The sequence below is a fragment of the Nonlabens sp. MB-3u-79 genome (assembly GCF_002831625.1).
In the GTDB taxonomy this organism is placed as follows: domain Bacteria; phylum Bacteroidota; class Bacteroidia; order Flavobacteriales; family Flavobacteriaceae; genus Nonlabens.
In genome coordinates, this window is the sequence record NZ_CP025116.1 from 2,498,871 (window position 1) to 2,960,243 (window position 461,373).

A 461,373-nucleotide genomic window follows, 5' to 3' on the forward strand; every position below is an offset into this window, starting at 1 on the left:
AGTAAGATTTCTCAGTCCCTGGTTGTTTACTGGCTATAAAATCGTTCAATTGTATCCCAAATGAAAGATCTCTTGCAATAGATCCATATTTGATATAGGTTTTTAAACCATTGATATCCAAGTCTACATAATCAGAGATAATACCTTTCCCTCCTAGCATTTCTATTTTCTGTGACTCGTCACCGCTGGTTACGGTAGCCAAAATCCCATGAGCCTGTGCCTTAGTAGGTTCCGGACTTTTTATAATTCCAACTTCTCCTTGAGTAACAGGGTCTGGAATTACAAATTGCATTCCTGCCATCGTATAAAGAGATCTCAATTGTAAGGTTTGTATAGAATCTGGGATGACCTTTCCCTCCATCTGGTCTGCCATGCGTAGAAACTCTCCTTCATAGGGGGTTTGTATGGTGTAACCGTTCCAGTTTTCAGTAATATTAATCAATCCTTTTTGAGCTGCGATTTCTGGATCTATATTTACACCGAATAGCACATTGTGAATACTAGCCTCTTCTCCAGCTTTAATCAAGTGATCGTGGCGTTTTCCTTCTCCTGCTTCCACTATTTTTAAATAGTAATCGCTATTCTCATCTCCTTCTTTTAAGCCTTCCACAGCATCAAAGATCATGCTGTCTATCGTAATGGTAATATCCTTATCGTAAAATTTAAAATCTCTAGAGGTATTATAATCGTATTGAGAAATTAATAACCTTTCCTTTACTGACCGTTGCATAGAATTACCAGAGGGGTCTTCTCCTTGAATTATCGCACTGAAATAGGTTTCTTCGCTTAAAAAAGTATTCTCTGTTTGTCCTTCTCGTATCAGCATCATTCCTTCAAAAGAAATATACCTGGTAATACCTGCACCTATGATTATGATAACCCAGGAAAGATGCAACGTAAGAGTGGCCCATTTTTTCCATTGTAAGAGTTGGTACCTCTTGATGTTATAAATAAAATTGAACATCAACCACAACATGATCAATGAAAACCACCATTCATTATACACCCAAATTTTAGAAGTAGGCGTGTCATAAGAATTCTCAATAAAGGTTCCAGCCGCCATACTTGCTGCAAAAGCGAGTAATAAAACTGTCATGGTACGCGTACCGAAAAGCAAAGCAATCAATCTGTCTTTCATAGGACTTTTTTACCGGCTGCAAAGATACTTCACAAAAGCTACATCACCATCTTATTGTGAGTCGCATTGAAGTGTGTATTTTTACAACATGATAAGGATAATTATTATTGGAACTGGTAATATAGGTGGGCATCTTTGTAATGCCTTTGAAAATGTCCCTGCATCTAATAATATTCTAGTTACCGGGTATTATAATAGAGCTCAAAAAGAGCTGTCAGGCAGCAACGCAGCTTTACTTACTGATCTTAACAACCTGCCAGACTCTGATCTCATTTTGCTTGCCGTTCCTGACGATGCCATAGAAAAAGTTTCAGAACAAATCAAAGCTACTAAAGCCGTCATTGCACATACCAGTGGTAGTGTTGCTATGAGCGTTTTGCAAAATCACAAGAATCACGGCGTTTTTTACTTACCACAAAGTTTTAGCAGTTCCAGAAAGCCAAGCTTTGAGGACATTAATATTTGCCTGGAATCCAGCAGTAAAGAGGTGAATAAAGTTTTGGAAATGGTGGCTGTTACGCTTTCGCGAAAGCGGGAACAAATCAATTCTTCTCAACGCAAGAAACTCCATCTAGCAGCAGTTTATATGAACAACTTTGTCAATCACTGTTATTCCAAAGCAGAAGAGATTATGGAAGAAGCCTCTATAGACACACATTTGTTAGATGCATTGATGCGAGAAACATTAGAAAAAGCAATAGCTCTTTCTCCTAAAAGCTCGCAAACAGGTCCAGCGATAAGAAACGACTCAAGAACAATAGAAAAGCACTTACTACTGCTTGAAAAAGAAGATCGAGAAATGTACCGATCCATTACTAAATCTATACAAAAAACACATGGCAAAAAGCTATAAAGAATTACTTCACGACATTAACACTTTTATTTTAGACGTAGATGGTGTGCTCACAGACGGCAGGCTTATTATTTCTGAAAGTGGTGAACTATTGCGCACTATGAACGCAAGAGATGGCTATGCGATGAAGACGGCACTCAACAACGGCTATAATGTTTGTATTATCACTGGGGGCACAAATGAAGGTGTAAAAACGAGATTGGTAGGTCTGGGTATTAAAGACGTGTACCTAAATGCCAGCGATAAAATGATCCAAATAAGGGCGTACGTGGCAAAGCACAACTTAAAACCAGAAAACATTGTATTTATGGGAGATGATATGCCAGATGTTGCAGCCATTCAATTTGCTGGACTAGGCTGTTGCCCTCAAGATGCTATTCCAGAAGCAAAAGCTGTAAGTCAATACATTTCTCATAGAAATGGCGGCGATGCTTGTGTACGCGATATTATAGAACAAGTTATGAAAGTACATGGCAAATGGAATGTACAAGAAGGAAAGAGTGTGAAATCAACCTAATGAAAGCTAGTAAAAATCATTAAAAAGTATGAAGTTCTAATTATTGAGATGCCATTTTTTAGCGTCATTCTACTGTAGTGCAGAATCACTTTCAGTTATCTCAGGAGATTAATAATAGTTCTTTTTATTTTTATTTTACTTTTGTTTCCCCTTAATTTATGTAATGTCTACTTTTTTTAAAATTATACGCTGGCCTAACGTTTTGTTGACCATTCTAACACAATTGGTCATTGTTTATGGCCTGTTAATTCCCTCTTTAGTTGTTCCAGCTTTAAACTGGTGGCAATTGCTTTTGTTGCTTAGCGCTACGGGCCTACTTACGGCAAGTGGTAATGTCATCAATGATATTTATGATGTGGCAATTGATCAAATAAACAAACCTGAAAAGCTACTCGTCACAAAAAGCATCTCAGAAACGAGTGCTTATAACTTGTATTTTGTTTTGACTATTCTTGCCGTAATTTGTGGTTTTGTGCTGGCTAACAGTTTAGATAAGCCCATTTTATCAAGTGTGTTTGTAGGTGTCGCTTTTGTGCTTTATTTGTATGCGAGTTCGCTCAAGTCTATGTTGCTGGTTGGTAATTTGGTGATTTCCATATTGGTCGCATTAGTGATTCTTATAACAGGAGTCTTTGAACTTTTCCCTGTCATTACTGAAGCGTCGCAACCTGTATTTAAGTTTCTTATGGAACGTTTGTTGGAATTTAGCTTGATGGCTTTTTTAATCAATGTAGTTCGAGAATGGGTTAAAGACTGTGAAGATGTAAATGGAGATAAAGCTGGTGGTAGGAATACGCTTGCTATAGCTTTAGGAAGAACAAGAGCTGCTCGATTTATCGCCTTTTTTATTTTAGGTATTCTGATTTTGTTAGGCTGGTTTGTATATGAGTACATCTACCTAAACGATATCATTACCTATTACTTTATATTTCTTATCATGGGGCCATTAATGTTTGTCATGATCAAGCTATGGTCGGCGCAAACCCAAAAGGAATTCCATATACTTTCTACTGTTCTCAAAGTAGTTCTTCTCTTTGGAATCCTGTCTATTGGAATTTTCAGAATCAATTATTACCTTAATTAAGAGCTATGCTAGCAGACAAATTTGCAACTACCGAAATCATTCTCGCCTCACAATCTCCTAGAAGACAGGAGCTTTTAAAAGGTTTAGATCTCGATTTTAAAATAGAAACTAGGCCTGTAGACGAAGTGTATAGCTCTGATTTGAAAAGACAGGAAATCACCAATTATCTTTCTATTTTAAAAGCAAGTGCCTTTAAAAATGACCTGAAAAGCAATCAGTTATTAATCACTAGTGATACCATTGTATGGTTCAATGAGGAGGCATTAGAAAAACCTAAAAATGCGGAGCATGCCAGAGAAATGCTTACTTCAATGAGCGGTCATTCTCATGAAGTATTTACCTCGGTTTGCTTTACAACCACCCAACGACAAGAAGTTATATACGACCTTACTAAAGTCTATTTTGCAGCATTGACCGAAGAAGAAATAGAGTACTATGTGAGTCATTACAAACCTTTTGACAAAGCTGGCGCTTATGGTGTTCAAGACTGGTTGGGGTATGCAGCGGTTACTCGATTAGAAGGATGTTATTATAACGTTATGGGGTTGCCATTACCTAAGGTATATGAGTTTTTAAAAGGGTTTTAGAATTGTGTTGCTTTCGCGAAAACGCATACAACACCTTACAACATCAACTGTTGTAATAGGCAAGACAAAGCAGAATGGATCAAAAAAAAATCCGCTTTTAAAAAAAGCGGATTTTCATATTAAAAAAGTAGCAGAACTACTGTATAGGCTATTTCTTAAAACATTTCACGTGCTGAGAAATGGAATGCACTCTCGATAGCTGCGTTTTCATCGCTATCACTTCCATGGACAGCGTTTTCTCCCATACTCTTAGCAAACATTTTTCTGATCGTTCCATCGGCAGCGTCAGCAGGATTAGTAGCTCCTATTAACGTACGGAAATCTGCAACTGCATTTTCTTTTTCAAGAACAGCGGCAACTACAGGACCACGAGTCATGAATTCTACCAATTCACCATAAAATGGACGCTCGCTGTGTACTGAATAAAATTCCTGTGCATCGGCAACAGTCATTTGAGTTTTCTTAAGAGCGACGATTCTAAAACCGCTAGCTGTAATTTTGTCAAGTATAGCACCTGTGTGACCGTCTTCAACGCCGTCAGGCTTAATCATAGTAAATGTTCTATTCGTTGCCATTTTCATATTTTTTTTTAAAATGCGCTGCAAAAATAAGGTATTAGTTAGTTTTGGTGGAGTTTTATTAAAATATAATTTGGGAGGAGTGACTGATCAATATATGATTGTGTCAACTAATTTGAAACCTGTACCCAACTATAACTCTAGGGAAAACTAATCTCAAGAGAATTGAAAGACATATAAATGGGATATAATCAACAAAAAAGGACAAAAGTCATGCTTTTTAAGCAACTAGAGTTGAATAGTGCTTTCTACATAAAACTAAGGAGTTTTAAATAATAATACTTATTACTTTATAACCACTAACCATTATTTACTGCCAATTAAAGCCGTAAATCCTTACTTTTGCTTTACTATGAATAAAGATCAAATTCAAAGCTTGAAACATGAGCTTTCCACTCCTAAAAAAATAGTCATTGTTCCACATAAAAATCCAGATGGAGATGCGGTGGGTTCTGTAATTGCTCTATATGGCTACCTGCTTGAGTTAGGACATCATGTGCACATGATCAGTCCGAATGATTTTCCTGCTTTTTTAAAATGGATGGAAAACAGTGACTTATTCTTGAACTACGAGAAAGAAAAAGAACAGTCTGATGCATTAATTAGGGAGGCTGATATGATCTTTAATCTCGATCACAACGCATTTCATCGTGCAGGAACTATGGAGTTTATACTTAAGGAAGTAGATGCGACCTTTGTTATGATTGACCATCACCAGCAACCAGACGATTTTGCTACCTATATCTATAGTGACACTTCTATGAGCTCTACTTGTGAAATGATTTATCACTTTCTTGAAATGATGAATGATACAGACAAGATTAATCCGGCTATGGCTGCTGCTATGTACACAGGGATTCTTACGGATACTGGTAGTTTTAAATACAGTTCTACTACCTCTACTACCCTGCGTGTTGCGGCAAACCTTGTGGATAAAGGAGCAAATAGTGAAGCGATCAACCGTAAAATTTATGACGTAAATACACCCTCAAGAATGAAATTACTAGGTGTAGCTTTAAATAATATGGTTGTTTTAGAAAAATACCGAACTGCTTATATCACCTTAACTCAAAAGGAACTGGACGATAATAATTTTAAAAAAGGCGATACAGAAGGTTTTGTCAACTATGCCCTAAGCTTAGACGGAATCGTTTTTGCACAAATTCTTATAGAAAAAGAAAGTGAAGCGATTATAAAAACATCTTTAAGGTCTAAAGGTGATTTTGATGTCAATCAATTGGCTAGAGAAAACTGGGAAGGTGGCGGCCATAAAAATGCCGCTGGAGGTAAATCTGATTTATCAATGACAGAGACAGTAAATAAATTAATTAGTATCTTGCCCGCTTATGAAAAAGAGCTCCATGAAGTTGTTATTTAGAACCTTTCTTATAGGTGTTTTATTCGTCTCTCTTCAAGGCTGTAGCAAGAAGGTTGAGGCTAGAAAGCCTATTACCACAACTACCAGCTCTAGCATACAGCAATCTATAGAAACAAACAAGAAACTTAATGCCGCTGAGGAGCAAGCTATAGAAAACATTATTAAGAATATCGATCAAAAATTTGAGCGCAGCGCTAACGGATTTTACTACTCTTTCACTAAAAAGGATTCAACCGTCGGTATACAACCCAAATTTGGAGACCGTGTAACTTTTGAATACGACGCGGTAGCCTTAAACGGAGATACCATTTATAGGAAAGAAGAACTCTCCCCAATAACTAAAAGTCTGGATCAAGAATACGGCATTTTTAGAGGTATGCGAGCAGCGTTGAAATTGATGAAGACTGATGAAGAAATGATTGTCTTTTTCCCATCTTATTCTGCTTATGGATATTATGGAGATAATAATCGAATAGGTTCAAATACCCCATTTAAAAGTCGTGTAAGACTCTTAGGTATAAACTTAAAGGAATAAAAGTAGAATAAGTGTTTTAGTTTTTTTCTTCTAAAGAAACTAAAAATTATAATGAACTTGATTTAGTGTAAATGCAAATAATTAAATATATTTAAACAAAAATAAATTAGTAAAATGAAAAAAATCCACGGACTCATTGCAATTCTTGCCCTCGTATTTATGGCATCATCTTGTGAAGACAAATATCCAGACGTAGAAGATGGTATCTATGTAGAAATTCAAACTAACAAAGGGACCATGTTTGCTCAATTATATTATGAAGAGGCACCTGTTTCTAGTGCTAACTTTGTTGCGTTAGCAGAAGGGAAACACCCCTTAGTAAACGATTCGTTAAAAGGAAAACCTTTTTATGACGGATTAATTTTTCATAGAGTTATGAAAGATTTTATGATCCAAGGTGGTGATGTAAGCGGTACTGGTAGCGGTGATGTAGGTTATAAATTTGATCAAGAAGTAAATGATACTTTAAAGCACGATTCAAAAGGTATACTTTCTATGGCAAATGCTGGACCTAATACTAATGGAAGTCAGTTCTTTATCATGCATAAAGAAAACCCTAGTTTAGACATGCGTTATAATGTATTTGGTAAAGTAGTACAAGGCCTAGAAGTAGTTGACTCTATAGCGCTAACTCCGGTAAACGGTCAGCGTCCTGTGGATTCAATGATCATGCAAAAAGTTTCCATTATTCGTAAGGGAAAAGCTGCAAAGAAATGGGATGCGGTTAAAACTTTTGAAGATGCTATTAGTGCCGCTGAGGCTAAAAAAGAAGAAGCTGCTAAACTAGCTGCCGAAAGAAGTGCTGCTGCACCAGCTGCAAGAGCGGTAAAAGCGGAAGAACTTGCTGTTCTAAAAGAAATGGCAATCAAATTACCGAATAGCAACGTTATGATTTATGTGAAAACTAAAGGAGATGGTGAAAAACCAGCTGAAGGTGCTTCTGTCATGATGGATTATAGTGGTTTCTTTTTGGACGGTACTCTATTTGACTCTTCGATTCTTGAGGTTGCTCAGAATTTTGATAATATTAATGCTAGGAAAGAACAAATGGGTGCTTATGCTCCTATGCCAGTGCAATACAGTTCTTCTGTAGGAATGGTTCAAGGCTTTAAAGATGCTATGTTAAGTATGAACTACGGTGATGAAATCGTAGCATTCATCCCTTCTGATCTCGCTTATGGCGAGCGTGGTGCAGGTGGTGTCATCCCTCCTAACACCGATCTTGTTTTTGAAATGAAGATCACTAAATAAAATATATTGAGCTGCGGCTCTTTAATTTATATCAAGCGCATTGTTGTATTCAATGCGTTTTTTTTTGTTTAAAATTAAGATGAATTTTAAAGGTCTATAGACTCTATTCATTAATTTAGTCTTATGAAAAAAATAATCTACACCGACCTCGCTCCTAAGCCTATTGGTCCTTATAATCAAGCTGTTTACTATAAAAATGCTTATGAACACACCCTGTATACGAGTGGCCAAATCGCCATCGACCCCAGTACAGGAGAATTAAAAATAGACGATCTTAAGGAAGAAACCCATTTGGTGATGAAACACCTAGAGAGTCTGTTAAAGCAGGTAGATATGACTTTTGAACATGTTCTTAAAACGAGTATATTTCTAAGTGATATGTCCAACTTTGCGATCGTAAATGAGGTTTATGGAAGTTATTTTAGGGAAGAAACAGCACCTGCAAGAGAAACTGTAGAAGTAGCCAACTTGCCTAAATATGTGAATGTTGAAATTTCACTCATCGCAAAGCACGAGATATAAATGTCTATAGCAAATTCTGAACTCATCATCAATCCAGATGGGAGTATTTACCATCTCAACCTAAAACCTCACCAACTGGCAGATACCGTTATTACTGTAGGGGATCCTGAACGTGTGAGCGAAGTGTCTAAATACTTTGATGTGATTGAAGTAAAGGTAGGAAAACGCGAATTCCACACGCATACAGGTATTTACAAAAATAAACGCATCAGTGTGATTTCTACAGGTATTGGAACTGATAATATTGATATCGTTTTCAATGAGTTGGACGCATTAGTTAATGTCGATTTTAAAACTAGAGAGATTCATAAGGAACTCAAGTCTTTAGACATTATACGCGTAGGAACTAGTGGTGCTGTTCAAAGTGATATTTCTGTGGATAGTTTTTTACTGTCCCAACGAGGAATAGGCTTTGACAGTTTGATGCATTGGTATGAAAGTGATGGTGGTGATACCGCTTTCGCGAAAGCGGTATCACAACAAATACCTAGATCAAAATTACATGCGACCCCTTATGTGGTTGCTTGCGATCCAGACCTTGCCAAAAAGTTTCAAACTATGGAAATGAAAAATGGCAATACCATCACTAACGTAGGCTTTTACGGGCCGCAAAGTCGTAAAATAAGACTGGAACCCGCAGAGAAAAACATCAATACGTATATAGCAGATTTTAACTTTGAAGGACATAAAATCACCAACTTAGAAATGGAAACCGCTGGAATCTATGCTATGTCAACACTTTTAGGACATAGAGCTGTTTCATTAAACGCCATACTTGCAAATCGCGCTACTGGAGAGTTCTCTTCTCAACCTACGGCAACGGTAGAGAAACTTATCAGATTCACACTAGATGCTATTGTGGCTTAACACAAGTCATGAATAGCCTTTAGACTTTCTTATTTACTTAACACCTGTGTACTATCTTTGTATTCAATGGAAAAAAAAACAACCATAAAAATCGGCGGTGTACCAGAGCATTTTAATTTGCCATGGCACTTAGCTCTTGAGGATGATGCTTTCGCAAAAGAGGGAATAGATTTACAATGGCAAGATGTACCGGAAGGAACTGGACGCATGAGTAAACTTCTACGCAACGAAAAACTAGACGTTGCATGTATATTGACTGACGGTATTGTAAAAGATATCATCGCGGGTAACAAATCGCGTATCCTTCAAGTATATGTTTCTTCACCACTACTTTGGGGTGTTCATGCGCCTGCACAAATTGAAGCAGATCGCACCGAACAATTAGAAGATGGAAAAATTGCTATAAGCCGTTATGGAAGCGGTTCCCACTTGATGAGTTACCTTCTTGCAAAAAGACATGGATGGGATACGGAAGACATAGAATTTGAATTGATCAATACTCTCGATGGAGCTGTAAAAGCACTGAGTACTAATAAAGCGCAACTATTTCTTTGGGAACGCTACATGACCCAACCTATAGTAGATCAAGGTATTTTTAAACGCCTAGAAACGATCGCCACTCCTTGGCCTAGTTTTGTCATTGCCGCTACCGAAAACTGTATCAAAGAAAAAGAAGAAGCCTTATCAAAAATGCTGCACATTATCAATATATACACAGCAGACTTTAAGTCTATACCCAGTATAGACCGCACTGTTGCTTCTCATTACAACCTTCAAGTAGGAGATGTACAACAATGGTTGTTGCGCACCGAGTTTAGTAGTGAACAACTGTTGGAAAGCACGGTGGACACCATTATTGAGGAATTTACAGCTGTGGGTATCATTGATAGAAAGGTGACGCTAAAAGACTTGGTCCATTATGTTCCTAAAATAGATGAAGAAGAATAGATCTTATTCAATAACTAATTTATAAATTCAAAACTCCATCACTAAAGATTCATTCACCCTACTTTCTTCTCCATTACAAGGCTTTACAGAATTTAGATTTCGTAACGCTTTCCATAAATATTTTGGAGGTATAGATGCTTTTTATGCACCTTATATAAGGTTCAATAACAAGCCAGAAATAAGTAATAAATACCAACGGGATCTACAATTAGAAAACAACCACGTTCCAGAGTTGATACCGCAAGTGATGACTAATGATGCCGATGAATTTCTTATAGCTGTTCATTACATCAGATCCCTAGGGTATAAAGAACTCAACTGGAATCTTGGCTGTCCCTATCCTATGGTGACTAAAAAAGGAATGGGTTCTGGATTAATTTGTGATCCTGTAAAAATCGATCAAATTTTAGAACGCGTTCATGCAGAGACTGATGTCATTGTTTCTATGAAAATGAGAATGGGTTATCTAGAACCGACAGAGATTTTAGGAACCTTTCCTATTTTAGAAAAATACCCAATTAAGAATATAGCCATACATGCACGCATTGGTAAACAACTGTATAAAGGCGGCGTAGATCTGGAGTCTTTTCAAAAATGTCTAGACACTTCAAAACACCAACTCTACTACAATGGGGACATAACCACTGTGGCTGGTTTTAGAGAAATGCAAGCCTTATTCCCTAAAATTAATCACTGGATGATAGGTCGTGGACTCATTGCAGATCCTTTCCTGCCCAGTATGATCAGAGCAAACACAGAAATATACCCAGAGAACAGATGGGAGATATTTAGAGAGTTCCATGATACTATGTATAAAGAATACGATGAATTTCTTCAAGGCCCTACTCCTATCAAAATGAAAATGCAAGGCTTTTGGGAATACTGGTCACAGACATTTCCCAATCCGCAGAAAGCGTTTAAAGCCATCAAAAAAGCAAATAACCCAAGGGCTTATCAGCAAGCAGTAAATGATAATTTAAAAACGGTTTCATAACTCTTCTAAGGTTTAAAAAGAAACGTATTGCTTTCTTACAGTAACTAATTAAGGATGATCTTCTATTTTCTCAGAAAACAGAAAACAGAACCTTTACAAACCTTAAATTTGCGTACTACAAAATTTCATGCAAAAAGACCTTTTCCTTTTCACCCCACCTTTTACACAACTGAATACACCGTATCCGGCAACGGCTTATATCAAAGGATTTCTAAATACTAAAAACATTGATTCTTATCAAATGGATTTGGGTATCGAAGTCATTTTAGAATTGTTTTCATCTATAGGAATGAGAAAGGTTTTTGAGGATGCGCGGGATAAAAACAGTATTCTAAGCGATAACAGTCAGCGCATCTATGCGTTAAAAGATCATTATATAAGACCGCTGGACAACATCATCTCTTTCCTTCAAGGTCATAACGATACTTTTGCAAGACAAATTTGTACGGATAACTTCCTTCCACAAGCCTCTAGATTTGACCAAATAGACGACTTGGAATGGGCTTTTGGAAATATGGGAATACAAGATAAGGCTAAGCACCTCGCTACCTTATACTTGGAAGACCTATCTGATTTTATAGTAGATTGTGTAGATGATCATTTCGGTTTTAGTCGTTATGCAGAGCGGTTGGGAATGAGTGCCAACAGTTTTGATGAGCTATATGAAGAGCTGCAACAACCATTATCCTACATAGATGAGATAACCGTCTCTATTTTAGAAAAGAAACTCCAGGAAACCCAACCAAAATTGGTAGTGATGTCCATACCATTCCCGGGTAACTTATACAGTGGTTTGAGGTCCTGCCAGTTTATCAAAAAACATTTTCCGAAAACTAAAATCGCTATGGGCGGTGGTTTTCCAAATACTGAATTGCGCTCCTTAAAAGATGCTCGAGTATTTGAGTTTGTAGATTTTATATGCTTAGATGACGGGGAATTACCACTAGAATTAGTTGCCGATTATGTATTGCATCATCCCTTAAAACCTCTTCAAGACCTAGAATTGAAAAGGACTTTTATACTGGAGAATGAACAGGTTACTTATAAAAACAATTCTAAAAAAGGCGACTATAAACAGTTACAAGTAGGAACACCAGATTATGCTGACTTGCTTTTAGATCAGTACATTTCTGTTATAGAAGTTGCAAATCCTATGCACAGTCTTTGGAGCGATGGAAGGTGGAACAAACTTACTATGGCACATGGTTGTTACTGGGGTAAATGTACTTTTTGCGACATTTCTCTTGATTACATCAGTCTTTATGAGCCTATAGCGGCCACTATTCTTGTGGATCGCATGGAGCAATTGATCGCACAAACTGGAGAACAAGGTTTTCATTTTGTAGATGAAGCAGCTCCGCCTGCTTTGATGAGAGCCGTAGCTTTAGAAATCCTAAAAAGAGAATTAACGGTCACTTGGTGGACCAACATAAGATTTGAAAAGAATTTCACTCAAGACCTGTGTCATTTATTAAAGGCTTCTGGCTGTATTGCAGTTTCTGGCGGACTTGAAGTAGCGTCAGATCGGTTATTGAAATTGATAGACAAAGGTGTCACTGTAGAACAAGTAGCACAAGTGACTAGAAGTTTTACCGCTGCGGGCATCATGGTCCACACCTATTTAATGTACGGTTACCCTACACAAACCATTCAGGAAACCGTAGACAGTTTAGAAATGACCAGACAGTTGTTTCAATTAGGAGTAATCCAAAGTGGTTTTTGGCATCAGTTTGCACTTACGGCGCACAGTCCAGTAGGAATGAACACACAAGATTATGGCATTACACCTCATTTAAAAGAAATTAGTTTTGCTAATAATGATGTGCAGTTTACCGATTCTACAGGAATTGATCACAGTATTTTTAGTGATGGATTGAAGAAGTCATTATTCAATTTTATGCACGGGATAGGCTTTGATATGTCCTTACAAGAATGGTTCGATTTTGAGATTCCACAAACAACTATTACCCCTTACTATATTGAAGATTGTTTAAACACTGATTCTTTTAGGTCTATTAAATCCAATTCAAAAGTAATTTACCTGGGTAATTTACCTTTGATTGGCAGGTTTTCAAAGACTAAAAAAGGTAAAGAAGTCCCTTATTTGGACCTGGTGTTTCATGATAAATCAAGTTCCTTTCAAATAGAACTTCCTGAAGATCAAGGAAACTGGTTGTTAGACCATTTAGAATTATGGCAGCCTGGCCATAAACTCACCACATTTTCTCAAATCAAAACTTCTTACGAATCTCAATTTGAGACATTAGAACCTTTCTGGTACTCTGAGGAAATGGAGATTTTACGTGAAAACGGATTGTTAGTTTTATAATGTTGTAATAGCGAGCATCTATTACATTGGCTTGAAAGTGTTACTTCTATTTTGATAAAAGAATTTAAAGTAAAAAATAAAGAGAGGACTCCTCCTCTCTTTATAAGCGATCTCCACCGCTTAATTTTAATAAACAGTAGTCTTGGAATACCAACCTGTTTATCCATCTAAATCATATCAAAAGTAATAGATTATCATCCAGGTACAATATTTAAAAACACTTTAAAGTGTAAATAAATACGATAAAGTGATAATGCACTGTAAATAAGTCTGATAGTTATCTGTGTTTTTTGTATTTAATCGATAAACATAAAATCGAGATAACTGCTAAATTCACTTAAGTATGAATTTACTTACGTTAAAATGTCCTGCCAAGACACCTTCTTTATCATTGATCATTTTTAAGGTATAAAATCCTTGGTCTGTTAACTTTTTCCAGTCTTCTCCTTGAGAACCACTCCACCATATTCCTTGAGAACCTACGGCGAGAATTTCTTTGCCATTTGTTTCAGGAATAAATACAATATCGCTGCAATAACCTGGTCCATTCTCAGCATCCATCAACTTCCAGTTTTTACCACCGTCAAAAGAAATTGCTTTGTTAGCTAAGTTATCTTCCTTATTGTTCCAATCGCCACCAATAAGAACACCATGCTTGTTATCTGTAAAATCAATAGCATAAATACCTGTCATCTCGCCACCAGCAATAATAGGTGTAGGATAAGAATCCCATGTGGAGCCTCTATCTTTACTGTGTAAAACTCTAGCAGCTGCTCCTCCTGTAACTACCCAAACATTATCTTTATAGATACTGATGTTAGAATTGCTGGCTGCAAATGCTGCTTCGCCTTTTATAAATTTTGGGAGGTCCGTACATTTTGATTTTGTCCAAGTCTCGCCTCCGTCAATAGTTTTGATTATAGAAAGGCAATCTACTGTAGGATCGCCAAAGGCAATTCCTTCCTGATCATTCCAAAACTTCATACTATCATAAAATACCTGATCTCCAAGCTCGGTATAAACCAATTTCACTTCATCAGTTGCCTGTGTTATTTTATAGATCAATGCAGGATTACCCGCACTTAATAAATAAGTGTAGTGCTCTGTAACTGCTATAGATCTGTATTCCATTTTTCTAGCTTCCATAGAAGTCAGCTGAAACTTCTTAATTGCTCCGGTCGCAGCATGTATTCTTCCATACTTCCCGTCATTACCAGAATACCAGTAATCGCCATTTGCGTAATCTAGCGCACGTATACTTATAGAATCTGTCATAATTTCATGAATCTCCATAGTGACATCACCTCTAAAGGTTTCTTTTTCAATAGCTTTTGAGTTGGTTTTACAAGCTGTGAACGTTAGGATCAAAGCAAAAAATAGCATGTTTTTCATGCTTGTAAAAATAAGATAGAAAAAGGAACTAGTCAATTAGAGTTTCCGCTTTCGCGAAAGCGACCTAAATATCAAAAATCCTGTAAAAAAATATATAGTCTCGCATAACTTCCTGAGGAATAGCCGTACTTTTGCAAAATGAGATTTCACCATAATTTAGTGCAGGGAACAGTAGATGCTTTACATATCATATTTAATGAAGGTAAGTATGCCGACCAAGCGATTCAAAAGATTCTAAAGCGTGATACCCGTTGGGGTTCTAGAGATAGAGGTTTTATCGCTGAGATGACCTACGACATTGTAAGATACAAGAGATTATACGCTTCTATAGCTAAAGCTAGTGAGCCTTTTAACAAAGAAGATTTATGGCGACTTACCAGTGTATGGATCGTTTTAAAAGGACATGACCTTCCTGCATGGGAAGAATATTTTAATACACCTGTAAGACGTATCAGAGGCGGACTAGACGAGGTACGAACGAATCGCAAGATGAGGGAGTCTATTCCAGACTGGATGGATGCCATGGGAATTGCAGAGCTAGGGAATATTTGGGATCAAGAAATTACGGCTTTAAATCAACAAGCATCTGTCGTTTTAAGAGCTAACAGATTGAAGACTGATGTCAAGTCTTTAAAAGAAAAATTAGTTGCTGAAGAAATACTGACAACCACAGACGAGCGTTTTCCAGACGCACTCATTCTCAATGAACGCGCTAATGTTTTCAGAACAAAATTATTCACGGACGGATTATTTGAAGTACAGGATGCTGGATCACAGCTTATAGCGGCTTATTTAGACCCTAAACCAGGGGAACGTATCATGGATGCTTGTGCTGGCGCAGGCGGTAAAGCTTTGCACTTAGCGGCAATGATGGAAAATAAAGGACAAATCATCGCTACAGATATTTATCAAAGTAAACTCAACGAACTAAAAAGACGTACACGACGTGCAGGTGCTCATAACATTGAGACTCGATTACTGGAATCTACTAAAACCATCAAGAAATTAGATGGTAAAGTAGATGGATTGCTTATCGATGCACCCTGTAGTGGTTTAGGAGTTTTAAGACGTAATCCTGATGCCAAATGGAAACTACAACCGGATTTCATTGAAAAAATAAAAGAGACCCAACAAGAAATTTTACAATCCTATAGTCGCGTTGTAAAATCAGGAGGTAGAATGGTATATGCAACTTGTTCTATTTTTCCTTCAGAAAATGAGATGCAAGTAGATAAATTCTTGAAGTCAGAAGCTGGAGCAGATTTTGAACTAGAAGACTCGCAAACACTATATGCCCATAGGGACGGTTTTGACGGATTCTTTATGGCTAAAATGAAAAAGAAGTAACTTTTAAACCAAGTACAGGCTAGACATATTTACCGTAACTATTACTTTCAAGGTGTGATGTAATTTGTCTTTTTATTTTTTATACAGTTGATCAAAGACCGCAAATCTTAGGTCAAGCTGCAGGATATAATTATAGATTATTTTAGCAGTTCCAATATATGTAATGAATAGCAATTGTATTCTTTTTCTCTTATGTAGTGTTTTCAGTTTATCCATATTGAATGCGCAAGAATTTTCTTTTAAAGGAGAACTCTCCATAGGTCAAAGTTTACCTTCTAATAAAGAGTTTCCTGATCGCGCTTTACAATCACAATTATGGTGGCATGTTTCTAAAGAAAAAAACAATCCTGATATTCAATGGCATCAATGGTTAGCATACACAGAGACAGGAATTAGTCTTGGGTATACTGATTTTGGCAATAGTGAAATTCTAGGAAGCTCCTTCTCTATTCTACCTTTTATAAAATTCAGGAGTTTTCAGAATAATCAATTTCATACCTATTTAGGTTTAGGAGCCTCCTATTTTACAAAGCAATACAATTCGATAGAAAACCCATTGAATAGAGCCGTAAGTACTGATCTAACTTGGACTTTTAGAGCGCAATTAGATTATGAACTGTATCGATCTATGAATTGGGCTTACAGTACTGGAATTACCGTCGTACACCATTCCAATGGCCATTTAAGGTTGCCGAATAATGGTTTTAATTCGTTCCTGCTTTCTATTAGTGCTACCTACAAATCAAATAACGGGGTGAAAAAAGCACCCACATCGTCAATAGAAACAGCTAACACCGCTTATTTCTCCTTTTACCAAGGTTTAGGGGCTACTGTTTTTAGTGAAGCAGCTCATTTCAATAGACCTAAAGAAGTCTACACTCTAGGGCTCGAATACGGAAAAGTGTATCAGGGTATTTGGAAATTAGGAGTAGGCGCTTTCTACAGATTTTACGAGCATTATTATGATTACATCAATGATGAAGAATTTCTTGTTAGGGATAACGAGCGATTCTCTTATATGAAAAGGGATGCATTTTCTAATGCTACTAATTTAGGTGTCTATGTCAAAGCTGAGTTGTTATTGAACTATATAGGTATAGAGTTTGCCATAGGGGCTAATATTTATAAGCCAGCTTATAAAATCGATTATTATATCAATGAAGGCTGGGATTTTCCACCTAGAGAGTTTCCAGAAGACTGGAAATTTGCAGAGTTTGACAGTAGATACAAATTGCGACATTTGATCAATTCCAGAATAGGTGTCAATTATTATCCGCTAGGGACTAACGATTTTAAAAAGCACAATTTCTACATAGGTGCTCATATGAATGCAAATTATGGTCAAGCAGATTTTACGGAATTGAGAATTGGATACCTTTTATGTTTTAAAAGCTAATGAGGTGCGACTTTTTTTAAGACTCGTTTTGATATAATACTTCAATCACTTCGTCTTTGAATTTTTTCTTCATATTTACATCTTTAAAAATATGTATTACTGTTTAACTATTTAATAATCAAACGTTTATTTGAAAAAATAATAAGTAGGATATCCTCCATGGATCAACTTCATTAAAGTATATGTTTATATTTAGCGCTTCCTAACCATCATTTTGTGTGCTGTATAAATATATAAACTGCCTATTCAAGATCACAGTAGAACAACTCTGTGTTTGTTTTTATATACTATGCGACTACTTAAAACGAATATGCAGTATCTTTTACCCCTTTCCTTTCTAAAGCGAACATACCTTATTCATGTACGTAAAGAATCGCTCTTTAAATAAAGGGTTTGCATATCTTCTCAACTGGCAAAGGAATACATTGCTATTTACAATTGAAAATCGATTAAAAAGTCTCAAATGATCTCCGTAATTCCAGATTTATCACTTCAGCCGGTTAGCGTTAAAGAGCAAGAGAAGTTGTTTCATTTAATGATGAAAATTTACAGACCGGTTTACCAGCATCTTTGGTTTGATGATGGAACTAGCTATGTGGCTTCGCAGTTCAATTTAGAACAATTACAAAGGGAATTATCTACCCCATCTGTTTGCTATTACTTTGTGCACTTTAAAAAGGAGCCTATTGGAATCCTTAGATTTTTAAAAGGCAGCACAACGAGCGCCATTAAAGAAACTAACACAACCAAATTGCACCGTATTTACCTGGATCCATCGGTCCACGGTCAAGGAATAGGCAAAGCCTTGATGGAATGGTTGATAGCGTTTTCTATTACTCAAGACCAACAATCCATCTGGTTGGAATGCATGGATACACAAATGGCTGCGTACCACTTTTACAAACAACTAGGTTTTAAAACGGTAGAAGCATTCACGTTAGATTCCCCAACAATGCGCTCTGAAATGCGCGGTATGTTACGTATGAAATTGAACTTAAACAATAGTTGATGTGTACAACTGTAAATACGGCCGATTGAGCAACAGCCATCCACGAAGAAAACATCTTTTTTACTAAAGTCGGACTGGAAAAATAGTGAGTATGCCTTTGAAGAATTTGACATTTGAAGGACTTCACACCTTACCTTCATTTATTATGTCATTATTATAAATCAAAAAAGATTCCATTTTTGATCTCTCCATAGATGCTATAGAACGGCTCAAGTTTTTTTAAATAAAATCATACTTATTCCTAATAAAAAAACGACCTTTTTATACTCCGTTATTCCTGAGTTTCTAGATACCACAAATAGAGCTCTCTTTAGTTTAGTAATTATAGGCTATAAAATCACATATGGTCGTTCCACTTGATACAACGCAAAAGTCCTGCAACGGTGCACTTACTTAAAACAGTCTAAAAGGAGATTTTAAAACAAGTAAAAAGGAGTATCATTACTCTTTAAAAGCAAAACAACCTCTTCATGAAAACCTATATCTCTCTATGGATCGTGTTTACTGGATTATGCGTAAGCTCACAAAGTTTAACTTATAGCGACCAAATAAAATTAGATAAGATACTTGCCAACAAGAGTATGTTGGAAGAAGAGTCTGCTTTGAAGGAATGGATTCTTTTTGAAACCCAAAATGGAGGATCTATGTTTTTTAACATAGAAGGAGAGTTGCAATTAAACTTAGAAAAAAGATTTGACTGGGTAGATGGGTTTTATGGTTCAGACCTAGCAAAGGTTTCTAAGAATAATAGATTAGGTTTTATAAATAAAAAAGGAGAAGTCGTGATACCATTTGATTTTGAAAACGTCAAAGTTTTTAGTAATGGACTTGCCGCCGTGATGATGTTAGGTAAGCACGGATTTATCGATACTTCTGGTAACTTGATGATTCCTTTCCTATATGAAGATGCAGGTTATTTTGGAAACGGTCTTGCTCCTGTCAAGAAAAACGGAAAGTTTGGCTTTATAAATAGAAAAGGAACTCTTATCCTTCCTTGTAAATATGATGATGCAAAATCCTTCTATAACGGCATGGCAGCTGTAAGGCTTGATACCTTAAGTGGTGCTCATGTAGCGCCAGAGAAATGGGGGTTTATAGATGTTACTGGTAAATTAATTATCCCGTACAAGTACGCTGTTGTAGGTAATTTTAAATCTGATGGCACAGTAAAAGTCACACTTACTGATGGGAGTTCCTTGGGCGATGTGCATTATATAGACACCTATGGAAGTAGGTTATAATCTTTGTTTATCCGTATGTGCTTAGTGTGTTTGATAAGAAACAGCGTTAATTTGATCCTTTTTTTCTTGTAATTGATTTTAATGCTATAAAATAGCAAGTGTTGCAATACATATAAATGGTTCCAAATCAAGTGTAAATTGCTTGTGATAGTTCTATCAGGTTCTATTTGAAATGCACACTTCATTGTTATTTTGAAATTGTAAATAAGTCCGTTAATAATTCCGCTTTCGCGAAAGCGGAACAACTACAATTATCATCCTAAAAAAGTATCTTTGTCACCGCCCATAAAAGCGCTCAAAATGATTCATTTTTACGGAAATCCATCCCAATCAGTTTACGCAGTACAAACCCTAGCACCGATCACTCCAGAAGATGATCTTAAATTACAATGGCTTTTTGCCGATGCTCCAAAACTAAAAGCCGATTCTTTATCTGGTTTTTTTACCGGACCACGTGCTACTACCATTACTCCATGGTCTACTAATGCAGTAGAAATCACACAAAACATGGAAATCAAGGGGATTCTACGTATAGAAGAATTTCATACCTGTACCGCAGAGGCTGACTTTGATAAAATGTTGTTGCAAAAATTTGATGGATTGGATCAGTCTCAATTTGATGTACACGTACAACCAGAAGAAGTTCTAGAAATAGACGACATCGCTGCTTATAACATGCAAGAAGGTCTTTCCTTGAACGATAACGAAATTGATTACCTCATAGCTCTTTCTGAGAAATTAGACCGGAAATTAACTGACAGTGAAGTTTTTGGATTCTCACAAGTGAATTCAGAGCACTGCCGCCATAAGATTTTTAATGGAACCTTCATCATCGATGGAGAAGAAATGCCTTCATCCCTTTTCAAACTCATCAAGGAAACTTCGAAGCGCTGGCCTAACGGAATTGTAAGTGCCTACTCTGATAACGTAGCCTTTGTAGAAGGGCCACAAGCAGAGCAATTTGCACCTAAAACGGCTCATCAACCAGACGTGTATCAAACCAGTCTTTTTGATTCGGTGATCTCTTTAAAAGCAGAGACTCACAACTTCCCTACAACCGTAGAGCCATTTAATGGTGCTGCCACAGGATCTGGTGGAGAAATAAGAGACCGTCTCGCCGGTGGACAAGGATCGTTACCGCTTGCGGGAACTGCCGTTTATATGACCAGTTATTCCAGACTCAATGAAGAACGACCATGGGAAAAAGGTTTTGAAGCACGCAAGTGGTTGTATCAAACACCTATGGATATTTTGATCAAAGCTTCTAATGGTGCGAGCGATTTTGGAAACAAATTTGGCCAACCATTAATTACAGGGTCTGTTTTAACTTTTGAACATCAAGAAGGGGATCAGAATTTAGGTTTTGATAAGGTCATCATGCAAGCCGGTGGTATAGGCTATGGTAAAAAAGAGCAAGCTTTAAAGAAAACTCCTGCCACAGGTGACGACATCATCGTTATGGGTGGAGATAATTATAGAATAGGAATGGGTGGTGCTGCGGTAAGTAGCTCAGATACCGGAGCCTTAGACTCTGGACTGGAATTAAATGCCGTTCAACGTTCCAATCCAGAAATGCAAAAACGTGCTGCTAATGCCATACGTGGACTGGTAGAAAGTGATCACAATCCTATTAAATCCATTCACGATCACGGTGCCGGTGGACACCTCAATTGCTTATCAGAACTCGTAGAAGAAACAGGTGGTATTATAGAAGTAGAGAAACTTCCTATAGGTGATCCTACCCTATCTCGCAAAGAACTGATAGGTAATGAGTCTCAAGAACGTATGGGATTAGTGATGGATGCAAAAGACACCCCTATTTTAGAAGAAATTGCTGCTCGTGAGCGCGCACCTTTATACAAGGTTGGAAAAGTTACTGGAGATAACAGATTTACTTTTAGCGAGAAGAATGGTCGCAGCCCTATGGACCTTGCTCTCGAAGATATGTTCGGTTCCAGTCCTAAAACTATTATGGATGATACCACTATCAACCGTACCTATGCACCTATTACTTATGATGGGAAAGATTTTAAACTCTACCTCTACCAAGTATTACAACTAGAAGCTGTCGCTTGTAAAGATTGGTTGACTAACAAAGTAGACCGTTGTGTAACGGGGCGTGTGGCAAAACAACAAACTTGTGGAGAGTTGCAATTACCCTTAAATAACGTGGGTGTGATGGCACTAGACTATAACGGTAAAATTGGTGTGGCGACTACTATAGGTCATGCCCCTGTAGCCGCTTTAATCGATCCAGCAGCTGGTTCTCGCAATGCGATTGCAGAGTCGCTAACCAATCTTGTTTTTGCACCTTTAGAAAAAGGCTTGTCAGGGGTGAGTTTAAGTGCTAACTGGATGTGGCCTTGTAACAATCCTGGAGAAGATGCTCGTTTATACAGCGCTGTTAAGGCCGTAAGCGATTTTGCTATTGAACTGGGCATCAACATTCCGACGGGTAAAGACAGTCTTTCCATGAAACAAAAATATCCAGATATGGATGTACTTGCTCCTGGGACAGTCATCATCAGTACCGTTGGGAATTGCGATGACATTACCAATGTTATTGAACCGGTGTTACAACCTCAATACGACGCTCCTATTTATTATATCAATATGAGTGGCGATGACCACAAATTAGGCGGTTCTAGCTTTGGGCAAACACAAAATAAAATAGGTGATGAATGTCCTACGATTGTAGATAGTTCCGCTTTCGCGAAAGCGTTCAACACCATCCAATCACTTATCAAACAAGGTAAAGTACTTGCAGGACACGATGTTGCCAGCGGTGGATTGATCACTACTTTATTAGAAATGTGTTTCCCTTCCCAAAATATAGGAATGGAATTGGATTTGAGCCAAGTAGGTCACGATATGGTCAAGGTGCTCTTTGCTGAAAATGCAGGTATTGTACTCCAAGTAACCGACGATAGCGTTGAAGCAGCGCTTTCTAAAACGGGTGTTCCTTTCTTTAAAATAGGAAACGCTATTGACGAAGCTGTCTTGGATATCAACGAATTCATCATAGATGTTGATGATATGAGAGATGTGTGGTATGAAACCTCCCATTTACTAGATCAAAAACAATCCTTTAATGGCACAGCAGACGAGCGTGCACTGAACTATGTGAATCAGCCATTGGAGTTCACGTTTCCAGCACATTTTACTGGAAAACTACCCGTATTGCCTCAAAAACGTATAAAAGCAGCAGTCATACGTGAAAAAGGAAGTAATTCGGAGCGGGAAATGGCACGTGCCATGTACCTCGCTGGTTTTGAAGTGATCGACGTACACATGACCGATTTAATCGCAGGTCGTGAAACCTTAGAAGACGTACAATTTATAGCTGCAGTAGGTGGTTTTTCCAACTCTGATGTGTTGGGAAGCGCCAAAGGTTGGGCAGGAGCATTTTTATACAATGAAAAAGCAAATAAAGCTTTAAAAAACTTTTTTGCCAGACCAGACACCATGAGTATAGGGGTTTGTAATGGTTGCCAACTTTTTGTTGAGCTAGGCTTAATTAACCCTAATCACGATGAAAAGCCTAAAATGCTGCACAACGATTCTGGGAAGTTTGATTGTAATTTCACTAGTGTTGCTATTGCAGATAACAATTCCATCATGCTAAAATCGCTAGAAGGAACTACCCTTGGAATATGGGCGGCACATGGGGAAGGAAAATTTTATTTCCCAAAAGACCGCAACGCTTACCACATCCCTGCAACTTATGGGTATGATAGCTATCCAGCAAATCCTAACGGCTCTGACTATAATGCTGCGATGTTGAACTCTGAGGATGGTCGTCACTTAGTGATGATGCCACACTTAGAACGTTCTACCTTCTCTTGGAACTGGGCACACTATCCTGCTGATCGCAAGAATGATGAAGTAACTCCTTGGATCGAAGCGTTTGTGAATGCTAGGATGTGGTTGAGTAAATAATATTGATGCCCCCTACAACATCAATAGTTGACAGGTTTTTTTAATTTTCAGCACCCCACATGATAAGTGTTTTTCTTAGCAGGTTGGGTGCTTTCGATATAGATAGATGTTAATCTCAAAAGCCATCTTCCCAATCATATTTAGAGAATGCCAACGTAAATAGATGGCATGTCAAACTTCGATAGCTTTTAAAATTAGATGTCTCTACTTCTATTTATTATAATTCCGCTTTCGCGAAAGCGGAATTATAAATCAATTCTAACCCTAATAAGAATTTCTCGTTAACCGATACTGCTAACCGTGTAAAGAAAAAGTCATCTTAACAAGCTAATTGTTGTTAAGATGACTTTTATTCCATGGCTGTTGATGATTACATCAAAAGAGAAAGACTTGTTTATCTGTCGCTATCAGGATCAGAAGGGTCTTTAGGTGAAGAGGTACAAGAAAGCGTGTCCAACTCTATATAAGTTGCCCAAGAACGACCTGGAAAACCTAAACCAGCGCCCCATGCAGTTTCATTTTGTCCTGTAGAACTAGTAACTACCGCATGAGCTGCAATACAAGTTTCAAAGGCTAAAGAGGTACTATCTGTAGTATAAGTTACTACTGTAGTTCCTGAGGTATGTACGGCACTGTATTCAAAGTGACCTACTTTAGGATTACCAGATCCAGTAGTGGGAATATCGCTAGTACAATCACCTATGGACATATGCGTCTCATCAAGGTTCCATCCTGGAATCGTGTTGTACACGATGGATAAAGAGAATGCGTCCATGTAGACATCAACTGTTCCTACAACAATATTTTGTCCAGCAATCAGATCACTGGTTTGGCAAGGTATTGCCGTTGGAGAAAGTAATTTTCCCGCAGATGAAGCAGCATTGATTTCAAATTTGACTTCTTGCGGAGTCGCATTTTCAGATTCTTCTACAGAGCATGCGGTTAAAAATAAAAAACAAAGGAATAGGGATAATAGTTTCATAATTGTGATTTTTAGATTCAGTGCAATATATAATATTTTTAGTAAAAACACGTTAATAAACTATATTCATCGATGAAATACGCTTTATTCAACAATAAATGGTGTAAATAAACGATATTATTATCAAATGTTACTTAATAAAAACACCCTATTCATTACAATAAATTTTAAAACAGCACCTAATTTCACAGTGACAGGTCCTTTTATTGGACTTTTGTTATAGAATTACTATCTAATTAAGCGACGAGGAACACCTTTTTACAAACTTATTTTCTATAGAAACTATTGATTAGTTTTACTGTAAATTCAACTATCATCTTAAGTAAAGGAAAAAAAGCAATACAAATTACTCTTCTAGTTCTAGCAGGAGAAGCCATTTTTATTTTACCCTTTGTACTCGCACGTATCTTTAGGCCTACCGTACTTGATGTTTTTAAACTTACTAATCTAGAACTAGGGACTTGTTTTTCTGTTTATGGAACGGTAGCTTTTGTGTCCTATTTTTTTGGTGGAAGTTTTGCAGATAAATACCAACCGCGCTATTTGATGGCGATATCGTTGATTTTTACTGCTCTTGGAGGTATTTATATGTCTACCTATCCATCATTCTTTGGTCTAACTATGCTTTATGGTTATTGGGGTTTTACAACTATTTTTCTTTTTTGGGCTGCAATGATTAAAGCTACTAGAGTTTGGGGAGGAAAGCTCCAACAAGGAATTGCATTTGGACTGCTCGATGGTGGTCGCGGGTTGGTTTCCTTTGTTTTTGGTTGGTTGGGGATTCTGATCTTCTCTTGGGTTATAGTGGATGAAATAGAAACTGCTACATTATTAGAACGCAAGCAAGCTTACACCTATGTTCTATTAATTTGCTCAGGAATCATTGCTTTTATAGGAGTTTTATTGATTGTTTTAATCAAAAATGATCCTTCCATAGAAATGACCGTTGAAAAAACAACAACTCATCAACTCTTAAAAAAGTACTTAGAAGTTATTAAAATTCCGTCGGTGTGGCTATTGATGATTATTATACTCTGTGCCTACACTGGTTACAAAATCACAGATGTGCATTCACAATATGCCAATGAAGTGATGGGATATAATGAAAGTGATGCCGCAGCGATAGGAAGTAACCTTTTAGGAATACGCGTACTCATAGGTATTGCGGTAGGACTTCTAGCAGATAAGACCAGATCCTCTTTTATGATGATGATTTGCTTTGGTATTAGTATTGTAGGTTCCCTCATCTTTGCCTCTGGAGTGATAGCTCCTAACACCTCTATGTTGTTTTGGTTCACCATTATTAGCTTGGCAACAGGTGTTTATGCTTTTAGAACGCTATATTTCTCTGCTATTCAAGAAGGTGAAATTCCGCTTCAGGTAACTGGAACAGCTGTTGGTTTGATCTCTTTGATAGGTTTTACACCAGATATCTTTATGGGTCCAGCAATGGGTTTTTTAATAGATAATTCTCCTGGCGAATTAGGTTTTCAAAAAGTGTTTCTTATGCTCGCCATTTTTGCCTTGATAGGTTTACTAGCCTCTGTAGTTTTTTACCGTATTAATAAGCCTAATAGGACTTTATAGAGGCATTCCCTTTCTACTTTTTTTCTTTTGAAAGTATTAGTAGAGGCACCCCTTTATTTAGAGTAAATAGCATTTATAGACATTAATTATTAGTAAAATGAGCCAGAAGCTCTGAAGCTTTATTCACGTCCAACTTCTTATAGATATTTTTAATATGCGTTTTAACCGTGTGAGGCGATATAAATTCGGTGCTAGCAATCCATTTGTAATCTTTCCCTTCTAACAAATAAGCGATAATCTTTTTCTCCGAAGGTGTTAGTACATAAATAGAATAATAAATGGTACGGTCGTAAATAGTTTCCTGTTCTTCTCCCCTATTTAAACGCACCAAACCGCGGACTCCGTTAAAATCTAGTACGGATTCATAACAAATTCCTGTAGAAATATAGGGACGCCCTTGATCGTCAAAGTCTGCATAGGAGCTGTATTCTACAACAGGAGTAATCTTACCTGTCCTATTATTTTGCATATGGTAATGCAGCTCAAATACAACAGCATATTTTTCTTTTAAGGAAAGCTCTTGAACAATAGCATTCATAGCGGGAAATAAATCTTTAGAAAGCGCATTAAAGTCTTTCCCCAATATTATTTCTGATAAAATTTGCAATCCTTTCCCATAAAAATCTACTGGTTTCATTCCTGTAAACGCAGTACACGAATTACTGATAAATTCATATTTCAAATCTTGAAGGTTGAGAATGTATCGAATAGAATTGATGTTAAGACCGTCAATAGCATGGGATTTGAATGATTCAAGAAAGGAAGCAATATCTTGTTCTTTCTGTGAAGCAATAGCACGCAGCTCTTTTCTATGTGCTTCTAGTGAAGCTTTTATGAGTTTTTCTTTACCGATTGTTAAATATAACACAAAAATTAATTATAAAATTTAAATGCAAATCATCTATGATTAAAACAAAAAAAGCAACCTTTTCAGATTGCTTTTTTATACATAATATAGGAATATGCTTATCGCGGATTTAAAACGATATCTACTCTTGCTAGCAAGTCCGCGTAGTGATATTGATCTACTTTATTAGTAGTCGCGTTTCTTTTACTGCGCAAGATGTATTGCAAGCTGTTCAATTGCCCTCTCACCAATGCTCTAACGTCACTTTGAGCAACGTTATAATCACTACGTGAAGGATCTGTTGTCATCAGGTACTGCAGTCGGTCTACGTAAGCTCTTTGTAAGTTTCTTTTGTAGATATCTACATCTGATCTAGAAAACATAGCTTTTTGCAAGTCTTGTAATAAGTCTATTGCCGCATAATAATCGGTATCAACCGTTTCTGAATTGATCAATCTACCGATGCGATCAAAGCTTAATAAGCTATTTAAGTGGCGCGTCTGTACCGATCTTAAAACTTCAAAATAACCGTCTGGATTAATGTTTTGAAGGATTTGCTTATCGACCAACCAAGTAGGAGTATCCAATACATTTTCTTGAATCCACGCTACAGATTCTTTTTGTGTTTTTTTATCTACCGAACTGTAAATAGTACCTGACTGTAAAGGTTTCTTAAGATTCTCGTTGACCCCACCTACATTAGTCACCACATGACCTACATACCTAGAATATACTCCTAAAAGCTCTCCGTATAACTCTTCAAGATCGTCGTAATTGTTAGTTTGATCTGAGGTCCATTCTGGTAAATTTTTTGCGACATATTTCAGGTTTTTAATTCCATAAGTACTGGCTTTTATTGGGTCATTACCTATTGCTTCAGTCTGTGATTGAGGATCAAATCTACTGCTCTGACGGCCAAATTTAAATTTAGGATCGCCAGATTTTTCCATAATCCAGTCATTCAAGGTTTTTGTTTCTTGCTCTGGAGAAGTAGCGTTAGGAATCACTCGATAGCCCCAGTTAGTCGCATAGTGATCATAAGGTCCCATCTGGCGCACAAATCTGATGTTTTCATCACCTGGTTGTGCAATATAATTGTATCGTGCATAATCCATTAGACTTGCAGCTATACCATTCTTTTGAGTAAAATCTCCATCTCTATAATCTTCAACATCATACGCATAACTAGCTGCCATGTTATGAGGGAAACCAAGGGCATGACCAACTTCATGAGCAATTACTTGACGCATCATCTCTCCTATTTCTTCTGCATTGGTATTTAAGGTTCTCGCGCTAGGGTTTGCTGCTCCAGTTTCTAATAAGTACCTGTTTCTATACGACCTCAAATGATTGTGGTACCAAATGATATCACTTTCTATAATTTCTCCACTTCGGGGGTCGCTGACTGACGGTCCCACTGCATTGCGAGTGGTACTTGCCACATAACGCACTACAGAATAACGAATGTCTTCTGGACTAAACTCTGGGTCTTCCTCTGGTGTAGGCGCATCCCTTGCGATGATTGCATTTTTAAATCCTGCTGTTTCAAATGGCTTTTGCCAGTCCTCAATACCTTGTTTGATATATTCCTTGAGACTTTCTGGTGTTCCTAGATCTAAGTAATAGATGATAGGCTTCACTGGTTCTACCAACTCCCCTCTTGCATAGGCTTCTGGATCCTTAGGCTCCAATCTCCACCGGCGTATATAGGTCTTCTGATCTGCCTTTAAGGCTGCACTAGAATAATCGATTTGATCCACCGTAAAGAAACCAACTCTAGGGTCGTATAATCTAGGTTGCATAGGTTCTTTAGGAAGAAGAATCATGGATTGATTCATCTGTAAACTTATAGAACCCACAGAGCCGTTAGAAGGTGGTTGAGCAGCTGTGTAAGTAAAATCTTGTTTGACCTCTATATTTTCTGGAAAAGATTTTACCGAATTGATAAAACTTCTGTCTTTATCTAAGTTACGTACCTTATACTCACTTCTTAATCTTGGACTCAAACCACTTATAGAAGGAACATCTGTACTGAAGAATTTAGTGACATCAATAAGCGTTGCCGTAGAATCGGCATCAAAAGCTAGGATGTCAAAAGCATATAAAATAGGCTCGTAATTATTGACTTTTACAGAACTATTAATCGCTGCATTCTCATCAAGGGCTACTTCTGAATACGATTTTACTTTCAATAAAATTTTATCTTGAAAACGCTCCCATGAAACCACTTGCTGATTGGTTTTACTACCTGCGTTCATGTAGCCACCACCTAAATTAGATGGAATTTGAGCGATACGACTTACCCATAACATATCTTTTTTCAACAAGTTGTTAGGTATCTCATAGAAAAAGTCCTCTCCTACTTGATGGGTTTTAAAAAGACCTTCGTCCGTGAGGGCTTCACTTGTGATGACTGTATCATAAGATTTGAATTTTGATTTTTTCTTGCTGCTTTTTGCTGCAGCTTCTTTACTAGCTTCAGCCACTGCTTTTTGAGTTGTTTTACAACTACTCAATAATAAAGTCATTGCTATGACTAGGGTGGCGAGGATTATTTTTTTCATTTCTAAAGGGATCATTTAAATTCAGGAACAAAATAGGACATAATTACCACCTTTTATTTCAGATGTAAAAAGCTTAACAAAACTCTAAGAAATAAGTTGCTCAGCTTTTAGCTCGAGTAAACGACTCGATTTGATCAACAGTTTAAAGGTTTAATCGGTTTTCTGCGGTCAAAATGAAAATATTTTGTTGTCCTATTATTCCTTTTTAAAAGCCTTCAAAAAAAAGTACTCCCATTGATATGTGAGGCACTTGTATCTCATCCAGAAATGAATATGGCCTAGAAAAGAGGTTGAAAAACCCTGCCTTGAAGTAAACCTTTTGAGAAGGAACCATTAAAGAATTATTTTAAGATATTCTGAAAACAGTATAAAACAAAACTGTTGTATGGCTACATTGTTGGTTAGCAGTTATCTAATTCTGATTTTTGCAAATAAACTACCTTATAGAGTTTGCGATGAAGTTAGTTGCTGTTCCGCTTTCGCGAAAGCGTGTAAAAAATACCTCTCTAGAAAACATAAAATAATTGCTCATATCCTTAAAGTAGCTTAACTTTACTTTATATGACTGATGTCGAGATCAAAGAAGAAAATAAGCAGATAGCTAGAGGTTATAAAGATCTTTTAAAGATAAGTTATCAAATGCTTAACGATGAAGATAAAAAGCTGATTAGAAAGGCTTTTGACATCGCGGTAGAGGCACATGCTCCACAGCGTAGGAAGTCTGGGGAGGCTTATATTTTCCATCCCATAGCCGTAGCAAAAATAGTAGCTAAGCAAATAGGCTTAGACGCAACAGCCATAGCTGCAGCATTGTTACACGATGTTGTAGAAGATACACAATACACACTTTCAGACATAGAACAACTTTTTGGGGAAACTATTGCTCGCATAGTAGACGGTCTGACAAAGATTGCCCATCTTAAAAAGGATGCTGATATCTCGCAACAGGCAGAGAATTTCCGTAAAATGTTATTGACGCTTAATGATGACATTCGGGTGATCATTATCAAAATAGCAGACCGTTTGCACAACATGCAGACAATGGATAGCATGCCCGACTATAAGCAAGTTAAAATAGCTAGTGAAACCCTTTATATCTATGCTCCCATTGCACATAGGTTAGGACTTTATAACATCAAGACAGAACTGGAAGATTTAGGTTTAAAGTACACAGAACCTGAAGTTTTTGAAGATATCCAGCAATCCATTATTGAAAGTAAAGAAGAGCAAAAAGAGTATATAAAGAATTTTAGTGGTGTTATCGATGAGAGTTTAAAAAGTGAAGGACTGGAATACCGTATTTCTGGTAGGCCTAAATCTGTTTTTTCTATACGTCGCAAGATGCTCAAACAAGGGGTGACTTTTGATGAAGTCTATGACAAGTTTGCCGTGCGCATCATTTTTAGAAGTGATCGCGCCAATGAGAAGTTTCTAGCTTGGAAAATATACTCGGTGGTTACCGACCACTTTACACCTAATCCGGTGCGCCTTAGAGACTGGATCAGTTCACCCAAATCCACTGGTTATGAAGCTTTACACATCACCGTAATGGGACCTGATGGAAGATGGGTAGAAGTACAAATACGATCAGAACGCATGCATGAAATAGCCGAAAAAGGTTATGCGGCGCATTATAAATACAAACAAGGAAGTAAAGAAGACGGTCTAGAAGAATGGTTGAATAGGTTGCAAGAAGCACTGGAAAACCAGGATGGAAGTGCCGTAGACTTTGTAGAGCAATTTAAACTTAACCTCTACAGTAAGGAGATTTTTGTCTTTACTCCTGCTGGCGAATTAAAATCCTTACCAAAAGGGTCTACACCTCTAGATTTTGCTTTTTCTATTCACACTGAAGTAGGTTTACATACCCGCGGTGCAAGAGTTAATGGTAAATTAGTGCCGTTATCCCATGAATTAAAAAGTGGTGATCAGGTAGATATTATTACATCGGAGAATCAAAAGCCTACTAAAAACTGGCTGGATTATGCAACCACAGCAAGAGCGCGAGCCAAAATAAAAAGTGCCTTAAAAGAAGATCAAAAAATTGTAGCCTCAGACGGTAAAGAAATCCTATTAAGAAAGTTAAAGTCTCAAAAAATTCCTCTGGATGAGACCAGCGTGAATCAAATGGTTAACTTTTTTAAATTAAAAACGAGTCATGATCTTTTCTTTAGAGTAGGAAATGGAACGATAGATAACAAAGCTATCAAGGAATATGCTAACAGTCGCAGTAATGCACTGTACTCCTTTATAAAGAGTAAAATGCGCAAGCCTAAAGAGAATCCTGATTTACACAAAGAAGAAGTCACTGAGAATTTTGACGCGTTAGTATTCGGCAAAGAAGGAACCAGCCTAGATTATACACTTTCTAAATGTTGTAATCCTATTCCTGGAGATGCTGTTTTTGGATTTACAACTGTAAGCGAAGGTATTAAGGTTCATAAAAGCAACTGTCCCAATGCTATAAGTCTTCAAAGTAAATTTGCCTACCGAATTATAAGTGCTAAATGGATAGATTCTACGCAACGAGAATACAAAGCAGAGATAAAGTTAACAGGTATTGACAGGATGGGGCTGGTACAAGAAATTACTGGACTTATTTCAGAAAATATGCATGTAAACATCAGGAACATTTCCTTTAATAGTAATCATGGAGTTTTTACAGGAGAGATTACAGTAGTGGTGCCTCATAAAAACTTACTTACTTCACTGATTCAAAACCTAAATAAAATAAGTGGTATCGATAAGGTAACCAGATTTTAATATATTTATATGAGTAAAATTATCAACACTCTTGAAAAAGAACAAGAAACAGTAAGGGATGTATTCACCCAATTTTTGAGTGACAACAAGCATCGCAAGACACCTGAGCGCTATGCTATTCTAGACGAAATTTATGCCAGTGAAGATCACTTTGACGTAGAGTCCCTATATATAAAAATGAAGGAACAAAACTACCGTGTAAGCCGCGCTACGCTTTATAATACCATAGAATTATTACTGGAATGTAAACTGGTTAGAAGACATCAATTTGGTCAAAATCAATCGCATTATGAGAAGTCTTATTTTGATAGACAGCACGATCATTTGATCCTGACCGATAACCACGAAGTGATCGAATTTTGTGACCCGAGAATTGAGTCGATAAAAAAAACAATTGAAGAGGTGTTTGATGTGACAATTACCAATCATTCTTTATACTTTTACGGAGTTAAAAACACAACTGAAAAACAGTAACAATGGCAGTAGATTTATTGCTCGGCCTTCAATGGGGTGACGAGGGAAAAGGAAAGATCGTAGACGTATTAACCTCTAAATATGACATCATCGCTAGATTTCAAGGTGGACCTAATGCAGGTCACACATTAGAATTTGACGGTATAAAACATGTTTTAAGAACGATTCCCTCTGGAATTTTTCATGAGAAATCAATGAACGTTATTGGTAACGGTGTCGTTATAGATCCTGTAGTTTTTATACAAGAGCTGGAAGGCCTAAAACAATTTGATATTGATTTCAAGAGCAAATTGATCCTTTCTAGAAAAGCACATGTTATATTACCTACACACCGTTTGCTTGATGCTGCTTCTGAGGCTTCCAAAGGAAAAGCAAAAATAGGCTCTACTCTTAAGGGAATAGGTCCTACGTATATGGATAAAACGGGTCGCAACGGTATCCGATTAGGTGATCTAGAGTTAAACTCTTGGAAAGAAAAATACAGAGCTCTTGCTAATAAGCATGAAGAATTGATTGCTTTTCATAATGTTGATATACAGTACAACCTTCAAGAAATGGAGGATGAATTCTTTAAAGCGGTAGAACTTTTAAAGGAACTTACCTTTATAGATTCTGAAGAATATTTACAACAAGCACAAAAAGACGGGAAAACTATTCTTGCAGAAGGTGCTCAAGGGTCTTTACTAGATATTGATTTTGGAACTTATCCTTTTGTAACTTCTTCCAATACAACTGCAGCTGGTGCGTGTACTGGTCTAGGAGTTGCTCCAGGTCAGATAGGAGAAGTATATGGTATCTTTAAAGCCTACACGACTCGCGTAGGAAGTGGTCCTTTTCCAACTGAACTTTTTGATGAAGTAGGTGCTAAAATGGCCAAAGTAGGTCATGAATTTGGTGCGGTGACAGGTAGACCACGTAGATGTGGATGGTTGGATCTTGTCGCACTTAAATACACCTGTCAAGTCAATGGAGTAACACAACTCATGATGATGAAAGGTGATGTGCTTTCTGGTTTTGACGAATTAAAAGTCTGTACTGCTTATACTTATAAAGGAAAGCAAATTACTCACTTGCCTTATAATATTGAGCCTGAAAACGTAACACCGGTTTATTCTGTATTTAAATGCTGGAAAGAAGATCTTACTAAAATGAGAGAACCTTCTCAATTCCCTAAAGAATTAAATGCCTATATAGACTTTCTAGAAAAGGAATTAGAAATACCTATCAAGGTTGTAAGCGTAGGTCCAGACAGAACACAGACTATTCACAGATAATATCACTATTGTATACGGTCCCATTTTAAATCCCAAGCTAACACTTGGGATTTCATTTTAAAAAAAAATATGTCAGTAAAAAGATATCTAACTATCGCTACTAAAGGGCTTCTCATGGGAGCCGCTGATGTCGTTCCCGGAGTTTCTGGAGGTACTATTGCTTTTATTACTGGGATTTATGAAGAATTGATCAAAACAATTGATGGCATTGACTTTCAATTATTTAAAGATCTATTTAAAATAGGCTTTAAAAAGACCATTGCTAAATACAATCTAGGTTTCCTGCTCGCACTTCTTACAGGAATTGCGATAAGCATACTTAGTCTTTCTAAATTACTTACCTATTTATTGCAACATCATTCTGTTTTGCTTTGGTCGTTCTTTTTTGGCTTGGTGCTGGCTAGCGTGTTGTATATAGCTAAGCAAATTTCTTCTTGGAACACAGGAGTAATTATCGCTATTATAATAGGTACCGTCATCTCCTATTTTGTCACTATTGCCGAGCCATTAGGTTCGCCAGATAGCTGGTGGTATATCATCTTCTCCGGTTTCATCGCTATTATCGCCATGATTTTACCTGGAGTTTCTGGCGCTTTTTTATTATTGCTATTAGGAAGTTATAAAACAGTTTTAGGTTCTATATCTGGATTATTAGAAGCTGTTATTGCCGGAGAATGGAGTCAGGCATTTGATTATTTTATAAATTTATTCCTTTTTGCTATAGGTTGTATCCTTGGACTTAAAGTATTTTCAAGACTTCTTACCTGGCTTTTTGAGCATCAAAAAAACCTAACTTTAGCATTGCTCACTGGTTTTATGATTGGTTCTTTAAACAAATTATGGCCGTGGAAAGAGGTGCTCAAGTACCGAATAGACAGCCATGGAGAAGAAGTTCCTTTTTTAGAGAAAAGCATCTCTCCTATTTCATTTGAGGGTGATCCACAGATATTATACGTAATTTCCCTTACACTAATTGGGTTTATAATGATTCTTGTTTTAGAAAAATGGGCTAACAAAAAAACAGTGTAATTGGGACAAGCTACGAGAAATTTCACCGATAAACTTTTCCTGGTTCTTAAAGGAATAGCCATGGGGACCGCAAATAAGGTTCCCGGTATCAGCGGTGGTGTCGTAGCTTATGTAGGTGGATTCTACGAAGAGTTCATTTACTCCTTACAAAAACTCAACCTTAAAGCTTTAAAGTTGCTTCTTACAGGGAGGTTTGGTGTGTTTTTTGATTATATCAATGGGAGGTTTTTGTCCTTACTTATTTTAGGTGAAGCACTCAGTTATTTTACCGTAAGCAAAGGCTTTGATTTACTGATAGAGTACTACCCTATTTTAGTTTGGGCCACCTTTTTTGGAATGATATTAGGCTCTATTTACTACATCTCTATCAATTATGGAGAATGGACTCGTAGGAATGTATTGCTCTTAATCACCGGTATTCTTATAGGAGTTGGCACTTCCCTACTGGATCCTGCAAGACAAAACACCAATTTAATTTTTGTTTTCTTTTGTGGGATGGTCAGTGTTTCTGGGATGACATTACCTGGGTTAAGTGGTAGTTTTATTTTGATATTACTAGGTAATTACGTTTTGTTATTGGTAGACAGTATCAACGCGTTTTTTGACACCATGGTAGCGATTTTACAAGGTGATTTTTCCTGGTGGTTGGATCCTGAACGAATGGAGATGCTCGGCATTCTCGCTTCATTTGTACTGGGTTCCATTGTAGGTTTAATAAGTCTTTCTCACCTATTAGGCTGGACTATTAAACATTACCGCAATGAAACTAATGCGATGATTATAGGTTTTATAACCGGTTCACTTGGTGTGGTATGGCCGTGGAAAAAAGAAGTATATCAGTTGACCGATGCTGGTAAAATTGCTATTGATGCCTCTGGAAAGAAAATTTTAGAAAATTACAGCCGTTATTGGCCTGAAATTAATGACACTCACACTTGGACTGCCTTCTTGATGATCGTCTTAGGAGTTTTAAGTGTTTATTTATTAGATCGTTATGGAAAATATCAAAATACCATCTAGTGTTTTTGGCTTGGTAGGAAAACGTTTGGATTATAGTTTTTCTCGCGCTTATTTTTCTGAGAAATTTGAAAAACTGAAACTCTCTGATCACGAGTATAGAAACTATGAAATGAGCAGGGATTTTTTGCTATCCCGCTTTCGCGAAAGCGTCACCTACGACAAAGAATCTCGCACTACAAATGGTAAAAATGAGATCGTTAGGGGGCTTAATGTGACCATTCCTTATAAACAGGACATGCTGCAAGTGGTAGATGAATTGAGTGAAGAAGCTAAAATCATAGGTGCTGTAAATACCATTGTTATTGAAGATAATGTCTGGACAGGTCACAATACCGATTGCTATGGGTTTGGCAAAAGTCTAAAACCCTTCTTACCTATCCATAAAAATGCTCTTATATTAGGGACTGGTGGCGCATCAAAAGCTGTGGCTTACACATTAGAAGCACTTCAAATCCCTTACCTATTTGTGAGTAGAAATCCCCAAGACGAGTTTAGTATAGATTATAAATCACTTACTAAAGAAGTAATGGAAATGGTGAGTCTTATCATCAATACAACACCTCTAGGCGTCGTTCCAGATGTGGCATTGCGTCCGGATATTCCTTATGAGTATCTCAATTCTTCTCATGTTCTTTATGACCTGGTATACAACCCTTCCTTGACCATGTTTATGAAGCTAGGACAGCAAAAAGGCGCCAAAGGTATCAATGGTTATCAAATGTTAGTGCATCAAGCAGAAAAGGCTTGGGAACTTTGGAATAAGTAAACTGCCATAGAATTGTGGTTGATGAAGAAACTATTTATCTTGCAAGTCCTATTAAAACATAGATAATGGAAAAGAATGACAACCTGCAAGACGCAGACGGAAACTCACCAGAAATGGATCAAAAGAAATTAGAGGCACTAGATGCTTTAGAAAACGCTATGGTAGATGAAGCTGCTTTACCTAAACAAGCGGCTGAAGGTCAGGAGACTACTGACAGTGATGACGCGAGTACAGAACCCGTAAAAGACGGTTCTAATAAAGGATTAGGAAATCTAGAAGATGCTTCCACGACTCATGAAGATGCCATCCTAGAAGAAAAGAAAACGGTAGAGAAAGCTGTTGATACCATTGTAGAAGTGGATGAGGATGAGGACGATAACGAGCCGGAAGACGATAGTGTAAAGGAAATTGAAGAAAAAGATTATGATTCCATGGAAATGCCAGCTCTGATAGTAGAGTTGAGACATTTAATGCAGGAATATCCTATCAATAGTTTTAGGTCACAGGCTGAGGACATCAAAAAAGCCTTTGAAACTGCAGATGCTGACGCCAAGAAAGAGGCTCAAGAAAAATTCAAAGAGGAAAACCCACCTAGTGATGATGCTCTTGCTCCTCAATTTGAATATAAAAATCAGCAGGCAACAGAGTTTTATGACTTGCATTCCTTATATAGAAAACAAAAAGGACAATTTCAAAGAGATAAACGCAAACAGCAAGAAGTAAATCTTGAAAAGCGTCGAGAAATTATAGAAGGGATCAAACTACTGATCAATCAAGAGGAAAATATAGGAACTACATTTAAGAAGTTTCACTCCCTTCAAGAGGAATGGAAAGCAACCGGTAACATACCTCACGATGCCTACAACATTACTTGGGAAGATTACCGCCTAGCAACTCAAAATTTTTATGATTACATAGATCTTAGTAAAGAACTGAGAGATAAGGATTTTGAACGTAATCTTGAATTTAGAAAGAAAATCATCGCTCGTGCGATAGAATTAGGTAACGAAGAAAACATACATAAAGCACTGAGAGAATTACAGGAACTTCACCGCATGTGGAAGGAAGACTCTGGACCAGTAGCAAAAGAAGAGCGCGATCCTATTTGGGACGAATTTAGTGCAGCGACAAAAGTCATTCATGATAAGCGCCAAGCTTATTACGATGAACGTGATAAAATGAGCGCACACCACCAACTGGTAAAGGAAAATATAGTTGCAGAGATCGCAAAAATAACGGCAAAAGGCGCTAAGAACCACAGAGAATGGCAAGATAGATTAGAAGAAATAAACGTCTTAAGAGAGTTGTTTACTTCTACTGGCCCTGCTCCTAAAGCTGTTAATAATGAATTGTGGAATCAGTTTAGAGCTAGAACTAGAGAATTCAATAAAGTCAAAAACGATTTCTACAAAGGTCTTAAAAAAGAACAACAAGATAATCTAGATGCAAAAATGAAGTTGATCGCTATTGCTGAAGAGCATCAAGACAACGAGAATTTTGCTGAAGGACTGCAGATCATGAAACGCATACAGGCAGAATGGAAGCAAATAGGTCATGTGCCTAGGAAAGATAGCGATAAGATCTGGAAACGCTTTCAAAAGGCTTGTAATGCATTCTTTGAAAAGAAGACGGCACAGAAAAATGAAGATAGTAAGGAAGAAGTAGATAATTTTGAAGCTAAGATGCAAGTTTACGATGCTTTAAAAGAAATGATTCCTCAGGATGATAAAGCAAGCATGCTAGCTGAAGTAGAAAAACATATGGCAGCTTGGGCAAGCATAGGTCGTGTGCCTTATAGCAAACGCATGATCCAAGATAAATTTGAAAAATTACTCCATGCAAAATTAAAAGCAGCGGGCTTAAGTGCAGTGGATGCTGAAATGTTGAAATATCAAAACAAATTAGCAAGCTTAAAGAATGGTGATGTTCAAGATTTCAAAAATGAACGTTTCTATCTAAAGAAAAGACGCGATGAGATCCAAGATGAAGTGAGACAATTGGATAATAACCTTCAATTTATCAACGCTAAAGATGATAAGAATCCATTTTTAGTGCAACAAAGAAAGAATATTGCTGAGTTGACTAAGGAATTAGATGTGATCAAAGAAAAGCAAAAGCAATTAAATATCCTGCAACGACAAATTAAAAAGGAAGAAGAGGAAGCCGATGCAGAAAGTGTTGCCTCCATTGAAGGAGAAACTTCCGAAGCTATAGAATAATATTTTCTAATTTTATTTTAATAAAGCGCTGATTTACTTCAGCGCTTTTTTTAGCTTTAGAAATAAATACCCACTACAAATGTTTACATACTTACAAAAACTTTTAGGAAAACCTATAAAATACTACGAGATGTTGATGCAAAGCAAATCGGAGCATGCTACAATAACTCAAAAAGATAGGGATAGGCTTTATGAACAATTAAAAACACATGAATTAAACGCAATAGTATATACTGAAAAAAGGGAGGTATATAACATTTTATTACCCAACTATGTCAATGAAATTCCCGTAAATAAAAAGGGAGAACCAATGTTATTTAAGGGTAGTTTTATTCTTAACAATCAACTGTTAACTCTTTTTGTCGATGATAAACTACCATTTAACGATAGCACAAGTTGTCGCTTAATTGTAAATAACATCGACGAATGGTGCGTACCCATAAAAGAAATAATAGAAAAACAAGAAAATATTTCATGTAGGAGTTTACCTATATGGGAGGAGGTCATACATAGGTTTCCCTCTATACATAAATTGATTGTTTCCATAAATAAAAAGCATCCATGGACGCTATATAAAGAAACAACTGAGTTTATGAAACAAACTGATTACTCCATATACTTAGGTGGTTACCCTCAATGGAGAATTAATGACATCGATTTTAGAAAACTAAAAGGCCTAAACTTTTTGATGGAATACCGTAAAAGCGATAAAAGTTTCTCTATTTATTTTTTTATAAATAAGACTACAAAAACGATCGAGTTTTTTAAACAAATGAGTTAAAAAGTAACTTTAGTTAATTATAATAAAAACCACTATAAAGTAATTCATGACTTTATGCTTGTTTAAACTTGTTTCCTTTGCTATTATTGATTGCGACTAATTTTTATTTTGACAAACCCCCTTAAAAATGAAAAAAGCAATTACATTAATACCAACTGAAATAACCTTCGGGATACATCAATATCGTTACCGCTGGCTTCCTTTAGATGATAAAGTAACTGGTGGAGAATCTACCAGTAAATTGGAACTTCATCACAACCGTATTACCTATAGTGGCATCATAAAAAATATCAACAACTCTGCCTGGAGCTGTATGAGATCTAATAAAATAAATCAAGATTTAAGCACACATACTCTTGTAGAAATAAAATTGAAAACAGATGGGCGTCCCTATGCTTTTGAAATGGAATATAATGAAGGATGGCAAAATGAAAAATTAAGCTTTATGATTCATACATTGCCTTATCGTTGGACTACAGTACAACTTCCAATAGCTGAATTTAAACATATGAAATTTAGGCAAATACTAGATAAGGAGTTAGAAAAAAATGTTTTAAGTCATATTTTAAGGTATAGCTTTCATGTGGCCGAGGAAATAACAGGTCCTTTTCAACTAGAAGTAGAATACATTAAATTTCTTTAAGAGTTGTGAAGATTTGATCATAAAAAAGCCGCTTCATTTGATTGAAACGGCTTTTTATCTGTTTATTTATCAAGTACTAATGGCTTGATTTTATTTTTTTGATATGATAATCAACCAAACCTTCGATCGGTCTACGAACTATATTACCTACCTCATAACCAAACTCTGCAGCAACTTGTTTAATTCTTGCCTGTGCAAAATGAGCAATGCTACCTACAAAATGAACTTCATGAGACTTGATCTCTTCTCTAAATTGTAAAATCATATTACGAGAAAATTTACGCAAGCCTTTTCTCAAGAGTTTTTTGATATAACGCTCTTCTAAGTTTTGAAAAATAAATTCCGCATGTTTTGCTAAATATGCATTAGGATTAGGTTGCTTATAAAGATTAAACTTTATGAAATCTGGATCCATATTGTATAAGGCTTCAAACTTGGTCATTAAATCCTTAGGCATGTTTTTAAAACCGTAATCTCTTAGTAGATTCTTTCCGTACCAGTTACCACTTGCCTCGTCCATAAGAGTATAACCTAGAGAAACTACACGTTGCTCAATATTTACTCCATCAGAGAAGCAGCAATTAGATCCTGTCCCTAATATACAAACTACACCTGGATGATCTCCCACCGCAGCATATACCGCAGCAGCAGTATCTTCTTTAACAACTACCTCACTGTTAATAAAATACGCTTTCAGTAAATTTTCTAAAGCTATCCTAGGATCTTCTGTACCACAACCCGCTCCATAGAAAAACACTTGGTTTACTTGGTTTTTGTGTGCTACTAGATCTTCACTTTCCACAAGGCGCTCTAACAGTTGGTCACTTGAAAGAATAGCAGGATTCATTCCGCGAGTACGTGTTTTAAATAATTGTTTGCCGTTATTATCTAGCGCTATCCAATCAGACTTGGTAGAGCCACTATCTGCAATTAGAATCATAATGTTACATTGAGTTTAGTATATAAAAAAAGAGCTGTGATTTAAGAGATCACAGCTCTTTTTTATAATTTATAAAGAGTTAACCTTTTCTGCAAGGTCAACTAGCTTGCTAGAGTAACCAAACTCATTATCATACCAGCTTACCAATTTAAAGAATGTAGAATTCAATTCAATGGCAGCGCCAGCATCATAGATACTCGTGCGAGCATCACCTACAAAATCCTGAGAAACAACCGCTTCATCTGTATATCCTACCACACCTTTCATAGCACCTATAGAGGCTTTCTTAAAAGCAGCATTGATCTCTTCAAGGTTCGTTTCCTTTTCTAACTTTACCGTTAAATCTACAACAGATACATCTACTGTAGGAACACGGAAAGCCATTCCTGTCAATTTACCTTTCAAGGAAGGAATTACCTTAGTCACTGCCACAGCAGCTCCTGTAGTCGCAGGGATGATATTATTCATGGCACTACGCCCTAAACGGTAGTTTTTCTTACTTGGAGCATCAACAGTTTGTTGAGTTGCCGTAGTTGCATGTACCGTAGTCATTAATGCTTCTTTGATACCAAAGTTGTCATTAAGAACTTTTGCCATAGGTGCAAGACAGTTAGTCGTACAAGATGCATTGGAAACAATTGTATGTGCTGCGGTTAATTCTGAATCGTTCACACCCATTACAAACATAGGAGCTGTTTTAGATGGAGCAGAAATTACTACTTTCTTAGCACCAGCATCAATATGCGCTTGTGCATTGTCAAGTTCTGTAAAGATTCCTGTACAATCTGCAACTACGTCTACGTCTACTTCGTTCCATTTTAGATTTTTTGGATCGCGCTCACTAGTCACACGAACTTCAACACCATCAATGATTAAGTTCCCATCTTTGATCTCGATCGTACCGCCATAACGTCCATGGACAGAGTCATATTCTAATAAATATGCTAATTGCTCTACATCTACCAAGTCATTGATAGCTACAACTTCAACATTTTCTCTCTTTAATGTAGCTCTAAAAACTATACGACCTATACGTCCAAATCCGTTTATTCCTAATCTCAATTTTTCACTCATCTTTAAATTATTTAAATTATAAAATTCTTTTTAAAAGATTCATTAAGTAGCATAGCCAGCTAATGAACTTATTTGCTTCCCCCATTTTAAACAGTTGGTTCTGTTAATATTTTTATTAAGTAGTCATGATATCACTTACGCGTATCAATTCATTATCGATATCTGTCTTGCCTTTTACCGCTTGATCAATAGGACAAAGTACCATTTGAGTATCTCTTATTCCCACCATATAATTTGTTTTTCCTTCTAGCAGACTTTCTACTGCTTTCACGCCCATGCGACTGGCGAGTACTCGATCAAAACAGGATGGAGATCCACCGCGTTGCATATGACCTAAGACAGAAACGCGCACCTCATATTCTGGTAAATTGGCTTCTACATAGTCCTTAAGTTCAAAAACATTATCGCCTGTTTTATCTCCTTCGGCCACCACCACTATACTCGATGATTTTCCTGAAAGTCTCGATCTCTTTAAACTTTCAATCAATCGCTCTTTTCCTAAATTCTCTTCAGGAATTAAGATTTCTTCTGCTCCTGCTCCTACTCCAGCGTTTAATGCAATATTCCCTACATCTCGTCCCATTACTTCCACAAAGAACAAACGGTCATGGGAACTTGCGGTATCCCTTATTTTATCAATTGCTTCCACTACAGTATTTAAAGCCGTATCGTAACCTAGTGTATAAGAAGTTCCATAGATATCATTATCTATTGTTCCAGGGATTCCCATCATTGGAAAACCAAATTCTTCAGAAAAGATCATGGCACCTGTAAAACTTCCGTCTCCACCTATTACTACGATCGCGTCAAGTCCTTTTTGTTTCGCTTTCGCGAAAGCGGTTTCACGACCCTCCTTAGTCCTAAAATCTTTAGATCGCGCACTTTTAAGAATAGTACCACCCTTATTAATGATGTTATTAACGCTACGAGCGTCCATTTCTTCAAAGTCGCCTTCTATTAAACCTTGGTAACCTCTATAGATCCCAACGCATTCAATTTTATGGTACGCACAGGTTCGTACAACCGATCTGATGGCCGCATTCATTCCAGGAGAATCACCTCCAGAAGTCATCACACCTATTTTTTTAATCTTTGTGTTCATTGAATTTTTGATAAAATCTGCGCTAATCTATTAAAGTTTTGTGAGTGAACGTAGTGAATTATTCTATATTTAGCTTTTTAAGATAATTCAAACGTTATCGTTAATAACTTTTATTCATGAAATTAGAATTCATAGACATTTGCATCATTCTCGCCTTCTTTTTGATATCTCTTGCTATAGGAATTATCGTCTCAAAAAGGAGTTCCAAAGACAGTTCTTCCTTTTATCTTTCAGGAAGAAATATGCCTTGGTGGCTGCTCGGTGTTTCTATGGTTGCTACTACTTTTGCAGCAGATACCCCTAATCTAGTTGCTGGACTCGTAAGAGCAGACGGTGTCTCTGGGAATTGGGTCTGGTGGGCATTTTTACTTACCGGAATGCTTACGGTGTTTTTTTATGCGCGTTTATGGCGTCGCAGCGGTATCACTACAGATCTTGAGTTTTACGAGATGCGTTACAGCGGGAAAAGCGCTGCATTTTTACGAGGCTTTAGAGCTATTTATTTAGGAGTCGTCTTTAATATCATTATAATGGGAACCGTTTGCCTTGCCGCTATTAAAATAGGACATGTTATGTTTGGTTTTAGTGCTGCTACTACGCTCACCTACGCCTCTATAGTTACACTTGCCTATTCCCTACTCGGAGGACTCAAAGGGGTTCTTATCACTGATTTTGTTCAATTCATTATCGCTATGGTAGGTTCTATCTGGGCAACATGGTATATTCTTGATCTCCCACAAATCAACGGTATGGCAAATTTGATTACACATCCTAATGTACAAGGTAAATTAAATTTATTCCCAGACTTCTCTAATACAGATATGATGATGGGAATATTCATTGTTCCGATAGCTGTGCAATGGTGGAGTACTTGGTATCCTGGAGCTGAGCCTGGTGGCGGTGGGTATATCGCTCAACGTATGCTGGCAGCTAAGGATGAAAAAAATGCCACTTGGGCAGTGCTGTTTTTTAATCTCGCACATTATGCCTTACGCCCTTGGCCGTGGATCATTATAGGACTGGCTTCTCTAATTATTTACCCCAATCTTGAATCTCTAGCAGTAGCATTTCCTAATCTCGACCCTAGCTTTATAAAAGACGATTTGAGTTATCCTGCGATGCTGACCTTTTTACCCGCTGGATTATTAGGACTGGTAGTAACATCTTTAGTAGCCGCATTTATGAGCACCATTTCAACACATTTGAATTGGGGCTCTAGTTATGTGGTAAACGATTTTTATGCGCGTTTTATTAATAAAAATGCCAGTGAAAAACAAAAAATCATCACTGGACGCCTTTCCATGGTCCTTATGATGGTGCTTGCCGCAATGCTTTCCTTTGTATTAGAGGAAGCTAAATTTGCCTTTGACCTGATCATACAAATAGGTGCGGGATCTGGGTTGTTATTTATTCTAAGGTGGTTTTGGTACCGCATCAATCCGTGGTCTGAAATTACTGCAATGGGGGTTTCCTTTAGTATGGCAGTATTATTCTTTATCAATTCCAGTACAGAATTAGGCTTAACAAACGAGTTGTTTGGAGAACTCCAAAGTTGGGAAATGATATGTATCAATGTATTCATTACCAGTATAGCCTGGCTGACAGTGACCTTCCTTACGGAGAAAAGCAATCAAAAAACCATCGATAATTTTCATGCTGCTATCTTCGGCAAAGAATCAAAGTTCCACAACTTCCAGTTCAAGACACTGGGCTTTCTTCTAGGAGTTATGGGAGTTTACAGTTTGTTATTTGCCACTGGTAAATTGCTTTATGGTCAGATGGAAATAGGTTTTGGATTACTGGTTATTTTTATAGCTTGTACTTCGGGAATTGTAGCGATGAGGAAGAAACTTTTTTAGCATACTAGGTGCTTGATAGTAAGCACTTTTAAATAAGGGATGTGAATTCCTTAGATCATTATTTTATGGATCTAAGGAATAATTATGTTTTTAAACCTTCTAGGTGCTATTTTTAATTCTTCCCACCTAAAAAAGGCACAAAACGAAACTCGCCAAAGGTTTCCTTAGAGAAATCGGTAGCACTCTCTCGTATTATCAAGGTCATGATTTGTGGATCACTACCTACGGGAATGACCAGCCTGCCTCCTATTTTGATTTGGCTTAACAAGGTTTGAGGTATTTCTATTGCCCCACAAGTAACAATAATGGAATCAAAAGGCGCTTCTTCTGGAAGGCCTTTATACCCGTCTCCAAAAACATATTTCTTAGGTCTGTAGTTCAGCTTTCCAAAAAGCAAACTCGTCTTTTTATACAGCTCGTTTTGACGCTCAATCGTGTATACCTGTGCTTTCATTTCTAGTAAAACAGCACATTGGTAACCACTTCCCGTTCCTATCTCCAATACTTTGTGCCCAGGTTTCAATTGGAGTAACTGACTTTGAAAGGCCACGGTATAAGGATGCGAGATGGTCTGGTCTGCTCCTATAGGAAAGGCTTTGTTTTGATAAGCGTGTTCTAAGAAAGAACTGTCTAGAAATAAATGTCTAGGCACTTGATTCATAGCTCCTAGAACTGACTCATCGCTGATGCCTTTTGAACGCATCATCTCCACCAGTTGGCGGCGTTTTCCTTTATGTATGTAGTTGTCTTTGATAAATTCAAAAATAGCCTCAAGACATCGATAAACCGCTTATTATTCTTATCTTTTTTCAACAAAATAGCTTGGATAAAACCTTAGAAGATTCCTGTTGCTAACGATTATTTAACGATCATTTCCCTATTTTTACAAAAATGCAATTACTATGCTTAAAGCTGGAGTTCTCGGTGCTGGTCACCTAGGTAAAATTCACCTTAAATTATTACAACAAAGCGAGCGTTACGAATTGGTAGGTTTTTACGATGCAAATCCTGAATACGCTGCCCAAATTGAAGCCGATTTAGGGTATACCTATTATTCTGACGTGGACCAACTCATCGCTGCTTGCGATATGATCGACGTGGTCACTCCTACTTCTTATCATCATGCGAGTGGTGTAAAAGTATTAGAAGCTGGAAAGCACCTCTTTGTTGAAAAACCCATTACCGTAACTGTTGAAGAAGCTGAGGAATTGATCTCGCTTTCGCGAAAGCATCATTTAAAGGGTCAAGTAGGACAAGTAGAACGTTTTAACCCAGCATTTAAATCTGTGGCAGACCGTTTTGATAATCCGATGTTTATAGAAACGCACCGCTTAGCAGAGTTTAACCCACGAGGAACGGATGTCAGTGTAGTCTTGGATTTAATGATTCACGATATAGACGCTATTTTGAGCGTTGTAAAAAGCAAAGTGAAAAGTGTGAGTGCAAGCGGAGTTTCCGTAATTTCTGAAACACCAGATATCGCCAATGCACGTATCGAATTTGAAAACGGTTGTGTGGCAAATCTTACCGCGAGTCGCATCAGTTTGAAAACCATGCGTAAAGCACGTTTCTTTCAGAAAGACGCTTACATCTCTGTAGATTTCTTAACTAAAAAGGTAGAAGTAGTACGTATGAAGGATGCTCCAGAGGTTCCAGGAGATTTTGACATGATCCTACAAAATGCAGAAGGAATCAAAAAACAAATATATTTTGACAACCCAGATATAGCAGATAACAATGCCATTCTAGACGAACTAGAAACCTTTGCAGATGCTATAGAAAATGACACCAGACCCATCGTAAATCTAGAAGACGGAACTGCCGCGCTAGATGTGGCTTTAAGGATCATAAAAGAATTTAGATCCCTTTAAATAGAGAATAACAAAAATTGAATCCGCATCAAGTCGGAAAATCATACATAACAGAACTATGAAAAACGTAACCGTTATAGGAGCAGGAACCATGGGAAATGGTATTGCACACACATTTGCACAATCAGGATTTAAGGTATCTCTTGTAGATAGATCCCAAGAATCTATTGATAAAGGTTTAGGTATTATTGCCAAAAACTTAGATCGTATGATTGCAAAGGAGCGCATTACAGAAGCTGACAAAGAAGCTACTTTAAGCAATATTACTTCTTTTACAGACCTAAAGGAAGGAGTTTCAAAAGCAGATCTAGTGGTAGAAGCAGCAACAGAAAACCTGAGCTTAAAATTACAAATATTTGGAGATTTGGATCAATTTGCCCCGGCAGATTGTATACTGTCCACCAACACCTCTTCTATTTCCATTACCCAAATTGGTGCAGCCACTCAACGACCAGATAAAGTTATAGGGATGCACTTTATGAATCCTGTGCCTATCATGAAACTGGTAGAAATCATCAGAGGTTACTCTACTAGTGATGAAGTGACCACCACCATTATGTACCTTTCAAAGCAATTGGGTAAAACACCTACTGAGGTAAATGATTACCCTGGTTTTGTAGCTAACCGTATTTTAATGCCGATGATTAACGAAGCTATAGAGACTTTGTTCAACGGTGTTGCTGGTGTAGAAGAAATTGATACCGTAATGAAATTGGGAATGGCGCATCCTATGGGACCCTTACAACTGGCCGACTTTATAGGACTAGACGTATGTTTAAGCATCCTTAATGTCATGCACGATGGGTTTAAAAACCCTAAATATGCACCATGTCCTTTATTAGTCAACATGGTTATGGCTGGTAAAAAAGGTGTGAAATCTGGAGAAGGATTTTATGATTACAGCGAGTCTAGAAAAGCTGAGAAAGTGAGTGCTAGTTTTAAATAAAACGAGTCTCAAAATACCTAACAACATAAATTATGAAATCTAAGGTAACACTGCTACTGTACTTGTTGACAATTTCTTTTACTTATGGACAGTATGAATGGACGCCTGGCAAGATTTTATTACAAAATAGCGATACCATTCATGGTGAGATAAAGCTTAAGCGTTCAATTTATGATTCCTCTAGTGAAAAAGTTGAATATAGAGCTACTTGGGATTCTGAAAAATTGACTTATGGCAAATATTTGGTCAAAGAAATTTCATTTGAACCGAAAGGATTCGATACCGTTAATTATAGGTACATAAATGTTAATACAAATCAACAAATCTTAGTGAGAATAATAACTTCTGGTGAAGTAATGTTATATGCCAGGTATAACGGTAGGAACGGATTAGAGACCTATGGTGGAAATTATTGGCAATATGATTTTGACGATTATAATGAATTCTATGTAAAACATAAAGATAAAAAAGTAGCTGAACTTATAATAGGCTTTGGGGTTTTAGAATCCTTTAAAAAGAGATCATTGAATTATTTTAAAGAATGCACAAGTGTAGTTACGGATATTAAGGATAGATTCTATAGAAAACGAGACATACAGTTTATCGTTGAAGATTATAATTATTGTATCTCAAATAAATAATTAGGAGTTACAAAAAACAACTAAATGCCTAAGATAAAACCATTTAAAGGAGTACGAGCTGCAACAGATATAGCTGCACATGTCATCACGCGTTCCTATCAGGATTACGGTAAAAAGGAACTCAAAGCTCAGCTCAAATACAACCCCTATAGCTTTTTACATATCTTAAATCCTGGTTATAAATTCCAACAAGAGATTACTGGAACAGATCGATTCAAACTGGTAAGAAATAGATTTCTAGAATTTAAGGAAGAAGCTTACTTAGTACAAGAAAAGCAACCTGCTTTTTATGTGTATGAAAATACAGACCCACATCATTCTTATACGGGTATTATTGCTGGAACAAGTACTCAAGACTACCAAGACAATAAGATTAAAAAACATGAGGATACCTTAAGCCTTAAAGAGACTCTATTTAAAGACTACCTCAAGGCAGTAGGTTTTAACGCAGAGCCGGTCTTACTAACATATAAGGACCAGCCAGCTATTAACGAGATCATACAACAAGTCAAGACAAATTTGCCGGATCAGCATTTTTCAACTACCGATTTCAATTCGCATAAAATTTGGGCGGTTACCGACCCAGAATTGATCCAGTCTATAGAAAGTCAGTTTAAAGAAATCCCAGAACTTTATATTGCAGACGGCCACCATCGCAGTGCAAGCTCCAGTTTGCTTTCTCAAGAAATGGAAGGCCAGCAAGACAGCTATCATTATTTTATGAGTCTGCTTATTGCCGAGAGTCAGCTTCGTATATATGAATTTAACAGGCAGGTAACTGATTTAAACGGACTGAGTAAACAGGATTTTTTGATACAACTCGATCAGCATTTTAGAATTCAGAATCACGGTAATGAATTGTACAAGCCCTCTAAGAAACATCATTTCAGCATGTATTTAGATGGAGATTTTTACAGTCTTTATTTACGTAAGAGTTTATATAAAATCACGACTCCTTTGCAGGACTTGGACACCCAAATGTTGTATGAGTTGGTTTTAAAACCAATTTTAGGCATTGAAGATTTACGTACTAATGATAGGATCAAGTACAGTTATGGGAAACACGATATGGTTCATATCAAAGAACGCGTGGATAAAAAGGAGATTGAAGTAGGTTTTGGTCTATTTCCAGCGACTGTAGAACAAATGAAATCCATTGCTGACGCAGAACTGAGAATGCCTCCTAAAAGCACCTTTATACGTCCCAAACTGCCTAGTGGTTTGATAATTTATGAATTTTAGAAATGAGCACAATTAAAGAATCACTGTTACGCTTTCGCGAAAGCGTAGAACCACAAGCCACTCTCGTAGCTGTCAGTAAAACAAAACCTATAAGCGATCTTCAAGAAGCTTATGAGGCTGGCCAGCGACATTTAGGCGAGAATAAAATTCAGGAGATGTCTGAAAAGTGGGAAGCACTTCCTAAAGATATTCACTGGCATATGATAGGGCACACACAGCGCAACAAAGTGAAGTACATGGCGCCCTATGTGCATTTGATACACAGTGTGGATTCTCCGAGATTGTTGAAGGAAATCAATAAACAAGCAAAAAATAACGATCGAGTGATCAATTGTTTGTTGCAAATACATATTGCACAAGAAGATTCTAAATTTGGCTTTGATGAGCAAGAATTAATCGCTTTACTCAACGATCAAGCTTTTAAGGAGTACGAGCATGTGCAAATTAAAGGACTTATGGGAATGGCCACTTTTACAGAAAACAAAGATCAGGTAAGAGAAGAGTTTAAAACACTTGCTGATATGTTTAAAAAAATACAAAAAGAAGAATTGTTGTCTTCCAGACACGATTTTACCGAATTATCCATGGGAATGACTGGGGATTATGAAATTGCGATGGAAGAAGGTTCTACGATGATACGTATAGGGAGCGCTATTTTCGGAAGTAGAAACTAAACTTGCAATTTATTTGAACAGAAGACTTCATTTTACTTAACACCTCATTTGTGGAACTAACACTCAGCATACCTGCACTACTCTTTCCTGCTATTTCTTTAACGATGCTTGCATATAACGCAAGGTATCTCGCTATTGCTGCTTTAATCAGAAGTTTACACGGTAAGTACGAAGAAAACGCATCAGAAACCGTACTCTTACAAGTTAAGAAATTAAGCAAGCGGTTAACCATAATAAAAAATATGCAGGCGGTGGCTATTGTGAGTTTCTTACTCGCGGTAATTACCATGTTCCTCATATATATTGAACTGAGTTTCTGGGCAAATATCGTTTTTGGGACGAGTTTAGTGGCTTTAATGGTTTCACTTATTTTATCCTTAATCGAAGTACAGCTTTCTACAAAAGCATTGAGCATTCAGTTGCAAAATATAGAAAGGAAGAATTGACCCTTTAAAAAAGCTTTTGAAATAAAAAAGGGAGGAATCAGTTGATTCCTCCCTTTTTTTTATACAGCTATTGTGATTTTATTTAAGCACATCGCTCAAATCATATCCGCCAAATTTTTTCATATAAGACCTTACACTACTACCGTAAGCGTCTTTGTTGCTTTTGCGTCCATTAGATTTCAAAAACTTCCTTACGCCTCCAGGTCCAGAAAGATGGGCTGCCGCGAGCATACCGCTTTGAGTAACCTCTACACCAGCGATGGTTTTGCCTTCGTATTTTTTTATATAGGATTTTAACGACCTATTATTGTAACGTAAATTTTTAATAAATATACGTTCTTGAAGTCTTACAGAATTGAGAAATGCCGTGGTATCTGTAACCCCAAAATGAGCGAGTGTCACCTTACCAAACTGGTATTTCCCCATATATCCTAGGGTATTCACCTGCCAGTGTTGGCCTCTGGATTCTTTAAACGCAAGTGCTTCTTTAAAGGATACAAAGCTGTCGGCACTGGAAGTTGCCAGCGAGTAGTCCCGAAGACTGATGTCTTCTTCTTCCTCTTTGGCAACCTTAAAGGGTCCCACTTTTCTTACCTCTGTCGTCTCTGCAGTTGCAGAGTCATTTGTATAAGAATCGGTTTTAACATACTTTAAAACCGAAAAGCTCATCAGCAATATTGCTGGATAAGCTATAAAACTCACATATTGTGATCTCATAGGTGTTGTTTTCGAAAGTTTCTGTCACTTCTTTCTATAACGCGGCGCAAATTTACGACTCTATTTCACTTAAAATCTAGAGAACTGTTAAAGATCTTCTTAAAAGCTATAAATACGTTTAATTGCACCTTAAGTAGATTATTGGCCTTAGCACTTATAGACAAAAGGTTGTTGGTCTAGAAAAACTCAATATTGATTAACTTAGGGTAATAAAAATCAAAGGTTTTGTTATTGAAATACAGCCTGATATTAACAATAAATAACTTTTACGCTCTCAAAATCAATTAATTGAGGGTGATTTAGCAGAATTGGTAAAAGAAATACTTTAAAAAAAAATCCTTTACAGCTGTGTTCCAACGAGATTTGATCCTAGAAGAGCATTATACGATACTAATGAAGTGTGAATTGAAGGCCCATCGCTCTGCTTTAATCTATATTTAAAGAAGTAAAGGCTCAATACAATAGGTCATATCAACTAAGCCAAGTTATTGATTGAAGTAAGTATTAGGAGAACTACTTATTATTCTTAGCAATCCACCTTCTATATTCCGCTGCATTGCGATTGTGCTGTGCAAGCGTTTTGGCAAATTTGTGGTAACCAAAATTTTGTACATCGGCTACAAAATAGAAGTAGTCGTGATTTTCTGGGTGAAGCACCGCATTGATGGCAGTAAGATCAGGAGTAACAATGGGACCTGGTGGCAACTGAGAATACTTATAGGTATTGTAAGGGTTATCAATTTTTAGATGCACATAAAGCACCTGCTTGATTTGCTGGTCAAAATCATGTTCTGATAGTTTCTTGGCATAGATCACTGTAGGATCTGCATCGAGTTTGATGCCTCTAGAAAGTCGGTTGAGATAGACTCCTGCCACTCTAGGCATCTCGTCCACCTTAGCGGTTTCTTTTTGAACTATAGAAGCAAGAGTATAGACATCACTAGGTGAAAGGTCTAATCTTTTTGCATTAACAAGTTTTTCTGCACTCCAAAATTGTTTGTGGTAAGCCAACATTTTATCTCTAAAACCAGCTGCTGTGGTATTCCAGTAGGTTTCATAGGAATTGGGCAAGTACATACTCAATGCGTTTTGAGCATTCAGCATATTTTCTTTTAAAAAAACAGGGTCACGCATCGCCGTTAAAAAACTAAGGCTATCTGGTTCCATTTGTTGTGACAACCTTCCTGCGAGGTTTTCCAAGCGTTCTTGGTTATTAAAGGTCACCTTAATAGGCCTGTTTTGACTGCGTACCGTGTTGATAATATCGTTATTACTAGAGCCTTTTTTAATGAGAAAACGACCTGATTTTACGTTTTCATTATATTTCTTTTTTACAGCGGTAGTATGTAAATCCTCCCGATTCTTAACGGCATCTGCGATAATCAAAAAGGCGGTATTGTAATCGGCATCAGTTGGGATAAAAACCTCATAGGTTTCTGACTCAAAATTAGTGTTAGGAGAAAGGAGTATCGCCCATACATTATAGGCAAAGAATCCCATGATAACAAGTCCTACTAAAACTATTCCAAGGATGATTTTTTTATAATTACTATTCATTGATCAATTGATAAAGATGTTCATTTTTATAAGATTTTTCTGTGGCGATCCAGTCTTTTTTAATTCCGCTTTCGCGAAAGCGTACCTTCTCAAACAGTTTGCGGCTTGCCATATTATCATCACTAATACTGGCGTATAATTGATGCAGTCTTAAATGTTTAAAAGCATATTCAATAATTAACTCCAACCCAGAAGTAGCGAGACCAAGTGACCGATCTGATTCTTGAGAGATCACAATTCCTACACCAGCACGTTTGTGATACGGATCAAAATCATAAAGGTCTACCACTCCTTTTATTTCGTTATTAGGACTACAAATAGCAAGTCTCAATTGCTTTACTTCATATATATCGCGGTGTGCATTCTCTAGGTATTCCCTTATGGTAAATTTAGAATAAGGAGTGATGGTATTACCAAATTCCCATAGGTCTGGATTGTTCTCAAGTTGATAGATAAAATCTAAATCTTCAGGGTCAACGGCTCGTAAGCTACATATGTCATTTTGCAACATCATGGTTTGATCTCGCCTTTAAAAACTTGTATCGCTGGACCCGTAAGCCAGATATCTTCATATCCCTGTGGTGTGGGCTGGTATTTAACCTTTAACTCCCCTCCTAGTGTTTGTAGAATTACTTCGTTATTCTTAGTTTGTTGGGTGCGGTGCATAGCTAATGCCACTGCGGTAACTCCTGTACCACAACTCAAGGTCTCGTCTTCTACGCCACGTTCGTAAGTGCGTACTTTAAAAACATGACCTCCTTGTGGTTCTACAAAGTTGATGTTGGCACCTTCTTGACCGTATAACTTATTTCTTAAATGCCTTCCTTGAGTAACGACATCTACATGATCCAGATCGTCTGTTAACTCGACGTGATGTGGAGATCCCGTATTGGTAAATACATGGCCATCAAAAACTTGCACCACAGGTACGTTACTCATTTGCAGACTGACATTCCCATTATCAAATAAATGTGCATGATGCACCCCGTCTGTGGCTTCAAAGCTGGCTTGGTCTTCTACAATACCTAAAAACTGCGCAAAACTTACCAAGCAACGGCCCCCATTTCCACACATACTGCTTTCATTTCCATCGGCATTGTAATAGACCATGGTAAAATCTAAGCGATCGTGATTTTCCAACAACATTAATCCATCGGCTCCTATTCCAAATTTTCTATCGCATAGCTGAGCGATACGCTTGCTATCTTTTTTATCAAAAGAATGCTTGCGGTTATCGATGATAACAAAGTCGTTGCCCGTGCCTTGATACTTAAAGAATTTGATTTTGTCCATTTCTACAAAAATACAGTAAGTGATTGAATTCTCTTAGTGTTAAACATCGTTAAACCTATTTTTTAAGCACAATTCTAGCTTTAAATTTAGGTTATAGATCATATCAAACAAATTACACATGAAATCATTTATCAAAACATTAGGGGTTGCCATCCTGGGTGGCGTAGTTGTTTTAGGATCGTATAAATTCTTTTTTGAGGAAGTTCCGCTGCAGCCTAGTTATCCAAAACAAACACCAATAGAAGATACGTTATCCGTCTCGCCAGTAAATTATGTTGCGAGCACATCCATAGCAGGAGTAGATTTTACCGAAGCTGCTGAAAAGACCGTTCACGCAGTAGTTCACGTTAAAAACAAAAGCGTTGCAAGAGTACGACAGTCTTGGTCAGATTTAAGATCTGGTCGTGTGCCGTACAGAGAAACTATAGGAAGTGGTAGTGGTGTTATTATTACAGCAGATGGTTATATCGTAACCAATAATCATGTGATCGATAATGCTCGTGAGTTAGAGGTGACTTTAAACAACAATAAGACTTACAAAGCAAAATTAATAGGAACAGAACCTAATAGCGATATCGCTCTTTTAAAAATTGATGCTGATGAGGCATTGCCTTATATCGTATTTGGTGATTCTGACCAGACTAAAATTGGCGAGTGGGTTCTTGCTGTAGGAAATCCATTTAACCTGACCAGTACAGTAACCGCAGGGATCATAAGCGCCAAAGGGCGTGATCTAGATGCGACAGATGCAAACGTACAGAGCTTTATACAAACCGATGCCGCCGTTAACCCAGGTAATTCTGGTGGAGCGTTAGTCAATACAAATGGAGAATTGATAGGGATCAATACGGCCATCGCTTCTAAAACCGGATCTTACGTAGGTTACTCTTTTGCGGTTCCTTCTAACAATGCTCGTAAAATCATTAACGATATTATGGAGTTTGGTTTTGTTCAAAAAGGCATGTTGGGAATAAGCGGTGGCGAGCTTAATGGCAATATTGCTGATGAATTAGGTATTGATGAGAGTGAAGGGATTTTTGTTTCTGAGGTTGTTGAGGATAGTGGTGCCGCCATTGCTGGACTGCGCAGTGGTGATGTGATTACCAAGATCGATAACATCAAATTACAGAAATTTTCAGACCTCACAGGTTATATCAATAGTAAAAATCCTGGAGATGTAGTCGTAGCTAAGGTGTTAAGAGATCAAAATTTTATGGATGTACGTATAGAACTTACTAAAAATAATACGGTTAGTATTCCTTCTATAGACATGAATTTGCGCAATCTTACCAAAGAAGATCGCGCACAATTTAAAGTAACTGACGGAGTGAAAATCGTCGCTACTACTGGCGGACTTTCTAGGTATGATATGAGCAATTATATCATCACTAAGATTAATGAGGATGATGTGAGTTCTATTGATGATGTGCAACAAATATTAAGAAAGTTACCACCTAGTGCTACCCTATTGATACAAATGAAAAACAGTGCTGGTGAATTAGAACGTTTTAGATATACGATGGATTAGGTATGAGGTATGAGGTATGAGGTATGAGGTATGAGGTATGAGGTATGAGGTATGAGGTATGAGGTATGAGGTATGAGGTATGAGGTATGAGGTATGAGGTATGAGGTATGAGGTATGAGGTATGAGGTATGAGGTATGAGGTATGTATGAAAAATAAAAAAAAATCACGGTAAAAAAGGTCTATCAGCTTCATTTATTCTTTGAATTATCAAAAAATACCTTATAAATTCTCATTCAAAAAAGCAGACTTCAGTCTGCGCCATAGGAAGAACGCCGCAGGCGACAACATAAAACCATAGCGGCGGACTTCAGTCTGCTGGTGGGAATGATAATGAAGAAAATATATTATTTTACCAAAACCTTTTCCTAGCCCTAAAGGGTAGGTTTCTTTTGAACTCGAAATTGAAATTGAACTTGAACTCGAACTCGAATTTGAACTCGAACTCGAACTCGAAATTGAACTTGAAATTGAACTCGAACTCGAACTCGAAATTGAACTCGAACTCGAAGTTAAAAACAGAGGTTATGTTTCCGCAGCCTATTAGGTTTAGATATGAGGTAAAATAAAAAGAACGCTACAGGCGACAACATATATCCCTAGCGGCGGACTTCAGGCCGCTGTTGGGAACGATAATGAAGAAAATATATTATTTTACCAAAACCTTTTCCTAGCCCTAAAGGGTAGGTTTCTTTTGAAATTGAACTCGAACTCGAAATTGAACTCGAAGTTAAAAACAGAGGTTATGTTTCCGCAGCCTATAGGTATGAGATATGAGGTAAAATAAAAAGAACGCTACAGGCGACAACATAAAACCATAGCGGCGGACTTCAGTCTGCTGGTGGGAACGATAATGAAGAAAATATATTATTTTACCGAAACCTTTTCCTTGCCCTAAAGGGTAGGTTTCTTTTGAACTCGAACTCGAAATTGAACTCGAAATTGAACTTGAACTTGAACTTGAACTTGAACTCGAAATTGAACTCGAAATTGAAATTGAACTTGAAATTGAACTCGAAATTGAACTCGAACTCGAAATTGAAATTGAACTCGAAGTTAAAAACAGAGGTTATGTTTCCGCAGCCTATTAGGTATGAGATATGAGATATGAGGTAAAATAAAAAGAACGCTACAGGCGACAACATATATCCCTAGCGGCGGACTTCAGTCTGCTGGTGAGAAATGATAATGAAGAAAATATATTATTTTACCGAAACCTTTTCCTAGCCCTAAAGGGTAGGTTTATTTTGAACTCGAACTCGAATTTGAACTCGAACTCGAACTCGAAATTGAACTCGAATTTGAACTCGAACTCGAACTCGAAATTGAACTCGAACTCGAAATTGAACTCGAACTCGAAATTGAACTCGAACTCGAACTCGAAATTGAACTCGAACTCGAACTCGAAATTGAACTCGAAATTGAACTTGAACTCGAACTCGAAATTGAACTCGAAGTTAAAAACAGAGGTTATGTTTCCGCAGCCTATTAGGTATAAGGTATGAGGTAAAATAAAAAGAACGCTACAGGCGACAACATATATCCCTAGCGGCGGACTTCAGTCCGCTGGTGAGAAATGATAATGAAGAAAATATATTATTTTACCGAAACCTTTTCCTAGCCCTAAAGGGTAGGTTTCTTTTGAACTCGAACTCGAATTTGAACTCGAACTCGAACTCGAACTCGAACTCGAACTCGAAATTGAACTCGAACTCGAAATTGAACTCGAACTCGAACTCGAACTCGAAATTGAACTCGAAGTTAAAAACAGAGGTTATGTTTCCGCAGCCTATTAGGTTTGAGATATGAGGTAAAATAAAAAGAACGCCAAAGGCGACCACATAAATCCATAGCGGCGGACTTCAGTCTGCTGGTGGGAAATGAACAGGTTACGGATTACTATCTCATTCAATAAGTAGAATTTATTGTGGTGGTTATAAATTCTAAAGTTCCCAAATGATCGTAAAATCATTTGGTTATATTTTTGTTTAATCCACTAGTTGGTATTCTGGATAGGTCTCTTGAAGGTATTCTTCTGCTCGTTGGGGTATTTCTACGAGCATCACATAGACCATGATACACACCAAAACAAACAGAAAACTGATGACTGCTAACACATACTCATTTAAAGTTGCAAAGGACTCTGTATTGGGTAGGATGAAGTTAAAAAAGTGAATAGGTAATAAGGCCAAACCAAAACCAGCACCTTGCTGCATCATAATATCTTTAAACAACCATTTCTTTTCTCCTCGTTCTTGCGCTCGCTTTCTATTTCGGTAATTTGAAACCGTCAAGACCACAAGATAACCGAGACAGACTGTAAATACAGCTGCTATAAAATAATCTGCTGACAGGGTCAAAAGTCTCAACAAATAGAAAACTAAAATACTGGATACCAATAACAAAAATATCCTAGGGATTTTAAAAAAAGCTCGCACGTGTTTCCATATCAATCTGGAATATTTTTTACTTAGAGATTTCTGCCGCTCTTCCACCACATCCATAAAGCCAAAAACACCAAATTTCTTAAACTCCTTTTGAAGGACATCTTCAAAGCTTAAACTTGGATTTTCCTTCCATTGTGCTTCAATTCCATGTGCCAGGTGATCTACCAACTCCATCTGTAAATCATACCATTCAACAAAATGCTTTTGAGTAAATGTATAGAGTTGTGCTAATTGAGAATCGTTAATTTTCATATCAAAAAGCTAATTTAGGATTGGTAATGGCTTGCATGTTTTCCATATACTCCCGCAATTCTGAAAGCATGGTAAGCGTTTGTTTTTTTCCTTGTGGTGTCAGGGAGTAATACTTGCGAATTCTGTTCTCTACCTTCTCAGCTGCCACTGTTAGGTGCCCTTCTGTCTGTAATTTATGAAGTGACGGGTATAAAGCCCCTTCCTTAATATCCATACGGCCTCCGGTTATTTCTTTAACCTTTTGCGTGATTTCATAACCATACATCTTTCCCTCCTGCTCTAGCAATCGCAAAATAATGGTGGTCAGGCTACCTCTATATAATTGATTATTTGACATACCTAAGATTCTTAGGTGTAAATATACATAAGAATCTTAGGTAAGACAAATTTAAAATCAAAATGAAAATGAAAATGAAAATGAAAAATAAAATCAAAACGAAAATCAAAACGAAAATCAAAATCAAAATCAAAGTCAAAACTTAAATTTAAATTCCAGTTGCGGTATTTTGCTTCGCAAAAAAAAATCATTGACCATCTATGGACAAGTAACAATACTATTGAAATCTGATACTGCGATTGAAAACTATTGATGTAGCACGCTTTCGCGAAAGCGAAACACTTTTATTCTATTTGATTAAAGGAGAAAGCATTGAACAAAAAAAAATAGAATTAAGTCCAAATTAATTTCACTATAACGTTATAGTATGATTACTTTTGCAAAAATTTTTAAACCTACTAAACCCACATTTATGAGTAACCCGATAGATACTTATGAAAAAGAGCTTGCTTTTCAAACCGACAGACGACGTGCAGCTGTCGCCTTTATTAAAGCTGTAAGCGATTTATGGTATGACCGCTCTATAGAATTGGTTATTTTTAGAAATCAATTGATTGATAGAAACGTGAGCCAAATCATCAATTTACATGAATATGCTGGCCAATTTGTTCAAAAGCCTATTTCGGTTTTTGATAGTGTGGAAATAGCTCAAGCCATTCTAGCCTTAGACTTGCCGCCAGCTAAATTAGACATAGGTAAGCTTACTTATGAATACCATCTAGAGGAGAATGAACTACAAGATGTCATGAGTTTTGTAATGAACAAACTAGGAGATGCCCAAAAAACGGAAGAGATCACTCCTAAAGATGTAGTTCTTTATGGTTTTGGCCGCATAGGTAGATTACTCGCTCGTGAATTAATGACTAAGGCTGGAAAAGGAAGCCAACTTAGATTGCGTGCTATAGTTACTCGTGGAGAAATTACAGAATCTGTTTTAGAAAAGCGGGCTTCACTCTTAGCTCAAGACAGTGTTCACGGTGATTTTTCTGGAACAGTGGGTTATAATGTAGAGGAGGAATCTCTTATTGTAAATGGAACCACAGTAAAAATAATCAGTGCCAACGCGCCTGAAGATATAGATTATACGGTCTACGGTATCCATAATGCCCTCATTATTGATAATACGGGAGCTTTTAGAGATGATGTTGCCTTAGCGCGTCATTTAAAAGCAAAGGGGGCTCATAAAGTTTTACTTACAGCACCTGGTAAAGGAATACCTAATATCGTTCATGGTGTCAATCATTTAGAACACCATCCAGATCAAGTAGATATTTTCTCTGCTGCTAGTTGTACTACTAATGCCATTACTCCTGTTTTAAAAGCGATAGAAGATAGTTTTGGTGTAAAAAAAGGACATTTAGAAACCATACATGCATATACCAACGATCAGAATCTGGTAGATAACATGCACAGCAAGTACCGTCGCGGTCGTGCTGCTGCTTTAAACATGGTCATTACAGAGACTGGAGCCGGTAAAGCGGTAAGCAAAGCGCTTCCTTCTTTTGAAGGGAAATTAACCTCTAATGCCATACGAGTTCCTGTACCTAACGGTTCTCTTGCCATTTTAAACTTAGAACTAGAAACGGCTACCTCTAAAGATGCGCTTAATGCCACACTTAAGAAATATGCACTGGAAGGTGATCTGGTAGAACAAATCAAATACTCTATAGATAACGAGTTGGTTTCCAGTGATATTATAGGATCCAATGCGCCTTCTATTTATGACTCTAATGCCACCATCGTAGGTCCTGACGGTAAAAATGTTGTGATTTATGTATGGTATGATAATGAGTACGGATACAGTCATCAAGTCATACGATTGGCTAAATATATTGCTAAGGTGAGAAGATTTACTTACTATTAAAAGGTGAATATTCTTGTTGAATTTTGCTAAAACGTGAAAAAGCCATCTCAAATAGAGATGGCTTTTTTGATGAATCTTATTTTTTAAAAATGTACTACATCTCTAAAGTGCTCATGGTCTCTAATGCTTTACCGATGAGAGTATCTCCCGTTACAATTTCAAAGGTCTCCTTATTTGCTGTATCGTCTTGTAATACTTTTGTCAATACATGAGCGACATCTGCTCTGGAAATGGATCCTTGCTCCTTTAATTTATGTGACAATTGAATGTGTTGGGTGCCACTGTCATTAGTTAATGCGCCAGGTCTAACAATCGTATAATTGAGACCGCTATTTCTAAGATAAATATCTGCATGGTGTTTGGCTACCATATAATCGTGTAACTCTTCCATTTCTTCTGGTTGATCAGCACCCATAGAGCTTAACATGATAAATTTTTTGATATTATTAGATACAGAGGCATCTATCAACCTCTTAGCTCCCTCTTGGTCTACCTCTACTACATTTGTTCCTCCAGACCCTGCGGCAAATATAACTTTGTCCATATTCTCACAGATATGGGAAAGATCTTGTGCGAGGTCTCCCATAATCCATTGGACTTTTTGATCTTCAAAAATAGATTTTTGATCCTCTTTACGAATCATCGCTATAGGCTCAATATATGGAGATTCTTTTAATAGATTAATAATTTTTTTTCCTGTTGCGCCGGTAGCGCCTGCTATTAGTGCTTTTTCCATAAATATAAGGTAGGGCAATAAGCTGCGATTGGTAGTAAGGTTGACTATTTTAACCACAATTTGTGCTCGAATTAACTTGGTATTCTTTTTTATTTAAGTTTTCTTTAACTTTACCAATGCAAACAAACAAGACAATGCTAAGGAAATCGCTATAATGGCAATTTTTAAACCTTGTCTTTCATTTAAATCTATTTTAATTATGAAACTTACTTTAATAGTACTTGCTTTTTTACTTTCTGCTACAACTGTACAAGCTCAAGAATGGGAAGTTTATAAAAATGAAACCCTGGAGTTTAGGGCAGCGTATCCAGATACTCCTGAAAAGACCGTTCAAAAAGTTTCTACTGCTGTTGGAGAATTGGACATGCATATGATCATGTATGCACCCAGCTCTGGCGATGACAATGCAGTGTATTCTGTAATACGCTCTGATTATCCTAAAGGTCAATTTGAAGGTGCTGATTCTGAAATGTACACTAAAGTACTTGATGGTGCCGTTGAAGGTGCTCGTAGTAATCTAGAGGGTATTTTAATTTTTGATAAAACGGTGACTTTTAATGGTTTTCCTGGAAGGAATATTAAAATTGAGATCACAGGAGCCTATGTATACATGAACGCTATACTGGCTTATAATACGATGTTTATCACACAAGTGATTTGTTCTACTGAAAAAGACAACAACACCAGTATTCAAAAGTTTTTAAACTCGTTTGATATTATTAAAATCAGGGGATATTAGGTTCTTTTAGACCCTAAAATGTAGTAGCTTCCCGATCTCTAAATAGATACATGCATTTAAAACCACTTACCTCTTTGCGCTTTTTATTTGCCTTGATGGTTTTTGTCTCTCATCTTGACTTTTTGAGGAGAAGCAATTATGATTGGTTGAGAACGACCTACCAAGATGTTTTAGTTGAGGGCTACATAGGTGTGAGTTTCTTTTTTATTCTCAGTGGTTTTATATTAACACATGTCTACCGTTCACAAATAGATGGTAGTAAAAAAGAAAATAAGAAGTTTTTTATTGCGCGATTAGCGCGAATCTACCCTTTGCATTTTGCCACGTTTTTAATTGCGGTTCCATTGATGTTTTGGGGACAGGAACTAGATGTAAAAGGATGGCTGCTCGCGGCTTCTAACGCGACGCTTACACAAAGCTATTTACCCATTAAAGAGTTGTATTTCTCTTTCAATGGTCCCTCATGGAGTGTGTCTTGTGAAGTGTTTTTCTATTTGTGTTTTCCCTTTTTAATGCGCTTTTTTGATAAAATAGGACCACTCAAATACTACCTCACTGCGGCATTGGCTTTCGTTATTTTAATACTTCCCCATTTTATTGCTATTCAATGGCATCACGGGTTGTTTTATATCAATCCCTTGTTTAGGGTGGTTGATTTTATACTAGGGATGGTTTTGTACGATTTATATGTACACCTGAAAAGTAAAAAAGCGCTAATCAATTTCACCAGACTAGAACTGTTGAGTATTGGTGTTTTTATGTTGTTTTTTAGCTTGCGCAATAGGGTTTCAGAAACAGCTCTTTACAGTGTGTTTTATTGGATACCAATGATGGGGATGATTCTAATTTTTGCCTTTCAAAAAGGTAAGGTATCAGAAATTTTAAGTCATAAATACGCCATCTGGCTGGGAGAAATAAGCTTTGGATTCTATATGCTGCATCATTTGGTGTTGCGTTATTTTAGCTTAGGAAACGGAAAGTTGGAATGGGTAAGCGACGATTGTATAATCATTGGTATACTACTTTCTGTCTCTATAATAGGTGCTGGAATAAGCCACCGCTATTTTGAAGTGCCTTTGAATCGCATGATACGACATAAGTGGAAATAAAATAGGTGCAGTGTGTCAATACAAAACTACATCTTTGCTTTCAACACTTTTGAGGCTTGCGTATAACCGCCATTATCTCCATCTAAAAAATGAATATGGTAATCGTCTAGAGCGGTAACAAAACAAGAGAGAATACTACTCGAACTTGTGTAATAACCATATTTCAACTTATTTTCTCCTTCTAGTTGATCCAGATAAGCAAGCAATTCCTTGCGCTGAGATTCTTCTCCTGTTATGACGGTGTTTATAGAACCATCTATCAGTAGAGTTTCCGTAAGTTGAATCAAATCATGGATATAATTTTTGCCTGGCCTGGTATACTTGGCAAAGATACTTCCTGCGATACTAAGCCACCAGTTAGCAGCTATTTGCCTACTGGTTACCTTCTTATATTTCATTTTAACCTCATTTTTAAATCTGCTGAGGTGGTGTACCATTTTTAACTTACCAGCAGATAAAGGGTGTCTTATCCTATCTTCTCCGTAAATAAGATCAATTTTTTTCAACACCTCGCTGTATAGTTCAGATTGTGATGCTACCGTAGCGGCACTTATGATGAGTGTTAATACTTCATTTCCCTTTTGAGGGGGTTTTATTTTATCCCATTTACACTCCATTCCTTGGAGGTTAAGATTGTAAGTCATTTGTTCCATAGCATCTTGCGGCTCACTTTCTTTTATAGAGCGTTCTGCTATTTGCAGGGCATCACCAAGAATAATGGGCATTATATGTAGATCATTGCGCTTGTACCTTGCTATCTTAAGTTGTGCCCCTTGTTTTTTCAATTGACTCACATTGCGATGTCCCACCCGTAAAAAGAAATCAAAAGAGAGGCTACAACGTTCTTGATGCAGCTGCAATGCATATAAACAATCTGGTAGGATCTCATCAGGAACTAGTAAAGTAGCTCCATCACCGCCAAAAAAGAATGGGATATCAATGCCTTTAGCACGAGAAATATTTAAACAGGCTACGATTGAGCCTGTCGCGGCAAGATTTACTAATTGCTGCTTCCCTTCTTGTACAGCTAGAGTAGAATTCTTTATATCAGTCACTATGATATTCCATTCCTTAGGCACTTCTGTAAAGGCAGTTTCATCGAGGAGCAGCTCATGCAGTGCTCCATAATGCAGATGTAATTGGGAATAAAAGGAACTGTTTTTGTGTAACATATTCAAACTTACGTTTTTCCATCTATACCTTCACAAGGAATCGCTAAAATTAGCGCATCATCTCTTATCAGGAGATTAAGAGCTCCTGCTACATGTTGCATAGGAAAGCTATTTCTTTTTTCTAGGGTCATTATAATCCCCAAGAACTCCTGAGTTTAACTATCCTTTAAAACGAATTAATAAAAAAAATCCGATCTCAAATGAATGAGATCGGATTTATAATTTATAAACTTTCTTAATGAATTAGTCCCACTTGGAACCAAAAAACTTAGAACGGCTTCCTTTTTTTTCTCCAGAGCTGTCTGATGATCCAGAATCTTCTCTTTTAGGTCTAGACTCACGGCTTTTAAAACCACCAGTACTAGAGCTAGAATCATCATTTGATCTAGAGCTGCGACCTTTAAAGCCACCACCAGAACTAGAATCATCATCACGACGTCCTCTAGGACTGCTTCCACCGCCATCGCTGCGTCTTCCTTTGAAGCCACCGCCGGAACCGGAGTCACTATCTCTATTGCCTTTATAACCACCACTAGAGTTGCTGTCACGATTTCCTTTGTAACCGCCACCGCCGCTTCTACCGCGACCACTATCTCTACCACCGCCATCTCTACCGCCACGACCTCTATCTCTAGATTCTGTCACTTCACCTTCGTGTATGTTAGCTCTTAGCTCACGACCATTGCGCTCTGCAGAGTTGAGTTTTTCCATTTGAGGAGCCACTTCTTCTTTTACATCCATAAAAGAGTGAGCGCCATCCAAAACGATACGACCTATGTCATTACCAGTTATTCCAGTAACATCACAAACAAAGCCTAATAAAGCTCCTTTGTTCATTTCATCTTTACGACCTAAATTAATGAAGTAGGTTTTCATTCCTTCTTCTTTACCTCTAGACCTTGGTTTTCTCTCGCGGTATTCACCACTATCTTCACGACCTTTAGAATGGTCATTAAGATCAGTAATCGAATTGCGTTTATAAATAGAGTTAAATTCTTTAGTTAAGAATTTACCTATTAATTCATCTTTAGTAACATCTTCAAGACTTGCTTTTACTTCTTCAAAAAGCTCATCAGTAATTTTTTCATTTACTGTTTGTGCTTTTAAATTTTCAGTCCATCTACCGATACGTTTCTGTGTAATCGCTTCTAAAGCAGGAATTTCTCCTCTATCAAATTTGATAGAAAGTTTACTCTCCATGTACTTTAATTTACGCATATCACCTTTAGTAATTAAGGCAATAGATTCTCCTTTTTTACCTGCACGAGCGGTACGACCAGAACGGTGAGCATAAAATTCAGGATCATCTGGTAAAGCAAAGTGAATAACATGTGTTATATCTTCTACATCAATACCACGAGCGGCAACATCTGTTGCTATCAATAATTTTAGATTTTTATTTCTAAAACGTTTCATGGCTGCATCACGTTGTGCTTGAGACATGTCTCCATGGAGTGCTTCTGTAGAATAACCATTGTTATTGAGCTCATCAGCGACTTGTTGTGTATCTCTTTTTGTACGACAGAAAACCACACCAAACATATCTTGATCAAAATCCAACATTCTTCTTAAAGCTTCGGTTTTATCACGTGCTTTTAATTGAACATATTGGTGAGAGATATTGGTATTTACAATTTCCTCGCGGTTGATACGCACCTCTTCAGGATTTTTCATGTAGGTATCTACAATCTTCTTGATTTCCTTTGCCATAGTAGCAGAGAATAACCAGATATTGCGACCTACGTCTGTTTTAGAAAGGATAAAGTCAATGTCTTCACGGAAACCCATGTTCAACATCTCATCTGCTTCATCAAGAATCAAAAACTTCAACGCATCGAGTTTGATCTCGCGGCGTTTCATAAGATCCATAAGACGTCCTGGAGTCGCCACAATTACTTGTGCTCCACGTCTGATGTCTTTGATTTGGCCCATGATGTTTGCTCCTCCAAAAACGGGTACGACATTAAGTCTTCCCATTTTTTGAGACATCGCTTCTATCTGACGACAAATTTGTTGTGCTAGTTCGCGCGTTGGGGCAAGGATTAATGCCTGCGTGTCTTTTGAGCTGGTATCCATTAGCTCTAGTAACGGTATACCGAAAGCTGCTGTTTTCCCTGTACCGGTCTGCGCCAGACCTATAAAATCTCCATCGTGCTTCAGCAAGATTGGAATAGCTTGCTGTTGAATGTCTGTTGGATTCACAAATCCCATTTCAGCAAGGCCGTCTAATAACGGCTGAGTAAGCCCTAAGGCTTCAAAATTTTTCAAATAACTGTTTTTAAATATTTTGCAAAAATACAACTTTAATATGAAATAGTTATCATATATATATTTAGGACGTTAAATAACTCTATTATAGGCTGATATTACCCCTTTTTAAAAGTATGAGGCGGCGTTTTTCTAGCTATTAGTTCCCTTTTACGCTTGACAGAATTGCATTATATAAAGACAGCATTTTTATAACAGAATAAAAGTTTATGGTCAAGCGAGTTGTTTTGAAAAACTGGACTGCTCCATTTTTCTGAGCTTGATACCGAAAAGGAATCAGCTTATCCAGGATCGCTAAGCAATCTCCCTAGCTGTCTTTATTAGAGAAGGTTTATAAAAACTTATTCTGCAAACTCGGTAAACTCAGTAATGTTTTTTCTTTCAGGTAAAGCTACTACTGCCTGGTTATCGTAAGTCCCTAAATAGAAAAAGCCCAAGAATTCCTCTCCTTCTGCTACGTTAATATGCTGGAAATCGGACATATTCACAAAGTCTTTTGGCGAGCTCCAGTAACAACCGTAGCCTAAGTCATGAGTAGTCAACCACATGTTTTGAACACTCATGCTAACTGCGGCTATTTCTTCCCATTCTGGAATGGATTCTTTTTTATCTCTATGTTTAAAAATAAGCAGCATCGCACTGGTAACGGCTAGTTTTTCTTGTAGCTTTTTTAATTTTATAGAAAGTGGTTTTCCAGTGGTTTTCACAAACTGATCTCCCATAAAAACGCCCAAATCAGTCAAGGCATTTCCTTGCAGGACTTTGTAGCGCCAAGGTTCTGTTTTTTTATGGTTGGGTGCCCATCTGGCGCTTTCTAAAATTTTTAAAATATCATCTTGAGGAATTTCTCCACCTGTATATTGGGAAGGAAACACGCTGCGACGGGTCTGGATCAATTGTTCTAAGCTCTTTTTCATGTTTTAAAGATACTAGTTGTTTCGCTTTCGCGAAAGCGGAATCCACCTACATATCACAAAAATCAACAACTTTATCGCAGTAAGCTATCTGCTTATGATCCTTTCACACCTAGGAAGAAGAGGAACTGTCTTTAAGCCAACTCCACTACTTGCCCTCATGTCAATCATAATGAGTGGTTTATGTCGTTTAAATTATAAAGCTGCATACCTATTGAAGGCTTCTTTAAGATATTTTGTAATGTTATCTTTACTCGCAAGACTCACCGCCTAAAATCTTTTATGAAACTCACTTTACAACTTGCTGCTATTTACAATCTTATTTGGGGAGCTTGGGTCGTAATATTTCCCAACCATTTTTTTGAACTGGTAGGTATGGAACCGCTCAACCATCCTATGGTATGGCAAGGAATGGGAATGGTCATAGGTGTTTATGGATTAGGGTACTGGTGGGCGAGCTACAATCCTATGAAGCACTGGCCTATTGTAGCCGTTGGTTTTTTAGGGAAGATATTTGGCCCTTTAGGCTTTTTGTTCAACTATGTTCAGGATATTGTTCCTTTTGAATTTATTTTTACCTTGATCACCAATGATTTTATCTGGTGGATCCCTTTTTTCTTGATTCTTAAAAAAGTACATACCGACTATAAATGGAAGCTTACTTAAAAAGTGTCATTACCTAATTAGAGTGAGGTAATGGATTATTTTACAAGTTTGAACCGCTGACCTAGAAAACAAATACATGAAGAAAAAAGCGCTTTTATATAGTTTTATAGTTCTCTATACTATTGCTGGAATCATGCATTTTGTGACTCCAGAGGTTTACTTAGAGGTCATTCCGGACTGGTTGGGAAATAAGTTATGGATCAATTATGCAGCAGGAGTTGCAGAGCTGGTAGTTGCTGGATTAGCTCTTTTTCCTAAAACTCGCAGGATAGCGGGAATAAGCACAATAGCCATGCTCCTGGCCTTCTCTATTTCTCATGTATATTTTTTACAGAACGACAGTTGTGCAGGAGACTTTTGTATACCGTCTTGGATAGGCTGGCTGCGTCTTGTGATCATACATCCTTTATTGATCTATTGGGCTTGGAAAATATCTCGTTTATGAATTATTTAGATCTTTTACAGCTTTTGGTAGATTTTGGACTCGTAGTTCTTATCTGGATCGTACAACTTATCATTTATCCTAGTTTTCTCTATTACAATAGCAATACCCTAAGCAAGTGGCATAAAACTTATACAGGCAGAATTACGATTATCGTGGCCCCACTAATGATTGCTCAAATTGCAATAGCTGCCTACTTATTGCTGACCAAAGGCACATTTGCCATTCCTGAGATCATGGCTTTGATCTTCATTGCTGTGAATTGGCTGATCACCATGTTCGTTTTTATTCCCTTACACGAGCAGATTGATACGGATTCAGATGATCGCAAAGTACAGCAACGACTGGTTCACTTGAACTGGTGGAGAGTTTTGTTGTTCTGTTTGATATTTTTGGTGCATGCGATCAGTTTTATGACAATGGACTTCCTAAATATCTAAAAACTTAAGCAAAGCTAGTTTTAGGTCATTTCGTTTTATTTAGGTGCTTTATTGAACAAATCTCAAGGGGATTGCCTCAATTTCCAACAAAAAAAGCCACCTGTATTCACTTTGAGAATTTTATTATTCTTAAAAGTATAGCAAGACAGCCACCAGTGACAGATAGGATTTAATAAGTATTGCTAGAGTTGATGAAAAACACTAATCACCAGTTGTCCTTTACTAGTGGAAGGTGTGATCTCTCGCATATAGCCGACTTGAAATTTAAAAGAGGCATTCCATTGGTAGCCTAAACCTGCAAAAGCCCAGTTGCGATCAAAATACTCCACAGTTCCTTTACCTGTATTGGTTTGCCCATTGATAAACAGCTCGTTCCACAAGGCGGCATATAGGGTTTGGTCTGTAATGGTTTTACGGTGAAGCGGTACATTAAGGAATAAGGTATAGCGGAAACGCGTTCTAAAATCTTGACCTTTTACAAAGCGCTCTTCTATTCTTATACGATGTTTGAGTTCCAAACGGCTGTTCACTTTACTTTCAAACCAAAGATCTTGATGCAATCGGTGCTCTGTAGTGGTATCATCTGCTGCACCGAAGGGCTGACCCGTAAAATAGCCATAACCTGCATGCACATCGATGGCGGTATTTGCTGGTTGATAAGAAACTGCAGCACGAGCTATAAATTGCTGGAAGTCAGCTCCTATTTTATAGGTACGGTATTGAAAATCTCCAGCGATGGCCCATCGGTTAGCTAGTGGTGTTTTATAGAGGTATTGGGACCATAAACCGGTCTCCCTAATTTTTGTTTGTGACTGACAGTAGACACCTGACAGGATAAGAACTAAGAATAAAAACTTAAGATTCATAAAAAATATTTAAAGGCAAGAAGGAGGCGCTACTCTTTCTTTTATGGTGTATGGTGGTGCAAAGATGTTATTTTTTTTTCATTATTTGTTGTGCCTTTACGGGCTTACTTTAGAGGGGTTATCGTCATTATCCTAAGGTTTATATACGACAAGATGGTTCCACTTGTAACAAAAAAGCTATTATAGCGACTAATGTTGAGTGGAGAAAGTCGCGCTATTACTAGCCTGCTAAGCTGTCAGAAAAAGCTGTTTTGGTATGATTTTTGCTACTAGTTTATCATCTGACAAAGGATGTCAGGTCATTAATTTTTAATCTTTATTATTTAAATGAGACAACTCAAAATCACCAAACAGGTTACAAACCGTGAATCAAAATCGCTGGACAAGTACCTACAAGACATCTCTAAGATTGATTTAATCACAGCAGAGGAAGAAGTGGAACTGGCACAGCGCATTAAGAAAGGTGATCAGAGAGCTCTTGAGAAGTTGACTACTGCAAACTTACGTTTTGTGGTATCTGTTGCCAAGCAGTATCAAAATCAAGGGCTTAAGCTTCCCGATCTCATAAATGAAGGTAATGCCGGACTCGTAAAGGCTGCAAAAAGATTTGATGAGACACGTGGTTTTAAATTCATCTCCTACGCGGTATGGTGGATACGCCAGTCCATTCTTCAAGCACTAGCAGAGCAGTCACGTATCGTGCGACTTCCATTGAACAAGATTGGTTCCATTAACAAGATTAACAAGGCTTTTTCTCATCTTGAGCAATTGCATGAGCGTCCACCTTCTCCAGAAGAACTTGCAAAAGAACTGGATATGACGGTAAGCGATGTAAAGCAATCCCTTAAGAATGCAGGTCGTCACGTATCCATGGATGCGCCTCTTAAAGAAGGAGAGACTTCTAACCTATACGACGTTGTACGTAGTGGTGAGTCTCCTAATCCTGATAGAGAACTAATGCATGAATCTTTAACACTGGAGATCACACGTGCCTTAGAGACTTTATCTCAAAAAGAAGCAGACGTGATTTCTCTATATTTCGGTATTGGAAATCAACAACCTATGAGTCTGGAAGAAATAGGCGAAACCTTTGACCTTACTCGTGAGCGCGTGCGTCAGATCAAGGAAAAAGGAATCAAAAGACTACGTCAGAATTCGAGAAGTAAGATCCTTAAATCATATTTAGGATAGAACTATTTTCCTAAAGTGAATATACAAAGCACTTCCTTTTTAAGGAGGTGCTTTTTTTTTGAAAAGTATTTGTTGATGATCTAACTTTCTTTAGACTATAGAAAATACAAGCCTAATCCAACCGTTTATAGTTTTGTTTTCTGATTAGCAGTATCTAAAAATCATTTATTAGAATTTGTAGGAACATGCCATTTGTTACTGAGCTTATTTCCCCTTGTTTTCAACGAATAAAATCTCCACTTCTTTTTACCCCATTCCATGGTGGGTTTTTTATCTAGATACCTATAGACATCTATTTTCTTTTCCAACGTTTGTTTCTTTTACCCTTGACTATAAAAGAACCTTCTAACGCCTGAATTTCAACTTCTGCTTTTCCCCTAAACCTAAACTTTCAAGTCAGGGTATACTGCCATAGCTTTTACGCCAGGTACCAACAGGTACCAAGCTGCAGTACCCCGCTACAAGAGCTTTATTTCCTTTTTTAGAGGGGCTTTCAACAGACCTACAAGCTGAAGCGGTTGCTGTTATGGTGGTAGTGTCGTTTGGTATGTTTCTTTACAAGCTGCACGTACTATTAAAATACTCCGTAAAACTAGGGTGTTGAAGTACCTCTATCTATTCATAAGTTAGAGAACTCAAATCAAGTGATTTTTGCAATGCCCACCTTAGCTTGTTGCGTATTATTTTTTAGGCCTTTGTTTTTTACATAACAATTTGAAAATCATATGGTTAAAATTTAGTAACTTCATCGGTTCGTTTACTCACAAATTTATACGCCATGCAAGAACCTACTATTTACTTTAAAAAAAGCCGCCTTCAACGACAGGACATTGTTGTCTTAGAGTTTCAATACAGTGCCCCCATTTATACTTTTTTAAAATCCAGCGGATTGGTGTTGTGGAGTGATCAATTGCATAAATGGTATCTTGTTTATGATCGGGATCAGCTCAACACTCTTTATACACAATTGAAACAACAGCATTTCTTAGTCAATATCAAAGCTGCCCTTCCTCCTATGGAGACCAACAAAGGTTTTAACTTTCACAACCTTACTATGTACAAGGACTACCGTTCTTACTTAATAGGCTTGCGTATGAGTGTGAGCACGGTAGACACCTACAGCAACTTTATAATGGCCTATGTACGTTATTTAGGATATAAGGACCTGTTAGAAAGCGACGCAGAATGCATTAGAGATTTTATACTTCACAGTGTCCAGCGTTTGAATTACAGCGTGAGTACCCACCGACAGATGGTAAGTGCCTTTAAACATTTGGGATTGCTGTATCCTGAATTAGAGACCCTATTGGAAGTAATGAAACGTCCTACAAGAGATAAGTTCCAGCCACAGGTGTTGAGTACACAAGAAGTTATACTGTTGTTACAAGTGACCGAAAACCTAAAGCATAGATTTGCTTTAGGGATGCTTTACAGTTGTGGTTTACGTATAGGCGAACTCTTAAACATGCGTTTATTTCACATTGATCTGGATCGACAACAGGTATTTGTCAAACACGGAAAAGGTCGTAAAGACCGTCATGTAAGTATTGCGGTGAGCATGTTCCCACTGATTAAAAATTATTTGGCCACTTATAGACCAGAGACCTATGTTTTAGAAAGCCTCTCAGGTGGTCCTTATAGCAGCAGTAGTATCCGTTCTTTTTTAAGACGTTCTTGTAAGAAAGCAGGTATCACTAAAAAAATAACGCCTCATAGTTTGCGCCACAGCTATGCCACCCATATGATAGAGAATGGTGTGGGTTTGCGTCATGTTCAAGAGTTATTGGGTCATAGCAAGCCAGAAACCACGATGTTGTACACCCATATCGCAAGAAAAGATTTACTACAAATTGTGAATCCGCTAGATGCTGCTGTCAAAACTTTTAAATCTGCTAAAGAACCACCAAACATCCGTTTATCCGGAGATTTTTAATGGATAAGGAGTATATTTGAGTCGATATAACCAGTTGCCCACAATATGAAAAAACTGCTATCAATAATAATTATACTTCTGATTTGCTCTTGCGCAAGTCCGAAATATAAGGTTATTGACTTTGGACAATTTGAGATTACTGTTCCTGAAAAATGGAATAAATACGCAAGAAAAGGAATTGATAGTTATGTTGGCGGAATTATTACGGATAAAAACGATTCGCTAAATTTTGATTTTGGAAGATATTCTGCCGATTTAAGTAAAAGTGATTATCCAATGGTTTATGATTCTATCGGATTAGCAGAACTCACAAAAAAAGAACGAGAATTATTACCGAAAACTAAACATCTAATTGTCGAAGATTTATTTAAAACAGATGTTGATTTTAAAGAATATTTGCAATACCAAACTGAATTAGATTCTATTGATTGTTTCAAAGCGAAAATAATTACGCCGAGAAACAAAGGTTACGGAGGAACTGGAATTTACATTGATAGTTTAACTGGTAGCAAAGAAAAATATAATAAAATCGGAATTGGATTTTATGGATGGTATTTAAACGAAAAAACTCAAACGGAATTTATCAAAGCATTGAAAACATTGCGCTTCGAAAAATACTGTGGGCAACAACGTATATAAAAAATAGCGCGAGTCGTTGCTAACACAAAGGTTCGGGCATTTTTGGAAAGTCGCCAAATTTTTAAATTTGACAAATTCCCAAAAACAAAATAATTAATAAAATTTAAAAATTCGGCTTGTGTTTTATCCGAAAATTATCGCTTTTTTCAGCGCTACTTTTCATATACAAGACCGTTAGGCACAATTAAAACAAACTGTGGAAAAAGAACCGACATTTACAGAATTCATTGAGCATATATGCAAAAGACCTTTGATGTATTGTTTGGAAAGCACTTTTAATGAAATCTCTGCTTTTATAAATGGATATTCTTTTGTTAAAAAAACACCAATAAGCGGAACTGATTTTCATCGATTTGTATGTTTAAAAAATTCATTTCCGACAAATTATATTTGGTCTTATGTGATTAAGACTTGTGCTAAAAATGATGAAGAAGCCGTATCGCTTATGAAAAATACAATTCTCGAATTTTGTGAATTGAAAAATAGAATGAACGAAGATGAAATAATGCAATTTGCTATTGATAATGCTAAAACGAAAGAAGGAGAACCTGAAAAAGTATTTCGGAAATTTGACAATGCATTATTAAAAGGAGATAAGAAAGTCATCCAATCTCTAATTGTCGATAATGAAAAAGCGGATTTATTATGGATTGGAAATTATCCCAAATGTGTAGCTGAGCAATTAAGCGATTTATCAGACGGACAATCGATAAAGAGAATTTACGAATCTGAAAACGGACAGAACATAAAGATATTGACTTCAGGTTGGCCATTTCCGATTGAGATGATATTGGAAAATGGCGAATGGAAAGTAAATGCGGATAAAATAATTGAATTAAGAACTGAAAATAACTGTGCCTAACACCGTATATAACTCATAGCTAATTAGTTGATTAATTCAAAGTTTTAAGCATATTTGCAAGTCCGCCAAATTTTTTAATTTGGCTTATTGAGAAAAAAAGATAATAATAAAATTAAAAAATCGGCTCGTGCTTAACCGAATAGTAATCGCTATTTTTAACGCTACGAGCCATATACACAACCGTTGTACACAATTTAGGAACTCAATCATAAATGAATAAAAATCAAGGAAATAGAATTTTAGGAGCAATATTAATTCCTGAAAAAGAAATTGAACGTTATCATAACGAACTTGGTTTTTTCAAAATAAAATTCTCAAAAGAAACTATAAAAGAATACAAAGATACTTTTGATAAGAAACTGAATATTCCATTAACAAAAAGTCATAGTGAGGAATCATTTAAAAGTTTTGAATTATCTAATTCTTTTCTAATTTCTGAAAACAATAAGAGTTCAATCACTGAACATTATAAAAATTATCCAATTGGAACTTGGTTGGTTGAATACACATTCAATGACGAAGAAGAATTTCTGAATTTGCTTTCTTCTGACCTAATTGGGTTTAGCATCGAATTAGAATATTCTATTACAGATGAAAATGGAAAAACTTTTCATCTGAAAGATAATTTTGAACGGATGAATAAATTATCTGAATTACTTTCAATCAATATCTTCATTCGTGGAGGAAGTACTGGTGGGGCTGGAAGAAATGAACACGGAGAAGCGCATTTTGAAATTCATAAAAAAAATAGTCTTAAGAATATTGGTAAAATATTTATGCCGAAATTAAGCCATTGGAACGAACTAAATTTTAAAGAAAAATTATCTCTTTTAACAATTGAAAATGGTGAAGATTTACCTAAAAGAGAAAAAAAAGCATTTGTAAAATGGTTGGAAAAAAATGAAAATGAAAACCTCAAACGTTGCCACAATGAATGGAACAGAATAAATAAGGACAATAATCAAGCAGTATTAATATAAAAAAACTGTGTACAACACCGTATATAGCTCATAGCTAAATAGTTGTTTAATCGAAGTTTTAGCATATTTGCAAGTCCGCCAAATTTTTTAATTTGGCTTATTGAGAAAAAAGATAATACGAAAATTAAAAAATTGGCTCGTGCTCAACCGAAAAGTAACTGCTATTTTGCACGCTACGAGCCATATACACAACCGTTGTACCCAATTAAAACCGAACTCAAAACTGAATGCATAGTGTTGACGAAATAAGAGAAAATTATAAAGACTTTTCCGATTCAAAAATCGAGAATATTGCCAAGAATGAATCGAAAGGTTTAAGAAAAGATGTACTCGGAATTTTAAAAGACGAAATTGAAAAGCGGAATCTTGACAAAAATTTGATTAGTTGGGTTGAAACAGAAACCAAAAGTTTTGACGGAATTGAACGCGATTCTCTGAAAACTAAAATTCAAAATCTGAACTGCCCAAAATGCTCTGAAAAGAAAGATAGACTTTACGGATTTGAAATTAACCAAATCGTATCGGTTTTACTTTTTGCGAATGACACGCGGAATGAAAAAATATTGTGTTTGAGTTGTGGTAAAAAAGCAAAGTTTAAGGCGATTTTAATTACTTTTTTTGCAGGTTGGTGGTCAAGACGTGGAATTTTTCTAACGCCTTTTACTGTTTTAAAAGATTCATTCAACTATCTCTTTATCGAGAAAATTAGTGATAGAATAATTAACCGACTGATTGATGAAAACACAGGGCATTTTCGAAGAAAAGGAATTGAAAACGGAACTTTAAACCGATTGATAAAACGAAGGAATGAAAAGGAAATTTTAGAAGACGAAGGATACGATTTCACCTGATAAAATAACTGGGTACAACAATGGCTATAATTAATACGGGTTTTGGTACTTAACCATTAGTTTAGGTGCATTTACTAAGTCCGCCAAATCTTTTGATTTGGCTTTAAAAATGAAAAAGATAAAACAAAATAAAAAGATTTGGCTAAGTGCTTATTCGGAAATTAATTACTTTTAATTCCCGTACTAACCATAGCCGAGACGTTAGGCACAATTAAAAAAAATACCATGAAAAAGTTCAATATTATATTACTGACTTCTACTTTAGTTCATTTATCCTTGTTTGCACAAACCCATACAAAGATTATTGACATGCATATTCACTCCTACACTGAAAGTGAATTTGAAGGAAAAGAACCAGACCAAGATTATTACGGTAATAAAGGTTCAAAAGATGCAGAATCACACCGTTTAGAAACATTTGCTGCATTTGAAAAATTTAATATCGTTAAGGCAATGGTAAGTGGTAATCCTGAAAGTGTTGAGAATTGGGTAACAAAAGATAGTAATCAACGTATCATAAGAGGTATTTTAATGTATACACCAGATGATTATGACATGGATTCTGTAAAATTTGAACAAATGGTGAAAGATAATAAAATTGAAGTTTTCGGAGAAACCGCGCCTTATTACGGTGGGACAACGTTAAGTGATTCTATTTGGCAGCCTTACTTACAAATTTGTGAAAAATATGATATTCCTGTGGCTGTACACATGGGGGGAGGAGATCCTGGTGGAACATATTCTTGGTCACCAAAAGCAAGATTAAAATTAGGTGATCCATATACAATTGAAGATGTTTTGGTGAAATATCCTAAACTTCGAATTTATATGATGCATGCTGGTGGAGAAGATTGGCCAGAGCATGCTCTTAGGCTCATGGCCTATTATCCACAACTCTATACAGATCTTGCAGTAATGTTATGGGTAGAACCTAATACACAACGCTATATTAAAGAATTTATCAAAAACGCAAAAGAAGCTGGTTATCTAAATCGAGTAATGTTTGGCTCTGATCAAATGAAATTTCCATATGCTATTGAAAAATCAATTAATTTCCTAAAAAGTCTTGATTTCTTGACAGATAAAGAGAAAGAAGATATTTTTTATAATAATGCAGCAATATTTTTAAAATTGAAAGAATAACTGTGCCTAACACCGTATAAAAATAATTGCGGTTTAGTGCTATAAAAAAGGTAGTTGCGTGTTTGCTACATCTGATTTTCCTGCGGAAAATCCTCGCACGCAAACCCGCAACTATTCTTATACATAAACGTTAGGCAACATTTGAAAAAAATCGTCCTAAATAACAAACTAAATGAAAAGGGTAATTCACTCATTCTGACTTTCAAGAAACTTAATCAAATCATAGTTTCGAACAAGAAAAATAAAATTGAATTAACCAAAATCAAACAAATGAAAAAATTAGGACTTTTACTTATCATTGGCTTTTTGACTTTACAAGGTCATTCACAAACTAAAAATTTTATCGACCAGCCTTTTTTGGAGACAATTGCGGAAGTTGACACGTTAGTCACACCAGATAAAATTCATTTGATGATTATATTAAACGAGGAAGATAATCGTAATCGGAAATCAACAGAAGAATTAGAGGCATCTATGTTTAAGGTTTTAAAATCTTTGAGTATTGATTTAGAAAAATCTTTGTCCGTAGTAGATTATAGTAGTGACTTCAAAAAATATTTTCTTGCTGGACAAAAAGTACTGAAAACAAAAATGTTCTCTTTGATTTTAAAAGACGCTCAAACTGTTGGAAAAGTTATGGCAGGTTTAGAGCGTGAAGAGATTTCTAATGTATCTATTTCTAAAACAGAATACTCAAAATCTGAACAATTATTGCTTGAGTTAAGAGCAAAAGCTATTTTGAAAGCAAAACGAAATGCGGAAAATATGGTTGCGCCTTTAAATCAAAAAATCGGAAAAGCTATTTATGTTTCTGATTTAGAAACTGCATTTATTACAAGCCAATTACAAGGCAAAGTAGCTGGAGTTCAAATAAGAGGAGCTTCAAGTATTTATGGAAGTCGCGCGAAAGAAGATATTATGATTGATTTTGAAAAAATGGCGTTCTCGGCTAAAGTCAACGTGAAATTCATAATCGAATGAAAAACGTTGCCTAACACCGTATATAGCTCATAGCTAATTAGTTGATTAGTCAAAAGTTATGGCATATTTGCAAGTCCGCCAAATTTTTTAATTTGGCTTATTGAGAAAAAAAAGTAATAATAAAATTAAAAAATTGGCTCGTGCTTAACCGAAAAGTAATCGCTATTTTGACCGCTACGAGCCATATACACAACCGTTAGGCACAATTAAAAAAAATACCATGAAAAAGTTCAATATTATATTACTGACTTCTACTTTAGTTCATTTATCCTTGTTTGCACAAACCCATACAAAGATTATTGACATGCATATTCACTCCTACACTGAAAGTGAATTTGAAGGAAAAGAACCAGACCAAGATTATTACGGTAATAAAGGTTCAAAAGATGCAGAATCACACCGTTTAGAAACATTTGCTGCATTTGAAAAATTTAATATCGTTAAGGCAATGGTAAGTGGTAATCCTGAAAGTGTTGAGAATTGGGTAACAAAAGATAGTAATCAACGTATCATAAGAGGTATTTTAATGTATACACCAGATGATTATGACATGGATTCTGTAAAATTTGAACAAATGGTGAAAGATAATAAAATTGAAGTTTTCGGAGAAACCGCGCCTTATTACGGTGGGACAACGTTAAGTGATTCTATTTGGCAGCCTTACTTACAAATTTGTGAAAAATATGATATTCCTGTGGCTGTACACATGGGGGGAGGAGATCCTGGTGGAACATATTCTTGGTCACCAAAAGCAAGATTAAAATTAGGTGATCCATATACAATTGAAGATGTTTTGGTGAAATATCCTAAACTTCGAATTTATATGATGCATGCTGGTGGAGAAGATTGGCCAGAGCATGCTCTTAGGCTCATGGCCTATTATCCACAACTCTATACAGATCTTGCAGTAATGTTATGGGTAGAACCTAATACACAACGCTATATTAAAGAATTTATCAAAAACGCAAAAGAAGCTGGTTATCTAAATCGAGTAATGTTTGGCTCTGATCAAATGAAATTTCCATATGCTATTGAAAAATCAATTAATTTCCTAAAAAGTCTTGATTTCTTGACAGATAAAGAGAAAGAAGATATTTTTTATAATAATGCAGCAATATTTTTAAAATTGAAAGAATAACTGTGCCTAACACCGTATAAAAATAATTGCGGTTTAGTGCTAAAAAAAAGGTAGTTGCGTGTTTGCTACATCTGATTTTCCTGCGGAAAATCCTCGCACGCAAACCCGCAACTATTCTTATACATAAACGTTGTGCAACATTAAAGAAAACTGTGAAAATCGAATTAGTCCCATTAATTGAACTACCAACTTTTAAGTTTCCTGACTTAAACGATATAACAGATATTGATGAGAAAAATCGACTTCTAATTGAGCGGAATTATTCGGGTGTAAAAAATCTCAAACCATTTAATGAGCATCAATACAAATTATCTGATATTAGTGATTCTGATTTGAAGAAAGCAATCGAATTACACGTTTCAGATATACCAATTGCCGAATCCTGTGCATTTTTTGGTGGATATGGATTGAAAGTAAATAACGAATTTGTACTCTTTCCTCAATGTTGTGGATTGTTAAGCGAAATAAATGATTGGAAAAAAATACTACATGAAAATTTTGAGCCATTCTATTTACCAGAATGTCATCCATCACCAAAATTTAAAAAAATTGGCAATGAAATAATTATTGAATGTGACTCAACTGATGAAGAGTTCTATCCAAAAACGAAAGAAATAATAAAAGTAGATTACGAATCTTTGGTTTCTGCTATAAAAAGTGTCTCAATCGAACTAATAGAAATATCGAAGAAACTTGATACATTTAATGCGGAATATGAAACTGAAAGTGTAGCGAAAAACTTAATATGGGAAGAATAACGTTGCACAACAATGTATATAAAAAATAGCGCAAGTCGTTGCTAACACTTTGGCTTAGGCATTTTTGGAAAGTCGCCAAATTTTTAAATTTGACAAATTCCCAAAAATAAAATAATTAGTAAATTTAAAAATTCGGCTTGTGTATCATCAGAAAAGGTAATGCTTACTTTCAGCGCTACTTTTCATATACGGAACCGTTGGGCACAATTCCAAGAAAATGAAAAGAAAGTACTCTAATAACGAAATAAAAGTTGCTGGAAAAATATTGACTAAACCTTTTGAATTTACTGAGCTTGAATTAGAAAATGCTCAAAATATTTTAACTTATTGGAGAACTATACATGCTTATCCTATAAATACTTTTCAAGCAACTTTAAGAGATAAAATAAAGCGTTTAGGATTTCAAGATATTCTTGTTGCTCAACGATTAAAAAGAAGTGTTTCCATAGTTTCTAAACTTGAAAGGTTCTCGAATATGAAACTTTCAACAATGCAAGATATTTCAGGATTAAGGGCAATTCTTAACGATATCTCTGAGGTAAGGAAAATGGAAGAGAGTTATCGTAAAAGTAAATTTAAACATATATTAAAAGACTATAAAGATTATATTAATGAACCAGCTCGAACTGGTTATAGGGGAATTCACTTAATCTATCAATATGTAAATGAACAAGCTCTTGAAGCAAATGGATTACGAGTTGAAATTCAAATTCGAACAAAACTGCAGCATGCATGGGCAACAGCTGTTGAAACAATGGGGACTTTTTTAAATCAATCCTTGAAATCTAGTCAAGGTTCTGATAGTTGGTTAGAATACTTCTCACTTGTTAGTAGCGGTTTTTCTTTTTTAGAAGATTCTCCCGTTCATGAAAAACATCAACATTTAAGTAAAAAAGAAATTTTTGAAAAAATAATAGCCGAATCTGACAGACTTAATGTTTCTGAAAGGTTAAGTGCTTTTACAGTTGCAGCAAATCATATAATTCAAAAAGATTCAAATAGCAAGTACAATTTAATAACTCTGAATTTGGAGAAAAAAATGGTTAATGTTAAAAGCTACCCTGCTAGAAAATTAGAACAAGCGAATATAGATTATACGAACATTGAAAAGGAAATAAATAAAGGAGCTCCTCTTCAAGCTGTACTAGTTTCAACAGGATCTATAGATTCTCTAAAAAAAGCTTATCCTAGTTATTTTTTAGATTCGCAAGAATTCTTAAATAAGTTGACCTTAATTTTTGCAAAATTACAAGACCTGAAATAACTGTGCCCAACACCGTATAAAATTAATTGCTAAAGCCGCGTTTCCATGTCGAAAAAAGTAGGAGTGTTTAAATTTATATAATTTCATTAATTTTATCGCTAAGAAACCGCAACTAATCTTATACAAACACGTTACCTACAATAGCACAAAAACCCCAAGCTACGGCCAACGCTACCATAATGCTCGGTATATAATTTTGTAGTGAATAGTAAAGCCTCCCTCCGATCCATTACTGAGATGTTACAAACAATGCACTCCGTGTTGCGGTAAAATCGCGTGAACGGCTCTTAGAGATCAAAATAAACCTGGATCATACAAACACATAGATCGTTAAAATACATTCACCAAGGCGCTCCATTAGAACCCACAAGATGAAAAGTAGTACTCACAGGATAAAAATAAATGAGAACCTTAGAACCGCAACACTCCAAAAATGAATTGGCTATGGAATATGCGTATGTGGTGCTACAGTAGGTAACAACGGTTATAATTCATTGCAAGTTAAGAGCTAACCAATGGCTGTTAGTAATTGGATCTACAGCCGCAGCCCTTTTGATTGTTTACTAAAAACTGTCGTCTGTAAAAAAAACAGACCACAAATAAAGAAAAAGAGCTGGGCTGCTTTGTGCGACATCAAATTTTTGGCTTACTTTCATGCAACGAAATCATAACCGACACCGTTAGCACCAATTTGGACAAAATGAGAATATGAATAATGAAGAGAAAATAAAAACTCTTATAAACGAAGCCAGTAGTTTAAACCTTTCTTCTTTAATTCCGAGTCTCGAAAAAGTTTTACAGGAAAATGCTTTTGTAGTGCAGTCTTTTTATGACGCTAAACCAAAATTAGGCATTGGCGAATTATATCAGGAAACTCTTTTAATCAAAATAATTTTTACTTCTCGAAGCATATTAGAATTATCTAAAGGCATTGAATTTGGAATATTAAATAGAAAAGAAAGACCCTTAATTATTGACAGGACATCACTTTACATATTGACAAGGTCAGTAATTGAATCCTTTTTGACTTTAGAGTATTTATACTTCAATAATTTATCTAGAGAGGAACAAATATTCAGATATAATCTTTGGAGAATTTCAGGCTTTATGGCAAGACAAGATTTTGTAAAAACAAAAAACGAAGAGTTTTTGTCCAAAATAGAAAGAGAAAAAGTAGAAATACAAGAACTAAAAAAGACTATCAAAACAAGTCCGTATTATTCGAAATTAAAAAAACAGCAATTGTGGAAATTAGACAATTATGGTTTACCAAGAATTATGAGCTGGTCTGCACTTTTAAACCAGAGTATATTAAAAACAGATATATTTGAAAAAGTTTATAAACTGTATTCAAATTATGCTCACTCTGAATTTATTGCGATGATTCAACTAAACGAAGGCAAAATGAGCAAATCAGATTCATTTAATACTGAAACTACTGTTACGACTTTAAATAATATACGTGTTATAAATTGTGTTTCTATAATTTCCTTCATAAACAAATATAAATTCTCAAAAGATAAATATATGGAGATTGATGAATCATCAAGATACGTAATTGAATTTTGGAATAAATTTGGAATTGAGGAATGAAAAAACTGGTGCTAACACCGTATATAGCTCATAGCTACGTAGTTGTTTAATTCAAAGTCCTGGTATAATTGCAAGTCCGCCAAATTTTTTAATTTGGCTTATTGAGAAAAAAGATAATAATAAAATTAAAAAATTGGCTCGTGCTTAACTGAAAAGTAATCACTATTTTTCACGCTACGAGCCATATACACAACCGTTGTGCAAAATATTAAGCAAATCTAGAGACATAAGTAATAAAACCAAAAAAAAGGATATGCTTGCGAAATTAGAAAAAGACATTATTAACGTTTACAATGAAAAAGATATTTTGATAGGTGGAATTAAAACTCAATCAAATTATAAGAATGCGGATATTATAATTGGAGAAAGTAAATACCAATTGACACGTGACAAATGGAACACCAAAATATTAGAGAATGGTGATGTTAAATACAATCTGAAAAGCAATTCGTTTTCTGGAAATACAGAAGTTTTAGAAACTGGACGAAAAATCACAGGAGTGTTCGGACTAAAATGGGGAACAAAAATGATTGATAATCAAAAGAATATTCTCATTAAAATTAGAAACGAAAGTCAGTTCATCGACAAGAAGAAATACGAGATTGAAATATCAGATAATAATGTAACTGATTTAGAAATCCTTATGACTCTATATGGACATTTATATGGCTCAAATATGAAAGTACAAGCAGTTGTAATTTGTGCTATCGCAGGCACTGGAGCTATGATTTGGTTGACATAGTCACGCGAAAAATACTTTGCACAACACCGTATATAGCTCATAGCTAATTAGTTGTTTAATCGAAGTTATGGCATATTTGGAAGTCCGCCAAATTTTTTAATTTGGCTTATTGAGAAAAAAAGATAATAATAAAATTAAAAAATTGGCTCCTGCTTAAACGAACAGTAATCGCTATTTTTCACGCTACGAGCCATATACATCACAGTTGTACGTCATTTAAACCAAGCAAAACCAATAAATGAAATTTAAACAAAATACTATTCTTTTTTTTCTTCTATCAATTCTAATTTTAGGATGCAAGGACTCTGAAAAAAACAAACCAGAACAAAAAACTAAAAATTCTGATTCTTATGTTTTAGTTAGCGATTGGCCAAATTTACCTAGTGATTTCATTTTAGGAAATCCAACTGGACTCGGAATCAACTCTGAAAACAATATTGTGGTTTTTCATAGAGCGAGTAGGGTTTGGCAAGAACCATTGCCAGAAGATAAAATTCAAGAAAACACTATTACGGTTATTGATAAACAAACAGGTAAAGTCTTAAATAGTTGGGGAGCGAATTTATTCATAATGCCACACGGATTAGAAATTGATAAAGAAAATAATATCTGGGTAACAGATGTTGCCCTTCATCAAATTTTTAAATTCAGTTCGGATGGAGCTCTACTTTTGACTTTAGGCGAAGCTCAAGTAGCTGGAAATGACAAAGAACATTTCAATCTTCCGACAGATGTAGCCGTGTCTGCTGATGGCTCTTTTTATGTAAGCGATGGATATGGCAACAGTAGAGTTATTAAATTTTCAACAGACGGAAAATACTTATTTGAATGGGGCAAATTCGGAAATAAACAAGGGGAATTCAATATTCCGCACGGAATTGATTTAGATAAAAATGGATTTGTTTATGTTGCTGACCGAGAAAATAATCGAATTCAAAAGTTTGATAGTAAGGGAAATTTTATCACGCTCTGGCAAAACCAGTCAACTGACCAATTATATTCCGTAACCATTGATAATAAGAAAAACCACTTGTTTGGAATAGATTACTGGATTGATAATGATACTATTGTTAAAGGCTCTGATATTTTTCGCTTTGATTTAGATGTAAACCTTCAAAAGCAGTTTGGTAGAACTGGATTTTATGAAGGTCCAATTTCGAGATATCACGATATTCAAATTGATGATAAAGGAAGTATTTATGTTGGAGATATTTTGGGAAATAGAGTTCAGAAATTTAAATTAAAATAAAAACGCCGTACAACAATGGCTATAAGTAATTGCTTGTTCTCGCCTACTTCTGAAAATCCTCGCGGATTTTCAGTTTGGTGTGTACTTGCAAAGCTTAATACTAAACCACGCAACTACTCATAGCCGAGACCGTTGCCCACAATATGAAAAAACTGCTATCAATAATAATTATACTTCTGATTTGCTCTTGCGCAAGTCCGAAATATAAGGTTATTGACTTTGGACAATTTGAGATTACTGTTCCTGAAAAATGGAATAAATACGCAAGAAAAGGAATTGATAGTTATGTTGGCGGAATTATTACGGATAAAAACGATTCGCTAAATTTTGATTTTGGAAGATATTCTGCCGATTTAAGTAAAAGTGATTATCCAATGGTTTATGATTCTATCGGATTAGCAGAACTCACAAAAAAAGAACGAGAATTATTACCGAAAACTAAACATCTAATTGTCGAAGATTTATTTAAAACAGATGTTGATTTTAAAGAATATTTGCAATACCAAACTGAATTAGATTCTATTGATTGTTTCAAAGCGAAAATAATTACGCCGAGAAACAAAGGTTACGGAGGAACTGGAATTTACATTGATAGTTTAACTGGTAGCAAAGAAAAATATAATAAAATCGGAATTGGATTTTATGGATGGTATTTAAACGAAAAAACTCAAACGGAATTTATCAAAGCATTGAAAACATTGCGCTTCGAAAAATACTGTGGGCAACAACGTATATAAAAAATAGCGCGAGTCGTTGCTAACACAAAGGTTCGGGCATTTTTGGAAAGTCGCCAAATTTTTAAATTTGACAAATTCCCAAAAACAAAATAATTAATAAAATTTAAAAATTCGGCTTGTGTTTTATCCGAAAATTATCGCTTTTTTCAGCGCTACTTTTCATATACAAGACCGTTGTGTGTAATGTTAAAAAAAAGTGAATGAGTAAAAAATACAATCGAATTAAATATTTAGGATACTATCAAATTATAGGAGGAATAATAGGTGTTCTTATGATTCTATTTAGTGTTTACGGAAAATTTAATTCAAACGGATTTTTTTTATTCTCTCTCATTGTTTTTAATCTATTATGTGGATTATCCATCTATAGCGGGATTTTACTTATCCAGAAAAAATATTTAAAGGGGTTAAAATTTTCAGTTTTTACTCAAGGATTTCAAGTACTAAGTTTTGTTTTGTTTGGATATATTTTTGATTTTGCTCTTGGTGTTTATCTTAGACTAACAATAAAACTGACAAATGATAGTCTTCTCGGACTTGATTTCGGATTTGCGAGCTGGAATTTATCACGAAATGCTAATCCTGATTTAACCGAACTGAACATTAACTTTGTAGCATTAGTATTATTATTTTTTATAGCAAATAATTTTGATCGAATGAAAACAGAGATAAGTTTAAAAAATATTGAATGAATTAAACACTACACACAACACCGTATATAGCTCATAGCTAATTGATTGCTTAATCGAAGTTACAGCCTATTTGCTAGACCGCCAAATTTTTTAATTTGGCTTATTGAAAAAAAAAGTAATAATAAAATTAAAAAATTGGCTTGTGCTCAACCGAAAAGTAACTGCTATTTTGCACGCTACGAGCCATATACACAACCGTTACCTACAATAGCACAAAAACCCCAAGCTACGGCCAACGCTACCATAATACTCGGTATATAATTCTGAAGTGAATAGTAAAGCCTCCCTCCGATCCATTACTGAGATAATATATACAATGCACTCCGTGTTGCGGTAAAATCCCGTGAACGGCTCTTAGAGATCAAAATAAACCCGGATCATACAAACACCTAGATCGTTAAAATACATTCCCCAGGGCGCTCTATTAGAACTCACAAGATGAAAAGTAGAACTCACAGGATAAAAATAAATGAGAACCTTAGAACCGCAACACTCCAAATATTTACTAGCTATGGAATATGCGTATGTGGTGCTACAGTAGGTAACAACGGTTATAATTCATTGCAAGTTAAGAGCTAGCCAATGTTTGCTAGTAATTGGATCTACAGCCGCAGCCCTTTTGAACGTTTACTAAAAACTGTCGTGTGTAAAAAAACAGACCACAAATAAAGTAAAAGAGCTGGGCTGCTTTTTGTGGCATCAAGATTTTGGCTTACTTTCATGCAACGAAATCATAACCGAGACCGTTGTGCGCAAGCTAAAAAAACCGATGAACGAAATAAAAACCGACATAAAAATTGGACAACGGATTTTTGAAAATGTTCCCAAAATTGTGCGTCCGAACTGGGCAGGATTGGTTTTATCTCGATTTGATAGATATTTAGAAAAAATGCCTGTCGAGATTTCAGAACTTTATGGAATTATTGACGTGAAAGAAAAATGGAAACTTGCTCACGACCAATTTACCAAAATAAGAATGCTGAATTTATCGAATACGGACAAAGATTTTGAATTGTATTTGAGATTGGCTGAAAGAGTTGCGAAAGTAACTTATAATTCATCGGAACAATCAGCACCGTTTGATGCAAATAGCGGATTTGCTATTCCAATGTTTGCTTTACAATATTGTGATTTAATTGATGACGAAAATTTACATCAAGAAGTGAAATCCACAATTCTAATTTTTCAAAGAAACAAAGGTTTTGAAAATAGCATAACCGCAACGACCGATTTAATAGTTTACAAGAAAATTGATGATATTCTTTGGATTGATTGGGACCCAATTGGAGTTAATGACTTTGCGCCAAGAGACGAATATCAAGGTTACGTTCCAGAAATATTCCGACTGAAAAAAAACGGAGCTGACAGAATTGAAATCGCAAAAAAATTATTAGATATTGAAAGAAACCAAATAGGAATGTTAGGAACTTTAGAAGAGTGTTTAATAATAGCTGACAAAATAATAGAAGCGTAGAAAGCCAGCGCACAACACCGTATATAGCTCATAGCTAATTAATTGTTTAATCGAAGTTAAAGCCTGTTTGCTAGTCCGCCAAATTTTTTAATTTGGCTCATTGAGAAAAAAAAGTAATAATAAAATTAAAAAATTGGCTTTAGCTCAACCGAATAGTAATCGCTATTTTGAGCGCTACGAGCCATATACACAACCGTTGTGCAACATTTGAAAAACCAATCGTTCTAAATTAAAATATGGGGATTTTTGACATTTTTAAGAGAAAAGAGAAATCTACAAGATTTGAATGTTCGACTTGTGGTCAAGTTCACGATGAACTACCAGCTCTTGGGTTTCTGTCACCATTGTATTACGATACTTTAAATGAAAAAGACAAGAAAGAAATAGCCGAATTATCATCTGATTTTTGTGAAATTAAAAACGAAGACCAAACTGACAGATTTATACGAACAACTTTGACAATCAAAATCAATGATGCGTGCGAAGATTTGGATTACGGAATTTGGGTTTCTTTGAGCGAAAAGAGTTTTAATGAATATCAATCTGAATTTAAAAACAACGTTGAAGGAAAAACCTATTTCGGAATGATTAGTAACGAAATTCCTGATTACGAAGAAAGTACTTTAGGTATTCACGTAAATGTGAATACTCGAAGTGGCGGAGTAAGACCTGAAATAATTCCTCACCAAAACGAACATAAACTCATTTCCGACTGGGAAAATGGAATTACAATTAAGGAAGCTGAAAAACGAATAGAACGAATGACAAATTCGTTAACCGAAATTAAACCTGAAAAATTAAATAAAGACCAAACTAGAATAGAATTTAAAAAATTTGTCGGAGATGAAAAATATAATCATTTCATTTTGACACTTTATGAAGCGTTTCCATTAAGAGAGAAATTATTCTTTTGGCAAGAAGAATTGCTTCAGAATTTTTCGAATGAATTTGATATTGAACCAATTCTATTTGAAAATGTCCACGAGATATTTAACTATTGTCCAATCCACGACTTTGAGTTGAAAAAGGATAACGTGAAAATCGCAGATGGAAATGACATAATTCCAAAAATTTCATACGAAAGAGAAAAAGAGCTTTTTCCAATGGCAAATATTAATGCACCTAGAGACTTGGAAAGATTTAATTATCCGAAAGATGTTGACGTTGTTTATTGCGAAAAATGTAGGGAATTGAAGAATAAAAACGTTGCACAACACCGTATATAACTCATAGCTAATTAGTTGATGAATCGAAGTTTAAGCATATTTGCAAGTCTGCCAAATTTTTTAATTTGGCTTATTGATTAAAAAAGTAATAATAAAATTAAAAAATTGGCTCGTGCTCAACCGAAACGTAATCGCTATTTTGCACGCTACGAGCCATATACATCACCGTTACCCAACATTTACCAAAAACCGTAGAAATTGAAATTTAAAATTGGACTTTCATTATTTTTTATTTTCGGATTTTTCTTCTTTAGAGTAATCGGACCAATAATTACTAGAAAATTAAAAGATTTTCATATCAGAAATAATACAGGAATAGTTGAGAAAGCACCAGGTATTTTTAAATTTTTTAGTCTTTTTTTCAAGGCTTTTGCAATATTCTGTTTGATTTATGTAGTAATGATTTGGACTGGGTTTGTAACTATACCAAGCGAATAATGTTCTGGAAAAGAAGGAAAAATAAAACAACGGAATTTAAATGCTCTGAATGTAGAAAAGTGCATTCGGAATGGCCTGCTTTAGCTTTTAAATCACCAGCGAATTACGATTATCTTTCTGACAATGAAAAAACGGAACTTGGAAAATTGGATACAGACTTTTGCGAGATTCATAATGAAGACCAAATTGACCGATTCATAAGAGTGACGCTTACTCAAAAAATAAATAATGCTTGCGAAGCTCTGGAATATGGACTTTGGGTTTCCTTAAGCGAAAAAAGCTATTCTGATTATAAAGAAAATTTCAATAATCCGAAATACGAAACTGGCTTTTTTGGTTGGTTATGCAGCAATATAAGTGAATATGGAGATACCTCTTCAATTCCTTGTGATGTAACGACAAAAAGCGGAAATGACAGACCTGAAATTTTTCCACACGAAGATTTTGACCACCCATTTGTTAGTGATTATTATAACGGAATTTCAAAAGCAGAAGCGGAAAATCGAATAAACGAAATGATAAAAAACGTTGGGTAACACCGTATATAGTTCATAGCTTATCAGTTGGTTAATTCAAAGTTTAAGCATATTTGCAAGTCCGCCAAATTTTTTAATTTGGCTTATTGAGAAAAAAAGATAATAATAAAATTAAAAAATTGGCTCGTGCTTAACTGAAAAGTAATCGCTGTTTTGAACGCTACGAGCCATATACAAGACCGTTGGCAAACAATGCAAAAAAATCCGTAATGAAATGAACATTGATGAATTAACAAACAGAATCAGAAAAGTATCATCTGAAAAAAATGTTCAAAATTTGGCGGAATTAATTCAGCAATGGAAAACCAATGATAAAAATGCGATTGAACTAAAAAAAAATATCGAACGGTATTTTGAAAATGAATTGATTGACAAAAAATCGGATTTTGAAAAAGTTTACGGAATGTGGACGGATTTTAGAGATTCTGCAATTCACGGTATTGGCGGAATGACAATGAACGAAAGACTCTATTTATTTGGGCTTGTTAATTTGTTTGACAATTCAAAAAATATATTAGAGCGAGAAAAATTTTATAAAAAATTATTAGCTAAAAATAATGTCTAAACGAAAAAAAATCAATTTTATTAAACTAATATTCGTGTCCTTAATTCTTTCAGGTTGCGAAGGGTTTGTTGGCGAAAATGGTGTTGTTTTAGATATAGAAACTGGCGAAAGGATTTCAAATGTAAAGGTAAAATTAGAAACTTCTAATGTAAATGGAATTACCGATTCGACTAACAAGAATGGATATTTTGAAACTTCAACTCTTGTTGGTTGTGTATTTGGAGGTTGCGATGAATATCAATTAGTATTTGAAAAAGACGGATATTCAACTAAAAAAATTGATGAAAATTATCGTAGAAACTCAAGTACCAAATTTATTGAGGAATCTGACACATTAATAATTGAACTAAAAAGAAACTGAAGAAAGCACTGTTTACAACACCGTATATAGCTCATAGCTAATTAGTTGCTTAAACTAAGTTTGGGCATATTTGCAAGTCCGCCAAATTTTTTAATTTGGCTTATTGAGAAAAAAGATAATAATAAAATTAAAAAATTGGCTCGTGCCTAACCGAAAAGTAATTGCTATTTTGCACGCTACGAGCCATATACACAACCGTTGTGCTCAAGCTTAAAAAAACCGTGATGGAATTAAAACCACGTATTGGAATTGATAATATTAAGTTTGGAATGACAAAATCCGAAGTTATCGAAATATTGGGTTCGCCTGATAAAATCTCAAACGAGAATTACGGATTAGAAAACGAAACGGAAGAGATAATTGAGTGGAATAAACCAAAACTGCGTTTGACATTTGAAAAAAGCGAAAACTATCGATTGACTTATATTCGAGTTCAAAATCAGTCGCTGACGTATAATGGAAAAAAAATAATGAACCAAACCGCTGAATTTTTAAAATCTGATATTTTCGCTGATATTTCAAACAAATGGGAAGTGGAAAATTATGATTTTTGTGATGTTCACTTTGATGAAGAAAATTGGTTATCTATTAATATCGAATTTGGAGTTGCAAATGAATTTGAGTTCGGAACAACTTTTAAAAATGATAATGAATACGATTGGCCAAACTGACAAGTATTGTGAAGAAAGCCAGAGCACAACACCGTATATAGCTCATAGCTAATTAGTTGTTTAATCAAAGTTCAGGCATACTTGCGAGTCCGCCAAATTTTTTAATTTGGCTTATTGATAAAAAAGATAATAATAAAATTAAAAAATTGGCTTGTGCTTAACCGAAAAGTAATCGCTATTTTGCACGCTACGAGCCATATACACAACCGTTGTGCAACATATGAAAAAAATCGTTTCCATAATCATACTATTAGTTTTCGGAATGTCTTTTGGACAAAATAAAAATGAAAATGATGTTGAGGAGTTGGACGTGAAAACATTTCGCTGGATAACGGAAAATTGTTCCGATTTGAACAATCCATATGAAAATGATTTGTGCATTAAAAATGAAATAAACAAATTTATAAACAAGAATTTGAAATGGTCTATTACTGAAAATTTACCAAATGGGAATTATGAAGTTAGAATATATTTAACGATAGAAAAGGATGGCAAAATTTTTAAAATAATTGCTAAAAGTGATTATGAAGAACTGAACAACGAATTGAAGAATACTCTTATGTTATTTCAAAATCGAATTAAATTTGTTGATGAAAACAAAAACGCTTATAAGAATACATTAAGTTTTCCAATAACAATTAATGTGGGATAATACGTTGCACAACAACGTATATAGCTCATAGCTTTTCAGTTGCTTAATCGAAGTTAAGGCGTGTTTGCAAGTCCGTCAAATTTTTTAATTTGGCTTATTGAGAAAAAAGATAATAATAAAATTAAAAAATTGGCTTGTGCTTAACTGAAAAGTAATCACTATTTTTCACGCTACGAGCCATATACACAACCGTTACCTGCAAGTTGAAAAAAATCGAAACTAACATAACAGACAGAACAATAAAATTTGTGGAATTTGATACCGCAAAAAACTGGATTTCGGATTTTCCGACTGACAATTGGTGTCTGATTTTAATTGCGGACGAAAAAAAAACGAATTATTTTGACGAAATAATCCGAAAATCAATTGACAGAAATGTTGGTTATATCTGTGGAGTTGGAAAACAAGCTGATTTGATTCACGATATGGCGGACGAAGAAATTGGATTTCGAGATGTTGACATTGACGACCATTATTTACCTGAACACGTAATAATGACTGTTGCCGATGAAGATTTTGAAAATGGAATTTGGTTCGGTCTAAATCTGACCTTTAATTCCGAAACCGATATTAATGAAATTGTAATAGTTGATGTGACTAAAAAAGCGTTTGAGAAAACAACTGAATTAATAAAGAAATTAGAAAGCGGATATTTGCCAGCGGATTAAAAAAACCTGCAGGTAACACCGTGTATAATTAATGGCTAGCCCTCGCCTACTCACAAAAATCCTAGCGGATTTTCTATTCGGTTTGTATTTACTAAATTAGGTGCTTCAACACGCCACTAATCATACACAAGACCGTTGCCACACATTTGAAAAACACAATGCGAACGATATTAAAATATTTAGGATTAGTTATTATTATGACGATGATTGGATTTGTAATTCGAAACTATTTCTTTGAACTGTCATTATCGCAAATAGCAAATAATAACGTGGAAGTTGTTTCCAGAAATATGAGCGGACAATTTCAATCTCATATTATTTTCGCTCTGACAATTGGAATTTTACCACTACTCTATCTAATTATTGAAAAGATCACCAAATTAGAATTTATTAAGAAAGGTTTAATTGCCTGCGGAATATTAATTACGAGCGGAGTTGTATTGTGGCAATTCAGAATCTATCAACTGAATACTGAAGTTCAAAAATTATCTGAATACAACATTACTAATGACTTTAAAATGTCTTTAGATTATGAAATTCTAAATTTTGATAGGTTTTTATTTTTTGGTTTTTTGATAGGAACGATTATAAGTATTTTGATTTTTCGAAATAGAAAAAAAAACCACGCTGAATAAAAAACGTGTGGCAACAATGTATATAAAAAATAGCGCAAGTCGTTGCTCAATAAATGGTTTGGGCGTTTTTGGAAAGTCGCCAAATTTTTAAATTTGACAAATTCCCAAAAATAAAATAATTAGTAAATTTAAAAATTCGGCTTGCGTATCATCCGAAAAGTTATCGCCTACTTTCAGCGCTACTTTTCATATACGGAACAGTTGTGAGCAATTTTAGATCAAATACATATGAAGATAAAACCAAACGCTACTTCTGATGAAAAGTCTTCACCATTTTATAAAATAAATGAAGATTTTAGCGCTGATTTTGAAAAATACATCGCAGCAAAAAACGGGAAAGTAAAAGGTAATTACAGCGCTTGGTCTTATTTGATTTTTGGAAAAATATATTCACCAAAAAAGTGGAATTTGATGTATAAGAAAGCAACATATACGACTAGCGGTAATTTATTTCTCTCTTCCAAATCTCAAAGCCTGTTGGTATTAGCTGAATGGGAAACTGAAAGAAAAGGAACTCATAATTCTGAATTTACCATAAGAAAAAAAACAAATATTGACTTTTTGAGAAAAATCATAAACAAGTCTTTATTCGAGTTGGATTTGACCGATAAGTATATCTTAGAAACTAAAAACAACCAACCACAACTAATTTCCAAACTAACCAGAATACTGAAAAGTCTTTTCTTATCTGGGGAGATATATAAGATTGATCATCGTGATGACAAATTAAAAATTGAAATGAGAACTGAAAAGCATCATTTCGAAATACTGGATAAATTAATAACTGAGATATAAAAACTGCTCACAACAACGTATATAGCTCATAGCTAATTAGTTGTTTAATCGAAGTTATGGCATATTTGGAAGTCCGCCAAATTTTTTAATTTGGCTTATTGAGTAAAAAAAGTAATAATAAAATTAAAAAATTGGCTTTAGCTTAACCGAAAAGTTATCGCTATTTTGCACGCTACGAGCCATATACACAACCGTTCTACACCATTTGAAAAAAATATTCGCCATATCATTAATAACCTTTTTTATCTTAGCATTCGTGGCGCTTTCTATGGGTGGCGGTCATGGATTTTTTTGGCCAGCTAAAGTGGTTTATCCATATTCAATGATAATAGCAATAACAAATAACCAGATCGGAATTTTAGCAATTATAGTGGCTGTTCTACAAGTTCCGATTTATGGATTTATAGCACATAAAAAAACTAAATGGACTTATCTAATTTTCGGAATTCATTTGATTTCAGCAGTTATTTGCCTGAATTTACCAACAGAAACCTTTAGCGGATAGATGAAAATAGGAATTGTAAGAGCACTGATATTTTACGGAATTGGTTTCGGCATTGCGGGAATAGTTTATTTGATTATTGGTCATCCGTATATTCACGCACCAGGAATTCATCATTTTATTTTATTACTTACAGTATTAATTGGATTAATTTGGACGATTATAAGTTTAGCTATCTATTTTTTTAAAGAAAAGACAAAAACACTTAGTGGATTTATTTTAACAAATTTGATTATAATAATTGGATGTGCTTTATACATAGAAGCTCCTTTATATCTTGATTCTAAGAAAAAAAATAACGTCCCAACAGAATTCATAAAGACGGAAGTAACTGGAGATACAACTAAAATATATCACAATGAAAATCTGATTTTTATTAAAGTTAAAGATTCTGTACTTTTAGATTTGAGATAAAACAAACCAAAGAAAAACGGTGTAGAACAATGTATAAAAAACATAGGGCGTTTGTGGTTTAACCGAAAGGTCTGTGTCTATTTACAAAGTCCGCTAAATATAAAATTTAGCGTTTACAGAAGAAAAGATAAAAGCAAAATATTTATATTTAGCTAAGTAATAAACCGAAACAATAGTGCTTATCACCTGCCCTACGTTTCTTATACGTAACGTTGTGTGTAAGTTAAAAAAACAGAACGCAAAAATGACAGAAACTGTTGAATTGAGGAATAAGCCCGAATTGAAAATAATTCTGAACGAAAACGAATTCGAAATCGTTGATGCTTCTGAACCGAAAAACAGCGGAATCTACTCATTTGGAAAACTTAAAAATGCGAAATTGAATGTGGAAAGAACGAATTGGTTGATAACTACTTTAAGTATAATTGTGGATTTATTTACTGGAGGTGCTGTAGGTGGAAAATTTAAGGATAAAGCAAACTTAAATCTTGATATGGAAAATCTGAATTTTAAAGTTTGGCTGATCAATGCAGATATTGAAAAAGCAAAACGAGTAACGGAATTAATAAACAGTAAAAAAACCTACACACAACACCGTATATAGCTCATAGCTAATTAGTTGTTTAATCGAAGTTATGGCATATTTGGAAGTCCGCCAAATTTTTTAATTTGGCTTATTGAGAAAAAAGATAATAATAAAATTAAAAAATTGGCTTGTGCTTAACTGAAAGGTAATCGCTATTTTGCACGCTACGAGCCATATACATCACCGTTATGCTACATTAGACCAATGAAACAAACATTAATACTTTTAATTGGAATTTTAGTTTCCACAACAACTTTTTCGCAGAACAAAGCGACGGAATTATATACTTCTGGAAACTCGAATTTTAAATCAGGAAAATTTCAAGAGGCAATTTCAAATTATACGGAATTGATGGAAATGGTGGACGAAAAAACTGTTCGAAAAACTTGTTTCATAAATCGTGGACTATCATATGACCGAATTAAAAAATATGATTTAGCAATATCTGACTTTACAGAAGCAATTAAGTTGGACAGCACTGATATGGCTTCCTTTATAGACAGAGGACTTTCTCAAATGCACGCTGGAAATTTAGAAAAAGCAAAAGAGGATTTTAATTATGTCGTTGTAAAAAACAATAACAATGGAATGATGGAAGCATCACTTTATTGGCTCGCTCGAATTAATTATTCTCAAGGTAAGTTTGAGGAAGTAATTAAAAATTGTGACAGATATTTTACCATAAACGCAAAAGACCCTGAATTATATTTCATTCGTGGAACGGCGAACGATATGTTGCGGAATTTTGAGCAATCAATAATTGACTATTCAAAAGCAATTGAATTAAAACCAAATTATGTGGAATCTATTGCAAATCGTGGAACTGCGAAAATCAATCTTCTGACTGGAAACGGAAATTTACAACCGAGTAAAAAAGAAACGAAAAGTGCTTGTAAAGATTTAAAGAAAGCGAAAGAATTGGGAGATAATGCAGTCGATGATTTAATTTATGTTTATTGCGACAGAAAAGATAAAAAGAAACGGAATTAATAACGTAGCATAACACCGTATATAATTTATTGCTAGTTCTAGCCTACTTACGAAAATCCTCGCGGATTTTCTATTCGGTTTGTATTTGCTAAATTAGGTGCTTAAAACACGCAACAAACCATATACAAACAAGTTGTAAAACATTTGAACAAAACCACGAACTGAATTGGGAACTTGGGGAACAGCCATAAAAAGTAATGATACTTCAGCAGATATTTATGCTGACTTTTTTGATTTGTATAATGACGGAAAAGAACCAACTGAAATCAAAAACAAATTGATTTCCGACAATCCAAACGGAACAAATGACTTTTGGTTTACATTGGCTTTAGCTCTTTGGGAAACTAAAAGCTTGCCAAATGACATTTTGGAAAAAGTTCGGGAAATAATCGAAAGTGAATCTGATTTAAAAGTTTGGAAAGAACTTGATGCAAGCGAATCTGACATAAAGAAAAGAAAAGTTGTTCTTGATAAATTTTTGATAAAATTAGAATCGGAGAAAGCAAAACCAAAAGCCAGAAAGCGAATTTCCAAGAAAGAACCAATATTTGAAAAAGGAAGTTGTTTAACATTCAAATTGGAAAATGGAAATTATGGTGGCGGAATCGTTTTAGAATCTGACTTTGAAACAGGTTTTGGTTACAATCTAATTGTTACTACAAGAATAAATCAGACAAGTAAGCCAACAGTTTCTGATTTTAAAAAATGTAATGTTTTAGTTGCAAGTTTTGGGAATTGGAAAGAAGAGTCAAAAGTAACTTGGTATTTACCAAAAATGTATAAAAAAGACTTTGCCGAATTGTTTGAAAATATTGGAAAAATTCCAATCGAGAGAAATTACACACCGAATGGAAGTGAAATAAGAGCAAGTTTTTCAGCAGGTTGGCAACATATTATCGAGCCAGTAAATCAACAATTGGAATATGAAAAGGCAAACGGAATAACTAAATCATTTTCGATTGACAAGTTGATTAAACGAAAAAAATGGTGGCAATTGAAATAAAAACGTTTTACAACAACGTGTATAATTAATGGCTAGCCCTCGCCTACTCACAAAAATCCTAGCGGATTTTCTATTCGGTTTGTATTTACTAATTTAGGTGCTTAAAACACGCCACTAATCATACACAAGACCGTTGTGCAACATTATGAAAAACCTTTTCCTTACGTTATTTAGTTTACTTTTTTCAAGCATAATTTTTGCTTGCGACTGTGAATATGGGGGGAATTTTTTAAAAGCTTCTGCATCCTCAGAAACTATAGTCAAAGCCAGAATAATTGAGCACATTTATCACACAAAAAATGGTAAAAGGTTTACAGATTATGAAGAATATTTTGCTGAAACTATGGAAAACGAATTTGATGATTTTTACGATACTGGAGAATCTATCAAAATTGAAGTACTTGAATTAATACGTGGAACTGAAACAAGAAAAACAATCGAAATTTTCAATACCGATGGAGCGGATTGTAGAGCAGAAATTAGTGGATTTGAAAAAGATAAAATTTATATAATTTCTATATATCAACCGAAAAGAAAATATTCAAAACTCCCAAATGAAACTGATTCAGATTATGCAATTGGAGCATGTTCGGAAAATTGGTTGGAATATTTAATTGACAAGAATGAAGTAAGGGGTTATATAACAGGAAAGAAAAGAAGAATAAAAAAAACTTATAGCTACGAAAAGCTTGTGAAGAAAATAACGTTGCACAACAATGTATATAAAAAATAGCTCGAGTCATTGCTAACACAAAGGCTTGGGTGTTTTTGGAAAGTCGTCAAATTTTTAAATTTGACAAATTCCCGAAAATAAAATAATTAGTAAATTTAAAAATTCGGCTTGTGTATCATCAGAAAAGGTAATGCTTACTTTCAGCGCTACTTTTCATATACGGAACCGTTACCTACAATAGCACAAAAACCCTAAGCTACGGCCAACGCTACAAAGATGCTCGGAATATAATTCTGTAGTAAATTATAGAGCCTCCCTCCGATCCATTACTGAGATGATACAAACAATGCACTCCGTGTTGCGGTAAACTGCGCGTATAAAACTCTGAGAGATCAAAACAATTCCAGATCATACAAACACCTAGGTAGTTAAAAAACAATCACCAGGGCGCTCCATTAGAACTCACAGGGTGAAAAGTAGAACTCGCTGGATGAAAATATATGAGAACCTTAGAACCGCAACACTCCAAATTTTTACTAGCTATGGAATATGGGAACGTGGTGCTACGGTAGGTAACAACGGTTATAATTCATTGCAAATTAAGAGCTCGCCAATGTCTGTTAGTGATTGGATCTACAGCCGCAGCCCTTTTGAGGTGTTTACTGAACTGTAGACTGGAGAAAAACCAGACCACAAATAAAGTAAAAGAGCTGCGCTGCTTTTTGTGGCATCAAGATTTTGGCTTACTTTCATGCAACGAAATCATAACCGACGACGTTACCTGCAAGCTGAACAAAAAGAACATAAATGAAAATAAACGAATATTATATAAAGGCTAGATTGTTTCCGACAATTTTGACTTCAATTCCAATTCTCAGTTTGTATTTTTTTGGCTTCAGCGAAAAAATAATTGAGTTTATGACTTTTTTAGAAAGTTATAAGTGGGCTAGCGATATAACGCTTTCGATTGCCATAATTTATTTTCTCGTACAAATCAACAGACTAATTTCAAAAGAATTATTTCAAAATATATTTTTCAAAGAAGAACTACATATGCCAACTACAAATTTTCTGCTTAATTCGGATACCACTTTGGCGAAATCAATTAAATCTCAAATAGTTCAGAAAATAGCTACTGACTTTGATATTCAATTACTTGACTCAAATTCTGAAAACGAAAATGAAGAAGAAGCTAGAAAAATTATTTCAAGTGCTGTGGCACAAGTTAGAAATGTAACTAGAGATAATTCAATGCTACTTCAACACAATATAGAATATGGATTTGTAAGAAATTTGATTGGTGGTTGCGTTTTAGCTTCGTTAATTTCAATATTAAATATCTTTCTATTTCAATACACTTTCCCAAACCCTTTTGCGTTCAAACTTAATTTAGCCTTTTTAGGTGTTTTCATTTTACCGATCGTTTTGAGTAAGTTTCTAATTAACAGATATGGAAAGTATTACGCAAAAATTTTATTCGAACAATATTTAAAAAAATAAAGGAAATGGATTTTAGTATCGATATGCTATCGCTTGGCAATGCAGATTGCAATATAATATGGACAAAAGCAGAAAACGCTGACTTTGTAACAATAATTGATGGTGGTAACCCAAAAGACGCAAAAACAATTATTGAGCATTATGAAAGCTATATAAAACCACATATCTCTGACGATAGTCCAATATTAATAATTAATACCCATCCTCATTCCGACCATATCGGTGGCTTGGTAGATTTAGTTCATTATTTTAAAAATAAGATTGCTCGATTCTATTACAATGACCCAACAGACTACATTGAAGAAGCAAAAAGAATTGAAATAAAAAGCTTAAATGAATCATTTTTGTATTCGAACCAAAGAGTTAAAAAGCTTTTTGCCTCGTTACGACAGTCCGATGACCTAAGTGATATTCTAGCACAATATAAAATTTCTAAATTAGAAGCCTTTTCAGACAATAATCTAGACCATAATTTATTTGAATTTGTTGGTCCGTCAAAAACATTTTATTTAGAGCAACTTGGATATTTTACAAACATTGACAATCTAAGAACTTCAGGTTCAAACATTCAACCTGAAAGCGATATTAATGAAGTACAAGAAGGATTAAATTCTTGCGATATAGTTGATGAAAAAAATGATGCTTCCGCAGAGAATTTGACATCAGTCTTGACAAAATTTATTGATTCCAGTAATCGAAAGTACTTATTTACAGCTGATGCTGGAGTTGATGCTTTTGAAGCAGCAGTGAGTAATGGATATGATATTAAAGATTTACATTTTTGCCAATTACCGCATCACGGAAGTAGAAGAAATGTAAGTACGAATTGGATTAGTAATTTCAATCCTAAACGATTTTGGGTTTCCGCAAATGGAAGCAAAAAACACCCTAGAAAAGCTGTTATCAGTTGTATAAAGAAAAACTTGCCTGACTGCAAAACATATAGTACTCATAAAACAGGAACTATACATATTAATTCTAAATCCAATGTTTTTCCAGAGCGAAATTGGAGCACAGCAGAAGAATTATAAAAAGCCAGCAGGTAACAATGTATATAAAAAATAGGCGAAACAGTAATAAAATATAGGCTTATGGCTCGTATCAAAGTTCGTGCTTATCCGAAATTTTCGGTGCTTAAAAATCGCCTACTTTTCATATACTAACCGTTACCTACAATTTGAACCAAACTTTATGAATGCAACAGTAATTGGAATTATTATTGGAATTGTTTTGCTGTTTCTATTTTCTTTAATAAAAAAAGATAGCAAATTTGCTCATCTAGGAATTAATTTAAGTCGAATACATTGTCCAAAGTGCAATGAAAAACAGCCGATTGTTAGAAAACCGAATGGACAAAGACAAGCACTTTACGGAGGAAACACTTGTCGAAAATGCGGAACGGAAATGGATAAATATGGAGACATAATTTTGGACTAATGGAGTTAAGCGTAATATTTAAATTGTTAATACCAGTAGCTCTAATCGGAGTAGGAATATGGTTGAAAAAAAGCGAAAATATTGAGCAAAACAAAATGCGAAAGTTATGGTGGTTATTCATTACAATCGGAACATTTTTATTCATATTTAGAATAATTAAATACGTGTAAAAAACTGTAGGTAACACCGTATATAGCTCATAGCTAATTAGTTGTTTAGTCAAAGTGAAGGCGTTTTTAGAAGTCCGCCAAATTTTTTAATTTGGCTTATTGAGAAAAAAAAGTAATAATAAAATTAAAAAATTGGCTCGTGCTCAACCGAAAAGTAATCGCTATTTTGCACGCTACGAGCCATATACATCACCGTTGTGCTTAATGCCAAAAAAACCGAACTGAATTGATATTTAGACCATTGAAATACGAAAAATATGCTCAAAAAGCGGTTGATAAACTTCAAGAAAGTCAACCTGAATTTCGGACAAAATTTGACACGGATAATTACGATAATTGGTTTTATAATCAATCCAGCGAAACATTAAGATTATATAGTAATGACAAAGAAATCTATTTCAAATATATTCCAGTTGGAACATTCTCGCTGAATATTAATAGCTGGATGTGGGCTTGGGCGAATGAAGACTCTGTTGAACCAAGAAAATTTCGGACTTTAAAAATTAAAGAATTTGGAGAAAAAAAGAATTATGAAAACCTGACCAAATCGCACTTTGAGGGAGGTAAATATACTGGTTGGGAATTAACAGCAATTGCTTTCGAAATAATTGGCGGAATTGGAACTTATCGAGTGATTTCTGAACATTTAGAAAAGTATTTTTTACTAACTGAACAAATAACAAAAGAAGAAGCCGGAAAAATTGAGAGTGAATTAATTGAATGCAGTGTTCACGGAAAAATAAGGAAAGCATTTATTTGCCAACATTTGAATACTAATCAAAAAACCGGATTTGAAGAAGCTTTTGAGACTTATCGAGGAATGGAACTGGACGAAGAAGATGATTTTCAAGCTTGGTGTTCAAAATGCGAAAAAACACGAATAAAAACTGATGGTTGGAATGACGAATCTATGGAGTTCGCTAAAATAAAATTAGTGTGCGAAAGGTGCTATTTTGAAATTAAGGAAATAAACCTGTGAATAAAGCACTAAAGCACAACACCGTATATAACTCATAGCTAATTAGTTGTTTAATCAAAGTGAAGGCATATTTGGAAGTCCGCCAAATTTTTTAATTAGGCTTATTGAGAAAAAAGATAATAATAAAATTAAAAAATTGGCTCGTGCTTAACCGAAAAGTAATCGCTATTTTGCACGCTACGAGCCATATACACAACCGTTGTAGTGCATTAGAGAAAAAATGAACGAAAGATATTTAAAATTAGAAGTCATCTGGAAAGATGAGCATATGTTCGAATTAAAAGTTTCGGCAAATAATGGACGATACTCTGGAATTACAGAAGTTTATGAAGTACCTGATTCTCTACTTGGATTTGTAAATGACCTTAATGGATTTCCATTCGGAAAAGACAAAGTGACTCACTCTTGTGGAGAAAAAGACAGCTACGCTTATTTCGAAATGGAATTTTATAAAATCGGTTTGACTGGAAAATGTGGATTACTAATCACAATGGAAGAAAATGTTGCAACGGAATACAGAAAAGAAGAGAAAGACAAACTCACAATGGAATTGATAGTAGAACCTAACTCGATTGATATATTTTGTCGTGAATTGAAAGTGCTAGCTGAAAAAGAAAGTGGAATTGCGGAATTAAAAGCTGTCGGAAAATATACGAACAACATTGCGTAGAATAACGCACTACAACAATGGCTATAATTAATACGGGTTTTGTGCTTGACCCAAAGTTTCGAGCTTTTAACGAAGTCCGCCAAATCTTTTGATTTGGCTTTAGAACAAAAAAGATAAAACAAAATAAAAAGATTTGGCTAAGTGCTTAATCGGAAATTAATTACTTTAAATTCCCGTACTAACCATAGCCGAGACGTTGGTTGCAATTTAACCATAACCTAAAAAATAGCGAAAAATTGGTATAATGTTTGTTTAGCCTTAATTATAAAAATACACCAATCAATTATGAAAAGCTCTTATTTACTTTTTGGACTACTACTTTTAACCCTTATCTCTTGTAATGACAATGATGATATTGTAACCACTGATTTATATCCTGAAAATCTGGTAGCTTATTATCCTTTTAACGGTAATTCTCTGAACGAAATTAATCTTGAGAACAATGGTTTGGTTGATGGTGCTATTTTGACTGCTGACATTGGAGGTTCTTTAAACAGTGCGTTCAGCTTCGATGGTATTGATGACATCATAAAAATAAATCACAATTCAATATTTAATTTATCAAATGATTTTACAATCTCTGCTCTTATTAAGCCCGAAGAAATCAAAACTCAACATATTGTTAGAAAAGGTGCTTCTGTTAATGGAACAGGACGTAGGCCTTATGGTATTTCTTTATCGGCAACGGGTGATATCGTATTTTCAGTAACCACCGAAAATGGGCAAATATTAAATCAAGCACGGAAACAAGGCTATCAAATAAATGAATGGTATTTGATAACTGGTGTTTTTAAAGATTCCGAAATGTTACTATATGTAAATGGAGAACTCGAAATGTCAGAAATTACGAATGGTCAAATAACCACAAATACAGAACCTTTGTTAATTGGTTCAAGGTTGAGCTTGCCAAGCGATACCTTCAAAGGAGCTATCGATGAAGTTAGAATTTATAATGTAGGTTTAAATGAATTTGAGGTAAGAGAAATATATAATAACCTCTAAAAAAAACTGCAACCAACACCGTATATAGCTCATAGCTAATTAGTTGTTTAATCGAAGTTATTGCATATTTGGAAGTCCGCTAAATTTTTTAATTTGGCTTATTGAGTAAAAAAGATAATAATAAAATTAAAAAATTGGCTTTAGCTTAACCGAAAGGTAATCGCTATTTTGCACGCTACGAGCCATATACATCACCGTTGCCCACAATATGAAAAAAAAAAAATGGCTGAAATAATAAACGCAGAAAATCAAACTGAAAAACAGGTCGAATATGCAACATTTTGGAGCCGAGCTGGAGCATATATTCTCGACGGAATTATAGTCGGAGCATTTACTCTTTTTATTAATGCTATTAACATTGCGAATTTTAAAAGCTTTCTGATTTACCTCATAATTGCAATTGTTGCGATTTCTTACAAACCTTTTATGGAAAGTAAATATGGAGCAACTTTCGGAAAAATGGCTATAAAATTAAAAGTGACCGACCAAAATTTCAACCAAATTGATTTTAAACAATCATTATTGAGAAGCATAATTCTAATTTTTCCAGCAATTCTTTTCGTTCCGATTTATTATTTTGCATTTAACAATCCAAATCTTGCGGAATACACTCAAATATTCGAATTTGCTCAAGGTTTAGCAATTGAATATCCCATTCAAAGTTGGATAAGTAATTTGAGTTTTATAATAATCGTAGTTGATATAATTGTGTTGCTGACTGACAAAACAAAAACGCAAAGGTCTTTACACGACCGAATCGGAAAAACTTACGTACTGTTTGATAGAAAATAGTGCAGAAAATACTGTGGGCAACACCGTATATAGCTCATAGCTAATTAGTTGATTAATCGTAGTTATAGCATGTTTGCAAGTCCACCAAATTTTTTAATTTGGCTTATTGATAAAAAAAAGTAATAATAAAATTAAAAAATTGGCTTGTGCTCAACCCAAAAGTAATCGCTATTTTGCACGCTACGAGCCATATACATCACCGTTGCCAGTAATGTTATGAAAAACCGATTCTACATTTATACTATCGTAATTTTGTTTGTATCCTGTTCTGATTCGAATAAGAAAAAAACAGAATCTACTGAAAAACCAAATACCGAATTGAATGTTAATGAAGAGCATTTGGATTTAGAAAAAGACTCGAACATCACATTAAGCGAATGGGTTAATTTTTACGAAAACTCTGAACCAGACTTTTCATTAAACAAATTTGAATTCCAATCAAAAAACAAGTTGAATGTCATTCAGGGAAATGTATTTGGAAATTTTGACTCAAATTTTGACCAAATTTATTCTGACTTTTTAATATTTCGAGAGGACAAAGCGAAATATGTTGATTTTGATAGTTACGGGTGGTCATTAAATGAAAACAAGGAAATATTATTTTCGCCAGACCAAGAAATAAATCTTGTGGATATTAAAAAGAAAACAGTTGACAGAATAGCATTTCGAGGACCTTCTCAATGGACAGAAAACATATTTTGGCAGAATGATTCAATCATTGTACTTTTAGAAAACACCTATGAAAAACAACCGATTATAACTAAGATTGATATAAATAAGATGTCAATTAAGACATTCATTTATAGCGACACCTTGAATTTTGAAAGCGACTACACGAAATCGAGGTTTAAGAAATTGGGCTTGCAGTATGAATAAAAACACTACTGGCAACAACGTATATAGCTCATAGCTAATTAATTGTTTAATCGATGTCTAGGCATATTTGCAAGTCCGCCAAATTTTTTAATTTGGCTTATTGATAAAAAAAGTAATAATAAAATTAAAAAATTGGCTCGTGCTCAACCGAAAAGTAATCGCTATTTTGCACGCTACGAGCCATATACACAACCGTTGTACACCATTATGAAAAACATCTTCGCAATAATAATCTTCTTGTTTCCAATCATAATTTTCTCACAGAATTTTAAGATAGCTAAACCAAATGCGACTGAACTGAATGCGGAAATGAAACGTACAAATTTTGCTGACGATGTGATTTATATGTACCTGAATAGAAACTATGACTCTATTGCCAAAAAAAGAGAAGTTATATATTATAATTATCCAGGCTATAGCATTTGCTCTTTTAATCAAGCCTTTGAAAACGGAATTAACTACTCGATTGAACAATGCAAAGAGGCAGGCGGAATTTCAATCTCACTTGTTCTTCCAAAAACAGATAGAGAAAGTTTAAATCAATGGATTGAGCTGATTTTTAAAAGTTCACCAATGGATATTGAACATAGTTGGAATTCTGACAAATCGAAATTTGAACCTACTGATAAAGGTGTTGGATGTTATTATGAAATTAAAGAAACAGAATCAAATACTATCGTGGAAAATTATTGCGGATGTTGACGCGAAAATAACGGTGTACAACAACGTATATAGCTCATAGCTAATTAGTTGATGAATCGAAGTCTAGGCATATTTGCAAGTCCGCCAAATTTTTTAATTTGGCTTATTGATAAAAAAAGTAATAATAAAATTAAAAAATTGGCTCGTGCTTAACCAAAAAGTAATCGCTATTTTGCACGCTACGAGCCATATACACAACCGTTAGCGGCAATGATAAAAAAATACCTGTACATAATACTAATTTTGAGTTTGCCCCTTTTTATTTCGGCGCAAGAAGTCTCGTTTGAAAATTTAAAAGAACATTTTGAGAATTACAGCTCTTGGCCCGAGGCGATTGAACCGATTGGATTACCATATCGTTCAAAAGAATTCAACGTTTCCATCAGCGAAAATCCTATTTACTATAAAATCGACACACTCGTTCTCGACAATCCATATTACACCGACGACTTTGATGATTGGGATGACAATTATATAAATTTTCCAAAATCATTTTCTGTTATTTATGAAGACAATCTCATATCCTTATTTGGTAATGGTAAATTTGTTTGTCATAATCTAAACGACTACTCTAGAAATAAAAAACTCGAAAACGAACTTAACAGTAAAAAATTCAAATATCATTGGGTTATAGATGGAAGATTATATGCTAAATCTAAATCAATTTTATTGAGCGGTTTATACCAATGGAATGGGATAAAATGGAAAAGTGCAGATATAAAAATACCAGTAGATGAACAATCAATTTTATTGTCAGATGACAACTTTATTGTTTACCGAAAATGTAGTGGCGAATTTGGAGGAACTATTTACTTTTTCGACAGACAAAGCAAAGAAACATATTTTACGGAATCAACTTGTGCGAATACAGTAATCAAAAAAAATGGACAGTATCAAATTCTTGCACATTTAGGTCATATGATGGGAACATCGGAAATTAAAATAATTAACGACCCGAAAAAAATGACTAAAGCAACAAATAATGAGCTAAAAATTAAACGAGGAAGTTTAGGTTATCAAGATAAAACAAATGAATACTCGAAAGAAATAGACCTTTTCGGAATTCAGTTATTTTCTACTTTTAGTAATAACGAAAGGCGTTTATTTCTTGCACATCTAAATGATAGTACTTTTTTAGCTGAAATAAACGGAAAAGAAATACAAATCGTAAATCCTTTATTCAATAATGACAAGTATACTCACGACCCAATAACAAAAACATATGGAAAGTACACATTGATAAACATGGACTTCTATGGAATCGCGATTGACCGTGAAGTTTCGGTAATGATAATTAAGGATAATGAAATTACATTGTTAGATTGGAACGAAAATCACAGCCGCTAACACCGTGTATAATTAATGGCTAGTCCTCGTCTACTCACAAAAATCCTGGCGGATTTTCAATTCGGTTTGTATTTACTAAATTAGGTGCTTCAACACGCCACTAATCATACACACAACCGTTGCCCACAATATGAAGAAACTGCTCGCAATAATGATAATTCTGATTTTGAACTCTTGTTTTATGTTCAAAGAAAACGGAATTGAAATGAAAATTAAAAATGACTCAAGTGAACCGATAACTAATGTGGAATTTACAACGTCAGAAAAACTGGAGATAATAAAAATTGACCGAATCGAACCGAATGAAAGCGTGACGGAATTCTTATCAATGCGGAAAAACAAAACTGACGGAGCATACTCTCTGACTTTTACTCGTGCGAACGGAAAAAAGGAAATAAATGGAGGCGGATATTATACGAATGGAGGTTCACTTGACCATTGGGTTGACTTTATCGTAGAAAAAGACACAACGATTATAAAATTTGACGCACCTATTTATTGAATATGAAAAAATTATTATTTAAAAGGATTTCGGTCCTATCAGTTTTTTCAGTTCTCTTAATATTGTTCTGTCTATTAATAATGATTTTTGACTTTAAAGCTGTGAATGACCCTTTTGGCTATGGACTTATCGCAATGGCAGTTGGAATTGGAGTTGGGCTATTCGGAATATTTTTTGACTTTTTACTATCGCTAATTATTAAAAACAGAATGACTTTAAACATAACGGAATTGATATTAGTAAGTCTATTTTTATATGCAGTATGGCCGAAATAAATACTGTGGGCAACACCGTTTATAATTAATGGCTAGCCCTCGCCTACTCACAAAAATCCTAGCGGATTTTCTATTCGGTTTGTATTTACTAAATTAGGTGCTTCAACACGCCACTAATCATACACACAACCGTTATGTGGCATTTGAAAAAAAACTATGAGATTTCATTTAACAATCCTTTCTTTGATTTTACTTTCTTCGTGTAATACAAATGAAAAGAAAGTGGAGAAAATAGCATTGAATGACTTTTCGAATATTCAAATTGACTTTGTAACAGGTGATGAAATGATGATTTTGCATCGGATGTCAATCCTCAAAGACAGTACAAGAATTAGAGCAATCAAAGAAAAACCTTATTACTATTACGGTTCAAAAACTGACTCGACTTGGATTACCGAGATTGGAAAATCCGAACTTCAATTAATAAATGAGTTTATATCTTACGCTGAATCCCAAAAAGATTCCTGCTCATTTCTTTCAACCTCAATTGACCGATATAAAATTAAAATTGAAGACAAAAAACAAATAAATATTATCGGAAACTGTGACTGGAATGGAATTGACTATGATAGTTTAGAAAAGAAAATTTTTGGAAATAAGTTTTCCGAACTTAAAAATAAACGTGAATTTGTAGCGGATTCAATTGTCGAAAGTTTCAAAGGGATTTGGGATGTTTCAGGCTGGAAAAATGGCGCGTTAAAAAACAAGGAAGTTATTCTTACGCGAACTAACGAGAACGAACCAAAAAGCGATGGACAATATCGTTGGAATTTTGACAAAATCAAAATGGCAGAATTGAAAAATAATTTAGACATTGACGAAGGAAGTTCACTAATCAAAATTAGAGGTTCAACTTATGATATAATTAGTATTGAATCCAACCAAATAGAATTGAAACACTTGTGGTAAAAAACGCCACATAACACCGTATATAGCTCATAGCTTCTTTGTTATATGCTTGAAGTTATGGCATATTTGCAAGTCCGCCAAATTTTTTAATTTGGCTTATTGAGAAAAAAAGATAATAATAAAATTAAAAAATTGGCTTGTGCTTAACCGAAAGGTAATCGCTATTTTGCACGCTACGAGCCATATACACAACCGTTGTGGTTTATTAAAAAACTCTTGAAAAAAGAAAATAAAGACCACCAAAATGAATTATTTAAAAATATAAAAAAATATTATGGAAAACATATTTGAAGGTGTAATTGGAATTATAGTTGTAACACTAATTATATTTTTCTTTTGGTTTATTCCAATTTGGTTCGGACTAAAATGGGCGAAAATCAAAGGAGTTTCTAAACTTTGGATGCTTTTTGGATTTCACCCAATGACTGGATGGATTGCGTATTTAATTTTGAGATACGGGATTGACCCAAGAAAACAATGTGATAAATGCAAAGAATCGATTAAAATTGAAGCTCAAATTTGTCGTTATTGCGGAAACCAAATGAGCCAAGAAGAGATAAATATTTCAATAAAAGAATTTGAGGAAAGAAAAAAATAACAAACCACAACAGCGCATATAGCAAATAGCGGTCAATCATTGTGAAGAGAGCCGCTACTTGCCATATACGCACACGTTCTACACCATTTGAAAAAAACACTTTACATAATAACATTCATTAGTCTTTTAATTGGATGCTCATCTGAACCTAAAAGAGAAGTTCAGGAAAAGCTAACGCCGTTTGTAATAACTAACAAAATATCAAGCAAAACTTATGGCGATACTTTAAAAATTGAATATGAGTATCGTGGAGATACTGTAATTCAAAAAAGGATTGATTTAAAAGGAACTACAGACAATAACTTTGATAGTTCCTTTACTGCAATATCAATATGGTCAACAAAAAAAACTTCACAATTATTATGCAAGAAAAAATTAAAACTGACTCTCGACAGTATTGATTACGAATTTTGCTACCAAGATGTTCTAAAACAGTTTGACAAAGACATAGCCAAAGCAAGAGCAAAAGAAGAAAGTTGGAACGCAGAAGGACTTTTAGAGATGAAAACAGATATAATGAATTACCAAAAAGGGGAAGTTATCGATTTGGACTTCTTCGGCAACTCATATCTAATGGATTTAGTAAGAGATATAAATTCTAATTTATATGACAATAAAACGGAATCAAGAATTGAAAAAATTAGTGTAGAAAAATACGAGACAAATTTTTCTGAAGGAAAAAACTACTATTTTTTAAATAAAAAAAATGATACAATTGCGGTGTATCATCGAATGGAATGGATGAGTTAGGATGCGAAAAAACGGTGTAGAACAATGTATATAAAAAATAGCGCAAGTCATTGCTAAAACAATGGTTTGGGCAATTTTGGAAAGTCACCAAATTTTTAAATTTGACAAATTCCCAAAAATAAAATAATTAGTAAATTTAAAAATTCGGCTTGTGTATAATCAGAAAAGATAATGCTTACTTTCAGCGCTACTTTTCATATACGGAACCGTTGTAAACAATTATGAAAAAAATCCTGTTCCTCTTAATAATATCAGTTTTTACAGGTAGCTGTGGCACTTCTAAAAAGAAACCCAAGTCTAAATTTGCGGATGAATATCAGAAACGGATTTTAGGAAATGTAATGGGATTAAACCGACTTGAATTGAATGCAAGTTTTGATGAATGTGGCGAATGGGGCGGACATAATGAATCGTTTGATATTTATCGCGAAAATAAAATTCTATATGCGGAATATATAGAAGATATTGTTGACTGTAAAAATCCCTATGACGAAAATCGAAAAATTGCGGAACGAAAAACAATACGGCTGAATGAAAAACACGAAAAAGCTATTGCGGAATATTTGAACTCATTACTTGAAATCGGATTAAAAATGGAATTTCCCTATCACGCTGGAAGTTACTATCAAGCAGTTATGAATGACTCAACGATGATTTTAAAATATCACTCGGTTAGTAGTAGCTGGAAAGAATACGAACGATTGAAAATTGTGCTGAATAAATAACTGTTTACAACAACGTATATAGCTCATATCTAGTTAGTTGCATAATTCAAAGTTATGGCATAATTGCAAGTCCGCCAAATTTTTTAATTTGGCTTATTGAGTAAAAAAGCAATAATAAAATTAAAAAAATGGCTTGTGCTTAATCGAAAGGTAATCGCTATTTTGCACGCTACGAGCCATATACATCACCGTTAGGCATAATGCAGAAAAAAACACTTTTGATATTGATAATGATGATTGCAACTTTAATTAGTTGTAATAATTCAACACAATCTGAATCAGAAAATGTGTTAAGCGAAAATAATGTCCCAAAAAATTTGAACGAAGCACTGAATCAAATCGACAACGACTTATCTGACTCTTTAAAGACTGAAATTAGAAGAATGACGGAAAGCGACTTTGTTTCTGAATCACATTTCGGATTTGGAATTGGAATGCGAAATGAATGGAAATTGTGGAAAGACTCTGACTTATCAAAATACTTTAATTCCATTGGTATAAATCATCCTGATGATATGTCGGGAATAATTTTAACGAGTTTTCATCGAAAATTGACTGAAAATCAAATAAAGCTGGATGAACAAATCGCTTATTATAAAGATTACTGGGATGGAGTTGAATTAACTCGTTTGCCTGAAGAGACAGAATTTCCAGAACAGAATTTAGAGTTTAGAGTTTCACGAAACTATGGACATTATACAAAAGATAAAAAATGGGGAACAGTTTACATTCAAACTAATCCTAAAACTGATTATATATGGATATATGATTATTTTTATGGTTGGAAAAAAATCGATTTGACAACAAAGGATAAGTTGGACAAAGCGAAAATTCAACAAACCGAAAGTATTTTGAATGAAATATATAGCGAATAGCACTATGCCTAACAACGTATATAACTCATAGCTAATTGATTGATTAATCGAAGTTATAGCATATTTGCCAGTCCGCCAAATTTTTTAATTTGGCTTATTGATAAAAAATATAATAATAAAATTAAAAAATTGGCTCGTGCTTAACCAAAAGGTAATCGCTATTTTGCACGCTACGAGCCATATACATCACCGTTACCTACAATAGCACAAAAACCCCAAGCTACGGCCAACGCTACCATAATACTCGGAATATAGTTCTGAAGTAAATAGTAAAGCCTCCCTCCGATTAAATACTGAGATGATATATACAATGCACTCCGTGTTGCGGTAAAATCGCGTGAACGGCTCTTAGAGATCAAGATAAACCTGGATCATACCAACAACTAGATCGTTAAAATACATTCGCCAGAGCTTTCTATTAGAACTCAGAGAATGAAAATATATCAGACCCTTAGAACCGCAACACTCCAAATATTTACTAGCTATGAAATATGCGTATGTGGTGCTACAGTAGGTAACAACGGTTATAATTCATTGCAAGTTAAGAGCTAGCCAATGGTTGTTAGTAATTGGATCTACAGCCGCAGCCCTTTTGATTGTTTACTAAAAACTGTCGTCTGTAAAAAAAACAGACCACAAATAAGGAAAAAGAGCTGGGCTGCTTTTTGTGGCATCAAGATTTTGGCTTACTTTCATGCAACGAAATCATAACCGAGACCGTTGCCAACCATTTGGGAAAACAGAAATGAAAAGAATAATAATGAAAATAATAATGTTGATTTTGATTTTCACCAGTTGCACAGGAAACAAGAAATCTGAATTAGTAGCATTACAACAAATTGAGAACAAAGAAAAGAATACCCTTGAACAGAATGAACAACTTGACGTAGAAGAAATAAGGAAAATTATTTCACAAAAATGGATTACAAATACTATTCAATATACTGATGAAATATTAAATTTTGTGAGTTTTAAAGATTCTGTAACAGATAAATCAAACAAATTTATAATAGAGTTTAGTGATAATGGAAATTTGAATTTAGAGAGCACATCAAAAAATTATGTGTGTGGAAATGGAATGCCTTATTTCGACAAAGCAACTTGGGAATTTAAAAAAGGTCGATACAATATAAATACTAACGATTTTGATTTAACGAATAATTTAATATTGCATATAAGAGGTGGGATAATGCTCGAAAATAGGTTTGAATTTAAAAGGGTATATTTAATAAAATCAATTACCGAAAATGAATTGAAACTTGAGCAAGTTAATTCTATTCTTGAAAAATTTATAACAGATGGAAATAATTTTTATAAAGAATAAAACGGTTGGCAACACCGTATATAGCTCATAGCTAATTAGTTGCTCAATCGAGCTTATGGCGTATTTGCAAGTCCGCCAAATTTTTTAATTTGGCTTATTGAGAAAAAAGATAATAATAAAATTAAAAAATTGGCTCGTGCTTAACCGAAAAGTAATCGCTATTTTGCATGCTACGAGCCATATACATCACAGTTACCTACAATAGCACAAAAACCCCAAGCTACGGCCAACGCTACCATAATGCTCGGTATATAATTCTGAAGTAAATAGTAAAGCCTCCCTCCGATCCATTACTGAGATAATATATAAAATGCACTCCGTGTTGCGGTAAAATCGCGTGAATAGCTCTTAGAGGTCAAAATAAATCTAGATCGTATAAACGGATTACTACCAAAGTTGACATCACTGCCACCGCGAGCTGCCCAAGTATATTCTTGGGCATGTATAGAAACTATAGATGTTAATAATAGAGTAAGTAATAGTATTGTTTTTTTCATATTAAGATTGCTTTCGAGAAAGAAACCATGAACCTATTTCTTAACCAGTCTCAAAGTTTGAGAACTAGCATCACTTTCTAAATTTAAAAAATACACTCCTGAAGTCAAAGAAAGAACCTCAATTTTATTATCGTCTATAGCACCTGATAATACTTGCTGTCCAGAGATATTATAAATAGAATAGGAAGTAAACGATAAATCACCGGTTATTTGAGCAAAGTCTGTAGCTGGATTAGGAAAGATAGAAACATTAGAAAGATTTTCTTCTTCCATACTTAAAGGAACCCCATTACAGTCTGTAGTAGCAAGGCGTGCATACCAAAAGTCAGTATCTCCATTTCCATTAATTTGTAAAGGAGTAATACCAGTAAAATTTTGAAACAGCGTACTTCTAAAATAACCGCCAACTACATAATTACCGAAATTATCTGTTGCGATGGCGGTTGCCATTTCTTGGCTTCCTCCTGGGGCTAAAATATCTTCTAAGCCTAAAACATTACCAGTAGCTGCATCAAAACGTGCCACAACTGGATCATCCTGCCAGCTACCAGAACGCGTAAAACTTTGAGAGCCCCAATTACCATTGATACGCAATGCCGTTGCAAGTGCAACTTCATTATTATTTAAAGCAATTTTAAAACCACTAGATTCTGCACCATAAAATGGACTAGAACCCCAAAGTAAGTTTCCTTGCGAATTTAATTTAATAATGAAAGGTCCAGAAGCTGGACCTCCTGAAAGAGAAGTTTGATCAAAGGAATATCCAGCAAAAGTATCTGATACTGATCCAATACCGCTAAAATTTCTACCACTTAAATAAACATTAGATTGATCATCTACTTTTAAATCATATATACCAGTGAAATTATTACCTCCAGTATTTTCCATACGCCACAACACATTACCATTAGCAGCATTTACGGCTCCAAGTGCAACATTATTATTTATGGGGCTACCTAAAAAATCTAACATATTTCCTGTTCCTAGTCTTCTATAGGCACTGATATAGTATCGATTAAGCGTTTCATCCATTGTAAGTACAGCTGAATAAGTAGGTCTACCATTAGTAAACTCTAAATTTATAGGAGTCTGTCCTAAATACGTTCCTTGATCATCAAACCTAAAAATAGCATAATCATCAGTAGCAGTAGTATAAGCACCATTGATGTGCGTACCTGCTCCCATGGTCATCAACCAGTGAGTAACGTTGTTAGCATCTGTATAATGACCAAAAGTATAAGATTTTTGAACTTCCGAAATTCCAGTAGCATCTTGCTGTGGTCTTTGCAGCCATTGAAATACTCCAGAACTATCATATTTAATTAAGAATAAGCTTTTATTATGAGGACCTGGAGTTGTTAATGTTAAGTTCGAATTAATTATTACATCAGTATCAAAATGAATAAAATTATCATTTGAAGATCCCCGACCCAGAACATAACCTGATACATAAATATTGTCATTTGAGTCAATAGATAAATGCTGTGTTAAATCATCATTGTGTCCACCTATAGTTTTTTGCCATCTCACATTACCATCACAATCTGTAGAAAACAAAAAAGTGTCATTTCCAAAGTTAGGTCTATTGTAATTTGTAAAGGGCACACCATTCAAATTAGTATTGTTACTAGAAACCGTTGCTAGAAAGTAATAGTTGTTCTGACTATCCACAACTATATCCCTAATATGTTCATATTCATTAGTAGAGTTAGGATTACTACCGAAATTTACATCTCCACCGCCGCGAGCTGCCCAAGTATATTCTTGGGCAACACTTATTGTGGTAATCAGTAAGACAAGTAACAAAAAAAGCTTTTTCATTCTATTATTTTTTAATCAAATAGTTTTGTATTAATATTTTTCCGTTGCTTTTAATCAATACAATGTATTGGGTAGGCTTAAAGTGAGATACTTCTACTTCTATACTCCCATTTGTATTTTTCAGTACAGAATGATACATTCTTAAACCATTAAGATCATAAATTTCTAATTGTACCTGTTGCAAATCTTTTTCAAATAATTCATAGGTAAATGTAGCTTTTTGATCTACAGGATTTGGACTAATTGTCAAAGTAGACTTTTCACCTTCTCGATTCTCATTTTCTATTTGTACTTCTGGAAACTTCACTTCGGTCTGTGTTATACAATTTCCTTCTCGATGTGAGGCATCCATATTTATTAATAGGTTACCACCAGAGAAAGGACTTTGTGGGGTAAATCGCAATGGATTGAGACTAAAACTACTTCCTGAAGGAATAGTAATGGAGGAAGGTGTAAAAAACCCATTACCACCTGTAATGCTTAATTGTATGTTGAGATCAAAAGGAGAATTATTGACCAGATTTCCATAGATTTCAAAATAAATAAAAGGTGTCTCGATCAACTCGATGAAATCGATATCCAGCTCTAATTCACAATCACCACATTCTTCATTTTGTGTGATTACTAATGGATCGCTTAGTTGCGCACAATTACTATTCTCTAATTCTAACGTGATCGCATCATTGGCTCCTAAAAAAGGTGTAATATCAAAGTCGTTCACGCTACCTGTTCCAGATAAAGAACTGCCGTTACTGTCATAATTCCAAGATTGAAAAGGAACTGATAATCCAGGAATCACACGAGTAGCAAAATCTTCTTTTCCACAGAAATCCAAACATCCAGAAGGAAAATACCATAGATAGGAAGAAGGATCCTTATCTAAATAAGTCTGTAATTCCACCGTACAAGCCGAATTATCAGGTACAAAAGTAAGCTGGTAAGAACCACCTCTAGTTACTGTATGAGGATAACCAGTGAAACCATCACTCCAGTGGTACGTACCTGCCTGTGGAGATTGCACACTTAGGGTAACCGCATAAGGGTTACAAGAATCTGGTGTAATGATTATGCCACCTAGATTAGGTACAGGCGTTACGATTACTTCTTTTTCTACTGTATAATTACAAGTATTATCTGCTGCTACTTCGAGAATATAGGTGTAAGTACCAGCCGTATTTTGTGTTTCTTCTAGAGGTTCTATAGGAAATGTGTTCAACCATGGGCCAGTGGTACCATCAATGATCCAGCGGTATTCATCTATCCCACTACCAGCGGCAGTGCTTAATCCAGTAACTTGGTACGGCTGTCCCACACAAGCTACTTCTGGAAGTTCTATATCAAAAAATGGTTTTGGTAAAATAGTAACGTTTATAGGATCGATATCATCCAGACATAAATCAGTATTTCTAAGCTTTACCCAGTATTGACCAGAAACGGTAGGATTATAAATTGCTTCCGTATTAATACCAGGAGCAGGGTCAGTTTCTAGCATCCATAAATAACCACTTTCTGCGGGAATAGTGTTGGGAGCTGCAATTGTTTGTTGACCAGTATTGAAAAAAGTTAAATCTATTTGAGCACCTTCACAATAAGTACCAGAACCAAAATAAGGACCTGTAAAAACACCTTCAGTCACTTCAATTTGTTGAAACGGCGATGTAACTGAGCACCCATTTTCATCAGTAACTGTTAAGTTTATATCTTGAATACCTACCGGTAAGGAAATTTCAGGACTTACTTGCGTATTAGAGCCATCAGTTAAGAATCCCCATGTATAGGTATGGTTGGGATTAGAGTTAATGGGTCTCAGTAAAATAGGACACTCCATACAGGTTTGTGTAATAGGTCCAGCGTTTGTATTTATAGCTGCTTCTCTAGCATCTAATATTTCAAAGGCAGCATCTGGGCTATTTAAAACAACTTCTTGCTCAGCTATACAAACTGGGTCACCAGGACCACTTATAAGTACTCGAGCTGTATAAACTCCATCAGGTACATTAGTAAAAGTATGTGATCCTAATGTATTAGTGACAGAAGTACCAAAACCTACTAACCCGTAGCTTACTGTTGCACCTACGTATGTATTTAATATTGTACCTGTGCTATTTACAGTAATTTCATTAGAGTTAGGTGTAACACAACCTACGCTAGTATCAATTGCTGCTTGATATCCTATAGTAAATGGAACAGAGTCGGTTGTACTACAATTTGGATAAATTGCTTTTACAAGCATGGTATAGGTTCCAGCTGGCAAATCGCTATTTGATTCTAAAGTTGCACTAGTACTATTACTAGACACTATATCCCAATTACTGCCGCGAACAGTATATTCTACGGAAGAAGGAGAACCTCCAAAATTATCTACAGCTACTTGAATTTCTTTACAATCTGCCCAATTTACAGATGTAATGGCTATTTGTTCATTTGTACAGATGGGATCTGCAGAGCAATCTCGTATAGTTATTGGAATGTCTTCGGTTATAGAGACACATCCATTTGGATTATTGTTAGGGAATGAAATTGCGCAAGAATAGTTACCAACTCCTAAAAACGGATTAACAGTAGGATTGACAACTAAAGTCGTTCCAGTTTGTCCAGGAATTATATTGCCGTTTCTCAACCATTGATAATTAACCGGTCCTAAATTCGTATTTTGATAAATTGCAGACAAGGTTACATCTATATCTGCCACACTACAAAAAGATGTATCGCCAGAAGCAATGACGTCGACATTAGGACTGGGCAGTATAAAAGTTGTTGGATTAACAAAATTGCCTACAGATGTTGTACACCCATCCATATTTCTATAATTAAATCTAAATGTGTATAGTGTAGGGTTGTCGACAAATGGAACTTCTACATTACTAATAAGTAGTTGGTTTTGAGGAGTTATTTGAATTATCGCATTCGGTTGAGGTATTGGTATACCTGTAAAGCCACCAGCTGTGCTACCATTTACTAAAAATTCCCAATCAAAAACCCATGTGCTTAAATCGGCTTGTGGGTGTAGATTCACAAAACTTACAGTAAAATTAGTAGTTTCGCCAGAGCAAACATCTTGTGGTGGTGTCAATACAGTAGGAGGTACATAACTTAATGATACACGATAAGGAGTTATGTTAGTTAGTTGACCACATTTACGAATTCTAACATTCAAATTAGTAGGATTACCTTGCGATATTCCAATAGGAAGTTCATTAAACATTATGGTAACTTCATGAGTGTTTTGTCCAGCAATGATACTACCGTAGCGCTCATCATCAAAAAACCACTCATAGGTTTCACCTAATTCATAGTCAACTCTAAAAAAAGCAACAGAGCTGGAACAGAAAAATCCGTCTCTTGGATTTATATTTGGATTTGCTGGATCATAATGATCAATTTCCGTAATTATCGACAAAGGTGTGATTTGATGGGCTAACCATGATCCTGCACAACCACCATTTTTAGAAACTTGTCTAACCTCCAGATCATAATTAGTTGAAGTTGTTGAATTAAATACGACAGAAACAGTTTCTCCCTCGGTATTTCCTTGAATAGTTCCTTGACTAGCGACAATGCGCCATTCTGCATAATAATCATCATTATTAAGATCAATAGAATAAGAGTATGGAGTTCCTGCACAAACTTGTTCTAAAGTTCCCTCAATCGCAATACTAGGATCTATAGCAGGTGGTAAATCAATTACTGTTATTAAGAAATTGTCACTCGTACAATGTGCTGGAGAAGATGCTGTTATAATATATACTCCTGGAGTATTAAAAGAATAATTAATTAATTGAGAGGTAGTCTGTTGATCTATAAGATCGTTTTCAAAATATATGCTCCATTCTGTATTGTTATTTACATTTTCAGTTGTAAAACTTACTTCTTCATTTAAACAGACTTCTGTCTCTGCTTGTATGACATGTTTATCCCTAATGGATACGGTGCGTTGCGCAAATCCTCCACAAAGTAGCAATGGACTGTTGTAATTACTGTTCAAAATATATTCACCAGGCTCTAGATCGGTAGTATTCAATACGATCTCATTGGGTTGGTCTGTAATATCAAAATCAACTGGAAACGGAAGTGAATTTCCACCACCATCTAATAAATTCCATTCAAAAACAGTTGCTGGCCATCTCGGTAATGAGAATAAATATTCTTCGCCAGCACACAGTTCTTCTTCTCCTATGATAGTACCTTCTTCTTCAATAACAGGTATTTTTACAGTAACTGGAACATTTTGACAAGCATCGCAATTGGATGGTATAAAATTTAGGTATCCAAATCCATCTTGTGGGTCATTCCAAATCACTTCCACTATGGAATCATTATTTCCACTTAAAATAGTACCGCCTTCTACTTCCCATGCAAATAAATCGCATAAGCCAGGATTCTCAACAGTATAGGTTTCCACGCTATTCTCACAAATTACTGTAGGACAAGTAATAGAAATACTTTCTCCTTCAACTCTAATTCTTTCTCTAGTCGTTTCACTACAATTACATTCATTAGTAACGGTTAGGTCAATAGTCCAAGTTCCTTGTCCTAAGTAAACATTAGGCTCTACATCGCTAGAAGAGATTACAGTTCCATTAGTATTGGTAAAAGTCCATTCATGAGAAATCAAGTTAGATCCCGAAGGATCAAATGAATTATTTACAGCTTGAAAATCTCCTTCACACCTATCATTAAGTCCAGATAGAAATGTAAAAGCTGCAATAGGTGTTGCGATGACTTCTACACAAATAGCTTTTCTAATTATTGTTCCATCTAACAAAGTGACTTGAACGCTAATGTTTCCGGAATTGGCAACATTATTCCATACCACGGTAAAATCTGGGTTTTGATTTGCAGAAGAAGTAATTCCGCCTGCTTGATCCCATAATATGCTATCTATGTTTCCATCAGGATCGCTTAAGGAAAATGTTACTTCTGTATTTTCACAAAACTTAATACAAACTTCCTCGCTTATTTCTTCAATAGGAACTAATACGCCAAATTCATCTACATTATCATCATACTCCACACACCCTACACTTGAGTCTATGTTAAGTTGATGTTTGATTGGGAATAAACGGTATTTAAAATAGAGGATAATAAGAAAACTGACAATAATAAACAGTAGCGTAAAGTGTTCAAAGTAATAGTAATATGTTGGTTAGATACTTTAAAACTATAGTAATGTCAAATATTTGTTTTAAATAATATATTAAAGTTTTCTTAAATTTTGGTTTTAAAAAATGATTAATCATAAATATTTTATAAAAAAATCAATACCTATAGGGTTCACAGACATAAATATGTAAGAGTTGATTATAGTAGAAATCCGAATGGATTTTTAAACTTTATATAGAAAATCAGATAAACGTTTTATGTGATTATGACAATTCATACGAACTGACAAAAAGGTTCAGTCGCATTAACTATGCAATATGATACATAAAATGCACTCCGTGTTGCGGTAAAATCGCGTAAACGGCTCTTAGAGATCAAAATAAATCCAGATCACACCAACAGATCACACCAACACCTAGATCGTTAAAATACATTCACCAAGGCGCTCCACTAGAACTCACAAGATGAAAAGTAGAACTCACAGGATAAAAATAACTTAGAACCTTAGAACCGCAACACTCCAAATTTTTACTAGCTATGGAATATGCGTATGTTGTGCTACGGTAGGTAACAACGGTTATAATTCATTGCAAGTTAATAGCTAGCCAATGGCTGTTAGTAATTGGATCTACAGCCGCAGCCCTTTTGAGGTATTTACTGAACTGTCGTCTGTAAAAAAAAACAGACCACAAATAAAGTAAAAGAGCTGGGCTGCTTTTTGTGGCATCAAGATTTTGGCTTACTTTCATGCAACGAAATCATAACCAAGACCGTTGTGGCACATTATAATGAAATCCGTAAATGATAAGAAAATTTAGCAAAGAAAAAATTTCGATTCAAAATATTGGAAGGCAAAGATTTTGGATTGGCATATTTTCAGGCTTGTTTTCTGCCATTATAATTACGCTAACTTTTAATTACTTTCGAGAATTATTTCGCTTTTTCACAACTATATCGGCTGATTTACTAATTCTAGGAGAATCAGAATTACAATTTTACAATTACTTCTTTGCTACACTAGGAACAGTTTTAGGTCTTTCAATTACGGTCTCGATTTGGATGTCAAATAACAATCATAAAAGAAAAAGAGATCGAATTTATAAACTATACGCAGGAACGAATATTATTTTCCTGTTTTGGCTAATTTTAATGATGATTGCTCGATTTGGTTCAGTTATACCATTGGTTTTATATGCAATGCCTGGATATGATAATCAATTAAACCTATTTGAAGAATATTGGTTTTTATTTGTTCTAATTCCAATTGTAGTTTTTACTCAAAATTGGTTTATAGTTAGACGAATATATCATTCTGGAAAATGGATACTCTTTTCATTATTAATTTGTTTACTAACAGCCTTTTCTTTAAAAATCACAACGTCAGTTAATCAAGAAATACTTAATAATACTTATTTTAAAAAATTTGAAACGGATTATAATTATGTTGACCAACAATTAGCCAAAGCCAAAATTAAATACGGAATTGAATTTCAAGAAAAAACAATAAGTACTTTAAAAAAATGGCACACCGAAAGTTCACTCGACCAAGTAATGAGTTTGAAATTGACATTTTCTAAAGACAATAAAGTTTCTCTAGACACAATTATTCTTCAAAAAATTGTGATTAGAAACTTTAAAGAAGGTGGTTGGTATTATAGAAGTAATTCCATTGAAAATTGGCGTTACGCTTATCCAATAGATGTATATAGGCAACTTGAATATTATGATATTAACTCAAATGAATCAAAAGAACTTTTAGAAATAATAAGAGAACAAATTAACCTTGTTAATACACCCGAAATTGACTGGGAAGAATATGACAAACACACTAATACTGAAATAAGAAAAAGTTTGGGAGTGAAATATAACGTTCCTGAACCATTGATTGAACAGTTAGAAAAAGTGAGAGACAGTATAATGAAAAATAAAAAATATTCCCAAATTCAAACAAATTTACCTGAATTACAAGACACAGAAAAAGAATAATAACGTGCCACAACACCGTGTATAATTAATGGCTAGCCCTCGCCTACTCACAAAAATCCTAGCGGATTTTCTATTCGGTTTGTATTTACTAAATTAGGTGCTTCAACACGCCACTAATCATACACAAGACCGTTAGGTGCAATTTGCTCACTCATATGAAAATACCTAAAATAAAAGGAATAATCGACAGACGAATTTTAATCAATTACCAAATTGATAAAGAAGTCTTGGAGAATTATTTACCAAAACCTTTTAAACCAAAATTAGTAAACGGAAAAGGAATTGCGGGAATCTGTTTGATAAGATTAAAAGAAATCAGACCGAAAGGTTTACCGAAACAAATCGGAATTTCCTCGGAAAATGGAGCTCATAGAATTGCAGTCGAATGGACAGAAAACGGAAAGCAAAAAGAAGGAGTTTATATTCCAAGAAGAGATACTTCTTCTAAATTAAATTCTTTAGCTGGTGGAACTATATTTCCTGGAATTCACCATTTTGCAAATTTTAAAGTAGCCGAAAAAGACGGAAACTACGAAGTCGGTTTTATTAGTGATGACAAAACTTCACTATCAATAAAAGCAAAAGAAACAAATCATTGGAATACTAAAAGTGTATTTGAAAATTTAGAATGTGTTTCCGAATTCTTTGAAAATGGCTCTATTGGATATTCTCCAGACAAAAATGACTTTGATGGACTTGAATTAAAAGCATATAATTGGAAAGTTTCCCTTTTGGAAGTTGAGAATGTAAAATCAAGCTTTTTTGAGAATGAAAGTATTTTTCCAAAAGGATCTGTGAAATTTGATAATGCATTATTAATGAAAGATATTGAACACGAATGGGTTGGACTATCGAAAATAAAAAACTGCACCTAACACCGTATATAGCTCATAGCTAATCAGTTGCTTGATCGAAGTTATAGCATATTTGCTAGTCCGCTAAATTTTTTAATTTGGCTTATTGAGTAAAAAAGATAATAATAAAATTAAAAAATTTGCTAGTGCTTAACCGAAAAGTAATCGCTATTTTTCACGCTACGAGCCATATACACAACCGTTGTGTGTAAGTGAAAAAAAATAGAACTGAAATTTAAAACTAGAAATATGAAAACAAAATTGAATTTAAAAGAACTTTTTTCTACAATATTAATGACAGTAGTTTTTATGACTGTAACTTCTGAATTAAACGCTCAAGAAAAAAAAGCAGAATTAAAAGATTTCAAAATTCTCATTGAGAAAACTGAAAACGGAATAAAAATGAAGAGTACTGAAGGAAGTGCATGGATTGACTTATCGTTTAGCTTGAATAATTACCAAACTCAAATGGTAGATGAATATGGAATGACGGAGTTGGAAAACGTATCAGAAAACAAAGACAATAATCTTGCAGATTTTTTATTTACGATATCTAAAACGGAAAACGGAGTTGAACTTAAAGGTATTGAAGGAACAGCCTGGACTCAATTGCAATTCTCTCTTGCTAAGAATAAAAAGCACGTAATTAATCAATACGGAGTAACAAGTCTGAACTAAAAACACCTACACACAACAGCGCATATAGCAAATAGCGGTCAATCATTGTGAAGAGAGCCGCTACTTGCCATATACGCACACGTTGCCACCAATTTGAATGAACATCAGAAATCCAATATATTCATTTAGTTTAATAGTCTTTCTTTTCGGAATTTTCATATTCCTAATTATGGGATTTTGGGGAATTGGAGCTATACTTTGGTTGTTTGGAATTTATTCAATTTTACTATTAACAAGTTTTTTACTTAAAAAATTCAAAGTCAAATACCGACAAATTATTGAATGGACTTTAATATTTGTTTATGTTCTATCCCACACTTTGTACCATTTAAATTGGGACGTTGGAAGTGAAATTTATTTCACAAATGAAAATGAACCTTTTGTTGGAAAAAATCAGAGTTTTATAATAGTTTTCGGAATAGAAAACCAACCAAAACTAGAAAGTAATTATTTTACAAATAATAAAATCCTCATTCCCGAAAATGGAATTTTATTAACTTCTTCAAAAAAGGAAATATTTAAACATAGATATAGATTTCCTGTAGTTGGTAGTGGAGAAAAGTTTTCAGCCACTTACTTTGAGCAATATAATTGTTACGGAGAAAAAAATTACAAATTTAATTACGTTGTTGGAACAATAAGCGACTTGGGTGAAGTTGATTATAGATACAGAGATTCAATTGGAGATTTAATTTGTGAAAAACTCAAAAATGAAGATTTTAAAAACAATCTAAAAGTAGGTTATGAAAACGGAAATTATCTTGACCAAAAAGAGGTTTTAATAAATTATCAGAATTTGACTAAACTTCCAAACGGACTTTTAGAATTGAGAAATCTTGAGTATTTAAATGTGCATTCTAATAAACTGAAAGTATTCCCTAAAAGTATTTTAGAGTTTCCAAAACTTAAAAGACTGACAATTGGATATAATGAAATTAAAACAATTCCTGAATGGATTGGCGGAATTAAAAATTTAGAAAGTCTTGCAGTAAATGGAAATGATTTGACTTCAATTCCTGATACGTTATTGACTTTACCGAAACTGAATTATTTGCTAATAAGAGAAAATGATTTTGACGAATCGGAAATAAAAGAAACAATTGAAAAATTTGAACAAAAAGGAGTGACAGTCCAATATGAATAAAAAAACTGGTGGCAACACCGTATATAATTTATTGCTAGTTTTAGCTTACTTACGAAAATCTTTGCGGATTTTCTATTCGGTTTTTATTTGCTAAATTAGGTGCTTAAACCTCGCAACAAATCATATACAATCACGTTGTAAGCAATTTAAGAAAACCGAAAACTCAATGAATAAAATCCTATTATTGATACTGATTTTGTTTCTAAACCAAAGTTGTAAAGACAATAAAACTGAATTGCCAAATTCTATTAAAATCATTACGAAATTTAAAGTTTTAGATGAAAAAATTAGTCCGAATAATATGAACTGTTCTGAAAAGAGTGTTCCGTTTTTAAAAATGAAAGAAAATGATTGCTCATTCTCAATTGGAATTTATGAATTTGATATTGAAAAAAAATATCTGATAGACGAAAATGGAAATCTAAAAGAATTTTGGAAATATCTTTCAGAAGGTCCACTAACATATTCTTTAAGCCAACTAAATTCAGATAAGAAATATAAAAAATACGAGAATTTAGAAAAATTCAATGTTCGAGTCTCAAAAAGTGGAACTGAAATAATAGATACCAATGACACTTTGAGAATTGAACAAATCTTTAAATCTGAAAAATTAATATTAATGAAAAAATCGGAGAATATTGGAAGAAGAATATTGTACGAATATGAATAAAAAACTGCTTACAACACCGTATATAACTCATAGCTAATTAGTTGTTTAATCGAAGTTATGGCATATTTGCAAGTCCACCAAATTTTTTAATTTGGCTTATTGAGAAAAAAGATAATAATAAAATTAAAAAATTGGCTCGTGCTGAACCGAAAAGTAATCGCTATTTTGTACGCTACGAGCCATATACATCACAGTTGGCAGTAATTTGAGAAAACCACGAACCTTAATGAATAAGAACAAAAAAATAGCACTTTTCATAATAATTCTAATCGGAATTTTTGTGCCTTTTATTGATTCCATTCTGATTTTTGAAATGTTCTTTCTTCTAATTCCTTTTGCAATAATTTTCGTTTTGACTTTGATTTATTTAATTGTGAGTCTGATAAATAAAAAATTGAATCCACGAAAAGCTTTATTTGTCTTTTCAATACTTCCGATTTTCGTAATATCACAGCTAACTTCTGATTTTGTATTTGACAGAATCCAGAGATTTAGAATTAAAAGAGCGATTGTAGAAATTGAAAAATCAAAAAATAACAATGGGGAATTTCCAAAGAACATTGATTTAAAAATGGGTGTCGAATATACAGCAGGAGAAAATGGTTATGCGTTCAAATATTCAAGAGGATTTTTAGAAACTGTAAGATATAATTCAACTGATAAAGAATTTGTAGTTTATGGATGGAATGATTAAAAAAACTACTACCAATGTATTCGTGTATAATTACTAAATGAAAGAAAGTAAAACTTTAAAATGGATTTTTATTTCGGTTGGCGGAATTTTAATATGCCTGATTAGTTTTACGCTAATTTACGATTTATTAATTCCTGACATTTGTTACTATCACACTAACGAAATGAATCCAATTATGAATCTTTTTTATAGTGCTGGAGGTGCTGACAATGGACATCCAAGTCCGAATTTATTGAACTTGATAGCATCATTAATTATTGGCGGAATTTTAGGGTTTGGAATTTATAAATATTTAACGAATAAAAACAAACGAAAAATAAAAACTACTGCCAACACCGTATAAAATTAATTGCTAGTTCTAGCCTACTTACGAAAGTCCTCGCGGACTTTCTATATGTGATTTATTTACTAACTTTAGTGCTTAAACCACGCAACTAATCTTATACAAACACGTTACCTACAATAGCACAAAAACCCCAAGCTACGGCCAACGCTACCATAATGCTCGGTATATAATTCTGAAGTGAATAGTAAAGCCTCCCTCCGATCCATTACTGAGATAATATATAAAATGCACTCCGTGTTGCGGTAAAATCCCGTGAACGGCTCTTAGAGATCAAAATAAACCCGGATCATACAAACACCTAGATCGTTAAAATACATTCGCCAGGGCTTTCTATTAGAACTCAGAGAATGAAAATATATCAGACCCTTAGAACCGCAACACTCCAAATATTTACTAGCTATGGAATATGCGTATGTGGTGCTACAGTAGGTAACAACGGTTATAATTCATTGCAAGTTAAGAGCTTGCCAATGGCTGTTAGTGATTGGATCTACAGCCGCAGCCCTTTTGAACGTTTAATAAAAACTGTCGTCTGTAAAAAAAACAGACCACAAATAAAGTAAAAGAGCTGGGCTGCTTTTTGTGGCATCAGGTTTTTGGCTTACTTTCATGCAACGAAATCATAACCGAGACCGTTGTCATTAATTATAAAACAAGTACAAAAAGACATGAAATATATCATTACAACCATTCTCCTTTTGTTTATCAACTATACGAATGGACAAGACATTTTTAATAGTATTAAGTCTGGTAACCAAGATGAGTTGCTAACTCTATTAAAAAATGGAGAAGGGACTAAACAGTTTAATGAAAACGGATTAACACCTTTATGGATGGCGGTTTTTAAAAATGATACTACCTCTGTAAGAATCTTAATTGAAAATGGAGCCGATGTTAATGGACTGACTAAAAAAGGTCTGACCCCGATAATTGTAGGTTCTATGGCTAATGCAACGGAGAGTGTCGGAATATTAATAAAAAACGGTGCGGATGTAAACTGGAAATCAGCAGAAGTAGGTAACCAACAACCGATTCGATTTGCTTCTAAAAAGGGCACTATTGAGTTTATAAAAATGTTACTTGAAGCTGGCGCAGATATGGAATCTACCGCAAATGATGGAGGAACTCCTTTACTCGCAGCGGTTTACAGCAATAATTATAGTCTTGCTAAATTCTATTTCGAGAAGGGTGCAAAAGTTGATATTCTAGCTAGAGACGGAGAATGCATAATTCATGAAGCAATCAAAACAAAAAACCCTAAAATGGTGGAGCTCGCACTTCAATATGATTGTCCGTTAGACTTCAAAGATGGTAAAGGGTTAAGCACAAAAGAAATTGCAAACGCTACTGGAGACAAAAAAATTAAGAATCTGATTAAGACCGCGCTAAAATAACTAATGACAACAAAACCTATAAACAATACGGGCTTCGGGCTTAAACGAATAGTCTGTGTATATTTATGAAGTCCGCAAAATCTTTTGGATTTTGCTTTAAACAAGGAAAAGAAAAAACAAAACAAAAAGATTTTGCTATGTGCGTGGCGGAAAGCAAATGCTAGTTTGCCCCCGTACTGTTCATAGCTAAACCGTTACCTACAATAGCACAAAAACCCCAAGCTACGGCCAACGCTACCATAATACTCGGTATATAATTCCGAAGTAAATAGTAAAGCCTCTCTCCGATCCATTACTGAGATTATATATACAATGCACTCCGTGTTGCGTTAAACAGCGCGTGAATGGCTCTTAGAGATCAAAATAAATCCAGATCATACCAACACCTAGATCGTTAAAATACATTCCCCAAGGCGCTCCATTAGAACTCACAAGATGAAAAGTAGAACTCACAGAATGAAAATATATCATAACCTTAGAACCGCAACACTCCAAATATTTACTAGCTATGGAGTATGCGTATGTGGTGCTACGGTAGGTAACAACGGTTATAATTCATTGCAAGTTAAGAGCTTGCCAATGGCTGTTAGTGATTGGATCTACAGCCGCAGCCCTTTTGAACGTTTAATGAAAACTGTCGTCTGTAAAAAAAACAGACCACAAATAAAGTAAAAGAGCTGGGCTGCTTTTTGTGGCATCAGGTTTTTGGCTTACTTTCATGCAACGAAATCATAACCGAGACCGTTAGGCACAATTAAAAAAAATACCATGAAAAAGTTCAATATTATATTACTGACTTCTACTTTAGTTCATTTATCCTTGTTTGCACAAACCCATACAAAGATTATTGACATGCATATTCACTCCTACACTGAAAGTGAATTTGAAGGAAAAGAACCAGACCAAGATTATTACGGTAATAAAGGTTCAAAAGATGCAGAATCACACCGTTTAGAAACATTTGCTGCATTTGAAAAATTTAATATCGTTAAGGCAATGGTAAGTGGTAATCCTGAAAGTGTTGAGAATTGGGTAACAAAAGATAGTAATCAACGTATCATAAGAGGTATTTTAATGTATACACCAGATGATTATGACATGGATTCTGTAAAATTTGAACAAATGGTGAAAGATAATAAAATTGAAGTTTTCGGAGAAACCGCGCCTTATTACGGTGGGACAACGTTAAGTGATTCTATTTGGCAGCCTTACTTACAAATTTGTGAAAAATATGATATTCCTGTGGCTGTACACATGGGGGGAGGAGATCCTGGTGGAACATATTCTTGGTCACCAAAAGCAAGATTAAAATTAGGTGATCCATATACAATTGAAGATGTTTTGGTGAAATATCCTAAACTTCGAATTTATATGATGCATGCTGGTGGAGAAGATTGGCCAGAGCATGCTCTTAGGCTCATGGCCTATTATCCACAACTCTATACAGATCTTGCAGTAATGTTATGGGTAGAACCTAATACACAACGCTATATTAAAGAATTTATCAAAAACGCAAAAGAAGCTGGTTATCTAAATCGAGTAATGTTTGGCTCTGATCAAATGAAATTTCCATATGCTATTGAAAAATCAATTAATTTCCTAAAAAGTCTTGATTTCTTGACAGATAAAGAGAAAGAAGATATTTTTTATAATAATGCAGCAATATTTTTAAAATTGAAAGAATAACTGTGCCTAACACCGTATAAAAATAATTGCGGTTTAGTGCTATAAAAAAGGTAGTTGCGTGTTTGCTACATCTGATTTTCCTGCGGAAAATCCTCGCACGCAAACCCGCAACTATTCTTATACATAAACGTTGTGATCAATTAAGAAAAATAAAATAACTTTAACATGAGAAATATTATTACTGTCCTATTTTTATTAATTACAAGTTGCATAGCAGCTCAATCTAAACAGCAGTTTACTAACCTAGGTGACTTCACGACCGAGGATGGATATATCATTAAGGACTGCAAAGTTGGGTATAGAACTCTAGGAAAACTCAATGCTGAGAAGACCAATGCGGTATTATGGCCTACCCATTTTACAGGTACCAGCGAAGGTGCGATTGGATGGCCAAACATCATAATGGATACAACAGGATTATATGTGATTGTTGTGGATGCGCTTACCAATGGCATATCCTCATCTCCATCTAATACACCTGATTTTCCCGATATAACCATTCGGGATATGGTCAACTCCCAGTATAAATTAGTAACTGATCACTTGAATATTAACCATTTGTATGCTGTTGTAGGAATATCCATGGGAGGCATGCAAGCGTTTGAATGGTTAGTTGCCTATCCTGATTTTATGGATAAGGCTATTCCTATAATTGGTAGTCCTAAACAGTCGTCATACGATCTTTTAGTTTGGCAAACTATGGCTGACATTATTACAACTGCACAAAAGAACAAACAAGATTTGGACGTTGCTTTAAAACTGGCTGAAAACATCGAATTTATCAATCTATACACGCCCACTTATGTTGTTAATAAATACCCAGCTGACAGTGTAGATGCTTACATAGGTGAAGGATTTACAATGAAACCCTTAAATGTTCTAGGTGGGTTGAACGCAATGATTTCACTTGACATCTATAAAAGTGCAAGTAGTGATATTGAAAATATTTCGGATGTAATTAAAGCTGATTTACTGGTTATTGTTTCGAAACAAGACCATCTAGTAAATCCGATTTCATCTACCATCTTAGCTGAAAAGTTAGGCGCTAAATTAGTGACTTTGACAGGTGACTGTGGTCATTCAGCAGTTTTTTGTGAAGCTGAAAAAGTAAAGAAAGCTGTTACAGAATTCTTAAAAAAAACTGATCACAACAATGGCTAGCTGTCAATAGCTAGCAGTGGGCTAAACGCTCAAAACCCAACGCGCCGCCAGCTACTGCAGCTAGCCTAGACGTTGTGCACAATACGAAAAAAACCCGCTAATGGAATTAAAAAACCACCGAATAATTATTGCAAGCGATGTTCAGCGTGACGGAATTGGAATAGAAATATATGAAAATGATAAACTGATTATCGAAATATTCAGGAGCGACAGCGAACGGGAGAGAACGATAAGAACCTTCAAACAAAATATACCAATTAATTTTATGGAAGAATATATCGCTATTTTTAAAAAAGAAATACCTTGGGAATTTATCGATGATTAAAGAACCAATTCAGATAGGACGTTGGAAAATAACCAACGACGGAATAAGTACGTCAAAAGAAAATAATGCCCCAGTAGAATTCGAAATATCTAAAATCTAGGATTATGAGAAAAAGGGAGAGCATTACGTATTTGAATTACCTGTTTATCTCTGCTCAATAGCGTATATCTCTAATGTAGATTTACTTGATTTTAATAGTGCCTTTTTGGTTTGCCAAGAATTATTTAGTGAAACAAAACCAAAACAATTACCAAAAATTAGTTGGTCTGAAACTTTGCGTAGACAGTACAAAAGAATCAATGGAAGTTTGGATATAAATTCATTTGATGGCAGAAAACAATATGAGTTTGAAAAAGAATACTTTAACGAATTGAGTTTTGAAGACAAACTTGAGTTAATGAAAATAGATCCAAAAAAAGATTACTTAAAAGATAACGAAGTATTTGGAGACGAAATTAGCCGAAAGAACTGAAAAAGTACTGTGCACAACAACGTATATAGCTCATAGCTTATCAGTTGGTTAATTAAAAGTTTAAGCATATTTGCAAGTCCGCCAAATTTTTTAATTTGGCTTATTGAAAAAATAAAGTAATAATAAAATTAAAAAATTGGCTTGTGCTTAACCGAAAAGTTATCGCTATTTTGCACGCTACGAGCCATATACATCACCGTTGGCAAACGTTAATACAAAGAACTTAGAAAATGAAAAAAATAATCTTTTTGACTTTATTAATCTCAATTTTAATTAGTTGTAACAAGGATGATGACCAAATTATAGTTGATCCAGAATTAACTGTAACAGATGCAGATGGTAATGTATATCAAACCATTACAGTTGGGGGTCAAATTTGGATGCTGGAAAATCTAAAAACAACAAAATACAATGATGGCACACCTATAACACAATACAACATCAATATTCATGGCAATAATTGGGGTGCACTTGGCAGTATGTTTAATAGTGAGGGATTTTATCAATGGGCAGATACGTGGGATTTAAACAACCAATTTGATGAAGATTTGCCATTTGACTATTATGGGGCAATGTATAATCATTTTGCTATTGAATCTGGCAAAATAGCACCAGTAGGTTGGAGAATGCCAACAAGTCAAGATTTCATAGAATTGGAAAATTATCTTACTAATAACGGTCAATCAGGTACAGAAGGAGAAGCCCTTAAAACTGAGGCAGGATGGCTTGATCCTGCTGGAAATGGAACTGACGCAATTGGATTTAAAGGGTTGCCAAATGGTTACATCAATGCTCTTGGTGGACCAACATTAGGCGGTGGAATATGTACTTGGGCAACTAGTGATGTGAGTGTACAAAATGGCACAAGAACTGTGATTAATTTATTTGATACAACGACAATAATTTATGAGAATAATGCAATTCAAATTGGAGCAGGTATAAGATGTATAAAAGAATAACATTTGCTAACAATGTATATAAAAGACAGGTAAAATAGTCCTAAATTACAAAGTATTGGCTCGAATCAAACTTTGTGCTTAACTGAAATTTTCGTGCTTCTTAATCGCCAACTTCTTTTAGCTGCGAAACGTTGGCAAACATATACGAAATGATGAAAATCAGATATACAAAAGAGAGATTAAGAAGTAATTCAAGGATGGGAATCTTCTTTTTAGCAATCGGAATTATTCTCGTTTTGCTCTCTTTTATCACCTCAGAATGGAAAGAAATTTCACTCGCATCTATTGGAATTGGACAAATTGGAGCTGGAATTTTCATGTTTATAATTTATTACTTTGAAAACAGAAAACAATATCTGACTCTAAAAAACGGAGAATTAATAAAAAACAGTCTATTTCCAAAAAAAATAAAACTAGCCGAAATAAAGTCTATAAGGGAATTTGCTGGAGACTTAAAACTGATTACACAAAAAACTGAGTTCATAATTAACACTCAAATCATTGAACCGAATTCTCTAATGGAATTGAAAACTGAATTGAAAAATTATAATCTGAAATAAAAATACGATTTACCAACAACGTATATAATTTAATGCTGGCTTCCTGACTACTTACGAAAATCCTCGTGGATTTTCTATCTGTGTTTTATTTGCTAAATTAGTTACTTGAACCTCGCAACTAACCATACACAACCGTTAGTAGCAAGCATAACTAAATCTGAACAATGATTTAAACATCTTAAAATTAACATTAAACAATTAAATTATGAAAGTATATCTGAGTTTGTTTTTTGCACTCACATTGACTTTTATCTTGTTTGAGAAAAATGATGATTCCAATAAAAATAAGTTATCTATCTTGACTTCATTAAAGGATAAAAATATATTATCTTATAACGAGAGTCTTAATAAATGGACGGAGTTAAAAATAGTCAATGGAAATTCATATATATATAAAACAACTTTTCTATCATGGGCTGGTTTTGGAAGCACAACTAAATTAAAAATTATAGACGGTAAGGTAAAAGCAAGGGTTTATAAGGAGTTTAGAGCTGATGAGCAAACAGGTGAGCGAATCATAACAGATTCTTATGATGAGAATGAGTATGTATTAGGTAGTCATGAGAAAGGAGCATCACCATTGACAATAGATAAACTATATAGTTCTTGTGCAAGTGATTATTTAGTGGTTGATAAAGAAAAAAACACATTATACTTTGAAACTGAAATTAATGGAATAATGACGCTATGTGGATTTGTCCCAAATGGATGTGCTGATGATTGTTATCAAGGTATTTCTATAGACTCATTTGAATGGGTTAATTAATATATTTATCAAATAGAATAAAGCCAGCCGCCAACACCGTGTATAATTAATTGCTTGGTCACTGCCGACTTACGAACATTCCTGTGGAATATTCTATCTTTGATTTATTTGCTAAATTAGTTGCTTATCCACGCAACTAACCATACACAATCACGTTAGCTACCATTAAAACCAAATCGTGTTAGTCAAGCAGGGATTTGTGTTAATGAAACTGAATTGATGTTTCTAGCTTTGTAAAAAGCAAATATATGAGCGAGCAGGTAATTCATTCTAAATCAATCAATGATCTTCTATCAGGAATGGGATTGGAAAAGCCAACTCACCCGTTAATCACAATCATTGACACAAAAAGACTGTCCTACGGTGAAGATACGGTTGGAATGCGCTTCTCTTCAGATCTGTATTGCATTGCCTTAAAAGACTCAAGTTGTGGTATTGATTATGGACGAAACCACTATGATTTTGATGAGGGCGTATTGATGTTTACAGCTCCTGAACAAATAATAACCGTTAACAAGCCACAGAAACTAAATCAAGTAAAAGGTTGGATGCTCTATTTTCATCCTGATTTGATTAGAAAAACGGCTCTTGGTGAAAAAATGGATTCCTATAACTTTTTCAATTATGAAGTTTATGAAGCCCTGCACCTTTCTCAACAAGAGCAAAATACACTTACCCAAATTGTAGAACTCATTAAGAGTGAAATAAAAGAACGAATTGACAATCACAGTCAACAAGTTTTAGTTTCCAATATTGAATTGTTACTGAACTATAGTGTTCGTTTCTATGAGAGACAATTCAACACACGTTCTGCCAGTAATCTTGATATTGTATCCAAGGTTGAAGTCCTGCTAAAAGATTATTACAAGAACAATGAGTTAATTGATAAAGGCCCACCTACCATTCATTATCTAGCTGATAAATGTAATCTCTCCCCTAGTTATTTAAGTGATTTACTCGCCAAAGAAACAGGACGTTCTGCTAAAGACCACATTAATGACTTTTTAGTCGAAAAAGCTAAAAACCTGTTACTAAGCTCGACAGATTCAATTAGTGGCATTGCCTACACGCTTGGTTTCAATTACCCTCATTATTTCGGGAGGCTGTTCAAACAAAAAACGGGTAAAACACCACAAGAATACAGGCAGTTAAACTAAAACAAAAAAGGAAGAAAAACAGCTTCCTTTTTTGTTTCTGCGATTTGTGTTTAACCTTCCTCTTTTAGTGTTAAAAGAACACTCATAACTGTAGGATATTTGTTTCATCAAAACATTAAAATTAAAAAAGATGAAACATAAAATTTTAGTTACAGGGGCAAGTGGAGCTTTTGGCAGTTTAACTTGTATTCAATTAGCAGAAAATGGGCATCAAGTTGTAGGAACAATGCGTTCTATACAAGGGAAGAATGCAGAAATCGCCAATGAACTAAAATCAAAAGGAGTTCAATTGGTGGAAATGGATGTTACCAATGAAGAAAGTGTTAATGAAGGAGTAAAATCAGCCATTGATAGAATGGAAGGGATTGATACTGTTTTCAATAACGCTGGAATTGGAGCAAATGGGATTCTTGAATCTTTTACCGCAGAGGATATTCAAAAAGTATTTGACGTAAACGTTTTTGGCGTACAACGACTTTTGAGAGCTGTTTTACCACATTTTAGACAACAAGGTAAGGGCACAATAATTCACACATCAAGTTGTATAGGTAGAGTTACAACACCATTTTTAGCCGCTTATTCAGCCTCAAAATATGCATTAGAGTCTTTAGCAGAAGGATACAGAGCTGAGCTTTCAGGATTTGGTATTGAATCTTGTATTGTGGAGCCAGGCGGAATGCCAACTGCATTTATGGGAGCTATGTTAAAGCCAAGCGATGACAGCAGAAATGAGGGGTATGGTGAAATGGTATATGCACCAGATGCTTCTTTGAATGGTTATATTGGTTATTTGGAATCCATTCCAAACCAAAGACCGCAAGCGATTGCTGATGCAGTAGCAACATTAGTGGAAACTCCTTTTGGCGAAAAACCATTTAGAACCGTTGTCGATTTTTCAGGTTTGAAAGAACCGATTGAGAATTACAACAATGTATTAGAACAAACTACCAAAGGGATTTATGGTGCCAATGGAGTAGATAATTTATTAAGCCTCAATAAATAAGAAGATGAATAAAACGATATTGATTACAGGAACAAGTAGTGGAATAGGAAAAGCTACAGCCATATATTTTCAACAGAAAGGTTGGAATGTTATTGCAACTATGCGATCTCCTGAAAAGGATACGGAACTAAAAGAATTGGAAAACGTCCTCTTGGAAAAATTAGATGTTTTGGATTTAGAATCAATCAACCAAGCGATTCAAAACGGGATTGAAAAATTTGGTAAAATTGATGCACTTGTCAACAATGCTGGATATGGAGCTTATGGCCCGTTGGAATCTTTTCCAAGAGAAAACATCATCAAGCAATTCAATACAAACGTCATAGGGTTAATGGACGTAACAAAAGCCATTATTCCACATTTTAGAGCAAATAAAGATGGTGTTATTGTCAATATATCTTCAATAGGTGGTCAAATGACTTTTGCTTTAGGTTCGCTCTATCACGGAACTAAATTTGCAGTTGAAGGGATTTCCGAATCATTGCATTATGAAATGAAAGAAATTGGTGTAAAAGTCAAGATAGTGGAACCGGGAATGATTGCCACAGATTTTGGAGGTCGTTCTTTTGATTTTCAAGCGGGAGAAATTGCCGATTATCAACCAATTATTGGAGCTTTAATGAAACAATGGCAAAACCCAGACAACAGCTCTTCAGCAGCGAGTTTAGTAGCAGATGTAATTTATACAGCTGTATCTGATGATAGTGAACAGCTAAGATATAGAGCAGGTGATGATGCAAACTTCTTGCTAGACAGTAGAAAAAAGATGACAGATAATGAGTTCTTTTCTATGATGAATAATCAAATGGGAAAATAAAACGATAGCTAACAATATGTATAAGCAATAGCGGTTTGAGAGCGATCTCAAACCGTTTTTGTATTTAATTAAGTATCTTGGTTTCCGAAAAGTTAGTGGATTCTTAATCCGCTACTGCTCATACATTAAACGTTAGCAGTAATGTAAATAAACTGAAAATTAATTAAAAAAAAGAAATTAAATGACTATTTTAAAACCAGCAAAACTTATAATAACTGCAATTCTATTACTTATTTTTAGTACTACCGTATTTGCTCAAAAATTGGAGCCAAAAGAAAGAATACTAGAGCCAGAGCACGTAATAGCTTCTAAGTTAACGGGAAAAGAGTATCAATTGTACATCTCTTTTCCTGACAGTTATTCAACGAAAGACACACTTTCTTACCCAGTTTTATATGTTTTGGATGGCAGATATTCCTTTTACTCAATCTTAGCAGCAAAAGAGGCTTCAGATCTATCAGGATCTTTAGAAGAAGTCATCATTGTCGGCATTGGATCTGGATTAGACATCCAAAGTTGGTTGAAAAATAGACTGTACGATTATACTCCAACCATTAATACTGCTAGAGAAAGAGCCTTAGAAAAACGTTGGGGTTTTGCAGCAGGCGAATTAAAATCTGGAGGGGCTACTAAATTTCTAAAAAGTCTTAAAACCGAAATCATCCCATTTATTGACAAACATTACAAAACAAATGCTGATAGAGGGATTTCGGGACACTCGCTGGGAGGATTATTTGCTGCCTATTGTTTGATAAATTCTGATGGGTATTTCACCCGATTTGGTATCAACAGTCCTGCATTTTATTGGGACAATGAAAAAGTATTGAACCAAGCAGTTTCTCAATTTACTCTGAATGAATCTTTTGATATGCCTGCAACGAAAGTATTTATTTCGGTTGGTGGAAATGATAAAAATGATGGAAATAATTATGTTTCTCAAATGAAAAAATTTCAAACATCTCTTAAAAATGCTGATTATGAAAATGTAGATTTTAACTGGCAAATATTTGAAGGGGAGTCACATGTATCCGTATATCCTGCAATGATAAGTAGAACCATTATGGCGCTGTATGGTAATAAATGATCAACTAAAACAAAAAAACTACAGCCAACAATGTATATAAAAAATAGGCAAAAAAACACTAGAGTCCAAGATTTTGGCTTATATCAAACTTTGTGTTTAACCGAAAGTTTCATGCTTCGGAATCGCCTACTTTTCATATACAAACACTTTGATAGTCATACGGTACGTTAAACGAACATATTCAAAATCCAATATTAAAATGAAAATCAAAAAATCATCTCACTACTACCTTATATGTGCCCTAGGAATGCTGATTGCAATTTCTTTTTTAGCGTCATGTATAACTGATAAAACTGATGAAGAAACTATAACACTGAATTTGGGGGAGATCGATTTTAATCCAAAACCTGATACATGCTGGGCGCGTAAGACATTGACAGGTAAGTGCTATAAGTTTACTTCATCTTCTGCTCAAGTATTCGAAACTAAAACTGGAGTTTTAAGAATAAATGAGCCTGAAGGTGAGACAATTGGAACTATTGTAACGTACTCTGGTGGACTGGGCACTTACTATAAAAAAGCTTTTAATGAAGAATCATTAAAAAAAGGATACCGTGTAATTCAAATAAAATGGAACGAAGGATGGTTCAAAGCTAGCAAAGAGGAGCAAGAAGGATTTCGTAAGTTAGCTGTTCATCCTGCTTCTATTACACAGTATATTTATGATAATTTAGTAGAAAAAGATAAGCCATTTATTCTTTATGGTTATTCGGGAGGTGCTGCACAAATAGCTTATATGCTTAGTTTTTATGGAATCGATAATATCACAGACAAGGCCATTATTTTTGCTGGTTTTTGGATGGGAAGGTTAGATATTGGATGTTTTGATACCGACCCTTTAAATAGTCAACTTAATTACTCTGAGAAAGCCAGAACAGCAATAGATCAAAGTTTAGGTTTTAATAAAAATGAAAAAGGACCTTGTGCACTGCGCGACAGTACCTTTACAGATATTTATAAAAATTCCAGTATTTCCTATGGGGGGAATTACTACTATCCAAATACGGATGTTTATCTTGTATATGGAGGGAATGATCAGGTCGGGGCTTTAAATCAAGGGCTAACTTATTATGAACAACTGGCATCTGCCAGGTCACCATATGTCCACATGCAAATTGTTGAAGGGGCAGGACATAATATTTTACGAGATTCGTTGGGATTTGAAACACTTAGAAAAATATTATTTACTGAAGTAGATTTAAAAACGACAACCAACAATAAATAAACGGCAATAAAACGACCGTTTATTGAGGACGTTGCCAGTAATTTGAATGAACCACTTCAATCTCATAACAAGTTTAATTTTATTAGGATTAACAGTCCTTTGTTTTTGGCTTCCATATAAACACGGAAACAAACAAATTGGAATTATAACTGGAATTATTTTATCCCTAATAATTGCTTGGACAATTCTGGCTGAATTGGAATTTCTTGTGATTTTTATTTGGCCATTTATTTTTGTCTTTCAAATCATATTTCTGACTTATTGGACTTTTCGAATATTTAAACGACCGAAAACTGGAAAGTATGTATCATCATTTTTGACTTTAGGTTTTATCCTTTTATGTATGACACCTTGGATTAGTGACTGGACTTTTAGCAAAAATGACGCACGAAAATTATTAGCGGAACATAATATTGAATTAAAAGACAATTTTAAAATTCTGAAAAATGAAAGTGGCGGATTTATGGACTACGCACACACTCTAAAAATTCAAATTTCGGATTCCGACAAATCGAGGATTGCAAAGGAAATAAGAGAATCTAAAGGTTTTATCGAAACCGAAGATTTCCTTAACGACTATCCAAGTGCTAATCATTATACTTTTGAAAAACTGAATTTTGAAACTGAAAACTATTTAAATCGAGAATATTACGTAAAGGAACCTATGGAAGATGGAACAATACACTTTCATTTTCAACTTTCTAAAACAAAAAACGAATTACAATATATTGGAACTAACGAATAAAAAACTACTGGCAACACCGTATATAATTTATTGCTGGGTTCTTGCCTATTTGCGAAATTAGGTACTTCAACACGCCAATAATCACACACAAGAACGTTAGCCTTCATTCCCCACATCACGGAAAACCGAGATTAATTTCTACAGCTAACGTCAAATTTTTAGGTTTTTTTTAAAAAATTCAGCGCTTAAAAGTTGTCAAAAGCTTGAGAATAAAACATAAATCTTTTAAGTTAAAAAAATATTTTCATATATTTATTTAAGAATTAAAAAAAATGACACGAGATGTTATTAAGAGAAACAATGTAACTGTTCATGGCGAAGGCACACAGGTTATGTTGATGGCACATGGTTATGGTTGCGACCAAAATATGTGGAGATTTATTACACCGGCGTTTCGTAGCAAGTACAAAATTGTACTTTTTGACCATGTAGGCTCCGGCAAATCAGACATTTCGGCTTACGACTACAAAAAATACGCGTCTTTGCAAGGCTATGCAGATGATATTATAGAAATCTGCGAAAGTCTTAACCTTAAAAATGTCATTTTTATTGGACATTCAGTAGCTGCGATGATGGGGCTATTGGCAACTAACAAAGCACCACACTTATTTGATACTTTGATTATGGTAAGTCCATCACCATGTTATATTAATGATGAAACTTATTATGGTGGTTTTGACGAGGCAGATATTCATGAATTATTGGAATCTTTGGACAGCAATTATTTAGGTTGGTCGGGTGCCATTACTCCCGTAATTATGGGTAATGCTGATAAACCAGAGTTGAGCAAAGAATTAGAAAATAGTTTTTGTCAAAACAATCCTAAAATAGCAAAACATTTTGCAAATGTTACGTTTTTAGGAGATAATCGTCACGATTTGTCAAAATTGACAACAAGAACTCTTATTTTACAAAGTACCTCTGATGTAATTGCGCCTGAAGTTGTTGGAAAATACGTTAATGAACAGTTGCAAAATAGCACAATTGTTGTTATGGAGGCTACAGGACATTGCCCACACATGAGTGCACCAAAAGAAACAATAGAATTGGTGACTAAATTTTTAGCAAATATTTAGATGATGAAATCTAATTTATTTTGAAAATATCCGACTTTCCAAGAGCTTTTGGATAGTTATTATCAGTTACTAAAACGACACTATAATGACAGAAATAACAGGTTTCAATTTTACAGAAGATGATTTTACAGCAGCTGACTTAGTCAAATTTGAACTGATAAAATCAGAGGAGGAAGAAGATTTAAATAACTTAGCTGAGCTTTTTAATCACATTGTTGCTGCAAAAGCAGCAAAACTAAGTCAAGAAAAAGAAGAATTTTATAGCAAACAATTAGTATTAAAAGAATTAGAATCAGACATATTTTATAATCATTTTCCTTGTGGTTATTTTTCAACGGACAGTAATGGAATTATTAACAAAATCAATACTACTTTATTAGGTTGGCTTGGTTATGCAAAAGAAGACATTATTGGGAAAGTTACTTGGCAGAGTTTGTTGAGTGTGGGTGGTAAAATGTACTTTGAAACACATTATTCTCCTTTGTTACAGATGCAAGGTTTTGTTCAAGAAATCAGTTTTGAAATGGTTAAGAAAGATAAAACTCGTCTGCCTATCTTAATCAACACCAAACAAATAAGAGATGAAAATGGGAAAGTGCAGATAAATTATTCCACGGTTTTTGACGTAAGTCAACGCAAATCTTATGAAAAAGAGTTGCTCATAGCAAAAAGAACTGCCGAAGATCAAAATGAATTAATTGAATATACTTTTAGAAATGCTTCTACACCTATTTATTACGTTTTGGAAGATGCGAGCATCTATGATTTTAACGACATTGCCGCAGAAAAGTTGGGTTATACAAGCGAAGAACTGCATACGTTAAAAATTTATGATTTAGATAAAAATTATGACGAAAAAAAGTGGGCAAGTGAATGGGCTAAATTGAAAGCAAAGAAAAAAATAACCATAGAAACTCAACAAAAAAAGAAGGATGGTACCCTTATAGACGTAATTATTACGGCTAACTATGTAAAATATGGCGACTTACAATTGAACTGTAGCTATGTGCTAGACATTACAGAAAAGAAAAAACGTGCAGATGAATTAAAAATTGCAAATAAAGAACTTGCCTTTCAAAATGAAGAAAAGGAAAAACGCGCAGAAGATTTAAAGCTGATGGACTTTGCATTTAAAGAGTCATCTACGCCTATTATGTTGCATTTGCAAAACGGTGAATTTTATAGTTTTAACGATGCTTTACTCAATATATTGGGTTACACCAAAGAAGAATTTAGCAAAATGAATCTGCTAAATGTTGTAACCATGGACGAATTAGCTTGCATTTCACAATGGGATGAAATAAAAGAAAAGGGAACTGTAGTATTCGACTGTCATTTTGAGAGAAAGGATGGTGTTCTGTTGGATGTGGAAGTAAGCAGCAACCTGATTAAATACAATAAATACGAGGTGAACTTTTGTTATATAAATGACATCACCGAAAAAAAGAAAGCAGAAACTGAAATTTATTCTATGAATGAATTGTTGCAACGCCAAACTGATTGTTTGCTTTTGGCTACAAAAAGTGCACAATTAGGAATTTGGGATTGGGATTTAGAAAGTGATACGCTTGTGTGGGATGAAGGGATGTGTAAATTATATGGAATAGCCGCAAATAAATTTAAATTAATTAAAGAAGAATGGATAGCAAGATTGCATGAAGAAGATCGAACAGAAATAGATAATGAGATTCAGTTAGCAATTACAAACAAGAAAGAATACAATACCGAATTTAGGATTGTATGGAGTGATTCATCTATCCATTATATAAGAGCTACTGGAATTGTTGAAAGGGTAGATGGTAAGCCAAAACGCATGATTGGAGTTAATTGGGATGTAACTGCAGAAAAACAGAGTATACAGCATCTTAAATTGTTAGAATCTGTTATTGTCCATACAAAAGATAGTATTTTGATAACAGAGGCAGAACCAAATGATTTACCAGGACCAAGAATGATTTTTGTGAACCCAGCATTTGAAAAAATGACAGGTTATACCTCTGAAGAAGTAATTGGTCTAACGCCTAGATTATTGCAAAATGAAGATACCGATAGAAAAGAATTAGACAAATTACGAACTGCATTGAACAAATGGGAGCCATGTGAAATAACAGTTTCGAACTCGAGGAAAAATGGCGAGAAGTTTTGGAATAACTTTAGTGTAGCTCCAGTAGCAAATGAAAAAGGATGGTATACCCATTGGATTGCTATAGAAAGGGATGTGACAAAACAAATTGAAGCTACCATAGAGAAGGAAAGAATGATAAAGGAACTGCTCGAAAACAACCGAGAGCTGAAGCAGTTTAGCTATATAACTACCCATAACCTGAGGGCACCCTTAACTAACCTAGTTTTGATTTGTAAATTAATAAGCAGAGAGAAAATAGAAGATCCATCAATATTAAAACTGATAGAGGCCTTCAAAACATCTACCTATCAATTGAATGAAACATTAAATGACCTTATCAATGTACTCATCGTAAAAGAAAATACAGACCTTAAATTAGAGGAATTGTCTGTTGTAGAAATAATGAATAAGGTAAAAGAATCCATTTCCGAAACATTGAGAGATAGCAAGGCAATAATTGAGACTGATTTTTCTGATATGCCTACCGTACACTTTACAAAGGTTTATCTAGAAAGTATTTTTTTAAATCTAATTACGAATTCAATAAAATACCGCCATCCAGAAAGGAATCCCATTGTTAAGATAAAAACCACAAAAGATGCAATTGGCAGAACCAAACTTACTTTTTCAGACAATGGGATAGGGATGGATATGTCTCGCGTAAAACACAAGATATTTGGTTTTCACCAACGGTTCCATAACAATGCCGACAGTAAAGGGATAGGATTGTTCCTTATTAAATCTCAAATAAATGCTTTGGGAGGCCAAATAGAAGTGAATAGTGAAGTGAATATAGGCACCCATTTTACAATAACTTTTAAATAAACCATAAAATGATAAAAACAGTTTTAGTAATTGAAGATGATTTAATAACAATGTATTTGAATAAAATGGTATTAGAATCTTCAAGTTTCTGCGACAACATAGTAGAGGCAACCAATGGTGAGGAAGCATTATCATACTTTGAAAATATAGAAAAAGGAGATATCCCCATGGATAATTTGCCCGAAGTAATACTTTTAGATTTGAATATGCCAGTAATGGATGGATGGGAGTTCTTTGAAACTTATTTACAAAAGTTTCCCGAGTTTGCAAAGAAAACAAAAATTTTCATCCTTTCTTCAAGCACAAACCATGAAGACCAAGAAAGGGTACAAAAAGACCCAAACATTGCAGCCTTTTTATCGAAGCCACTAGACGAAGAGGTACATTTTAATATTATTAACTCCTCTTTCAATAAACAATAGAGAAAAGATTTTCTTAATATGTTAGGATTAATTACTCCGACCTAGCCAAAGCAACTAACCAGACAAGAACAAGTTGTGCTTCATTATGACAAACCACTAACCAATGATAAAATTCTTTAGAAAAATTAGACAAAACTTACTTATGGAAAACAAAACTGGAACGTACTTTAAATATGCTATTGGAGAAATTGTTCTTGTGGTTATTGGTATTTTGATTGCAATATCAATTAATAATTGGAATGAAACAAACAAAAATGAGCGAGAACAGATTGTTTTTTTAAATAATCTCAAAAACGATCTCAAAAACGATTTAATACAATTAGATCAAATATTAAAACTTCAAAAAGAAAAATTAAGCACAGTCAATGAATTAAAAGACCAATTGCTATCAATAAAAGATTTTGAGAAAATCGAACAACTTTTTGCCAAAATTAATACATCAGCTAATTACACCTATTTTCCTAACACTGGTTCATACACAACATCAGTGTCATCGGGTAAAATAGCTTCTCTAAATCCAAGTTCTTTAAGAATAGCAATTACAAATCTATACGAACGTTATTACTATAGATTAATTTACAATGGGGAATTATACGATAAAAAACTTAACGAGGTTTCATCGAGCCAAGGGAAATTTTTCAACACTTTAACATTAAAACTAAACAGCAAAGATGTAATTGAAGATAGTGATTTTGTGAATTTGATTACAATTGTGTTTTTGGAGAATTCAACTTATGTGAAGAAAGGTGATCGAACCAAAAGCGAAATTTTAAAGGTTCTGAAATTAGTAGAACAAAGACTTAATGATTAACGAAAGCACAACACCGTATAAAATTAATTGCTAGTTCTAGCTTACTTACGAAAGTCGCCGCGGACGTTCTACCTGTGTTTTATTCACTAACTTTAAGGCTTAAAACACTCAACAAACCAAACACAAACACGTTATCTAACATAATATCCAAATCCATGAAGCATAAACTTATTATAAGCATACTCATACTATTTACTGCTGTAGGTTGTGATAGTAATAAATCAAAGCAAGCTACAGTTGATAAATACTCAATTCCCGATTTTAAATTAATCAAAGATGTCGTATATGGCCACGAATTTGGTATGGCAATGACTTTTGATGTTTATACCCCATCAAAACCAAATGGTGCTGGTGTGATTTTAACAAATAGTGGTGGTTGGGAATCACCTTATGACACATTCAAAATACAGGATAACGGTACATATAGATTTGCAACAGATGAAGAAATGACCAAATCAGAAACGTATCATATTTTAAGTCCAAAAAAATTAGTGTTAAATGGATATACTGTTTTTGAAGTACGACATGGAAGTCGACGGAAATTTGAAATGTCTGAAATAGTATCACACGTTAGAAGAGCCGTTCGATTTATCAAGCATAATTCCTCAGATTATGGAGTTGATAAAACCCGTTTAGGATTATGGGGTGGTAGTGCCAGTGGTCATTTATCATTACTTATAGGTCTGTCTCCTGAAGTACCTTTGTTTGATGCCAAATTGGATTGGGAAAAGAATCATGCTGATGTGGCTGCAATTGCAGTTTTCGCAGCACCTAGCGATTTGGATAAAATGGTTTTAAATAATCCAAAAACATGGGGGAAATTCGATTTTTTGAAACTGTCTACAGAACAGTATCAAGAATTTTCACCAGTTAATTACGCCTCAAAAAACGATCCACCCACCTTAATAATGCATGGCAATACAGATGCACTAGTGCCATTTGTTCAAGGTGAATTAATGTATTCTAAACTTCAGGAAGAAGGAGTACTCTCTAATTTTATTGAATTCGAAAAAACAAATCATTCACCAACACTTAAGCAAGCATCAAAAGGAGTTGATGAGGCATTGGCTTGGTTTGATAGGCATTTAAGTAAATAATAACGTGAGATAACACCGTGTATAATTAATGGCTAGCCCTCGCTTTCTCAAAAAATCCTCGCGGATTTTCTATTCGGTTTGTATTTCCTAAATTAGTTGCTGAAATACGCAACGAAATCATACACCAACAGGTTATGTGCAAGCGGTAAAAAATTCCTGCTTATCCAAAAACAGAATTCAAATGAAGAAAATATTATTTCTAATTCCCCTGATAATTGGATGTACATCACCGAAAGAAAAATCGGAACTCGACAAACTTGCGAAATATGAAGGGAATTATGAATATGTAAATAAAACTACGCTGGACATTATTGCCTCTGAACTTGACACAACGCTTTATGCTGTAGTAGATAATGCAAAATATCCTTTAAAACATATCGCTTTAGACAGTTTTGTGAATATCGCAAACATTCCTGTCGTTTTTGAACGTGACAAATCGAATCAAATTATTGGTTATAAAACTGACGGACAAAAATTTAAACTAATATCTTCTGATATTGAAGAAATGGAAATGTTCCCAAGAAAAGAACTTTTCCAAAACCCAGACAACTACGTATACCAAAAACCAAAAGAAACTTCTGATGGATTGAAAACAGGACTTTTAAAAGAAGAATTCAATAATCCTGAACCAATAATCAATATGGTAAAAGAAACCATAAAAGGAAATTTTCCCGATGTTCACAGTATATTGATTTACAAGAATAACAAATTGGTGCTTGAAGAATATTTTTATGGTTACGATGAAACAACACCACATCAATTAAGGTCTGCCACCAAACCTTTCATTGGTGGAATTCTTGGAATAACGGTTGACCAAGGATTTATAAAAAGTGAAAAAGATAAACTATTGCCCTATTTAAATTCGAGATATGCAGAAATTGCCAATTTGGACAAAAGAAAAAAGGAAATTACAATCGAAAATTTCTTAACGTATCGACACGGAATAGATTGTGAAAACAATAATCCAGAAAGCAAAGGAAATGAACAATCAATGATGCAAAGTAAGGATTGGGTAAAATACACGCTGGATTTACAAATGATTGGAGAACCTGGTGTATCATCATCTTATTGTACAGGTTGTGCTTTGACTTTAGGAAGTTTAGTTGAAATAGCAACAGACAAGAAAATTGAGGATTTTGCTAAAGAGAATTTATTTGAACCCTTGGGAATATTGAATTATGAATGGACTTTTGAACCAAATCAGGCTAGTTTGAATACTTTCAGTCAAATGTATTTTACACCAAGAGACTTGATTAAATTAGCAAAATTATTTAAAGATGGCGGTAAGTGGAAAGGCAATCAAATAATATCAAAAAGTTGGATTGATAAGACATTTAATATGGACAAAGGAGATTACGGCTATCTTTGGGAACATAAATATTTTGTAGTTGACGGACAAACATATAACTCGTATTTAGCTTCGGGAAACGGAGGACAAAAAATCAATATTTTGCCTGAACTCGATATGATTACAGTATTTACTGGTGGTAACTATAATTCCTATCAATTGTACGGTAAAAGCACGCCGCCAAATGAAATGATACCGAACTATATATTAAAATCCGTAAAATAAAGCCTGCACACAACACCTTGTATATTAAATGGCAAGCACTCGCCTAGCCTTCGACAAGCTCAGGACAGGCTTACGAAAATCCTCTCGGATTTTCTATTCGGTTTGTATTTAATACATTAGGTGCTTAAAGCACGCAACAAACCATATACAAAAACCTTATAATCAATTAAATATAATCATAATGAAGAGATTTAATTTTAAAGAAATACTTGAAATTACTTGCCGCCTTTATGTATTCTTTTTTCTAACCGCCTATGGAGTGGGAAAGGTTATAGGAGGACAGTTTTATACTGCTGCAAGAATGCCCGATGGTTTGGAACTTATGCCAATAGGACAAGTTTCAGACTTTGATTTGGCTTGGGTTTTCATGGGGCGATCTTTTGGATATATACTTGTCATAGCTCTTGCCGAAATCCTTGGAGCAGTTTTATTGCTTTCTAATAAAACCAAACTAATAGGAACCCTTATTTTAATTCCAATTATGGTAAATGTAATTGTATTCGATATTTTTTTCCTGGACGAATACGGTGCATTGGCAGGAGCAACTATATACTTATTCATGCTCTTTGCAATCCTTGTTATCAACAAAGAAAAAATGGTCGCTGTTTTTAATGACCTCATAAAAAACAAGAAATCGCCTAAGACATCCTCCAAAGAAAAAATCTACAAATATTTGATAGTTGCAGCTATAATCGTTTTAATTTTCATGACAGATCAATTAATAGTGAACTTCCTAGGGTATGGAAAAGGATAATAAATAACTGATTACACCAAAGGACGGAGGTGTAAAACAACTCTTTTCTTCATTAATTTGAGACCCTAATATTCTAGGCTCTTAGATTCATTCATTTGTTTCTGGAGCCTTTTTTTAATATTGCTTTCGCGAAAGCGAGAAAACCAGACACCTCATTTTTGTACTGATGCCGACCTGTTCAACTTACCCCCTGCATCAAAGACCTCTTTACTGATGTCCACTCCTAAAGTTTCTGTATACTTATTCATAAATATTGATTTATAAAAGAACTAGCTACTGGCGTTTCCACAACTTAAAAACGAGATCTTACCATACTACAGAGCTGAACGAACCTAAGAGTAGTGAAATAGAGCAGATTATCAATACTGTCGAAGTCTAGGCTTCACTGTATACCAAAACCTAAATGCTCTCTTTTTCTTTTTCTAGTTTGTATCTAAATTTAAAGAGAATCAAACTTGAGACGTGTATAGTTCATAGCTAATGAGTTGCTTAATAAAAGTTTAAACATATTTTCAAGTCCGCCAATTTTTATAATGTGGCTTTTTGAAAAAAAAGGCAATAATAAAATTAAAAAACTGGCTTTAGCTTAACCGAAAAGTAATTGCTATTTTGCGCGCTACGTGAAATATACATCACAGTTAGCCTTCATTAAAACCAATTATTACCAATTATTACCAATGATAAAATTCTTTAGAAAAACTAGACAGAACCTACTTACAGAAGGAAAAACTGAAAAGTATTTAAAATACGCTATTGGAGAAATTTTATTAGTTGTAATAGGAATAATTATAGCATTACAATTGAACAATTGGAATGAAACACGAAAGAAACAAAACCTTAAAAATGAGTACTTGGTATCATTAAAAAATGATTATCGAAAAGACACCGTACAATTAAGTGATAGAATTTACCAAAACAAAAAAAGACTCAAAGTTTTAATGCATATTTATCCCGATTCATTAAGCACCTCTGTTACAAAACCAGAAGAGTTCATTTCACTATTCAAAAACAAATTTGGGAAAGGATTAAGAGTTATTAATACGTACAATACCAATAGCTTTAATTTACTAATCTCTAGTGGAAACATAGATTTGTTAGATAAACAGTTTCGAGAATCCATAATGGAACTAAATAGACTCCAGGTATTTGAAAATCAAGTTTCATTAGGTAATCGGGATTATTTTTTCAGATTTATGTCAAACTACTTCCTTAAATATCCCGCAGATACTCCATTTAACTCAATTAACCAAATTTTATGGAATGGTATAGAAACTAATGAACTACCGAAGGATTTAATGGCATATTTTGGTCAGGAACGATATACAATAGAGAGGTATTTAGAACTAAGCAGAGACGTCTTACTTCAAACCGAACTAGTGTTAAAACTATTAGAAGACCTTGAAAATTAATAATCTGCGAGAACACTTAGACGAAGTATAAGAACTAAAATAGAATCTTATACAAGTAAATAACGAAAGGCTAACAACGTGTAAAAATAATTGCTCTGTTCTTGCCTACTCGGAAAATCCTACGGATTCCCATCTGGTTCGTTCCATTTTGTGTAGGTTTGACGCTTAATAACGTAATTATACTTAAGCAAACCGTTAGTGGTCATTACCATGAACGAACCTTAAAATAATTAACCAACTTAACAAATATGACTACAATAAAGAAATCATTCTCTCCTTTAAAGCCTTCTGACCGAATACAATCTCTTGACATTATGAGAGGCATTGTATTACTTGGAATTCTTTTAATGAATATTAATGGTATGGGGCTAGCCGGATCTTATGGAGATCCAACTGTTTCAGGCGGTGCTACTGGATGGAACCTTACTACTTGGATTACTACAGAATTATTTTTTTCAGGTACTATGCGAGCCCTTTTTTCGCTATTATTTGGAGTAGGTATGTTTATATTTCTAGATAGGCTTGAGAAAAAAAAAGCAGGAATAAATGCTGCAAACATTTATTTTAGAAGACTTCTTTGGTTACTGGTTTTCGGATTAATACACGGGTATTTATTGCTTTGGACAGGTGACATTTTATATGATTATGCTCTAATGGGTTTTATAGTGTTTTCATTTAGAAAGTTGCCTCCTATTAAATTAACACTTGTAGCATTATTACTCTTTTCAATTGGCGCGCTATGGAGTTATGCAGATTATAAAAATGATATAAAATTCGTCGAAGACCTAGAACTTGTAAAAAACTATAAATTAGAAGGTACAACAGTATCAAAAGAACTTCAAGGAGTTGATATGAAATGGGAAAAGCGGGAATGGAAAAGATCTCCAGAAGGCATCGCTGAATACAATGCTAATATGCGAAAAGGATATTTAGATGTGGTAGCTTTTCTTGCTCCTGAAAATCAGCGAACCGATACAATGAATCCTTACAGATTCCAATTATGGGATGTTCTTAGCATGATGTTATTAGGTATTGCTCTTTTTAAATGGAAAGTTCTTTCAGCTGAAAAATCGTATAAATTCTATGGTATAATCACTTTGTTGGGTTATTTGATTGGTCTTAGTGTAAATTATTATGAGATTCAATCAATCATGGAAAGTAACTTTTCGCCCTTAAACTTTTCTAAGTCATATATTACATACGATTTAGGAAGAGTCCCTGTTGCCATTGGTCACGTTGGTGCCATCATGCTGTTCTGTAAATTGCCTGTTTTGAAATGGTTAAAAAGCAGTCTTGCTGCTGTAGGTAAAATGGCACTAACCAATTACATAATGCATTCAGTTTTTGCCATGTTTATTTTCACGGGTGCAGGATTTGGGCTGTTTGGAACATTCCAACGTTTTGAATTATTATACATCGTATTTGGGATATGGATTTTCCAATTATTTCTAAGCCCAATTTGGTTAAAGTATTATCAATATGGACCATTGGAATGGATGTGGAGAAACTTAAGTTATTTAAAAAAGCATCCTTTCAAGAAGTAGAGTTAAGCAACATCTAATTCTTTTTAATAGAGCGGTCTTTATTAAACTAATAGTATATATCAAATAAAAGTAGCACAATATGCTATAGAAAATTAGAATAACGCAGCGCTAACAATATATAAAATTAATTGCTAGTTCTAGCTTACTTACATAAATCCTCTCGGATTTTCTATTCGGTTTTTATTTGCTAAATTAGGTGCTTAAAACACGCCACTAATCAGACAAAAGACCGCTGTCATTAATTAAAAAAAAATATGAAAGCACATATAATTACTTTAGTCTTTATATTTATTTGTGGATTTGGTTTTGGACAATCTGAATGTGATACTACAATTGACTACGGGAATAATCCTTCTACAGGAAAATATGCCCAAGTTAATGGAATCAAAATGTATTATGAAACTTACGGGGATTCAACTAAACAACCATTATTAATAATCCACGGAAACGGAGGCTCAGTTAAAAGCGGTCGATGCCAAATAGAGTATTTTAAAAATGATTATTATGTTATAATTGCAGATAGTAGATTTCAAGGGAAATCAGAAAACGGAAATGAAGAATTAACATTTAAGTTAATCACTGAAGATTATAATTCGTTTATAGATCATCTAAAATTAGATTCAGTCTACATTATTGGTCAAAGTGATGGTGGAATTATTGGTTTACAACTAGCAATTAAATACCCATCGAAAGTCAAAAAACTTGTATCAATCGCCCCTAATTTGAGACCTGATAATTCCGCAGTTCATCAATGGGCTATTTCTATGACTAAGAGAGACCTGAATGAGATAGAATTAAAGATAAAACAAGGAGATAACTCAAAGAAAACTATTAGAAATAAAGCGTTATATAATTTAATGGATAAGTATCCTAATATTACTAATAAGGAACTTTTTAACATTGAATCTCCTGTTTTAATCATAGCTGGAGATCAAGATATTATTAAACTTGAGCATATTCTTGAAATATATCAGAATATTCCAAAAGCACAATTATTTATAATGCCAGGTGCAACACATTTTATGATAAGAAGTGAACATAAACTTCTGAATCAAATGGCCAACAGGTTTTTGAGTAATCCATTTAAAAGACCAACAACAAAAGAAATAATATTAAATAACAAATAAAACTACAGGCAACACCTTATAAAATTAATTGCTAGTTCTAGCTTACTTACATAAATCCTCTCGTATTTTCTATTCGTTTTTTATTTGCTATAATTAGTTACTTGAACACGCCACTAATCATACAAAAACACGTTGAAACAAGCTGAAAAATGAAAACTGAAAACAAATTAATAAGCACTAGTTTACTGACTGCAATTACGGCTTCTTTATGTTGTATTACACCAGTTTTAGCAATTATAGTAGGTACAAGCGGAATTGCTTCAATATTCTCTTGGATTGAGCCATTTAGACCTTATTTGATAGGACTAACAATTTTAGTTCTTGGATTTGCTTGGTATCAAAAACTAAAACCTAAGAAAGAAATTGACTGCGAATGTGAGACCGATGAAAGACCGAAATTTATTCAATCAAAAAAGTTTTTAGGAATTGTAACCGGGTTTGCAATTCTTATGTTAGCTTTTCCATACTATTCGGGAATTTTCTACCCAAAAACAGAGAAACAAATAATGGTAGTTGAAAAATCAGACCTATTTACAACAGAATTTAAAATTAGTGGAATGACCTGTGCGAGTTGCGAAGAACACGTTAATCACGAAGTAAATAAACTCAACGGAATTGTAAACTCAAAAGCGTCATACGAAAATGGAAACGCAATCATTGAATTTGACAGAACTAAAACCAATGAGGCGCAAATTGAAAAAGCAATTAACTCTACAGGTTATAAGGTAACCGACAAGGAAGAAAACTAATGGAAGTTCAATTAAAATCAGAAATTACTTGTCCAAACTGTGGACATAAAAAAGTAGAGGAAATGCCAACAAACGCTTGTCAATTTTTTTACGAATGTGAGAATTGCAAAACAGGTCTGAAACCAAAAGAAGGAGATTGTTGCGTTTATTGTTCTTATGGAACTGTAGCTTGTCCACCAATTCAAGAGAATAAAAGTTGTTGTTAAATAACTAGTTGCCAACAACATGTGTGATTAATTGCTTGGTCACTGCCGACTTCTAAACATTCCTTCGGAATATTTTATCTGTGATTTATTTACTAAATTAGAGGATTAACTTCTATTAAAACACAAATACGTTGTAGGATAGGTGAAAAATTAAAACTTTCAAGTATGAAAATTCAAAACCTTAGTCAAAAATTGATTAACGCTCATCTTGTTTCAGGTAAGATGAATCCCGGTAACGAAATCGCATTAAAAATTGATCAGGTATTATTACAAGATGCTACAGGTACTTTAGTAATGCTGGAATTGGAAGCCTTTAATTTAAAAAAGATTAAAGCAGAGGTAGCAGTTCAGTATGTGGACCATAATCTACTTCAAACGGATTATAAGAACATGGATGATCATATCTTTCTTCAGTCAGCCGCTGATCGCTTTGGATTTTGGTTTAGTAAGTCTGGAAACGGCATTAGTCATGTTGTACATATGGAACGTTTTGGTAAACCGGGCCAAACCCTATTGGGCTCAGATAGCCATACTCCTGCAGGAGGTGGCATTGGAATGCTTGCTATGGGTACAGGTGGCTTAGATGTAGCACTGGCTTCGGCAGGTGAGCCATATTATATTAAAATGCCGAAAATCATGGGCATCAAGCTCATTGGAAAGCTGCCGGACTGGATAAGTGCTAAGGATATTGTTTTAGAAATGCTTCGCAGGTATGATGTGACTGGAGGGCGAGGATATATCTTAGAATATTATGGTGAGGGCTTGAAGTGCTTGAGTGCTTGGGATCGTCATGTTATAACAAATATGGGTACGGAGTTAGGTGCTACTTCTTCTGTATTTCCTTCAGATGAGATCACCCATGAATTCCTACGAAAAGAAGGAAAAGAAAATGACTGGGTTAAACTGGAAGCCGATGAAGGAGCATCCTACGATCATTACGAAGAAATAAATTTATCTGAACTAGAACCTTTAATTGCACTTCCCAGTAGCCCGGGGAAAGTTGTCCCAGTAAGGGAAGTTAGCGGATTAAAAGTTGCCCAAGTCGTTATTGGCTCTTCTGCCAATCCCGGACTGCGTGATTTTTGGATTGTATCTCAAATTGTAAAAGGAAATGTGTTGTCTCCCAATATCTCATTCGATGTCAATCCATCTTCTCGTCAGGTCTTGGAAAACTTAATGGAAATGAAGGCTCTAGGGCCTTTAATTGCTGCAGGTGCAAGACTTCATCAATCCGGTTGTATGGGATGCATTGGTATGGGACAAGCCCCTGCTACCAATACCATTAGTCTCCGAACGATGCCTCGTAATTTTCCCGGACGTTCAGGAACACTCGAAGATCAGGTCTATTTATGTAGTCCAGAAACCGCAGCCGCCGCAGCACTAATAGGGGAAATTACTGATCCGAGAGAACTCGAAACACTCAGGAATATATCATATCCTAAATGGGAAGAACCCACCCATATTAAGATAAACAACAATATGTTAATTGCTCCTAGTGGTAAATCTACTGAATTGTTGAAGGGGCCGAACATTAAAACACTTCCCGATTTTGAAGAGCTTCCAGATGAAATGGAAATTCCTATTTTGTTAAAAATGGATGACAATATTTCAACCGATGGAATACTAAAAGCAGGGGCCGATGTGCTGCCTTTACGTTCAAATATTCCAGAGATAAGCAAGTTTGCTTATTATGCCATTGATCAAAGCTTTTATGATCGCGCCATTGAAAATCAAAAAAACTATAAAGGCTTTTGTATTATAGCTGGTGATAATTATGCCCAAGGCTCAAGCAGAGAACATGCGGCTTTGGCTCCCAAGTATTTGGGGCAAAAGTTTACTGTCGCTAAATCCTATGCCCGTATTGGCTGGCAAAACCTAATTAATTTTGGTATTATTCCTTTTGAGTTTAAAAACACAGATGATTGGGACAAACTGGAACAAGGGGATGTTTTACGGATAGAAAACATTAGGAAAACAATCAAAAACAATGATTCAATAACTGCCACTGTAGTTGGAAAAGGAATAGAAATTCAGCTGGCATTCAACATCAGTAACAGACAAGTTGAAATCATTTTAAAAGGAGGTATTATTAATTATATGAGGAAAATATGATTTGAAATATTGTCGTTTTTCAGGTTATGTTTTAATAACAAAGTAGTATAAACACGTTCTACAATACCGTGTATAATTTATGGCTAGCCCTCGCCTACTTATGAAAATCCTATTGGATTTTCTATTCGGTTGGTGATTTGATAAATCATGTGGTTAAAACATTCTATAAACCACATACAACCTCTTTGTTAACGATGCTGCAATTCATCCTCTTTAATATCCTCTAGCTTTTGTAGCTCTTGCAATATACATAACAACCTTTCAGCAGTTAGCGCCTATTCTTCAAGGAATTCTCAGTGCCAAACTTTACGCAATCACTCAAAAAGTCAAGTATTATTTGGCCCTCTTCTTACTTTATTTTACAAGTAATTGTTTTTATTCTTTGTTAATTAATCCTCACAGTTACAACAACGTGTATATTGCATTTAAACAAACTGCAAACAATACATAATTAAAAAACAAAGCGTTTAAAATTTTTACAATATGAAAATAATATCACTCTTATCATTAATATGCTGTTTCAGTTTTATTTTTGAAGCAAAAGGACAAGCAGCATATCCTCCAATTATTGACGGAGCAGAGAAAATTACATATAAAACTGTTGACGGAATCAAATTGAATTTATGGATGTTCACCCCAAAAAACCACAAAATAACGGACAATGCTCCTGCCGTAGTATTTTTCTTTGGAGGTGGCTGGAGAGAAGGAAATCCTGCTCAATTTGTAAAACATTGCGAATATTTATCGGCGAGAGGAATGGTTGCAATAGTTGCAGATTATCGAGTGAAAAACAGGCACGGGGTTCCTGCTAAAGATTGTGTGTCGGATGCCAAGTCAGCAATTCGTTGGGTTCGAAAAAATGCTTTGGAATTTGGTATAGATAGTAATAGAATTGCAGCAGGAGGCGGTTCTGCTGGAGGTCATTTAGCTGCGGCATGTGCCACTTTACCAAAGTTTGACGACGGAAATGAAAATATATCCATCAGTTCAAAACCAAATGCCTTGGTTCTTTTCAATCCGGTTCTAGTATTACTACCTATCACTGGAGAAAAAAAATTCAATGAAAAACTGGACGGTTTGGAAATAAGGATAGGAACAAAACCTATGAATCTGTCACCTTACCATAATATGATTGGTAATATACCCCCAACAATTATTTTTCATGGAACAGGTGATGAAAACGTACCCTTTATGACGGTAAAATTGTTTACAAAAAAGATGCATAAATTAGGCAACGAATGCACACTAGTTGCCTACCAAGGAGAACCGCATGGATTCTTTAATTACGGAAAAAAATCAAATGCCTTGTTTGTTGATACCGTTCACAAAATGGATGAATTCTTGGTTTCATTGGGCTACCTTAATGCACCCCCAGAGACATTAGTTATTTCGAATTAATATAGAATTGTAATTCTAATTGCACTAGAATTTAATATTTTGTGTAAAAATGTAATTCTTCGTGCTGTATATGAAAGCTTTTAACCCGATTAAACTGTGAGGCCGTTTGATCAGAAATGACGACAAAATATACTACTGCCCCAACAATTTTACACCCTAACTAATACAACCTGAATCTGTTAAAGTTGGATATGGTTTACATCGTTATATAACATTAAATATTACATATACTGAAATGATTAATTCTGGACAGATCTGATTACTCAATGAGGAACTCCGGATCTCATTGGCAGAATTAGATAGGACAAAAGATTCCTATATCATTATCAATGCACAAACTGTCAACAGTATTTTTGCCCAGAGAAAAGAGGTGGAAAAACACTGGAATCTTACACAGCTTAACTTTGTTGCATCACTTGGGGTCGAATCAAACGATGAAGACCTTTTAAAAGGTTTGCGACTTGAAGTGAATTTAGTGATGGATGGATATAGTTGGAATTTCAATATTATTGATAGATACGAAGAAATATAATAATAAAAAAAACAGCGCACTTATTTCTCTTGTTGATCTTCTACTAAAAAGATTTGGATAACCATATTTGAATCACATAAAAAAGGATAATAACATTACGACAACCAACACTTTATAAATGCGCAATGACTCAGTTGACCGCTAAAGCTATCATTTGTATCTTTCTGACAATTAATAATGATGAGGCGTAGACTCAGGACTTTTAATCAACACTTCACTTACCTTCAAAACATTAATATAAGCTGAAAAATGAACAGAATCTTAATAATTAACCAATCCTTAAAACCCACAATTAATTTAAATATTTTAAAATACGCGTTTCTAGTTTTAATTTTTATTTCTTCCTGCAAGGAAAAAGAAATAAATTTAAAAACAGTCACTTATTCACAATTTGAGCTGTTTATTAATGAGACAGGCTATATTACAGATGCTCAAAAATATGGATGGTCAATAGTCCAAATCGACGTTTATAATTTCAAAAAAGTAGCTAATGCTTGTTGGAAAACCCCCGACGGAATTAATAAAGTTGCCTCAAGAAAACTTCCTGTTACACAAGTAAGTTATAATGATGCTTTAGCTTATTGTAAATGGGCAAAAAAAAGACTTCCTAGCTATAACGAATATTGGAAAATTGTAAAAAATGACAACCGTATAATTGTATCTGAGAATAAACTTCCAATCTCTGAAGTGGACAATGTAAACATTGTAGGTAATGTATGGGATATTACTAAAAACGAAAATAATGAATCTATAAGACTAGCTGGAGGTTCTCTTTTTTGCTCTGAAAGCAATTGTCACGGGACTATTAAAGAAAGAGAATTATTTGTTGACAAGGAAACTGGAAATATTCACATAGGTTTTTCTGTTCTAGATTTATAAAATAAAAGCCTATGCCTAGCAACGAGTATTCTCAATTGCTAAATTATAATACTTAATAAAATAAAAATAAACTTCTGATACGTTTTTTTGTTGAATTAACTGTTTAACCATGCAACTAATCATTTGCAAAATATTTCTCACATCCAAATATTCAGCGCATTGTTTCTTTAGATTATTTTATGAAACCATACAAGTAAGTGCATTTGCAATCACCTTTAGCCACGTTTATTGTATATGCATTTCAATAATTTCTTTCTTAAACAATATGTTTTAATTTTAATCTGTTAATAAAAAGCATATAACACGACTTATGTACCTAACTCCTTACCTCCCTCAATACATAGTCGAACCATTAGTTTCAATGAGAGGTTTTAATGATAAATACACTTAGCTATGAACAAAAATATGAGAGGATTTTTACTTACTTGTACACTATCAATACTGGGTGCGAATCTATCTGTAGCGCAAAGTATTGTCGCTCATATAATGACAGCTGCAGATCGCCATAAGCTGGGAGGAGACAATGTAATGGCAACTGCTCAAACATCCAATTTTGAAGCTAGAACTTATGTGAATAATGAGAATGATACATTGCTTTATCGATTATTAAGACCCATAAATTACGACCCTAATAAAAAGTACCCTTTGGTCATATGTCTGTCGGGATCCGGGGGACGTGGAACTGATAATATAAGACAAATTGCGGGTTGCTGGCCAGCTCAAATTCTATCAAAACAAGAAAATAGAGAGAAATACCCAGCATTTATTTTTGTGCCACAATGTCCCCAGGGGTCTGACTGGGGAAGGTCTCTAGGAGTAAGCGAGAAAGAAATCCGATTTAAACTTGGGAGTTTTACCCAACCGAGTGTTGATTCCATAGTTCTAGAAGCTATTAGCACTTTGGAAAAAGAGTTTAATATAGATATAAAAAGACGTTATGTAACCGGACAGTCAATGGGGGGTTATGGGACTTGGCATTTCATATTAAATCATCCAGAGATGTTTGCAGCAGCCATACCGATTTGCGGAGGAGGCAATCCTAGTCTTGCACAAAATATCGTTAATTTACCTGTCTGGGTTTTTCATGGTCAAAAAGATAGCGCCGTTCCTGTAGACTTTTCACGAAATATGGTTGAGGCTATAAAAAAGGAAGGCGGAGACCCAAATTATAATGAGTTTTCAGGAGCCTATCATGTCGTTTGGCCTCTTGCATATGATACTCCGGGTTTGCTCGATTGGTTATTTGCTCAGAATAATAATTAACTATAAAGAAACTAACAAAAGATAAACACCAGCTAAACATGAAACAATTATACCCTATTATACTATTCTTGACACTAATTTTTCCTACCCACTCTTATAGCCAAGCAATATTCAATGATAGCCTTTCTATGGGCAGCAATTATGAAAAAGCTGCATTTCGAATTTGGATAAATGACAGCACCCAATTTATTGAAGGAGTTATTGTGATCGTCCCTGGATCTAATGGCGATGCTCGTGCTAATATACTAGACCCAGCCTGGCAGAAGTTGGCTACCAAGCATAACTTGGCTATTATGGGGTGTAATTTTATAGATAAGAGACATGAGAATATGATGATTGAAGAATATGCTTATGCACCTAATGGTAGTGGACAAGCTTTGCTTAATGCCTTATCCAATTTCTCTATTCAAAGTAAACATCCAGAGTTAGAATATGCTCCTCTTGCACTCTGGGGGATGTCGGCAGGTGGGCAATTCAACTACGAATTTGTATGTTGGAAACCTGAGCGTGTAATTACGTTTGTTGTTAACAAAGGCGGTGTTTATTATACTTCTCTTTCTCCTGCAAAAAGCTGGGAAGTGCCTGGAATCTTTTTTACTGGAGATCTAGACACGCCGTATAGAAGTAATATTATAAAAGGGATTTTTACAATTAATAGAAGGTTCGGAGCTAAATGGGCTTTAATCGAAGAACCTAATATGAAACATCGAATAGGCAGTTCACAACAATTTTCCATTGAATACTTCGATGCTATTATTCCAAAACGGTTGAAAGAAAAAAACATCTTATCTTCACTATTAGATAAAGGTATTATTGGATCATTAAAATCAAAAAAAATAATTAAAGACGGTCAAGATATAAATGACGTTACAAACTGGTTTCCAAATAAGTCGTTAGCTGAGAAATGGTTGTCACTTGTAAAAAACGGTAAGTAACCTGACCTGTGAATGAATGGGGTTTCATCGGACAGGATAAAGTGTGGATTGGAAAGTTAGCCACAAATCGTAAATTTAAAAAACAGCCATGCTTTGACTAGACAGAAAGGTTAGCACCTTCTGTTCCTCACATTTTATAGCCAAATGTTATACATCGTGCCAAAAATTAAAAAAAACAAAAGGAAGTTATGAATTTAGTACCAAATAAAATAAACCATTCTCTTTTCTTAAATAGTTGTCTTGTATTGCTTATATTGTTAAGTTCAGCTTCATGTTCAGTAAAAGGGAAGGAAAATAAACTAGACCAAAGACCTAATATAATATTGTTAGTAGCTGATGATTTGGGTTATGCTGATTTAGGTTGTTATGGTGGTGATATTGAAACTCCAAATATTGATATGTTAGCCGCTAGTGGTTTACGATTTAGCAGTTATCATACCGCTCCTTTATGTGCCCCAACAAGAGCTATGCTCCTTTCTGGAAACGACAACCATATTGCAGGAATGGGAAGACAAGGTCTCACAACTGACGAATTTGGTTATGAGGGAAAATTAACGAGCCGAATAGCAACTATTCCTCAAATTCTAAGCAAATCTGGTTATCATACCTACATGGCAGGTAAGTGGCATCTTGGCGAAACACCTGAGGCAAATCCTCATCAAAAAGGGTTTGAACATTCATTTGCAATGCTTGATGGCGCAGCTAATCATTACAATGATCAAGGATTATTTGAAGGAAATCCAATTTCTCCATATACAGAAGATGGTATGCCAGCTACATGGGAGGATGGGGACTTTTCAACGGATTTTTATACTGATAAATTAATTGAATATATCAACAGACATAAAGAAGATAAAAAACCTTTTTTTGCTTTTGCTGCCTATACTGCTCCGCATTGGCCATTACAAGTAGATGAGAAATATTGGAAAAAATATGAAGGTCGCTATGATGATGGATATGATAAACTGAAACAAAAGCGACTTCAGAGTCTTAAAAAGGCTGGTTTGATTCCTGAAAACACAGTGCTTCCTCCAAATCTTGAAAGCATTAAATATTGGGAATCCTTGTCTGAAAAAGAAAAAATGAAAGAGTCCAGAAAAATGGAATTATATGCCGGAATGGTTGATAATTTAGATTTCAATGTTGGTCGTTTAATACAGCATTTGAAAGAGATGGGAGTATATGAAAATACTTTAATTGTATTTATGTCTGATAACGGAGCAGCAGGTAATGACTTTTATAATAATGATAGATTCGGGCCATTCATTCGAGAACATTTCAATGACGACTATGAAAATATGGGGCAACCGAATTCCTTTATATCCTATGGAGCTCCATGGGCTGAAGCAGGGTCTTCCCCTTTTCGACATTTTAAAGGCTTTACAACAGAAGGGGGCATGACCTCTGCAATGATTATCTCAGGACCTAATGTGGAAAGAAAAAATGAAATCCATCATGGATTAACCACGGTAATGGATATTGCTCCTACTTTTTATGAAGCGACAAATACTGAATATCCTAAAATATTTGAAAATAATAGTTTATATCCTCTTAAAGGCAGTTCCATTATACCACTGGCTAGAGGAGAATCAGAAGAAGTGCATCCCTCAGATTATGTATTTGGCTTCGAACATAACAATAAGGCAATGATAAGAAAGGGGAAATGGAAAATAACCAATGACAAAAGACCATTTAGTATTCAAAATTTTGAACTATTTGATCTTTCAATAGACTTGGGGGAGCAAAATGATCTCAAGGAATTGGAACCCAATAAATATGAAGAATTACTCATGGAATGGTCTAAATTCTCCGAAGAAATAAAGGTCCAGGTACCAACTCCTTCAGGTGGTGATTGAATGAAATTAAAATGCTAGAATACGCAACAAAGTATAAAAAAATAGACTTGGAATAGATTTAAAAAAAAGCTTTTTTTTATGGGCTTCTCTAGGGTTTAGAAAGTGACAATAAACAATATTTAAATAATATTGAGTTTTATAATGAATTCGGAAAATCCTAAAAAATTCTCTCTGGTTAGTTTTCTTTTACTAACTTGGTTTCAACAAACGCAAACAACTATAAAGGAACAGGTTAGAAACAATATTCAATATGAAATTCCATATTAAATCAATTCTTAAATATAGTACCTATTGCGTCATTGCTTTGATTGTATTGGCTTCTTGTAGTTCAAATAATACCATTAGTCAAGAAACAGATTTTTGTCTGAGTATTCACCGGAATGATAGTATATCACTTTCCAATGAGCTTAAAGACATTACAGGACTCATGGATACACTTACAGGTGTTTATGTGCTAGAAGACGGTAGTGGCTCAATGGTGGCCAGAGCCTGGCTAAGTGAATATGCAGAAAAGACCATTGATATACAATACTTCATTTTCTCAATGGATAACATTGGTCTTATTGCCTGTGATTATTTGATTCGAGCTGCTGATCGAGGAGTTCAAATAAGAATTATTGTTGACGACATAATGGTTGATGCCGATATTGAAGACATCTTATCATTTAATGCTCATGAGAATATTAGTGTTAAAATATATAACCCAGGTGTCAATTTAGGCAAGAACATTTTTGGCAAAATCAAGAAACTCACAACAGATTTTAGATCTGCCAACCAACGAATGCATAACAAAACCTTCACCGTAGATGGCAAAATAGTTATCACTGGCGGCCGTAATATCGCTGATGAATATTTTGATTATGATCATGAATATAACTTTCGAGATAGAGATATCTTATTGCTGGGTGAGGCGACAAAAAAAGTAAATACCTCTTTTAATGAATTCTGGAATAGTGAGTTAAGCAAGAATGTATCTGATATCGTAAAAAAAGATACTGATATCGTTTATACAGCAAATAGATTCGACAAGCTTCATGAATATGCATGTAACCCAGAAAATTTTTGGCCACAGGTGAGAGAAAGAATCGTGAACTTACCAGCAACATTTAATGCGATAAAGAAATCTAATAATCTAGTTTGGGTGGATGATGTTGAGTTCATTTCAGACATACCAGGCAAAAATGAAGGCAATAGTGGTTTAGGAGGTGGCGGAGTTTCAACTAGTGCTTTAATTGAACTGATTAAAAATGCCAAGTCATCCATTGATATTCAGACGCCCTATTTAATTACAACAGAGCTAAGTCGTAATTTATTCAGAGAAGCCGTAGAACGGGGAGTGAAAATTAAAATACTCACTAATAGTCTTGCGTCAACAGACAATGTTGAGGCTTTTAGCAGCTATCAAAGTGACAGAGAAAAATTACTGGGAACCGGAGTTAGCATATATGAATTTCGCCCAGATGCTGCAGAACGAACTAGAATAATGACCGGTGAACTTCAAGAAACCTTGGAACATCAACCAATATTTGGACTTCATGCAAAATCGATGGTTATTGATGGAAACACAACGGTTATTGGAACATTTAATCTTGATCCTAGAAGTGCCAATTTGAACACGGAGTGTATCGTTATTGTTCGCTCTGATAAAGTTTCTAGAGGTGTCTTAAAAGGTATGGAAACAGAATTTAAACCTGAAAACTCCTGGGAAATAACATTAGAATACAACCCAGATTCAGAGGTGAATAACTTGAAGCGTTTAAAAACATGGACAAGAAAAATAATCCCAAAAGCAATTTTATAAGCTATATATAACTCCTGCTAACCATGTATAGGAAGCTGTTGTAACTAATTTTGGAACCGAGAGATTCCCTTTGTTGTAACATTAAAACTTTTGCGTTGTCTTCATATTAAAAAATAAAATGAATATACTTCGAAGCCTTATTTTAGTTATCCCAATATTATGTGTTATTTCATGTGATTCCAATTCAAAGAAATCCTCAATAGCGAAAGTAGCTGTTGTCTTTCAAGAAGACTCTCTCAAATTTACGAAATCGCAAAAAGTTTTCATCCGTGAAGTGATAAGCAAATCAGAAAAGGAGGTTCGCAATCTTTTACCGAATCTACCAGATAGTATAAAAGTGATTGTTGAAGCTGTGGATTGGGACCTTGATATTGTTAATGGTGTAACTGGAAGGACAGAAACTAATCATCCACCTCTAGTCCTCGTTCAAATATCACACAATTACAAGGGTGGTGTAATTGAATCGGTATATCAAGGTATTAAGGCTACTGTATTTCACGAATTCCATCACTTGTCCCGCGGCTGGGCTATACAGGACAACAAATTTAGTTATGGAATCCCTAATGCCATGGTTAATGAAGGTTTGGCAGTTGCGTTTACAGAAATATATACAGGAAATATAAATGATGTAAACTCCTATCCTAAAGAGGCTGGTCGTTGGGTAAAAGAGATATTGGCACTTCCTCTAGATGCAGATTATGCTCAGTGGGTAATGGGTGAACACCCTGATGGAAGAACATATATAGGGTATCGAACTGGTAATTTTTTAGTGAGACGAGCGATGAAAAAATCAGGAAAAAGTATTTTAGAGTTAAGCGACCTGATGCCGAATGAAATAATTAAACTAGCTGGATACTAATGCTGCAAAAAAGGCTGTGTTATTTAAATGGAGCAATGACATCTCATTGTCTAAGAGGATCGTTATATAAATAATTTTAATTTTGCCTTTTATTTTATTACCTTTTATTCTCCTTTTTTTGGGCCATTAAAATAAGATAGCTTCAGAATATTACTTGCTTTTTAACCGGAAATGATCATATCTAATTAGTTGCCCAAACAAAAAAACTATACAAACACGTTGTACCCAATTAAAAAATTCAAGTTAGGTGGCTGTATCTTTTATAGTATCAAATGATAGTATCACAAATGAACCCACTTTGTGAAATAACATCTTCGATTTTAAAAGTAATCACCTCTATTTCTGAGAAAAGAGGGGAAGTAAAGGCTAATTTACTAAACAAACCTTCACCTAAATTAAGAAAACAGAATAGCATTTAAACTATTCACTCTTCTTTAAAAATAGAAGGAAACACACTTATAGAGGAACAAATAGCAGCACTTCTTGAAAACAAGAGAGTTATTGGTCCAAGAAAAGGTGTTCTTGAAGTTTTAAATGCAATTAAAATCTATGAAAACTTAGAAGGATACAAGCCTTCTATTGAAAAGTCCTTTTTAAAAGCTCATAAAAGTTTAATGGAAAGTCTAATTGCAAATACTGGAAAATATAGAAATCAAAGTGTAAGAATTGTAAAAGGTTTAAAAGTGGAGCATATAGCGCCCTCTTTTGAAAATGTCTCATACTTAATGAAAGACCTTTTTCTATAGCTGCAGAAATCAGACGAAATGGAATTTATTTATCCATTTTCAGATGGAAATGGAAGAAAGGAACTGAATTAGGTTTATTTGAAAAACAAGTAGAAAAAATAAACGATTTATCGTCTAAAATAACTGGCACAACAAAGAAGTATATAAAAAAACTCAAATTCGTTCTATTACCAAGGCTTAGGCATTTATGGAAAATAAATAATTAGGCTTGTGTATTATCTGTAAAGTAACTGTTTATTTTCTGCGTTACTTTTCTCTAACCTTTTTATTCCTAAAAGTAGCTCTAAAAATATAATGGATTACTCTTTGTTCAAAACGGATGCACTTTAAGTAGCTAGTGCTATTGACATTAAAGATTGCAAAACGGTACAGGTTTAACAAAAATGAATTGTTACTGCGATGACTTTAAAGATTACTTTTACTGTAGGAGAATATAATGCCCCAAAGAACGGAAGTTTTTTTTTACCAATGATATAATAAAAATCGGAATGTTTTTTTTTGATTGTTAAAACATTAAAATGGAAATTAATAATTCAAAAGTCCTAATCACAGGAGGAAGTTCTGGCATAGGCAAAGAAACCGCAAAACAATTTATTGCTAAAGGTGCTAAAGTTGTAATTACAGGAAGAGATGAGAACAAACTAAAAAGAGTAGCTGACGACATAGGAGCAATTCCATTATTATTTGATATTAGTGATTTAAAATCAATAGCACAAAAGGCCAAAGAGGCCCTTTCTCTCTTAGATGGGAAAATTGACACTTTAGTGAATAACGCCGGTATTGGCGCATTTCCTGCACTTGGCGACATCACTGAAAACGACTTGCTAAGCGTTTACAACACTAATGTGTTTGGCATGGCCTTGTTAACTCAAGAGTTATTGCCACAGTTTAAGGAGCAAAGCTCAGGCAATATTATAAATATTGGAGGAACCGCTAGCCAAAAAGGTTTTGCACAAGGTTCCGTTTTCGCCGCATCAAAGTTTGCAGTTAGAGGTATGACACAATCTTGGCAGGCTGAATTACGAAAATATAATATTCGAGTAACTTTAGTAAACCCAAGTGAAGTTACAACTGCATTTACTTATCGATCGCGAGAAAATCGCGAAGAACGTAAAGAACAATCCAACAAGCTAGGATCAGAAGATATTGCACACACTATTATATCAGTTGTAGAAATGCGCAACAAAGGCTTTATTCCCGAGGTAACGGTTTGGGCAACAAACCCTTTTGAATAAGTACACCTATTTTTATATGGTGAAAAATAATTCCAACAAATCAAATAGTTTATAACTGCTGAAAATAAAATAAGTGAATATTTGATTTACATATTTGGATAAATTGTACTCGTAGTTATCGGTGTTTTTGATTGCTCTCTCATTAAATAATTAGACTACACAAAGAAAATATTCAATGTATTGCTTGGAATTCTTAAACTAAGGAGACAGAATCTTAATTCAAATATAGAAGACATGAAGGATAACATTAAATTCTATAAGATTAAACAACAATCGATAAAAGAAATTATTGCTGCTATTGACAATCCTTCTTGCAAAAATGATTCTTTAAGTTTTTACTATGCAAATTGAGGTTTTTATCCTTTTTTTATTGAAACAACTTCATCGTATGTCATAAGCTTAATGCTCTGTTTTGTTCTTTCTAGTTGATATCTAAATTTACAGAGAATCAAACTTAAGACGTGTATAATTAATGTCTTGTTTTAGCTTCACTCGTGTTAGTTCCTAGTTGGCTTGCATCTTATTTTCCTTCGGAAAATCCTTGCGCACAAACACTCAACTTTCCTTATACATATCCCTTAGGCTAAATATAAAACAAACTGCCCATGTCTTTAATATTCCTGACTTTGACTTTTAGATCTGTTCAAAAAAAATGGAAAGGTGAAGAAGGAATTAAGTATGATACTGATCATACACTAAATACTGAATTAGATGCTATTAAACCGAAGAAAAGGCACATTGCTATACCAAATCAAGCAACTGTATATAGGAGTAGGTTAAAGGCTTTAGAATTGCGTAACAAAGCAAGAAATAGCATAGGAAATAAATTGAATATGCATGATTTTCATCAAGTGGTTATTTCGCATAAAGCTATTCCTTTAAGTGTTTTAGAAGACTTTGTGGACGTTTCATTGCTGCCAAAAATTAAGATGAATGAGTCTTCTTAAAAAAGACGACACCTATAAAACGATTCCTTCAAGTAAAGAAAACCTAGAGCTTCATGTTATATAAAATACATGAATTATGTTTAAAGGGAGAACACAATAGGGTGACTTGCAAAAAACAAACGACTCCCCTTGGTACTTGTTATTTTAATAGGGTAAAATAACAAGTAGTACCTACACCTAATTTTGATTTCAGCCATATTTTACCTCCCAGAGAAGTAATGATCTTTTTAACAATGAATAATCCAAGACCTGAAGAGTCAGCACTCGTATTTAATTTTTTATACGCATCAAAAACAATGTCAACATGTTCTTTATCAATACCTAGTCCATTATCTTTTATAGAAAACAGAAACGAATCACTTTGCTCCTTGCAACCTATAGAAACATAGCTATTTTTATTCTTATCTCTATATTTGTAGCAATTTTCAAGTATGTTTTCAAATATTTGCCTGGCTTTTACTTCATTTATTTTTAAGTCGGGTAGAGTGTCTACTAAAGAAATCTTAAAATCATTTTCGCGATTTTTATTTAGATCCTTGATGATGGATTCAACCGTAGGCTGCAGATTACTCAATTTTTCTGTGTTGGTCGTTCTAATTTCAGAATAGTCTAATGTACTCGTAATTAGCTGGTCCATATTTAAGATACACTCTTCCACAGTTTCCATGTAGGTTATGGCATCTTCAGATAAATGGTCTGCAAGCTCTTCACGAAGCCAATAAATAGAAGAAGAAATATTCCTTAAAGGTGTTTTAAGATCATGGGAAACCACGTGTGCGTAATGAGATAATTCATCATTACTATCAATTAAATCGACAATTAATTTATCAGCCTTCACTTGCAATGTTCTGAATTCTGAAATATCAAAATGAATGTTTATTGACCCAATATCTTCACCGTTAATATTTTTATTATTAGCATAATATACGAGCCATTTTTTAAGATCGCCTTTTTTAGTGACAATTTCAATTTCATGAGCCTCATCAGTTTTTAATCTTTTATTTAATTTTATCTTTTTGTCTTTTAAATATAAATCTGTTTTTCGTCCTATAAGATCTTCACTAGTATATCCAGACATTTTTAGAAAAGCATCGTTAGTAGTTAAAATCTCCTCTTTATTATTGATTTCCAAAAGACCTAAGTTCATTTTTTCAATAATTCTTTTGTACTTTTTATTTTGAAACTCTAAACTTTGGTCATAGTTTATTTTTAAGGTAACATCCTTGTAAGACCAAACATGACCTACTATTTTAGAATTATTAATAATTGGAGTGTAATCTCTGGACAAATACCTCCCATCTTTTAATTCAAGAATTTCATCCAAGTGAACCTTCTTTTTTAACAGTATTTCATCAATTCTTTTCATGAAACTGTTTTCGGTAACAAAAAGGCTTTTAGAACTTTCTGCAGCTAAAATGCAGTCCATACCGATTAGTTGACCAAGAGCCTCTTGAGGAATACCAAATAATTTTAAAAAGGCATGGCTAACATGTTCTATGTGTCGATCAGCAGATTCAATTACTTTAGCGTCAGAAAAGCTCGAAAATATAATTGCTAACCTGCTCTGAATCTCTGATAATTCTTGCTGCTTTTTTGACTTTTCAAGTTCGTGAATAGTGTTTTTTAGATAAATACTAATTACACCAGCAACATGTGTTAACGCGCTTAATTGGACTTTTTTAAAAAAATTTTTCTTAGGATGTTCCGCATCAATTATTCCAATCAACTTGCCATCCAACAAAATTGGAACTGTAATTTCAGAAAGACGGACCAGATCATCAGCTATATATTTTTCATTCTTACTGGTGTTTGCTGTAATTATTCCTATTTTACTTTTTGCAACACTACCAACGATACCTTCACCGATTTTAATCTTTAATCTGTTTTTTATTTTTTTATCGTAATCTAGTTTTTGATTAATAGCGGCCATTTGAACCAGTTCATTATTGATTACCGCATAAAACACGCAGTCATTAGTACCTAAATATTCGGCAACATGTTTAACGAGCTCTCCAGAGATACTCAAAAGATCTGCATGTTTTAATAGATCTTCTACCAATAAAGTTTCAAAGGCTAAAACCTTCCGATTTTCTTTAATTACTCCTTCTCTTAGAGTCTCCTTAGTGACGTCCCTAACTATGGCTTGATATGCGTAGGGTTCATTTTTGGTATTATATAAGATTTGAGATTTAATCGTTATATATATTTTCTTTCTTTTTCTATTTATAAAGTCATATCGAATAAGTTCATTATTGCCGTTAGACACCGAACTTTCAAATAGGGCTTTAAGCTTCTTTTTAATGTTTTTTCTAAATTGATTTATACTCTCGGGGGTTTCGTTTTCGTTAACGCCAATTAATTTTTTACCCTCCTTGTTCATTTTTAGAATAGTACCATCAAAATCAACCACAAAGAAAGCATCCACTAAATTTTCAATAAGATCTTTTTGAAATTCTTCTTCATTCAGCAGGCTGCTTTTAAGAGCAATATTGTCTAGATAGAGGTCTCGAATTCTATTTTCAATGAATCCCTCAGCAATTTCTTTTGCTTTGCGTTCTCTTTGGAGAGCTCTATTTAGGACGTCTATTTGGTCAGAATTGGAAATCACAGTAGTTTATTTTTAGATATGTTTATGTATAAACAATAAAACAGGAATGTCTGTATTAGACGTCATGGCTACCTTAATAACTGAATATCAAATTTTACACCCTCCCTTTTATCAAAGGAATCATCCACCAAAACAGAACCTTTAACCTTAAAATGAACTAATGTCGCTTTTATTAATCCAATAGCAAAAAAGGTCAACCCCTTAGAAGAGTTATAGATTAGAGCAAGCCTGTTGTCAGTTCTATCGGTAACACAAAAAGTTGGCAGATCTGCATCATCATATAGTTTTTTCACTTCAATATGAATGTGATCTTGAATACCAGCGAGTAAATCTAATGGATTGGAATATGTTTCGATTATATAAGAATGTTTCCCGATAAGATATGGAAAAACAAAAGCGCCAAATTGCTCTAATAGAATATCTGGGTGAGTATCTGTTCTTTTAGACACATAGGTTAACATGGTCACTAATTCATTAAATTCATACTTGTTAAATGCACTATAAACACCTCCAGACGGTAAATTACAGCTCAAAATCATGTCATCGATGAGTTGAAGATCGTGAGTTTTTTCAATAAAGTCTAAAAAATTAGTAAACATAAAACCTTTCATTTGTTCCCTTTAAATTGATTGTTCCAATAATTTGCAATGCAAATAATATTCTCCATGAAAACTTTATAATTAACATCTTTAATGTAATAACCACATATGCCTTGGGCTTCACATTTAATATAATCATTATCGTTTGAGCTTGTCGTATGAATAACCACAGGAATCATGTGCAGTATCTTATCTTTTCTAATTATTGATAAAAGTTCTAAACCATCCATAACAGGCATGTTTAAATCAAGTAAAATAAATTTGGGTAAATCCGTGTCGTTTTTTGCACTGGATAAAATATCTAAAGCTACTTGTCCATTATTAGCAACGACAATATTTATAGGTGCTAGAAATTTTTCCAATATTTTTTTTATTCCTAAGATCGTAATCTTATCATCTTCTACTAATAACATTTTCATAATTTCCTTGATAAAGTTAGGGCCTCATCTTTTCAAGAAACAAGATTATTAAATGGATATTTAATAGTCCTTGAATCATTAAAATAAAAAAAATCCTGTTCATTTATTAATATCCTCTTTTTTATTTTCTTAAGGAATCAGAGGTGTTTACTATAGGTTCATCATCCCTAGAACAACTATACAAAATGTCGACAAGTAAATTTTCTTTTGTTAAATATAGGTTTTTTTAACGAATAAAAGGGGGACAATGTTATAAATATAGTGTAGGAAAATACTTCAGTTAAAAGCATCAACTTGAATTCTAAATCTGCTGAAACAGGATACAGCAGAAGTAAATTTGACTCATTATTAATGAATCAATGCAAAAAACCTATTAGAAAATTTGGTTACTCAATAGCATCGGATATTTATAAGAAATTTGAATTTAGAATACATAATTAATTGGAGCTTTTCAAAAACGATACCATCTTAAAAAGAAGTTTCCTACATATAATTGGAGCCTTTGGGAAATAAAAAAAATGGAATACTAATAAAAAGAAAAGAATATGGAATTAAAAAACTCTTTTATTTACTAATCGTTAAAGGAACTCATGCGTATAATCGCTCAAAATAATACGCCTTTTTTTGTTGTTCCTTTAATATTTATTATGCCCGCTTTTGCTTAAAAATAAAATACAATACATTGCAAGCCATCAGTCCTAAAACGAGAGCATTGGGCACTTTAAACACATGAAGTCCAAAAACTATTAGCGCCATAGAAATACCATAAATTAATTGCTCATTCGCTTTATGCGGAGAGGTTTTAGGCTCAACGATTATAGCTGTTCCCATGAAAACTATCGCCAGCGCAAAAGAGGTGAAATTATCAGTGTATTCAGGAAAGAAAAAGCCAAACAATAGCGAAGGAATAATAAAAGCCAATGCCAAACGGTGCTTTCTAATTCTACCCACATTAAACAATAGAGATAAGCTAATAGGAACCAATGCAATAGGAACCAATTGACCAAGAATGGTGAATCGGATATCAATACCTGAAAAATCTAGAGGAGCTATCTCAATAAACGGAATAACCATAGCGATTAACGTAGTAGTACCTATTGCAAAAGCAATTGGATTAAATATGGTTTGCTTCTTATAGGTGATAAAAAACTTAGATATGTAAAGTAAAAATATAACCAGTATTCCACGAACAGGATCAGGATCTGCATGCGATAACATAAGTAGAATCAAGAAAGTGCTTATGAGAGCATGCTGGTACTTCTTCTTTTGTTTAGTGAGGTACTTAAACCCAAAAAAAAGAATACTAGAAATAACAAAAAGCAGTGCGCCTAATATTAAAAAGTGAGTCCCTGCACCTGCTCCATCATCTAAAAATACATCTGCTATTTTTAAGACAGATAAGATGATTAAAAAGATTAGAAAATGATCGTATGCTGTTAGGCTCCTAAATATTTTAATAATCAGTTTCATCTCATTAATTCTTTTAGATTATTGAAAATAATTGCCAAATGTCTGAAACGAACGATTCAGTTTATCAATAATTACCACTGCATCTTCTGATGTAGATGATTTTTGAAGTTCACTTACAAGCTCGAGATGAGGATGCAGCCATAGGTGCAATGCATCATGTGACTCCCCTTTCATAGTGCAACTAGCAATGAGCTTGTTGTTGTTTTCTTTTAACTCGGTTGCCAAAATTTTATAGTCTCCATTAGCATCTTTCTGAAAATCTATAAGCAATTGCTCAGATGTTATAATAAAAGGCCTCATTTGTTCATTGACCTTCCACTTTTGACCAGCATTAAGTTCAATGCCTAAGTTGAGAGAATCTGTCACAGATACGTTTTGCGTACTAGTCGCTTTTTTTGTTTCAGCGTTGTTACAAGCAAGTATGGAAAGCAATAAGCCAGTAACTAGAAAAGTTTTATAAGTAGTCATGTTATTTAATTTTAATTAAAGTAATAATATTTTTTAGCCTTTGAATACCTGCATCAACAATATCAAATTCAAAATTTGCCACACGCCATTTGAACATTTGAAGTCTCATTGCCCCCATTATTAAATGAATCAGCTCGTCTTCAGATAATATCGCCGTGAAATTTTTTGAGGTTTGGTTTTCCTTTATAATTGCCTTGATATGCTTATGTTTTGTTCTCATTAATTTATGAATGGCCATATTAATTTCTTGACTGCTTTCAAACAATCCATCAGAGAAAGTCACAACAGCAAAATGAGGGTTTTCTTTAAAGAACTTTAATGTGTCTTCAAATAAATGTAATAGCTTATTTTCAGGACTAGCATGTTCGGAATAAGATGCTGTATATATTTCGTCTAGTGTTTCGGTTAAGTACTGAAGCATTACCAATACAATTTTTTCTTTGCTTTTAAAGTGCCTGTAAATGGCAGCTTCAGAAAACTTCATTTCTTTAGCAAGATTCTTAATTGTCAAACCGCGAACTCCTGAAACACTTAAAATTTTTCCAGTTGCATTAATTATCTCTTGCTGCTTATTACTGATTTTTGTTTTCATCTTATATTTGTAAGTGAATATTCACTTACAAATATAAAGCATCCTTTTAATATGACATCTCGTTTATAAACAAATAATTTTTATTAGTAAAAAAAGCCTCTTAGAATATTGATCTTTTTTTTTAAAATAAGAAAACGCCGTGCAATAGTGTTCTTGACTAATAACTTATAAAGTGGTGTAAAGACTTCACCAAGTTGTCATAAAGTAAACGCCGTGCCTATTTGAAAAATCCGTTTCCCACATATATAATTTATTTTCAATGATGCTACTTTGAAAGTATAAAAGTTGAAACTAACTTATGAGATAACGTCATCTATTTTAAAATGAACCGCCTCTATTATAAAAAAGCAGGAGAAGCAAACGCTAATCTATTAAATAGACCTTCACATCAACTAAAAAGCGATTTAGAATAAAAAACATTTATTCCTCATTTAAAAATTAAAGGTAACACGCTTATCAAAGAACAAATAACAGCACTTATAGAAAACAAAAGAGTTATTGGTCCAAAAAAAGATATTGTTGAAGTTTTAAATTCAATGAAAATTTAGATAATTACAATTCATTTAATGAAAATATTTCTTCAGCGACTGCGAGTAGAGATTAAAAAAAGTAGTGGAATTAAATTTATTTGAAAAAACAAGAAAAAAATTAAAACAATTTACCTATTAAAAGTTCGAAGCACTAACGTGAATGATTTATTGCTACCACTCAACTACGTACGGAAATCCTCGCACATTTTCTATTCAGTTTGTATTTGCTAAATTCGATGCATAAAATACGCAACAAAACATATACAAATACTTTGGTGCCAATTAAAAAACTAGACCCCTATGAAAATATATTTTCTTTTATTTCTCCTCTGTACTTATTCTCCTCTTTCATTTGGACAGCTCAAAGAAAGTCAAGAAATTGATAATATTTTTAAAGAATGGAGTAAACGGAATGTCCCGGGAGGCGCCATAGGCATTATTAAAGACGAGGAGTTAAAGTACTCAAAAGGTTATGGCATTGCTGACCTGGAACACGATATAAAAATAAGTCCCTCCTCTGTTTTTAATATTTGTTCAATATCAAAAGAATTTGTTTCTTTTAGTCTGTTACTTTTAGAGGAACAAGGAAAGATAAACCTTGATGATACCGTTCAAACATACCTCCCAGATTTTCCAGAATACGATGCGCCACTGACTATTCGGCATTTAATAAACCATACAAGTGGTATTAGAGACGTTAAAAAATTAATACAGTTAAAAGGGAAAAATATTTTAGATAATTTAGAACCAGAAGAGGTTTATGCACTGATTAAGCATCAGAAAGCGTTGGAATTTTCGCCAGGTGACAAATTTGCATGGAGCAATTCCGACTACTTCATACTGTCAATGATTATTGAAAAAGTATCTGGTCAATCTTTAAAAACGTTTACTCAGGAGCATATTTTTGGTCCATTAGGAATGAAGAGCAGCCTTTTTTACGATGACAATACAGATCTTATTAAAAACAGGGTTTTTAGTTATAACAAGAAAAACGCAGAAGATGGTTTCGATAATGTGATCATGAGATTCCACCTTGTGGGTTCTTTTGGTGCATATTCAACCATAGAAGACTTGTTTTTATGGGATCAAAATTTCTATAACAATAAGCTTGGTAAAGGTGGCCAAAAAATCATCAAAAATATGCATGAAGAAGGACTGCTCAATAATGGCGAAAGCAGTGGTTATGCCCATAGTGTGAAGATTAACAACTATAAAGGATTAAAAACTGTTAGACATGGTGGTTCATTTGCAGGTTACCGATCAGTAATATTGCGATTTCCTGACGAGAAGGTTTCTGTCATTATCTTGGCCAACAGAGGGGACGCAAACCCATGGAAGATGTCCTATCAGATTGCAGACGTGCTTCTCAAAGAAAAATTTATTGCCGTTTCTAAAAAGACAGAAAATAGCACAGATAATAAAACAGACAATCATGACAGTAGCCATATAAAAGAAAAGTTCTCCCTTAACCAAATAACCGGAGATTACGAAATAGAACCTGGACGTCTTTTGAAATTCAATACCAAAAATGGTTCTCTACAATGCCTAGAAGGTTGTAGAGAACCTTCTTTGATGCTAATACACACGCAGGGTGCCACATATAAAGAAGCGAATAATTCTGATACGCAATTTGTTTTCTCAGGCTTAAACAATGGCCTCACTCAAAATATTACTGTTTCAGGCACTGGGTTTGAAATAACACTGAAAAGAAAAGAAAAGTTTGATTTTTCCAATCTAAACTTAGCAGACTATATAGGTGATTTTTATAGTGAAGAAATCGATGCTACACACCAATTCTTTCTAGAAGATGGTCAATTAAAAGTGAAAATTGCAAATAATGAGATACTAGTATTGGCGCCAAAGAACATAGATACCTTTTATTCTGATGGTTACTTCGTTCATTTTATGAAGACAAATGGAAAAGTAAGCGGTTTTAATCTTAAGGCAGGTTGGGTAACTAATTTGAAATTTAAAAAAAAATAACAGTTGCTAACAATATATATGGCGCATTAAAATGAGCCATATAAATAACCATTAACAACAACTTAAAAACCAATCTTACAATGACAAAAACAATTTTAATACTATTAACTGGTTTATTACTTTTATCCTGTAAAGATGAAAAGAACAAGAATGTTTCATTAGACGAAAATATAAAATCTGAACTTTGGGAAGATAAAACTCAAATCTATCTGCCTAATACTAGTCAATGGACAAATAGAGTTGAAATAGCCGATATAAATGGCGATAATATGATTGACCTACTCTTTGCTAATGGTGGAAATTATGCTGCACCAGGAGAACCAGAATTTAGTCGCGTTTTTATCAACCAAGGAGCAGATAAAAAGTTCAAGGAAATTACGAATCAAGTTTTTGAAGATTCCAAATTTCTGTCACGCGTCATAAAAGTTCGAGACATTAATAATGATTCAATACCAGACATTATTGTTGGAACCACCTACCAGACACAGACCCAATTATACTTAGGTCTTGGAAACGGAGAATTTAAAAACGTTACTTCTACACATTTACCACAAATAAATGCAAGTGTTGGTGATTTAGAATTAGGCGATGTAGATGATGATGGTGATTTAGATATTGTTTTATCAGATTGGGGAGCAGGCTCGAATATGGATAACCAAGGAGGTAGAACAATGCTTTGGATAAATGACGGTAATGGATACTTTACTGACGTAACTCAGACTCAAATGCCTGATATATTGATTCAATTTTCATGGGATTTAGAGTTCTTTGATTTTGACAATGATTTTGATTTAGACATCGCTATCTCTTGCAAGAGGTGCGCAACAAGCAGAATTTATGTAAATGACGGAAAAGGTTATTTTAAAGATAAACTACTTTTACCTTCATATACTAATAACTACGACTTCGAAATAATGGATATTAATAATGATGGTTTTCTAGATTTAGTTACGGTTAATGATGGACAAATAGTAATGGCTGACTTTGGTTCGAGAAGAGAGCATATATTTCTAAATAATAAAGGTGAAAAATTTATTGACGCCACAGATGAACTTTGGCAGGATTCAGAGAATATAGGAATGGACGATAATAATATTGTTTTTCTAGACTATGATTCGGATGGGGATCCGGATTTTCTAATAAGTTCCTTAACAGGTGAGGACAGATTGTTAGAGAATGATGGAACTGGTAAGTTCAAACTTATACAGCCGGTCCTTAAGGGAAGTCCTACACCGCTCACTCTTTCTATTGCATTGGGAGACATAAACAACGACAAGAAAATGGACATAATTATGGGACAAGGAGAAGGTGAAGAAGGAATCGAAGAGCGTATTTTTATTGGTAAAAACATAAATATGGATACAGCAAAACCTATTATTTCACATTTTAAAACTTATGAAAATATAGAAAGCGGAACTATAATTGCAAAAGCAAGAGTTCATGATAACAAAAGCCCCAATAAGCCACAAGATTGGAATTCCGTAGCATTAATACTGAATAAAAAGTCCAAACCAATTTCAATGACCTGGTATGGAGAAAACTTGTGGGTTGCTAGTTTTTCAAATACTCTAGAAGTGAATGAAATGAGAATATGTGCTACAGATTATAGCGGAAATAAAACATGCTTGCCAATAAAATAACAAAAAGGCAGCTGTCAACACCATTTATAATTTATTGCTAGTTCTCTCCTCCTTCTAAAAATCCTTGAAACTATTCATAGCAGAGATCTTAACGGTAATTCAACGCACATTAGGCGAGTTTAAGAATTAAAAATAATTATTTATACAAACAATCTTAAAACAAAACTCAAGTAAATGAACAAAGTAATCTTAATTCTTCTCTCATTTATTTATTTTAACAATACAAATGCACAACAAAGTACTGTTAATAAAGCACATCAAGTGACTTTTAAACTAAAAACAACAAGTCTGCCAATTAAATACTCCGTGGGTATAGGATGGTTTATTGGTCCTTATGCAGGTGATCAAAAAATTGAACGGTCTCTATTTCCCAAAGCCCCAAACACAGATGGGCTTTATCAACAAACCATCTCTTTCCCAGACTCTTTGATGGGTAAAACTATTACATATTGGTATGAAGCAGCCCATTACGAAGAGGAGACTTTTAACCGGCACTTTGTTCTTGATAAAAACAAAACACAGCAAAGGGCTGATAGTTGGGGATCTATTGACGGTTTGCAAGGCAAGGTGAAACCCACAACAATGCTCTTTGTAAAGCCTAATTCAGCTGAAGAGGACACTATGTTTACTGAGTCCTATATAGGTATTACTACAGATGGAAAGCCTATAGAAGACCTATACCCGATTAAAAAAACAGGCTCCTCCACAACTCCTATTAAAAATGCGGTCATCGCCTTTGTTGCATCGCTTACTAAAGAACAAAAATTAGTGAGCAATTTCCCGATAGCATCGGATGAATGGAGAAGATGGCACAATGTAGAGGGCTGGCCAAGAGCAGGTGTTTGTTATAAAGACTTAAATGCACTACAACAAAAACTAGCTCTTGCCTTTTTAAAAGAGAGTTTAAGTACCCAAGGACTACAAAAAGCAACAGATATTATGACAATGGAAGTCTATTTAGCAAGCTTGGTAACAGAAAACAAAGACTTAGGAGGCGAAAAATATTGGTTTACTTTCTTGGGAACACCTTCTGAAACAGAGCCTTGGGGTTGGCAAATGGAAGGACATCATATGATTATTAACTACTTTGTGCTAGGTGACCAAGTTGTAATGACACCCACATTTATGGGTTCTGAGCCAAATTTAGTCGAAACAGGCGACAACAAAGGGCTGCGCACTTTCGAAAAAGAAGAAAAAAAAGGTTTGGATTTCTATATATTGCTCAATAGAAACCAAAAAGAAAAAGCCAAAATTTTTAACAAGAAAGTGTTTGACCTTAACCAAACGGAAGCTTTTAAAGACAATGAAATTGTTCCTAAAAACGGAAAAAGGACAAATTGCAATGCTGATGAATGATCTATCTGCATATTTATTGCCCGATGTCAAAGAACCTATAGATCTGCAAACGGAGGCGATTATTCTAAATACACTAGCATCGCTTCATGCAAGTTTTTGGGAATCAACAGAAATAAAAAAAATAGATTGGCTAAGAACCCCTGAGCAGTATTTTGATGCTTTGGGTCCTGGGGAACATCTTACGGATTCATTTGCACCGCCACCTCAAAACATATTGGATAGCATGAATCAGGGTTGGGAATTAGCTTTTGATTTACTACCCGAAGAAATTAAATCAATGTTTTTGCAACCTAGTGAAAAAATAATAAAAAGGTGGAAAGACCTTCCCACTACTTTTTTGCATGGAGACACCAAGCTTTCCAACATGGCGCTAATGCCCAATAGCAGAATAGCGGCTTTCGACTGGGCATTTGCAGGTCAAGGTCCCTGTAGTATTGATCTGGGATGGTATATTGCTATAAACTCAACAAGGTTAGCCCGAACTAAAGAAGATGTAATTTTATTATACCGTACATTTCTGGAATCTCATTTAAATCAACCCATTGAAGAAGAAACTTGGCTAAGAATGGTTGACCTTGCAGTTTTTACCGGAGCAAAAATGTTGTTGTGGAATAAAGCTCTTGGTTACCGATCAGGAACAGAAAGAGGAAAAAGCGAATGGAATTGGTGGATACAAAAATTACAGATTGTAGTTGCGCATTCGAACTAACTGATCCAATAAATAAGATGGATGTAAAAAATAGCAGAGCACATGCTAAATTAAAAAGATTTATCCTAGAATTAAAAAATACTTATGCAAGTCCCTTTTGCAGGTAATTATATGGTTCTCGCCAAATAGAAAGTCCATTAAGATTTTCTATTCGGTTTATGTTTTCCAAATTAAAAGCTAGAATAAGCAACGAAATCAAAGACAAACACCTCGGTAGTTGTCTTAAAAAATAAACTTCCTTTAGTCTTATATCTGTTGTTTTAAAGAAACGCCCCCATATTATTTACTAAAATTGATCACTCGTTGCAGAAAAATAATTGTAAAACAATACAAATAACACCATAACCTATTTTATCTGATTTTGGAATGTTTCGTTTTTTAAATTAAGATATCTTATAGTTTAAAAAGTAAACTACCAATTAATTCTAGTATCCTATCAACCCAAGTGCTTTAGAGAAAATGGGTAAAAGTAAAAGTGAAATACTATTACATCGTAATAAGTAACTATATTCGCCCGGAATTTAGATTTTATCTCACCTTAAAAAAGAGCGGATGACTCCTAACAATTACGAACTTAAACAAAGCTAAAATGCCAATTAAAACTAACCGAATAGAATCTATTGACATTTTAAGAGGGGTTGTCATGGTACTTATGGCATTAGACCATGCTCGAGGTTATTTTTATTACAACGCATTTCTTAGTGATCCAACCAATTTGGAAGACACAACACCTTTTCTGTTTTTTACACGATTTATCACTCATTATTGTGCGCCAGTATTTGTGTTCTTAGCAGGAACTTCAGCCTTTTTATATGGTAGTAAAAAATCAAAACCTGAATTATTTAAATTCCTTTTCACGCGAGGAATATGGTTGGTTTTTCTAGAACTCGTAGTCAATAATTTTATATGGTTTTTCGATTTTAATTATACCCTTATAAACCTTCAAGTTATTTGGGCTATTGGTTGTAGTATGATATGCTTGTCTTTTTTAATCTTTTTGCAAAAAAAGATTCTTTTAGCCGTTGGAATATTATTAATTGTTGGGCATAATTTGTTAGATAATATTCAAATGAAAGGTGAAAGTTTTCAGAGTATTCTCTGGTACATTCTCAAGCAAAAAGAGTCTATAAGGATTCCAGATCATTTAATTTTATTCAACTATCCAATAATTCCTTGGATTGGTTTGATGGCTTTGGGTTATTTATTTGGCACCTTCTATCAAAAAGGATATGAGGTAAGTCTGAGAAGAAAATGGCTTTTGAGTTTAGGTATTGGTTTAGTAGCCCTCTTTTTTATTTTAAGGTACATAAATTTTTATGGTGATTTACATCCGTGGAGCACTCAAAATACGACAACAAAAACAATTTTATCCTTTTTTAAGGTCACCAAGTATCCACCATCATTGTTATATGTCTGCATCACCATGGGACCTGCAATGTTATTTTTATATCTTTTTGAAAACACTAAGAACAAAGTGACTAATTTCTTTTTGGTCTTTGGTCGCGTGCCATTGTTTTATTATTTTCTGCATATTTTGATACTACACCTATTGGCAATTCTAATTCTATTAATTATTGGCGGCGATTGGCACCATATGATTTTAACGGGTAACGATGAAGGCTTAAGTGATTATGGTTACTCTCTTCCTATGGTTTATCTAGTTTGGGTAGGAGTTGTGCTACTACTCTATCCATTAAGTAAAAAATATATGATTTATAAAGCCAATAATAAAGACAAGTGGTGGCTGAGCTATTTGTAAGACACAATGAATACATAATTTATAAAAGTGGGGTAGAAAACATCAAGGCTTAAAGTTTAACTAAAATTCGATAATTATTTGCTAATTGGGTACTTAAACGCGGCACTAATCATATACAAACACGATGGATGTGCGCAAAAATGGCATTAACAACATTAGAAAAAAACACACCATAGTTGAAACTAACCAAAAATATACGATTAAAGTATCATGTAATGCGTTTGAGTAAGGCGCTAAAAGAAGGCTTGCAATAACAAGATGCTATAAAGGCCTTGGAACGAAATTTAGAATTTTTTCCAGAAGATAAAACCACAAAAACAATATCGCTAAATTTATAAAATATGAAAAATATATTATTTGTTTTTACTTTATTTATCAGTTCTATTGGGTTTGCCCAAAACAGTTACTGGTATGATGTGTTTAATAAAGTTAAATCTGAAAACACAGTGAAATTCACTTCTTTACTAAATGATTACTACTCAAATATAAAAATTCCTAAGGACATAGATACTGAGTTTTCTCCTTTGATATATAAAGGCTCTAATGAAAAGGCAACTCACTTAATAAGCTTCTCGTCTTAATCGTCAACATCATTAGCTGAATTTAAAGAATCTTTGTCGGGTCCTGATTTGGATTTATATTCTGCCGAATTGTTTAAAAATGTTGAGAGCGAACACGCTATTGCTGGTATCAATACATTCTATAGAAATATAAAAGACGGTTTGCCAGAGCCCACCATATTTCAGTCATGGACTTATACAGTTAAAGAAGCAACTAATTTTACAAATGCTTTTAAAAAACTGCTGAAAACAATTTCACTAGATGGTTATATGGGCATGGGCGATATTGTTCACGGTTCAGACGGTGACAATGTCTGGTTTTTTAAAACCTATGCTGATTTATCACAAGCTTATGAATTTGACACAAAAAACGACATTGAAAAAACTGCTTACTCTTTATTTTATAAGGAAATATCAGAAGAAACCCTTCATAGGAGTTTTACGAGAAAACTAATTACAAGATTCAAATAAACAAAATAAAGGCGATTTTAAAACAATAGCCTTTCTGGTCAAACAGGGAGGCTTTTAGCATTATAGCTTTTAATGAAATAAGGCTACAGGAAACTTAAATCGTAGGCACATCTTCCTCTCTTAATACAGTTGTTTATATGGATATTAAAGATACGCTACAGGCTTCTTTTATATGGATACTAAACCCAAAAGCAATTTGGGTGTAAACTCAAATCGTTCTGTGTTCAATTAAGTATCTTGCTATCTTAAATGAGAGTGCATTTGAATCAGCTACTGTATTTATGCCAAGCGTTAACAGTCGTTGCAAAATAAACTAAACAGAAAATATGAGAGTACTATTCCTTTTTGCGTTTGTATTGATTTCGAGTTGTGTAAAATCCCAAAATTTATCATGTGTTGATTTTAAAATAGGCACATTTATAGGAGAGTCTACCAACTATAAAATGCCCACCACAATTGTAAACCGATCTGAAAAGAGTCAAAAAGAAACAGCTGATGGTTATGAAACTTTGGAAGCTACAATTGAGTGGAAGTCAGAATGCCATTTTGAATTGAATTATTTAAATGGCACTCCAGATGTGAAAGGAAAAAAAGTCAACGTTGAAATACTAAAAATAGAAGGGCAAAAAGCCATCTGTACTGCCACTGTTGAAGGAATGCCAGGAGTTATTTTGAACTTTGAATTGGAAAAACAAAAATAGCAACATTTACCAACACCCTTTATAATTAACTGCTTGTTTATTATTTATTTACTTAAATAATTAAAGGTTTTCTATTCGGTTTGCATTTGCTAAAAGGCGTGATTATACCACGCGCCCAACCTTATAAAAACAGTTAGCGCCAAATTTGACTTGTCCTTGAAAATGTTTACACAATACCAGTGACATTTATATAAGCGATGGAAATAGTGGACCGTAAAAAGAATCATTTCTATTATAAATTTTATCCGAAATTAGACAATGATAAAACTTTAAAAAAACCGATCCGGGCCGAACACAATTATCAACATATTAATAACAATAGCAATAAATGATAGTGCCTTTTTCTCTTTTTTATACAGAGACACCAAAGCGAAAGAAAACCCAAGAATAACACCAATTAAAAGGGATATAGGCCCCGTAAAATAATTATCCGCAACACCTATATAGATGAGCATTATTCCTATAAATGGAGATAACATACTTAGTATGGAGTACCTATTTTTTATTATCATAATTCTATTTTTAGAATACATTAGGTCCATAAGATACACAACAAACCATATACAATAAGGGTTTACTCAATTAGACCAAAGCAACATAACCAGAACTTTTGTTCAACAAAGCATAAATATATTTAAAAAGTTTTTTTTATTTCTAAACGATTGGTTAGATTTGTTTGATTGTTACAAATAATGGCTAGAACAAAACAATATTCAGAAGAGGAAGTTATAAACAAGGCAATGCATTTGTTTTGGCGTAATGGCTACAAAAATACATCCATGCAAATGCTTGAAAAAGAAATGGGCATTAATAAGTTTTCCATATACTCCAGTTTTGGAAACAAACATGGTCTATTTCTAGAATGTTTAAAAAGCTACAAAAGAAAAGTAAATTCAATTTTCGAAGAATTTAAAAATTCGAATAATGGCCTTCAAGATATTAAAGACTTTTTCTATAATTCAGTTACTATTTGTAGTGAAAACGGAAATGAAAAAGGCTGTCTGCTTACAAATACTTATAATGAGTTTTCAGAAAGAAATGATGAAATGATTAATGATCAAATGAATTTGTTCATGACAGGTCTAAAGGAATTGATCATTGATAAACTAAAAATGGATACCAATAAGGATGAAGAAACTGTTTTAAAGCAAGCTAATTACTTACTATTAGCAAAGCACGGTTTGGCTGCCGCATCAAAAGTCAATAGCACAAAAGAAATAGAAGACTATATTGAAATAACATTTGAAAATCTGTAAAACTTTTTTTTACAACATAACTAAACGATTGTTTAGTTAATTATTACTAATAGATAAAACAATAAAATTATGACAAAGTTAAAAGTTCACACCATTGAATCAGCACCAGAAGATAGCAAAGCACAACTCGATCAATCTGTAAAAGCATTTGGAATGCTACCAGGTTTGCATGCTGTTTTAGCGACCTCGCCTGGAGCATTAGAGGCTTACAAAACATTACATGGCCTATTTGAAAATTCGTCCTTTGATCCCGAAGAGCTTACAGTAGTATGGCAAACCATTAATGTAGAGCACGAATGTCATTACTGTGTACCCGCCCATACAGGGATAGCTCATATGATGAAGGTGGATCCTGAATTAACGGAAGCTTTAAGAAATAGCACCCCTATGCCAACTGAAAAACTACAAATATTACACGATTTTACTCTAAAGGTGACACGTAATCGCGGGCATGTAACACAAGAAGATTTAACCGCATTCTATGAAAAAGGTTATGGAGAAAGACAAGTCTTGGACATCATTTTAGGTCTATCTCAAAAAGTGATCAGTAACTATACCAATCATATAGCTAATACGCCTGTGGACGAAGCATTTCAAAAATTTGCATGGAAGCCACAAAACGCCTAAAACGATGAAGAGCCCTAATCAAAAACACGGAAAAATGAATCTTTCTGACTAATCATCAGTAAGAGTAAATAACAGTGCTAATTTTATTCCTGCAGATAAACGTGTAATAATGCAGGAAAGCACTTCAAATCTACAATCACAACTTAAATTTATAAAATGAATTTAAAACCATTTACCATACTATTCAGCTTTTTGTTCCTCATAGTAAGTTGCAAAAACAGTTCAAATAAGGAAGTCAAAAAGGTAACTGTTCATAAAAAAAATACCATCAATTTTCAAAATGAAGGACATGAATTAGTTTATAATATGGTAGAAAAGGTAGGTGATTATCAAAAACTAAGGTCTAAAAAAGATGTGGTATACACCTATACTTACACCACCCCAAATGGTCAGGCTGATATCTCAATAGAAAAATACATTTTTGATGGAGAATTATCTTATGGAGAATACAAACAACATCAGCGTACTTTACCTCAATTACAAGGAACTATAGAACAAGGATATGATGGCGAGTCTTATTGGTTAAAATTAAATGGAGCTATAGTTAATGACACTACAGCCTTAAAAAGAGTCATGTTTAACAGACCTACCAACTTTTATTGGTTTACTATGTTTCAAAAATTATTAGATCCAGGTTTGAAGTATGAATATTTGGGAAAAAAAGAAATGGGTAACAAAAACTTTGATGTGGTAAAAGTTTCTTTCGAATCTAAAAATGATAAACCTACTGACATTTATCAACTATACATCAATAAAGAAACAGGAATAGTAGATCAATTTTTATTTACTGTAGCAGATTTTGGCGTTATTGAAGAACCGCTGCTCATGCAAATGGATTATGAAGAAGTAGATGGTTTTTTAATACCTAGTAAACGCAAGTACAAAAAATCCACTTGGGAAGCTGAAGTCACTGATGCATCTTGGGTAATAGTTGAGTGGTCTGCTATCAGATTTGATACTGATTTAAAAAAAGAAGAATTTGTAAAATAACGGAGTACCACAAAGAACTAAGATTGAAACACCACTCTTTTATTCATTAATTGAAGACCATATTATTCTAGGCGCATAGATTCACTTGTTGGTTTCCAGTGAGTTTTTTGGTATCGCTTTCGCGAAAGCGAGAAAACCAGAACTAACAGTCTCACAGAATTGAACCTGTTTGAGATCATAAAAGAGAGGTGGCTATCAATGTTTTTATAGTCCAGGCCTCACCGTTTATATTAAGCTTAATCTCTCTTTTGTTCTGTCTGATTTATTGTCTTAAATTAATCTTTTTATTAAAATGCAAACTTTAAGAAGTTTATAAGTAATAGCGGTTGGAGTGGTAACTCTTATCGCTATTCTGTTTACCAGTAGGTGCGCGCTCGATGCTTTTAATCCCGAAAAAACACTCTGGTAACCGATTTTATCTATTCTTATGCATCTCAAATCATCCTGAACTTCATTGGGTAAAGAGAAGGATAATAAATAAATAACTAATACCAACAACGGCTATCATTCAATCGCAGTTTTCCTATCTTTCAGCTTCAGCGCAAAGAATTCTGTGAATGATTCCACAACGAAATCAGAACTGATACCTGCCTTAGATCATTTAATAAAACCTTATGAAAACAATCAAAAACTTTCTGTTTTTGTTCCTAGTGTTGACTTGCATTTTAACACAAGCGCAAACAATATCGAACCAACAATCACCAAGCCTTCTTGAAGGAAAAGCTTCAGACGTAGGCCTTTCGAGCGAAAGGTTAGCTAGAATTGATTCCATGTGTTTAGAAGCTATTCAGGAAGGACATCTTCCCGGAGTAGTTGCTCTAGTTTCTAGAAATGGTAAAATAGTCTATCACAAAGCCTTTGGAACATCAAACGCTACTACTAAAAAGAAGCTTCATAAAGATGACATCTTTCGTGTGGCTTCACAATCAAAAGCCATTACTGCAACGGCCGTTATGATGCTATGGGAAGAAGGTAAATTTAGACTTGATGACCCCATTTCTAAATACATCCCAGAATTCAAAAAGCCTAGAATACTTGATTCCCTATTGTCTAATGGTACGTATTTAACAACTCCAGCAAAAAACGAAATCACCATTCGACATTTATTAACTCACACATCTGGTATAGGTTATGGGATGATTGATGCTGACGAACGAATTAAAAAAATTTATAACGAAGCGGGAATCGTAGATTTATTTACAACAGAGAAAATCACCATTGGCGATAACATAAAAGAACTGGCAAAGCTACCGCTACATCACAATCCTGGCGATGCCTTTACATACTCAGAAAGTTATGATGTACTTGGGTATTTTATCGAAATTGTCTCTGGGGTGCCTTTAGATATTTTCCTGCGCAAACACATTTTTGACCCATTAGAAATGAATGATACGTGGTTTTATTTACCTCAATCCAAAGCCGATAGATTAGTGTCTATTCAAACAAAAAAAGAGGATCAATGGATCAACTACCCTATTACTTTTTACGACCCTCAATATCCGATTAAGGGAGAAAAGCAATTTTTTTCTGGAGGTGCTGGTCTGAGCAGTACAGCTCTTGATTACGCCAAGTTTTTACAAATGTATCTTAATAAAGGGGAATTAAATGGTGTGCGATTATTAAGCCGAACTACCGTTGATATTATCATGGCCAATCATATAAGTGATCTATGGGGTGAAGATGCTGGAGCCCACTATGGATTGGCTTTTATGATTCAAAATCAAAAGGGAGAAGATTCTGGTGGTAGCGGTAGTGTTGGTTCTTTTAGTTGGGGTGGCTATTTTAATACACAGTATTTTGTAGATCCAAAAGAACAGATTATAGGTGTCATTTTAAAGCAAACACAAAATATCAATTCAGATCAAACGGGTTGGAAATTTCCAATATTGGTAGGACAATCTATAGATGATTAATTGAGGAACGATCTACAACAAAATGTATAAGCCATTAAAACAACTCCTATAGAAAACACCTTGCCAGTAATTGATTAAACCTTTCATGAAGAATAAGGTCCAACAAAATATAAATTACGAAATAATGAGAATAAGCTTAACGGTTTTAGGATTTGTGTTTTTACTTACAGCTTGTGACAAAAATGACGAATCAATAACTCCTCCAACTAATCATGAAGAAAAAGTCATTGTAAAAGTTGATTCAACTTATAATATTAATTTAGTCGAAAACATTACATATGCCGAAGCACTAAAACACGATGATTGGAATAGCTCTACTACTACTGTAATTCCTTTAAAACTGGATGCTTATATCCCAGAAAACTCGTTATTAAAGAGACCTGCTTTCGTTTTAATTCACGGAGGAGGTTTGGACTTTGGCTCGCGTACAGATCCTAATATGGTTGCTATGGCAAATTACTTTGCCTCAAGAGGATGGGTAGTGTTTTCTTTAGATTATCGCCTTAAAAACGATAAGGGAACAGTTCCAGCATCTTGGAAACTAAGTACCTCAAATGATGATGTTTTGAAAGTCTATCCTGCCAACAGAGATGTAAAAGCAGCTATTCGTTGGTTGTATGCTCACTCAGAAAATTACAATATAGATACCGATTTTATCACAGTAGGTGGCGGTTCTGCTGGTGCGTTTTTAAGTGTTTCATTAGGTGTATCAGATGCTGCCGATTATACAAGTGAGATATCCATAACTGATGACCCTACCTTATCAACAACTAATATAATTCAACCTGTAAAAGTTCAAACTATAATTGATTTTTGGGGTGGGGATGCACATATTCAGTATTTAGAGCTTATATCTGGAATACAAAGATTTGACTCCAATGATGCACCAATCCTTATTGCGCACGGCACAAATGATAATGTGGTCGATTTTAGTGCTGCAGAAACACTTGAAAGTAAGTATCAAGCAACTGGAGTGAATTATGAATTTTACCCGCTACAGGGCTTTGGACATAGCGCTTGGGGAGCAACTGTAAATGGAAAAAGTTTATCTGATTTAGCTTTTGAGTTTATTACATTGGAACAAGAAATAACTGTTGAATAAACAACCCCTACTGGCCACAAAGAATTAAGGTTGAAATATCCCTCTTTTATTCATCATTTAAAGACCTTATTATTCTAGGCGCATAGATTCACTTGTTGGTTTCCAGAGATTTTTTTTGGTATCGCTTTCGCGAAAGCGAGAAAAGCAGAACTATCAGTCTTACAGAATTGAACCTGTTTCGGAGCGTAAGAGAGAGGTGGAATTAGTCCAGGCTTTACCCGTATACTCAGCTTAATCTCTCTTTTGTTCTTTCTAGTTGATATCCTAATTAAATGAAAATCAAACTTAAGACATGTACAACTAATTACTAGTTCCCTCCTACTTCTAAAAATCCAGGCGGATATTCGATTAAGTTTGTATTCGCTAAATTAGGTGCTTAAACACGCAACAAAATCATATACCAACAGGTTAGTTGTCATTGCTTATAAATGGAACCTATGAATGCTGTTTTGAAATTTAAAAAAGAAAAGTGCTCATGCCCAACTTAGAAATAATAAATGAAAACAACGATTATATAGTCGTCAACAAAATGGCTGGGCTGATAAGTGAAAAAAGTCCTTTCGAAGATTGCACTGTAGAAACTCAAGTGCTCGAACACCTATTAAAAAGGAAACCAAAGCCTTATGTTGGGGTTATACATAGATTAGATCGTGTGACCAGTGGCGTATTGATTTTTGCCAAGAAAAAAAGCATTCTTGTAGAGTTTAATGATCTATTTAGCAGCCGTAAAGTTCAAAAAACTTATTTGGCAATCGTTAAAAACAAGCCACTCAAAAACAAAGAAACTCTTATTAATTTTCTTGTAAAAAACAACCTAGAAAAAAGAGCCGAAATCGTCCAGTCCAAATCAAAAGAGGCTATGGAATGTAATCTTTCCTATCAAGTTATAGGTAAAAATGATGTTGGTTATCTTTTAGAAATACAACCCAAAACGGGTCGATTCCATCAAATAAGAGCCCAATTAGCACATATAGGGCTCCCTATTATTGGAGATGAAAAATATGGCTCAGATCAAGAATACTTCCCGCTATCTATTTGCCTACACGCATGGAAATTAACGGTTCAAGTTTCTGATTCTAAAGAATTCAAAACCTTCGAAGCAGCTTTGCCTAAAAACGCTTTTTGGAAGAATCAGCTCATTGATTTATCCAATCACTGAGAAGCTTCTAATAATCAGAAAAAAGGACTGCTCTTGACAAGCTATGCTATGAAAACCCCTTTTTCAATTCTTTAATAGCCTGTTTTATTTCTAAGGAATTCCTGATGATGATCCTTAGTTATGTCTTCCTCTCGCTGCGCTCATAAGAGACAGGGCTATAGCAGGTGAGTCTAACTTTAACGATGTTCAGCTAGGTTGTTTTGATATACCCCCTTTTAATTGGTCTTGGTGAGCTTTGTTATTTTTTTTTGTGACTCGCTTTCGCGAAAACGAGTAAACAAGGTGTCTGGTTTTTGTACTGATGATAAGCTGTGCAACTATCCTTCACATCAAAGACCTCTTTACTTGTATCAATTCCAAAAATTCATTTATATCTATTCATAAAACTGATTTATATAAAAAATAGCTGCAGGTATTATTAATTGCTATTAAATCTTTAAAACGTAAATCCACCTGATTCAATCCACTTTAGCACTAGCGAAAACTATAACTAGTTTTTAACCCCAACTAAACAGGTTATCGGTACTATCCTAAAAAAGCAACTAATCGATGTTTTTGTTTAAAACATAAACTTTACTAATACATAGTATAAAACATATAAATAAAAATTAATGCAAATATTTTCTGACTTTGCGTTGAAAATATATGTTTTATGAAAAACTTTAAACTTCCAATTTTTATTTTATCAATCATCATAACCACTGCCCTCTTTTCAAGTTGTAATAATGATGACGATTTGACTGCAAATGTGACTTTAACTGAAGGTATCGATGGAGATATTGGAGGAGATTTTACCGGTAACGGAGGTACTACATCCGAAACCTTCAATTGGCAAAACGACCTAACAACAGCAGACTACAATGCCGATATTACAGCTTCAACTTCTGGTCTTTTCCAAATGATCGTTAAAGATTCACAAGGCACTACTGTTTTAGATAGATTAATAAATGCTAGTGTTGAACCAGACAGTTTTTCTGGAGTAACATCATCTGGAGCAACAGGAATGTGGACGGTAACTATTAATGTTTCCAATTTTAACGGAGACGGAAGCTTTACTTTAAGTGAAGGGAATTAAACACACATCTATTAAAAAACTGTTGTGAAAATTGATTTATTTCCTTTTGTTCACCTTATTGATTTGTTTTTCAATCACAGCTTGCAGTACTGATGACGCTAATGATCATCAGAGCAATATGCAACAAGAAACGATCTAAAATGGCACTCCCCTGGAACTAGGCGTATAACAAAATATATAGATACTGCTATTGGCGAGACAAGTGATTTTTCTGGTTATCATTTCACCTTCAACAGTTCAGGTGCACCTCACTGCATTAATGGAACAAATAGTTTAGATGGTCCTTGTATTGTTTCATCAGACGGTTGAGACCTTAACGGTCTGGGAACCTTTGAAAAAATAAAAACACTACCGCTAACAAAGTGTATAGCTCATTGGGCGACTAATATAAATTTAAAGTGCCTTACATTAAATGAAGTTTTAAACGGTTTGACAGTTAAGCACCCAAAAATGCCCAAGGCCTCCTGCACCTTCCCTTAGTGTCAACGATAGAACATCAGTAATAGAAAAAAGAACAATGAAACAAGAAATTTTAATTAAGAATTCCACAATTGTAAATGAAGGAAAATCATTTGTTGCCGATGTGCTACTATCAAACGAACTTATTCAGCAAATCGGAAACATCGAGATCAAACCGGATTATAAAGTGATTGACGGCACAGGCAAACACCTATTCCCAGGAATTATTGACGGACAAGTCCATTTTAGAGACCCCGGCCTTACACACAAAGGTGATTTATATACCGAAAGCAAAGCTGCTATAGCAGGTGGAGTGACTTCTTTTATTGATATGCCAAATACAGTTCCTAATATTTTGACCGTTGAGGACTTACGAGAAAAATATGAGATTGCTTCCAAAAAATCTTTAGCAAACTATTCTTTCTTCCTTGGTGTAAACGGAGATAATATTGATGAAGTAATTAAAATGGATACAAGCCAATTTATTGGTGTTTCTGATGATGGCCTATATTTTACCAAAAAAGGAAATCTACTGGCTGATAGTCCAGCAAAAATGGAAAAGTTGTTTGCCAATTGCAAATCAATTATCGCAATTCATTCAGAGAAAGAAGAAATTGTAGAAGCAAACGAAAAGGCTTTTCGAGAAAAATACGGTGATCATATTCCCGCAAAATTTCATCCAATCATAAGAAGTACCAAAGGCTGTTATGAAGCGACAAAACGAGCGATTGAATTAGCCAAAAAGCACGATGCTCGACTACATATTCTTCACTTAACAACAGAGGCTGAAACAGAATTGTTTCAAAATAACATTCCGCTAGAAGAGAAAAAAATCACCACAGAAGTTTCGGTACATCATCTATGGTTTTCAGATAAAGACTATGACCGATTAGGAATGCTCATAAAGTGGAATCCAGCCATAAAAACAGAACAAGACAAAGCAGGTTTATTAAAAGCGCTACTGGATGATAGAATAGATATTATCACTACAGATCACGCACCTCATACGCTCAAGGAGAAGGAACAATCGTACTTTGAATCGATGTCAGGAGCACCAATGGTCCAGCACTCGCTCAATTGTATGTTAGAGTTTTATAAACAAGGTCTAATTTCTTTAGAGAAAATAGTAGAAAAAATGTGTCATAACCCAGCAATTCTCTACAGTATGACCAACAGAGGCTTTATTAGAGAAGGCTATTATGCAGACTTAACTTTGGTGGATTTGAACAGTCAATGGACAGTATCAAAAAGCAACTTACTGTACAAATGCGCTTGGTCGCCATTGGAGGGCACTACATTTCAGTCAGCAATCGAACAAACATTTGTCAATGGGAATTTGGTTTATGATAATGGAGATTTTTTTGAACAAGTAAATGGTAAAGAAATTGAATTTGGCAAGTGGAACTCAACAAAAAAAACGGCTTCCAATTGAAGCCGTTTTTTTTTGTTATTTCTGAATCATATCTACATTTAATGGGTTGTAAAATGAGAACGTGTTGATACCATTGCTGTATTAGCCCTTATCTATTGAGAACAAATCAATGATAAGGTTCTATTGTTAATTGTTGATTCCCCCCCATTAACTTTCCACCATATCTCAACGGAATCTCCTGTTGTTACATTAACCTTAGCTTGAAGAGATAATACGGCGCTCTGTAAGTTGATCGTTCTGCTAGAGCTTGCAACTTCCACTCCATTTTGATAAACGCTGTAAGTTGTAATCCCAGCGCTACTAGTTGTACCCGCTGGATATTCTTGACCAGTATGTATGCCTACCATGGTTAAAGCTGCAGATGCAGTGCCTACATCTCCTATGGTAGTAGCAGTTGCTACATCAGAAACCGCCCCTGAAGAGCTCCACATCGCAAATGTGGAAAGGACTCCTAAATTTACAGGAGCATTTCCTGTTAGAGTGGTAAGATTTACACCTGCAGCTAGGCTTACTGCTCCTAACTTTGTAAACATCCTTCCTTCAAGGTTCGAATTTATGCCTAATGATACTGCACCAGCACCATTTCCGCCGCCAAGCATAGTACCTTTCATTGTTGTGTTAGCCGCAGTGGACATGGCTGCATCAGACACCCAGAATATATTTTCGGATTGCGCATTTCCTGTCAACACTACAGTGGCTCCTGCTACAGTAGTAAATGCACCAGAAGCTCTGATTATAAAAATCGAATTTGGGTCTCCTCCCCCATCCATAATAAGTATTCCTGCGATGGATGCTGCTCCGGCAACATCATAGACTCCTGGTGCCAAAACCTCTCCGTTACCGAAAGTTAGCGCATGAGAGACAGCGCCCGGGCTTGCCATTAATTCGTCAAATACATTTGTTAAATCACTAACACCTTGAGTTGAACTAAATGTTACATTGTTAGACATCTGAGCATTAAATAAAACTATATAACTTCCTTCGAGAGGTGACAAAGTCATTCCTTCCACTAGTAATTCAGAGGTAGATGAGGTACTTGTATCTGCACTCTCTGTAACAGTATCAACCGGAGTCTTCTCTGGCTCTTTTATACCTGCCCATTTTGGGTCAGCTGGTGTTCCTATATTTAATTGACCATCATTCAATGTAGAATTATAAATCATTAAGCCAGTTGCCGGAAGTACCATAGCATCTCTTTGTGCTGTTGATAATCGAGGCATTAGAAATCCTTTACTCTCAGAATAAATATCCAAAATAGAAGAGGAATCAGGTTGTGAAGTACCAACACCCACTTGGGCACTTATAGTGATCGATGTCAATAAAATAAACGAAAGTAAAAAACTTTTTAAATTGATTTTCATGAGTTTTTTTTTAACAGGGTTAACACTGTATTGGTGTTTAAAATAAAAAATAACGCCTCAATAGTCGCTGTAACCAGATTTCAAGCCGAATATGACTTGACTAAAAAAGTACTATTTCAAAAGAAATAGATTAATTGTATGGCGTGAAAGAATATAAGTTTAAACCGTAACTCAAGTAATCAGCTCGTGCTATTCGAATGAATAAATTATGATTTTTAATGTACTCTTAAACATGTTTGATAAAAATAACTTTTTATTAATAATGAATAAACAATTAATTAATAAAACATTAACGAATTCTATTTAATCTATAAATATATCAAATATAATTTTGTTACTTATTGAGCATTCATGCTCCATCAAATCAACGGTTTACACATATGATAAAGGTTTTTTTTATTCCACTTTAACGTTTTTTTATAGCTTTTTATCGATAAAACGGAATAATAAACGTACTATGGCCCAAAATATATCAATGATTACTCCGTTAATTTTGTAACACATTCAAAAGAATGCTGTAATAACTAGCTGTTTTTATGTTGTTCAACAAGAAAGCAGTCTTGCCAAAAGTTTATATAAGCCATAGAATGGTAATTGCTTATATGCACCAGATCCATACGAGGCTTACTAAAAGCATCATTCTTACGATTCTCTTCTGCACCTTTAGCTATTGGAACTCTTACACTAAAAAAAGTCACTCTCCTCCCAGTCGTTAACAGCGCACATAAGGAACGACTAGTAAAAACATGTTGTTAAGAAGACTCTCAGATTTTATGTTAAGTTGGTAACAGCCGGATTAGAAATTGAACCCAGCGACGACCTCTTGAACCTAAGCTTTTTCAAGAACATCATTGGTTAATTCGTTATCTATGCCTATGTCCGTCTCTTTCTCACAACTTGATACTAAAATCAATAAAAAGATTATACGAATAATTTAAATTTTGTTTTCATAATATTCTTTATTAATAATATATAAAGCTACTTTTAATTGTTTTAAAATAGTTTCCGTTTTCGCTCAATGGATTAAACCAAGAGGTGAGAAACAATTATCTTTCGATGAAGCTGTTCTTACATCTAAAAAAAAAATGTTTTAATTTCTCTTTTGATAATAAGTAAATGACTCGATTTTTTGATTTTCAGAGGATTTTACTGAATTTGATCTCGGTTAGTTCCTAAACATGTTAATATGAGTGGTTTTCGATAGAAAATTTGACGTCATCTTAACTTACACACCGAAAGTATATTAATATTTAACTTTTACTGAGTTGAATAAAAAGGAGAATGAGCAAGAACGGTAATACATCATTGCTTAAGAGTTTCGCTCCATAAGTATATGTTTGAATATTCAGTTCCGTTCTTTAAGCCTAGGATTGAAAAGGTTCGCTGTAACGCCTAATCACTCTGTCATTTTTGCACATATTATATAGCCTTTATTCAGGACAGTCCAAAATGGGGTAAAACGCGTCTCGGCTATGGTTAGTACGGGAATTAAAAGTAATTAATTTCCGAATAAGTACTTAGCCAAAACTTTTTGTTTTGTTTTACTTTTCATTTTTAAAGCCAAATCAAAAGATTTGGCGGACTTGGTTAAAAGCTCTGCACTTTGGATTAAGCACCAAACCCCGTATTAATTATAGCCATTGTTGTAGTCAGTTATTTTTATGCTTTTTCAAGTTCAAAAATTGTGATTTCAGGTCTGACGTTAAATCTAACTTGCCACAAATGTCCAACTGCTCGATTAACATATAAGGTTCTGCCGTCATTCAAATCAATTTCTCCTTGTGAATATCTCTTATTTTTAACAAGTAACATTGGTGCATTTAAAAATGGTGGTTTGCATAGGCCTTCATGTCTATGTCCAAATAGAATCCAACCTTTATATCCATTCCAAACGTCTAGATCACAAACATCAGGGTTGTGACATAACAGCAAATTAGCTTTATTTTGGTCATAGTTGTTCATCACCTTTTCAGGTGCAAAATTCAATGCCCAATAATCATCAAATCCAATTATATTCATACCCGAAATATTAACTTGGTCATTTTTAAGTACTTCAATTCCTGCATTTGTCAATTGCTCCGGAATTTTATCCGCTACATTTTGTTCAGCCCAATTTTCCCCATAATCGTGATTACCAAGTATTCCAACAGTTCCAATTTTCCCTTTAACTGTGTATTTCAGTACTTCATCTAATTGTTCAAATTGCTTTTCGTTTTCATAGTTTACATAATCTCCCGTATAAACAACAAAATCAGGGTTGAATTTTTGTGCTTTCCTAAATGAATCAATTATATAATTATAGTCAAATCTATTTCCTATATGTATATCATTAATTTGCATAAGTCTTTTTCCAATCAGATTATCTGGTAGATTAGCAATTGGCATTTTACCTTTCACAAATTCCAACCAAAAAGGCTCAATTTGCCGAGTATAAAGTCCAGTCAGAAATCCAATTCCGACTGTTCCCAAAAATGTGCGTTTTATGAATTTTCGTCTGTTCATTCTAATTGGCTACAACACTGTATTGGTGTTTAAAGTAAAATATAACGCCTCAATAGTGGTTGTAACTTGATTCCAAGCTGAATATGACTTGATTAAAAAATTCTATTTCAAAAGAAATAGAATGATTGTATGGCGTGAAAGAATATAAGTTTTAAACCGCAATTCAAGTAATCAGCTCGTGCTATTCGAATGAATAAATTATGCTTTTTGATGTTATCTTATACATATTTCATAAAAAAAATTATAATTATTATAATCACAAATAATTAATAAACATTAATAATTTAATTATAATGTACAGATCTGTAAAATTACGCTTGTCACGTATTGAGCATTCACATACCATCAAATGAAGCCTTTACATTTATGTTTTATATTTTTTTACATTCATTTTTAACGATTTTTTTATGATGTTTTATCGATAACATGGGGTAATAAACATACTATGTCCCAAAATATGTCCGTGATTACTCCTTTAAATTTGTAACACTTTCCAAAGAATGCTGTAATAACTAGCTGTTTATTTTAGTTGTCAGCAATTAAGCAGCCTTCCCAAAAGTCTGTATAGGCCATAGCTTGATAATTGCTTATTTATACAAGAGCCATTTCAAATATTCTAATAGCATCATTCTTACGATACTCTCCTGCACCTTTAGCTATTGGGCCTTTTACATTAAAAAAGTCACTCTCCTCCCACTCGTTAACAGCGCACATAAGGAACGACTAGTAAAAACCTGTTTTTAAGAAGACTCTCAGATTTTATGTTAGGTTTGTAAAAGCTGAATTAGAAATTGAACCAAGCGTTCACCTCCTACACCTAAGCTTATAAAAAAACTATATGAAAATATTCTTACTGATGATTTTTTCATTCCTATTATTAATAGGATGCAAAAATGATAAAACAGATCAACAGAAAAACAAAAAACAGGAATTAGACAACAGCGACTTGATGAGTCAACGCCATTTGCACGAACAAAAGTTTGAAGGTTTTGATTTCCATACAGAGCACCAATGGGATAGTCTGAATTCTATTTCTTTAGAAAAAGTAGCTTTTAAAAAAGCAAAGCTACACTCAGATATACGCACCTTTGGGTGGCACATTTATTCCAATGGTTCTTCCTGGAAAAATTACAATTTTTCTATGTTATGGGGACTTTCTTATTTTTCTTACAACATCCAACCAGAAACTGGAAATTACAAAAGTATACATCAATGGAAAACTACCGCCATGATTGATAGTGCCCAGGCATCTCAATGCAAGGTATTTCTTTCTGTTTCTAATTTTGGAAAAGACAATAACACAGTATTTCTCAACAACCCTAAAGCTCAAAAAACACTCCTAGATAGTCTTTCCAATTTATTGGCTTTAAGATCGGCAAATGGTATCAATATTGACTTTGAAGGTGTATATAAAAAAGATAAAAAAAGTTTTACAAAATTTATAGTTGAAATTTCAAAAAAACTAAAGAAAGTCAACCCCGACTACATGATCTCTCTATGCCTTTATGCAGATGATTGGAACGATGTTTTTGATATAAAAGCTATAGATCCCCATGTAGATTTTTACACCTTAATGGGGTATGATTATTACGGGGGTTTTAGTAAAACTACTGGACCAGTGACCCCTTTTAATACCAGTTCATCATATGGTAATGGCTTAAAAAACTCCATTCAATATTATGAAAATCAAGGGGTGCATCTGGATAAACTAATTGTAGGGCTTCCTTATTATGGTGCTCAATGGGTTACTGAAAAAGAAACACCAGGTGCAAAGATTTCAAAATTTATAGACCACCCACCCTATAAGAACATTAGAGAATTCTATATAGACTCCTTGCAAACTCCAGTCAAGTTTGACTCCATAAGTGCTTCCTCCTATTTAATTTTAAATGATGGTGATAACGCTTATCGTCAGCTCTATTTTGAGGACAAAAGGTCCCTTTCGATTAAATACGATTGGATAAAAAAGAATAAATTAGGAGGTGTTGGGATTTGGGCTTTAGGATATGATAATGGTTATTCTGATCTATGGGATCTTTTAGCTGAAAAATTTTCAGAAGAATCAGAAAAACAAGACACCACTTTGTATAACAACAAATAAACCTATAAACTACAAGCGACCAAAATTAAAAAATAAGAATATGAAAATAATAGAACGATTAGTATTCATCATTTCCTGGACAATAGTTATAAGCTTATCCCTCTATTTTTTAATTGAAAATGTTGGCGCTTATTTTACTGGATATAGAAGTGACAGTTATAGTAACAACCCCATTTGGGTGAGTTCTCATTTAATAGGAGGAACATTGGCGCTACTAACTGGTCCAATACAATTCTCTAAATGGATGAGAAATAAATATATAAACTTCCACAAACTAACAGGAAAAATTTACATCATTGGGGCTTTTATCACAGGTTTATCGGCTGTACGGCTATCACTAATAAGTTCTTGCGTAACCTGTAGAGTTTCCCTCTTTATTTTAGCTGTTTTAGTGCTCTTTACTACTTTTTCGGCTTGGTGGTGTGTGAAAAATAGAAACATTAAAGCACATCAACAATTTATGCTTAGAAGTTACATTTGTATACTCTCATTTGTCGCTGTAAGAATCGGTGGGATTATTCCATTGGACTTTTTATTTGGACAAATAGAAGACCCGACATTCAGCAGGACCGTAAATGAATATTTCTTTTCATTTGTACCCATAATTTGTGGTGAAATAGGTATCATTTGGATTCCTACATTAAAAAATATTAAAAAAAGCAGCTCTCCTACCAATCGCTAATAGCTCCAATAATTAATGGTTGTGCAAGCTTGTCTACAAAAACAACTCGTATATCTTCTATTGGGTTATATACTATTTTAAGCATTTGCAACATACAACTGTGCTTATACAACAAGCTCAGAAGCAATGCAACCTCCTTATTTTGTTAAGAATCCTCTTTTAGTTTTTTATAGGTTTTCTTTTTTGTTTCCAGTAATTCCACTAAGAATTTATTAAAAGGATTCAACTCAGAAGAAAAGTCTTTAATCCTCCAAACTACCTTGATTGGAAAATTTGATAATAAGAAAATGGGCGTTAAAAAATGGTGTGAATTGGGTGGAATGAAAACATTATTTGAACAACTAGGTTCCCTATTGGTAAATTTTGTTGTTGATTCTTAGGCTTGTTTCGCTTTCGCGAAAGCGAAATAAAAGCAACCTATTTCGCAGCACAGCTAGTATATAGGAATTCCAATGAATAACTTAGGTGTGGTAATTTGGGTCCTATGCATATCTTTTAGCTTTTTGTGTGTCTTATAAATAGCCAACAAGCTATTTTTACATCTGTGTTATAAAAAAATAGGCCAAGTGGTTGTTCAAAGCTATGCTTTGTGCACTTTTGCAAAGCCGATACGTTTTAAAACCTTTTTACATCGAGTAAAAAATAATAGCCTCTTAAAAAAACTAAATATATACCCAAATGGATTTACAAATAGGAGATCAAGTACACTTAATCATTGAAAGAGAAACACCGCTGGGATATATTGTTTTAATAGAGGAAGAGATCGAAGGATTGCTTTATAAAAACGAGGTTTTTACAGAATTAGAAGAGGACATGGAAGTTACTGGTTATGTGAAATACATAAGAGAAGATGGTAAAATAGATGTTTCCCTCCGACCACAAGGCTTTCTAAACGTGATTGATGCTAACGTAGAAAAAGTATTGGAAAAATTAAAAGAAAGTCCAGAAGGAAGTATTTCAGTGACCGATAAAAGCTCCCCAGACACGATACGTTTTCACTTTAACATGAGTAAAAAGTCCTATAAGAAAGCCCTAGGAAGTCTCTACAAGCTAAAGCTTATTGTTATTACAGCAGAGAGCATAGAATTGCTAGATAAAAACTAAAGAGGCCGGCCCAGCAGCTTAACATCAGACTTTACAACACGTCTTTTCTTCTTAAATTTCATACCTCTAGGAGTCTGTGCTTCTAGATGCATAAAACCAGTTTTTGAGCTGGTTTTATGCATTCTCATATTAAAAGAAATCCATAATGAAAAAGAAGTGTTACACTAAAGAACAGTTACAAAAACGCTATTGGTGGTATGGAGGTATAGGCACAGCTCTGTTGGGTATAGGCCTATCTGCTTTAGTAGAAAGCGGTTTTTTAAAACACAGCCAAGCTGAACCATGGCAATGGATTGCCGCGGGAACCCTGTCCCTAATTCTGATCATGACAGGTATCAACTTTTTATTTGAATCCTTTGCCTGTAAACAAGGAATGTCCAACTCCAAATAAAAAGAAGAAGGTATCCCATCATATTTGAGGTCTGTACCCTATTAGTTCCTATGGCCTACTCCTTAAAAACAGTTGCTCTTTTTCCATTAGCCTGAAGTTCACTAAATTTATGGCTTATCATCGCGACACCTATGCTACACCTTATAGAAAACGAAAAGCTCATGTGCACCATAGCGTCTGATGGTGCCGAGATACGATCTTTAAAGAATAAAGCTACTGGCGAGGAGTACATTTGGCAAATCAACCCGTCTGTATGGGGAAGCAGCTCCCCCGTATTGTTTCCAGCCATAGGAAAAATTAAGGAGGATAAAGTGATTTATAATGGCAAAGACTACACCATGCCTAAGCACGGTATTATTAGAAACAACAAGTCGCTTAGCTTTCAAAAATACAGCAGTTCTAAGTGTGCTTTCACTCTGGAGAGTTCGCCAGAAACCCTCCGACAATATCCGTTCCAGTTTTCGTTCTCCGTAGTGTATACGCTTATTGACAACAGATTGCTAATGACCTATACCATTGAAAACAGAGATAAGGTTCCCATGTCCTTTGCTTGCGGTGGACATACGGCATATGCCTGCCCTTTAAATGATAAGACCAAACTATCGGACTATGTGATCGAGTTTCCTACCCCACTCCAGCTTACTTCAAGTACCTTGGGCGCTTCTGGATTGCTATCGCTTCACCAACGTGACATTGCGAGTGCCGCAGGGGTTCTTCCACTGTCAGAGTCCCTATTTGATAAAGACGCCTTGATATTTGCTCACTTGGATTGCGACTGGGTGCGACTGCGTAAAAAGAAAGATAAAAAAGGAATCATCGTAAGGTTTAAGGGGTATCCGCATCTTGCCTTATGGTCCAAACCTGCAGCCGATTATGTATGTATAGAACCATGGCTGGGACTTCCTGACCTGGAAGAAGAATCTCTAGACATCACACAAAAGCCAACCTATACCACTATTGCACCCGGTACTACATTTTCCATTGGGATAGAGACCGAAATCGAGTAAGCCCTACTTTAGAATAAGAAAGTAAAAAAGCTTGGAAAAATAAGCAGGTACATCCTACTTAAATTGTCTCTAACGGAATACCAACCTATTTATAAGCCCCGAAAGTATTAATGGAACTGCTCAGGTTTTCTAACTGCGGGTATCAAGACTAAATTTGTTACTTTAGTTAGTTCAACACCTCATTACTCACACACCAACAAAAACAGACCTATGAAATTTATAAAGATCTTTGTGTTATGCGTTTTGTTAGGTAGCCTGTTTACTTCTTGCAAGCCCTCAGATAAAAAAACCATTCATCAAAAAATAAAACAAGACACCGATGAAATTTTTGATCGTTTAGTTCAAATAAGAAGAGATTTTCACCAACATCCCGAATTGGCCGGAAATGAAAAAAGGACTTCTAAAATCATTGCCGATTATTTATCAAATATAGGATTAGAAGTGACCACAAATTTTTCAGGTAATGCGGTCGTAGGCGTCTTAAAAGGCGGAAAAGAAGGAAAGAGTATAGCTTGGAGAGCAGATATGGATGCGCTGCCCAATAATTTTCCTGATGAGGTAGCGTATAGTTCTAAAGTTGCAGGAGTACAACACGGCTGCGGTCACGATGTTCATATGGCCATTGGACTTGGTATAGCAACTGTATTAGCTAAAAATAAAGAGGCCGTTCAAGGAACGATCTATTTTATATTTCAACCAGAAGAGGAAACTTTTGTAGGTGCAAAAAACATAGTCCAAAGCAGCCTTTTCTCCAAAATAAACCTGGATGAGGTATATGCCTTACATGTAACGGCCTTGCCGGTAGCTCAAATAATGGTCAAACCCAATGAAATCTATGCCTATCAAAAAAGAATACAATTGACCTTTGACAATACCTTGGAAAAAAAAGATGCAGCAACTCTTTATGCCCAAATAAGAAGTCAAATGCTACGAAAAAAGACCGGAGGAAACCCTTGGGAAATTCCAATGGCTTTTGATGCTACTAGCGGTTTGAACAACCCCAATACTATTTTTAAAGATTACCTTTTTTTAGAAGAAAATGTTGTGGTCGAGTCTGATGAGCAGCAGCTGTACTTAAGGGCCTATCTGTATGAAACGGATCCATCAAACTTAGAACATATAGTACCAAAAATCGAAGCTATCATTAGTAATTCTATACATAAAGAAAAATTCATTTCTGCTTCCTATATTCAAGAAAACCCAACCGTTTTAAACGAGGAAGCTCTAACGACACAAGCCGTACAGACGCTTAATGAGATTTATGGAACTGACACTGTTGTGAAGGCTTATGGTCAGATTCCCTATTTTAATGACGACTTCTATTACTTCCAACAACACACTCCTGGAGTTTATTTCTTATTGGGTGGCTCCAACATTGAAAAAGGAATTCATGCTATGAACCATGCCCCTAATTTTGGCGTGGATGAAGAATGTATACGAGTTGGCGTCAGCGCTTTTTCATCATTGCTTTTTGAAAGAGCACAAAAGGAAGTTAACTACAGCTCTATGCCCACTCCTAGCACAACACCCGACCGCTAACACCAAGTTGAATACAATAGACTAAATATAAAAATAGGACTTATTGAAATACCCACGGCTTTCGATTGGACTAAAAAATCAATTCATAGCTTTTTGGATTATATAAAAGCAAAAGTTTTTGATCTTGAATGAGCTGCCTTCCATTTACCGCAGCATGGCTGCACAACTATACCTTATCACCAGTATTGCCATTCCTTTAAAACAGTTCCTTTTAACGAGGCCTGTTTTTCAATGACTAGAGGTTTTTCAAAAGACTTTTATAAATGCATATAAGTCTGGAACACCTAGGCTTTTGGGAACAAGCTCTGTATCCATACCCCCCTAACACAAGCATTGATCTAAAAAATAGCAGGCTATTTACACTTGGTTACGGTAAACCGTAAAGAAAATACAAAGGCTTTATAGAGATTTGAAGAAATTAAGAAAGAAGGGTTGTGGTGCAAGAGCAGGCGATACTAATGGATGTGACTTACTCGACTGATTTTTCTTATAGATTACAGGTAGATGGATGGTAATTGAATCGATCTGACTAGTTGAACATCATTGAAAACAAACTAATAACCCAAACATAAACCAATATGAAAAGAATTATTCTACTTCCAATCTTACTATGTTTACTAATCATTTCTTGCCAAAAGAAAATAGATAGCTCCAATGAAGAATCAATGAGAAATTCAATTAAGGAGATAAATGAATCACTTGAAGAAGATGAAAAAGAGGAGTTTCAAGAGTCAATGAAACTAATGATGTTTAATGGACTTGAATTATCCGACTTGATGAAAGATGGAGGAGCGGAAAAAACAGGAGAAGATTTTAAAACAAGAATTGATGGAATGACAGCCGATGATGTAATCGAGCAAGGACATAAAATAAAGGCAGAAATTGAAAGAAAGAAAAAGGAACAAGCCCAGACAGAAGTATTAGCACTTTATACAGCTAGAGAAAATGCGGAAAATGATAAAAAAATGTTGTCCAAATTTGAAGTGATAAAGTCTCAATTTTATGTAAGAAAAAAAGGTACGTATTACATCACTAAAGAGCCAATTATTGAGCTGACTGTTAAAAATGGAACAAATAAAGCTATTTCCAGGGCTTATTTTACTGGAACATTAGTAAGTCCAGAAAGAACAATCCCTTGGATTAAAGATGACTTCAATTATGAAATTTCTGGTGGGTTGGAATCTGGCGAAGTAGTAACTTGGTATTTAGCACCTAATATGTTTAGTGATTGGGGAGAAGTTGATGCACCAAAAGATGCGATTTTAAACACAGAAGTAACTCAACTTGATGGTCCAAATGGGGATGCTTTATACTCAACAAATAATTTTGGCGAAACTGAACGAAAAAGGTTAGAGGAATTGCTGAAATCATACCCAGAGTTGGCTAAATAAAAGTGCAGAGAAAAAATACAAAAGAAGGGTATTAAAGGTTTTTCGAGTGGTTTGTGTGTATTTGCTACATTATATATTTGAAATACATAACTAATCGTATAGGTTAGGTTTGATACGAGCTAAAGAAACAAGAGTAAAAAAGATTAAACTATATGAAATTAGAGAAGATTTTAGATAAACTTGGTTCGATAGAAAAGAACTCCTTTATCAAGATAATTGACAATATAATATCCAAAACACCAAAAAACGCTAAGGAAATCGACAAGATTTTAAGCTCGTCTGATAAAGGTTTAAAATCTGCTGATCATCAAAATATTTCAAGAATTTTCGCTCTAACTGTAGACGAATTTCAGGAACATGTAAAATGTGAGTTTCAGGAAATCACTTCGCAATTGGACATTTTAATTGACATCATAATTCGTGATGGAAACTGCATAATGAAACAAGATTGGTTTTCAAGGTTGTACGAAGCAGAAATAAAACATCTAAAAAACAGAATTAAAAATTTAGATGCTGATTTTGATAATGACAAATCCGAACTAAGTGCATCAAGAAAGAGAGACTACAAAATTTACAAGGCTTGTTTGCATACAGCTTACCACAATGACGTAGAAAATAACAGAGACGCAAAAGTGACTTCAGACGAATTATCAATAATTCTTACACTTTCAAAACAATTAGGCCTGTCGCAAGAAGAAGTTAAACTGATTAATTATTCAATTTTACCAATCAAAAAAATTGACATACAAGAAGTTATTAAAGGACTGAAGAACATTGGTGTCATTTTCTTTTCCAATAAAGAAAACACCATATATGTGGCAGATGAAATGGTTAGAATGTTGCGTAAAGTTAGAGAGAAAGAAGTGGCTGAAAAGTTTTATCGAAGAACTTTAAAACTTCTGAAGGAACCAATCATTAACCAAATTGGAAGAGAGCATAACATTAATAGAAAACTATCTTATTCTCAAAAAATTGAGGAAATAATAAAAGAAGGTGTTTCTTTTACCAACATGCTTTTAGAAGATATTTATAAACAAGGAATTACATTAACGGAAAAGAAAAAAACCTTAAACGAACTTTGCGAAAAAGGGTTGCGTATTTCAAATCTAAAAGGAAGTACTTTAGATGATAAAATAAGTAGTCTAATTGAGCATTTTGAAAGTGTAGAACGTGATGAAAAAGTTGGTATTTCTTTAGATGGTTTTGATAAATTACTTTCCGAATTAAACCAATCTCTTCCAAAACTAAACAAACAGATAAAAGATCAATTTGAGTTACAAGACGAGTTTGTTTTAAAAGCTGACTTTTTGCTTGACTATAATATAAAACCAAGGGATATTTTGGATTTAATCATCCAATCCGATTTGACTAAATTCATAAAAGATAATGGAATTAAGCAACGAGGAGACGATATTTTAAATATTCTTGAACATTACAAAGACGTTGAGAATTTGTATTTAGAAAATTACGAAAATGTTGCTTATCGAAATTTGAACGTATTAAAAGAGAACGCTATAACTATAAAGGAAAGTGAACTAGGAATAAAATTTGAAGATTTAACCAAAGTCATTTTTAAAAGCTTGGGATTCAATGTAGATGACACTTTTAAAAACAACCTGAATACTAAAAAGGATATGATGGATATTCTTTTAAACTTAGGCAATAACGAAATCATAATTGTCGAATGTAAAACAAGTAAAGAAAAAGGTTATAATAAATTCAGTTCTGTTTCAAGACAATTAAAATCATATCAGAATTTAGCCCTCAAAAACGACTTACGAATTGTAAAAATTTTACTTGTCGCTCCAGAATTTAGTGATGATTTTGTGACGGATTGCGAGATGGATACAGAAATGAATTTATCACTAATAACAGCTTCAACGCTATCGAATATTTCAGATGCTTTTAAAACATCAAAATATACAGAGTTTCCACATGTTTTATTCCGTGATATAGTAATAAACGAAGAGCGCATATTGAAGGCTTTGAGTAAATAATGAAATCAAGGCTATGACTATCAACACATATAAAAACTAAAGCCAGTAGCTAATAAGAAAATATTGAAAAGCATTGTTCAAAGGTTAAAAGAAGCACGTCCAAGCGGTTTAAGCGCTCCTATAGCTAGAATACTTGCAAATAAAAAAACAAGCTCTTGTTAACTACTTGCTGTGCAGGGGATGCTTTTGATTGCGGCCTTCTCCCCTGCTTTTATCCCATTTGCTAAATATCTATCGGTTATATTTGGAATTATATAACTGATTACCATAAATTAAAATAGAATAAGTTATTAATGAAAAAGATTGAAGTCGTTGCAGGTATTATATTTTGTAGAGATTTGTTTCTCTGTGTTCAAAGACCAAAAAATAAGCTCCATTATATTTCAGAGAAATTTGAGTTTCCAGGAGGCAAAATTGAAGAAGGCGAAACCAAAGAAGAAGCTTTACATCGCGAGTTATTGGAGGAATTAAACCTTTCAACAAATATCAAATCCTTCTTTCTGACTGTTGTTCATGAATATCCAGATTTTGAATTAACAATGCACAGTTTTATGTGTGAAGTTGAATCGAAAGAACTCATCCTTCATGAACATATAGATCAAAAATGGTTGAAAATTAACGAGCTCACCAAACTCGATTGGGCAGCTGCTGATATTCCAATTGTAGACAAACTGGTTTCGAATGGATGACCTAATCCAAAATTTTACCAAGAGTTTACAGACAGGTTATGTAGATAAATCTGTTTTATCTAATCTAAACTATCAGCCAGAGTTGCTTGTCAATCAAAAGAATCCGCCAAAAAAGGTGCTTTCAACCATTCTTCACGAGCTTGAAAATTGCAATGAGTTTTTTATTTCTGTTGCATTTGTCACAACCAGCGGAGTTGCTACTATAATCAATAAACTCAAAGAACTAGAAGACCGAGAAATACAAGGCAAAATACTAGTGTCTCAGTATTTAAACTTCACCCAGCCTGAAGCTCTAAAAAGGCTTTCACAGTTTCAAAATATAGACCTAAAAATTGCGATAACAGGAAACGCTCATACCAAGGGATACATCTTTAAGAGCAAAGAGCATTACAACCTGATTGTTGGTAGTAGTAACCTAACGGCACAAGCATTGTCTACTAACAAGGAGTGGAATATCAAAGTATCTGCGTTAAATAAAAGTGGTATCGTTGAAAAACTTCTTCGAGAGTTTCATTCTGATTTTGAAGAAGGAACGCCAGTAACGGCAGCATATATTTTGGCTTATGAAAAAATATATCAGAGTCAATTTCTGTTAAACCAAAAGAACAAACTTGAAAGCTCAGTTGAATCTCAACCGCTTATCAGTCCTAATTCAATGCAAATAGAAGCATTGGAAAATCTACAAAATTTGAGAGCTGAGCGAAAAAATAAAGCCCTGATCATTTCAGCAACTGGAACGGGAAAGACTTATTTATCAGCATTCGATGCAAAAGCATTTAACCCTAAAAAATTGCTTTTCGTTGTTCATCGTTTAACCATCGCTAAAGACTCACTAAATACATTTCGAAATGTTTTTGGAAACGATAAAACAATGGGTTTGTATTCTGGTAATCGAAGAGAATTGGATTGTGACTTTGTGTTTTCTACCATTCAAACCATATCAAAAGTTAACCACTTAGAGAACTTCGCGAGAGACCATTTTGACTACATTATAATTGATGAAACTCATCGTTCTGGGGCTGATTCATATTTGAGGTTAATCGAGCACTTTGAACCAAATTTTCTACTCGGAATGACAGCCACACCTGAGCGGACTGATGGCAATGATATATTTCAACTCTTTGATCATAACATTGCTTATGAGATCAGATTAAGCAGGGCAATGGAAGAGGAAATGCTTAGTTCTTTTCATTACTTTGGCGTTACTGATTTATCGATTGATAACTCCGAAGTTGACAAAAAATCAGAGTTCAATTATTTAGTCTCCGATGAACGAGTAAAACGAATCATTGAGCAAGCCAAATTCTACGGAAGTGATAATGGAATAACTAGAGGCTTAATCTTCTGCTCCAGAAAGAACGAAGCAATAGAATTATCTGAATTATTCAATTCAAGGGGATTTAAAACTGTTGCTTTAACTGGCGATAGTCTTGAAAAAGAAAGAGCTAAGTCTATTGAAAAATTGGAGACGGATAATTTAAGTGAAAAACTCGATTATATATTTACTGTGGATATTTTCAATGAAGGGATTGATATTCCAAAAATCAATCAGATCATTATGCTTCGTCCCACAGAATCAGCGATTATTTTCATTCAACAATTGGGAAGAGGATTAAGAAAGGTTGAAGGAAAAGGCTATTTGACGGTTATCGATTTCATAGGAAACTATGAAAACAATTACCTTATACCTATTGCATTGTATGGAGATACATCCTATAACAAAGACTCTTTAAGGAAATTAATAACGGAAGGCAGTAGGATGTTACCAGGAGCTTCCACCATCAATTTTGATCAAATAACCAAAGAGAGAATCTTTGAATCCATTGATTCTGCCAATATGCAGTTGCTCTCTGACTTGAAAAAGGATTACAACCTTTTGAAATTCAAGTTGGGTCGAACTCCAATGATGATGGACTTCATTGAACATGGTTCTCGCGATCCATTCTTATTCGTGGATTACGCGAATTCCTATTACAACTTTACTGTAAAAGTTAAAAAAACTGCAAAAGAAGCCTTATCAAAACAACAGGTGAAATTGCTGGAGCTGTTTTCTAAAGAAATCAACAATTCAAAACGGCTTGAGGAAAGTCTAATCATCAAATTACTCATCGAATCTGGTGATCTTTCGGTGAAAAAATTAAAAGAACTAGTTCTTAATAAGTATGGTTATTACATCTCTGATGAGACTATAAAATCTTGCGTTTCTAACTTGAATTTTGAGTTTGTTCGTGAAAAGAAAGCCGGCAAAATGCTATCTGCAAAAGAAATTTATGACTTAGAAATTCTTAGCCTCGAAAATGGAAACTTTGTCTTGTCAAAAGAGTTTGCTGTTCACTTGAGCCAAACTGACTTCAAGCACTTTTTGCTTGATTCAGCTGATTACTCGATTTATGAATTCGACAGATTATTTGATGCAGCCGAATGGCAAAACGGATTTGTGCTATACAGAAAGTATTCACGAAAAGATGTATTTAGAATATTGAATGTGACGGAAAATCCGGTTGCCCAAAACGTAGGTGGATATCTAGTAAGCGCAGACAACGAGCATTGTCCGATTTTTGTGAATTACCACAAAGAGGAGCATATCTCGGAGTCTACCAAGTATGAAGATGAGTTTGTAAACCACAAAGAATTTGATTGGATGTCAAAATCTAACAGAAAGTTGAGCAGCAATGATGTTCGATCCATTTTAGGTCATAATGGACCTATCCGTCTTCCGTTATTTATCAAGAAAAACAATGATGAAGGAATGGACTTCTACTACATGGGCGAAGTAATTCCTGAATTGAATCAGGTGGAACAAACCACCATGTCAAACGACAGTGGAAAGCAACTTCCCGTGGTAAAAATCAGATTCAATTTGGCTGACCCAGTTACAGACAACATGTACAATTATCTACAGGAGGTGGCAGTAGTCAAGAGTGTTAAACCAGAAAAAACAAGCAAAGTCATTCCTATACAGCAATTGTTGAGTTTTGAAGAAAAGTTAAAAAACCCGCTTCCATTGTATGATTTTTATGCTGCTGCGGGCACATTTAGCAATTTACAATCCGTAAAGGATTTTACACTAATTGAAGGTCCAGAAAACAGTTCGAAAAACGATTATTTCGCTTGTAGAATCATTGGTGAATCAATGAATAGAGTCATTCCGAATGATTCTATTTGCTTGTTCAAACCATATACCGGCGGTAGCAGAAATGGGAAAATTGTGTTGGTAGAAAACATGGATATTCAAGATCCTGATTTCAACTCGGCTTTTACTATCAAAACCTACTCAAGTGAAAAGTCTGTTTCAGAAGAAACTTGGGGTCACACTTCCATTGTGTTAAGACCAAACTCATTTGACAAATCGTACCAAAACATCATCATCACAGAAGAAGATGCTACAGAAATGAGGGTTGTTGGTGAGTTTGTAGAAATTTTGAAAGAGTAAATATACCAATCGGTAAAAAAGACCTAAAACAAAAACAACACTTTTCTTCATTAATTGACGGCTCTGTTTTGCAATGTAAAAAAAATAAGTCGTTGATTTGATACTGTGATAATGCCAGTCTCTTGATGTTGTAAAACCCATCTCAAAAGCTCCAACCAGCCCGTCCAAGCACTTTAAGCGCTCCAATGGAAAAGAATACCATTACATAAACCAGCCCTCGTTAAGAAGTTGCGTAATTAGGTAAAACAGTGGTAAGTACCCTACTCCCCTTCTTTTATCCTATATATTAAAGGGCTATCTATTGTGTTTGAGTCCATATAACTAGTTGTAGGTAATTAAAAAAATGAATACGGAAAACAAAGAAGAATTAGAAAAACAAGAATCTGAAATCAGAAAAAATCTATTTCTTGTATTTGTACCGATTGCCATTATGATTTTCATTATTGCGTATTACCAATCAAATTCTTTGGAGCATAACAAAGAAAAGTATTTAGAAAGTCGGAATACTAAATTTAACGGAATCGTAATTAAAAAAAGACAAGAAGGAGATTATACGAGAGCTGGAAGATTTGTTATTTTAGACAATTATCACGAGGAACGTGTTGAAAACAATACTTATTATAGAATTCAAATCGGAGATTCTGTTTATAAAAAAAGTGAAAGTGATTCAGTTTATTTTCATCTAAAAAATGGAGAAATCATAATTGAAGATTACAATGAATATTTAAGAAAGAATTATTATGAATTGCTAAATAAAAAATAACTACCTACAACACCGTATATAATTTATTGCTAGTTTTGGTTTATTTGGAAAACTTTTGGGTTTTCAAAAGGTAAGTTCAAGTTTACTAAATTAGTTGTTTAAACCACGCCACAAATCATATACATAACCGTTGTAGGGATATCTAAAAAATGAATACGGTACCAATTATTAATTGCTTTTCTAAATTTCTACCACTTGATAGTGAAGAAATAAATGCCATAATAAAAACGTAGAATTAAACGAAGACAGTTTAAATTTCAAGAAAGAGGTGTATATAGGCTATACACTTCTATAGTCATAGGCTGCTTTCGAATCTATAGGAGTAACGAAAATGGAAAGACACCTGTTTCATACTTGGAGACGTCAAAATTGCAAATGCACCCTACCAAAAAAAATCGGTATTCTCTTAAAGAGAACACCGATTAATAAAATTTCTATATCTCTGTTATTCCGTAGATGGAATATCCGACCCTGCAGCACAAGATTGGATCACCCCTTTTTCTTTACCTGAAATTAGACCAGCTCTTTTCCATTCGTTTGTAGCATGTGCTACACAACTCACGAAATCACCATGATTAAGTGCCGCTGCGGCACAGGCGTCGATGACTCCTTGCATGGTACTTCCATCTTCTAAGGTTTGGTTGTCAATACCGGTATCACATCCGTCTATAACTATGATGCAAGGACTTTGTCCCGTAGCAGAGATGTTATAGGTTAAAGGTCCAGTTGCACATGCTCCACTGATGAAGTCCCAGACAGCAACCGTATAAACTCCTGTGGCCGGCAATACAAAGCCCGTTAATGTAGGATCGCCATACGCAAAACAGTCCGCAGCACAAGCGGCTGCTTCATTATCATCGGCACTAGCCACAAAAAGAAGGGTCGCGTCGTCGCCAGATCCTTGGTAAAGCCTCATGACTGGATCCATATTGCAATTAACCCGGTCGACTTCGATGTCTACTACATCTCCTGCCTCACCAGAAAAATACCAAAAGTCTGCATTAGGGAATGCGGAGTAACCTCTAGCTACAACCTCTCCAGTATTTACAACACCTGGACAAAGCTCACCATCATAAACAATCGCAGCTTTCATTGCGTTTGATACAGGGTTTTTCATCCTTTCCAATATTTGGGCACCTAACTCAGGACCTGCTTTTTCCATAATAGATTGTTCCAAATCATTTAGAACTGAAGCCTCAGAAGATTCTTCAATGAGTCCTTCATTTTGACAACTAGCCATAACAAGAATAACTGCCAACACTAAAATTGACATCAATTTTTTAATTGTTTTCATAATAATAAATTTAGAATTGATTAATAGTTGATCATTAAATCTGTGCAATGCCGTTTGTTCGATTGCAACAGCAATTGTGCAATAATACATTCATAGAATGTTTCCCGTTCGGGATTTACAGGTTTGTTTAAGAATTGTGCCAGAGATGAACTGATGGATGATACAAGCTGTATCAATAACCTCACGTAGCACTACTGTTAATAGATCGATATATTTTATATAGCTATGCTAAATTTACCTAATTAATTCATAACTCATTCGTTTTAAACGAATTATATTTCATGTTTGATAGTTAATTATTTATTTTCACACGTCATTTCGAAAAATAGTTTTATTTGCAGACTTTAAAGAGGTCTATGCCCAGACCACTTTTATTCTTTCTAGTATCTATTTAAATTTACAGAAAATCAAACTTAAGCCGTGTATAACAAATGGCTAGTCCTCGCCTACCTACAAAAATCCCTGCGAATTTTCTATACGATTTGTATTTACTAAATTAGGTGCTTAAAGCGCGCCACTAATCATACACAAGACAGTTACCTCCTAGCTGAAAAAACCATGAAGGAAAAAATAAAGATTAAAATAAAAAAAAGCTTTTCAGTAAATCACTTTTTATCAACTCCGTGATGGATAAGTGCCTCGCAAACATATAATATAATGCATCCCCAAAGTGGGTTGCGTACTCGATTCTCCTAAACTATTCCCTTGAACCTTTGTACCATTATTTCTTTCACCAACCTGAACCGGTTGAAGACCATTCCCAGTTCCTGGAGATACAGGTACACGACCTCTTAAATCTGGTAATGCAAATGTCGTGCGGCCATCCCCACCATAAAGAGTACCTAACAATGAAAATAGAGCTGTATTATTAGATATAGGCAATAGTTGACCATCACAAAAGGCCCAATCTCTTGGTGCAAAATTTCCTGCAAACAACTTTACTTCCCCTATCATAGCCTCTTGAGCATAGCCAGTAAAACTCATAGAAACAAATAGCAATGCGATAAATAGTGTATTTTTCATGTCCTATTTCTTTAAAAATTAGTATTAAATATAAAATAAAATAATCAATGTACCTAGACCTTGATAAAATACTGAATCATTTTCTAGTTGGTTTTGTATTTGCTAGATGAGACACTTAAAGAGGCTAGGCTACATATACCAACAGGTTGTTAGCAAGCTTAATAGAGCCACAAACCTTCATAAAATAGATTGCCAAATGAAAAAGATTGATCTGATAATAGCCGTGTTATTTGATAGGAACGGAGACAAAAAACAACTTTTTTCTTCATATATTGATGACTCTGTTTTGCAGCGGTAGAAAACATCTAAGACGTTTATTTAATACTGCTATAATGACAGTTTCTTGTTGATATCTGACTATAATTTCGCTTTCGCGAAAGCGAACTCCTACAAACCAAGTGTATCCATCACCTAATAAAAAAATTAGTTAATAACCTATAATCATAACAAGACGGGATCTGTAGGAACTTAAAACCAATATTCTACCTGATCATGTTTAGTATTTTAGTCACATTTGTTTTACTGCCTAGCATGGTTCCTTCACTCATAGTCGTGGCTACCCCACAGGCAATTCCCCATTTTAAAATATCACGATCTGAAAAATTATTCTTAATGGCATAAATCAACCCCGCGACCATACTGTCCCCTGCTCCAATAGTGCTTTGTACCGCAACTGATGGCGTAGATTGGTAAACAACACCTGCTTTTGATGCTAAAAAAGCACCTCTGGCGCCTAATGAAACCACTATATAAGTCGCTTTTTTAGAAGCGATCATTTCTAAAGCAAAAGCTTCTTGTTCGGTACTGGATAAAAAGACTTTGCCAGCCAACTCTGCGAGCTCTTTTTGATTGGGTTTTAAGAGAAATACAGGCTCTTTAACCGCTTCCATAAGTGCTGGTCCAGAAGTATCAATAACCACTTTAATGTTTTTTAAGGAGGTGTGCGCGATCCATCTGGCATAATAATCTGTAGGTATTCCTTCGGGCAAACTGCCACTTAATACCAGCATATCATTTTCCTTCAATTGCTTATCCACAAAGGCTTGTATAGTTTTTAATTCTGATGGGTATAAGGTACCACCTGGCATCCCAAAACGATATTGTAAATTAGTTTGTTCATCCACCACGGACAGGTTTTCGCGGGTCCATTCTTTTACAGGAACCTGCAAAGTGTTTACTCCTTCTTGGAGCAGTAAGTCGTTAAGATGTTTGCCGGTGTATCCACCAGAAGGGAATAAACAATTTGTTTTTTCTCCTAATCTATGCAGCATCCTGGACACATTAACACCACCACCACCAGGCTGGTAGTGAATAGAATGACATTTGAGTTTCTGTGTAGCGACCAGACCGGCTACTTTTGCGTTTTTATCCAATGCAGGATTGATAGTAAGGCTTGTTATATTCATTAGAAAATAGTAGGGTTAAGCTAAAGTTTAAAAAGTTGACTGTGACTCTATGTGATACTTCTTCAAGCCTTTTTAAATGATGTCAGTTAGCAATGAGTTTTTATATGTATAGGAATTGACCATTCCATGCAATTATTTTCCTAGTTGGGCAGCTCCGTAAAGCGCAGCTCCTAAGAGTGCCGCATTGTCATTTAAAATAACTTTTACTGGCACCATTCTAAGCAAATCGTCCATACGACCCGACTGTATAAAGCCTCTATTAAAAACGCTTAAATCCATTCCTTCTATTATTTTGGGGACAATTCCTCCTCCGATATAAATGCCTCCGGTAGCTTTCATTTTTAACGCCAGCTGTGCCGCTTCTACAGCCAAAAACCTAGTGAATAAATCAAAAGCTTCCCTGCAAACCTCATCCTTCCCCTCTATAGCCGCATGGGTTATTGCTGCTGAAGGATGACCGCTTTGTATTTGTTGCTGAATGTCATCAGGAACCATTTGCCCTTTTTTCTGAATTAAAAATGTATAGATATCATAAATACCAGGACCTGATAAAACGCGTTCCCAACTTACATGCTTATATCTTTGATGCATGAACTCCCATAAATCTATCTCCAAATCATTACGAGGGCTAAAATCACAATGCCCGCCTTCTGAAGCAAAGGGGCGGTAATGGGACCCATCCCAAAACAAACCTACTTCTCCAAGACCAGTCCCTGGGGATATGATAACGGCATTACCAGGCACATCAGCTCCTACTTGTATGGTTTTAAAATCAGTTTCTTTAAGTGCCGCCAAACCATAAGCGTTTGCCTCCATGTCGTTCATAAGAGTCACCGCATCCATCATTAATTCCTTTCCTATTTCATCTCCACTGATCTCCCATGGCAAATTCACACCTTTGACTTTATTATAGGTAACTGGTCCTGCAACACCTATGCATATGCTATCAATTGCAGGACTTTTTTTATGATGAAAATCATAAATCATCTCTATAAAAGAAGGCTGTTCTTTGGTAGGGTACTTTTTCTCTTTAAGTTGAAAAAGCTGTCCGTCTTTAACTTCATATAAAGCCAAATGTGTTTTTGTACCTCCTACATCTGCTGCCAAAACAATCGCTTGTTGGTTGAGGTTGATATTCTTAAAATAGGCTAAGGGTACCTCAGCCTGGTACAAGGTGGATAAAGATATACTGCTGGATTTGTGCATCATATTATACATTTAAGCGATAGAACTATTCTTATTTAAATAAATATCTGGAATGAAATAAGGCCACTTTATTCCATCTTCCCTAGGTCGTTGAAAGGCTTTTCTTCTAGATATCAACTCCATAGCAACAGCTCATTTATGGATTACAGTGGGTTGCTACTTCCTTAAATCCCGCAGCTGCCTTGAATTCTCTTCGGCTTTATTCATATTCTTTATACCAGAAATAAGCGCATCTGGATTAAAAGAAATACTATGGATACCCTGTTCTACTAAAAACTGAGCAAATTCTGGATAATCACTAGGCGCTTGACCGCAAAGGCCTATTTTGGTATGTGTCTTATGAGCTGAAGCAATGAGCATAGCAATCATTTTTTTAACTCCCGGGTCATTGATGTCAAAAATATCACTCAACAATTGGGAATCTCGATCCACACCTAAAGTCAATTGAGTTAAGTCATTGGAGCCAATGGAGAAACCGTCAAAGTAATGAGCAAATTCTTCTGCTAGGATAACGTTATTAGGGATTTCGGTCATCATATAAAGCTGTAACGCATTTTCTCCTCTTTTCAGTCCGTTGTTTTCTAAAAGCTGAACCACCTTATGCGCCTCTTTTAACGTGCGACAAAAGGGAATCATAATTTTAATATTTTCCATTCCCATTTCCTCTCGTACCATTTTCAAGGCTTTACATTCCAGTTCAAAAGCATCTTTATACTTGGGGTGGTAATAGCGAGAAGCTCCTCTAAATCCTATCATCGGATTAGATTCCACAGGTTCAAATTGTTTTCCTCCTATAAGATTAGCATATTCATTTGATTTAAAATCACTGGTACGCACAATGACCTCTTTAGGATAAAAAGCTGCTGCGATAGTAGCCACAGCCTCTGCTAGTTGATGAACAAAGTAATCCTCTTTATTGGGGTAATGATGCGTTAGTTTTTCAATCTTTTGCTTTACTTGTTCCTCTTTTACCCTTTCAAAATGCCTTAAAGCCATAGGGTGTATTTGAATGCTATTATTAATTACAAATTCCAATCGCATGAGTCCCACACCACTACTCGGGTAAAAAGAAAATTTAAAGGCTTGCTCTGGATCTGCCAAAATAAGCATGGCTTGTGTTTGAGGTGTTTTAAGATTTTTTATATCTACTGCAGTTTCTTTCCATTTAAGGTTTCCTTCGTAGACAATTCCTGTAGTGCCTTCGGCACAAGAAATGGTGATCTCCTGGCCATCCTTAATAAGCTTTGTGGCGTTGATACAGCCTACAATAGCTGCCGCCCCTATTTCACGAGCAACTATAGCTGCATGACTGGTGCGCCCCCCTTGATCGGTAATGATACCTGCTGCTTTTTTAAGAATAGGATCCCAGTCTGGATCTGTCTTTTCTGTAATTAAAATCTCGCCTTGTTGCAGCCTATCAGACTCTTTTGGACTGCGAAGAATTCTGGCTTTTCCCGTAGTTATTTTATGACCAAGTCCCATCCCTCTTGTAATTTCCTTACCTTTTTCAAGTAAGGTATAAGTAGTGATTTCAAGTTTGTTTTTTGCACTTTGAACCGTTTCTGGTCTTGCTTGTACAATAAAAAGCTCCTTAGTTAGTCCATCTTTTGCCCATTCAATATCCATGGGACGACCGTAGTGCTCTTCAATGATAACCGACCATTTTGCCAATTGTACCACCTCAGCATCAGTTAAAACAAATTGTTCTTGCTTTTCTATAGTAGTGTACAGGTTTAGAGTACCACTTCCAGAAGAGTCATAAATCATGGTCTTTTCCTTACTTCCCAATTTTCGGGAAATTATAGGTTGTTGTACGCCTTTCTTTAAACTAGGTTTGAACACAAAGTATTCATCTGGATTGATACTACCCTGTACAATATTCTCTCCTAGCCCCCATATGCTAGAAACCAGCACTACCTTATCAAAGCCCGAGTCTGGATCTAATGTAAAGTTAACACCAGAACAAGCCAGGTCAGAACGCACCATCAATTGCACCCCTATAGACAAGGCCACCTTTTTATGATCAAAACCATTGTCCTCTCGGTATTTTATGGCGCGATCTGTAAATAGAGACGCATAACACCTCTGGCAAGCGGCTATCAATTCCTCCACTCCTTTTACATTCAGATAGCTTTCTTGCTGACCGGCAAAACTAGCATTTGGCAAGTCTTCAGCTGTCGCACTACTTCTTATAGCTAACGAAATGTCAGTGCCGTATTTTTTAATTAGACCCGCATAAGCTTCCTGAATAGCTTCCTTTATGGCATGAGGTAATGCTGCCTTTGAAAAATGATTTCTGATTGCCGCTCCTACTTTTTTTAAGTTGGAGAAATCCACTGTGTCCAAATGCTGCAGTTCCTTAAAAACACCTTCCTTTAAGTGCTGCTGTTCTAAATAATACCAATAAGCATCTGAAGTAACGGCAAACCCGTCAGGCACTTGCACTTTTTTTGAACTTAATTTTTGAAACATTTCTCCTAATGAGGCATTTTTACCACCTACAAGAGCAATATCATCTATGTCAATATCACTAAAGCTTTTAATGTAGTCCCCCATGGTGATGATTTTAAGCGTCTATGACTTGTATTTTAAAGACATAAATATCTAATAAGAGTTGGGCACCTCAAATGATATATATCATCTACCTTCTTAGAGTTCACACCACAACATGTCTATAATTTATCATAAATCACTAAAAACAAGCTGCTTTTTCCGCTTTCGCGAAAGCGAACTGATAAAAGACAAGTGCGCACACCACATGATGCTCCAGCAGTAATCACAAAAACTAATGCTCCATTTTCACACAGCATACTTTCAAGGTTTGTGATTCCAACTCTATAGCAAGCTTACTTCTCTATTTTGGCCTTACTAGTGTTTTTCTAAGCAAGTAGGATCAGGCTTCAGGTATGTAAAAACAGTTAAAAAGTACGAAGCCACAAGCAGGTGAAAAATTAAAAAAATACCGCAAATTGTTAAATGATTCTTTATGATTAAAATCAATACTTAAAAATCGGCTCTTTTATTTATTTAAAATATAGTATTTTTAAGTACTACAAAACCTAACCTTATATTCCACATCACAAAAGCATAATGAAGTCAAATGAAAAGCCTACATATAAGGAATTAGAGCATCGCATTAATGAATTGCAATCCCAAATAAAGACAAAACAGGATTACAAGAGGCTATTTGAAAATGCTTCCATTTCTATTTGGAATGAAGATTTATCGCTGGTGTTTGAACAAATAGAGGAACTTAGAAAACTGGATATCCCCAATTTTAAAATATACCTAGAAAACAACCCTGAGGTGTTAGGCTCCTTAATTCGTAAATTAAAAATTAATAGCGTTAATAAAGCTACTTTAAAATTATTTAAAGCTGGGAGCGATCAAGAATTTTTAAGCAATTTACAAAGCACATTTGGCGAGGGGGCCAACCAAGTATTCATAGCCCTTTTAGAATCCATATGGAATAAAGCGAAATCCTTTACATCAGAAGTGAATTATAAAACACTAGATGGAGATGAGTTTGCAGCCTTATTTTCAATCCCTATTCCTGAAACAAAATTAGAACAACAGTCAGTTCCTGTAATGATCCAAAGCATACAACCCTTAAAAGAAGCTGAACAGGCAAAAGAAGATTCTTTAATAAAGTTACGAGAAGCTCAAAAATTAAGTCATGTAGGAAGTTGGGAATGGAAATGGGAAACTGATGATGCCGTATGGTCTGATGAAATGTATCAAATTTATGGTGTTAAAAAAGAGAACTTTATCCCTACTAGTGAAAATGTGGGCAAGGCCATTTTAGAGGAGGATAAACATAAGATGGAGCAAGCCATTATTCAATTGTTCAAAGGAGGAGTAACAGAGCCCTTTGAATTTAAAATCGCTCGACCTAATAATGAAATACGCTATCTAAGTATACTCGCTTTACAAATATACGAAGGGACCGTATTTGGCGTGACTCAAGATATTACAGATAGAAAAAAAAGAGAGAACGAATTAAATGAAGCACAGAAGTTAGCAAAAATTGGAAGCTGGTTATTTAATCCATTAAGTAAGAAGGTAGAATGGTCGGATGAAACTTTTCATATGTGGGGTTTTGATTCAAAGAAAGATGCTGCTCCTGATGCTGATACCCTTATTCAACGGATTCACCCAGACGATCAAGAACTATGGAGCAACTCAGTTGACAAAGCTACTCAACATGGAATTGCATATGATATTGAAATTAGAGTTTGTCTTCCCAATGATCAACAAAAAACGATAAGAGCGATATGTCAACCTATAAAGGGAGTTAATGATAAGGTCATAAGTTTAGCAGGGACCAATCAAGATATCACCCAGCAAAAACTATTAGCTATGGAGCTAATCAATGCTAAAGAAAAAGCAGAAGAAAGTGACCGATTGAAAACTGCTTTTCTGGCAAATATGAGCCATGAATTGCGCACTCCTATGAACGGTATTTTAGGTTTTGCAGAATTACTAAAAAGAAAGAATATTACGGTTGAAACTAAAGACACCTATTTAGGCTTTATTGAAAAAGAAGGGAATCGTCTTTTGAGTTTTATTTCTAACATAGTAGATATTTCAAAGATTGAATCCAATGTCATTACTGTCGAAAAGTCTTTTTGTAACGTCAATGAACTCATTGATGACCTCTATTCAAAATATTCTTTCAGATTAGAGAATACAGCGGTTCAACTTCTAATAAAAAAAGGCCTAGACGATCCACATAGTGGTGTGGAAACAGATGCTAATAAATTAATTCAAGTATTCTCTAATTTATTGGAAAATGCTATAAAGTTTACTAAGGAAGGTGTGATTGAATTTGGATATTCTCTATCCAAAAACAAACTTGAGTTTTATGTAAAGGATACTGGTATCGGAATTGAAAAGGAAGAACAAAAGAATATTTTTAATAGGTTTATGCAAGGTAAGCTGGAACAAACTCATAATCACGGGGTGGGATTGGGTTTATCCATTGTAAAAGGTATTGTTGCTATTCTTGGTGGTGACGTAGGGTTGGAATCTCAAACAGGAGTAGGTTCCACGTTTTTCTTTAGCATTCCTTACCAAAAAGCAGTTGCCGACACAAAAGTTGTTTTAGACACGAACAATACGACTCTGGACAGTGACCATTTTACAATATTAATAGCAGAAGATGATCGATTTAACTTTCTGTATTTGAAGGCATGTCTTTCAGAAGTTGACTGCACCATTTTACATGCTGTTAATGGTAAAGAGGCTGTTCAATTAGTAAATGAAAACTCTTCTATAGATGTAATATTAATGGACATCAACATGCCTAAAATGAATGGATATGAGGCCTTAGAGGAAATAAGGAAAACAAATAAAGAGATGCCTGTCATTGCCCAAACAGGTTTGGCCATGTCGGGAGATAAAGAAAAAATGTTACAAGCTGGTTTTAATGATTACATATCTAAACCTATTTCCCCAAAGGTATTAATGAGCACCATAAACAAACACCTAATAAAGATAGCTCCCTCCAAGCATGGTATAAAATAAATATTATGAAACACTTACCTATTCTAATCATTTGTATGCTGTTGAATTCTTTTATATCACCTCTGTTTGCTCAACAGGATCGTTTTATTAATGATTATTTAGAGCGATTAGAGAATTCGCACAAGTATTTAATTCTGGTGGCAGAAACAATGCCCGAAGATAAATACGACTACAAAGCTACTCCAGAATCAATGAGCTTTGCAGAAAATTTAATGCATATAGCATATGCGATGGATTGGCATGCCCAGTCCTTATTAGGGGGACGCAAATCAAGGGATTGGAGTTCTGATACTGTATTTAAGGTTGCCCATAGATCTAAAGTAGAAATGATCGCAAGAGTTGACAATACATTTAAAGAAAGCATCCATTTGATAAAAGAATTTGATACCACTCAATTGGATGAAGAGCTGGACTATTTTGGCTTGAATAGGACCAAACGACAAATTTTCTTATTACTTACGGACCACATCACTCACCATAGAGGCCAAATGCTGGTTTACATGAGACTAAACGGGCTTGTGCCACCTAGATATGTTTTATTTCAATAACTCCAACAGAGTTCAACAACAGCATATGGGTGAGTTGTTCAAGCATATTGAATACCCTTAAAAGTAAATCAAATACATAACATCCTATGGCTAAGAAATGGAGCAAACGAAAAGTATTTAGGATCATCTGGTTGAGTTTTGGTAGCCTTTTCTTTATCTGGAATTGGAATACCTTTCAGTCTCATCAACTTCCTGAAAACACCTTTTTAAACAATGACTTAGTTAGTGTTCTGGAAACTGATGATCAAATCACTTTTACCTCTGCACTTCCTGAAAACAAACTTGAAGTTATTTTTTTTCAAGGTGGTTTAACTGATCCCAAAGCTTACGCCCCACTCTGCCGCAAAATAGCTGAAAAGGGATTTACCTGTCACCTTATAAAAATGGAATGGAGGCTTCCACAATACAGGTATCAAGAAGTTTTTAAATTCATAGATCTAAAGGCAGGAAATTATGTCATAGGCGGACACTCCCAAGGAGGGAAAATGGCTGCTCAAATGGTTCATGAAAATCCAACTCTATTTAAAGGGCTCTTTTTAATGGGGACCTCTCACCCACGAGATATTGATTTATCAAATCAACCTATTCCTTGTATTAAATTATATGCTGATCGTGATGGACTAGCCAGTGTGGAAGAAGTTATGGAAAACAAAAGCAAGTTGCCTAAAAACTCTAATTTAATTCTCATCGCTGGTGGCAACCATTCCCAATTTGGTTATTTAGGTCAACTACTCATGGATAGTTCTTCTAAAATTTCATTAGAAGAACAACAAAAACAGACAATTCATCACTTGATTACATTTATGAATAGCATTAAAATGAAGGTGTAGAACCAATTCTGATTTATGTTTTGCACTCGCTTATTTCTCCATTCTTACTCGAGAGAGCTATAGGTAGGCTATTCGGTTTTTTTGTGCTAAATTAGTTGCATTATCATTCTTATAAATTTCAATGGACCCACAGCAAGCGTTCCACCTAAAAGACAACAAATGAAATCCTTATGGCACTATTCTTTCCTCTCGTTATTTATTCTTTTATTTTGTAAATGTAAACAGCCCGCAGGAACATTAGATGCTCCAGGGGAAGAACGCAAAAAGATCGAAATAGTAACAAATTACGGGTCTATGATTGTGGAACTCTATAATGAAACACCTCTACATCGAGATAATATGATCAACCTTGCCAACAATAAAGCCTATGACAGTTTGCTGTTTCATAGGGTGATCAATGAGTTCATGATTCAAGGAGGAGACCCAGATAGTAGGAAGGCACAGCCTAATGACACACTCGGTAATGGGGATGCGCCATATCTAATAGATGCCGAATTCCATGATGATTTATTTCATAAAAAAGGCGTGTTAGCAGCAGCAAGAGATGACCATCCAGAAAAGGCGTCAAGCGCTATGCAATTCTATATCGTACAAGGGAAGAAATTTAACGATAGTCTATTGAAGTTGGTTGAAAAGCGTATTGATAAAAATAGGGCTAGAGATTATTTTAGAAATGAAAATAGAAAAACGACCTTAATAGATTCCATACAATACGCACGTGATCATGAGCATATGAAAACTTATAATAGGTTAATGGACAACCTCTTAAGGCTAGCCTACCAAGAAGAAAAATTTAAACCTTATGTTATTCCTGACGATCAACGTAAGGTTTATAAATCCATTGGGGGCACTCCTCATTTAGACCAAAATTATACAGTTTTTGGCGAATTAGTAAAAGGGATGAACGTACTAGATTCCATAGCTAGAGTTCCTACAAATACTTTAGACCGGCCTTTGACTGCTGTCAGAATACAAACCATAAAGTTGTTAAATTAAAAACAGGCTTTTTCTTCTTTAGGGTACATAAAAGTTTACTGCTGAAACAAGTTTTTATTTTTGATTGGCCTTAGAGAAAATGACGAGTTATCAAATCATTGATTTATAGGTCTGTTTCCGCTTTCGCGAAAGCGAGAACAAAACGAATACCACTTATAACCAACAGCTACAAATTTATCTCCTTACCCTTAAAAGAATACCCCACCCTGCTACAAAGGAGGTTTTTTTCCTTGTTCTAGTAAGGAGGTCGTAAAGCAGTAAACAGTTGCCCTTAAAGTCTATATAATAGCCTAAAAAAACGCCTAAATCCTTTTAGAAACAAGGACTTTGAACACGATCTTAAATAAGTGAATTAAATAAAATATCCCGACCCGAGGCTACTTGATTTTAATTAGCCTAGCTTTAGAATCAAATTATCAACCCCTTTGAAAAAAAAACTCAAACAACTTGAATTATTTCTAAAAAGCTCCAGCTTTGACCGTGGACTTCGGATTGGAATCGGAATTACGATGCCCCTTGTGTTGTTGTATTTTCTAGGGTATTTTGAGTATGCTCCTGCGGTTGTAGTTGGTGCTTTTTTAAATGCTCCAGGTGATATTCCTGGAAGTTTTAAACGTAAGGTGAATGCCATTTTAATCAGTATTGTATTAACCATTTTGATCACCACTTTAATACTGTTTTCAAAACCTTTCCTACCCCTACTATTGCTAATGATGGCTATCATTACATTTGCGGTGTCTCTAATTTCTGTTTATGGTTTTAGAGCGTCCTTGGTATCCTTTTCTGGCTTGTTGTCTATGGTCATCGCATTTGCTATTCAAAAGGAAACAGCACAGGGTATTTTTGTTCATGTGGCTTTAATGGGAATCGGTGGTATTTGGTATTTAGTCGTTTCCTTTGTTTTTCAAAAATTAGCACCTGTTAAAGATCATAATCAGCTGTTGTCAGATACGCTGCTGCTCACTGGTAAATACCTGAAATTACGAGCCAAATTATTGACCCGAAACACCAAGCGTAATGCGCGCTTTAAAGAAACTTTTGCCCTTCAAAATCAAATCAACGAAAAGCATGAAACACTGCGAGAAACTCTACTTAGCTCCCGTAAACGTTCTGGACGTTCTCGTTATGAAGAAAAACAACTATTGATCTTACTATCCTCTATTAATATCTTTGAATTGATAGAGGCAAAACATTTAGATTACAAAAGAATAGATGCTGTTTTTGGAGAGCATAAAGAATTTCTAAAAGCCTCCAAAAATCTCAATAAAATTATGGGCAATCATCTGATACGCTTGTCTGAAATATTGATTCAAAATGATAAAGTTCCCGATAAAGAAATTCTATTAAATGCTTTATCAGAAGCAGCCGAGTCGATCACCAATTACATCAACACTATCAAGCTACCTGAAGCACGGGAAGGAGCTTTAGTATTAAAAAATCTGTACGATTATCAGGAACAATTACTTCATGAAATCAGGACAATAAGAAGGGTCATGGCAAACGTCCAAGAAGCTTCTAAGATTTCCTTAAAACGAGAGGATTCGAGTCAGTTTTTAACCCTTCAAGAATACCGACTCAACGTCCTTGTTCAAAATTTCAATTGGAGCTCCACCATGTTTAGACATTCCTTACGTCTGAGCATTGCGATCGTATTTGCTTATTCGTTAGGGATGGTATTTGATATACAAAATACCTACTGGATCTTACTAACGATCATTGTTATTATGCGACCTAGCTATGGACTGACCAAAGAGCGATCTAAAGACCGCATCATCGGCACTCTCATAGGTGCAGTTATTGCAGTTGGTATTGTCCTGCTTACTCAAAATGTAGTGGTCTACGCGATACTGGCAATTGTCTCATTGATATTTGCATTTGCATTGCTTCAGCAAAATTATAAGTCGGCTGCTGCATTGATCACCATCAGTATTGTTTTTGTGTATTCCTTTATCAATCCCGATGCTTTTGAAGTGATTCAGTATCGTGTTATTGATACCGTCATAGGTTCTACAATTGCTGTAGTGGCTAATTATGTGCTGTTGCCTAGCTGGGAGGCCAACAACCTAAAACAGGTGCTTCTCAATGCCTTAAAGATGAATAAAAATTATCTTTTAGCAACCCAAGAGCTGTATCAAGATCCCTCTAAAAACAAGCTCTCTTATAATGTCGCAAGGAAAGAGGCTTTTCTTGCCATCAGTAATTTAAATGCTGCCTTCCAGCGATTGACCCAAGATCCTAAATCAAAACAAAGACAATTTCAACTCATTTATGAAATTGTAACACTTAACCAGACCATGGTTGCGGCCATTGCCTCTATAGGCAGTTTTATAGGTAACCATAGCACTACCCCTGCTTCTATAGAATTTCATATACTCATTAAAAAAATTGCAAATACCCTACAAATGTCATTCGATAGTTTAGACCATACCCAAGTCCATAAAAAAGTCACTAAAGAAACTGCCGAAGATGCTCAGGAAAAGTTGTTGGACAAATACCAGCAATTATCAAATTTAAGAGATGAAAATATCAATCAAGGTCACGTAGAGTTGGATACAGAAACTCTTCATGCGCTGCAGGAAGCCTATTTGATTGCCAATCATATAGCCTGGTTAAAATCTCTTTCAGAAAATCTAAAAAAGACAACAGAAGTTTACCGCTCTTCTATAGTCGATGATCAAGAAGGGGTTTATTAATTCCAAGGCTGCATCTATGATACCAGCTATGATTACCATAGAGCCTTAGTAGCATGTCCCATGTGATTCATAGCTATAATATTGGTAATGGAATTTTATAGTTTTCAAGAAACAAGCCTTCCCCTTACCCCAGACACCTTGTTTTTTTAAAAAATTCCAAGATGCCGCTATTTGATTCTAAGGCCTTGTTTATTTTTTCAGCTTTCACTTACTACCCTCAAAAATTAGTAATTCCTATTGCTCGCTAAGCTAATACGCACAAAACAGCAGTAGGACATATAGCTCTATACGGACCTGCTGGTTATTGTTTTCGCTTTCGCGAAAGCGGGAATATCCACAACCATATTTAACCTAATGATCATTTGGTTTCACCACCTAAAACTTTAAAAAAACCTTTAATAACATCAAAACAGAAATTTTCTTGATAACGACTTAATCGTTCCAGTTATTTATGAAAACTGACCATATCTTATCAAATGACACCGATATTTCCAATTAAGGTAAGATAAGTCTTGCTTGGTGACAAATTACTTTAGATTATAGCTGTAATAGGAACTTAAAAGCCTATTTTTCCGAAATAACTGATTCTGCTAAAGCAGCAACATTTATGATCCTGCGCAACAAAAATTCTCAGTGAAACATCAAAAAAATACCCTGTTTGCCTTATGAAAGAAAATCCTTTAACTATGGAAATGTTATTAGACCAACTTGCAGGTCTTGACATTATCAAAGTTGCAGCAATTCCAATGATTTTACTTGTGTTATTGGAATGGCTTCTCACCATTATTAAAAAGAAAGACTACTATAACGGACTAGACACTTTATCAGCCACATGTATTGGCCTTGTAAATATTGGTATTTCTGCTTTGTTAAAAATAGGGATTTTTGGAATTTTCCTGTTCTTTTATAATGCTGTTCCTTGGAGCATTCCAAGAGTATGGTGGGCTTATATTCTTTGTATTATTTCTATTGATTTTTGTAGGTACTGGTCACATAGATTAACGCATGTTAATCGTTTTTGGTGGGCAACTCATGTTACACATCACAATTCTGAAAAATATAACTGGTCGGTTTCTTTTCGATTGGGTTGGACACAACATATTAAAATTATCTTTTTCATTCCTATAGTTTTGATGGGATTTGACCCGGTTCTTTTTTTTATATGCCACCAGATAGAGGTGCTCTATCAGTTTTGGATACATACGGAGTATATTAGAAAACTACCTGCTCCAATTGAATATGTTTTTGTCACACCATCTCACCACCGAGTTCATCATTCAAGGAATGAGAAATATCTAGATAAAAACTTTGGATCGACTTTTATCCTTTGGGATAGAATATTTGGAACTTTTCAAGCCGAGGAAGAACAAGTCTTGTACGGCATTACAAAGCCTGTTAACTCCTATAACCCTATCACTTTGAATTTTCACGAATGGAAGGACATTACATTAGATGTTATAAAAAGTCGCTCCGTAAAAGAAGCTTATGCCATGATGTTTACGAGCCCTTCTAAATTGGCTCAGGTGAAAGAAGAATTTAATGATGTTTATTTAAGGAAACAGGAGGCATTAATTCATGCTGATGCTAGTTTTATCGAGATCAATACTACTAAAAAATAACACACAGAAATAATTTTAAAGACACTGATGCCTGCAAAGAGTTGATTTATAATGCAAGGCTGCTCTTTTTATAGTTGGACTTCTTTATGGAACTACAGCATTTTATTTTTTTTTAAATAACAGACAAGCTGTTTAAATAATAAAATCAAGTATTCCTTTTGATAGTTGAACATGCTGAAGGCACTACTTATTTTGAAATAGACCATAGAGCTTTGTAATGTGCGATAAGGTCGGGGTTGTAAGATATTCAATATGAGTTTTTTAGTTGGTCTTATGATCAAAAGAAATTCATATTCGTTTTTTTGCTACATTCCATACGTTAACACGCAACCATTACTAGTTGGGACACATAGAAACGACCATTATGAAACACATACCTCTTTGTATTATTTCCCTCTTATTTCTTTTATTACAGTCTAACAATGCTATAGGGCAAACTTATGCGAGAAACGGCATGGTGGCTTCCAGCAATAAAACAGCTTCTCAAGTAGGAATCGACATTCTAAAAAAAGGAGGGAATGCAATTGACGCATCTGTCGCTACTGCATTTGCGCTCGCTGTTACTCATCCCAGTGCCGGTAATATTGGCGGTGGCGGGTTTCTCGTGTTTATGGATTCTTCGGGGACGGCAACGACGATTGATTTTAGGGAAAAAGCACCATTAAAAGCATCCCCTACTATGTTTCTTGATACCGAAGGTACTATCACTAAAGGAAAAAACTTACACGGTCGGGAAGCTACCAGTAACCACATAGGTGCTAAGTCTATAGGCGTTCCTGGGACTGTCGCTGGTTTGTATATGGCACATCAAAAATATGGAAGCCTCGCATGGGCAGATTTAGTTCAACCTTCTATTGATATAGCAAATAATGGCTTCCCTCTGTCTTGGAGTGCTTTTAATTGGGCCACCTATTTTGATGCTAATTCTCCTATTACATTTTTAAAAGATTATTTCAGAAAGGAAGATGGAGCGCTTACACAAATAGGAGAACTCTGGAAACAGCCGGCACTCGCCCGTACGTTAACAGAAATAAGAGATCAGGGTCAAGACGGGTTTTATAAAGGTGTCGTTGCAGAAGAGATCATTCGTTTTATGGAAAAAAATGGAGGTATTATTACTATGGAAGACCTGGAGCGATACACCGCTGTGGAAAGGAAACCCATTAAAGGAACCTTCCATGGATATGATATCTACTCCATGCCGCCACCCAGCTCAGGAGGGGTAGCGCTTGTAGAAATGATGAACCTCATGGAGTTAGCAGACTTAGAATCTGTTGCATTCAATTCCACTGAATATGTGCACCTTCTGGCAGAAGTGATGCGAAGAGCTTATGCTGATAGAGCAGAGTATCTAGGTGATTCAGACTTTAATCTAGAGATGCCATTGAATCAACTAACGTCTAAAGCATTTGCCAAAAATCGATTTGATCAAATTGATAGAACTAAAGCCTCTGTAAGTGATTCCACTAAATTTGGGCAGCTATACGATGGAAAAAACACCACACACTTTTCTGTGGCTGACGCCTTCGGTAATGCGGTATCTCTTACCTATACTTTAGAAAGTTCCTACGGTTCAGGAATGGGGGCTAAAAAATTAGGATTCCTTTTTAATAACGAAATGGGGGATTTTAATCCAAAACCAGGTGACACTGATACCTCAGGTTTAATAGGAACAGACCCTAACCTTATTCAACCAGAAAAAAGAATGCTTTCCAGTATGACACCTACCATAGTTGCCAAAGATGGCAAACCTTATTTGATTATAGGAAGCCCTGGTGGAAGAACCATTATCAATACAGTTTTTCAGACAGTGTTGAATGTGATTGCTTACGACATGCCAGTAGATCAAGCAATTGAGGCTATGAAGATCCATCATCAGTGGTTGCCTGATGTGATTAAATACGAAAGGCACTTACTATCTCCAGATACACGCAAAGCTCTTGAAGCGATGAATCACATATTGGTTCCTGTAAATTCACTAGGGAGCTTGATGGGGATCCAAATTGATAGTTCTAACAATTTGATGATAGGAGCCTCTGATTCTTCCAGTCCAGATGGTGCAGCGGTAGGTTATTAATTGCAACTTAATAACACTCCACACTATTAAAGAACCTTACTTAAGGAACTCTAAAAGAGCTCTTTTTATTTAGATTCTTTTTATGTTTTAAATTGTCTATCACATCTCTAAATGACTATTGTTACTTTGGTATAGCTTTTTTTACTCCTTATGTTCAACTTAGGAATACCGATAATTATCGGTACCGTAGGAGTAATTGAAATAGAATATAAGAAGTATCATACCAGTATTGCTAGTCTGGTAATAGATTCATGTTCTTATTTAAATAGCCGAAATTTTAAAGTACTACCTCACTAAAAAGGAGTTAAAACTATATTTATTTTTTATATATCACATCATTCAACCTAAAGTTGCTTTAGGTTATGAACTTACATGTTTTTTATAACTTAATAAGAGCATGAATAAGTTGATCTGGCATAAAATTATGATGAAGTTGGATTCCAGCAACACAGAAAAACAGCTGATCAAACTGTCAAAAACAGTTTTATATCATGGAAATGGCTTTTAGATTATGCTTTCACAAACACCATACAGTGTTGCCATGGAAGATTACTTATGTTTTTTTCTAATTTAAAACCTGCCGCCTTAAATTCCTTAACAGCTTGTTTTTCGCTCATTTTATGAACTTCCTTAATAGGTACTCTGGCATCTTCAGCTCGATACTCAATTAAATAAACTTTACCACGAGCTCTCAATGCTTTTTTTATAGACGCTATCATTTCTTTTGGATATCTGAACTCATGGTATACATCTACCATCAAAACTTTATCTACCGAGTTTACAGCTAAGTTGACGCTCTTTTCGCTTCCTTTTACAACTTCTACATTATCAATCTTACCAGTATCAATACGATAATCCATGACTGCTAACATTTCATCTTGAATATCCACAGCATAAACAAATCCGTTTTTTGCTGCTGGAGCAATTTTAAAAACATGATAACCAGATCCTGCACCAATATCTGCAACTGTATTACCTGATTGGATATTCATGTTTTTTAACAGCTTGGAGGTGTTCTCTTCCTTTTCGCGTTCTGGGCGATCTAGCCAGTCCATTCCCTCATAACCCATCACGTAAGCAATTTCTCTCCCCATATACCACTTACCTGTACCATTAGGATCTCCTTTTTTATAGGTATAAGTATCGCCATGGCTTGTATTTTGAGCTATTGCCATACTAGAGAGGCATAGCAGCAGTAGTGTCGTGATTTTATTCATAGAAAAGGTCTTTATAGATTGGCATACAATAAGTCGTTTTATGTTAAAAACCTTAAAGGCACTATATCAAAGCCTTCTGTTGAGGCCTGAAAACTCTTTTTAGGATTTTGACAGGTATGAAAAAAATGATTGCATTTTTCAAATATTTAAACATTTGTGCAATAAAAAAACAAATGTCAAGTGCTCCAAAAAATAATTTTATAAAATTAATTCATTAGTGTCCGATAAAGTTTTTCCAATACCGTTAAACATGCTGCCATTGAGCAGTTTCAAAAGAAACTTTTATACAACCACCATGCTTTTGTCGTTCTTCATTATTTATGAAATGAATGCGCTTAGAATAGGAATAAATCAAATGATGATTACTGTTTTTCAGTTAGTTATAGTGTAGTCTATATGCTATGATCTTGGAGCGCAGCGATCTATGATCTTTTCTCGGACATTTGTGAAATCAATTATATGATCTCCTCAGTAATCTTAAAGCTTATAAAAAAATTATCGAGAAGCATTAGTATAGTTGTTTTGTAAAGACACAAAAAAATTAAATGTTCCTATATTTGTACTAAAGATGGCCGGTATTCACCTGTTGTGATAACTTATTTATACTGCCTTTCTTTCTTATCAACCCTTTCTGCTGAATAATAAAAATGACTAACCTACAAACTGCAATACGAACGACTTACTTCAGTATAGTCGGGAACATTGCTTTAGCTCTTATAAAAGGATTTGCTGGTTTCTTTGGAAACTCCTATGCGCTGATCGCAGATGCCATTGAATCAACAACTGATATTTTTGCTTCATTTTTAGTTTTATTAGGTTTTAAATACGCCAAAAGACCCGCAGACGAAAATCATCCCTATGGACATGGTAAAATTGAACCCTTAATCACATTTGCTGTAGTTGCTTTTCTTGTGGTCTCTGCTACCATAATAGCTTACGAGAGTATTCAAAACATTCAGACTCCCCATAAAGCTCCAAAATCTTGGACGTTAATTGTGTTAGGTCTGATCATCATCTGGAAAGAAGTCTCTTTTCACATTGTGATTAAGAAAAGTAAACAAACAAATAGTTCTTCTCTTAAAGCAGATGCTTGGCATCATAGAAGTGACGCTATAACATCTGTGATGGCTTTTATTGGAATTTCGATAGCCATCTTGTTTGGAAAAGGATATGAAACTGCTGATGACTGGGCGGCTCTGTTAGCATCTTCCTTTATTTTATATAATAGTTATTTGATTTTAAGACCCGCTTTAAGCGAGGTAATGGACGAGCAACTCTACGGTGATCTCATCAACGAAATTAGAATAAAATCCATAGAAGTAGAAGGTGTTTTAGGTACTGAGAAATGTTTTATCCGCAAAGCTGGGATGAAATTTAACGTGGATTTACATGCAATAATAGATGGGAGCATTTCTGTAAAGAAAGGGCATGACATTTCACATGATCTAAAAGACCATTTAAGAAACAAATTACCTAATTTAGGACATGTACTTATTCATATCGAACCAGATCAATAAGAAAGGTATTAGAGTCGTTTCTGATTTCTAACTGATTTCTCTTATATGTTTGAAAAAATATAAGTCTTCCAAAAACGCTATTTACCGGTTAGCTTTCACTTCATAAATCTACTTTTCATAAGCGACCTCTTTATTTTATTAAAACACTTGGAGTTCGTCAAAATATGATGAAAACGGAATATAATAGATGTATTTCAGCTTTTATTTAATGAAAACTAGCAAAATCACCAACTTGTCACCGACAAATTGGCGCTTAAATACTGTTATATAGAATATAAATTGTAGTTTTAATAGTAATTTGTATTATATATTTTGAATTCCGCAACTATTAGCGTATTCTCTTTAGGATACCTTAATTCTTTTAATTTAAAAATTCATTTAGGCACTTCTGTATAATACTTGCGGTTAATAAGATTCAATTAATATTGATAATGAATACCTTATAACATGAAAGTATTAGTAATTGGCGCAGGAAATATGGGCTTCACGTATTCTGAAGGAATGGCAAACTCGCCCTTGCTCTCAAAACAGAAACTTAGGATCTACGATACCGACCCTAATAAAATTAAAACACTAAATGAAGATGGAAGGTTTAATGTATACAGCAAACTAGAAGATTGTTTGCCTAAATCAGATATTGTATTTATCGCTGTAAAGCCTTACCACTGTGAAGCTTTATTCAACGAAATGAAATCCATGATCAATGAGGGGCAGTTATTTGTTTCCTTGATGGCTGGAGTCACTATTGAAACGATTCAAAATCAATTAGGTGTTCAAAAAGTGGTTAGAACCATGCCTAATTTACCAGCCCAAGTAGGTAAAGGGGTTACTTCTTATACAGAATCTGAGGAAGTTTCTCGTGTAGAACTTCTTATGGTACGTAACCTTATTGAAACCACAGGAGTTTCTATACATGTAGGCACGGAAAACTTTATTGATGCCTCCACCGGGATTTCTGGTAGTGGGCCAGCTTATGTATTTTATTTCATGCAATCTATGTTAGATGCAGCCCTTAAGATGGGGTTTTCAGATTACGATTCTAAAGTGTTAGTAGTCAATACCTTTGAGGGAGCTATAGAATTATTCAATCAAAGCAACATCTCTCCAGAGTCATGGATTGATAAAGTAGCATCCAAGGGAGGAACAACAAGAGCGGCTATTGACTCTATGGAAGACAATAACGTCAACGAGCTTATAAAGGAGGCTGCTTATGCAGCATTTGATAGAGCGGTAGAATTAGGAAAAGAATAATTATGGAACCCAAACTAATAGTAGTAAAGGTCGGCACAAACGTATTAACTAATAAAGACAACAGGATCTTAGGACCCGTTATTAAAGAATTAGTACGTCAGATTTCAGTTTTATATGAGCGTAACATCATGGTTGTGCTGGTGTCCTCTGGATCTGCTATTGCAGGAAAAGAAATTCTCGGTGATACTAAAATTGAGGATCCATCCATCAGAAGACAAGTGTACTCTGCAGTAGGACAGCCTAGAATGATGCGTCATTATTACAGTATTTTTCATGACTATGGAATGCGATGCGCACAGGTATTAGCCACTAAACGTGACTTTGATGCTGGATTGCACAGGAAAAACATGATCAATTGTTATGAAGGATTGCTCTCTGAAGGGGTCATTCCTATCGCAAATGAAGATGATGCTGTTTCCTTAACCATGTCCATGTTTTCCGACAATGACGAACTGGCTAGTTTAGTCGCAGAATTATTGGATGCAGATAAATTAATCATCTTATCGGATACCGATGGATTATACACGGGACATCCAGATGATGAAGATTCTACAATGATCAATGAAGTAACATCTGATCAAGATGTAGAACAATACGTGCAGGCTTCTAATAAAAAAGAAGGCGAAGGTAGAGGAGGAATGGGTTCTAAATTAAAGATCGCTAAAAGTACTGCTCAAAAAAACATCCCTACTTACATCGCTAATGGTAAACGCGAAAATGTCATTGTAGACATCATTGATGATAAAGAAGTGGGAACAAAATTTATACACTAATAAAGACATTCCAATAGATATGAAATTATTAAGCTCAGAAATAAAAAATCAAGTCCTCAACTCAATGATTACCATTATTGATAGAGAGCGTAAAGCTATTTTAGAGGCTAATAAAAAGGACTTAGAGGCTTTTAACAGAGAAGATCAAGCTCTTTATGATAGACTTGTGGTGAATGATGCCAAAATTAACGGTATGATCCAAGCCATCAAAGAAGTTCAGGCTCAAGAGGATCCTGTCGGACAAGAAATATCTGATTTAACTTTAGATAGCGGATTGAAAATCATCAACAAAACTGCTCCGTTTGGAACCATAATGATTATATATGAATCCAGACCAGATGTAACTATAGAAGCAGCTGTATTGGCTTTTAAAGCCAATAATAAAATTTTGTTGAAAGGTGGAAAAGAAGCCTTGAATAGCAACATCATTTTAGAACAATGTTGGCACGAAGCTTTAGAGGAAAATGGACTTTCTGCAGATTGGATCAAATTACTGCATTTAAAACGTGAGGAAACTCAAGAGTTCTTAAAAAATCCAACTGAAAAACTAGACCTTATTGTACCTAGAGGTGGGGAGCGTTTGATCAAGTTTGTCAAGGATAATGCCACCTGTGCTGTACTGATAAGTGGTCGCGGGAATAACTTTTTATATGTTGCAAAAGATGCCGATTGGGAAAAAACAATAAAAGTCATCGTAAATGCAAAAACGGATAAGATCTCAGGCTGTAATGCTTTAGATAAAGTCTTAATCGATAAAAACATTCCTAACTATCAGGATAAGGTGAAAGAACTACGCACCGTTTTGGCAAATTTAAAAGTGGAATTGGTAGTTGATGAAAACATAGGGGAAATTCTTCCTGAGGAAAATGTCATCTCCAGTCAAAAGATATGGTATGAAGAATTTTTAGCCATGAAACTATTAATTGCCGAAGTGGATAACGCCACTACCGCTATTGATATGATTAATAAATTTTCAGGAGGCCACTCAGCTGTGATACTTACAGAAGATAAAGAGTTGGCTAAAGTCTTTATGGAACAAGTAGATAATGCTGCAGTGTACCATAATGCCTCCACAAGATTCACTGACGGAGGTCAAATGGGAGTTGGCGCAGAATTAGCGATCAGTACCGATAAATTGCATCACAGAGGTCCATTAGGCCTGAAGCAGTTGGTGACCAATAAATATTATGTTTTTGGTGATGGTCATGTAAGGGTATAACCTGTTACCTCTCTATCACCGATTATTGGGTCCATTCTTTAGCAAATTAAGAAAGCTTGATACTCTATCAAAAGCCATCTCCAGCGAGATGGCTTTTTTATTTCTTAAGGTGCCGCAGTTGGTCTCGTTAAGCTTAATGGGCAATAGTTAGTTTTGGGCTGTAAAACTTATACATGTTCCGCTTTCGCGAAAGCGAGAAAACAACAATCCTATCTCATATAGGAAAGATCTTCAACATTCATAACCTTATAAACGCTGAGCTTAACTGCTACGGTACTTTCTACTTAAACGAAATACTACCAAACCAAAAGCTGTTACAATCAATGCCAGTAGAAATACATAGCTCATGATTAAATTGCTCCAGTTAGAGATCAAACCCAATAAAACAGGACCGACAAGAAACCCCATAAACCCTATTCCAGAAACAACTGAAATAGCGACAGATGTATTTAAACCTTTTGTTTTACCTGCTAATCTGAAAACCTCAGGGACGATTACAGAAATTCCCAAACCTAAGACACCAAAACCTAAAACAGTCGTGTAAAAATTGGAAACCAATATTAAAGAATAAGCCACCGCTGCGATGATCAAACCAAAACTTATAGACTTAATAGAACCTATTTTTTTACTGACACCATCTCCTAAAAACCTACCAAGAGTCATGGTAAGCGAAAAAATCACAAATCCAAAACCTGCCTGACTTTCTGAAACACGTACAATATCAAACAAAAATAAATTGCTCCAATGTTCCACCGCTCCCTCATTAAACATGATAATAAAGGCAATAATTGATAATCCTAATACAGGCTGTATGTTTTTAAATATATTGGTGTTTGCGCCACTCTTGTCTTCTTCAGCTTCGATAATATTTTTATAACTAGGTGATAATACCAAGGTGGATATGACGATGAAGGAAGACATTAACAACATATGGTAACTGGGGTTTGAAAATTGGAGGATTAGAAAACTGCCTATTCCTGCTCCGATAAAACCTCCTAAACTAAAAAAACCATGAGCTGCAGACATAAAGTTTTGCTGATCTCTTTTTTCTATTATGGAAACCAAGGCGTTCATTGACGTACCCGTAAAGCCAGAAAAAATACCAGTAAACAATAAGCTGCTACACAGTAAATAATAATTAGAGGCTAGTAAGGGTAAATTAAAAAATAAGGCCAAAAATAAGATGCCCACTTGAGTAGAACGACCGACCCCTATTTTGTTATTGATATAAGGCACAAAAGGGATGGAAATCAGTAAACCACAGGCAGTAAAAAATAAAGCCAATCCAATTTGTGAATCGTCCAATTCAAATTTCATTTTAATATGCGGCAAGTAAAGTATCCACGTGCCTATTAAAATATTAACTGATGAAAACACCCAAGAAGGAGCAAAATATTTTAAGTTGGAAAGAATGAGTTGAAGGGATTTCATTAACCAGATTTTTTTTTGCAAAGAAACAACACAGACGCCTTATCTAACCTTTTATTTTGAAGCTTATTTAAAAGGGCAATAGTACACTCGAAGTCAATAAAATACTAGCATTTATGAGCATTAATAGCAACTGCCAGTTCCTGTTTCCTGATTTTAAGGAATCCTAAAGAACCTGATCCATAAAAATCATTTTTATTATCTTACCATTAGGTAACAATCTACAAACTATATTCTTACACCTTTAAAGAATGGAATTATCTGCTGATTTTAAAAGAGCTCTACGACTATTTGTTTACTACTATTTCAATGGAACACTCGCCTATTTAGTAAAAGATGGTCAGTTACTTTCGGAGGTGGACTATGCTGTTCAACTCGCAAACCAGCCTAGCACTATGGAGCAAGTTTTTGCTATTTACACCAATAATATCAAAATGGACGAGATTGGTAATGTCATAAATCAAAAACATGCGATGAATAGAGCGGCACAATTCATTATTGCTGTATGTCATAGAAGTGAAGAAGCTTATAAGGTTATCCCCGAATTTGAGCCTTGGGAAATGGAATTGCATTGAAAGCTTCCAAAGAAATATCAAAATTACAATTACTTATGCCCTCTTTACTATCAAGCTAAATGAAATTTATTTAATTAAAAACATCAAGGCAACATTATAATTGTGCGTAAAAAAAAAGGATAGCCTATCGCCTATCCTTTTTTTACATCCTGTTTTCAGGAATCCTAAACGGCTTCTAAAACTGCTGCTTGTTCTTTTTTTACTTTTTTATTATCTGATTTTTTATCTGAAGACAATTTCCATTGCATGCCTTTTTGATAGGTTTTGACACGGTTATCATCTCTAGGATCCATAACCATTAAATAAATCCACTCCTGGTCTAATAGAGATTGGAGGTGTTCATTTCTAGATAAAATATCTATGATTACAGATAATGGCGCTTTGATAAGAACCGACAATCGAAGCGGCTGATGGTACATTTTTGAATCCGTTTCACTAACCGATTGTAATGGCAACCCCATTTTAAGATCTCCTCCGTTACCTTGAACCACCCCAAATTTTCCAGTAATATTATGGGTTATTTTAGAACCTCCACCGAAGGTTTTATTATCTACAGTCGAAAAGTAATAATGGTTATTGATCCATTGAGTGACCACCATAGGCCCCTGCATAATACCTTCTAAAGCTTGTCCAGTAAGATCTTGCTCCCAATCATATGAATGTAAAAAGCACCTGCTATTCAGGTTGGTGTTCTTTGTTAGAGCTCTTGGCGCCACTATAAAACCAGCGTTTTTAGCAAGTCCCCATTCTGGTCTTGTTTCCCCCCAATCGTTTGCTTTTCGCTCTGCTGTCGCTACTGAGTTTTCCACTCCTAACCTGTCTTTGGTAGCGGTTTGTTGTGCTTTCTTTAAACCTTCTTTTAACTGCTTTAGTTTTTCTTGATGAGAAACTGGAACAGCGGCATCAAAAATCTCAATGGCATCTGTTGTTGTATTGTGCTCTGCTCCTATAAATACCGTTTCATCAGGAATGACCAATTGGTACTTGGTGGATAAAACATCTCTTACTTCTTTCAAGTTGGCCAATTGAGCCAGCATACGCGCATTATGCCTTCCTGGACTTGCAGCACATGCGCCACAATCCAAACTGGATGCAAAAGGATTGTTTGCCGTATGACTTCCATGACCTGCAAAAACTACTAAGGGTGCAAAGTGGGTCCATCCTGTTAAATCAAAAGCCGATTTCACAATTCCTACTTTATCTTCAAATGGAATCCCTTGGTGTTCTTGAATTGCGCCCGTACAATTTATTTGTGGCTCTGCTAGATGTTCAAAAGAGGAGTTCTTTTTGTTCTTAAACCTGTATAATAAACCAGAAGATAGGGTGCGTCCCACCAAAGAAAACCCATAGAATAAACCAGCCCCTTCCACAAAACCAAAGGTCGATGGCAACATGTTTTTCATTCGTTTTAAGAAATATTCTTTAAATTTTGAAACTTCATTTTTCTTTTTAAAAGCAACCATATGTTCCTTCTGACCCGACGCAGCCATCTCAGTAACCTGATAGGCCGATCCTACAATCGGAGGACAAGATTTTCTAGTAATGTCATCTTCTAGATTGGTGTAATCCATAGCGATTCCGAAAAAACCTGCGTAACCAAAGGTTTCATAATCCCCTTGAGCTTCTACATGTCTTCTTATCAGTTCAGATCTGGTATCGATACAAAATACCAATTGCGCATCTGGGACAGAAGGGACACTTTGTGATGGAGGCGCATCGTTGATCGTTTGAAGCATTTGCTGTTGCCAGCTTTGTTCCCAAGCCTTCAACCATATATATTTGAGTTGAGAGTCCTTTTTTGAAGCGGTCAGATTTGTTTTTTGAACTAAAGAGATCTTTTGGTTATTGGCAATCCATAATCGCACTGCTAAATATTGCTCCAAACTTATAGGGAATTCTTTTTGCCAGTTGGAAGCTGCTTCTGTTCTGTAATTGATATACCCTGTCCAACCAGGTAAAGCGGCAAGATGTTGCGTAAAGATCTCTTGATGTTGATCTGCAGGATATTCTTTTAAAACTTCCATCAACGCCTCTATACTCGACTCGGGAATGTCTGAAATGCTTTTGATTCTTAAGCTTTTGTCGTATTTCGCTAGTTTTCGCCAGGCGTGGTAAAAGCCTTCTTCTTTTCCAGGCATCTGCCATTCAGCTAGGCCTTCATCCATAAAAGCCGCTAGCCATTTAGCCATCATGCAATCTAAGTCATGATGTGTGTTTACCTGCTCTAGGTTTTCACTTTCCATTTGACCTAAATAGAATTCTGGAGTTTCGGTAAATTTATTTTCTTTTAATACATCACGCAGTACTTCGTTATCTATTTCTCCTGTGCGCAAGGCTTGTTGAAATAATGCTGCTTTAGGAAAAACAGTTGCTTTTAAGTATTGCTTTGCGGTCCATACGGCTTCCGTAAAGTGTGAGTTTTCATATCCAGAAAGCGGATTAGAAGTCACAAAAGAGTACAATGGCCATGTTTTTCCAATCACCTTTGCTGCTTTTTCTATCTGATTAGAAATATCTGCTTCTTTCATTATGAGTTAGATTTATACATTAATACTGTTTTTTTATAAGGCTGGGATACGTTCATAAGTTTGACATACAACCAAGGTATTTGTTTATATACGCCAAGTTTCATGATGAAGAATCCTATTAAAAAGACAACTCCAAAAACAATTTGAAGTGTTGAAAGTGGCAATGCCTCAGAAACCTTAGGCATAGAACCCATAAGTACGGTAACCACATTATACATCAATCCATAAGCTCCTATACCCAGTAAGAAGAGCACCGGTGGTACTAGTAACTTTTGTCCTATGGACAAACTCTTTTCTTTTACCATATTATAGGTAACTTGACCTACAGTAATGGCAACAATAAGAGTTAAAAACATACCACTGTCATATGCTATTCCTTTCCCGGTAATCAAAGAAAAGAAGACTGCCGCCAGTGTTCCAAAAATTAAAACTAGTAAAACTTGTACTGGCTTGATGCGTATTTGCTCGGTACTTTTAGGTGCAGCATGTTGTATCTCTTCTCCTGAAGATAAAAATAAATAAGCCTTGTAAAAGCCGTGTAGTATCAAGTGAGCTACTGCTGCATTATAGAAACCTAAACCACATTGCATGATCATAAAACCCATTTGCGCAATGGTTGAACAAGCTAGTTTCTGTTTTACATTAACCTGTATAAGCTTAGTGAATTGGGCTAATATGGCCGTTAAACCACCCACTATCAATAAAACATCTTGGGTGTTAGAAGCAAAGATGAGCGATGCAAAAATGGCCAATAATATTCCAGATCCATTGACAAAACCTGCATGCATTAATGCAGATGCGGGTGTAGGCGATGTCATGGCAGAAAGCAACCAGCGATGAAAAGGATATATGGCCGATTGTATAATTGCTGCGGTAATGATACAAAGTGCTGCAATCAATAAAATATAATAAGGAGCCGTGTCTAGTTGAGGAGTAAGTTCACTTACCGAAAATGTATTGAATTGAAAAGCTAACAGTAACAAACCAGCTCCTAAGAAAAATGTTCCTGTTAAAAAATATCGCAATGTAAATCTTGAGGCTTCTCGAGCTTCTCCCCAATCTTTATCGACACCTATTAATCTAGACATTAAAAAACCCATGAAAAACCAGCTACCGATTAAAAAAAGAATGTGGTTGGAAATTACAAAGAGCATTACTGCTAGAGTAAACCCAAAACACAATATCATAAACTTGTTTTGGTACCTAAAGCCTTTCAGGTAATTAGTAGAATAGGTGCTGATTAAAGCACTGAAAAAGGTGACGGTAGACCAGATTAAAATACTGAAACCATTTATTTTAAACAGATTACCGATGGTTACTTCTGGAATATCTGGGTAAAAAAAAGAAAGTGTCAAAATGTTTAAAACAAATGACACCCATAATACTGCGCTTAGTGTTCGTGAAAGAATTTGAGAAGAGTTTGCCCCTGTGTCTTTTTCATTTGCGTAAACAAAGTCTGGTAGTAAGTTACTTTTAAAAGCCATAATTCATTGTTTGTTGATTTTTTATAAAGTCAGAGCAAATTTGTAATAATTTATCCATTAATTTTTATTTATTGTTTCTATGATATATATAATAAATATTTATACATTGAATGCATAGGAAATTGCGTTTTACACATCTGGCACTAGAAAATGCTGCCATAAAGAGCCTATGACACCCATATAGGACATTTGATTGTTGTAGTGATTTGCGCCATTAAAGACGCCGGCTGAGGCATTGAGCCGATTTATTTAATTTGTTGATGGTCTCGCTTTCGCGAAAGCGAAAAAAGCACACTCTTACTTTTATTGCAGCTACCAATATATTGTTGGACTACACCTATTGATCTAATGGCTACTTCAAAACGTTTTTTTAGATTTCCTAACAATGTGCTGCTCTGATTCTTCTCTTGTCCGCTCGATTTTAAAAAGGTCTCTTTATGTTTAAGATAATCTGTAACTCCTAAAAGCCTCTACCTCAATTTCTTTTTATCCATTAACAATAGCAAGCCTATATTTTTACAGCAGTTTTAACCAACTTAAATAACTAAGTAGACTTTATAATCAAATGATTTAACACAGCTAGCACTGAAGTTTTCCAACAAAAGCTAAAAGAACTGTTATATAAGGTATAAATTTGAGTGTTGAAGAAATTTAATTGACACCGATTTGTTTCTACATAATAAGAATCTAGAAAATTGATCTATATGACCTTAGATTACCCTACGATTTTATTTTTCTTAGCTTTAAATAATATATTTATTATTTTATTGTTCATCTATCAGTTTTTTTACCAACACAGAAAATGGTATTTACTGCTCTTTGCACTAGGAATTATGTTTCAAACAGCCGCTATAGTCATTTTCGGCAATAAAGAGGTGTTGTCTTTTTTACCTGTAATACGAATAAATAACTTCCTTTTGATTTCGAGTTTTGCGTTGACCTCCTATGGACTGGTTTCTTTTGATGGCAAAATCCGGAAAAACCTGTTATGGGTTTTTCTTGTTTGTGTATTTTTATTTTATTTCTCTATACTCATTGTTGAAGAAAATGATACCGCGCTTAGTGTCATACGAATCCTAGCTTGTTCTTTTTTCTATGCAGTGGGTGCCTTTTATCTTTTTAGTAATAAAAATAAATACAAGTTCTCTTTACTTTTAAGCGGTGTGCTTACCATTTATTCCTTATTTCAACTTTTTCGTGCGGTTCATATATCCCAGATAGATCGTCCTTATAATTTACTAGATGGCTCTACAGTAGATAATTGGCTTCTTATTATTTCGGTATTTGTAATCAGTACTATCAGTATAGGTTTTATAATGCTTTTAAACGAAATAGATCAAAAAACAATACTTGAAAAAAATATAAAAATTCGAGAAGATAAACTTAGACTTGAAGAATTAAACCTAAGTAAAAACAAGCTTTTTTCAATTATTTCTCACGATTTAAGGAACCCTTTTTCCAGCATAATTGGTCTCTCTGAGTTATTAAAGCACAGTACCGAAGATAAAGATATTGAAGAGTCTCAAAGCCTAGCATCAATGATACATACCACTGCAGAGAGCACACTTGTTTTACTTGATAATTTGTTAAACTGGACAAAATCTCAAACAGGTCAAATGAATTTTACTCCAGCAACATTTGATTTAAAGACTGCAGTGATACAAGTCTTAGGTACCCTAGAGCCTATTGCTCAAGTAAAAAACATATCATTAAACTATGATCAATCTATTCATACTGATATATATGCCGATGAAAATATGTTGAAAACAGTTTTACGCAACCTGATTTCCAACGCAATAAAATTTACCGATGCCAATGGAAAGATTCATATTCACGCCATTCATAAACCTGACTTGATCGAAATTAATGTGTCCGATAATGGAATTGGTATACATAAAGATTTCCAAGAGCAGTTGTTTGCAAAAAATGAAACGCATACCACTTCAGGAACAGCAAATGAAGTAGGCTCTGGTTTAGGTTTGTTAATTTGTAAAGAATTTGTAGAAAAGCACGATGGGCATATTTGGGTGGAAAGTGAAATTGGAGAAGGAAGCAAATTCAAGTTTAGCTTACCTCTAAAAAAGAAAATATAAAAAGAAGAAAAAGTCGGTAGCTTGGAAGGCAGAGGTAACATCCCGATAAGAAGTGTTGTGCACTGCTCTTAAAAAAGGGCTTCAAGCACCATCAAAAAATTTAATATTCTTAAAATTTCAACCAGCAGCCTTCTTGGATTTTAGAAGCCGGTTCCTTAAAATTACTTAATACTAATATTGCTGCACGATTAAAATGCAAGCAGGCTCTAGATGAATTTGTAAAAATGTCCTTTATGGACCTGCACCTGCCAGAAGGAGTTTCTACACAAACCATTAAGTAAAGAAGATATTAGCGCTATTATAAGCTTGAACTAAACAATGGCATCAGTCTTTTCAATCAGCTCCTTATACTGTCCACTTACTTACTATTAATCAAGTTTAGAGACAGCCACTCCTTACCAAAAGAATGTCTTAATTTATCGGTTGTCACCTAATTTTAAGCACTACCTTCTTCTACATAGTTGCCGATTTGTTTTAGCCTAACTGTATTCGTTTTCCTATTTTCTCAAGTTGCGTTTGAGCTTTTTTTAGATAAAAACAGCTTTTTTATATCTATTAAAAAGAAGAGTATCGACTCAACCATCAATATCATTTACCTACACTCAAAAGAACTCTCTTAAAATAGAAATAACAATAGGATTGTTTTTCAGAAAGTATTAAGGTTAAAGGGTTTTTATTTTTTTTTATCAATCAACTCTTTAACATTCAGTCTTATAAACTAATTTATTTTAAATATTAATGACTATCTTCATGAAGATTATTTTAATACACTTGGTGAAGGCAGTTGCGTTTTATAAGGTGTAAATGACGCTTCGTTTATCCATTAGAGACTCGACCCAATTCTTTTATGAAAAAATTAAATAAAAAATAAGATGAGTGATCAAGAAAAAACAGCAGCACCAAACAAATCGAACAAAGAACTCGCTTATCAAAACGAGGAAAAAGATAAACGTGCAGCCGAACTGGTGATAGCCAACAAAGAATTGGCTTATCAAAATGAAGAAAAAAAGAAAAGAGCTGTCGAACTTGTTATAGCTATTAAAGAACTGGCTTACCAAATTGAAGAAAAAAAGAAAAGAGCTGTCGAACTCGTTAAAGTCAACAAAGAACTTGCTTATCAGAGCGGAGAAAAAGAGAAACGCGCTTCAGAACTCCTTATAGCCAACAAAGAACTGGCTTATCAAAATAAAGAAAAAGAGAAACGTGCCGCAGAGCTCCTTATAGCCAACAAAGAACTTGCTTATCAAAATAAAGAAAAAGAGAAACGCGCAGCAGAGCTCCTTATAGCTAACAAAGAACTGGCTTATCAAAATAAAGAAAAAGAGAAACGCGCAGCAGAGCTCCTTATAGCTAACAAAGAACTGGCTTATCAAAATAAAGAAAAAGAGAAACGGGCAGCAGAGCTCCTTATAGCTAACAAAGAACTGGCTTATCAAAATAAAGAAAAAGAGAAACGCGCCGCAGAGCTCCTTATAGCTAACAAAGAACTGGCTTATCAAAATAAAGAAAAAGAGAAACGTGCCGCCGAATTAAGTCTTGCTAATGAAGAGCTTTCATTTCAAAACGTGGAAAATAAAAAAAGAGCTATCGAATTAAGCGACTCTTCAATACTAATTGACGAATTGCAAAACAGGGTAAAAGACACCCAAGATTTAGAGTCTTTTTCATATTCTGTATCACATGATTTACGCACACCCTTGCGCGCTATTAACGGATACGCAAAAATACTGGAAGAAGATTACAGCAATGTAATTGATACCGAAGGGAAACGATTGTTAGGCGTAGTGAGAAGCAATGCAAAACGAATGGGAATGCTTATAGACAGCCTACTTACCTTTTCTAGGTTAGGTCGAAAAGCAATTCAAAAATCCTGTATAGATATGAATATATTGGTTAAAAATGTTTTGTCTGAAATTTCAGCAAGTACGGTACACCAAGCCCAAATCAACTTTAACAATTTACTTCCAGCTGTAGCCGATTATAATTTATTACATCATGTCATCACTAATCTGCTCTCCAACGCCATTAAGTATTCTTCCAAAAAAGCAATGCCCGTAATAGAAATAAAATCTGTGCGAAAAAATGGAATGCTTGTGTATTCCATTAGTGACAACGGTACTGGATTTGATATGCAATATGTACATAAGTTATTTGGTGTATTTCATAGACTCCATTCTCATGAAGAATTCCCTGGCACAGGTATAGGACTAGCTATTGTTCACCGCATCATTGAAAAACACGATGGAAAGGTATGGGCTAATGGGAAAGAAGGGAAAGGCGCAACCTTCTATTTTAGCTTACCTGATAATGATATTAAAACAGCAGAAAAGAATAGCACAAATGAATGAATTTATGGAAAATAAAGCAGTCGATATCCTTCTTATAGAAGATAACATGAATGATGCAGAATTAACCATTCGCTCGCTTCGAAAAGCAAAGATCAATAATAAGCTGATACATCTTAAAAATGGTGCGGAAGCAATTGATTTTCTTTTTGGGAATAGGAACTTGGAAGGTAGAGAACATAAAATTCAACCAAAACTGATTTTGCTCGATTTAAAAATGCCGAAAATAGACGGGCTTGAAGTGCTCTCTCGTATAAAGTCAGACCCTCGCACTAAAGCAATTCCTGTGGTTATGCTTACCTCTTCCAAAGAGCATCCTGATATTGAGCGCGCTTATATGCTAGGTGCTAACAGTTACATTGTAAAGCCTGTTGAATATGACGAATTTGTAAAAACTGTTTCAAGTCTCAGCTTTTATTGGCTGCTAATGAATCAATCTCATGCTTAGAAATCACAACAAAGATCGATATCAATTTAAAAAAAAAATAAAAATACTTCACCTTGAAGATACTCCTTCCGACGCAGAGTTAATAGTGAGAGAACTGAAAAAGGGCAAAATTCAATTTGAAATTGTAATTGTTGCCAATAAAAAGGCCTTTAAAAATGCGCTCCAAAATTTTGATCCAGATATCCTTATTACTGACCACACCCTTCCTTCCTTTAATTCATTAGAAGCCATAAAAATAATAAAGCAAAGAGGTATGAAAATACCTGTCATACTAGTAACATCAACTGTATCTGACGAATTTGCCGTGGAGGTAATGAAAGCAGGAGCTGATGATTACATCCTTAAAGATCGCTTGCACCGTCTACCACAAGCAGTACGAAGTGCTATAGAGAAAAATAGCGTTAAGCAGAAGCTATACGAAAGTGAATTTTTTAATAAAGAAGTGCTTTCATCGCTCAGTGCACATATAGCTGTAATAGATCGTAATGGGGATTTATTAGCTGTAAATAAAGCTTGGAAGGATTTCGGAAATAAAAACGGAGTAGCATCTTTAAACAATATTTCGGCAGGAAGCAATTACTTTGATGTATGCAAGCAAGCTATAGAAAAGGGCGATCAAGATGCTGCAAAAGCATTAACTGGTATTCAATCCGTTCTCCATAAAGAAAAGGAACAGTTTGAAATGGAGTATGCTTGCCATACTCCCAAAAAACAACGATGGTTTCTTTTAAATGTGATCAATTTTGGGAAAGATACTTACAAAGTTATTATATCCCTTGAAGATATTACCATTCGCAAGCTTGCAGAGCAATCACTGCAGTTGTCTCGATCTAACTTAACCGCACTAATTGAAAACACAGATGCTATAATTTATTCCCTTGATACTAATTTCTGTTATATCACCTTCAATAAACTACTGCATGATACGCTGAAAAAAAATTACAACCTGAATATAAAAATTGGAGATAATGTATCCAGCTTTCTAAAAAAATTAGAACCAGAGGAGGTCAAGCATTGGAATAGAATGTATTCACAAGCTCTAAAAGGAAAAACGGTCAAATTTGAGAAAGAATTTACTATTGGTGAGTTATATCAATGCTCGAGTTTCTCCATCAACCCCATATGGAAAAACAAAACTGTAGTCGGGCTCTCTTGTTTTGTTTATGATATTACCAAACAAAAACTACAAGAAAAAGAAAAAGAGAAAATGACTGCCGATTTAATTCAGCGCAATCAAATTCTAAAACAATTCACCTTCATTATTTCTCATAACCTACGAGCCCCAACGGCTAATATTATAGGGTTTTCCGAAATTTTACAAGATGAAACACTCACTTTGCAAGAGCAAAAAGAATCTCTGATAGCAATTTCAACGTCGATTAAAGGTCTCGACACCATTATTAAAGACATCAGCAACATCTTACAAAGTGAAAACGAGGTTTACGCAGAAAAAGAATTCGTAAACTTTTCAGAACTTGTTGAAAATATCATGATAAGCTTAAGTAATATTATTGAAAAAAATAAGGTGCAGATCAATTTTGATTTTTCAGAAGTAGATAACATTTATTCCCTCAAAATTTATATCTATAGTATCTTTTATAACCTTATAAGCAACAGTATTAAGTACGGTAAACCAAATGTGCCACCACTGATAGAAATAAAAAGCAAAAAATCAAAAGGCAAAACAATTCTCGTCTTTAAAGACAATGGATTAGGTATTGACATGAAAACGAATAGCGATAAGGTTTTTGGACTTTACAATCGATTCCATTCTCATGTTGAAGGAAAAGGGGTAGGCTTATTCATGGTAAAAACTCAAGTAGAAGCGCTGGGCGGTATCATAACAATTGCTAGTGAACTCCAAAAAGGAACCACGTTTACTATAATCTTTAAAAATTTAAAAAAATGAAACCTGCACTAAAAAGGTTCCTCTTGATTGACGATGACGCGTTAAACAATTTACTTACAAAAATGATATTAAAAAAATCATTTAAGAATGTACTTATTCATGACTTTACGGTCCCTGAGGATGGATTAGGGTATATTAAATCAGAGCCAAGTCATAATCCCCTTGATGGAAAAACAACGCTATTTCTAGACATCAACATGCCTACTCTATCAGGATGGGAATTTCTCAAAGCATTGGAACTTTTTGATACTTCCATAAAAGAGCGGTACAATACTTACATGCTTTCATCCTCTATTAACCTAAACGACATCAACCTGGCAAAAGAACATCCTTATGTGAAGGGTTTTATTGAAAAACCACTTAACAAAACAAGCCTATCTAAAATATTTTAGGTAGGGTATAAATTTTGACTACTTTTCACACTTCTCTTTCCTAAAAAGGTTGTTACAAGTTAACTTTCTTAGGAAATATTTTTAATCTGTTTATTAAATACTTGATAGATATCAATTTATTATTGTTCGCCCTTTCGTTTTTAACATAAGTTAAATAAAAAAGACAGTTTTTTAATTTAACTTAAAAATTAATGTAAATACCTTAGATCAATTTGTCTGCCATTTAGGCCATGATAAAAGTGCTTAAAGTACTACTACTTCGCAAATAACTAAAAATATAAGTTCAGATAAAATGATAAAATTAAAAGGGAAAAATGCCTTTATAACAGGATCTAGTCGAGGTGTCGGACAACAAATTGCATTGGGACTTGCACAACTAGGCTGTCATGTTATACTACACGGAAGGAAAAAAGAAAACAATAAAGAAACGCTAGAGTTGTTAAAAGACTATTCAGTAAATACCTACAGTGTTTATGGTGACCTATCTGATGAAAATCAAATTAGTGATTTAATAGACCAAGTTAGAGCTTTACAAATACCCGTTGACATACTATACAACAACGCTGGAATAATGAGAGCTTATCGTGAAGATATATGGTCGCATACCACAGAAGACTGGCTGGAAACTTACAAAGTGAATGTTGTTGCCATGTACAAACTTTGTAGTGCCTTTATTCCTGCTATGATTGAAAATAATTTTGGCCGAGTGGTGAACACGACCTCTAGAATAATGGACCAGCCGCAACTAGCGCCTTATGGTGCCTCAAAATGGGCCGTAGATAAATTATCTCAAGACATCGCTGCTGCATTAGAGAAAACACCGGTACGTATTAATTATATGGATCCAAGTTGGTTAAGGACAGATCTAGGTGGTGAACATGCTGACAACCCGGTAGAAGCGGTGCTTCCTGGTGCCTTAGCTCCGCTTTTAATTGATGATGATGGGCCTAATGGTCAGTTTTTCTCTGCCATCGAGAACCAATCTTAGCTTGTCCCAACATCACATTGAGGTAAATGAATTAGGGACTCGATCAATAGAATATTTGTAGCATCCTAAAATGTATCATTCAAGTTGGTGTTTAAAATTCACAAATAGGCATAAAGCTCAGAAATCATTAATGAGTGTAATGCTTTGATCCATCTAAGCTACATTTCAACCTCTATGGAGTTTTTATTGGTGCGCTTTTTTATAGAAGCATACCACGAATTAGCAATTACGCAATCAATCAAAAAAAGAATTAATTTAAAGAAATGGTACTAATAATTGGAGGAGGTTTATCTGGCCTTTTAACAGGATATCGTCTAAAAAAAGAAGGTGTTCCATTTAAAATATTAGAAGCTAGAAATAGAGCTGGTGGGAGAATACATACTATTAATAGGGCTGACAATACACCCGTTGAAATGGGAGCCACATGGTTTACCCATCAACATAAATACTTAATCGCTCTATTAAAAGAATTGGAGCTGGATTATTTTGAACAACACATGGATAGTAGCCTTTTATTTCAATCCTCAAGCAACTCCCCTATACAATCAATAAAAACCCCTAGTCAACAACCTAGTTATAGAATTGCTGGAGGTACCTCGCACCTCATTGAAACCTTATTGGAACGACTAGATAAAAAAGATATCCTGCTTAATCAGCCTGTAAAGAGCATCAAGTACACTGTAAATTCTGTTCAAGTAACTGCAAATAAGGTTTTTGAGGGTCATCAAGTGGTTTTGGCCATTCCTCCAAAATTATGGTCCAAAAGAATCGACTTTGAGCCTAGCCTACCACAACAATTGATAGGTATTGCGCAACAAACACAGACATGGATGGAAGATTCTATTAAAGTTGCTTTGACCTATAGCCATCCTTTTTGGGAAGAAGAAAACCTATCTGGAACTTTTTACAGCCATTCAGGACCAATTACCGAATTGTATGATCATTGCAATCATAAAAGATCAAAATACGCCCTCTGCGGTTTCATTAATTCTAGTTTTAAAAACTTATCGTACAAGGATAGACGCGCGAGAGTGATCAACCAAATAAAGGAGGTTTTTGGAAATCAAGCAGAGGAGTTTATCGATTACCAAGAATGTGTCTGGAGCAAAGAAGAATACACTTTTCAGGCATCTAATGAGTTTGTTTATCCACATCAAAACAATGGGAATCCAATTTTCAGTAACTCATTTTTTGATAATAAATTATTTATTTCTAGCTCAGAATCAGCTGCAGAATCCGCTGGGTATATGGATGGTGCCGTATATGCAGCTCATAGGGTTGCTCAAAAAATCATAAATGCACAGCTCTAAATGCACTGTGATGAGCTGTTAAAAGCTCACATAATAAATCCTTGTAGAAGTTCTATTTGGCTTTTATTTTTTTAAGAGAGTACTTAAGCAAAATCACAAAACAACAATTGTCCCTAACTAAAACTTACACATGATTAAGCCCAAGGGTCGCAAGAATGAAAAAGAAAGATTAGAGGATATTAAATCCTATTCTATTTTAGACACCTTATCAGAAACGGATGAGGATGATATGACTGCTATCGCAGCAAAACTATGTGGAACTGAGATTTCTTTAATCAGTCTTATTGACGATAAGCGTCAATGGCTCAAATGACATCATGGAATAGATCTTAAAAAATCTCCTAGAGAAACTTGCCTTTTGTGCTGATACAATCAATGAGCAAGAAGGTATATCTATTATTCGAGATGCCAGGTAAGCCGAGCGATTTCATGACAACCCAATGGCTACAAGAAAGACTTCTATAGTCTTTTATGCTGGAGGTCCTATAATGACCGACAATGATTTTCCTAATGTATGAATTAGGTCGCATCAAGAATATTTCAATAAAGAAGCCCTGGAAGCAATGACCCGAGTACGCTAGAAAATAGCAAAGCTTTTGAACAAAATCTAGAATTAGAAAATGAAACAAAAAAGGGCTCCTAAATTACTTTCTAGAGCTGTATGGCAGCTGGTTCTATGAAAACATATAACGGTCACCTCTATCTTGTGAGGACAAGTTAGAAATAACAGTAGAAAAGAAAACTTCCCTGTGATGTATATCAGAGGGAAGTTTATATTTTATAAAACATGCTGACTCTAGTGGTATGCCTGAAAAATAAGGAACCGCTCTCCCTATTACCTGCAAATAAAACACAGGTAGTCGAGTCTTTTCAAGTAAACTGTTTTTCTTTAGATTACATATCTGATTTAACCGGAGTTGTAGTGGTACTCATATCACGTACACACACATATTTTCCATCGCGTTTCTCAAAATAAGACATGTAATTTCCATTTTGCAATTCGTTCCCATCAGTATCAAATTCGGTCCAAGAGCCGACCTCAATAGCGGTATCACCCTCAGCAAAAAGATCTACAATTTTGTAGACATTGTAAGTTCCAGTGGTATCACTAGCAATACTCATGGCTATACTTTCTTGAATGGCTGCTTTACCTTTAATTGGTTCTTTATTGCGGCTGTAACTTACGGCATTCTCACTGTAATAGTTAGCTACGGCAGCAGCATCTTTAGCTTTTTCCCCTGCTGCATAAGCGTCTTCTAGAGCTTGAATTTCAATTTTAACTTGTTCCATATCCAGCGCTTCTTCTTCTTTTTCCTTAGTAGAACAAGCCGTGATAATTAAAATAAAAAAGGATAAAACTGTAAATAATTTCATGGTTTTTTTCATGATCATTGGTTTTGGTTAGCTATAAAGATACCAATTCAACCCGTTAATAAAACTATTTAGCGATTTTTTTATTTTTATATAATTGAACAACAATTGTTTACAAACAAAAACATGCGTAAACAATTGATTTGCTTACTTCAACTTATAAAGTCTCTACAGGTTTCAATTGTTTATACCTAAGAGGTTTAAAGCTATAAATTCTTTGCTGGTTTCGCTTTCGCGAAAGCGATAAAAATACCAGCATCATTGATAATTAAAAAAGGAATAGGTGAAAATAGAAAACCCAGATAAATGAAGCATTCAATTAGTAAAAGCAACGAACCCTGGATGTTGGTTTAACGTTTTTGAAGAAATGTATAACCAAAATCTAATTGGTACAAATGGACTTGCCAATGTGGCAATGCGAGTGGGATTCCACAAAATGAAAAACAATCAAATAAACAAGTCAAGAAGTATTGCGGTGGCGAAAACAAGGATTTCAGCCGCGTTTTAGTTACTAAACTTAAAGTGTATTATGTTAGTTAAAAAAATCACAGCTCTTCTGACATTTTATTGGTTAAATTCCAGTTTTAGTGCTTGAAAATCTCTTTTGATTATTTATTATTCAAAAACACTTTGCTCTTTTTACTTAGTAGTTCAAGAAATTCAATTTCGTTACCATAATTTAATAGATTAAAATCAAATGTATCGTCCTCTACATACCTAATGAACTCTTCTACTCGATGCTCTGGTATATCAAAATTTTCTGCTAATAAAGTAGAACCTAAGTAATACTTGATAGACTTTACAGGAACTTCTGGAACCCCAGCAGCTTTCTTGTCTACAACCTCAGATCTAAATAGTGGAATTAATAATTGATCCACTACATTAATGACATTCAAACCAGTTACCATGGTCTTGGCATTAGAGACCACAGCTATATTTTCTATTTGCTTTTTATTATTACCAGTAAAATCTATTTCTTTATCTTTTATTCCAAAATAGAGCACATTTGACTTCAATTGATAGGAGTTTGCCTTTTTTAAATCATTATTAATGTTACCTGATAGTTTATTGGTTTTTACGATGACTTCATCTAACTTATTCACTTCTTCAATTAAGAAAATAAGCATCTTCTTAGATTTTAAGATAGATGAACTCACTTTTACATCAAAGTTTTGATATTCTACAGCTCTTACTTCTATAAGATCGTTTAAAGCCACTTCAATTTGAAACGCTCCTTTTTCATTTGTAGTTGCACCTATTTTTGAAGCAGTATTGTAAATAGTGATTCCTTTTATATCACTTCCTTCGACTATAATTTTTCCATCGACTTTTTCTCTTATGATATCTTGTGATGTAGCCATAAGGCTCCAACAAAAAACGAATAATGGCAGTAGTATTTTCATGGTGTTATATCTCATATAAAGATAGTTTCTAAAACGTCTGTAGAAAGTATGATTAACTATAAACTTGCATTAAATATCATTATCCTGTCGATCAATTTAAACTATAGATAGGATCAATTAGCATCTATGAATACCCTTATAGAATTAAAATCTCTTTGTGGAAGCGTCTAGAATAATCAAAATATAGGTTGACCTTTCCGTCTTAAAAAAAACCTGTTATGGAGGTCACAACTCAAGTTTTTTGTTCTTAAACTACGATCATCACTATTGCAATAACCCTTTTAATAACAGCCGCTGTATTTTTTTCTTATCTAGTAAAACACCAACATCATTGCTCCTTAAATGAGCAATAGATGAAAACAGAAAACTTAGATAAGTGAAACATACAACTCGCACAAGCAGTTAACCTTAGACACTTGTTTAACGTTTTTGAAGAACTGTATAACAAGAAAATTCCTATATTCCATCTTTATTTGTTGAACTAATGCGCACTACCCTATGAATATTCCAGAAAAGTATCAAATCAAAGACATTATAGCTCAAAAATTCTACCTAGTCAACGGGGAATTAAGACAATGGAATGGCGAAAGTTCTCAAGTATTCTCCAGCATATCTTCAACAGAGACCTATCAACCTACTCTATTGGGTAGTATCCCTAACTTAGGCGAAAAAGAGGCTATCGAATCGCTAGATGCTGCCGTTGCAGCTTATGATAGAGGCCAAGGTTTATGGCCTACTATGAAAGTTGAAGACCGTATTTCTTGTATGAAAAAGTTTGTGGAACAAATGAAAACAAAGCGAGCAGCAGTTGTGAAATTGTTGATGTGGGAAATAGGCAAAAACTTACCAGACTCTGAAAAAGAGTTTGATAGAACAGTAGACTATATCTACGATACTATTGAAGATTACAAACAAATGGATCGTGATAGCGCAAAATTTGAAAAACATAGCGGTGTCAATGCACATATAAGAAGAGGACCTCTTGGAGTTGTATTGTGTCTTGGGCCTTATAATTACCCATTAAACGAAACCTTTGCCCTTTTAATTCCCGCGTTGATCATGGGTAATACGGCTATCTTTAAACCCGCAAAATTTGGAGTGCTTTTGTTATGCCCACTATTAGAGGCCTTTCAAAATAGTTTTCCAAAAGGAGTGGTCAATATTATTTTTGGAAGAGGAAGAACCGTAGCAAATCCAATCATGAAGGATGGACGTGTTGATGTGCTCGCACTTATAGGTCATAGTAATTCGGCAAATGCCTTACAAAGCGTACACCCTAAAAGTAATCGATTGCGTATGGTGCTGGGATTAGAAGCAAAAAACCCAGCAATTGTATTGGAAGATGCCGACTTAGATTTGGCCATAGACGAATGTATCGCAGGAACCACATCATTTAATGGTCAGCGTTGTACCGCTCTTAAAGTATTGTACGTTCATGAATCGGTAGTTGAGGAGTTTAACAAACGTTTCTCTCAAAAAGTAGATGCTCTAAAATTTGGGAATCCATGGGAAGACGGAGCTCAATTAACCCCTTTACCAGAACCTAATAAACCTGCTTATATACAAGAGTTGATTGATGATGCTTTAGAAAAAGGAGGGAAAATCATCAATCAAAAAGGAGGCGTAACCACTGATAATTATATCTTCCCAGCTGTAGTCTATCCAGTAACAAAAAACATGCGCGTGTATGAAGAGGAGCAATTTGGACCAATTATTCCTATCATCTCCTTTTCAGATATTGAAGAACCATTAGATGACATGGCGGCATCTAATTATGGACAGCAAGTCAGCTTATTTGGGAAAGATGTGCAAACACTAGCACCACTCATAGATACGTTGGTGAATTTAGTTTGCCGTGTGAACCTGAACAGCTCCTGTCAGCGTGGACCAGATGTATATCCATTTACGGGAAGAAAAGACTCTGCTGTTGGTACCTTAAGTGTTCATGATGCCTTGCGCTCCTTTTCTATTAGAACATTTTTGGCGTCTAAAGACAATGCGTATAACAATGCCATTTTAAAGAACTTGATGGATGCAAAGGCATCCAATTTTGTAAGTACTGATTACCTGCTTTAAGAAGCAGCCTAGAATTTTTAACATTGGTTTTCAAAACAATTATGGCGACCTTTTTATGATCGACAAAAACTGATGACTTATTTAAGGGTCCCTATTTTAAAACAGGGAACCTTAAATTTATACAGCACTAGGACGAAGTAATCTCTAAAGAAATACTTTTAAAACATATAACGCACTCCTATTATCATCTAGAAATACAATGCCTGTGCAGTAAGGTTGTTTGAAAATATATTTCTAAAATTCGCCTTCCAGATCGCCTTCTAGATCTTCTTATACATACTTACGCTATTAGGAGCTATCAAAATTCAATAAAAACCAATCTTCTATGATTCTCGCTATAGGATGAGTTGCTGCATTAGATTACATGCCACTACTTGAAGTGAAACCTTATTCCAAACCCAGCTTTTAGAAATCACTTTAACGCGACTAAATATGATGTTTATTAAATATACCCCTATATAAAACAGGGTCTCTTTTCTAAAATGATTAAATATAACAAGACACCCCCTTAAATTTATATCATAATCCTTTCAGATTTTATATAAATAACAGAACTTCCCCAAATAATTTAAAATATAAAATCATGATTGTTGGTATTCCTAAAGAGATTAAAAACAACGAAAGCAGAGTCGGCATGACACCTGCTGGAGTTTTTGAATTAGTAAAAAACAAGCATACGGTATACGTACAATCAAATGCTGGGGATGGTAGTGGTTTTTTAAATGATGATTATATAGAAGCCGGAGCTTTAATTCTCGATACTATTGATCAAGTTTATGCGTTAAGCGAGATGATCGTAAAGGTTAAAGAACCTATTGACGAGGAATACGCTTTTATAAAGGAAGGTCAGATCGTGTTTACCTACTTCCATTTTGCCTCCAGTGAGCCATTGACAAAAGCCATGATTAAAGCAAAGGCGATTTGTATTGCTTATGAAACTGTTGAAGACAATGAAGGCACTTTACCCCTACTAACCCCTATGTCTGAAGTAGCCGGAAGGTTAGCCATACAACAAGGTGCTAAATATTTAGAAAAACCAGTAAAAGGACGCGGTGTTCTCTTAGGAGGTGTGCCAGGTGTGGCCCCAGGTAAAGTTTTGGTTCTAGGCGCTGGTGTTGTAGGTATACAAGCCGCAAAAATGGCCGCAGGTCTAGGAGCTCATGTTACTATTATGGATATCAACATGAAACGCTTGCGTTATGTAAACGATGTCATGCCACCTCACGTGGTTACAGAGTTCTCCAACGAATTTAATATTAGAAAACATATCAAAACTCATGATTTGATCATTGGAGGTGTGCTACTTAAAGGCGCTAAAGCTCCTAACTTAATTACGCGAGATATGCTTAAAGAAATGCGTCCAGGAACCGTGATTGTAGATGTCGCAGTAGATCAAGGTGGCTGTGTAGAAACCACTAAACCCACCACGCATGAAGACCCTGTATATATCATTGATGATGTGGTGCATTATTGTGTAGCTAATATGCCTGGAGCAGTTCCTTGCACCTCTACAATTGCATTGACTAATGTCACGCTACCCTTTGTATTGAAGTTAGCAAATATGGGTTGGAAAGCTGCTTGTGAAAAAGATGCTTACCTTAAAAAAGGACTGAATATCATCTCTGGTAAAGTAGTTTATCAAGAGATTAACGAAGCCTTCGGCTGGTCAAAAATTTACAAGGTGAGATGACGTACTCCATTTGAAACAGGTATATCTAACTTAAGGCACTCTAAAAAACGTTTTAAGTAGTCAAGTACTAGCTCGATTAAGGTTTTTAATAGTTCAGACCTAGTGACAATAGATTACGCTAAGTTCTTTTTTTTTATAAAAATGATAAGAGAAGGAAGTTGCTCAATTACAATAATACCGCACTTTCAATTTTACTCACCACAGCCTGCGCCGCAGCCTTACCATTCAACATGGCCGCATTCAAAGAGCCATTACTTAAATGGTCCCCTGCTAGGAATATATGTTCTGTCAATTGTGTTTCTGACGCAGTCATGGAATAATTCAAGGAGTCCAATTGAGGCAATGCTTTTTTAATATGATGTAATTGAATAAATTCAGTGGCTTTAATTCCCGTTTCTTCTCTCAATTCTTTGATCACACGCTCCGCAAGTTGTTGATCAGTTAATCGATGCTTTTTAATAACGGATACACTGATCACGATCCTGTGATTTTCAAAAACATCTTGTAAAAAATGAAAATTATTAATCAAGACCTCTTCGTTTGATATTAAACCTATGATAGCCTCGTCAAAACCAGCATGGTCTGTTTCAAAATAGAGCACCGTTACTTGATGCCATGGAATCATTTCTTTAGGTAAATTAGGAACTATATCACCAGCTGGGGCTGCAACAATAGTGTAATCTGACAAAAACTTTTCTCCATTTTCCAATGTGATTTCATTTCCTAAGACGTTAGTTACTTTTTGTTTTAGCTGAATAGATCCTGCTGTTAACTTAGAAGCCAGTTGCTCTGGAATTGCTTTTATACCGCCAGCGGGTATGGTGGCATTCCCTTCGGTAAACATTTTGAAGACAAATTCAAACATGCGGCTGCTGGTTGCCAACTCGGTTTCTAAGAATATCCCTGCATAAAAAGGGGTGAAGAAACTGGTTATCATTTTTTGAGAAAACCCGTATTCTTCTAAGTAGGTTTTTGTGGTAGTTTCTGGAGAAGCAAACACCTCTTGAAGTGTTTTTTGTTTTAGCTTTCGCGAAAGCGAGAACACCAACCATTTATCTTTTAAAGATCCCACTCCCGCAACTAAGGTGCTCCATAAAAAGCTGTAATCTCTAGAAGCATCACCAAGCCTGTAAGACTTACCGTCTTTAAAAATTATGGAACCAGGAACAAATTTGCGCAACTTTAAGGCCTCTACATCTAGAAATTCATGTACTGCAGGATAGGCGTCCAGCATCACCTGAAAACCCTGATCGAGTATTAACCCATTTTTAATAACACTATTTACGCGTCCTCCCACAAATGAATTGGCATCATATATGGTTGATTTATAACCAGCGTTTTGTAAAGTTAAAGCAGCAGTTAGACCACTAACTCCGGCACCTATAATAGTAATTTGAGGTTGGCTTTTTTCCATAGGGCAAAAATAATCTAGAGCAGGAGATTTCAAAGGCTTTAATGTATACTTAACACATCATATTATAAAATAAACTTGATTTTTAATTGGACTGCGCTGCTTTTCAACCCAATAATTATCATTTCATTAGGAGTTAAAAATGGTGGCGTTAGTAATTCTGACTTACATTTGTCGCACCAAAATAAACGTGTTACAAAAAATGCTTAGATTCTTCAAGTACTTAGCTTTAATAGAAGGCTACTCCTTTCTATTCATCCTATTCCTTACTATGCCTCTTAAGTATTTAGGCGGCGTGCTATTACCCAATAAAATCATGGGAATGGCTCATGGGATTCTTTTTTTAAGTTATGTGGTCGTTGCCATAGTGCTGAGCCAATTGTTAAAATGGAACTTCAAAAAACTACTGATCGTTCTCGCGATGTCGGTTGTTCCTTTTGGGACATTCTGGATGGAAGATGTTTACATAAAAGAAGATCTAAAAGCTATTTCTTAATCCATATCAAAGCCTTTCCCTTTCATACGATTATGCTGGTACTCTACTTCAGTTTTACCGTGTGCTGCTGGTTTACCGTCCTCACCTAGATTCACTAGAATGATACTCTCGATGGTAATAATGGTGGCATAGGTCATCTTATTGCGTACAATACATCTTAAGTCGATAGAACTATTACCGAATTTATTCACCCCTATTCCTATTTCTACAATATCGCCCGGTTTTGCACTGGCTATAAAATTGATTTCACTCATATATTTAGTAACCACTTTCTGATTCTCTAATTGGATAACGGTATAGAGCGCTGCTTCCTCATCAATCCATTCCAGTAACCTTCCTCCGAAGAGGGTTCCGTTGGGGTTCAAGTCTCCTGGTTTAATCCATTTTCTAGTGTGAAAATTCATATCGTATAGTTTGTAATCAAAGATACATTTGATCTAGCTGAAAAACCTATTTTTGCTAGATGAAACATATTTCTAGTCCCAATAACGCGATCATACGTCATGTAGAGCAACTGCAGCGTAAAAGCAAAACACGTAAGAAAGAAGGGCTTTTTATTATTGAAGGACAACGCGAAGTGATTCTGGCCGCTCGTGGAGGTTTTGTAATGGATCAATTATTGATTTGTGGGCCTATCCTACTCCATAAAGATCAATTTACAAAAGAAGAGGTGTATTCATTTTTAGAAATGGATCAACATCCTGAGATCATATCTGTTACTCAAGAAGTCTATGAAAAGATGGCTTATCGCATTGGAACTGAAGGTTGTATCGCTTTCGCGAAAGCGAAATCACAACAATTAGCAGATCTCCAATTAACAGAAAAACCATTAATCCTTATAGCCGAGTCTACCGAAAAACCAGGAAATATAGGTGCTTTATTAAGAACAGCCGATGCTGCAAAAGTAGATGCGGTCATCATTGCTAACCCCACAGCAGATTTATACAACCCCAATGTCATACGCTCTAGTGTAGGTTGTGTATTCACAGTACCTACAGCTGTAGCTAGCACAAAAGAAGTTATAGAGTTCTTAAAAAGAAACGCTATCGATCTTTATGCAGCCACCTTGCAAAGCAGTGAACGCTACGATCAGATCGATTACAGAAATCCTAGCGCTATAGCTGTAGGAACAGAAGCTACAGGATTATCTGAAGAAATGAGAGCTGCTGCAAGAACAAATATCATCATACCCATGTCGGGCGAGATAGATTCTATGAACGTATCTGTAAGCGCTGCTATCCTCATCTTTGAGGCAAAAAGACAACGCAATTTTATTTAAAATCATACCACAACTATTTACATGACTGCAACTAGCATATTTTACATCATCATAGGAATACTCGTTTTTGATTTTTTATTAGAACGCATTTTAGGCTTTCTCAATTACACTTGGTATTCAAAGGCCATTCCTGAAGAACTAGCAGATGTCTATGATCAAGCAGCATATGAAAAATCTCAAGAATACAAAAAGACTAATTTTAGATTTGGATTGATTTCAAGCACTTTTTCATTCCTAGGGATTTTATTGTTTTTATACTTCAAAGGTTTTGCTATAGTAGATGAAATCGCTAGAAACTATGCATCAAATCAAATCCTGGTAGCTCTGTTGTTTTTTGGAATTATTATGCTGGCGAGTGAGCTTATTTCATTGCCTTTTTCTATTCATTCTACCTTTGTAATTGAGGAAAAATTTGGTTTTAATACAACAACCGTAAAAACTTTTATTTTAGATAAAATCAAAGGTTACCTCTTGACCGCCCTCTTGGGTGGTGGTATGCTTTCTTTAATTATTCTTTGTTATGATTGGGCTGGAGTTAATTTCTGGTGGTATGTATGGATTTTGATATTTGTAATATCCCTATTTATGAATATGTTTTATGCTAAATTATTTGTGCCTCTTTTTAACAAACAAGTACCTCTAGAAGAAGGGGATTTAAAAAATAAAATCAGTGATTATGCCGCTAGTGTAGGCTTTCAATTGGACAAGGTTTTTGTAATTGACGGGAGTAAACGGTCTACAAAGGCAAATGCTTATTTTAGTGGTTTCGGTAGTGAGAAAAGAGTTACTTTATACGACACTTTGATAGAACAATTAACGGAGGAGGAGATTGTTGCAGTACTAGCTCATGAAGTAGGTCATTACAAAAGAAAGCATATTATTTACAATTTGATAGCAGGAACGCTAACGACCGGTTTCACACTTTGGCTGTTTTCCTTATTTGTGGACAGCAGTTTATTATCTGAGGCGTTAGGAGTTAATCTTTCCTCTTTTCATATAGGACTGGTGGCTTTTGGATTGCTTTACTCCCCTATTTCTACACTTACTGGCATGGTGATGAGTTTATTATCGAGAAGATTTGAATATCAAGCCGATTATTACGCAAAGGACACCTATAAAAAAGAACCTCTTATCAGTGGTTTAAAAACACTTTCTAAAACTAGTTTAAGCAATCTAACTCCGCATCCAGCATACGTTTGGTTTCATTATTCGCATCCAAGTTTACAACAACGTATTACTGCTATGAATAGCGATGTCGTTTATTAGGTTTATGAGTACGTAAGTTGCTCTAAAAGTATAAGAAAGGGAGCCGTTTAGAAATTAATTTATTGCCTTCGCGCAATTGAACACCTAACAGTAAGTAACAAAATAAAGGCCATGAAACTAAAAACAAGAATTCTTTTTGCTCTCATCGCTTGTCTTACCTTAGGACTAGCACCTTTCCAACCTGAACCTCATATATGGGGTAAAATGAAATGGATTGCTGGTGGCGCAAAAGGAATGGGATTTATGGATTATTGGGACACCTTTCTTCACGGTATACCATGGCTGTTTCTTAGTTACTTTTTGACTCTTGCATTGTTGAGAAAAAAGTGATAATTTAGAATGGGTAATTTCCTGACTACTTTACAGAAATAAATCCCTTCTTATTGATCACTATAACTTGACATGACATGAAGAATCTTAAAATCACAGGCTTATTAGTCTTTTTATTTGTAAACGTGCTAAACGCACAGTCACAGACCACTCATCAATCTGAAAAATACCACATTCAGTTTACTACTACTCAAGATGTAGCTACTTACGAGACCGAGTCTGATCGGGTTATAGGTTTTGAGAATGACGATTTTGCAGTAGATATTGAGGTTTTTAAATTATCTGAGGTAAGCGCTGATTATTTAGATGATTTAAAAAAGACCACAAGAATAATTGCTAGTCAGTTAGCACTTAGTGATGTGCAACAAGCAATTCCATTAGCTAATGTAAGTAGTGGTTATTATGTAAGAGCAACAGATATTGATGGTGAAGAGGACACACCTGTCTTTGTAGGAGTTATCTATAATAAAACGAAACAATTAATTTACGAAATAACAGTCTATTGTTACGACCTTAACTTAAGTGCAGGCCGTAAAACTATAGAGAGCTTTAACCTTCTTGAATAAAAAAAATCCTTTATAATTTCAACATATAATTAACGTAACAAATAAGGGATTTACTGTAATTTGTGAACATGAAAACTTTTGATCTCCTGCTCTATTTTACTATAGTTTCTTTCCTCTTTTTCGGACTGAACTGCATGCTCAACCCACGCATGAGATTGGAATTCAACAGGTACGGCTTGAACACCTTACAACGCTTACTCACTGGTATCCTTCAGGTAATGGGAGCAGCAGGTTTAACTTATGGAATCTTTAATGCAAAAGTAGGTGTAGCCGCCTCTGCAGGCTTGTGTTTATTAATGTTTTTTGGATTAATTGTGAGGATAAAAATAAAGGATGGTGTTTATAAATCGTCTCCAGCACTTGTTTTTATGGTTATTAGCGGTATTATTTGTTACCACTTTATAAAGGCGGTTTAAGTGAAGAAAAATAAAGACGATTAAAGAACCTCATAGGCCCGATAGCAGAAACTTAGAGAGCAAGCAGTTTTTCAATCAATGATAAAGGCAGGATTCCTAATTCATTAACTTTTAAGTACTCTAATATCGTTAGTTTCTATAAAAAACAGTATCGTCCGACAAACGATAATAGAATATAAACTACACTATAACTAACTGAAAAACAGTAATTATCATTTGATGTGCTCCTATTCTAATCGTATTAATTTCGTAAATAATGAAGAATGAAAAAAGCAGGGTGATTTTATTAAGATTTCTTTGAAACTCCTTAATAGCAATATGTTTCACCGTATTGAAGAAACCTTATCGAACACCAATGATAAAAAAATATGTAGCGATTTATTGACCAATAAAAATGGTAATTACAGAAAGCACTAAAAACAATGCCGCTGGAAATGACTTTTTAATAGGATCGCCTATTTTAAAATGCATAAAAATAGCTCCAGTCATAAGAACAGCGATACCCAAGGCACCTGTATATTCTGTTATTGGGAAAAATATAGAAATAAGTAGTAATAATGCAAAAAGACTCTTTAGAGTTCCCACAATAATCATAGCGTTTTTTGAAAGACCGTAAGTAGCAAATTCTTCTTCCATACTGGACGCATTTGCTCCACGCCATGGGGTGCTTTTATTTCTATTCAAAAGCCATACATTGAGGATACTAAACCCTACGCCTAGTTTAATAATGATTTCTACTATCTGGATAAATGACATTTTTTTTTATTTTAGGAAAGATAAAAATTAACGGTCACTTTGAGATACAAATTTATCCTAATAAATAAATTTTTAACACCTTTTATAAGAGCTGTACGTTGAAACCCCTCCCATTAAATATAAAGTTTATTTATTTAAGAAATTAAAAGCGAAACCATCATGCATAACCTATACTCCTGCACGTGACTGTTCCTCTAGAACCTGTTGGGCAAAGTATTCACAGCTTGCAAAAGTCTCTTTAACATGCTTTAAGGTAGTTCGAGGATTGATAAGGCACATACGCAGTACCACTTGATCCATTAAAACGGTGGTCACTAGTAGCGCTTCTTTTGACGCAATGACTCTTCTAGATATTTCCTGATTGAGGGCGTCCAGCTCTTTGTCCTCTAAATTCAAATGAATAGGATTATATCTAAAGTTAATGATCGCAAGAGTTGCAGGTGACACTACTTCCCATAACGAACTTTTTCTCAACATAGCTTCTACCTCTTCTGCTATATCTATATTATAGGTTACTGCTTTTTTAAAAGCTTGTAATCCGAAAGTTTTTAAAGACATATAAAACTTCAATGCACGAAATCTTCTGGTAAGCTGGATTCCATGATCATAGAAGTTAATTTCTGAAGTGTTGCCTTCAATATCTCTTAGATATTCTGGTTTTTCAACAAAGGTGTCGTGTAGCCACTTACTCTTGCGCACTAACAAGCAACCCATTTCATAAGGTTGGAACAGCCATTTATGTGGGTCGATGGTTAGTGAATCTGCTTTTTCAATTCCCTTTAATGCCTTACTTCCTTTGGTAGATAATATCGCTGCACCTCCATAAGCACCATCGATATGGAACCATAGCTTTTCATTTTTACAGATATCGGCAATTTGCTCTAACGGATCTACAGTTCCTGTGTTAGTTGTACCAGCAGATGCAATGATACAGAAAGGTTGCAAACCGCTTAATCGGTCTTTAGAAATAGCGTTTTTTAATTTATTAATCGCCATTTTGAATTCGCCATCAGTAGGTATTATGCGTATTTGCTCCTTTTTAAATCCGATGACGCGTATGGCTTTTACATTAGAAGAATGCGCCTGATCAGACATATAGATCACCGCCTTGGAAAAATCATCACCACATACTTGCCTTCTTGCCGTTACTAATGCCGTAAGATTTGCCATAGATCCACCACTTGTAAAAATACCACCACCTTTTTTTGCTGGGAATTTGAACAACTTTAGTAGCCAGTTCATCGTCACGATCTCCAACTCTGCCGCTGCAGGCGATGCGGCCCAACCGCCAGAAAAGACATTGAAACCTGTCGCAAGTGTGTCTGCCATTACACTTATATAATTACTGGGTCCAGGAACAAAAGAATACGATTTAGGATGTGAGACTATGTTGCTGTGAGGCAACACTTGCTGGGTAACAAAGTCCAACACATCTTTAGGATTTGATGGTAATTCAGGAACTGCTTCTTGAAACAAATCGTCCATTTCCTTTCTACTCCCGATAGCTACCGGACTCTTTTCATTTTGAGTAGTAAAATGTTCTACAATGGAATCAATTACTTGATACCCATAGGCTTTCATTTCCTCTTTACTCAATTCTAACTTATGTGACTGATCCATGGGCAACGATAACTTTAATACTCGACAAAATTAAGCTTAATCCCTCTCAAACCTAGACTAAAACCTTGATAATGATGGAATCATACGCTTTCTCAACACATAGCAAAACGAGCATACGTATCATCATTTCTACTGTGTAATCCTTAGAATATAAGTATGCTCGTTTGATATCTGTTATCAAATTCATTATCGTCAAAGTTCATTTGCAATAATTTTTAAGGTTGGGCATGTCTAAAAATGCATTTGTAGATCACCTTTTAAATTTGACAAAAACAGAAGCTGTTATTGTTCTTGATCACATATCGTCTAATCATAAAAAGCCGGTCACTTATGATCATGAGGTAGAGCTGGAATCGAACTCTATATGTTATTTTAGAAAGACAGCTTGAGTACAACTCTGAGTGTCTCATCAATAGGTTTTTAGAGTAAAACCAAAAGTCAAGAAGTTGTCCTCTTGTTTTTGATTTTCTATCACTATGTTTTCAAAGCTGTGAATGTAGTTGATCTTAAAATTTAAAAATTCCCAAAGCGGGAATTCTAAACTTACATCTGCTTGCCATCTAAAGTTGTTGCTTTGCTCCAGAGAAGGCTGAAAGTAAAATTCATGGTTGACAATTACTTTCTTTTTAAACACTAGGTAGCGACCATTCAACCATACCGTACCACGAAAAGTGTCTATAGATTCACTTCCGTCATACTCTGAGATGTTAAAATCAGATTTACCAAAATCAGTTTGCTCATATTCACTAGAAACCGCAATTTTAAGCCAATGGTTTTTTTTGTTCAAAAGTTGATAAGTGACTCCTGCTCCTATCAGGTAACGCAAATCAATTTCCCTTCTGAAATTAGTACTTACAAACCCTAGTAATAAAGGATATATTTTTCGCTCTGGGTTTAAATACAGAAAGTTGAGACTTAAAATATCTTCGTCTGCCTTCTTCTTACCAAACTCTTGGTATACATAGGAATTCTGTGTTTTGAATACCCACTTCTTTAAAGGCCTAAAACTAAAATCTGATTTAGCTCTAAAAATCAAAGTTTCTACATTTCCCCCTTGATAAAAACCAGTTAAAGAAAGGTTTGCTTTCAATTGAAGCGTATCACTTTCGTTGATTTGGGCTGAAAGGAAAAAAGGCAGCAACAAGAAATAATAAAATAGCTTTCTCATTATATCACACTTTAAAAATACTCTTTTATAAAAAGCGGGAAATATACTTATTTAAGCAGGACTATCCGCTAAGTATGAAAAGATTTAATTCCCGTAAAACCTCAATTTATCAAGTCGTTGCTGTATTAAAGTATTGAAAAGGAGTTGATTTGTTTTATTTACGCCTACTCTCTGTATAAACTTATACCAACAACCTTGAGTACATAGCTAAGAGAACTACGTACCAACTCTTAAAGTAAAAATAGCCAACTATAGCATGAACAAATTTATTAAATTTGCAATACTCTATAAAAAACTGATGCTTTCGCGAAAGCGGAATTACAAGAGTCTCACAAGACTTCTTCATGAACGAGCTTGCATTTAAAAATTACTGTTAAAAGCCTAACAATAAGAACCGCAACAATATATTAATTCTTTTCTTTAAGAAGAATAAGCAACCAGCCAATGATTTCACCTCCTATTCCTGATAACGAACACCTAAGGCAAGCGGCTGTTGAAAAATACCGATTGCTCGACACGATGCCAGAAGAGAGTTATGACAACATCACATCCATCATTTCAACCATTTGTGACGCTCCTATTTCTTTGATAACACTTGTAGATAAAAACAGGACCTTTATAAAGTCGAGAAATGGACTAGATATGTCAGAATCACCACGGGACACTTCTTTTTGTGGTCATGCTATAGCTGGTAATGAGGAGGTCATGATTGTTCCTGACGCCAGAGAAGATAAACGTTTCAAAGGAAATCCTCTAGTGGAAGGTTTTAAAGCTATCTTCTATGCAGGCGCTCCACTAATTGATAAAAATGGTTACAAGCTGGGAACATTGTGTGTTTACGATCACCAACCTAGAACCCTTACTGAAAAGCAAGTAGATGCTCTAAAAGCTATGGCAAAACAAGTGATGTCACTTTTTGAAGAACGATTTCAAACTTTTGAATTGCAAAAAATGAAGGAGCAAGTTGAAGTGCGCAATCAAGAACTTAAAGATTTTGCTGGTATAGTATCCCACGACCTCAAAGCACCTTTGTCTAATATTATTATGATCACAGATTTATTGCGGAAAGGAGAAAAAAACCTATCCCAACAATCTGATCAATATTTAGGTTATCTTAAAGAAAGCTCAAATAGCATGAGCCGCTACATTGACGGAATGTTACAATTTTACCGCAGTGAAGAATTGGTTAGTGAAGATTATGATGAAGTGAGTTATGTAGACCTTATAGAAGAGGTGATTGCTATGACTGTAATGGATGAAAGTGTAGAAGTACGATATATCCCTGAAAAAGACACCACCTTAATAACCAATGAGATAGCATTAAAGCAAATTCTTATCAATTTGATTTCTAATGCCGTAAAGTACAGCGATAAAGACCATACTCATATCGATATAAAACTGATCAAACATCAAGAAGAGTATGAATTAACCGTACGCGATAATGGAAGTGGTATTGCTCCAGAGAATATCAATTCCGTATTCAAGTTATTCTACGTGGCAGCAAAACAAGATAGAAATGGCAAACAAGGAACTGGAATAGGGCTTGCGACGGTGGCTAGATTGTTAGAACATATGGACGGGCGTATAACTGTGGACTCACAATTAGGAGAATGGACAGAGTTTAAAATACATCTTCCTAAGAAAGTAAAAACATACTCATCCATCCACTAGATATACCAAAACATTAAGCTTTTGGGTGAAATCAAAAGGCTTGTTACATAAGTAGTTCTAGACTTTAGAGCCGTCTCTTCTATATTCGACGTCTTTATTCTTGCCTTTCTGCTTGAATTCTATATCGTAAAACTCCCCTTTAGTGGCACTGATCACATGCTCTGCTTCTGTTATTTTCATGTCTGGGAATTCTCTTTGAATGGCTTTTTGAATCGCTTCAGGAATTTCCTTATCCTTTATAGAGTTCTCTGTTTCTCTCCAGGAACCATCTGCATGAAAATCTGCTCGGTATTTTTCTCCGTCCTTTTTAAAATGAGCTTCCCAGTATCCGTGGACATCTTGCTCAAAATCTGGATCATTTTCACCTGGGTATTTTAGTTCAAAAGAATCAAGAACAACTTGTGGAACTTCGTTGTTGGATTTGTTTTGACAACTCGCTAATGCTATAGTAAAAAGAAGGTATAAAAAACTTGCAGTCCGTCTCATGTTTAATTTTATTAAAGATAATAATTAACAAGACGTCTGCTGCCCAATTCTATATTAATATATCCAATAAGGTATTTATATACATTACCAACTAATAGGTCGGTAATCCTTCAAGAACTTTCCACACCAATGCTTACCTGTATTGATCCCGTCAAATAAGGGGTCCATTACTCTAGCCGCACCATCTACAATATCTAGAGGTGGCTGGAAATCGTGTACTTCTTGTTTTTGTTTAGAAAGCTGCGCAGGATCTTCATCAGTAACCCATCCCGTGTCTACAGCATTCATATAAATACCATCTTTAGCAAGTGTTCCTGCAGCAGTATGTGTTAGCATATTTAAGGCAGCTTTAGCCATATTGGTATGTGGATGACGGTCTTCCTTGTGGAACGTATGGAACTTCCCTTCCATCGCGCTGACATTAATAATGTGCTTCTGTCCTGTAGGATGCTTTTTCATAATTTCAGATAAGCGGTTACAGAGTACAAATGGTGCAACAGAATTTACAAGTTGGACCTCTATCATCTCTGTAGTTTCTATCTCGCCCAGTTTTAATCGCCAACTATTTGTTTTTCTAAGATCTACTTGTTGTAAGTCGGCATCGAGTTTTCCTTCGGGAAAAACTTCTTGTGTGACCAGTGCTTTATCAAAGCTATAGGGGATTTGAGAGAGTTTAGCACTAGCACGCAATCCTATTCCAGGCTCTGGACCATGCCAAGTAACTGGCATGTTTTTGTTAGAAGAGGCTCCTGGAGTTAATTGTTGGAGTTCCTGAAGGCATGTATAATGATCGGACAATGTTTCTTGTGCAAAAACTGGTAACTGTTCAAAGCTCAATTCTTCATTAGGCATTAAATGTGAGTAAAATCCAGAAGGTCTTCTAACGGTTTGCGCCGCATTGTTGATCAAAATATCTAGACGATCATACTTTTGTTCTATATAATTACAAAAAATCTCTACACTGGGAATATGTCTTAAATCCAAACCGTGAACATGTAATCGATGTCCCCATTCTTTAAAATCCGCTTCTTGAGAGAAACGCAATGCGCTATCATGCGGAAATCGAGTGGTAGCAATGACCGTAGCACCTCCACGCAATAACATAAGGGTAATGTGATATCCTATTTTTAAACGCGAGCCTGTAATAACAGCTACTTGGTTTTTTACGTTGGCATTTTGAAAACGTTTGGCATAATTAAAATCCCCACAATCCGTGCACATCTGATCGTAAAAGTGGTGCAGTTTTGTAAACAGAGTTTTACAGACATAACAATTGCGAGGTGAAGAAAGTTCACCAGGGTCTTTTTGCGACAGGTCGGCTGCGGCGAGTAATTTAGGGGCTTTAAAAACAGCATCCTCTCGAGCGCTTCTTATCCCGGTTTCTTTACGAGCATGTTTATCCCGTTCTATTTGCTTTCTTCTGGTCGCTTTTTTAGCGTCTTTTTTAGAACGCTTGTAATCCTCTCGAGTGGGTCTAGAAATTTTTCCAGCCGCCTTCATTAAGGCAACACGCTGCTCTTCTGACAGTTCAAAGATTTGTTTGGGGTCCTCTATGAATTTATGAAGCGTCTGGATACAGGCCTCTATTTCTTGTGAAGAAGTCTTATTTACATCCATGTCTTTAGGCTCAATCATAGTTTTATGTTAAAGCCACAAATTTAATGGTAAAAGCATGATTTAGACAGGCTATTTTTTAATAGTATTGGTCTAAAAGCATTTATTTTATGAGAAAGCTTGTTTTGTTTTCGCTTTCGCGAAAGCGAGATAAGTATGGATAAAAAGACAGCTCTAATTCCACGGAATAATGTGAACATCACTATCACGGGTTTTATGTAGGGCTAAGGGAGTCTCTAGAAAATTCTAGATTTAAGACTATCTATTTTTGGGAGATGGCTTGATGTCTTTTTTATCTCGTTTGCGACTATTGATAAAATAGACCCCTGTTAACATTACTGCCGCAGCAATCATGGATTGAGAAGTTATTTTTTCTTCTAAAAAATACCAACCCAAAAGCATCGCAATGACAGGATTTACATAAGAAGAGGTCGCCACTTTTTCTGTAGAAATTTTCTTAAGCAAAAAATTAAAAGAAGTAAATGCTGCTATACTCCCAAACAAAATTAAACAAGTCAGTGCCAGATATGCATCGGTGCTCCAATCTAAAGGAGATACCCAGACTTCATTAAAGCATAAGCTTGCTATAGCAAGAATAACACCAGCAGCTATCATTTGATAGCCAGTAGAAACAAAAAAGTTTTGTGGAACATCAGCCTTTGCAACAAATAAGCTCCCTATACTCCAACTTAGAATACAAGTGAGAATCATTATGATTCCCGTTACTGTTCCTTCTTTTGTTGTGATATCATTTTGACTTACTAGGATATACATTCCAGACAATCCTAGCAATACTCCTATAATAGACTTAGGTTGTAATGCCTTGCGCTGGACAGTTCTCATTAAGAGTAGAATAAACAATGGTTGTAAAGCCGCTAATAAAGCCGCAAAACTAGTGTCCACATATTTTAACGCCCAAACAAATACTCCATTCCCATAGGCTAGAAATAGAAAACCGGCTAGAACAGAGTTTCCCAGCTGTTTTTTAGTAATGCGTAAGCTGTAACCTAAAGACCTAGCGATGATAAAAATGAGAGTTCCTGCCGAAGTAAAGCGAATACTGGCGAGCATAAATGGAGATAACTCACTAACTGCCATCTTGTTCCAAAGATAGGTAGAACCCCAAAATACATAAATGGAGAAAAAGGCCAATACAATGAGTAAGGTGTTTCTATTCATGGATGCAAATCTAGCAGAATAAAGAGTTTGAAAAATCTTAATTGCTATAAATAATACGTATCACAAGACATAAAAAAAGCCCATCTAAATTAGATGGGCTCTGTAAGAAATTTAAAGAATCGAATTAGTCGATTACTCTAACATTAACGGCATTTAAACCTTTTTTTCCTTCTTTAAGTTCGAATTCAACTTTGTCACCTTCACGGATCTCGTCGATTAAACCTGTTACGTGTGCAAAATGTTCCTGACCTGATCCTTCTTCTGTAATAAATCCAAATCCTTTTGCGTCATTGAAAAATTTTACTGTACCTGTACTCATCTGTAATAATTTAAATTAATAATACTTCTTATTTAGTTTGAAAAGCCTCTACACAAGAGTATTCACCATGAAAAAGCTCGTTATAACCAGAAAAAATGATAAAAAATAAATAAGAAATCCTACTAAATTTTATGATCATAAACTCCAATCATTATGCAAAAGTAATCATTTTATTTCAATTAGAAATAAAACAACACTGAATTCCTATAAAACTTTATATAAAACGGTAAATAAATCTGTAAATGACTGTTAGTCTTAATTTTACAATGAATTGTTGCAAGGCTTTAAACTACGTAAACAATAAAAGCCATTTCACAACTGAAATGGCTTTTTATATATCTTTAAAATGAGGAACTATGCTTTCTGTAAATCTAAATCCTTTTTTGATTTGCGATATAAGAAGTTGTTGAAGATGTTGCGTTTTGCAAATCGATAACGATTATCTGCATTGATTAATTTCTTAAACAGCTTTACATCTACCCCAAAATACTCATAAGTAGAGCCATCCGTAAAAACCACCTCTAATACACGACCCTTATGATCAAAGTCTTGAATTCCTGTATTGGAAATAGTTTCTGTATACTCATCCATATTTGCTTCCTTCGTTTCTGGAGCAATACTTACTAGAAAGTGGTAACCATCTATGATTTCACGACTCATTACCTCAGCTTCTTCCTTTTTATTATCCCCTTCTTGGAATTTATCCGGATGCCATTCTTTTACCAAATTGCGGTAACTTTTCTTTAATTCTTTAAGATCGATGTCTTTCTCTACGTTGAACATCTTTTTGTACTGATTGATACGCTTCATGTGCTCCCTTTTTAAGGCGGCGCAAAAGTACATCATTTATAAGGGAACAAATGTTAAAATATGAAAGGCCTTATCAATAATTTATTAAGTAAGGATCCAGCTGATTTTCAGAAGGTTTTATCACAAAAGGAGTGAAACAATCCCCTGTGACACCAAATCACAAACGAGTGAAATTATCTAAGAAGCTACAGTTGTAATTATCGCTATGAAATGAGTAACTAGTGAAAAACCTAAGTCGTTCTCCCAGAGATACAGAATTGCTCTAGTTACTTATTTATAAGGAACACAAGAGGGTTCTAGCGATACTTTTGCTCCCCTTTACTTCCCTAATAACAGTACACGCAAAATCAAATACGTTTACTTAATCTAACCTCTAGCGACTCAGAACTAACTTACAAAATAGCCTTAAACGTTTTAAAAACTATAAAAATACCTTCAGGACAGATTTAAAAACAACCCACTTACACTTTAAAAACATTGATAATCTATCAAGATAAACATCAAGTATTCCTTAATTCTAAAGGAATAAATGTTAAACCCAACAGAATTATTTATTTAGCTAACCTACGTAAAGCCACCCATTGCTTGAGCATATTTCTGGAGTCGGCTGCTGGATAACCTAATACGGTCTGACCTTCTTTTACATCATTCAAGACACCACTTCCTGCCCCCACTGTGGCTCCAGAACCAATAGTTGTATGATCCTTGATACTTGCACTACCCCCTATGATTACGCCATCGCCTAAAGTTACTGATCCTGCCAGACCACTATGACCTGCCATGATACAAGATCTTCCCATAATACAATTGTGTGCTATTTGCACCAGATTATCGATCTTACAGCCATCTCCTATAATAGTAGAATTGAATTTGGCACGATCTACACAGGAGTTTGCTCCTATCTCTACACCATTTCCTATGACCACATTTCCTATATGCGGTATTTTAACCAGTCCACGACCATCATCGGCTGGGCGATACCCGAAACCGTCTGCACCTATACTCACATTATTGTGAAAAATACACTGTGCTCCTATTTGAGAGCGTTCTCGTATAACTGTTCCTGACCAAGCGATAGTTTGAGCCCCTATGGTAGTATCATCAAATACACTGACGTTATGATACAAAATAACTCCATCCCCTAAAACAACATTTTTACCTATGTAACAATGAGCGCCTATTTGAACACCATCCCCTATACGGGCTGTTTCATGAATAACCGCTGTAGGGTGGATCGCCGTATCAAAAACAGGTGCTGGTGGCTGAAAAGCTTCTAATAGCATCGCCATAGCAAGATCTGCATTTTTTACTTTTATAAAAGCGCGGTTACTACCCGGCTCTAAAACAATAGTATCATTGATAATCGCTACTGAAGCCTTAGAGTCTACCCAAAATTTTGCATACTTTTTATTACCAATAAATGTAAGATCAGTAGGAGAAGCATTTCTTATTTCTTCTACTCCAGTAATCGTATGTGTAGTGTTTCCGACCAATTCGCCTTGGAGAATATCGTTGATTTGTTGTACAGTAAATGAGTGCATAAATAAGGAAATTGTTAAGTGGTAAAACTACTATATCTCGAGTAACAAAAAAAACTGTTGTTCCCGAAGCATAAAAAAAGACCGTTTTACAAACGGTCTTTTTTAAGAATCAATAAATGAATTAGTCTTTTAAAGATTTCATGTCTATTACAAAACGGTATTTAACATCATTGTCCTGTACTTTTTTATACGCCTTATTGATCTCGTCGATATTGATCATTTCTACATCACAAACAATATTGTTTTCACCGCAAAAGTCCAACATCTCTTGTGTTTCTTTGATTCCGCCTATTAAGGATCCTGCTACTCTTTTCCTTCCTAAAATCAAGCTTCCACCGTGCATAGGCTCTAAAGGCTCAATAGCTCCTACCATACACATAGTAGAATCTCTTTTTAATAAACTTAAATAAGGATTGATATCGTGCTTTACAGGAACTGTATTCAAGATAAAATCAAAAGAACCTTGATGTTCTTTCATTTCCTCAGCGTTCTTTGAAATAAGCACCCCATTAGCTCCAAGTCTTTTTGCGTCTTCTGCTTTACTCGGAGAAGTGGTAATCATTATGGTTTCTGCTCCCATTGCTGCGGCAAATTTAATTCCCATATGACCTAATCCACCCAGACCTACGACACCTACTTTATCACCTTTTTTAATTTTCCAATGGTTTAAAGGAGAGAAAGTAGTGATTCCTGCACATAATAAGGGTGCAGCAGCTTTAGCATCTAAATTCTCAGGGATGGTTAAAACAAAGTCTTCTCTTACCGTAATACTGGTCGAGTAACCTCCAAAGGTATGATCACTTCCTGATCCACCTATGCGGTCTTTTCCATTATAAGTACCCGTCATTCCGTTTTCACAAAATTGCTCTAAATCATCTTGACAAGCACTGCAAGTCTGACAAGAGTCTACCATACAGCCTACCCCAACAAGATCTCCTTCTTTATAATTAGAGACTTTACCCCCTACTTCTAACACTTTTCCTATGATCTCATGTCCTGGAACGATAGGATATTTTGCATTTCCCCAATCGTTATTTTTTGCATGGATATCACTGTGACATACACCACAATAAAGAATATCAATTTTAACATCATTATCATTTAGATCGCGACGTGTTATAGTCATTTCTTTTAAATCGGCGTCTTTATTAATAGCACCGTAAGCTTTTATTTTTTGCATTCTTTTATTTTTGGGTTGTTGGTATATTTTATTAAGACCGTTTTTTTTCAAGCATTGATCATCTAGATAACCTTTTTTATCAGAAGTATAAAAAAGAGCGGCATCAGGTTCGTTCCATTTGGTATCTTTAGAGAATCGCTCTACAAGGTACTGATTTACAATAAATGGTCTTCCGAAAGCTACTAAATCTGCTTTTTCAGCGATCAGATCCTGTTCTGCTGTTTCTTTATAGTATCCAACGCTTAAGATGATCTAAAACAGCCATTGTTTATTTTTTATAAAAGTACTCATCTATAAAGCTTGTTGGGGTTAATTATGAGTTAAAGCAGTCTTATAGGTATCTAAAATTTTAATAATTCTCTCGCTTTCGCGAAAGCGGAACTTTCATCAACCTCTTTACTCCTATCTTTGTCTTTTAAAAATATTCTATGTCTTTGCATATTGTTCTCATCGAACCAGAAATTCACACCAATACAGGAAACATAGGCCGTCTAAGTCTGGCCACTGCTTCTCATTTACATTTGGTAAAACCCTTCGGATTTGAATTGACTGATAAACGTTTAAAAAGAGCTGGACTGGATTACTGGCAGCATATCGAACTTTCCATTTATGAAAACACCGAAGAATTCTTTGAGAAGAACAAGGGTAGAAAAATGGCTTTTTTGAGCAGTCATGGAACTAAAGACTATACAGAAATTCCTTATGAGGAGGATGGCATGCTGGTTTTTGGCAAAGAGTCCAAAGGTCTATCTAGCGATATCACAGATCGATTTAAAAATGATTTATACAAGATACCTCAATACAGTGAACACATACGCAGTATCAACTTAGCCAATGCTGTTGCTGTCATCACTTATGAAGGTTTGAGACAGTTGCGGTCATAAGAAAACCAGCTCTTTGAAGAGACTGGTTTTAAAAATGAATATGTGTTGATCAAACTAAAAGTGGTAGAGCTTGATGTCTTGATGAATGATGTGTTTGCTGCTTATCGGAAATACTGCAAAGCAGATGTAGTAGTCATTTAAAAACTATTGCAACTCTTTTATCTTGGTATGAAAAGGAAAACCCGCCAGCAGTCTTATTATTTTGTAATTCAACATCAAGCAACGCTAATGGTTCACGATGCTCAAGAGTCGATTTCAAATGAACAGGATTTAGAACGTTTAAAATTACAAATGGAAACTATAGACGCTTCATACAAAGAGTTGTCAAAGTCGTAAATAAGCACATTACATTTCGGTAACCCAGCCGTATTTACAAGCGTTTCCAAGTCTGTGTCCGATAGAAAAAGGCGACGTAACCGCGTACCATTAGTTGATTCGCATCTTTTTCATTAAGCCATATTTTACAGGTATATGTTTTTCCGTTTTCTGGATCTAAGATATCCCCGCCTTTGTAGACACCTCCTTTTTTTTCTAATCCTTGTATGATTTCCAATCCTAATATAGGGGCATTTTTAAATGCTCCATCGCAATTTTTACAAAGAGGATTTGCCGGCGCGTTCCTATCAAGAATCTGAGCAACTTTACCATAAATTTTTCCGTCTCTTTTATAAATCTCTACATGCGATTTCACAATTCCTGTTACATCATCAATAGTTTTCCAGGTACCTATGACTTCTTGAGAGCTCGCTTTTGCGAAAGCTAAAACCACTACTAAAAATGCAATTAAATATTTCATTTGGCATCAATTAAAAAGCCCATGCAAATGACATGGGCTTTATACTCTAATAAATTAAAGAATTATTGATTTAACATTCCTTCTTTAAGGTCTTCATCCACAGGGTCATTTCCGAGCCATATGCCGAATAATCCTCTTTTAAATTTTAGACCTTTTATCGTTCCAATATACTTAGCGTTTTTAGAAACTAAAGTTCCTTGTCCAGGCACATAAGCGATTTCAAAATGATCTCCTTCTACAATAGCTTCACTGAAGAAACTTATAAATTCATTGATTTCAGATTGTATAGCCTTGCGCTCCTTAGTCGTACAGCTATCACCAAATCCATCTTCTACTGATGACTTCATTTTTTCTTGAGTGACTACTTCATCAGTAATATCTAAAGTGATCGCCATGGCCTGATCGGCATCTACAAGTGTATTGCCGTCACTAGATTTTGTAGTCACATATAGAGCTCCTACGTAGAGATCAAACCAGAGCTTTTCTCTCAAACCTGCTCCATTCAATTCTAGTTTTTGTCCGGCAACGGTAAGATTTTTCTCTACAGTTACACCTTCAATGGTTTTTTGACCAGTTGCAGTATAGGTACCCAAAAGTGCCATAACGGCTAAAAGTAATTTTTTCATTTTTTTTGATTTTTTAAGTTTCTAAATATACTACACTGTTTCCAAATTCCGTGCCTTTAAAGCACGAAGCGATGCATTTAATTCAAATCCCAGCAATAATAGGTTAGCATTAAGCCATATGTAGACCATTAAAATAAGCAAAGCACCTATAGAACCATAAATCTCGTTATAGGAGGCAAAGTTATCAATATAGACTCCATAAAGATAAGAAAATAAGATGATTAATACGGTAGTTAACAACGCCCCTACCGATAAAAACCGAGTCGTTCTTCCCTCTTTAGTACCTGTGTAATACAAGGTACAAACAAACATAAACAACATGAATATTAAGGTGACATACCTGAAGAGTTTCAACCATGCTTCCATGGAATCTTGAGTCATAAAATCTCGTGCTCTAAGCGCTGCTATCCAGTATTCTACTACCCCTGCTAGAACTACCCCTAAAAAAAGAAAAACTACCAACATAACAGATACCGCTATGGCGACAAAATACTGTCTGAAAAAGCCACGATTCAATTCAGAATGGTAACTGCGTTCAAAACCATTGAATATAGCATTTATTCCATTAGCCATTAAAAATAATGAAGTGAAAAAAGCTATGGTTAAAAGTCCTGTGTTTTCTTGTAATGCAATTTCTGTAAATATATTATCAAAGGCTCCGGCAGCTTGTGCAGGCAATAAATCATTTACAAAAAGTAAGATTTCCTCTTGAAAATTATCAATTTGAATAAAAGGTATCAAGTTCAGGATAAAGAGAATAAACGGAAATATAGCCATGAAAAAGCTATAAGAGATGGAACTGGCTCGTGCAGAAAACGCTCCTTGAACAATTCCTACAGAATAAGTTTCCCATAAATCCCATACAGTCATTCCCTCAAAACCTGGTAACTTCCATTTGTCAATGAGAGCTACAAACCAAGAGATGACAGGTATGCGATCGACTGTTTTTTTAAATTTACTCATGTACGGCCTTAAGGCTTAAATCTAAATTATAAACGCTGTGCGTCAGTGCTCCACTTGAGATAAAATCTACACCACATTCAGCATATTTTCTTGCGGTGTCTAGCGTGATCCCACCACTGCTTTCCGTAAGACATTGATCCCCTATCAATGCCACGGCCTTTCTAGTATTTTCATAATTAAAATTATCAATTAGAATACGATAAACACCTTGATTGGTTAGTATTTCCTTGATTTCTTCTAAATCTCGAGCTTCCACAATTATTTTAAGGTCGCGATTGGTATCTTTTAAATATTGTTTTGTTTTTTGAATCGCTTTAGAAACGCCACCAGCAAAATCAATATGATTATCCTTCAGCATGATGACATCGTATAAACCAAATCGATGATTCACACCACCACCTATAACTACAGCCCATTTTTCGAGCATACGCATTCCTGGTGTGGTTTTTCTTGTATCTAGAATTTGGGTTTTAGTACCTTCTAACACATCGACAAAGTTTTTAGTTTTTGTAGCAATAGCACTCATACGCTGCATTGCGTTGAGTGCCAGACGCTCTGCTTTTAAAATAGATTGTGAAGAACCTGTGACATAGAATGCTTCGTCCCCATATTTTACAGGACTTCCATCTTCTATTCTCACATCGATCTGTAATGTGGGGTCTACTTCGTGAAATACCGCTTTCGCGAAAGCGACACCTGCTAAAATTCCATCGTCCTTAACAAGCAATCGCGCTTTACCAATGGCTGTATCAGGTATGCAAGACAAACTACTATGATCTCCATCACCTACGTCTTCTCGCAACGCATTTTTAATAATACGGGTGATTTCTTCCTGAGCCTCTTTAGAATTGTAATCCATTATATATCTTTTCTCCTCAAAAATACGGATTTCCTCTATTATGAAGAGAGAACGAAGCTTGCATTCTAAGTATTTATAAAGGCTTTTCTCACACCTATGAATACTACTCGCCGTCGAGCTAGGAATAATATGGTTTTTCTTGGAACTTGTACCTGATTGGAACGGCATGTAAATAGAATGACTGCTGTTGATATAAAAATTACGGGAGACCTAATGAAAAAAAGAGAACTAAAGCTGATTCGTCTTCCCTAAAAAGACGACCTGGAAGTTGTTGCCAAAATCACTATATGACATTACTAAGTGGTTCTACTCCCTGCTATACTTTGAGTTTTTTGAAGATGGAAATTGTAAATACCATAACTTTGCGACATGAAAATCACACTTCTAGCCGTTGGTAAAACAGACGATTCTCGTATGGAACAACTCACTCAAATGTATGTAGATCGCTTACAGCACTACATTAATTTTGAGTTAGAAATCATTCCTGATCTTAAGAAAACAAAGAATCTCAGTGAAGAACAGCAAAAAAATGAAGAAGGCAAACTCATTCTTAACAAGCTAGAAAAAAGTGATTTTATCACTTTACTCGACGAGAAAGGCAAGAAATACAGCAGCCTGCAGTTTGCAGAGTTGATCAATAAAAGAAGTGTTTCTGGATTAAAGCGATTGGTTTTTGTCATAGGTGGTCCCTATGGATTTTCTCCAGAGGTATATGCGAGGTCTAATTCTAAACTGTCTCTTAGCGACATGACTTTCTCTCATCAAATGGTACGCTTATTTGCTGTAGAACAAGTGTATAGGGCTTTTACCATATTGAAAAATGAACCCTATCATCATGAGTAGATTGGTATAAAGCTGGTCTTCCTTGTGCCTGTTCCATCATGTATCATGGCCTTTACATCTTGCGCAAATTGATCTCTATACCGTATTCTTATTTATTATCTCACCCAACGCCATAGAATCATTTCTCATATACCGTATTTCAAGCACCTCAGGAACGTTTCTGACTAGGCCTGATTTTATACATCATCACTCTTATCGATTAGATTCAAAAGCATCAAATTACCACATCTTTAAATTATCAAAACGGTATTTCGCTTTTTTTAAACTCTTTCCTTAATTTCTTGTAAAATGCACCAGTATCCACTTCTACCTAGCTTATTTTTGTACAACTTATATGAAAAACATTTCAACAAAAACGATTCAGGATTTAGAATTCGACGTAGTACTGGCTCAAGCAAGCGCATATTGTATTACCGAGGATGGAAAATCTGCTATCAACGCCTTAGAACCACTGACCACGAGGTTTTTAATAGATCGAGAATTAGCTTATACCAACGAGTACCTTTGGTCGTTTTCTAGCGAACATAGAATTCCTAATCACGGTTTTGACGTTATAGAAAAAGAGCTTCAGTTGCTGGGAATTGAAAACAGCACTTTAGATAAAGATAGCATCAGGAAACTAACGATATTACCACGTACCGTTAATGAACACATCAAGTTTTTTAAAAAACTACAAGAATATTTCCCTCAATTATTCAAACGACTCCAACATATCGTTTTCAATGAAATCATTCCTACTCAAGTAGATTTGGTTATGGACCGATTTGGGGAAATCAAAGATGATGCTTCTCCACATTTGAGAAACCTGAGACGTGAGATGAATGCGGTTAGAGGCCAGCTCAATGGTAGCTTTGGTCAAGCGCTAAGTCATTATGGACAATTGGATTATCTGGATGAGATTAAAGAAAGTGTGGTAGAAAACCGCCGTGTTCTTGCTGTAAAAGCCATGTACCGACGCAAGGTGAAAGGTAAAATGATGGGAAGCTCTAGAACAGGGAGCATTTCCTACATTGAACCAGAGCGCGTGTTGATACTTTCGCGAAAGCTCTCCGAATTAGAAATAGAAGAACTGGAGGAAATTCAGAGAATTCTTAAAGAATTAACCGATTTTCTACGTTCGTTTATTCCAGAGTTTAAAGAATACAGGGAATATCTTACTCATACAGATGTGATTGCTGCAAAAGCAAAATACGCTCGTAAGATCAATGGCTGCTTGCCTATGATGGTAGAACACCAAGAATTGGAATTGGTAGATGCCTACCATCCATTATTATGGGTCGCCAACAATGAACGAGGAGAAAAAACATACCCACAAACCATACGACTGGCTCCAGAAAACAGGATTATTGTTATTTCTGGACCTAACGCAGGTGGTAAATCCATCACCTTAAAAACGATCGGATTGCTTCAATTAATGATACAAACAGGAATGCTGATTCCCGTTCATGAAAAGAGCCGAATTTGTGTTTTTGATCATGTATTGACCGATATTGGGGATAATCAAAGTATTGATAATCATTTAAGTACCTATAGTTACCGATTGAAAAACATGCGTGGCTTTTTAAAAACAGCTAATGATAAGACCTTGTTTTTAATTGATGAATTTGGTACAGGATCTGACCCAGAATTAGGTGGAGCGCTAGCAGAAAGTATGCTGGAAGAACTCTACGAGCGCAAATCCTACGGTATCATTACCACGCATTATACCAATCTAAAGATGCTGGCAAACGAGTTTCCTGAAATGACTAATGCCAACATGTTGTTTGATTCTCGATCTCTAGAACCGATTTATCAATTGCAGTTAGGAGAAGCAGGTAGTTCTTTTACTTTTGAAGTAGCTCAAAAGAACGGCATCCCTTATTCTTTAATCAATAAGGCAAAGAAAAAGGTAGAACGAGGCAAAATACGTTTTGACAAGTCTATTGCCGCTTTACAGAAAGAACGCTCTAATTTGAGACGTAATAACGACAGCTTGCGCGATAAAGAAGTGAAAGCCACACAGCGAGCAACTAAGCTAGAAGATACCCAAGAACGCGTTCATCAAAAATTGCAAGATTTTCAAGAACTCTATGACGGTTACCAGCGATTTATACAGTTGGGTAAGAAATTTGATAGCCTAGCAACAAATTTTGAAAACAATAAAAAGAAAAAGTTGTTGCTTGATGAACTAATGAAGCTGGTCATCACAGAAAACGTAAAACGCCAACCCGTTAAAAAGAATGAAGCTCCTAAAGTTGTAAAACAACAAAAAGGAAAGCAAAAACAGGTGGAACAAGAGGTGATTCAAAAAGTTCAAGAAATTAGAACTGAAAAAATTAAAGCTAAAGTGTCTCTGGTTAAGGAAGAAGATAAAAAACCTCAGGTGGCTCTTAAAATAAATGACAAAGTGCGACTGGCCGATTCAAAATCGGTAGGTACTATTGATAGTATTGAAAAAGGGAAGGTGACTATTAACTATGGCTTTTTCACCACTATTGCTCCTATAGAACAATTAGAAAAAGTAGGGAAATAGGATAAAACACCTATACTTAGGCACAAGAATCAAAACGTGATAGAGACCTTTAAAAAACAAGTTGAATAGTAGTGTGTTTTTTCTGCATCTAAGATTTGTTATATTTTTGAGGAATTGATGAACCTTAAGATCTTATAGATTTAGAAGCTCGCAAATGCACTTTTATGAGTAACTTGTATATTTGAATATACCGCCATATAAATGAAACAAAGTCAGGACATAGTATTATTTGACGGTGTCTGCAATTTGTGCAATGCTGCGATTCTATTCATTATAAAGCGCGATAAAAACAACCGATTTAAATTTGCTCCATTGGAAAGTGATGCGGGTAAGGAGTTGCTCTCTAAGCATCACATTGATTCTTCTAAAATAGATTCTATCGTATTGATTAGTGGAGGTTCCGCTTTCGCGAAAGCGGGAGCTGCATTACGCATCTCAAAACACTTGACTGGATTGTGGCCACTACTCTACTCTTTGGTCATTATCCCTAGCTTTATCTCAGATGCTGTCTATGATTTTATAGCGAGGAACCGCTACAAATGGTTTGGTAAAAAAGAAAGCTGTATGATTCCTACACCAGAATTGAAATCTAAATTTTTATAACTCTTATACAGGAGTTAATAAATCTAAACAGTAGCTTTAAAACGCTTACATAGCCTTTCTACTCTACTTACTTTGTTTTCTTGTTTTGCCAGTAAAAGTATACACCAGTAAGCTCCGTAAAAAAACCAATAAGAATCATCCCTTTAGCACCTACCACATCTGTTAGGAACATGACTACCCCTGCCAAAACAATAATACTCCCTAAAGCGATCAAATAAATAGAACCTTTTTTATTCATGCTCCAAAAATAAAGCCTTCTCGATAATAACCGAGAAGGCTTTTATAAAAATATCTATAAATCGGTATTAGAAACTGAATCCGAGTTGAAAACTAAACCTTAGGCCTTCTTCTCCTTTAAAGAGATTAACCGTCGCGCCTATAGCCTCAGAACTGTTGACCCAAAAGCCTCCTCCAAAATTATTATGCCATTTATTACTGTCTTCATCATCTATCCACACACGTCCCACATCTACTCCGGCAAACACCCCCATTTGTAAGGGTACCACACCAGTTTTAAACTCCTTAAAACTATAGCGCACATCTGAAGTGAGAGCAAGAGCACTTCCACCAGAGAAACGTTGTGTGCGGTAACCTCTCAAACCATTATTCTGACCGAGTTGCGCACTTTGATAAAACTGATAGCTATTTCCTATGTTTACCGTAGCTTGAGTCATTGTTTTCAAGACTAAAGTTCTACTGCGATTCAAAGCATTATAAAACCCTAATTTTGGTTTTATATATCCAAAGGTATTTCCCAAGTCATCTTTATCAGCATTAATACCTGCGGTCAAATCAAAGATCATACCTCTGGTGGGGTTTAATGAATTGTCATAACTCTCATAATTATAGCCGGCGTTCAAGTCGACAAACCATTTGCGTTCAAAAAACTCAGGATCAGTAGTAGGGTCTGCAAATTGGGTTTCGAGAAACCTTCCATTGTCTTCTTCTACTTGAAAACTCTGTACCTCGATACCTCCTTGTAGGTTAGAACCGTATTCTCCTGTGTAACTAACACCTACTCCAGTAGAAAGCTCACTCAATCGTACTCGATTGAAGTCAAAACCCAAATCCTCGTCATTATTGATCGTTTCATTACCGAAGCCGAAGAAATTCTCTGCAAACGTAGGTCCAGAAAACCTTCCTTTAACAGTGAAATTCATCCCGTTAAAGACCCCGGCAAAAGTTCCATTATAGTTGATGTCATATCCTTGTGTAGCAAAGTAATAACCTGCTTTAATTTGATGTACCCTCGTATTTGGATTGCGGTTAAATCCATTCACAGTAAAGGTATTTTGGATGCCTATCTTAAAGCCGTCATCTGGATTAAAACCTAAGGCAGGTGTCAGTATATTTGAATTGGTAATGCTTTTTTTAGGATTGTAAAAGTTACTGTTGTAGCTGTCTGATAAACGCACTCGAGCCCCACCTTTATTTTTAAAGGTATTTTCTTTTGATTGATGATCGTAAATAGAAATGGAGTTTCCATTTTCAAGATCATAAATATCATTATTCTGCCCCCCTATGATTCTGACTTTAATACGGTTTTTACCTGTTCCAATCGCTTCTATAACATCATCATCATCTAGCGCATATACCCATATTTCTTTAGTATCTTCTTTCAGAAACAATCGATCCACTACTACATCTGCTTTTTTACCCTCTTTATTTCTATAAATTGTTACTCGAGTTTTTCCATCTGCCACCCGATCTATGACTACATAATCGTCTTTATCAGTTCCAGTTATTATGGCGAGATCAGAGAGGTAATCGTAATAACGTTCGGCAATTTGAACCAGATTAGAACGACGTATTTTCATGTTCTTAATGATCTTTTGGGTGGTGGTATCTGGATATATTTCGGCAGGTAATTCTTTAAATGCCGCCTCAATAACTTCATCAGATAAATGATCTTTTATGAATTGAGCTTGCGAGATCCACATATCTCTATCTGCTTCTTGAGCAAGCGTGCGGTCTAAATAGGTTGCTGCAGTATTGAACCATTTTACATTATCCAACGCTGCATCGTAAGTAGCAAATTGCTTGGTTAAACCTATCATGGTTCTCAAGGTGGCAAACAAAGCTCCGTCAAAATTAGAATAGACTTGATCTCTATCTCTAGGTATAGGCTTAAAAAGGCTGCTCCCATCTTCTTTTTTAAACTGTGCCCACCTCCATTGATCTTGGTGACGGTCCCAATCTCCTAATAACATATCCAACATACGCGCTCGAACAAAGGCTTCTTGATCAATCTTATATTTTTCATCCTCGCGTGTTTTCTCAAACATATCGGCAGTGCTTTCTATATCATCTGGTTTTCCAAAGCTTTCTAAATCATTATGATGTTCTTCAGGACGTTCTACCAATAGGTACAATTCGTCTCCATAATCCTTGTTATAGTTTCCTAACGCCTTCTGTTTAGGTACATAATAAACTTCTGGATTGGTATGATAAACACCTATAGCATCACTTAATTTAGGTAAAGTAAGCGCTGCATATGGATGCGCTGCGGTATAAAAGTCAAATAATAAATCTTCGGCAGCAGTATCTTCAAAGGAAGCCGCAACAGTATTTTCTTTAAATACCGTAGTTTGTAAAAATTGTACGGCACTTTTCTTTAAAGCTCGTAAATTGTACTCTTTGCCGTTTTTATCTACTAATCTTAAAGAACGTGTTTGGTGACCACCACCAGCTCGTTCTACTCGTAAGCCACCTTTTATAGAGTCTAATACCGCTACTTTGGCATTGATTTCTGTCCCATAAAGATTTCTGTATTTGGTCCCCCAAACGGATGTATACAAGGCGCTTTTCTCTATTCTTTCTGATTGGTATATGCTCGCTTTCGCGAAAGCGGGAAATGCATCAGGCAAGGTCTCCAAATCAAATTCTTCAGGAGTTTCTATAGCTTTATAGGTAAACAATAATTTTTCCTTTCCATCTTCAAAGCCGTAATAACGCACCCAACTGCAGCCGTCTTTCATCACGTCTAATCGAGCAAAACCTTTACCTCCATAGGAAAACAAACCGTCGTTACTCAATGTAGCATAACTTTGTTTAGATCCCGAACCGGAAACAATCTGACGTATGCCTTCATTAACAATATACTGCAAGGTGTGCTCGTGACCACTGGCAAAAATGATTCTAGGTGCTGCAGATGCGCGAGCAAGAGTAGCGATTCTATCTGACATTTCTTGGTAACGCTTGTTCTGTTTATCTTGAGCACTCACCCCACCACTAGTTCTTATTTGAGTCGCTAAAGACCCTAAAACAGGAATTGGAATCGCCGATTGCGACGGATATAAGTGCTTGATCGCCGCATACTGCCCACCGTGAACACCATTGGTAAACAATGGATGGTGAAGGGCAAAAACGATGGTTTTATCTTGATTTTTCTTAAATTCTCCTTCTATTTCTAAGAAAAATTGATCTCTAGTTTTGATCTGCTCGCAATCGTCATTAATAGTCGGGTGCTTATCCCATTGGGCTAAGTACCACTGACTGTCTATAATGATTAATTGAATTTGCTTGCTGATATCAATACTTTTTATAGGACAGCCCTCTTTAGGTTCCCAGATGTTTTTATTATCCAGTTCTTTTTCAATGTATTTTTTTTCTCGTTCTACATTTTTAAGCCCTTCATTATACCAATCGTGATTCCCTGGAATAAAAACAGTAGTTCCTTGGAATGATTTGGCCACCTCAATTTGTGCGTCCAGATGATTTTCTGCAATAGGCCTGAATTCCGATTCCTTTTTTGGCATTCCAATAGGATAGATATTATCTCCTAAAAAAATAAGGTGGTCTTTATCTGTAGTTTGCGACTTTAAGTAGTTTTCCAGAGCAAGTAACCCATCGCTTTTACCTCCTATGGGAGATATCCCTGCATCACCTATCAAGTAAAAAGATTTTTCAATTTCTAGGTCGGCAGGAAAGCTTTGCTGCACCTTTTCTTTATACTGTGCCTTAAAACTGGCACATCCGGTAAGAATTATTGCTGTAAGTAATAAAAGAATGTTATTTTGCTTTGTAAGTCTTTTAATCATATTAATTTTAGCTGAAACATTTGTAATGAGTGATATTTTAAAAATTACTGACAATTTTGTATTGAATTTGTTAAAAAACCAACTCGAAGATAAGTATGTATATCACAATTATACACATACCAAACGGGTTGTTAAAAGTACACAGGAATTAATCGACAATTCTGAAATCAGTGTTAAAGAGCAAAATGCATTGCTTTTAGCAGCGTGGCTGCACGATACAGGTTATATTCATGGTGCTGAAAATCATGAAGAAGAAAGTGCTAAGATTGCCGAATTGTTTTTAACAGAACAAAAAGAGGAGCAAGAACAAATTGATTTGGTAAAAAAACTCATTCTCGCTACAAAGTTTGATGACGTTCCCAAATGCCCACTAGAAGAAATGATTAGAGACGCAGATGCTTCTCACTTTGCAAAAGATTATTATCAAGAAACTAGCGAATTGCTCAAACAAGAGATGAAATTGAGGGGTTGTGAATACAGCAACAAAGAATGGCGTAAGGAAAACATCAAAGTCTTCACAGAGAAGCACCGTTACTATACCGCTTATGCTATAAAAAACTGGAATACTTCAAAAAACAATAACTTACTAAAGCTTATCAAAGCAAAAAAGAAAAAGAAAAAGAAGTTTGATAGAGAAAAGGTAAAAGTTGATCTTAAAAATCAAAGTCCAGAAAGAGCGATTCAGACTCTTTTTAGAACAACCCTGCGCAATCACATCAAGTTAAGTGACATTGCAGACACCAAAGCCAACATATTGTTATCTGTAAACGCGATCATTATCTCTCTTGCCTTAGCAAATTTAATTCCTAAGTTAGAACAAGTAAGCAACAGGCATTTGCTTTGGCCTACCTTGATCTTAGTGTTGTTTTCTGTAGCAAGTATAGTTCTGTCTATCATGTCCACAAGACCTAATATAACTAGTGGTGAGTTTACAGATGAACAAGTTCAAAATAGAGACGTGAATTTATTGTTCTTTGGCAACTTTCATAAAGTACCTTTTCAGAGGTATCAAAAAGCACTGATGAGCTTGATCGACGATAAAGAAGAAATTTATGAATCGTTGATAAAAGACCTTTGGTCCTTAGGTGTGGTGTTAAATAGAAAATACACTTTATTACGTTGGACCTACACTATATTTATGATAGGAATCATCGGTTCTGTCTTGGCCTTTATCATAGCCTTTAGCACTATCGATTATGCGAGTATTACTTAGGTTAGCGCTGCAAATGCAGTTCCTTAACCAAGTCATCATAAGTCAAGGTCCCTCTTGCTAGGTCTATATCATACAACACATTAACTCGTAGCGCTTTAAGACCTACCACCCCTTGCACATCTTCTAATTCTAGGTGTTCCACTTGATTTCCCAACAGGTTGTTGTACTGAAGGAAGTTGATGTATCTCATGTATTCCCGTTCGGTTTCTTTATTGGTGTAAATGATAGCAATTTTACCTTTTTGGGTAATGCGTTCTTCAGTACCCTTGATATTAGCCTTATCAATCCTTTTTTTAATCACCTCATAACGAGCGTTATAAGTACCGTCTACGTCAAATCGTTTTTCATCGATACGATAACTGATACTTAAGGTGTTGTCAAAAACAAGAATCATACTAGCTGCATCAATGACAGAAGGCAAGTTATCTTGAATAGAATAAAATTGGTTTTCCATCGCAATCATGGTTTGCAATTGCCACAATCTTAAATTGTAAAGATAGACTACATTAAATTCCTGCTCTGCCGAGATACTGCTTCCTAAATATATATTATGTTCTACTCCATCTGTTTTAAATCGTTCAAAGAAATGCGGGAAAATTTCTTGCGCTTCCATTTGTTTTCTATCGATACAATTGGACAGAGATTCATTGATAGCTTGGACCGTATTATCGTAAGCATTTCTAATTTGATAAATCACACCGCTAGTTTCATCGATTTGCGATTGATACTCCTCAACTAATCCAGCTATTTTGGGAGAAAGCTTCACCAAATGTTTTATCACAGGGTTGATCTCATCCTTTAATAACTTAATAATATCCCGTTCTGAATTTGCATCGATACTACCCTCTTCTAGTTTTTTTCTATACTCAGAAACACGATAAGAAATCTGATCGTAAATAGGTAATTGTTCGTATTGTTTTGCGGAAGCAAATATTTCCCCTATTTGATCCATTTGATTGATCAAATCTTGTTTGATGGCCTGATTACGAGCATCACTACTCCCTACAATATCAATTTGACCGTACAAAGGATAAACATCCTTAAACCCAACATCTTTAAATGGTTCATTTTTAGAATTTCGAGACCTCGCTTTTAAAATACGTCGTGCTTCTCGTTCAAATTTCCATTGAACACTGGAATGAATAGAGGTACATTCGGTCTGTATTAAGGCTTTTATACTGTTCTCGTATTCTTGCACCGTTCTTACCAATGCTGCTTTAATGTAACCTGCAACACTTTCAATTTTTAATACATTAAAACTGTTAAGCGCAAATTTTTTCTTGCTGACAATTTCAAGCACCCCAATTAATTTTTTAGATTTTGTGATCGGATAAAAAATAGCACTGTGAATATCGTTTTTTAAAAGATTATCAGTGAGGTATGTGTTTTTAATTTTTGATGCATAATCTGCTACATCAGTAATTACCAATGGCTCAAAGTCCTTAATTAAATGTTGGTAACTATCAGCACACAGGGCAGTGTCACATTTTTGTTCCACATTACTTCCTAACAAAAAACTTTCTGAATCACTATAAATCATGGATTCAAAATTTCTTTCATATTGATCAAAAGAAGTAAACCCTACTCTTAGATTATCAAGATTAAAAATCTTTCTAAAAATTATTTTGATTTTATCAGTTTGGTCTTTTGTGGATTGAGCACTGTCCAGTAATAAGGTTTTTAAATCTGAAATCGCAGCATCCATAGTAACGTCCGTGAAGGTTACAATAATAAAGCCATTGTAAGTATAACTTTCATTTAGAAAATAGCTTTTCCATAACTGCTCGTCATCAGGAGCTCGTAAGAGCTTTTTAATATCTTCTTGAGATAATTTATAGGCTGCACTATTCAACTCTATATCTATGAAATCTGCATTATAAGTCACTCGGTAGGTTCTTTCAGAACCCTTGCTATCAGGAATGTTTACAAGAATAGGCCTGCTTAGATCTATAGATTTATGATAGTATTTATTTAAAATGATCCCACAAGACATCCTAAAGATATCAAAAGACTCGAATGCCATAATATCCAGATAAAAATCTTCTCCTGCATCTTTTAGCAGGTTGTTAAGACGCTCTGTTTTATTGAATAAAATATTAGAGAAGGGTACCGTTGCAGCCTTTATTTCATTAAGCGTTAGCGCTGCGGGAAAAAGATCTGATAATAAAACGCTTATAGATTCTTTATGCAAAGAGATTTCATCCTCTTTAATACCGTGGATAAGCTCCTCATGATCATCTACATATCTCAATACAGAAGAAATGTATAGTTTCTTAAAATTACTATCTTCTTTCTCTAGCCTTGCCACGTATTGATCCACCACTTTTTTAAAAGTAAGGTTGACTATCATATGATCACGACTGCTATTATTTCCCATGTTTCAAAGATACTTGTTCTAATGAATGCAATGAAATTACTAATATAATTTTTGATTTCTTTAACCTGATTAAGGTATAAGTCAATTATTTTAGCTTAAAATCTTAATAATGAAGTATCTGATTGTCTTTTTAACCTTTATAGCTGTAAATCAATGTAATGAAAAAAGCAAAGAGACACATTTTATAGACGGTGATGCACCTGGAGTGACAAATGGTATGCGTGTTTATCTTAATGATCTGGATGAAAACGGGCGAACTATTGTTATAGATACCAGTATTGTGATGGAAGAAAAATTCTTTTTTGATAAAAAAGAAGAATTGAACAATGAAGAAATAAGATTTTTAACATTAGACGGTAGTCAAGGTAATTTTATATTATTGATTGAAAATGATCCTTTAAAAGTGAGAATTAAAAAAGACTCTCTTTTTGATAGTGATGTTGTAGGAAGTAAATCCAACGAAGATTTAAAAATATTTAAAAAACGTCAATCTACCTATGCCACTAACTCTAGAAAATACCGTGATGAAAGAGCTGCTGCTGTCAGAAGCGGTGATCAGGCTTTTGCAACAACCATTACTAATCAATGGTCTACTGCAGAGAAGGATTTCAAGGCTTATGCTATACAAATGGTAACTAGTCATCGTTCTAGCGTTATAGCTCCTATGATACTGGGAGAATTATTGAACAGCAAAATGCTGGATGAGAAAGTTTCTAGGAGCATCTATAATAATTTTGATCCACAGGTACAAGAATCTGTAATGGCAAAAAGAATAGATGCCTATCTCAAAAAGGCAGAGTCTGTTGCCATAGGAGCTGAAGCTCCAGATTTTGAGGGAGCTAGTCCCGATGGTAAAGTGATAAGACTAAATGAAGTGCTAGGAAAAGTTACTCTGATAGACTTTTGGGCCTCTTGGTGTGGACCATGCCGAAGAGAAAATCCAAATGTGGTGAGCGCTTACAACAAATACCATGATAAAGGTTTTAACATCCTGAGTGTTTCTTTAGACCGTAATGGCGCTGAAAAAGCATGGAAAGATGCTATCATAAAAGATAAAATGAACTGGAATCATGTTTCTAGGTTACAATATTTTGGACCACTTGCAAAGCTTTATAATGTAAATGCTATTCCAGCTACCTTTTTATTAGATGAGAACGGTATTATTATCGCAACAAACTTGCGTGGACAAGAGTTGCACCGCAAACTTGAAGAGTTACTAGGGGAATCTTAGTGCTATTAATTCCTTAAAAACTTCAGTAGTATAAACAGTACTATTATGGTGACAGTTAAGGTCACCACAGTTATGGTATTGGTGTAAATCAAATCAAAATCATACATTAAAGTTACCAAAATACCAGCCACTGCGCCACCAAAATGGGCATCATGACCTATGTTATCATTAAGTTTCTTGATGCCGTAAAAAGAGTAGATCAAATAGCCTATCCCAAAAACAAAACCTGGAATACCAAAATAGATTCTCATGGAAGGATCTAATAAAATAGCACTGTAAATAATTCCTGAAACAGCTCCACTTGCTCCTAAAGCGCTGTAATGGTATTCGCTTTTATGAAAAAGGTAGCTTAAAAAGTTAGCTGCTAATAAGCTGACCAAGTAAATAATAAGATAACTAACAGTCCCTATCTTACTTACAACTACATGAGAAAAAAAGAACAGTGTCAGCATATTAAAGAATAAATGTCGCTGATCTGCATGAAGAAAACCGCTGGTAAAAAAACGCCATTGTTCACCGCGTTGAATTCCGGCTATATTAAAAAGGTATTTACTTTTAAACGCATAATCTTTAAATCCTTTAAAGCTTATAATCAAGTTGGCCACTATAATAACTATAGTGACAATATCTAGTTGGTACATGAATGAATTTATAACTGACAAGATAGTATATTTGCTTAAAATTGGTACATGAAGGCAGTCGCTTTTTATCTTATATATCCTATTCTTTGGATCATTTCACGTTTACCTTTTCCTATTGTTTATTTGATAAGTGATTTCTTTTATTTTATTACTTATTACATTCTCGGTTATCGCAAAGAGGTGATTAAAAGCAATATAAGAATTGCTTTCCCCAAAAAAAACGAAAAAGAAATTACGCGATTAGCTAAGAAAAGTACCCAACACTTTTGTGATATTTTTATCGAGATGATTAAGTCGATGGGGATGAGCAAGAAGTCGATGAAAAAAAGATTCATTTGTACGAATCCTGAAATGGTGAACGTTTTAGCAAAAGCTAAAAAGCCCCTCATCGTGATGTTCGGTCACCAGGCAAGTTATGAATGGACTATGGTCCTCGATGACGTTTTGGACTATAAAGTCTACGCTATCTATAAGCCTTTGAAAAACAAAAGGTTGAATGATTTAATCGTCAACATTAGAAAGAAATTCAATAGTGAACTGGTCGCTATGAGAGAAGCCACCGCCGTCATGAATAAATCTGTCCAAACTGAAGCTGCTTTATTTGCACTAGTAGCAGATCAGTCTCCTAAGGCTGGACGTGCTCAGTATTTTACCAACTTTTTTAATGTACCTAGTGCTGTCTTTAAAGGTGCAGAACGTATTGCCAAAGAGCACCATACAGCAGTTTTTTTTCTTAGAATCACTAAGGTAAAACGAGGCTATTACGAGACAGAATTTGTCAACATTACATCAAATGGTGGAGAAACAAAGGACTGGGAAATAACAGACACCTTCTTCCAACTGCTTGAAGAGCAAATCATCAAACAGCCAGAATATTATTTATGGTCTCATAAACGGTGGAAGTCTACTTTAGAAAACACTAAGCGTGCTGTTGAGCTATCTCCTCGAGTTCAGCAATAAAACGATCAGCTAGAGCATCTGCTATTTCTTGTGTTGGAGCCTCGGTATAGATACGTATAATAGGTTCTGTATTGGATTTTCTCATGTGCACCCATTGATCGGCAAAATCAATTTTAACACCATCTATACTGGTTACTTCTTCAGATTTGTATTTAGCATGAATATCCTCAAGAATTGCATCTACTGGCATTCCTTTGACCAGCTGAACTTTTTTCTTACTCATAAAGTATGAAGGGTAACTGGCTCTCAACTCGCTTACTTTCATTTTCTTTTCAGTAAGTAAAGAAAGAAACATAGCTACACCTACTAATGCATCTCTACCGTAATGGGATTCAGGATATATAATACCTCCATTTCCTTCTCCTCCTATCACTGCGTTTTTTTCTTTCATTTTTTGCACCACATTGACCTCTCCTACTGCAGCGGCAAAGTAAGTGCCTCCGTGTTTTTCAGTCACATCACGTAAAGCTCTTGAAGAGGAAAGGTTAGAAACCGTATTCCCTTTTTTGTGACCCAAAATGTAATCTGCACAGGCGACTAAGGTATATTCTTCTCCAAACATTTCTCCTGTTTCATCGACAAATGCCAGTCGATCCACATCTGGATCTACGGTAATCCCAAAATGTGCCTGGTGTTTTTTAACTGCTTCACATAAATCTCCTAAGTGCTCTTTAAGTGGTTCTGGATTATGTGGAAAATGACCTGTAGGATCGCAGTACAACTCTACTACTTCTACTCCTAATGCTTTACATAAAGCTGGAATAGCAATACCTCCGGTGCTGTTTACACCATCTACAACCACCTTAAAACCAGCCGCTTTTATAGCGTCTATTTGAGTAACTTCCATATCCAGTACCATCTGAATATGCTGGTCTATATAATCTTCTATGATTTGTACAGTTCCTAAATCATCCACTTCAGCATAATGAAAATCTTCTTTATCAGCGCTGTCCAAAATCTTTTGCCCTTCTACCCCGTCTAAGAATTCTCCCTTGTTATTGAGTAATTTCAAAGCATTCCATTGCTTAGGGTTATGACTAGCCGTAAGAATGATGCCACCATCTGCCTGTTCATTGGGAACCGCAAGTTCTACAGTAGGAGTTGTACTCAGTCCTAAATCTACGATATGACACCCCATACCTATTAAAGTATTTTGCACTAAGGATTGTATCATGGAACCGCTTATCCTTGCATCTCTTCCTATCACAACCTTAGGAGCCATTTTGCCAGAGTTTTCTTTGATCCAAAGGGCATAGGCGCTGGCAAATTTAACCGCATCTAATGGCGTTAAATTATCGCCTGGTGCACCACCTATGGTTCCGCGTATTCCTGAAATAGATTTTATAAGAGTCATAAATTATTGGTTTACATTTGCCACAAAAGTAGTCTTTCTAAAAAATATTTACCCATTACGCCTATGAATTATCTCGCTCATATTTACCTTTCAAAAGAAGATAAAGAATTGAGAATAGGCAATTTTATTGCAGATGCGGTTAAAGGAAAAGACTTCAGTATGTTTCCAGATCGAGTGGCTCAGGGGATTATACTCCACCGTCATATTGATACTTTTACAGACACACATCCTGTGGTAAGAAAAAGCAAAGACTTGATTAGGGAAGAATACGGACACTGGAGCGGAGTTATTGTAGATATTTACTACGATCATTTCCTTGCTGCTAATTGGTCTGACTTTCATCACATGCCTTTAGAAGATTATGTGCAAGACTTTTACACAGACCTTACCGATCAATATAAGGTCTTACCAGAACGGGTTCAAAAGTTCTTGCCTTATATGATAGAACAAAATTGGCTGTATAATTATGCAACCGTAACGGGTATTTCCAAGATTTTTGAACAAATGAATCATCGAACCAAAGGGAAAAGCAAAATGAACTTTGCCCCTATAGAATTGGTCAAGTACTACCAGGAACTAGAAGGGCATTTTAGAATCTTTTTTAAGGATTTAAAAATTCATGTAGAACAACGTACTTCGGAGATATAGAGCCAGTGCTCACATACCAGATTCCAGCATTTAAAAACAGAGGAATGATTTGTTAGTCCAAATCAACTGTACAAGCAGCCTTTTTAAAACCTCCATAAGCTTGCTTTAACTCATTATTGCAGTGCTGGCATCATATTATGCATTAAACTAAAAGCATACCCTAAATAACTACAAATGACGCTGCAACACAAGTTAAAAACTAGGTTCCTATAAAGTCTTTCAAATATTGGATAACCGTTAGGTGATTTTCGTACGTATAATCTAAATGAGTAACCATTCTCAACTTGCCTGGCCCCATTTGGCTTATGATCAAGTTTTTTGAAGCACAGTAATCCATTACCGCCTTCTCATCTTTCACTTCAAAGATGACTATGTTGGTCTCTACCGGCGCTACTTTTACCACATAATCAAGAGAATCGAGTACATTACCCAGCTCTTGTGCTCGAGCATGGTCTTCTGCAAGTCGATCAAAATTATGATCCAGTGCATAATTTGCAGCAGCAGCCATAAAGCCTATTTGTCGCATACCGCCTCCCAGTACTTTACGTACTCGCATTGCCTTTTTCATGATTTCTTTCTTACCGGTAAGAACGGTACCTAATGGCGTTCCCATTCCTTTAGAAAAACAGACAGAAATAGTATCAAAAATTTCTCCATACTCTTTAGGATCTTGTCCAGTAGCCACTAGTGCATTCCATAAACGTGCTCCATCGAGATGCAATCCCAGACCGTGTTTTGTACAAACGGCTTTAATTTCTTTAAACGTTTGAAAGTCGTAACAAGCGCCACCGCCTTTATTTGTCGTGTTTTCCAAGCATACTAAAGAAGTCAATGGACTGTGGTAAAAATCTGGCGGGTTGATCGCTGCCTCTACTTGAGCAGCCGTTATCATACCTCTGGAACCATCCAATAATTTACAAGAAACACCGCTATTAAAAGAAGCTCCCCCTCCTTCATAATTATAGACATGTGCATATTTATCACATATCAACTGCTCCCCAGGTTGTGTATGCATTTTAATCGCAGCTTGATTTGCCATACTTCCGGTTGGGAAAAATAAGGCATCATCCATCCCAAACAGCTCTGCCACTCGCCTTTCTAACTCGTTTACCGTAGGGTCTTCTTTATAAACGTCATCCCCTACTTCGGCTTGAAACATGGCCTCCATCATTCCTTTGGAAGGTTTTGTTACTGTATCACTTCTTAAATCTATCATTGATGTTTATTGTTGTTAGGCTTTGCTACCTTATCACTTCGATCAACTCACTACAAGCAGGTAAGGCAAATGTTTTATAAGTTCCGCTTTCGCGAAAGCGAAACACATAAACGCGAGATAAAAATAATATCTATCCCACATACAAGCATGGATAAAAGCAAATAATTTAATTCTATTTTTGCAGTAGTTGAAAATGACACTATGATTACTGCCGAACAGGTTAAAGAATTACAAGAACGCGTCCAAAAACTAAAGGATTATTTACAGATTGACACCAAGCAAATTGAAGTCACTAATCTAGAAGAAAAAACCTTTTCTCCAGATTTCTGGAACAAGCCTAAAGATGCAGAAGTGATCATGAAACTACTGCGTAACGTAAAGCAATGGACAACAGACTATGCTACAGCCCTAACCCTTACGGAAGATCTGGAAGTCCTCTTTGAGTTTTTTAAAGAAGGAGAGGCCAGTGAAGATGATGTTATGGCAAAGCATAAGGCCGCAAATGACCTCATCGAAAAATTAGAATTTAAAAACATGCTTTCTAACGAAGGTGATGATATGAGTGCCGTACTTCAAATCACTGCTGGAGCTGGCGGTACTGAATCCTGTGACTGGGCCGAAATGCTGATGAGGATGTACATGATGTGGGCCGAAAAGAACGGCTACAAAGTCAAAGAACTCAACTTTCAATCAGGAGATGTGGCCGGTATAAAAACCGTTACTCTTGAAATAGAAGGAGATTATAGTTTTGGCTGGTTAAAAAGTGAAAATGGTGTTCACCGACTGGTGCGCATCTCCCCTTTTGATTCTAATGCAAAACGTCATACTTCTTTTGCCTCTGTATATGTGTATCCGCTTGCTGATGATTCTATAGAAATAGATATCAACCCAGCAGATATTAATTGGGAATTTGCTAGATCCAGTGGTGCTGGTGGTCAAAACGTCAACAAAGTAGAAACTAAGGCCATACTGACTCACCATCCATCGGGTATCGTGATTCACAATTCTGAAACTCGTTCTCAGCTAGAAAACAGAGAGAAGGCCATGCAGATGTTAAAATCTCAGCTTTTTGAAATTGAATTACAAAAACGCAATGCTGCTCGAAAAGAAATAGAAGCTGGTAAGATGAAAATAGAATGGGGCTCTCAAATACGCAATTATGTATTACATCCTTATAAATTGATAAAAGATGTAAGAACTGGTCATGAAACTGGTAATACAGATGCCGTTCTCAACGGAGATTTAGATGCTTTTCTTAAAGCTTTCTTAATGGAAGAGAGCAAAGAGCCCCCTAGTAACGAGCTTTAACTTAAGTTTAGTAACCTTCGGTTAACCCTTTAAATAGTTTCGCAGTCTTAGAAGAAAACCTGAAGACTGCTATGAAGAAAATTCTATTCTTATTAGTGCTATTTACCTCGGCATTAAACTATTCACAAAATTCTAACCCCATTACTGTAAAAGGGAAATTAGTTGATAAAGATTCTGGAGTTCCCTTAGAATTTGCTACGGTCTCCTTTATCAGTGCTCAACCAGATCAACTTCCTCAAGGAGGTGTTACCGATTTAGAAGGTAATTACAGCATCAGCGTTCTTCCAGGAACCTATACCGTAAAATGGGAATACATTACTTTTAAAAGTATTAGTAAAGAAAATCAAGTCCTTATAGAAGATAAAGATTATGGGGTTATTTCTTTGGTTCAAGATATCGCAGAGCTTGATGCAGCAATAGTCGTTGCAGAAAAAACAACCGTAGATATTAGACTGGATAAAAAAATCTATAACATCGGTAAAGATCTTACCGTACAAGGTGGAACGGCCAGTGATGTTCTTGACAATGTACCTTCAGTTTCTGTAGATGTTGAAGGAAACGTTGCCCTAAGAGGAAATAATAGTGTGCGTATTCTAATTGATGGTCGACCTAGTGCTTTAGTGGGCTTTAGTGGTGCAGAGGCCTTACGCCAAATACCGTCAGAAGCTATTGAAAGAATTGAAGTGATTACCTCACCTAGTGCACGATATGATGCTGAAGGAACTGCAGGTATTCTGAATATCATCCTGCGCAAAAACCGCATCATAGGTTTTAACGGTTCTATTAATTTAAACACGGGTTACCCTGAACGTTATGGAGCCTCTACTAACTTAAACTTTCGTACCACCAAGTGGAACCTATTTACCAATACAGGTTACCGCTACAGGACTTCTCCTGGAAATGCTTTCACTAAAATTGAATACAAGTTCCCCGACGCTCCGCCAACTGGCACAGATTTGTTAGGAGTAAATGAAAGCCGTGAATTTGGCCGTTTAGGTAGGAGTTATTTTACCAGTTTTGGGGCTGAATATTTTATTAATGATGACAGTAGTATTCTCGCTAATGTAGTCTATCGCTTAGGTAATGATGATGATGTAAATATCAACAACAACCAACGATTTTTTGCTGATCCTACCCTTAATGAAACCAACTTAAGAGAAGAACAAGAAGCTGAAGATGAAGAGGATCTTCAATTTTCTTTAGATTATCAAAGCGATTTAGATGACAACGGACAAAAACTGAAAGCAAGTGCACAATTTTCAACATCTATAGAAGATCAGGAATCAAATATCTTACAAACTGAAATTATTTCCAATACGATCAATGACCTAGAACGTGTTTTAGAAACAGAAGATGAAACAGAAGCCTTGGTACAAGTTGATTGGGAAAAACCGGTTGGTGAGGACATTCAGTATGAAGCGGGTTATAGAGGCAATTATAGGGACATCTCTAACAGTTTCTTCTTTGAGGAAAGAGAAGATTTCCCCAATGGCCCTTTAGTTCCAGATGCAACTTTAAACAACACCTTTAGCTATGAAGAGTTTGTGAATGCGGTCTATGGACAATATGGTCAAGAGTTTGGTAAATTTTCCATGCTTGCTGGTTTAAGATTTGAGCAAACCAATATTTCTATTAATCAAGAAACAACAGATGTGACCAGCAAAAAAGAATACAGCAGTTTGTTCCCTACATTGAATCTAGGTTATGAAATACAAGACGGTGAGAATTTCACCTTGGGATACAACCGAAGAGTACGTCGACCTAGAGGACGTAGATTGAATCCATTTGCAGGCAGATCAAGTCAAAACTCCTTTTATCAAGGGAATGTAGATCTAGATCCGACTTTTTCAAATCAAGTGGACTTAGGCTACTTAAGGAGGTGGGAAAAATTGACCATAAGTACATCCCTATATTTTAATCGCAGTACTGATAATGTAGAAACTATCGAAACTACGAGGTTAGTAGATGGAAATCAAGCCGTTTTTAGATTTCCAGTGAATCTTTCTACAGAAGAGCGATTAGGCTATGAGCTTACCCTTACCTACAGACCTTTTAAGTGGTGGACCATCAATAGTGATGTAAATGTTTTTAGAGTAGAAACTGATGGAGACTATGAAGATCTAAATTTTGATTTTGTAAACACCACCTACTTTTTAAGATTAAATCAAAAATTTGAGCTACCCGCTAAATTTGATTTCCAAACACGTATCAATTACCGCGGGGCATCAGAAAGTGCTCAAGGATCTCAAAACGGTATCGCTACCATCAACTTAGCAGCTAGTAAGGAGATTTTAAAGGGACAAGGCTCCCTTACACTTAATGTGAGTGATTTATTAAATGCAAGAAGGCGAGAATCTTTCACCAATACTCCTAGTTTTATTTCTAGCAGCAGGTTCCAATGGAGAGAGCGTCAAGTAACACTTTCATTTATATACACGTTCAATCAAAGAGAAAAAAATAACGAACGTGGTGGTGAAGGTGAAGAATACGAATTTGAAGGATAGGTTGCCTTTTTATAAAGTGTAACTGATATTATAACAATGCTTAAAGGAACAAATACCTGACCCTTTCTCTAAATGTTCTCTTAAATTTCTATAGCTAGAACAACAAATGAAGTTGAATCTTGTTTACAGCTTTGATCAGAACAACAAAATGAAGGAGTTCAAAGCAGCCTCATTACAATGAGTTGCTTAGATATTTTTGTTACTCTATTAAATTACTTTTAATATTAACATAATAAAATAATATTCGATCTTTTTTTATTATAATATTTACCAAAACATAAAAATTTTATGAAAAATATAGTTTTTACACTTCTTATAGTAATAGGAGGAATTGGATCAGCAAATGCACAAGAAATTTCTAAAAATGCCATTGGTATTCGAACGGGAGATGGAGATGGTTTTGGCACTGAAATATCATACCAACGAGCCTTAGGAGCTAACAATAGATTGGAAATAGATTTGGGTTATGAAAGCGGTAAAAACTTTGACGGTTTTAAAGCAACTGGAGTTTATCAATGGATATGGAATCTAGAAGGTGGTTTTAACTGGTACGCTGGTGCTGGTGGCGGTTTAGGTACCATTAGTCTAGATAATGATTTTCCTGGAAGAGATCAATTTACCAATGATTCTGAAACCTTTTTCTTTGCCGCAGGACAAGTAGGTATAGAATATAGTTTTGATATTCCCCTATTGCTTTCACTAGACGTTCGACCAGAATTCTATTTTGGAGATTTTAGGGACGGAAATGATCTAGACATTGCATTAGGCATCAGATACCTATTCTAAGTCATCTCTTTAGGAATAAAAAAAATGGCGACCAGAAATGGTCGCCATTTTTTGTTTACTTCTCGGTTACTCTAATGCTCACACGATTTGCTGGTTGATTTGCCAGTATTACTATGCCTGGAGTGGTCATACTCATAGTAACTGGTGCATTTGGCGAAGGTTTTACATAAGAAAATTCATATGTGCGCTGTTCTAAATTATAGCTAGGCGCTGAAACACTATATCCTCCCGTATTCTGTTGTCCCATAGCCACCACAATTACTGACTGGGTAGTAAAATCTACCTTTGGAATTTCAAAACCTGGGGATCGAGTTGCATTGAGACCTACATAAAATTCTTTTAGCTTTTCCTCCGAATCAATAATCATTGACTTCTCATCCACCATATTAATATTGCTATCGTTGATAAGAATTTCAAAGCTGTTGACTAGGGGTTGTTTGGCCTGCTTTGTCGTTTCTTTTTTACTACAGCACGAACTGAAACTACAAAGACTTAGTACCAGCAAGCACAGTGTTATATAATTTTTCATATTGAGGTATTATTTTTAGTATGTCGTATTGTTGCGCTTTCGCGAAAGCGGCATTCTTAAAATCATTTAAAACCTGATCGTCTTTCAAGATCTTCATAGCATTTGCTGCCATTTCTTCAATGTTGCCTACATCACTGGTATAGCCTGAAACACCATCTTCATTCACCTCTGGTAAACCACCTGTATTTGTGGAGATCACTGGAGTGTGGTTTGCCATGGCTTCTAAGGCCGCAAGACCAAAACTTTCCTTCTCAGAAGGCAATAAAAACAAGTCTGAAAAACAGAGAATACGATCAATTTCTGTACTGTTCCCCACCCATTTGATCTTCATTTTTAAACCAGCTTTATGAGCATATTCTTCTGCTGCAAAACGTTCTGGACCATCTCCTACCATAATTAATATGGCCGGAATTTGTTTCTCTACTATTTCAAAAATCTTTACGATATCCATAAGGCGTTTTACAGGACGCATATTACTTATATGGGTAATAATACGCTCTTGCGGGAATGCCATTACGGTTCGGTCACAATCCTTAAACTCTGTCTTGTACAAGGACATATCTATAAAATTAGGAACCACATCGATTTGCTTGGTAATTTCAAAAAGCTCTATAGTATCTCGTTTCAAACTAGCTGAAACAGAAGTCACCACATCACTATTATTGATGCTAAAAGTGACCGCTGGTTTATAAACAGGATGGTTTCCTACGAGTGTAATATCGGTACCGTGCAAGGTCGTGACCATAGGTAATGTAATCCCTTGATCTTTCAACATTTGTTGTGCCATATAGCCCGCATAAGCGTGTGGTATCGCGTAATGAACATGCAATAGTTCAATACCGTATTCCTGTACCACATTTACTAGTTTACTGGACAGTGCCAATTCGTAAGGCTGGTAATGAAACAACGGATATTCTTCTACGTTTACTTCGTGAAAAAAAATATTTCTTGAAAATAAATCCAGTCTTACCGGTTGTTTATAGGTCACAAAATGTACTTCGTGACCGCGTTCAGCAAGTGCTGTACCCAACATGGTAGCTACTACTCCACTACCACCGAAGGTAGGATAACACACTATGGCTAGTTTCATTAGTTTAGATTTAGTCTATGATAGAGTCATAGATAATTTGCTGAATATCAGTTCTGATATTTTTATCGATGAGGAATCTATTTCCTGCATCTGGATGTATCCTATTGGACAAGAACACATATACTATTTCTTCTTCAGGATCTGCCCAGGTATAAGCACCTGTAAAACCACTATGCCCAAAACTCCTTTTACTCACACAACCGCAGGTAGGGCCTTCTTCTTCTAATTGTGGTTTATCAAATCCTACTCCGCGTCGCACATCACTCTCACAGAAGTAGCAGGTATTGAACTTATCTATAGTCTCTTGTGTAAAATACTGTCTCCCTCCATAAGTACCTCCTTGAAGATACATTTGCATCATCTTTGCTATATCATTTGCATTTGAAAACAAACCGGCATGTCCACCTATTCCGCCTTGCATCGCTGCACCTTGATCGTGCACATAACCATGAATCAATTGTTTTCTAAAGGTCGTATCATTCTCTGTAGGAATGATCTGAGAAATAGGGAATTTTTTACGGGGTAAGTAACCGGTGCGGTTCATTCCTAGACTTTCATAAAAATGATCTTGCGTCAGTTCATCTAAGTTTTTATGGTAATGACTTTCTATATATTTTTTTAATAAATAATAAGGAAGGTCGCTGTATTTGTATTCAAGATCTTCTCTTAACTCACTGTTTTTAATGCGGTTAAATATAGTATCCTGAGCCATAGAATTGATAAACAACTCGTCGGCTACTTGAGTTCTGTAATTTGCTTTAGATCCCTTACTGTAATATTGAGATAAAGGTTGGTGCGTCAAAGAATCTAGCGTATAGATATAAAATGGAATCCATGGCTTTAACCTAGCGTAATGGGAAAGCATTTGCTTCACCGTTATTTGCCCCTTATTAGTGCTCATTAAGTCTTCATCTAGTTTAGAAATAACATCATCTATAGAGAGAATGTTATTTTCTTCCAACTCCATAACTAGTGGAAGCGTCGATAGAATCTTTGTAACAGAGGCAATGTCGTAAAGATCACTATAGGTGACTGGATCTTTTTTGTCATAGGTATGATACCCATAGGTCTTGTCTAAAATTACCTTACCGCGTCGGGCTACTAGAATTTGCATTCCTGGAGCTCCTTTTTTGTTGATCGTATAATTTGCAATACTATCTATTTTTGCCAGCATTCCAGAGTCCAATCCTACACTAGAAGGATCATTACCATAAGAAAGGCGTTTTACATTTTTAACCGCTATTCCTTCATTAACTTTAAACAAGCCAGCACTTACTGGTAAGGTCCCAACTGCATCTCTACCACCAAAAATCAATTGTGCACTAACCATTTGACTCCACTCACTATTTTGATAAGACATAATGATGCCTTCAAAATTCTTTGCCGTCTTGATCTGATCTAGCATATAGGGACTTACAAAACCATCAAAAATAATGCGATGCTTTCTTGCTATCTCATACAACCAAGTCAACTCGCGTTCTTCTAAGCTATATGATTTCCATGGATTCTCGTTACCTCTATGCAATCCTACGATAACTGTATTGTAGTTTTCTAGCATTTGAAGCAACACATCCAGCTTATCTCCTACTATCTTGTCTACTTTGGTGTATTTATTAAGCTCTTTATAAAAAACTTCTCCAGAATCATCGCCTAATTCTACATAAGCGATTTTCTTTGTTTCTAGATTGGTAATCGGTAAAATATTGTTTTCATTCCTAACAACAGTAATGGCTTTAGAAATTGCGTTTTCGTAGACCACCTCGTCTTGTTCCGTATTTAAGTCCTCTAGGAGTTGTGGAATAACAACCGGTTTATAATGGTTAAGGCCTACAATGTACTTAGACATCAATATCTTTTTTACAGAATGCGCAAATCGCTCTTCGGTGATATCACCTGCGACCATGGCTGCGACTATTTTATCAATAGATTTAGGCACATCTTCAGAGATTAATAGCACATCATTACCCGCTTTAAACGCTTGTAAGTCTATTTCTCCTGGGGCACTAAAATTACTCGCCCCTTTCATATTCAAAGCATCTGTAAAGATCAATCCATTAAAACCTAACTTTGTTTTCAATAAATCAGTGACTACTTTTTCACTGAGACTTGTAGGATAGCCAGACCTAGATTCCAGACTTGGGATATTTAAATGAGCAACCATCACACTCGCCATTCCTTTGTCAATCAACTTTCTATAAGGAGTTAATTCTACACTATCGATACGAGCTGCACTAAAATCTACTGTTGGCAAGGTTTTGTGACTGTCTTGATCTGTATCTCCATGACCAGGAAAATGCTTTGCACAAGCCAGTGTGCCTGTACTCTGCATGCCTTTCATAAACGCACCGGCCTTGTCGGTGACATTATACATGTCTTCACCAAAGCTTCTATTTCCTATAATAGGATTCTGCGGATTGGTATTGATGTCTACATCTGGTGCAAAGTTAATATGCACTCCCAGTCTTTTGCAATGCTCACCGATTCGTTTTCCTACCTCATAACTGGATCTTGTTCCAGGAGTTGCTCCCAGCGTCATGTTCCATGGGAAGGCATAGGTACTGTCCAGTCGCATAGCGAGCCCCCATTCGGCATCCATGGCGATCAATAGAGGTGTTTTTGATTTGGCTTGCAACTCATTAGTTAAATAAGCTTGTTGCACTGGTCCTCCTTTTGAAAAGATGATGCCGCCTATTTTATACTTTTCCACCAATTTGCGTACCTGGTCAGCATGTGCTTTTCCCTTATTAGAAAACAGGTCTACCATAAATAACTGCCCAATCTTTTCTTCTTGAGAAAGACTTTGGTATACGCTATCTACCCATTGCATTTGTTCAACAGAGTCAATAGCAACGAGAGGTTGACTAGTGGTTAATTGTGCTTGTGATGTGTACGCTTTCGCGAAAGCGAGCACTATCAAAAGCCATGAAGCATATTTAAATTTCATATAATATTTACAGCATTTTCTATTAGAAATCAAGAATCATTCCCATATCAAACGACTTTTAGCTTTATTTGATAAAATAACGACCAATTTACCAGCCTTTTGAAGTTCCTTAACCTTCATCGAAAGATACCTAAAAACAAAGGGTTGACATAAAAAAACCAGCTTAAAAGTAAGCTGGTTTAGATTGTTTTATTATTAAAGTATTCTAGAAAAATCTCGAATGCCAGCTTTCATTTGCAGGCACCTCCCAGTGTTCTTTATACTCTCCTACGGTTTCTACCAAGTTATTGAAAACAATGGTGTTGGGAGAAACTGATTTTGCTTTGGCCATTTTTTTAAAGTCGGAGAGTTCTTTATGAGCAACATACTGACCGTTTTTAAAGGTCACATTCATTTTATCCATCAAATCGATGCGAAATGCTTTCTCTATAGACTGTATAAAACGTACACAAGAATCGATAGAACAACCTGTTGCACCGGCTTTAGACTGGTCTAACCCTATCACAATAAAGCGATTATAAGGATATTCCACACCTGAAAAAAGATCCTTGCCGTGCGCCGTCCATTGCTGTAGGAAATTATCCATTTGTGGTTTTAACTCGTTCAGCTCATCATTTGTAAAAGGTCTATTTGCTTGGTAAATCCATACTCTAGCATCGTCTGGAAGATCTTTAAAATTTGCGTGCATAATTTATTTATTTTTGTGACTTTATTTCTAAATGCAATTGACATCAAGAAATTAAAGCATATAAGATTGAATATAAAATTTATTAATAATGAAAGTTGCTTTTCATGTTTCTCATTAAAAGCTACCATTCATGCAGCTTGAAAAACACTTTTTAATAACTATTTCTAGCAAAATAAGTGAATTAGCTCTTTGTATGATTTAAACAATAGATTTTTTTTGATTTTGGTGCATTAGTTAAAATCCTTTTTTATCATATTCCCTGAAAAGAAAAAACCAAAAATAGTCATCCCTACAAAGTAAAAACAATAATAATCAATTCTTAAATCGGACAAATCAAAAACAAGGTCGAATAAATAAACAATTATAGTATTTAAAAAACCCATCACTAGACCTGTAATTATTCTGGTTTTAAAGCTGATTTTTTTTTTAAAATCAAACAAGTTTTTAAAGAATGACATTATTTAATTTATTAAAAATTATTGATCATTTGTGTTCTTAACTATATATCCAGCACTAAAAAAACCGAATATAAACATAAAGGCTAAGAAGCACATGTAATAGCCCAAACCAAAGTCTGCCATGTCAAAGACTGTGAAAAGAATATAAGAAAGAAACGTTGTCACAGTAGCGCTTATTAAAGCATAAATCAGTCTCATTTTAACAGGGGCTTTTGTAAAATCAAATAAACTCATTCCCCCTTGTCCTTGTTCCCTTTGCGCATCGACCACCATATAATCGCAGCTACCAAAAGCCCAAACATTATAAAATCTACTGCAAACTTGACAATACTAAATCCTTCATCTCCAGTAAACTGATAGAAAATAGACATGATAATCGCATACACCAGCCCTCCGAAGGAACCCGATAGTACAATACTTCTATAATCAATTTTTTGTTTCAATAAATTTACTTTGTGTCAACTCTATCGAGAACTAACATATTTCTATATTCGCCTATACGAGGATCATAAATATCTAACTCCATTGCTGTAAAAACATAAGTCGTCTTTCCTTTTACGGCATCTTCTAGCAACTCATCGTTATCTACATAGGTAAGCCATAACAGCTTACGTCTACGACCATCTTCATCTTTAATTTCAAAAGATTTGAATTTATCATCTTCTACTTTTACTATTTTACCAGTAATAACAAGATTCTCCTCTTCCAGTTCCATCTCCTCCTCGATATCATCAGCAAACAACATAAAAAGCGGAATAGACTCTGGGCAAGACCCTGCAAGCATAATACCTACTTGCTCTCCTAATTTCTCAGCGTTATTCGCATCAAGAAAATTGATCCCTTTATCGTCAAAATACTTTTGATTATTAGAATAGGCTTGAAGCATACAAGATCCTAATTCCATCTCTGCCTTTTCTTTGGTCTCTATGTCTCCTTTAGTCTGTATACATTCACAAACTTGGTCTGCTAGTTCTTTGACAGCTTCTTCATTAAACTGCTGTGCATTTACAGAAGCTGTTGTCAACAATACTAAGAGTCCTATGTATATATTCTTCATTATAAATCGTTTGCACTTGCTATTAATTCTGCGATATCCATAACTTCTACTTTCCCTTCTTTTTCGGCGGCTTTTACACCATCGGTCATCATGGTATTACAGAATGGACATCCAGCAGCAATAATATCAGCACCAGTATCCACCGCCTCTTCTGTGCGTTCAATGTTGATTTCTTTGTCTCCAGGTTCTGCATCCTTAAACATTTGTGCTCCACCAGCTCCACAACACAGCCCGTTACGACGACTGCGTTTCATTTCAACCAGTGCTGCATCTAGCTTTTCTATCAGTTCCCTTGGAGCCTCATAAATATCATTAGCACGTCCTAAATAACAAGGATCGTGATAAGTGATTTTCTTTCCTTTAAATTTCCCTCCTTCAATCGTAAGTCGACCATTAGAAATTAAGTCCTTAAGAAATGAGGTATGATGAATCACTTCATAATTCCCACCTAATTCAGGATATTCATTTTTAAGCGTATTGAAACAGTGAGGACAAGCAGTAACGATTTTTTTGATCTCATAGCCATTTAGCACTTCTATGTTCATCATCGCTTGCATCTGGAAAAGAAACTCATTCCCTGCTCTTTTTGCAGGATCTCCAGAACAGCTTTCTTCTGCTCCTAAAACTGCAAATTCTACTCCAGCTTTATTCAAAAGCTTTACAAAAGCTTTGGTGATTTTCTTTGCTCTATCGTCAAAACTACCACTACATCCTACCCAAAACAATACTTCGGGCTGTTTGCCTTGTGCTATAAATTCGGCCGCTGTAGGTACTACTAAATTGTTACTCATATAGTTATATTTCGAATTCAAAAATATTGAATTCAGAATTGGTATTTACTTATACAATTGATTAGAATTGTGTTCTGCTTAAGTATCTCAACTGTTTTAGATACGCATTACAACTCCCAGACCAATTATTTATGGTTTTTAAAAACCTCTATCTTCACTTCTTTCTCTATCAGGTGAGTAAATTCACCTGTATAACGTGTTGCTCTTACCATGTGGTTATCGATCCAATGGTAATTCCCACCTCTAGGTTTACCCATTAACAGGCTGTGGAATTTAAAACCGTGTTTATTCAACCAGTCTTCAGTAACCTGACGGTGCTCCTCAGTTCTAGAGGTAAAGAAACAAATAACGTGTCCTTGATCATACCATTCATTGAGCGTTATTAACGCATCTGGAAAGGGTGCACAAGTAGCCATTCTCTCCGGCTCTTCGTTAGGCACATCTTCTGTGATGGTTCCATCAATATCTATTAAATAATTTTTTACTCCTTCTGGAAGTACTGGACTTGCCAGGGTTCCGTCTTTATTCAGGGCCTCCTGAAATTGTTCTTCACTCATATTTTATTCCTTTGCCCAATTAAGGCGGTCCATCTGGTTATACGGCCATGGTGCTCCATTATTTTCAATGTTCCCCATAGTGGTATTTAATTCACTAGGTGCTGCACTATTTTCCAACACTAAATACCTTCTCATTTCCATGATAATACTCAAGGGATCAATACCTATAGGACAAGCCTCTACACAAGCATTACATGTTGTACATGCCCAAAGCTCCTCTGTGGATATATAATCATTCAACAAAGTCTTTCCATCATCCTTCCACTCACCTTCTTTGTTGATTACCGCTCCTACCTCTTCTAATCGATCACGAGTATCCATCATTATTTTACGTGGGCTCAACTTCTTACCTGTGATATTTGCTGGACACTCTGAAGTACAACGTCCACATTCTGTACAGGTATACGCATTGAGCAATTGTACTTGATCTAGATCAAAAATATCATTTGCTCCAAGCGCCGCTGGAACTTCATCTGCCTCATTAGGGTCTGGAGCAGCAAATGGATCTGCATTTGGATCCATCATCATTTTTACTTCTTTAGTAACAGCAGCCATATTAGTGAACTGTCCTTTAGGAGTCAACTTTGCAAAATATACATTAGGGAACGCCAACATAATATGAAGGTGTTTGGACCAATATAAATAGTTTAAGAAAATCAAAATCCCAGTAATGTGCAACCACCAACAGGTTCTTTCTATAAGAAGTAAGCTTTCAAAGCTCATTCCATCAAATAACGGAGAGATAAAACCGCTGATTGGAAAACTACCTGCATTGATATAATGTGCAGCTGCTTCACTAGTAAACTGACCCGCCAGCACGCCTTCTTGTATGCTGAGATCTGCAGCATTCATGGTTAAGAACAAAGTCATCAATACGACTTCAAAATAAAGAATGTAATTGGCATCGTTTTTAGGCCATCCTTTAAGCTCGCCCATTATAAAACGCTTGATGTTCATTACATTTCTACGCAACCAAAAAATAACAACTGTTGCTAAAACCAGAAATGCAAGAATTTCAAATGTAGCGATCAATACACCGTAAACACCTCCTAAATATGGAGCAAATATTCTATGCTTCCCTGTGATACCATCAATGATGATTTCAAATACTTCAATGTTAATGATTACAAAACCTACGTAAACTACGACATGCAAGAAACCCGCAATAGGACGTCTAACCATTTTTGATTGTCCCAAAGCAATACGGGCCATTTGAGCAAAACGTTCTCCTTTACGATCGGAGCGATCTACTTTTTTTCCAAGTTTAATATTGCGTATCATCTTTTTGATGTTACTAGCAAAATAACCTACTCCTGCAAGGAGTAGAAAAACAAATATGATATTAGGTATGTATTCCATAGGTAATTATTGGTCTCTATCTTCTGGTTTTTCGTATTCTCCTGGCTTTTTTCCAAAAACAGAAAAATGTACATATCGCTTAGGGTTGAGTTTGATGTCTTGCATCAACATTTCTGCTTGCCTAGTGGTTCTTTCTAAATTGTTGTATAAGGAGTCGTCTGTCATTAATTTTCCAAGACTTCCCTTACCAGAAGCTATATCGTCTAAAACGATATTGAATTTTGCGACAGCAGCTTGTAGTTCTTTCACCGTTCCTGCAATTTCAACTCGAGCTAAAGTATCTGATATAGCAGCAAAGTTTTTAGTCGTCTTATCTAAGTTTCCTATGGTTCTATCCAACTGTTCTCTATTATCAGTAAGTAGTGAATTTGCGCTATTAGAAAGTCCTCTTATTTCAACTAAGGTTTTGTTAACCTCATCAAGACTACTCTTAATCGCAAGTCTGGTTTTAGGACTCAAGGTTTGATTCACAGCAGTTAGAGCAGAGTCTGCACTTACTACCATATGCTCAATCTTATCTTTTAAAGGGATAAACTCATCCATGACTTTTCCTTGAATACCGTCATCTGTCTGAGACTGTAGGGTATCTCCTGGCTTTGCTGGTCTGGCAGTACTTTCATAATCTGGTACTATAGCAAGTGCCTTACCTCCTATCAAACTGGTGCTGTATACAGATGCAACACTTTCTGAAGAAAAACTAAAAGATTCATCTACATGAAATTTAACCAACAATCTTCCAGATCCATCTAGGAAATCGATATCATCTATATTACCTACTCGTAGACCATTTATAGTTACTGGTGCAGAAGAAGTTAGTCCTTCAACGTTATCATAGACCGCATAAAACGACCTGTCACTTCTCAAAAGATTGCGACCTTTTAAATACTGATACCCAAAAATAAACAGCGCTATAGCTCCTACTGTTAGGATACCGACCTTGATTTCTTTTGAAAATTTCATAAAACTGACGTAATTGAGCATGTAAATATAAGACAAGCGATATTTATAAGGGCTAAGATTTATTTAGGATTTATCACAATCTGCGACGTTCTCCTTTTTCATAAATCACTATAAATGCAGATGTGTACCCTTTTGCAATAGCTTTTTCTTTTAATTCTGACACTTCCTTAAGAGAAGAGAAATTACCTGTAAAATATCGATAAATACCACCTTCTTTCTCTCGAGAAATTTCTGGCAGACTTTTGAAGTTATAAGATTGTGCCTCTAGTTTATTACTACTGGCACTTATTTGTACTTTATAAACGATATTATTTCCTGCTGCTGCTGCAGTGCTTGTTTCAGAAGTAACTACCTGCTCTACTTCAAAAAGATTGATCTCTCTATTCTTTTGATAATCTAATACAGCCACATAAATAGAATTGGCTACTTTCTTTTGGCCCGAAGTACTTCTTAAAAACGTACGCTCTTCCTCATTGGTAAGAAAACCAGTTTCTATCAATACGCTAGGCATATAAGAAAGTCTTAAAACGGCAAATCCTGCTTGTTTTACACCGCGATTCTTTCTGCTCAATTGGGTTTGGAATCTAGACTGTACATTGGTACCCATCTCTATACTGTTATCTAAATATTCTTCTTGTATCATTAAGTTGGTCGCAAAACTAGATGGATCATTAGGATCAAAACCTACATATTTCTCTTTGTAATTTTCTTCTAATAAAATCACAGAGTTCTCTCGTTGTACCACTTCTAGGTTATCTGCATTTCTATGAATTCCTAATACCCAAGTTTCATTTCCTTTAGCAGCGGTAGCAGCTGCAGCGTTGCAATGAACGGATACAAATAGATCTGCTTTTGAATTATTTGCGATGTCTGCTCGTTGATACAGTTCCAAAAACTTATCTGTCGTACGTGTATAGACTACTTTTATCTCTGTATGTGATTCCAATTGTTTACCTAAAAGCTTCACTACTTTCAAGGCAATATCCTTTTCAGCAGTTTGGGCTACATACTTGCCAGAATCCTTACCACCATGTCCAGCATCGAGTACCACAGTAAAAACCTTTTTATCGGTCACTTTTGTAGAATCGATCGGTATATTTGCCATCGATACGATAGGAATGCTAAGAAGTACAATAATCAAATATATCTTTGTTTTCATATTAAAACTATAAGTTGTGAATGTGTTGTTTATTAGTTCGCTTTCGCGAAAGCGTAATTATTAGAAAACGCTTAAAATTTATATGTAGTTTTGACGTTTCAAAAACCAGACCATTATTAATAACAAAAATAGCATAACCTAGATTGCATTTACGTTTAAAGCATATTATTTTATCCCTACTGTTTTTAACAGGCACAATGTCCATCACGGCACAGGAACTTCCAGAAACAGGAATACCTATTCCGGTTGAAAAACCTAAACCTGAACAGAAAAAAGAGGAAAAGAAGCCCGTGAATGAAGAGGTGGCTAAAATTCCAGAGATTCCAAAAGATTCTGTAATTAACGACTCGGTTAAAAAACCAAAAGCTTTCCTTGAGTACCGCATTGAGTCTAGTGCTAAAGATTACAAACGTATTGATAGAAAAGGAAATACCATTACCTTATACAACGAAGCAAAAATAATTTACGGTGACATTACTATAGAGGCCGGAAAAATCATCATCAATAATAATACGGGAGATGTTTTTGCCTATGGTATTCTAAAAGATTCTTTGGGCTATACACAACGTCCGGTATTCTCTCAAGGGGGGAATGTTGTAAAGCCAGACTCTATTATTTTTAATAAAAACTCACAAAAAGCACTAACATTTAATTCTGAAACTACTCAAGGAGAGTTCAATGTCCTCGCAGAAACGACCAAAAAAGTAAACGATTCTGTTTTCTACATGCAAAACGCTCGCTTTACCACTTCCAAAAATCCAGAAAATCCAGAATATTATTTCCTTGCCCGTAAAATCAAGTTTGTCCCAAATAAAAAAATCGTTACTGGACTGGTCAATATGTACATCGCAGATGTTCCGACACCCTTGGGATTGCCATTTGCTTACTTTCCTATGACTACAGAGCGTAAAAGCGGTATTATTATCCCCTCTTTTGGTAACAATAACAGTCAGGGGTATTTCTTGCAAAACGGTGGTTATTATTTTGCAGTTAATGATTATATGGACCTTACGCTATTAGGAGATTACTTTACTAATGGCAGTTATGGTGGTCGAGTGGAAAGTAACTATACCGTGCGCTATAAATATAGTGGTAGTTTAAGATTCTTATATGAAAACCAGCTACAAAGCGAGCGCGGTTTTTCTGATTTTGCTCAAACTTCTCGTTACAACTTAAATTGGCAACATTCTCAGGATGCTAAATCCAACCCTAGCTCTAGATTTAGCGCTAGTGTGAATTTAGGAAGCAGTCAGTTTTTTAGACAGTCTTTTAATCAGGTAAATCAAAGTGCTACTCTTGTGAACAACTTGAGTAGTTCCATCTCTTATTCTAAGTCCTTTCCAGGAGAACCTCAAGTCAACTTCAGTGCGAGTGCGACACACAATCAAAATACCAATACAAATGCTGTAAACTTAACCCTACCTACACTTCAAGGTAGTGTTTCTAGAATATTCCCTTTTGCTCCCAAAGAAGGAACTAAAAAAGGAGTGATAGAAAACATCAACCTACAGTACAATTTAAGAGGAGAAAATCGCATCACTACAACAGATGAAGATTTTTTTACCGATAAGATGTTTGATAATGCTGTAATGGGATTAAAGCACAGTATTCCTATCGCTACAAACTTTAAATTAGGGTTCTTTAGTTTCAGTGCTAATGGTAACTACGAAGAGAATTGGGTTTTTGAAACTTTTAGACAGTCTCTTGTAGAAAATGAAAGTGGGGTTTTTGAAACCGTTCGCGATACCATAAACGGGTTTGATGCCTACCGTTCTTATAGCTATGGGGCCAGTGTTGGAACCACCGTTTATGGTAGCTGGAAATCAAAGGATGCAGCGTCTAAAGTACAAGCTGTCAGACACATCATACGCCCTAATATAAGTTACTCGGCAAACCCTAGTTTTGATCAATATTACGATCGCCTAGCCACGGAGCAAGGACTGGATGCTCCCGGAAGAGAAGAACAATTTTACAGCCGTTTTGACGGTACATTATTCGGTGCCCCAGGACGTAATTTTTCTAGTAGTATCAACTTGGGTGTTCAAAACAACATAGAGGCAAAAGTGAGGGATAGCGACTCGACAAAAACCGACCTTAAGAAAATTCAAATTCTTAAAAGTTTAAATTTCAACACCTCTTATAACCTAGCTGGTGATTCCTTAAATTGGAGTCCTTTGCAGATACGTGGTGTCATCCCAATTACTAAAAATATTGACCTGAACCTAGATGCTAACTTTGATCCTTATGCACTGGACAGCAACAACAACCGCATCAATACCTTTAACATTGATAATGGTGGTAGCCTGTTGCGTTTGACACGTGCTGGTTTCCGTACCAGTTTTAGGTTGAGCAGCAAAGACTTTGAAAAAGACAGTGATAAAGATACAGATGAATCTGACGAGCGCACCCAACAAAATGGTGGCCGTACTGATGATCTTTTTGGCGAGTCTGTAGATTACAGCCGACAAGAAAATCAGGAACCAGAAAAACAAGATATCAATGTCAATAAAGACCGTTACCGATTCAAGATTCCATGGAATTTGAGTTTTGCTTATACGATGACCTACAATAACGCCCAGCGGCAAAATGCCATCAACCAGCAAAGTTTAATGGTAAGCGGTGATCTGGAACTATCGCCACGATGGTCTATAGGTGGAAATACAGGTTATGATTTTGCTAACAAAGGAATTTCCTTTACCACCCTGCGTTTTCAGCGTGACTTAGAGAGTTTTAACATGAGCTTTAACTGGACACCTATTGGTCCTAGAAACAGCTGGTTTTTCTTTATAGGTATCAAAGCTAGCGCTTTAAGCGATATCAAATGGGACCAGCGCAGACAACCAGACCCCACTTTTTAAATGCTTTTTCCTTTTTTATTTTTATACGGCTGTTAGATCGTATCAACTCATTTGATAAATATTTTAGTCTTTATAGCGAGCGTCAACAGAGTCAATCAAACTCAATTTCTGTAAGTAATAACAATGCATTCGATTCGTTTTTGCTTACAAAAACACCTGTATTATTTTAAGCCGCACAAGGAACTGTTATATACGCTAAGAATAGTTCAAAAGAAAAAGATCAGGGTTCTCTATTTAAAAGAATACCCACAACCTATTGGACTTCCATCTGGAATCGCAGGTAATTTCTTTTCTTGAAACAATTCTGGATGCAGATAGAAGGGTTGGATTTGCATTAACAATTGGTTCTCAAAAGCATCTCGTTTGCTCAGGTCTTTTTCAATACTTTTCAATTGGTGTCTCGCGGCAGCTTTTACGTCTATATTTGTGCGAGAACTAGCTATAAGGTTCATTAAGTGATTTATAAAAAGCTCTTGAGTTCTATGAGCAATAGCTGTAGCGTAAGGATCATCATTTTTATAATCTCTAAATACTTGATCAGAAACAGCATTCAATATCGTTCCTAGAGTCAAAACAGCATTAGAGGCGTTTTTAAAATCATTGATATTTTCCACCTCTTTAGTACCATTAGGTACCAAGGCATTGGCAGTGGTGATTCTGTTCATACGTTCTGGATGAAACAAGAAATCAAAAGTCATGTCTACACTGGTAGCTGCAGCATTTAAAGGATCAAAGCTCACTCCTGTTTCTGATTGAAAACTTTCTCTTGTTCTAGCATATCCGTAAGCTCGTGGCGGGAATAATTTTAAAACCGATTGCGGAATCTTCAAAGTCTCTGGATCTATCGTTTTTAAGATATTGCGCAATGCTTCAACTTGTTGAAAAGCACCTACCGTATTAAATTCTTGATTGCCATCCTTTGTTAGAAATTCATACTCCAGACCTCCCACAAGTTTTGTAGTTGCCTCTACTTGGTATCTGTGTGCAAAGTAAACAGGTACAAATACATCTTCTAACACACTTAAAGCCTCTCCAGATCTGATATTATCTAAAGAAAATTGATTCATAGCTATCTCGCGAACTTTTAAAATATGTACTAATTCTTTAGAAGGATTTGCTCCATTATCCCAAAGGTGTCCACTGGCACTTGCACCACCTGCAGCTCTAGAATCGCTGTCTGAAATAAACTTGAGGTTTTCAACGTCAGCTATTTTAATAATCGATTGTAAAAAAGCGGCTTCAGACTGGCTGGTTTTTGGGTTCCCATAAGAATACTGTACCGTTAACTTGTCCCATTTTCCGATTCCTATTGCATAAGCATCTTCTAAAGAAATTACTCCATCTACAATGTCATACTTGGGATGTGGGTAATCCATAACGCTTGCTCGATCTTGTGTGCTTGCTGCAAAATTATGTGCAAAACCTAAGGTATGTCCAACTTCATGAGCGCCTAACTGTCGTATTCTCGCAAGTGCCATATCCATCATGGCCTCATGATTTTTATCGTTTCCTTTAAAAGGCTCTTTAAGCAATCCTTGTGCAATCATAAAATCTTGACGTATGCGCAAACTTCCTAAGCTCACATGGCCTTTGATAATCTCACCAGTTCGTGGATCTGTGATACTACCGCCATAACTCCAGCCACGAGTACTGCGATGCACCCACTGGATCACATTGTATCTCAAATCCATAGGATCTGCATCTTCTGGAAGCATCTTCACTTGAAAAGCATTCTTATAACCAGCACTCTCAAAAGCTTCATTCCACCAGCCGGCACCTTCTAATAAAGCACTGCGCACTGGTTCTGGTGTTCCACGATCTAAATAATAAATGATAGGTTCTACTGGCTCACTAAAAGCTGATTCTGGGTTTTTCTTTTCTAATCGATGTCTAGTGATCAATCGCTTTTGGATGGGTTCAAAAACTGGTGTGCTATAATCCATATAACTCGTGTAAAAAGAACCACTACGCGGATGGAATACACGAGGTTGGTAACCTGCATCTGGTAATTCCACAAAACTGTGATGCTGGATCACAGAAATACTACTGGCGTCTGGCGCAACACTTTTGACGTCTCTTCCTGTAGGTGTTCCTGTAAAAGTAAGCATGGCTTCAAACTCTGTATTCTTAGGAAAACTCTTGGTGTTTTCCATCCACAAAACGCTGCGTGATTTATCAAGCTTATAAGTTCCTTGTTTGCGATCTTTTAAACGTGTTGCCACTCCATGCGCATCTTCCATTAGAAACGGAGTCAAATCAATCACATAAGTGCCGTTTTTATGTTCCTTAATATCAAAACCAAATAATACTGACTTTGCAAAGGCTTGTTCTATAGAGGCTTTTTCATCTTCATTTGTAGAACTTGCACGATAGTTTAAATTAGGCTGTAGGAGCAATAATTTGTTACCACTTTTGATCCATTTTACCACAACTCCATCGCCTAATTGTCCACGATCCAGTCCTATATCATTAGATCCTAAACCACTGGTCAGGGAATGAACATAAAGAAATTCTTTGTCTAGATCTTTAACTTCTAGCAGTATACTACCTTTATCTTCCTGATAAGAGAAGTCGTAATAGCCGTTAAATTGCTGGGAAGGTAATGTTGACTGCGCTTTCGCGAAAGCGGAAACTAAAAATAATAAGGAAACGATGCACCGAGTACTTTTCATAATTCAATTTAAAAAAAAATAAAGATAAACGATTCTTATAAAAGAAAAGTAGTTGCACGCAACCTTTCAAGACCTGCTGCATCTTTATATCAACTCATACATATCATGAAAAAAATACTTATACTTTTTAGCTTTTTCATCAGTCTATCAGCTTGTACAGATTGCGATGATGATACTGTTGTAACTGAATCAGAAATAGTAGGCAACTGGGAACTGGTGGCCATTCTTGCAGACCCAGGAGACGGCAGTGGCACTTACCAATCAGCGACTGGTAAGACACTTCAGTTTACCGATCAAGCTGTGGTGAATTGCAATATTAGTTTTTGCTTCGGACAGTTAACACAAGCGACGACAACAGGTACTTATGATACCTCTACCATGAGCATTGAGGTAGATAATTGTACAGGAACCTATTCCTTTAATGGGCCTTTTCTTGAAGTGTCACACTTTTGTATAGAGCCTTGTGGAGAACGTTATGTAAGAGTCAACTAGCGCTAAATCAATCCTTGCGGTACTGAGCGGTTTGCTCAAATACATGATCTAGAATATCAATATCTACTTGTTCCAGTGATAATCCACGGCGTTTCATAACAACCTCTGCTACTTCATAAGCTTTGGCAGGTTTGTAAGTCATATTGCCCTGAGGCCCACCCCAATTGAAAGATGGAATAAAATTACGTGGGTAGCCAGCTCCGTAAATATTGGCACTCACTCCTATTACGGTACCTGTATTGAACATGGTATTGATCCCACATTTAGAATGATCTCCCATCATCAATCCACAAAACTGAAGACCAGTTTTTGCAAAACGACCTGTTTCATAGTTCCAGAGTTTTACTTCTGTATAGTTGTTTTTTAGATTACTGGTATTGGTGTCTGCTCCAAGATTACACCATTCTCCTATCACAGAATTCCCTAAGAAACCTTCGTGTCCTTTATTAGAATAACCAAAAATCACAGAATTATTTACCTCTCCTCCTATTTTAGAATGTGGACCTACAGTTGTAGGACCGTAAACCTTTGTTCCTAATTTAGTAGCGCTGTGATCACACAAGGCAAAAGCACCACGTATGATAGAGCCTTCCATAACTTCAGCATCTTTACCTATATAAATAGACCCTGTTGAGGCATTTAAAGTTGCAAATTGAAGTGTGGCACCTTCTTCTATAAAGATGCGATCTTCATTGATACAATTCACACTATCAGGAATGGGCTGGCTTTTTCTTCCTTTGGTAATCAGGTCAAAATCTGCTTCTAATGCTTTTCCATTCTTAGAAAAAATATCCCAAGTAAAATCAATCCCGTCTACTTCTTCTTCTAAGAAAAGCACTTGTTCCAACTCTATGGTAGGTGTGTGTAATTCTTTTACCCTATAGGCAAGTATATCGTTACCTGCCAACAATTTTTGCTGTGGTTTTAAGTTTTTTATCGCTTTACATAGGGCTGGAGTAGCAAACACATTTCCTGCAATTACTATATTATCGGTTGTTTCTACAAGTGGGTATTTGGATTGTAAATAATCCTCTGTCTGGAAACTAACTGTTTCTTCTAGTTGCTTTTCCCACTTCTCGCGTAAGGTCAGAATCCCACAGCGTATCTCACAAGTAGGTCGTGTATATGTAAACGGTAATAATGCTTTGTGCTTATTAAAGTCGGCTAGGATAAAGTTCATCGGTATGGATTGTTTTCTAAGATCAAAGGTCGTAAAACTATTTTCATTTATCATTTTACTTTAAAATAATTATCAAGGATGCTGAAAACCTCAACTTCAAAGAGTTTCGGATATTAAAATGGTTGTCCCGCCCATTTTTAAGTAAGCTAAAAAAGCTGGTCAACAGCAAAGTTGGGGAGCAACGATAACGAAACAGTTTTTAGTCCTTTTCATCTTGATTCCATATTCTTATAACTCAGCGTTCTTTGTTCCATTGTCCTACATTAATTCCTAACTTAGCTGCATGCAAAAAAACCGTTCGCTCTTTATTGCCATAGCAATATTAATTCTTCAGGTCAGCTTTTATTACAGTTTGCGTTTTTTCCCTTCTACCGTGGAGTCGCTTTACAGCACGGGTATTTATCCCTATATCGCAAAAGCCATGAGGCTAGGATTGGGCTGGATTCCTTTCTCGTTTGGAGATGTTGTATACTCGGTTGCTATTCTTATGATCATAAGATGGTTGTGGTTGAGTAAAATGGATTTGATCTCGCTTTCGCGAAAGCGTTACACACAATTATTCCTTTCCTTAAATATTATCCTGGCTCTTTTTCACTGCATGTGGGGGTTTAATTATTACAGAGAACCTTTGCACAAGGTTTTAGACCTTGATAAGAATTACAGTACAGAAGAACTAAAAACAGTCGTCTACCAACTTGTTTTCACCTCTAATCAATTACACGAGCAATTACAAAAGATAGACTCCCTTCCTGTGAGCTTTACGAGATCGCAGTCAGAAATTTTTGACCTAGCTCCTATTGCTTTTAAAAAAATAGACCATATTTATCCCGCACTGGATTATGGGAATTCCAGCATCAAAGAATCACTTCTCACGATGCCGTTATCTTATATGGGTTACAGCGGCTATTTGAATCCGCTGACGGGTGAGGCACAAACAAATGCATGGATCAATAATTACAAAACTCCAGTACTCACCTTACATGAAATGTCGCATCAGTTAGGATTTGCAAAAGAAAATGAAGCTAATTTTATAGCGATCATTGCCGGGATGAATCACGACGATCTGTACTTTCAATACAGTGCTAGTATTTTTGCCTTGCGCTATTGCATCAATGATTTATACCTCAAAGACCCTAAGGCTTATGAGGAAATAAGGCCCTTGATACGTGATGGTATTTTTAAAAATTATAAAGAGCTGCGAGACTTCTGGAATCAGTACAAAGGTGTTGTAGAAGAGGTGTTTAAGGTGACCTACGACACCTATCTAAAAGCCAATAATCAGCCTGACGGAATGGAGACCTACAGCTATGTAGTTGCCCTTATTGTTAACTACTACAAATAACTTTACGCTTTTTATGAATTCTTTAAGAGGTCCGTTTGCAGGAGTTTTGGCTATATTTATAATCTAAACTTTATTTCATGAAAAGAATATTTTCTCTCTTGCTACTGGTTTGCATCTCCGTGCAAGCACAAGAGTATTTCCCAAACAACGACGATATCAGTGCGGTAAGCAATATCACTAGGGTGATTACTAACGCGACTATAGTTACGAGTCCTGGAAAAATGATTTCCAACGGAACCATTATTATTAAAAACGGTAAAATAGAAGCTATAGGAAACGGCATTTCTATACCTAAAAATGCTGTTGTAGAAGACGCTGGTGGCAATTACATCTACCCTTCTTTTATAGAGTCTTATGGAGATCTATCTATGAAAACTCCGCAACGAGCGAGCAGTAATGGAACCGCACAATACGACGAAGGCCGTAAAGGATATTACTGGAATGATCACATCAGAGCAGAGCAAAGCGCGATGGATTATTTTATATACGACACCAAAGAAGCAAAAAAATATGTTGATGCTGGTTTTGGAACAATACAAACGCACCTTCACGACGGTATTGCCCGTGGTAACGGTATGTTGATAGCTCTAGATAATAATGGAACTGACGCCGACCGTATTTTAAAACAAGAAAGCGGGAATTTCTTCTCCTTAAGTAAAAGCCGTCAGTCCAATCAATCTTATCCTACTTCCATGATGGGAGGTTTGGCTTTGTTACGCCAGACTCATTTTGACGCAGACTGGTATGCAAAAGGACACTCTAAATCAAAAGATTTATCTCTAGAGGCGTTAAACGCCAAGAAAAACCTAGTTCAAATCATTGAGGCTGGGAATAAGAAAAACGTTCTTAGAGTTGATAAACTTGGAGATCGAGTAGGAAAGCAATTTGTAATTGTAGGTGGAGAAGACGCTTATGAGATGATTGCCGATGTGAAAGCTACTAACGCTGCTCTTATTGTTCCTGTTAATTTTCCAGATGCTTATGATGTTTCTAATCCCAACTTAGAATGGTTTGTAAATCTAGGCGATATGAGAGAATGGAAACAGGCCCCTGGTAATTTAATGACCTTATCTAAAGCAGGTATTACTTATGCCATTACTACTAAAGATTTAAAATCTCCTGCAGATTTAATGAGTAAATTAAAGCAAGCAATAGCATATGGTCTTACTGAAGATCAAGCATTAGCTGCTCTTACCACCACTCCAGCTGGAATACTTCAAATAACTGATATGGTAGGAACGCTAGAGAAAGGAAAGCTGGCTAACTTTATCATGACCTCTGGAAAGCTATTTGAAGACGATACAGAGATTTATGAAAACTGGGTCAAAGGCTCTAAGCATGTTATAAAAGACAGAAGTACAAAAGACATTGACGGTTCTTATGCAACGACTATTAATGGAACTACCTATGATATTAGCATCAAAGGAAAAGGTAAAAAGTCAACGGTAAAAATAGACAGCATCACTCTGGGTTCTAAAATCACTTATGACGGCGACTGGATCAACATTGTAACCACTCAAAAGGAATCTGACAATAAATCTTATACTCGCTTTTTAGCAACATCTCAATTGAACAACTTAAGCGGAACCGCCTATTTACCTAACGGTCAAGAAATCGCTTTTACCGCAATGAAAAACAAAGATGCTTCTAAAGAGGATAAGGAAGAAGAGGAAGAAAAGGAAGACGATGACAAGACTATCAAGCAAATGGGAACGATGACCTATCCTAACATAGGTTATGGTAGTGCCTCAAAACCTACAGAAGAGACCATCTTATACCGCAACGCGACCGTATGGACCAATGAAAAAGAAGGGATTCTAGAAAACACCGATGTGCTTGTTAAAGACGGTCAAATAGCTAAGATAGGTAAAAACCTAAGTGCTGGAAATGCTAGAATCGTAGATGCTACGGGTAAACACTTAACCAGTGGAATCGTTGATGAACACAGTCATATTGCTATTGACAGTGGAGTTAACGAAGCTGGTCATAATTCCACTGCAGAGGTAACTATTGAAGACGTAGTAGATCACGAAGACATTAACATCTATAGAGATCTTGCTGGTGGAGTAACTTCTTCACAATTACTTCACGGTAGTGCTAACCCAATTGGTGGACGTAGCGCAATTATTAAGCTGAAATGGGGCTACAAGGCAGATGAGATGATTTACAAGGACTCTCCTAAATTTATCAAATTTGCTTTAGGAGAAAATGTAAAACAATCTCGTAGTCAAAATGGAGTGCGTTTTCCACAGACACGTATGGGCGTAGAACAAGTATTTGAAGACTATTTTTCTAGAGCCCGAGCGTATGCCAACTCAAAAGAAGCTAAGGACTTCCGTTATGATGAAGAAATGGAAGTGTTATTAGAGGTCTTAGAAAGTGAGCGCTTTGTTTCCTGTCACTCTTATGTACAAAGTGAAATCAATATGTTGATGGAAGTTGCTGAAAAGCACGGTTTCCGTATCAACACGTTCACGCATATCTTAGAAGGTTACAAAGTAGCTGATAAAATGGCTGAACACGGCGCTGGTGGGTCTACCTTCAGTGACTGGTGGGCTTATAAGTACGAAGTAAACGACGCTATTCCATACAACGGTGCGATCATGCATTCTCAGGGAGTTCTTACTGCCTTTAATTCTGATGATGCTGAAATGTCTCGTCGTTTGAATCAAGAAGCTGCTAAAGCAGTTAAATACGGTGGAGTTAGTGAGGAAGAAGCTTGGAAATTTGTGACGTTGAACCCTGCAAAACTATTGCATATTGATGACCGTACAGGTAGTATCAAGAAAGGAAAAGATGCCGATCTAGTACTTTGGAATGCCAACCCATTAAGTGTGACTGCAAGACCTGAAATCACGATGATTGATGGAATTGTGTTTTTTGACTTGGAACATGACTTAAGCTTGCGCGAAAGCATAAAAGTAGAAAGACAACAACTCGTAAATGAGATGATCATGGCCAAAAATAAAGGGATGAAAACTCAGACACCGAAAAAGAAAGACAAGACTTTATATGAATGCGAAACTATTCACTGGTAACATGAAGACAATGAAAAACATATTATATATTATTTGTGCCTTATTTGCCATAACTGCAACAGCACAACAGACACCTGCTTCAGAACAAAAGGGAGTATACACGATTATGAACGCTACGGCGCATATAGGTAATGGAAAAGTGATCGAGAATTCTGTGATCGTTATTGAAAACGGAATCATCACTGCTATTGCAGATGCTACAGTAGTAAGAATGGATATCAAAGGAGAAAAGATCGATGGGTACGGAATGCACGTATATCCTGGGATTATTGCGATGAATTCTACTTTAGGATTAGTAGAGGTTGATGCCGTAAACGCTAGTGATGACGAGCGCGAGATAGGGACTTTTAATCCGCATATACGCTCCTTGATTGCTTACAATGCCGAGAGTCGCGTCGTGGAATCCATGCGCCCTAACGGAGTACTTATAGCGCAAATAGTGCCTAGAGGTGGTCGTATTTCTGGGAAATCTAGCGTAGTACAACTGGATGCTTGGAACTGGGAAGATGCCTCAGTACGAACGGATGATGGTGTACACATCAACTGGCCTTCTAGTTTTAGAAGAAGTGGTACTTGGTATGAGCCAGGACCTATTGAACCAAGTAAAAATTATGATGAGCAAGTAACAGAACTTACCGACTTTTTAAACAGTGCAAAAGCTTATAATTCAACGGTAAAGCCCGTAGGACTGAACTTGAAATATGCTGCCCTTCAACCAGCATTGAATGGAGATGAAAATTTCTATATACATGTGGATGGAGAAAAAGCCATAAGAGATGTATTGAAATTTATCAAGGCAAACGATATTAAAAAGCCAGTGATCATAGGAGGTCGTGAAGGTGATAAAGTAGCCACTGAGTTGGTTGCAATGAATATTCCTGTAGTTGCTGGACGTGTTCATGATCTTCCAGCTCGAGAAGATGAAGACTTTGATATGCCTTACAAATTCCCTAAACTCCTTGCAGATAAAGGGGTGATGGTAGCCCTAGAAAACTCTGGAAGTATGGAAAGACATCAAGCTCGTAATTTTCCTTTCTATGCAGGAACTGTTGCAGGGTACGGAATGGATATGGAGCAAGCCTTGATGATGATCACGCTTACACCAGCAAAAATTTTAGGAATCGATAAGAATTATGGTTCTCTAGAACAAGGAAAGAGCGCTACTTTATTTATATCTAAAGGAAATGCTCTAGATATGAGAGGAAATCAACTGACAAGAGCTTTTATAGACGGTAGAGACATTTCCCTTAATTCTCATCAAACCGAATTGTATGAGCGTTATATGAATAAGTTTGGAGCGGAAATAAAAAGGTGATCAAAGAGTAAAACCACTTACTACAAGTTGAGTACAAAGGGTTAAAACATCTATTACAAAAGGCTTTAGCACCTCTGAAGTTGATCATCAACTAGAATCGCCTATTCACTGTTAGAATAGGCGATTTTTTTTCATTAATGTAAATCCTTATGAAACACAAGATCCAAAAAGAAGAAAAAGTCTTTGATGATTTTCTGAAAATCTATAAAGCAGAGGTTACACACGATACTTTTAATACTGATAAAGAAATCACGGCTACCCGCCTCGCCTTAGACCGAGGTAATGCGATTGCGGTATTGTTGTATGAAATAGATACCGATAGCTTTTTGTTTATTCGCCAATACCGCTACCCTAGTGCACGACATGGTCAGCCTTGGATAGTTGAGATTCCAGCTGGAGCAATAGACCCTAACGAATCAACAAAAGAGGCAGCTATTAGAGAAGTAAAAGAAGAGATCGGCTATCAAATCGATAGATTAGAATTTATAGTAGAATACTTTCCTTCTCCTGGAATGCTTTCAGAACAGATCAGTATTTTTTATGGCGAAGTAACTTCTAATCAAAAAACAGCAAAAGGTGGTGGTTCTGTTTCAGAAAAGGAAGATATAGAATTGGTTAAAATCTCAAGACGGGAGATCAGGCAAAAACTTCAAGCAGGATTTTTTAATAACTCCGTCAGTATTATTAGTTTACAATGGTATTTACTGAATAAAGTATCTTTAAAATCATAGGTAAATAATGACTCCATAGTTAAATCTACAGGATCAAAAAAAAACCAATTCTTATGAATTGGCTTTTATAATTATAGTCACAGAATGATTTTAGAACCCATTTGTTTCTTTACCTAACTCCATCAGATCATCAAAGTAATCAAACAGTTGTCCTTTAGTAATAACAGCACCTGTTTCAATAAGCTTGAATTTATCTTTGTTAGGATTCTCGCTGTAGGCTTTTTTGGCAGTGAAAATCTTTACCTCATCGTCCATTAAGTTTTTTTGAAGCCATTGATATCCGTCTTTAGTAGTAATATCAATCAATTCATCTCCTACCATAACAGATATCAGTTCCATTTCCTTTTCTCCCAAGGAAAATAAATTCATGGTTCTAGGCGAAATATGCTCTAGATACTCGGCCTTTTGAAGCACGCCTTCCCATACCAAATCAGAGAACACATCTATTTCTTCTTCTGCCACTTCTGGCTGATTTGTTTTAAGATCGTCCCATTCTTTTGCTGTAATAGATTGGGTTGCAAGGAAATTGATGAACTCTTGGTGCATTTCATCTAGTTGCTCCTTGGTAAGTCTTCTATATTTCATAAAAAGCTTATTTAAAAATTTGTATTAAAAAAGCCGTTTCAATTTAATGAAACGGCTTTATATGTGATAAGATCGAGTCTTACTTGTCTGCTACTACGTTAAAAGCAAGCTTTACAGTTACTTCTCTGTGAAAACGTACATCAGCCTCGTAAAGACCAAGTCTCTTAATAGCACCTCCAGCAACAGAGATAAACTTCTTCTCTATCTCAATACCGTTCTTTGCTAAGATGTTAGAAACATCTGCAGTGGTGATAGAACCAAACAATTTGTCTCCATCTCCAGTTTTTGCAGTTATTTTCAAATCAAGAGCTGTAAGTTGATCAGCTTGATCTTGAGCAGCTTTGATGTTTTTAGCTTCTTTATGAGCTCTTTGCTTAAGCGTTTCAGCCAGTACTTTTTTAGCACTAGTGGTAGCCATTACAGCCAGTCCATTAGGTATTAAAAAGTTACGACCATAACCAGGCTTAACACTCACTAAATCGTCAGTAAAACCTAAATGTTCTACGTCTTTCTTTAATATAAGTTCCATAATGTTAATCTGATTTTGTTATTTAAGTAAATCTCCTACGTAAGGCATGATAGCAATGTGACGAGCACGTTTTACAGCTATAGCAACTTTACGTTGGTATTTTAGTGAAGTTCCAGTAAGACGACGTGGAAGTAACTTCCCTTGTTCATTTACAAATCCGAAAAGGAAATTAGGATCTTTATAATCTATATATCTAATACCGCTACGTTGAAAACGACAGTATTTTTTTCTCTGTTGAGTCTCGATCTTTAAAGGAGATAGGTAACGGATGTCACCATCTTTTTTACCTTTAGCTTGTTGTTGTAATGTTGCCATAATTTAAGCTTTAGATTTTTTAGACATTCTACTTCTTCTCTTCTCTGCCCACTCGATAGCATATTTATCAAGTTTTACAGTAAGGTATCTCATGATACGCTCATCACGACGGAATTCTACTTCATAGTCGTTGATTACCTCACCAGGTACTTCAAATTGAAAAAGGTGGTAAAAACCACTTTTCTTGTTTTCGATTGCATAAGCCAGTTTTTTTAGGCCCCAATCTTCTTTGGCTACCATTTTTGCACCGCGATCAGTAAGGAAATTCTCAAACTTCTTTACTGTCTCCTTTACCTGGTCATCAGATAAAACGGGATTCAAAATGAAAACAGTTTCGTATTGATTCATAATTAATATTGTTTTTTAACGGCTGCAAAAATAATCTTTTTCTCTTATTTAAACAATAAGAATCTTTTATATTTTATATATCCTTATAGTACAGACATCATTTATCCAACGGTTGAACACTTATCTGATGACTCTTTTATACATCCTCCCTATTTAAATGAGCAAACTGCAAGCAGTATGACTGTAACTAAAGTTAAACCATAAAATACTCAACCTCCTGTTTTTTAGTAAAATTGTAAAGTGTATTATTTGGTATGTATCTTTCATCAAACTAAAACATCGATGAAATACACCATTTTCTATTCTAAAAACTAATTATTTACAGTATGTTAGAATAATGCTAAATTCGCTAACTTGTTAATATATCCGATTAAACGTGTTTTTATTTGTATTTCATCAGAAAAGTAAGTACTATTGTCTAGAAACCATTAATAAAGACGATGAGCAACACTATTCTGAACTGTTTTGTAGTAGATGATTCTAGTATACAACGACTCGCGATCGTAAAGATGATAGAAGGTCATCCAAATTTAAAGCTAATAGGCGAGTTTAGCAACGCTGTAGAGACCAAAACAGCATTAAAAGAACAAGTAGTAGATCTTATCTTTCTAGATATAGAGATGCCCATTCTTACTGGTTTTGATTTATTAGACGACATTACAGAAAAACCAAGTGTCATTTTTGTTACAGGACAAACCAAGTATGCTTTTAAAGCATTTGATTATGCAGCCATAGACTATTTACAAAAGCCTATTAAAAAAACCCGTTTTCTTTATGCAGTCGAGAGAGCACTGCTAGCGCATAAGATGAAAACTGAAATGATCGAAGATCGCGGCGAGTTTATCTTTGTAAAAAGTAATCTTAAAAAACGTAAAGTATACCTTAAAGAGCTGAGATACATTCAAGCACTGGGTGATTATGTAAAACTGATTACTGAAGAGGATAACTTAATCGTTCTTTCTACTATGAAGTCCTTTGAAAGTACTCTTCCTGAAGAAGACTTTTTGCGCATTCATAAATCTTACATAGTAAATTTGAGAAAAGTAGAAAAGTTCAATTCTAAGGCAGTAGAGCTAGGTGATGAAGTATTGCCTTTAAGTCGCAATAGAAAATCAGAACTTATTGAAGCCCTGTCCCAATTTTAACTCTTCATTCATTTACATCATACAAGCCGCTTCTTAAGAGCGGCTTTTTTTTGTGCTATTTTGCTTGAACCCCTATTTATTGAGAATGAATAGCTGGCTTTAATATCGCTTTCGCGAAAGCGAGAACCACAAAAAATTTCATCTAATAAGCATCTACATCTATATTACATCTTACAGAACGGTACTGCTTAATAGATTCAAAGCTTTTCTTTACTTTCATGATATAGCCTTTTACCTGATCTGGAGCCTGTTGCTTTGTCAACTTTATGATCACATGAATATTATAAAGATTACGTATACGTGACACTGGCGGAAATTCTGGCCCTAGAACTACCACGCCATGGGGAATTTGATTCAAAGCATTTACAAACCAAGTGCTTGAATCTAAGGTCGTCTGGTAGTCGCGATGTTTAAAAGTAATCCTTATCAATCTCTGAAAAGGCGGGTATTTAAACTGATAGCGCTCCTCAATCTGCTCTTTATACATCGTAGGGTAATCGTAAGAACTTACCTGCTGTAAGATCATATGATCTGGATGGTAACTTTGTATCAACACCTTACCTATTTCTTTAGTACGCCCTGCTCTTCCTGCAACTTGTGTCAGCAATTGAAAACATCTTTCATGAGCTCTGAAATCTGGAAAGTTAAGCATAGAGTCTGCATTCATAACCCCTACCAGACTTACATTTCTAAAGTCAAGACCTTTTGTAAGCATTTGTGTACCGACCAGGCAGTCTATTTCTCCGGTATCCATTTGATGAATAAGTTTTTCATAAGAGTTTTTACCTCTGGTAGTATCCAGATCCATGCGAGCGACCTTATGATCAGGAAATAACATCCTAAACTCTTGCTCTATTTGTTCTGTACCAAAACCTTTAGTATCCATTGCGCTACTAGAGCAAGATGGGCACTCCTTAGGTACAAAAGTGTGGTAACCGCAGTAATGACATCTTAGCTGTCCTTTGTATTGATGGTACGTAAGACTGACATCACAATTAGGACATTGCGGCGCATTTCCACAAGTGCCACATTCCATAATAGGGGCATAACCCCTCCTATTTTGAAAAAGGATCACTTGCTTCTTGTTCCTAAAAGCTTGCTGCATATGCTCAATGAGTGTGTCAGAAAAATGACCAGTCATCTTTTTACGCTTGTGCTTTTCTTTAATATCCACCATATTGATTTCTGGCATCTGGACATTTCCAAAACGCTTTTTCAATTCTACCAGGTGGTATTTTCCAGAACTAGCATTGTAATAACTTTCTAATGCTGGTGTCGCACTCCCTAGAAGTACGAATGCTTTTTTCATGTGGCCCAATACAATCGCCGTATCTCTAGCATGATAGCGAGGTGCAGGGTCGTATTGTTTAAAACTGGTTTCATGCTCTTCGTCCACAATGATTAAACCCAAGTTTTGGAAGGGTAATAACATCGCACTGCGAGCACCTATGATCACATAAGGCTCTTTTGCGTTGATCACATGATTCCAAACTTCTAAACGCTCATTGAGGTTGTATTTAGAATGATACACCAGCACTTGATGTTTAAAAAAGTTTTTTAATCTAGAGATCAATTGAGTGGTGAGTGCAATTTCTGGCAACAAATACAAGGCTTGACTCCCCTTCTCCAGTTGTTCTCTAATAAGTTCTACATACAGTTGCGTCTTCCCGCTTGAGGTAACCCCGTGAAGTAACACTGTCTTGTTGGACTTAAAGCTACTTTTAATTTGCTGTAAGGCCTCCGTTTGATCTTCATTTAAACGATACAATTCACTACCCTCTTCTTCCTTATCCAGTACTCTATCTATTTCTTTTTCAATTTCTACAAGAATACCTTTAGACACCAGAGTTTTAATAACCGCAGCAGTAACATTTGCTCTTTCTATAAGCTGTTTTTTAGTCACCTCTTTAGGGTTTCCTGCCTGCATCATGAATAATGTCAAAACGGCTTCTCTTTGTTTAGGAGCACGCTGGAGTTCTTCAAGCACCGATTGAAGTTTTTCATCTTCTTTTAATTCCTCATGTAAGAGGATAAATTTTTCTGTTTTAGGCTTGTATGTATGATAGAGTTCTTCTTGCAGGATAATAAAATCCTTTTCCAGCATTTTTTGCAGAATAGGCAGCACACTCTTGCGGTCCAAAATATCCATTACTTCTTGCACTTTTAAAGCATTGCGAGATTCCAAGGCTTCCATAACTAGAAATTCTCGGTCGTCTAGAAGTGCATCATCTATAAAAGTGGCTTCATTTTTCAAAACAATGGTTTCACTCTCTAAAAGAAATGATTTAGGCAAGGATGCTCGCATTACCTGACCTACTGCGCATAGGTAATAGGAACTTATCCATTCCCAAAACTGTAGCTGGCTTTCTGTAACTACTGGTTGCTCATCAATAATGAACTCGATATCCTTAACCTCGTAAGTAGCTGTATTTTCCTGATGTACTCGATGAACGATGCCTGTATAGATCTTTGATTTACCAAAAGGCACAGCCACCCTCATACCGGGCTTTAAAAAATCAGCTTCGACAGTATTGACCGTATAAGTAAAATAACGCTCAAGAGGAAGTGGTAGAATAACATCAATGAAGTGCTGCATAAGATGTAAAAATAAGAAGCTCTTTTGGTTTTTAGTTCTGATACCAAATAAAAAAGCGCGAATTCTAAATAAGAACTTGCGCTTGATACTGGTTTAGATAATTAAGATTACATCTTATCTATTATTTTATTAATTAATTCTGTGGTAGAATCATAAGCGACTCCATCCCTTTTTGCTTGCTCGATAGCTTCTTTAGCTTTCTTCAATGCTTCTGAAAACCTTTCCACTTTAAATAATAAGGCAGCGAGTGTATCTAGATTGTAGTAGTTTTGTTCCAGTTCGATAGACCTTTTAACCATATCTATACCTTTATAGAAATCAGTACGTTGATAGTGCTTCTCATAGATATGCCAAGCTAGTGTATTGAGTTGCGATGAATTAGTCCATATTTTATAGGACCTATCCAGTTCATCTTTGGTGTTGTGATATGCTGCAGCATCGTATCTGGAAGCATCGGTATAACTTGTTTCTGTACTTTCTACGACTTCTTCTACTACAACATCATCTTCAGTATTGTAATCCACATACTTCTCTATTAAGGATGTCATATCCCCTTTAGACATAGCTCCTTTTACCACATCTAAATTTGTTGAGTTTTTAATGAAAAAATACGTAGGCATGGCGGTAACACCTAAGGCATCGTCCACGGCATTTTCATCTACATCAATTTTATAAAAATCTACTTTTCCTGCATACTCCTTAGAAAGTTCCTTTAATATAGGATCCATGATTTTACAAGGACCACACCAAGTCGCATAAAAGTCTACGACTATTAATTTATCATTATTAACCAATAGTTTTGATTCTGCATCAATGTCTGTAATTTCTGTTTGAGCCTGAGCTACTTGCATAAGGCAAATGAAAGCCGCGAATAAATATTTCATGTCTATAAGTTTTAAAAGTTAAAAATAAGTGAAAATTTACAATTTTAAGTACCCTGTTTGGGGTATTTAAAATTGTAAACCACTTAAAAAGAACCTGTTTCGATTGCTCGTCGGCAATTAATCACGACACTTGACCAAACCCATTTACTACTTCGACTCATATTTACATGTTAACAAAATTGTTGAGAAACCGGAGTACTATCTTTTAGATAACTCATCAAGCGATCATATCTTTATAGAAACGATTTGTTATGAATGATAGAGACGAATATCTAGTAGCTTTAAGACCTGAAATTATGGGTGCACGAGTAGATGAAAACATGAGTGATGAAGAACGCTTTCAAAATACCAGCTTACGCCCTATCGCAAAATTGCAAAATGACCTGATTATAGCGGTTTTTAAAAACTACATTAAAAAACATAAAAATGTTTTTTGCGGTCTTACTGCTCATAAACGTATCGATTACATTGAAAATGCTGTCAATAGGGATCAGAAATTCAGAAATTCTTTAAAGGGAATGTTAATGGGACAGTTCACTATAGCAGAGTACCAGCATTACATCACCAACTCTAGCGCACTCAATAAACGCATGATGAATCTTGTAAGAGAACGACTCATTAGCAACATACAGTTGTTTGAAAAGCCTGTTGTAGACCTATAATAAGGACTCTCCATTAAGGTCTGTGGTCAGCACTTCTGACATAAAATCTAGAAAAGGCCTCGCGGTTTTAAAAGAGGCATTTACTGTAGAGGAGAAATCTTTACTCAAGACTTCTTGATCTGTAAATGATTTCATAAAATAGAAAGATTTAAATTTTATAAGATCCATATCTGGGTGTGCTTTATCAAAATTTCTAGGAGCCGTTTTTAATTGTTCTCCCGTCAAATCGCCCCAACATTTTATAAACTGCGCATCAGAAATAATAGACCTTAATTGCTGAGCGTCTAATTCGAGCTCTTTTCGTATGCGCAGAAGATCTTCTTTCTCTGGAGAAAAAAATCCTACACCTATAACATGTTCATTTGGCTTGATACGCATGTAATAACCACCTCTTTTATCTGCTCCAGCTCTTATCCAGTTAGCACTGCGATGAGCTTTAAAAGGCGTTTTATCTTTTGAAAATCGTATATCCCTATAAATTCTAAAGGTTTTAGCTCTTTCTATCACATCATGCTGATTTAAATCAAGCATAATGTCATTTGCATAGCTTTTAAAATTCGTGTCTAGAGTTTTAAAATAGGGTTTGCGTTCCTCAAACCAAGCTTTATTATTGTTTTGAGCGAGTTCTTTTAAAAATGTAATTAACGCTGGATCTATCATAAAAAATACCTTCGAATTCTCAAAAGCAAGTTATAAATTTATTTAAGCAGAGCCTATCATATTATTATATTTATAATAAATAAGAGCCTTGTATTCTTTTCTACAAGCCAGACTAACAATATTGTTGATAGGAAGGCATTACTTTTTGTTAGACAGATTTAAAAAACCATCTAAAGTTTGGTTGATTTCTATTTTAGCTATTAAATTCCAGATCATTACATATTTGATCTTTGCTGTAGTCAACAACATTTCTGCAAAAAAAACACAAGTAAGAAGCAAGATATATAAGATAAAGATGCTCGTTTTATTTATAAAAAGGGTTTAATTGTTAATAAGTATGTTATGCTACTAGTTATATATAAAATATCTTTGTAAAACGTTAAAAATGGGTTTGCAGTTTATTTTATAAGCCCTTCCTATTTGAACTAATTTCTTATAATTCTTTAAAGAAAAGAAGTTAAGATCACCAAATAATAACATTAAGATGAAATTTATAGTATCTAGTTCTTATCTGCAAAAACACCTCCAACTATTAGGTGGAGTCATCAATAACAACAACACCCTACCCATTTTAGATAATTTCCTTCTAGAATTAACTGGTAATGAGCTTAAGGTCTCTGCTAGCGACATGGAAACTACCATTGTCAGTAAACTTGAGGTAGAAAGTCAAGATGATGGAAGCATTGCTTTACCCGCAAAATTACTACTTGACACACTTAAAACATTTCCAGAACAGCCTCTCACTTTTCATTCTGTGGACACCATGATGACCGTAAGTCACGATAAAGGTAAATCTGAAATAGCTTGTGCAGCTGCTGAAGAGTTTCCGAAAGCGGTTTCTATTTCAGAACCTAGCAGCACTACTATAATGGGAGACACCCTTGCTACAGCAATTAACAAAACTATATTTGCTGCTGGTAATGACGATTTAAGGCCTGTAATGAGCGGTGTGTTTTTTCAATTTGCAAGTGATTCACTCACTTTTGTGGCTACAGACGCTCATAAATTAGTGCGTTACAAAAGAGAAGATCTTTCTGCCAGTCAAACAGCAGAATTCATCATGCCTAAGAAACCTTTAAACCTTCTTAAAGCAATGTTGCAAGGCAGCGAGTCTGAAGTACTGATAGAGTATAATGATAGCAACGCGCAATTCAGCTTTGACTCTACCAACATCATTTGCCGTTTAATCGATGGGAAATACCCTAATTATGAAGCGGTAATCCCGAAGGAAAACCCAAACAAATTGACCATCTCTAGAACACAGTTTTTAAACTCTGTAAGACGTGTGAGTATTTTTTCCAATAAAACAACCCACCAAATCAGACTTAAAATGGCAGGTGCTGAGCTCAACATAAGTGCCGAAGACCTAGATTACAGCAATAAAGCTGATGAGCGACTGACTTGTGATTATCAAGGGGACGATATGCAAATAGGTTTTAATAGTAGGTTCCTTATTGAAATGCTCAATAACTTGACTTGTGATGATGTTTCTTTAGAAATGTCTCTACCTAATCGCGCAGGTATTTTAACACCTGTGGACGGGCTTGATGAAGGTGAGAATGTTACTATGCTAGTAATGCCGGTGATGCTTAATCAATAAACCTTAAAACTTACTTATCATAAAAAGGCTCGCAAATGCGAGCCTTTTTATGATATTAAATTTCCTACAACAGGTATTAGAATACCTACTTATCTAGATAGCGTTCTTTAATGATGTTCTCATGATGCAAACTATGACCAGCTATTAAAAAAGGGATCACCCTTGCAGTCATGATCTGACCACTTGCAACTCCTCTAAACTGTAAAGAATCTTCTGTAGCGTTCTTAAACAAATCGATGGTTGCCTGTCTAGTTGATTGGATAGAAGATAGCAATTCCGCTTTCGCGAAAGCGGAATCCCCTAAGCTTTCAACAAAAAGATCTTGATCAAATCCGGGTAATGGAGTCGCGTCTTTGCGCAGAAACCTAAGTGCGCGGTAAGCAAAAATACGCTCCGTGTCCAAATTGTGCTCTAATACTTGGCCTATAGACCATTTACCCTCTGCGTATTTATAAGAAAACGGCTTATCAATAGAGTTAACTAACCGAACTGTCTGCTCAATGGCATCTACTAAAACTGATTCTATGCTTGACTCTCCATCAATCATAGAGAGATAAGGAGTGTAATATTCTGAATATTCTTCCTTATCGAGATCTTTTAAAAGGATCATTACAGGTCTTGAAATACTTTGTGCAACAATCTTTTCTTATCATTGATACTTTCCTCAAGGCTGATCATCGTTTCTGTACGACTTACACCATCAATATCGTCCAGCATAAATATAATTTTCTTTGCGTGGGTTGTATCCTTGGCACGAATTTTACAAAATATATTGAATTTACCAGTGGTAATATGAGCTACAGTGACAAAAGGAATTTCTTGAATTCTGCTCAATACAAATTGAGTCGTACTTGTTTTTTCTAGGAACACACCTATATAAGCTATAAATGTATAACCGAGCTGGTGGTAATCTACCGTTAATGAAGATCCATGAATAATTCCTGATTCTTCCATTTTCTTTACCCTAACATGAACTGTTCCAGCACTTATATTAAGTCTTTTTGCAATATCTGTAAAAGGTGTTCTAGTGTTCTCAATAAGAACATCAAGAATTTTCTTATCAATATCGTCAATCTTTGCCATAATAATGTATTTTTCTAACAATTTTCCGTAAAATAAAGACAATAGATGATAATAAACTAACAAATTCAACACTTTTGCAATTAATTAGCAAATATTGTAATATTCAACGACTCTGAATAAATTTCAAAATTATCTTCTACAATCAAATCATTTTTAAAACTGTCATCGTCTGACAAGTCTATAACACGGTGTCCATTTAAGACATCTTCTCTATTCACACCTATTAGTATAGGAATAAAATAGAGCTTACCATCCTGAACCTGCTCATGAAACTGAATACAGAGATGTTTTATACCTGCTGGGGATTTATAATTTTTTATCCAGATATCTACATAAGCTTTGCTCATTTCTGGAATAGATTCATATGCATTCACAACAGCAACCTTAAGTAAATGACTTGTAAAAACAGATTTTAAGGCTATTTGAAGCGCTTTATATACCAATATGCTCACTTCATCCCTAGAGTAATCATCTCCCGAATGACCTGCCTCAAATAAGACAGTAGGCACAAGGTTACTCATCATAAAATCTCCTACACAATTGATATTAAAATCATCATTATACCTACCTATGATTCCATTTACGTGATGATTTAAGTCGGTATTTATAGAATTAATAACATGCATAGCCTTAATACGGGCAGCGCTAAGGTTTTTATTTTTATCTCCTGCAGGAGCAAGAAAAGATAATTGAGCAGGAATTGAACCATTTTTAGATCCGTAAATACTACGTTGTCCATGCAAGTTGAAACAATAATGGGGTTGGAAATCATCAAAAACCTTTCTTAAAACAATACTTTCTGGCTGTGATAATAAAACCGCATCGCGATTTAAATCTACATTATTTGCATTTACTCTAGTCCAATTATCAGCACCGTCTGGATTTAAAATAGGAATAATATACAATTCAATATTTTCTAACATATGTTCTAAATCACTCCTTCTTAAAAGCTCACAAATAGCTCTTGTGGTAGAAGATTCATTACCGTGCATTTGAGACCATGCTAAAACTTTAACCTTACCAGATCCTATCTTTAATCCATAAATAGATCTTTTAAGCACTGATTCACCTATTACAAGATCTTTTAAAACAGAACCATCTAAAGTGTTTAAGATCTTCTGGAAGTAATCTTCAAATTGTATATAGGAGTAATATCTAGGAAGCATTTAAGAATGGTGTTTTAAGCTAGTATCAAAAGGATGCATTAGAATAGTATTATTAACAGTACAAATGTAAACTCTTTAAGGTTCACAAAAGTAAACAGTTAACCTGTTACAAATGTAAACAATTCAATCTGTACTTTAGTTTACAATTGTAATCAACTATCCTGGTGTTGTTGCTCCTGTTTCTTGTTGAAATAACCCAATAGCATCAAGGAAAGATTATTAATAATCTATGTATTTGTATTTCAGTAATTAAAATGCTTTTATATAAACAAAAGATTTACTATATATCTAGTCTTTATGAACTGTTTATGTCTAACATGAGTCAAGTGTTTACATTAATAAACACAATTGTAAACCATATTTTGTTTACTTTTGTAACCTATGGTGAATTCAGCAGATTTTTCAAAAAGAATGCAAAAAATTATGGACAGGAACGATTTAAACGCTTCTTCCTTTGCAGAACGTATTAATGTAGGACGTAGTTCTATATCACATATTCTTTCCGGACGCAACAAACCCAGCCTGGATTTTGTTATTAATACCGTGAAGGAATTTCCAGAAGTAGATTTCGACTGGCTGCTAAATGGTAAAGGAACTTACCCCAAATCAGAAGCGCCATCAACACCTCCTACTGAAAGCTCAACTCCTACCGCTATTCTTGAAAATAAAGCAATGGAATCCAGCCACCCTGATCCTATGCAAGCAGCGTCTCAAGATCTTTTTTCAACACCTGATCACAAAGAAGCCACTCACACACCTAAAATAGGTAAAGGGAAAAATATACAAAAAGTAATTTTGTTATATGACGACGGAAGTTTTGAATATTTTATACCTTAACTACAGGATCAAGAATTAACTTTGTAAAAAAATTCTACATGAAGTATTCACCTCTATTGATCTTAATTTTATTTTTTACAACGGGTTGCTATGAAAACACCAGAGACTGTAAAGACTTTCAAGAAGGCACCTTTATATGGGAACAAGAAAGTGGCGGTAAATTATTAAAGACTGAATTTACTCGTACCAAAGATTTCCAAATTGAGCGTTTTGAAACTAAAGTAGATACTTCAAGAATTGAATGGATAAATGATTGTGAATGGAGAGTGATTCCAATTGATCCTAAAACAAATGCAGAAAGCCGCGCTTACCTATTTAAAATCTTGAGCACTAATAAAGATTCCTATACCTTTGAATTTAAACAGTCCGGTCGTGACCAGATCTATAAAGGAACGGCCGTTAAAAAATAAAACAACCCATCATGTTTGAAATCTTTGCAAATGCAGATGCCTGGATAGCGCTTCTGACTCTTACCTTCTTAGAAATAGTTTTAGGTATAGATAATATTATTTTTATCTCTCTTGCTGCAGATAAATTACCCGATACACAACGCAAGCGGGCTACTAACCTAGGACTTGTGTTGGCCATGATTTTACGTATAGTTTTACTCTTTGGCATCAGCATGCTGATCTCTCTTCAAAGCAGTTGGTTTGATTTTGACTATGGTTGGTTAAGTGGTGGAGTTTCGGGACAGTCGCTTATACTGCTTGCTGGTGGTTTATTCTTACTCTATAAAGCAACTCAAGAAATTTATGAAAAGGTAGAAGATATAGGACACGATCATAATGAAGTAAAACGCAAGCAGTCGTCAGCTCTTTCTAAAGTGATTATAGAAATTACTATGATCAACATTGTCTTCTCTTTTGATAGTATTCTAACCGCTGTAGGAATGACCAACGGGTTAAGTGATGATCCAAATGATGCATTGGTCTTGATGATCATAGCTGTAGTCATTTCAGTAGGTATAATGTTGCTATTTGCACATCCAGTAGGAAAGTTTGTCAACAAGCATCCATCGGTACAGGTATTAGGTCTTGCCTTTTTACTTTTGATAGGTTTTATGCTTATTGCAGAAGGCGCTCATATGGCTCATCTAAGCTTCTTTGGCAGCGAAACAGGCGTCATCCCTAAAGGATATTTATACTTTGCTATTTTCTTCTCTATGTTTATTGAGTTTCTCAATTTTAAGTTGCGTGGTAATAAGCAAGTGCACAAAAAAACTACAGACCTTATGAAGGAATAGATCTAATTCAAATACGACCTTTTATTTTTCTAAATAGACAGGCTCTGAATCCTTTATAAAAATTACTTCTGCTTTAAGATCGCATTTTGTTCTTGCATCAACTCTTTTAAATCGTTGAGCAATTCTATATCCTTAGGAGTTACCATCTTATTATTGCTAGGATCTTGAGCATTGTTACGTAGTTTATTCATCAGCTTTATGACTATAAATATCGTAAAGCCTATGACCATAAAATCTATAATCACATTTATAAGCTCCCCATAACTTATCGCGATCTCTTTTGCGCGATCGCCAGTCCCTACTTCTAAAGCTTCTCTTAAAACATATTTTTTATCCTCATAGTTTACACCATCAGTCAGGTAAGAAAGCGGGGGTAAAATCACTTTCTTAACGAGTATTTGCACCACATTATTAAAGGCTGTACCTATAATGATACCCACCGCCATATCTATCATATTCCCTTTTACTGCAAACTCCTTGAACTCTTTTAATAATTTCATACTATGAACTTTGAATTTTTGATTAAAAATACTTCCTCTGTCTGTTTCTAATAAAGAATAGAAAATGGCAGGAAACTAGGTGGCATCCAACAGTAAAACTAAAATAAAAAAAGCGGCTAAATTTAAAATTCAACCGCTTTTATTGCTTTTATAAATACTTTAAAATAGACTAGACTGTCCCGTATCATCTATACCTGGGTCAGGGTCTGGTGCATCAGGATCAATTTTAGACATAGTAATAGCTTCATCATCGCCTAAACTCTTAGGACTAACGACTTCCTCTTGATTCACCTCTACTTCCTGAGCTGGAATAGTTTCTTCTGGCTCATAAGGCAAAGAAGCTAACAAATTAATTTGTTTGATCTTACTTCTGGTCAGCATATTACCTTGTGCAGCGATCCCTTTGATAGAAATAAACTCTTCTAAGTTGACCTCCTCATTATCTGGTTGATCCTTGCCTCTAGGTTTGACGTGAATTAACTCTGCCATAGGTTTATAATCTGTAGAGACCACTTCTAGATAAGAACCTTCATGGTCTGAAATAATAGAGTCTTCGCGTTCTTCATTTTCTATTAAAAACCTCTTGATATAAAAAAGCTCGCGTTCACCGTTAAAATAAATAACAGTAATAGGTTTTTTAGGTATCCATTTTTCTAAGACAACCATATCATCGTCAAATCTCGCAGTAACCTCTGGAATAATGGTCTTTACAATACCCTTTTGGGTGATAACTAACAAGCGATCTTCACCTCTAAATTCACCTAATAACTCTCCTCTTTCATCTACATTAAGTCGTTGTACGGTATCATCAAACCAGATTTTACGTGGTTTTAAGGTAGAAACCCCTTCTTCTTTAAGGTCTACTTTTTTGATGTTGTATTTAGTGACTTGGTTTCCTTTTGAAGTACGTCCTTTGATTAAGGTTTCTGAAAAATCTAAATCCCATTTGACCTTTTTAATACTTCCTTGTTGACGAAGGTTAATACTTACTACTTCGGCCTCTCCATTAGGATTTGCACTAAAATAATGCATGTAGGAACCTTTATCTTCCTTACCCATAGGGTACTCTCTATCTCTGGTCATACTCGTCACAGCAAATCTTTTGACATAACTTGGCCCATTTTTACCGTCGCGATAAATGACATTATATATGGTACGCTTATCTTTTTTCTTAAAAACAGCCACGTAGACAATGTTTTTACCGATAAAGGTCTTTGCATCAACTTTAGTTACCATCATAGTTCCCTCCTTGGTAAAGCAAATAATGTCGTCAATATCTGAACAGTCGCAAACATATTCGTCTCTCTTCAAGGCAGTTCCTACAAAACCTTCTTCCCTATTTACATATAGTTTTGTATTACGGATGATCACCTTAGAAGCAATGATATCTTCAAAGTTTTTCAACTCCGTTTTGCGTTCCCTACCTTTTCCATAATCAGTTTGCAGTTTTGTAAAATAATCGATGGCAAACTGAATGAGATTTTTCAGATGGTGTATTAATTCTGCGATGCGGTCTTCTAGCGCATCAATTTTTTGTTGGGCTTTATCAATATCAAATTTTGAAATACGCTTGATACGTATATCCGTCAATCTTACGATATCTTCTTCTGTAATTGTTCTTTTTAAATGACCTATATGTGGTTTTAAACCTTTATCTATAGCGCTTATCACACCTTCCCAGGTCTCTTCTTCTTCTATATCCCTATAGATGCGATTCTCAATAAAAATACGCTCTAGGGATGCAAAATGCCACTGCTCTTCTACTTCATAAAGCAGTATCTCTAACTCTGCTTTTAGTAACTCTACCGTATGGTCTGCACTGCGGCGCAACATTTCTGTCACTCCTACAAAAAGCGGTTTATTATCTTCAATTACACAACTCAATGGTGAAATACTTACCTCACAATTGGTAAACGCATAAAGCGCATCCATAGTTTTATCTGGAGATAAGCCTGATGGTAAGTGGATCAAAATTTCCACATTTGCAGCTGTATTATCTTCAATTTTCTTGATCTTAATCTTTCCTTTTTCATTTGCTTTAAGGACCGAATCAATCAGTGTACTAGTCGTTGTCGAAAACGGAATTTCTGTAATAACAATCGAACTCTTGTCTGGTGAATGCATCTTTGCGCGTACCCTAACTTTTCCACCGCGAAGACCATCGTTGTAATTTGACATATCTGCTGCTCCACCTGTAGGGAAATCAGGAAATATCTTAAAACGCTTGCCTTGTAAATGCTTGATGGATGCATCGATCAGTTCATTGAAATTGTGCGGCAATACTTTTGTTGATAATCCTACAGCAATACCTTCAGCTCCTTGAGCTAGTAACAAAGGGAATTTTACTGGTAAATTGATAGGTTCCTTGCGACGTCCATCATAACTGGACTGCCACTCTGTAATTTTAGGATTAAAAAGAACTTCTAATCCAAACTTGGAAATACGCGCCTCAATATAACGAGAAGCAGCCGCAGGATCACCGGTGAGTATGTTTCCCCAGTTTCCTTGCATGTCTATCAATAATTCCTTCTGACCTATTTGCACCATAGCATCGCCTATACTCGCATCACCGTGCGGGTGGTACTGCATGGTATGACCTACTATGTTTGCTACCTTATTATAACGCCCATCATCCAGATCCTTCATGGATTGCATGATGCGTCGCTGCACTGGTTTAAAACCATCTTCAATAGCTGGAACAGCACGTTCCAAAATAACGTAACTCGCATAATCCAAAAACCATTCCTTGTACATGCCGGTAACACGTGTAATGGTTTCTGTTGATTGCTCTTCCAAGCCATCTGCTAAATGCTCTAATTCTTCGTTTTCTTCACTCATGGGACAGTAGTCCGTTATCAGTTAATTATTATCAGTTAGTAGATAACTGTTTCTTTTGTATTGGCTTCGCTTTCGCGAAAGCAGAATAAGATCCTATTCTTAACCTACTATTGATCCTCAATCACATCCAATTCCACTTTCAAATTATCAATAATGAATTCTTGTCTATCGGGTGTGTTTTTACCCATATAAAACCTCAACAAATCTTCAATACTCATTCCGTCATCCAACATAATAGGGTCCAGACGTATATCTTCTCCTATAAAATGAACAAACTCATCTGGACTGATCTCTCCAAGTCCTTTGAATCGGGTGATTTCTGGGTTTTTCCCTAATGTAGCCATCGCCTCAGTACGTTCTGCTGGTGTATAACAGTATTTGGTTTCTTTCTTGTTTCTTACTCTAAACAATGGCGTTTGTAAAATATACAAATGTCCTTTCTTGATCAATTCTGGAAAGAACTGTAGGAAAAAAGTAATGAGTAGTAATCTGATGTGCATTCCATCTACATCGGCATCTGTTGCGATCACAATTTTATTATAACGCAAGTCCTCCATACTATCCTCAATGTTCAATGCTGCTTGAAGTAAGTTAAACTCCTCATTTTCATAAACAATTTTTTTGCTCATGTTGTAAGAGTTTAAAGGCTTACCACGCAAAGAAAATACCGCTTGTGTATTTACATTACGAGATTTAGTAATGGACCCACTGGCACTATCTCCCTCCGTAATAAATAAGGTGCTTTCTAAGTTATTATCTTTTTTAGTATCTCCTAAGTGCACTCGGCAATCACGCAATTTTTTATTGTGTAAATTGGATTTTTTAGCACGATCACGTGCTAATTTTCTAATTCCAGAAAGCTCTTTACGCTCCCGTTCTGCCTGCACAATTTTCTTTTGAAGCGCATCTGCCGTCGAAGGGTTCTTGTGAAGGTAATTGTCCAGCTGATTTTTAATGAAATCGTTTATAAAAGTTCTTACCGTAGGTAAGCCTCCTCCCATTTCTGTCGAACCTAGTTTTGTTTTAGTCTGTGATTCAAAGACAGGTTCCATTACTTTAATAGCAACAGCACTAACTATAGATTTACGTATATCGCTGGCATCGTAATTTTTATTATAATATTCACGAATAGTTTTTACTATACTTTCTCTAAAAGCGGCTTGGTGTGTTCCACCCTGAGTAGTGTTTTGACCATTTGCAAAAGAGTGGTACTCCTCACTGTACTGCGTCCTACTATGCGTCATGGCAATCTCAATATCCTCAGACCTCAAATGAATGATGGGATACAATCGATCGCTTTCTATAATTGTTTCACTTAACAAGTCTTTTAATCCGTGCTCTGAATAAAATTTCTCTCCATTAAAGATAATCGTCAGTCCTGGATTAAGGTATACGTAGTATTTCAACATACGGGCTACATATTCAGGTCGGTACTTAAAGTTTTTAAAGATCTCAGCATCTGGAATAAAAGTCATTTTTGTTCCCTTGCGTCGAGTTGTTTCTTCTAGAAAATCCTTCCCAGTAAGCTCCCCTCTTTCAAATTCAGCACTAGCACTTTTATTATCTCTTGTAGATTCTACTCTAAAAAATGAGGAAAGTGCATTTACAGCTTTGGTCCCTACACCATTTAAACCTACAGATTTCTTAAAAGCTTTAGAGTCATACTTCCCTCCAGTATTCATCTTTGACACTACGTCTACTACTTTACCTAATGGAATCCCACGACCGTAATCGCGTACAATAACACGTTCTCCTTGAATAGAAACCTCAATGGTTTTTCCGGCTCCCATGACATACTCATCTATGGAGTTGTCTATAACTTCCTTAAGAAGGATATAAATCCCGTCATCAGGACTTGAGCCATCTCCTAACTTACCTATATACATTCCAGGACGCATTCTTATGTGTTCCTTCCAGTCGAGAGAGCGTATATTATCCTCGGTATATTGCGTAGTTCCGTCCATTAAAATAAAATCTGTATAAGTGGAAATATAAGGATTGTAGCCGCTACTGTCTAGCTACAAAAACTAATTTAATTAACATATTTCAAGCATAAGATGTGAATAAATACATATGGCTGCTCATTATGGGGTTGATCACATTCTAAATCGTAAAAGATAATAGCGCTCTTCCACTTCCCTATGGATCAAAATCATCCCTTTCTCAATTTTATAATCTTTTAAACCTAAAGAAATTTTGCGAAGAAGTATTAGACATTCGTTGATCTCAATTAGCTCCTAAGCTCCCATATGTTTTAGTTTATTTTTCTATTGGTCCTGGAATAAAAAGCCTCCTTTTAAATTGACTTACTTATTGTCTGTATTTAAAATACTCCCTTCCCTAATTACCGACTTGATTTATACCATAAATATAATAAAAACCGATGAAATGCATTATAATTTCGTTAAAGAGATAAATGTTGATATCTTAAAAATCGGAATATAATCAGCTACAAAAATCTTAGTGAAATATCAGTTATGAAAAAATTAACAAATTGACAACAAATCGATTAGCCTATAAGAATAGTATGGTTATGATTTAAGACTTAGACCTATCAAATTGTCAACAACTCCCAGAATACCTTGAATACTGCGATGTCTAAAGAAATGATTTATTGCATAATTGATAAAAGCGCCTATTTTAGGCTTCATAATTGTTCATATAAATACAAATCATGAAAAAAAACTTTACACAATTAGTACTGGTTATTGCAGTACTTTTTTCCTCCTTTACATTTGCACAACAAAGACAGTGTTCTACCCATGAAGACTTACAGCTGGCGATGTCTCAAAATCCAGCATTAGCAAGAAGTGTAGAAAATGTGGAGCGATACACACAGCAAAAAGCAAATGAATTACTTATTCAAAAATCAGTTAATGGAAGTGTCATTACTATTCCTGTAGTAGTACATGTATTGTACAGTAACTCGACTCAAAATATAAGCATTGCACAAATTCAATCTCAAATAGATGTGCTTAACGAAGACTTCAGAAGAACCAACAGCGATGCTGATAACGTTTGGTCTCAAGCAGCAGACATGCAAATTGAATTCTGTCTTGCTCAAGTAGATCCCAATGGAAATGCTACCAACGGTATTACCAGAAAGGCATCGTCTATAACTTCTTGGAATACTACTCAAAACAGAATGAAAAGTGCTGCAACAGGAGGAACAACCCCTTGGGATACTACCCAATACCTTAATATGTGGACCGTTTCTGCTTTAAATAGTAACGGACAAGCTGGTATTTTAGGTTATGCACAATTCCCAGGTGGAAGTCGAGCTACAGACGGTGTGGTAATGGGGTATAACTACTTTGGTCGTACCGGTTCGGTATCTGCTCCTTTTGATGGTGGTAGAACTACGACTCACGAAGTAGGTCACCTTTTTGGCCTTCGCCATATTTGGGGTGATGGACCTTGTGGTGCTGATGATTTTGTGACTGATACTCCAGAATCTGACGCCTCAAATGGTGGATGTGCTATAGGTACTGTTTCTTGTGGTACTACCGATATGGTTCAAAATTACATGGACTATTCTAATGACTCTTGTATGAACCTATTTACTCTAGGTCAAAAAGCGCGTATGAGAGCTAACTTATTAAGCGGTGGTTTTCACGCTGCTTTAGCACAATCAACTAAATGTACTCCTCCTTCTGGTGGCGGTGGTGCTACTGGATGTAGCAGTACTATAAACAGTTTCCCTTATTCTAATGGTTTCGAAAACACATTAGGTGGCTGGACACAGGATTCTGGCGACACTTTAGACTGGACCATACAATCAGGTGGAACTCCATCAAGTGGTACTGGCCCAACTGGAGCAGACCAAGGTTCTTTCTACGTATTTGTAGAAGCATCTGATCCTAACTTTAATAAGACAGCTGTTTTGAACTCTCCATGTTTAAACTTTGCAAGTGGGGCGACTCCTAATGCTTCTTTTAGCTATCAAATGACAGGTCCTTCTGTTGGAACATTAAGATTACAAGCAAGAGCTGACGGATCCACTGCATGGTCAACCGTATTTACCAAAACAGGTGATCAAGGGGCAGCATGGTTAACTGGAACGGCTTCATTAAGTGCTAATACAGCACAAGTAAGACTCGTAGTAGACACTACAGGCTCTTGGCAAGGTGACATCGCTGTAGATGGATTTGGAATTACAGCAGCTACTACTGGTTCTAGTTGTTTAAATGGTGTTTCTTCTTTCCCTTATGCTGAAGGATTTGAAAACACTTTAGGACAGTGGTCACAAAACAACAGCGATACACTAGACTGGACTTTAAGATCAGGCGGAACTCCATCAGGTAGTACAGGTCCAACTGCGGCTGCTCAAGGTTCTTTCTATGTTTATGTAGAAGCTTCTGATCCTAACTTTAGCAAAACAGCTTCTTTAGATTCTCCGTGTTTTGACCTAAGCAGTCAGAATAATGCTAACTTATCCTTCCAATACCAGATGACAGGTAACGCAGTAGGGACTCTTAACGTTGAAGCGAGTACTGGTGGTGCTTTTACTACTATATTTACGAAGTCTGGTGATCAAGGGGCAGCATGGTTAACCGCTAATGTGAATCTTGCGGCATATGCGGGTACTGATCTTCAATTAAGATTGACCGTAAATACTACTACTTCATGGCAAGGTGACATCGCTGTAGATGATTTAAAAATTACAAGTGGTGCCATCTCAACTGATAAGTGTGCTGGCGTTCCTGCATACAATAGTGCCCTCGCCTATTCTGTAGGTGATCGTGTGGTATATCAAAACACTCTTTTTGAAAGATTGGCTGCGAGTTGGGCTAATTTAGGAACTTGTGGAACTGCGCGAGAAGCTACGGCAAGCCTTGTGAACATCCCTACAAGTATTTCCATCTATCCTAACCCAGTAAGCGGTGCCGATTTATTTACAACGGCAACTGGTGAAAAGGTAACTTACACGATCTACAACATCAGTGGACAACGTGTTGCGACGGGAACCCTAAATGGAAATGCAATTGACGTTGCGGCACTTAAGGCAAATGTTTATCTCATTCAAATCAACGATGGTGAGCAAACAGTAACTAAGAAGTTTATCAAGAAGTAATTCTTAAAATTCTTTAATTAGAAAGCCTGTCCATACAGAATGGACAGGCTTTTTTTATGTTCTTTTTTAACGTAGAAAATATGGGATTGTTCCGCTTTCGCGAAAGCGAAACACATAAAACATTATGCGATCACAACCGTCTTAATATTTACAAATTCTCTAATCCCGTAATAAGACAATTCCCTACCATAACCAGAAATTCCAGTACCGCCAAAAGGCAACGCAGGATGACTCGCTACTTTGTGATTGATAAAAACCGCTCCATCTTTTATTTGAGCAGCCAATTCTTCCATTCTTTTTAGATCGTTTGAAAAAAGACTTGCTCCAAGGCCAAATTTGGAATTATTGACTAAATTAATGGCTTCTTCTTCTGTTTTGAACGTAGTGACCGCAATCAAAGGGCCAAAAGTTTCCTTTTTAAAAACAGGCATATCAGAGGTGACACTAGTTAAAATGGTCGGAGCAAAATAAGTTTTATCCCTGGATCCACCGCAATGCAGCTCTGCTCCTTTTTCTATAGAGGCATTCATAAGGTCTTCTAGCTCTTCAGCCAGATCCTCTCTTGCCATAACTCCTATGTAGGTATCTTCTTCTAGCGGATCTCCAGAAACAAGCGCTTTTACCTTTTGAGTGAATTTATCTAGAAACTCCTCTGCAATTTCTTCTTGCAGCAGTAATCGCTTTCCTGCAATGCAACTTTGTCCTGTATTATGAAACCTAGCAGCCACACATTCTTCTACGGTCGCATCAATGTTTGCGTCCTTAAACACCACTAAGGCGTTATTCCCACCTAACTCTAATACCGTTTTCTTGATTTGTTTTCCAGCGGTAGAAGCAACCGCTGCACCAGCCGATTTAGAACCAGTTAAGGTGACCGCTTTAATGATATCATTTTCAATAATAGCTTCCACAGCATCGCTTCCGATTACAAAATTCTGAAAACAACCTTGTGGAAAACCAGCCTCTAAGAAGATATCTTGGATTAATTCGGCACATCCCATGACACTGCTCGCATGTTTCAAAACGCCCACATTACCTGCCATAAGGGCTGGTGCTATAAAACGAAAAACTTGCCAAAACGGATAATTCCAAGGCATGACAGCAAGCACAACACCTATAGGCTCATAACTTACATAAGATTTAAAATGCTCTGTTTCTATATGTTCTTTTGCGAGATAACCTGAAGCATTTGCAGCATAATGATCACACAACCAAGCGCATTTTTCTAGTTCGCCTCTAGATTGTGAAACTGGCTTGCCCATCTCAGCGGTCATTAATTTTGCGTAAGATTCCTTATTTTTCCTCAGCAATGCCCCTACTTTGCGCAGGTGGTTTGCACGATGTTCAAAACTAGTGGCTCTCCAATCTTCAAAAGTTTTTTGAGCCGTTTCTAATTTGGCTTTTATATCCTTTTTGGTCAGTTCTTGGTATTGATGCAACTCTTTACCGTTGTATGGATTTATGGTCGTGATCATCTTTTTATTTTAAAAATACAATGATAATTCCCATGATAAAGAAAACTTTAGAAGGCTTTAACGGTTACTGTTATTTGATTTGTAATTCTTACAGAGTCTTTCTTTTTTTTAGGTTTTCGACAAATCCTGTGCTAAATTTAATTCAGTACTTCAACTGGAAACAGTCTAACCTTTATAGTTTTGAAAGAGAGAAGCAGTAGGAAAGCTTAAAGGTTTTCAAATAAAATTACCTTATCAATAACAACCGCAGCATTTTTACCAGCCAGTTTAAAGTCCTGGAGTTCTACACGGATACCTGCTAAGCTTATTAAATTGGAGTTCTTTCAGAATATTAGCAAAAAAAGCTGCAATGATGTGATCCTATGTAAAGACAAATTCATTAGGCATGCTTTAAAAAAGTTGCTTCATCATTATTTAACAACACATTTGATAACTAGGATCTTTTTTCCATCCAAGCCAACACATTGGTTTCTATACGCGACATGATATCTAAAGTGTTTGCTTTTTCAAAAGTTTTTCCTGTAATATTCTCGTAAAGTTCAATGTAGCGATCGCTCACTGATGCTATGTATTCATCAGTCATTTCAGGTACTTTTTGCCCTTCAAGACCTTGAAAATCATTAGCAATCAACCACTGACGCACAAATTCTTTACTCAATTGTTTTTGAGATTCTCCTTTATCTTGACGCTCCTGATAAGCCTCTGCGTAGAAATACCTAGAAGAATCTGGTGTGTGAATTTCATCTATAAGGACTATTTCTCCTTCTTTTGTTTTACCAAATTCATACTTGGTATCCACGAGAATCAATCCGCGTTTTGCAGCTAGTTCAGTACCTCGCTGAAACAATGCTTTAGTATATTTTTCTAAAACTTCATAATCTGCTGAGGAAACAATGCCTTTTGCAAGAATATCTTCTCTGGAAATGTCTTCATCATGATCACCCATTTCGGCTTTGGTAGCTGGGGTAATGATGGGATTCGGAAATGCATCATTTTCCTTCATTCCTTCTGGCATAGCAACACCACAAAGCATTCTTTTACCAGCTTTGTATTCCCTTGCAGCGTGACCAGCCATGTATCCACGAATGACCATTTCCACTTTAAATGGCTCACAAAGGTGACCTATTGCAACATTAGGATCTGGAGTAGCAATCAACCAATTAGGGACGAGATCTTGGGTATCTGCCATCATTTGCGTGGCAATCTGATTTAGGATTTGTCCTTTATACGGAATTCCTTTAGGCATCACTACGTCAAAAGCACTCAGCCTATCGCTGGCGATCATGACTAACAACTCGTCATTAATGTTGTAAACTTCTCTTACTTTTCCTTTGTAAAGGCTCTTTTGACCTGGAAAATTAAAATTAGTATCAGTAATAGTTGCTGGAAGTTGTGTTGGCATTTTAACGAATTTATTGTTAAGCAAATTTCTACTATTTCATTGAATATGTGGAATGTATTACTCTTTTTTTATTCAAGTTATCTACCAGCTATGAGCACTGCTGTTGGAGGCTGTTCTAATTGTAATTCATCGATGCAAATACCAGGTGCAAACGAATATTAGGTTGCTACTATTTAATAAAAAAACGGTCCCACTAAATCAATTCAACCTGACTGAAAATATAAATATTACAAACTGTAAACCACTCTAAAAGTCACAAAACGTGGTTGTATAAAAGTCTCAGAAGTAAATGCAGATATGCCATTCTCTCCGTTAGTCACTTGAGATGATATATTCAAAAGGTTGGTCGCATTAACTTCATATTCAAATTTTGCATCTCTATCTTTCCTATAAGAAAGTCTTGCATCCCAATTTTGGAAGGATTGTGATTGCCCATTTCCTATATTTTGATTGGTATAAGAATAGTTGGTTCTAAAAGTTACGGCCTTCCAGATATAAGCATCCACATCTATAGAAGGGGATGTAGTAATAAATTGCGATTTACGCCCCCCTTGATTGTTATCATTAATACTGTAACGGTACCTTAAAGTAACATTAGGAGCTACTTTAAAATTGGTGCGTATACTAGGTGTGTATGACTGTGTATAAACCTCATTTACAGAACGTTCTGAATCTACAAACTGATTGAACTTGCTGTAATTAAGCCCGGCATTAAAGCTTGCTCTTATTTTACCAAAAGTACGTTGTACACGTCCAGAAATGTTTGCATTTTCATCTGCAAAAGCAGAGTTTAAAAATGTGTTGGTTCTAATAACGCTTTGAATGTCAGTGGAACTTCTTATCTGGTCTATATTATTAGAGTAAGAGGCTCTTGCAAATACATTCGTATAATTAAAAAGATTAAAACTACTGTAGATCAAGTTGACATTATGCGACAACGCATTTTGTAAGTCTGGTGCACCAAATTGTATGCTGTTAAAACTATTTAAAACAAGACCTTGTGCAAGCCTCGTTACATCTGTAAATTGATTGCGCATGTCGTAACTTAAGGTAAGGGATTCACTTTTCTTGAATTGAATACGGGTTTCAAAATCTGGCAGCAACCTTAAGAAGTTATCTTTATAAGTTGCACCAAATTGAGTATTCTTGTTGCCATAGGCGTGTAAAGAGAATCCTGGTGTAATCGTGAACTTCCCTGTTTTCAATCGGTAATGAGCGCCAAAATAAACATCTGTAAAATTATACTGTGTGTCGTTTACAGCAAGTCCGTTATTAATGGTAGGCGTAGGATTAAAAGTTGTTCCATCGTTTAAAAACTGAAATAGGTTGGAGTTAAATTCCTGACTACTCAGAATCGTTCCTAAGGTAAAATTCAAGTTACTTCTAGGATTCAAAATATGAAAGTAATCTAATTTTGCATCCAACTGGTTGGATTTGATACGTCTATTTTGCCCTATGTTGTAGGTATCTAAACTGGGATCCAATCCTAAATTAGCCGCAGTAGCATCGTACTCATTGTTTTCATCCTCTAATACAGCATTATAAAAAGGATCTTCGTTTTTAAGCAGGTGTTGTGCTTCTAAGGAGAAAATATTGTCTTCATCTAATGTGTAATAATATTGAAGACTTTGATTAATATTATAAGGAGTAACTTCTTCTGCTTGATTGGTATTACCAATAACAGATGAGAAGAGATTCTGTCGCTGCCTATCGTTGGAAATACGACCTAAAATATCATATTCCAATTGGTTGCTAAAATTAGGTTGGTAAGAAGCGCTTAATTTGACCAATCCTTGATTAGAGCGTTCGTTATTGTTTCGCTCTGTAAACTCTTCAGGAAATTGAACAAAACTAGTTTCTCTTGAGGCAATCTGGCTGCTATTAAAGATAACAAACCCACTTAAATCCAAAGCTGGATTGACCGCATAACTAAAGTTTGCCGATGCCAATTGATTTTCAATTTCAACGGCATTATTTTGATTGGTTAAAAAATTAAGACTGTTATCTCCTAAATTAATGCTCGTTCCACTGCTCCTGCTAGGAGATCTAAAACCACCACCAAAATTACGTATATCTCGTCTCGTTAAAGCCAATTCTCCAGTATTGTTCAAATCACCTATAAAGTTGATACTATACTTAGGCGTATAGTAAAATAATTTAGGCTGTAATAAATAGAGTTCCTTATCAGGGGAGCTACCACCACCCACGGTAACATCACCAAACCAAAAGTTTTCTTTTCCTTCTTTAAGCTTGATATTCAGCGCTATGTTATCTTGATTATTAGACACGCCACTTAATTGACCTACCTCTGAATAATTACGCAGTACTTGTATTTTATCAACAGCTTTTGAAGGGATATTTTTTGAAGCTAATTTGGTATCCCCGTCAAAGAAATCTTTACCGTTGACCATAAGTTTATTCACTACTTTCCCCTCGACTTCTATCTGTCCATCTTCATTGATTTCCACCCCTGGAAGGTTAGCAAGAATATCTTCTAATTTCCTTTCTGACCCATTTTGGAAAGAGTCTGCATTGTAGGTGACCGTATCTCCTTTGATCGTTACGGGCATTTCATAAATAAGCTCAATAGCGTCTAAAGAATTTTCTGCATATAAGGTATAATCTTTTGTCATATCAGCCTCTTTTACCACTAGAGACTCTTCAAGCGTTTTCATTGCTACATAACTGATTTGTATCTTGTAAGTGATATTCTTTTTTAAAGATAAAGAGTACTTACCTAGTTCATTAGTAACTCCGTAGGATTCTAATGCCTTAGTTTCTTGATTGAAGGCTACAATACTAGCTAGTTCTAGTGGTTGTTTTAAACTGTCTCTAACAACTCCTTGCAATTTAACTTGAGCAAAGGAAAAATTTGCTGCTGTTAAAAGCAGTAAAAAACATATTTTCTTCATAATGGGTAATTCTTGAAATGGGACTAAAAAAGATTTTGTTTGTTTGTTTGTTTTCTTAACCTCTTCTTCTTCCTCTGTTATTTCTCATTTCCATCATTTTACCTACAATGGTCTCCTTGTAAGATACTTTAGTAATTTCTTTTCCTTTATCAGGAGCTTCTATTTCTATCTTCTCTTGAGGATTCAGTACTATTTTTGTACATAACATAGTCGTATCCCCTGCACTTACTTCTAAGATAAGCCCTGGAAGTCCCCAGTATTCTGCAGGTCCGTGACCTACTGGTATTTGCAGCGTATACCATGCCTCTACTAGTGTAGATGGTACTTCTTCTATTTCGATTATTTCCGTAGTTGCTGTATCCCCTTCGGTAGCTGCAGGCTGTTCTTCACTTTCTTGATCATTGTTTGTTATTTCATTCCATGAGAAGGAATACCATGTCAACTCTGTATTAGGAATAGTCGCGGTTGCTTTAAAACACATGTACTTTCCTATTTGTTTTGTTTCAGAGCCCATTTTCCAATCTATGGCCGCAAGCTTATCCTTTACTAGAAATTGCTTACCATAAAACTCTTGGCTCTGTATGAGTTCATTTTTCTTAACGTTCTTGTATTGTTCTCCTGCAGCAAAGTTATTTCCCCATGAATCAGTCGCTCCTGATATAGCGTCCAACTTTTCTTTTTCGTCAAAAACAGATTCTTCTTTATTGAAGTTTAATACGTAAGTCTTCTCAAGTCTGTTCTTTAAACGCGATTGCATTTGTTTCTTTTGTTCTTCACTCATTCGTGCGCCCCAAGTACCTAAATCCATCCTGGTTTTTGATATATATACCGCTTGACCTTGAAATTCTTGTGCTTCAGGTTGAGATGGTAGTATAAATAAAGAGGCAACTACGCTAACTAAAAAAATAATAGACTTCATGATTGTGTTTTTTAACTTACTGTTTAACGAAAATATGTAAACATTAAACGAGAATTAACTATTTCTCAAAACATTAACATGCCTATCAGAAAAAAAGATCCATTTTATATTGATCCTACCTTTGTAATAATCTATTAACCAGGAGAACTTATAAGGTTTAAATGATTGCTTTAAAGAAGAAAATAGCAACAGTTCCGCTTTCGCGAAAGCGGACACATCAAAACAATAAAAATTAGAATTCCAGAATTAGTTAAAAGCAACTAGCGACTAAACTAAACAAAGAATGACATGAAGTTAATTCCTGTTCTCAATATCCTTATACGCCTCGATAACCTTTTTTACCAGTCTATGGCGCACCACATCACTATCATCTAAGTACATCATACCTACTCCGTCGACATTTTTAAGAATTAAAAGAGCTTCCTTAAGCCCCGAAGTTACTCGACGTGGTAAGTCTATCTGCCCAGGGTCTCCAGTGATAAAAAATTTAGCATCTTTTCCCATACGTGTCAAGAACATCTTCATTTGTGCATGAGTCGTATTTTGAGATTCATCTAGAATCACATAAGCGTGATCTAGTGTTCTACCGCGCATAAAAGCAAGAGGTGCAATTTGAATGGTTCCTTTCTCAATATAGGTCGCAAGTCGTTCGGCAGGAATCATATCTCTCAATGCATCGTAAATAGGCTGCATATAAGGATCTAATTTCTCTTTAAGATCTCCTGGAAGGAACCCTAAGTTCTCTCCAGCTTCTACTGCTGGGCGTGTAATAATAATGCGCTTGACACGTTTTTCCTTAAGGGCTTTTACCGCAAGAGCTACACCTATAAAGGTTTTACCTGTTCCTGCTGGACCTACTGCAAAAACCATATCGTTTTTCTTAGTAAGTTCCACCAGTTTACGCTGGTTGGGAGTTTTGGGACGAATTAACATTCCAGAATTGCCATGAACTAAAATATCATCACGCCCCATACCCATGTCTTCATGGCTCTTATCACTTGTTAATAAGCGTTCCATGACATTTTCATCCATCTTGTTGTATTTACCGAAGTGCGTCAACATCATCTGTATGCGTTTATCAAACTCTCCAAGTTGTTCTTCATCTCCGTAAATTTTCATGGTGCTACCACGTGCGACAATTTTTAGTTTTGGAAAATGAGATTTTAAGAAGGCGAGATTTTTATTTTTTACTCCAAAAAATTCTATTGGATTTGATTCTGACAGGTCGATGATAAGTTCGTTCAAAAGCGCTAAATTAAGTAAGTAATTAAATGTTTAATTTTATAGTTTTGTCTTACAGTGAAAGACTGCTTGAAAATTAAGAAAAATGATTAGTCCATAGAGCTCCTAAAGGATAATTTAACGATCAATTAATTAACAATTTTAAAATCCTTTATGCCTATTATAACCCTTACAACCGATTTTGGCTGGAAAGACCCTTACGTAGGAGCGGTAAAAGGTGCTATTTATAAAGAATTAGAAAACGTAAATATCGTTGATATATCTCACGAAGTAACCCCTTTCAACATTGCTGAGGCCGCCTACATTATTAAAAATGCCTACCACTCCTTTCCAGACGGTACCATACATATTATAGGAGTAGATGCAGAGCATACTCCTGAGAACATTCATATAGCCGTTTTGTTAAAAGGTCATTTTTTTATTTGTGCCGATAATGGAGTGCTGGCTTTGATCATGAATAAGTTACGTCCAGAAAAACTGGTAGAGATCAACATCCATGATAGGATCTCTTCAAATTTCACCACGTTAGATGCTTTTGTAAGTACCGCTTGTCACATAGCTCGCGGAGGAACCCTAGAGGTGATAGGTAAACCTATCTCCCGTATCAGGGCCATATCTGGGGTTACCCCTAAAATATCTGAAACTAAAAACATTATTTACGGCCAAGTTATTTACATTGATAATTATGGTAATTCTGTCGCCAATATTAATAAAGAGATTTTTGAACAAATAGGCAAGGGTCGTAAATTTGAACTCTCTGCTCGTAATGAACGATTTGATAAGATTTTCAAACGTTACAGCGATATCATTAACTTTGATGATGATGAAAAAAAGCGCGATGTAGATGGAAAAGGTCTGGTTATATTTAACAGTGCCGGTTATATAGAAATAGCAACTTATAAGTCAAATCCGCTAACCGTAGGAAGCGCTAGTACTCTATTTGGATTGCAAATTAATGCACCAGTAATTATTACATTTAAAGAATCATGATTGTACGAATTGTAAATATGCATTTTAAAGAAACTGCTGTAGGTAAGTTTCAAAATATGTTTGACGCCTATAAGGAACAAATAAGAAATCAACCTGGTTGTAGTTTTTTAGAATTGTATCAAGACAAGGATGACGAACAACGTTTTTACACCTATAGTTATTGGGAAAATGAAGACGCTTTAAATAAATACAGAAAAAGTGCGTTGTTTGAAGAAGTATGGCCGCAAACTAAAGCTCTGTTTGATCAGAAACCACAAGCTAATTCGGTTGTAAAAATTCACAGCCTTTTATGAAAGCCATTTTCCTCAAAGAACTCAACGGATTTTTCGCTAGTCTAACCGGTTACTTAGTCATAGGTATTTTCCTTATGATCAGTAGTTTATTTGTTTTTGTGTTCAAAGGCGAATACAATATATTAGATTACGGCTTTGCAGATCTTGCGCCTTTCTTTCTGATCATTCCTTGGTTATTTATGTTTTTAATCCCTGCCATTACCATGCGCAGCTTTACGATAGAACGCAACTTAGGAACCTTAGAAATGTTAGTGACCAGACCTATTTCCACTAGAAAATTAGTGGCTGGTAAATACTTTGCCTCCTTAGTTTTAATCGTCATTGCTTTGATCCCAACTTTGATCTATGTGTGGAGTTTGGGACAATTAGGGGAGACTACAAACAACCTAGATTACGGCAGTACATTTGGCAGTTATCTCGGTGCTATTTTACTCGCTATGAGCTACACTGCTATAGGTGTTTTTAGTTCCACAGTGACTTCTAATCAAGTGGTCGCTTTTTTACTCTCTGCCGTTTTGTGTTTTATTCTTTATTTTGGTTTTGAAGGACTTTCTAGTTATTTGTCAGACAGTGATTTTCTAGCCTCCTTAGGACTTAAATATCACTATGAAAGTATGGCTAGAGGTGTGATCGATACTCGTGATGTGATCTACTTTTTAAGTGTTGCTGTTTTGTTTTTCGCTTTAAGCGAAATTTCACTGAAATTAATGTTCTCAAAACGATAACCATGAAAAGAAACTATACCAGCTTTATCGTGGTCCTAATCCTGTTAATTGTGTTGAACGCAATCTCTGGATCTATTTACCAGCGTTTTGATCTTACCAAGGACAGCCGTTATACCGTAAGCAAAGAAACAGAAAAAGTCCTGGAACAAGCTTATAAGCCTATTCTGATAGATGTTTTTCTAGATGGCGAGTTGCCTGGGGAATTCCGTAAACTGAAGTTGGAAACAGGTCAGTTTCTAGAAGAACTAGCAGCGATACATCCTAATTTAAAATATGATTTTATCAATCCTATTGATGACGCTTCACAACAAGAAGCCGAACAGATTACAGCACAACTGGCCAAAAGCGGTGTAAAAGGGGCTGTAGCTACTGTTCAAGAAGGAGGGAAAAGTACTAAGGTTACTATTTTTCCATACGCATTGATTCTTTACGACGGTAAAACCACTGCTGTACCGCTTCTAAAAACGGTAGCTCGTGCTACTGCTGAAGAACGGGTGAATTCTAGTATACAACAATTGGAATATCAATTTGCTGATGGGTTGCGTAAAGCATCTCAAGAAAAGACTAAAACAGTAGCTTTCCTCAGGGATAGCGGCAGCTTGTCTGATTTAAAAATCGGTGATTTTATTAAAAGTATACAAGAATATTATCGAGCAGCACCTTTTGGGATCGAATTTTTGAGGACTAGTGATTCTATACAACCTCAACAAGTGTTGGAATCTTTGAATAAATTTGACCTTGTAGTCGACCCAAAACCTACAGAAGCTTACAGCGAGACCAAGAAATACATACTTGATCAATACCTTATGCAAGGCGGGAAGTTACTTCTAGCAGTTGACCCTGTAATTATGGAAAACGACAGTCTTTCTAATCAAGAAGCAAAAGCATATCCATTACCGAGAAAGCTGAATCTAGACGACATGCTTTTTAGATATGGATTGCGTTTAAACAATGGACTCGTAAAAGATTTACAACATGCACCTATTGCACTAGCGACGGGTCAAGGTCGAAATACACAATACGAAGCTTATGCGTGGCCGTACTATCCTATTTCTAAGTCTTCATTAGACACCAGTGCAACGGCTCAATTCATTACTAAAAATCTAGAAGGTGTCAAGTTTGAATACACAGGAACCATAGACACTTTAAAAAACGGAATTAAAAAAACTATTCTACTAAGCACTTCTTCTAAAACAGAAGTATTGACCTTACCCGCTTTAGTTTCTTTGGCGGAAATAGGTCAAGAAATCAATCCAGAAACTTATAACAGATCTCATCTACCGCTAGCTGTGCTTGCCGAAGGTTCTTTTACCAGCGCTTATAAAAACCGAGTAAAACCGGTCAACTTAAAAGCCAACTTAGATCAAGGTAAAAACGCCGCTATAGTACTCATAGCAGATGGTGATATTCTTAAAAACCAAGTAGATCGAGGACAGGCTCAAGAACTGGGCTACGATATGAGAACTGGACAGTTATACGGTAACAAAGAGTTCTTAATGAATACGGTCAACTACCTGCTCGACGACACCGGACTTATCAAGCTGCGCAACAAAGATATTAAAGTACCTTTCTTAGATTCTAAAAAAATAATTGATCAAAAATTCAAATGGCAATTGATCAATGTGGTCCTTCCGTTGCTTTTGGTCGCTGGTTTTGGTTTTGTATTTATGTGGTTGAGAAAAAGGAAGTATGCGGTTTAAAATTATCTCAGACCTTTTAAAAAGAATTAGGCACAATAGAAGACTTTCGCTAATAAAGAATGATCCAAATTTGCGTTTTGAGATGACTATTTATCAAAACAATTTGCCAAGAATGCAAGTTTTTAGACAGGCAACTATTATTCAATTTGGATTAAACATAATAGAAGAAAATGGATTAGCCTTTTTTGTATTAATTGGAGATGTAGACAAATTCAATAAAGCTTTCCAATCAACAGTATATTTTCAAGATTCACAAAAAATTAATCTAGAAGGATTAAAGTATGTGATCCTAACTGACTCAGATCCTTCTCATATTAATAAAATATATTTTGATGTTTTCGAAAAGGTATTCGGTTATACTCCAGAAAAAGAATATCAAATAAACCTCAAAATCTTTAAATGATAATCCAATTCGACTTGTCACCTCTTCCTGCTAGGCATATTGGTCTATAAAATTTTCATTTTTAAAAGTTATTCACATTCGACATGCCAACTATTCATGTTGGCATCGTCTGAATTGAGTCGAGTTTAAAAAAAATATTGCAGAGCGTGTCCCAAAGGGTAGAATTAATTCTGCCCTTTGGGAAATAAAATAAAAAAGCTCCTTTTTCAAAATGAAAAAGGAGCTTTTTTATAATATCAAGCGAGCAAAGCGAGCGAGCAAAAAAAACCTCATCCCACATACCTACTACCCCAACTTAAACGTTAAATAAGAAGTGCATCACATCACCATCCTGCACGATGTATTCTTTTCCTTCCACTTTTAGTTTTCCAGCTTCTTTTACTTTTGCTTCTGAGCCAAATTCTACATAAGTATCGTATTTGATTACCTCTGCACGTATAAATCCTTTTTCAAAGTCGGTATGTATCACTCCTGCAGCTTGTGGTGCTGTAGAGCCTATATTAATAGTCCATGCTCTTACTTCTTTTACACCAGCCGTAAAATAAGTTTGCTGATTGAGTAACTGGTAAGCACTGCGTATCAATTTTGCACTTCCCGGCTCATCTAGTCCCATGTCTGCAAGAAATTCTTTACGCTCTTCATAGTCTTCTAATTCGGTAATATCAGCTTCTGTTCCTACAGCAAGTACAAGAACTTCAGCATTTTCATCTTTTACAGCTTCTCTAACGAGATCTACATACTTATTTCCAGAAACAGCAGACTCATCATCTACGTTACATAAATACATCACTGGCTTATCCGTGATAAATTGCAATGGCTTTACAAACTCTGCTCTTACCTCATCGCTCAATTCTACCGCACGTACAGAAACACCAGCCTCTAAAGCAGCTTTAATCTTTACTAAAGCTTCCTCTTCTTTAATAGCTTCTTTATTACCTGTTCTGGCCGCTCTTTTTACTTTTTCCAGTTTTTTATCTACGGTTTCCAGATCTTTTAATTGCAATTCTATATCAATAGTTTCCTTATCGCGTATAGGATCTACATGACCATCTACATGGATAATGTTGTCATTATCAAAACAACGCAACACGTGAATAATTGCATCTGTTTCACGTATGTTCCCTAGAAACTGATTCCCCAGTCCTTCTCCTTTACTCGCTCCTTTTACAAGACCTGCAATATCTACGATCTCTACCGTTGCTGGCATCACACGCTCTGGATTAACCAGTTCTTCTAATTTCTTAAGACGTGCATCTGGCACGTTTACTACTCCTACATTGGGTTCTATGGTACAAAACGGAAAATTGGCACTTTGCGCTTTGGCATTTGATAAACAGTTAAAAAGAGTTGATTTACCTACATTAGGTAGTCCTACGATTCCAGCTTTCATGTGTTAAATTATTTGTTATTATTCCGCTTTCTTTTTGTAAAAAAAATACAAGTTTATAGTAAACTTGACTCCTTTTGAAAGCGTGCAAATATAAGGTTTCCATAAGCATATTATAATATTTATGACCCCATAGCGCACAAAAAAATCTGTATCTAGAGGATACAGATTTTATAAAGTGAAAGGAAACTAATTATTCCTTATGAACTGGCATATTTGAGGTGTCAATTCCTTTTGATTCTAGCATTGCTTTCATCGCGCCTTCATCCAGGTCTCCGTTATTATTTGTATCAATTCCCATATTCCCAAGTATCCCTTTTATACCTGCTGGATCAATATCTATCTTTTCCAGTTCCTTCATCATTTTCATCATTCCAGAAAGGTTCATGTCATTACCTAAAATACGAGCGACACCCATCCCCATGTCATCTGAAGTACCAAAAACAATAATTTCATCTATAGAATCTTTATCACCTTGATAAAGGAATTTTGCCTTCATTCCATCTTGATTATGGGTCATTAAAGTTTTATACTTTTTACCCTTTAAAATATTGTTGAGTTGGGCACTTTCTTTTTCAAAGACAGCAGCATTCTCATCTGTTTTAGGGTATACCAGCACATTTACTTTGCTGACAGAATTATAGGCTTTTTGTGCCTCTTCAGAAAGCTTGCTGTCGTCTATTCCTAGAATCGTTTTAGGAATAGAAGTGCTTATAAACCCCTCTTTATCACCACTATCTACTATATAGCTCTGTAGCGTTGGATCGGAGTCACAAGAGGTAAGTGCTACAGTTGCACCCAGTGTTAAAAGGACTATTTTTAAAATGAACTTATTCATAATTAATGGTTTTTAAGATTAAAAATACGAGAACTAATTAAGCAAACGATTATTCTTGAGTAGCTTCTTCAATCTGTTTTTGCCCAGGTACATTCATCATCTTAGTAAGTTTAGAAATTTGACCAAGATCGATATTTCCAGTTATTTTCATCACTATAGCCTCTGGGTTAGACGTATTCATAGTTTCATCAATAATCATTACTAGTGCTTGAATTTTCTTTGGCGTGTTGCCTTTTTTTACATAGAATGCAAAGTCTTGGTCATCCTCTTTTACACTCATCAATTTGACAAGACCTTTGCTCTTTACATAAGCATTTGCAATACTGATCATTTTCTTAGCGCTATCTGGATTAGAGGTCGTATAAAAACGTGCGTCTTTTAGACTATCTAGCAGGTCTTTACCTGCTTTCAGATTTTTATCTTGGATATCCATATCCATCTCTGCGAGTAGTTCAAAGGCATCTTTGGTTACTACAGTTTCTTTAATGTTTTTTAGGGAACCCATCTTTTCAAATGCGTCCTGAGCAAATAATGGGGTTGCCATTACTGCGAGTACTAGGGTAAAGATTAATTTTTTCATGTTGACTTGTATTAAATTATGATTGAGATTATTATTTAAGGTTAAAAACAGCAGCTGTTTTATTATCTAAAGTTTGTAGTGGTTTCATATTGCTACGTCCTTTATTTAACTTGACACTTACGAGCTCCAGCATATTTAATGCTGCTGCTCTAGCTTCTTCTGGAGTTTCATAAGTTCCTAAGTCTGGCTGCGTTTTGTATTGCTCTTGATAGTAGCCTGCTCCTACTGCGAGAAGTAGAGAGAAACCTGCTGCTACGGCGAGTCCTTTCCAGGTTCTTTTCTGGAATTGGTTATCTAGGGATTGTTTTTGTTTCACTTTCGCGAAAGCGTCAAAATCACCTTCTTCCATCCCCTGCTCTAACTCAAAAGTGTTGAACAAGCTGCGGTATACCTCATGCTCTGTAGACACCTTCTCAGAGCTGAAATAGTCTCTAAGTTGTTGTTCTTCCAACAGAGTGGACTCACCATTCCAATATTTTTCTAATAAATCGTTCATGCGATTTCTGTTTTATACTGTTCTTCTATTTTTTCCTTAAGCATTTTTCTTGCTCTGCTCAGCCCTACTCTTACCGCTGTCGCCTTCATATTCATTATATTTTCTATAGCTTCAAAATCATATCCCTGTATATCTCTGAGCTGAACAATCATCTTATATTGTTCTGGCAGTTCATTAATCATGTTCTGTACCAGCTTTATTTGACCGAGTCTTTCTAACTCACCTTCTATATTTCTCTCTTCACTATCATAGTTACTATGAACTATTTTTAAATGACTTGCTTGTTTACTTTTCAATCGGTCTAAGGAATAATTTTTAACCATTTGCATGGCGTAAGCTTCCTTATTTCTAACCTCATCGAGTTGGAAACGCTTTTCCCAAAGTCTTGCCATGACTTCTTGCACGGCATCTGCCGCCTCCTCATGAGAAGTGAGCAATCGCTTGGACAGAAAGTACATCTTATGCTGTACCTCTTGGAAGGTCTTTACAAACGTTTTTTGTTTCATTTACTTGGTTATACTTTTATGACGAGTATGCTTTTTAATTGTTACAAGAATATATATTTTTTTACCATTCGCTTTCATTCTCTATACCTCAAGGACGTCAACCGAGAAGGTCTAGAGATAGAATAGCTGGTAATTTAATAAAGTTTATTCATTACACATGTCAACCCGTTATAGAGCAGAATCCCTTGTGATAGTTCTTGATTCTTAACCTATCACAATTTCAAGACTATTTTCTAATGCCTTTTCCCTATTTTTACTTTTAAAAGATTTTTAAATGTTCAGGAAAATACCCGTTTTACTATTTTTACTAGCTTCCATAATCGTTAATGCTCAATTTCAAAAAGCAACAATACTTTTAAAAAACAATACGTCAAAAGAAGGTTTTATAAAAGTAAGAAGTCATGACGGCATCAAGTTCAAAGAAAAAGAAGGGGATAAACCTGTAGTTTACAATCACCTTCAAGTTATAGGCTTTAATATAGGTGAAGCAAAATATCGTTACGTAAAACGAAACACTGCTGACAATGAACCTAGAATTCTTAGGGAAATGATTTACGGAACAATTATTCTCTACGCAATAGAAACTCAAGGCGGAGAAGGTTATATGACCTTTGGTCCTGGCAGTAATTTACCCCCTGTTCTAGTAAACCGTAAACCATCAATTAGCTATTATATGCTTAAAAATGAAAAATTAATCAAAATAGGTAAGAAGATTAGAAATAGGCTCTTAAAGAAACTTAAAGACTGCCCTGTTCTAGTAGCAAAAATTAAAAATGAAGAAATACACAGAACAAATATTATAACTGCAATTGAATTTTATAACCAAAACTGTGGAACCATTGCCGTTAAAGAGAAGTAATTAAAAACAGTTATTAGCTACTACTTTTCCTAATTTTACCTAAAATAAGCAATTAGATGAATCAATTTTTTAAATACACATTAGTATCATTAGTAACTATAGCCACTTTATCCAGCTGTTTCAAGGATAATGATGATGTATTTGCTGGCAAAAGTGAAATCAACAACTTTATCTATAGGGGTATGAATGCTTTTTACCTTTATAAAGCTGATGTAGATGTGCTGGCAAACGATAGGTTTGCCAATCTTGAAGAGCTCGAAGCTTATCATTCCCAATTTGATTCTCCTGAAACCTTTTTTGAATCGCTCGTATTTGATCGACCAAGAACAGATCGTTTCAGCGTTATTTTTGATGATTATGTAGCCTTAGAGAATATTCTTGCTGGAAACACCCTGAATAACGGGATGAAATTTGGTCTCGTAGGAGAAACTGGAAGTGCCACTGATGTTTTTGGATATGTGCGTTATGTGCAACCCAATACCAGTGCCGAAAGAGAAAACGTAGAACGAGGTATGATCTTTAACTCGATTAATGGCATACGTATTTCTAGAGACAACTTTAACGCGCTTCTTGCTCAAACCACTTATACCATAGGTCTTGCTGACCTCAATGCTGGGGTTACCACTTCTAACGGATTAGAAATCACTCTTACTAAAGAAGTCGTACAAGAAAATCCTATTCTAGTTACTGAAGTCATCGATCAAGGAACTCAGAAAATCGGTTATTTGATGTACACTGGTTTCTTGTCACAGTTTGATGAGCAGTTGAATGGCGTTTTTGCAGACTTTATAGCGCAAGGAGTGACTCATTTAGTATTGGACTTAAGGTACAATGGAGGTGGCTCTGTAAATACAGCTATCATTTTAGGGAGTTTAATTTCTGGAAATCCTATTACAGATGTATACTCCACCGAAGAATGGAATCCAGATATACAGGCACAATTACAAGCAAGTACTCCAGAACGATTAGTGAATCTATTTAAAAACCAAACCAATTCCGGCACAACATTAAGTACGCTCGATCTTAACAAGGTGCATATCATCACCACAGGCAGTAGCGCCAGCGCCAGTGAATTAGTGATCAATTCGCTAGACCCTTATATCAATGTGGTGCAGGTAGGTGACGATACCGCAGGAAAATTCCAGGCGAGTATTACCTTGTACGATAGCCCAGACTTTAGAAGATCTGGAGCAAATCCTGCACACCGTTATGCGATGCAGCCACTAGTGCTTAAAAGTTTAAACTCCGTTGGAAATACCGACTATTTTGATGGGTTAGTACCTGATATTGCTCAAAATGAAGATTTTGAGAACTTGGGTATTCTTGGAGATATGAATGAGCCTCTCTTAGCGCGTTGCTTGGAAGATATTCTATTGAATGGTCGTTCTTCTCGTTCTTCTATACCTAGTGTTTCTTATGAGGAGATCATCGGTAGTAATGAACTAGAACCCTTTGGCAACCAGATGTGGAAAGAGTTGCCTAATTAAAAATCTCTTAACCTCAATCAAATCAGACTTACAGTTCTTGATATTCCTAAGGCCATTGTCTTTTATGAATTATTAGGACTAGAGTTGATTGTTCATACACATGAGGCGTATGCCAGGCTAGAACTACCAGATGGTGATACCACCCTAAGCCTTTCCTTAGTAGAAGAACTGCCCAAAGGAACTGGAATCAAAGTCTTTTTTGAATGTGATGACCTGGATTTAAAGCTTGCTTATCTAAAAACTAAAGAAGTCTCGTTTAAGAAAGATCCAATTGATCAGTCTTGGTTGTGGGTTGCAGCGCATTTAGTCGATCTCAATAGAAATCACCTCATAGTCTATCCTGCTGTTAAGAATAGAATAAGTGCGCTGCGGAGGAAACTATAGCAGATTCCAGATACTTATTATTTAGTTCCGCTTTCGCGAAAGCAGAATGATTCAAAACCCTAAAACAACATCTAAAGCAGTGCCTATTCAAAAGAGGTTTTTGAGAGAATAAATATATTTAACTACATATACCACATTATTGATTTCCTCCTTCTGAAAGAACCTTGTTGATTCCCCAAAAAAAATAAAACCTGATTTATATCATTAAATTCCAATTTTAAAATAGAGAATTTTATAGTTTAATGAAAGCTATGAAAAATTCTATTTTAATTATTCTTGTCAGTCTATTATCATCTAGTTTACTGTACTCTCAAGACAAAAAACTGCTATCTCAAATAGAAAAAATAGAAGTTGACGGGCAAACTGTATTTTTATTAGATGGTGAAAAACACCATGGTATTATATATGAAAATTATCCAGATACTCAACTAAAGGCTAGGTTTCAAATTAGCAATGGCCTAAGAGAAGGATTTTCAGAAATGTATTACAAGAACGGTCAATTATTAGAAAAACTTACCTACAAGAATGGATTAAAGGATGGTCCATACCTGGAGTATTATGAGAATGGCCAATTGAGAGGAAAAACAAGTTATAAAAATGATCTACTAGACGGACCTTCTGAAACCTATTACCAAAATGGTGCTTTAATGCAAAAAGGATCCTTTACCAACAATAAACAAGAAGGAATTGTTGAAGAATATTATGACAATGGAATCCTAAAATTAAAAGGATATTACACAAATGACCAGAAAAATGGACCCTTTGAAGTATTTTTTCCAAATGGCCAACTTTCTATTAGTTTGACCTACAAAAATGAAAAAATCAACGGGATTTCTAAAAGATACTATAAAAATGGTCAATTAATGAAAATAGGAAGTTTTAAGAATGACTTAAAAGATGGGGTTTTTGAAAACTACAATACTAGAGGGAAGTTAATCAAAAGAGAGGTGTATAAAAACGATGTTAAAATCAAAGAATAAGCCGCGGGGAAGTAAATTTATTATACCATAGAAAACTCTGTTCATAGATAAATTTTTACTCTGACAAATTCAACCTTCACCATACTTATAATAAACCAACATTAGCCTTCTCTTCGCAGCACCTCCAAAGGTGAACTGCGCAGAACAGTTTGAACATTGCTTAAACCAATCATTAATACCAAAAGCGTAATACCTGGTAAAAAGACTAAAAACGGAATCAAGGATGGTACAAAGGGTTCTTTAAAAACGAATAGCGCTAAACAGAGGCTGCTTAACAAAGCCAACAAGATACCAACTAAACTTCCTAGTAGTCCTAAAAACACATATTCCAAAGCGGTAATTTTCAAAATCTGAGTGTTTTTCGCACCTAAAGTTCGCAGTAAGACACTTTCCTTAATCCGCTGGTATTTGCTTGTTCGTACAGAACCTATCAAAACAATGATGCCTGTAAGAATACTAAAGAAAGCCATAAAATTGATGATCCAAGAAATCTTATCTAGAATATCTTCCAAAATGGTATACACCTGTCGTAAATCTATCACCGACACATTGGGGAATTGAGCCACTAAGGCGCGCTGTATTTGTGCTGAAGCTTCTTCATTGGGCACTGCTGTGGTGATCACATTAAACTGAGGGGCTTTCTCTAAAACGCCCTTGGGAAATACAATACTAAAATTAAGTTGGATTTGTCCCCAGTCTACTTTACGAATACTACCTACCGTGGTTTCCATAAGCACACCTTGCACGTTAAAAACAATGGTATCGCCAATGCCTACTTTAGCATCTGAAGCAAGGTTATCAGAAATAGAAATCTCCACAGATTCTCCAGGTTTCAACTCTGGGATCCACTGCCCTTCTATAATCTCTTCTGAAGCAATCAAGGTATCTCGATAGGTAGTTCTGAACTCGTGATTTAAAATCCAACCACGAACTTCACGGGTTGAATCCTGCCGAATCTCATTTATCAACTGACCTTTCAGTTGGTGCATACGCATGGTTACCAACGGAATGTTGTCAAGAACAGGCAGATCATTACTGACAAGTAGCTGTTCAACAGCATCCCGTTGATCCGTTTGTACATCTAAAATGATCATATTGGTGTTTTCTACCGACTGCTCTATATCTGTTTTTGCTAATAAAATATCTTTCGTAAAATATAAGGTGCTGATCAAAAATGTCCCTAAACCAATAACCACCACTAATACGACCGTCTGATTATTTGGCCTAAATAAGTTTAAAAGACTTTGTCTTGAGGTAAATCCCCAACGTTTTGGGAAGTAAGTTCTTATGAGTTGCATACACAACAAAGCAGTCCCGGCTAAAACAGCAAACGTAAATAGCGTAGCACCTACAAAACTTAAGGCATAAAGCGCATCCTCTAGCAACCAGAATGAAAATAAAAACAGAAATACTAGTATAGCTGCAAATACAAAAAATCGCACTTTTAAAGGCCCTTGAGAAGCTTTTTCATTAACACGTAACACTTCTAAGGGCGAGACATACCAAGTTCTAATCAATGGTAAAAGCGCAAATAACACCGACATCAACAACCCTAGAAAAACACCTATAAGTATGGGTTGTAAGGAGATACTTATTTCAACGGTAAACGGAAGGAACTCTTGTAAAATATAAGGAAATAAAACCTGTAGTCCCACACCTATAAGCGACCCTACCAAACCACCAGCTACCCCAATCCCTGCTATTTGAATAAGGAAAATAAGAAAGCTTTGCCTTCTAGATGCCCCCATACATTTTAAAACAGCTATAGATCTCAGCTTTTCTTTGATATAAATATGAACAGAACTAGCAATACCTATACAGCCTAAAAGCAATGCAATAAAGGCTGCTAGAAACAAGAATTTGCCTACGTTTTCATAACTCCTTCCCAAACGTTCACTAGTACTGGTATGCGTGTCTAAATCTGAATTTTCTGCATCCAGCATGGGATCGATTTTCTTCTCAAACTGACTTAAATTTAACGTATCTGAAGCTTTGTAAAAGAATTGATATTCCTTGCGACTGCCAAATTGCAGGAGTTCTGTGCTTTCCACAAACCTATTCGGGATGATCACTGGGGGAGCTACAGAAGTTGAAATAGCCGTAGACCCTGGAATGGCCTTTAAAGCCCCTGCAATAGGAAGGGTGAGTTGGCCCACTTTTATAGAATCTCCAGGTTTGATGTCAAACTGAAGCATTAAAGTCGCATCGACTAATGCACCTCCGTTATTTTGGTAAGTACTTGCCGCTGAAGCTGGCTCCGTATCTATGGTGCCATAAAAAGGAAAATCTCCTTTTAAAGCACGCACTTTTACCAGTTTGGTGCCCCCACTTTTAGGAAAGGCAATCATGGACACAAAGTTGACTTCAGATGCATCTGGCTTTAGGGAGTCAATGATGGCTTGCGCACGCTCCGTAGGCTGTTTCCTACTATCGATAATGTAATCGGCACCCATTAAAGCTTTAGACTGGAGCTGAATATTGTCTTTAAGATTGGTACTGAATAATTGTATGGAAACTACTGCTGCTATACCTAAAATGATAGAAGCCATAAATAAAAGCAGGCGCACTCTACTCGCTTTGGCATCACGCCATGCCATTTTAAATAGCCATTTTGTATTTTGATTCATAAGAAGAGGTAATGAATTTACAGCACTTCTGTGCGTTGATTGGTTAAAATTTGACCGCCTTTCAGACGCAATATCTGCTGGGTTCGGTTGGCTAATTCTAAATCATGCGAGATAATCACTAGCGTTGTTCCAGCTTCTTTATTTAAATCAAATAATAGTTGAATTACTTTTTCTCCTGTTTCTTCATCCAAGTTTCCTGTAGGCTCATCTGCAAATAGAATAGAAGGTGCATTAGCAAAAGCTCTGGCTAAAGCTACACGTTGCTGTTCTCCACCTGATAGTTGAGAAGGATAATGATCTGAACGGTCAGCTAAGCCCACTTTCTCTAATAAAGCCATACTCTTTTTGGTTGCGGCTTTATCCCCTTGTAGCTCTAAGGGTACACTCACATTTTCTAAAGCGGTAAGGGTGGGCAATAATTGAAAGTTCTGAAAAATAAAACCCACTTCCTTATTGCGTAACTGAGCCCTTTGGTCTTCATTTAAATGACTTAAATCTTGACCACATAACTCCACACTTCCTGTATTTGGATTATCTAGCCCTGCACACAAGCCCAACAAGGTTGTTTTTCCACTTCCTGAAGGTCCTACAATAGAAAAGCTTTGTCCTTTTTCTACCTCAAAAGAGATATTTTGCAGTACCGTTAATTCTTTATGACCACTGGAATAAGTCTTTCCTAACCCAGTAATCTTCAATATCTTTGGCATATAAATTTTAATTAAAATGACAACTTATGTCAAAGGGTCAAAGTAAACAATTGAATCTAAATTTACCAACTTCAGCTATGCAGAAACTCTTAAGGCTTTGTTATATTATTCCTTTGATTATTATCTTGAGTTGTGGAAATGATAAAAATAAAAATACCACAGTAGAAGAAACAGCAACACAACAAACTCAACCCTCCCAACTCGTTGAGGCATCAGAGAATAATACGGGAACCATTTTGTGCTTTGGAGATAGTATTACAGCTGGCTATGGATTAGAGGATAGCAATGATGCGTTTCCTGCTGTATTACAAGAAAAAATTGACTCTTTGAATTTAAATTATACAGTCATTAATTCAGGCTTAAGTGGAGAAACAACGGCCGGTGGTAAAAGCCGAATTGATTGGACCTTAAATCAAGATATTGATATTTTTCTCTTGGAACTTGGAGCAAATGATGGTTTACGTGGAGTCCCTTTATCTGAAACACGTACTAATCTTCAGGCGATCATAAATACGGTGGAGAAAAAAAGCCCTAGTACTAAGATTATTCTCGCTGGCATGCAACTGCCACCCAACATGGGACAAGAGTACACCACTGAATTTAGAGAACTCTACGTTCAAATAGCAGAAGCTAATAACCTGACCTTTATTCCATTCATCTTAAAAGATGTTGCCGGAATTGCAGCACTCAATCAGAGTGACGGCATACACCCAACAGTTCAAGGTCATCAAATAGTCGCTCAAACAGTTTGGGAAGTATTGGAGCCTATACTAAAGGAAGTTCATAATTGATCTTAAAGCTACCACAGCTCCATGGATAACTGCTTTGCTTAGCGCATATATTTCTAAGCAAATTATACTTTGCAAATTCACCATCATCTTCCGTTGTTAACCAATTGATTTATACATACTCAAGAGGTATAAACAATACGTTTTGAAAATAAAGCCTCCATTATTCTAATTGGATCAGCAGGATAATTTAAGAAATAAAACTCTAATTAAATTATGGGCTAGATATAGCAATGAATTGCCTACCCTGGAGAATAATGATGGATATTTTTGATTTATGTAGTTCCGTGTTCAACTAAATAATCCTAACAAACTACTAAAACCTTCAAGGTTTCAGTTTTAGGTTTTATATTTAAGGCTTCAACAAAAACTAATATGAAACATATTTTTCTCTTTGCCTTGTGCTTTATTTCTGCACAAGCATTCTCCCAAAAACTAGATCTTGAATTAGTCAAAAACTTAGAACCTAGAAATATAGGCCCCGGAGGTATGTCTGGACGTGTTACTTCTATCGATGTGGTTCATGATAATCCAGAAATTATTTATGCTGGTACTGCCAGTGGTGGATTGTGGAACTCTCAAAATGGTGGAATCACTTGGGAACCTATTTTTGAAAAAGAAGCCACTGCATCTGTAGGCGCAGTAGCGGTACAACAGTCCAACCCTAGTGTAATTTGGGTAGGAACCGGAGAAGGAAATCCGCGTAATTCATTAAATGGTGGCGCCGGAATCTATAAATCTCTTGATGGTGGTAAAAACTGGAAATTGATGGGACTAGAAAAAACACGCAATATACATCGTGTGATCATAGACCCTACCAATCCAGATATCGTCTACGCAGCAGCTATAGGCTCTCCATGGGGAGTTCATCCAGAACGAGGTGTTTTTAAAACCACTGATGGCGGTAAAACATGGAAGAAAATATTATACACCAACGATAAGTCTGGTGCGGCAGATCTTGTGATGGATCCTGAAAATCCTAATAAACTCATTGCAGCGATGTGGGAACACAAACGCGACCCGTGGTTTTTTAAATCTGGTGGTGAAGGTTCAGGAATGTACATTACTTATGACGGTGGAGAAAACTGGAAAAAAGTAACCGATAAAGAAGGATTACCTGAAGGAGAGTTAGGACGTATAGGAATTGCTATTGCACCCAGCAATCCTAAAGTCATCTATGCACTGGTAGAAGCAAAGAAAAATGCCTTGTATAAATCTACGGATGGCGGATTCAAGTGGGACAAAATAAATGATAAAAGTGGGATCGGTAACAGACCTTTTTATTACTCAGAGATTTATGTAGACTCTCAGAATGAAAATCGCCTCTATTCCGTATTTACTTACATCAACGTTTCTGATGATGGCGGTAAGAATTTTACACAACTCATGCCTGCTTACGGAGCAAACAATGGTGTTCACCCAGATCATCATGCTTGGTACATACACCCTAAAAATGGGAAATTCATGATCGATGGTAACGATGGTGGTTTAAACATTACTCGTGATCGTGGAAAGACTTGGAGGTTTATAGGCAACCTGCCTGTTGCTCAATTTTACCATATTAATGTAGATATGGAAATACCCTATAACGTTTATGGTGGTATGCAAGATAATGGAAGCTGGCGCGGTCCTGCTTATGTATGGAGAGCCCAAGGAATAAGAAACAGTTACTGGCAGGAGATTAGTTTTGGCGATGGATTTGACGTCATCCCAGACCCTGATAACAACCGATTTGGTTATTCTATGAGTCAGCAAGGCTCGGTACAACGCTATGACTGGCAAACTGGTAATAACTACAGTGTACAACCCACGCATCCAGATGCTGATGTAGAACTGCGTTTCAATTGGAATGCAGCGATCCAAATGGATCCTTTTGATGCTTCAACTTTGTATTTTGGAAGTCAGTTTGTACATAAATCAACAGACAAAGGGTTAACATGGAAAGTGATTTCTCCAGACTTGACCACTAACGATCCTGAAAAACAAAAACAATCTGAATCTGGCGGACTCACCATGGATGCTACAGGTGCTGAAAACCATACCACCATTCTCGTTATTGAACCTAGTGCCGTAGAAAAAGACGTGTTGTACGCAGCCTCTGATGATGGTTTAGTACACATTACTAAAAACGGAGGTGATAACTGGGAGGATATTACTAAAGGATTAAAGGGATTGCCTAAAGGGAGCTGGATTACTCAAATAAAGGCTTCTAAAACTAAAAAAGGACAGGCTTTACTAGTGGCTAACGACTACCGCAGGTTCAATTTTGAGCCTTATGCCTACCGCACCACCAACTACGGTAAGAGTTGGACACGTATCGTAGACCAAGACGACGTGATCAGTTATGCGCTTAGTATTATTGAACATCCAGAAGAAAACAACCTGATGTTTCTTGGAACTGACGATGGCCTTTATGTAAGTATAGATGCTGGAGACAATTGGACCAAATACACCAACGGATTCCCAACGGTTTCTGTAAAAGACTTAGTGATACATCCACGTGAGGACGATTTGATTATTGGAACTTTTGGAAGAGCTGCTTGGGTGTTAGATGATTTGGAGCCTTTTACCGCTTTCGCGAAAGCGAAACAAAGAAAAGCCATCGAGTTATACGAGCCACCTACTGCCTATTTTGCCCGATATCAGCAGCCTACAGGAAGCAGATTTGGTGCAGATGCTATGTTTCATGGAGAAAATCGCAGCAGCCCAAATGGACAATTTAAATACTTTTTTGACAAAGACTTGAAAGCCAAAACAGATACCATCAAATCTGATTCTCTTTTCTTAAAAATCTATAAAGGAGACCAATTGATCAGAACATTATCTGATAAGGTGCCAAAGGAAAAAGGAATCAACACTTGGACGTGGAGGCTGGATGAAAAAGGAATTGATTATCCATCTAGAAGTGTAAGAGATTCTAAAAGAGAACCAGGCGGTAAAGATGTGCTCCCTGGAACTTATAGAGCGGTATTGCATTATGGACAAATGACCAGTGAGCAAATGATCGAAGTAAAAGAAGATCCGCGTATCGATGAATTCACAATGGCCCACCTTAAAGAAAAGCGAGCGGCACAAGATCAGTTGCAATCTTTGATGAGCGATGTGGAAGCAGTGACTTCGCAACTGACTAAAAACAAGGAAACAGCCGGTAGCTTTAAAAAGCTACTTAAAAGTCAAGATGAAAAAGCTTTTAAAGAACAGATTAAAGCCACCGATTCTATTGTAAAACAAATCGAAAAACTACAGAACAAATACTTCGGCACACCAGATGAACGTCAGGGAATCACTCGCAATCCTGAAGTAACAGTAATGAATCGTGTTTACGAAGCTTCTAGCTATATAGGAAGCCGTCAGGGAGCACAAACCACTACCGAAGAACAATTGTACAATCAAGCAGCAGTTCTCGCAAGAGAGGTCAATACTGAAACTAAGAACTTCTTAGAAAAAGAGTGGAACGCTTTTGTTACAGAAATGAAACTGGTAACTATTGATATGTTTGAGGACTAAGTTTTGAGTCTTTGAGTTTGTGAATTATAAGTCATGAACTTTTTCTCTATAAAGGGGCGCTATTCATAGCGCCCCTTTTTGTTAGACCTAAATTAAAACCACCATATGGAAGCGCTCCTAGGACTCCTCGCTTTACTTTTCAAAATAGCAATTCAAGATGGTTGTTGGTGTTTGTAGCAAATTAAAATTTTATCTAATCTCTCAAAAACTCACCAACTCAACAACTCTCGAACTAACTACTCACGTCATTCAATCCTAATTTATTATCCAGTAAATCGTCAAAAACATTGCTGTTAGGTCGTACGAAATCTGCATCATCTATAGTACCGTCTGGAGCGATTAAAATGAATCTAGGAATACCATCGATGTTATAAAGCTCGCCAAAGGTATTGATGTCTTTAGGTCGTAATTGTAATATTTCTTTATTCATTTCGGTAAGATCTTCTAACCAGTCCTTTTTCTTTATATCCATGTTCATGCTTACAAAAACTATATTTTCCTTTCTGTACTTGATCATCTTCTTTACATAATAGGGTTCTTGAAACTTGCATGGGCCACACCAACTCGCCCAAGAATCTATAAGCACATATTTACCTTTAAAGTCGGCTAGCGCATATTGTTTACCATCTTTATCATAGGAAATAAAGTCTAGAGCTTTCTGTCCACGGCTTAATTTATTAAGAGACTTACGCGTATCATCTAGGATCTTACTGTAGGAGTCGTTAGTTAAAGCACCCGAGTATTGATTGTAAACAGAGTCTCTATATGCGATCTTTTTTGCCTCGCCTAATTGAGTTTTAATTTCTGTAAATAACATCTTATTCTTAAAAATCCCTTCCTCTAGATCGGCTATTAATTCCAGCTTGCTGGTATCGTTTTCAATAGCTTCTTTGTTGGAGTCTACTAAATGATTTTTTATAAAGTCAAAGTACAATGGATCACTTAATAAGGCATCATCGGTATAGCTCACGCTATTTAATAATTCGTTCATATCAGATGACAGCACTATTGGTATTTCTGGATTATAAATGGCTTTTTTCTTTAAATAGCTGTTCCATTTATTGATGTGCTTAACGGCAATTAATTTTTTAGATCGGCCCAGATAATCTTCTCTAGCTTTGATATGATCTACAGATATATTGCTTTTTAACTCGCTCAAATCTTCCTCATATTCATTGTAAATCTCTTTCATATAATACTCCACTTTCTCAAGAGATGAATTATTTTCTAGTTGATAACTCACATAACTAAAACCAGTCGTACCATAAAATATTTGCTGTTTGTTTTCTGAAATTCTTGTCCCTAAAACGGAGACTCTAGCATCCTTACCGTACAAGGTTTCTTTTAATTGTATGCTATCGTTAGCCCCCATAAATATATTTGTTCCATTATATTTATCAAACTGTACATTATAAAACTGAGGCGTCAATTCTTCTTTAAATTCATACCTAAACTCATTGTTTACAACGGGAATTACGGCCATGGTATCTTGAGTCATGATGTCCCTGATATAAACCTTATTAAAGTTCTTGTCTGAACTAATCGTTCCTTTAACGACCGTTTTGTCAAATGCCTCTAAAGTTTTAGGAGTGATTAAATAATAAGCCAGTCCCGAGCAAACGGCTAGAATAAGTAGCGACGTAATTGCTCTAGGTACCGCTTTGGCGAAAGCGGAATAAAAACCTTTAAATCGATACCAATTATAACCTACAAACAGAAAAAAGACGGTGTAAAGCATACTCAGCAACTCCGCAGGAAGAAAAAATGATCCTATTAATCCGCCTGTAGGATTCGTGCCTGAAACAAATAGAAAATTATTTGGATACCATCTCAAATCTATTTGAAAAGAAGACAGAAATAGTTGCGCCAGTAACATGGCAAAACCAATAACCAATGACCAAATAAATCCAGAAATAACAACAGAAAGTGCATACTGAAAAGCTAAAATAGCCAACGAGGCAACAAAGACTCTAAAACTAGCATATGCTATCTCTGACAGCGGCAAACTCATATCATAGGATTCATGAACATTTGAAAATGTATGGTACAACCACGCAAAAAACAGACTAGCAACGGTGTAAAGTAATATGGTTAAGAACACATTAAAACAAAGAATCAAAAACTTGGAGAAATAAATAGACGACTTTGAAATGGGTTGTATTTCCATAAGCTGCCAGCCTTTATTTTTATGATCTATTTGTGCTATTTTACTCGCTGTAATAATGATTAAAAGCGGTAAAAAGAACCCTGTTAATCCAACAAGTGGATTTTTGTAAAAATCAAAATAGAAGTTGGTATCAACTATTTGATCATTGTACATATCAGCTGATATGATTTGAACAGTGAAATATAATAAGGGCATGATTAAGGCCAGAATAAATCCTAGGGTAAAGATTCCTGACCTTTTGATCTTGATGCGTTCTGTTTGAAGTGCGATTTTAAAATTTTCTAACATGATCCTTTATTTAGTAAGTGATAAAAACCAATTCTCTAATCCGTCTTCGGCCTTCATTTGATAAAGAGGAATATCTTTTTCAATAGCAAACTGAGCAAATTGTGGTGTTTCTTCTTTACTATTTAAAGTTACTTGAAACTCATTTTTACTAATTAATTTAGCGTTTTTATAATGTTCCTTAACTCGTTCTAATTGAAGAGCAGCGTTGCTAGTTTGCACCGTTAAGTGATGCTTACTTGATCGTTGTGCCAGCGCATCCATAGTTCCTTCAAATTTCAATTCTCCGTGATGAATGATCCCTACGTGGGTACACATTTTTTCTATTTCGCTTAATAAATGACTGGAAATAAAAATAGTGAGGCCTAATTCTTTATTGAGTTTTACGAGTAGCTCTCGCACTTCTGTAATTCCAGATGGATCGAGACCATTTACAGGCTCGTCTAGAAGCAATAATTCTGGATCACCCAGCAGCGTCATAGCAATAGCAAGGCGTTGTTTCATTCCTAGAGAATACTTTTTAGCTTTTAAATCTCCTTTACTTTCAAGACCTACTAATTTTAAAACTTCTGGAATACGTTTTTCTTCAATGCGTTTTAATGTAGTGATGCATTTTAAATTCTCATAGCCCGTAAGATGTAAATACAAAGCTGGAGACTCTACCAGTGCTCCTATTTTTGTAAAAATATGTGGCGTTTGATCTTCTAGTGGTTTTCCAAAAACCTTGATCTCCCCCTCATGATCTTGCAAAATATGTGTGAGCAATTGCATGGTAGTGGATTTACCAGCACCATTAGGTCCTAAAAAACCATAAATGCTTCCTTGGGAAACATTTAAATTGATGTTTTTAAGAATAGGATGATTTTTGGAATACGAAAAACTTAGATTTTTAATTTCTATGATAGATGCTGTCATGGATGGTTGATAAGCTAATGCGACTTCTTTTTAGTCAAGTATTTTGTAACCCGAAGATAATTAAAAACAGCGCACCAATTATAAGACTCACCTGTTGAAAAGCTCAAAAACTCATCTCCTAATCCTCTAACAGACTAATCTACAAAAGTAAACAGATACAAATCTTCTACTTTCTTTCTAGCCCAGTCGGTTTTTCTTAGAAATTTCAAACTGGATTTGATACCTGGATTGGAGTTAAAAGAATTGATTCTGATGCGATCCCCCATTTCGTCCCAACCGTAATGATCGACTAATTTTTCTAACATATAAGAAAGTTTGACACCGTGCAATGGGTTGTTCACTTGCTTTTTGATCTCCTTTTCTTTGATCTCTATTAGAATCATTTCCTGATCAGATAAGGGTGCATCCACAGGTAATAAATCTACTTGAGTGGTGTTTCCTTTTAAAAACGACTTGCTTACTGCTACGTGATGTATGCTGTTTTCAAAATCGGCGGTAAGAACAGCTATTTTTTGATCGTTTAAGAATTCTTGGAATTCATGAACGGTTTTTTCATCTGGCAACAAAGCACCTGTAAAGGAAGTGTTCCAATCTCCTGCATAACACAGGGCACCTTCTATTCTAACAAGGTCTTCTTTTTGTTCTACATAGTCCGATTCAAAGAGCTCTTGTTTGGCACCTATGATGGTTCCATAAACATTTAAATTACCTAAAGGGGTCTCTATCATTTGGCAAACACTGGTGTAATCATCAAAAGTGTTTACTTTATTTTTAAAGGGGTATTTGGTATATATACTCACTCTGTTTTCTCCTTCTTGATAGTCGATACCATCGTGTCTCAACGGCATTTCTAAAGTCGAAATTCTTTTATACGCGCCTCCTAAATAAAAAGCTAGCTTTGTATTGGTAAGAATAACGATATCGGCATCTTGCTCCAAGACCTTTTGCTTGCGAGAGTTGTTGATGTCGTTATCTAGATCGCCTTCCAGATGACGTAGATTCCAGCTTAATATTTTCATAGGTTTTGGTAATTGGTATTAAATGTACATGCTAATGATAGTAAACAATAGGAACAAACACTCTTTATATTATTGAACAATAATTACTATAAAGTCTTAGATCTTTCAGCGACTTGTACTAAGGTGCACTGCTGTGTTTGGTGCAAGGCTTATAAGCTAAGCGGTTTTATTCTTTACCCAGGGCACTTCAATTCTATTTCAAAGGTGTTTTACGAGATTGACCATTAGTTATCGTATTCCATAAAATCTATGGACTCCATAACAGCATTAGAATTACCATCTTTATCGATTCTTACGATAAAAAAATGATCGTAATCCGTTTCTTCTAGGTCTTTATAAACACGATCGCTTTGAAGTTCATTTGCATACGCATTAATTGTATTGCTATGGCCATAAACCGCTACCGTTTTACCTCTATAGGTTTCTAAAAGAGAGGTGCCAGTTACTTTTCTTACATCGTAGATTTCTATATCTAGATTCTTTGCTTTGGCAAGCGGCGCTGCTGTGGCATTAGTTCTTTTAAAGTCAGAAGAGATCACGTGATCTAGGTCTTTTAAAAAGAAATAATTCACCCATTGCTCTGCCCTTTTCTTTCCTTTTTCTGTCAATTCGGGATCGCTACCTTGATCGGCAGCCTTCTCTGCGTGACGTATAAAATAAAAGGTCGTTAAGTTTTCTTTTGCCTTTTCCTCAGGTGTTTTATCTGTATTAGAATTAAAACAAGAAACCAAGGCTAAGGAGAGTATAAAAAATATTTTTTTCATGATGCATAGATCTATAGCGGTAAAAGTAAAGAATCCAACTCTATTCTATAATAATTAGTTCTATTAATAGCGCTGTGATAAAAAGTCTTTATTTTTAAGCAAAACTAGGTTTATGAGCTTTGAAAAGATCAATTTTAAAAACGCCCAAGGCTATGAACTGAGCGGTAGACTTGAATTACCCGCCGACAGGCTGCCCCATAATTATGCTGTTTTTGCACATTGTTTTACTTGTAGTAAAAACTTCAGTGCTACTAAAAATATATCTCGCGCTTTAACGAATGCTGGATTCGGTGTGTTGCGTTTTGACTTTACAGGTTTAGGGGATTCCAGTGGTGATTTTGCAGACACTAATTTCTCCGGAAATGTAGATGACCTTTTGGCTGCTGTGGACTATCTAAAAACGAGCTATAAAGCTCCTACATTATTAATAGGTCATAGCTTAGGAGGTGCTGCTGTTATATACGCTTCCGCGAAAGCGAGTTCCATAAAAGCAGTAGCCACCATAGGAGCTCCCAGTGATACTAAACATGTGCGCCATTTGTTTGGAGATCAAATCGAAGCCATAACCAAAAACGGAGAAGCTGTCGTACAGTTGAGTGGCAGGCCATTTAAAATCAAAGAACAGTTCTTGAAAGACCTTAACGAACAAGAAGTCACAGCCACCTTAAAAGAACTGAGAAAACCCATTTTGATTGCCCACTCTCCCCAAGATAAAACAGTAGGAATAGCACATGCCGAAAAATTATATCAGGCGGCAATGCACCCTAAAAGTTTTATCAGTCTGGACGGAGCAGACCATCTTTTAATGGATAAAGCCGACTCTATATACATAGGAGAAGTAATTGCCAGTTGGGCTTCTCGATATGTGGAGCAGGTTAACGATAGTAGCTTTAAAACTGAGAATCAAGTAGCTGCAAGTCTCGATCGTGATGCAGCCTTTACGACTCAAATAGTAGCAGGAAGGCATTACTTTACCGCAGATGAGCCAGAAAGTGCAGGCGGTAATGATTTTGGCCCTACACCATACGAGTTGCTTTCTAGCAGCCTGGCAGCATGTACGGTAATGACTATACAGATGTATGCCAAGCGAAAGCAATGGAACATAGAAAATGTAGAATGTCACGTAAACTATGACAAACAACATGCTTTTGATTGTGAAAATTGTGAACTAGAAACTGCTAAAATTGACACTTTTACTAGAGAGATAAAGTTAACTGGTGATCTAGACGAAAAGCAGATCAAAAGAATATTACAAATAGCAGATAAATGCCCTGTGCACAAAACCCTGCACTCAGAGAACCAAGTGATTACAAAATTGATTAATTAATGGTATTTGAATTTGACACTTCTGTAGGCAGCAGTGGCTTTACGGGAGCTGTTCTTATTCCAGAAGATATTGCTGGACAGCTAGCTTTGGACAAAATTAAAAGAGTGGTCGCACAAATAAGCTCTGGAAAAAACAACCTGAATTTATATGCAGGAATTACAAAGAGGCACGGCAGCGTTTACCTGATGTTTTCAAAGGCCAATCAAAAGAAACTAGACGTGTCTACTGGAGATTCTTTAAATGTGATCATGCAAGAAGACACGAGTAAATATCAAGCTCCTATGACAGAAGAACTGGAAGCTGTTCTGCTAAGTGATTACGAGGCTTATGAGTTTTTTGAAAACTTACTTCCAGGCAAACAACGCAACATCATTTTTATGATTTACAACCAAAAAGATTCTCAAAAAAGGTTTGATACCGCATTGAATGCAATGGAAAATTTAAAAATGGGAAATCACAATCCTATGAAATTTGACAAACTCTTGTGATAAAGAACTCCTATATATTCTTACATTTAACATGAATTATAACTTTAAATAACCAAAAAATGAAAAAATTAATAACAGGAATCTTTGCTTTGTGCTTGACTCTAAGCATATCATCATGCAAAGAAGCTAAAGAAACAGATCAACTTACCGATGAGACAGAAACATCTCATGAAGATGGAATGGATCATGAGGATGGAATGGATCATGATGACCATACCATGGCCGATGGTAGCATGATGATGGGTAAAGCAGTTGCGGTACCTATGTCTTCAAAAAGTGGAAGTAACGTAAGTGGAGTGATTGAGTTCATGCAAACAGAAGAAGGTGTTACTATGAATGTAGCTCTTGAAGGCTTAACTCAAGGTACACACGCGATACACATACATCAAAATGGAGATTGTAGTTCTGAAGATGGTAAAAGCGCTGGTGGACATTGGGATCCAACAATGGAAGATCACGGAAAATGGGGAGAAAAAATGTATCATTCTGGTGATATAGGAAACTTAGAAGTATCAGAAGATGGAAAAGCATCATTAGAATTTACAACAGATAAATGGTGTATTGGTTGTGATGATGAAATGAAAAACATCATTGGAAAAGGAGTTATAGTGCACGCTAGTGCCGATGACTTTAAGTCTCAACCTAGTGGAGCTGCTGGTGCTCGCGTAGCTTGTGGAGTAATTGAGTAGTTTCAACTAATATTATAAGTAAAGTCTGCGAGTAGCTACTCGCAGACTTTTTTTTATTTGCATCTTTAACACTTAACTAAAAATTAATGAGTGCACCACCTGATTTACGACAAGGCTTTTTTTTACTTGGGTCTCAATCATATCGAGCAATGCTTCGATTGATTATCTAAGATCTAAAAGACAGTTTAAAAAACTTTAATAGTGATCATTTAGATACGGCAACAAATGCTATGTTAAAACCTTGCCAACGCTTTACAAAATAAGATATAATCTTAGAAACCTACCTCTCTAGCCATATCCTGAACTCCTTAACTCGCTCTCTACTAACGATTAAATCCAGTTCTTTAAAAGAATTTATTTTTACTTGAATTCTTGAGTTTGTATAAGAAACCATATCATCAATAGCATTGATATTAATGATCGCTTGTCTAGAGATGCGGAAAAACTGCTTTGGATCCAGTTCTTCCATCAATGATTCCAGTTTAGAATCGATCAAATAATTTCTGCCATTTTCTAGATTTAAGTAGGTTCCTTTATTCTCTGAATAGAATAACTGTATCGCATCGGTATGAAATAGTTTAAGGTGCTCTCCTACTTTAGCCGTATACCGACTTTTATAATTGTGCGTTATCGGATTGCCTAGTAATTTAGCCACTTCATTAAAATCTATAAATTGTTTTTTCTCGCTTTCGCGAAAGCGAGCTTCAAATCTGTCCACTGCTGCCTTCAACTCCTCTTCATCAATAGGTTTTAAAAGATAGTCAATGCTGTTTAACTTAAAGGCCTTTAATGCATACTCATCATAGGCTGTGGTAAATATGATGGCACTGTCCACCGGTACTTGGTCAAAAATTTCAAAAGAAAGACCATCACTCAACTGTATGTCTAAGAAAATCAAATCTGGTGCTGGGTGATGGAGCAAGTATTCTACAGACTCCTGTACCGAATGCAACATCACCTCTGGAGTGATATTTAAAACTTCCAACATGCGATTTAATCTCCTAGCAGAGGGCTTTTCATCCTCAATGATCAGGGCTCTCATATTAATCTTCTTTTTCTAAAAGTTCTTGAATCTTACGCTTTTCCCAGTCTTTGCCTGTAAATGGATTGGAGCTAAAAGTACCTATGGCATGTCCTATGAGACCTATTCCCCAGCTACCTAAAGGAAATAGAAACCAAGCCACATCCCACTCATTTTGATAATAGTTAAGGGATGCAATTCCTGAGTTTACGATGATATAAACAAAAAGGTGGTTGTAAAAAGATCTTATTTGTTCCACTCTAGCCTTAGCTCTCGTGTAACGTTCCTGATGTGTTTCTGAAGTGCTCATATTAGAAATTTTTATCGTTCATTAATTGATCAATCTTGCGATCTTCCCATCCCTTGCCTAAAAATGCGTTCTTTTCATAAGTCCGCAGGTATTTAAATAACAAACCTATACTCATTCCTATAGCTGGGAAAATCGCCCATGGAAAATCTGAAGTGAAATAATTGATAGCAGCGAGAAATAAAATAATTCCTATGGTCCTCAACACATCATCATAATAATCTTTGATGATTTTAACGCGTTCTTTTGCTTTGACTAATTTAATATCTTCTACCGCAGTCATTTCTTCTTTATTTGAGGTTACTGTTTCTGGAACGTTAGTTAAAATGGGTATTTGTACTTTAAAGTGTGTCTCATCTTCGGCAATGCTTATTTTACGGTCGGTGAGCAATTGATAACGAGACGCAATGTTTTGAAGTCCTACGCCACTACTGCTGCTTGCAACTTGCTTTTTTTGTAAATTATTCTCTACAATCAGTTGATTTCCTTCTTCATAAACACGAAGCTTTAATGGTTTGTTATCACTCACTATATTGTGTTTTACAGCATTTTCCAGCAACAATTGTAATGATAAGGGTACCACTTGGGCGTCTTTAATATGGCTCTTTTCTGGGATGTCTATTTCAATACTGTCTTCAAAACGCGTCTTAAGCAATCCCACATAAGCTCGTGCAAAGTTTAATTCTTCCTCTACAGAGACCAATTCCTTATTGCGTTGTTCTAATACATATCTATATACCTTAGAAAGTGATGTGGTAAATTTGGTAGCTGCTTTTGGATTCTCTTCTATCAAGGAAACCAGAACATTCAGACTGTTAAACAAAAAATGTGGGTCCAGCTGATTTTTTAAAGCGTCAAACTGAGCTGTTGCAGACCTAGCGATTACTTTTTGCTCATTTACTTTTCTTGCCTGTAATTCTTTATAAAAATAAAAAGCATGAAAAATAACAGACATGAACATGGTAAATGTGAACCCAAATAAATACCAATCTAACTTTTGCTGTTCAAAAAAGGCTGACACAGTTTGTCCAAAATAAAATACCCTCAAAGAAAACAACACTACAAAAAGGGTGATCATAGTAACCACTACACTACCTATTGCTCCTAATAACAGGCGTTTCATTCCGTTTTCAGTCCATGTATAGAATCGTCCTAAAAAATCAAAAAAGCCAAAGTTTACAGTGGTTATGCAAATGCTGAAGACATAGTTAATCAGGTAAGCCTCTATCTCATCAGGCCATGAATTAAGCCTTCCTGCACTTACCAAGTTGATCACGCTAATCAACAAAGCTATTAAAGCAGATACCCATATAAGTTTAAAAATCTTTTTAAGGAACATGTAGTTTTCTTTGATTGACCTAAAAGTAATTGATTCCTTTAGAACACTCCAAAGATGGGATATGAAATAAGAAGCGCCGATTTTAAGTGACTCAATTGTAGAAAAAGCCTACTGAACTGTTGTCCTCTATTATAAAGTTCTTTAATGATCTAGATATTAAAAGTGCCTTTTGATCACTAGCATTAGAATTGACGTTACTTTTGATGTATAACTCGTTTTCATGATCTACTTCATCATACCTCTCTTAGCAGCGGTTGTCCTTTATTTTTTAGTTTTTAAAAAGGATGCTCCCAAAAGGTTTACCGACCAGCCCCAATGGCATGAGCCTTTATTAACGCACGTTTCTTTTTATAAAAAATTAAATGATCAAGAACAAAAAGTATTTCGTCAACGCATGTCTGGATTTCTAAATGAAACCTATGTGGATGCCGTAGGTTTTGAACTGGAAGAATTAGACAAGCTTCTGGTAGCAGCAAGTGCCGTGATACCTGTTTTTAGATTTAAAGAATGGAGTTATAACAACCTAAGTGGCGTGATTATCTATCCTGAAAACTTTAATGAAAACTTGGGCTATGCAGACCATCACTCAGACCGCATGATAAGCGGCTTAGTCGGCACTGGACGTTTTGAAAAACAAATGATTCTTTCTAGAACAGCTTTATACCAAGGTTTTAAAAATGATACTGATAAACTCAATACCAGCATTCATGAATTTGTTCACTTACTGGATAAAATAGATGGACAGACCAATGGACTTCCAGAAGCTTTCCTTGACAAATCCTATATCCTACCTTGGATGAATCTCATGCACCAAGAAATGGAAGCTATCAATAACGATAAGTCTGATATCAGGTCCTACGCTGCCACAAATCAAGCAGAATTCTTTGCTGTGACCTCAGAATACTTCTTTTCTAGACCTCAATTAATGAAAAGAAAGCACCCGGAGTTATATAAGATGTTAGAACTGTGTTTTAATCCGCAGCTGAAGAAAATCGTATAACTCTATTGTTTATAGTAGATTATTAACGCTAGGATAACCTTATAATGAACCCGACATCTTACCTTCGTTTAAAAAAACACTTATGCGCAAATTCTTATTATTTCTAGTTGTTTTATGTACCACGTTTCACGCCTATGCTGACGATTGGGGGAAAACAGGCCATAGAACTACCGGTGCTATTGCAGAGCAGTACCTGACTAAAAAAGCCAGAAAAGCTATTGAAAAATTACTGGATGGAGAATCACTTGCCCTTGTTTCTACTTATGCAGATGAGATTAAAAGTGATGCCCTATATAGAAAATATGGCCCGCAACATTATGTCAATATCCCGTTTGAAACCGATTACGATCAGCATCCTAAAAATGAACGTGGCGATATTATTCAAGCGATAGATACCTGTATAGCTACTCTGAAATCAGAGACGGCCACTAAAGAAGAAAAAGCTTTTCAATTGCGCCTATTGATTCATTTTATAGGAGATCTTCACCAGCCGCTGCACACAGGATTAAGTGAAGATAAAGGGGGGAATGATTTTCAAGTGCAATGGTTTAGAGACGGCACCAATTTACACAGTGTCTGGGACACAAAAATGATAGAAAGCTATGGTATGTCTTATACCGAACTAGCGAGTAATATGCCTTACCTCACTAGAAAACAGCGCAAAACCATGGGGAGCGGTACTCATAGAGACTGGCTAGAAGACAGTCGTGTAATGGTTAAAGACATCTATGCAAATACTGAAAAAGGAGCTGATTTAAGTTACCGCTATATGTATGAATACTTCAATAAGCTGCGTGGTCAATTACAAAAAGGAGGCGTACGTCTTGCCGCTTTATTGAATGAGGTGCTGGGATAGCAACTTCTGCGTTTCATTTTATTTTCTTAAATACAGAAGTTGAAGTGACGTCTTTTTACCTACAAAATTAAAAAAAGCTCTAGATCCACTCTAGAGCTTTTTGCTTTCTTAGTGTTTTGTTCTCTCAACACCTCAAAATCTATTACCTAGAATCAAAATAAATGCAGCGGCTGCTCTAAGAGTTTATACTAAGAAAACAACAAATCACCTCCAAGCAAGAATTTGAAAAATAATAGTAACTTTAAGTCAAATTCTGCTGAAATGAAAAATTTAAAAAAAGAAGACATCCAACAAGAAGTATTTGATTTATATGATGATTATGCGCATAACAAACTTAATCGCAGGCAATTTGTAGAAAAACTATCTTTATATGCTGTTGGTGGTTTAACGGTAGGAGCATTGGTCAGTTTTATGTCTCCTAATTATATAGACAGCTTATTAGTTCCAGCAGATGACCCCAGCTTAGATTCTTATTATATTACTTATGAATCACCTAAGGGCGGTGGAACCATAAAAGGCCTATTGTCTCGACCTAAAGATCTTAAAAAGAAACTGCCAGGCGTGATTGTGGTTCATGAAAATAGGGGGTTAAATCCCTATATTGAAGATGTAGGACGTCGCACAGCAAAAGAAAACTTCATCTCTTTAGCACCAGATGCCTTGACACCGCTTGGGGGCTACCCTGGAAATGATGATGATGGTAGAACACTGCAAAGCAAGCGAGATAGAAACGAAATGTTAAACGATTTTATAGCTGCTTACAACTACCTGAAGTCGCATGAAAATTGCGATGGTCGCGTGGGTGTGGTTGGTTTTTGTTTTGGCGGTTGGATTTCTAATATGATGGCCGTTAGACTACCTGATTTAGGAGCCGCTGTACCTTATTATGGAAGACAGCCTGATGATGAAGATGCTGCAAAAATAAAAGCTCCTTTATTACTTCAATACGGTGCATTAGACACCAGAGTAAATGCTGGATGGCCTGCTTTTGAAAAAGTACTAAAAGCAAATAACATGGAACATCAAGCTTATATTTATCCAGAAGTAAATCACGGATTTCACAATAACACGACCCCTCGTTATGATAAAGAAGCCGCTGATTTGTCTTGGGATCGAACCATCGCCTTTTTCAAAAAGTATTTGAAATAATAGTTGAATCTTATTTCCTTAAAAGAAAGGCTCAAAACATATAGAAATAATGCCTTTGGGCTTTTATTTGCTCTTAAAACTAGCACGTTTGAGATCGATATCACTCAATTTTACGAGTTTCCCTTCTTCAAACAGATCATCCAATTTGGAAAGATCTGGATCTCCTTTTTGAGATTTGAAGTTGTTGTAATCTTGTAGAATCACACCATTGATGTTTCTGCGGTTCTCGCTTTCGCGAAAGCGGTAACCACAATCTTCTTCACAGTAAGAATAAGCCATATAATCAATCATGTGGTCTTGTGTGTTGACCCAATACATAAACTCATCTTCGTGATCTTCCCCACCACCTTCTTCTTTAAAGGTAACTTGCAATTCATGATAGGCTTTTCCTTTAATCGTGTCTTCAGCAATGTATTTTACCTGAATCGCATCACCATCCAGACTATACGGAAGTTGCGCAAAATAAATTACCGAATTTAAACTTGCAGTATAACGCGTAGAAAGAGAATCTGCCAGTGGTAATTCAATGCCGTTGCTGTAACGGGAAAAACCCTTGTTATCCAACCGGTCCAAGATCGTGTCTGCTCCTATCATCAAATGACGTTCGTAGGCAAAATTCCCATTGTCGCGCTCTACGGAGTAATCAATCCCTCTAAAGTTAAAAGACAAGGTTCCCTCTGCAGCAATAGCTGTGCCGTGGGCATTCATCGCCTGATCCATTAGAGCACGAGCGTCTGGCTCATTATTGGTACAGGAAAAAAGGAAAGTGGTGATCGCGAAAAGCAGTAAAATATTCTTTTTCATTTCACAAAGATATAAGAGATTCTACTACCGATTCAAGTATATTTGATAATTATGGATTTTAAGAATAAAATAGAAATCAAGAATCGCAAAGCGCGATTTGAATACGAGATTCTTGATAAATATACCGCTGGAATAGTACTCGCAGGAACGGAGATCAAAGCCATACGATTAGGTAAGGCCAGTATTGCTGAAGGCTTTTGCGAATTCAAGAACAATGAGCTGTTCATTATCAATATGACGGTACAGGAATACTCTCATGCGACCTATTTCAACCATGCTCCCAAAGCAGAGCGCAAGTTACTATTGAATCGCAAAGAGCTCAATAAACTAGAAAAAGCAGTGGCTAACTCTGGTAACACTATTATTCCGTTAAAATTATTCGTCAATAAAAAAGGTTTTGCTAAAATAGATATCGCCTTAGCAAAAGGTAAAAAACTATTTGATAAACGCGAGACCATGAAAGATCGCGATAATAAAAAACGCCTGGATCAGATTAAAAAAATGCACCGCACTTAGATTTTTTTTATTCTACTAAAAAACACCGCATCAACTCCTTTGGTTTTCATTCTCAACTGACCCGAGATACTACACTTTCTAACCTTTGTTGGATGAGGAAGGCTGTAGTGCTGTTATTTCTATCTTAAGATGAGTTTGCTGGATTACAGATAAATTTGGAATTAGTTCATTTTGTTCCTCTTTTTTGCCTCACTAAATTTTCTGAAATGACAAGTCGTTAGTCTTTAATATTTGTACGGTTAAAGGCAAAACAAACTTGGTAACGACCTCTGTATAATGCAACTCAATAACGCAATTGAAAAACGCTCTCTATATTCAGGCAACTTTATTACATTTATAACGTCTTAACAATAGGTAATGATCATTAACACTTTCATGAACACAAGCTTTATTAATTTGCACTCCAACCTACGACCAAATGAATTTTATTACTAAAACTGCTATTGCCTTTATTATTGCTTTGCTGGTTTCCGCTTTCGCGAAAGCGCAACTCACAGGTACCTTATCTGACTCGAGCAACCAGCCTATAGCTTTTGCTTCCATCTATATCAAAGGCACTTACACGGGAACGACGACCAATCAAAATGGGAGTTACACCCTGAAATTGGCGGAATTCAAAACCTACGAGATCGTTTACCAGTCCTTAGGATACCAGCCAAAAACCATTTCTGTCGCTTTCACTAAAAATGGGCAGGTGCAAAATGTGGTACTGGAAGAAGAAATTGCCTCATTGGACACTGTGGTGGTCAATTCTAATGAAAACCCAGCAGACCGCGTCATACGTGAAGCTATTGCCAACAGAGAAGCCAACAGAAAGAAATTTTCCAGCTACAAAGCAGACTTCTACTCTCGTGGAATCTGGCGTATGGAAGATGTGCCTGAAAAATTTATGGGACAAGAAATAGGGGATCTAGAAGGATCTCTGGACTCCGTATCTCGTAGTGGTGTGATCTACTTGTCTGAAACAGTTTCTAAAATCGCCTATCAAGCACCTAATAATTTTAAGGAACGTATTATCGCTAGTAAAATATCTGGAGATGATAACGGCTTTAGCGCCAACAGTGCTGAGAGTGCTAATTTTGATTTTTACAACAACAACATAGATCTAAATAACCGCATCGTCTCTCCTATTGCAGACTATGCTTTTAGCTATTACAAATACAAGTTACTAGGTACCTTCTATGATGAGAACAAATTCTTAATCAATAAAATAGAAGTGATTTCCCGGCGTCCTAAGGATAATACTTTTAATGGAATCCTATATATCGTAGAAGATCAATGGACCATTTACGGATTGGAATTAAGCACACTAGGAGAGAACATCAACGTACCAGTCATCGAGAAGCTGACATTTAATCAAGACTTTACTTATGAGCCTAGTAGTGGCGATTGGGTAAAACGATCACAGAGTATTGATTTTAAATTTGGATTTTTTGGATTTAAAGGAAATGGGAGATTCCTGGCCAACTATAGTAATTACGATTTTAAGCCAGATTTTGATAAAAAGTCCTTTGGAGCAGAGGTATTGAGTTTTGAAAAAAGTGCCAATAAAAAAGACAGCAGTTATTGGAATCAGAAACGCCCCGTCCCACTTACCCTAGAGGAAGATAAAGAGTATGTAAAAAAAGACAGCATCGCTACAGTGCGTAACGATCCCAAATATAAAGACAGTGTAGATCGGGTCAATAATAAATTCAAGATCTTAGATCCATTAAATGGGTATACGTATAGAAACAGCAAGAAAAATGAAAGATTCAGCTATGATGGACTACTGGACTTAGGTTCCTTTAAAGGCTTTAATACCGTGCAAGGTTATGTGATAGGGACTGGACTGAGCTATTCCAAAGGATATGATGACGATTACAACCGTAGTCTTTATGTGGGCACAGCTATCAATTACGGGATCTCAGACGACCGATTGAGGTATACCTTAAACGCCAATTACAGATTCAACAGAACCAATAGAAGAACTATTTCATTAACTGCAGGGACAGAAGCGCGACAAATCAATAACTCAGAACCAATCAGCAGGCTAGAAAACACCCTTTCTAGTCTGGCCTTTGAACGTAATTTTGCCAAATTCTACGAAGTGGATTTTGCCGGAGCAAGCTTTTATGAGGAAGTCGCCAACGGGTTTTTCTTAACTGCTAGTGCTAATTATGAGAGAAGACAGCCGCTTCAAAACACTACAGATCAGGTGTGGTTTACACAAAGTGATGTGGATTATACCAGTAACAATCCTATCGCGCTAGACAACAACCGTTTTGCCTCTATAACCGAGCACGAGCTGTTTAAAGTTGGTCTAGCAGTTACTATACGTCCTGGACAGAAGTACCAGAGCTACCCAGACCAGAAATACAACATAAGCAATGAAAAATACCCAACTATTTCTTTGAGGTATGAAGGTGGTATAGGAGCAAATGACAGTCGCAATAACTTCCACCAGTTCAGTGCCAACCTCTACCAAAGCTTTGACATGGGCAACTTAGGTCGCAGCAGTTACTGGGTAAATGGCGGTACTTTTCTCAATGCAGAGGACATCTCTTTTGTGGACTACCAGCATTTTAACGGCAATAGATTGCGCTACAAGTTAGCGGCCTTGAATCCTTATGGTTTTGGCTTATTGAATTACTACGATTACAGCACCAACAGTGATTATGCACAATTTCATCTTCAACACGATTTTAAAGGGTTTGTACTGGGTAAAATCCCTGGATTGAACCAATTGAACTACGATCTGATTCTAAGCGGTAAGGCACTGTTTACAGACCGCAAACCCTATTTTGAGGCCAGTGCAGGGATTGATAACATCGGGCTGGGCAAGTTCCGACCATTTCGTGTGGATTATGTGTACAGCATGACCAGCGGTAGAAGTTATGGCGCCTTTGTGGTAGGGATTAATTTTGGGTTGTAGTATGTTGTTTTTTTCGCTTTCGCGAAAGCGAGGATAATCAGGTAAAGAATTAAAAAAAATCGAATGAATTGCAATAAATGTGGCTCAGATAAAATCATACCAGATCTAAGAATTACGGATCATGCACATGGAAATGTGGAAAAGAATTTATCCATTTATATTCAAAAAACAGATCATATCTTTTTTAATAAGCTGGAACAAGGCGAGCTTATAGCACAAATTTGTTGTGGTTGTGGTGGTGTAGAATTGACCATCAACAATACCGATGGGTTATGGGAAGCTTATAAAAAGTCAAAAGAATAAATGTACTTAGGAGAGCATGATCTTTAAACGCAACTTTTTCATCAAGAGTCCTTATTAAATCAGGTCTGTAAATTTAGGAGATATATTTATGTTGCTATCCTTATAAATCCAACCAACTGCCGCATCTAATAGCTATTGATCTTAAAAATAAATACGGAATACCATATTGGAAGTCAAGCCCAATGAGAATCTTGAAAATTGATCGGCCCCACCAGATTCATTGAGCCTAAAAAAGTTGTTGATGACATTTTCTCTGTTTGATATATTCCAAAGAGAAGCACCGATTTCTGACCGGAATCTCCCGTTAATTTTAAACTTATAAACCGCAGAAGCATCTATTCTTAAATAATCCCGTAATCGTTGCTCGTTTGCCGTGTCAAAATTTACATTCCCGTTACTTACTTCATTCCCGAATAAAGGTATAGAGGTAGGTTTTCCAGTTCTATAATTAAATCCTCCAGATATATTCCAAGAGTCACTGCTATAGGTACTCCCCATGGTAAACGAATGCGTAAGGTCAAAATTACTAGGAAATTGAACTTCTTCTAGACCTTCAAAGGCGTAGGTGTTCGTCAGATAGGAATAACTCATCCAGCTGCTGAATTTTCTAAACTTCTTCCTCAATAGAAACTCGGCTCCATAAACATCATAGCTCCCCTGCTGCCGCTCAAATTCGTATTTAGTAGTAAATCCTTGACTTTGAGTTGTAATCCCTTCTACTGTTTTATAATAGGCTTTAGCATCTAGGAGCCAACCCTTATTTTTATAAAGCACCCCTAAAGAAGCTTGTTTGCTTTCCATAATAGGAATGTTATCGTTATCTGTAAGCTGCCATCGTCTGCTTTCAATCCCTAAAAAATCATTTTGGAAATTAATAATCTGCGAGGTACTTTGATGTTTGAATTCTCCCAATGCTTCCATTTCAAAATGATCTCCTAGAGTCTTGCGCACACTTAACCTAGGTTCTATAATCGCTTTATTAAATTTAGTCAGGTAATTTGCCCGTATTCCTGCGCGAACTGAAAAGTCTTTTTGAGCATTAGTAAACCAAGTTTGCCCAAAAGCTCCATGTTCTCTTAAAACTTCTTCATCTCGTCTTACAAATCGCGGCAAATCAATATCTCTTAAGTTAATGACTTCAGTTTCTGTAAAGCTATATCCAAGTTTGAATTGCCATTGGTTTTTCAAGAATACATTTTCAACTTTAAGGCTTGTTTCTGACACCGTATTTTCTTGTAAAAAAAATTGCTGAGATAGCACATCAGCATTTATAGATCGCAATTTGTAATTGCTCTCATAAATACTGAAACTGGTGAAAAAGTCTTCCTTCCATTGTCTTTTGTAATTTATCCCTGCGCCTATGCTGTTTTGAGATGCGCTGCTTTCCTTGGTCTGTAAAACTTCATTAAAAAGAGCTGTTTCATTAAAGCTCAAGTTGTTATTAAGAAGGATAAAGTTCACCCTGATCACATCTTTGTCTGTGGGGCTGTACAACCATCGTAAAGAGGTATCGTAGAAATCAAATCCTTGATCAGAGCTCGTCACTTCTGCAGCATTATTTTGAGCTTCTGTATATTGTGTGACTCTATCAAAATAGGTGTTGTAGGTGGGCGTTCGATAAAAATCATCCAGTGATTTTCTAGAGGCTACTTGTAAAGAAGACTTGTTACCAATCGGAATATTTGAAAACAATTCTACATTTAAAAAATTGACTCCTAAGTTTCCACTAAAATTTGAATTCACTTCTTTATCTGTCTGCATGTGAATCGTACCAGAAACTCCATCAGTAAACGATACATCTGTTCCATTATTAATGACACTTGTAGATTGAGTCATGTGGGGATTAAAGCTAGAGATGAGTCCAAAGAAATGACCTGTTTGGTACATTTTAATATCATCCCATAGTATGAGGTTTTGATCATTTGATCCACCTCGTATATTGATATTTGAAACGGTTTCATCCACACTCTTTATACTCGGCAATGCTTGAACGGTTTGCAACACATCAGCCTCTATTAAACCTGGTAACAGACTAAACTTGTCATAATTTATGGAAGTGGTCCAGTCTTGGTTTTTATCAATACCTCTAACAAGATAAGCCTCGAGCAACACGGTATTTATAAATTCTTGCTCAATGGACATAGAAATGATAGAACATTCTAATAGGTCCAACTTACTCACTTGGAGTCTGATCGTCTTAAAGCCTATGTATCTAACACTTACTACTTCTTCCAAAGAGGATAATTCCATCTCAAAATAACCATTCGCATCACTGATCGCATCATCTTTATTCCCAGAAATTGTGGCTCCTAAAAGCGGTTGATCTAAGGAAGCATCATAGATAAAACCGCAAAATTTGATGGGTTGAGATATGGTTATCACCGAAGGACTAACTTTATTAAAAACCAAGTTGGTTTGCTTGGAGAGATTTTCAATCTTAAAAGAAAGGCTTGACTCTTTATTGGGTAATGGGTACACTTTTACATCTTTGAGAATACTGCTCTCATAATTAAAAACTACCGAATGAATTGCGGCAATCTCACTTAACACCTCTATAATAGGCACCTTTTGTCTTTGACTTTGTCCAAATGAGATTTGAAAAGCTAGGAAGGTTATAATCAGAGCTATATAAAGTCTAGTTTTGTCCATTACTGATCATTATCTCCTTATCATTTAAGATGATATAAGTCATATCAAGTGGTTGCGTTATAGATCTTAATGCATTTTCCAAGTCGTCATGTTCAAAAGCTCCTGTAAAAATCCTATTCGTGTCCTTTGGAAACTGAATTTTCACTTGGTACTGATTTTCTAATTCTAGCATCACATTTTTAAATGCGGCATTTTCAAAAACACTCATATTGGTCAACCAAGTGGGTTGTGATAACAACACATCACTTTTTAAAAGGTTGCCAGATCCTAGGGTGAATTCTGTACCTGCTGGAACTTGGACCAGACTACTGTTATAAGCTACTTGTACCAAGCCTTCATAACAAGAAACTTTAAAAACACCTTCTCTAGACAACACATTAAACTCGGTACCTAAAACACTTACGGTTCCTTGATCGGTGATAACATCAAAACGTTTTCCTTTTTCTACGTCAAAATAGGCTTCTCCTTTTAGGTTCAATATCCTTTTATCCTCCCATTGTGAGGCTTTATAAAAAAGCTCAGAGCTTTCATTTAAGGTGACTACAGAGTTATCAGGAAGAGTAATTGATTGCTTTTGTCCAGAAATAGTTGCAAAATTGTTGATTTGATCTCGATCTAAATAGGTGAAAATTCCAATACCAAGTATAAAAACAGCTGCTATTCTTGCAGCCACGTTCATCCATCGGACAGGTTTTTTCTCTTTATCCTTTAATTTGCTCTTGAGCAATTCAAAGTCATCAACTTTTTCCTGAGTAGTTCCATTGAATCGTTGTGCTTCCTCAATTATTTCTTTATATAATTCAGAGCCTTCCATAGCCTGAAAAGCCATAGCCTCTGACTCAGATAGGTCATTGTTTAACCATTTTTTAAGTAAATATTCTTTTTCCATTAGATGATGCTCTATATATAAAACAATTCAATTGAGAAATATCCCGTAATTATTTTTGATTCAATTCTTCTATTTGGCTTTTTAACTTTTTTAGTGCGGCATATATTCGGTGTTCCACCACCTTTTTGGTAACGCCTAACATTTCTGCTATTTCGTTATGTGTCTTACCATCTACCTTGCTGAGTAAAAAAGCAACTCTTTCCTCTTCTTTCAAATCAGATAATGCACCTTCGAGCTTTACTAAAAATTCCTTTTTACGCAAAATAAATTCAGGCGTTTCGTTGGTATAGTCCTTAGGTTTTACCTTTTGATAGTTGAGCACTACTTTTTGATGTTTTACTTCATTTAACATCATATTTGTAGAAGTGGTATAGAGATACGACTTTACTGCTTCTGGGGCTATTTTAGAACAATTTTCCCAAAGCTTTATAAACGCCTCTTGCACTTTATCTGTAGGGTTTAATAAAGATCCATATTTATAAAGTAAAATATTACTCAAACTTTGGGCGTACTTTTCATATAGTTTTGAAAAGTATATTTTATCGCAAATGTTTTTATGTAGTGACTGGGACAATTATCAGTTTTTCTTGGTTTAAGTCGAGAAAGGTAAATAAAAAACATAGATTTATGGGAGAAACAATCATGGAGTTGTTTTAATAATAAGAAACCTATTTTACAATGGAAACTAGCCATACCTTATTAGAAAATAGGATCACAAAATAAAAACTAAAACATGAAAACTATTCAACCTTTACTGTTCCTCTTATTAGGATTGCTTATCATTTTCACTTCTTGTCGTACAGAAAATGATTTGTCTATTGATCCTCCTACAGAGCAAGCCCTTACTGCCAATTCAGCAGTAGCGCTTCTCATGATGAAAACGGCATCAAATGACGGCTCTTCAGATAATATTATAGACAGTGCCAACTGTTTAAGCGTTCAATTGCCCGTGACTATTACTGTAAATGGAACCACTCTGATCATAAATAACGAAGACGGCTATCAAGAGATTGAGGACATTATAGACTCCTTTAATGACGACATAGATTCAATAGTTCTTTCCTACCCTATAGTAGTTGTTCTGGAAGATTATTCTACAGTCACTGTAAACTCTGACACAGAATTAGCAGCACTCGCTTCAACTTGTGCCGGAGAAAATGAATTTGATGATGATATTGAATGTATAGATTTTCAATACCCCATCACTGCATCAGTTTTCAATATAAATAATGATGTCATTAATACGATTACCATTAATAACGATAGTGACATGTATGATTTTATAGATGACTTAGATCAATTTACAGCGGCAACTATCAACTTCCCGATTTTACTTCTACTTGCTGATGGAACTACACAAAACGTATCCACTATTCAAGAGCTAGAAAATGCTATTGAAGCAGCTGAAGACACTTGTGATGAAGACGATGATTACGACTACGATGACGATGATTGTGACTTTTGTACAACTAATGACTTGGACAACATCTTTGCCACTTGTACCGACTGGGAAGTAAGTGAGTTAGAAAGAAACGATAACGATCTTACAGATACCTACAACGGTTACCTTTTCACTTTCAATAATGATGGAACTATCACCGTAGTGCAGGGTGGTAATACATGGAGTGGGACTTGGACCGCTTCAGGTACAGGAAACAACATTACTCTAACTATTAGCGTAAATGGATTACCCGACTTTAATAATACTTGGAACTTAGTAGAAATAGAACAAGAACCAGGTGAAGCTGATTTTGATTTACAACTAGGTGAAGACAGTTTAAGTTTTCTGAGCGGCTGTTAGATAATGCGTTCCTGAGTTCTCTATAATTTATAGTGCATTTCATTAAAAGTCAACCATCTGGTTGGCTTTTTTTGTTTCTTATAAGCCTAGCGCTTATAGGTAGAAGGGTTATTGCCCTATATCAAGTGCTGTATAAACTTCTATCTCTTTTAGAAAGGAAATAGAAGAAACAAATACACATTTAAATTATCACGACACCCCATAAAAGTTCTCCGCTTTTAATCTGTAAACACTGTGGATTTTTAGCTATTAAAAAAAAATAAAGAATTCTTGGGACTTTCAATCTTTGAGTTGTTTTAATTATAGAAGCAGTGTTTTAATAGCCACTATAAAAACGCCAATCATTGTAAATAATTAAAAAAACAAAATATGAAAACTTTAAAAATCACATTATTCCTTTTAGTAGGATTATTAATCAGCATTACTTCCTGTAGTACAGAAGATAGTTTAATTAATGATCGTACAGATGCGACCATTACCGCAAACTCAAATGTAGCAATTCTTATGAGTAAGACTGCAACCAATGATGGTTCTGCAGATAACATTATAGATAGTGCCAACTGTTTAAGTATTGAATTACCGGTAACAGTTACCGTAAACGGCACCACAATTATCATAGATGATGAAGATGGTTATGAAGATATTGAAGATATCATTGATCTATTTGATGATGATGTAGACAGTGTAGTCATCTCCTATCCTATCACGGTAATTCTAGCAGATTATTCTACAATAACAGTAAACTCTGATGCTGAATTAGCAGTTCTTACTGCAAATTGTACCGATGAAAATGACAACGATGATGACATAGAATGTATAGACTTTCAATACCCTATTACGGCGTCAATTTTTGATACTAACAACGTGTTAGTCAATACGGTTACTATCAATAACGATAATGATATGTATAATTTTATAGATGACCTGGATGAGACTACATCAGTAACTATTAATTTTCCTATAAGCGTAATACTTGCAGACGGAACTACACAAACCATAAATAATGTTCAAGAACTAGAAAATGCGATTGAAACAGCCGAAGACAGTTGTGATGAAGACGACGATTATGATTATGATGATGACGATTGTGATACTTGTACAACAGGTGACTTAGATAGCATTTTTGCTACTTGCCAACAATTTGAAGTAGACGACTTAAAAATAAATGATACCGATCTTGAAGACAACTATGTAGGATATATTTTTACCTTTAACAATGACGGCACCATAACAGTTGTGGAAAACACAAATACTTGGAATGGAACATGGTCAGCTTCAGGGACTGCAAATGATATCGATGTCATCATAAACATCAACGGTTTGCCAGATTTTAATAACACTTGGAATTTGCATGAAATTGAACAAGAATTAGGAGAAGCTGAAGTTGAACTAAGACTAGGTGATGATCGTTTAAGCTTTGAAAGCGATTGTTAAATCTATTCCAACACTAATTTATACATGGGAAATCCCCTGTCCGGAAACTCAACTTTTAAAACTATTATTATGAAAAAAACACTTTATTTAGGAACCTTATTACTTTTAAGTAGTACGCTGCTATTTACTTCTTGTTCCAATGATGATGCTAATAGTACCGACATCAGTCAGCAGATAGCTGCTATAGAAAACAATGTAGCATCTGGGAACTGGGTGGTGACCAACTTTAATGACTCCGGGATAGACGAAACCGCAGACTTCTCTGGCTATGTTTTTAGGTTCGATACCAATGGAACTCTTACAGCAACAAGCACAGCTAATACACTTACAGGAAACTGGTCTGTCACTAATGATAGTAATAATAGCAATGATGATAGCAGTAGTGACAGTGATGATATAGATTTTAACATCTTCTTCCCTGTTCCTGACAGCAGTGATTTTGCAGATTTGAATGATGATTGGGATGTTGTTTCTTTAACAGCTACAAGACTTGAACTTATTGACATAAGCGGTGGAGACGGTAGTACTGACAGACTTCTTTTTGAGAAGAATTAAAACCTGCACATTAGCATAAAAAAAGAATATTTATTTCTTATTTAATTAAAGTCAGCTGTGTTCATCATGGCTGACTTTTCTTTTAAGCCATTATTTTATAACTGGACTATAGCCGCTATCTTATGCAGGAGTATTCACTTGGTCATTACTTCCATAAAACCAATTTATTAACTGGGATTTAAGCTTATATTTGCAGCTTTATTAATGGTATATTCCGCAGTACTTTTTCTATGACATTACATGTCCAAATTACCCCAAGAGCATAAATTTATTGATCTCTCCGATTATGGAAGACCAGTAGCAAAAATGATCGCCAACTCCTTAAAAAACACTTCGTTCACACCTGTTCATGTGACCATAGGTTTTATCATATCCGGGCTCATCGCTATCTATTGTATTTTACAAGAGTATTTTTGGTTGGCTGGATTCTTTTTGATATTCAAATCCATCCTTGATGCCGCAGATGGTGAACTGGCTCGAGTAAAGCAAAAACCATCTTACACAGGTCGGTATTTAGATTCTGTTGCAGACATTATCTTAAACGCGTTGTTTTTCCTGTCTATCTGGTTCATTACAGACACTCCTATATGGATCTGTATTGCCGCCTTTTTAGGACTGCAATTACAAGGGACGCTCTATAATTACTACTACGTTATTTTGCGAAATAAATTTGATGGCGACACCACCAGTCGCGTGTTTGAAACCAAAACACCAGTAGCATTGAAAGGCGAAAAACAACAACATGTGAATATTCTTTTTAGTTTATACTTGTTCTTTTATGGTGCTTTTGATAAAGCCATTTATGCATTAGACACCAATGCAGGTACAGGTAAAATATTCCCTAAATGGTTAATGACTAGTATCTCTACTTTTGGTCTGGGTTTCCAATTACTCCTCATTTCTGTGATGCTGGTCTTGGGCTTTAAGTCTCTTATACTTCCTTTCTTTTTAGGATATACATTTATGGTGTTTATTTTTATAGGAATACGAAAAATATTTTATTAAAGCAGCTTAAAAGAATCTTTACTCCTGCCCGTTTTGAAGAATTTAGGCCTATCAGCTATTTTTAAATCTATTCGTAAATCAGTTTCTAAAACACCCCTTGATTATTTTAAACTTTACCTTGTTAATGGTTGGGTAAATGTCGTCAACCTAAGTACAGGTAAAGCTCCTACGCCTCTTATTCCAGAGTCTATGCACTAGGTAAGCACTTACAACAAAGCCATTAACGGAGTAAGCACCTCTTTTGCGCTAGGGACACTTAAGGATTCCTTCTAACGTAAATATTCTGGACGGTGTTGTCCTAATGTAAAAGACAGTAATTTTTTTGGTTACCACAATAGGTTAGTAATCGTTGGAGCAATGATATCAGCTGATCTGAGGTCCACTCATTATTAACCACCACAGCTATTTCCTAATGAGCTATGTATAGAATCCATAACAAATAGAAAGGGCCTCCGTTAAAATCAAATTGCTAGCCCTTGATTTTCAATCACTAATCCAAACTCTTCAACTAGTTTGAATATATTATCTTAGGAATACGACAAGTTATTAATCTAAAAATTTAGTATATCTTAGACTTTACGACTGACCTCATAAGTATTGCTTAAAAAGGCGGACCCTATAACATGCAAAAAAACAAAATACTATTTCTATTTCAAAAGTTTTTCTCTGATAAGACTCGAGAAAGAACTGAAAAGGTCATTCTCAATCTTGCCCTACTCAGCTTTTTTGTTCACCTAGTAGTCATCTATTTATCCAAGTTTGATTTTATAGAATTATCTATGGACAATGGATTATTAAATAACCCTATCTCTGCTGTTTACACGCCATTTTCTTTTATCCTTATTTATGAGGTTTATTTGCTTATTTATTATTTACCAAAGTCCATTACAACATACATTACCAAGCAATATGAAATTATAACGTTGATCATTATACGTAAATTATTTAAAGATTTAGCGTCTTTAGAACTTTCTTCCGAATGGTTTGAAATAAAAGGAGATTTACAATTTACTTATGACTTAATAGGATCGCTACTGCTTTTCTATTTGATATTTCTATTTCAAAAGCAAGGTAGAAGAAAGTTGATTCAAGGAAATAATATAAAGCCAAGAGTGGAAAGATTCATTTATAAGAAAAAAGTGATTGCCGTTATTTTGGTGCCATTATTCTTTGTTATGGCTTTGTATACGCTAACCAATTGGGCAATAGGATTTTCTCTGATTCCTAACGAATTAGCACCTTTTGAGAGTATCAATAACCTATTCTTTGATGAGTTTTTTACAGTCCTCATTTTAGTTGATGTCGTACTTCTATTAATATCATTGTTTTATACCGACCAATTTCATGAGATCATTAGAAACTCTGGATTTATCATATCTACCATTTTAATAAGGATGTCTTTCGGAGTAAGCGGTGCGATTAGCACTATTCTAATTGTGGTGGCTGTTCTTTTTGGACTTGCCATGATTACCGTTCACAATAAATATGAAAAAGACCTACTCCTTAGAGCGTCTACTAATAAAATATAGCTGCCTTGAATCTATGAATAGCTTTATAAGAAAATAATCCTATGAGGATGGTGGCTGTTGTGTAGTTGAAATCTATTCTTTAACGAGCTTTAGAATCTCCTTTTTATATAGTAGAAGACTCATTCTTAGATGATGCGTTTCTCGCTTTACACACTGCCTAAGTTGCCTTTTTATGAGCGAACAGGATTTTATAAAGCGGCTAACTACCCATTCAAAAAGGTTTGGAAAATCGGAATCAAAGAGAATTTGCTAGGCCTATAGTAACGATCGAGTAACCGCGCCTGTATAAGGCCAAAAAAAAATCGACACAAAAACAATTTCCTTCAACGACTTAAAAGCTAAGGCATTGATGGCTTTACTTATGGAAAGGTTTAAAAATAGAAACGCCTCGCAAATTGCGAGGCGTTTGAAGTATCATTAAAACTCTAAGAAAATTACTTCTTGAATTTTGAGTATTTGTTTTTAAATTTATCAATACGACCAGCGGTATCGATAAGTTTGCTCTCTCCTGTATAGAATGGGTGAGATGTGCGAGAAATCTCTAATTTGATCAAAGGATATTGTGTTCCTTCAAAATCGATGGTCTCACTAGTATTTGCAGTAGACTTGGTAATGAAAACTTCTTCATTAGACATATCCTTAAATGCTACTAATCTATAATTCTCTGGGTGTATTCCTTTTTGCATGACTTTAATCTTATTCTTTAGCGGCTGCAAATTTAATTATTTTTCTTTAAATAACAACCTTTTAATTCCTAATTAATTTAAAACAAATGTAAGCCTTAAAACCACACCTCCTAGCTTTATATTTGCGTTCTTATTTAAAAAACATTTTTGTGGACCAAACGATCAAGAGAAACTCCTTTATTTTAGGACTTATAGGAGCTTTAGTTACCCTATCAATCTACATGTACATGTGGCAAGCCCAGGATTATTTAAATCCGCTATTAAACACATCTATATACATATACCCTATCCTATTTGGTGTCATCGCACAAGTATGGGCGAGAGTCGTAATGAAAGGCAAGGTTTCTTTTAAACAAGTTATTTTGGCTTACTTCATTTGTATCCTTTTGGTTTTTATAACCGAATCTGTTACCTATTACCTTTTGCTTAATCATATTGATACCAACGCCAAAGAAATTTTATTACAAGCATGGCGCGGCATTAACGATAAGACTCAGAGCAATCTAGCTCAGGTTAAAGTATTCAAAGAACCTTCTTTTTCTTTATCAGAATTTGCCTTAGGTTTTGCGACTAAAACACTGATGTTTACCGTTCCTGGACTGATTACTGGACTCGTTATAAGTAAAATTCCGCGTACAGTTTCTAACGGTTTGCAAGATCAATTATAAGAAGCAACCTATATTTGCACTTTAAAACACTTTTTAATCCTTTGCAAACAACAGATCTCTCCATCGTAATACCGCTTCTAAATGAGGCTGATTCGCTTCCAGAATTACAGGCATGGATCGATCGTGTCATGGAAACCACCGTTTTATCTTATGAAGTTATTTATATAGATGATGGAAGTACCGATGGAAGTTGGAACATTATAAGCTCGCTTTCGCGAAAGCGGCATCAAGAACATGCTCCTAACCCTATAAAAGGCATCAAGTTTTACACGAACTATGGGAAGTCCCAGGCGTTACACGCAGGTTTTAAACTCGCACAAGGAAAAGTAGTTATTACTATGGATGCCGATCTTCAGGACTCTCCAAATGAGATTCCAGAGCTCTATGAAATGATTACAGAAGGGGGTTTTGATCTCGTCAGTGGCTGGAAAAAGAAACGTTACGACAGTGTTATTTCTAAAAACTTACCAAGTAAACTTTTTAATTGGGCAGCCCGTAAAACCAGCGGTGTGCAACTCAATGATTTTAATTGCGGATTAAAAGCCTACAAAAGTGAAGTCGTAAAAAACATAGATGTTCACGGAGAGATGCACCGTTATATTCCTGTTTTAGCTAAAAACGCAGGATTTGCAGACATCACACAAAAAGAAGTCGTCCATCAAGCCCGTAAATACGGTACGACTAAATTCGGTTACGAGCGTTTTATCAATGGCTTTTTAGATTTGATCACTATTGCATTTATTTCAAAGTACGGGAAACGACCTATGCACCTCTTTGGCAGCTTAGGTGTCATCATGTTTTTGTTAGGCTTTATAATCGCAGGCTACGTGGGCAGTTCAAAGCTCTATCTTATGGCATATGACCTTCCTTATAATTTAGTAACAGATAATCCTTGGTTTTTTATAGCCTTAACCAGCATGATACTAGGAACACTTTTCTTTATTGCAGGGTTCTTAGGAGAACTTATTCTAAGAAATGGCCATCAAGGGAATCGCTATAAAGTGGCTGAAGAAATTTAGTAGGCAGTAAGCAGGTTGATTTTCAATAAGTTGTAAATATGAGTAGGCAGTAGTCTTGGTACAACTAATTACTAAACCCAATAGATTTATCTCAAAATAATACTGCCGATTACTCTAACGAGTAGGCAGTAGGCAGGCTGATTTACAGCAAGCTGTAAATGTGAGTAGGCAGTCACTACTTCGTAAAGCGTATAGCAAGCTCATTCCATTTTGTTTACTTAGCTATCAAAACCAACTACTGCCTACTCAAATTTGTGAGCGCAGCAAACAAATGAACCTGCCTACTGCCTACTGCCTACTCAAATTTGTGAGCGCAGCAAACAAATCAACCTGCCTACTGCCTACTCAAATTTGTGAGCGCAGCAAACAAATCAACCTGCCTACTGCCTACTCTTTTTACTACCTACTTTATATTATATTTATATCATGAATAATAGCAAAGGATTTAAAGACTTGATCGTATATCAAAAAGCTTTTGATCAAGCGATGCAAATCATGAAACTATCAAGGTCCTTTCCTGCTCAGGAGAGATATAACCTTACTTCTCAAATAGTAAGATCTTCTAGGGCCGTTTGTAGTAATATTGCCGAAGGTTATCGCAAAAGAATTTATCCCAAGCATTTCGTTTCTAAAATGACAGATTCTGATAGTGAAAATTCAGAAACCGATATGTGGCTGGATTTTGTTGTTGCCTGTGAATATGATAACGAAGACAACATTGTCAAGCTACGTCATCTCAATAACGAAATAGGAAAAATGCTCAATTTCATGATCACCAATCCAGAAAAATTTCTTCCTAAAAAAGATAAGTAGGCAGTATAAATTATGATTTGCAACAGGTTAAAAATATGAGTAGGCAGTAGTCTTGGTACAACTAATTACTAAACCCAATAGATTTATCTCAAAATAATACTGCCGATTACTCTAACGAGTAGGCAGTAGGCAGGCTGATTTACAGCAAGCTGTAAATGTGAGTAGGCAGTCACTACTTCGTAAAGCGTATAGCAAGCTCATTCCATTTTGTTTACTTAGCTATCAAAACCAACTACTGCCTACTCAAATTTGTGAGCGCAGCAAACAAATCAACCTGCCTACTGCCTACTCAAATTTGTGAGCGCAGCAAACAAATCAACCTGCCTACTGCCTACTCAAATTTGTGAGCAAAGCGAACAAATCAACCTGCCTACCACCAGCTCAAATTTGTGAGCAAAGCAAACAAATGAACCTACCTACTGCCTACTCACATTTGTGAGCGCAGCAAACAAATCAACCTGCCTACCGCCTACTCAAATTTGTGAGCAAAGCAAACAAATGAACCTGCCTACTGCCTACTCAAATTTGTGAGCGCAGCAAACAAATCAACCTGCCTACTGCCTACTCAAATTTGTGAGCAAAGCAAACAAATGAACCTACCTACTGCCTACTCACATTTGTGAGCAAAGCGAACAAATCAACCCGCCTACTGCCTACTCTTTTTACTGCCTACTTATTCCTATATTTGTCTGAGAAAACAAGCTGACTACACATGAATAAAGACCATATCCTTAAAACGGCACAATCCTGGACTCACGAGCCATTTGACGAGGCTACTATAACACGCACACTAGCCTTGATTACAGCAGATAATGATGAGTTTCAAGAAGCATTCTACAAAGATCTAGAGTTTGGTACTGGTGGAATGCGAGGTATTATGGGAGTGGGAACCAACCGTATTAATAAATATACATTAGGTAAAAACACACAAGGTATTTCTCAATATTTAAACGAGCAATTTCCTGAGGAGCAAGTAAAAGTAGCTATAGCTTATGATTGCCGCCACAATTCTAAAGAACTCGCACAAGTTGTAGCAGATGTTTTCAGTGCTAATGGTATTCATGTATACCTTTTTGCAGAGTTGCGCCCTACTCCACTGCTTTCTTACACCGTAAAAGCAAAAGGATGCCATGCAGGAGTTGTACTGACGGCAAGTCATAATCCGCCGGAGTATAATGGTTACAAAGTATACTGGCAAGATGGCGGTCAGTTGGTCCCACCACAGGATCAAGAAATATTAGATATCATAGGATCCACGGACTTTAGTGAAATCAACTTTAATGGGAATCCTGAATTAATAGAATTCCTTACCGAGGAGGATGATAATGTCTTTATAGAAGGTAGTATCAAAGCCGGTAGAATAGCTGGCGATATAGATCGATCTCGATTAAAAATTGTTTTTACCAGTCTTCACGGTACGAGTATTACCTTAATACCAGAAACTTTAAAACGTGCTGGATATACAGATTTACACGTGGTTAAAGAACAAGCTTTTCCAGATGGTGATTTTCCAACGGTTAAATCTCCTAACCCCGAAGAGCCAGAAGCATTAAAAATGGCTATAGCTCTGGCCGATAAAATTCATGCTGACATTGTAATAGGAACAGATCCTGATGGCGACCGTTTAGGCGTTGCCGTGCGGGATAATGAGGGTAAAATGGTGTTGCTTAATGGCAACCAGACCATGATTGCCATGACCGATTTTCTTTTGAAGCAAACCGATTTAAAATCCTTAAAAGAACCATTTATAGGCTCTACTATTGTTTCTACTCCTATGATGCACGATTTAGCGCATTCCTATGACGTAGAATGTAAAGAAGGCCTGACTGGTTTTAAATGGATTGCAAAGATGATTGAGGACTATCCTCACCAAGACTTTATAGGTGGTGGTGAGGAAAGTTTTGGATATATGGTAGGTGATTTTGTACGTGATAAAGATGCGGTTACTGCAGCATTATTAGCTTGTGAGATGTACGCTTTCGCGAAAGCGAATACATCAACCACCTATAAAGAATTGATAAAACTTTACGCGACACACGGCTGTTATCAAGAAAAACTGGTTTCCCTTGTCAAAAAAGGGATTTCTGGAGCAGAAGAGATCAAACAAATGATGGTTGATTTAAGGGAAAGCCCGCCTGCTCAGATAGGTGGACAAGATGTCACGATCATAGAAGACTATGCTGCTAGTACGAGAGTAAACAAGCAATTGAACAAAAAAGAAAGCATAGACATTCCTAAATCTAATGTTTTGATCTTCTATCTAGCCGATGGCTCAAAGATTGCAGCACGACCTAGTGGGACAGAACCTAAAATAAAGTTCTATATATCGGTAAAAACAGTGCTGGATCAAGTGGAGAATTATACTGAAGTCCGCGCGCAGTTAGAAGAAAAAATTAAAGGCATTCTTGCCAGTTTTGACATGTAAATCAATGAATTATTTTAAAGAGATTTTACGGTACGCTAAGCCTTATAAAAGCTATGGAATACTGAATATAATTTGTAATGTATTCTTTGCTTTTTTTGGAGCATTGAGTTTCATTTCACTTATCCCAATGCTGGACGTTCTATTTGACAAGACGCAACAAGTCACCACAAAACCAGAGTGGACCGGTATACTTGACCTGATGTCTTATATTAAAGGTTCTATGGGATTCTACCTGACTAGTGAGGTAGGAAATAAAGAAACGGCTTTACTGCTGGTCATTGGATTAGTATTGGTACTTTTCTTTTTGAAAAATTTATTTGGCTATTTAGGAATGTACTTTATTGCGTTTTTGCGCAATGGAGTTTTAAGAGATATTAGAAATGATATGTATTCCAAAATTGTACACCTTCCCATCGCCTATTTTTCTGAAAAAAGAAAAGGAGATGTGATTGCACGAACAAGTGCTGATGTACTGCAAGTACAAAACAGTTTTCTGTCCATATTAGAACTTATAGTTAAGGAGCCTTTGAATATTGTTTTTTCTTTAGCACTTATGGTTGTCATAAGTCCTAAGCTCACCATCTTTATGCTTCTATTTTTACCTGTATCTGGTTTTTTAATCTCTCGATTAGGTAAAAAACTTAAAAAACGAAGCGATCAAGTTCAAAAAGAACAAGGATATTTTATGTCCTTACTAGAAGAAACTTTAGGCGGACTTAAGGTCATCAAAGGATTTAATGCTGAAAATAGGTTAGAGGAAAGTTTTCAAAACAGCACCGGTAGACTTTATAGATTTGCGGTAAAGCTCAATCACAGAAAGGGACTCGCCAGTCCAGTGAGTGAATTTCTCGGAATTTTAGTGATAGGCATTTTACTTTGGTATGGTGGTCGTCTTGTCATTGTAGAGCAAGCGATAGAAGGAACCACTTTTATAGGCTTTATGTTGCTTGCTTATGGGATTTTAACTCCAGCAAAAGCACTGTCAAAAGCCAGCTATCAAGTAAAAGAGGGGGACGCAGCTGCTCAGCGTGTGCTAGAAATCCTTCATACTAAAAATGATATTGCAGATCAACAAGGAGCCGTAACTATTCCCGCTTTCGCGAAAGCGATAAACATCAACAATATCACCTTTTCTTACCTAGAAGAACCCGTACTCAAAAACTTCTCCCTCCACATTCCTAAAGGAACTAGCGTAGCTCTAGTAGGGCAAAGCGGTTCTGGGAAAAGTACGATTGCAAATCTACTCACTAGATTCTATGATGTAGAAGAAGGAACTATTACTATAGATGACTTGAATATTAAAGAAGTAACGCTTAAAAGTCTAAGAGATCAAATAGCAATTGTGACTCAAGATTCCATTTTATTTAATGATACGATTGCTACTAACGTGGCATTGAGCGACAAAAATGCTTCTGAACAACGCATTATCGATGCCTTGAAAATCGCAAATGCTTGGGAGTTTGTAAAAGAACTTCCTGAAGGTATTCATACCAATATAGGCGACAGTGGTAACAAACTTAGCGGCGGACAAAAACAACGTCTTTCTATCGCTAGAGCGGTACTCAAAAACGCTCCTATTTTGATTCTGGATGAGGCCACTAGTGCTCTGGACACAGAAAGTGAACGACTGGTACAAGATGCATTGGAGAAAGTAATGAAAAATAGAACTTCTATAATCATTGCCCACAGACTATCTACCATTCAAAATGCCGATCATATCGTAGTGATGAAAAAAGGAGAAATAGTAGAGCAAGGAACTCATGCAACTTTAATTGCTCAAGAAGGACTTTATCACAGTCTAGTAGGCATGCAGAGCTTAGGATCATAACTTTTAGTATATTTATCTTATAAAATTGAAAACATGAAAAAGCTTATTCTTCTAGTTGCATTTTTAATCGCTGCTACTTCCCTATCACAGGCTCAAGAGACTGTCGATGTATTAATGGGAAAGGCACTAAGTGAAGCGGCAGCTTCAGAAAAACATGTACTTGTTAAATTTGAAGCATCCTGGTGTGGCTGGTGCCATCGTATGACTAAACAAATAAAAGATCCAAGCGTGGCTTCTTATTTTAATGAGAACTATGTAATGCTTCCTATAGTTGTTTTTGAAAACGCCGATAAAGTATCCTTAGAAAATCCAGGTTCACGTGAGCTCGTTACAAAATACAAAGGTGAGAAAGCAGGTTTGCCATTTTGGGTGATTCTTGATTCTAGTGGAAATGTAGTCACGGACTCTTTTAATAATAAAGGTCAAAATCTAGGATGCCCAGCTTCTGAAGAAGAGGTAGCTGTTTTTATAGAAAAACTTAAAGCGACGTCAGAAATGAACCCTGAAGATGAAAAAAATGTGGCCATGATCTTTACCAAAAAGTAATTCATAAATAACCCTTTTTAAATCAGTTGTTACTTAATGCCATCCATAAGATCTTCTGATTTTTAATTATGAATAAACTTCTTCAACATCTCTTTTACTATATCAGGTTTAATGGGTTTTGATATAAAACCATCGCAACCTGATGCAAAAGCTTTCTGTCTATCCTCTGAATTAGTGTAGGCAGTTTTAGCAATTATAGGTACATAAGGAAACCTTTCTTTAATCGCCCGTGACGCTTTAAAACCATTCATAACAGGCATTTGAATGTCCATGAAAATAAGGTTTATATCAGGTTCCTGTTCCATTATATCAATAGCTTCTTGACCGTTTTCTGCTCTTAGAATTTGAAATTGGTAGTCATTCATTTTTTCTAAGAGGGATTTAAGATATAAGAAATTCAAGTCGACATCTTCAGCAATTAGAATTTTATAAAAAGAGGGCTTGGGTCCCTTGACTGGTTCGTTCACTTTCTCGTTAAAGAATTCTTGTTTATTTGCTACGGCAATCGGGACATGTATATGGACAGTGGTTCCCTTTCCTAGTTCTGAATGAAGATCCAGTTGACCATTCATTAATTCTGTATAAGCTTTAGAAATAGTTAATCCTAATCCCAAACCTTGAAACAACTCTGTAGTATCGTATTGATTAGACTTAGAATAACTATCAAAAATAGATTTTTGACGCTCGTTAGAGATTCCTATCCCGGTATCTGTGATCGTCATCTCCAAAGCATTATCTTTAATTGTTGCAAAAAAGAAAACCTCCCCCTGACTCGTAAACTTGACCGCATTATCAAGAACATACTTTAAAGTTCTAGATAGTTTTTTTTTATCCACAACAACACAGTTTAGGGTTTCAGGGATATCCAGCTCTAACCGGTATGGAATCTTTTTTAACCCCGCAGTAACTTTGTATTTATCAAAACATTTGGTCAAAAGTTCTATAAGAAGAACAGGGTTTTTTTGAGCCGATAACTGCTTGTTTTGTAACAGAGATATTTCTAGGACATTATCCATCATCTCCATTAATCTCAAACAAGCTTGATTAATGATGTTTAAATAGTCTTCCTTCTGACTATTATCGAGATCTTCTTTACTCAACAAATCTGAAAAACCCATAATGGCATTCATGGGAGTGCGCATTTCATGCGCGATATTATTAATAAATGAGGTCTTTAATTTGTTGCTCTGCTCCGCCTTTATTTTTGCTTTTTTAAGCTCACTTATTTTTGAATTGATACTATGTTGCAAGTATCTGTTAAATACTGAAATCAATAATAACAAGCTCAATATTCCAATACTTACCTTTATCCAAAAGGCTGTTGTAAGATAAAAAGGCTTGTTAAAGGTCCCTAACCAAGAATTGACAATCTCTTGCTCATCCTGATAAGTAATGCTCTGCATGGCATTATAAATAACATCGTTGAGCAAGACATCATTGCTTACAACAGCTATAGATGGTTCATAATCCTTACCTATGTATTTTAAAATTTCTAAGTCTTCCAGATTATTAGACTGAATATAATAAGTAGCAACAACTTTGGGACCGACAAAATAACCTGCTCCACTTTCTGAAATATTTTGTAGACATTCCAAATCATTTCTACAAGGGGTTAAAATGGTTGCTTTAGGAAATTGATCTTTTAGATTATCAACTATTGCAAAATCTTTGGGTAAGTAAAAGGTTGCCGTTTCAAAATCTTTTATGGTCTTTACTTTTCCTTGATCTTTATGACCTACGATCACATAAGGGGATTCAAATAATTTAAAATAAAAGTTAAGATATTCAGTTCTTGACGGAGCTTCTTGAATTTCGAGAATTAAATCTACATTATTGTTACGCGCATCTTCCATGATATTTGAAAAATCATCGTATTTCTTAATTTCAAATTTGAATTGCGCTCTTTTTTCTAGAAGTTTTAAGTAATCCGTAAGGATTCCTTGTGGAGCGTCATTTTTATCCAGAAAAATATAGGGTGGGTAGGATGGGTAAACCGCAACTTGAATACGCTCTCGTCCATGGAGCGATTTGCGTTCCTCTTTATTCATTAAATCAGTATCCTGACAGGAGACTATCAAAAAAAGTACTGACAAGGTTACTAACAGAGATCCTATTATATTTCTCAACCTGGGTTTATTATTGAACAGTAAGTTACATAAAATAATCTTTATGATAAAAACTTAACGATTTATCATCTATAGCTATTGCTTCATGACTGCCTAAAGGCGAGAAAGCAAAACTTCTTTCCTTTTTCAGAGGTGCCAGAAGCCATCTTTTAATCCTACCTTTGTTGCAATAATATATCCTTCTATTTGATGAGTTCTATTTTGCACCGATTTGATCTAAATGAAACTATCGATGTACCTTCCAAATTCACCTTTCCATTTCTTTATGAACCACATCCACTAGCTGTGGAGGCTGCAGAGCAATTGAAAATCTATTTAAGTGGTTTTAAAAATTGGTTTTACGATTTGAACCTAGGTCCGAAAAATTATCAGCACCCGCTTGGGAAGATGTTTGGAGTTCTTGTAGTGGAGGATAATCAAGGAAAATTAGGGCATCTTTGGGCATATTCTGGTATTATTACTGGAGAACAAAATCATTCTCAGTTTGTTCCTTTAATATTTAATATGTTCTCAGAGAACAGTAAGTATGTAAAAGAAAATTCTCAACTCGATATATGGAATCAAAAAATTGATTTATTAGAAAAGGATATCATTTACCTAAAAAGTAAAAAACAACTTCAAAAATTAGAAAAAGAAAACGAGCTCCTGCTTTACAACCAGCGTAAAAAACATTCCCAACACAAAGCTGAGCGCAAAAAACAACGAGAAGAGGCGGTGGACTGCCTAACTGAAATAGCCTATCAAAAACTACTCGATCTGCATCAAACACAGGGAATGCATGCTAAATTTCTTTTAAAGGAATACCAGGTCTATTTGGATACTAAAATGGCACCGCTAGAAAAAATTATTTCTCTACACGAGGGGAAAGTTAAAGAGTATAAAGCAGCTCGTAAGGAATTATCCAACAAGCTTCAAAATTGGATATTTGAGCAGTACCAATTCCTCAATGCCAACGGAGATTCTAAAAACGCATTGCAACTCTTTAAAAACATACCGCCCTATATTCCTCCTTCAGGAACTGGTGATTGTGCCGCACCAAAGTTGTTGCAATATGCGTATCTCAACGATCTAAAACCAGTTGCCCTAGCAGAGTTCTGGTATGGAGAACCTCTAAAATCCCAAATTAGAAAGCACGGCCATTATTATCCGTCTTGTCGCTCTAAATGTGAACCAATATTGGAACACATGCTGCAAGGTCTGGAAGTTGATGATAACCCCATGTTAATCAATCCTGCTTTAGGAAAAGAGCTTCCAATTATCTATGAAGACGATTATCTTATGGCGGTAAACAAGCCAGAGGAGTTCCTTTCTGTACGCGGTAAAACTATAGAAGATTCTGTAGAATATAGAATGAAGCAGCGTTTTCCGCAAGCAACTGGACCGCTTATAGTTCACAGACTGGATATGAGTACTTCTGGAATATTAGTGCTTACTAAATCCTTAAAAGTTCATAAAAAACTACAAGAACAGTTTGAAAAGCGCAGCGTTAAAAAACGATATGTAGCCTTACTGGATGGAAACGTAGAGGAAGATACTGGCTTTATTGATTTGGCATTACGGGTAGATCTGGATAACCGTCCTTTTCAAATGGTAGATCCCGTACACGGTAAAAGTGCCCGTACGAAATTTGAGGTTTTGGAGCGCAAAGATGGAAAAACCAAGGTTTATTTCTATCCCATTACAGGTCGCACGCATCAGTTGCGTGTTCATGCCTCTCACCCTTTAGGCCTGAACTGCCCAATTATAGGCGATGATCTTTACGGTTTTAAAAAAGACCGATTGTACTTACACGCAGAGCAACTGGAATTTATACATCCTGTAACTTTGAAACCTGTTATAATTCACGTACCTGCACCTTTCTAAACTGTTAATAAGACTTGTGGATAACTAGATTGCCTTCTTATTTTAAGACGTGAGCGCAGATCGTATTTTTACATTAAATCTCTTTTTATGTCTCAAGAATTGAATTGGTTGTTGTTATTGATTGTCGGCGTAGTGATCGGTGCAGTTGTGGCTTGGTTTTTTGCTAAAACACGTTTCTCAGGAACTATAAATCTTTTAGAATCAGAAAAGAGGCAATTGGATTCTCAACTTTCCAAATTGCAGCCTGCCTTAGAAGAACGCGACCAACTGAGACATCAGAACAGCCAGTACAGTGCACAACTAGAGCAAAAACTAGAAAGTCTACAAGAATTGAGTGGTCGACTTCAAAAACTAGATAAAGAATATCGCGAAGTAGCTATCGAGAAGGAAAACTTAAATGTATTACTAGCTGAGCAACGTACCGCTTTCGCGAAAGCGGAAGAAAAACATACAGAAGCACAAGGAGAAATCGAGAAACTCAATGAAAAGTTCACCAAGGAATTTGAGAACCTTGCCAACAAAATTCTAGATGAAAAAAGCACCAAGTTTACCGACCAAAACAAAAAAAACATAGAGCAAATTCTGAGTCCGCTGCAGGAAAAAATTATAAGTTTTGAAAAGCGTGTAGAGGACACTCACAAAGATACCATCGACAGACAAAGTGCGTTAAAACAACAGATTTTAGGTCTTAAAGAGCTCAACCAACAAATGAGTAAAGAAACTAGCAACCTTACCAAAGCATTGAAAGGAGATTCTAAAATGCGCGGGAATTGGGGAGAATTGGTACTGGAACGAGTACTGGAAAAATCTGGCCTTGAAAAAGGGTCTGAATACGAGGTACAGCAAACCATCAAAACAGAAGACGGAAGAACCTTGTTTCCCGATGTAGTGATCCATCTCCCAGGTGGTAAAAAAATGGTGATCGATTCAAAAGTATCCCTTAACGCTTACGAGCGTTTTATCAATGAAGAAGATGAAGAGATGCAACAACGTTATCTAAAAGAACACGTAGCATCGCTTAAAAAACACGTGACCGATCTTTCTGAAAAGAGCTATCACGATTACCATATAGAGAGCCCTGATTTTGTATTGCTTTTTGTGCCTATAGAACCCGCTTTTGCCATGGCACTAAATTATGATGGAAACTTGTACAGTGAGGCTTTTGATAAAAACATAGTGATTGTTACCCCTACAACCCTACTGGCTACATTACGTACTATTGACACCATGTGGCAAAATGAAAAACAGCAAAAGAACGCACTAGATATTGCTACTGCTGCTGGAGCTTTGTACGATAAATTTGTAGGCCTTTCAGAAGATTTAATCAAAGTAGGTACCCAAATGGACACGGTCCAAAAAACATACAAATCTAGTATGAACAAGCTTACGGAAGGTTCTGGAAATCTAGTAGGCCGTATTGAACGATTAAAAAGATTGGGGGCAAAAACTAACAAATCTCTTAATGAAAAACTAGTTAACCGTGCTATAGAAAGTGACCCGGACGTTTTGGAAGCGAGTGATGAGCCTTTGAGCTAGTGAAGGTTTTAAGCTTTTAGTTATGAAGTCCATTATGGATTTTACGTAATAAATTTATATATTACGCTATTATGTAATAAAGTATAATTATTACACTTTTACGTAATAAGTTTAAATATTACGTTATTATGTAATATCTTTGAAGTATTACGCTTTTACGTAATACTTTAAAACAGCTGTTATGGAAGTAGTGCTTGCCGGTGACATTATAGGTTCACAGAGGAATCAACCAAAAACCTATCTCAAGACCATAGAGGAGGTTTTGAAAAGATATTCCAGCCCAAATAGGTTCTTAATTTACAGAGGTGACAGTTTTCAGGCATGGATGGATCATCCAGAACTGGCGCTTCATTGTGCGATAGAATTAAAAGCTGCCTTAAAAAGAACAGCACTTCTAGATGTGCGTATAGCAATAGGTCTGGGTAGCGTAACTATGATTGATAATAATATTGCAAAATCTACTGGATCAGCACTGACAAAATCGGGGGAGTTACTCGATATTCTTAAGTCTAAAGATCAAGAAGTAATGATAGACGGCGGTAAACACTTAGATGTGTATATGAATAGTTTATTGAAAATGGCCCTCCTCTTCATGAATGAATGGACACAAAACGGTGCTAGTACCGTTTATGAAATGTTCAAAACACCCTATATTACGCAAGCAGAGTTGGGTAAAAAACTGGGGGTTCAACAAGCTACTGCTAGTAGAAGACTAGACAGGGCTCACTGGCAAGAAACCCAAGAAGTTTTAAACGTATTTAAACAATATTATAAAGACGTGAGCGATGGAAGTATTGATTAAACTCTTAATAGTGCACTTTCTGAGTGATTTTGTCTTGCAGACTGATCAACTCATAAAGAAAAAAGAAAAACATCTGTTGGGTTCTTACCACCTTTATTTGCATGCTGGCATTCATGCTGCGCTGTCTTGGTTGGCATTAGGGCAAGTGGAGTTTTGGTATGTAGCACTTATTATCTTTGTGACCCATTTACTCATAGACGCTGGTAAACTCTATTTTACTACTAAGAAAAACATGCGTTGGATGTTTGCTCTAGATCAGTTAGCTCATATTGTGATCATTATCATTCTAGCTGCATACACTTCAAGCATAGCGTTTAACTTGAGTGATGCCCATTTAAAAATCTTGTGGCCTTTTCTATTTTGTGTGCTTTTCCTGACCAGTCCAGTAGGCGTTATGTTGAAAATATTCTTTACGAGATGGACATTAACCGATGATGAAACTGGTATCTATGGACTTAAAAATGCGGGTAAATGGATAGGAATGCTAGAAAGACTGCTCATCTTTCTTTTTATCATTACAGATCATTTCAGTGCCGTCGGTTTGTTATTAACGGCAAAATCTGTATTCAGATTTGGTGACCTGAGCAAGGCAAAAAACATGAAGTTGACCGAGTATGTGCTGATTGGCACATTGCTTAGCTTCGGAATTGCAATTGTTATCGGACTACTCTTTAAAAATTATGTGATATGAAAAAGATTTTAGGAGTTGTACTAACAACGATAGTCCTGCTCGCAGTGATCTGGTATTCATTTATTTACTTTGCCACCTATTCTGACGGTTACCGCAGTGGTGAATTGATCAAGTTTTCTCACAAAGGTGTTATCGTAAAAACATGGGAAGGCGAAGTCTCACAAGGAATAAGTGGCGCACAAATATTCTCCTTTTCTGTAATGGACAACCAACAAGAAGTCATTAAACGATTAAAAGAATATCAAGGAAAATATGTAAAATTAAAGTACGAAGAAAAATTTGGAACCTGCTTGTTTTGGGGTGATACCAAATACTTTATTACAGAAGTAACAAGAGAGAACAGTCCTCATTTCAACCGAGATTAATTATTGAAATCCCGCTTTCGCGAAAGCGGAACACTTATCAAGTTTATTGAACAACCCATAAATTATGAAAAATAAATTTAAATCTCCAGAAGAGTCTAGAGTCATGTTATCACTACTGATGTTGCCTTCCAACGCCAACTTTTCAGGCAAGATTCATGGAGGCTATGTCCTCTCCCTTATTGACCAAATTGCATTTGCTTGCGCGTCAAAACACAGCGGGGTTTATTGTGTAACGGCCAGTGTAGATGTGGTCGATTTTAAAGCTCCAATAGAGGTAGGTGAGATGTTAACTCTCAAAGCCACTGTCAATTACGTAGGCACCTCTTCTATTGTTGTAGGAATACGAGTAGATGCAGAAAATATTCAAACCGGTGAATCTAAACATTGTAACTCTTCATTTTTTACTATGGTAGCAAAAGATGAGCAAGGGAAAACCGTCCCTGTTCCTGGACTTAAAATAAGTAATGAAACTCATGTGCGCAGATTTGCACGAGCCATAAAAAGAAAACAGATTAAAATAAAAAGCACCCAAGAAATTGACACAGCTAATTTCTCTGACGTGAGCTATAAAGAAGAGTTAAAGAAATATAATGTAGAAATCAATCTTTAAAAAACACGTACCAGATTAAACCCAAAATAGAACCTTCCTTTTGTCCAGTCGCCTGTTGCTTGACTCAAAAAACCATTGGTTAACATGGGCTGAGCATTTGTAAAATGCATCTGGAAAACGTGGCCTCCGGTTTCAAGATCCACACCTATACTTAGCGGATTCAAAAATGGACTGCCGTCTGCACGATTCAGGTGATAACCGTAGTCTGCATTGAGACTCCACCTGTTGGTTAATTTGTATCGAGCACCTAATCCCATAGCATATTGCGTATTGTCTTGTGGATCAAAAGTGACAAAGTTTTGATGAAATAAAGTAGGGCTCAATTGAGCCGACAGCCTTTTAGATATTTTTCTAGCTACAATAAATTGAGCGGTATAACCAAGTCGATCTATAAATTCTAATTTAGGAAAAATAGACTTGTCTAATTCAGTATTGGCATCCATTGCTGTAAATAAAGCAATAGAAAAAGGAAATCCTTCTTCTATTTGTTTTTTCAATTTAAATTTTGTGGCAAGTTGGTAGGTTTTATTAAAGCCCGTACGACTTGCTTCCACATGCATCCATTCGGTAAGTCCGTAGGCAAATTGAAATCGAGTCACGGCATTATCCATACCGAAGAGGTCATCGATACCATTTTCTACACTTCCAAAACGGTGAGAGATGATCAATTGAAATTCTTTAGGAGCAACTAATTTTGTAGTTTCAAAATTGACCACTTTCAACGATTTCCATGTAGCGATCACTTCTTGATCTATTTCTGGATCCAGTCCTTCTAATAAATCTTCTTGAGCTCCAGCAATTAGGGCCGTCAAGAATACGAATAAGGTTGATAGATGTTTCATAATATCAAAAAAGCCGCCTAAACAAATAGAGCGGCTTTGTTTAAAGGTTTATTATTTATTTTTTGATAAATTTCTGAGTAGAAACCTTCTCTCCTACAATCACCTGACTGATATAAATTCCTGTAGACAGAGAAGTCACATCAATTTGGTTTTGTCGCTCTATGTTGCGTTCTAATACCGGCTGTCCATTCATGTTGTAAATGGTTAAGGCTGCTTCTTCAGAATTTGCCAGTTCAATATTCACATCATTTACTACATAAGTAGGAAACAATTTAAAGGAACTGATCAACTCGTCTTCATTAGTTAACACAGCAGCAGACTGGTTATTGATCATTTGATCACCGCTATTAGCATTATTATTATTGGCTTGAATAGTAGCGTAATAAAAAGTTACTGGCCCTAGATCTGAAGCTGGTGCTGTCCAGGTTAAGGTCCAATTGTTACTGCTGTTTCCAGCAGAAGTATGTGTTAATCCAGTGCCACCGTTGCGCAATTGAGTTCCTGCTCCTGCAGTCCATGAGCCTACTTTAGTTCCGCCAGCAACTTCTGCAGTGATGTTAAAACCAAATTTTGATACACTAGAACCATTGATCCCAAGGTTCATAATATAGGATTGCCCAGCTGTATAAGCTGCTGGCACACTAGTAAGTGATGGAGTGCCATTATGGTTGGCTCCTGGCGCATGACAATCAGTACACGTATTACCGGCGTCTCCAGGAGAACCTGAAAAGTTCCCTGGTTGACCACTTGAAAAACTTACAAGTATCAATAATGCAACAGGAATTGCGGTTAAAATACTGTAAAATGAGTAGTTCTTTTTCATAAGTTTTAATTAGAGGGGTTTATAAATATCGCTTGATCTATCTTAACTTCTTCCAGTAAATCATCATAGCCTAAACAACGACCTTTTAGGGTGTAGGTTTGATTTAATGCAAGTTGGTGTGGTTCTTTGAATTCTATAAATACTTTACGGTCTAAAGTTATAGAATTAGCTGATGTATCAGTCGCTAATCCAGAAACTTCAATCACCTGGTCTAATGCTCTGGCATCATTACTAGCGTCATTATCAGTGAATAGAGCTATTAGCTCTGTAGATGTATAAGATGAAGTGGCGTCACTAGTTGCTACGTCACGATGATCCTGATACAAATAGTTGTAACCTAGAATGCCTATGATGACGATAATAAAAAAAGCTATAAATAATATTTTTTTCATCCGCATGTCAAATATGAATAAAATTTATGACATATTGCAACCAGAATCATATATTTATACCGTAATAATCGACATGAAATACACTTTGTTTTACTCCTTTACTGTCTTAATGCTCATCTCTTGTACAAGCACAAGCCCAGATGATCTTGTAGACAATACTCCTATCACAACCACCATAAAATATGCTACAGATGTTTTCCCAATTGTAGAAAGTCAGTGTTTGTCTTGTCACAATGATAATTTTTCATCTGGAAATAATAGTTACAGCACCTATGCTCAATTTAGAGACGCCACAGAAAATGGCAACGTTATTGATCGCATTACTAGAAATGTAGGAGACCCTTTACTCATGCCTCAAGGCGGTCAATTGCCTCAAAACAGTATTGACATTATCCTGCAGTGGCAACTTGACGGATACCTAGAAAATTAAATAATTATGAAGTATTTAAGCCTTTTATTTTTGCTATTTGCAGTAACTCTGGCTACCGGTCAAAAGCAGGTAACCAAAACAGGAAGCATCTATTTTGAAGGTTCTGTTGATTCTTTTGAACCTATTAGGGCTACAAATAACAGCACGACCGTAGTGCTAGATGACAAAGGAAATCTAGCAGCACTAGTCTTGATCAAAGGATTCCGTTTCCCTATTGCTTTGATGCAAGAACATTTTAATGAAAACTATATGGAAAGTGATGACTTTCCTAAAGCTACCCTTAGAGGTGCATTATTGAATTACGAGAATTACATAAAAGATGGAACTAGGCAGACATTAACCTTTAAAGGCACTCTAGAGATGCATGGAGTTGTAAAAAATATAGAGATTCCTGTAGAACTTGCCACTACCAAAATGGGATATGAATTACATGCTGATTTTGAAATCGATCCAAACGATTACAAGATTGATATTCCATCTGTTGTTAGAAAAAAAATCTCAAAGAAGATTAAAGTAAGAGTTGATGCGGTATTGAAACAATAATTAGAAAATATTATTCGTACCAAACCACATCCTACAGAGTTATATGATAGTTATAGCTATCATTTTGCTAAACCCATTTTATCAAGCACCTCGGCAGTAATATCAAATGCAGAATCTAGGTAGGCTAAGTTACTATCTCCCGTATAAAAGATTTGGGTAAAGGATAGTTCTTTAGCTACTAAAGCCACATAATCGTTTATCTTTCTATAAAGAGGCATCATCAATTCATTCTCTTTTAATTGTATCAGTTGGGCACCATTTTGGCGAAACTTTGAAATATCATTTTCTAAATCAGTAAGTTCTTTTTGTTTAGCTTCTTTTTGAGCATTAGTCATCATGTCAAAATTAGCTTCGGCAGTTTTATATACTTTGTCGTAGTTGTCTAACTTTTCTTTAAGATCGTTTTGCAGCTCTTTATTGTAATCTTTCAACGCATTTTCCATTACGATTATTTCTGGCATTTTATTTAGAATATAGTATCTATCTACAGTACCCACCTTTGTTGTTTGTGCATAACTTGTGCCTGCTAACAGGCTAATAAATGCAATCAATATTACTTTTTTCATAGTGTCGGCATTCAATATTTTACACAAATTAAACATTTAAAAAAAGAAATTAAAACAAGAGTAAAAAAAAATTATAACTCTACTCGTGAACACAGAGTTACTTAACGGCTTATAAAATTACATTAATCAACAGTTTATTTTTTAAGTGCATTCATTTCATCAAAAAAGAAATCGTCGTTAGGAATATCAAAGGTGATTCCTGTTACCTTTCCATAGGCATCACTTTCAAATTTGATCGTTCCAAAACTGAACCATGCTTGTGGCTCTTCCCATTGAATCTCATAAGAATCGTAATTAAAATGCTTTAAACTACTGTTCAATAATGGCGTGTGCTCCCATAGTAATTGGAGCTTTCCATCTTTTTCAGCCACCTCAAAGTCTCCATAAATGTCTGCATGATAAGTTCCTAGAATCGCATCCTTTTTGAGGATAGGTTGAGTTCCTTTTATTTGCTTTGCCTTTCTCTCTTCTATTCTCGTGTCGCTTGCTTTCCACGTATCATAACTTTCGAGCATTTCCTTGCTCCAGTCTTTTTTACCTCTGTTGAGGAAACGATCCAATATGTAATAGGCGATAGCATTGGTTGGTGCTTTTACACCATTGGTCAGCACTACTACTCCTAGATTTTCATCTGGTAACATTTGCACTGTAGAGATCATTCCGTCGTAACCACCACCATGACGCACTCTAAAATTACCGTAATAATCACCTAGAAACCATCCCAAACCATAACCCGCATATTGGGATCCTGTGGCATTTCTTTTTACTTGATTCACGCCAAAACTGTTGTGCAAGTTCCACATATTATTGCGGCTGTAATTAGAAAATAGGGTATCCTGATCTTTCACTCCATGATTCATGTTGAGGATCATCCATTTGCTCATGTCATGAACACTAGAGATAATCCCTCCTGTAGACTGTACATTATCCCAACCTACCCATGGAATTGCATAATTCTTATTATCAGCATCCATCGCATGAGGAGTCGCCACATTGGTATTGTTTCCAAAATCTTGAATACTCACCACCGTATCATCCATTTCCAGCGGATTCAAAAAACGCTCGGTCACATTTTCTTTAAAGCTCTTGCCGGTTACTTTTTCTATCAAGGCACCTGCGGTAATAAACATCAAATTAGAATATCCATAACCATCTCTGAATCCGTAGGCTTGGGGAACAAACTTAATGCGCTTTACCACTTCTTCTGTACTCAACTCAGACTTGTACCAAATCACATCACCAGAGAAAGTCCCTAGTCCTACATTGTGACTTAGCAAATCTTCAATAGTCACCAGCCTACTTATAGCAGGATCATATAGCTCAAAGTACGGTAAATGATCTTGCACTTTATCTTTCCAATTGACTTTACCCTCTTCTACCAGTTGCGCCATAATTGCCGCTGTAAAAGCTTTTGTATTACTGGCAATCGCATAAAGTGTGTGCTCGTCTGGCTGTTGCTTTTTATTCACATCCATCTGACCGTAACCCTTTTCAAAGACAATTTTACCGTCTTTTACAATCCCTACACTCAAACCAGGAATGTTCCAGTCTTTTTGTGTCTGAGAGATGTATTTGTCCAGCGCTTTATAATCTACTTTTTGAGCAAATACAGCAGTAGAAATGAATACAATAGATAGAAATAGAATCTTTTTCATAAGGTAAATTTTGAGGAATGAAGATAGGGATTGTTTCGCTTTCGCGAAAGCGAAACAATATCCATACAAACAACAAAGCCCCAGAAGCTATAAACTTCTGGGGCTTTGAATATAAAATCCGTATTTAGTAGGTGGAAAAGGAACCCTTACTATTTTCCAAAACTAAACCCAGATTCTTTTCTTTCTAACTGCTTCCGGATCTTATAAATCAAAGGAAAAGTCATCCACATGCCTATGATTCCTAAAAATAACAATCCCAAAACTTTATTCGTTTTTGACACCTGTCGCATAGGAGCTACTTGAAGAACATACCAAATAGCATAAGCTGTAATGGGTAAGCCTAATGCCATAATATATAGGGATGGCACAGCATCACTGAATAGCTGCTCATAAAAATCTGGAAAGCCAAAACTTAAAACAAATCGGCTTAAAAAGATGGTAGAGTATAAAACGATCACCCATTGCAAATTTCTTGCATGTTTATATACGCTCTCTTTGTTTATATTTTCCATAATTTAAATATACCAACTGAGCGTTGCCTTTGCAAGTATTGAAACAATAATAATTTTAAGAATATCAGAAGGTCTTCCTATGATCTTGACATCTCATACTTCTCGACTGCGCTCCAACTGACCCATAATGGCTTCCTATGTCGTCACTTTCGCGATGGCTAATCTCCATGTCTACCAACAAGAAAACCCTAAAAGCTACTTGCTTTTAGGGTTTTCTTTTATAAAATTTCATACTGTAAAATGCTTGGTCGAGCACTGAATAAATTTCAGCAAAGGCTTGGTCTAGACCTATTTTAATAATCTCGATGTGGAATCGATCTCGACTATAGCTCGAACTGACAACTTTTACTTACTCAAGTACATTCTGCGTCTCGCGTACAAATCATAAAACTCATCGTCTTTTAAGCTATCGATAAACAAGATGCTTTCTCCTGTAGATTTCATTTCAGGTCCTAGACGCTTGTCCACGTTAGGAAACTTATTGAATGAAAATACTGGTTGCTTGATCGCATACCCATCCAGTTGCGGGTTGAAATCAAAATCGGTCACCTTGTTGTGTCCTAACATCACCTTGGTAGCGTAATTCACATAAGGTTCTCCGTATGCCTTTGCGATAAATGGAACCGTACGTGATGCTCTTGGATTAGCTTCAATGATGTATACCATATCATCTTTAACTGCAAACTGAATATTGATCAATCCTACCGTCTCTAATGCCAGTGCAATCTTTTTAGTATGGTCTTTGATTTGTTGCATCACCAGGTCCCCTAAAGTAAAAGGCGGTAGCAATGCATTAGAATCTCCAGAGTGCACTCCACAAGGCTCTATGTGTTCCATAATACCAATGATGTAGACATTCTCTCCATCACAAATCGCATCTGCTTCTGCTTCTATCGCTCCATCTAGATAATGGTCGAGTAACAGCACATTATTTGGTATTTTTTTCAAAATATCTACTACGTGTTCTTCCAGCTCATCTTTATTGATCACGATCTTCATTCCTTGTCCACCGAGCACATAAGAGGGTCTAACTAAAATAGGAAAGTCCAATTCATCTGCCGCGACTAGTGCTTCAGCTGGTGTAGTTGCTGTCGCAAATTCTGGATAAGGGATATTATTGTCTTGTAATAATTTAGAGAACAACCCACGATCCTCAGCAAGATTGAGTGCTTCATAGCTAGTTCCCAAAATCTTAATTCCGTATCGATCTAGTTTTTCAGCTAGTTTTAGAGCGGTCTGTCCACCTAATTGTACAATCACACCTTCTGGTTTTTCATGACGTATGATATCATAAATATGTTCCCAAAAGACTGGCTCAAAATACAATTTATCTGCCGTATCAAAATCAGTAGAAACCGTTTCTGGATTACAGTTGATCATGATGGTTTCATAGCCACATTCCTGAGCAGCATAAACACCATGTACACAACAATAATCAAACTCAATTCCTTGACCTATACGGTTAGGTCCTGAACCTAAAACGATGATTTTTTTCTTATCAGAAACGATGCTTTCATTTTGCACGTAGCGTTTCCCGTCAGCAGTTTCTATATCTGCTTCAAAAGTAGAGTAATAGTAAGGAGTTTTTGCAGTAAACTCTGCCGCACAAGTATCTACGAGTTTATACACTCGATTGACATTCATCTCCTCACGTAAATTGTATACCTCAGACTCGAGACATCCCAACATATGCGCAATTTGACGGTCAGCAAATCCCTTTTGTTTTGCTTCTAGTAGTAGCTTTCGCGAAAGCGTGCTCACATCAAACTTCCCGATTTCTTTTTCCAATAAGAAAAGTTCTTCAAACTGCTTCAAGTACCACATATCTATTCTGGTAATCTCGTGGATACGGTCCAATGAGATCCCCATAGCCACCGCATCATATAAAGCAAAAACACGATCCCAACTCGCATGAGTCAGTTTCTCAATCACCTGATTGTAATCGGTATAACCTTTTCCATCTGCTCCAAGACCGTTGCGCTTAATTTCTAGGGACTGTGTAGCCTTATGAAGCGCTTCTTGGAAAGAGCGACCTATTCCCATCACCTCACCTACTGATTTCATTTGAAGGCCTAGCGTACGATCAGCTCCTTCAAATTTATCAAAGTTCCATCGTGGAATTTTTACAATTACATAATCTAAAGTAGGCTCAAAAAGAGCACTGGTAGATTTAGTTATTTGATTGTCTAATTCATCTAGTGTATATCCTATAGCCAGCTTAGAAGCGATTTTTGCGATCGGATAACCAGTGGCTTTAGAAGCTAGTGCACTAGAGCGACTCACTCGCGGATTGATCTCAATCGCGATAATATTCTCTTCTTTATCTGGACTTACGGCAAACTGCACGTTACATCCCCCGGCAAATTCACCTATGCTGCGCATCATGTGAATGGCCATATCGCGCATCTTTTGATAGGTGCGGTCTGATAGGGTCATCGCTGGAGCTACCGTAATGGAATCTCCTGTGTGAATTCCCATAGGATCCATGTTCTCGATCGTACAAATAATAACAACATTGTCATTATCGTCACGCAATAATTCTAATTCGTATTCTTTCCAACCTAACAAAGCCTTATCGATCAACACCTCATGAATAGGTGACGCTTCAAGGCCACGAGTTAGTAATTCCTCGAACTGATCTTCTGTATGTACAAAACTAGCTCCAAAACCACCCAAGGTAAACGATGGACGTATGACCAATGGAAAACCAAATTCCTGAGCAATTTCTTTTCCTTTTAAGAACGACTTTGCCGTTGCAGAAGGAGCTACAGGAATTCCTATTTTATGCATCAGACCTTTAAACTTGTCACGGTCCTCGGTGATATGGATCGCATCTATATCCACACCGATGATCTCAACCTTATGATCTTCCCAAATCCCTTTTTCATCTGCTTCAATACAAAGATTGAGCGCCGTCTGTCCACCCATGGTAGGCAATACTGCGTCAATTTCTGGATGATCGGTTAGGATTTGTTTGAGAGACTTTGTTGTTAATGGTAAAAGGTACACATGATCTGCCATACTTGGATCAGTCATGATGGTTGCAGGGTTGGAGTTGATCAAGACAGTTTCAATACCTTCTTCCCTTAGGGATCTTAGTGCTTGAGAACCAGCATAATCAAATTCACAAGCCTGACCGATAATGATCGGTCCACTACCTATTAATAAAATGGATTTGAGGTCTTTTCTTTTTGGCATTGTAGTGTGTTTTTCTAGAGCTTAAATATCTTAAAATTTGGATACAAAAAAGGCGTCAATTCCAAAGAATTAACGCCTAATATATAATTAAAGGTAACTCATTACCTCTTGTGTCTTCTTTCGGTAGAAACAGATAGTTTTTTACGTCCTTTAGCTCTACGACGAGCAAGAACTTTACGACCGCTTACAGAAGCCATGCGCTCTCTGAAACCGTGCTTGTTTCTTCTTTTTCTTTTACTTGGTTGGTATGTTCTTTTCTGTGCCATAGCTTGAAATCTGTGTCTATATATAAAAAGGCTTGAAAACCCTCATTTTTAATCGGCTGCAAATATAGCAACTCTTATACTACCTACAATAAGAAATGTATTTTTTTTGAAATTATTTTCTTGTGTGTAAATATAAGCATGTTCCAACACTAAAAGTCATTTACAGCTTGCGATTGTTTTAGCAAATTGCTATTACCCGTTACACCTGATTGATACTGGTTAAAGGAGGTGATTCTTTCATCATTATTGGTTGAAACCTTATAAACAATTATCAACCATTAACTTTGCAAATGAAAAAGGAAGTAAATTGTAGTTCAGGGAGCAATTACTTCCTTTTTGAAAGAGTTCCCTTTTAATGTATTAAAAGAAGAAGGTCCTTAACCCTTTTTTTTATACTATTATTTTACAAATTCCGCTTTCGCGAAAACGAAAAAATAGCAATTCATCGTTGTATCTAAACTTTTTAAAGCACAAAAACGCTTTTAATAGAAGAAATTAGACGTTTTATCTAAAAACAGAACCCCTTAGATAATTATTTGCAGATGCCTATTGTTTTATGGATTGCTATCAACTATTTTTATATTAATGATTGAAGATATATTTAGCAGGGTTAGGGGACTGCTCCTTATGGTTCAACATTGCAACCTAATTCTTTAGAGTTGCATAAATGGAGCTTCGGCTCCATTTATTTTTTAAGTTCTACTCTTCTTCTCCTTGTGGACTTCTAGCTTCCATTTGTACTTACTTAAATCATTGAAAATCAGTTCTGTTTTCTTACTTTTAAGAAATAAACCTGACTTATGTTGACAAAAGTATACGGGAGTGCCGTTTTTGGCGTTGAAGCAACTACTATTACCGTAGAGGTAAATGCAGACAAAGGAATAGGCTACCATCTAGTAGGACTTCCAGATAAAGCTATAAGTGAAAGCTCTTACCGTATTACAGCAGCTCTTAAAAATGTAGGCTATAAAATGCCTGGTAAAAAATTAATACTCAATCTCTCTCCAGCCGATCTGAGGAAAGAAGGAAGCGCCTATGACTTGCCTCTCGCACTAGGAATACTCAATGCCTCTGGACAAATCAACAGCGATTTATTTAAAGATTACATCATTATGGGCGAACTTTCTCTCGATGGGCAGTTGCAGCCTATCAAAGGAGCATTACCTATTGCCATTAAAGCACGAGAGGAAGGATATAAAGGATTTATTTTACCCAAACAAAATGCGAGAGAGGCAGCAATTGTTGACGGACTTCATGTTTATGGAGTAGATAACATTCTAGAAGTAATTGACTTTTTCCACGAAGGAAAAGAGCTCGAGCCTACTATTATAAATACCAGAGATGAATTCTTTCAAGCACTAGAACATCCAGAATTTGACTTTGCTGATGTAAAAGGTCAAGAATCCATTAAAAGATGCATGGAAATAGCTGCTGCCGGAGGACACAACATCATATTGATAGGCCCGCCTGGCGCTGGAAAGACCATGCTAGCCAAAAGATTACCTTCTATCTTACCCCCTATGACTTTGCACGAAGCGCTGGAAACTACTAAGATTCATAGCGTTGCTGGTCGTACACAAGAAAAAGCAGGCTTAATGGCACAACGGCCGTTTAGAAGTCCACATCATACTATATCAGATGTAGCCTTAGTCGGCGGTGGTGCCTACCCGCAACCTGGTGAAATTTCTCTAAGTCATAACGGCGTGTTGTTTTTAGATGAATTACCCGAATTTAAACGAACGGTGCTGGAGGTCATGCGCCAGCCGCTAGAAGATCGGGAGGTAACCATTTCAAGAGCAAAATTCACCGTTACTTATCCGTCTAGTTTTATGCTGGTGGCCAGTATGAACCCTAGTCCTGGTGGTTATTTTAACGATCCTAATGCTCCTGTACAAAGCAGTCCAGCAGAAATGCAGCGCTACCTCGGAAAAATCTCTGGTCCACTACTCGATCGCATCGACATCCATATAGAGGTCACTCCGGTCCCCTTTGAAAAACTAACAGAAGAACGGCTTGCAGAAAAATCTACTGTTATCAGAGAACGTGTTACTGCTGCTAGAGACATTCAAACTGCACGCTTCAGCAAAAATGAAAAAACACATTACAACGCACAAATGACGGTTAAGGATATCAGAAACTATTGTATCCTCGATGAGGAGAGCAAACAAATGCTTAAAAAAGCAATGGAACGATTAAGTCTTAGTGCAAGAGCCTATGATCGCATACTCAAAGTTTCTAGAACCATAGCCGACTTAGAAGGAGTAGAACAGGTAAATGGAACTCATATTGCTGAAGCTATTCAATACAGAAGCCTAGATCGCGATGGTTGGCTAGGTTAGCAAATCATCAGTAAATAGATGCTTTTATAGAAGATTATCAAATTTTAATTCGATTACTCTATCAGTTTATGTATATTAACTAACTTTGTAGCCTTTTCTATAATTTTAAAGCTTTAATTCATGTCTTTAACAGTACTTCCACTAATTGATCTCCGAGAGTCTTTTGACAATGACAAAGACATCCTCGGCTCTATTTTAGATATTTTTATGGTAGAAGTACCTGAAGATTGTCTTTTGCTCCGACAAAGTATAGAGAGTGGGGATTATACAACTGCAGGAATGCAAGCCCATAAAGTAAAATCTAGTTATAGAACTTTAGGGATTACTGAAATGGCAATTATTTTACAAGAAATAGAAGATCGTGCAAAAAATAAAAATAATATGCAGGATATTCCAAATCTACTCGCTCAATTTAATGAAAATTATGAGCAAATTAATGCGCAAGTTTTATACACTAAAGAACATCTCTAAATATTCTTAAAGTTATCCTATTTATTTTCTAAATAGGACAAGTGAGTTTTATCTTTATTTAATAAATATTAATTTAAAATAAAGATGTCTAAAATTACTTTCTTTTCAATTTGTCTCTGTTGTTTCTTTATAGGTTATGGCCAGCAAACACAGTACAATATAGGTTTTGAACCTACCGATAATGACGGGACTATTAACTATTGGTCCACATTTGAAAGCCCTAATCCAACTGCACGAATCATCGACAATCCTGATACTGATAACGGGACCGTTCCGGTTACCAAAGTATTAGAATTAGTAGTCAATCAAAACTCTGCTTGCTATGCTGGTGCTATCAATGTACATGGAGCTTTAGGAACTTGGCAACTGGACCCTAATGTAGCTTCTAACCTGACCTTATCCGTATCTATAAATAGTAGTATTCCTATTGGGAGAGTAGGCGTAAAAATGGTAAATGCGACTAATGGAACCCTATTTGAAATTTCTGATGCACAAGGTAATTACGTAGGTGCTAATCAATGGCAAACATTAACTTGGAACATTACAGCAGGGGCTAATAGTGGAGATAATATTAACGTAGATCAGATTGTGTTTTTTGCAGACTGGAGATGTGGCGGAGCCACACGACCATCAGATGTAACCTTATTGGTCGATAACATTTCATGGGGAGCTAACAGATTATCAAGTCCACCAGCACCATCCTGTACCAATGGAGTGCAAGATGGAAATGAAACTGGCGTAGATTGTGGTGGTTCTTGTCCTAATTCTTGTATTCCGGACCCAACCTCCTCAGCACCTCAGTTTTCTTCTACAGGAACCGATCTATATGTGTACAGTGATATCGTAGGACCTAGTGTGACTAATTTTATTTTCAATTCGTTTGGTGGTGCTGGTACCTATAATGAAATTGATTTAGAGTCCAATGGAAATATGTCTGGAAAATTATTTGAATTGGATTTCTTTGGATCGCAATGGGATCCAGTAGATGCCAGTGCATACACCTATGTTCATCTGGATTATTACGCTTTAGCAGCTACCACCAATTTTGAATTCTTTTTAATTGATGATTCGTTATCGGCATCCGTTTGTTGCGGTAATCCTGCAGAGCCTAAGTATTCCTTTGGGCCTAATGGTGATGAGCCGTTAGTCAATGGGCAGTGGAAGAGCGCCTTTATTCCTTTATCTCACTTTTCTAATTTCAATGGCGGTTGGGATGGAACCGATCTAAAACAAACTAAATTCACTGGTAATGGAACGGTTTATTTTGACAATATCTACTTCAGCACTTTCAATACTCTAAGCCTTGCGCAATTAGCTCCAAACAGCTTTAAAGCATATCCTAATCCTACTAGCGATTCTTGGGAATTAAATGGAGGAGACACACTTATTACTAAGGTAGAAATTTATGATGTTCTAGGTAAACAAATGCAGACTATAGATGCTCACTCTTCTACGGTTACGATTACTAGTGCTGGTTTAAAAGCTGGAGTTTACTTTGCAAAAGTTTCTACAAAACAAGGAAGCAGTACCTTGCGATTAGTAAAGAAATAAAGCTGCCCTAAAAAGCAAATTACTAAGCGCTTTATCAAGGCCCTCAATAACAGATACCACTCCGTTATTGAGGGCTTTTTTAATTAAAACAAAGCTGCTCTTATTTGAAGGATTTAGTCGTCGATAAAATCTTTGTATTCTCTGAAGAATGATTCTAGGCGATCCATATAGGTATAAAAAAACTCGTAAACTTCAGGCCAGTCGGTTTGCTTCTGTATTTTGACGCCTTCGTACATCACAAATACTCTCGAAATGGTCTTACCAGATTCCAATATATAATTCTCTTCAAAAATAAGTTCCTCACTCACCTCTTCCTTCATTATATTTTTAAGGCTTATTAGTTTTTCATAATAATAAGCTCTAAAAATAGTGTCATCATGAGTGATATCTATAGACACCAATGCCCGCCTATCTTCAAATGAAAATTTAAGGTTAATATCCTTCAGTTTTGTATCGTACAACAACCATTTGCGATCATATCGCTTTCCAAACATGGTCCAGAACTGTTGTCTTACATTTTTTGCTTCTTCTTTAGAGTACATGGGCCAAAAGTAAGAGGAAATTGCACCTAAAAATTAAAAACTCCGCAGAAAATACTACAGAGTTTTTATAATTCAAATCAAATACCACCAACTAAGCAAGGCTTTTTTTTATTCTTTAATGCCTTAATCTTTTGTAACTCTATTCTTTACATATTTCTCCAACCACATATCTTGTTCCCATAAGACGTGTAGAATAGATTCTTTTGCACGATAACCGTGACTTTCCTTAGGTAACATTACCAGTCTTGCCGTTGCTCCTAATCCTTTTAAGGCATTGAAATAACGCTCGCTTTGTAATGGATAAGTTCCTGAATTATTATCTGCTTGACCGTGTATAAGAAGTAAAGGTTCATCTACCTTTTCTGCATTCATGAATGGAGACATGCTGTTATAAACCTCTGGAGCATCCCAATAACTGCGTTCTTCACTTTGAAAACCAAATGGTGTTAAGGTTCTATTGTAAGCGCCTGATCTCGCAATACCGGCTGCAAAAAGGTCTGAATGTGCCAGTAAATTTGCAGTCATAAAAGCGCCATAGCTATGACCTCCTACTGCTACTCTATTTCTATCTATATATCCTAATTCATCCACAGCGTCAATCGCTGCTTTTCCGTTTGCTACCAGCTGTTTTATAAAAGTATCGTTAGGCTGTTCATCTCCTTCTCCAACAATAGGAAATGCGGCATCATCTAAGACTACATAACCTTTCATCACCCAGTACACAAAACTTCCATAACTAGGATAAATAAACTCATTAGGGTTTTGGGTGTTTTGTGCAGCACTGGCTTTGTCCTTAAATTCTCGAGGATAAGCCCAAAGAAGCATAGGTAACTTTTCCTTTTTACTTTTATCGTAATTAGGAGGTAAATACATAGTAGCGCTCAACTCCAAACCATCATCTCTTTTGTAGGTAATCAATTCTTTATGAACATTTTGCAACCCCTCAAATGGGTTTTCAAAAAACGTTATTTGTTTTAAATCATTTTTGCGATCTATATCCCTGATGTAATAATTAGGATAAGTAGTAGGCGATTCTATACGAACTAAAATCTCTCCTTTATCCATGTCTATAGCCTCCATCAAGTTCTCCTTTTTATCTGTATAAGAAGATTCATAAAGCCTTTTTGTTTTCTTTGACTTCAAATCCATTTGATCTATAAATGGAAACTGTCCCCTATCAGAATATCCCTGCCCAATAAGAAAGGCTTTATTCCCGTGTAACTTTAAAACATTTTGATCCCATTTATTTTTTGTGGTTACAAAGTTGCCCGGGTCAGAATACACATCTTGATAGTTGCGATCACTTATAATCACTGGCTGTTCATTAGCGTCACTCGGGTCAAAAACATAGGTGCGCTGGTTACGGGTGTTCCACCAGTAATCATAAGCTATGGCTGTATCTTCATCCCCATAAGTCACACCGCCAAAACGGTCTATAGTCTTCAACAACTCTGTAGCAGTTCCTTTTTTAAACGGTGCTTCCCAAGAATAGAGTGCATCGCGATAAGCTACTTCATTTGCAGGATCTCCACCATCTAGTGCCATAACATAGTGCAAGCTATGTGGTCGGTCAGATCGCCAGGAAAGCTCACGTATTCCCTCACGCTCCGACATAAATCCTTTAGGCATCTCTTCTATAAGTGGAACGTCATTAACTTGTGCTACTAGCTTTGCACTGCTGTCATATACATCGATCTGTTTTGGGAACCTGCCATAAGTTACAATATAAGAAAACGGCTTTTTAAGCTGAGTCACTAATACATGAGAACCATCTGGGGAAAAAGAAACTCCACTGTACATCGCACTAGGTAAAAAGGCACTCATAGAACCATCTAGTTGCACTTGCACCAACTTACTTAAGGCCAACTGTTCAAAATTATGCTCGTCAGAGGGGTTTTTAAGAAGGTCTTGATAGGTTCTATTCTGAGCTTTTGAACCATCGCTAGTGGAAATAGTGGGTCCAGAAGGTATTTCTATACTGGTATCTATCAATGCCTTCTTATTATCAGCTAGCATTTTTACCAACAATGATTTTCCATCCTTAAACCAACGTATTGGGTTTCCCATATTGGCATTTACGGTAGCGCTAGTTAGTTTTGTTGCACTAGCTTTTTCAATATCGAGAATCCATACTTCCGTACCACTTTTGGCCGTATGGGTCATGGCCATCATGGACTGGTCAGGAGACCAGTTGACATTAGATAGTTTCGGTTGATCTGGCAAACCAGTGACAAAGGTTAGATCCTCACTGCCTACTTTTTGAACGGCAACTTTATCATAAAAGGTCACACGACTACCTATCTGAGTAGCTGGATTGATGCGCAGGCCTCCCAGTCTCATTTCTTTTTCTGAAAGCTGTTCGATAGACTTATAGGTATCTCTGTAGAGCAATACCATATTTTGAGCACCGTCATCTATAAGTGTTGCTGGTGGTCTATCATAATCCACCAATGCCATTATTTCTTCAGACGGCTGCTGGTAGTTTAATTTTTCCTGAGATGTCGCTTTAGTGAAAATGAAAACGGCGCATATAAAAAAGTAGAAGTAGGTTTTTTTCATGATAGTAAGCTTTTGATTATAAATATAAGGATTACAATTTAATGAATTTTCACCATAGAACACAGGCTCCTAAAAATTGGAGCATTCTGAAGTGCCTCCTTAAAAATATAATTGAGTAATCCTTATTCATTATTTTAGATTCCCACTACCTTTGTATTATGTTTAAAAATGATACTATTGTTGCATTAGCAACTCCTGCTGGCTCTGGCGCTATAGCCGTGATTAGAATCTCTGGTTCCAATGCGCATCGTATTGCAGGAGCTATTTTTGTTCCCGCTTTCGCGAAAGCGGAATCAAAATCATTACAGGAAACCTATAATAAATTAGGAGCAAATACGGTCACTCTCGGACACATCTACAATGGCGACCGAGTAATAGATCAAGTATTATTGACCAAATTTGTCTCGCCAAAATCATACACTGGCGAGCATGTGGTAGAAATATCCTGTCACGGTTCCATATATATACAACAAGAAGTCATTGCGATTTGCTTAAAGAATGGCGCACGCATGGCACAAGCTGGAGAGTTTACATTACAGGCCTTTTTAAACGCAAAAATGGACCTTTCACAAGCAGAAGCCGTAGCCGATTTAATCGCTAGTGAAAGCGAGACAGCACACCAGATTGCCCTACAGCAAATGCGAGGTGGTTTTTCTGGTGAGTTGAAAGACTTGAGAACACAATTACTCAATTTTGCTAGCTTGATAGAGTTAGAGCTGGACTTTAGTGAGGAAGACGTAGCTTTTGCCAACCGTGATGAACTCAGAACCTTATTGAATAACAGTCAGCAAACCTTGAGAAAACTCATCGACTCCTTTGCTTTAGGAAATGTATTAAAAACAGGTATTCCAGTCGCTATAGTCGGCGAGCCTAACGTAGGAAAATCAACTTTATTGAATGCATTACTCAATGAAGAAAAAGCTATTGTAAGCGAGATTGCGGGAACCACACGTGATTCTATTGAAGATGAAATCAATATAGAAGGAGTGCGCTTTAGACTTATTGATACGGCAGGATTGCGAGAAACTACAGATACTATAGAAGGTATGGGCATACAGCGTTCTTATGCAAAGGCTGAACAGTCCAGACTGATTTTATACCTACTAGACGCTACCCAACTCAATACCCCTCCTAGCATTATTCATTGCTTGATGCGCATACAAATCATGCGCGAGAAATTCCCTGATAAACCTCTGGTAGTTGTTTTAAACAAGATCGATCAGATATCTGGACTCGAACATGCTGAAATTACCAAACAAATTCAAAAGAAATCACCAGATACCATTCTGATTTCGCTCAGTGCCAAATCGCACGCTGGTGTAGAAGAATTAAAAACGGCTCTGGTACAAAGTTTTAATAGCGGCGCCCTTTCTCAAGATGATTCTATAGTGAGTAATGCCAGACATTACGATGCATTACAAATGGCCTATAGCTCTTTGCTAGAAGTACAAACAGGAATAGAAAATGATATCTCAAGTGAGTTTCTAGCCATAGACATACGCGCTACGGCAGAGTCTTTAGGTATTATTACGGGTGAAATCACAAATGATGAACTGTTGGGTAATATTTTTAGTCAGTTTTGTATAGGAAAGTAACTACTACAAAGTAAAAAAGTAAAGAACCTCAACAAACTACTACAAACACTATTATTACAATCATTTAAGACATAACAAAGATAACCTTTACTTTGTGTTATTGTCATTCTATTATGTTTCTATTTGTACCTTTGCTGTACCTCACTATGATTATTGAGTTTACTTGTACCTCTAATCATATTGTTTGGCACACTTTGGCACACATAGACACACACAGGCACGCTGTGTCACATAATAATGATTAATGAGTAGTAATATAGAAGTTCAACGTATTTGCATACACTGTAACGATGAGTTCACAGCAAAAACAACTGTTACTAAGTACTGCTCTTTAAAGTGTAGTCAAAAAGCTTATAAGGTCAGAAAGCGTTTAGAGAAAATTAAAGGCTCAAACCAATTAACAGCAAGTAAGAAGCTACAACCTTTTGAAGAACTTAAACAAAAAGAGTTCCTTAATATAAATGAAGTAGGATTGTTGTTAGGAATTAGTAGAAGAACCGTTTACAGGATGTTTGATACTGAGCAGATCACTAAATACAAAATAGGTTCACGATCATTTATCAAAAGAACTGAGATAGATGGAATATTTACAAAACCTCAGCAGAATAAAAAGCTAGCAGCGGTAACTGAATATGATGTTTCCGAATGTTATACCATTAATGAAGTAGTAAATAAGTTTAGTATTTCAAACGGTGCGCTATACAATATCTTAAAGAGAAATGCGGTACCCAAAAAGCAAATAGGAAAGTACGTTTACGTACCTAAAGCGTTGATAAACAATATACTTAACTAAATAGTGATAAGTGAGTAAGAAAAATTAAAAAACAGAATGCTATGGCTATAAAAGTACATTTAAGAACTAAGGAAATAAGCAAAGGACGTTTAAGCCTTTACCTAGATTTTTATCCAGCAATAGAGAATCCGAAAACAGGAAAACTCACACGCAGGGAGTTTTTAAATATGTACTTGTATAATGATAAAGCTGAGGTAAAGAAACAGATAAAAGAAAAAAAAGCAAATGGCAAAAGCATTGATAAAGTTGAGATGCTTTATAAGGAATTAGCACCATTGAATCCAGCTCAAAAGGAACACAATAAAGAAACTCAAAGCATAGCGGAAAGCATCCAGCAGAAACGTCAAAACTTTTTAGATAAGCCTGAAATTTACAGCGAATACGAAAAACAACAGCTTGAAATTAAAAAGAAAGGCGCACTTTGTTTTGTGAAATATTTTAAAACGCTAGCAAATAAGAGAGAAAAAAGTAATCATGGCAATTGGGTTTCCGCTCTTAAATATTTAGAAGACTATACAGGCGGTACATTAAAGTTTGAACACTTAACAGAAAAGAAGCTAAACGATTTTAAAGATTATTTACTGACAACTAAAAGTAATAAAAGCGATAAGGTTCTACTCGCAAATAATTCAGCAGTATCATACTTCAATAAATTAAAAGCAGCAGTTAAACAGTCTTTTCAAGATGGCATAATTTCTTATGACCTCAACGCTAGAATAAAACCAATTAAAGCATTAGAAACAAGACGGCAAGTCCTTACTATACAAGAACTTAATAAGCTTGTAAATACTAACTGCAACAATCCATTATTAAAACGTGCAGCTATTTTTTCAGCACTTACTGGATTGAGGTTCGTTGACATAAGCAAAATGAAATGGAGTGAACTTGAATACATTAGTGATAAGGGTTATGTACTAAACTTCGATCAGCAAAAGACAAAAGGCGTTGAGGTATTACCGATTTCAGAACAGGCTTACAGTTTGACGAATGGAGCGGACAACCCAAACGAAATGCCACAAGATCAAAAGGTATTTAATGAGTTAAAATATTCCGCTTATCAAAATAAACATTTGTATCAATGGATAGGAGCAGCTGGAATAACTAAAGAGATTACATTCCATTGTTTTAGACATACCTACGCTACACTACAATTACATAACGGTACAGACATTTATACTGTATCTAAGATGTTAGGACATAAAGACCTTAAAACTACTCAGATTTACGCAAAGATTGTAGATGAAGCAAAGCGAGAAGCAACTAATAAAATAAAACTAGACCTGTAATATGGATTTAATAGACCAGTACAAAGCATGCTCTATCAACTTTGATAAAATATCAGTAAAGACAAGAATGCCATTAAAACAACTTGAAAAAAAAATTCATAAGGCTTTAAGTAGAAGATTAGCAAATAAACTTAGAGTTGACGCCTTAAGTAAATATGATCTGAATATGAGTACTTCATTAGTACAAGATATTATAGTTGGTATTTTTAAAACAGTTGAATTTGCTCAAAAAAATAATATTTCTAGTTGTGAGAAACAGCACAAGGAATTGATCGTTGGAATTAAAAATTTAAACAAATATATTGACAGGTTAGTAACTATTAGCAATACAAATATTGGGGACACGGTAGACATATCAAATGCTTTAATTGATACGATACACGCTATTTTTACTAAGCTTGACCATTATGGTATTGATTTAAAATCAAGTCCTTTAAACTTTTATTTTAATAATATTATTGAACGATTAAAGGAAATTACAAGCCCTGAAAATCTGGCGAGGGCTTCTGCTATGAATAAGTTAAAAGAGGATTCTAAGTTAGTTACAATTACTACGGATGATAATATCAATCATCAAAAACTTAAAATTAATCAAATAGCTTTAAAGTACGTTTACGAGGGAAGTACTATTAATACTGATAATATGGACGAAATAGCTAGAGAGTACGGTCATAACTCAGGCGCAAAACTCTATCAGCAATATAACTACTACAACAGTACCGCAAATAGAAAAGGAGAACCTAAAAATAGTACTAAGAAAAAACTTAAAAACAAAATCAATTTAATCGACAGTATTATAAAATTAGTTGATAAAGAATATCATAGAAAAATACTAGATGAATGTTTAGTATTAGAAAATATATTAAAAAGCATGGATTAAATAATTGCATCTAGTTTTTACTAAACTTTTAACTACCTGTATTCTAATATTTTAAAAAAAAGCAACTAGTTAGAACCAGTAGACCATCATTAAGGAGTTGAATCTTTGTAACCGTTATAAATAAATTAATAGTTACATTATGAACAATCCATTTTCAGAAATCGCAGCAAGGCTTAGTACAATTGAAACCTTGATCTTAGATTTAAAGCACCCACCTAAAAAAACCGAAAGTGAACCAGCTGAGCAACTTTTTACAGTGCAGCAAGCGGCAGTTTTTTTAAACCTATCAGTACCCACTATTTACAGTAAAGTTAGTCGGTCTGAACTACCTGTTATGAAACGAGGTAAAAGGCTCTATTTCTCAAACTTAGAGTTAATGAAGTACATTAAAGGAGGTCGTAAATTATCCAATGCTGAAATAGAGCAGCAAGCCGATGCCTATTTATCTAAAAAATAAAAGGGTTGAACGATGAATAACCAAGCGAACAACCATAAAAATGTAGATGTTAAAGATAGTAATTATAAGAATCAGCTTAAAATTATATTTAGGTATTTACAAGACAATATAGCAACAGCTTCAATGATAGCGGATGCAACAGGTATACCACATAAGAATATTTGTAGGTATAAACGAGATTTAGAGAAAGCTGGGAGACTTTGGGAGATGGTAGAAAAGCAATGTAAAATAACAGGTTTTCTAGCATGGTACTTAACTACAAACCCAAATAATGCTCCATTAAATAATCAACTTGAACTTTTCTAAACGATGGAGACAAAGGAATTATATCCAAGGTTTGAGGACTTAAAATCAATGAACAATGAAAGGCTAATAACAAAAAAAGAAAAACAGATCTTATCATTCTTTTTAAATTCATTATGCTACCTCACAACTTATTCTATAAAAGAAATTATAGATTATGTTTGATAATCTACCATTTAAAACTAACGATAAGGAAACGATAGAGAACTTTTTAAAAAGTGGCGTTCTTAAACCAATTTCTGAGAGCGTTAACTATACAGTTAATGGTGAACAGTACACTAGTAAACGAGTTTATAAATATTTAAACCTAACAGTTACTATTACGTATTTGTCAATGAACACTTATAAAGAATTGATTTGTAGGGGTTCTTTTCATTATCTTAAAAATAACGGCAAACACAATGCAGATAGTTTAGATTTTGAGGACGTTACAAGCGTTCTAAGAAACTTTACTAGGGTATTCAACGTAGATTTAAAGCATCTACATCTTTGCCCCTACGAGATAGGAGTAAATTTAGATTGTTACCCTTTTAACGTCACAAAAATAGTGCAATACACTTTAAATATAGAGCGTAAATGTTTTGGGTATAATCCAACTCATGTAGTAACTTCTAAAATTTCAGGTAAGCCAAGTAATGATTATAGATTAAAAGTTTACAGTAAGTCTCATGATTTACCGAATTATAGTGAACCAAATAATTTACGGATGGAATTACAGTTTAAGAAAATGAGGTATTCAGAAGGAAAAGGAATTATGACCTTAGCAGATTTATTAATAATAGATAATTGGAAAATACTAAAGGAAAAGTATTTTGAAAAATTTAATCTCATAGCAATTTATGATTATACTATTAACGAGAAAAAAGTACCAAAATCAAAAAGGCATTTATTAAACTATTCAAACGATAATGCGTGGAGAGATTTGGTAGAAAAATGTAAAAATAAAGAGGAATACTATAGTAAATATAATGATGTTTTAAGCGACCTAAATAACCTATCCAAGTTATACGGTTCTAAAATTAAAGATGAATTGATTGTCAAAGCCGAACAACGTTGGGAAAATTTCTTCAATTACAATTTAAAAACCGAAGTATGCACCACTTTTAAAACCTAAGCATGCACCATGTATAGAGTGCGCTACTTTATCTCAATCAAGAATTTTAAATTAACTAGGGTTGATATTCGTACACAATGATTATCTAGTAAATATGATTATGAGAATGGATTAAATTTGGAAAGTAAGTTGTTATTAGATAACAAGTTGACCTAATTCATTTAGATAAGAAGTCTGATTTTAATAAGTAATTGTACTAATTGCTAACAAATTAAATGTCTTGTCCTTAATTGTAGTAAGTGGTTTGGATAGCTTTATTGTGTTTACTTAAACATTTAAACTAGTTGATGATTTTTATAAGGTGCTAAGTTCTAATATGTAAAAACCTAAAACTTTTGAGAATTATAATCTTAAGGTTGAGGTGTAGGGGTACCTCATAATCGTTTTACCTCTGAAATATTATGATTGACTAACTATACTAAGCACTAAGGAATAAATAAGTATAAAATTTGAGAGCTTGATTTGTACAATCTTCACTAATCTTTTTGCTCAGTACCGAATTCATAAATCTTAGTATCAATAATTTTTAAACCTTTTTCATCAAAAAACCACCAAGTACCGTGTTTAATCCATTCCGAATTATCACTATCAAAATATAAACCTCCTTTTGCAAATATCGTTTTATCATCTCTAAATTTCACTGTTAAACCTAAATACATCATTAAATTATCAAGATTGCCATCCTCATTAAAATACTTCCAAGAACCATCCTTATTGCCATTTGTAAAACTACCTGAGCTTTGTATATTACCATTTTTATAGTAACTTTTGTAATCTCTAATTTTTCTATTCAAAGAATCCTTCGTAAATATAATTTTCAACTCCCCTGAGTCTGAGTAAACAAAAAGCTTTCTTTCACCGTTATCTAAGTTTATCTCTTTTAATTGTATGATACCATTTTCATAGATATTATTTTCATATCCAATCATATCAGTATCTGCTCCTATAAATTCTTGCTCCATTGCCCCTCCTTCTTCAATAAATGATCTGTGATAAGTCTGAACACCCATATCAAATTTAATTGTAGCGACTAACTTTCCACTTTCATTCCAATACCTTTGCACACCATTGCGCAATCCAAGGTGATAATTAGCATTGAGTGCTAAATTCCCATTTGGAAAATACCATAAGCCGTTACCATGAATAAGCTTTCCATTAGCTTTTCCCTTGCTTTTATTAACCCCATCCACATCTGACCACCAGTAATATTCAAAATTTTGTTTAAATTCTATACTTGGACATATCTCACATACGTTTAAGTGAGATTCCGCATCATTATAGAGACCCTCGGTTCCCGATTCGATTCTGTAAATTACTGCCTCTGTCACAATTTCTTGTGCTGAACAAATACTGAGACTGAATAGAAATAATAACAAGATTTTTTTCATCGTGATTTACGTTTCGTTATTTAAAAGAAGTTGAAAAGATATGAATTATCTATTGCGGATTTCAATTACAGTATCTGGCTCTCTGTAATTACCTCGTTTGATAAACTTAGAACATCCACCTGCTACACCTCCAGTATCAGCCATAGTAACCGTATAATTCAATTTTATAACTGATTTTACTTCATAAAAAAACAAAGCAAGAAATTCATCTGAACACAAACCATTGCCTTAGCGCCTACTTGCGCTATTTTTTACAGCCATTGTTGTGCTTAGTTTGTTATTGTAAATTGATTATAATATCTATATTCAGGATTAAATTTAGTATCAAACTTTTCTGTTGACATAGATAAATATGAAATAAATTCAAATAAAGAAATTATTGTAGGGATAAGTAAAAAAGAAAATATAAGATATAAAATACCTTGACCTATTTTTCCCAAATAAAATTTATGAATTCCTAAACTTCCTAATATTGGAAACGCTAATAATGTTGCTGTCCTTTTAGATTTCTTTTTTCGTCTGGCTAACTCAATATTTCTATTGATAAATATTTTAGTGTCATTATTAAATTTATTCATCAAATCAACAAATTCTTTTCTCTTATCTTCTAAATAGTCAATACTCTTATCTTTAAAGTCATCATCAATTAAAGAGCTACCGTGGTCAAATTTATTGTTGTATTGTTTAATTAGTTCCTTAAGGTCAGTTAATTGGTTTAAAGTTTCATTACCATTAAAAGAAATGATAGAAAGCATTAGGTCAGTTAACTCTATCAATCTTGATGCATTTGCTTTATTTGTTGAAACAAATTTTATTTTTTGTACTTCTTTAATTGCTTTTACAATTGAACTGTCGGAAGGTTTAACCCTGCTTGAATAATCACTAACTCCTCGAATTGTATAAGAATTTGCTCCTTTTAAAATTGAGTTTGCTCCAGCTCGTCCAAATTCTCTACCAAACTGCCTAGATGCTCCACTAACGATGTCATTAAGAATATTCATAATATTTTATTTATGTTTTTTATTATTATCTTTTTCAATTTCTCTAGCTTTTGATAAAGCACTTGCAACTAGACCTGCTGGAATAGTGACAATTCCAACTCCAATTAATAGAATGAAAAAAGTAAATATTTTACCTCCTACTGTAATTGGATAAACATCTCCATAGCCCACAGTTGTTAATGTTACAACTGCCCACCAACCACTATGTATAACAGAAGTGAAAATATCAGGTTGAGCCTCATTTTCAAAAAAGTAAATTCCTGCTGACGCTAGAAAAATAAAAATAGAAGTAATAATTAAAAAAAGAATTATTTCTTCCTTGACAATTTTAGCTGCAATATGAAATCTGTTTAGGGCTTTATTATATCTAATTAGTTTCAAAGCTCTGAATATTCTGAATATCCTGAATGCTCTTAATGCTCTTAGGTCGTATGCTCCTCTAAGATAGAATGGGAAAATTGACAAGAAATCGATAATTCCGTAAAAGCTAAAAATATATTTAAAAGGCTTTTTTGCAACAAAAATTCTCATTAGATATTCTATTGAAAATATTATAATACAAATTAATTCAAACCAATTTAAAAAATTATCAGTTTTTACTGAATTATTAGGTAAAGTTTCAATCGTAAAGGCAATAAGTGACAAGAGAATTAAAACTTGAATAAAATAGTCAAATACTTTCCCTTTTGGGGATGTATTATCTTCAATAATAATTCGTAATTTTTCTTTCATTTTTGGTTTTCGTAAATTAAGAACAACGTGTTTGTTTATTATTAGTGGCGGTATAGCTTGTTACAAGGTTGAAAGATAATTAAACTGTATCGACTTTGATTACGGCAAACCGTAGCCATTAATTATACACGGTGTTACCTACAGATTTTTTTCCAAGAATACTTTTCAATTATTTCTTCTGCTTTTTTATTTGAAAATTCTAATCCCCATAATTTACTCGTAGATTTTATTAAGTCGGACAAAAAGAAACAACAATAATAAAGTGACATAAATAATAATCCATCTGTCAATTCATTAGCATTCTTTTCATCATTAATATTTTTAAATGCTAATATTTTAAGTGCTGTTGGAGAGGAATGAGTACTAGTAGACATTAGTTTATAATAAGATTTAAATTCCTCCAATTCGATTCCTCTTTTTTCAATAATCTCAAATTGAGTAAGCAAAGAACTTTTCTTACCTTTTAGTATCATTTTTTGTTGATTCTTATCAAGAGATTTAAATACTTTGTTGTTCTCAATTGCTAATTTCAATTCTACTTTTTGGTCGTTTAAAAACTTTATAGTTTCTTCATTAAAGAACAAGTTCGTGCCAATTAACTCTAAAGATAAAGTGTCGTGGTAATCAAATAAGAAAAACTTTAAATCTGTTTCTTCTTTTGAAGTGTTATCAACGATTAAGTACCAATGATTATTTGCTTGTTCAATTATATTTCTAATTAATGATAAAGTCGAATGAAAATCTAAATAACCATCTTTGAATTTATCAAGATTACTTTCAGGAATTAGTTTTAAAAGAGAAAAACAATTGTCAATAATTTTAGCAAGTAAATGAGTAGATTTTGTTTTGATAATATCATCTACGTTTAAGCCATTAAATTTTCGAGATAAATTATACCCTATTTCGTTTAGCATTTGAAAATCTTCTAAATATTCAAATCCTATTTTTTTTCCAGATGATGTCATTTTTATAAATTGTAGGTAACGTTGATGTATATGACTCGTAGCTTGCAAAATAGCGATTACTTTTAAGCTTCATCCAAGCTAAACTCGGACGAACTATGTTTATTTATCAACTTGCATTAATTGTATAGCCCTCTAAGTAATATTTACGATTCTCAACGATTTTAGAAGACAATTTTGCAGGAAATCAGTGTTTCTTTTAGATCTTGTTTTTGAATTTGCGACAAGTTGTTTCCTCTCAATTTTAAGTATCTTAAACTAGACATATTTTTTAAAATAGAAATGTCTGGTATATTACAATGGGCAAGATCCAATGATCTTAATTGTTTCAAACTTAAAAGTGGCTGCAAAATATTTATATTATTATTTTTTAAACTTAAAGATTCTAGTCGTGATAGGCTTTTTAAGGTTTCGATGTCTTCAATATTATTGTCATCTAAAATTAAGCGATTTAAGTTAATTAAATTCCCAATAGGCTTTATGTCAGAAATTTTAGATAACTCTATTCTAAGGAAATTCAATTCAATTAAATCTGATATTGGATTTAAATCATTCAATTGAGTTTGTATTAAACTCAGTCTTTTAAGACCTGTAAGTTTTTTCAATGGATGGATATTAGAAGGGTAAGATTCCCAGCCAATCCAAGTCAACTCCTCCAATTCTGATAATCGCATAAGCGGTGATAGGTCTTCTGTAACCCTGCTAACTATAGATAGCTTTTTGATATTACTTACGGATAAGAGGTCATTTTTATTTGGTGCAGCTAATTTATCTTTATTTATTGCTTGACTTAAAATGACCTTCCATTCCTCTTCTAATGAATTATACCAATCTATGTCAACTTCATCATATTTATAAAAAACTCGTTTTTTTCTAACTGCTTCTGGGGATTCGACAAATGATCGATTAGCAGTTGTTGAATTTTGTGAAGCAATAGTCTTATTTGAATAATTTGTATTTGAAGTCTTGTGTTCAACCGAAGTCTTTTTGATCGGTCTTGGCGATGGAGTTTCATCTTTTGGTTTAATTACCTTCTTTTTTTTAAAAAAAGACGTCGGATCTATAATTGCTAAACCTATTATTATAAAAAAGACTACTAAAAGCGTTAATACATTTGACAAACCTTCAAAAAATGAAACAGGTTCTTTTAATAACATTATTACCGCAAAGAATATAATACCCAAAACACCTACAAACGAAGCGCATCCAACTTGATCCTTATAATTCCTCATTTAATTAGATAGGTTTTAATAATTGTTGCTAAGTGTTTCTTACCGAAAAGCTTTAATAATTGATTCTTATTTAAACGAAAATAACTATTTTTTTTTTAATCTATTAAGCTTACATTTTTCTTAATTGTATCATGAAATGTACCTTATTTGTACCCTTAAACCATAAAGTGCTATTAGTCAACATTAGTTACTTTTTGTATAGGGAAGTAACAGATTCTAAAGCAGTTTGTTTTCAGTTTGGTGATGCCTTTTATTAAAAATACTCACCTATACTTTAACACTGACTCCGCTATTTCATATACACGCTGTTATGTGCTGGTTTTAATACAGCATATGTTTCTTATTCAATTTTTTCCAACCTGCTTGATTTTCATAATCAACAAAATATATTTTCAAATCTGCTTGGTTCACATATTTAACAAAGAAAATTTTCTTTTGCGCTTGATTTGCATAGTCTGTAAAAAACCACTTTCCATCATTGTCTCCTGCTTGGTTGTCGTATTTTACTTTGAACACTTTTAAATCTGCCTGATTTTCATACTCGATTACAAAAACTTTTACGTCTGCTTGGTTTTGGTATTCAACAGAGACAACTTTTTGTGCAAATGAGTAGCTTGAAAAAGCTAGTACTATCAGTAATATTAAAGTATGTTTCATGTTAATTGGCTGAGTTCAAACCATAAGTGCAACAACTTTATTGTTTAGGACTTCAATTGGGTTATTGTAATTAAATTTTCTAATAGGTCTGTAATTTAGTAATCTTTCAACTTCCTTTATTCTTTTGGTTGACACAACTCTAAGATCTGTTTTCTTAGGAAAAAACCTTCTAATATCGCCTATTCTGTTTTCTACGACCCCTTTGTATGAGAGGTATATAGTCTTGTAAAACAAGTATTTACATTTAAATAATTTGCGGTTTTTTGATGGTAGGCAAATTCTTTTCCCTTATCAAATGTGATGGTCTTGATCCATGATCTGTTAAAGTTGGTAAGTCTCTGGTTCCTTTTTTTATATACTTCATCTGCATTTTTTGGTTTTGCCCATCTAAAACTTTTTAAGATGAGTAAATATAGAAAATTAGCGCAGGCGTATCGTCTTTAGATGAAGCTATGTTATGACGATATGTAAAATATCAAGAACATCATGATTCTAAGTGAGTGTTATGACCTTTTTAATCTGAAGTCCAAAGCCGTCGTATTTAACAATGATCCATTACTTTATCAGGGTTTTTTACATTTTGTCGAAAAGTCAGCATTTAATAAGTCTTTATTAAAAATAATAAACACATTTGTATTGCATTATTAATCTATAATGTATTCATGTTAAATTATTTACATAGAGTTTTGATTTAAATAAATTTGATAACTACTAAGTAAGTTGGATTTTTCTATAAGTAAGATCTTATCCAATTTCATTTAGATGACAGAAGTATTCCTAATATAATATTTAGGATTCTTAACATTTGATTCCTCTTCAATATTAAATTAAACATCAGTTGCCCCTTTTCGACTGAAACTATTTTACCTCCCCTTATTGTTTTCTATTAACTAAAAACCAATAAACCATGGAGTACTTTACTTTTTCTTCAGTCAATGAAACATTCTGTGCCAACAGAAAAAGTTTCTTAAAAATTTTATGTGATGTCCCAAAAATGGGAGTGATGTTATTCTTTTTATTTCTAGGAACTTTTTTTTCCTATGGTCAATTTGATGCTTGCGCTAACAATAATAATAGTGCTCCTCCATTCACAGTGGCACAAGCAAATGACCCATCCTACGGAGCTACATTGGAATTAGCAACTTCAATTATTGGGCCAGGAGATGATTTTTGTATTGGCAACGATCCTGGAAAGGATACGGAAAATGGATTCGGATCTTTTTTATTTACTGGGGTAAATACGAGTCAACCAGGATGTCCAACACAAGTTTGTTTTTCACCAAGACAAGGTTGTGGTGAAGCATTAGGAAATGTATGTGTTTGGATTGAAGATCCCGATAACCCTGGAGAATGGTTAGTTTTAGGAGAACCTAACACAACAGGAAACGAAATTTGTGTACTACTACCTCCCGGAGCAAATCAAGCTTCAATTACTATTAGCAGACCTGGTCAGGGCCCAGTTTCTGTAAATAACGTTATTGTAAGCAATCCTCCAGCCTTAACTATTGGACAGGATATAAATATTTGTGCCGAAAATCTTCCCATCAATGTAAATTTAACGAATTATGAACTACCAGGTCTAGAAGGAGGAGTTTGGAGTGATGCGGGAGTTACAATTGGAGATCCTACTTCGGTTCCGATTAATGGAACGGTAGGAACGGAGCTGACATTTACATATACATATGACTTTACTGGAGATGTTGGGTATGATTGTTTTGTCTCAGAAAATAAAAAAATTACGATTACTGAAAATTGCTGCCAGCCCCCTGTTATTAACTGTCCTAGCGATGTGACCATTGAATGTGGAACTTCGATAGATCCAACCGTTACAGGAAATCCCACCTCGACCGAAGGTTGCGGTACAGTTGCTTTTAGTTATAATGACATAGTAGTTCCTTCGGAGGTTTGCTCTAATACCACTACAATTACACGTACATGGACGGCTACTGATGAAGATAATAATATAGTCACTTGTAATCAAGTTATTACCATGTCTGATACCTTAGCGCCAACTTTTGATGCAGCACCTAGCGCTGTTTCAGATATCGCATGTGATGCAACATTACCGGTTCAGCAGACTTTAACTGCCAGCGATGATTGTTCCACACTCTTAGTAGTACCGAGTGTAGATCCATATACAGTAGATATCTGTGCAGGTTATGCCATTACATACCGATGGACAGCCACTGATAATTGTGGTAACAGCTCAGAGGTGTCAACAACATTTAATGTATTGCCTGATGGCGATGCACCAGTTTTTGATGCAGCACCTAGCGCTGTTTCAGATATCGCATGTGATGCAACATTACCGGTTCAGCAGACTTTAACTGCCAGCGATGATTGTTCCACACTCTTAGTAGTACCGAGTGTAGATCCATATACAGTAGATATTTGTGCAGGTTATGCCATTACATACCGATGGACAGCAACTGATAATTGTGGTAACAGCTCAGAGGTGTCAACAACCTTTAATGTGTTGCCTGATACTTTAGCGCCAACTTTTGATGCAGCACCTAGCGCTGTTTCAGATATCGCATGTGATGCAACATTACCGGTTCAGCAGACTTTAACTGCCAGCGATGATTGTTCCACACTCTTAGTAGTACCGAGTGTAGATCCATATACAGTAGATATCTGTGCAGGATATGCCATTACATACCGTTGGACAGCAACTGATAATTGTGGTAACAGCTCAGAGGTGTCAACAACATTTAATGTGTTGCCTGATACTTTAGCGCCAACTTTTGATGCAGCACCTAGCGCTGTTTCAGATATCGCATGTGATGCTACATTACCGGTTCAGCAGACTTTAACTGCCAGCGATGATTGTTCCACACTCTTAGTAGTACCTAGTGTAGATCCATATACAGTAGATATTTGTGCAGGTTATGCCATTACATACCGATGGACAGCGACTGATAATTGTGGTAACAGCTCAGAGGTGTCAACAACCTTTAATGTGTTGCCTGATACTTTAGCGCCAACTTTTGATGCAGCACCAAACGCTGTTTCAGATATCGCATGTGATGCAACATTACCGGTTCAGCAGACTTTAACTGCCAGCGATGATTGTTCCACACTTTCAGTCGTACCTAGTGTAGATCCATATACAGTAGATATTTGTGCAGGATATGCCATTACCTATAGATGGACAGCTACAGATAATTGTGGTAACAGCTCAGAGGTGTCAACAACCTTTAATGTGTTGCCTGATACCTTAGCGCCAACTTTTGATGCAGCACCTAGCGCTGTTTCAGATATCGCATGTGATGCTACATTACCAGTTCAGCAGACTTTAACTGCCAGCGATGATTGTTCCACACTCTTAGTAGTACCTAGTGTAGATCCATATACAGTAGATATTTGTGCAGGATATGCCATTACATACCGATGGACAGCGACTGATAATTGTGGTAACAGCTCAGAGGTGTCTACAACATTTAATGTATTGCCTGATGGCGATGCACCAGTTTTTGATGCAGCACCAGTAGCAATTGGAGATATCGCATGTGATGCAACATTACCGGTTCAGCAGACTTTAACTGCCAGCGATGATTGTTCCACACTCTTAGTAGTACCGAGTGTAGATCCATATACAGTAGATATCTGTGCAGGATATGCCATTACATACCGTTGGACAGCAACTGATAATTGTGGTAACAGCTCAGAGGTGTCAACAACATTTAATGTGTTGCCTGATACTTTAGCGCCAACTTTTGATGCAGCACCTAGCGCTGTTTCAGATATCGCATGTGATGCTACATTACCGGTTCAGCAGACTTTAACTGCCAGCGATGATTGTTCCACACTCTTAGTAGTACCTAGTGTAGATCCATATACAGTAGATATTTGTGCAGGTTATGCCATTACATACCGATGGACAGCGACTGATAATTGTGGTAACAGCTCAGAGGTGTCAACAACCTTTAATGTGTTGCCTGATACTTTAGCGCCAACTTTTGATGCAGCACCAAACGCTGTTTCAGATATCGCATGTGATGCAACATTACCGGTTCAGCAGACTTTAACTGCCAGCGATGATTGTTCCACACTTTCAGTCGTACCTAGTGTAGATCCATATACAGTAGATATTTGTGCAGGATATGCCATTACCTATAGATGGACAGCTACAGATAATTGTGGTAACAGCTCAGAGGTGTCAACAACCTTTAATGTGTTGCCTGATACCTTAGCGCCAACTTTTGATGCAGCACCTAGCGCTGTTTCAGATATCGCATGTGATGCTACATTACCAGTTCAGCAGACTTTAACTGCCAGCGATGATTGTTCCACACTCTTAGTAGTACCTAGTGTAGATCCATATACAGTAGATATTTGTGCAGGATATGCCATTACATACCGATGGACAGCGACTGATAATTGTGGTAACAGCTCAGAGGTGTCAACAACCTTTAATGTGTTGCCTGATACCTTAGCGCCAACTTTTGATGCAGCACCTAGCGCTGTTTCAGATATCGCATGTGATGCTACATTACCAGTTCAGCAGACTTTAACTGCCAGCGATGATTGTTCCACACTCTTAGTAGTACCTAGTGTAGATCCATATACAGTAGATATTTGTGCAGGATATGCCATTACATACCGATGGACAGCGACTGATAATTGTGGTAACAGCTCAGAGGTGTCAACAACCTTTAATGTATTGCCTGATGGCGATGCACCAGTTTTTGATGCAGCACCAGTAGCAATTGGAGATATCGCATGTGATGCAACATTACCGGTTCAGCAGACTTTAACTGCCAGCGATGATTGTTCCACACTCTTAGTAGTACCTAGTGTAGATCCATATACAGTAGATATCTGTGCAGGCTATGCCATTACATACCGATGGACAGCAACTGATAATTGTGGTAATAGCTCAGAGGTGTCAACAACATTTAATGTGTTACCAGATACCTTAGCGCCAACTTTTGATGCAGCACCTAGCGCTGTTTCAGATATCGCATGTGATGCAACATTACCGGTTCAGCAGACTTTAACTGCCAGCGATGATTGTTCCACACTCTTAGTAGTACCGAGTGTAGATCCATATACAGTAGATATCTGTGCAGGCTATGCCATTACATACCGATGGACAGCCACTGATAATTGTGGTAACAGCTCAGAGGTGTCAACAACATTTAATGTGTTGCCAGATGGCGATGCACCAGTTTTTGATGCAGCACCTAGCGCTGTTTCAGATATCGCATGTGATGCAACATTACCGGTTCAGCAGACTTTAACTGCCAGCGATGATTGTTCCACACTCTTAGTAGTACCTAGTGTAGATCCATATACAGTAGATATCTGTGCAGGATATGCCATTACATACCGTTGGACAGCAACGGATAATTGTGGTAACAGCTCAGAGGTGTCAACAACCTTTAATGTATTGCCTGATGGCGATGCACCAGTTTTTGATGCAGCACCTAGCGCTGTTTCAGATATCGCATGTGATGCAACATTACCGGTTCAGCAGACTTTAACTGCCAGCGATGATTGTTCCACACTCTCAGTAGTACCTAGTGTAGATCCATATACAGTAGATATCTGTGCAGGATATGCCGTTACATACCGATGGACAGCAACTGATAATTGTGGTAACAGCTCAGAGGTGTCAACAACCTTTAATGTGTTGCCTGATACTTTAGCGCCAACTTTTGATGCAGCACCTAGCGCTGTTTCAGATATCGCATGTGATGCAACATTACCGGTTCAGCAGACTTTAACTGCCAGCGATGATTGTTCCACACTCTTAGTAGTACCGAGTGTAGATCCATATACAGTAGATATTTGTGCAGGTTATGCCATTACATACCGATGGACAGCAACTGATAATTGTGGTAACAGCTCAGAGGTGTCAACAACATTTAATGTGTTGCCAGATGGCGATGCACCAGTTTTTGATGCAGCACCTAGCGCTGTTTCAGATATCGCATGTGATGCAACATTACCGGTTCAGCAGACTTTAACTGCCAGCGATGATTGTTCCACACTCTTAGTAGTACCTAGTGTAGATCCATATACAGTAGATATCTGTGCAGGATATGCCATTACATACCGTTGGACAGCAACGGATAATTGTGGTAACAGCTCAGAGGTGTCAACAACCTTTAATGTATTGCCTGATGGCGATGCACCAGTTTTTGATGCAGCACCTAGCGCTGTTTCAGATATCGCATGTGATGCAACATTACCGGTTCAGCAGACTTTAACTGCCAGCGATGATTGTTCCACACTCTTAGTAGTACCGAGTGTAGATCCATATACAGTAGATATCTGTGCAGGATATGCCATTACATACCGTTGGACAGCAACTGATAATTGTGGTAACAGCTCAGAGGTGTCAACAACATTTAATGTGTTGCCTGATACTTTAGCGCCAACTTTTGATGCAGCACCTAGCGCTGTTTCAGATATCGCATGTGATGCTACATTACCGGTTCAGCAGACTTTAACTGCCAGCGATGATTGTTCCACACTCTTAGTAGTACCTAGTGTAGATCCATATACAGTAGATATTTGTGCAGGTTATGCCATTACATACCGATGGACAGCGACTGATAATTGTGGTAACAGCTCAGAGGTGTCAACAACCTTTAATGTGTTGCCTGATACTTTAGCGCCAACTTTTGATGCAGCACCAAACGCTGTTTCAGATATCGCATGTGATGCAACATTACCGGTTCAGCAGACTTTAACTGCCAGCGATGATTGTTCCACACTTTCAGTCGTACCTAGTGTAGA

General features: G+C 35.5%; 404 protein-coding genes and 2 pseudogenes (2 of these 406 running past the window's edge). 274 read left to right on the forward strand and 132 right to left on the reverse strand.

Going from position 1 to position 461,373, the window contains the following annotated elements:
* A protein-coding gene (gene ccsA, locus CW736_RS11030; protein WP_101013995.1) for a cytochrome c biogenesis protein crosses the window boundary here: on the reverse strand, positions 1-1,138 show its beginning. It extends 2,201 nt beyond the left edge of the window; only the first 1,138 of its 3,339 coding nucleotides appear in the window; it begins with the start codon at positions 1,136-1,138; the stop codon falls past the left edge of the window.
* 88 nt (positions 1,139-1,226) lie between these two features.
* Here ccsA and CW736_RS11035 point away from each other — a divergent pair, with 88 nt between their 5' ends.
* From CW736_RS11035 to CW736_RS11050, 4 genes are all read left to right on the forward strand, one after another.
* Positions 1,227-1,991, forward strand: a complete 765-nt coding sequence (locus CW736_RS11035; protein ID WP_101013996.1) for a Rossmann-like and DUF2520 domain-containing protein — start codon at positions 1,227-1,229, stop codon at positions 1,989-1,991.
* Positions 1,975-2,508, forward strand: coding sequence for a KdsC family phosphatase (locus CW736_RS11040; RefSeq protein ID WP_101013997.1), 534 nt, complete (start codon positions 1,975-1,977; stop codon positions 2,506-2,508). Before CW736_RS11035 ends, CW736_RS11040 begins: the two co-directional genes overlap by 17 nt.
* A 163-nt stretch (positions 2,509-2,671) precedes the next feature.
* Positions 2,672-3,592, forward strand: a complete 921-nt coding sequence (locus CW736_RS11045; protein ID WP_101013998.1) for a geranylgeranylglycerol-phosphate geranylgeranyltransferase — start codon at positions 2,672-2,674, stop codon at positions 3,590-3,592.
* 5 nt (positions 3,593-3,597) lie between these two features.
* On the forward strand, positions 3,598-4,179 hold the full coding sequence (locus CW736_RS11050) for a Maf family nucleotide pyrophosphatase (protein ID WP_101013999.1): 582 nt from the start codon (positions 3,598-3,600) through the stop codon (positions 4,177-4,179).
* 155 nt (positions 4,180-4,334) lie between these two features.
* Here the strand turns inward: CW736_RS11050 and CW736_RS11055 are convergent, their stop codons facing one another.
* The gene (locus tag CW736_RS11055; RefSeq protein ID WP_101015124.1) at positions 4,335-4,754 is read right to left on the reverse strand and encodes a nucleoside-diphosphate kinase; all 420 of its coding nucleotides are present in this window, start codon (positions 4,752-4,754) and stop codon (positions 4,335-4,337) included.
* A 355-nt stretch (positions 4,755-5,109) separates the two neighbouring features.
* Here CW736_RS11055 and CW736_RS11060 point away from each other — a divergent pair, with 355 nt between their 5' ends.
* The 8 genes from CW736_RS11060 to CW736_RS11095 all read left to right on the forward strand — a co-directional run bounded on the left by CW736_RS11060 (position 5,110) and on the right by CW736_RS11095 (position 13,581).
* Complete coding sequence (locus CW736_RS11060) at positions 5,110-6,135, forward strand: DHH family phosphoesterase (protein ID WP_101014000.1); 1,026 nt, start codon at positions 5,110-5,112, stop codon at positions 6,133-6,135.
* Positions 6,119-6,670, forward strand: a complete 552-nt coding sequence (gene gldI, locus CW736_RS11065) for a gliding motility-associated peptidyl-prolyl isomerase GldI (protein ID WP_101014001.1) — start codon at positions 6,119-6,121, stop codon at positions 6,668-6,670. The genes CW736_RS11060 and gldI overlap by 17 nt, the downstream gene beginning before the upstream one ends.
* A gap of 114 nt (positions 6,671-6,784) precedes the next feature.
* On the forward strand, positions 6,785-7,921 hold the full coding sequence (locus tag CW736_RS11070; RefSeq protein ID WP_101014002.1) for a peptidylprolyl isomerase: 1,137 nt from the start codon (positions 6,785-6,787) through the stop codon (positions 7,919-7,921).
* 123 nt (positions 7,922-8,044) lie between these two features.
* The gene (locus tag CW736_RS11075; protein WP_101014003.1) at positions 8,045-8,443 is read left to right on the forward strand and encodes a Rid family detoxifying hydrolase; all 399 of its coding nucleotides are present in this window, start codon (positions 8,045-8,047) and stop codon (positions 8,441-8,443) included.
* On the forward strand, positions 8,444-9,310 hold the full coding sequence (locus CW736_RS11080; protein ID WP_101014004.1) for a nucleoside phosphorylase: 867 nt from the start codon (positions 8,444-8,446) through the stop codon (positions 9,308-9,310).
* A gap of 66 nt (positions 9,311-9,376) precedes the next feature.
* Entirely contained in the window at positions 9,377-10,258 is an 882-nt protein-coding gene (locus tag CW736_RS11085) for a substrate-binding domain-containing protein (RefSeq protein ID WP_101014005.1), read from the forward strand.
* A 37-nt stretch (positions 10,259-10,295) separates the two neighbouring features.
* Positions 10,296-11,252, forward strand: coding sequence for a tRNA dihydrouridine synthase (locus CW736_RS11090; RefSeq protein WP_101014006.1), 957 nt, complete (start codon positions 10,296-10,298; stop codon positions 11,250-11,252).
* A gap of 127 nt (positions 11,253-11,379) precedes the next feature.
* Positions 11,380-13,581, forward strand: a complete 2,202-nt coding sequence (locus CW736_RS11095; RefSeq protein ID WP_101014007.1) for a B12-binding domain-containing radical SAM protein — start codon at positions 11,380-11,382, stop codon at positions 13,579-13,581.
* Between the two features lie 333 nt (positions 13,582-13,914).
* Here CW736_RS11095 and CW736_RS11100 read toward each other — a convergent pair whose 3' ends face one another.
* A complete protein-coding gene (locus tag CW736_RS11100; protein ID WP_101014008.1) occupies positions 13,915-14,973 on the reverse strand; it encodes a WD40/YVTN/BNR-like repeat-containing protein in 1,059 nt (352 codons plus the stop codon).
* A gap of 138 nt (positions 14,974-15,111) precedes the next feature.
* Here CW736_RS11100 and CW736_RS11105 point away from each other — a divergent pair, with 138 nt between their 5' ends.
* The 5 genes from CW736_RS11105 to purL all read left to right on the forward strand — a co-directional run bounded on the left by CW736_RS11105 (position 15,112) and on the right by purL (position 23,905).
* On the forward strand, positions 15,112-16,320 hold the full coding sequence (locus tag CW736_RS11105) for an RsmB/NOP family class I SAM-dependent RNA methyltransferase (RefSeq protein ID WP_101014009.1): 1,209 nt from the start codon (positions 15,112-15,114) through the stop codon (positions 16,318-16,320).
* A gap of 163 nt (positions 16,321-16,483) precedes the next feature.
* The gene (locus CW736_RS11110; RefSeq protein ID WP_101014010.1) at positions 16,484-17,716 is read left to right on the forward strand and encodes an acyloxyacyl hydrolase; all 1,233 of its coding nucleotides are present in this window, start codon (positions 16,484-16,486) and stop codon (positions 17,714-17,716) included.
* 463 nt (positions 17,717-18,179) lie between these two features.
* Positions 18,180-18,725 carry a GNAT family N-acetyltransferase gene (locus tag CW736_RS11115; protein WP_101014011.1) on the forward strand — a complete coding sequence of 182 codons (546 nt, stop codon included), beginning with the start codon at positions 18,180-18,182 and terminating at the stop codon, positions 18,723-18,725.
* A 470-nt stretch (positions 18,726-19,195) separates the two neighbouring features.
* Positions 19,196-19,966 (forward strand): WG repeat-containing protein, encoded by a 771-nt coding sequence (locus CW736_RS11120; RefSeq protein ID WP_101014012.1) that lies wholly within the window; start codon positions 19,196-19,198, stop codon positions 19,964-19,966.
* 300 nt (positions 19,967-20,266) lie between these two features.
* Positions 20,267-23,905 (forward strand): phosphoribosylformylglycinamidine synthase, encoded by a 3,639-nt coding sequence (purL, locus tag CW736_RS11125; RefSeq protein ID WP_101014014.1) that lies wholly within the window; start codon positions 20,267-20,269, stop codon positions 23,903-23,905.
* A gap of 394 nt (positions 23,906-24,299) precedes the next feature.
* Here the strand turns inward: purL and CW736_RS11130 are convergent, their stop codons facing one another.
* Positions 24,300-24,887, reverse strand: a complete 588-nt coding sequence (locus CW736_RS11130) for a hypothetical protein (protein ID WP_101014016.1) — start codon at positions 24,885-24,887, stop codon at positions 24,300-24,302.
* A gap of 285 nt (positions 24,888-25,172) precedes the next feature.
* Between CW736_RS11130 and CW736_RS11135 the strand changes: the two genes are divergently transcribed.
* On the forward strand, positions 25,173-26,474 hold the full coding sequence (locus tag CW736_RS11135) for an MFS transporter (RefSeq protein WP_101014017.1): 1,302 nt from the start codon (positions 25,173-25,175) through the stop codon (positions 26,472-26,474).
* Between the two features lie 82 nt (positions 26,475-26,556).
* Here the strand turns inward: CW736_RS11135 and CW736_RS11140 are convergent, their stop codons facing one another.
* Positions 26,557-27,342, reverse strand: coding sequence for a helix-turn-helix transcriptional regulator (locus CW736_RS11140; RefSeq protein ID WP_101014019.1), 786 nt, complete (start codon positions 27,340-27,342; stop codon positions 26,557-26,559).
* Between the two features lie 98 nt (positions 27,343-27,440).
* On the reverse strand, positions 27,441-29,885 hold the full coding sequence (locus tag CW736_RS11145) for a zinc-dependent metalloprotease (protein WP_101015125.1): 2,445 nt from the start codon (positions 29,883-29,885) through the stop codon (positions 27,441-27,443).
* Between the two features lie 385 nt (positions 29,886-30,270).
* On the opposite strand from CW736_RS11145, the gene CW736_RS14135 reads away from it, so the two are divergent.
* From CW736_RS14135 to CW736_RS11190, 10 genes are all read left to right on the forward strand, one after another.
* Positions 30,271-30,435: a hypothetical protein gene (locus CW736_RS14135; protein ID WP_157810936.1), complete on the forward strand. Its 165-nt coding sequence runs from the start codon at positions 30,271-30,273 to the stop codon at positions 30,433-30,435.
* Between the two features lie 11 nt (positions 30,436-30,446).
* Entirely contained in the window at positions 30,447-32,648 is a 2,202-nt protein-coding gene (locus CW736_RS11150) for a RelA/SpoT family protein (protein WP_101014022.1), read from the forward strand.
* A gap of 9 nt (positions 32,649-32,657) precedes the next feature.
* Entirely contained in the window at positions 32,658-33,122 is a 465-nt protein-coding gene (locus CW736_RS11155; RefSeq protein ID WP_101014024.1) for a Fur family transcriptional regulator, read from the forward strand.
* 2 nt (positions 33,123-33,124) lie between these two features.
* Complete coding sequence (locus CW736_RS11160; RefSeq protein ID WP_101014027.1) at positions 33,125-34,396, forward strand: adenylosuccinate synthase; 1,272 nt, start codon at positions 33,125-33,127, stop codon at positions 34,394-34,396.
* Positions 34,397-34,465: 69 nt separating this feature from the next.
* On the forward strand, positions 34,466-35,425 hold the full coding sequence (locus CW736_RS11165) for a DUF368 domain-containing protein (protein WP_101014029.1): 960 nt from the start codon (positions 34,466-34,468) through the stop codon (positions 35,423-35,425).
* Positions 35,426-36,445, forward strand: coding sequence for a DUF368 domain-containing protein (locus CW736_RS11170; RefSeq protein ID WP_101014031.1), 1,020 nt, complete (start codon positions 35,426-35,428; stop codon positions 36,443-36,445).
* Positions 36,420-37,211, forward strand: a complete 792-nt coding sequence (locus CW736_RS11175) for a shikimate dehydrogenase family protein (protein ID WP_101014034.1) — start codon at positions 36,420-36,422, stop codon at positions 37,209-37,211. The genes CW736_RS11170 and CW736_RS11175 overlap by 26 nt, the downstream gene beginning before the upstream one ends.
* Positions 37,212-37,276: 65 nt before the next feature.
* Positions 37,277-39,430: a DUF349 domain-containing protein gene (locus tag CW736_RS11180; RefSeq protein WP_101014036.1), complete on the forward strand. Its 2,154-nt coding sequence runs from the start codon at positions 37,277-37,279 to the stop codon at positions 39,428-39,430.
* A gap of 79 nt (positions 39,431-39,509) precedes the next feature.
* Positions 39,510-40,211, forward strand: a complete 702-nt coding sequence (locus CW736_RS11185; protein WP_101014039.1) for a hypothetical protein — start codon at positions 39,510-39,512, stop codon at positions 40,209-40,211.
* Positions 40,212-40,338: 127 nt separating this feature from the next.
* A complete protein-coding gene (locus CW736_RS11190) occupies positions 40,339-40,854 on the forward strand; it encodes a CIA30 family protein (RefSeq protein WP_101014041.1) in 516 nt (171 codons plus the stop codon).
* A 76-nt stretch (positions 40,855-40,930) separates the two neighbouring features.
* On the opposite strand, the gene CW736_RS11195 is transcribed toward CW736_RS11190, so the two are convergent.
* The 3 genes from CW736_RS11195 to pfkA all read right to left on the reverse strand — a co-directional run bounded on the left by CW736_RS11195 (position 40,931) and on the right by pfkA (position 43,970).
* Positions 40,931-41,794 carry an N-acetylglucosamine kinase gene (locus tag CW736_RS11195; RefSeq protein ID WP_101014044.1) on the reverse strand — a complete coding sequence of 288 codons (864 nt, stop codon included), beginning with the start codon at positions 41,792-41,794 and terminating at the stop codon, positions 40,931-40,933.
* Positions 41,795-41,863: 69 nt separating this feature from the next.
* A complete protein-coding gene (gap, locus tag CW736_RS11200; RefSeq protein ID WP_101014046.1) occupies positions 41,864-42,868 on the reverse strand; it encodes a type I glyceraldehyde-3-phosphate dehydrogenase in 1,005 nt (334 codons plus the stop codon).
* Positions 42,869-42,983: 115 nt separating this feature from the next.
* Positions 42,984-43,970: a 6-phosphofructokinase gene (gene pfkA / locus CW736_RS11205; protein WP_101014049.1), complete on the reverse strand. Its 987-nt coding sequence runs from the start codon at positions 43,968-43,970 to the stop codon at positions 42,984-42,986.
* A gap of 116 nt (positions 43,971-44,086) precedes the next feature.
* On the opposite strand from pfkA, the gene CW736_RS11210 reads away from it, so the two are divergent.
* Entirely contained in the window at positions 44,087-45,829 is a 1,743-nt protein-coding gene (locus CW736_RS11210) for a sodium:solute symporter family protein (protein ID WP_101014051.1), read from the forward strand.
* Between the two features lie 112 nt (positions 45,830-45,941).
* Here the strand turns inward: CW736_RS11210 and CW736_RS11215 are convergent, their stop codons facing one another.
* Positions 45,942-46,583, reverse strand: a complete 642-nt coding sequence (locus CW736_RS11215) for a protein-L-isoaspartate(D-aspartate) O-methyltransferase (protein WP_101014053.1) — start codon at positions 46,581-46,583, stop codon at positions 45,942-45,944.
* A gap of 148 nt (positions 46,584-46,731) precedes the next feature.
* Between CW736_RS11215 and CW736_RS11220 the strand changes: the two genes are divergently transcribed.
* The 6 genes from CW736_RS11220 to CW736_RS11245 are packed head-to-tail and all read left to right on the forward strand — an operon-like array spanning position 46,732 to position 51,649.
* A complete protein-coding gene (locus CW736_RS11220; RefSeq protein WP_101014055.1) occupies positions 46,732-47,700 on the forward strand; it encodes a Gfo/Idh/MocA family protein in 969 nt (322 codons plus the stop codon).
* A gap of 58 nt (positions 47,701-47,758) precedes the next feature.
* A complete protein-coding gene (locus tag CW736_RS11225) occupies positions 47,759-48,646 on the forward strand; it encodes a 3-hydroxyacyl-CoA dehydrogenase family protein (protein WP_101014057.1) in 888 nt (295 codons plus the stop codon).
* Positions 48,647-48,678: 32 nt separating this feature from the next.
* Entirely contained in the window at positions 48,679-49,287 is a 609-nt protein-coding gene (locus CW736_RS11230) for a hypothetical protein (RefSeq protein ID WP_101014060.1), read from the forward strand.
* A gap of 24 nt (positions 49,288-49,311) precedes the next feature.
* Positions 49,312-50,529, forward strand: a complete 1,218-nt coding sequence (locus tag CW736_RS11235) for a DUF1015 domain-containing protein (RefSeq protein ID WP_101014063.1) — start codon at positions 49,312-49,314, stop codon at positions 50,527-50,529.
* Positions 50,530-50,531: 2 nt separating this feature from the next.
* Positions 50,532-51,203, forward strand: a complete 672-nt coding sequence (locus CW736_RS11240) for a YggS family pyridoxal phosphate-dependent enzyme (protein WP_101014065.1) — start codon at positions 50,532-50,534, stop codon at positions 51,201-51,203.
* A 50-nt stretch (positions 51,204-51,253) separates the two neighbouring features.
* Positions 51,254-51,649 (forward strand): DUF2721 domain-containing protein, encoded by a 396-nt coding sequence (locus CW736_RS11245; RefSeq protein WP_101014068.1) that lies wholly within the window; start codon positions 51,254-51,256, stop codon positions 51,647-51,649.
* A 78-nt stretch (positions 51,650-51,727) separates the two neighbouring features.
* Here the strand turns inward: CW736_RS11245 and CW736_RS11250 are convergent, their stop codons facing one another.
* The 4 genes from CW736_RS11250 to dapF all read right to left on the reverse strand — a co-directional run bounded on the left by CW736_RS11250 (position 51,728) and on the right by dapF (position 55,216).
* Positions 51,728-52,366 carry a hypothetical protein gene (locus CW736_RS11250; RefSeq protein WP_157810937.1) on the reverse strand — a complete coding sequence of 213 codons (639 nt, stop codon included), beginning with the start codon at positions 52,364-52,366 and terminating at the stop codon, positions 51,728-51,730.
* Positions 52,367-52,879: 513 nt separating this feature from the next.
* Positions 52,880-53,923, reverse strand: coding sequence for an endolytic transglycosylase MltG (gene mltG, locus CW736_RS11255; protein WP_101014073.1), 1,044 nt, complete (start codon positions 53,921-53,923; stop codon positions 52,880-52,882).
* Positions 53,916-54,434: a GNAT family N-acetyltransferase gene (locus tag CW736_RS11260; protein WP_101014075.1), complete on the reverse strand. Its 519-nt coding sequence runs from the start codon at positions 54,432-54,434 to the stop codon at positions 53,916-53,918. Before CW736_RS11260 ends, mltG begins: the two co-directional genes overlap by 8 nt.
* Positions 54,434-55,216, reverse strand: coding sequence for a diaminopimelate epimerase (gene dapF, locus CW736_RS11265; protein WP_101014077.1), 783 nt, complete (start codon positions 55,214-55,216; stop codon positions 54,434-54,436). Before dapF ends, CW736_RS11260 begins: the two co-directional genes overlap by 1 nt.
* A 118-nt stretch (positions 55,217-55,334) precedes the next feature.
* Between dapF and CW736_RS11270 the strand changes: the two genes are divergently transcribed.
* A complete protein-coding gene (locus tag CW736_RS11270; protein ID WP_101014079.1) occupies positions 55,335-56,744 on the forward strand; it encodes a trypsin-like peptidase domain-containing protein in 1,410 nt (469 codons plus the stop codon).
* Positions 56,745-58,730: 1,986 nt separating this feature from the next.
* Here the strand turns inward: CW736_RS11270 and CW736_RS11295 are convergent.
* Positions 58,731-59,441: a hypothetical protein gene (locus tag CW736_RS11295; protein WP_101014082.1), complete on the reverse strand. Its 711-nt coding sequence runs from the start codon at positions 59,439-59,441 to the stop codon at positions 58,731-58,733.
* 1 nt (position 59,442) lies between these two features.
* Positions 59,443-59,778 (reverse strand): PadR family transcriptional regulator, encoded by a 336-nt coding sequence (locus tag CW736_RS11300; protein ID WP_101014084.1) that lies wholly within the window; start codon positions 59,776-59,778, stop codon positions 59,443-59,445.
* Between the two features lie 412 nt (positions 59,779-60,190).
* Here CW736_RS11300 and CW736_RS11310 point away from each other — a divergent pair, with 412 nt between their 5' ends.
* The gene (locus CW736_RS11310; protein WP_101015126.1) at positions 60,191-61,642 is read left to right on the forward strand and encodes a glyceraldehyde-3-phosphate dehydrogenase; all 1,452 of its coding nucleotides are present in this window, start codon (positions 60,191-60,193) and stop codon (positions 61,640-61,642) included.
* Between the two features lie 94 nt (positions 61,643-61,736).
* Here CW736_RS11310 and CW736_RS11315 read toward each other — a convergent pair whose 3' ends face one another.
* Positions 61,737-62,378 carry an SDR family oxidoreductase gene (locus tag CW736_RS11315; RefSeq protein ID WP_101014089.1) on the reverse strand — a complete coding sequence of 214 codons (642 nt, stop codon included), beginning with the start codon at positions 62,376-62,378 and terminating at the stop codon, positions 61,737-61,739.
* Positions 62,379-62,577: 199 nt separating this feature from the next.
* Here CW736_RS11315 and CW736_RS11320 point away from each other — a divergent pair, with 199 nt between their 5' ends.
* The gene (locus CW736_RS11320; RefSeq protein ID WP_101014091.1) at positions 62,578-63,117 is read left to right on the forward strand and encodes a hypothetical protein; all 540 of its coding nucleotides are present in this window, start codon (positions 62,578-62,580) and stop codon (positions 63,115-63,117) included.
* A 50-nt stretch (positions 63,118-63,167) separates the two neighbouring features.
* Positions 63,168-64,226, forward strand: a complete 1,059-nt coding sequence (locus CW736_RS11325) for an acyltransferase family protein (protein ID WP_101014093.1) — start codon at positions 63,168-63,170, stop codon at positions 64,224-64,226.
* A gap of 26 nt (positions 64,227-64,252) precedes the next feature.
* On the opposite strand, the gene CW736_RS11330 is transcribed toward CW736_RS11325, so the two are convergent.
* The 3 genes from CW736_RS11330 to CW736_RS11340 form a co-directional block, all read right to left on the reverse strand.
* Complete coding sequence (locus CW736_RS11330; protein ID WP_101014095.1) at positions 64,253-65,398, reverse strand: DUF3095 family protein; 1,146 nt, start codon at positions 65,396-65,398, stop codon at positions 64,253-64,255.
* Positions 65,399-65,641: 243 nt separating this feature from the next.
* The gene (locus CW736_RS11335) at positions 65,642-67,666 is read right to left on the reverse strand and encodes a DEAD/DEAH box helicase (RefSeq protein WP_101014097.1); all 2,025 of its coding nucleotides are present in this window, start codon (positions 67,664-67,666) and stop codon (positions 65,642-65,644) included.
* A gap of 341 nt (positions 67,667-68,007) precedes the next feature.
* Positions 68,008-68,583: a nitroreductase gene (locus CW736_RS11340; RefSeq protein WP_101014100.1), complete on the reverse strand. Its 576-nt coding sequence runs from the start codon at positions 68,581-68,583 to the stop codon at positions 68,008-68,010.
* Positions 68,584-68,862: 279 nt separating this feature from the next.
* Here CW736_RS11340 and CW736_RS11345 point away from each other — a divergent pair, with 279 nt between their 5' ends.
* The 3 genes from CW736_RS11345 (at position 68,863) to CW736_RS11355 (ending at position 70,128) form a co-directional block, all read left to right on the forward strand.
* On the forward strand, positions 68,863-69,246 hold the full coding sequence (locus CW736_RS11345; RefSeq protein WP_101014102.1) for an alkyl hydroperoxide reductase: 384 nt from the start codon (positions 68,863-68,865) through the stop codon (positions 69,244-69,246).
* A gap of 76 nt (positions 69,247-69,322) precedes the next feature.
* Positions 69,323-69,691 carry a MauE/DoxX family redox-associated membrane protein gene (locus CW736_RS11350; protein WP_101014105.1) on the forward strand — a complete coding sequence of 123 codons (369 nt, stop codon included), beginning with the start codon at positions 69,323-69,325 and terminating at the stop codon, positions 69,689-69,691.
* The gene (locus CW736_RS11355; protein ID WP_101014107.1) at positions 69,688-70,128 is read left to right on the forward strand and encodes a DUF1772 domain-containing protein; all 441 of its coding nucleotides are present in this window, start codon (positions 69,688-69,690) and stop codon (positions 70,126-70,128) included. Before CW736_RS11350 ends, CW736_RS11355 begins: the two co-directional genes overlap by 4 nt.
* 182 nt (positions 70,129-70,310) lie before the next feature.
* On the opposite strand, the gene CW736_RS11360 is transcribed toward CW736_RS11355, so the two are convergent.
* Positions 70,311-70,994 carry a DUF2490 domain-containing protein gene (locus CW736_RS11360; protein WP_101014109.1) on the reverse strand — a complete coding sequence of 228 codons (684 nt, stop codon included), beginning with the start codon at positions 70,992-70,994 and terminating at the stop codon, positions 70,311-70,313.
* A 327-nt stretch (positions 70,995-71,321) separates the two neighbouring features.
* Between CW736_RS11360 and CW736_RS11365 the strand changes: the two genes are divergently transcribed.
* From CW736_RS11365 to CW736_RS11620, 52 genes are all read left to right on the forward strand, one after another.
* Positions 71,322-72,185, forward strand: a complete 864-nt coding sequence (locus CW736_RS11365; protein ID WP_101014111.1) for an RNA polymerase sigma factor RpoD/SigA — start codon at positions 71,322-71,324, stop codon at positions 72,183-72,185.
* Positions 72,186-72,963: 778 nt separating this feature from the next.
* Complete coding sequence (locus CW736_RS11370) at positions 72,964-74,118, forward strand: tyrosine-type recombinase/integrase (protein ID WP_101014113.1); 1,155 nt, start codon at positions 72,964-72,966, stop codon at positions 74,116-74,118.
* Between the two features lie 45 nt (positions 74,119-74,163).
* A complete protein-coding gene (locus CW736_RS11375) occupies positions 74,164-74,757 on the forward strand; it encodes a hypothetical protein (protein WP_101014116.1) in 594 nt (197 codons plus the stop codon).
* Between the two features lie 196 nt (positions 74,758-74,953).
* Positions 74,954-75,619 (forward strand): hypothetical protein, encoded by a 666-nt coding sequence (locus tag CW736_RS11380; RefSeq protein ID WP_157810938.1) that lies wholly within the window; start codon positions 74,954-74,956, stop codon positions 75,617-75,619.
* 212 nt (positions 75,620-75,831) lie between these two features.
* Positions 75,832-76,599, forward strand: coding sequence for a hypothetical protein (locus CW736_RS11385; RefSeq protein WP_101014121.1), 768 nt, complete (start codon positions 75,832-75,834; stop codon positions 76,597-76,599).
* 227 nt (positions 76,600-76,826) lie between these two features.
* Positions 76,827-77,450, forward strand: coding sequence for a hypothetical protein (locus CW736_RS11390; RefSeq protein WP_101014123.1), 624 nt, complete (start codon positions 76,827-76,829; stop codon positions 77,448-77,450).
* Positions 77,451-77,675: 225 nt separating this feature from the next.
* Positions 77,676-78,593 (forward strand): amidohydrolase family protein, encoded by a 918-nt coding sequence (locus CW736_RS11395; protein WP_101014126.1) that lies wholly within the window; start codon positions 77,676-77,678, stop codon positions 78,591-78,593.
* Positions 78,594-78,863: 270 nt separating this feature from the next.
* A complete protein-coding gene (locus CW736_RS11400) occupies positions 78,864-79,574 on the forward strand; it encodes an SIMPL domain-containing protein (RefSeq protein WP_232735353.1) in 711 nt (236 codons plus the stop codon).
* Between the two features lie 220 nt (positions 79,575-79,794).
* Entirely contained in the window at positions 79,795-80,712 is a 918-nt protein-coding gene (locus CW736_RS11405; RefSeq protein ID WP_101014126.1) for an amidohydrolase family protein, read from the forward strand.
* 152 nt (positions 80,713-80,864) lie between these two features.
* Positions 80,865-81,470 carry a hypothetical protein gene (locus tag CW736_RS11410; protein ID WP_157810939.1) on the forward strand — a complete coding sequence of 202 codons (606 nt, stop codon included), beginning with the start codon at positions 80,865-80,867 and terminating at the stop codon, positions 81,468-81,470.
* A 217-nt stretch (positions 81,471-81,687) separates the two neighbouring features.
* Positions 81,688-82,734 carry a RelA/SpoT domain-containing protein gene (locus CW736_RS11415; RefSeq protein WP_101014130.1) on the forward strand — a complete coding sequence of 349 codons (1,047 nt, stop codon included), beginning with the start codon at positions 81,688-81,690 and terminating at the stop codon, positions 82,732-82,734.
* A gap of 708 nt (positions 82,735-83,442) precedes the next feature.
* The gene (locus CW736_RS11420) at positions 83,443-84,327 is read left to right on the forward strand and encodes a DUF5677 domain-containing protein (RefSeq protein WP_101014132.1); all 885 of its coding nucleotides are present in this window, start codon (positions 83,443-83,445) and stop codon (positions 84,325-84,327) included.
* A 253-nt stretch (positions 84,328-84,580) separates the two neighbouring features.
* Complete coding sequence (locus CW736_RS11425) at positions 84,581-85,069, forward strand: hypothetical protein (RefSeq protein ID WP_157810940.1); 489 nt, start codon at positions 84,581-84,583, stop codon at positions 85,067-85,069.
* A 238-nt stretch (positions 85,070-85,307) separates the two neighbouring features.
* A complete protein-coding gene (locus tag CW736_RS11430; RefSeq protein ID WP_101014137.1) occupies positions 85,308-86,318 on the forward strand; it encodes a peptidyl-alpha-hydroxyglycine alpha-amidating lyase family protein in 1,011 nt (336 codons plus the stop codon).
* A 143-nt stretch (positions 86,319-86,461) separates the two neighbouring features.
* Positions 86,462-87,055 (forward strand): hypothetical protein, encoded by a 594-nt coding sequence (locus CW736_RS11435; RefSeq protein WP_101014116.1) that lies wholly within the window; start codon positions 86,462-86,464, stop codon positions 87,053-87,055.
* A 200-nt stretch (positions 87,056-87,255) separates the two neighbouring features.
* On the forward strand, positions 87,256-87,747 hold the full coding sequence (locus tag CW736_RS11440; RefSeq protein WP_101014139.1) for a hypothetical protein: 492 nt from the start codon (positions 87,256-87,258) through the stop codon (positions 87,745-87,747).
* Positions 87,748-88,185: 438 nt separating this feature from the next.
* On the forward strand, positions 88,186-88,326 hold the full coding sequence (locus CW736_RS14285; RefSeq protein WP_232735354.1) for a hypothetical protein: 141 nt from the start codon (positions 88,186-88,188) through the stop codon (positions 88,324-88,326).
* A 190-nt stretch (positions 88,327-88,516) separates the two neighbouring features.
* Entirely contained in the window at positions 88,517-89,221 is a 705-nt protein-coding gene (locus CW736_RS11445) for a hypothetical protein (RefSeq protein WP_101014141.1), read from the forward strand.
* Positions 89,222-89,457: 236 nt separating this feature from the next.
* Complete coding sequence (locus CW736_RS11450; protein WP_101014143.1) at positions 89,458-90,447, forward strand: DUF2199 domain-containing protein; 990 nt, start codon at positions 89,458-89,460, stop codon at positions 90,445-90,447.
* Between the two features lie 198 nt (positions 90,448-90,645).
* Entirely contained in the window at positions 90,646-90,885 is a 240-nt protein-coding gene (locus tag CW736_RS11455) for a hypothetical protein (protein WP_101014146.1), read from the forward strand.
* Positions 90,885-91,421, forward strand: a complete 537-nt coding sequence (locus CW736_RS11460; protein ID WP_101014149.1) for a DUF2199 domain-containing protein — start codon at positions 90,885-90,887, stop codon at positions 91,419-91,421. Before CW736_RS11455 ends, CW736_RS11460 begins: the two co-directional genes overlap by 1 nt.
* A gap of 214 nt (positions 91,422-91,635) precedes the next feature.
* Positions 91,636-91,986 carry a hypothetical protein gene (locus tag CW736_RS11465; RefSeq protein WP_101014153.1) on the forward strand — a complete coding sequence of 117 codons (351 nt, stop codon included), beginning with the start codon at positions 91,636-91,638 and terminating at the stop codon, positions 91,984-91,986.
* Positions 91,979-92,347 carry a hypothetical protein gene (locus CW736_RS11470; protein WP_101014155.1) on the forward strand — a complete coding sequence of 123 codons (369 nt, stop codon included), beginning with the start codon at positions 91,979-91,981 and terminating at the stop codon, positions 92,345-92,347. Before CW736_RS11465 ends, CW736_RS11470 begins: the two co-directional genes overlap by 8 nt.
* 224 nt (positions 92,348-92,571) lie before the next feature.
* On the forward strand, positions 92,572-93,018 hold the full coding sequence (locus CW736_RS11475) for a hypothetical protein (RefSeq protein WP_157810942.1): 447 nt from the start codon (positions 92,572-92,574) through the stop codon (positions 93,016-93,018).
* A gap of 220 nt (positions 93,019-93,238) precedes the next feature.
* A complete protein-coding gene (locus tag CW736_RS11480; RefSeq protein WP_157810943.1) occupies positions 93,239-93,670 on the forward strand; it encodes a hypothetical protein in 432 nt (143 codons plus the stop codon).
* Between the two features lie 203 nt (positions 93,671-93,873).
* Positions 93,874-94,338, forward strand: coding sequence for a hypothetical protein (locus CW736_RS11485; RefSeq protein ID WP_101014163.1), 465 nt, complete (start codon positions 93,874-93,876; stop codon positions 94,336-94,338).
* Between the two features lie 158 nt (positions 94,339-94,496).
* On the forward strand, positions 94,497-94,973 hold the full coding sequence (locus CW736_RS11490; protein ID WP_101014165.1) for a hypothetical protein: 477 nt from the start codon (positions 94,497-94,499) through the stop codon (positions 94,971-94,973).
* A gap of 228 nt (positions 94,974-95,201) precedes the next feature.
* Positions 95,202-95,768 carry a hypothetical protein gene (locus tag CW736_RS11495; RefSeq protein WP_101014167.1) on the forward strand — a complete coding sequence of 189 codons (567 nt, stop codon included), beginning with the start codon at positions 95,202-95,204 and terminating at the stop codon, positions 95,766-95,768.
* 205 nt (positions 95,769-95,973) lie between these two features.
* A complete protein-coding gene (locus CW736_RS11500) occupies positions 95,974-96,273 on the forward strand; it encodes a hypothetical protein (RefSeq protein WP_157810944.1) in 300 nt (99 codons plus the stop codon).
* Positions 96,274-96,684 (forward strand): hypothetical protein, encoded by a 411-nt coding sequence (locus tag CW736_RS11505; RefSeq protein ID WP_101014172.1) that lies wholly within the window; start codon positions 96,274-96,276, stop codon positions 96,682-96,684.
* 244 nt (positions 96,685-96,928) lie between these two features.
* A complete protein-coding gene (locus CW736_RS14220; protein WP_198519319.1) occupies positions 96,929-97,288 on the forward strand; it encodes a hypothetical protein in 360 nt (119 codons plus the stop codon).
* A 186-nt stretch (positions 97,289-97,474) separates the two neighbouring features.
* Positions 97,475-98,260 carry a tetratricopeptide repeat protein gene (locus tag CW736_RS11515; protein WP_101014174.1) on the forward strand — a complete coding sequence of 262 codons (786 nt, stop codon included), beginning with the start codon at positions 97,475-97,477 and terminating at the stop codon, positions 98,258-98,260.
* A 166-nt stretch (positions 98,261-98,426) separates the two neighbouring features.
* The gene (locus tag CW736_RS11520) at positions 98,427-99,263 is read left to right on the forward strand and encodes a hypothetical protein (RefSeq protein ID WP_101014177.1); all 837 of its coding nucleotides are present in this window, start codon (positions 98,427-98,429) and stop codon (positions 99,261-99,263) included.
* 145 nt (positions 99,264-99,408) lie between these two features.
* Positions 99,409-99,996 (forward strand): hypothetical protein, encoded by a 588-nt coding sequence (locus CW736_RS11525; RefSeq protein WP_101014179.1) that lies wholly within the window; start codon positions 99,409-99,411, stop codon positions 99,994-99,996.
* A gap of 409 nt (positions 99,997-100,405) precedes the next feature.
* Positions 100,406-100,609, forward strand: coding sequence for a hypothetical protein (locus CW736_RS11530; RefSeq protein ID WP_198519320.1), 204 nt, complete (start codon positions 100,406-100,408; stop codon positions 100,607-100,609).
* Positions 100,610-100,743: 134 nt separating this feature from the next.
* Entirely contained in the window at positions 100,744-101,436 is a 693-nt protein-coding gene (locus CW736_RS11535) for a hypothetical protein (RefSeq protein ID WP_101014184.1), read from the forward strand.
* 5 nt (positions 101,437-101,441) lie between these two features.
* Positions 101,442-102,467, forward strand: coding sequence for an MBL fold metallo-hydrolase (locus CW736_RS11540; RefSeq protein ID WP_101014187.1), 1,026 nt, complete (start codon positions 101,442-101,444; stop codon positions 102,465-102,467).
* Between the two features lie 160 nt (positions 102,468-102,627).
* Positions 102,628-102,873 (forward strand): hypothetical protein, encoded by a 246-nt coding sequence (locus CW736_RS11545; protein WP_101014189.1) that lies wholly within the window; start codon positions 102,628-102,630, stop codon positions 102,871-102,873.
* 411 nt (positions 102,874-103,284) lie between these two features.
* Complete coding sequence (locus CW736_RS11550; protein WP_232735355.1) at positions 103,285-104,022, forward strand: DUF6882 domain-containing protein; 738 nt, start codon at positions 103,285-103,287, stop codon at positions 104,020-104,022.
* Positions 104,023-104,242: 220 nt separating this feature from the next.
* Complete coding sequence (locus CW736_RS11555; RefSeq protein WP_101014194.1) at positions 104,243-104,692, forward strand: hypothetical protein; 450 nt, start codon at positions 104,243-104,245, stop codon at positions 104,690-104,692.
* Positions 104,693-104,977: 285 nt separating this feature from the next.
* Positions 104,978-105,694 (forward strand): LamG domain-containing protein, encoded by a 717-nt coding sequence (locus CW736_RS11560; RefSeq protein WP_101014196.1) that lies wholly within the window; start codon positions 104,978-104,980, stop codon positions 105,692-105,694.
* A gap of 222 nt (positions 105,695-105,916) precedes the next feature.
* Positions 105,917-106,486, forward strand: coding sequence for an RDD family protein (locus CW736_RS11565; protein ID WP_101014198.1), 570 nt, complete (start codon positions 105,917-105,919; stop codon positions 106,484-106,486).
* A 216-nt stretch (positions 106,487-106,702) separates the two neighbouring features.
* A complete protein-coding gene (locus CW736_RS11570; RefSeq protein WP_101014201.1) occupies positions 106,703-107,362 on the forward strand; it encodes a hypothetical protein in 660 nt (219 codons plus the stop codon).
* 132 nt (positions 107,363-107,494) lie between these two features.
* Positions 107,495-108,064 (forward strand): hypothetical protein, encoded by a 570-nt coding sequence (locus tag CW736_RS11575; protein WP_157810945.1) that lies wholly within the window; start codon positions 107,495-107,497, stop codon positions 108,062-108,064.
* Between the two features lie 243 nt (positions 108,065-108,307).
* A complete protein-coding gene (locus tag CW736_RS11580; RefSeq protein WP_157810946.1) occupies positions 108,308-109,411 on the forward strand; it encodes a hypothetical protein in 1,104 nt (367 codons plus the stop codon).
* 181 nt (positions 109,412-109,592) lie between these two features.
* A complete protein-coding gene (locus CW736_RS11585) occupies positions 109,593-109,913 on the forward strand; it encodes a hypothetical protein (RefSeq protein ID WP_157810947.1) in 321 nt (106 codons plus the stop codon).
* 431 nt (positions 109,914-110,344) lie between these two features.
* The gene (locus CW736_RS11595; RefSeq protein ID WP_101014213.1) at positions 110,345-111,097 is read left to right on the forward strand and encodes a hypothetical protein; all 753 of its coding nucleotides are present in this window, start codon (positions 110,345-110,347) and stop codon (positions 111,095-111,097) included.
* Positions 111,098-111,371: 274 nt separating this feature from the next.
* Positions 111,372-111,695, forward strand: a complete 324-nt coding sequence (locus tag CW736_RS11600) for a hypothetical protein (protein ID WP_101014215.1) — start codon at positions 111,372-111,374, stop codon at positions 111,693-111,695.
* Between the two features lie 87 nt (positions 111,696-111,782).
* Positions 111,783-112,445 (forward strand): hypothetical protein, encoded by a 663-nt coding sequence (locus CW736_RS11605; protein WP_101014217.1) that lies wholly within the window; start codon positions 111,783-111,785, stop codon positions 112,443-112,445.
* A gap of 221 nt (positions 112,446-112,666) precedes the next feature.
* Positions 112,667-113,170, forward strand: a complete 504-nt coding sequence (locus CW736_RS11610) for a hypothetical protein (RefSeq protein WP_101014219.1) — start codon at positions 112,667-112,669, stop codon at positions 113,168-113,170.
* Positions 113,171-113,370: 200 nt separating this feature from the next.
* Positions 113,371-114,045 carry a DUF6794 domain-containing protein gene (locus tag CW736_RS11615; RefSeq protein WP_101014222.1) on the forward strand — a complete coding sequence of 225 codons (675 nt, stop codon included), beginning with the start codon at positions 113,371-113,373 and terminating at the stop codon, positions 114,043-114,045.
* 760 nt (positions 114,046-114,805) lie between these two features.
* Entirely contained in the window at positions 114,806-115,369 is a 564-nt protein-coding gene (locus tag CW736_RS11620; protein WP_157810948.1) for a hypothetical protein, read from the forward strand.
* Between the two features lie 530 nt (positions 115,370-115,899).
* Here CW736_RS11620 and CW736_RS11625 read toward each other — a convergent pair.
* Positions 115,900-117,687 (reverse strand): T9SS type A sorting domain-containing protein, encoded by a 1,788-nt coding sequence (locus CW736_RS11625; protein WP_101014227.1) that lies wholly within the window; start codon positions 117,685-117,687, stop codon positions 115,900-115,902.
* 4 nt (positions 117,688-117,691) lie between these two features.
* Positions 117,692-122,701, reverse strand: a complete 5,010-nt coding sequence (locus tag CW736_RS11630; RefSeq protein ID WP_101014230.1) for a T9SS type A sorting domain-containing protein — start codon at positions 122,699-122,701, stop codon at positions 117,692-117,694.
* 890 nt (positions 122,702-123,591) lie between these two features.
* Between CW736_RS11630 and CW736_RS11635 the strand changes: the two genes are divergently transcribed.
* The 47 genes and pseudogenes from CW736_RS11635 (at position 123,592) to CW736_RS11855 (ending at position 170,797) form a co-directional block, all read left to right on the forward strand.
* Complete coding sequence (locus CW736_RS11635; protein ID WP_101014233.1) at positions 123,592-124,776, forward strand: hypothetical protein; 1,185 nt, start codon at positions 123,592-123,594, stop codon at positions 124,774-124,776.
* Between the two features lie 155 nt (positions 124,777-124,931).
* The gene (locus tag CW736_RS11640) at positions 124,932-125,651 is read left to right on the forward strand and encodes a DUF2071 domain-containing protein (protein WP_101014235.1); all 720 of its coding nucleotides are present in this window, start codon (positions 124,932-124,934) and stop codon (positions 125,649-125,651) included.
* Between the two features lie 228 nt (positions 125,652-125,879).
* Positions 125,880-126,308 (forward strand): hypothetical protein, encoded by a 429-nt coding sequence (locus CW736_RS11645; RefSeq protein WP_101014237.1) that lies wholly within the window; start codon positions 125,880-125,882, stop codon positions 126,306-126,308.
* Between the two features lie 169 nt (positions 126,309-126,477).
* Positions 126,478-127,452 carry a leucine-rich repeat domain-containing protein gene (locus CW736_RS11650; RefSeq protein ID WP_157810949.1) on the forward strand — a complete coding sequence of 325 codons (975 nt, stop codon included), beginning with the start codon at positions 126,478-126,480 and terminating at the stop codon, positions 127,450-127,452.
* A 166-nt stretch (positions 127,453-127,618) separates the two neighbouring features.
* Positions 127,619-128,122 carry a hypothetical protein gene (locus tag CW736_RS11655; RefSeq protein WP_101014241.1) on the forward strand — a complete coding sequence of 168 codons (504 nt, stop codon included), beginning with the start codon at positions 127,619-127,621 and terminating at the stop codon, positions 128,120-128,122.
* A 226-nt stretch (positions 128,123-128,348) separates the two neighbouring features.
* Complete coding sequence (locus tag CW736_RS11660; RefSeq protein ID WP_101014243.1) at positions 128,349-128,816, forward strand: hypothetical protein; 468 nt, start codon at positions 128,349-128,351, stop codon at positions 128,814-128,816.
* A 37-nt stretch (positions 128,817-128,853) separates the two neighbouring features.
* Entirely contained in the window at positions 128,854-129,159 is a 306-nt protein-coding gene (locus tag CW736_RS11665; RefSeq protein ID WP_101014245.1) for a hypothetical protein, read from the forward strand.
* Positions 129,160-129,509: 350 nt separating this feature from the next.
* Entirely contained in the window at positions 129,510-129,725 is a 216-nt protein-coding gene (locus tag CW736_RS14140) for a hypothetical protein (protein WP_157810950.1), read from the forward strand.
* A 105-nt stretch (positions 129,726-129,830) separates the two neighbouring features.
* Positions 129,831-130,556 carry an ankyrin repeat domain-containing protein gene (locus CW736_RS11670; protein WP_101014247.1) on the forward strand — a complete coding sequence of 242 codons (726 nt, stop codon included), beginning with the start codon at positions 129,831-129,833 and terminating at the stop codon, positions 130,554-130,556.
* Between the two features lie 456 nt (positions 130,557-131,012).
* On the forward strand, positions 131,013-131,228 hold the full coding sequence (locus CW736_RS14145) for a hypothetical protein (RefSeq protein WP_157810951.1): 216 nt from the start codon (positions 131,013-131,015) through the stop codon (positions 131,226-131,228).
* Positions 131,229-131,324: 96 nt separating this feature from the next.
* Positions 131,325-132,242: an amidohydrolase family protein gene (locus CW736_RS11675; RefSeq protein ID WP_101014126.1), complete on the forward strand. Its 918-nt coding sequence runs from the start codon at positions 131,325-131,327 to the stop codon at positions 132,240-132,242.
* Between the two features lie 165 nt (positions 132,243-132,407).
* Positions 132,408-133,403 (forward strand): alpha/beta hydrolase, encoded by a 996-nt coding sequence (locus CW736_RS11680; protein ID WP_101014249.1) that lies wholly within the window; start codon positions 132,408-132,410, stop codon positions 133,401-133,403.
* Positions 133,404-133,503: 100 nt separating this feature from the next.
* Entirely contained in the window at positions 133,504-133,728 is a 225-nt protein-coding gene (locus CW736_RS11685; protein WP_101014252.1) for a hypothetical protein, read from the forward strand.
* A 205-nt stretch (positions 133,729-133,933) separates the two neighbouring features.
* Entirely contained in the window at positions 133,934-134,200 is a 267-nt protein-coding gene (locus CW736_RS11690) for a hypothetical protein (RefSeq protein ID WP_101014254.1), read from the forward strand.
* Positions 134,201-134,430: 230 nt separating this feature from the next.
* Complete coding sequence (locus CW736_RS11695; protein ID WP_101014256.1) at positions 134,431-135,159, forward strand: FISUMP domain-containing protein; 729 nt, start codon at positions 134,431-134,433, stop codon at positions 135,157-135,159.
* 149 nt (positions 135,160-135,308) lie between these two features.
* Positions 135,309-135,719: a hypothetical protein gene (locus CW736_RS11700; protein ID WP_232735356.1), complete on the forward strand. Its 411-nt coding sequence runs from the start codon at positions 135,309-135,311 to the stop codon at positions 135,717-135,719.
* A 205-nt stretch (positions 135,720-135,924) separates the two neighbouring features.
* Entirely contained in the window at positions 135,925-136,485 is a 561-nt protein-coding gene (locus CW736_RS11705; RefSeq protein ID WP_101014260.1) for a hypothetical protein, read from the forward strand.
* 248 nt (positions 136,486-136,733) lie between these two features.
* Positions 136,734-137,642 carry a helix-turn-helix domain-containing protein gene (locus CW736_RS11710; RefSeq protein ID WP_101014262.1) on the forward strand — a complete coding sequence of 303 codons (909 nt, stop codon included), beginning with the start codon at positions 136,734-136,736 and terminating at the stop codon, positions 137,640-137,642.
* Between the two features lie 130 nt (positions 137,643-137,772).
* Positions 137,773-138,645 carry an SDR family oxidoreductase gene (locus CW736_RS11715; RefSeq protein WP_101014264.1) on the forward strand — a complete coding sequence of 291 codons (873 nt, stop codon included), beginning with the start codon at positions 137,773-137,775 and terminating at the stop codon, positions 138,643-138,645.
* A 4-nt stretch (positions 138,646-138,649) separates the two neighbouring features.
* Positions 138,650-139,462 (forward strand): SDR family oxidoreductase, encoded by an 813-nt coding sequence (locus CW736_RS11720; protein WP_101014266.1) that lies wholly within the window; start codon positions 138,650-138,652, stop codon positions 139,460-139,462.
* A 181-nt stretch (positions 139,463-139,643) separates the two neighbouring features.
* Positions 139,644-140,546 (forward strand): alpha/beta hydrolase, encoded by a 903-nt coding sequence (locus CW736_RS11725; RefSeq protein ID WP_101014268.1) that lies wholly within the window; start codon positions 139,644-139,646, stop codon positions 140,544-140,546.
* Positions 140,547-140,745: 199 nt separating this feature from the next.
* Positions 140,746-141,771 (forward strand): hypothetical protein, encoded by a 1,026-nt coding sequence (locus CW736_RS11730; protein WP_101014271.1) that lies wholly within the window; start codon positions 140,746-140,748, stop codon positions 141,769-141,771.
* Positions 141,772-141,817: 46 nt separating this feature from the next.
* Positions 141,818-142,516, forward strand: coding sequence for a hypothetical protein (locus CW736_RS11735; protein ID WP_101014274.1), 699 nt, complete (start codon positions 141,818-141,820; stop codon positions 142,514-142,516).
* 272 nt (positions 142,517-142,788) lie between these two features.
* Entirely contained in the window at positions 142,789-143,592 is an 804-nt protein-coding gene (locus CW736_RS11740) for an alpha/beta fold hydrolase (protein WP_101014276.1), read from the forward strand.
* A gap of 85 nt (positions 143,593-143,677) precedes the next feature.
* Entirely contained in the window at positions 143,678-146,542 is a 2,865-nt protein-coding gene (locus CW736_RS11745) for a PAS domain S-box protein (RefSeq protein WP_101014278.1), read from the forward strand.
* An 8-nt stretch (positions 146,543-146,550) separates the two neighbouring features.
* Positions 146,551-146,964, forward strand: a complete 414-nt coding sequence (locus CW736_RS11750) for a response regulator (protein WP_101014280.1) — start codon at positions 146,551-146,553, stop codon at positions 146,962-146,964.
* A 142-nt stretch (positions 146,965-147,106) separates the two neighbouring features.
* Positions 147,107-147,775 carry a DUF6090 family protein gene (locus tag CW736_RS11755; RefSeq protein WP_198519322.1) on the forward strand — a complete coding sequence of 223 codons (669 nt, stop codon included), beginning with the start codon at positions 147,107-147,109 and terminating at the stop codon, positions 147,773-147,775.
* Positions 147,776-147,930: 155 nt separating this feature from the next.
* Positions 147,931-148,872 carry a prolyl oligopeptidase family serine peptidase gene (locus CW736_RS11760; protein WP_101014285.1) on the forward strand — a complete coding sequence of 314 codons (942 nt, stop codon included), beginning with the start codon at positions 147,931-147,933 and terminating at the stop codon, positions 148,870-148,872.
* A 181-nt stretch (positions 148,873-149,053) separates the two neighbouring features.
* Positions 149,054-150,445 (forward strand): serine hydrolase domain-containing protein, encoded by a 1,392-nt coding sequence (locus tag CW736_RS11765; RefSeq protein ID WP_101014287.1) that lies wholly within the window; start codon positions 149,054-149,056, stop codon positions 150,443-150,445.
* A gap of 181 nt (positions 150,446-150,626) precedes the next feature.
* On the forward strand, positions 150,627-151,199 hold the full coding sequence (locus CW736_RS11770) for a hypothetical protein (RefSeq protein WP_101014289.1): 573 nt from the start codon (positions 150,627-150,629) through the stop codon (positions 151,197-151,199).
* A gap of 677 nt (positions 151,200-151,876) precedes the next feature.
* Positions 151,877-152,608 carry a DUF6090 family protein gene (locus CW736_RS11775; RefSeq protein ID WP_157810952.1) on the forward strand — a complete coding sequence of 244 codons (732 nt, stop codon included), beginning with the start codon at positions 151,877-151,879 and terminating at the stop codon, positions 152,606-152,608.
* Positions 152,609-152,856: 248 nt separating this feature from the next.
* A complete protein-coding gene (locus CW736_RS11780; RefSeq protein WP_101014294.1) occupies positions 152,857-154,152 on the forward strand; it encodes a DUF418 domain-containing protein in 1,296 nt (431 codons plus the stop codon).
* Between the two features lie 254 nt (positions 154,153-154,406).
* On the forward strand, positions 154,407-155,279 hold the full coding sequence (locus tag CW736_RS11785) for an alpha/beta fold hydrolase (RefSeq protein WP_101014296.1): 873 nt from the start codon (positions 154,407-154,409) through the stop codon (positions 155,277-155,279).
* A gap of 149 nt (positions 155,280-155,428) precedes the next feature.
* Positions 155,429-156,028, forward strand: coding sequence for a mercuric transport protein MerTP (gene merTP / locus CW736_RS11790; protein ID WP_101014298.1), 600 nt, complete (start codon positions 155,429-155,431; stop codon positions 156,026-156,028).
* Positions 156,028-156,234, forward strand: a complete 207-nt coding sequence (locus CW736_RS14290; protein WP_101014301.1) for a GDCCVxC domain-containing (seleno)protein — start codon at positions 156,028-156,030, stop codon at positions 156,232-156,234. The genes merTP and CW736_RS14290 overlap by 1 nt, the downstream gene beginning before the upstream one ends.
* Positions 156,235-156,399: 165 nt before the next feature.
* Complete coding sequence (locus tag CW736_RS11800; RefSeq protein ID WP_101014303.1) at positions 156,400-158,346, forward strand: aconitate hydratase; 1,947 nt, start codon at positions 156,400-156,402, stop codon at positions 158,344-158,346.
* A gap of 483 nt (positions 158,347-158,829) precedes the next feature.
* The gene (locus tag CW736_RS11805) at positions 158,830-159,744 is read left to right on the forward strand and encodes an alpha/beta hydrolase (protein ID WP_101014305.1); all 915 of its coding nucleotides are present in this window, start codon (positions 158,830-158,832) and stop codon (positions 159,742-159,744) included.
* A 286-nt stretch (positions 159,745-160,030) separates the two neighbouring features.
* On the forward strand, positions 160,031-160,276 hold the full coding sequence (locus CW736_RS11810; RefSeq protein ID WP_101014308.1) for a hypothetical protein: 246 nt from the start codon (positions 160,031-160,033) through the stop codon (positions 160,274-160,276).
* 249 nt (positions 160,277-160,525) lie between these two features.
* Positions 160,526-161,155 (forward strand): SUMF1/EgtB/PvdO family nonheme iron enzyme, encoded by a 630-nt coding sequence (locus CW736_RS11815; protein WP_101014310.1) that lies wholly within the window; start codon positions 160,526-160,528, stop codon positions 161,153-161,155.
* 393 nt (positions 161,156-161,548) lie between these two features.
* Complete coding sequence (locus CW736_RS11820) at positions 161,549-162,418, forward strand: alpha/beta hydrolase-fold protein (RefSeq protein WP_101014312.1); 870 nt, start codon at positions 161,549-161,551, stop codon at positions 162,416-162,418.
* A gap of 38 nt (positions 162,419-162,456) precedes the next feature.
* A complete protein-coding gene (locus CW736_RS11825) occupies positions 162,457-163,353 on the forward strand; it encodes a hypothetical protein (protein ID WP_157810953.1) in 897 nt (298 codons plus the stop codon).
* A 188-nt stretch (positions 163,354-163,541) separates the two neighbouring features.
* Positions 163,542-165,209, forward strand: a complete 1,668-nt coding sequence (locus tag CW736_RS11830; RefSeq protein ID WP_101014317.1) for an arylsulfatase — start codon at positions 163,542-163,544, stop codon at positions 165,207-165,209.
* A 250-nt stretch (positions 165,210-165,459) separates the two neighbouring features.
* Entirely contained in the window at positions 165,460-167,010 is a 1,551-nt protein-coding gene (locus tag CW736_RS11835; RefSeq protein ID WP_101014320.1) for a phospholipase D-like domain-containing protein, read from the forward strand.
* Positions 167,011-167,128: 118 nt separating this feature from the next.
* Positions 167,129-167,869 carry a DUF2268 domain-containing putative Zn-dependent protease gene (locus CW736_RS11840; protein WP_101014322.1) on the forward strand — a complete coding sequence of 247 codons (741 nt, stop codon included), beginning with the start codon at positions 167,129-167,131 and terminating at the stop codon, positions 167,867-167,869.
* Positions 167,870-168,156: 287 nt separating this feature from the next.
* A pseudogene (locus tag CW736_RS14370) lies at positions 168,157-168,612 on the forward strand (Fic family protein); the annotation flags it as partial.
* A gap of 521 nt (positions 168,613-169,133) precedes the next feature.
* The gene (locus CW736_RS11850) at positions 169,134-169,850 is read left to right on the forward strand and encodes an SDR family oxidoreductase (protein ID WP_101014324.1); all 717 of its coding nucleotides are present in this window, start codon (positions 169,134-169,136) and stop codon (positions 169,848-169,850) included.
* Between the two features lie 605 nt (positions 169,851-170,455).
* On the forward strand, positions 170,456-170,797 hold the full coding sequence (locus tag CW736_RS11855; protein ID WP_101014326.1) for a DUF885 family protein: 342 nt from the start codon (positions 170,456-170,458) through the stop codon (positions 170,795-170,797).
* Positions 170,798-170,936: 139 nt separating this feature from the next.
* Here CW736_RS11855 and CW736_RS11860 read toward each other — a convergent pair whose 3' ends face one another.
* The 6 genes from CW736_RS11860 to CW736_RS11885 all read right to left on the reverse strand — a co-directional run bounded on the left by CW736_RS11860 (position 170,937) and on the right by CW736_RS11885 (position 176,953).
* Positions 170,937-173,405: a PAS domain S-box protein gene (locus tag CW736_RS11860; protein ID WP_101014328.1), complete on the reverse strand. Its 2,469-nt coding sequence runs from the start codon at positions 173,403-173,405 to the stop codon at positions 170,937-170,939.
* A gap of 68 nt (positions 173,406-173,473) precedes the next feature.
* Complete coding sequence (locus CW736_RS11865; RefSeq protein ID WP_101014330.1) at positions 173,474-174,016, reverse strand: heme NO-binding domain-containing protein; 543 nt, start codon at positions 174,014-174,016, stop codon at positions 173,474-173,476.
* A complete protein-coding gene (locus CW736_RS11870; protein WP_101014333.1) occupies positions 174,013-174,423 on the reverse strand; it encodes a response regulator in 411 nt (136 codons plus the stop codon). Before CW736_RS11870 ends, CW736_RS11865 begins: the two co-directional genes overlap by 4 nt.
* A 645-nt stretch (positions 174,424-175,068) precedes the next feature.
* Entirely contained in the window at positions 175,069-175,893 is an 825-nt protein-coding gene (locus tag CW736_RS11875) for a hypothetical protein (RefSeq protein WP_101014335.1), read from the reverse strand.
* Positions 175,894-175,911: 18 nt separating this feature from the next.
* Positions 175,912-176,361 (reverse strand): hypothetical protein, encoded by a 450-nt coding sequence (locus CW736_RS11880; protein ID WP_101014337.1) that lies wholly within the window; start codon positions 176,359-176,361, stop codon positions 175,912-175,914.
* A gap of 1 nt (position 176,362) precedes the next feature.
* The gene (locus CW736_RS11885; RefSeq protein ID WP_101014339.1) at positions 176,363-176,953 is read right to left on the reverse strand and encodes a TetR/AcrR family transcriptional regulator; all 591 of its coding nucleotides are present in this window, start codon (positions 176,951-176,953) and stop codon (positions 176,363-176,365) included.
* 285 nt (positions 176,954-177,238) lie between these two features.
* On the opposite strand from CW736_RS11885, the pseudogene CW736_RS14375 reads away from it, so the two are divergent.
* The 17 genes and pseudogenes from CW736_RS14375 to CW736_RS11970 all read left to right on the forward strand — a co-directional run.
* Positions 177,239-177,498: pseudogene (locus CW736_RS14375) on the forward strand (Fic family protein); the annotation flags it as partial.
* Positions 177,499-177,783: 285 nt separating this feature from the next.
* Entirely contained in the window at positions 177,784-179,466 is a 1,683-nt protein-coding gene (locus tag CW736_RS11890) for a serine hydrolase domain-containing protein (RefSeq protein WP_101014341.1), read from the forward strand.
* An 80-nt stretch (positions 179,467-179,546) separates the two neighbouring features.
* On the forward strand, positions 179,547-181,106 hold the full coding sequence (locus CW736_RS11895) for an FG-GAP repeat domain-containing protein (RefSeq protein WP_101014344.1): 1,560 nt from the start codon (positions 179,547-179,549) through the stop codon (positions 181,104-181,106).
* A 174-nt stretch (positions 181,107-181,280) separates the two neighbouring features.
* Entirely contained in the window at positions 181,281-182,462 is a 1,182-nt protein-coding gene (locus CW736_RS11900) for a DUF3500 domain-containing protein (RefSeq protein ID WP_101014346.1), read from the forward strand.
* Complete coding sequence (locus tag CW736_RS11905; RefSeq protein WP_157810954.1) at positions 182,455-183,171, forward strand: phosphotransferase; 717 nt, start codon at positions 182,455-182,457, stop codon at positions 183,169-183,171. Before CW736_RS11900 ends, CW736_RS11905 begins: the two co-directional genes overlap by 8 nt.
* A 589-nt stretch (positions 183,172-183,760) precedes the next feature.
* Complete coding sequence (locus CW736_RS11910; protein WP_101014350.1) at positions 183,761-184,930, forward strand: DUF1624 domain-containing protein; 1,170 nt, start codon at positions 183,761-183,763, stop codon at positions 184,928-184,930.
* 341 nt (positions 184,931-185,271) lie between these two features.
* Positions 185,272-185,511 (forward strand): hypothetical protein, encoded by a 240-nt coding sequence (locus tag CW736_RS11915; RefSeq protein ID WP_101014353.1) that lies wholly within the window; start codon positions 185,272-185,274, stop codon positions 185,509-185,511.
* A 33-nt stretch (positions 185,512-185,544) separates the two neighbouring features.
* The gene (locus CW736_RS11920; protein ID WP_157810955.1) at positions 185,545-185,961 is read left to right on the forward strand and encodes a hypothetical protein; all 417 of its coding nucleotides are present in this window, start codon (positions 185,545-185,547) and stop codon (positions 185,959-185,961) included.
* A gap of 326 nt (positions 185,962-186,287) precedes the next feature.
* Positions 186,288-186,662 carry a hypothetical protein gene (locus CW736_RS11925; protein ID WP_101014357.1) on the forward strand — a complete coding sequence of 125 codons (375 nt, stop codon included), beginning with the start codon at positions 186,288-186,290 and terminating at the stop codon, positions 186,660-186,662.
* Positions 186,663-187,354: 692 nt separating this feature from the next.
* Positions 187,355-187,918 (forward strand): TetR/AcrR family transcriptional regulator, encoded by a 564-nt coding sequence (locus CW736_RS11935; RefSeq protein WP_101014362.1) that lies wholly within the window; start codon positions 187,355-187,357, stop codon positions 187,916-187,918.
* Positions 187,919-187,987: 69 nt separating this feature from the next.
* Positions 187,988-188,545, forward strand: a complete 558-nt coding sequence (locus CW736_RS11940; RefSeq protein WP_101014364.1) for a carboxymuconolactone decarboxylase family protein — start codon at positions 187,988-187,990, stop codon at positions 188,543-188,545.
* A 156-nt stretch (positions 188,546-188,701) separates the two neighbouring features.
* Entirely contained in the window at positions 188,702-189,535 is an 834-nt protein-coding gene (locus tag CW736_RS11945; protein WP_101014367.1) for a DUF6503 family protein, read from the forward strand.
* 614 nt (positions 189,536-190,149) lie between these two features.
* Positions 190,150-191,448 (forward strand): serine hydrolase domain-containing protein, encoded by a 1,299-nt coding sequence (locus tag CW736_RS11950; RefSeq protein ID WP_101014369.1) that lies wholly within the window; start codon positions 190,150-190,152, stop codon positions 191,446-191,448.
* Positions 191,449-191,572: 124 nt separating this feature from the next.
* The gene (locus tag CW736_RS11955; RefSeq protein ID WP_157810956.1) at positions 191,573-192,550 is read left to right on the forward strand and encodes an alpha/beta hydrolase; all 978 of its coding nucleotides are present in this window, start codon (positions 191,573-191,575) and stop codon (positions 192,548-192,550) included.
* A 475-nt stretch (positions 192,551-193,025) separates the two neighbouring features.
* Complete coding sequence (locus CW736_RS11960; protein WP_101014374.1) at positions 193,026-193,709, forward strand: RluA family pseudouridine synthase; 684 nt, start codon at positions 193,026-193,028, stop codon at positions 193,707-193,709.
* A 652-nt stretch (positions 193,710-194,361) separates the two neighbouring features.
* Positions 194,362-194,784, forward strand: coding sequence for a hypothetical protein (locus CW736_RS11965; protein WP_101014376.1), 423 nt, complete (start codon positions 194,362-194,364; stop codon positions 194,782-194,784).
* 517 nt (positions 194,785-195,301) lie between these two features.
* Positions 195,302-196,675 carry a dihydroorotase gene (locus tag CW736_RS11970; RefSeq protein ID WP_101014379.1) on the forward strand — a complete coding sequence of 458 codons (1,374 nt, stop codon included), beginning with the start codon at positions 195,302-195,304 and terminating at the stop codon, positions 196,673-196,675.
* A gap of 92 nt (positions 196,676-196,767) precedes the next feature.
* Here CW736_RS11970 and CW736_RS11975 read toward each other — a convergent pair whose 3' ends face one another.
* Both CW736_RS11975 and CW736_RS11980 read right to left on the reverse strand, forming a co-directional pair.
* On the reverse strand, positions 196,768-198,036 hold the full coding sequence (locus CW736_RS11975; protein WP_101014381.1) for an ice-binding family protein: 1,269 nt from the start codon (positions 198,034-198,036) through the stop codon (positions 196,768-196,770).
* A gap of 1,659 nt (positions 198,037-199,695) precedes the next feature.
* Entirely contained in the window at positions 199,696-200,538 is an 843-nt protein-coding gene (locus tag CW736_RS11980) for a metallophosphoesterase (RefSeq protein WP_101014384.1), read from the reverse strand.
* 838 nt (positions 200,539-201,376) lie between these two features.
* Here CW736_RS11980 and CW736_RS11985 point away from each other — a divergent pair.
* From CW736_RS11985 to CW736_RS12035, 11 genes are all read left to right on the forward strand, one after another.
* The gene (locus CW736_RS11985; protein ID WP_101014386.1) at positions 201,377-202,639 is read left to right on the forward strand and encodes a glycosyl hydrolase family 18 protein; all 1,263 of its coding nucleotides are present in this window, start codon (positions 201,377-201,379) and stop codon (positions 202,637-202,639) included.
* Positions 202,640-202,679: 40 nt separating this feature from the next.
* Positions 202,680-203,321: a DUF2306 domain-containing protein gene (locus CW736_RS11990; RefSeq protein WP_101014389.1), complete on the forward strand. Its 642-nt coding sequence runs from the start codon at positions 202,680-202,682 to the stop codon at positions 203,319-203,321.
* Between the two features lie 678 nt (positions 203,322-203,999).
* Positions 204,000-204,425 (forward strand): DNA-binding protein, encoded by a 426-nt coding sequence (locus CW736_RS14330; RefSeq protein ID WP_101014391.1) that lies wholly within the window; start codon positions 204,000-204,002, stop codon positions 204,423-204,425.
* A gap of 145 nt (positions 204,426-204,570) precedes the next feature.
* Positions 204,571-204,816, forward strand: a complete 246-nt coding sequence (locus CW736_RS12000; RefSeq protein WP_101014394.1) for a hypothetical protein — start codon at positions 204,571-204,573, stop codon at positions 204,814-204,816.
* Positions 204,817-204,947: 131 nt separating this feature from the next.
* Positions 204,948-205,823, forward strand: coding sequence for an aldose 1-epimerase family protein (locus tag CW736_RS12005; RefSeq protein ID WP_101014396.1), 876 nt, complete (start codon positions 204,948-204,950; stop codon positions 205,821-205,823).
* Positions 205,824-206,033: 210 nt separating this feature from the next.
* Positions 206,034-207,362, forward strand: coding sequence for a M20 family metallopeptidase (locus CW736_RS12010; RefSeq protein ID WP_101014399.1), 1,329 nt, complete (start codon positions 206,034-206,036; stop codon positions 207,360-207,362).
* A gap of 578 nt (positions 207,363-207,940) precedes the next feature.
* Complete coding sequence (locus CW736_RS12015; protein ID WP_232735357.1) at positions 207,941-208,753, forward strand: DUF6694 family lipoprotein; 813 nt, start codon at positions 207,941-207,943, stop codon at positions 208,751-208,753.
* 152 nt (positions 208,754-208,905) lie between these two features.
* Positions 208,906-210,750 carry a hypothetical protein gene (locus tag CW736_RS12020; protein ID WP_101014405.1) on the forward strand — a complete coding sequence of 615 codons (1,845 nt, stop codon included), beginning with the start codon at positions 208,906-208,908 and terminating at the stop codon, positions 210,748-210,750.
* Between the two features lie 293 nt (positions 210,751-211,043).
* A complete protein-coding gene (locus CW736_RS12025; RefSeq protein WP_101014407.1) occupies positions 211,044-211,439 on the forward strand; it encodes a (deoxy)nucleoside triphosphate pyrophosphohydrolase in 396 nt (131 codons plus the stop codon).
* Positions 211,432-214,872: a DUF3427 domain-containing protein gene (locus CW736_RS12030; RefSeq protein ID WP_101014410.1), complete on the forward strand. Its 3,441-nt coding sequence runs from the start codon at positions 211,432-211,434 to the stop codon at positions 214,870-214,872. Before CW736_RS12025 ends, CW736_RS12030 begins: the two co-directional genes overlap by 8 nt.
* Positions 214,873-215,215: 343 nt before the next feature.
* On the forward strand, positions 215,216-215,635 hold the full coding sequence (locus tag CW736_RS12035; RefSeq protein WP_101014413.1) for a hypothetical protein: 420 nt from the start codon (positions 215,216-215,218) through the stop codon (positions 215,633-215,635).
* Between the two features lie 445 nt (positions 215,636-216,080).
* Here the strand turns inward: CW736_RS12035 and CW736_RS12040 are convergent, their stop codons facing one another.
* From CW736_RS12040 to CW736_RS14150, 6 genes are all read right to left on the reverse strand, one after another.
* Positions 216,081-216,929: a pre-peptidase C-terminal domain-containing protein gene (locus tag CW736_RS12040; RefSeq protein WP_157810958.1), complete on the reverse strand. Its 849-nt coding sequence runs from the start codon at positions 216,927-216,929 to the stop codon at positions 216,081-216,083.
* A 615-nt stretch (positions 216,930-217,544) separates the two neighbouring features.
* Entirely contained in the window at positions 217,545-217,952 is a 408-nt protein-coding gene (locus tag CW736_RS12045; protein ID WP_317044399.1) for a phage tail protein, read from the reverse strand.
* A gap of 482 nt (positions 217,953-218,434) precedes the next feature.
* Entirely contained in the window at positions 218,435-219,358 is a 924-nt protein-coding gene (locus tag CW736_RS12055) for a 1-phosphofructokinase family hexose kinase (protein ID WP_101014421.1), read from the reverse strand.
* Positions 219,359-219,490: 132 nt separating this feature from the next.
* Positions 219,491-220,567, reverse strand: a complete 1,077-nt coding sequence (glk, locus tag CW736_RS12060; RefSeq protein ID WP_232735358.1) for a glucokinase — start codon at positions 220,565-220,567, stop codon at positions 219,491-219,493.
* 153 nt (positions 220,568-220,720) lie between these two features.
* Entirely contained in the window at positions 220,721-223,120 is a 2,400-nt protein-coding gene (gene ppsA, locus CW736_RS12065; RefSeq protein ID WP_101014423.1) for a phosphoenolpyruvate synthase, read from the reverse strand.
* 116 nt (positions 223,121-223,236) lie between these two features.
* Entirely contained in the window at positions 223,237-223,374 is a 138-nt protein-coding gene (locus CW736_RS14150) for a hypothetical protein (RefSeq protein WP_157810959.1), read from the reverse strand.
* Between the two features lie 280 nt (positions 223,375-223,654).
* Here CW736_RS14150 and CW736_RS12070 point away from each other — a divergent pair, with 280 nt between their 5' ends.
* The 7 genes from CW736_RS12070 (at position 223,655) to ggt (ending at position 234,853) form a co-directional block, all read left to right on the forward strand.
* On the forward strand, positions 223,655-226,090 hold the full coding sequence (locus CW736_RS12070) for a PAS domain-containing hybrid sensor histidine kinase/response regulator (RefSeq protein ID WP_101014426.1): 2,436 nt from the start codon (positions 223,655-223,657) through the stop codon (positions 226,088-226,090).
* A 5-nt stretch (positions 226,091-226,095) separates the two neighbouring features.
* Positions 226,096-226,638 (forward strand): DinB family protein, encoded by a 543-nt coding sequence (locus CW736_RS12075; protein WP_101014428.1) that lies wholly within the window; start codon positions 226,096-226,098, stop codon positions 226,636-226,638.
* 86 nt (positions 226,639-226,724) lie between these two features.
* The gene (locus CW736_RS12080; RefSeq protein WP_101014431.1) at positions 226,725-227,468 is read left to right on the forward strand and encodes an alpha/beta hydrolase; all 744 of its coding nucleotides are present in this window, start codon (positions 226,725-226,727) and stop codon (positions 227,466-227,468) included.
* A gap of 159 nt (positions 227,469-227,627) precedes the next feature.
* A complete protein-coding gene (locus CW736_RS12085; RefSeq protein ID WP_101014433.1) occupies positions 227,628-228,464 on the forward strand; it encodes a peptidylprolyl isomerase in 837 nt (278 codons plus the stop codon).
* Between the two features lie 425 nt (positions 228,465-228,889).
* A complete protein-coding gene (locus tag CW736_RS12090; RefSeq protein ID WP_101014435.1) occupies positions 228,890-231,157 on the forward strand; it encodes an FUSC family protein in 2,268 nt (755 codons plus the stop codon).
* Positions 231,158-231,822: 665 nt separating this feature from the next.
* Positions 231,823-232,776: a sterol desaturase family protein gene (locus CW736_RS12095; RefSeq protein ID WP_101014437.1), complete on the forward strand. Its 954-nt coding sequence runs from the start codon at positions 231,823-231,825 to the stop codon at positions 232,774-232,776.
* A 364-nt stretch (positions 232,777-233,140) separates the two neighbouring features.
* The gene (ggt, locus tag CW736_RS12100; protein WP_101015131.1) at positions 233,141-234,853 is read left to right on the forward strand and encodes a gamma-glutamyltransferase; all 1,713 of its coding nucleotides are present in this window, start codon (positions 233,141-233,143) and stop codon (positions 234,851-234,853) included.
* A 509-nt stretch (positions 234,854-235,362) separates the two neighbouring features.
* Here the strand turns inward: ggt and CW736_RS12105 are convergent.
* A complete protein-coding gene (locus CW736_RS12105; RefSeq protein WP_101014438.1) occupies positions 235,363-236,070 on the reverse strand; it encodes a class I SAM-dependent methyltransferase in 708 nt (235 codons plus the stop codon).
* A gap of 647 nt (positions 236,071-236,717) precedes the next feature.
* Between CW736_RS12105 and CW736_RS12110 the strand changes: the two genes are divergently transcribed.
* From CW736_RS12110 to CW736_RS12125, 4 genes are all read left to right on the forward strand, one after another.
* A complete protein-coding gene (locus CW736_RS12110) occupies positions 236,718-237,587 on the forward strand; it encodes a cation diffusion facilitator family transporter (protein ID WP_101014440.1) in 870 nt (289 codons plus the stop codon).
* Between the two features lie 447 nt (positions 237,588-238,034).
* Complete coding sequence (gene proC, locus CW736_RS12115) at positions 238,035-238,838, forward strand: pyrroline-5-carboxylate reductase (protein ID WP_101014442.1); 804 nt, start codon at positions 238,035-238,037, stop codon at positions 238,836-238,838.
* Positions 238,839-238,840: 2 nt separating this feature from the next.
* Positions 238,841-239,611, forward strand: coding sequence for a glutamate 5-kinase (gene proB, locus CW736_RS12120; protein ID WP_101014443.1), 771 nt, complete (start codon positions 238,841-238,843; stop codon positions 239,609-239,611).
* Between the two features lie 19 nt (positions 239,612-239,630).
* Positions 239,631-240,830 carry a glutamate-5-semialdehyde dehydrogenase gene (locus CW736_RS12125; RefSeq protein WP_232735448.1) on the forward strand — a complete coding sequence of 400 codons (1,200 nt, stop codon included), beginning with the start codon at positions 239,631-239,633 and terminating at the stop codon, positions 240,828-240,830.
* Positions 240,831-241,091: 261 nt separating this feature from the next.
* Here the strand turns inward: CW736_RS12125 and CW736_RS12130 are convergent, their stop codons facing one another.
* Positions 241,092-242,261, reverse strand: a complete 1,170-nt coding sequence (locus CW736_RS12130) for an MFS transporter (RefSeq protein WP_101014446.1) — start codon at positions 242,259-242,261, stop codon at positions 241,092-241,094.
* A 248-nt stretch (positions 242,262-242,509) separates the two neighbouring features.
* Between CW736_RS12130 and CW736_RS12135 the strand changes: the two genes are divergently transcribed.
* Positions 242,510-242,833, forward strand: a complete 324-nt coding sequence (locus CW736_RS12135) for a hypothetical protein (protein WP_101014448.1) — start codon at positions 242,510-242,512, stop codon at positions 242,831-242,833.
* A 164-nt stretch (positions 242,834-242,997) separates the two neighbouring features.
* Here CW736_RS12135 and CW736_RS12140 read toward each other — a convergent pair whose 3' ends face one another.
* The gene (locus CW736_RS12140; RefSeq protein WP_101014450.1) at positions 242,998-245,361 is read right to left on the reverse strand and encodes a DUF2309 domain-containing protein; all 2,364 of its coding nucleotides are present in this window, start codon (positions 245,359-245,361) and stop codon (positions 242,998-243,000) included.
* The gene (locus CW736_RS12145) at positions 245,361-246,845 is read right to left on the reverse strand and encodes a proton-conducting transporter membrane subunit (protein ID WP_101014452.1); all 1,485 of its coding nucleotides are present in this window, start codon (positions 246,843-246,845) and stop codon (positions 245,361-245,363) included. Before CW736_RS12145 ends, CW736_RS12140 begins: the two co-directional genes overlap by 1 nt.
* Before the next feature lie 704 nt (positions 246,846-247,549).
* Between CW736_RS12145 and CW736_RS12150 the strand changes: the two genes are divergently transcribed.
* The 8 genes from CW736_RS12150 (at position 247,550) to CW736_RS12185 (ending at position 256,643) form a co-directional block, all read left to right on the forward strand.
* Positions 247,550-248,938 carry a sensor histidine kinase gene (locus CW736_RS12150; protein WP_101014453.1) on the forward strand — a complete coding sequence of 463 codons (1,389 nt, stop codon included), beginning with the start codon at positions 247,550-247,552 and terminating at the stop codon, positions 248,936-248,938.
* Between the two features lie 872 nt (positions 248,939-249,810).
* On the forward strand, positions 249,811-251,286 hold the full coding sequence (locus tag CW736_RS12155; protein ID WP_101014455.1) for a sensor histidine kinase: 1,476 nt from the start codon (positions 249,811-249,813) through the stop codon (positions 251,284-251,286).
* A gap of 4 nt (positions 251,287-251,290) precedes the next feature.
* The gene (locus CW736_RS12160) at positions 251,291-251,731 is read left to right on the forward strand and encodes a response regulator (RefSeq protein ID WP_101015132.1); all 441 of its coding nucleotides are present in this window, start codon (positions 251,291-251,293) and stop codon (positions 251,729-251,731) included.
* Positions 251,724-253,640 carry a hybrid sensor histidine kinase/response regulator gene (locus tag CW736_RS12165; RefSeq protein WP_101014457.1) on the forward strand — a complete coding sequence of 639 codons (1,917 nt, stop codon included), beginning with the start codon at positions 251,724-251,726 and terminating at the stop codon, positions 253,638-253,640. The genes CW736_RS12160 and CW736_RS12165 overlap by 8 nt, the downstream gene beginning before the upstream one ends.
* Positions 253,637-254,032 (forward strand): response regulator, encoded by a 396-nt coding sequence (locus CW736_RS12170; RefSeq protein WP_101014459.1) that lies wholly within the window; start codon positions 253,637-253,639, stop codon positions 254,030-254,032. Before CW736_RS12165 ends, CW736_RS12170 begins: the two co-directional genes overlap by 4 nt.
* A 292-nt stretch (positions 254,033-254,324) precedes the next feature.
* Entirely contained in the window at positions 254,325-255,020 is a 696-nt protein-coding gene (locus CW736_RS12175; protein ID WP_101014461.1) for an SDR family NAD(P)-dependent oxidoreductase, read from the forward strand.
* Positions 255,021-255,283: 263 nt separating this feature from the next.
* Complete coding sequence (locus CW736_RS12180; RefSeq protein ID WP_101014463.1) at positions 255,284-256,330, forward strand: flavin monoamine oxidase family protein; 1,047 nt, start codon at positions 255,284-255,286, stop codon at positions 256,328-256,330.
* Between the two features lie 130 nt (positions 256,331-256,460).
* Positions 256,461-256,643, forward strand: a complete 183-nt coding sequence (locus CW736_RS12185) for a hypothetical protein (protein WP_101014467.1) — start codon at positions 256,461-256,463, stop codon at positions 256,641-256,643.
* Between the two features lie 581 nt (positions 256,644-257,224).
* Here the strand turns inward: CW736_RS12185 and CW736_RS12190 are convergent.
* Both CW736_RS12190 and CW736_RS12195 read right to left on the reverse strand, forming a co-directional pair.
* Positions 257,225-257,716 carry a YybH family protein gene (locus CW736_RS12190; RefSeq protein WP_157810960.1) on the reverse strand — a complete coding sequence of 164 codons (492 nt, stop codon included), beginning with the start codon at positions 257,714-257,716 and terminating at the stop codon, positions 257,225-257,227.
* Positions 257,717-258,309: 593 nt separating this feature from the next.
* Positions 258,310-259,104, reverse strand: coding sequence for a carboxypeptidase-like regulatory domain-containing protein (locus CW736_RS12195; RefSeq protein ID WP_232735359.1), 795 nt, complete (start codon positions 259,102-259,104; stop codon positions 258,310-258,312).
* A gap of 498 nt (positions 259,105-259,602) precedes the next feature.
* On the opposite strand from CW736_RS12195, the gene CW736_RS12200 reads away from it, so the two are divergent.
* Together CW736_RS12200 and ald are read left to right on the forward strand one after the other, a co-directional pair.
* Positions 259,603-261,180 (forward strand): NADP-dependent glyceraldehyde-3-phosphate dehydrogenase, encoded by a 1,578-nt coding sequence (locus CW736_RS12200; protein WP_101014473.1) that lies wholly within the window; start codon positions 259,603-259,605, stop codon positions 261,178-261,180.
* Between the two features lie 583 nt (positions 261,181-261,763).
* A complete protein-coding gene (gene ald, locus CW736_RS12205; RefSeq protein ID WP_101014476.1) occupies positions 261,764-262,870 on the forward strand; it encodes an alanine dehydrogenase in 1,107 nt (368 codons plus the stop codon).
* Between the two features lie 166 nt (positions 262,871-263,036).
* On the opposite strand, the gene CW736_RS12210 is transcribed toward ald, so the two are convergent.
* Positions 263,037-264,284: an NAD(P)/FAD-dependent oxidoreductase gene (locus tag CW736_RS12210; protein ID WP_101014479.1), complete on the reverse strand. Its 1,248-nt coding sequence runs from the start codon at positions 264,282-264,284 to the stop codon at positions 263,037-263,039.
* A gap of 199 nt (positions 264,285-264,483) precedes the next feature.
* Here CW736_RS12210 and CW736_RS12215 point away from each other — a divergent pair, with 199 nt between their 5' ends.
* Positions 264,484-264,777 carry a DUF3817 domain-containing protein gene (locus tag CW736_RS12215; protein ID WP_101015133.1) on the forward strand — a complete coding sequence of 98 codons (294 nt, stop codon included), beginning with the start codon at positions 264,484-264,486 and terminating at the stop codon, positions 264,775-264,777.
* Here CW736_RS12215 and CW736_RS12220 read toward each other — a convergent pair.
* Entirely contained in the window at positions 264,774-265,181 is a 408-nt protein-coding gene (locus CW736_RS12220) for an acyl-CoA thioesterase (RefSeq protein WP_101014481.1), read from the reverse strand. The two genes, CW736_RS12215 and CW736_RS12220, sit on opposite strands and share 4 nt — an antisense overlap.
* A 59-nt stretch (positions 265,182-265,240) precedes the next feature.
* Here CW736_RS12220 and CW736_RS12225 point away from each other — a divergent pair, with 59 nt between their 5' ends.
* The 5 genes from CW736_RS12225 to CW736_RS12245 all read left to right on the forward strand — a co-directional run bounded on the left by CW736_RS12225 (position 265,241) and on the right by CW736_RS12245 (position 268,634).
* Positions 265,241-266,056, forward strand: coding sequence for a TrmH family RNA methyltransferase (locus CW736_RS12225; protein WP_101014484.1), 816 nt, complete (start codon positions 265,241-265,243; stop codon positions 266,054-266,056).
* Positions 266,057-266,077: 21 nt separating this feature from the next.
* Entirely contained in the window at positions 266,078-267,322 is a 1,245-nt protein-coding gene (locus CW736_RS12230) for a M48 family metallopeptidase (RefSeq protein ID WP_101014486.1), read from the forward strand.
* A 111-nt stretch (positions 267,323-267,433) separates the two neighbouring features.
* The gene (locus CW736_RS12235; protein WP_101014488.1) at positions 267,434-267,652 is read left to right on the forward strand and encodes a hypothetical protein; all 219 of its coding nucleotides are present in this window, start codon (positions 267,434-267,436) and stop codon (positions 267,650-267,652) included.
* A gap of 77 nt (positions 267,653-267,729) precedes the next feature.
* Positions 267,730-268,218, forward strand: coding sequence for a hypothetical protein (locus tag CW736_RS12240; protein WP_101014490.1), 489 nt, complete (start codon positions 267,730-267,732; stop codon positions 268,216-268,218).
* 68 nt (positions 268,219-268,286) lie between these two features.
* Entirely contained in the window at positions 268,287-268,634 is a 348-nt protein-coding gene (locus CW736_RS12245; RefSeq protein WP_101014492.1) for a DoxX family protein, read from the forward strand.
* Between the two features lie 378 nt (positions 268,635-269,012).
* Here the strand turns inward: CW736_RS12245 and CW736_RS12250 are convergent, their stop codons facing one another.
* The 3 genes from CW736_RS12250 to CW736_RS12260 all read right to left on the reverse strand — a co-directional run bounded on the left by CW736_RS12250 (position 269,013) and on the right by CW736_RS12260 (position 272,178).
* On the reverse strand, positions 269,013-269,390 hold the full coding sequence (locus tag CW736_RS12250) for a DoxX family protein (RefSeq protein WP_101014494.1): 378 nt from the start codon (positions 269,388-269,390) through the stop codon (positions 269,013-269,015).
* Positions 269,391-269,558: 168 nt separating this feature from the next.
* Positions 269,559-271,010 (reverse strand): pyridoxal phosphate-dependent decarboxylase family protein, encoded by a 1,452-nt coding sequence (locus tag CW736_RS12255; protein ID WP_101014497.1) that lies wholly within the window; start codon positions 271,008-271,010, stop codon positions 269,559-269,561.
* A 409-nt stretch (positions 271,011-271,419) separates the two neighbouring features.
* Positions 271,420-272,178, reverse strand: a complete 759-nt coding sequence (locus CW736_RS12260) for a DUF481 domain-containing protein (RefSeq protein WP_101014499.1) — start codon at positions 272,176-272,178, stop codon at positions 271,420-271,422.
* Positions 272,179-272,622: 444 nt separating this feature from the next.
* On the opposite strand from CW736_RS12260, the gene CW736_RS12265 reads away from it, so the two are divergent.
* The gene (locus tag CW736_RS12265) at positions 272,623-273,849 is read left to right on the forward strand and encodes a GAF domain-containing sensor histidine kinase (RefSeq protein WP_101014502.1); all 1,227 of its coding nucleotides are present in this window, start codon (positions 272,623-272,625) and stop codon (positions 273,847-273,849) included.
* Between the two features lie 57 nt (positions 273,850-273,906).
* On the opposite strand, the gene CW736_RS12270 is transcribed toward CW736_RS12265, so the two are convergent.
* The 7 genes from CW736_RS12270 to CW736_RS12300 form a co-directional block, all read right to left on the reverse strand.
* Positions 273,907-274,335 (reverse strand): PepSY-like domain-containing protein, encoded by a 429-nt coding sequence (locus CW736_RS12270; protein WP_101014504.1) that lies wholly within the window; start codon positions 274,333-274,335, stop codon positions 273,907-273,909.
* Positions 274,336-274,419: 84 nt separating this feature from the next.
* The gene (locus CW736_RS12275; protein WP_410503948.1) at positions 274,420-275,970 is read right to left on the reverse strand and encodes an SDR family NAD(P)-dependent oxidoreductase; all 1,551 of its coding nucleotides are present in this window, start codon (positions 275,968-275,970) and stop codon (positions 274,420-274,422) included.
* A 237-nt stretch (positions 275,971-276,207) separates the two neighbouring features.
* Positions 276,208-277,128: an EamA family transporter gene (locus tag CW736_RS12280; protein WP_101014506.1), complete on the reverse strand. Its 921-nt coding sequence runs from the start codon at positions 277,126-277,128 to the stop codon at positions 276,208-276,210.
* Between the two features lie 124 nt (positions 277,129-277,252).
* Complete coding sequence (locus CW736_RS12285) at positions 277,253-277,447, reverse strand: cold-shock protein (RefSeq protein WP_015363839.1); 195 nt, start codon at positions 277,445-277,447, stop codon at positions 277,253-277,255.
* Between the two features lie 354 nt (positions 277,448-277,801).
* Complete coding sequence (locus tag CW736_RS12290; protein ID WP_101014509.1) at positions 277,802-278,257, reverse strand: KTSC domain-containing protein; 456 nt, start codon at positions 278,255-278,257, stop codon at positions 277,802-277,804.
* A 551-nt stretch (positions 278,258-278,808) separates the two neighbouring features.
* The gene (lpxD, locus tag CW736_RS12295; protein ID WP_101014512.1) at positions 278,809-279,798 is read right to left on the reverse strand and encodes a UDP-3-O-(3-hydroxymyristoyl)glucosamine N-acyltransferase; all 990 of its coding nucleotides are present in this window, start codon (positions 279,796-279,798) and stop codon (positions 278,809-278,811) included.
* 121 nt (positions 279,799-279,919) lie between these two features.
* Positions 279,920-280,978, reverse strand: coding sequence for an NAD(P)-dependent alcohol dehydrogenase (locus CW736_RS12300; protein ID WP_101014515.1), 1,059 nt, complete (start codon positions 280,976-280,978; stop codon positions 279,920-279,922).
* A 428-nt stretch (positions 280,979-281,406) separates the two neighbouring features.
* Between CW736_RS12300 and CW736_RS12305 the strand changes: the two genes are divergently transcribed.
* Together CW736_RS12305 and CW736_RS14155 are read left to right on the forward strand one after the other, a co-directional pair.
* Positions 281,407-281,862: a tRNA (cytidine(34)-2'-O)-methyltransferase gene (locus CW736_RS12305; RefSeq protein WP_101014519.1), complete on the forward strand. Its 456-nt coding sequence runs from the start codon at positions 281,407-281,409 to the stop codon at positions 281,860-281,862.
* A 168-nt stretch (positions 281,863-282,030) separates the two neighbouring features.
* Positions 282,031-282,198, forward strand: a complete 168-nt coding sequence (locus tag CW736_RS14155; protein WP_157810961.1) for a hypothetical protein — start codon at positions 282,031-282,033, stop codon at positions 282,196-282,198.
* A gap of 34 nt (positions 282,199-282,232) precedes the next feature.
* Here the strand turns inward: CW736_RS14155 and CW736_RS12310 are convergent, their stop codons facing one another.
* The 4 genes from CW736_RS12310 to nadC all read right to left on the reverse strand — a co-directional run bounded on the left by CW736_RS12310 (position 282,233) and on the right by nadC (position 285,106).
* Complete coding sequence (locus tag CW736_RS12310) at positions 282,233-282,658, reverse strand: DUF2147 domain-containing protein (RefSeq protein WP_101014521.1); 426 nt, start codon at positions 282,656-282,658, stop codon at positions 282,233-282,235.
* Positions 282,659-282,720: 62 nt separating this feature from the next.
* Complete coding sequence (locus CW736_RS12315) at positions 282,721-283,284, reverse strand: chalcone isomerase family protein (protein ID WP_101014523.1); 564 nt, start codon at positions 283,282-283,284, stop codon at positions 282,721-282,723.
* A gap of 30 nt (positions 283,285-283,314) precedes the next feature.
* Positions 283,315-284,247, reverse strand: coding sequence for a YihY/virulence factor BrkB family protein (locus tag CW736_RS12320; protein WP_101014525.1), 933 nt, complete (start codon positions 284,245-284,247; stop codon positions 283,315-283,317).
* Complete coding sequence (nadC, locus tag CW736_RS12325; protein WP_101014527.1) at positions 284,240-285,106, reverse strand: carboxylating nicotinate-nucleotide diphosphorylase; 867 nt, start codon at positions 285,104-285,106, stop codon at positions 284,240-284,242. Before nadC ends, CW736_RS12320 begins: the two co-directional genes overlap by 8 nt.
* Positions 285,107-285,475: 369 nt before the next feature.
* Between nadC and rlmH the strand changes: the two genes are divergently transcribed.
* The 3 genes from rlmH to CW736_RS12340 all read left to right on the forward strand — a co-directional run bounded on the left by rlmH (position 285,476) and on the right by CW736_RS12340 (position 289,064).
* Positions 285,476-285,949 carry a 23S rRNA (pseudouridine(1915)-N(3))-methyltransferase RlmH gene (gene rlmH / locus CW736_RS12330; RefSeq protein ID WP_101014529.1) on the forward strand — a complete coding sequence of 158 codons (474 nt, stop codon included), beginning with the start codon at positions 285,476-285,478 and terminating at the stop codon, positions 285,947-285,949.
* Between the two features lie 334 nt (positions 285,950-286,283).
* Positions 286,284-288,461 (forward strand): endonuclease MutS2, encoded by a 2,178-nt coding sequence (locus CW736_RS12335; RefSeq protein ID WP_101014531.1) that lies wholly within the window; start codon positions 286,284-286,286, stop codon positions 288,459-288,461.
* Between the two features lie 201 nt (positions 288,462-288,662).
* Positions 288,663-289,064, forward strand: a complete 402-nt coding sequence (locus CW736_RS12340) for a thiol-disulfide oxidoreductase DCC family protein (protein WP_101014534.1) — start codon at positions 288,663-288,665, stop codon at positions 289,062-289,064.
* Positions 289,065-289,131: 67 nt separating this feature from the next.
* Here the strand turns inward: CW736_RS12340 and CW736_RS14160 are convergent, their stop codons facing one another.
* Together CW736_RS14160 and CW736_RS12345 are read right to left on the reverse strand one after the other, a co-directional pair.
* Entirely contained in the window at positions 289,132-289,302 is a 171-nt protein-coding gene (locus CW736_RS14160; protein ID WP_157810962.1) for a hypothetical protein, read from the reverse strand.
* Between the two features lie 67 nt (positions 289,303-289,369).
* Complete coding sequence (locus CW736_RS12345) at positions 289,370-293,104, reverse strand: metallophosphoesterase (protein WP_101014536.1); 3,735 nt, start codon at positions 293,102-293,104, stop codon at positions 289,370-289,372.
* Positions 293,105-293,129: 25 nt separating this feature from the next.
* Here CW736_RS12345 and CW736_RS12350 point away from each other — a divergent pair, with 25 nt between their 5' ends.
* Entirely contained in the window at positions 293,130-294,317 is a 1,188-nt protein-coding gene (locus CW736_RS12350; RefSeq protein ID WP_101015135.1) for a Pycsar system effector family protein, read from the forward strand.
* 1 nt (position 294,318) lies between these two features.
* Here the strand turns inward: CW736_RS12350 and CW736_RS12355 are convergent, their stop codons facing one another.
* Entirely contained in the window at positions 294,319-296,694 is a 2,376-nt protein-coding gene (locus tag CW736_RS12355; protein WP_101014537.1) for a GAF domain-containing protein, read from the reverse strand.
* Between the two features lie 109 nt (positions 296,695-296,803).
* Between CW736_RS12355 and CW736_RS12360 the strand changes: the two genes are divergently transcribed.
* Positions 296,804-297,925 (forward strand): TlpA disulfide reductase family protein, encoded by a 1,122-nt coding sequence (locus tag CW736_RS12360; RefSeq protein WP_101014539.1) that lies wholly within the window; start codon positions 296,804-296,806, stop codon positions 297,923-297,925.
* A 5-nt stretch (positions 297,926-297,930) separates the two neighbouring features.
* On the opposite strand, the gene CW736_RS12365 is transcribed toward CW736_RS12360, so the two are convergent.
* Positions 297,931-298,566, reverse strand: coding sequence for a rhomboid family intramembrane serine protease (locus CW736_RS12365; protein ID WP_101014542.1), 636 nt, complete (start codon positions 298,564-298,566; stop codon positions 297,931-297,933).
* Between the two features lie 48 nt (positions 298,567-298,614).
* Between CW736_RS12365 and CW736_RS12370 the strand changes: the two genes are divergently transcribed.
* Positions 298,615-299,526 (forward strand): lysophospholipid acyltransferase family protein, encoded by a 912-nt coding sequence (locus CW736_RS12370; RefSeq protein WP_101014544.1) that lies wholly within the window; start codon positions 298,615-298,617, stop codon positions 299,524-299,526.
* On the opposite strand, the gene glmM is transcribed toward CW736_RS12370, so the two are convergent.
* Positions 299,486-300,880: a phosphoglucosamine mutase gene (gene glmM / locus CW736_RS12375; RefSeq protein ID WP_101014546.1), complete on the reverse strand. Its 1,395-nt coding sequence runs from the start codon at positions 300,878-300,880 to the stop codon at positions 299,486-299,488. The two genes, CW736_RS12370 and glmM, sit on opposite strands and share 41 nt — an antisense overlap.
* A 63-nt stretch (positions 300,881-300,943) precedes the next feature.
* On the opposite strand from glmM, the gene CW736_RS12380 reads away from it, so the two are divergent.
* Positions 300,944-301,528, forward strand: a complete 585-nt coding sequence (locus CW736_RS12380) for an ACP phosphodiesterase (RefSeq protein ID WP_101014549.1) — start codon at positions 300,944-300,946, stop codon at positions 301,526-301,528.
* A 199-nt stretch (positions 301,529-301,727) separates the two neighbouring features.
* On the opposite strand, the gene CW736_RS12385 is transcribed toward CW736_RS12380, so the two are convergent.
* The gene (locus CW736_RS12385; protein WP_101014551.1) at positions 301,728-302,744 is read right to left on the reverse strand and encodes a threonine aldolase family protein; all 1,017 of its coding nucleotides are present in this window, start codon (positions 302,742-302,744) and stop codon (positions 301,728-301,730) included.
* 201 nt (positions 302,745-302,945) lie between these two features.
* On the opposite strand from CW736_RS12385, the gene prfB reads away from it, so the two are divergent.
* From prfB to CW736_RS12400, 3 genes are all read left to right on the forward strand, one after another.
* On the forward strand, positions 302,946-304,052 hold the full coding sequence (prfB, locus tag CW736_RS12390) for a peptide chain release factor 2 (protein WP_101014554.1): 1,107 nt from the start codon (positions 302,946-302,948) through the stop codon (positions 304,050-304,052).
* Between the two features lie 71 nt (positions 304,053-304,123).
* Positions 304,124-306,556, forward strand: coding sequence for an outer membrane beta-barrel family protein (locus tag CW736_RS12395; protein ID WP_101014556.1), 2,433 nt, complete (start codon positions 304,124-304,126; stop codon positions 306,554-306,556).
* Positions 306,557-306,844: 288 nt separating this feature from the next.
* Positions 306,845-307,342, forward strand: coding sequence for a hypothetical protein (locus tag CW736_RS12400; protein WP_101014558.1), 498 nt, complete (start codon positions 306,845-306,847; stop codon positions 307,340-307,342).
* Between the two features lie 55 nt (positions 307,343-307,397).
* On the opposite strand, the gene CW736_RS12405 is transcribed toward CW736_RS12400, so the two are convergent.
* The 11 genes from CW736_RS12405 to CW736_RS12460 all read right to left on the reverse strand — a co-directional run bounded on the left by CW736_RS12405 (position 307,398) and on the right by CW736_RS12460 (position 318,934).
* Positions 307,398-307,847: a protease complex subunit PrcB family protein gene (locus CW736_RS12405; RefSeq protein WP_157810963.1), complete on the reverse strand. Its 450-nt coding sequence runs from the start codon at positions 307,845-307,847 to the stop codon at positions 307,398-307,400.
* A complete protein-coding gene (gene bshA / locus CW736_RS12410) occupies positions 307,825-308,961 on the reverse strand; it encodes an N-acetyl-alpha-D-glucosaminyl L-malate synthase BshA (RefSeq protein WP_101014562.1) in 1,137 nt (378 codons plus the stop codon). The genes CW736_RS12405 and bshA overlap by 23 nt, the downstream gene beginning before the upstream one ends.
* Positions 308,962-308,971: 10 nt before the next feature.
* On the reverse strand, positions 308,972-311,905 hold the full coding sequence (locus CW736_RS12415; protein WP_101014564.1) for a glycoside hydrolase family 3 N-terminal domain-containing protein: 2,934 nt from the start codon (positions 311,903-311,905) through the stop codon (positions 308,972-308,974).
* A gap of 205 nt (positions 311,906-312,110) precedes the next feature.
* The gene (locus CW736_RS12420; RefSeq protein ID WP_101014567.1) at positions 312,111-312,593 is read right to left on the reverse strand and encodes an ABC transporter ATPase; all 483 of its coding nucleotides are present in this window, start codon (positions 312,591-312,593) and stop codon (positions 312,111-312,113) included.
* Positions 312,594-313,281: 688 nt separating this feature from the next.
* Positions 313,282-313,494 (reverse strand): hypothetical protein, encoded by a 213-nt coding sequence (locus CW736_RS14165; protein ID WP_157810964.1) that lies wholly within the window; start codon positions 313,492-313,494, stop codon positions 313,282-313,284.
* 5 nt (positions 313,495-313,499) lie between these two features.
* Entirely contained in the window at positions 313,500-314,108 is a 609-nt protein-coding gene (locus CW736_RS12435) for a hypothetical protein (RefSeq protein WP_101014574.1), read from the reverse strand.
* Positions 314,108-314,899: a (Fe-S)-binding protein gene (locus CW736_RS12440; protein WP_101014576.1), complete on the reverse strand. Its 792-nt coding sequence runs from the start codon at positions 314,897-314,899 to the stop codon at positions 314,108-314,110. Before CW736_RS12440 ends, CW736_RS12435 begins: the two co-directional genes overlap by 1 nt.
* Before the next feature lie 125 nt (positions 314,900-315,024).
* Entirely contained in the window at positions 315,025-315,456 is a 432-nt protein-coding gene (locus CW736_RS12445) for a phosphoheptose isomerase (RefSeq protein WP_101014579.1), read from the reverse strand.
* A 3-nt stretch (positions 315,457-315,459) separates the two neighbouring features.
* Positions 315,460-316,815, reverse strand: coding sequence for a (Fe-S)-binding protein (locus CW736_RS12450; protein WP_101014582.1), 1,356 nt, complete (start codon positions 316,813-316,815; stop codon positions 315,460-315,462).
* A gap of 6 nt (positions 316,816-316,821) precedes the next feature.
* Positions 316,822-317,775, reverse strand: a complete 954-nt coding sequence (locus CW736_RS12455; protein ID WP_101014585.1) for an MlaD family protein — start codon at positions 317,773-317,775, stop codon at positions 316,822-316,824.
* A gap of 73 nt (positions 317,776-317,848) precedes the next feature.
* Positions 317,849-318,934: an N-acetylmuramoyl-L-alanine amidase gene (locus CW736_RS12460; RefSeq protein WP_101014587.1), complete on the reverse strand. Its 1,086-nt coding sequence runs from the start codon at positions 318,932-318,934 to the stop codon at positions 317,849-317,851.
* A 197-nt stretch (positions 318,935-319,131) separates the two neighbouring features.
* On the opposite strand from CW736_RS12460, the gene CW736_RS12465 reads away from it, so the two are divergent.
* On the forward strand, positions 319,132-321,792 hold the full coding sequence (locus CW736_RS12465; protein ID WP_101014590.1) for a putative LPS assembly protein LptD: 2,661 nt from the start codon (positions 319,132-319,134) through the stop codon (positions 321,790-321,792).
* 230 nt (positions 321,793-322,022) lie between these two features.
* Here CW736_RS12465 and CW736_RS12470 read toward each other — a convergent pair whose 3' ends face one another.
* Positions 322,023-324,464 carry a zinc-dependent metalloprotease gene (locus CW736_RS12470; protein ID WP_101014593.1) on the reverse strand — a complete coding sequence of 814 codons (2,442 nt, stop codon included), beginning with the start codon at positions 324,462-324,464 and terminating at the stop codon, positions 322,023-322,025.
* A gap of 105 nt (positions 324,465-324,569) precedes the next feature.
* On the opposite strand from CW736_RS12470, the gene CW736_RS12475 reads away from it, so the two are divergent.
* Complete coding sequence (locus CW736_RS12475; protein WP_101014595.1) at positions 324,570-324,956, forward strand: hypothetical protein; 387 nt, start codon at positions 324,570-324,572, stop codon at positions 324,954-324,956.
* 7 nt (positions 324,957-324,963) lie between these two features.
* Here the strand turns inward: CW736_RS12475 and CW736_RS12480 are convergent, their stop codons facing one another.
* Positions 324,964-326,136, reverse strand: a complete 1,173-nt coding sequence (locus tag CW736_RS12480; protein WP_101014597.1) for a GlmU family protein — start codon at positions 326,134-326,136, stop codon at positions 324,964-324,966.
* 283 nt (positions 326,137-326,419) lie between these two features.
* Here CW736_RS12480 and CW736_RS12485 point away from each other — a divergent pair, with 283 nt between their 5' ends.
* The 4 genes from CW736_RS12485 (at position 326,420) to CW736_RS12500 (ending at position 332,562) form a co-directional block, all read left to right on the forward strand.
* Positions 326,420-327,478, forward strand: a complete 1,059-nt coding sequence (locus tag CW736_RS12485; RefSeq protein ID WP_101014600.1) for a DUF3810 domain-containing protein — start codon at positions 326,420-326,422, stop codon at positions 327,476-327,478.
* A 77-nt stretch (positions 327,479-327,555) separates the two neighbouring features.
* Entirely contained in the window at positions 327,556-330,516 is a 2,961-nt protein-coding gene (locus CW736_RS12490) for an amidohydrolase family protein (RefSeq protein ID WP_101014602.1), read from the forward strand.
* Between the two features lie 10 nt (positions 330,517-330,526).
* Entirely contained in the window at positions 330,527-331,831 is a 1,305-nt protein-coding gene (locus CW736_RS12495; protein ID WP_232735360.1) for an amidohydrolase family protein, read from the forward strand.
* Between the two features lie 149 nt (positions 331,832-331,980).
* The gene (locus tag CW736_RS12500; protein ID WP_101014608.1) at positions 331,981-332,562 is read left to right on the forward strand and encodes an NUDIX domain-containing protein; all 582 of its coding nucleotides are present in this window, start codon (positions 331,981-331,983) and stop codon (positions 332,560-332,562) included.
* A gap of 90 nt (positions 332,563-332,652) precedes the next feature.
* Here the strand turns inward: CW736_RS12500 and CW736_RS12505 are convergent, their stop codons facing one another.
* The 4 genes from CW736_RS12505 to rpsF all read right to left on the reverse strand — a co-directional run bounded on the left by CW736_RS12505 (position 332,653) and on the right by rpsF (position 334,339).
* Positions 332,653-333,147, reverse strand: coding sequence for a DUF6495 family protein (locus tag CW736_RS12505; RefSeq protein WP_101014611.1), 495 nt, complete (start codon positions 333,145-333,147; stop codon positions 332,653-332,655).
* Between the two features lie 79 nt (positions 333,148-333,226).
* Positions 333,227-333,676 carry a 50S ribosomal protein L9 gene (rplI, locus tag CW736_RS12510; RefSeq protein WP_101014613.1) on the reverse strand — a complete coding sequence of 150 codons (450 nt, stop codon included), beginning with the start codon at positions 333,674-333,676 and terminating at the stop codon, positions 333,227-333,229.
* 18 nt (positions 333,677-333,694) lie between these two features.
* On the reverse strand, positions 333,695-333,991 hold the full coding sequence (gene rpsR / locus CW736_RS12515) for a 30S ribosomal protein S18 (RefSeq protein ID WP_101014615.1): 297 nt from the start codon (positions 333,989-333,991) through the stop codon (positions 333,695-333,697).
* Positions 333,992-333,994: 3 nt separating this feature from the next.
* Positions 333,995-334,339: a 30S ribosomal protein S6 gene (rpsF, locus tag CW736_RS12520; RefSeq protein WP_101014617.1), complete on the reverse strand. Its 345-nt coding sequence runs from the start codon at positions 334,337-334,339 to the stop codon at positions 333,995-333,997.
* Between the two features lie 440 nt (positions 334,340-334,779).
* Here rpsF and CW736_RS12525 point away from each other — a divergent pair, with 440 nt between their 5' ends.
* Positions 334,780-335,484, forward strand: coding sequence for a LytR/AlgR family response regulator transcription factor (locus CW736_RS12525; RefSeq protein WP_101014619.1), 705 nt, complete (start codon positions 334,780-334,782; stop codon positions 335,482-335,484).
* A gap of 142 nt (positions 335,485-335,626) precedes the next feature.
* On the opposite strand, the gene priA is transcribed toward CW736_RS12525, so the two are convergent.
* Both priA and CW736_RS12535 read right to left on the reverse strand, forming a co-directional pair.
* Entirely contained in the window at positions 335,627-338,080 is a 2,454-nt protein-coding gene (gene priA, locus CW736_RS12530) for a primosomal protein N' (RefSeq protein WP_101014621.1), read from the reverse strand.
* A 107-nt stretch (positions 338,081-338,187) separates the two neighbouring features.
* Positions 338,188-338,964, reverse strand: coding sequence for a thioredoxin family protein (locus CW736_RS12535; protein ID WP_101014624.1), 777 nt, complete (start codon positions 338,962-338,964; stop codon positions 338,188-338,190).
* Between the two features lie 251 nt (positions 338,965-339,215).
* Here CW736_RS12535 and CW736_RS12540 point away from each other — a divergent pair, with 251 nt between their 5' ends.
* A complete protein-coding gene (locus CW736_RS12540; RefSeq protein ID WP_101014627.1) occupies positions 339,216-339,626 on the forward strand; it encodes a glyoxalase in 411 nt (136 codons plus the stop codon).
* On the opposite strand, the gene CW736_RS12545 is transcribed toward CW736_RS12540, so the two are convergent.
* On the reverse strand, positions 339,621-340,286 hold the full coding sequence (locus CW736_RS12545) for a DUF2461 domain-containing protein (protein WP_101014630.1): 666 nt from the start codon (positions 340,284-340,286) through the stop codon (positions 339,621-339,623). The two genes, CW736_RS12540 and CW736_RS12545, sit on opposite strands and share 6 nt — an antisense overlap.
* Positions 340,287-340,770: 484 nt before the next feature.
* On the opposite strand from CW736_RS12545, the gene dnaN reads away from it, so the two are divergent.
* On the forward strand, positions 340,771-341,886 hold the full coding sequence (dnaN, locus tag CW736_RS12550; protein ID WP_101014633.1) for a DNA polymerase III subunit beta: 1,116 nt from the start codon (positions 340,771-340,773) through the stop codon (positions 341,884-341,886).
* 85 nt (positions 341,887-341,971) lie between these two features.
* Here dnaN and CW736_RS12555 read toward each other — a convergent pair whose 3' ends face one another.
* The 3 genes from CW736_RS12555 to CW736_RS12565 all read right to left on the reverse strand — a co-directional run bounded on the left by CW736_RS12555 (position 341,972) and on the right by CW736_RS12565 (position 344,135).
* Positions 341,972-342,496: a DinB family protein gene (locus CW736_RS12555; protein WP_101014636.1), complete on the reverse strand. Its 525-nt coding sequence runs from the start codon at positions 342,494-342,496 to the stop codon at positions 341,972-341,974.
* Entirely contained in the window at positions 342,496-342,969 is a 474-nt protein-coding gene (locus CW736_RS12560) for an Lrp/AsnC family transcriptional regulator (RefSeq protein WP_169934428.1), read from the reverse strand. Before CW736_RS12560 ends, CW736_RS12555 begins: the two co-directional genes overlap by 1 nt.
* An 80-nt stretch (positions 342,970-343,049) precedes the next feature.
* A complete protein-coding gene (locus tag CW736_RS12565) occupies positions 343,050-344,135 on the reverse strand; it encodes a M14 family zinc carboxypeptidase (RefSeq protein ID WP_101014638.1) in 1,086 nt (361 codons plus the stop codon).
* Between the two features lie 423 nt (positions 344,136-344,558).
* On the opposite strand from CW736_RS12565, the gene CW736_RS12570 reads away from it, so the two are divergent.
* From CW736_RS12570 to CW736_RS12580, 3 genes are read left to right on the forward strand one after another with little or no spacing between them, the layout of a single operon-like run.
* Positions 344,559-344,972, forward strand: a complete 414-nt coding sequence (locus CW736_RS12570) for a helix-turn-helix domain-containing protein (protein WP_232735361.1) — start codon at positions 344,559-344,561, stop codon at positions 344,970-344,972.
* 38 nt (positions 344,973-345,010) lie between these two features.
* A complete protein-coding gene (locus CW736_RS12575; protein ID WP_101014642.1) occupies positions 345,011-345,382 on the forward strand; it encodes a DNA topoisomerase IV in 372 nt (123 codons plus the stop codon).
* A gap of 11 nt (positions 345,383-345,393) precedes the next feature.
* On the forward strand, positions 345,394-346,215 hold the full coding sequence (locus CW736_RS12580; protein WP_101014645.1) for a TerC family protein: 822 nt from the start codon (positions 345,394-345,396) through the stop codon (positions 346,213-346,215).
* A 62-nt stretch (positions 346,216-346,277) separates the two neighbouring features.
* Here the strand turns inward: CW736_RS12580 and mscL are convergent, their stop codons facing one another.
* The 3 genes from mscL to CW736_RS12595 form a co-directional block, all read right to left on the reverse strand.
* Positions 346,278-346,715 carry a large conductance mechanosensitive channel protein MscL gene (gene mscL, locus CW736_RS12585; RefSeq protein ID WP_101014647.1) on the reverse strand — a complete coding sequence of 146 codons (438 nt, stop codon included), beginning with the start codon at positions 346,713-346,715 and terminating at the stop codon, positions 346,278-346,280.
* 159 nt (positions 346,716-346,874) lie between these two features.
* Positions 346,875-349,553 carry a DNA gyrase/topoisomerase IV subunit A gene (locus CW736_RS12590; RefSeq protein WP_101014649.1) on the reverse strand — a complete coding sequence of 893 codons (2,679 nt, stop codon included), beginning with the start codon at positions 349,551-349,553 and terminating at the stop codon, positions 346,875-346,877.
* Positions 349,554-349,660: 107 nt separating this feature from the next.
* A complete protein-coding gene (locus CW736_RS12595; RefSeq protein ID WP_101014651.1) occupies positions 349,661-351,517 on the reverse strand; it encodes a DNA topoisomerase IV subunit B in 1,857 nt (618 codons plus the stop codon).
* A gap of 710 nt (positions 351,518-352,227) precedes the next feature.
* Between CW736_RS12595 and CW736_RS12600 the strand changes: the two genes are divergently transcribed.
* Positions 352,228-354,627, forward strand: a complete 2,400-nt coding sequence (locus tag CW736_RS12600) for a M43 family zinc metalloprotease (protein ID WP_101014653.1) — start codon at positions 352,228-352,230, stop codon at positions 354,625-354,627.
* Between the two features lie 122 nt (positions 354,628-354,749).
* On the opposite strand, the gene CW736_RS12605 is transcribed toward CW736_RS12600, so the two are convergent.
* From CW736_RS12605 to CW736_RS12625, 5 genes are all read right to left on the reverse strand, one after another.
* Positions 354,750-356,102 (reverse strand): NAD-dependent succinate-semialdehyde dehydrogenase, encoded by a 1,353-nt coding sequence (locus tag CW736_RS12605; protein WP_101014655.1) that lies wholly within the window; start codon positions 356,100-356,102, stop codon positions 354,750-354,752.
* A gap of 433 nt (positions 356,103-356,535) precedes the next feature.
* Positions 356,536-357,504 carry a phosphoribosylaminoimidazolesuccinocarboxamide synthase gene (locus CW736_RS12610; protein ID WP_101014657.1) on the reverse strand — a complete coding sequence of 323 codons (969 nt, stop codon included), beginning with the start codon at positions 357,502-357,504 and terminating at the stop codon, positions 356,536-356,538.
* A 227-nt stretch (positions 357,505-357,731) separates the two neighbouring features.
* Positions 357,732-360,416: a TonB-dependent receptor gene (locus CW736_RS12615; RefSeq protein WP_101014659.1), complete on the reverse strand. Its 2,685-nt coding sequence runs from the start codon at positions 360,414-360,416 to the stop codon at positions 357,732-357,734.
* A gap of 55 nt (positions 360,417-360,471) precedes the next feature.
* A complete protein-coding gene (locus tag CW736_RS12620) occupies positions 360,472-361,335 on the reverse strand; it encodes a GLPGLI family protein (RefSeq protein ID WP_101014661.1) in 864 nt (287 codons plus the stop codon).
* Between the two features lie 294 nt (positions 361,336-361,629).
* Positions 361,630-362,580 (reverse strand): PhoH family protein, encoded by a 951-nt coding sequence (locus CW736_RS12625; protein WP_101014664.1) that lies wholly within the window; start codon positions 362,578-362,580, stop codon positions 361,630-361,632.
* Positions 362,581-362,730: 150 nt separating this feature from the next.
* Between CW736_RS12625 and CW736_RS12630 the strand changes: the two genes are divergently transcribed.
* The 5 genes from CW736_RS12630 to CW736_RS12650 are packed head-to-tail and all read left to right on the forward strand — an operon-like array spanning position 362,731 to position 366,688.
* A complete protein-coding gene (locus CW736_RS12630) occupies positions 362,731-363,567 on the forward strand; it encodes an S-adenosyl-l-methionine hydroxide adenosyltransferase family protein (RefSeq protein WP_101014667.1) in 837 nt (278 codons plus the stop codon).
* Entirely contained in the window at positions 363,564-363,860 is a 297-nt protein-coding gene (locus CW736_RS12635) for a putative quinol monooxygenase (RefSeq protein WP_101014669.1), read from the forward strand. The genes CW736_RS12630 and CW736_RS12635 overlap by 4 nt, the downstream gene beginning before the upstream one ends.
* Positions 363,857-364,585: a gliding motility-associated ABC transporter permease subunit GldF gene (gldF, locus tag CW736_RS12640; RefSeq protein ID WP_101014672.1), complete on the forward strand. Its 729-nt coding sequence runs from the start codon at positions 363,857-363,859 to the stop codon at positions 364,583-364,585. Before CW736_RS12635 ends, gldF begins: the two co-directional genes overlap by 4 nt.
* Positions 364,586-364,587: 2 nt before the next feature.
* Positions 364,588-366,285, forward strand: coding sequence for a gliding motility-associated ABC transporter substrate-binding protein GldG (gene gldG, locus CW736_RS12645; protein ID WP_101014674.1), 1,698 nt, complete (start codon positions 364,588-364,590; stop codon positions 366,283-366,285).
* On the forward strand, positions 366,275-366,688 hold the full coding sequence (locus CW736_RS12650; RefSeq protein WP_101014676.1) for a hypothetical protein: 414 nt from the start codon (positions 366,275-366,277) through the stop codon (positions 366,686-366,688). The genes gldG and CW736_RS12650 overlap by 11 nt, the downstream gene beginning before the upstream one ends.
* A 295-nt stretch (positions 366,689-366,983) precedes the next feature.
* On the opposite strand, the gene ychF is transcribed toward CW736_RS12650, so the two are convergent.
* The 5 genes from ychF to CW736_RS12680 form a co-directional block, all read right to left on the reverse strand.
* Positions 366,984-368,078, reverse strand: a complete 1,095-nt coding sequence (gene ychF, locus CW736_RS12660; protein WP_101014682.1) for a redox-regulated ATPase YchF — start codon at positions 368,076-368,078, stop codon at positions 366,984-366,986.
* Between the two features lie 190 nt (positions 368,079-368,268).
* Positions 368,269-368,913: a DUF4252 domain-containing protein gene (locus CW736_RS12665; protein WP_101014684.1), complete on the reverse strand. Its 645-nt coding sequence runs from the start codon at positions 368,911-368,913 to the stop codon at positions 368,269-368,271.
* A gap of 49 nt (positions 368,914-368,962) precedes the next feature.
* On the reverse strand, positions 368,963-369,493 hold the full coding sequence (locus CW736_RS12670) for a DUF4252 domain-containing protein (RefSeq protein WP_101014686.1): 531 nt from the start codon (positions 369,491-369,493) through the stop codon (positions 368,963-368,965).
* 31 nt (positions 369,494-369,524) lie between these two features.
* Positions 369,525-369,989, reverse strand: coding sequence for a hypothetical protein (locus CW736_RS12675; protein ID WP_101014689.1), 465 nt, complete (start codon positions 369,987-369,989; stop codon positions 369,525-369,527).
* A complete protein-coding gene (locus CW736_RS12680) occupies positions 369,986-370,495 on the reverse strand; it encodes an RNA polymerase sigma factor (RefSeq protein ID WP_101014692.1) in 510 nt (169 codons plus the stop codon). The genes CW736_RS12675 and CW736_RS12680 overlap by 4 nt, the downstream gene beginning before the upstream one ends.
* A gap of 274 nt (positions 370,496-370,769) precedes the next feature.
* Between CW736_RS12680 and CW736_RS12685 the strand changes: the two genes are divergently transcribed.
* The 4 genes from CW736_RS12685 (at position 370,770) to CW736_RS12700 (ending at position 374,205) form a co-directional block, all read left to right on the forward strand.
* Positions 370,770-371,354 (forward strand): hypothetical protein, encoded by a 585-nt coding sequence (locus CW736_RS12685; RefSeq protein ID WP_101014694.1) that lies wholly within the window; start codon positions 370,770-370,772, stop codon positions 371,352-371,354.
* 56 nt (positions 371,355-371,410) lie between these two features.
* Positions 371,411-372,841: a S41 family peptidase gene (locus CW736_RS12690; RefSeq protein ID WP_101014696.1), complete on the forward strand. Its 1,431-nt coding sequence runs from the start codon at positions 371,411-371,413 to the stop codon at positions 372,839-372,841.
* A 21-nt stretch (positions 372,842-372,862) separates the two neighbouring features.
* Positions 372,863-373,225 (forward strand): VOC family protein, encoded by a 363-nt coding sequence (locus tag CW736_RS12695; RefSeq protein WP_101014698.1) that lies wholly within the window; start codon positions 372,863-372,865, stop codon positions 373,223-373,225.
* 251 nt (positions 373,226-373,476) lie between these two features.
* Positions 373,477-374,205, forward strand: a complete 729-nt coding sequence (locus CW736_RS12700; protein WP_198519323.1) for a toxin-antitoxin system YwqK family antitoxin — start codon at positions 373,477-373,479, stop codon at positions 374,203-374,205.
* A 101-nt stretch (positions 374,206-374,306) separates the two neighbouring features.
* On the opposite strand, the gene CW736_RS12705 is transcribed toward CW736_RS12700, so the two are convergent.
* Together CW736_RS12705 and CW736_RS12710 are read right to left on the reverse strand one after the other, a co-directional pair.
* On the reverse strand, positions 374,307-376,802 hold the full coding sequence (locus tag CW736_RS12705) for an ABC transporter permease (protein ID WP_101015137.1): 2,496 nt from the start codon (positions 376,800-376,802) through the stop codon (positions 374,307-374,309).
* 47 nt (positions 376,803-376,849) lie between these two features.
* On the reverse strand, positions 376,850-377,539 hold the full coding sequence (locus CW736_RS12710; protein ID WP_101014704.1) for an ABC transporter ATP-binding protein: 690 nt from the start codon (positions 377,537-377,539) through the stop codon (positions 376,850-376,852).
* 77 nt (positions 377,540-377,616) lie between these two features.
* Between CW736_RS12710 and CW736_RS12715 the strand changes: the two genes are divergently transcribed.
* Together CW736_RS12715 and CW736_RS12720 are read left to right on the forward strand one after the other, a co-directional pair.
* Positions 377,617-378,330: an arylesterase gene (locus tag CW736_RS12715; protein WP_410503949.1), complete on the forward strand. Its 714-nt coding sequence runs from the start codon at positions 377,617-377,619 to the stop codon at positions 378,328-378,330.
* Positions 378,331-378,702: 372 nt separating this feature from the next.
* Positions 378,703-381,834, forward strand: a complete 3,132-nt coding sequence (locus tag CW736_RS12720) for a WD40/YVTN/BNR-like repeat-containing protein (protein ID WP_101014708.1) — start codon at positions 378,703-378,705, stop codon at positions 381,832-381,834.
* A gap of 232 nt (positions 381,835-382,066) precedes the next feature.
* Here CW736_RS12720 and CW736_RS12725 read toward each other — a convergent pair whose 3' ends face one another.
* The 4 genes from CW736_RS12725 to CW736_RS12740 all read right to left on the reverse strand — a co-directional run bounded on the left by CW736_RS12725 (position 382,067) and on the right by CW736_RS12740 (position 386,984).
* Positions 382,067-384,289 (reverse strand): ABC transporter permease, encoded by a 2,223-nt coding sequence (locus tag CW736_RS12725; RefSeq protein ID WP_101014711.1) that lies wholly within the window; start codon positions 384,287-384,289, stop codon positions 382,067-382,069.
* A gap of 6 nt (positions 384,290-384,295) precedes the next feature.
* Entirely contained in the window at positions 384,296-385,201 is a 906-nt protein-coding gene (locus CW736_RS12730; RefSeq protein WP_101014713.1) for an ABC transporter ATP-binding protein, read from the reverse strand.
* A 134-nt stretch (positions 385,202-385,335) separates the two neighbouring features.
* Positions 385,336-385,584 (reverse strand): VF530 family DNA-binding protein, encoded by a 249-nt coding sequence (locus tag CW736_RS12735; protein WP_101015138.1) that lies wholly within the window; start codon positions 385,582-385,584, stop codon positions 385,336-385,338.
* An 860-nt stretch (positions 385,585-386,444) separates the two neighbouring features.
* Entirely contained in the window at positions 386,445-386,984 is a 540-nt protein-coding gene (locus CW736_RS12740) for a SixA phosphatase family protein (RefSeq protein WP_101014716.1), read from the reverse strand.
* Positions 386,985-387,096: 112 nt separating this feature from the next.
* On the opposite strand from CW736_RS12740, the gene CW736_RS12745 reads away from it, so the two are divergent.
* The 3 genes from CW736_RS12745 to CW736_RS12755 are packed head-to-tail and all read left to right on the forward strand — an operon-like array spanning position 387,097 to position 389,488.
* Positions 387,097-388,311, forward strand: coding sequence for a bifunctional alpha/beta hydrolase/OsmC family protein (locus tag CW736_RS12745; RefSeq protein WP_101014719.1), 1,215 nt, complete (start codon positions 387,097-387,099; stop codon positions 388,309-388,311).
* The gene (locus tag CW736_RS12750; RefSeq protein ID WP_101014721.1) at positions 388,311-388,799 is read left to right on the forward strand and encodes a YdeI/OmpD-associated family protein; all 489 of its coding nucleotides are present in this window, start codon (positions 388,311-388,313) and stop codon (positions 388,797-388,799) included. Before CW736_RS12745 ends, CW736_RS12750 begins: the two co-directional genes overlap by 1 nt.
* A 59-nt stretch (positions 388,800-388,858) precedes the next feature.
* Positions 388,859-389,488 carry a superoxide dismutase family protein gene (locus CW736_RS12755; RefSeq protein WP_101014724.1) on the forward strand — a complete coding sequence of 210 codons (630 nt, stop codon included), beginning with the start codon at positions 388,859-388,861 and terminating at the stop codon, positions 389,486-389,488.
* A 280-nt stretch (positions 389,489-389,768) separates the two neighbouring features.
* On the opposite strand, the gene CW736_RS12760 is transcribed toward CW736_RS12755, so the two are convergent.
* The 3 genes from CW736_RS12760 to CW736_RS12770 are packed head-to-tail and all read right to left on the reverse strand — an operon-like array spanning position 389,769 to position 392,155.
* Positions 389,769-390,530 (reverse strand): LytR/AlgR family response regulator transcription factor, encoded by a 762-nt coding sequence (locus tag CW736_RS12760; protein WP_101014726.1) that lies wholly within the window; start codon positions 390,528-390,530, stop codon positions 389,769-389,771.
* Between the two features lies 1 nt (position 390,531).
* Entirely contained in the window at positions 390,532-390,819 is a 288-nt protein-coding gene (locus CW736_RS12765; RefSeq protein WP_101014729.1) for a 2TM domain-containing protein, read from the reverse strand.
* A gap of 1 nt (position 390,820) precedes the next feature.
* Positions 390,821-392,155 (reverse strand): histidine kinase, encoded by a 1,335-nt coding sequence (locus CW736_RS12770; RefSeq protein WP_101014731.1) that lies wholly within the window; start codon positions 392,153-392,155, stop codon positions 390,821-390,823.
* A 220-nt stretch (positions 392,156-392,375) separates the two neighbouring features.
* On the opposite strand from CW736_RS12770, the gene CW736_RS12775 reads away from it, so the two are divergent.
* The 3 genes from CW736_RS12775 (at position 392,376) to CW736_RS12785 (ending at position 395,160) form a co-directional block, all read left to right on the forward strand.
* Positions 392,376-393,155: a zinc-dependent peptidase gene (locus CW736_RS12775; protein ID WP_101014734.1), complete on the forward strand. Its 780-nt coding sequence runs from the start codon at positions 392,376-392,378 to the stop codon at positions 393,153-393,155.
* A gap of 82 nt (positions 393,156-393,237) precedes the next feature.
* On the forward strand, positions 393,238-394,011 hold the full coding sequence (locus CW736_RS12780; RefSeq protein ID WP_101014736.1) for a S1/P1 nuclease: 774 nt from the start codon (positions 393,238-393,240) through the stop codon (positions 394,009-394,011).
* A 261-nt stretch (positions 394,012-394,272) separates the two neighbouring features.
* Positions 394,273-395,160: a dienelactone hydrolase family protein gene (locus CW736_RS12785; protein ID WP_101014738.1), complete on the forward strand. Its 888-nt coding sequence runs from the start codon at positions 394,273-394,275 to the stop codon at positions 395,158-395,160.
* Positions 395,161-395,223: 63 nt separating this feature from the next.
* On the opposite strand, the gene CW736_RS12790 is transcribed toward CW736_RS12785, so the two are convergent.
* Positions 395,224-395,964 carry a DUF6503 family protein gene (locus CW736_RS12790; protein WP_101014740.1) on the reverse strand — a complete coding sequence of 247 codons (741 nt, stop codon included), beginning with the start codon at positions 395,962-395,964 and terminating at the stop codon, positions 395,224-395,226.
* A 51-nt stretch (positions 395,965-396,015) separates the two neighbouring features.
* On the opposite strand from CW736_RS12790, the gene smpB reads away from it, so the two are divergent.
* From smpB to CW736_RS12805, 3 genes are all read left to right on the forward strand, one after another.
* Positions 396,016-396,480: an SsrA-binding protein SmpB gene (gene smpB / locus CW736_RS12795; RefSeq protein ID WP_101014743.1), complete on the forward strand. Its 465-nt coding sequence runs from the start codon at positions 396,016-396,018 to the stop codon at positions 396,478-396,480.
* A 418-nt stretch (positions 396,481-396,898) separates the two neighbouring features.
* Complete coding sequence (locus tag CW736_RS12800) at positions 396,899-399,394, forward strand: DUF5686 and carboxypeptidase regulatory-like domain-containing protein (protein WP_101014745.1); 2,496 nt, start codon at positions 396,899-396,901, stop codon at positions 399,392-399,394.
* A 63-nt stretch (positions 399,395-399,457) separates the two neighbouring features.
* Complete coding sequence (locus tag CW736_RS12805) at positions 399,458-399,697, forward strand: hypothetical protein (RefSeq protein WP_101014747.1); 240 nt, start codon at positions 399,458-399,460, stop codon at positions 399,695-399,697.
* 141 nt (positions 399,698-399,838) lie between these two features.
* Here CW736_RS12805 and CW736_RS12810 read toward each other — a convergent pair whose 3' ends face one another.
* The 3 genes from CW736_RS12810 to CW736_RS12820 are packed head-to-tail and all read right to left on the reverse strand — an operon-like array spanning position 399,839 to position 403,809.
* Positions 399,839-402,346, reverse strand: coding sequence for a TonB-dependent receptor (locus tag CW736_RS12810; RefSeq protein ID WP_101014748.1), 2,508 nt, complete (start codon positions 402,344-402,346; stop codon positions 399,839-399,841).
* The gene (locus CW736_RS12815; protein WP_101014749.1) at positions 402,333-403,235 is read right to left on the reverse strand and encodes a FecR family protein; all 903 of its coding nucleotides are present in this window, start codon (positions 403,233-403,235) and stop codon (positions 402,333-402,335) included. Before CW736_RS12815 ends, CW736_RS12810 begins: the two co-directional genes overlap by 14 nt.
* Positions 403,236-403,284: 49 nt before the next feature.
* Entirely contained in the window at positions 403,285-403,809 is a 525-nt protein-coding gene (locus CW736_RS12820; RefSeq protein WP_101014750.1) for an RNA polymerase sigma factor, read from the reverse strand.
* Between the two features lie 159 nt (positions 403,810-403,968).
* Between CW736_RS12820 and CW736_RS12825 the strand changes: the two genes are divergently transcribed.
* The 5 genes from CW736_RS12825 to CW736_RS12845 all read left to right on the forward strand — a co-directional run bounded on the left by CW736_RS12825 (position 403,969) and on the right by CW736_RS12845 (position 409,559).
* Positions 403,969-405,036 (forward strand): hypothetical protein, encoded by a 1,068-nt coding sequence (locus CW736_RS12825; RefSeq protein ID WP_101014751.1) that lies wholly within the window; start codon positions 403,969-403,971, stop codon positions 405,034-405,036.
* A gap of 369 nt (positions 405,037-405,405) precedes the next feature.
* A complete protein-coding gene (locus CW736_RS12830) occupies positions 405,406-406,470 on the forward strand; it encodes a hypothetical protein (protein WP_101014752.1) in 1,065 nt (354 codons plus the stop codon).
* 69 nt (positions 406,471-406,539) lie between these two features.
* Complete coding sequence (locus CW736_RS12835) at positions 406,540-407,025, forward strand: hypothetical protein (protein ID WP_232735363.1); 486 nt, start codon at positions 406,540-406,542, stop codon at positions 407,023-407,025.
* 240 nt (positions 407,026-407,265) lie between these two features.
* A complete protein-coding gene (locus CW736_RS12840) occupies positions 407,266-408,030 on the forward strand; it encodes a CDP-alcohol phosphatidyltransferase family protein (RefSeq protein ID WP_101014753.1) in 765 nt (254 codons plus the stop codon).
* Between the two features lie 623 nt (positions 408,031-408,653).
* Positions 408,654-409,559, forward strand: coding sequence for a hypothetical protein (locus tag CW736_RS12845; RefSeq protein WP_101014754.1), 906 nt, complete (start codon positions 408,654-408,656; stop codon positions 409,557-409,559).
* A 434-nt stretch (positions 409,560-409,993) separates the two neighbouring features.
* On the opposite strand, the gene CW736_RS12850 is transcribed toward CW736_RS12845, so the two are convergent.
* Positions 409,994-410,245 carry a type B 50S ribosomal protein L31 gene (locus CW736_RS12850; RefSeq protein WP_101014755.1) on the reverse strand — a complete coding sequence of 84 codons (252 nt, stop codon included), beginning with the start codon at positions 410,243-410,245 and terminating at the stop codon, positions 409,994-409,996.
* A gap of 149 nt (positions 410,246-410,394) precedes the next feature.
* On the opposite strand from CW736_RS12850, the gene CW736_RS12855 reads away from it, so the two are divergent.
* The 7 genes from CW736_RS12855 (at position 410,395) to CW736_RS12880 (ending at position 417,544) form a co-directional block, all read left to right on the forward strand.
* Positions 410,395-410,913: a DUF4199 family protein gene (locus CW736_RS12855; RefSeq protein ID WP_157810965.1), complete on the forward strand. Its 519-nt coding sequence runs from the start codon at positions 410,395-410,397 to the stop codon at positions 410,911-410,913.
* A 41-nt stretch (positions 410,914-410,954) separates the two neighbouring features.
* Positions 410,955-411,932, forward strand: a complete 978-nt coding sequence (locus CW736_RS12860) for a glycosyltransferase family 2 protein (RefSeq protein WP_101014757.1) — start codon at positions 410,955-410,957, stop codon at positions 411,930-411,932.
* A 160-nt stretch (positions 411,933-412,092) separates the two neighbouring features.
* A complete protein-coding gene (locus CW736_RS14170; protein ID WP_157810966.1) occupies positions 412,093-412,362 on the forward strand; it encodes a hypothetical protein in 270 nt (89 codons plus the stop codon).
* On the forward strand, positions 412,359-412,745 hold the full coding sequence (locus CW736_RS12865) for a four helix bundle protein (protein WP_101014758.1): 387 nt from the start codon (positions 412,359-412,361) through the stop codon (positions 412,743-412,745). The genes CW736_RS14170 and CW736_RS12865 overlap by 4 nt, the downstream gene beginning before the upstream one ends.
* Before the next feature lie 712 nt (positions 412,746-413,457).
* Entirely contained in the window at positions 413,458-415,170 is a 1,713-nt protein-coding gene (locus tag CW736_RS12870) for a phospho-sugar mutase (RefSeq protein WP_101014759.1), read from the forward strand.
* Positions 415,171-415,174: 4 nt separating this feature from the next.
* A complete protein-coding gene (locus CW736_RS12875; protein WP_101014760.1) occupies positions 415,175-416,998 on the forward strand; it encodes an ABC transporter ATP-binding protein in 1,824 nt (607 codons plus the stop codon).
* Between the two features lie 33 nt (positions 416,999-417,031).
* Positions 417,032-417,544: a thioredoxin family protein gene (locus CW736_RS12880; protein ID WP_101014761.1), complete on the forward strand. Its 513-nt coding sequence runs from the start codon at positions 417,032-417,034 to the stop codon at positions 417,542-417,544.
* Between the two features lie 62 nt (positions 417,545-417,606).
* Here CW736_RS12880 and CW736_RS12885 read toward each other — a convergent pair whose 3' ends face one another.
* Positions 417,607-419,637: a response regulator gene (locus CW736_RS12885; RefSeq protein ID WP_157810967.1), complete on the reverse strand. Its 2,031-nt coding sequence runs from the start codon at positions 419,635-419,637 to the stop codon at positions 417,607-417,609.
* Between the two features lie 222 nt (positions 419,638-419,859).
* Here CW736_RS12885 and CW736_RS12890 point away from each other — a divergent pair, with 222 nt between their 5' ends.
* The 6 genes from CW736_RS12890 to CW736_RS12915 all read left to right on the forward strand — a co-directional run bounded on the left by CW736_RS12890 (position 419,860) and on the right by CW736_RS12915 (position 425,537).
* Positions 419,860-421,533 carry an RluA family pseudouridine synthase gene (locus tag CW736_RS12890; protein WP_101014763.1) on the forward strand — a complete coding sequence of 558 codons (1,674 nt, stop codon included), beginning with the start codon at positions 419,860-419,862 and terminating at the stop codon, positions 421,531-421,533.
* Between the two features lie 87 nt (positions 421,534-421,620).
* Positions 421,621-423,069, forward strand: a complete 1,449-nt coding sequence (gene rmuC / locus CW736_RS12895; protein WP_101014764.1) for a DNA recombination protein RmuC — start codon at positions 421,621-421,623, stop codon at positions 423,067-423,069.
* A gap of 181 nt (positions 423,070-423,250) precedes the next feature.
* Positions 423,251-423,871, forward strand: coding sequence for a hypothetical protein (locus tag CW736_RS12900; protein ID WP_101014765.1), 621 nt, complete (start codon positions 423,251-423,253; stop codon positions 423,869-423,871).
* Positions 423,855-424,562 carry a DUF3307 domain-containing protein gene (locus CW736_RS12905; RefSeq protein ID WP_101014766.1) on the forward strand — a complete coding sequence of 236 codons (708 nt, stop codon included), beginning with the start codon at positions 423,855-423,857 and terminating at the stop codon, positions 424,560-424,562. Before CW736_RS12900 ends, CW736_RS12905 begins: the two co-directional genes overlap by 17 nt.
* Positions 424,559-424,927, forward strand: a complete 369-nt coding sequence (locus CW736_RS12910) for a 6-phosphogluconate dehydrogenase (RefSeq protein WP_101014767.1) — start codon at positions 424,559-424,561, stop codon at positions 424,925-424,927. The genes CW736_RS12905 and CW736_RS12910 overlap by 4 nt, the downstream gene beginning before the upstream one ends.
* A 64-nt stretch (positions 424,928-424,991) precedes the next feature.
* Positions 424,992-425,537, forward strand: coding sequence for an acyl-CoA thioesterase (locus CW736_RS12915; protein ID WP_101014768.1), 546 nt, complete (start codon positions 424,992-424,994; stop codon positions 425,535-425,537).
* On the opposite strand, the gene CW736_RS12920 is transcribed toward CW736_RS12915, so the two are convergent.
* Genes CW736_RS12920 through CW736_RS12930 form a run of 3 tightly spaced genes read right to left on the reverse strand, consistent with a single transcriptional unit; the run spans position 425,534 to position 427,594 of the window.
* A complete protein-coding gene (locus tag CW736_RS12920; protein ID WP_101014769.1) occupies positions 425,534-426,379 on the reverse strand; it encodes a DUF5777 family beta-barrel protein in 846 nt (281 codons plus the stop codon). The two genes, CW736_RS12915 and CW736_RS12920, sit on opposite strands and share 4 nt — an antisense overlap.
* Before the next feature lie 55 nt (positions 426,380-426,434).
* On the reverse strand, positions 426,435-427,202 hold the full coding sequence (locus tag CW736_RS12925; protein ID WP_101014770.1) for a choice-of-anchor V domain-containing protein: 768 nt from the start codon (positions 427,200-427,202) through the stop codon (positions 426,435-426,437).
* A gap of 5 nt (positions 427,203-427,207) precedes the next feature.
* Positions 427,208-427,594: an OB-fold protein gene (locus CW736_RS12930; protein ID WP_101014771.1), complete on the reverse strand. Its 387-nt coding sequence runs from the start codon at positions 427,592-427,594 to the stop codon at positions 427,208-427,210.
* A 13-nt stretch (positions 427,595-427,607) separates the two neighbouring features.
* Here CW736_RS12930 and CW736_RS12935 point away from each other — a divergent pair, with 13 nt between their 5' ends.
* Positions 427,608-428,024, forward strand: a complete 417-nt coding sequence (locus tag CW736_RS12935) for a hypothetical protein (RefSeq protein ID WP_232735364.1) — start codon at positions 427,608-427,610, stop codon at positions 428,022-428,024.
* A gap of 6 nt (positions 428,025-428,030) precedes the next feature.
* Positions 428,031-428,567 (forward strand): YceI family protein, encoded by a 537-nt coding sequence (locus CW736_RS12940; RefSeq protein ID WP_101014772.1) that lies wholly within the window; start codon positions 428,031-428,033, stop codon positions 428,565-428,567.
* Positions 428,568-428,626: 59 nt separating this feature from the next.
* Here CW736_RS12940 and CW736_RS12945 read toward each other — a convergent pair whose 3' ends face one another.
* The 5 genes from CW736_RS12945 to rpmH form a co-directional block, all read right to left on the reverse strand.
* Positions 428,627-429,133: an OmpH family outer membrane protein gene (locus CW736_RS12945; protein WP_157810968.1), complete on the reverse strand. Its 507-nt coding sequence runs from the start codon at positions 429,131-429,133 to the stop codon at positions 428,627-428,629.
* A gap of 134 nt (positions 429,134-429,267) precedes the next feature.
* A complete protein-coding gene (locus CW736_RS12950) occupies positions 429,268-430,788 on the reverse strand; it encodes a serine hydrolase (protein WP_101014774.1) in 1,521 nt (506 codons plus the stop codon).
* A gap of 149 nt (positions 430,789-430,937) precedes the next feature.
* The gene (locus tag CW736_RS12955; RefSeq protein ID WP_101014775.1) at positions 430,938-431,300 is read right to left on the reverse strand and encodes a hypothetical protein; all 363 of its coding nucleotides are present in this window, start codon (positions 431,298-431,300) and stop codon (positions 430,938-430,940) included.
* Between the two features lie 345 nt (positions 431,301-431,645).
* On the reverse strand, positions 431,646-434,498 hold the full coding sequence (gene carB, locus CW736_RS12960; protein ID WP_101014776.1) for a carbamoyl-phosphate synthase large subunit: 2,853 nt from the start codon (positions 434,496-434,498) through the stop codon (positions 431,646-431,648).
* Positions 434,499-434,599: 101 nt separating this feature from the next.
* Positions 434,600-434,764: a 50S ribosomal protein L34 gene (rpmH, locus tag CW736_RS12965; RefSeq protein WP_015363895.1), complete on the reverse strand. Its 165-nt coding sequence runs from the start codon at positions 434,762-434,764 to the stop codon at positions 434,600-434,602.
* An 800-nt stretch (positions 434,765-435,564) separates the two neighbouring features.
* On the opposite strand from rpmH, the gene CW736_RS12970 reads away from it, so the two are divergent.
* From CW736_RS12970 to CW736_RS12980, 3 genes are all read left to right on the forward strand, one after another.
* On the forward strand, positions 435,565-437,103 hold the full coding sequence (locus CW736_RS12970; RefSeq protein ID WP_101014777.1) for a YifB family Mg chelatase-like AAA ATPase: 1,539 nt from the start codon (positions 435,565-435,567) through the stop codon (positions 437,101-437,103).
* A 120-nt stretch (positions 437,104-437,223) separates the two neighbouring features.
* Positions 437,224-437,574: an Hpt domain-containing protein gene (locus CW736_RS12975; RefSeq protein WP_101014778.1), complete on the forward strand. Its 351-nt coding sequence runs from the start codon at positions 437,224-437,226 to the stop codon at positions 437,572-437,574.
* Positions 437,575-437,658: 84 nt separating this feature from the next.
* Positions 437,659-439,125, forward strand: coding sequence for a T9SS type A sorting domain-containing protein (locus CW736_RS12980; RefSeq protein WP_101014779.1), 1,467 nt, complete (start codon positions 437,659-437,661; stop codon positions 439,123-439,125).
* A 113-nt stretch (positions 439,126-439,238) separates the two neighbouring features.
* On the opposite strand, the gene CW736_RS12985 is transcribed toward CW736_RS12980, so the two are convergent.
* Positions 439,239-439,667, reverse strand: coding sequence for a DUF4268 domain-containing protein (locus CW736_RS12985; protein WP_101014780.1), 429 nt, complete (start codon positions 439,665-439,667; stop codon positions 439,239-439,241).
* 123 nt (positions 439,668-439,790) lie between these two features.
* Complete coding sequence (locus CW736_RS12990; RefSeq protein ID WP_101014781.1) at positions 439,791-442,226, reverse strand: alpha/beta hydrolase family protein; 2,436 nt, start codon at positions 442,224-442,226, stop codon at positions 439,791-439,793.
* A 158-nt stretch (positions 442,227-442,384) separates the two neighbouring features.
* Here CW736_RS12990 and mnmE point away from each other — a divergent pair, with 158 nt between their 5' ends.
* The 7 genes from mnmE (at position 442,385) to CW736_RS13025 (ending at position 448,654) form a co-directional block, all read left to right on the forward strand.
* Positions 442,385-443,821 (forward strand): tRNA uridine-5-carboxymethylaminomethyl(34) synthesis GTPase MnmE, encoded by a 1,437-nt coding sequence (gene mnmE / locus CW736_RS12995; protein ID WP_101014782.1) that lies wholly within the window; start codon positions 442,385-442,387, stop codon positions 443,819-443,821.
* A 244-nt stretch (positions 443,822-444,065) separates the two neighbouring features.
* A complete protein-coding gene (locus tag CW736_RS13000; RefSeq protein ID WP_101014783.1) occupies positions 444,066-444,614 on the forward strand; it encodes a helix-turn-helix domain-containing protein in 549 nt (182 codons plus the stop codon).
* Positions 444,615-444,655: 41 nt separating this feature from the next.
* Positions 444,656-445,900, forward strand: coding sequence for a tyrosine-type recombinase/integrase (locus CW736_RS13005; RefSeq protein WP_101014784.1), 1,245 nt, complete (start codon positions 444,656-444,658; stop codon positions 445,898-445,900).
* Position 445,901: 1 nt separating this feature from the next.
* On the forward strand, positions 445,902-446,780 hold the full coding sequence (locus tag CW736_RS13010; protein ID WP_157810969.1) for a hypothetical protein: 879 nt from the start codon (positions 445,902-445,904) through the stop codon (positions 446,778-446,780).
* A 139-nt stretch (positions 446,781-446,919) separates the two neighbouring features.
* Entirely contained in the window at positions 446,920-447,237 is a 318-nt protein-coding gene (locus CW736_RS13015; protein WP_101014786.1) for a helix-turn-helix domain-containing protein, read from the forward strand.
* A gap of 12 nt (positions 447,238-447,249) precedes the next feature.
* Positions 447,250-447,543: a hypothetical protein gene (locus tag CW736_RS13020; RefSeq protein WP_101014787.1), complete on the forward strand. Its 294-nt coding sequence runs from the start codon at positions 447,250-447,252 to the stop codon at positions 447,541-447,543.
* Between the two features lie 154 nt (positions 447,544-447,697).
* Positions 447,698-448,654, forward strand: a complete 957-nt coding sequence (locus CW736_RS13025) for a hypothetical protein (protein WP_101014788.1) — start codon at positions 447,698-447,700, stop codon at positions 448,652-448,654.
* 476 nt (positions 448,655-449,130) lie between these two features.
* On the opposite strand, the gene CW736_RS13030 is transcribed toward CW736_RS13025, so the two are convergent.
* From CW736_RS13030 to CW736_RS13055, 6 genes are all read right to left on the reverse strand, one after another.
* Positions 449,131-450,042 (reverse strand): hypothetical protein, encoded by a 912-nt coding sequence (locus tag CW736_RS13030; protein ID WP_101014789.1) that lies wholly within the window; start codon positions 450,040-450,042, stop codon positions 449,131-449,133.
* 269 nt (positions 450,043-450,311) lie between these two features.
* A complete protein-coding gene (locus CW736_RS14305; protein WP_232735365.1) occupies positions 450,312-451,043 on the reverse strand; it encodes a TM2 domain-containing protein in 732 nt (243 codons plus the stop codon).
* Between the two features lie 6 nt (positions 451,044-451,049).
* Positions 451,050-451,775 (reverse strand): ion transporter, encoded by a 726-nt coding sequence (locus CW736_RS13040; protein WP_101014790.1) that lies wholly within the window; start codon positions 451,773-451,775, stop codon positions 451,050-451,052.
* Between the two features lie 134 nt (positions 451,776-451,909).
* The gene (locus CW736_RS13045) at positions 451,910-452,740 is read right to left on the reverse strand and encodes a DUF5677 domain-containing protein (protein WP_101014791.1); all 831 of its coding nucleotides are present in this window, start codon (positions 452,738-452,740) and stop codon (positions 451,910-451,912) included.
* 161 nt (positions 452,741-452,901) lie between these two features.
* Positions 452,902-453,969: a leucine-rich repeat domain-containing protein gene (locus CW736_RS13050; protein WP_101014792.1), complete on the reverse strand. Its 1,068-nt coding sequence runs from the start codon at positions 453,967-453,969 to the stop codon at positions 452,902-452,904.
* Between the two features lie 321 nt (positions 453,970-454,290).
* On the reverse strand, positions 454,291-454,626 hold the full coding sequence (locus CW736_RS13055; RefSeq protein ID WP_101014793.1) for a DUF6150 family protein: 336 nt from the start codon (positions 454,624-454,626) through the stop codon (positions 454,291-454,293).
* A gap of 907 nt (positions 454,627-455,533) precedes the next feature.
* Here CW736_RS13055 and CW736_RS13060 point away from each other — a divergent pair.
* Positions 455,534-461,373, forward strand: partial view of a T9SS type A sorting domain-containing protein gene (locus tag CW736_RS13060; RefSeq protein WP_101014794.1) — the beginning only. Its footprint extends 9,100 nt past the window's final position; the window shows 5,840 of its 14,940 coding nt (coding positions 1-5,840); its start codon is at positions 455,534-455,536; its stop codon lies off the right edge, out of view.

Bases quoted from the DNA above. Each gene is read 5' to 3' on its own strand.
- CW736_RS11035 (WP_101013996.1), top strand. From the start codon at position 1,227: ATGATAAGGATAATTATTATTGGAACTGGTAATATAGGTGGGCATCTT.
- CW736_RS11040 (WP_101013997.1), top strand. From the start codon at position 1,975: ATGGCAAAAAGCTATAAAGAATTACTTCACGACATTAACACTTTTATT.
- CW736_RS11045 (WP_101013998.1), top strand. From the start codon at position 2,672: ATGTCTACTTTTTTTAAAATTATACGCTGGCCTAACGTTTTGTTGACC.
- CW736_RS11050 (WP_101013999.1), top strand. From the start codon at position 3,598: ATGCTAGCAGACAAATTTGCAACTACCGAAATCATTCTCGCCTCACAA.
- CW736_RS11055 (WP_101015124.1), bottom strand. From the start codon at position 4,754: ATGGCAACGAATAGAACATTTACTATGATTAAGCCTGACGGCGTTGAA.
- CW736_RS11060 (WP_101014000.1), top strand. From the start codon at position 5,110: ATGAATAAAGATCAAATTCAAAGCTTGAAACATGAGCTTTCCACTCCT.
- gldI (WP_101014001.1), top strand. From the start codon at position 6,119: ATGAAGTTGTTATTTAGAACCTTTCTTATAGGTGTTTTATTCGTCTCT.
- CW736_RS11070 (WP_101014002.1), top strand. From the start codon at position 6,785: ATGAAAAAAATCCACGGACTCATTGCAATTCTTGCCCTCGTATTTATG.
- CW736_RS11075 (WP_101014003.1), top strand. From the start codon at position 8,045: ATGAAAAAAATAATCTACACCGACCTCGCTCCTAAGCCTATTGGTCCT.
- CW736_RS11080 (WP_101014004.1), top strand. From the start codon at position 8,444: ATGTCTATAGCAAATTCTGAACTCATCATCAATCCAGATGGGAGTATT.
- CW736_RS11085 (WP_101014005.1), top strand. From the start codon at position 9,377: ATGGAAAAAAAAACAACCATAAAAATCGGCGGTGTACCAGAGCATTTT.
- CW736_RS11095 (WP_101014007.1), top strand. From the start codon at position 11,380: ATGCAAAAAGACCTTTTCCTTTTCACCCCACCTTTTACACAACTGAAT.
- CW736_RS11100 (WP_101014008.1), bottom strand. From the start codon at position 14,973: ATGAAAAACATGCTATTTTTTGCTTTGATCCTAACGTTCACAGCTTGT.
- CW736_RS11105 (WP_101014009.1), top strand. From the start codon at position 15,112: ATGAGATTTCACCATAATTTAGTGCAGGGAACAGTAGATGCTTTACAT.
- CW736_RS11110 (WP_101014010.1), top strand. From the start codon at position 16,484: ATGAATAGCAATTGTATTCTTTTTCTCTTATGTAGTGTTTTCAGTTTA.
- CW736_RS11115 (WP_101014011.1), top strand. From the start codon at position 18,180: ATGATCTCCGTAATTCCAGATTTATCACTTCAGCCGGTTAGCGTTAAA.
- CW736_RS11120 (WP_101014012.1), top strand. From the start codon at position 19,196: ATGAAAACCTATATCTCTCTATGGATCGTGTTTACTGGATTATGCGTA.
- purL (WP_101014014.1), top strand. From the start codon at position 20,267: ATGATTCATTTTTACGGAAATCCATCCCAATCAGTTTACGCAGTACAA.
- CW736_RS11130 (WP_101014016.1), bottom strand. From the start codon at position 24,887: ATGAAACTATTATCCCTATTCCTTTGTTTTTTATTTTTAACCGCATGC.
- CW736_RS11145 (WP_101015125.1), bottom strand. From the start codon at position 29,885: ATGAAAAAAATAATCCTCGCCACCCTAGTCATAGCAATGACTTTATTA.
- CW736_RS14135 (WP_157810936.1), top strand. From the start codon at position 30,271: ATGGCTACATTGTTGGTTAGCAGTTATCTAATTCTGATTTTTGCAAAT.
- CW736_RS11150 (WP_101014022.1), top strand. From the start codon at position 30,447: ATGACTGATGTCGAGATCAAAGAAGAAAATAAGCAGATAGCTAGAGGT.
- CW736_RS11155 (WP_101014024.1), top strand. From the start codon at position 32,658: ATGAGTAAAATTATCAACACTCTTGAAAAAGAACAAGAAACAGTAAGG.
- CW736_RS11160 (WP_101014027.1), top strand. From the start codon at position 33,125: ATGGCAGTAGATTTATTGCTCGGCCTTCAATGGGGTGACGAGGGAAAA.
- CW736_RS11165 (WP_101014029.1), top strand. From the start codon at position 34,466: ATGTCAGTAAAAAGATATCTAACTATCGCTACTAAAGGGCTTCTCATG.
- CW736_RS11175 (WP_101014034.1), top strand. From the start codon at position 36,420: ATGGAAAATATCAAAATACCATCTAGTGTTTTTGGCTTGGTAGGAAAA.
- CW736_RS11180 (WP_101014036.1), top strand. From the start codon at position 37,277: ATGGAAAAGAATGACAACCTGCAAGACGCAGACGGAAACTCACCAGAA.
- CW736_RS11185 (WP_101014039.1), top strand. From the start codon at position 39,510: ATGTTTACATACTTACAAAAACTTTTAGGAAAACCTATAAAATACTAC.
- CW736_RS11190 (WP_101014041.1), top strand. From the start codon at position 40,339: ATGAAAAAAGCAATTACATTAATACCAACTGAAATAACCTTCGGGATA.
- CW736_RS11195 (WP_101014044.1), bottom strand. From the start codon at position 41,794: ATGATTCTAATTGCAGATAGTGGCTCTACCAAGTCTGATTGGATAGCG.
- gap (WP_101014046.1), bottom strand. From the start codon at position 42,868: ATGAGTGAAAAATTGAGATTAGGAATAAACGGATTTGGACGTATAGGT.
- pfkA (WP_101014049.1), bottom strand. From the start codon at position 43,970: ATGAACACAAAGATTAAAAAAATAGGTGTGATGACTTCTGGAGGTGAT.
- CW736_RS11210 (WP_101014051.1), top strand. From the start codon at position 44,087: ATGAAATTAGAATTCATAGACATTTGCATCATTCTCGCCTTCTTTTTG.
- CW736_RS11220 (WP_101014055.1), top strand. From the start codon at position 46,732: ATGCTTAAAGCTGGAGTTCTCGGTGCTGGTCACCTAGGTAAAATTCAC.
- CW736_RS11225 (WP_101014057.1), top strand. From the start codon at position 47,759: ATGAAAAACGTAACCGTTATAGGAGCAGGAACCATGGGAAATGGTATT.
- CW736_RS11230 (WP_101014060.1), top strand. From the start codon at position 48,679: ATGAAATCTAAGGTAACACTGCTACTGTACTTGTTGACAATTTCTTTT.
- CW736_RS11235 (WP_101014063.1), top strand. From the start codon at position 49,312: ATGCCTAAGATAAAACCATTTAAAGGAGTACGAGCTGCAACAGATATA.
- CW736_RS11240 (WP_101014065.1), top strand. From the start codon at position 50,532: ATGAGCACAATTAAAGAATCACTGTTACGCTTTCGCGAAAGCGTAGAA.
- CW736_RS11250 (WP_157810937.1), bottom strand. From the start codon at position 52,366: ATGAGATCACAATATGTGAGTTTTATAGCTTATCCAGCAATATTGCTG.
- mltG (WP_101014073.1), bottom strand. From the start codon at position 53,923: ATGAATAGTAATTATAAAAAAATCATCCTTGGAATAGTTTTAGTAGGA.
- CW736_RS11260 (WP_101014075.1), bottom strand. From the start codon at position 54,434: ATGTTGCAAAATGACATATGTAGCTTACGAGCCGTTGACCCTGAAGAT.
- dapF (WP_101014077.1), bottom strand. From the start codon at position 55,216: ATGGACAAAATCAAATTCTTTAAGTATCAAGGCACGGGCAACGACTTT.
- CW736_RS11270 (WP_101014079.1), top strand. From the start codon at position 55,335: ATGAAATCATTTATCAAAACATTAGGGGTTGCCATCCTGGGTGGCGTA.
- CW736_RS11295 (WP_101014082.1), bottom strand. From the start codon at position 59,441: ATGAAAATTAACGATTCTCAATTAGCACAACTCTATACATTTACTCAA.
- CW736_RS11300 (WP_101014084.1), bottom strand. From the start codon at position 59,778: ATGTCAAATAATCAATTATATAGAGGTAGCCTGACCACCATTATTTTG.
- CW736_RS11310 (WP_101015126.1), top strand. From the start codon at position 60,191: ATGAGTAACCCGATAGATACTTATGAAAAAGAGCTTGCTTTTCAAACC.
- CW736_RS11315 (WP_101014089.1), bottom strand. From the start codon at position 62,378: ATGGAAAAAGCACTAATAGCAGGCGCTACCGGCGCAACAGGAAAAAAA.
- CW736_RS11320 (WP_101014091.1), top strand. From the start codon at position 62,578: ATGAAACTTACTTTAATAGTACTTGCTTTTTTACTTTCTGCTACAACT.
- CW736_RS11325 (WP_101014093.1), top strand. From the start codon at position 63,168: ATGCATTTAAAACCACTTACCTCTTTGCGCTTTTTATTTGCCTTGATG.
- CW736_RS11330 (WP_101014095.1), bottom strand. From the start codon at position 65,398: ATGTTACACAAAAACAGTTCCTTTTATTCCCAATTACATCTGCATTAT.
- CW736_RS11340 (WP_101014100.1), bottom strand. From the start codon at position 68,583: ATGAAAAAGAGCTTAGAACAATTGATCCAGACCCGTCGCAGCGTGTTT.
- CW736_RS11345 (WP_101014102.1), top strand. From the start codon at position 68,863: ATGAAACTCACTTTACAACTTGCTGCTATTTACAATCTTATTTGGGGA.
- CW736_RS11350 (WP_101014105.1), top strand. From the start codon at position 69,323: ATGAAGAAAAAAGCGCTTTTATATAGTTTTATAGTTCTCTATACTATT.
- CW736_RS11355 (WP_101014107.1), top strand. From the start codon at position 69,688: ATGAATTATTTAGATCTTTTACAGCTTTTGGTAGATTTTGGACTCGTA.
- CW736_RS11360 (WP_101014109.1), bottom strand. From the start codon at position 70,994: ATGAATCTTAAGTTTTTATTCTTAGTTCTTATCCTGTCAGGTGTCTAC.
- CW736_RS11365 (WP_101014111.1), top strand. From the start codon at position 71,322: ATGAGACAACTCAAAATCACCAAACAGGTTACAAACCGTGAATCAAAA.
- CW736_RS11370 (WP_101014113.1), top strand. From the start codon at position 72,964: ATGCAAGAACCTACTATTTACTTTAAAAAAAGCCGCCTTCAACGACAG.
- CW736_RS11375 (WP_101014116.1), top strand. From the start codon at position 74,164: ATGAAAAAACTGCTATCAATAATAATTATACTTCTGATTTGCTCTTGC.
- CW736_RS11385 (WP_101014121.1), top strand. From the start codon at position 75,832: ATGAATAAAAATCAAGGAAATAGAATTTTAGGAGCAATATTAATTCCT.
- CW736_RS11390 (WP_101014123.1), top strand. From the start codon at position 76,827: ATGCATAGTGTTGACGAAATAAGAGAAAATTATAAAGACTTTTCCGAT.
- CW736_RS11395 (WP_101014126.1), top strand. From the start codon at position 77,676: ATGAAAAAGTTCAATATTATATTACTGACTTCTACTTTAGTTCATTTA.
- CW736_RS11400 (WP_232735353.1), top strand. From the start codon at position 78,864: ATGAAAAAATTAGGACTTTTACTTATCATTGGCTTTTTGACTTTACAA.
- CW736_RS11405 (WP_101014126.1), top strand. From the start codon at position 79,795: ATGAAAAAGTTCAATATTATATTACTGACTTCTACTTTAGTTCATTTA.
- CW736_RS11415 (WP_101014130.1), top strand. From the start codon at position 81,688: ATGAAAAGAAAGTACTCTAATAACGAAATAAAAGTTGCTGGAAAAATA.
- CW736_RS11420 (WP_101014132.1), top strand. From the start codon at position 83,443: ATGAATAATGAAGAGAAAATAAAAACTCTTATAAACGAAGCCAGTAGT.
- CW736_RS11425 (WP_157810940.1), top strand. From the start codon at position 84,581: ATGCTTGCGAAATTAGAAAAAGACATTATTAACGTTTACAATGAAAAA.
- CW736_RS11430 (WP_101014137.1), top strand. From the start codon at position 85,308: ATGAAATTTAAACAAAATACTATTCTTTTTTTTCTTCTATCAATTCTA.
- CW736_RS11435 (WP_101014116.1), top strand. From the start codon at position 86,462: ATGAAAAAACTGCTATCAATAATAATTATACTTCTGATTTGCTCTTGC.
- CW736_RS11440 (WP_101014139.1), top strand. From the start codon at position 87,256: ATGAGTAAAAAATACAATCGAATTAAATATTTAGGATACTATCAAATT.
- CW736_RS14285 (WP_232735354.1), top strand. From the start codon at position 88,186: ATGAAAAGTAGAACTCACAGGATAAAAATAAATGAGAACCTTAGAACC.
- CW736_RS11445 (WP_101014141.1), top strand. From the start codon at position 88,517: ATGAACGAAATAAAAACCGACATAAAAATTGGACAACGGATTTTTGAA.
- CW736_RS11450 (WP_101014143.1), top strand. From the start codon at position 89,458: ATGGGGATTTTTGACATTTTTAAGAGAAAAGAGAAATCTACAAGATTT.
- CW736_RS11460 (WP_101014149.1), top strand. From the start codon at position 90,885: ATGTTCTGGAAAAGAAGGAAAAATAAAACAACGGAATTTAAATGCTCT.
- CW736_RS11465 (WP_101014153.1), top strand. From the start codon at position 91,636: ATGAACATTGATGAATTAACAAACAGAATCAGAAAAGTATCATCTGAA.
- CW736_RS11470 (WP_101014155.1), top strand. From the start codon at position 91,979: ATGTCTAAACGAAAAAAAATCAATTTTATTAAACTAATATTCGTGTCC.
- CW736_RS11475 (WP_157810942.1), top strand. From the start codon at position 92,572: ATGGAATTAAAACCACGTATTGGAATTGATAATATTAAGTTTGGAATG.
- CW736_RS11480 (WP_157810943.1), top strand. From the start codon at position 93,239: ATGAAAAAAATCGTTTCCATAATCATACTATTAGTTTTCGGAATGTCT.
- CW736_RS11490 (WP_101014165.1), top strand. From the start codon at position 94,497: ATGCGAACGATATTAAAATATTTAGGATTAGTTATTATTATGACGATG.
- CW736_RS11495 (WP_101014167.1), top strand. From the start codon at position 95,202: ATGAAGATAAAACCAAACGCTACTTCTGATGAAAAGTCTTCACCATTT.
- CW736_RS11505 (WP_101014172.1), top strand. From the start codon at position 96,274: ATGAAAATAGGAATTGTAAGAGCACTGATATTTTACGGAATTGGTTTC.
- CW736_RS14220 (WP_198519319.1), top strand. From the start codon at position 96,929: ATGACAGAAACTGTTGAATTGAGGAATAAGCCCGAATTGAAAATAATT.
- CW736_RS11515 (WP_101014174.1), top strand. From the start codon at position 97,475: ATGAAACAAACATTAATACTTTTAATTGGAATTTTAGTTTCCACAACA.
- CW736_RS11525 (WP_101014179.1), top strand. From the start codon at position 99,409: ATGAAAAACCTTTTCCTTACGTTATTTAGTTTACTTTTTTCAAGCATA.
- CW736_RS11535 (WP_101014184.1), top strand. From the start codon at position 100,744: ATGAAAATAAACGAATATTATATAAAGGCTAGATTGTTTCCGACAATT.
- CW736_RS11540 (WP_101014187.1), top strand. From the start codon at position 101,442: ATGGATTTTAGTATCGATATGCTATCGCTTGGCAATGCAGATTGCAAT.
- CW736_RS11545 (WP_101014189.1), top strand. From the start codon at position 102,628: ATGAATGCAACAGTAATTGGAATTATTATTGGAATTGTTTTGCTGTTT.
- CW736_RS11555 (WP_101014194.1), top strand. From the start codon at position 104,243: ATGAACGAAAGATATTTAAAATTAGAAGTCATCTGGAAAGATGAGCAT.
- CW736_RS11560 (WP_101014196.1), top strand. From the start codon at position 104,978: ATGAAAAGCTCTTATTTACTTTTTGGACTACTACTTTTAACCCTTATC.
- CW736_RS11565 (WP_101014198.1), top strand. From the start codon at position 105,917: ATGGCTGAAATAATAAACGCAGAAAATCAAACTGAAAAACAGGTCGAA.
- CW736_RS11570 (WP_101014201.1), top strand. From the start codon at position 106,703: ATGAAAAACCGATTCTACATTTATACTATCGTAATTTTGTTTGTATCC.
- CW736_RS11585 (WP_157810947.1), top strand. From the start codon at position 109,593: ATGTTCAAAGAAAACGGAATTGAAATGAAAATTAAAAATGACTCAAGT.
- CW736_RS11595 (WP_101014213.1), top strand. From the start codon at position 110,345: ATGAGATTTCATTTAACAATCCTTTCTTTGATTTTACTTTCTTCGTGT.
- CW736_RS11600 (WP_101014215.1), top strand. From the start codon at position 111,372: ATGGAAAACATATTTGAAGGTGTAATTGGAATTATAGTTGTAACACTA.
- CW736_RS11610 (WP_101014219.1), top strand. From the start codon at position 112,667: ATGAAAAAAATCCTGTTCCTCTTAATAATATCAGTTTTTACAGGTAGC.
- CW736_RS11615 (WP_101014222.1), top strand. From the start codon at position 113,371: ATGCAGAAAAAAACACTTTTGATATTGATAATGATGATTGCAACTTTA.
- CW736_RS11620 (WP_157810948.1), top strand. From the start codon at position 114,806: ATGAAAATAATAATGTTGATTTTGATTTTCACCAGTTGCACAGGAAAC.
- CW736_RS11625 (WP_101014227.1), bottom strand. From the start codon at position 117,687: ATGAAAAAGCTTTTTTTGTTACTTGTCTTACTGATTACCACAATAAGT.
- CW736_RS11635 (WP_101014233.1), top strand. From the start codon at position 123,592: ATGATAAGAAAATTTAGCAAAGAAAAAATTTCGATTCAAAATATTGGA.
- CW736_RS11640 (WP_101014235.1), top strand. From the start codon at position 124,932: ATGAAAATACCTAAAATAAAAGGAATAATCGACAGACGAATTTTAATC.
- CW736_RS11645 (WP_101014237.1), top strand. From the start codon at position 125,880: ATGAAAACAAAATTGAATTTAAAAGAACTTTTTTCTACAATATTAATG.
- CW736_RS11650 (WP_157810949.1), top strand. From the start codon at position 126,478: ATGGGATTTTGGGGAATTGGAGCTATACTTTGGTTGTTTGGAATTTAT.
- CW736_RS11655 (WP_101014241.1), top strand. From the start codon at position 127,619: ATGAATAAAATCCTATTATTGATACTGATTTTGTTTCTAAACCAAAGT.
- CW736_RS11660 (WP_101014243.1), top strand. From the start codon at position 128,349: ATGAATAAGAACAAAAAAATAGCACTTTTCATAATAATTCTAATCGGA.
- CW736_RS11665 (WP_101014245.1), top strand. From the start codon at position 128,854: ATGAAAGAAAGTAAAACTTTAAAATGGATTTTTATTTCGGTTGGCGGA.
- CW736_RS14140 (WP_157810950.1), top strand. From the start codon at position 129,510: ATGAAAATATATCAGACCCTTAGAACCGCAACACTCCAAATATTTACT.
- CW736_RS11670 (WP_101014247.1), top strand. From the start codon at position 129,831: ATGAAATATATCATTACAACCATTCTCCTTTTGTTTATCAACTATACG.
- CW736_RS14145 (WP_157810951.1), top strand. From the start codon at position 131,013: ATGAAAATATATCATAACCTTAGAACCGCAACACTCCAAATATTTACT.
- CW736_RS11675 (WP_101014126.1), top strand. From the start codon at position 131,325: ATGAAAAAGTTCAATATTATATTACTGACTTCTACTTTAGTTCATTTA.
- CW736_RS11680 (WP_101014249.1), top strand. From the start codon at position 132,408: ATGAGAAATATTATTACTGTCCTATTTTTATTAATTACAAGTTGCATA.
- CW736_RS11685 (WP_101014252.1), top strand. From the start codon at position 133,504: ATGGAATTAAAAAACCACCGAATAATTATTGCAAGCGATGTTCAGCGT.
- CW736_RS11695 (WP_101014256.1), top strand. From the start codon at position 134,431: ATGAAAAAAATAATCTTTTTGACTTTATTAATCTCAATTTTAATTAGT.
- CW736_RS11700 (WP_232735356.1), top strand. From the start codon at position 135,309: ATGATGAAAATCAGATATACAAAAGAGAGATTAAGAAGTAATTCAAGG.
- CW736_RS11705 (WP_101014260.1), top strand. From the start codon at position 135,925: ATGAAAGTATATCTGAGTTTGTTTTTTGCACTCACATTGACTTTTATC.
- CW736_RS11710 (WP_101014262.1), top strand. From the start codon at position 136,734: ATGAGCGAGCAGGTAATTCATTCTAAATCAATCAATGATCTTCTATCA.
- CW736_RS11715 (WP_101014264.1), top strand. From the start codon at position 137,773: ATGAAACATAAAATTTTAGTTACAGGGGCAAGTGGAGCTTTTGGCAGT.
- CW736_RS11720 (WP_101014266.1), top strand. From the start codon at position 138,650: ATGAATAAAACGATATTGATTACAGGAACAAGTAGTGGAATAGGAAAA.
- CW736_RS11725 (WP_101014268.1), top strand. From the start codon at position 139,644: ATGACTATTTTAAAACCAGCAAAACTTATAATAACTGCAATTCTATTA.
- CW736_RS11730 (WP_101014271.1), top strand. From the start codon at position 140,746: ATGAAAATCAAAAAATCATCTCACTACTACCTTATATGTGCCCTAGGA.
- CW736_RS11735 (WP_101014274.1), top strand. From the start codon at position 141,818: ATGAACCACTTCAATCTCATAACAAGTTTAATTTTATTAGGATTAACA.
- CW736_RS11740 (WP_101014276.1), top strand. From the start codon at position 142,789: ATGACACGAGATGTTATTAAGAGAAACAATGTAACTGTTCATGGCGAA.
- CW736_RS11745 (WP_101014278.1), top strand. From the start codon at position 143,678: ATGACAGAAATAACAGGTTTCAATTTTACAGAAGATGATTTTACAGCA.
- CW736_RS11750 (WP_101014280.1), top strand. From the start codon at position 146,551: ATGATAAAAACAGTTTTAGTAATTGAAGATGATTTAATAACAATGTAT.
- CW736_RS11755 (WP_198519322.1), top strand. From the start codon at position 147,107: ATGGAAAACAAAACTGGAACGTACTTTAAATATGCTATTGGAGAAATT.
- CW736_RS11760 (WP_101014285.1), top strand. From the start codon at position 147,931: ATGAAGCATAAACTTATTATAAGCATACTCATACTATTTACTGCTGTA.
- CW736_RS11765 (WP_101014287.1), top strand. From the start codon at position 149,054: ATGAAGAAAATATTATTTCTAATTCCCCTGATAATTGGATGTACATCA.
- CW736_RS11770 (WP_101014289.1), top strand. From the start codon at position 150,627: ATGAAGAGATTTAATTTTAAAGAAATACTTGAAATTACTTGCCGCCTT.
- CW736_RS11775 (WP_157810952.1), top strand. From the start codon at position 151,877: ATGATAAAATTCTTTAGAAAAACTAGACAGAACCTACTTACAGAAGGA.
- CW736_RS11780 (WP_101014294.1), top strand. From the start codon at position 152,857: ATGACTACAATAAAGAAATCATTCTCTCCTTTAAAGCCTTCTGACCGA.
- CW736_RS11785 (WP_101014296.1), top strand. From the start codon at position 154,407: ATGAAAGCACATATAATTACTTTAGTCTTTATATTTATTTGTGGATTT.
- merTP (WP_101014298.1), top strand. From the start codon at position 155,429: ATGAAAACTGAAAACAAATTAATAAGCACTAGTTTACTGACTGCAATT.
- CW736_RS14290 (WP_101014301.1), top strand. From the start codon at position 156,028: ATGGAAGTTCAATTAAAATCAGAAATTACTTGTCCAAACTGTGGACAT.
- CW736_RS11800 (WP_101014303.1), top strand. From the start codon at position 156,400: ATGAAAATTCAAAACCTTAGTCAAAAATTGATTAACGCTCATCTTGTT.
- CW736_RS11805 (WP_101014305.1), top strand. From the start codon at position 158,830: ATGAAAATAATATCACTCTTATCATTAATATGCTGTTTCAGTTTTATT.
- CW736_RS11815 (WP_101014310.1), top strand. From the start codon at position 160,526: ATGAACAGAATCTTAATAATTAACCAATCCTTAAAACCCACAATTAAT.
- CW736_RS11820 (WP_101014312.1), top strand. From the start codon at position 161,549: ATGAACAAAAATATGAGAGGATTTTTACTTACTTGTACACTATCAATA.
- CW736_RS11825 (WP_157810953.1), top strand. From the start codon at position 162,457: ATGAAACAATTATACCCTATTATACTATTCTTGACACTAATTTTTCCT.
- CW736_RS11830 (WP_101014317.1), top strand. From the start codon at position 163,542: ATGAATTTAGTACCAAATAAAATAAACCATTCTCTTTTCTTAAATAGT.
- CW736_RS11835 (WP_101014320.1), top strand. From the start codon at position 165,460: ATGAAATTCCATATTAAATCAATTCTTAAATATAGTACCTATTGCGTC.
- CW736_RS11840 (WP_101014322.1), top strand. From the start codon at position 167,129: ATGAATATACTTCGAAGCCTTATTTTAGTTATCCCAATATTATGTGTT.
- CW736_RS11850 (WP_101014324.1), top strand. From the start codon at position 169,134: ATGGAAATTAATAATTCAAAAGTCCTAATCACAGGAGGAAGTTCTGGC.
- CW736_RS11855 (WP_101014326.1), top strand. From the start codon at position 170,456: ATGTCTTTAATATTCCTGACTTTGACTTTTAGATCTGTTCAAAAAAAA.
- CW736_RS11865 (WP_101014330.1), bottom strand. From the start codon at position 174,016: ATGAAAGGTTTTATGTTTACTAATTTTTTAGACTTTATTGAAAAAACT.
- CW736_RS11870 (WP_101014333.1), bottom strand. From the start codon at position 174,423: ATGAAAATGTTATTAGTAGAAGATGATAAGATTACGATCTTAGGAATA.
- CW736_RS11875 (WP_101014335.1), bottom strand. From the start codon at position 175,893: ATGAAACTGATTATTAAAATATTTAGGAGCCTAACAGCATACGATCAT.
- CW736_RS11880 (WP_101014337.1), bottom strand. From the start codon at position 176,361: ATGACTACTTATAAAACTTTTCTAGTTACTGGCTTATTGCTTTCCATA.
- CW736_RS11885 (WP_101014339.1), bottom strand. From the start codon at position 176,953: ATGAAAACAAAAATCAGTAATAAGCAGCAAGAGATAATTAATGCAACT.
- CW736_RS11890 (WP_101014341.1), top strand. From the start codon at position 177,784: ATGAAAATATATTTTCTTTTATTTCTCCTCTGTACTTATTCTCCTCTT.
- CW736_RS11895 (WP_101014344.1), top strand. From the start codon at position 179,547: ATGACAAAAACAATTTTAATACTATTAACTGGTTTATTACTTTTATCC.
- CW736_RS11900 (WP_101014346.1), top strand. From the start codon at position 181,281: ATGAACAAAGTAATCTTAATTCTTCTCTCATTTATTTATTTTAACAAT.
- CW736_RS11905 (WP_157810954.1), top strand. From the start codon at position 182,455: ATGAATGATCTATCTGCATATTTATTGCCCGATGTCAAAGAACCTATA.
- CW736_RS11910 (WP_101014350.1), top strand. From the start codon at position 183,761: ATGCCAATTAAAACTAACCGAATAGAATCTATTGACATTTTAAGAGGG.
- CW736_RS11915 (WP_101014353.1), top strand. From the start codon at position 185,272: ATGAAAAATATATTATTTGTTTTTACTTTATTTATCAGTTCTATTGGG.
- CW736_RS11925 (WP_101014357.1), top strand. From the start codon at position 186,288: ATGAGAGTACTATTCCTTTTTGCGTTTGTATTGATTTCGAGTTGTGTA.
- CW736_RS11935 (WP_101014362.1), top strand. From the start codon at position 187,355: ATGGCTAGAACAAAACAATATTCAGAAGAGGAAGTTATAAACAAGGCA.
- CW736_RS11940 (WP_101014364.1), top strand. From the start codon at position 187,988: ATGACAAAGTTAAAAGTTCACACCATTGAATCAGCACCAGAAGATAGC.
- CW736_RS11945 (WP_101014367.1), top strand. From the start codon at position 188,702: ATGAATTTAAAACCATTTACCATACTATTCAGCTTTTTGTTCCTCATA.
- CW736_RS11950 (WP_101014369.1), top strand. From the start codon at position 190,150: ATGAAAACAATCAAAAACTTTCTGTTTTTGTTCCTAGTGTTGACTTGC.
- CW736_RS11955 (WP_157810956.1), top strand. From the start codon at position 191,573: ATGAGAATAAGCTTAACGGTTTTAGGATTTGTGTTTTTACTTACAGCT.
- CW736_RS11960 (WP_101014374.1), top strand. From the start codon at position 193,026: ATGCCCAACTTAGAAATAATAAATGAAAACAACGATTATATAGTCGTC.
- CW736_RS11965 (WP_101014376.1), top strand. From the start codon at position 194,362: ATGAAAAACTTTAAACTTCCAATTTTTATTTTATCAATCATCATAACC.
- CW736_RS11970 (WP_101014379.1), top strand. From the start codon at position 195,302: ATGAAACAAGAAATTTTAATTAAGAATTCCACAATTGTAAATGAAGGA.
- CW736_RS11975 (WP_101014381.1), bottom strand. From the start codon at position 198,036: ATGAAAATCAATTTAAAAAGTTTTTTACTTTCGTTTATTTTATTGACA.
- CW736_RS11980 (WP_101014384.1), bottom strand. From the start codon at position 200,538: ATGAACAGACGAAAATTCATAAAACGCACATTTTTGGGAACAGTCGGA.
- CW736_RS11985 (WP_101014386.1), top strand. From the start codon at position 201,377: ATGAAAATATTCTTACTGATGATTTTTTCATTCCTATTATTAATAGGA.
- CW736_RS11990 (WP_101014389.1), top strand. From the start codon at position 202,680: ATGAAAATAATAGAACGATTAGTATTCATCATTTCCTGGACAATAGTT.
- CW736_RS14330 (WP_101014391.1), top strand. From the start codon at position 204,000: ATGGATTTACAAATAGGAGATCAAGTACACTTAATCATTGAAAGAGAA.
- CW736_RS12000 (WP_101014394.1), top strand. From the start codon at position 204,571: ATGAAAAAGAAGTGTTACACTAAAGAACAGTTACAAAAACGCTATTGG.
- CW736_RS12005 (WP_101014396.1), top strand. From the start codon at position 204,948: ATGCTACACCTTATAGAAAACGAAAAGCTCATGTGCACCATAGCGTCT.
- CW736_RS12010 (WP_101014399.1), top strand. From the start codon at position 206,034: ATGAAATTTATAAAGATCTTTGTGTTATGCGTTTTGTTAGGTAGCCTG.
- CW736_RS12015 (WP_232735357.1), top strand. From the start codon at position 207,941: ATGAAAAGAATTATTCTACTTCCAATCTTACTATGTTTACTAATCATT.
- CW736_RS12020 (WP_101014405.1), top strand. From the start codon at position 208,906: ATGAAATTAGAGAAGATTTTAGATAAACTTGGTTCGATAGAAAAGAAC.
- CW736_RS12025 (WP_101014407.1), top strand. From the start codon at position 211,044: ATGAAAAAGATTGAAGTCGTTGCAGGTATTATATTTTGTAGAGATTTG.
- CW736_RS12030 (WP_101014410.1), top strand. From the start codon at position 211,432: ATGGATGACCTAATCCAAAATTTTACCAAGAGTTTACAGACAGGTTAT.
- CW736_RS12035 (WP_101014413.1), top strand. From the start codon at position 215,216: ATGAATACGGAAAACAAAGAAGAATTAGAAAAACAAGAATCTGAAATC.
- CW736_RS12040 (WP_157810958.1), bottom strand. From the start codon at position 216,929: ATGAAAACAATTAAAAAATTGATGTCAATTTTAGTGTTGGCAGTTATT.
- CW736_RS12045 (WP_317044399.1), bottom strand. From the start codon at position 217,952: ATGAAAAATACACTATTTATCGCATTGCTATTTGTTTCTATGAGTTTT.
- CW736_RS12055 (WP_101014421.1), bottom strand. From the start codon at position 219,358: ATGAATATAACAAGCCTTACTATCAATCCTGCATTGGATAAAAACGCA.
- glk (WP_232735358.1), bottom strand. From the start codon at position 220,567: ATGATGCACAAATCCAGCAGTATATCTTTATCCACCTTGTACCAGGCT.
- ppsA (WP_101014423.1), bottom strand. From the start codon at position 223,120: ATGGGGGACTACATTAAAAGCTTTAGTGATATTGACATAGATGATATT.
- CW736_RS14150 (WP_157810959.1), bottom strand. From the start codon at position 223,374: ATGCTGTGTGAAAATGGAGCATTAGTTTTTGTGATTACTGCTGGAGCA.
- CW736_RS12070 (WP_101014426.1), top strand. From the start codon at position 223,655: ATGAAGTCAAATGAAAAGCCTACATATAAGGAATTAGAGCATCGCATT.
- CW736_RS12075 (WP_101014428.1), top strand. From the start codon at position 226,096: ATGAAACACTTACCTATTCTAATCATTTGTATGCTGTTGAATTCTTTT.
- CW736_RS12080 (WP_101014431.1), top strand. From the start codon at position 226,725: ATGGCTAAGAAATGGAGCAAACGAAAAGTATTTAGGATCATCTGGTTG.
- CW736_RS12085 (WP_101014433.1), top strand. From the start codon at position 227,628: ATGAAATCCTTATGGCACTATTCTTTCCTCTCGTTATTTATTCTTTTA.
- CW736_RS12095 (WP_101014437.1), top strand. From the start codon at position 231,823: ATGAAAGAAAATCCTTTAACTATGGAAATGTTATTAGACCAACTTGCA.
- ggt (WP_101015131.1), top strand. From the start codon at position 233,141: ATGAAACACATACCTCTTTGTATTATTTCCCTCTTATTTCTTTTATTA.
- CW736_RS12105 (WP_101014438.1), bottom strand. From the start codon at position 236,070: ATGAATAAAATCACGACACTACTGCTGCTATGCCTCTCTAGTATGGCA.
- CW736_RS12110 (WP_101014440.1), top strand. From the start codon at position 236,718: ATGACTAACCTACAAACTGCAATACGAACGACTTACTTCAGTATAGTC.
- proC (WP_101014442.1), top strand. From the start codon at position 238,035: ATGAAAGTATTAGTAATTGGCGCAGGAAATATGGGCTTCACGTATTCT.
- proB (WP_101014443.1), top strand. From the start codon at position 238,841: ATGGAACCCAAACTAATAGTAGTAAAGGTCGGCACAAACGTATTAACT.
- CW736_RS12125 (WP_232735448.1), top strand. From the start codon at position 239,631: ATGAAATTATTAAGCTCAGAAATAAAAAATCAAGTCCTCAACTCAATG.
- CW736_RS12130 (WP_101014446.1), bottom strand. From the start codon at position 242,261: ATGAAATCCCTTCAACTCATTCTTTCCAACTTAAAATATTTTGCTCCT.
- CW736_RS12135 (WP_101014448.1), top strand. From the start codon at position 242,510: ATGGAATTATCTGCTGATTTTAAAAGAGCTCTACGACTATTTGTTTAC.
- CW736_RS12140 (WP_101014450.1), bottom strand. From the start codon at position 245,361: ATGAAAGAAGCAGATATTTCTAATCAGATAGAAAAAGCAGCAAAGGTG.
- CW736_RS12145 (WP_101014452.1), bottom strand. From the start codon at position 246,845: ATGGCTTTTAAAAGTAACTTACTACCAGACTTTGTTTACGCAAATGAA.
- CW736_RS12150 (WP_101014453.1), top strand. From the start codon at position 247,550: ATGACCTTAGATTACCCTACGATTTTATTTTTCTTAGCTTTAAATAAT.
- CW736_RS12155 (WP_101014455.1), top strand. From the start codon at position 249,811: ATGAGTGATCAAGAAAAAACAGCAGCACCAAACAAATCGAACAAAGAA.
- CW736_RS12160 (WP_101015132.1), top strand. From the start codon at position 251,291: ATGGAAAATAAAGCAGTCGATATCCTTCTTATAGAAGATAACATGAAT.
- CW736_RS12165 (WP_101014457.1), top strand. From the start codon at position 251,724: ATGCTTAGAAATCACAACAAAGATCGATATCAATTTAAAAAAAAAATA.
- CW736_RS12170 (WP_101014459.1), top strand. From the start codon at position 253,637: ATGAAACCTGCACTAAAAAGGTTCCTCTTGATTGACGATGACGCGTTA.
- CW736_RS12175 (WP_101014461.1), top strand. From the start codon at position 254,325: ATGATAAAATTAAAAGGGAAAAATGCCTTTATAACAGGATCTAGTCGA.
- CW736_RS12180 (WP_101014463.1), top strand. From the start codon at position 255,284: ATGGTACTAATAATTGGAGGAGGTTTATCTGGCCTTTTAACAGGATAT.
- CW736_RS12185 (WP_101014467.1), top strand. From the start codon at position 256,461: ATGATTAAGCCCAAGGGTCGCAAGAATGAAAAAGAAAGATTAGAGGAT.
- CW736_RS12190 (WP_157810960.1), bottom strand. From the start codon at position 257,716: ATGAAAAAAACCATGAAATTATTTACAGTTTTATCCTTTTTTATTTTA.
- CW736_RS12195 (WP_232735359.1), bottom strand. From the start codon at position 259,104: ATGAAAATACTACTGCCATTATTCGTTTTTTGTTGGAGCCTTATGGCT.
- CW736_RS12200 (WP_101014473.1), top strand. From the start codon at position 259,603: ATGAATATTCCAGAAAAGTATCAAATCAAAGACATTATAGCTCAAAAA.
- ald (WP_101014476.1), top strand. From the start codon at position 261,764: ATGATTGTTGGTATTCCTAAAGAGATTAAAAACAACGAAAGCAGAGTC.
- CW736_RS12210 (WP_101014479.1), bottom strand. From the start codon at position 264,284: ATGGAAAAAAGCCAACCTCAAATTACTATTATAGGTGCCGGAGTTAGT.
- CW736_RS12215 (WP_101015133.1), top strand. From the start codon at position 264,484: ATGCTTAGATTCTTCAAGTACTTAGCTTTAATAGAAGGCTACTCCTTT.
- CW736_RS12220 (WP_101014481.1), bottom strand. From the start codon at position 265,181: ATGAATTTTCACACTAGAAAATGGATTAAACCAGGAGACTTGAACCCC.
- CW736_RS12225 (WP_101014484.1), top strand. From the start codon at position 265,241: ATGAAACATATTTCTAGTCCCAATAACGCGATCATACGTCATGTAGAG.
- CW736_RS12230 (WP_101014486.1), top strand. From the start codon at position 266,078: ATGACTGCAACTAGCATATTTTACATCATCATAGGAATACTCGTTTTT.
- CW736_RS12235 (WP_101014488.1), top strand. From the start codon at position 267,434: ATGAAACTAAAAACAAGAATTCTTTTTGCTCTCATCGCTTGTCTTACC.
- CW736_RS12240 (WP_101014490.1), top strand. From the start codon at position 267,730: ATGAAGAATCTTAAAATCACAGGCTTATTAGTCTTTTTATTTGTAAAC.
- CW736_RS12245 (WP_101014492.1), top strand. From the start codon at position 268,287: ATGAAAACTTTTGATCTCCTGCTCTATTTTACTATAGTTTCTTTCCTC.
- CW736_RS12250 (WP_101014494.1), bottom strand. From the start codon at position 269,390: ATGTCATTTATCCAGATAGTAGAAATCATTATTAAACTAGGCGTAGGG.
- CW736_RS12255 (WP_101014497.1), bottom strand. From the start codon at position 271,010: ATGGATCAGTCACATAAGTTAGAATTGAGTAAAGAGGAAATGAAAGCC.
- CW736_RS12260 (WP_101014499.1), bottom strand. From the start codon at position 272,178: ATGAGAAAGCTATTTTATTATTTCTTGTTGCTGCCTTTTTTCCTTTCA.
- CW736_RS12265 (WP_101014502.1), top strand. From the start codon at position 272,623: ATGATTTCACCTCCTATTCCTGATAACGAACACCTAAGGCAAGCGGCT.
- CW736_RS12270 (WP_101014504.1), bottom strand. From the start codon at position 274,335: ATGAGACGGACTGCAAGTTTTTTATACCTTCTTTTTACTATAGCATTA.
- CW736_RS12275 (WP_410503948.1), bottom strand. From the start codon at position 275,970: ATGATTGAGCCTAAAGACATGGATGTAAATAAGACTTCTTCACAAGAA.
- CW736_RS12280 (WP_101014506.1), bottom strand. From the start codon at position 277,128: ATGAATAGAAACACCTTACTCATTGTATTGGCCTTTTTCTCCATTTAT.
- CW736_RS12285 (WP_015363839.1), bottom strand. From the start codon at position 277,447: ATGAGTACAGGTACAGTAAAATTTTTCAATGACGCAAAAGGATTTGGA.
- CW736_RS12290 (WP_101014509.1), bottom strand. From the start codon at position 278,257: ATGAAGCGTATCAATCAGTACAAAAAGATGTTCAACGTAGAGAAAGAC.
- lpxD (WP_101014512.1), bottom strand. From the start codon at position 279,798: ATGCACTCATTTACTGTACAACAAATCAACGATATTCTCCAAGGCGAA.
- CW736_RS12300 (WP_101014515.1), bottom strand. From the start codon at position 280,978: ATGCAAAAAATAAAAGCTTACGGTGCTATTAATAAAGACGCCGATTTA.
- CW736_RS12305 (WP_101014519.1), top strand. From the start codon at position 281,407: ATGTCTTTGCATATTGTTCTCATCGAACCAGAAATTCACACCAATACA.
- CW736_RS14155 (WP_157810961.1), top strand. From the start codon at position 282,031: ATGAAAAGGAAAACCCGCCAGCAGTCTTATTATTTTGTAATTCAACAT.
- CW736_RS12310 (WP_101014521.1), bottom strand. From the start codon at position 282,658: ATGAAATATTTAATTGCATTTTTAGTAGTGGTTTTAGCTTTCGCAAAA.
- CW736_RS12315 (WP_101014523.1), bottom strand. From the start codon at position 283,284: ATGAAAAAATTACTTTTAGCCGTTATGGCACTTTTGGGTACCTATACT.
- CW736_RS12320 (WP_101014525.1), bottom strand. From the start codon at position 284,247: ATGAGTAAATTTAAAAAAACAGTCGATCGCATACCTGTCATCTCTTGG.
- nadC (WP_101014527.1), bottom strand. From the start codon at position 285,106: ATGGATTACAATTCTAAAGAGGCTCAGGAAGAAATCACCCGTATTATT.
- rlmH (WP_101014529.1), top strand. From the start codon at position 285,476: ATGAAAATCACACTTCTAGCCGTTGGTAAAACAGACGATTCTCGTATG.
- CW736_RS12335 (WP_101014531.1), top strand. From the start codon at position 286,284: ATGAAAAACATTTCAACAAAAACGATTCAGGATTTAGAATTCGACGTA.
- CW736_RS12340 (WP_101014534.1), top strand. From the start codon at position 288,663: ATGAAACAAAGTCAGGACATAGTATTATTTGACGGTGTCTGCAATTTG.
- CW736_RS14160 (WP_157810962.1), bottom strand. From the start codon at position 289,302: ATGAATAAAAAAGGTTCTATTTATTTGATCGCTTTAGGGAGTATTATT.
- CW736_RS12345 (WP_101014536.1), bottom strand. From the start codon at position 293,104: ATGATTAAAAGACTTACAAAGCAAAATAACATTCTTTTATTACTTACA.
- CW736_RS12350 (WP_101015135.1), top strand. From the start codon at position 293,130: ATGAGTGATATTTTAAAAATTACTGACAATTTTGTATTGAATTTGTTA.
- CW736_RS12355 (WP_101014537.1), bottom strand. From the start codon at position 296,694: ATGGGAAATAATAGCAGTCGTGATCATATGATAGTCAACCTTACTTTT.
- CW736_RS12360 (WP_101014539.1), top strand. From the start codon at position 296,804: ATGAAGTATCTGATTGTCTTTTTAACCTTTATAGCTGTAAATCAATGT.
- CW736_RS12365 (WP_101014542.1), bottom strand. From the start codon at position 298,566: ATGTACCAACTAGATATTGTCACTATAGTTATTATAGTGGCCAACTTG.
- CW736_RS12370 (WP_101014544.1), top strand. From the start codon at position 298,615: ATGAAGGCAGTCGCTTTTTATCTTATATATCCTATTCTTTGGATCATT.
- glmM (WP_101014546.1), bottom strand. From the start codon at position 300,880: ATGACTCTTATAAAATCTATTTCAGGAATACGCGGAACCATAGGTGGT.
- CW736_RS12380 (WP_101014549.1), top strand. From the start codon at position 300,944: ATGAATTATCTCGCTCATATTTACCTTTCAAAAGAAGATAAAGAATTG.
- CW736_RS12385 (WP_101014551.1), bottom strand. From the start codon at position 302,744: ATGATAGATTTAAGAAGTGATACAGTAACAAAACCTTCCAAAGGAATG.
- prfB (WP_101014554.1), top strand. From the start codon at position 302,946: ATGATTACTGCCGAACAGGTTAAAGAATTACAAGAACGCGTCCAAAAA.
- CW736_RS12395 (WP_101014556.1), top strand. From the start codon at position 304,124: ATGAAGAAAATTCTATTCTTATTAGTGCTATTTACCTCGGCATTAAAC.
- CW736_RS12400 (WP_101014558.1), top strand. From the start codon at position 306,845: ATGAAAAATATAGTTTTTACACTTCTTATAGTAATAGGAGGAATTGGA.
- bshA (WP_101014562.1), bottom strand. From the start codon at position 308,961: ATGAAACTAGCCATAGTGTGTTATCCTACCTTCGGTGGTAGTGGAGTA.
- CW736_RS12415 (WP_101014564.1), bottom strand. From the start codon at position 311,905: ATGAAATTTAAATATGCTTCATGGCTTTTGATAGTGCTCGCTTTCGCG.
- CW736_RS12420 (WP_101014567.1), bottom strand. From the start codon at position 312,593: ATGCACGCAAATTTTAAAGATCTTCCAGACGATGCTAGAGTATGGATT.
- CW736_RS12435 (WP_101014574.1), bottom strand. From the start codon at position 314,108: ATGAAGAATATATACATAGGACTCTTAGTATTGTTGACAACAGCTTCT.
- CW736_RS12440 (WP_101014576.1), bottom strand. From the start codon at position 314,899: ATGAGTAACAATTTAGTAGTACCTACAGCGGCCGAATTTATAGCACAA.
- CW736_RS12445 (WP_101014579.1), bottom strand. From the start codon at position 315,456: ATGAGTGAAGAACAATTTCAGGAGGCCCTGAATAAAGACGGAACCCTG.
- CW736_RS12450 (WP_101014582.1), bottom strand. From the start codon at position 316,815: ATGGAATACATACCTAATATCATATTTGTTTTTCTACTCCTTGCAGGA.
- CW736_RS12455 (WP_101014585.1), bottom strand. From the start codon at position 317,775: ATGAAATTTTCAAAAGAAATCAAGGTCGGTATCCTAACAGTAGGAGCT.
- CW736_RS12460 (WP_101014587.1), bottom strand. From the start codon at position 318,934: ATGAAAACAAAGATATATTTGATTATTGTACTTCTTAGCATTCCTATC.
- CW736_RS12465 (WP_101014590.1), top strand. From the start codon at position 319,132: ATGTCCATCACGGCACAGGAACTTCCAGAAACAGGAATACCTATTCCG.
- CW736_RS12470 (WP_101014593.1), bottom strand. From the start codon at position 324,464: ATGAAAAGTACTCGGTGCATCGTTTCCTTATTATTTTTAGTTTCCGCT.
- CW736_RS12475 (WP_101014595.1), top strand. From the start codon at position 324,570: ATGAAAAAAATACTTATACTTTTTAGCTTTTTCATCAGTCTATCAGCT.
- CW736_RS12480 (WP_101014597.1), bottom strand. From the start codon at position 326,136: ATGAACTTTATCCTAGCCGACTTTAATAAGCACAAAGCATTATTACCG.
- CW736_RS12485 (WP_101014600.1), top strand. From the start codon at position 326,420: ATGCAAAAAAACCGTTCGCTCTTTATTGCCATAGCAATATTAATTCTT.
- CW736_RS12490 (WP_101014602.1), top strand. From the start codon at position 327,556: ATGAAAAGAATATTTTCTCTCTTGCTACTGGTTTGCATCTCCGTGCAA.
- CW736_RS12495 (WP_232735360.1), top strand. From the start codon at position 330,527: ATGAAAAACATATTATATATTATTTGTGCCTTATTTGCCATAACTGCA.
- CW736_RS12500 (WP_101014608.1), top strand. From the start codon at position 331,981: ATGAAACACAAGATCCAAAAAGAAGAAAAAGTCTTTGATGATTTTCTG.
- CW736_RS12505 (WP_101014611.1), bottom strand. From the start codon at position 333,147: ATGAAATATAGAAGACTTACCAAGGAGCAACTAGATGAAATGCACCAA.
- rplI (WP_101014613.1), bottom strand. From the start codon at position 333,676: ATGGAACTTATATTAAAGAAAGACGTAGAACATTTAGGTTTTACTGAC.
- rpsR (WP_101014615.1), bottom strand. From the start codon at position 333,991: ATGGCAACATTACAACAACAAGCTAAAGGTAAAAAAGATGGTGACATC.
- rpsF (WP_101014617.1), bottom strand. From the start codon at position 334,339: ATGAATCAATACGAAACTGTTTTCATTTTGAATCCCGTTTTATCTGAT.
- CW736_RS12525 (WP_101014619.1), top strand. From the start codon at position 334,780: ATGAGCAACACTATTCTGAACTGTTTTGTAGTAGATGATTCTAGTATA.
- priA (WP_101014621.1), bottom strand. From the start codon at position 338,080: ATGCAGCACTTCATTGATGTTATTCTACCACTTCCTCTTGAGCGTTAT.
- CW736_RS12535 (WP_101014624.1), bottom strand. From the start codon at position 338,964: ATGAAATATTTATTCGCGGCTTTCATTTGCCTTATGCAAGTAGCTCAG.
- CW736_RS12540 (WP_101014627.1), top strand. From the start codon at position 339,216: ATGAATGATAGAGACGAATATCTAGTAGCTTTAAGACCTGAAATTATG.
- CW736_RS12545 (WP_101014630.1), bottom strand. From the start codon at position 340,286: ATGATAGATCCAGCGTTAATTACATTTTTAAAAGAACTCGCTCAAAAC.
- dnaN (WP_101014633.1), top strand. From the start codon at position 340,771: ATGAAATTTATAGTATCTAGTTCTTATCTGCAAAAACACCTCCAACTA.
- CW736_RS12555 (WP_101014636.1), bottom strand. From the start codon at position 342,496: ATGATCCTTTTAAAAGATCTCGATAAGGAAGAATATTCAGAATATTAC.
- CW736_RS12560 (WP_169934428.1), bottom strand. From the start codon at position 342,969: ATGGCAAAGATTGACGATATTGATAAGAAAATTCTTGATGTTCTTATT.
- CW736_RS12565 (WP_101014638.1), bottom strand. From the start codon at position 344,135: ATGCTTCCTAGATATTACTCCTATATACAATTTGAAGATTACTTCCAG.
- CW736_RS12570 (WP_232735361.1), top strand. From the start codon at position 344,559: ATGGACAGGAACGATTTAAACGCTTCTTCCTTTGCAGAACGTATTAAT.
- CW736_RS12575 (WP_101014642.1), top strand. From the start codon at position 345,011: ATGAAGTATTCACCTCTATTGATCTTAATTTTATTTTTTACAACGGGT.
- CW736_RS12580 (WP_101014645.1), top strand. From the start codon at position 345,394: ATGTTTGAAATCTTTGCAAATGCAGATGCCTGGATAGCGCTTCTGACT.
- mscL (WP_101014647.1), bottom strand. From the start codon at position 346,715: ATGAAATTATTAAAAGAGTTCAAGGAGTTTGCAGTAAAAGGGAATATG.
- CW736_RS12590 (WP_101014649.1), bottom strand. From the start codon at position 349,553: ATGAGTGAAGAAAACGAAGAATTAGAGCATTTAGCAGATGGCTTGGAA.
- CW736_RS12595 (WP_101014651.1), bottom strand. From the start codon at position 351,517: ATGGACGGAACTACGCAATATACCGAGGATAATATACGCTCTCTCGAC.
- CW736_RS12600 (WP_101014653.1), top strand. From the start codon at position 352,228: ATGAAAAAAAACTTTACACAATTAGTACTGGTTATTGCAGTACTTTTT.
- CW736_RS12605 (WP_101014655.1), bottom strand. From the start codon at position 356,102: ATGATCACGACCATAAATCCATACAACGGTAAAGAGTTGCATCAATAC.
- CW736_RS12610 (WP_101014657.1), bottom strand. From the start codon at position 357,504: ATGCCAACACAACTTCCAGCAACTATTACTGATACTAATTTTAATTTT.
- CW736_RS12615 (WP_101014659.1), bottom strand. From the start codon at position 360,416: ATGAAGAAAATATGTTTTTTACTGCTTTTAACAGCAGCAAATTTTTCC.
- CW736_RS12620 (WP_101014661.1), bottom strand. From the start codon at position 361,335: ATGAAGTCTATTATTTTTTTAGTTAGCGTAGTTGCCTCTTTATTTATA.
- CW736_RS12630 (WP_101014667.1), top strand. From the start codon at position 362,731: ATGCCTATTATAACCCTTACAACCGATTTTGGCTGGAAAGACCCTTAC.
- CW736_RS12635 (WP_101014669.1), top strand. From the start codon at position 363,564: ATGATTGTACGAATTGTAAATATGCATTTTAAAGAAACTGCTGTAGGT.
- gldF (WP_101014672.1), top strand. From the start codon at position 363,857: ATGAAAGCCATTTTCCTCAAAGAACTCAACGGATTTTTCGCTAGTCTA.
- gldG (WP_101014674.1), top strand. From the start codon at position 364,588: ATGAAAAGAAACTATACCAGCTTTATCGTGGTCCTAATCCTGTTAATT.
- CW736_RS12650 (WP_101014676.1), top strand. From the start codon at position 366,275: ATGCGGTTTAAAATTATCTCAGACCTTTTAAAAAGAATTAGGCACAAT.
- ychF (WP_101014682.1), bottom strand. From the start codon at position 368,078: ATGAAAGCTGGAATCGTAGGACTACCTAATGTAGGTAAATCAACTCTT.
- CW736_RS12665 (WP_101014684.1), bottom strand. From the start codon at position 368,913: ATGAATAAGTTCATTTTAAAAATAGTCCTTTTAACACTGGGTGCAACT.
- CW736_RS12670 (WP_101014686.1), bottom strand. From the start codon at position 369,493: ATGAAAAAATTAATCTTTACCCTAGTACTCGCAGTAATGGCAACCCCA.
- CW736_RS12675 (WP_101014689.1), bottom strand. From the start codon at position 369,989: ATGAACGATTTATTAGAAAAATATTGGAATGGTGAGTCCACTCTGTTG.
- CW736_RS12680 (WP_101014692.1), bottom strand. From the start codon at position 370,495: ATGAAACAAAAAACGTTTGTAAAGACCTTCCAAGAGGTACAGCATAAG.
- CW736_RS12685 (WP_101014694.1), top strand. From the start codon at position 370,770: ATGTTCAGGAAAATACCCGTTTTACTATTTTTACTAGCTTCCATAATC.
- CW736_RS12690 (WP_101014696.1), top strand. From the start codon at position 371,411: ATGAATCAATTTTTTAAATACACATTAGTATCATTAGTAACTATAGCC.
- CW736_RS12700 (WP_198519323.1), top strand. From the start codon at position 373,477: ATGAAAAATTCTATTTTAATTATTCTTGTCAGTCTATTATCATCTAGT.
- CW736_RS12705 (WP_101015137.1), bottom strand. From the start codon at position 376,802: ATGGCATGGCGTGATGCCAAAGCGAGTAGAGTGCGCCTGCTTTTATTT.
- CW736_RS12710 (WP_101014704.1), bottom strand. From the start codon at position 377,539: ATGCCAAAGATATTGAAGATTACTGGGTTAGGAAAGACTTATTCCAGT.
- CW736_RS12715 (WP_410503949.1), top strand. From the start codon at position 377,617: ATGCAGAAACTCTTAAGGCTTTGTTATATTATTCCTTTGATTATTATC.
- CW736_RS12720 (WP_101014708.1), top strand. From the start codon at position 378,703: ATGAAACATATTTTTCTCTTTGCCTTGTGCTTTATTTCTGCACAAGCA.
- CW736_RS12725 (WP_101014711.1), bottom strand. From the start codon at position 384,289: ATGTTAGAAAATTTTAAAATCGCACTTCAAACAGAACGCATCAAGATC.
- CW736_RS12730 (WP_101014713.1), bottom strand. From the start codon at position 385,201: ATGACAGCATCTATCATAGAAATTAAAAATCTAAGTTTTTCGTATTCC.
- CW736_RS12735 (WP_101015138.1), bottom strand. From the start codon at position 385,584: ATGATTCTAATAGAGATCAAAGAAAAGGAGATCAAAAAGCAAGTGAAC.
- CW736_RS12740 (WP_101014716.1), bottom strand. From the start codon at position 386,984: ATGAAAAAAATATTTTTTATACTCTCCTTAGCCTTGGTTTCTTGTTTT.
- CW736_RS12745 (WP_101014719.1), top strand. From the start codon at position 387,097: ATGAGCTTTGAAAAGATCAATTTTAAAAACGCCCAAGGCTATGAACTG.
- CW736_RS12750 (WP_101014721.1), top strand. From the start codon at position 388,311: ATGGTATTTGAATTTGACACTTCTGTAGGCAGCAGTGGCTTTACGGGA.
- CW736_RS12755 (WP_101014724.1), top strand. From the start codon at position 388,859: ATGAAAAAATTAATAACAGGAATCTTTGCTTTGTGCTTGACTCTAAGC.
- CW736_RS12760 (WP_101014726.1), bottom strand. From the start codon at position 390,530: ATGAGAGCCCTGATCATTGAGGATGAAAAGCCCTCTGCTAGGAGATTA.
- CW736_RS12765 (WP_101014729.1), bottom strand. From the start codon at position 390,819: ATGAGCACTTCAGAAACACATCAGGAACGTTACACGAGAGCTAAGGCT.
- CW736_RS12770 (WP_101014731.1), bottom strand. From the start codon at position 392,155: ATGTTCCTTAAAAAGATTTTTAAACTTATATGGGTATCTGCTTTAATA.
- CW736_RS12775 (WP_101014734.1), top strand. From the start codon at position 392,376: ATGATCTACTTCATCATACCTCTCTTAGCAGCGGTTGTCCTTTATTTT.
- CW736_RS12780 (WP_101014736.1), top strand. From the start codon at position 393,238: ATGCGCAAATTCTTATTATTTCTAGTTGTTTTATGTACCACGTTTCAC.
- CW736_RS12785 (WP_101014738.1), top strand. From the start codon at position 394,273: ATGAAAAATTTAAAAAAAGAAGACATCCAACAAGAAGTATTTGATTTA.
- CW736_RS12790 (WP_101014740.1), bottom strand. From the start codon at position 395,964: ATGAAAAAGAATATTTTACTGCTTTTCGCGATCACCACTTTCCTTTTT.
- smpB (WP_101014743.1), top strand. From the start codon at position 396,016: ATGGATTTTAAGAATAAAATAGAAATCAAGAATCGCAAAGCGCGATTT.
- CW736_RS12800 (WP_101014745.1), top strand. From the start codon at position 396,899: ATGAATTTTATTACTAAAACTGCTATTGCCTTTATTATTGCTTTGCTG.
- CW736_RS12805 (WP_101014747.1), top strand. From the start codon at position 399,458: ATGAATTGCAATAAATGTGGCTCAGATAAAATCATACCAGATCTAAGA.
- CW736_RS12810 (WP_101014748.1), bottom strand. From the start codon at position 402,346: ATGGACAAAACTAGACTTTATATAGCTCTGATTATAACCTTCCTAGCT.
- CW736_RS12815 (WP_101014749.1), bottom strand. From the start codon at position 403,235: ATGGAAAAAGAATATTTACTTAAAAAATGGTTAAACAATGACCTATCT.
- CW736_RS12825 (WP_101014751.1), top strand. From the start codon at position 403,969: ATGAAAACTATTCAACCTTTACTGTTCCTCTTATTAGGATTGCTTATC.
- CW736_RS12830 (WP_101014752.1), top strand. From the start codon at position 405,406: ATGAAAACTTTAAAAATCACATTATTCCTTTTAGTAGGATTATTAATC.
- CW736_RS12835 (WP_232735363.1), top strand. From the start codon at position 406,540: ATGAAAAAAACACTTTATTTAGGAACCTTATTACTTTTAAGTAGTACG.
- CW736_RS12840 (WP_101014753.1), top strand. From the start codon at position 407,266: ATGTCCAAATTACCCCAAGAGCATAAATTTATTGATCTCTCCGATTAT.
- CW736_RS12845 (WP_101014754.1), top strand. From the start codon at position 408,654: ATGCAAAAAAACAAAATACTATTTCTATTTCAAAAGTTTTTCTCTGAT.
- CW736_RS12850 (WP_101014755.1), bottom strand. From the start codon at position 410,245: ATGCAAAAAGGAATACACCCAGAGAATTATAGATTAGTAGCATTTAAG.
- CW736_RS12865 (WP_101014758.1), top strand. From the start codon at position 412,359: ATGAATAATAGCAAAGGATTTAAAGACTTGATCGTATATCAAAAAGCT.
- CW736_RS12870 (WP_101014759.1), top strand. From the start codon at position 413,458: ATGAATAAAGACCATATCCTTAAAACGGCACAATCCTGGACTCACGAG.
- CW736_RS12875 (WP_101014760.1), top strand. From the start codon at position 415,175: ATGAATTATTTTAAAGAGATTTTACGGTACGCTAAGCCTTATAAAAGC.
- CW736_RS12880 (WP_101014761.1), top strand. From the start codon at position 417,032: ATGAAAAAGCTTATTCTTCTAGTTGCATTTTTAATCGCTGCTACTTCC.
- CW736_RS12890 (WP_101014763.1), top strand. From the start codon at position 419,860: ATGAGTTCTATTTTGCACCGATTTGATCTAAATGAAACTATCGATGTA.
- rmuC (WP_101014764.1), top strand. From the start codon at position 421,621: ATGTCTCAAGAATTGAATTGGTTGTTGTTATTGATTGTCGGCGTAGTG.
- CW736_RS12900 (WP_101014765.1), top strand. From the start codon at position 423,251: ATGGAAGTAGTGCTTGCCGGTGACATTATAGGTTCACAGAGGAATCAA.
- CW736_RS12905 (WP_101014766.1), top strand. From the start codon at position 423,855: ATGGAAGTATTGATTAAACTCTTAATAGTGCACTTTCTGAGTGATTTT.
- CW736_RS12910 (WP_101014767.1), top strand. From the start codon at position 424,559: ATGAAAAAGATTTTAGGAGTTGTACTAACAACGATAGTCCTGCTCGCA.
- CW736_RS12915 (WP_101014768.1), top strand. From the start codon at position 424,992: ATGAAAAATAAATTTAAATCTCCAGAAGAGTCTAGAGTCATGTTATCA.
- CW736_RS12920 (WP_101014769.1), bottom strand. From the start codon at position 426,379: ATGAAACATCTATCAACCTTATTCGTATTCTTGACGGCCCTAATTGCT.
- CW736_RS12925 (WP_101014770.1), bottom strand. From the start codon at position 427,202: ATGAAAAAGAACTACTCATTTTACAGTATTTTAACCGCAATTCCTGTT.
- CW736_RS12930 (WP_101014771.1), bottom strand. From the start codon at position 427,594: ATGAAAAAAATATTATTTATAGCTTTTTTTATTATCGTCATCATAGGC.
- CW736_RS12935 (WP_232735364.1), top strand. From the start codon at position 427,608: ATGAATAAAATTTATGACATATTGCAACCAGAATCATATATTTATACC.
- CW736_RS12940 (WP_101014772.1), top strand. From the start codon at position 428,031: ATGAAGTATTTAAGCCTTTTATTTTTGCTATTTGCAGTAACTCTGGCT.
- CW736_RS12945 (WP_157810968.1), bottom strand. From the start codon at position 429,133: ATGAAAAAAGTAATATTGATTGCATTTATTAGCCTGTTAGCAGGCACA.
- CW736_RS12950 (WP_101014774.1), bottom strand. From the start codon at position 430,788: ATGAAAAAGATTCTATTTCTATCTATTGTATTCATTTCTACTGCTGTA.
- CW736_RS12955 (WP_101014775.1), bottom strand. From the start codon at position 431,300: ATGGAAAATATAAACAAAGAGAGCGTATATAAACATGCAAGAAATTTG.
- carB (WP_101014776.1), bottom strand. From the start codon at position 434,498: ATGCCAAAAAGAAAAGACCTCAAATCCATTTTATTAATAGGTAGTGGA.
- rpmH (WP_015363895.1), bottom strand. From the start codon at position 434,764: ATGGCACAGAAAAGAACATACCAACCAAGTAAAAGAAAAAGAAGAAAC.
- CW736_RS12970 (WP_101014777.1), top strand. From the start codon at position 435,565: ATGTTGACAAAAGTATACGGGAGTGCCGTTTTTGGCGTTGAAGCAACT.
- CW736_RS12975 (WP_101014778.1), top strand. From the start codon at position 437,224: ATGTCTTTAACAGTACTTCCACTAATTGATCTCCGAGAGTCTTTTGAC.
- CW736_RS12980 (WP_101014779.1), top strand. From the start codon at position 437,659: ATGTCTAAAATTACTTTCTTTTCAATTTGTCTCTGTTGTTTCTTTATA.
- CW736_RS12985 (WP_101014780.1), bottom strand. From the start codon at position 439,667: ATGTACTCTAAAGAAGAAGCAAAAAATGTAAGACAACAGTTCTGGACC.
- CW736_RS12990 (WP_101014781.1), bottom strand. From the start codon at position 442,226: ATGAAAAAAACCTACTTCTACTTTTTTATATGCGCCGTTTTCATTTTC.
- mnmE (WP_101014782.1), top strand. From the start codon at position 442,385: ATGTTTAAAAATGATACTATTGTTGCATTAGCAACTCCTGCTGGCTCT.
- CW736_RS13000 (WP_101014783.1), top strand. From the start codon at position 444,066: ATGAGTAGTAATATAGAAGTTCAACGTATTTGCATACACTGTAACGAT.
- CW736_RS13005 (WP_101014784.1), top strand. From the start codon at position 444,656: ATGGCTATAAAAGTACATTTAAGAACTAAGGAAATAAGCAAAGGACGT.
- CW736_RS13010 (WP_157810969.1), top strand. From the start codon at position 445,902: ATGGATTTAATAGACCAGTACAAAGCATGCTCTATCAACTTTGATAAA.
- CW736_RS13015 (WP_101014786.1), top strand. From the start codon at position 446,920: ATGAACAATCCATTTTCAGAAATCGCAGCAAGGCTTAGTACAATTGAA.
- CW736_RS13020 (WP_101014787.1), top strand. From the start codon at position 447,250: ATGAATAACCAAGCGAACAACCATAAAAATGTAGATGTTAAAGATAGT.
- CW736_RS13025 (WP_101014788.1), top strand. From the start codon at position 447,698: ATGTTTGATAATCTACCATTTAAAACTAACGATAAGGAAACGATAGAG.
- CW736_RS13030 (WP_101014789.1), bottom strand. From the start codon at position 450,042: ATGAAAAAAATCTTGTTATTATTTCTATTCAGTCTCAGTATTTGTTCA.
- CW736_RS14305 (WP_232735365.1), bottom strand. From the start codon at position 451,043: ATGAATATTCTTAATGACATCGTTAGTGGAGCATCTAGGCAGTTTGGT.
- CW736_RS13040 (WP_101014790.1), bottom strand. From the start codon at position 451,775: ATGAAAGAAAAATTACGAATTATTATTGAAGATAATACATCCCCAAAA.
- CW736_RS13045 (WP_101014791.1), bottom strand. From the start codon at position 452,740: ATGACATCATCTGGAAAAAAAATAGGATTTGAATATTTAGAAGATTTT.
- CW736_RS13050 (WP_101014792.1), bottom strand. From the start codon at position 453,969: ATGAGGAATTATAAGGATCAAGTTGGATGCGCTTCGTTTGTAGGTGTT.
- CW736_RS13055 (WP_101014793.1), bottom strand. From the start codon at position 454,626: ATGAAACATACTTTAATATTACTGATAGTACTAGCTTTTTCAAGCTAC.